General features: G+C 40.8%; 421 protein-coding genes and 12 tRNA genes. 210 read left to right on the top strand and 223 right to left on the bottom strand.

Annotation, left to right across the window (positions count from 1 at the left end; translation table 11 throughout):
• Positions 1 to 50: 50 nt before the first annotated feature.
• Positions 51 to 341: a hypothetical protein gene (locus ESA94_RS09680; RefSeq protein WP_129130685.1), complete on the bottom strand. Its 291-nt coding sequence runs from the start codon at positions 339 to 341 to the stop codon at positions 51 to 53.
• Between the two features lie 144 nt (positions 342 to 485).
• Between ESA94_RS09680 and gloA2 the strand changes: the two genes are divergently transcribed.
• Positions 486 to 869 (top strand): SMU1112c/YaeR family gloxylase I-like metalloprotein, encoded by a 384-nt coding sequence (gene gloA2 / locus ESA94_RS09675; protein WP_129130684.1) that lies wholly within the window; start codon positions 486 to 488, stop codon positions 867 to 869.
• A gap of 3 nt (positions 870 to 872) precedes the next feature.
• Here gloA2 and ESA94_RS09670 read toward each other — a convergent pair whose 3' ends face one another.
• Positions 873 to 1,514, bottom strand: a complete 642-nt coding sequence (locus ESA94_RS09670; RefSeq protein WP_129130683.1) for a 3-keto-disaccharide hydrolase — start codon at positions 1,512 to 1,514, stop codon at positions 873 to 875.
• A 79-nt stretch (positions 1,515 to 1,593) separates the two neighbouring features.
• On the opposite strand from ESA94_RS09670, the gene kdsB reads away from it, so the two are divergent.
• Positions 1,594 to 2,322 (top strand): 3-deoxy-manno-octulosonate cytidylyltransferase, encoded by a 729-nt coding sequence (kdsB, locus tag ESA94_RS09665; RefSeq protein ID WP_129130682.1) that lies wholly within the window; start codon positions 1,594 to 1,596, stop codon positions 2,320 to 2,322.
• Positions 2,323 to 2,453: 131 nt separating this feature from the next.
• Here kdsB and nadA read toward each other — a convergent pair whose 3' ends face one another.
• Positions 2,454 to 3,467 carry a quinolinate synthase NadA gene (gene nadA / locus ESA94_RS09660; protein ID WP_129130681.1) on the bottom strand — a complete coding sequence of 338 codons (1,014 nt, stop codon included), beginning with the start codon at positions 3,465 to 3,467 and terminating at the stop codon, positions 2,454 to 2,456.
• A 594-nt stretch (positions 3,468 to 4,061) separates the two neighbouring features.
• Between nadA and ESA94_RS09655 the strand changes: the two genes are divergently transcribed.
• The 3 genes from ESA94_RS09655 to ESA94_RS09645 all read left to right on the top strand — a co-directional run bounded on the left by ESA94_RS09655 (position 4,062) and on the right by ESA94_RS09645 (position 7,210).
• Entirely contained in the window at positions 4,062 to 6,182 is a 2,121-nt protein-coding gene (locus ESA94_RS09655; protein ID WP_164972694.1) for a peptidylprolyl isomerase, read from the top strand.
• Positions 6,183 to 6,343: 161 nt separating this feature from the next.
• Positions 6,344 to 6,862 (top strand): DUF2480 family protein, encoded by a 519-nt coding sequence (locus ESA94_RS09650; protein ID WP_129130679.1) that lies wholly within the window; start codon positions 6,344 to 6,346, stop codon positions 6,860 to 6,862.
• A 6-nt stretch (positions 6,863 to 6,868) separates the two neighbouring features.
• Positions 6,869 to 7,210 carry a hypothetical protein gene (locus tag ESA94_RS09645; RefSeq protein ID WP_129130678.1) on the top strand — a complete coding sequence of 114 codons (342 nt, stop codon included), beginning with the start codon at positions 6,869 to 6,871 and terminating at the stop codon, positions 7,208 to 7,210.
• A 2-nt stretch (positions 7,211 to 7,212) separates the two neighbouring features.
• Here the strand turns inward: ESA94_RS09645 and ESA94_RS09640 are convergent, their stop codons facing one another.
• Positions 7,213 to 7,728, bottom strand: coding sequence for a RidA family protein (locus ESA94_RS09640; RefSeq protein ID WP_129130677.1), 516 nt, complete (start codon positions 7,726 to 7,728; stop codon positions 7,213 to 7,215).
• A gap of 10 nt (positions 7,729 to 7,738) precedes the next feature.
• Positions 7,739 to 8,833, bottom strand: a complete 1,095-nt coding sequence (corA, locus tag ESA94_RS09635; protein WP_129130676.1) for a magnesium/cobalt transporter CorA — start codon at positions 8,831 to 8,833, stop codon at positions 7,739 to 7,741.
• Positions 8,834 to 8,965: 132 nt separating this feature from the next.
• Here corA and ESA94_RS09630 point away from each other — a divergent pair, with 132 nt between their 5' ends.
• Positions 8,966 to 9,466 carry a hypothetical protein gene (locus ESA94_RS09630; protein ID WP_129130675.1) on the top strand — a complete coding sequence of 167 codons (501 nt, stop codon included), beginning with the start codon at positions 8,966 to 8,968 and terminating at the stop codon, positions 9,464 to 9,466.
• 118 nt (positions 9,467 to 9,584) lie between these two features.
• Positions 9,585 to 10,718, top strand: a complete 1,134-nt coding sequence (locus tag ESA94_RS09625; protein ID WP_129130674.1) for a hypothetical protein — start codon at positions 9,585 to 9,587, stop codon at positions 10,716 to 10,718.
• A gap of 5 nt (positions 10,719 to 10,723) precedes the next feature.
• On the opposite strand, the gene feoB is transcribed toward ESA94_RS09625, so the two are convergent.
• Positions 10,724 to 12,844, bottom strand: coding sequence for a ferrous iron transport protein B (gene feoB, locus ESA94_RS09620; protein ID WP_129130673.1), 2,121 nt, complete (start codon positions 12,842 to 12,844; stop codon positions 10,724 to 10,726).
• Positions 12,845 to 12,998: 154 nt separating this feature from the next.
• Here feoB and ESA94_RS09615 point away from each other — a divergent pair, with 154 nt between their 5' ends.
• From ESA94_RS09615 to ESA94_RS09605, 3 genes are read left to right on the top strand one after another with little or no spacing between them, the layout of a single operon-like run.
• Positions 12,999 to 14,636, top strand: coding sequence for a M28 family peptidase (locus ESA94_RS09615; protein WP_164972693.1), 1,638 nt, complete (start codon positions 12,999 to 13,001; stop codon positions 14,634 to 14,636).
• Between the two features lie 8 nt (positions 14,637 to 14,644).
• A complete protein-coding gene (locus tag ESA94_RS09610; protein WP_205755946.1) occupies positions 14,645 to 15,079 on the top strand; it encodes an IPExxxVDY family protein in 435 nt (144 codons plus the stop codon).
• Positions 15,080 to 15,093: 14 nt separating this feature from the next.
• Positions 15,094 to 15,324: a 4a-hydroxytetrahydrobiopterin dehydratase gene (locus ESA94_RS09605; protein ID WP_129130670.1), complete on the top strand. Its 231-nt coding sequence runs from the start codon at positions 15,094 to 15,096 to the stop codon at positions 15,322 to 15,324.
• 19 nt (positions 15,325 to 15,343) lie between these two features.
• On the opposite strand, the gene ESA94_RS09600 is transcribed toward ESA94_RS09605, so the two are convergent.
• From ESA94_RS09600 to rho, 8 genes are read right to left on the bottom strand one after another with little or no spacing between them, the layout of a single operon-like run.
• A complete protein-coding gene (locus tag ESA94_RS09600; RefSeq protein ID WP_129130669.1) occupies positions 15,344 to 15,676 on the bottom strand; it encodes a DUF4870 domain-containing protein in 333 nt (110 codons plus the stop codon).
• A 56-nt stretch (positions 15,677 to 15,732) separates the two neighbouring features.
• Positions 15,733 to 16,794: a selenide, water dikinase SelD gene (gene selD / locus ESA94_RS09595; RefSeq protein ID WP_129130668.1), complete on the bottom strand. Its 1,062-nt coding sequence runs from the start codon at positions 16,792 to 16,794 to the stop codon at positions 15,733 to 15,735.
• A gap of 24 nt (positions 16,795 to 16,818) precedes the next feature.
• On the bottom strand, positions 16,819 to 17,715 hold the full coding sequence (locus ESA94_RS09590; protein ID WP_129130667.1) for a hypothetical protein: 897 nt from the start codon (positions 17,713 to 17,715) through the stop codon (positions 16,819 to 16,821).
• A 35-nt stretch (positions 17,716 to 17,750) separates the two neighbouring features.
• Complete coding sequence (locus ESA94_RS09585; protein WP_129130666.1) at positions 17,751 to 19,463, bottom strand: hypothetical protein; 1,713 nt, start codon at positions 19,461 to 19,463, stop codon at positions 17,751 to 17,753.
• A 24-nt stretch (positions 19,464 to 19,487) separates the two neighbouring features.
• Positions 19,488 to 20,534 (bottom strand): tRNA 2-selenouridine(34) synthase MnmH, encoded by a 1,047-nt coding sequence (mnmH, locus tag ESA94_RS09580; protein WP_129130665.1) that lies wholly within the window; start codon positions 20,532 to 20,534, stop codon positions 19,488 to 19,490.
• A 14-nt stretch (positions 20,535 to 20,548) separates the two neighbouring features.
• Positions 20,549 to 20,740, bottom strand: a complete 192-nt coding sequence (locus ESA94_RS09575) for a hypothetical protein (protein ID WP_129130664.1) — start codon at positions 20,738 to 20,740, stop codon at positions 20,549 to 20,551.
• Between the two features lie 44 nt (positions 20,741 to 20,784).
• The gene (locus tag ESA94_RS09570; RefSeq protein WP_129130663.1) at positions 20,785 to 21,093 is read right to left on the bottom strand and encodes a hypothetical protein; all 309 of its coding nucleotides are present in this window, start codon (positions 21,091 to 21,093) and stop codon (positions 20,785 to 20,787) included.
• Between the two features lie 18 nt (positions 21,094 to 21,111).
• The gene (gene rho / locus ESA94_RS09565) at positions 21,112 to 22,761 is read right to left on the bottom strand and encodes a transcription termination factor Rho (protein ID WP_129130662.1); all 1,650 of its coding nucleotides are present in this window, start codon (positions 22,759 to 22,761) and stop codon (positions 21,112 to 21,114) included.
• Positions 22,762 to 23,055: 294 nt separating this feature from the next.
• Here rho and asnS point away from each other — a divergent pair, with 294 nt between their 5' ends.
• Entirely contained in the window at positions 23,056 to 24,495 is a 1,440-nt protein-coding gene (gene asnS, locus ESA94_RS09560; RefSeq protein WP_129130661.1) for an asparagine--tRNA ligase, read from the top strand.
• 53 nt (positions 24,496 to 24,548) lie between these two features.
• Positions 24,549 to 25,220 carry a hypothetical protein gene (locus ESA94_RS09555; protein WP_129130660.1) on the top strand — a complete coding sequence of 224 codons (672 nt, stop codon included), beginning with the start codon at positions 24,549 to 24,551 and terminating at the stop codon, positions 25,218 to 25,220.
• Here the strand turns inward: ESA94_RS09555 and ESA94_RS09550 are convergent.
• From ESA94_RS09550 to ESA94_RS09535, 4 genes are read right to left on the bottom strand one after another with little or no spacing between them, the layout of a single operon-like run.
• A complete protein-coding gene (locus tag ESA94_RS09550) occupies positions 25,213 to 25,548 on the bottom strand; it encodes a DUF2304 domain-containing protein (RefSeq protein ID WP_129130659.1) in 336 nt (111 codons plus the stop codon). The two genes, ESA94_RS09555 and ESA94_RS09550, sit on opposite strands and share 8 nt — an antisense overlap.
• Positions 25,545 to 26,210 carry a glycosyltransferase family 2 protein gene (locus ESA94_RS09545; protein WP_129130658.1) on the bottom strand — a complete coding sequence of 222 codons (666 nt, stop codon included), beginning with the start codon at positions 26,208 to 26,210 and terminating at the stop codon, positions 25,545 to 25,547. The genes ESA94_RS09550 and ESA94_RS09545 overlap by 4 nt, the downstream gene beginning before the upstream one ends.
• A gap of 16 nt (positions 26,211 to 26,226) precedes the next feature.
• Positions 26,227 to 27,846, bottom strand: a complete 1,620-nt coding sequence (locus ESA94_RS09540; protein WP_129130657.1) for a hypothetical protein — start codon at positions 27,844 to 27,846, stop codon at positions 26,227 to 26,229.
• The gene (locus tag ESA94_RS09535) at positions 27,843 to 28,904 is read right to left on the bottom strand and encodes a DUF3089 domain-containing protein (protein ID WP_164972692.1); all 1,062 of its coding nucleotides are present in this window, start codon (positions 28,902 to 28,904) and stop codon (positions 27,843 to 27,845) included. The genes ESA94_RS09540 and ESA94_RS09535 overlap by 4 nt, the downstream gene beginning before the upstream one ends.
• Positions 28,905 to 28,969: 65 nt before the next feature.
• On the opposite strand from ESA94_RS09535, the gene ESA94_RS09530 reads away from it, so the two are divergent.
• Positions 28,970 to 29,914, top strand: coding sequence for an isopenicillin N synthase family dioxygenase (locus ESA94_RS09530; protein ID WP_129130655.1), 945 nt, complete (start codon positions 28,970 to 28,972; stop codon positions 29,912 to 29,914).
• Positions 29,915 to 29,969: 55 nt separating this feature from the next.
• Positions 29,970 to 31,145: a chromate efflux transporter gene (chrA, locus tag ESA94_RS09525; RefSeq protein ID WP_240671022.1), complete on the top strand. Its 1,176-nt coding sequence runs from the start codon at positions 29,970 to 29,972 to the stop codon at positions 31,143 to 31,145.
• On the opposite strand, the gene nadD is transcribed toward chrA (ESA94_RS09525), so the two are convergent.
• Both nadD and ESA94_RS09515 read right to left on the bottom strand, forming a co-directional pair.
• Positions 31,122 to 31,712, bottom strand: a complete 591-nt coding sequence (nadD, locus tag ESA94_RS09520) for a nicotinate (nicotinamide) nucleotide adenylyltransferase (protein ID WP_129130653.1) — start codon at positions 31,710 to 31,712, stop codon at positions 31,122 to 31,124. The two genes, chrA (ESA94_RS09525) and nadD, sit on opposite strands and share 24 nt — an antisense overlap.
• Before the next feature lie 11 nt (positions 31,713 to 31,723).
• The gene (locus tag ESA94_RS09515) at positions 31,724 to 31,957 is read right to left on the bottom strand and encodes a FeoA family protein (protein WP_129130652.1); all 234 of its coding nucleotides are present in this window, start codon (positions 31,955 to 31,957) and stop codon (positions 31,724 to 31,726) included.
• 54 nt (positions 31,958 to 32,011) lie between these two features.
• On the opposite strand from ESA94_RS09515, the gene ybeY reads away from it, so the two are divergent.
• The 4 genes from ybeY to ESA94_RS09495 all read left to right on the top strand — a co-directional run bounded on the left by ybeY (position 32,012) and on the right by ESA94_RS09495 (position 37,754).
• Positions 32,012 to 32,443, top strand: coding sequence for an rRNA maturation RNase YbeY (ybeY, locus tag ESA94_RS09510; protein ID WP_129130651.1), 432 nt, complete (start codon positions 32,012 to 32,014; stop codon positions 32,441 to 32,443).
• A gap of 17 nt (positions 32,444 to 32,460) precedes the next feature.
• On the top strand, positions 32,461 to 33,123 hold the full coding sequence (locus ESA94_RS09505) for a CAP domain-containing protein (protein ID WP_164972691.1): 663 nt from the start codon (positions 32,461 to 32,463) through the stop codon (positions 33,121 to 33,123).
• A gap of 73 nt (positions 33,124 to 33,196) precedes the next feature.
• On the top strand, positions 33,197 to 35,065 hold the full coding sequence (gene mnmG, locus ESA94_RS09500; protein WP_129130649.1) for a tRNA uridine-5-carboxymethylaminomethyl(34) synthesis enzyme MnmG: 1,869 nt from the start codon (positions 33,197 to 33,199) through the stop codon (positions 35,063 to 35,065).
• 229 nt (positions 35,066 to 35,294) lie between these two features.
• Positions 35,295 to 37,754, top strand: coding sequence for a TonB-dependent receptor (locus tag ESA94_RS09495; protein ID WP_164972690.1), 2,460 nt, complete (start codon positions 35,295 to 35,297; stop codon positions 37,752 to 37,754).
• 256 nt (positions 37,755 to 38,010) lie between these two features.
• Here ESA94_RS09495 and ESA94_RS09490 read toward each other — a convergent pair whose 3' ends face one another.
• Positions 38,011 to 38,877 (bottom strand): helix-turn-helix domain-containing protein, encoded by an 867-nt coding sequence (locus ESA94_RS09490; RefSeq protein WP_129130647.1) that lies wholly within the window; start codon positions 38,875 to 38,877, stop codon positions 38,011 to 38,013.
• A gap of 201 nt (positions 38,878 to 39,078) precedes the next feature.
• The gene (locus tag ESA94_RS09485) at positions 39,079 to 39,837 is read right to left on the bottom strand and encodes a fatty acid desaturase (protein ID WP_129130969.1); all 759 of its coding nucleotides are present in this window, start codon (positions 39,835 to 39,837) and stop codon (positions 39,079 to 39,081) included.
• A 366-nt stretch (positions 39,838 to 40,203) separates the two neighbouring features.
• On the opposite strand from ESA94_RS09485, the gene ESA94_RS09480 reads away from it, so the two are divergent.
• The 7 genes from ESA94_RS09480 to ESA94_RS09450 all read left to right on the top strand — a co-directional run bounded on the left by ESA94_RS09480 (position 40,204) and on the right by ESA94_RS09450 (position 50,070).
• Positions 40,204 to 40,797 carry an RNA polymerase sigma factor gene (locus tag ESA94_RS09480; protein ID WP_129130646.1) on the top strand — a complete coding sequence of 198 codons (594 nt, stop codon included), beginning with the start codon at positions 40,204 to 40,206 and terminating at the stop codon, positions 40,795 to 40,797.
• A 76-nt stretch (positions 40,798 to 40,873) separates the two neighbouring features.
• Positions 40,874 to 42,052, top strand: coding sequence for a FecR family protein (locus tag ESA94_RS09475; RefSeq protein ID WP_164972689.1), 1,179 nt, complete (start codon positions 40,874 to 40,876; stop codon positions 42,050 to 42,052).
• A gap of 227 nt (positions 42,053 to 42,279) precedes the next feature.
• The gene (locus ESA94_RS09470) at positions 42,280 to 45,522 is read left to right on the top strand and encodes a TonB-dependent receptor (protein WP_164972688.1); all 3,243 of its coding nucleotides are present in this window, start codon (positions 42,280 to 42,282) and stop codon (positions 45,520 to 45,522) included.
• Between the two features lie 22 nt (positions 45,523 to 45,544).
• A complete protein-coding gene (locus tag ESA94_RS09465) occupies positions 45,545 to 47,062 on the top strand; it encodes a RagB/SusD family nutrient uptake outer membrane protein (protein WP_129130643.1) in 1,518 nt (505 codons plus the stop codon).
• A gap of 96 nt (positions 47,063 to 47,158) precedes the next feature.
• Positions 47,159 to 48,142, top strand: a complete 984-nt coding sequence (locus tag ESA94_RS09460) for an alpha/beta hydrolase (protein ID WP_129130642.1) — start codon at positions 47,159 to 47,161, stop codon at positions 48,140 to 48,142.
• Complete coding sequence (locus tag ESA94_RS09455) at positions 48,139 to 49,122, top strand: pectinesterase family protein (RefSeq protein ID WP_240671021.1); 984 nt, start codon at positions 48,139 to 48,141, stop codon at positions 49,120 to 49,122. The genes ESA94_RS09460 and ESA94_RS09455 overlap by 4 nt, the downstream gene beginning before the upstream one ends.
• Before the next feature lie 186 nt (positions 49,123 to 49,308).
• Positions 49,309 to 50,070, top strand: coding sequence for a rhamnogalacturonan acetylesterase (locus ESA94_RS09450; protein WP_129130641.1), 762 nt, complete (start codon positions 49,309 to 49,311; stop codon positions 50,068 to 50,070).
• A 25-nt stretch (positions 50,071 to 50,095) separates the two neighbouring features.
• On the opposite strand, the gene ESA94_RS09445 is transcribed toward ESA94_RS09450, so the two are convergent.
• Positions 50,096 to 50,866 (bottom strand): DUF3050 domain-containing protein, encoded by a 771-nt coding sequence (locus tag ESA94_RS09445; RefSeq protein ID WP_129130640.1) that lies wholly within the window; start codon positions 50,864 to 50,866, stop codon positions 50,096 to 50,098.
• A gap of 412 nt (positions 50,867 to 51,278) precedes the next feature.
• Between ESA94_RS09445 and ESA94_RS09440 the strand changes: the two genes are divergently transcribed.
• The 3 genes from ESA94_RS09440 to ESA94_RS21410 all read left to right on the top strand — a co-directional run bounded on the left by ESA94_RS09440 (position 51,279) and on the right by ESA94_RS21410 (position 52,621).
• On the top strand, positions 51,279 to 52,034 hold the full coding sequence (locus ESA94_RS09440; RefSeq protein WP_129130639.1) for a hypothetical protein: 756 nt from the start codon (positions 51,279 to 51,281) through the stop codon (positions 52,032 to 52,034).
• A 192-nt stretch (positions 52,035 to 52,226) separates the two neighbouring features.
• Positions 52,227 to 52,442, top strand: a complete 216-nt coding sequence (locus ESA94_RS09435) for a hypothetical protein (RefSeq protein ID WP_129130638.1) — start codon at positions 52,227 to 52,229, stop codon at positions 52,440 to 52,442.
• 8 nt (positions 52,443 to 52,450) lie between these two features.
• A complete protein-coding gene (locus ESA94_RS21410; RefSeq protein WP_164972687.1) occupies positions 52,451 to 52,621 on the top strand; it encodes a hypothetical protein in 171 nt (56 codons plus the stop codon).
• 302 nt (positions 52,622 to 52,923) lie between these two features.
• Here the strand turns inward: ESA94_RS21410 and ESA94_RS09430 are convergent, their stop codons facing one another.
• Together ESA94_RS09430 and ESA94_RS09425 are read right to left on the bottom strand one after the other, a co-directional pair.
• On the bottom strand, positions 52,924 to 54,717 hold the full coding sequence (locus tag ESA94_RS09430; RefSeq protein ID WP_129130637.1) for a PAS domain-containing sensor histidine kinase: 1,794 nt from the start codon (positions 54,715 to 54,717) through the stop codon (positions 52,924 to 52,926).
• A gap of 317 nt (positions 54,718 to 55,034) precedes the next feature.
• Positions 55,035 to 55,286 (bottom strand): hypothetical protein, encoded by a 252-nt coding sequence (locus ESA94_RS09425; protein ID WP_129130636.1) that lies wholly within the window; start codon positions 55,284 to 55,286, stop codon positions 55,035 to 55,037.
• Positions 55,287 to 55,460: 174 nt separating this feature from the next.
• On the opposite strand from ESA94_RS09425, the gene ESA94_RS09420 reads away from it, so the two are divergent.
• The 7 genes from ESA94_RS09420 (at position 55,461) to ESA94_RS09390 (ending at position 59,506) form a co-directional block, all read left to right on the top strand.
• Positions 55,461 to 55,823 carry a hypothetical protein gene (locus tag ESA94_RS09420; RefSeq protein ID WP_129130635.1) on the top strand — a complete coding sequence of 121 codons (363 nt, stop codon included), beginning with the start codon at positions 55,461 to 55,463 and terminating at the stop codon, positions 55,821 to 55,823.
• Between the two features lie 12 nt (positions 55,824 to 55,835).
• Positions 55,836 to 56,492 carry a hypothetical protein gene (locus tag ESA94_RS09415; protein WP_129130634.1) on the top strand — a complete coding sequence of 219 codons (657 nt, stop codon included), beginning with the start codon at positions 55,836 to 55,838 and terminating at the stop codon, positions 56,490 to 56,492.
• A gap of 74 nt (positions 56,493 to 56,566) precedes the next feature.
• A complete protein-coding gene (locus ESA94_RS09410; RefSeq protein ID WP_164972686.1) occupies positions 56,567 to 57,238 on the top strand; it encodes a sensor histidine kinase in 672 nt (223 codons plus the stop codon).
• Complete coding sequence (locus tag ESA94_RS09405) at positions 57,201 to 57,854, top strand: response regulator transcription factor (protein ID WP_129130632.1); 654 nt, start codon at positions 57,201 to 57,203, stop codon at positions 57,852 to 57,854. The genes ESA94_RS09410 and ESA94_RS09405 overlap by 38 nt, the downstream gene beginning before the upstream one ends.
• Positions 57,855 to 57,889: 35 nt before the next feature.
• A complete protein-coding gene (locus ESA94_RS21795) occupies positions 57,890 to 58,279 on the top strand; it encodes a helix-turn-helix domain-containing protein (protein ID WP_129130631.1) in 390 nt (129 codons plus the stop codon).
• 358 nt (positions 58,280 to 58,637) lie between these two features.
• Positions 58,638 to 59,072, top strand: a complete 435-nt coding sequence (locus ESA94_RS09395; protein ID WP_129130630.1) for a MauE/DoxX family redox-associated membrane protein — start codon at positions 58,638 to 58,640, stop codon at positions 59,070 to 59,072.
• Positions 59,073 to 59,185: 113 nt separating this feature from the next.
• The gene (locus ESA94_RS09390; RefSeq protein WP_129130629.1) at positions 59,186 to 59,506 is read left to right on the top strand and encodes a hypothetical protein; all 321 of its coding nucleotides are present in this window, start codon (positions 59,186 to 59,188) and stop codon (positions 59,504 to 59,506) included.
• A gap of 57 nt (positions 59,507 to 59,563) precedes the next feature.
• Here the strand turns inward: ESA94_RS09390 and ESA94_RS09385 are convergent, their stop codons facing one another.
• From ESA94_RS09385 to ESA94_RS09375, 3 genes are all read right to left on the bottom strand, one after another.
• The gene (locus ESA94_RS09385; RefSeq protein ID WP_129130628.1) at positions 59,564 to 60,787 is read right to left on the bottom strand and encodes a TlpA family protein disulfide reductase; all 1,224 of its coding nucleotides are present in this window, start codon (positions 60,785 to 60,787) and stop codon (positions 59,564 to 59,566) included.
• Between the two features lie 185 nt (positions 60,788 to 60,972).
• Positions 60,973 to 62,325 (bottom strand): RagB/SusD family nutrient uptake outer membrane protein, encoded by a 1,353-nt coding sequence (locus ESA94_RS09380; RefSeq protein ID WP_129130627.1) that lies wholly within the window; start codon positions 62,323 to 62,325, stop codon positions 60,973 to 60,975.
• Between the two features lie 11 nt (positions 62,326 to 62,336).
• Positions 62,337 to 65,285 carry a SusC/RagA family TonB-linked outer membrane protein gene (locus ESA94_RS09375; protein ID WP_129130626.1) on the bottom strand — a complete coding sequence of 983 codons (2,949 nt, stop codon included), beginning with the start codon at positions 65,283 to 65,285 and terminating at the stop codon, positions 62,337 to 62,339.
• A 560-nt stretch (positions 65,286 to 65,845) separates the two neighbouring features.
• Here ESA94_RS09375 and ESA94_RS09370 point away from each other — a divergent pair.
• Positions 65,846 to 66,409, top strand: coding sequence for a helix-turn-helix domain-containing protein (locus tag ESA94_RS09370; RefSeq protein ID WP_129130625.1), 564 nt, complete (start codon positions 65,846 to 65,848; stop codon positions 66,407 to 66,409).
• A 94-nt stretch (positions 66,410 to 66,503) separates the two neighbouring features.
• Here ESA94_RS09370 and ESA94_RS09365 read toward each other — a convergent pair whose 3' ends face one another.
• From ESA94_RS09365 to ESA94_RS09315, 10 genes are all read right to left on the bottom strand, one after another.
• Positions 66,504 to 67,433, bottom strand: coding sequence for a response regulator (locus ESA94_RS09365; protein ID WP_129130624.1), 930 nt, complete (start codon positions 67,431 to 67,433; stop codon positions 66,504 to 66,506).
• Complete coding sequence (locus ESA94_RS09360; RefSeq protein WP_129130623.1) at positions 67,430 to 69,739, bottom strand: ATP-binding protein; 2,310 nt, start codon at positions 69,737 to 69,739, stop codon at positions 67,430 to 67,432. The genes ESA94_RS09365 and ESA94_RS09360 overlap by 4 nt, the downstream gene beginning before the upstream one ends.
• On the bottom strand, positions 69,736 to 70,968 hold the full coding sequence (locus ESA94_RS09355) for a DNA cytosine methyltransferase (protein WP_129130622.1): 1,233 nt from the start codon (positions 70,966 to 70,968) through the stop codon (positions 69,736 to 69,738). Before ESA94_RS09355 ends, ESA94_RS09360 begins: the two co-directional genes overlap by 4 nt.
• 86 nt (positions 70,969 to 71,054) lie before the next feature.
• Positions 71,055 to 71,831, bottom strand: a complete 777-nt coding sequence (locus tag ESA94_RS09350; RefSeq protein WP_129130621.1) for a hypothetical protein — start codon at positions 71,829 to 71,831, stop codon at positions 71,055 to 71,057.
• Positions 71,832 to 71,836: 5 nt separating this feature from the next.
• Positions 71,837 to 72,901, bottom strand: coding sequence for an AAA family ATPase (locus tag ESA94_RS09345; protein ID WP_164972684.1), 1,065 nt, complete (start codon positions 72,899 to 72,901; stop codon positions 71,837 to 71,839).
• A 44-nt stretch (positions 72,902 to 72,945) separates the two neighbouring features.
• Positions 72,946 to 74,421 (bottom strand): GmrSD restriction endonuclease domain-containing protein, encoded by a 1,476-nt coding sequence (locus tag ESA94_RS09340; RefSeq protein WP_129130619.1) that lies wholly within the window; start codon positions 74,419 to 74,421, stop codon positions 72,946 to 72,948.
• A gap of 25 nt (positions 74,422 to 74,446) precedes the next feature.
• Positions 74,447 to 75,112: an HhH-GPD family protein gene (locus ESA94_RS09335; RefSeq protein ID WP_129130618.1), complete on the bottom strand. Its 666-nt coding sequence runs from the start codon at positions 75,110 to 75,112 to the stop codon at positions 74,447 to 74,449.
• Between the two features lie 430 nt (positions 75,113 to 75,542).
• Positions 75,543 to 78,881 (bottom strand): T9SS type B sorting domain-containing protein, encoded by a 3,339-nt coding sequence (locus ESA94_RS09325; protein ID WP_129130616.1) that lies wholly within the window; start codon positions 78,879 to 78,881, stop codon positions 75,543 to 75,545.
• 125 nt (positions 78,882 to 79,006) lie between these two features.
• Positions 79,007 to 79,549: a hypothetical protein gene (locus ESA94_RS09320; RefSeq protein WP_129130615.1), complete on the bottom strand. Its 543-nt coding sequence runs from the start codon at positions 79,547 to 79,549 to the stop codon at positions 79,007 to 79,009.
• 408 nt (positions 79,550 to 79,957) lie between these two features.
• Positions 79,958 to 80,611, bottom strand: a complete 654-nt coding sequence (locus ESA94_RS09315; RefSeq protein ID WP_129130614.1) for a DUF2238 domain-containing protein — start codon at positions 80,609 to 80,611, stop codon at positions 79,958 to 79,960.
• A gap of 331 nt (positions 80,612 to 80,942) precedes the next feature.
• On the opposite strand from ESA94_RS09315, the gene ESA94_RS09310 reads away from it, so the two are divergent.
• The 3 genes from ESA94_RS09310 (at position 80,943) to ESA94_RS09300 (ending at position 84,496) form a co-directional block, all read left to right on the top strand.
• On the top strand, positions 80,943 to 82,292 hold the full coding sequence (locus ESA94_RS09310; RefSeq protein ID WP_129130613.1) for a glutamine synthetase family protein: 1,350 nt from the start codon (positions 80,943 to 80,945) through the stop codon (positions 82,290 to 82,292).
• 251 nt (positions 82,293 to 82,543) lie between these two features.
• Positions 82,544 to 83,605 carry a hypothetical protein gene (locus ESA94_RS09305; RefSeq protein ID WP_129130612.1) on the top strand — a complete coding sequence of 354 codons (1,062 nt, stop codon included), beginning with the start codon at positions 82,544 to 82,546 and terminating at the stop codon, positions 83,603 to 83,605.
• A gap of 33 nt (positions 83,606 to 83,638) precedes the next feature.
• Positions 83,639 to 84,496 (top strand): TIGR01459 family HAD-type hydrolase, encoded by an 858-nt coding sequence (locus ESA94_RS09300; RefSeq protein ID WP_129130611.1) that lies wholly within the window; start codon positions 83,639 to 83,641, stop codon positions 84,494 to 84,496.
• Between the two features lie 60 nt (positions 84,497 to 84,556).
• Here the strand turns inward: ESA94_RS09300 and ESA94_RS09295 are convergent, their stop codons facing one another.
• Positions 84,557 to 85,747, bottom strand: coding sequence for a parallel beta-helix domain-containing protein (locus tag ESA94_RS09295; RefSeq protein ID WP_129130610.1), 1,191 nt, complete (start codon positions 85,745 to 85,747; stop codon positions 84,557 to 84,559).
• A gap of 88 nt (positions 85,748 to 85,835) precedes the next feature.
• Between ESA94_RS09295 and ESA94_RS09290 the strand changes: the two genes are divergently transcribed.
• The 4 genes from ESA94_RS09290 (at position 85,836) to ESA94_RS09275 (ending at position 88,664) form a co-directional block, all read left to right on the top strand.
• Complete coding sequence (locus ESA94_RS09290; RefSeq protein WP_129130609.1) at positions 85,836 to 86,657, top strand: SDR family oxidoreductase; 822 nt, start codon at positions 85,836 to 85,838, stop codon at positions 86,655 to 86,657.
• Positions 86,658 to 86,796: 139 nt separating this feature from the next.
• Positions 86,797 to 87,210, top strand: coding sequence for a PPC domain-containing DNA-binding protein (locus ESA94_RS09285; RefSeq protein ID WP_205755945.1), 414 nt, complete (start codon positions 86,797 to 86,799; stop codon positions 87,208 to 87,210).
• Positions 87,211 to 87,212: 2 nt separating this feature from the next.
• Positions 87,213 to 87,581, top strand: coding sequence for a hypothetical protein (locus ESA94_RS09280; protein WP_129130607.1), 369 nt, complete (start codon positions 87,213 to 87,215; stop codon positions 87,579 to 87,581).
• An 18-nt stretch (positions 87,582 to 87,599) separates the two neighbouring features.
• Positions 87,600 to 88,664: a hypothetical protein gene (locus ESA94_RS09275; protein ID WP_129130606.1), complete on the top strand. Its 1,065-nt coding sequence runs from the start codon at positions 87,600 to 87,602 to the stop codon at positions 88,662 to 88,664.
• Between the two features lie 36 nt (positions 88,665 to 88,700).
• Here ESA94_RS09275 and ESA94_RS09270 read toward each other — a convergent pair whose 3' ends face one another.
• From ESA94_RS09270 to lysS, 3 genes are all read right to left on the bottom strand, one after another.
• Positions 88,701 to 90,827, bottom strand: coding sequence for a S9 family peptidase (locus ESA94_RS09270; protein WP_129130605.1), 2,127 nt, complete (start codon positions 90,825 to 90,827; stop codon positions 88,701 to 88,703).
• Positions 90,828 to 90,916: 89 nt separating this feature from the next.
• Entirely contained in the window at positions 90,917 to 91,279 is a 363-nt protein-coding gene (locus tag ESA94_RS09265; protein WP_129130604.1) for an SMI1/KNR4 family protein, read from the bottom strand.
• Positions 91,280 to 91,287: 8 nt separating this feature from the next.
• Complete coding sequence (gene lysS, locus ESA94_RS09260) at positions 91,288 to 92,808, bottom strand: lysine--tRNA ligase (RefSeq protein ID WP_129130603.1); 1,521 nt, start codon at positions 92,806 to 92,808, stop codon at positions 91,288 to 91,290.
• A gap of 139 nt (positions 92,809 to 92,947) precedes the next feature.
• Here lysS and ESA94_RS09255 point away from each other — a divergent pair, with 139 nt between their 5' ends.
• Positions 92,948 to 93,679: a DUF4197 domain-containing protein gene (locus ESA94_RS09255; protein ID WP_129130602.1), complete on the top strand. Its 732-nt coding sequence runs from the start codon at positions 92,948 to 92,950 to the stop codon at positions 93,677 to 93,679.
• A gap of 203 nt (positions 93,680 to 93,882) precedes the next feature.
• Here ESA94_RS09255 and ESA94_RS09250 read toward each other — a convergent pair whose 3' ends face one another.
• The 5 genes from ESA94_RS09250 to ESA94_RS09230 all read right to left on the bottom strand — a co-directional run bounded on the left by ESA94_RS09250 (position 93,883) and on the right by ESA94_RS09230 (position 97,756).
• The gene (locus ESA94_RS09250; protein ID WP_129130601.1) at positions 93,883 to 94,668 is read right to left on the bottom strand and encodes a sterol desaturase family protein; all 786 of its coding nucleotides are present in this window, start codon (positions 94,666 to 94,668) and stop codon (positions 93,883 to 93,885) included.
• 66 nt (positions 94,669 to 94,734) lie between these two features.
• Entirely contained in the window at positions 94,735 to 95,187 is a 453-nt protein-coding gene (locus ESA94_RS09245) for a hypothetical protein (RefSeq protein ID WP_129130600.1), read from the bottom strand.
• 189 nt (positions 95,188 to 95,376) lie between these two features.
• Positions 95,377 to 96,231 carry a flavin reductase family protein gene (locus tag ESA94_RS09240; RefSeq protein ID WP_240671020.1) on the bottom strand — a complete coding sequence of 285 codons (855 nt, stop codon included), beginning with the start codon at positions 96,229 to 96,231 and terminating at the stop codon, positions 95,377 to 95,379.
• A 79-nt stretch (positions 96,232 to 96,310) separates the two neighbouring features.
• A complete protein-coding gene (locus ESA94_RS09235) occupies positions 96,311 to 96,700 on the bottom strand; it encodes a GxxExxY protein (RefSeq protein WP_129130598.1) in 390 nt (129 codons plus the stop codon).
• Between the two features lie 51 nt (positions 96,701 to 96,751).
• On the bottom strand, positions 96,752 to 97,756 hold the full coding sequence (locus ESA94_RS09230) for a fumarylacetoacetate hydrolase family protein (RefSeq protein WP_129130597.1): 1,005 nt from the start codon (positions 97,754 to 97,756) through the stop codon (positions 96,752 to 96,754).
• 75 nt (positions 97,757 to 97,831) lie between these two features.
• On the opposite strand from ESA94_RS09230, the gene ESA94_RS09225 reads away from it, so the two are divergent.
• From ESA94_RS09225 to ESA94_RS09210, 4 genes are all read left to right on the top strand, one after another.
• Positions 97,832 to 99,232 (top strand): UDP-N-acetylmuramate--L-alanine ligase, encoded by a 1,401-nt coding sequence (locus ESA94_RS09225; protein ID WP_129130596.1) that lies wholly within the window; start codon positions 97,832 to 97,834, stop codon positions 99,230 to 99,232.
• A gap of 192 nt (positions 99,233 to 99,424) precedes the next feature.
• The gene (locus tag ESA94_RS09220) at positions 99,425 to 100,297 is read left to right on the top strand and encodes a cupin-like domain-containing protein (protein WP_129130595.1); all 873 of its coding nucleotides are present in this window, start codon (positions 99,425 to 99,427) and stop codon (positions 100,295 to 100,297) included.
• A gap of 136 nt (positions 100,298 to 100,433) precedes the next feature.
• The gene (locus ESA94_RS09215) at positions 100,434 to 103,493 is read left to right on the top strand and encodes a tetratricopeptide repeat protein (RefSeq protein WP_129130594.1); all 3,060 of its coding nucleotides are present in this window, start codon (positions 100,434 to 100,436) and stop codon (positions 103,491 to 103,493) included.
• A gap of 1 nt (position 103,494) precedes the next feature.
• Positions 103,495 to 105,162, top strand: a complete 1,668-nt coding sequence (locus ESA94_RS09210) for a DUF6531 domain-containing protein (RefSeq protein ID WP_129130593.1) — start codon at positions 103,495 to 103,497, stop codon at positions 105,160 to 105,162.
• 77 nt (positions 105,163 to 105,239) lie between these two features.
• On the opposite strand, the gene ESA94_RS21405 is transcribed toward ESA94_RS09210, so the two are convergent.
• The gene (locus ESA94_RS21405; RefSeq protein WP_158637397.1) at positions 105,240 to 105,401 is read right to left on the bottom strand and encodes a hypothetical protein; all 162 of its coding nucleotides are present in this window, start codon (positions 105,399 to 105,401) and stop codon (positions 105,240 to 105,242) included.
• A 208-nt stretch (positions 105,402 to 105,609) separates the two neighbouring features.
• Here ESA94_RS21405 and ESA94_RS09205 point away from each other — a divergent pair, with 208 nt between their 5' ends.
• Both ESA94_RS09205 and ESA94_RS09200 read left to right on the top strand, forming a co-directional pair.
• Positions 105,610 to 106,443 (top strand): CvfB family protein, encoded by an 834-nt coding sequence (locus tag ESA94_RS09205; protein WP_129130592.1) that lies wholly within the window; start codon positions 105,610 to 105,612, stop codon positions 106,441 to 106,443.
• Positions 106,444 to 106,499: 56 nt separating this feature from the next.
• Positions 106,500 to 107,546, top strand: a complete 1,047-nt coding sequence (locus ESA94_RS09200; protein ID WP_129130591.1) for an SO2930 family diheme c-type cytochrome — start codon at positions 106,500 to 106,502, stop codon at positions 107,544 to 107,546.
• A 36-nt stretch (positions 107,547 to 107,582) separates the two neighbouring features.
• Here the strand turns inward: ESA94_RS09200 and ESA94_RS09195 are convergent, their stop codons facing one another.
• The 5 genes from ESA94_RS09195 to ESA94_RS09175 all read right to left on the bottom strand — a co-directional run bounded on the left by ESA94_RS09195 (position 107,583) and on the right by ESA94_RS09175 (position 112,522).
• Positions 107,583 to 107,978 carry a GxxExxY protein gene (locus tag ESA94_RS09195; RefSeq protein WP_129130590.1) on the bottom strand — a complete coding sequence of 132 codons (396 nt, stop codon included), beginning with the start codon at positions 107,976 to 107,978 and terminating at the stop codon, positions 107,583 to 107,585.
• Between the two features lie 57 nt (positions 107,979 to 108,035).
• Positions 108,036 to 109,076 (bottom strand): AI-2E family transporter, encoded by a 1,041-nt coding sequence (locus ESA94_RS09190; RefSeq protein WP_129130589.1) that lies wholly within the window; start codon positions 109,074 to 109,076, stop codon positions 108,036 to 108,038.
• Between the two features lie 82 nt (positions 109,077 to 109,158).
• Complete coding sequence (locus ESA94_RS09185; protein WP_129130588.1) at positions 109,159 to 109,977, bottom strand: CHRD domain-containing protein; 819 nt, start codon at positions 109,975 to 109,977, stop codon at positions 109,159 to 109,161.
• A 111-nt stretch (positions 109,978 to 110,088) separates the two neighbouring features.
• Positions 110,089 to 111,120, bottom strand: a complete 1,032-nt coding sequence (locus ESA94_RS09180) for a radical SAM/SPASM domain-containing protein (RefSeq protein WP_129130587.1) — start codon at positions 111,118 to 111,120, stop codon at positions 110,089 to 110,091.
• A 94-nt stretch (positions 111,121 to 111,214) separates the two neighbouring features.
• Positions 111,215 to 112,522, bottom strand: a complete 1,308-nt coding sequence (locus ESA94_RS09175; RefSeq protein WP_164972683.1) for a DUF418 domain-containing protein — start codon at positions 112,520 to 112,522, stop codon at positions 111,215 to 111,217.
• 136 nt (positions 112,523 to 112,658) lie between these two features.
• Between ESA94_RS09175 and ESA94_RS09170 the strand changes: the two genes are divergently transcribed.
• The 3 genes from ESA94_RS09170 (at position 112,659) to ESA94_RS09160 (ending at position 116,738) form a co-directional block, all read left to right on the top strand.
• Positions 112,659 to 113,099: a MarR family winged helix-turn-helix transcriptional regulator gene (locus tag ESA94_RS09170; RefSeq protein WP_129130585.1), complete on the top strand. Its 441-nt coding sequence runs from the start codon at positions 112,659 to 112,661 to the stop codon at positions 113,097 to 113,099.
• A 33-nt stretch (positions 113,100 to 113,132) separates the two neighbouring features.
• Positions 113,133 to 114,923, top strand: coding sequence for an acyl-CoA dehydrogenase family protein (locus ESA94_RS09165; protein WP_129130584.1), 1,791 nt, complete (start codon positions 113,133 to 113,135; stop codon positions 114,921 to 114,923).
• 75 nt (positions 114,924 to 114,998) lie between these two features.
• Complete coding sequence (locus tag ESA94_RS09160; protein ID WP_129130583.1) at positions 114,999 to 116,738, top strand: N-acetylmuramoyl-L-alanine amidase; 1,740 nt, start codon at positions 114,999 to 115,001, stop codon at positions 116,736 to 116,738.
• Here ESA94_RS09160 and ESA94_RS09155 read toward each other — a convergent pair whose 3' ends face one another.
• On the bottom strand, positions 116,739 to 117,566 hold the full coding sequence (locus tag ESA94_RS09155) for a hypothetical protein (protein ID WP_129130582.1): 828 nt from the start codon (positions 117,564 to 117,566) through the stop codon (positions 116,739 to 116,741).
• Positions 117,567 to 117,794: 228 nt separating this feature from the next.
• Here ESA94_RS09155 and ESA94_RS09150 point away from each other — a divergent pair, with 228 nt between their 5' ends.
• Positions 117,795 to 118,241: a hypothetical protein gene (locus ESA94_RS09150; RefSeq protein WP_129130581.1), complete on the top strand. Its 447-nt coding sequence runs from the start codon at positions 117,795 to 117,797 to the stop codon at positions 118,239 to 118,241.
• A 244-nt stretch (positions 118,242 to 118,485) separates the two neighbouring features.
• Positions 118,486 to 119,460: a deoxyhypusine synthase family protein gene (locus ESA94_RS09145; RefSeq protein WP_129130580.1), complete on the top strand. Its 975-nt coding sequence runs from the start codon at positions 118,486 to 118,488 to the stop codon at positions 119,458 to 119,460.
• A 103-nt stretch (positions 119,461 to 119,563) separates the two neighbouring features.
• Here the strand turns inward: ESA94_RS09145 and ESA94_RS09140 are convergent, their stop codons facing one another.
• Complete coding sequence (locus tag ESA94_RS09140) at positions 119,564 to 121,063, bottom strand: TraB/GumN family protein (protein WP_129130579.1); 1,500 nt, start codon at positions 121,061 to 121,063, stop codon at positions 119,564 to 119,566.
• Positions 121,064 to 121,432: 369 nt separating this feature from the next.
• Between ESA94_RS09140 and ESA94_RS09135 the strand changes: the two genes are divergently transcribed.
• The gene (locus ESA94_RS09135) at positions 121,433 to 123,100 is read left to right on the top strand and encodes a putative transporter (RefSeq protein WP_129130578.1); all 1,668 of its coding nucleotides are present in this window, start codon (positions 121,433 to 121,435) and stop codon (positions 123,098 to 123,100) included.
• Between the two features lie 109 nt (positions 123,101 to 123,209).
• On the opposite strand, the gene ESA94_RS09130 is transcribed toward ESA94_RS09135, so the two are convergent.
• The 8 genes from ESA94_RS09130 to ESA94_RS09095 all read right to left on the bottom strand — a co-directional run bounded on the left by ESA94_RS09130 (position 123,210) and on the right by ESA94_RS09095 (position 132,263).
• On the bottom strand, positions 123,210 to 124,673 hold the full coding sequence (locus tag ESA94_RS09130) for a M28 family metallopeptidase (protein ID WP_129130577.1): 1,464 nt from the start codon (positions 124,671 to 124,673) through the stop codon (positions 123,210 to 123,212).
• An 86-nt stretch (positions 124,674 to 124,759) separates the two neighbouring features.
• Positions 124,760 to 125,443, bottom strand: a complete 684-nt coding sequence (locus ESA94_RS09125) for a hypothetical protein (protein ID WP_129130576.1) — start codon at positions 125,441 to 125,443, stop codon at positions 124,760 to 124,762.
• Between the two features lie 3 nt (positions 125,444 to 125,446).
• Positions 125,447 to 125,899: a ribose 5-phosphate isomerase B gene (gene rpiB / locus ESA94_RS09120; RefSeq protein WP_129130575.1), complete on the bottom strand. Its 453-nt coding sequence runs from the start codon at positions 125,897 to 125,899 to the stop codon at positions 125,447 to 125,449.
• A 112-nt stretch (positions 125,900 to 126,011) separates the two neighbouring features.
• Positions 126,012 to 126,893 (bottom strand): twin-arginine translocase subunit TatC, encoded by an 882-nt coding sequence (tatC, locus tag ESA94_RS09115; protein ID WP_240671019.1) that lies wholly within the window; start codon positions 126,891 to 126,893, stop codon positions 126,012 to 126,014.
• Positions 126,894 to 126,989: 96 nt separating this feature from the next.
• Positions 126,990 to 129,587: a zinc-dependent metalloprotease gene (locus tag ESA94_RS09110; RefSeq protein WP_129130574.1), complete on the bottom strand. Its 2,598-nt coding sequence runs from the start codon at positions 129,585 to 129,587 to the stop codon at positions 126,990 to 126,992.
• Between the two features lie 112 nt (positions 129,588 to 129,699).
• On the bottom strand, positions 129,700 to 130,962 hold the full coding sequence (locus tag ESA94_RS09105; protein WP_129130573.1) for a hemolysin family protein: 1,263 nt from the start codon (positions 130,960 to 130,962) through the stop codon (positions 129,700 to 129,702).
• Positions 130,963 to 131,003: 41 nt separating this feature from the next.
• Positions 131,004 to 131,582 carry a guanylate kinase gene (gene gmk, locus ESA94_RS09100; protein WP_129130572.1) on the bottom strand — a complete coding sequence of 193 codons (579 nt, stop codon included), beginning with the start codon at positions 131,580 to 131,582 and terminating at the stop codon, positions 131,004 to 131,006.
• 51 nt (positions 131,583 to 131,633) lie between these two features.
• On the bottom strand, positions 131,634 to 132,263 hold the full coding sequence (locus ESA94_RS09095; RefSeq protein WP_129130571.1) for a hypothetical protein: 630 nt from the start codon (positions 132,261 to 132,263) through the stop codon (positions 131,634 to 131,636).
• A gap of 238 nt (positions 132,264 to 132,501) precedes the next feature.
• On the opposite strand from ESA94_RS09095, the gene ESA94_RS09090 reads away from it, so the two are divergent.
• Together ESA94_RS09090 and ESA94_RS09085 are read left to right on the top strand one after the other, a co-directional pair.
• Entirely contained in the window at positions 132,502 to 133,050 is a 549-nt protein-coding gene (locus ESA94_RS09090) for a DUF5606 family protein (protein ID WP_129130570.1), read from the top strand.
• Positions 133,051 to 133,184: 134 nt separating this feature from the next.
• Positions 133,185 to 134,903: a M3 family oligoendopeptidase gene (locus ESA94_RS09085; protein WP_129130569.1), complete on the top strand. Its 1,719-nt coding sequence runs from the start codon at positions 133,185 to 133,187 to the stop codon at positions 134,901 to 134,903.
• Between the two features lie 129 nt (positions 134,904 to 135,032).
• On the opposite strand, the gene ESA94_RS09080 is transcribed toward ESA94_RS09085, so the two are convergent.
• The 3 genes from ESA94_RS09080 to ESA94_RS09070 are packed head-to-tail and all read right to left on the bottom strand — an operon-like array spanning position 135,033 to position 136,517.
• On the bottom strand, positions 135,033 to 135,377 hold the full coding sequence (locus ESA94_RS09080) for a hypothetical protein (RefSeq protein WP_129130568.1): 345 nt from the start codon (positions 135,375 to 135,377) through the stop codon (positions 135,033 to 135,035).
• A 50-nt stretch (positions 135,378 to 135,427) separates the two neighbouring features.
• A complete protein-coding gene (locus tag ESA94_RS09075) occupies positions 135,428 to 135,847 on the bottom strand; it encodes a Fur family transcriptional regulator (protein WP_129130567.1) in 420 nt (139 codons plus the stop codon).
• 13 nt (positions 135,848 to 135,860) lie between these two features.
• Positions 135,861 to 136,517, bottom strand: coding sequence for an SCO family protein (locus ESA94_RS09070; RefSeq protein ID WP_129130566.1), 657 nt, complete (start codon positions 136,515 to 136,517; stop codon positions 135,861 to 135,863).
• A 101-nt stretch (positions 136,518 to 136,618) separates the two neighbouring features.
• Between ESA94_RS09070 and ESA94_RS09065 the strand changes: the two genes are divergently transcribed.
• A complete protein-coding gene (locus ESA94_RS09065; RefSeq protein ID WP_129130565.1) occupies positions 136,619 to 137,017 on the top strand; it encodes a MerC domain-containing protein in 399 nt (132 codons plus the stop codon).
• A gap of 14 nt (positions 137,018 to 137,031) precedes the next feature.
• Complete coding sequence (locus ESA94_RS09060; RefSeq protein WP_129130564.1) at positions 137,032 to 137,340, top strand: DUF3817 domain-containing protein; 309 nt, start codon at positions 137,032 to 137,034, stop codon at positions 137,338 to 137,340.
• 26 nt (positions 137,341 to 137,366) lie between these two features.
• On the opposite strand, the gene ESA94_RS09055 is transcribed toward ESA94_RS09060, so the two are convergent.
• Entirely contained in the window at positions 137,367 to 137,870 is a 504-nt protein-coding gene (locus ESA94_RS09055; RefSeq protein ID WP_129130563.1) for a hypothetical protein, read from the bottom strand.
• 186 nt (positions 137,871 to 138,056) lie between these two features.
• Positions 138,057 to 139,127, bottom strand: coding sequence for a recombinase RecA (gene recA, locus ESA94_RS09050; RefSeq protein WP_449405345.1), 1,071 nt, complete (start codon positions 139,125 to 139,127; stop codon positions 138,057 to 138,059).
• 243 nt (positions 139,128 to 139,370) lie between these two features.
• On the opposite strand from recA, the gene ESA94_RS09045 reads away from it, so the two are divergent.
• On the top strand, positions 139,371 to 139,841 hold the full coding sequence (locus ESA94_RS09045) for a DUF4920 domain-containing protein (protein WP_205755944.1): 471 nt from the start codon (positions 139,371 to 139,373) through the stop codon (positions 139,839 to 139,841).
• A gap of 130 nt (positions 139,842 to 139,971) precedes the next feature.
• On the opposite strand, the gene ESA94_RS09040 is transcribed toward ESA94_RS09045, so the two are convergent.
• The 8 genes from ESA94_RS09040 to ESA94_RS09005 form a co-directional block, all read right to left on the bottom strand.
• Positions 139,972 to 140,604: a YceI family protein gene (locus tag ESA94_RS09040; RefSeq protein WP_129130562.1), complete on the bottom strand. Its 633-nt coding sequence runs from the start codon at positions 140,602 to 140,604 to the stop codon at positions 139,972 to 139,974.
• A gap of 202 nt (positions 140,605 to 140,806) precedes the next feature.
• Positions 140,807 to 141,490 carry a hemerythrin domain-containing protein gene (locus ESA94_RS09035; RefSeq protein WP_129130561.1) on the bottom strand — a complete coding sequence of 228 codons (684 nt, stop codon included), beginning with the start codon at positions 141,488 to 141,490 and terminating at the stop codon, positions 140,807 to 140,809.
• Positions 141,491 to 141,573: 83 nt separating this feature from the next.
• Positions 141,574 to 142,338: a DUF5602 domain-containing protein gene (locus ESA94_RS09030; RefSeq protein ID WP_129130560.1), complete on the bottom strand. Its 765-nt coding sequence runs from the start codon at positions 142,336 to 142,338 to the stop codon at positions 141,574 to 141,576.
• Between the two features lie 209 nt (positions 142,339 to 142,547).
• Entirely contained in the window at positions 142,548 to 143,396 is an 849-nt protein-coding gene (locus tag ESA94_RS09025; RefSeq protein ID WP_129130559.1) for a hypothetical protein, read from the bottom strand.
• 156 nt (positions 143,397 to 143,552) lie between these two features.
• Positions 143,553 to 144,317, bottom strand: a complete 765-nt coding sequence (locus ESA94_RS09020) for a LytR/AlgR family response regulator transcription factor (RefSeq protein WP_129130558.1) — start codon at positions 144,315 to 144,317, stop codon at positions 143,553 to 143,555.
• A gap of 10 nt (positions 144,318 to 144,327) precedes the next feature.
• Entirely contained in the window at positions 144,328 to 145,422 is a 1,095-nt protein-coding gene (locus tag ESA94_RS09015) for a sensor histidine kinase (protein ID WP_129130557.1), read from the bottom strand.
• Positions 145,419 to 146,474 (bottom strand): sensor histidine kinase, encoded by a 1,056-nt coding sequence (locus tag ESA94_RS09010; RefSeq protein WP_129130556.1) that lies wholly within the window; start codon positions 146,472 to 146,474, stop codon positions 145,419 to 145,421. The genes ESA94_RS09015 and ESA94_RS09010 overlap by 4 nt, the downstream gene beginning before the upstream one ends.
• Before the next feature lie 209 nt (positions 146,475 to 146,683).
• Positions 146,684 to 149,776: a ligand-binding sensor domain-containing protein gene (locus ESA94_RS09005; RefSeq protein WP_129130555.1), complete on the bottom strand. Its 3,093-nt coding sequence runs from the start codon at positions 149,774 to 149,776 to the stop codon at positions 146,684 to 146,686.
• A gap of 228 nt (positions 149,777 to 150,004) precedes the next feature.
• On the opposite strand from ESA94_RS09005, the gene ESA94_RS09000 reads away from it, so the two are divergent.
• Positions 150,005 to 151,339: a glycosyltransferase gene (locus tag ESA94_RS09000; RefSeq protein ID WP_129130554.1), complete on the top strand. Its 1,335-nt coding sequence runs from the start codon at positions 150,005 to 150,007 to the stop codon at positions 151,337 to 151,339.
• Between the two features lie 68 nt (positions 151,340 to 151,407).
• Here the strand turns inward: ESA94_RS09000 and ESA94_RS08995 are convergent, their stop codons facing one another.
• From ESA94_RS08995 to ESA94_RS08975, 5 genes are all read right to left on the bottom strand, one after another.
• Entirely contained in the window at positions 151,408 to 153,414 is a 2,007-nt protein-coding gene (locus tag ESA94_RS08995) for a tetratricopeptide repeat protein (RefSeq protein ID WP_129130553.1), read from the bottom strand.
• Positions 153,415 to 153,432: 18 nt separating this feature from the next.
• On the bottom strand, positions 153,433 to 154,701 hold the full coding sequence (locus ESA94_RS08990) for an OmpA family protein (protein ID WP_129130552.1): 1,269 nt from the start codon (positions 154,699 to 154,701) through the stop codon (positions 153,433 to 153,435).
• Between the two features lie 112 nt (positions 154,702 to 154,813).
• A complete protein-coding gene (locus ESA94_RS08985) occupies positions 154,814 to 155,401 on the bottom strand; it encodes a c-type cytochrome (RefSeq protein WP_129130551.1) in 588 nt (195 codons plus the stop codon).
• 127 nt (positions 155,402 to 155,528) lie between these two features.
• Positions 155,529 to 155,921 (bottom strand): hypothetical protein, encoded by a 393-nt coding sequence (locus ESA94_RS08980; protein WP_129130550.1) that lies wholly within the window; start codon positions 155,919 to 155,921, stop codon positions 155,529 to 155,531.
• Between the two features lie 92 nt (positions 155,922 to 156,013).
• Entirely contained in the window at positions 156,014 to 156,958 is a 945-nt protein-coding gene (locus tag ESA94_RS08975) for a c-type cytochrome (protein ID WP_164972682.1), read from the bottom strand.
• A gap of 224 nt (positions 156,959 to 157,182) precedes the next feature.
• Between ESA94_RS08975 and ESA94_RS08970 the strand changes: the two genes are divergently transcribed.
• The 3 genes from ESA94_RS08970 (at position 157,183) to ESA94_RS08960 (ending at position 161,288) form a co-directional block, all read left to right on the top strand.
• Entirely contained in the window at positions 157,183 to 157,383 is a 201-nt protein-coding gene (locus ESA94_RS08970) for a hypothetical protein (RefSeq protein WP_129130548.1), read from the top strand.
• A 27-nt stretch (positions 157,384 to 157,410) separates the two neighbouring features.
• Positions 157,411 to 158,076, top strand: a complete 666-nt coding sequence (locus ESA94_RS08965) for a CPBP family intramembrane glutamic endopeptidase (protein WP_129130547.1) — start codon at positions 157,411 to 157,413, stop codon at positions 158,074 to 158,076.
• A 77-nt stretch (positions 158,077 to 158,153) separates the two neighbouring features.
• Positions 158,154 to 161,288, top strand: a complete 3,135-nt coding sequence (locus ESA94_RS08960; RefSeq protein ID WP_205755943.1) for a VPS10 domain-containing protein — start codon at positions 158,154 to 158,156, stop codon at positions 161,286 to 161,288.
• Between the two features lie 74 nt (positions 161,289 to 161,362).
• Here the strand turns inward: ESA94_RS08960 and ESA94_RS08955 are convergent, their stop codons facing one another.
• From ESA94_RS08955 to ESA94_RS08920, 8 genes are all read right to left on the bottom strand, one after another.
• Positions 161,363 to 161,896: a DUF4199 domain-containing protein gene (locus ESA94_RS08955; RefSeq protein ID WP_129130546.1), complete on the bottom strand. Its 534-nt coding sequence runs from the start codon at positions 161,894 to 161,896 to the stop codon at positions 161,363 to 161,365.
• A gap of 250 nt (positions 161,897 to 162,146) precedes the next feature.
• Positions 162,147 to 162,629 (bottom strand): response regulator transcription factor, encoded by a 483-nt coding sequence (locus ESA94_RS08950; protein WP_129130545.1) that lies wholly within the window; start codon positions 162,627 to 162,629, stop codon positions 162,147 to 162,149.
• 85 nt (positions 162,630 to 162,714) lie between these two features.
• Complete coding sequence (locus tag ESA94_RS08945; RefSeq protein WP_129130544.1) at positions 162,715 to 163,827, bottom strand: efflux RND transporter periplasmic adaptor subunit; 1,113 nt, start codon at positions 163,825 to 163,827, stop codon at positions 162,715 to 162,717.
• A 12-nt stretch (positions 163,828 to 163,839) separates the two neighbouring features.
• Positions 163,840 to 167,115 carry an efflux RND transporter permease subunit gene (locus tag ESA94_RS08940; protein WP_129130543.1) on the bottom strand — a complete coding sequence of 1,092 codons (3,276 nt, stop codon included), beginning with the start codon at positions 167,113 to 167,115 and terminating at the stop codon, positions 163,840 to 163,842.
• A gap of 38 nt (positions 167,116 to 167,153) precedes the next feature.
• The gene (locus tag ESA94_RS08935; RefSeq protein ID WP_129130542.1) at positions 167,154 to 168,539 is read right to left on the bottom strand and encodes a TolC family protein; all 1,386 of its coding nucleotides are present in this window, start codon (positions 168,537 to 168,539) and stop codon (positions 167,154 to 167,156) included.
• A gap of 168 nt (positions 168,540 to 168,707) precedes the next feature.
• On the bottom strand, positions 168,708 to 170,024 hold the full coding sequence (locus ESA94_RS08930) for a sensor histidine kinase (RefSeq protein WP_129130541.1): 1,317 nt from the start codon (positions 170,022 to 170,024) through the stop codon (positions 168,708 to 168,710).
• 16 nt (positions 170,025 to 170,040) lie between these two features.
• Entirely contained in the window at positions 170,041 to 170,727 is a 687-nt protein-coding gene (locus ESA94_RS08925; protein ID WP_129130540.1) for a response regulator transcription factor, read from the bottom strand.
• A 102-nt stretch (positions 170,728 to 170,829) separates the two neighbouring features.
• Entirely contained in the window at positions 170,830 to 172,518 is a 1,689-nt protein-coding gene (locus tag ESA94_RS08920; RefSeq protein WP_205755942.1) for a B12-binding domain-containing radical SAM protein, read from the bottom strand.
• 214 nt (positions 172,519 to 172,732) lie between these two features.
• Here ESA94_RS08920 and ESA94_RS08915 point away from each other — a divergent pair, with 214 nt between their 5' ends.
• From ESA94_RS08915 to ESA94_RS08895, 5 genes are read left to right on the top strand one after another with little or no spacing between them, the layout of a single operon-like run.
• Positions 172,733 to 173,092 (top strand): ArsR/SmtB family transcription factor, encoded by a 360-nt coding sequence (locus ESA94_RS08915; protein ID WP_129130539.1) that lies wholly within the window; start codon positions 172,733 to 172,735, stop codon positions 173,090 to 173,092.
• Entirely contained in the window at positions 173,073 to 173,528 is a 456-nt protein-coding gene (locus tag ESA94_RS08910; RefSeq protein ID WP_129130538.1) for an SRPBCC family protein, read from the top strand. Before ESA94_RS08915 ends, ESA94_RS08910 begins: the two co-directional genes overlap by 20 nt.
• Before the next feature lie 17 nt (positions 173,529 to 173,545).
• Entirely contained in the window at positions 173,546 to 174,019 is a 474-nt protein-coding gene (locus ESA94_RS08905; protein WP_129130537.1) for an SRPBCC family protein, read from the top strand.
• Positions 174,020 to 174,036: 17 nt separating this feature from the next.
• The gene (locus ESA94_RS08900) at positions 174,037 to 174,477 is read left to right on the top strand and encodes an SRPBCC family protein (RefSeq protein ID WP_129130536.1); all 441 of its coding nucleotides are present in this window, start codon (positions 174,037 to 174,039) and stop codon (positions 174,475 to 174,477) included.
• A gap of 12 nt (positions 174,478 to 174,489) precedes the next feature.
• Positions 174,490 to 174,990, top strand: a complete 501-nt coding sequence (locus tag ESA94_RS08895; protein ID WP_129130535.1) for an SRPBCC family protein — start codon at positions 174,490 to 174,492, stop codon at positions 174,988 to 174,990.
• A 34-nt stretch (positions 174,991 to 175,024) separates the two neighbouring features.
• Here the strand turns inward: ESA94_RS08895 and ESA94_RS08890 are convergent, their stop codons facing one another.
• The 3 genes from ESA94_RS08890 to ESA94_RS08880 form a co-directional block, all read right to left on the bottom strand.
• Positions 175,025 to 176,686 (bottom strand): SulP family inorganic anion transporter, encoded by a 1,662-nt coding sequence (locus tag ESA94_RS08890; RefSeq protein WP_129130534.1) that lies wholly within the window; start codon positions 176,684 to 176,686, stop codon positions 175,025 to 175,027.
• 257 nt (positions 176,687 to 176,943) lie between these two features.
• On the bottom strand, positions 176,944 to 177,549 hold the full coding sequence (locus ESA94_RS08885) for a class I SAM-dependent methyltransferase (protein ID WP_129130533.1): 606 nt from the start codon (positions 177,547 to 177,549) through the stop codon (positions 176,944 to 176,946).
• Between the two features lie 18 nt (positions 177,550 to 177,567).
• Entirely contained in the window at positions 177,568 to 177,978 is a 411-nt protein-coding gene (locus ESA94_RS08880) for a hypothetical protein (protein ID WP_129130532.1), read from the bottom strand.
• A 101-nt stretch (positions 177,979 to 178,079) separates the two neighbouring features.
• On the opposite strand from ESA94_RS08880, the gene ESA94_RS08875 reads away from it, so the two are divergent.
• Positions 178,080 to 178,784, top strand: coding sequence for a Crp/Fnr family transcriptional regulator (locus ESA94_RS08875; RefSeq protein WP_129130531.1), 705 nt, complete (start codon positions 178,080 to 178,082; stop codon positions 178,782 to 178,784).
• 61 nt (positions 178,785 to 178,845) lie between these two features.
• Positions 178,846 to 179,418 carry a uracil-DNA glycosylase family protein gene (locus tag ESA94_RS08870; RefSeq protein ID WP_129130530.1) on the top strand — a complete coding sequence of 191 codons (573 nt, stop codon included), beginning with the start codon at positions 178,846 to 178,848 and terminating at the stop codon, positions 179,416 to 179,418.
• A gap of 38 nt (positions 179,419 to 179,456) precedes the next feature.
• On the opposite strand, the gene ESA94_RS08865 is transcribed toward ESA94_RS08870, so the two are convergent.
• The 4 genes from ESA94_RS08865 to ESA94_RS08850 form a co-directional block, all read right to left on the bottom strand.
• On the bottom strand, positions 179,457 to 181,034 hold the full coding sequence (locus ESA94_RS08865) for a Na+/H+ antiporter (RefSeq protein WP_129130529.1): 1,578 nt from the start codon (positions 181,032 to 181,034) through the stop codon (positions 179,457 to 179,459).
• 78 nt (positions 181,035 to 181,112) lie between these two features.
• Positions 181,113 to 181,508, bottom strand: a complete 396-nt coding sequence (locus ESA94_RS08860; protein WP_205755941.1) for a putative quinol monooxygenase — start codon at positions 181,506 to 181,508, stop codon at positions 181,113 to 181,115.
• Positions 181,509 to 181,542: 34 nt separating this feature from the next.
• The gene (locus ESA94_RS08855) at positions 181,543 to 182,118 is read right to left on the bottom strand and encodes an NAD(P)H-binding protein (protein ID WP_129130528.1); all 576 of its coding nucleotides are present in this window, start codon (positions 182,116 to 182,118) and stop codon (positions 181,543 to 181,545) included.
• A gap of 14 nt (positions 182,119 to 182,132) precedes the next feature.
• Positions 182,133 to 183,116, bottom strand: coding sequence for an aldo/keto reductase (locus tag ESA94_RS08850; RefSeq protein ID WP_129130527.1), 984 nt, complete (start codon positions 183,114 to 183,116; stop codon positions 182,133 to 182,135).
• Positions 183,117 to 183,262: 146 nt separating this feature from the next.
• Between ESA94_RS08850 and ESA94_RS08845 the strand changes: the two genes are divergently transcribed.
• On the top strand, positions 183,263 to 184,177 hold the full coding sequence (locus ESA94_RS08845) for a helix-turn-helix domain-containing protein (RefSeq protein ID WP_317127871.1): 915 nt from the start codon (positions 183,263 to 183,265) through the stop codon (positions 184,175 to 184,177).
• A gap of 2 nt (positions 184,178 to 184,179) precedes the next feature.
• Here the strand turns inward: ESA94_RS08845 and ESA94_RS08840 are convergent, their stop codons facing one another.
• From ESA94_RS08840 to chrA (ESA94_RS08825), 4 genes are all read right to left on the bottom strand, one after another.
• Entirely contained in the window at positions 184,180 to 184,527 is a 348-nt protein-coding gene (locus ESA94_RS08840; protein ID WP_164972681.1) for a hypothetical protein, read from the bottom strand.
• A gap of 270 nt (positions 184,528 to 184,797) precedes the next feature.
• Positions 184,798 to 185,703, bottom strand: a complete 906-nt coding sequence (locus tag ESA94_RS08835; RefSeq protein WP_129130525.1) for a helix-turn-helix domain-containing protein — start codon at positions 185,701 to 185,703, stop codon at positions 184,798 to 184,800.
• A 50-nt stretch (positions 185,704 to 185,753) separates the two neighbouring features.
• Complete coding sequence (locus tag ESA94_RS08830) at positions 185,754 to 186,515, bottom strand: SDR family NAD(P)-dependent oxidoreductase (RefSeq protein ID WP_129130524.1); 762 nt, start codon at positions 186,513 to 186,515, stop codon at positions 185,754 to 185,756.
• 104 nt (positions 186,516 to 186,619) lie between these two features.
• Complete coding sequence (gene chrA / locus ESA94_RS08825; RefSeq protein WP_129130523.1) at positions 186,620 to 187,942, bottom strand: chromate efflux transporter; 1,323 nt, start codon at positions 187,940 to 187,942, stop codon at positions 186,620 to 186,622.
• Between the two features lie 200 nt (positions 187,943 to 188,142).
• Here chrA (ESA94_RS08825) and ESA94_RS08820 point away from each other — a divergent pair, with 200 nt between their 5' ends.
• Together ESA94_RS08820 and ESA94_RS08815 are read left to right on the top strand one after the other, a co-directional pair.
• The gene (locus ESA94_RS08820) at positions 188,143 to 188,442 is read left to right on the top strand and encodes an antibiotic biosynthesis monooxygenase (protein WP_129130522.1); all 300 of its coding nucleotides are present in this window, start codon (positions 188,143 to 188,145) and stop codon (positions 188,440 to 188,442) included.
• A gap of 137 nt (positions 188,443 to 188,579) precedes the next feature.
• On the top strand, positions 188,580 to 188,909 hold the full coding sequence (locus tag ESA94_RS08815) for a DUF6686 family protein (protein ID WP_129130521.1): 330 nt from the start codon (positions 188,580 to 188,582) through the stop codon (positions 188,907 to 188,909).
• Between the two features lie 212 nt (positions 188,910 to 189,121).
• Here the strand turns inward: ESA94_RS08815 and ESA94_RS08810 are convergent, their stop codons facing one another.
• Positions 189,122 to 189,706, bottom strand: coding sequence for a 5'-methylthioadenosine/S-adenosylhomocysteine nucleosidase family protein (locus ESA94_RS08810; RefSeq protein WP_129130520.1), 585 nt, complete (start codon positions 189,704 to 189,706; stop codon positions 189,122 to 189,124).
• Positions 189,667 to 189,861: a hypothetical protein gene (locus tag ESA94_RS08805; protein ID WP_129130519.1), complete on the bottom strand. Its 195-nt coding sequence runs from the start codon at positions 189,859 to 189,861 to the stop codon at positions 189,667 to 189,669. Before ESA94_RS08805 ends, ESA94_RS08810 begins: the two co-directional genes overlap by 40 nt.
• On the opposite strand from ESA94_RS08805, the gene ESA94_RS08800 reads away from it, so the two are divergent.
• Positions 189,860 to 191,473 carry an ABC-F family ATP-binding cassette domain-containing protein gene (locus ESA94_RS08800; RefSeq protein ID WP_129130518.1) on the top strand — a complete coding sequence of 538 codons (1,614 nt, stop codon included), beginning with the start codon at positions 189,860 to 189,862 and terminating at the stop codon, positions 191,471 to 191,473. The two genes, ESA94_RS08805 and ESA94_RS08800, sit on opposite strands and share 2 nt — an antisense overlap.
• Before the next feature lie 34 nt (positions 191,474 to 191,507).
• Here the strand turns inward: ESA94_RS08800 and ESA94_RS08795 are convergent, their stop codons facing one another.
• Positions 191,508 to 197,096, bottom strand: coding sequence for a LamG-like jellyroll fold domain-containing protein (locus ESA94_RS08795; protein ID WP_129130517.1), 5,589 nt, complete (start codon positions 197,094 to 197,096; stop codon positions 191,508 to 191,510).
• Positions 197,097 to 197,395: 299 nt separating this feature from the next.
• On the opposite strand from ESA94_RS08795, the gene ESA94_RS08790 reads away from it, so the two are divergent.
• From ESA94_RS08790 to nagA, 4 genes are read left to right on the top strand one after another with little or no spacing between them, the layout of a single operon-like run.
• On the top strand, positions 197,396 to 197,857 hold the full coding sequence (locus tag ESA94_RS08790) for a regulatory protein RecX (RefSeq protein ID WP_129130516.1): 462 nt from the start codon (positions 197,396 to 197,398) through the stop codon (positions 197,855 to 197,857).
• A gap of 41 nt (positions 197,858 to 197,898) precedes the next feature.
• The gene (locus ESA94_RS08785) at positions 197,899 to 198,858 is read left to right on the top strand and encodes a lipid A deacylase LpxR family protein (RefSeq protein ID WP_129130515.1); all 960 of its coding nucleotides are present in this window, start codon (positions 197,899 to 197,901) and stop codon (positions 198,856 to 198,858) included.
• 9 nt (positions 198,859 to 198,867) lie between these two features.
• A complete protein-coding gene (locus ESA94_RS08780; protein WP_129130514.1) occupies positions 198,868 to 199,686 on the top strand; it encodes a nitrilase family protein in 819 nt (272 codons plus the stop codon).
• On the top strand, positions 199,664 to 200,812 hold the full coding sequence (gene nagA / locus ESA94_RS08775) for an N-acetylglucosamine-6-phosphate deacetylase (RefSeq protein WP_240671018.1): 1,149 nt from the start codon (positions 199,664 to 199,666) through the stop codon (positions 200,810 to 200,812). The genes ESA94_RS08780 and nagA overlap by 23 nt, the downstream gene beginning before the upstream one ends.
• A 65-nt stretch (positions 200,813 to 200,877) precedes the next feature.
• Here the strand turns inward: nagA and ESA94_RS08770 are convergent, their stop codons facing one another.
• The 10 genes from ESA94_RS08770 to ESA94_RS08725 all read right to left on the bottom strand — a co-directional run bounded on the left by ESA94_RS08770 (position 200,878) and on the right by ESA94_RS08725 (position 209,389).
• Positions 200,878 to 201,699, bottom strand: a complete 822-nt coding sequence (locus ESA94_RS08770) for a YoaK family protein (RefSeq protein ID WP_129130513.1) — start codon at positions 201,697 to 201,699, stop codon at positions 200,878 to 200,880.
• A complete protein-coding gene (locus tag ESA94_RS08765) occupies positions 201,680 to 202,153 on the bottom strand; it encodes a hypothetical protein (protein ID WP_129130512.1) in 474 nt (157 codons plus the stop codon). The genes ESA94_RS08770 and ESA94_RS08765 overlap by 20 nt, the downstream gene beginning before the upstream one ends.
• An 18-nt stretch (positions 202,154 to 202,171) precedes the next feature.
• A complete protein-coding gene (locus ESA94_RS08760) occupies positions 202,172 to 202,672 on the bottom strand; it encodes a hypothetical protein (RefSeq protein WP_129130511.1) in 501 nt (166 codons plus the stop codon).
• 202 nt (positions 202,673 to 202,874) lie between these two features.
• Positions 202,875 to 204,248, bottom strand: coding sequence for a HAMP domain-containing sensor histidine kinase (locus ESA94_RS08755; protein WP_205755940.1), 1,374 nt, complete (start codon positions 204,246 to 204,248; stop codon positions 202,875 to 202,877).
• A 36-nt stretch (positions 204,249 to 204,284) separates the two neighbouring features.
• Positions 204,285 to 204,983, bottom strand: coding sequence for a response regulator transcription factor (locus tag ESA94_RS08750; RefSeq protein ID WP_129130509.1), 699 nt, complete (start codon positions 204,981 to 204,983; stop codon positions 204,285 to 204,287).
• A 186-nt stretch (positions 204,984 to 205,169) separates the two neighbouring features.
• A complete protein-coding gene (locus ESA94_RS08745; RefSeq protein WP_129130508.1) occupies positions 205,170 to 205,469 on the bottom strand; it encodes a hypothetical protein in 300 nt (99 codons plus the stop codon).
• A gap of 18 nt (positions 205,470 to 205,487) precedes the next feature.
• Positions 205,488 to 207,002 carry a S41 family peptidase gene (locus ESA94_RS08740; RefSeq protein ID WP_129130507.1) on the bottom strand — a complete coding sequence of 505 codons (1,515 nt, stop codon included), beginning with the start codon at positions 207,000 to 207,002 and terminating at the stop codon, positions 205,488 to 205,490.
• A 6-nt stretch (positions 207,003 to 207,008) separates the two neighbouring features.
• Entirely contained in the window at positions 207,009 to 208,109 is a 1,101-nt protein-coding gene (gene thiL / locus ESA94_RS08735) for a thiamine-phosphate kinase (protein ID WP_240671017.1), read from the bottom strand.
• A gap of 30 nt (positions 208,110 to 208,139) precedes the next feature.
• The gene (locus ESA94_RS08730; RefSeq protein ID WP_205755959.1) at positions 208,140 to 208,487 is read right to left on the bottom strand and encodes a four helix bundle protein; all 348 of its coding nucleotides are present in this window, start codon (positions 208,485 to 208,487) and stop codon (positions 208,140 to 208,142) included.
• A 122-nt stretch (positions 208,488 to 208,609) separates the two neighbouring features.
• Positions 208,610 to 209,389: an inositol monophosphatase family protein gene (locus ESA94_RS08725; RefSeq protein WP_129130505.1), complete on the bottom strand. Its 780-nt coding sequence runs from the start codon at positions 209,387 to 209,389 to the stop codon at positions 208,610 to 208,612.
• A 113-nt stretch (positions 209,390 to 209,502) separates the two neighbouring features.
• On the opposite strand from ESA94_RS08725, the gene ESA94_RS08720 reads away from it, so the two are divergent.
• The 5 genes from ESA94_RS08720 to mtgA all read left to right on the top strand — a co-directional run bounded on the left by ESA94_RS08720 (position 209,503) and on the right by mtgA (position 215,149).
• Positions 209,503 to 211,440: a glycosyltransferase family 2 protein gene (locus tag ESA94_RS08720; protein WP_129130504.1), complete on the top strand. Its 1,938-nt coding sequence runs from the start codon at positions 209,503 to 209,505 to the stop codon at positions 211,438 to 211,440.
• Between the two features lie 38 nt (positions 211,441 to 211,478).
• A complete protein-coding gene (locus ESA94_RS08715; RefSeq protein WP_129130503.1) occupies positions 211,479 to 213,005 on the top strand; it encodes a GH3 family domain-containing protein in 1,527 nt (508 codons plus the stop codon).
• 146 nt (positions 213,006 to 213,151) lie between these two features.
• Positions 213,152 to 213,793 (top strand): LysE family translocator, encoded by a 642-nt coding sequence (locus tag ESA94_RS08710; RefSeq protein WP_129130502.1) that lies wholly within the window; start codon positions 213,152 to 213,154, stop codon positions 213,791 to 213,793.
• 49 nt (positions 213,794 to 213,842) lie between these two features.
• Complete coding sequence (locus ESA94_RS08705; protein ID WP_129130501.1) at positions 213,843 to 214,364, top strand: hypothetical protein; 522 nt, start codon at positions 213,843 to 213,845, stop codon at positions 214,362 to 214,364.
• Positions 214,365 to 214,378: 14 nt separating this feature from the next.
• Positions 214,379 to 215,149, top strand: coding sequence for a monofunctional biosynthetic peptidoglycan transglycosylase (gene mtgA, locus ESA94_RS08700; RefSeq protein WP_129130500.1), 771 nt, complete (start codon positions 214,379 to 214,381; stop codon positions 215,147 to 215,149).
• On the opposite strand, the gene ESA94_RS08695 is transcribed toward mtgA, so the two are convergent.
• Positions 215,138 to 215,677 carry an AAA family ATPase gene (locus tag ESA94_RS08695; RefSeq protein ID WP_129130499.1) on the bottom strand — a complete coding sequence of 180 codons (540 nt, stop codon included), beginning with the start codon at positions 215,675 to 215,677 and terminating at the stop codon, positions 215,138 to 215,140. The two genes, mtgA and ESA94_RS08695, sit on opposite strands and share 12 nt — an antisense overlap.
• Positions 215,678 to 215,726: 49 nt before the next feature.
• Positions 215,727 to 216,347: a nicotinamide riboside transporter PnuC gene (gene pnuC, locus ESA94_RS08690; RefSeq protein WP_129130498.1), complete on the bottom strand. Its 621-nt coding sequence runs from the start codon at positions 216,345 to 216,347 to the stop codon at positions 215,727 to 215,729.
• 75 nt (positions 216,348 to 216,422) lie between these two features.
• Here pnuC and ESA94_RS08685 point away from each other — a divergent pair, with 75 nt between their 5' ends.
• The 3 genes from ESA94_RS08685 (at position 216,423) to ESA94_RS08675 (ending at position 218,454) form a co-directional block, all read left to right on the top strand.
• Positions 216,423 to 217,535, top strand: a complete 1,113-nt coding sequence (locus tag ESA94_RS08685; protein ID WP_129130497.1) for a saccharopine dehydrogenase family protein — start codon at positions 216,423 to 216,425, stop codon at positions 217,533 to 217,535.
• A gap of 78 nt (positions 217,536 to 217,613) precedes the next feature.
• Positions 217,614 to 218,033, top strand: coding sequence for an OsmC family protein (locus tag ESA94_RS08680; protein WP_129130496.1), 420 nt, complete (start codon positions 217,614 to 217,616; stop codon positions 218,031 to 218,033).
• A 61-nt stretch (positions 218,034 to 218,094) separates the two neighbouring features.
• Positions 218,095 to 218,454: a cupin domain-containing protein gene (locus ESA94_RS08675; RefSeq protein WP_129130495.1), complete on the top strand. Its 360-nt coding sequence runs from the start codon at positions 218,095 to 218,097 to the stop codon at positions 218,452 to 218,454.
• 59 nt (positions 218,455 to 218,513) lie between these two features.
• On the opposite strand, the gene ESA94_RS08670 is transcribed toward ESA94_RS08675, so the two are convergent.
• The 6 genes from ESA94_RS08670 to ESA94_RS08645 all read right to left on the bottom strand — a co-directional run bounded on the left by ESA94_RS08670 (position 218,514) and on the right by ESA94_RS08645 (position 224,848).
• On the bottom strand, positions 218,514 to 218,966 hold the full coding sequence (locus ESA94_RS08670; RefSeq protein WP_129130494.1) for a hypothetical protein: 453 nt from the start codon (positions 218,964 to 218,966) through the stop codon (positions 218,514 to 218,516).
• A 64-nt stretch (positions 218,967 to 219,030) separates the two neighbouring features.
• Complete coding sequence (locus ESA94_RS08665; protein WP_129130493.1) at positions 219,031 to 219,612, bottom strand: M23 family metallopeptidase; 582 nt, start codon at positions 219,610 to 219,612, stop codon at positions 219,031 to 219,033.
• A 28-nt stretch (positions 219,613 to 219,640) separates the two neighbouring features.
• A complete protein-coding gene (locus ESA94_RS08660) occupies positions 219,641 to 220,351 on the bottom strand; it encodes a hypothetical protein (RefSeq protein ID WP_129130492.1) in 711 nt (236 codons plus the stop codon).
• Positions 220,352 to 220,520: 169 nt separating this feature from the next.
• Positions 220,521 to 221,027 carry a hypothetical protein gene (locus ESA94_RS08655; RefSeq protein WP_129130491.1) on the bottom strand — a complete coding sequence of 169 codons (507 nt, stop codon included), beginning with the start codon at positions 221,025 to 221,027 and terminating at the stop codon, positions 220,521 to 220,523.
• A 60-nt stretch (positions 221,028 to 221,087) separates the two neighbouring features.
• Positions 221,088 to 221,858, bottom strand: coding sequence for a LytR/AlgR family response regulator transcription factor (locus tag ESA94_RS08650; RefSeq protein ID WP_129130490.1), 771 nt, complete (start codon positions 221,856 to 221,858; stop codon positions 221,088 to 221,090).
• Complete coding sequence (locus ESA94_RS08645; protein WP_129130489.1) at positions 221,855 to 224,848, bottom strand: ligand-binding sensor domain-containing protein; 2,994 nt, start codon at positions 224,846 to 224,848, stop codon at positions 221,855 to 221,857. Before ESA94_RS08645 ends, ESA94_RS08650 begins: the two co-directional genes overlap by 4 nt.
• Before the next feature lie 431 nt (positions 224,849 to 225,279).
• On the opposite strand from ESA94_RS08645, the gene ESA94_RS08640 reads away from it, so the two are divergent.
• Together ESA94_RS08640 and ESA94_RS08635 are read left to right on the top strand one after the other, a co-directional pair.
• On the top strand, positions 225,280 to 226,620 hold the full coding sequence (locus ESA94_RS08640) for a hypothetical protein (RefSeq protein WP_129130488.1): 1,341 nt from the start codon (positions 225,280 to 225,282) through the stop codon (positions 226,618 to 226,620).
• A gap of 44 nt (positions 226,621 to 226,664) precedes the next feature.
• Positions 226,665 to 228,077, top strand: coding sequence for a T9SS type A sorting domain-containing protein (locus ESA94_RS08635; protein ID WP_129130487.1), 1,413 nt, complete (start codon positions 226,665 to 226,667; stop codon positions 228,075 to 228,077).
• Positions 228,078 to 228,148: 71 nt separating this feature from the next.
• Here the strand turns inward: ESA94_RS08635 and ESA94_RS08630 are convergent, their stop codons facing one another.
• Together ESA94_RS08630 and ESA94_RS08625 are read right to left on the bottom strand one after the other, a co-directional pair.
• Complete coding sequence (locus ESA94_RS08630; RefSeq protein ID WP_129130486.1) at positions 228,149 to 228,883, bottom strand: hypothetical protein; 735 nt, start codon at positions 228,881 to 228,883, stop codon at positions 228,149 to 228,151.
• Between the two features lie 126 nt (positions 228,884 to 229,009).
• Positions 229,010 to 229,606 carry a NifU family protein gene (locus tag ESA94_RS08625; protein ID WP_129130485.1) on the bottom strand — a complete coding sequence of 199 codons (597 nt, stop codon included), beginning with the start codon at positions 229,604 to 229,606 and terminating at the stop codon, positions 229,010 to 229,012.
• A gap of 137 nt (positions 229,607 to 229,743) precedes the next feature.
• Between ESA94_RS08625 and ESA94_RS08620 the strand changes: the two genes are divergently transcribed.
• Together ESA94_RS08620 and ESA94_RS08615 are read left to right on the top strand one after the other, a co-directional pair.
• Complete coding sequence (locus tag ESA94_RS08620; protein WP_129130484.1) at positions 229,744 to 230,262, top strand: ferritin; 519 nt, start codon at positions 229,744 to 229,746, stop codon at positions 230,260 to 230,262.
• A gap of 97 nt (positions 230,263 to 230,359) precedes the next feature.
• Positions 230,360 to 231,091, top strand: a complete 732-nt coding sequence (locus tag ESA94_RS08615; protein ID WP_129130483.1) for an esterase family protein — start codon at positions 230,360 to 230,362, stop codon at positions 231,089 to 231,091.
• Between the two features lie 142 nt (positions 231,092 to 231,233).
• On the opposite strand, the gene ESA94_RS08610 is transcribed toward ESA94_RS08615, so the two are convergent.
• The 4 genes from ESA94_RS08610 to ESA94_RS08595 all read right to left on the bottom strand — a co-directional run bounded on the left by ESA94_RS08610 (position 231,234) and on the right by ESA94_RS08595 (position 234,542).
• The gene (locus tag ESA94_RS08610) at positions 231,234 to 232,454 is read right to left on the bottom strand and encodes an ATP-binding cassette domain-containing protein (protein WP_129130482.1); all 1,221 of its coding nucleotides are present in this window, start codon (positions 232,452 to 232,454) and stop codon (positions 231,234 to 231,236) included.
• A gap of 90 nt (positions 232,455 to 232,544) precedes the next feature.
• The gene (locus tag ESA94_RS08605; protein ID WP_164972680.1) at positions 232,545 to 233,408 is read right to left on the bottom strand and encodes a TraB/GumN family protein; all 864 of its coding nucleotides are present in this window, start codon (positions 233,406 to 233,408) and stop codon (positions 232,545 to 232,547) included.
• Between the two features lie 8 nt (positions 233,409 to 233,416).
• Complete coding sequence (locus tag ESA94_RS08600; protein WP_129130480.1) at positions 233,417 to 234,043, bottom strand: hypothetical protein; 627 nt, start codon at positions 234,041 to 234,043, stop codon at positions 233,417 to 233,419.
• A complete protein-coding gene (locus ESA94_RS08595) occupies positions 234,033 to 234,542 on the bottom strand; it encodes an RNA polymerase sigma factor (RefSeq protein ID WP_129130479.1) in 510 nt (169 codons plus the stop codon). The genes ESA94_RS08600 and ESA94_RS08595 overlap by 11 nt, the downstream gene beginning before the upstream one ends.
• A gap of 75 nt (positions 234,543 to 234,617) precedes the next feature.
• On the opposite strand from ESA94_RS08595, the gene ESA94_RS08590 reads away from it, so the two are divergent.
• The 3 genes from ESA94_RS08590 (at position 234,618) to cysK (ending at position 236,896) form a co-directional block, all read left to right on the top strand.
• Positions 234,618 to 234,974, top strand: a complete 357-nt coding sequence (locus ESA94_RS08590) for an arsenate reductase family protein (RefSeq protein ID WP_129130478.1) — start codon at positions 234,618 to 234,620, stop codon at positions 234,972 to 234,974.
• 172 nt (positions 234,975 to 235,146) lie between these two features.
• Complete coding sequence (locus ESA94_RS08585; RefSeq protein WP_129130477.1) at positions 235,147 to 235,959, top strand: serine O-acetyltransferase; 813 nt, start codon at positions 235,147 to 235,149, stop codon at positions 235,957 to 235,959.
• 25 nt (positions 235,960 to 235,984) lie between these two features.
• Positions 235,985 to 236,896, top strand: coding sequence for a cysteine synthase A (gene cysK / locus ESA94_RS08580; protein ID WP_129130476.1), 912 nt, complete (start codon positions 235,985 to 235,987; stop codon positions 236,894 to 236,896).
• 74 nt (positions 236,897 to 236,970) lie between these two features.
• On the opposite strand, the gene ESA94_RS08575 is transcribed toward cysK, so the two are convergent.
• The gene (locus ESA94_RS08575) at positions 236,971 to 239,448 is read right to left on the bottom strand and encodes an ATP-dependent helicase (protein WP_129130475.1); all 2,478 of its coding nucleotides are present in this window, start codon (positions 239,446 to 239,448) and stop codon (positions 236,971 to 236,973) included.
• Between the two features lie 111 nt (positions 239,449 to 239,559).
• Positions 239,560 to 239,829, bottom strand: coding sequence for a hypothetical protein (locus ESA94_RS08570; protein ID WP_129130474.1), 270 nt, complete (start codon positions 239,827 to 239,829; stop codon positions 239,560 to 239,562).
• 256 nt (positions 239,830 to 240,085) lie between these two features.
• Here ESA94_RS08570 and typA point away from each other — a divergent pair, with 256 nt between their 5' ends.
• The 3 genes from typA to ESA94_RS08555 all read left to right on the top strand — a co-directional run bounded on the left by typA (position 240,086) and on the right by ESA94_RS08555 (position 243,802).
• A complete protein-coding gene (typA, locus tag ESA94_RS08565; RefSeq protein ID WP_129130473.1) occupies positions 240,086 to 241,897 on the top strand; it encodes a translational GTPase TypA in 1,812 nt (603 codons plus the stop codon).
• A gap of 101 nt (positions 241,898 to 241,998) precedes the next feature.
• Entirely contained in the window at positions 241,999 to 242,613 is a 615-nt protein-coding gene (locus ESA94_RS08560) for an LURP-one-related/scramblase family protein (RefSeq protein ID WP_129130472.1), read from the top strand.
• 121 nt (positions 242,614 to 242,734) lie between these two features.
• The gene (locus ESA94_RS08555; RefSeq protein ID WP_129130471.1) at positions 242,735 to 243,802 is read left to right on the top strand and encodes a methyltransferase domain-containing protein; all 1,068 of its coding nucleotides are present in this window, start codon (positions 242,735 to 242,737) and stop codon (positions 243,800 to 243,802) included.
• A gap of 5 nt (positions 243,803 to 243,807) precedes the next feature.
• Here the strand turns inward: ESA94_RS08555 and ESA94_RS08550 are convergent, their stop codons facing one another.
• The 5 genes from ESA94_RS08550 to ESA94_RS08530 all read right to left on the bottom strand — a co-directional run bounded on the left by ESA94_RS08550 (position 243,808) and on the right by ESA94_RS08530 (position 248,754).
• Positions 243,808 to 244,407, bottom strand: a complete 600-nt coding sequence (locus ESA94_RS08550; RefSeq protein WP_129130470.1) for a GNAT family N-acetyltransferase — start codon at positions 244,405 to 244,407, stop codon at positions 243,808 to 243,810.
• Positions 244,404 to 245,714, bottom strand: coding sequence for a UDP-N-acetylglucosamine 1-carboxyvinyltransferase (murA, locus tag ESA94_RS08545; protein WP_129130469.1), 1,311 nt, complete (start codon positions 245,712 to 245,714; stop codon positions 244,404 to 244,406). The genes ESA94_RS08550 and murA overlap by 4 nt, the downstream gene beginning before the upstream one ends.
• A gap of 109 nt (positions 245,715 to 245,823) precedes the next feature.
• Positions 245,824 to 246,549: a DUF4290 domain-containing protein gene (locus ESA94_RS08540; protein WP_240671016.1), complete on the bottom strand. Its 726-nt coding sequence runs from the start codon at positions 246,547 to 246,549 to the stop codon at positions 245,824 to 245,826.
• A 72-nt stretch (positions 246,550 to 246,621) separates the two neighbouring features.
• On the bottom strand, positions 246,622 to 248,241 hold the full coding sequence (locus ESA94_RS08535; protein ID WP_129130467.1) for a T9SS type A sorting domain-containing protein: 1,620 nt from the start codon (positions 248,239 to 248,241) through the stop codon (positions 246,622 to 246,624).
• Between the two features lie 48 nt (positions 248,242 to 248,289).
• Positions 248,290 to 248,754 carry a hypothetical protein gene (locus ESA94_RS08530; RefSeq protein WP_129130466.1) on the bottom strand — a complete coding sequence of 155 codons (465 nt, stop codon included), beginning with the start codon at positions 248,752 to 248,754 and terminating at the stop codon, positions 248,290 to 248,292.
• 577 nt (positions 248,755 to 249,331) lie between these two features.
• On the opposite strand from ESA94_RS08530, the gene ESA94_RS08525 reads away from it, so the two are divergent.
• The 17 genes from ESA94_RS08525 to ESA94_RS08445 all read left to right on the top strand — a co-directional run bounded on the left by ESA94_RS08525 (position 249,332) and on the right by ESA94_RS08445 (position 264,289).
• The gene (locus ESA94_RS08525; protein ID WP_129130465.1) at positions 249,332 to 250,462 is read left to right on the top strand and encodes a glycosyltransferase family 4 protein; all 1,131 of its coding nucleotides are present in this window, start codon (positions 249,332 to 249,334) and stop codon (positions 250,460 to 250,462) included.
• 26 nt (positions 250,463 to 250,488) lie between these two features.
• Positions 250,489 to 250,833 (top strand): gliding motility protein GldC, encoded by a 345-nt coding sequence (gene gldC, locus ESA94_RS08520; RefSeq protein ID WP_129130464.1) that lies wholly within the window; start codon positions 250,489 to 250,491, stop codon positions 250,831 to 250,833.
• A gap of 6 nt (positions 250,834 to 250,839) precedes the next feature.
• Positions 250,840 to 251,289, top strand: coding sequence for a GatB/YqeY domain-containing protein (locus tag ESA94_RS08515; RefSeq protein WP_129130463.1), 450 nt, complete (start codon positions 250,840 to 250,842; stop codon positions 251,287 to 251,289).
• Between the two features lie 2 nt (positions 251,290 to 251,291).
• Positions 251,292 to 251,834 carry a CvpA family protein gene (locus ESA94_RS08510; protein ID WP_129130462.1) on the top strand — a complete coding sequence of 181 codons (543 nt, stop codon included), beginning with the start codon at positions 251,292 to 251,294 and terminating at the stop codon, positions 251,832 to 251,834.
• 80 nt (positions 251,835 to 251,914) lie between these two features.
• Positions 251,915 to 252,688, top strand: coding sequence for an alpha/beta fold hydrolase (locus tag ESA94_RS08505; RefSeq protein ID WP_129130461.1), 774 nt, complete (start codon positions 251,915 to 251,917; stop codon positions 252,686 to 252,688).
• Between the two features lie 14 nt (positions 252,689 to 252,702).
• A complete protein-coding gene (locus tag ESA94_RS08500) occupies positions 252,703 to 253,362 on the top strand; it encodes a CBS domain-containing protein (protein ID WP_129130460.1) in 660 nt (219 codons plus the stop codon).
• A 72-nt stretch (positions 253,363 to 253,434) separates the two neighbouring features.
• Positions 253,435 to 254,928, top strand: a complete 1,494-nt coding sequence (locus ESA94_RS08495) for a POTRA domain-containing protein (RefSeq protein WP_129130459.1) — start codon at positions 253,435 to 253,437, stop codon at positions 254,926 to 254,928.
• Between the two features lie 104 nt (positions 254,929 to 255,032).
• Positions 255,033 to 255,911, top strand: coding sequence for an NAD kinase (locus tag ESA94_RS08490; protein ID WP_129130458.1), 879 nt, complete (start codon positions 255,033 to 255,035; stop codon positions 255,909 to 255,911).
• Positions 255,912 to 256,023: 112 nt separating this feature from the next.
• A complete protein-coding gene (porG, locus tag ESA94_RS08485) occupies positions 256,024 to 256,860 on the top strand; it encodes a type IX secretion system protein PorG (RefSeq protein WP_129130457.1) in 837 nt (278 codons plus the stop codon).
• Positions 256,861 to 257,115: 255 nt separating this feature from the next.
• Positions 257,116 to 257,559, top strand: coding sequence for a 50S ribosomal protein L13 (rplM, locus tag ESA94_RS08480; protein ID WP_129130456.1), 444 nt, complete (start codon positions 257,116 to 257,118; stop codon positions 257,557 to 257,559).
• A gap of 53 nt (positions 257,560 to 257,612) precedes the next feature.
• A complete protein-coding gene (gene rpsI / locus ESA94_RS08475; RefSeq protein ID WP_129130455.1) occupies positions 257,613 to 258,002 on the top strand; it encodes a 30S ribosomal protein S9 in 390 nt (129 codons plus the stop codon).
• A 94-nt stretch (positions 258,003 to 258,096) separates the two neighbouring features.
• Complete coding sequence (rpsB, locus tag ESA94_RS08470) at positions 258,097 to 258,993, top strand: 30S ribosomal protein S2 (RefSeq protein ID WP_129130454.1); 897 nt, start codon at positions 258,097 to 258,099, stop codon at positions 258,991 to 258,993.
• 133 nt (positions 258,994 to 259,126) lie between these two features.
• Entirely contained in the window at positions 259,127 to 259,963 is an 837-nt protein-coding gene (gene tsf, locus ESA94_RS08465; RefSeq protein ID WP_129130453.1) for a translation elongation factor Ts, read from the top strand.
• Between the two features lie 163 nt (positions 259,964 to 260,126).
• Positions 260,127 to 260,591 carry a DinB family protein gene (locus tag ESA94_RS08460; protein WP_129130452.1) on the top strand — a complete coding sequence of 155 codons (465 nt, stop codon included), beginning with the start codon at positions 260,127 to 260,129 and terminating at the stop codon, positions 260,589 to 260,591.
• A 63-nt stretch (positions 260,592 to 260,654) separates the two neighbouring features.
• Positions 260,655 to 262,730 (top strand): phenylacetic acid degradation bifunctional protein PaaZ, encoded by a 2,076-nt coding sequence (paaZ, locus tag ESA94_RS08455; RefSeq protein ID WP_129130451.1) that lies wholly within the window; start codon positions 260,655 to 260,657, stop codon positions 262,728 to 262,730.
• A 53-nt stretch (positions 262,731 to 262,783) separates the two neighbouring features.
• Positions 262,784 to 263,557, top strand: coding sequence for an enoyl-CoA hydratase/isomerase family protein (locus ESA94_RS08450; protein WP_205755939.1), 774 nt, complete (start codon positions 262,784 to 262,786; stop codon positions 263,555 to 263,557).
• 93 nt (positions 263,558 to 263,650) lie between these two features.
• The gene (locus ESA94_RS08445; protein WP_129130450.1) at positions 263,651 to 264,289 is read left to right on the top strand and encodes a DNA-3-methyladenine glycosylase family protein; all 639 of its coding nucleotides are present in this window, start codon (positions 263,651 to 263,653) and stop codon (positions 264,287 to 264,289) included.
• Between the two features lie 29 nt (positions 264,290 to 264,318).
• Here the strand turns inward: ESA94_RS08445 and can are convergent, their stop codons facing one another.
• The 7 genes from can to lptB all read right to left on the bottom strand — a co-directional run bounded on the left by can (position 264,319) and on the right by lptB (position 271,235).
• Positions 264,319 to 264,951, bottom strand: a complete 633-nt coding sequence (gene can / locus ESA94_RS08440) for a carbonate dehydratase (protein ID WP_129130449.1) — start codon at positions 264,949 to 264,951, stop codon at positions 264,319 to 264,321.
• 33 nt (positions 264,952 to 264,984) lie between these two features.
• Positions 264,985 to 266,586 carry a SulP family inorganic anion transporter gene (locus ESA94_RS08435; RefSeq protein WP_129130448.1) on the bottom strand — a complete coding sequence of 534 codons (1,602 nt, stop codon included), beginning with the start codon at positions 266,584 to 266,586 and terminating at the stop codon, positions 264,985 to 264,987.
• A 170-nt stretch (positions 266,587 to 266,756) separates the two neighbouring features.
• The gene (locus ESA94_RS08430; protein ID WP_129130447.1) at positions 266,757 to 267,056 is read right to left on the bottom strand and encodes a hypothetical protein; all 300 of its coding nucleotides are present in this window, start codon (positions 267,054 to 267,056) and stop codon (positions 266,757 to 266,759) included.
• Positions 267,057 to 267,167: 111 nt separating this feature from the next.
• A complete protein-coding gene (fabG, locus tag ESA94_RS08425) occupies positions 267,168 to 267,923 on the bottom strand; it encodes a 3-oxoacyl-[acyl-carrier-protein] reductase (RefSeq protein ID WP_129130446.1) in 756 nt (251 codons plus the stop codon).
• 34 nt (positions 267,924 to 267,957) lie between these two features.
• Positions 267,958 to 268,908: a phytanoyl-CoA dioxygenase family protein gene (locus tag ESA94_RS08420; protein WP_129130445.1), complete on the bottom strand. Its 951-nt coding sequence runs from the start codon at positions 268,906 to 268,908 to the stop codon at positions 267,958 to 267,960.
• Positions 268,905 to 270,419, bottom strand: coding sequence for a GH3 auxin-responsive promoter family protein (locus ESA94_RS08415; RefSeq protein ID WP_129130444.1), 1,515 nt, complete (start codon positions 270,417 to 270,419; stop codon positions 268,905 to 268,907). The genes ESA94_RS08420 and ESA94_RS08415 overlap by 4 nt, the downstream gene beginning before the upstream one ends.
• 42 nt (positions 270,420 to 270,461) lie before the next feature.
• Positions 270,462 to 271,235, bottom strand: a complete 774-nt coding sequence (gene lptB / locus ESA94_RS08410) for an LPS export ABC transporter ATP-binding protein (protein WP_129130443.1) — start codon at positions 271,233 to 271,235, stop codon at positions 270,462 to 270,464.
• A gap of 163 nt (positions 271,236 to 271,398) precedes the next feature.
• Here lptB and ESA94_RS08405 point away from each other — a divergent pair, with 163 nt between their 5' ends.
• Positions 271,399 to 272,352 carry a methylenetetrahydrofolate reductase gene (locus tag ESA94_RS08405; RefSeq protein ID WP_129130442.1) on the top strand — a complete coding sequence of 318 codons (954 nt, stop codon included), beginning with the start codon at positions 271,399 to 271,401 and terminating at the stop codon, positions 272,350 to 272,352.
• Between the two features lie 58 nt (positions 272,353 to 272,410).
• Here ESA94_RS08405 and ESA94_RS08400 read toward each other — a convergent pair whose 3' ends face one another.
• The gene (locus ESA94_RS08400) at positions 272,411 to 274,327 is read right to left on the bottom strand and encodes a peptidylprolyl isomerase (protein ID WP_164972679.1); all 1,917 of its coding nucleotides are present in this window, start codon (positions 274,325 to 274,327) and stop codon (positions 272,411 to 272,413) included.
• A gap of 10 nt (positions 274,328 to 274,337) precedes the next feature.
• Positions 274,338 to 275,798 carry a TlpA family protein disulfide reductase gene (locus ESA94_RS08395; protein ID WP_129130440.1) on the bottom strand — a complete coding sequence of 487 codons (1,461 nt, stop codon included), beginning with the start codon at positions 275,796 to 275,798 and terminating at the stop codon, positions 274,338 to 274,340.
• A gap of 81 nt (positions 275,799 to 275,879) precedes the next feature.
• Between ESA94_RS08395 and rlmD the strand changes: the two genes are divergently transcribed.
• From rlmD to cysS, 5 genes are all read left to right on the top strand, one after another.
• Positions 275,880 to 277,331, top strand: a complete 1,452-nt coding sequence (rlmD, locus tag ESA94_RS08390; RefSeq protein ID WP_240671015.1) for a 23S rRNA (uracil(1939)-C(5))-methyltransferase RlmD — start codon at positions 275,880 to 275,882, stop codon at positions 277,329 to 277,331.
• A 252-nt stretch (positions 277,332 to 277,583) separates the two neighbouring features.
• A complete protein-coding gene (locus ESA94_RS08385) occupies positions 277,584 to 278,249 on the top strand; it encodes a rhomboid family intramembrane serine protease (RefSeq protein ID WP_262708029.1) in 666 nt (221 codons plus the stop codon).
• 14 nt (positions 278,250 to 278,263) lie between these two features.
• The gene (locus ESA94_RS08380; protein ID WP_129130437.1) at positions 278,264 to 279,187 is read left to right on the top strand and encodes a rhomboid family intramembrane serine protease; all 924 of its coding nucleotides are present in this window, start codon (positions 278,264 to 278,266) and stop codon (positions 279,185 to 279,187) included.
• Positions 279,188 to 279,191: 4 nt separating this feature from the next.
• Positions 279,192 to 280,334, top strand: a complete 1,143-nt coding sequence (locus ESA94_RS08375) for an endonuclease/exonuclease/phosphatase family protein (RefSeq protein ID WP_129130436.1) — start codon at positions 279,192 to 279,194, stop codon at positions 280,332 to 280,334.
• 126 nt (positions 280,335 to 280,460) lie between these two features.
• Positions 280,461 to 281,954: a cysteine--tRNA ligase gene (gene cysS / locus ESA94_RS08370; protein ID WP_129130435.1), complete on the top strand. Its 1,494-nt coding sequence runs from the start codon at positions 280,461 to 280,463 to the stop codon at positions 281,952 to 281,954.
• Between the two features lie 173 nt (positions 281,955 to 282,127).
• Here the strand turns inward: cysS and ESA94_RS08365 are convergent, their stop codons facing one another.
• Positions 282,128 to 283,315 (bottom strand): glycosyltransferase family protein, encoded by a 1,188-nt coding sequence (locus tag ESA94_RS08365; RefSeq protein WP_129130434.1) that lies wholly within the window; start codon positions 283,313 to 283,315, stop codon positions 282,128 to 282,130.
• 2 nt (positions 283,316 to 283,317) lie between these two features.
• Positions 283,318 to 284,130, bottom strand: coding sequence for a UDP-2,3-diacylglucosamine diphosphatase (locus tag ESA94_RS08360; protein ID WP_129130433.1), 813 nt, complete (start codon positions 284,128 to 284,130; stop codon positions 283,318 to 283,320).
• Positions 284,131 to 284,287: 157 nt separating this feature from the next.
• Here ESA94_RS08360 and ESA94_RS08355 point away from each other — a divergent pair, with 157 nt between their 5' ends.
• The gene (locus ESA94_RS08355) at positions 284,288 to 284,887 is read left to right on the top strand and encodes a DNA-3-methyladenine glycosylase family protein (RefSeq protein ID WP_129130432.1); all 600 of its coding nucleotides are present in this window, start codon (positions 284,288 to 284,290) and stop codon (positions 284,885 to 284,887) included.
• Between the two features lie 50 nt (positions 284,888 to 284,937).
• Positions 284,938 to 285,438, top strand: coding sequence for a TlpA family protein disulfide reductase (locus tag ESA94_RS08350; RefSeq protein ID WP_129130431.1), 501 nt, complete (start codon positions 284,938 to 284,940; stop codon positions 285,436 to 285,438).
• A 96-nt stretch (positions 285,439 to 285,534) separates the two neighbouring features.
• Here ESA94_RS08350 and ESA94_RS08345 read toward each other — a convergent pair whose 3' ends face one another.
• Both ESA94_RS08345 and ESA94_RS08340 read right to left on the bottom strand, forming a co-directional pair.
• Positions 285,535 to 286,038 (bottom strand): hypothetical protein, encoded by a 504-nt coding sequence (locus ESA94_RS08345; protein ID WP_164972677.1) that lies wholly within the window; start codon positions 286,036 to 286,038, stop codon positions 285,535 to 285,537.
• Positions 286,039 to 286,052: 14 nt separating this feature from the next.
• Positions 286,053 to 287,165, bottom strand: a complete 1,113-nt coding sequence (locus ESA94_RS08340; RefSeq protein WP_129130429.1) for a mandelate racemase/muconate lactonizing enzyme family protein — start codon at positions 287,163 to 287,165, stop codon at positions 286,053 to 286,055.
• Between the two features lie 276 nt (positions 287,166 to 287,441).
• Here ESA94_RS08340 and ESA94_RS08335 point away from each other — a divergent pair, with 276 nt between their 5' ends.
• Positions 287,442 to 288,335: a DUF5602 domain-containing protein gene (locus ESA94_RS08335; RefSeq protein WP_129130428.1), complete on the top strand. Its 894-nt coding sequence runs from the start codon at positions 287,442 to 287,444 to the stop codon at positions 288,333 to 288,335.
• A 69-nt stretch (positions 288,336 to 288,404) separates the two neighbouring features.
• On the opposite strand, the gene ESA94_RS08330 is transcribed toward ESA94_RS08335, so the two are convergent.
• From ESA94_RS08330 to obgE, 5 genes are all read right to left on the bottom strand, one after another.
• A complete protein-coding gene (locus ESA94_RS08330) occupies positions 288,405 to 290,567 on the bottom strand; it encodes a S46 family peptidase (RefSeq protein ID WP_129130427.1) in 2,163 nt (720 codons plus the stop codon).
• Positions 290,568 to 290,631: 64 nt separating this feature from the next.
• On the bottom strand, positions 290,632 to 290,826 hold the full coding sequence (locus ESA94_RS08325) for a hypothetical protein (protein ID WP_129130426.1): 195 nt from the start codon (positions 290,824 to 290,826) through the stop codon (positions 290,632 to 290,634).
• Positions 290,827 to 290,830: 4 nt separating this feature from the next.
• Positions 290,831 to 291,652 (bottom strand): hypothetical protein, encoded by an 822-nt coding sequence (locus tag ESA94_RS08320; RefSeq protein ID WP_129130425.1) that lies wholly within the window; start codon positions 291,650 to 291,652, stop codon positions 290,831 to 290,833.
• 152 nt (positions 291,653 to 291,804) lie between these two features.
• Positions 291,805 to 292,698, bottom strand: a complete 894-nt coding sequence (locus tag ESA94_RS08315) for a CPBP family intramembrane glutamic endopeptidase (RefSeq protein WP_129130424.1) — start codon at positions 292,696 to 292,698, stop codon at positions 291,805 to 291,807.
• 38 nt (positions 292,699 to 292,736) lie between these two features.
• A complete protein-coding gene (gene obgE, locus ESA94_RS08310) occupies positions 292,737 to 293,726 on the bottom strand; it encodes a GTPase ObgE (RefSeq protein WP_129130423.1) in 990 nt (329 codons plus the stop codon).
• Positions 293,727 to 293,924: 198 nt separating this feature from the next.
• Here obgE and ESA94_RS08305 point away from each other — a divergent pair, with 198 nt between their 5' ends.
• Both ESA94_RS08305 and ESA94_RS08300 read left to right on the top strand, forming a co-directional pair.
• Positions 293,925 to 294,284: a hypothetical protein gene (locus ESA94_RS08305; protein WP_129130422.1), complete on the top strand. Its 360-nt coding sequence runs from the start codon at positions 293,925 to 293,927 to the stop codon at positions 294,282 to 294,284.
• A 5-nt stretch (positions 294,285 to 294,289) separates the two neighbouring features.
• A complete protein-coding gene (locus ESA94_RS08300; protein WP_129130421.1) occupies positions 294,290 to 294,691 on the top strand; it encodes a hypothetical protein in 402 nt (133 codons plus the stop codon).
• A gap of 38 nt (positions 294,692 to 294,729) precedes the next feature.
• Here the strand turns inward: ESA94_RS08300 and ESA94_RS08295 are convergent, their stop codons facing one another.
• From ESA94_RS08295 to paaI, 3 genes are all read right to left on the bottom strand, one after another.
• The gene (locus tag ESA94_RS08295; protein ID WP_129130420.1) at positions 294,730 to 295,314 is read right to left on the bottom strand and encodes an acyltransferase; all 585 of its coding nucleotides are present in this window, start codon (positions 295,312 to 295,314) and stop codon (positions 294,730 to 294,732) included.
• 29 nt (positions 295,315 to 295,343) lie between these two features.
• A complete protein-coding gene (locus tag ESA94_RS08290) occupies positions 295,344 to 296,027 on the bottom strand; it encodes a hypothetical protein (RefSeq protein WP_129130419.1) in 684 nt (227 codons plus the stop codon).
• Between the two features lie 62 nt (positions 296,028 to 296,089).
• Positions 296,090 to 296,506 (bottom strand): hydroxyphenylacetyl-CoA thioesterase PaaI, encoded by a 417-nt coding sequence (gene paaI, locus ESA94_RS08285; protein ID WP_129130418.1) that lies wholly within the window; start codon positions 296,504 to 296,506, stop codon positions 296,090 to 296,092.
• Between the two features lie 275 nt (positions 296,507 to 296,781).
• On the opposite strand from paaI, the gene ESA94_RS08280 reads away from it, so the two are divergent.
• Entirely contained in the window at positions 296,782 to 298,317 is a 1,536-nt protein-coding gene (locus ESA94_RS08280; RefSeq protein WP_129130417.1) for a hypothetical protein, read from the top strand.
• Positions 298,318 to 298,339: 22 nt separating this feature from the next.
• Positions 298,340 to 299,791, top strand: coding sequence for a T9SS type A sorting domain-containing protein (locus ESA94_RS08275; protein ID WP_129130416.1), 1,452 nt, complete (start codon positions 298,340 to 298,342; stop codon positions 299,789 to 299,791).
• A gap of 53 nt (positions 299,792 to 299,844) precedes the next feature.
• Here ESA94_RS08275 and ESA94_RS08270 read toward each other — a convergent pair whose 3' ends face one another.
• From ESA94_RS08270 to ESA94_RS08255, 4 genes are all read right to left on the bottom strand, one after another.
• Positions 299,845 to 300,621 carry an enoyl-CoA hydratase-related protein gene (locus ESA94_RS08270; RefSeq protein WP_129130415.1) on the bottom strand — a complete coding sequence of 259 codons (777 nt, stop codon included), beginning with the start codon at positions 300,619 to 300,621 and terminating at the stop codon, positions 299,845 to 299,847.
• Positions 300,622 to 300,648: 27 nt separating this feature from the next.
• Positions 300,649 to 301,290 carry an MgtC/SapB family protein gene (locus ESA94_RS08265; protein ID WP_129130414.1) on the bottom strand — a complete coding sequence of 214 codons (642 nt, stop codon included), beginning with the start codon at positions 301,288 to 301,290 and terminating at the stop codon, positions 300,649 to 300,651.
• 178 nt (positions 301,291 to 301,468) lie between these two features.
• Positions 301,469 to 302,788: a Gfo/Idh/MocA family protein gene (locus tag ESA94_RS08260; RefSeq protein ID WP_129130413.1), complete on the bottom strand. Its 1,320-nt coding sequence runs from the start codon at positions 302,786 to 302,788 to the stop codon at positions 301,469 to 301,471.
• Positions 302,789 to 302,885: 97 nt separating this feature from the next.
• The gene (locus ESA94_RS08255) at positions 302,886 to 303,851 is read right to left on the bottom strand and encodes a formylglycine-generating enzyme family protein (protein WP_129130412.1); all 966 of its coding nucleotides are present in this window, start codon (positions 303,849 to 303,851) and stop codon (positions 302,886 to 302,888) included.
• 155 nt (positions 303,852 to 304,006) lie between these two features.
• On the opposite strand from ESA94_RS08255, the gene ESA94_RS08250 reads away from it, so the two are divergent.
• On the top strand, positions 304,007 to 304,927 hold the full coding sequence (locus ESA94_RS08250) for a hydroxypyruvate isomerase family protein (protein ID WP_129130411.1): 921 nt from the start codon (positions 304,007 to 304,009) through the stop codon (positions 304,925 to 304,927).
• A gap of 71 nt (positions 304,928 to 304,998) precedes the next feature.
• Here the strand turns inward: ESA94_RS08250 and paaD are convergent, their stop codons facing one another.
• The 6 genes from paaD to ESA94_RS08220 form a co-directional block, all read right to left on the bottom strand.
• The gene (paaD, locus tag ESA94_RS08245) at positions 304,999 to 305,517 is read right to left on the bottom strand and encodes a 1,2-phenylacetyl-CoA epoxidase subunit PaaD (protein WP_129130410.1); all 519 of its coding nucleotides are present in this window, start codon (positions 305,515 to 305,517) and stop codon (positions 304,999 to 305,001) included.
• Between the two features lie 35 nt (positions 305,518 to 305,552).
• Positions 305,553 to 306,290, bottom strand: coding sequence for a 1,2-phenylacetyl-CoA epoxidase subunit PaaC (gene paaC, locus ESA94_RS08240; protein ID WP_129130409.1), 738 nt, complete (start codon positions 306,288 to 306,290; stop codon positions 305,553 to 305,555).
• A 19-nt stretch (positions 306,291 to 306,309) separates the two neighbouring features.
• A complete protein-coding gene (gene paaB / locus ESA94_RS08235) occupies positions 306,310 to 306,672 on the bottom strand; it encodes a 1,2-phenylacetyl-CoA epoxidase subunit PaaB (RefSeq protein ID WP_129130408.1) in 363 nt (120 codons plus the stop codon).
• Between the two features lie 15 nt (positions 306,673 to 306,687).
• On the bottom strand, positions 306,688 to 307,644 hold the full coding sequence (gene paaA / locus ESA94_RS08230) for a 1,2-phenylacetyl-CoA epoxidase subunit PaaA (protein ID WP_129130407.1): 957 nt from the start codon (positions 307,642 to 307,644) through the stop codon (positions 306,688 to 306,690).
• Between the two features lie 101 nt (positions 307,645 to 307,745).
• Positions 307,746 to 308,828: a 1,2-phenylacetyl-CoA epoxidase subunit PaaE gene (paaE, locus tag ESA94_RS08225; protein WP_129130406.1), complete on the bottom strand. Its 1,083-nt coding sequence runs from the start codon at positions 308,826 to 308,828 to the stop codon at positions 307,746 to 307,748.
• A 13-nt stretch (positions 308,829 to 308,841) separates the two neighbouring features.
• Positions 308,842 to 309,435, bottom strand: a complete 594-nt coding sequence (locus tag ESA94_RS08220) for a TetR/AcrR family transcriptional regulator (protein WP_129130405.1) — start codon at positions 309,433 to 309,435, stop codon at positions 308,842 to 308,844.
• Positions 309,436 to 309,622: 187 nt separating this feature from the next.
• Between ESA94_RS08220 and ESA94_RS08215 the strand changes: the two genes are divergently transcribed.
• From ESA94_RS08215 to ESA94_RS08205, 3 genes are all read left to right on the top strand, one after another.
• Entirely contained in the window at positions 309,623 to 310,093 is a 471-nt protein-coding gene (locus tag ESA94_RS08215) for a hypothetical protein (RefSeq protein WP_129130404.1), read from the top strand.
• A gap of 132 nt (positions 310,094 to 310,225) precedes the next feature.
• Positions 310,226 to 311,149: a PfkB family carbohydrate kinase gene (locus ESA94_RS08210; RefSeq protein WP_129130403.1), complete on the top strand. Its 924-nt coding sequence runs from the start codon at positions 310,226 to 310,228 to the stop codon at positions 311,147 to 311,149.
• Positions 311,150 to 311,325: 176 nt separating this feature from the next.
• Positions 311,326 to 311,781 carry a hypothetical protein gene (locus ESA94_RS08205; protein WP_129130402.1) on the top strand — a complete coding sequence of 152 codons (456 nt, stop codon included), beginning with the start codon at positions 311,326 to 311,328 and terminating at the stop codon, positions 311,779 to 311,781.
• Between the two features lie 49 nt (positions 311,782 to 311,830).
• Here the strand turns inward: ESA94_RS08205 and ESA94_RS08200 are convergent, their stop codons facing one another.
• From ESA94_RS08200 to ESA94_RS08190, 3 genes are all read right to left on the bottom strand, one after another.
• The gene (locus ESA94_RS08200; protein ID WP_129130401.1) at positions 311,831 to 312,634 is read right to left on the bottom strand and encodes a DUF4394 domain-containing protein; all 804 of its coding nucleotides are present in this window, start codon (positions 312,632 to 312,634) and stop codon (positions 311,831 to 311,833) included.
• A gap of 169 nt (positions 312,635 to 312,803) precedes the next feature.
• Positions 312,804 to 313,847, bottom strand: coding sequence for a hypothetical protein (locus ESA94_RS08195; protein WP_129130400.1), 1,044 nt, complete (start codon positions 313,845 to 313,847; stop codon positions 312,804 to 312,806).
• A 74-nt stretch (positions 313,848 to 313,921) separates the two neighbouring features.
• The gene (locus ESA94_RS08190) at positions 313,922 to 315,601 is read right to left on the bottom strand and encodes a lamin tail domain-containing protein (RefSeq protein ID WP_164972676.1); all 1,680 of its coding nucleotides are present in this window, start codon (positions 315,599 to 315,601) and stop codon (positions 313,922 to 313,924) included.
• A gap of 427 nt (positions 315,602 to 316,028) precedes the next feature.
• On the opposite strand from ESA94_RS08190, the gene ESA94_RS08185 reads away from it, so the two are divergent.
• Positions 316,029 to 317,036, top strand: coding sequence for an aspartate-semialdehyde dehydrogenase (locus tag ESA94_RS08185; protein WP_129130398.1), 1,008 nt, complete (start codon positions 316,029 to 316,031; stop codon positions 317,034 to 317,036).
• 116 nt (positions 317,037 to 317,152) lie between these two features.
• On the opposite strand, the gene ESA94_RS08180 is transcribed toward ESA94_RS08185, so the two are convergent.
• The 3 genes from ESA94_RS08180 to ligA all read right to left on the bottom strand — a co-directional run bounded on the left by ESA94_RS08180 (position 317,153) and on the right by ligA (position 320,703).
• A complete protein-coding gene (locus ESA94_RS08180) occupies positions 317,153 to 317,827 on the bottom strand; it encodes a DUF2461 domain-containing protein (protein WP_129130397.1) in 675 nt (224 codons plus the stop codon).
• Positions 317,828 to 317,966: 139 nt separating this feature from the next.
• A complete protein-coding gene (locus ESA94_RS08175) occupies positions 317,967 to 318,536 on the bottom strand; it encodes an NUMOD4 domain-containing protein (RefSeq protein ID WP_129130396.1) in 570 nt (189 codons plus the stop codon).
• Between the two features lie 64 nt (positions 318,537 to 318,600).
• Positions 318,601 to 320,703, bottom strand: a complete 2,103-nt coding sequence (gene ligA, locus ESA94_RS08170; RefSeq protein WP_129130395.1) for an NAD-dependent DNA ligase LigA — start codon at positions 320,701 to 320,703, stop codon at positions 318,601 to 318,603.
• Between the two features lie 75 nt (positions 320,704 to 320,778).
• On the opposite strand from ligA, the gene ESA94_RS08165 reads away from it, so the two are divergent.
• On the top strand, positions 320,779 to 322,425 hold the full coding sequence (locus ESA94_RS08165; protein WP_240671014.1) for an amidohydrolase: 1,647 nt from the start codon (positions 320,779 to 320,781) through the stop codon (positions 322,423 to 322,425).
• Positions 322,426 to 322,467: 42 nt separating this feature from the next.
• Here the strand turns inward: ESA94_RS08165 and ESA94_RS08160 are convergent, their stop codons facing one another.
• On the bottom strand, positions 322,468 to 323,322 hold the full coding sequence (locus ESA94_RS08160; RefSeq protein ID WP_129130394.1) for an AraC family transcriptional regulator: 855 nt from the start codon (positions 323,320 to 323,322) through the stop codon (positions 322,468 to 322,470).
• Positions 323,323 to 323,580: 258 nt separating this feature from the next.
• On the opposite strand from ESA94_RS08160, the gene ESA94_RS08155 reads away from it, so the two are divergent.
• The 5 genes from ESA94_RS08155 (at position 323,581) to ESA94_RS08135 (ending at position 333,208) form a co-directional block, all read left to right on the top strand.
• On the top strand, positions 323,581 to 326,469 hold the full coding sequence (locus tag ESA94_RS08155; RefSeq protein ID WP_129130393.1) for an alpha-amylase family glycosyl hydrolase: 2,889 nt from the start codon (positions 323,581 to 323,583) through the stop codon (positions 326,467 to 326,469).
• A 191-nt stretch (positions 326,470 to 326,660) separates the two neighbouring features.
• Complete coding sequence (locus tag ESA94_RS08150; protein ID WP_240671013.1) at positions 326,661 to 329,591, top strand: SusC/RagA family TonB-linked outer membrane protein; 2,931 nt, start codon at positions 326,661 to 326,663, stop codon at positions 329,589 to 329,591.
• Between the two features lie 18 nt (positions 329,592 to 329,609).
• Positions 329,610 to 331,187, top strand: a complete 1,578-nt coding sequence (locus tag ESA94_RS08145) for a RagB/SusD family nutrient uptake outer membrane protein (RefSeq protein WP_129130391.1) — start codon at positions 329,610 to 329,612, stop codon at positions 331,185 to 331,187.
• Positions 331,188 to 331,208: 21 nt separating this feature from the next.
• On the top strand, positions 331,209 to 332,051 hold the full coding sequence (locus tag ESA94_RS08140) for a SusE domain-containing protein (RefSeq protein ID WP_129130390.1): 843 nt from the start codon (positions 331,209 to 331,211) through the stop codon (positions 332,049 to 332,051).
• 11 nt (positions 332,052 to 332,062) lie between these two features.
• Positions 332,063 to 333,208: a SusE domain-containing protein gene (locus ESA94_RS08135; protein WP_129130389.1), complete on the top strand. Its 1,146-nt coding sequence runs from the start codon at positions 332,063 to 332,065 to the stop codon at positions 333,206 to 333,208.
• Between the two features lie 73 nt (positions 333,209 to 333,281).
• Here ESA94_RS08135 and ESA94_RS08130 read toward each other — a convergent pair whose 3' ends face one another.
• The 3 genes from ESA94_RS08130 to ESA94_RS08120 form a co-directional block, all read right to left on the bottom strand.
• The gene (locus ESA94_RS08130; RefSeq protein WP_129130388.1) at positions 333,282 to 334,535 is read right to left on the bottom strand and encodes a hypothetical protein; all 1,254 of its coding nucleotides are present in this window, start codon (positions 334,533 to 334,535) and stop codon (positions 333,282 to 333,284) included.
• 467 nt (positions 334,536 to 335,002) lie between these two features.
• Positions 335,003 to 335,662: a PepSY-associated TM helix domain-containing protein gene (locus ESA94_RS08125; protein ID WP_129130387.1), complete on the bottom strand. Its 660-nt coding sequence runs from the start codon at positions 335,660 to 335,662 to the stop codon at positions 335,003 to 335,005.
• Positions 335,619 to 337,103 (bottom strand): DUF2271 domain-containing protein, encoded by a 1,485-nt coding sequence (locus ESA94_RS08120; RefSeq protein ID WP_129130386.1) that lies wholly within the window; start codon positions 337,101 to 337,103, stop codon positions 335,619 to 335,621. Before ESA94_RS08120 ends, ESA94_RS08125 begins: the two co-directional genes overlap by 44 nt.
• Before the next feature lie 168 nt (positions 337,104 to 337,271).
• On the opposite strand from ESA94_RS08120, the gene ESA94_RS08115 reads away from it, so the two are divergent.
• From ESA94_RS08115 to yidD, 8 genes are all read left to right on the top strand, one after another.
• Positions 337,272 to 338,036, top strand: a complete 765-nt coding sequence (locus tag ESA94_RS08115) for an isoprenyl transferase (protein WP_129130385.1) — start codon at positions 337,272 to 337,274, stop codon at positions 338,034 to 338,036.
• A 174-nt stretch (positions 338,037 to 338,210) separates the two neighbouring features.
• On the top strand, positions 338,211 to 340,946 hold the full coding sequence (locus ESA94_RS08110) for a BamA/OMP85 family outer membrane protein (RefSeq protein ID WP_129130384.1): 2,736 nt from the start codon (positions 338,211 to 338,213) through the stop codon (positions 340,944 to 340,946).
• Positions 340,947 to 341,098: 152 nt separating this feature from the next.
• Complete coding sequence (locus ESA94_RS08105) at positions 341,099 to 341,614, top strand: OmpH family outer membrane protein (protein ID WP_129130383.1); 516 nt, start codon at positions 341,099 to 341,101, stop codon at positions 341,612 to 341,614.
• Between the two features lie 68 nt (positions 341,615 to 341,682).
• The gene (locus ESA94_RS08100; protein WP_129130382.1) at positions 341,683 to 342,198 is read left to right on the top strand and encodes an OmpH family outer membrane protein; all 516 of its coding nucleotides are present in this window, start codon (positions 341,683 to 341,685) and stop codon (positions 342,196 to 342,198) included.
• A 68-nt stretch (positions 342,199 to 342,266) separates the two neighbouring features.
• Entirely contained in the window at positions 342,267 to 343,094 is an 828-nt protein-coding gene (gene murI, locus ESA94_RS08095) for a glutamate racemase (protein WP_129130381.1), read from the top strand.
• Positions 343,095 to 343,392: 298 nt separating this feature from the next.
• On the top strand, positions 343,393 to 343,557 hold the full coding sequence (gene rpmH / locus ESA94_RS08090; RefSeq protein ID WP_129130380.1) for a 50S ribosomal protein L34: 165 nt from the start codon (positions 343,393 to 343,395) through the stop codon (positions 343,555 to 343,557).
• A gap of 65 nt (positions 343,558 to 343,622) precedes the next feature.
• Entirely contained in the window at positions 343,623 to 344,027 is a 405-nt protein-coding gene (gene rnpA, locus ESA94_RS08085; protein ID WP_262708027.1) for a ribonuclease P protein component, read from the top strand.
• The gene (gene yidD / locus ESA94_RS08080) at positions 344,008 to 344,277 is read left to right on the top strand and encodes a membrane protein insertion efficiency factor YidD (RefSeq protein WP_262708026.1); all 270 of its coding nucleotides are present in this window, start codon (positions 344,008 to 344,010) and stop codon (positions 344,275 to 344,277) included. Before rnpA ends, yidD begins: the two co-directional genes overlap by 20 nt.
• Here the strand turns inward: yidD and ESA94_RS08075 are convergent.
• Positions 344,259 to 344,756, bottom strand: a complete 498-nt coding sequence (locus ESA94_RS08075) for a GNAT family N-acetyltransferase (RefSeq protein WP_129130378.1) — start codon at positions 344,754 to 344,756, stop codon at positions 344,259 to 344,261. The two genes, yidD and ESA94_RS08075, sit on opposite strands and share 19 nt — an antisense overlap.
• A gap of 57 nt (positions 344,757 to 344,813) precedes the next feature.
• On the opposite strand from ESA94_RS08075, the gene ESA94_RS08070 reads away from it, so the two are divergent.
• Positions 344,814 to 345,380, top strand: a complete 567-nt coding sequence (locus ESA94_RS08070) for a DNA-3-methyladenine glycosylase I (protein ID WP_129130377.1) — start codon at positions 344,814 to 344,816, stop codon at positions 345,378 to 345,380.
• An 84-nt stretch (positions 345,381 to 345,464) separates the two neighbouring features.
• Here the strand turns inward: ESA94_RS08070 and ESA94_RS08065 are convergent, their stop codons facing one another.
• From ESA94_RS08065 to ESA94_RS08045, 5 genes are all read right to left on the bottom strand, one after another.
• Entirely contained in the window at positions 345,465 to 346,064 is a 600-nt protein-coding gene (locus ESA94_RS08065; protein WP_129130376.1) for a superoxide dismutase, read from the bottom strand.
• Positions 346,065 to 346,222: 158 nt separating this feature from the next.
• Positions 346,223 to 346,585, bottom strand: a complete 363-nt coding sequence (locus tag ESA94_RS08060; RefSeq protein WP_129130375.1) for a hypothetical protein — start codon at positions 346,583 to 346,585, stop codon at positions 346,223 to 346,225.
• Between the two features lie 87 nt (positions 346,586 to 346,672).
• Positions 346,673 to 346,975 carry a DUF6958 family protein gene (locus ESA94_RS08055; protein ID WP_129130374.1) on the bottom strand — a complete coding sequence of 101 codons (303 nt, stop codon included), beginning with the start codon at positions 346,973 to 346,975 and terminating at the stop codon, positions 346,673 to 346,675.
• Positions 346,976 to 346,977: 2 nt separating this feature from the next.
• Entirely contained in the window at positions 346,978 to 347,433 is a 456-nt protein-coding gene (locus ESA94_RS08050; RefSeq protein WP_205755938.1) for a nucleoside deaminase, read from the bottom strand.
• Positions 347,434 to 347,448: 15 nt separating this feature from the next.
• Positions 347,449 to 347,883 carry a hypothetical protein gene (locus tag ESA94_RS08045; protein ID WP_129130373.1) on the bottom strand — a complete coding sequence of 145 codons (435 nt, stop codon included), beginning with the start codon at positions 347,881 to 347,883 and terminating at the stop codon, positions 347,449 to 347,451.
• A 175-nt stretch (positions 347,884 to 348,058) separates the two neighbouring features.
• On the opposite strand from ESA94_RS08045, the gene ESA94_RS08040 reads away from it, so the two are divergent.
• From ESA94_RS08040 to ESA94_RS08025, 4 genes are read left to right on the top strand one after another with little or no spacing between them, the layout of a single operon-like run.
• Positions 348,059 to 349,444: an aldehyde dehydrogenase family protein gene (locus ESA94_RS08040; protein WP_129130372.1), complete on the top strand. Its 1,386-nt coding sequence runs from the start codon at positions 348,059 to 348,061 to the stop codon at positions 349,442 to 349,444.
• Between the two features lie 16 nt (positions 349,445 to 349,460).
• Entirely contained in the window at positions 349,461 to 350,132 is a 672-nt protein-coding gene (locus ESA94_RS08035) for a glutathione peroxidase (protein ID WP_240671012.1), read from the top strand.
• A complete protein-coding gene (gene trhA, locus ESA94_RS08030; protein ID WP_129130371.1) occupies positions 350,129 to 350,761 on the top strand; it encodes a PAQR family membrane homeostasis protein TrhA in 633 nt (210 codons plus the stop codon). The genes ESA94_RS08035 and trhA overlap by 4 nt, the downstream gene beginning before the upstream one ends.
• 50 nt (positions 350,762 to 350,811) lie before the next feature.
• Positions 350,812 to 351,801: an MBL fold metallo-hydrolase gene (locus tag ESA94_RS08025; RefSeq protein ID WP_129130370.1), complete on the top strand. Its 990-nt coding sequence runs from the start codon at positions 350,812 to 350,814 to the stop codon at positions 351,799 to 351,801.
• A gap of 6 nt (positions 351,802 to 351,807) precedes the next feature.
• On the opposite strand, the gene ESA94_RS08020 is transcribed toward ESA94_RS08025, so the two are convergent.
• The 4 genes from ESA94_RS08020 to dusB form a co-directional block, all read right to left on the bottom strand.
• Positions 351,808 to 352,137 (bottom strand): DMT family transporter, encoded by a 330-nt coding sequence (locus tag ESA94_RS08020; RefSeq protein WP_129130369.1) that lies wholly within the window; start codon positions 352,135 to 352,137, stop codon positions 351,808 to 351,810.
• A gap of 105 nt (positions 352,138 to 352,242) precedes the next feature.
• The gene (locus ESA94_RS08015) at positions 352,243 to 353,883 is read right to left on the bottom strand and encodes a RagB/SusD family nutrient uptake outer membrane protein (RefSeq protein WP_129130368.1); all 1,641 of its coding nucleotides are present in this window, start codon (positions 353,881 to 353,883) and stop codon (positions 352,243 to 352,245) included.
• 17 nt (positions 353,884 to 353,900) lie between these two features.
• The gene (locus tag ESA94_RS08010; RefSeq protein WP_129130367.1) at positions 353,901 to 357,089 is read right to left on the bottom strand and encodes a SusC/RagA family TonB-linked outer membrane protein; all 3,189 of its coding nucleotides are present in this window, start codon (positions 357,087 to 357,089) and stop codon (positions 353,901 to 353,903) included.
• 334 nt (positions 357,090 to 357,423) lie between these two features.
• Positions 357,424 to 358,464 (bottom strand): tRNA dihydrouridine synthase DusB, encoded by a 1,041-nt coding sequence (gene dusB, locus ESA94_RS08005; RefSeq protein ID WP_129130366.1) that lies wholly within the window; start codon positions 358,462 to 358,464, stop codon positions 357,424 to 357,426.
• A 45-nt stretch (positions 358,465 to 358,509) separates the two neighbouring features.
• Here dusB and ESA94_RS08000 point away from each other — a divergent pair, with 45 nt between their 5' ends.
• The 4 genes from ESA94_RS08000 to ESA94_RS07985 are packed head-to-tail and all read left to right on the top strand — an operon-like array spanning position 358,510 to position 361,739.
• The gene (locus ESA94_RS08000) at positions 358,510 to 359,460 is read left to right on the top strand and encodes a CPBP family intramembrane glutamic endopeptidase (protein WP_129130365.1); all 951 of its coding nucleotides are present in this window, start codon (positions 358,510 to 358,512) and stop codon (positions 359,458 to 359,460) included.
• A gap of 15 nt (positions 359,461 to 359,475) precedes the next feature.
• Positions 359,476 to 360,381: a phosphatidate cytidylyltransferase gene (locus ESA94_RS07995; protein ID WP_129130364.1), complete on the top strand. Its 906-nt coding sequence runs from the start codon at positions 359,476 to 359,478 to the stop codon at positions 360,379 to 360,381.
• Positions 360,381 to 361,046 (top strand): M949_RS01915 family surface polysaccharide biosynthesis protein, encoded by a 666-nt coding sequence (locus ESA94_RS07990; protein ID WP_129130363.1) that lies wholly within the window; start codon positions 360,381 to 360,383, stop codon positions 361,044 to 361,046. Before ESA94_RS07995 ends, ESA94_RS07990 begins: the two co-directional genes overlap by 1 nt.
• Positions 361,047 to 361,082: 36 nt before the next feature.
• Positions 361,083 to 361,739, top strand: a complete 657-nt coding sequence (locus ESA94_RS07985; RefSeq protein ID WP_129130362.1) for a phosphatidylserine decarboxylase family protein — start codon at positions 361,083 to 361,085, stop codon at positions 361,737 to 361,739.
• A gap of 82 nt (positions 361,740 to 361,821) precedes the next feature.
• Here the strand turns inward: ESA94_RS07985 and ESA94_RS07980 are convergent, their stop codons facing one another.
• The gene (locus ESA94_RS07980; RefSeq protein ID WP_129130361.1) at positions 361,822 to 362,520 is read right to left on the bottom strand and encodes a YjjG family noncanonical pyrimidine nucleotidase; all 699 of its coding nucleotides are present in this window, start codon (positions 362,518 to 362,520) and stop codon (positions 361,822 to 361,824) included.
• A gap of 85 nt (positions 362,521 to 362,605) precedes the next feature.
• On the opposite strand from ESA94_RS07980, the gene ESA94_RS07975 reads away from it, so the two are divergent.
• Together ESA94_RS07975 and ESA94_RS07970 are read left to right on the top strand one after the other, a co-directional pair.
• The gene (locus ESA94_RS07975; protein ID WP_129130360.1) at positions 362,606 to 363,322 is read left to right on the top strand and encodes an SDR family oxidoreductase; all 717 of its coding nucleotides are present in this window, start codon (positions 362,606 to 362,608) and stop codon (positions 363,320 to 363,322) included.
• Positions 363,323 to 363,404: 82 nt separating this feature from the next.
• Complete coding sequence (locus ESA94_RS07970; RefSeq protein WP_129130359.1) at positions 363,405 to 365,219, top strand: BatD family protein; 1,815 nt, start codon at positions 363,405 to 363,407, stop codon at positions 365,217 to 365,219.
• Here ESA94_RS07970 and ESA94_RS07965 read toward each other — a convergent pair whose 3' ends face one another.
• From ESA94_RS07965 to ESA94_RS07930, 8 genes are all read right to left on the bottom strand, one after another.
• The gene (locus tag ESA94_RS07965; protein WP_129130358.1) at positions 365,220 to 366,305 is read right to left on the bottom strand and encodes a glycoside hydrolase family 130 protein; all 1,086 of its coding nucleotides are present in this window, start codon (positions 366,303 to 366,305) and stop codon (positions 365,220 to 365,222) included. It lies immediately after the preceding gene.
• Between the two features lie 34 nt (positions 366,306 to 366,339).
• Positions 366,340 to 367,185 carry a maleylpyruvate isomerase N-terminal domain-containing protein gene (locus ESA94_RS07960; RefSeq protein WP_129130357.1) on the bottom strand — a complete coding sequence of 282 codons (846 nt, stop codon included), beginning with the start codon at positions 367,183 to 367,185 and terminating at the stop codon, positions 366,340 to 366,342.
• 378 nt (positions 367,186 to 367,563) lie between these two features.
• Complete coding sequence (locus ESA94_RS07955) at positions 367,564 to 368,304, bottom strand: alpha/beta hydrolase (protein WP_129130356.1); 741 nt, start codon at positions 368,302 to 368,304, stop codon at positions 367,564 to 367,566.
• 15 nt (positions 368,305 to 368,319) lie between these two features.
• On the bottom strand, positions 368,320 to 368,694 hold the full coding sequence (locus tag ESA94_RS07950; RefSeq protein ID WP_129130355.1) for an RDD family protein: 375 nt from the start codon (positions 368,692 to 368,694) through the stop codon (positions 368,320 to 368,322).
• Positions 368,695 to 368,751: 57 nt separating this feature from the next.
• Positions 368,752 to 369,462 carry a response regulator transcription factor gene (locus ESA94_RS07945; protein WP_129130354.1) on the bottom strand — a complete coding sequence of 237 codons (711 nt, stop codon included), beginning with the start codon at positions 369,460 to 369,462 and terminating at the stop codon, positions 368,752 to 368,754.
• Positions 369,463 to 369,497: 35 nt separating this feature from the next.
• Entirely contained in the window at positions 369,498 to 370,469 is a 972-nt protein-coding gene (locus ESA94_RS07940) for a sensor histidine kinase (protein ID WP_129130353.1), read from the bottom strand.
• Positions 370,469 to 370,966: a gliding motility lipoprotein GldH gene (locus ESA94_RS07935; protein ID WP_129130352.1), complete on the bottom strand. Its 498-nt coding sequence runs from the start codon at positions 370,964 to 370,966 to the stop codon at positions 370,469 to 370,471. Before ESA94_RS07935 ends, ESA94_RS07940 begins: the two co-directional genes overlap by 1 nt.
• A 73-nt stretch (positions 370,967 to 371,039) precedes the next feature.
• Positions 371,040 to 371,918: a YicC/YloC family endoribonuclease gene (locus tag ESA94_RS07930; RefSeq protein WP_129130351.1), complete on the bottom strand. Its 879-nt coding sequence runs from the start codon at positions 371,916 to 371,918 to the stop codon at positions 371,040 to 371,042.
• 653 nt (positions 371,919 to 372,571) lie between these two features.
• On the opposite strand from ESA94_RS07930, the gene ESA94_RS07925 reads away from it, so the two are divergent.
• Positions 372,572 to 373,528 (top strand): UDP-3-O-(3-hydroxymyristoyl)glucosamine N-acyltransferase, encoded by a 957-nt coding sequence (locus ESA94_RS07925; protein ID WP_129130350.1) that lies wholly within the window; start codon positions 372,572 to 372,574, stop codon positions 373,526 to 373,528.
• Positions 373,529 to 373,625: 97 nt separating this feature from the next.
• Here ESA94_RS07925 and ESA94_RS07920 read toward each other — a convergent pair whose 3' ends face one another.
• From ESA94_RS07920 to ESA94_RS07905, 4 genes are all read right to left on the bottom strand, one after another.
• Positions 373,626 to 374,714 carry a carboxypeptidase-like regulatory domain-containing protein gene (locus tag ESA94_RS07920; protein WP_164972675.1) on the bottom strand — a complete coding sequence of 363 codons (1,089 nt, stop codon included), beginning with the start codon at positions 374,712 to 374,714 and terminating at the stop codon, positions 373,626 to 373,628.
• Between the two features lie 66 nt (positions 374,715 to 374,780).
• Positions 374,781 to 375,035 carry a hypothetical protein gene (locus ESA94_RS07915; protein ID WP_129130348.1) on the bottom strand — a complete coding sequence of 85 codons (255 nt, stop codon included), beginning with the start codon at positions 375,033 to 375,035 and terminating at the stop codon, positions 374,781 to 374,783.
• A gap of 27 nt (positions 375,036 to 375,062) precedes the next feature.
• Complete coding sequence (locus tag ESA94_RS07910) at positions 375,063 to 376,052, bottom strand: NAD-dependent epimerase/dehydratase family protein (protein WP_129130347.1); 990 nt, start codon at positions 376,050 to 376,052, stop codon at positions 375,063 to 375,065.
• Between the two features lie 74 nt (positions 376,053 to 376,126).
• Positions 376,127 to 376,975: a 3-hydroxyacyl-CoA dehydrogenase NAD-binding domain-containing protein gene (locus tag ESA94_RS07905; protein WP_129130346.1), complete on the bottom strand. Its 849-nt coding sequence runs from the start codon at positions 376,973 to 376,975 to the stop codon at positions 376,127 to 376,129.
• A 101-nt stretch (positions 376,976 to 377,076) separates the two neighbouring features.
• Between ESA94_RS07905 and ESA94_RS07900 the strand changes: the two genes are divergently transcribed.
• Positions 377,077 to 377,946, top strand: a complete 870-nt coding sequence (locus tag ESA94_RS07900) for a hypothetical protein (protein WP_129130345.1) — start codon at positions 377,077 to 377,079, stop codon at positions 377,944 to 377,946.
• A gap of 54 nt (positions 377,947 to 378,000) precedes the next feature.
• Here the strand turns inward: ESA94_RS07900 and pheS are convergent, their stop codons facing one another.
• Complete coding sequence (gene pheS / locus ESA94_RS07895) at positions 378,001 to 379,032, bottom strand: phenylalanine--tRNA ligase subunit alpha (RefSeq protein WP_129130344.1); 1,032 nt, start codon at positions 379,030 to 379,032, stop codon at positions 378,001 to 378,003.
• 163 nt (positions 379,033 to 379,195) lie between these two features.
• Between pheS and ESA94_RS07890 the strand changes: the two genes are divergently transcribed.
• Positions 379,196 to 380,332 (top strand): arginase family protein, encoded by a 1,137-nt coding sequence (locus tag ESA94_RS07890; protein WP_129130343.1) that lies wholly within the window; start codon positions 379,196 to 379,198, stop codon positions 380,330 to 380,332.
• A 164-nt stretch (positions 380,333 to 380,496) separates the two neighbouring features.
• Here the strand turns inward: ESA94_RS07890 and ESA94_RS07885 are convergent, their stop codons facing one another.
• On the bottom strand, positions 380,497 to 380,946 hold the full coding sequence (locus ESA94_RS07885; protein WP_129130342.1) for a hypothetical protein: 450 nt from the start codon (positions 380,944 to 380,946) through the stop codon (positions 380,497 to 380,499).
• A gap of 164 nt (positions 380,947 to 381,110) precedes the next feature.
• Here ESA94_RS07885 and ESA94_RS07880 point away from each other — a divergent pair, with 164 nt between their 5' ends.
• Together ESA94_RS07880 and ESA94_RS07875 are read left to right on the top strand one after the other, a co-directional pair.
• A complete protein-coding gene (locus ESA94_RS07880; protein WP_129130341.1) occupies positions 381,111 to 382,439 on the top strand; it encodes a D-alanyl-D-alanine carboxypeptidase/D-alanyl-D-alanine-endopeptidase in 1,329 nt (442 codons plus the stop codon).
• Positions 382,440 to 382,541: 102 nt separating this feature from the next.
• Positions 382,542 to 384,419, top strand: a complete 1,878-nt coding sequence (locus tag ESA94_RS07875; RefSeq protein ID WP_129130340.1) for a PKD domain-containing protein — start codon at positions 382,542 to 382,544, stop codon at positions 384,417 to 384,419.
• 133 nt (positions 384,420 to 384,552) lie between these two features.
• On the opposite strand, the gene mutL is transcribed toward ESA94_RS07875, so the two are convergent.
• Entirely contained in the window at positions 384,553 to 386,394 is a 1,842-nt protein-coding gene (mutL, locus tag ESA94_RS07870) for a DNA mismatch repair endonuclease MutL (protein ID WP_129130339.1), read from the bottom strand.
• 101 nt (positions 386,395 to 386,495) lie between these two features.
• On the opposite strand from mutL, the gene ESA94_RS07865 reads away from it, so the two are divergent.
• Positions 386,496 to 389,432: a glycoside hydrolase family 3 N-terminal domain-containing protein gene (locus tag ESA94_RS07865; protein ID WP_129130338.1), complete on the top strand. Its 2,937-nt coding sequence runs from the start codon at positions 386,496 to 386,498 to the stop codon at positions 389,430 to 389,432.
• A gap of 15 nt (positions 389,433 to 389,447) precedes the next feature.
• On the top strand, positions 389,448 to 389,831 hold the full coding sequence (locus ESA94_RS07860) for a hypothetical protein (RefSeq protein WP_129130337.1): 384 nt from the start codon (positions 389,448 to 389,450) through the stop codon (positions 389,829 to 389,831).
• Between the two features lie 80 nt (positions 389,832 to 389,911).
• Here ESA94_RS07860 and ESA94_RS07855 read toward each other — a convergent pair whose 3' ends face one another.
• The 9 genes from ESA94_RS07855 to radA all read right to left on the bottom strand — a co-directional run bounded on the left by ESA94_RS07855 (position 389,912) and on the right by radA (position 400,038).
• Positions 389,912 to 390,754: an alpha/beta fold hydrolase gene (locus tag ESA94_RS07855; protein ID WP_164972674.1), complete on the bottom strand. Its 843-nt coding sequence runs from the start codon at positions 390,752 to 390,754 to the stop codon at positions 389,912 to 389,914.
• Between the two features lie 76 nt (positions 390,755 to 390,830).
• Positions 390,831 to 391,412 (bottom strand): hypothetical protein, encoded by a 582-nt coding sequence (locus ESA94_RS07850; protein ID WP_129130335.1) that lies wholly within the window; start codon positions 391,410 to 391,412, stop codon positions 390,831 to 390,833.
• Positions 391,413 to 391,513: 101 nt separating this feature from the next.
• Positions 391,514 to 392,959 carry a PSP1 domain-containing protein gene (locus ESA94_RS07845; protein ID WP_129130334.1) on the bottom strand — a complete coding sequence of 482 codons (1,446 nt, stop codon included), beginning with the start codon at positions 392,957 to 392,959 and terminating at the stop codon, positions 391,514 to 391,516.
• 429 nt (positions 392,960 to 393,388) lie between these two features.
• Positions 393,389 to 394,564 carry a DNA polymerase III subunit gene (locus ESA94_RS07840; RefSeq protein WP_129130333.1) on the bottom strand — a complete coding sequence of 392 codons (1,176 nt, stop codon included), beginning with the start codon at positions 394,562 to 394,564 and terminating at the stop codon, positions 393,389 to 393,391.
• A gap of 60 nt (positions 394,565 to 394,624) precedes the next feature.
• Positions 394,625 to 395,704 (bottom strand): acyltransferase family protein, encoded by a 1,080-nt coding sequence (locus ESA94_RS07835; protein ID WP_129130332.1) that lies wholly within the window; start codon positions 395,702 to 395,704, stop codon positions 394,625 to 394,627.
• Between the two features lie 76 nt (positions 395,705 to 395,780).
• Positions 395,781 to 396,314: a glutathione peroxidase gene (locus ESA94_RS07830; RefSeq protein WP_129130331.1), complete on the bottom strand. Its 534-nt coding sequence runs from the start codon at positions 396,312 to 396,314 to the stop codon at positions 395,781 to 395,783.
• Between the two features lie 101 nt (positions 396,315 to 396,415).
• Positions 396,416 to 397,807, bottom strand: coding sequence for a choice-of-anchor Q domain-containing protein (locus ESA94_RS07825; protein WP_240671011.1), 1,392 nt, complete (start codon positions 397,805 to 397,807; stop codon positions 396,416 to 396,418).
• Positions 397,808 to 397,872: 65 nt separating this feature from the next.
• Positions 397,873 to 398,568 carry a ComF family protein gene (locus ESA94_RS07820; RefSeq protein WP_129130330.1) on the bottom strand — a complete coding sequence of 232 codons (696 nt, stop codon included), beginning with the start codon at positions 398,566 to 398,568 and terminating at the stop codon, positions 397,873 to 397,875.
• A gap of 75 nt (positions 398,569 to 398,643) precedes the next feature.
• A complete protein-coding gene (gene radA / locus ESA94_RS07815) occupies positions 398,644 to 400,038 on the bottom strand; it encodes a DNA repair protein RadA (protein WP_129130329.1) in 1,395 nt (464 codons plus the stop codon).
• A gap of 518 nt (positions 400,039 to 400,556) precedes the next feature.
• Here radA and ESA94_RS07810 point away from each other — a divergent pair.
• The 6 genes from ESA94_RS07810 (at position 400,557) to ESA94_RS07785 (ending at position 414,243) form a co-directional block, all read left to right on the top strand.
• Entirely contained in the window at positions 400,557 to 401,249 is a 693-nt protein-coding gene (locus ESA94_RS07810) for a zinc metallopeptidase (protein ID WP_129130328.1), read from the top strand.
• A 167-nt stretch (positions 401,250 to 401,416) separates the two neighbouring features.
• Positions 401,417 to 404,386, top strand: a complete 2,970-nt coding sequence (locus tag ESA94_RS07805) for a SusC/RagA family TonB-linked outer membrane protein (protein ID WP_129130327.1) — start codon at positions 401,417 to 401,419, stop codon at positions 404,384 to 404,386.
• Positions 404,387 to 404,405: 19 nt separating this feature from the next.
• A complete protein-coding gene (locus tag ESA94_RS07800) occupies positions 404,406 to 405,902 on the top strand; it encodes a RagB/SusD family nutrient uptake outer membrane protein (RefSeq protein WP_129130326.1) in 1,497 nt (498 codons plus the stop codon).
• Between the two features lie 408 nt (positions 405,903 to 406,310).
• Positions 406,311 to 409,400 carry a SusC/RagA family TonB-linked outer membrane protein gene (locus tag ESA94_RS07795; RefSeq protein ID WP_129130325.1) on the top strand — a complete coding sequence of 1,030 codons (3,090 nt, stop codon included), beginning with the start codon at positions 406,311 to 406,313 and terminating at the stop codon, positions 409,398 to 409,400.
• 19 nt (positions 409,401 to 409,419) lie between these two features.
• On the top strand, positions 409,420 to 410,769 hold the full coding sequence (locus tag ESA94_RS07790) for a RagB/SusD family nutrient uptake outer membrane protein (RefSeq protein ID WP_129130324.1): 1,350 nt from the start codon (positions 409,420 to 409,422) through the stop codon (positions 410,767 to 410,769).
• Between the two features lie 114 nt (positions 410,770 to 410,883).
• Positions 410,884 to 414,243: a methylmalonyl-CoA mutase family protein gene (locus tag ESA94_RS07785; RefSeq protein WP_129130323.1), complete on the top strand. Its 3,360-nt coding sequence runs from the start codon at positions 410,884 to 410,886 to the stop codon at positions 414,241 to 414,243.
• A gap of 44 nt (positions 414,244 to 414,287) precedes the next feature.
• Here ESA94_RS07785 and ESA94_RS07780 read toward each other — a convergent pair whose 3' ends face one another.
• Positions 414,288 to 414,878, bottom strand: a complete 591-nt coding sequence (locus ESA94_RS07780) for a WG repeat-containing protein (protein ID WP_129130322.1) — start codon at positions 414,876 to 414,878, stop codon at positions 414,288 to 414,290.
• A 139-nt stretch (positions 414,879 to 415,017) separates the two neighbouring features.
• Between ESA94_RS07780 and ESA94_RS07775 the strand changes: the two genes are divergently transcribed.
• Together ESA94_RS07775 and ESA94_RS07770 are read left to right on the top strand one after the other, a co-directional pair.
• A complete protein-coding gene (locus tag ESA94_RS07775) occupies positions 415,018 to 415,824 on the top strand; it encodes an N-acetylmuramoyl-L-alanine amidase (protein ID WP_129130321.1) in 807 nt (268 codons plus the stop codon).
• 185 nt (positions 415,825 to 416,009) lie between these two features.
• A complete protein-coding gene (locus ESA94_RS07770) occupies positions 416,010 to 418,619 on the top strand; it encodes an MGH1-like glycoside hydrolase domain-containing protein (RefSeq protein ID WP_129130320.1) in 2,610 nt (869 codons plus the stop codon).
• Here the strand turns inward: ESA94_RS07770 and ESA94_RS07765 are convergent.
• A complete protein-coding gene (locus ESA94_RS07765; protein ID WP_129130319.1) occupies positions 418,616 to 419,557 on the bottom strand; it encodes an AraC family transcriptional regulator in 942 nt (313 codons plus the stop codon). The genes ESA94_RS07770 and ESA94_RS07765 overlap by 4 nt on opposite strands.
• 155 nt (positions 419,558 to 419,712) lie before the next feature.
• Here ESA94_RS07765 and ESA94_RS07760 point away from each other — a divergent pair, with 155 nt between their 5' ends.
• Both ESA94_RS07760 and ESA94_RS07755 read left to right on the top strand, forming a co-directional pair.
• A complete protein-coding gene (locus tag ESA94_RS07760) occupies positions 419,713 to 421,245 on the top strand; it encodes an aldehyde dehydrogenase family protein (RefSeq protein ID WP_129130318.1) in 1,533 nt (510 codons plus the stop codon).
• 78 nt (positions 421,246 to 421,323) lie between these two features.
• The gene (locus ESA94_RS07755) at positions 421,324 to 421,728 is read left to right on the top strand and encodes a DUF779 domain-containing protein (protein WP_129130317.1); all 405 of its coding nucleotides are present in this window, start codon (positions 421,324 to 421,326) and stop codon (positions 421,726 to 421,728) included.
• Here the strand turns inward: ESA94_RS07755 and ESA94_RS07750 are convergent.
• Entirely contained in the window at positions 421,701 to 423,242 is a 1,542-nt protein-coding gene (locus ESA94_RS07750) for a sulfatase family protein (protein WP_129130316.1), read from the bottom strand. The genes ESA94_RS07755 and ESA94_RS07750 overlap by 28 nt on opposite strands.
• Positions 423,243 to 423,244: 2 nt before the next feature.
• Between ESA94_RS07750 and ESA94_RS07745 the strand changes: the two genes are divergently transcribed.
• A complete protein-coding gene (locus ESA94_RS07745) occupies positions 423,245 to 424,243 on the top strand; it encodes a DUF72 domain-containing protein (protein ID WP_240671010.1) in 999 nt (332 codons plus the stop codon).
• 1 nt (position 424,244) lies between these two features.
• Here the strand turns inward: ESA94_RS07745 and ESA94_RS07740 are convergent, their stop codons facing one another.
• The 3 genes from ESA94_RS07740 to ESA94_RS07730 are packed head-to-tail and all read right to left on the bottom strand — an operon-like array spanning position 424,245 to position 426,593.
• Positions 424,245 to 425,627, bottom strand: a complete 1,383-nt coding sequence (locus ESA94_RS07740; RefSeq protein ID WP_129130315.1) for a Y-family DNA polymerase — start codon at positions 425,625 to 425,627, stop codon at positions 424,245 to 424,247.
• 29 nt (positions 425,628 to 425,656) lie between these two features.
• Complete coding sequence (gene tnpA, locus ESA94_RS07735) at positions 425,657 to 426,100, bottom strand: IS200/IS605 family transposase (RefSeq protein WP_129130314.1); 444 nt, start codon at positions 426,098 to 426,100, stop codon at positions 425,657 to 425,659.
• A 58-nt stretch (positions 426,101 to 426,158) separates the two neighbouring features.
• Positions 426,159 to 426,593, bottom strand: coding sequence for a LexA family protein (locus ESA94_RS07730; protein WP_129130313.1), 435 nt, complete (start codon positions 426,591 to 426,593; stop codon positions 426,159 to 426,161).
• Between the two features lie 301 nt (positions 426,594 to 426,894).
• Here ESA94_RS07730 and ESA94_RS07725 point away from each other — a divergent pair, with 301 nt between their 5' ends.
• The 29 genes from ESA94_RS07725 to ESA94_RS07590 all read left to right on the top strand — a co-directional run bounded on the left by ESA94_RS07725 (position 426,895) and on the right by ESA94_RS07590 (position 448,370).
• The gene (locus ESA94_RS07725) at positions 426,895 to 427,518 is read left to right on the top strand and encodes a 2'-5' RNA ligase family protein (protein ID WP_129130312.1); all 624 of its coding nucleotides are present in this window, start codon (positions 426,895 to 426,897) and stop codon (positions 427,516 to 427,518) included.
• Between the two features lie 158 nt (positions 427,519 to 427,676).
• Positions 427,677 to 428,786, top strand: a complete 1,110-nt coding sequence (locus ESA94_RS07720) for a PA0069 family radical SAM protein (protein WP_129130311.1) — start codon at positions 427,677 to 427,679, stop codon at positions 428,784 to 428,786.
• Positions 428,787 to 428,823: 37 nt separating this feature from the next.
• A complete protein-coding gene (gene tcmP / locus ESA94_RS07715) occupies positions 428,824 to 429,912 on the top strand; it encodes a three-Cys-motif partner protein TcmP (protein ID WP_129130310.1) in 1,089 nt (362 codons plus the stop codon).
• Between the two features lies 1 nt (position 429,913).
• Positions 429,914 to 430,645, top strand: a complete 732-nt coding sequence (locus ESA94_RS07710) for a DUF5131 family protein (RefSeq protein WP_129130309.1) — start codon at positions 429,914 to 429,916, stop codon at positions 430,643 to 430,645.
• A gap of 5 nt (positions 430,646 to 430,650) precedes the next feature.
• Positions 430,651 to 431,058 carry a Dabb family protein gene (locus tag ESA94_RS07705; RefSeq protein WP_129130308.1) on the top strand — a complete coding sequence of 136 codons (408 nt, stop codon included), beginning with the start codon at positions 430,651 to 430,653 and terminating at the stop codon, positions 431,056 to 431,058.
• Between the two features lie 179 nt (positions 431,059 to 431,237).
• Positions 431,238 to 432,068 carry a formyltetrahydrofolate deformylase gene (gene purU, locus ESA94_RS07700; protein ID WP_205755937.1) on the top strand — a complete coding sequence of 277 codons (831 nt, stop codon included), beginning with the start codon at positions 431,238 to 431,240 and terminating at the stop codon, positions 432,066 to 432,068.
• A gap of 608 nt (positions 432,069 to 432,676) precedes the next feature.
• On the top strand, positions 432,677 to 432,805 hold the full coding sequence (locus ESA94_RS21750) for a hypothetical protein (RefSeq protein ID WP_262708025.1): 129 nt from the start codon (positions 432,677 to 432,679) through the stop codon (positions 432,803 to 432,805).
• An 87-nt stretch (positions 432,806 to 432,892) separates the two neighbouring features.
• Positions 432,893 to 432,965, top strand: a tRNA-Pro gene (locus ESA94_RS07695).
• A 5-nt stretch (positions 432,966 to 432,970) separates the two neighbouring features.
• Positions 432,971 to 433,043: transfer RNA gene (locus ESA94_RS21400), tRNA-Gln, on the top strand.
• A gap of 5 nt (positions 433,044 to 433,048) precedes the next feature.
• Positions 433,049 to 433,121 (top strand) — tRNA-His (locus tag ESA94_RS07690).
• A 148-nt stretch (positions 433,122 to 433,269) separates the two neighbouring features.
• Positions 433,270 to 433,342: transfer RNA gene (locus ESA94_RS07685), tRNA-Arg, on the top strand.
• An 8-nt stretch (positions 433,343 to 433,350) separates the two neighbouring features.
• Positions 433,351 to 433,422, top strand: a tRNA-Met gene (locus ESA94_RS07680).
• Between the two features lie 7 nt (positions 433,423 to 433,429).
• Positions 433,430 to 433,502, top strand: a tRNA-Ile gene (locus ESA94_RS07675).
• A gap of 8 nt (positions 433,503 to 433,510) precedes the next feature.
• Positions 433,511 to 433,585: transfer RNA gene (locus ESA94_RS07670), tRNA-Ile, on the top strand.
• A gap of 7 nt (positions 433,586 to 433,592) precedes the next feature.
• Positions 433,593 to 433,664: transfer RNA gene (locus ESA94_RS07665), tRNA-Val, on the top strand.
• Between the two features lie 6 nt (positions 433,665 to 433,670).
• Positions 433,671 to 433,744, top strand: a tRNA-Lys gene (locus ESA94_RS07660).
• Between the two features lie 4 nt (positions 433,745 to 433,748).
• Positions 433,749 to 433,820, top strand: a tRNA-Asn gene (locus ESA94_RS07655).
• Positions 433,821 to 433,915: 95 nt separating this feature from the next.
• Positions 433,916 to 433,999: transfer RNA gene (locus ESA94_RS21395), tRNA-Ser, on the top strand.
• 96 nt (positions 434,000 to 434,095) lie between these two features.
• Positions 434,096 to 434,182, top strand: a tRNA-Ser gene (locus ESA94_RS07650).
• A 294-nt stretch (positions 434,183 to 434,476) separates the two neighbouring features.
• A complete protein-coding gene (locus ESA94_RS07640; protein ID WP_129130306.1) occupies positions 434,477 to 434,959 on the top strand; it encodes a ribonuclease H-like YkuK family protein in 483 nt (160 codons plus the stop codon).
• 109 nt (positions 434,960 to 435,068) lie between these two features.
• Complete coding sequence (locus ESA94_RS07635) at positions 435,069 to 436,145, top strand: AAA family ATPase (RefSeq protein ID WP_129130305.1); 1,077 nt, start codon at positions 435,069 to 435,071, stop codon at positions 436,143 to 436,145.
• A 707-nt stretch (positions 436,146 to 436,852) separates the two neighbouring features.
• Positions 436,853 to 437,950, top strand: a complete 1,098-nt coding sequence (locus ESA94_RS07630) for a slipin family protein (protein WP_129130304.1) — start codon at positions 436,853 to 436,855, stop codon at positions 437,948 to 437,950.
• A gap of 122 nt (positions 437,951 to 438,072) precedes the next feature.
• Positions 438,073 to 438,429, top strand: coding sequence for a hypothetical protein (locus tag ESA94_RS07625; RefSeq protein ID WP_129130303.1), 357 nt, complete (start codon positions 438,073 to 438,075; stop codon positions 438,427 to 438,429).
• A gap of 12 nt (positions 438,430 to 438,441) precedes the next feature.
• Positions 438,442 to 439,887 carry an RtcB family protein gene (locus tag ESA94_RS07620; protein WP_129130302.1) on the top strand — a complete coding sequence of 482 codons (1,446 nt, stop codon included), beginning with the start codon at positions 438,442 to 438,444 and terminating at the stop codon, positions 439,885 to 439,887.
• A gap of 132 nt (positions 439,888 to 440,019) precedes the next feature.
• Positions 440,020 to 440,628, top strand: coding sequence for a hypothetical protein (locus ESA94_RS07615; protein WP_129130301.1), 609 nt, complete (start codon positions 440,020 to 440,022; stop codon positions 440,626 to 440,628).
• A gap of 95 nt (positions 440,629 to 440,723) precedes the next feature.
• A complete protein-coding gene (locus ESA94_RS07610) occupies positions 440,724 to 441,416 on the top strand; it encodes an aspartate/glutamate racemase family protein (protein ID WP_129130300.1) in 693 nt (230 codons plus the stop codon).
• 116 nt (positions 441,417 to 441,532) lie between these two features.
• A complete protein-coding gene (locus ESA94_RS07600; RefSeq protein WP_129130298.1) occupies positions 441,533 to 444,799 on the top strand; it encodes a TonB-dependent receptor plug domain-containing protein in 3,267 nt (1,088 codons plus the stop codon).
• 51 nt (positions 444,800 to 444,850) lie between these two features.
• The gene (locus ESA94_RS07595; protein WP_129130297.1) at positions 444,851 to 446,269 is read left to right on the top strand and encodes an APC family permease; all 1,419 of its coding nucleotides are present in this window, start codon (positions 444,851 to 444,853) and stop codon (positions 446,267 to 446,269) included.
• 160 nt (positions 446,270 to 446,429) lie between these two features.
• Entirely contained in the window at positions 446,430 to 448,370 is a 1,941-nt protein-coding gene (locus tag ESA94_RS07590) for a M1 family metallopeptidase (RefSeq protein ID WP_129130296.1), read from the top strand.
• 151 nt (positions 448,371 to 448,521) lie between these two features.
• Here ESA94_RS07590 and ESA94_RS07585 read toward each other — a convergent pair whose 3' ends face one another.
• The 3 genes from ESA94_RS07585 to ESA94_RS07575 form a co-directional block, all read right to left on the bottom strand.
• Positions 448,522 to 449,292 carry a DUF2490 domain-containing protein gene (locus tag ESA94_RS07585; protein WP_164972673.1) on the bottom strand — a complete coding sequence of 257 codons (771 nt, stop codon included), beginning with the start codon at positions 449,290 to 449,292 and terminating at the stop codon, positions 448,522 to 448,524.
• Between the two features lie 23 nt (positions 449,293 to 449,315).
• The gene (locus ESA94_RS07580) at positions 449,316 to 450,365 is read right to left on the bottom strand and encodes a metallophosphoesterase family protein (protein ID WP_240671009.1); all 1,050 of its coding nucleotides are present in this window, start codon (positions 450,363 to 450,365) and stop codon (positions 449,316 to 449,318) included.
• Positions 450,366 to 450,485: 120 nt separating this feature from the next.
• Positions 450,486 to 453,266 carry a TonB-dependent receptor gene (locus tag ESA94_RS07575; RefSeq protein WP_129130294.1) on the bottom strand — a complete coding sequence of 927 codons (2,781 nt, stop codon included), beginning with the start codon at positions 453,264 to 453,266 and terminating at the stop codon, positions 450,486 to 450,488.
• Positions 453,267 to 453,423: 157 nt separating this feature from the next.
• On the opposite strand from ESA94_RS07575, the gene ESA94_RS07570 reads away from it, so the two are divergent.
• Genes ESA94_RS07570 through ESA94_RS07560 form a run of 3 tightly spaced genes read left to right on the top strand, consistent with a single transcriptional unit; the run spans position 453,424 to position 456,087 of the window.
• Positions 453,424 to 454,878, top strand: coding sequence for a RapZ C-terminal domain-containing protein (locus ESA94_RS07570; protein WP_129130293.1), 1,455 nt, complete (start codon positions 453,424 to 453,426; stop codon positions 454,876 to 454,878).
• Positions 454,879 to 454,894: 16 nt separating this feature from the next.
• The gene (locus ESA94_RS07565; protein WP_129130292.1) at positions 454,895 to 455,341 is read left to right on the top strand and encodes a hypothetical protein; all 447 of its coding nucleotides are present in this window, start codon (positions 454,895 to 454,897) and stop codon (positions 455,339 to 455,341) included.
• An 11-nt stretch (positions 455,342 to 455,352) separates the two neighbouring features.
• Complete coding sequence (locus ESA94_RS07560; RefSeq protein WP_129130291.1) at positions 455,353 to 456,087, top strand: sugar phosphate nucleotidyltransferase; 735 nt, start codon at positions 455,353 to 455,355, stop codon at positions 456,085 to 456,087.
• 239 nt (positions 456,088 to 456,326) lie between these two features.
• Here the strand turns inward: ESA94_RS07560 and ESA94_RS07555 are convergent, their stop codons facing one another.
• The 4 genes from ESA94_RS07555 to ESA94_RS07540 form a co-directional block, all read right to left on the bottom strand.
• The gene (locus tag ESA94_RS07555; RefSeq protein ID WP_129130290.1) at positions 456,327 to 457,478 is read right to left on the bottom strand and encodes an acyltransferase family protein; all 1,152 of its coding nucleotides are present in this window, start codon (positions 457,476 to 457,478) and stop codon (positions 456,327 to 456,329) included.
• A 383-nt stretch (positions 457,479 to 457,861) separates the two neighbouring features.
• Positions 457,862 to 458,167, bottom strand: a complete 306-nt coding sequence (locus ESA94_RS07550; RefSeq protein ID WP_129130289.1) for a hypothetical protein — start codon at positions 458,165 to 458,167, stop codon at positions 457,862 to 457,864.
• A gap of 222 nt (positions 458,168 to 458,389) precedes the next feature.
• The gene (locus ESA94_RS07545) at positions 458,390 to 458,806 is read right to left on the bottom strand and encodes a hypothetical protein (protein ID WP_129130288.1); all 417 of its coding nucleotides are present in this window, start codon (positions 458,804 to 458,806) and stop codon (positions 458,390 to 458,392) included.
• 124 nt (positions 458,807 to 458,930) lie between these two features.
• Positions 458,931 to 459,239 (bottom strand): hypothetical protein, encoded by a 309-nt coding sequence (locus tag ESA94_RS07540; RefSeq protein ID WP_129130287.1) that lies wholly within the window; start codon positions 459,237 to 459,239, stop codon positions 458,931 to 458,933.
• Positions 459,240 to 459,480: 241 nt separating this feature from the next.
• Here ESA94_RS07540 and ESA94_RS07535 point away from each other — a divergent pair, with 241 nt between their 5' ends.
• Complete coding sequence (locus ESA94_RS07535) at positions 459,481 to 459,906, top strand: helix-turn-helix domain-containing protein (protein WP_129130286.1); 426 nt, start codon at positions 459,481 to 459,483, stop codon at positions 459,904 to 459,906.
• Between the two features lie 709 nt (positions 459,907 to 460,615).
• Positions 460,616 to 461,113 carry a transcription termination/antitermination protein NusG gene (gene nusG / locus ESA94_RS07530; protein WP_240671008.1) on the top strand — a complete coding sequence of 166 codons (498 nt, stop codon included), beginning with the start codon at positions 460,616 to 460,618 and terminating at the stop codon, positions 461,111 to 461,113.
• Positions 461,114 to 461,373: the final 260 nt, after the last annotated feature.

Raw genomic sequence — 461,373 nt, 5'->3', positions numbered from 1 at the left:
TAAGCAAAATGAATTGTAATTGCTGAGCAAATAATTCAGCACAGATCAAATTATTGTTCTTTTAAAAACTCTTTTATCGCATAATGATAAACCGTTTGCCCCTTCTTAACCTTCTTCCTGTATTCTTCCTTCAACACAGCATCATTATTAATCAGTTGCGCATACATTACGGCTTCCGCAAACCGGCTGCGTTTCTTCTTTTGCAGCTTACTCGGTTTTACATTGCTCATGTCGGGGTACTTGCTCACCACAGTTTTCTTTCCATACCGTTTAAAAACAAGCTGTTTACCGATCTGTCCCCTGATTTGGTTAATAATACTGTTTTCCTCTAACTGTGCCATAGCTTACTGTTTGCAAAACAAGATAATCATTAAGGCAGCTAGAAGCAAGCATCCTTCGTTCATCCTTCGTTGCTAAAGCCACTATACAACAGGATGTATTACATGATTACGCCTGTTTACTGCATCTTTGCTTCCAAAAGCATCATGCTGCAAGCTGTTCATCATATCGCCATCATCTGTTCAAACTATCATCAATCAAAACAATTTTATACCAACGTACTGGGGCTAACTGTTATAAGAGAAGTGTATCGTGCAGAACGGGATTCGTATAAACTTGATCTTGCATTGAATGGTCATTACATCATTGAACTGTTTTCGTTTCCGCATCCACCGCCACGCCCATCAAGACCGGAAGCACAGGGCTTGCGTCACCTGGCTTTTGCAACTGCTGATCTTGAAAAAGTAATTGCCCGTTTATTGTTGCACAATGTTGTGGCCGAGCCCATTCGTGTAGATGAATTTACCGGCAAGCGCTTTACGTTTATTGCCGATCCCGATGGGCTTCCTTTGGAGTTTTATGAAGCGTAATGCTTAATCGAGAATTTTTAATTTGATGTTTTTATACAACACTTTGCTTTTCGGATCGTGGCCCTGCAGTGCAATGGTTCCGCTGCTGAGCAGGCGGCCTTCCATTCCTTTTTCACGCACAGCATTTTCGGGTTCGGTATAATCAACTATTTGCTTTTTGTTTACAAATGTTTTGATGGTTTTATCCTTTACAACAATGTGCATGGTAAACCATTCATTGTCTTTGGCCGGTGCTTCCTTTACATCCTGCACAGCATATAAACCTGCAGTTCTGCGCCAGTCGGTATGCGAATTATTTACCTGCACTTCGTAACCTTTTTTGGGCCATCCGCCTTCCTGGTATTCGGTGTGTATATATACTCCCGAATTCGAGCCGGGCATTGTCATTATATCGAGCGTAAGCTCGAAATTTTTAAAATTATGCGCCCCGGCATCTCCATTATAAAACAGATGCGCCACTTTTCCGTTTACAACAATTGCTCCGTCTTCTACTTTAAATGTTTCAGCGTTTGCACCCACTTTCCATCCGTTAAGCGTTTTACCATCAAACAATGAGATCCATTTTTTCTTTTTTACAGGAGCTGTTGCTGCCAAAAACATAAAAGCCATCGTTACCAGGATACTTAAGCGGAGAAAATTTGTCATATTGTTTGTTTAAGAAAAACAAATGTATCAATTCATTTGAGTTTCGCTGCCTTGTTTAAAGTTCATTTACATTTGTTACATGCGTATCATTGCTGTTATACCTGCCCGTTATGCGGCCACCCGTTTTCCTGCTAAGCTGATGCAGTTACTCGATAACAAAACTGTTATCCGTACAACTTATGAAAATACCGTTGCAACCGGTTTGTTCAGCCAGGTGCTGGTAGCAACTGACAGTACTGTTATTTACGATGAAATTGTTTCGAATGGCGGTAGTGCTGTTATGAGTAAAAAAGAACACGAGAGCGGAAGTGATCGTATTGCTGAAGCTATTGAGGGCATTGATGCAGATATTATTATTAACGTACAGGGCGATGAACCTTTTGTTCAAAAACAATCGCTTGAAAATTTATGTGCACTTTTCAGCGATGCTGCTGTTGATGTTGCTTCGTTAATGCATATTATAACCGACGATGCACAGGTTAACGATCCCAACTGTGTAAAAGTGGTGGTTAATAAACAAATGGATGCACTTTATTTCAGCCGCAGTACTGTTCCGTTTAAACGGGATGTAACTGCTGCAATACCATATTATAAACACATTGGCATTTATGGTTACAGGAAAGAAGCTCTGTTATCTTTTATAAAATTACCTGTATCTGCATTGGAGCAGGCCGAAAAACTGGAGCAGTTGCGTTTACTGGAAAATGGCTACCGTATACGGATGGCGATAACAGAACCCGTTGGTGTTTCGATAGATACGGCGGCCGATCTGGAAAAAGCCCGTGATGTACTACGTAAAAACCGCTAATCTTATAAAAAAAAACGGCAAATTCTTTCACATTCTCAAAATCGTGTCTATCTTACACTCGGTTTTTCATAGGATATTGGATTTTAAAACGGGGCAGGATTTCTATCTGGCCCCTTTTTTATTTTTAAGCCTTATATAAGACCAAATTGTGCGCTCAATTCCAGCATGCGGTCAATTGGCTTTTTAGCAGCCAGGCGCAACTCTTCATCCATAATAATTTCCGGCACTTCATACTCCATACACAGGTAAATCTTTTCAAGCGTATTGCGCTTCATATGCGGACAATCATTGCATGCACAACTGTTATTAGGCGGTGCCGGAATAAATGTTTTTTGTGGATTACTCTTCATCATCTGGTGAAGAATACCGGTTTCTGTAGCAACTATGTATTCTGCAGAAGCGTCTTTTTCGGTGTATTTGAGCAACTGCGTTGTGCTGCCAATATAATCGGCCAAACGTAAAACCGGCTCTTCGCATTCGGGGTGTGCAATTATTTTAGCGTTTGGATGACGTAATTTCAACTTGCTGATCTTTTCCACACTAAAAATTTCGTGTACCATACAAGCGCCATTCCAAAGCACCATGTTGCGGCCGGTTACTTTGTTTATGTAAGCACCAAGATTTTTATCGGGAGCAAAAATGATCTTTTGGTCTTTGGGTAAGCTTTCCACAATTTTTTGTGCATTACTGCTGGTGCAAATAATATCGCTGAGGGCTTTTATGCCTGCACTGCAGTTGATGTACGAAATAACCAAATGATCGGGGTGCTGTGCTTTGAATTGTGCAAAAAGCGGGGGCGGACAACTATCGCTCAATGAGCATCCTGCTTTAAAATCGGGAATAACAACTTTCTTGGTTGGGTTGAGAATCTTCGCTGTTTCGGCCATGAAGTGTACACCTGCAAATACGATGATATCTGCATCTGTTTTTTCTGCTTTCTGTGCAAGGCCCAGGCTATCGCCAATGTAATCGGCCACATCCTGAATATCGGGTTCCTGGTAGTAATGCGCCAGGATAATGGCATTTTTTTCTTTCTTCAACCGTTCAATTTCTGCAAACAGATCCATTTCCGGATCGAGTTCAATATCCAGAAAACCATTTTTTTCTACATTCAAATTCAGATCTGTTACCAACGCTGTACTCATTTCAAAAACTTTAATTTCGATTCAAAGCTACTTCAAAAAAACTTGTGCATTTACCCTAGTATATCTTACTAATTATCTTTTTTATATAAAAATCTAATACTATTATGGATGTGAATTCGTGGATATCTGCTTTCTTTTTGTATTTGAAAATATAAGTCGCCTCGGGTTATTAACAGTTATCCCCTTTTCATTCACAAGAGCAAATACAGTAGGGTTAAGCATTTTGTGTGGTTATGCACAATCGGGGATTTTAAATTGATTGTAAAAGTTCAGTATCAAGTCTTACAGAAAACGCTGTGTTTGAAATGAGGATAAACCCGGCTTTTTTAACGCTAACGAAAGTAAGGATGCTGTTGGGTCAATATGTACACTTTTCATACACGGTTTTATCCCCGATTTTAACTGAAGGAAATCCACAGGAAAGCGGGGTTATCAACACAGGGTTGTGAATTCGCTTGTTGAGAATTTAAAATGTCCGGTCGTTATTTTCTAAAACCCTTGTCCTGTGTTGTTTACGGGAGTTTTCCACAATTTGTTCAAACATCTTTTTCCCCTATTTTTGCCGCTCACTTTTATAACGTACAATATATTATTATGTCCATTATTCAGCAGATTCGTGAAAAGTATGCAGCTGTGAGTATTGCTGTGATTGCTTTGAGCCTTATTGGATTTATTCTTACAGATTATTTTGCAGGTCGTGGCCGTGGCGGTAGTTCGCAAGGCACATCAATTGGTTCTGTAAACGGAAAAGACATTGATGTAAACAGTTTCAGTCAGCGTTTATCAGAAATGGAAAACGGTTACCGTTCGCAGGGAATGGATGTGAACGACGAAATGCGCCAGCAATTGAACGAAATGTTATGGAGTAATGAAGTAGAAGAAATTATTCTAACAGGTGAATATGAAAAATTAGGTCTTGTTTTCAGTGCCGCAGATCTTGATGATGCATTGTACGGAAGTAATCCGCCACCGGCGCTGGCACAACAGTATAAAGATGCAAATGGTAATTATGATGCAGCAGCAGCACGCCAGTTCATCAATTCATTAAAAAAGAAGAAAGCAAACGATCCGCAACGAGTATACGTAGAGCGTAACATCATTGACTATCTTATTCAAAATGGTTTGCGTATGAAATATGCTGCATTGGTATCGGGTGCAGTATTTTATCCAAAATGGTTAAGCGATAAAGAAATAACAGATCAAAGCAGTATTGCATCGATCAGTTATGTTGCTGTTCCTTATCAAACCATCAGCGATAGTGCGGTAAAAGTGAGCGACGATGATATTAATGCATATGTACGTAAGCATAAGAATGAATTTAAACAAACTGAAAGCCGTTCTATTTCTTATGTAGTGTTTGATGCTGCTCCAAATGCGGCAGACAGCGCAGCGGCATTGGGCGAAGTTGTAAAACTGAAAGATAGTTTTGCAAGAGCTGCTGATGCTGCGCAATTTATTATTGCGAACACATCAACTACTCCGTTCTATGATGGTTATGTATTAAAATCAACCATGCAGATTCCGAATGGTGATACAATCCGCAGCCTGGCAGTTGGTGCTGTATATGGTCCTTATGCAGATGGTGGTAATTATGTTTTAGCAAAAATGATTGCTAAGCGTGAAATGCCCGATTCTGTGAAATGCCGTCACATCTTAATTAGTACGGTAGATCCGCAAACAGGAACACCGTTATTAAGTGATAGCGCTGCAAAAGTTAAAACAGATAGTATTGCAAAGGCAATAGCAGGTGGTGCTGATTTTGCGGCAATGGTTACTAAGTATTCAACAGATCAGGGTAGTAAAGAAAAAGCAGGTGAATACGAATTTACATCGCAACAGTTTGGCAGCCTTGCAAAAGAGTTTGCTGAATTTATTTTCTACAATGGAAAAGGAAGCAAACAGGTTGTAAAAACAAGTTTCGGGTATCACTACATCGAAATTATGGATCAAAAGAAAATTGAACCCGCATATAAGATCGCTTACTTTTCACGCACTGTAGAACCAAGTGATGAAACAATTAACAGCGCAAGTACTGCAGCTGCACAATTTGCTGCTGAAGCACGCAATGCAAAACAGTTCGATGCTGCTGTAACAAAAAATAAACTGGTTCCCCGTATTGCAGAAGTTCGTCCTACGGATTATTCAATTATTGGTTTAGGCGGTGCACGCAATTTTGTTCGTTGGATCTACGAAAATGGAACAGGTGATGTTTCTGAGCCAACAACGCTTAACGATAAAGTAATTGTTGCGTTAATTACAGAAGAACGTGAAGAAGGTTTGCCTGATGCGAAAACTGTACGTGTACAGGTTGAAAGTATTATCCGTAATCAAAAGAAGGCGAGTGAAATTATTTCTAAGATCGGTAACAACAGAGATTTAAACCAGGTAGCAACTTCGTTTAAAACAAATGTTCTTCGTGCCGATAGTATTTCGTTCTACTCTCCATTCATTGCAGGTGTAGGAATGGAGCCTAAATTAACAGGTGCGGCATTCAATCCTGCCAATAAAGGTAAAGTGGGCGAACCGGTAGCTGGTAATTCTGCAGTGTTCCTTTTCCGTACAGAAACTGTTGGTTTGTTACCCGCAGGAAATGCTGCTTATAACGAGCGCAGAGCACAAATGGAAGCAGGTATGAAACAAAGTGCAGCAAATGCTTCTTTGCAGGCGTTACGTACTGCAGCAACAGTAAAAGACAGAAGAATTAAGTTTTATTAATCGAAGCTTTCTCAAGAATACAATGGGCATAACGGAAGTTATGCCCATTTTTATTAACAGTAGTTTTACGATTAAAAGAATGAAAAACTACGATGCTGATAGTTCGTAAAAAAGGAAGTGGCATATTTGGAGTAATTTTACTATCCTAATCTTTTAAGTATATGAGTGAAGTGATAGTAAACCGTGTTGCAGAAAGTTCTCTACAAACGATTGATCTTGAAGCGATGATGCCTGCTGAAGAGCCGGTTCTGTTCGATTTAAAGGACTATCTTTTTATGGGGCTCATTGTTAAAGAAAAAGAGTTTCGTACTTCGCTGCAACAGACAGATCTTTCGGGATATGCAGGAAAAACGGTGTTGGTAACCTGTAGTGCAGATGCTATAATTCCCATGTGGGCTTATATGCTGGTAGCGGCTTTATTACAACCTATAGCAGCAGAAGTATTTCTTGGTTCAAAAGAAGAATGGAAGAAGCAGAAATTAATGCATGCAATTGCAACACTTAGTTTGGAAGCATATATCGATCAACGTGTAGTAGTAAAGGGATGTGGCGATGAACCCATTCCGGAGTCGGCCTATATGGAAATCACTAAACGCTTAAGACCTGTAGCCAAAAGCATCATGTACGGCGAACCATGCAGCACCGTTCCTATTTATAAACAACCAAAATCAACGGCTTAAAACTAAGTGGCATTTAACGACTTTCGTAATTACCATCCCTATCGACTTACTCCCAGGCAGCGGAAATTTCTAAAACATTGGGAAAAACGTAGGACAATTCCTAAATGGAAATATATTCTTTTCCACGGGGTGTTGCGTGAAGGCTTAGCATGTATGCTGGTGATAAAACTATTGCAGTTCGCTTTCGATCCGCAAGCCTTTGTTGGGTTTTATATTAACACGATGGGTATTTTATTTCTGTTGCTTGAAGTCTGTTTCTGGTTAGGCGGTGGCGGTATTATTGGTTGGTTTAAACACCGCAGTTTTGAAACAGAATATGAAATGCTCAAGAGTATGGAGCATTTCTAAACTCATTCTACTTCCACAACCAGTTCAATTTCCACTGCAATATTCGACGGTAAAGCAACCATACCCATTGCAGCTCTGGCATGTTTTCCCCTCTCTCCAAATATTGCTACCAATAAATCGCTGCAACCATTTATAACTTTTGGTTGTTCTGTAAAATCGGGCATACAATTTACATAGCCGTTCACTTTTACAATACGTTTTACTTTGCTTAAGTGGCCACCCAAAGCATCTTTTAAAGTGGCAATTAAACTAAGTGCAGTTATTCTTGCAGCATCGTATCCCTGTTCAATGGTAAGGTCTTTACCAACTTTACCTGTAATATTTGTTCCGTCTGCTTTAGTTGGACCATGACCTGCCAAAAATATAAGATTGCCCGTACGCACATACTTTACATAATTGGCAATTGGTTTACTTACCGGCGGTAATTGCAAGCCAAGATCTTTTAGTTTCTCTTCTTCGTTTTGTGCTGTTGCTGCAAAGTGTGCAAACAGAAATGCGAGTGTTAGTAGTTGTTTCATTGAAAGAAATTTAAAACCATCCTCTTTTACGAAATATATAAAGCATTACAATGGGAATAAGGATCATCATACCACAGGCAAGGTAAAAACCAAACTGATGATGTGCATAAGGGATAATATCGAAATTCATCCCGAACATACCTCCAATTACAGTAGCAGGTGCAAGTAAACATGTTACAATCGCCATCACCTTCATCACTTCATTCATCTTAAGGTTAACATTACTCAGATATAAATCGTGCAGGTTCATCATCATATCACGGTAGTTTTCTGCAAGGTCTGCAGCCTGCACAATATGATCGTACACATCCTTAAAATACTTGGCCGTTCGTTCGTTTAATAATTCACTTTCGCTTCGCAAGATTCCATTTACCATGTCTCTTACCGGGGTAATATTGCGCTTTAACACAATCATCTCTTTACGAAGCTGGTTAATTTTTGCGAGCGATCTGTTGTTGGGGCTGCGGATAATATCTTCTTCCAATACTTCAATTTTATCGCTCAGCTTTTCCATTACAACAAAGTAATTGTCTACAATAAGATCTATAAGCGTATAGAATAAATAATCGGTACCGCTTTGGCGAAGCTTATTGTTTCTGAAGTGTATTTTATCCCTCAGAGGATTAAATACATCCCGTGATGCATCTTCCTGGAAACTGAGCACAAATTGTTTACCCAGCACAATTGATATTTGTTCCGTTTCAACAGCAGAATCTTTTTCGTTGAAATAAAGCATATTCAGCAGGCAAAAGATCACGCCATCAATTTCATCTACTTTCGGACGCTGACCAATGCTCATAATATCTTCCGTTACCAACGGATGTACATTAAAATGGTTGCAAATTTCCTCAATGTCTTTACGGCGAATACCATCTACATTAATCCAGGTTACACTGGCGGTATGTTTGTAACGGAAAGCATCCTTAACCTCATTTAGCTTTTCTTCATGAAGATTTTCGGTGTCATAATCGTAAACATACAGGTTAATGTGCTCGGGTTCTATGCGTTGTGGCGCAACGGTTGGGTTAACATGCAGAATACGTTTTGTACGCAGCAGGTTAAATGGGTTTAAAACAATGTCTAAATAGGAGCTCCGTTTCCGCATGAGAAAAAATTTAAACGAATTTAAAACATTCAGTACGCAACATCAGCACTCTTCTGTAGCTTTAAGAGACGAAATGAGCCAAACTCCTTGGCAGTGGCATGTGAACATTACTAAATTTAAAAAAGCGTACACATGAAACAGTACTTACTCCTTCTTTTTTTTATTGCAGCAGTGCTTGCCTGCAATAACGAAGCTTCTAAAGAACAAGATGCTAAATTGAGCAACGAGGTTAACCAGCCTCAGCAATGGTTTGCAACCGATACGGTAGTTGTATGGGATTGCAGCGCAGAGGATAAAACCAAAAAGCGTATTTATGCCCCTATTGATTCTGTTACAGAGCCGAAGGCTTTAATTAACGGCGTTAATAAAACTTATTCGGAGATTAAACTGGAGTTCGACCATTTATCCGGAGACACATTGTTTGTAAAAATTCCTGCAGCAGAATGGTTAACCGAAAGAGCAGGAAACTCAGGGGCAGAACAATATCTATCATTTGCAGCCTTAAACTTGCTCGAGACAAAAGCAATCAGGTATGTACATTTCGATTTTACTGCAGGTGTGCATGCAAGACCAACAACCTGGAGCGGAAAAGATTTCAGCGATTGGAAAAAAGATCCATCATCTGTACAATAAACACGGCCCGTTCGGGTTTATGAAAAGCCGGATAAATTTGCCCGGTTTGTTAAAACATGTAATATGGGCAACGCATGTCGTTGCCTCCAAGTCTATGTAACAACCAACCACTCGATTTATGAAAAAACTTTTACCCGTTTTTCTACTGCTAACCGCTGTTTATTCCTGTAGAAGCAATCGCATTCCAAACGAAGAAAAGGACCTGCTTTCTTTAATTAATCGGCTGAATAAAAAAGGAAGCGACGATAAGTTAATGGCCGATATACAAAACGTATACAATAGCGGTTATATAAAGGCCAAACAACGTCTTGATAATTACCAGTACGATCCTGTTCCTGCAAAGTGGGACCGTTTAATTGCAGAGCTGGAAGGTATTCAACGGATGTATGATATTGTAAACCGGAATGCCTACGCAATAAAAATTGTAAAGCCAGTAAATGCGTACCCCCGTTTAATGGCTACAAAAGATTCGGCGGCGAACGATTTTTACTTTTATGGTTCTGATAAGATGCTGTTGAATACAAGAGCAGGAAACAGGGAAGCATATTACGCATTTGATAAAGCACAACAATATGTACCCAACTATCGTGATGCTTCAACACGCATGAAAGAGGCGTTTGATAAAAGCATTGTGCAGGTTTTGGTGAATAATTTTGAATATGATGTTATGGGGCTAGGAAGTTTTGGCTGGAACTCGTTAAATGGAAGAGACCGTCAACATCACAGCAATATGATCCGTGATTTAGGTGGACAAGGTTCGAATAGTTTCCCTGCAAAGTTTTACGATCAGTATGAAATGCGACGCAGCAGTCGTAACCCCGATTATGTTGTTGATCTTATCTGGCGCAATGTACGTTTCGATCAGAATCCCGATCGCAACAAAACGTATAACCGCAGCAAGCAAATCGAAACAGGAAAAGATACAGCGAATAAACCTATTTATGCAACTGTTGTTGCCACAGTTTACGTTACAGAACGTGAATTAAATGCAACAGGCGATTTGAATCTGATCATCACCCATACAGATACAAGAGAACAGGTGTTGTGGGATCGTATTCCATCGAACTATCGTTACACTTACGAGTTTGCAAGATATACCGGCGATCAGCGTGCTTTGGAAAGCAGCGATCTTACATTGATCAACCGGAGCAACAATCAACCATTACCATCAAGAGATGAAGCAATGGGCGAAATGATCCGTCGTATTTACGATCAAACTTTAAACAGAATCCGTAACACGGTAAGTTGGTAAAGAAATTAACTCAAAAGCTGGTAAGCTAAAAGACTCATTACATAGGCTAATACCGTCATGTAAGTCAATTGAATCATTGGCCACTTCCAGCTATTAGTTTCACGTTTTACAACAGCCAATGTACTCATACATTGCATAGCGAGTAAGTAAAAGATCATTAAAGAAACCCCTGTTGCCAAAGAATAGATTTTTTCTCCGTTTGCGTTAACCGCAGAATTCATTTTCTGCCTCAGCGTTTGTTCATCACCACCATCACTGTCTACCGAATACAAGGTAGCCATGGTACCAACAAACACCTCTCGTGCAGCAAAGGATGTAATGAGGGCAATGCCAATTTTCCAATCGTAACCCAATGGTTTAATTGCAGGTTCAATATACTGCCCCATAATGCCGGCATAGGAGTTTTGTAAAAGAGCGGCTCCTTTTTCTTTTTCCAACACATCACGCTGCTCGGGGTTTGCGGTGATCTGTTGGTCGTATTGTGCAGTAACTTTTTCTAAACGATCGCCGGGCCCATAGCTGCTTAACGCCCACAACAGAAGACTGATGATCATGATTACCTTACCGGCATCAAACACAAAAATCTTTGCCTTTTCAATCATTGTAAGCAAAACATTTTTGTAACGTGGATGCCTGTATAAAGGCAGCTCAAGAATAAAAAAACTTTTCTCTTTTATGTTGATGAAACGTTTGGCAACATACGCAACAATCAACGCCATCAACACACTAAATACATAAAGCCCCATCATTACCAAACCCTGCAGGCTTAAGAAACCGAGGTAATATGTTTGGGGAACAACCAATGCAATTAAGATCGTATACACCGGTAAACGGGCGCTGCAACTCATTAGTGGAGTAACCAGGATTGTAAGTAAACGCTCTTTGCGGTTTTCAATATTACGCACACTCATAATGGCCGGTACCGCACAGGCAAACCCACTGATCATGGGCATTACACTTTTTCCATTCAGCCCAACTTTACGCATGATTTTATCGGTTAAAAAACCAATGCGTGCCATGTAACCCGTTTCTTCCAGAATGGTGGTAAGTCCAAAAAGGATCATGATCTGCGGAACAAACACAAAGATGCCGCTAAGGCCTGCAAGCACACCATTAATAAACAGATCGGTTAATTTATTTGCAGGTAACCAGCTGCTGAACCAATTAGAGAGGTTAAGGAAGAACAGCTCGATGATATCCATCGGGTACTGTGCAATCCAGAAGATGCTTTGGAAAAGCAGAAACAAAACGGTCAATAAAATAGCATAACCCCAGAAACGGTGCAACAATACACGATCGAGCTTTTCAGCAATCAACTGTTTTTTTACAGGCGATTCTTCGGTAATTGTTGTTTGCACAATTTGCTTAATGCGCTGATAGCGCTGCATAATTTCTTCGGCCTGTATGCGGGTGTGCTGTACTTTGTTTTTTTGCTCAATAGCTTCAATCTTATCCTGCAGATCGTTTGATAGTAAAAACGATTCGTGATTGATGAGATGGTGAATGGCAGAATAATCGCTGAGCTGTGGCAGTAACTCTTTTACTTCGGTTACAGCTTCGGTAGCCAGGTTTTTGTTTGAAATAAAATCAAAAGCCGGCGGACGGTATTGCTGTTTGGTGGTAGCTTCAACTGCTTTCTTCAGTTGATCGATGCCTTTGTTTTTTCTTGGATTAACCGGAACAACAGGAATACCCAGCTCACGCTCCAACGCTTTTATATCGATCTGGATGTCTTTTTTACGGGCCACATCCATCATGGTTAGCGTTAAAACTGCCGGAATCTTTAAGTCGATGATCTGCGAAACAAACAACAGGTTTCGTTTGAGCGTGCTTGCATCGGCAACAATAATTACCACATCGGCTTTTACATCGGTATCCTGGTTCATTAATACTTTATAGCTTACCCACTCGTCTGCACGACGGGGGTATAAACTATACGAACCGGGCAAATCAATTAACTCTGCCGTAGTATCGCTACTGATGTTGAATTCACCTGTCTTTTTATCAACTGTTACCCCGGGAAAATTGCCCACTTTCTGGTTTAAACCGGTAAGGGTATTGAACAAGGAGGTTTTACCGCTGTTGGGATTACCAACTAAAGCAATATGGATAGTATTTGTGGCCATGAAAGCAGTTGCAAATGTAGGCGCAATTTATTTGAGACATTTACGAAGTTTGGAAACATTCACTTGCGATTGTAAAGGCCTGTTTAAATTTCCAAGAGGGCAGGCAAGTAAACCGGCATCTGTTTACCTTTACAGCCAAATTGCTCTTACGTTCATGAAAAATGTTTTTTTCGGTTTTATTGGCCTTTTGTTTTCAGTAGTTTCAAACGCACAAAAGTTAAGCAAGGCAGATAAAGTAAGTCTTGAAAATCTCCGTAATCATGTAAGCTACCTGGCGGATGATCAACTCGAAGGTCGTCGTACCGGTACCAAAGGCGAAGAGCTTGCATACGTTTATATTTCGCAGCAGTTTGAAAAGAATGGATTAACCGCTAAAGGCGAAAAGGGCTTTTTACAACCGTTTGAAGTAAACGAAGGCAAACAAATACAACCCTCTACTTTTTTTATTATTGATGGCGAACATTTAAAAGTGCAAACAGACTTTTTTCCTTTAGCATGGAGCGTAAATGGAACTATTGAAACTGTTGCTGCTGCAAGTTTGCACGAAAACGGCGGAGCCTGGTTTTGGGATATCAAGGAACTGCTGGTTGAAAACGAAAAAAATCCACACTTCGATCTTGTTAGTTCTATCCGAACAAAAGAGAAAGATGCTGTAACAAAAGGTGCAACGGCATTGATTATTTATAACAGCGGAACAAAAGATGCGGGTTTAAAATATGATGGAAAAGACCGTTCGGCATTATCTGCTATTCCGGTTATCGTTTTACAAAAGCGACTTGCTGATAAACTGGCTGCAGACCCATCGCACATGATGGATATAAAGTTGAAGATGGAACAAGGCGATAAGATCCGCAAAGGACATAATGTTGTTGCTTATATTGATAATAATGCGGCAACAACTATTATTATCGGTGCCCATTACGATCATCTTGGTTATGGAGAGGATAATAACTCCCGCCATACAGGTGAGAAATCCATTCACAATGGTGCTGATGATAATGCAAGCGGTACAGCTGCATTACTCGAGCTGAGTCGTTTATTAAAACTCAGTACCGATAAAACAAACAACTATCTTTTTATCGCCTTTAGTGGCGAGGAGTTGGGGCTATACGGATCAAAGTATTTTACAGATCATCCTACCATTTCGTTAAGCAATGTGAACTATATGATCAATATGGATATGGTTGGCCGCTTCAGTGATAGTTCGAAAACAATAACCATCGGAGGTATTGGAACATCACCATCGTGGAGTGCACTTATTGCCGAAAAGAAACCAGCATTCACAATAAAAATAGACAGTAGCGGTACGGGTCCAAGCGATCATACTTCTTTCTACAGGAAAGATTTACCTGTGTTATTTTTCTTTACAGGTTTGCATACCGATTACCATAAACCTAGTGATGATTTTGATAAGATCAATTACAACGGGCAGCTTTTGATTGTAAAATATATTACCCGCCTTATAGCAAGAACGGGTAAAGAACAAAAACTTGCATTTACAAAAACAAGGGAGCAACAAACAAGCACTTCAACACGCTTTACAGTAAGCATGGGTATTATGCCCGATTATACCTTTAGCGGTGCCGGTGTAAAAGTTGATGGTGTTAGCGCAGGAAGAGCGGCGGAAAAAGCAGGGATTAAAGCCGGTGATGTGGTAACTAAATTGGGCGAGTTTGAAGTAAGCTCTGTAGAAAGTTATATGCAGGCTTTAAGTAAATTTAAAAAGGGTGATGCTACAAAAGTGAAAATTAAAAGAGGAGCAACAGAACTTGAATTCGACATTGCTTTTTAATATTACGTATGAAACTGAAAATTGACAACGAGTTACTGGCAGAGGAGTTTTTTGAAGACACTTTTCTGCTAGGCATTATGGCTCCGCTCGAAAGTCATCAGTTTGTGTGGCAAGTAAACCAGGCCCTGCGTTTCGATTTCCGTATCAATAATGAAATAGAAATTCAGCTTGCCAAAAAAAACAGGAACTACTTTTTTTCTGTGTTTGAATTTCAGGAACCCAATAAGGCTCTTTTCTACTATCTCTACAAAAACCAGTACGATGGTGAATATCTGCTGCCTGAATTTAAGCATCTCGATTATCTGTGGTTGATTAAAGGTGATCTGCCATCGAAGGAAGATGAACGTGTATTGATTGCTGATATTCGGTCATTGCCCGCTGTACAGTTAGTGGTTGAGTTGAACAACGAAAAAATTAAGAACAAACAACATTTAATTCTTTGATAAAACAAAAGCTTATGTGGCAGGAAACGGATAACAAGCTTTACCGCAAATTTGAGTTTGCTGATTTTTCTGAAGCGTTTGCATTTATGACCCGTGTGGCTATTGAAGCGGAGAAAATGAATCATCATCCGCTTTGGATCAATGTTTGGAACAAAGTGGAAATTTGGCTGAGCACACACGATGCAGGCGATGTGGTTACAGAGAAAGATAAAAAGCTTGCCGAACGAATCGACAAGCTTCTCTGAAAATTTTGCTGTTTAAGTTTTATTTAATGAACGTAAACCATTGTTGAAAGTAGGCTCCTGCTACAGGCAATGGTTTTTCTTCGCCATTTAAGGCAGCTATAAAACCAAGCACCCACAACACAACCAAAACAAGCCACAGAATGGTTATTAAAAAGCTGAGCATCGGTACTGCAAAAACCAAGGTCCAGAAGAGAAGGTACAATGCTAAACTCGATGCAACCAGGCCAAAGCTTTGCCTTAAATGAAAAGTTGCTAGTTGTTGTTTGGGGTTACTGTTTGTGTAGTTTACATAAGCTACAATCCAGCCAATAATGGTTAAGTAACTTACCCAGGAAATTGTTTTGGAATCCATAATGTAAATGTTGATTGTATTACAAAATAGAAATGCTGTTTTGCTTTTGCAAACAGTTAAGCTAAAACATGAATTATTTTTTCAGTTTGCGCAACAAACCGGCCTATTGGTTGCATAAATTTTGCAAAGCCTTGTTCCTGAAATAATGTCTGCACATCTTTCACAGCTTCAGGTTTAACTGCAATCAGCAATCCTCCGTTTGTTTGGGGATCGGGTAAGAGGTTGAATGCTTCCATTACATTTACCCCGCTTGCAAAAGAAACTTTTGTATTGTAGCTGTTCCAGTTACGATACGTAGCATCGGGCACAATACGTTGCGCTGCATATTCTTTGGCCGCATCAATAAAAGGAATATGTTGGTAGCTGAGTTCTGCAGAAAGATGGCTGCCTTCCGCCATTTCAATTAAATGGCCCAACAACCCAAAGCCGGTAACATCGGTCATAGCAGTAACAGCAGAAAGTTTACCGAGCAACTCACCAAGTTTGTTTAGTTGTTTCATTTGAGCGGCCGCAATGCCGTTGTGTTCTTCCTTCAGTAACGATCTTTTTTCTGCGGTGGTTAATACACCTACTCCGATTGGTTTTGTGAGAAAGAGAAGATCGCCTTCATTTGCTGTATTGTTTTGCTTGAGTTGATCCTGTTGCAGAAGACCATTTACTGCTAAACCGAAAAACGGTTCATGCGAATCGATACTATGACCACCGGCTAAAGGAATTCCCGCTTCTGCACAAATACTGCGGGCACCATCAAGCACTTGCTGTGCAAGTGAAGCAGGTAGTTTCTCAACAGGCCAGCCGAGAATTGCAATAGCAAGCAATGGTTTTCCCCCCATTGCATACACATCGCTGATTGCGTTTGCAGAGGCTATTTGTCCAAAGCTGAACGCATCATCTACTATAGGCATAAAAAAGTCGGTGGTTGAAATAATTGCATGGCCATTACCAATATCATAAACCGCAGCATCGTCTTTGCTGCTGTTGCCAACAAGCAAACGCAAATCGTTTGGAATACTTTGATTTGATTGAAGGATCTGTTCTAAAACAGCCGGAGCAATTTTGCAACCGCAACCTGCACCATGCGAAAATTGTGTAAGACGAATCGGTTCTGATGTAGCCATATACAAATGTAACAGCAGAATTGTTTACTGGCGTTTAATTCGTACGGCAGCACTTTGCTTTGTATCGGATGTAAAACGGATTTCATAACGCCTGTCATCTGCCCGAATAATAAGTACTCCGGTGTTTGGGGGAATTGTGCCTTGGTTTTCTGCATAAAGAGAAATCAATAACTCCTCTTTTTGCAAAGGCGCAGCAATACGTTGTTTTAATCCTTTGTCGGTTAATGCAACCTTGCTTAACAGAACGCTACTGTTGCTGAAAACAGAAACGCTGTCACCATCGATCAAACCGTCATCATAAAGTTCTATTGAAATACTGTCGGCAGTAATTGATATCGTTTGCAGAATATTTAGTGGACGTGCAGATAGTTTTAATGAATCCGTATTAAATTTTGTTTCTTCAACAGGTGCGGTTTGTTGTGTCGGTACAGAAGGCGCAATTACAACCGCATTTTTCTGTTCAAGTATTTTCAGCAATCCCGATTTGGAAGGGTCCTGCTCTTTTTTCAAAAAGGTTTTACCTTCTTCTTCAAACAATTGTGTTGGCCGTTTATTTGCCTGCTTCCAATCGCCGGTTGCTTCTTTTCCATCAGCATTGAAAAAAAGAATATGAGTTTGAAAATTGTTGTTATCGCCGGGAGGGTTTTCGTATATGGTTTTCGTTTCGGTAACAACCATGTAACCCTCAAACAAATTGCCTTTAATTTCGCAAACAGCATAAAAATTTCCATCTAGCAAAGTGGAATAGGAGTAGCCGGTTAACTTGTTACCTTCCTGAAAAAGCAACAGTTCATATTTATAGTTTGAAGAAAGCTGTAAAGGATGACTACTCGTAAAGCGGCCACGCCAAAGGCCGGAAACATCCTGAGCATTAACAGCAACAGAAAAAAGGAGTAAGAAGAAAGTGGTTACAAACTTCATCTTACAAAGATGGCGATTAGCAGCAAATAAATTGGTTATTCTTTACGCCTCAAAACAATTGATGAGTTCTTGTTTAGCGTTGATGTAAAGTGCACCTGGTAACGTTCGTTGTTTGTGGTAATAACAAGCAGTCCCGTGTTTGGAGGTATGCTTCCAAGGTTTTCGGCAAACAAAGTAAGTTGTACAACCTCTCCGGGCTTAAGTGCAATTGTTTGTTTGTGTGCACTTGCTTTTAAGCCAACTTTTGAAACAAGCAATTCATTATTCATAAATACACTTACCGTATCCCCATCAATTTCACCATTATCATATAACGAAAGCGTTACACTGTCGCCTGAAAGCTCAAGTGCATCAATAATTTCTATTTGTCTTTTTACAATTACAGGGTTGTTGATTACCGGAGGATTACCCGTTGCTGTCGGCTGACCAGAAGTGTTATTGCTAACGGTATTACCAACTGTGGCAATAGAAGTTTGCTGTTGTGTTGTAGCAACAGGAGTTACCGGCTTTTGATCGGCTGGTTTTGTTTCGGGTTTAGTTGTGCTGTTTGTTGTAGCGGGCTTATTTACAGCAGCCGTTGATTGTTGCTGTGTACTAACCGAACTGTTGTTTCCTGTTGTTTGATTTGTTACTGGTTTATTTGTTGTTGCTGTCTGTTGTTGGTTATTTGTGGAAATGGGTTTGTTTTGATTTACGGCAACATCAGTAGGTTTTGTTTGCGTGGTAACAACAGGTGTAGTTGTAGTATTCTTAACGGGATCTTTTGTTACTGGTTGTTGCTGATTTGTAGTAGCAGGTTTGGTTTGATTAACTGCCACATCATTTGTTTTCTGTTGTGGGTTATTTACAATCACAGAAGTATTTGTTTTAACTGAGTCTTTAGGAGCAACTGTTTGCTTTGGTTGATTTGTGGTGGTTGGTTTATTTTGATTAACTGCTATATCATTTGTTTTTTGCTGTGGGTTGTTAACAGCAACCGAATTATTCAGCTTAACAGAATCTTTAGAAGCGATTGTTGGTTTATTTTGATTAACTGCTATATCATTTATTTTCTGCTGTGGATTGTTAACAGCAACCGAAGTAGTTGAGTTGGCAGAATCCTTAGTAATTATTGTTTGTTGCTGTTGTATAGTTGGGGCTGGCTTATTCTGATTAGCTGCAATCTCGTTTGATTTCGGTTGTGTATTAGTTGTTACGGGTTTGTTTTGGTTAACTGCTACATCGCTTTGCTTAGGTTGTGTTTTATCTTCAAACAAAACATCTTTGGTAAGCTGTTTTTCATCAAGTCGTTTGTAGAGCTGAGTAGCCAAATAATTTCTTTCTCTGCTAACAGAAACAGATCCGGTTATTGGTAAATATTTTTTTGTGCGTGAAGTACTCCATTCTCCCGGCATAACAGAAACGGTGTCGTTGTTTTTTTGAATTTTAAAGAACATCACAGTTTTTACTCCGGTAGTTTTTTCTTTAAAATTGTTACTTACCGATTTCTCGTCTTCTACAATTAAAACACTGTCCTCAACTCTTGCTGTTACTTTAACAAGGTTATAAAAAAGGACATCTTCAACAATAAACAAACGTTGACAATAGCCAAACAGTTTCCCGTCTTTTTCCTTAAGGGTTAATTCAAAATCCACGGTGTATTTAGGGCTGTCAACTTCCATCTTGCCTTTATATACACCTGTAACAACCTGTGCATGCGAGTAGAAAGTTCCAAGAAGGAGAAATAGCAGAACTAAAAAGTTTTTCATGTACTTGTCTTTTACAGCCGCTTGTTATGCCGGCTGTTGTATTAATTGATCAATATTGGATACCGAAACGGTTTTACAGGGTATTTTTATTAATAACGCTTCAAGCTGCTCTCTATTATGCATTCCCTTAAGATACCATTTGTCGTAATAGGTTAGAAGGATACGGAAACAATCAGCAATACGCTCTTCTACAAGTGCGTTAATCGCCTCTTTCGTTTCAAGGCCACCAAGACGTTTTTTTATTCGGATGATGGCGTTAACAAGTCGCTCACGTTCGTGTTTACCGTATTCTTCCACCAAATAGCTCAGTCGTTCTTCGAAGGGAATATCCACAAACAGCAACGGGAATTGACGCATCTGTCTCCAAAGGTTAATCGGAATGTTTACATCGCCGATCCGCTGGCTTTCATCCTCAACCCAAATAGCTTCATTTCTTAAAGATGAATTCCAAAGCGAAAGCGCCAGCAGGTTTTCGAATTGTTCCTGCGTAGGTTGAGCAGGCATACCAAGATTACCAAAAGCTGAGCCTTTGTGATGGGCCAAAGCCTCAAGATCAACTACATTTTGTTTTCTTTTTTGTAATCCTTCGAGTAACAGGGTTTTGCCGCTTCCTGTATAGCCTCCGAGTACTTTAAAGCTGTATTCTTTTTCAAACTGTGCCAGCACCCATTTGCGAAACGATTTATATCCGCCAACAAGTGTGTACACATCAAACCCGTATAAGTCGAGCAGCCAGGCAATAGCTCCGCTGCGCATGCCGCCACGCCAGCAATGTACCAATACGGTTCTGGTTGTTGAAGGTTTATGATTGTCGCATATGTATTCGGCTTCCTCCACCATCTTCCGCATCTTCACACCAAAGTAATCAAGACCAAGCTTAATTGCTTTTTGCCTGCTTTCCTGTTTATAAGCGGTGCCCACAACCTTTCTTTCTTCATCAGTAAACAATGGAAACGAAAAAGCATTTTTAAGATGTGCGTGCTTATACTCACCAGGGCTGCGTACATCCAATACAGGGTATTGCACGGAGAGGGTAAGAAATTCTTCTATGGTAATTTTTTTAACAGCCATATACTTCTGTAAAATTATTCATTCTTGCGGAATGCAATAATGAGTGTAATTAGCCACAGCAGAATAGAAACACTGAAGAACGTAATAGTAAGTTGTTTTGCAATAAGAAACGATTGCAGATCACTTGTAAAAAACCAAGTGTAACACATGGCAAGAAACGAAAGAATACCAATAACACGGCAGATATTGACAAGTCGGGATAGCATAGAATAAAACAAAAACAGTCCTGCAATTATGCAGGACTGTTTACTTAATTTTCTTTGATCTGGATATTTACTTCTTTTCCTTTTTTCTCGAGTTTAATTTTTCCACCTTCATCGGTTTTAATCTCCACCTTTCCGTCTTTACCCTCTATTTTAATTCCGTCTTCTGAGTTGATTTTAATACCCGCAGAGTCTGCACCTTGTATTGATATTCCCTCATTGTTGATTTTTATTTCACCGGAATCGCCTTTGATTTCAATCTTTGCTTCGCTGCTTTCTTTTTCATTATCGCTTTTTTGCGAATCATCGCAGGCAACAAAACCCAACAAGAGGAATAAAAAAAGAAACTGTTTCATAACTGATTATTTTTTGTATTAACCATTCATGCTGGTAAGGAATTCCATATTGTCTTTTGTACCACGCATATGTTGCAGCAATGTGTTCATTGCTTCTTCGGTATTCATATCGGCCATGTGTTTGCGTAACACCCACATACGTTTTGCAACATCTTTATCAAGCAACAGATCATCACGTCGTGTACTTGACGCCACAATATCAATAGCAGGGAAGATGCGTTTGTTGGCGAGTTTACGATCAAGCGCAAGTTCCATGTTACCGGTACCTTTAAACTCTTCAAAGATCACCTCATCCATTTTACTGCCGGTGTCTACAAGTGCTGTTGCAAGAATGGTTAAAGAACCACCGTTTTCGATTTTACGTGCAGCACCAAAGAATTGTTTTGGTTTTTGCATGGCGTTTGCTTCCACACCACCACTCAAAACTTTACCACTTGCCGGAGCAACGGTGTTGTGTGCACGAGCAAGACGTGTAATAGAATCAAGCAGGATCACTACATCGTGTCCGCACTCAACCAAACGTTTTGCTTTTTGCAAAATAATGGTCGAAACTTTTACATGTTTTTCTGCAGGTTCATCAAAAGTTGAAGCAACAACTTCTGCTTTAACGCTACGTTCCATATCTGTTACCTCTTCAGGACGTTCATCAACTAACAGAACGATGAGATATACCTCGGGATGGTTTTCTGCAATAGCATTTGCTACTTCTTTCAGTAAAACTGTTTTACCAACTTTCGGTTGCGCAACAATTAATCCACGCTGACCTTTACCAATTGGTGTAAACAGGTCCATGATACGTGTGCTGTAGTTGCTTGATGTAGTTGAAAGGTTTAATTTTTCAAATGGGAATAGCGGCGTGAGGTAATCGAAAGGAACACGGTCACGCACTTCTTCAGGACGTTTGCCATTGATTGTATCAACTTTCAATAATGCAAAGTATTTCTCACCTTCTTTTGGCGGACGAACAGAGCCATAAACCGTATCGCCCGTTTTTAAACCAAAGAGTTTTATTTGAGATGGAGATACATAAATATCATCGGGGCTTGAAAGATAATTGTAATCGCTGCTGCGTAAGAAACCATAACCGTCCGGCATCATTTCCAAAACACCTTCACCCTGGATCACACCATCAAATTCAATATTGAAGGCTTGTTCTTTTTTCTGTGGGTATTGATGACGTTGCTGTTGATGGGCAGGGCGTTCGGGTGCAGGGGCCGCTTCTGCTTCCTGTACAGATTCTGAAAGCAATTCGCTCAGCTCCATTTCGGGAGGACCGGCTACAAAATCGTCTTCACCGGGAATGATGAAACCTGCAGGAATAATTGGTTCAGATGTTGCTGGTTTATCATTTTTTTTAATTGCTTTCTTTTGCGGGGCACCGGCTTCTTCTTTCTTCTTTTTACTTTTTGCAGGAGCGTCAGCTTCATCACCACTTTCTACTACCGCTTCTTCTGTACCGGAGGCTGTGGTTGTTTTTACAATGCGTTTGCGTTTGCCTTTTTCTTCGGCACCTGCTTTTGTTTCACTTGACATAACGGCTTGTTTATCGAGGATTTTATAGACCAGCTGTTGCTTGTCCATTTTTTTGGCGCCTGTAATTTTCAGTTGCTCCGCAATATCGAGCAACTCAGGAACGAGCATATCGTTCAGTTGTAGGATGTCGTACATAAAAAATTTAGTTCATTAACACGGGATGAGAATTCGTAAAACTTTTTTAGATCTGTAAGTTTGAAATGATACGTTTGGGAACTTGGAATGACCGAATTTGATGAGCTCGTGGAAGATCGGATTTTTAAATGTCGGTCGGTTTCCTCTGCAATGTTACGGGAAAATCGGAAAAAAGGAAAAAAAAGTATTGGCAGCTGAAATGAAGGCTGAACGGGCTTTTCAACTCTTTTGTTCCGAAAATCATTAACAATCTGTAACAGCAGTAGTTATCTTTGCCGCTCAAATTTCAGCAATATGTTTAACAAAAGAGTTAAAATTAAAGAACTGCTCACATGGGAGCCGCAGGATCAGCAGGTAACAGTTATGGGTTGGGTACGCACCTTTCGTAACAACCAGTTTATTGCCCTTAACGATGGCAGTACCAATAACAATCTGCAGGTAGTTGTTGAGCTGGGTAAGTTTGATGATGAGTTGCTGAAGAGGTTAACAACATCTGCTTCTATAAATGTATCAGGTAAAATCGTTGCCTCATTAGGCAAGGGTCAAAAAATAGATTTAATAGCAAATTCGCTCGAAATTCTAGGTGATAGTGATGCGGAGAAATATCCTATTCAATTAAAGAACAGACCCACACTTGAATATTTAAGAGAAATTGCGCATCTGCGTTTTCGTACCAATACTTTTGGCTCGGTGTTTCGTGTACGTCATTCGTTGGCATTTGCAATCCACAAATTTTATAACGAAAAGGGGTTTGTATATATGCACACGCCCATTGTTACGGCTAGCGATGCGGAAGGTGCAGGTGAAATGTTTCGTGTAACTACATTGCCATTTGATGGCACCCCACGTAACGAAGATGGTACTGTGAACTTTAAAGAAGATTTCTTTGGTCGTTCATCTAATCTTACTGTAAGCGGACAATTGGAAGGTGAATTGGGTGCAACAGCCTTTGGCGAAATTTATACGTTTGGTCCAACTTTCCGTGCTGAGAATTCGAATACTGCCCGCCACCTCGCCGAGTTTTGGATGATTGAACCCGAAATGGCTTTCTGCGATTTAGAAGATAACATGAACCTTGCAGAAGAATTCATTAAATATATTATTCGCTACGCAATGGAAAACAACAGAGAAGACCTTGAATTTCTTGCACAGCGTTTAGCAGATGAAGAGAAGCAATTGCCACAGGATAAGCGTAGCGAAATGGGGTTGATTGAAAAGCTGGAGTTTGTAATGAATAATAATTTTGAACGTATTACTTATACCGAGGCAATTGATATTCTTATACAGTCTCCCGCATATAAAAAGAAAAAATTCCAGTACGATGTAAAGTGGGGAATTGATATGCAGAGCGAACATGAGCGCTATCTTGTAGAGAAACATTTCAAAAAGCCGGTTATTGTTACAAATTATCCAAAAGATATCAAAGCGTTTTACATGCGCCAGAACGATGATGGCAAAACGGTTGCAGCAATGGATATTCTTGCTCCGGGCATTGGAGAAATTGTTGGCGGCTCTCAACGTGAAGAACGTTTGGATAAACTTGAGGAGCGCATGAAAGAAATGCATATTCCTGCCGAAGAATTATGGTGGTACCTAGACACCCGTCGTTTTGGTACAGTACCACATGCAGGTTTTGGTCTTGGCTTTGAGCGTATTGTACAGTTTGTTACGGGTATGGGCAACATCAGGGATGTAATTGCTTTCCCCCGCACACCCAAGAATTGCGAATTCTAAGCAACAAGCAGCAACGAAAAGCGTTTTTGTATCTTTAAAGCAAAATAAGAACCATGCAAAAAACGCTTTTCATCTGTACAATTCTTTTTATTGTGTTATGTGCCGGTAATTGCAAGAAACCCGGCGAGCCCGATAATACGCCAGCAGGCGATTATCAACCTTTAACAGTTGGCAGCGAATGGAACTATACCGTTACAGGTTCCAATGCAGGCTCGTATAAAATTACTATACTCAATAGAGACACAACAATTAATGGTAAAGTGTATAGCGTTGCAAGCAACTCTGCTTCCTCGAACGAATACTATGCAAAGTTTAGTGGTGAATACCTTCGATATAATAAGTTTGCGGAGTTAAACAATCAAACAATTGAACTACTCTATTTAAAAGACAAGCTTGCTAAAGGAGCTACTTGGACAGAAGTAAAAACAGTTAATGTTACGCTTGGTGGTACATCTGTACCTGTTACTGCTACACTGGTATTTACTATTGCGGATAAGGGAATTGATTATGTTGTAAACGGTGTTACGTTTAAAAATGTAATCAAGGTAACAGTAACACCAAGCTTCAGCATTTTCGGAAGTACACAAAACCCCGATTCTCACGACCTCCAATATTATTATGCCTTCAATGTTGGATTAGTTTACAGCAAAACAAGTATTGTAATGGCCCTTGCCGGAATTAATCATAATTCTGAAACAAAAATCGGAACATACACGATTAAGTAGATTGTTGATCGGCTTGTTTCTTGTGTAAACTTTCTTTACGTACAAGGTCTGTAAGCATTTGTTCCAGCTTACGTATGCGTGCATATAACTTTAGAATTACAAAAGAGAAAATGAGAATACATAAGTAAAATACAAGATCCGCCCCACGACCAACACCCAGTTTATGTGCAATTACATTGGTCCACTCAGGATAAAGTATAAAGATGATTGCGGTAGATGAAAGCACAGTAAATAGCAAAACATCTGCAATGTTATTTCGCCAGCGGATGAAAAAGAATAAGAGAGCTAAGAGAAAGCCGCTGATGAGTATAAGTTGAATTCCTGTCATTCAAATAGTTTATGTAAAAGTAAATCGAAAAAGATTCTGATGCTATTCCACGCAGATTGCCCTTTTTGTTTTGAATAGTCGGTATAGGAAATGTGAACAGGAACTTCGGTGAACGAAAGATTGTGTTTTTTTACTAGAAACAGAATTTCAGATGCATGTGCCATTCGGTTTTCTGTTATACAAATTTTTTTTGCTGATGTTGCTGTTAAGGCTCTTAGGCCATTATGTGCATCTGTAAGTAAAATGCCTGTAAAGAAGAAGTTGATGTAACGTGCCAAGCGCAACAGCCTTACTCTTCTTTTTGGAATAGCTAGTGGTTTTGAAAGAAAGCGGGAGCCAAAAACAATTTCTGCTTTTTTTTGGAATAGCGGTGTAAGCAGAGCGGAAATATCTTCTGCCGAATGTTGGCCATCTGCATCAAAATGAACAATAAAGTTTGCTTTGTTTAGCAAAGCGAAAGCTGTACCTGTTTGCAATGCTGCTCCCTGACCAAGATTTATTTCATGTTTCAAAAAGTGGACAGTAAGGTCTGTCAGGCAAGCCGATTGGTCTATAAGCGAACCGTCATCAACAACAACAACAGTATATCCTTTGGCCAGTATTGCTTCAACAACCGAACGCAGCATAGGGGTCTCGTTGTATGCTGGTACAATCACATGCACGTTTGCTGTATGATCATTAGTTGTGCTCAATGTTTGTTTGTTGTGATGGTGAAATTTCTGCAAGGTAAATCGTGCATCTCTTTAAGGAAGAAATTTGTTTTGCATTTGTTTTGTGAATAAGCACGCTGTCAGAATTGTTAATTGGCTTATCGGCAATAATTAATAGTTGAATTGTCTGAGAAGTTTCAAACCCGGTTTCATTAAGTGACGAGATTTTTTGTGTTACCACAACATTTTTTTTATAAGGATAAAATGCAAGTGAGGCATCGTTATATGTTATTACTTTTTTGGTAGCATTTATGTTTAGGTGATCAATAATCTGTTCAACCTTTTTGCGGTCTGAGTTGGGATTTACGCCTTTAATTACAACTTCTTTAGTTATGAGATTTTTATAGAAACTTGCTGTTAAGAGAAGATTATAACTTAATATAAGAAGCAGGCAAAACTTTCCCACGCTGAAGAATAGCTTTGATACATGTTTTATGTTGTTTTGTATAAACCAGGTTGTTAAAACCAGAACAAGAATTGAAGATCCAATATAGTAGCGTCCTTCTTGAACGTATGTCCAACCTTCAACACCATCGGTTTGTTTTGCATGCGTAACAGATAAAAGCAAGAGAGTTAAAATTGGAGTTAATAAAATGGTAAGAACAGAGAGAAGAACTGTTTTCTCACGATTTACAATATTTTTTTCTGATGTTAGTTTGCGCTGAATGATGTTTTTGCTAAGAAAATACAACCAGGCTCCCAATAATATAACAATAGCAAACGAATAGTATTGATGTATAGGTAAGAGAAAAGAAAGAAATCTGTTTTCTATATACGAGATACTTGCGAAGGTCTTTATAAAGAACGGATAAATGATTGCTAGGTTTGACGGAAAAAAGCCAGATTCATCCATTGAAATGGATTGTGTTAATGGTTGCGAGGTATATAGAAACAAAAAGAGTTCTTGTATAGTAATAAATGTCAGTATAAATCCAAAGAGGATTAGGGCATTTTTTTTGAGCAATAAATCTTTTAAGTAAACCCCGGAAGCATAAAGTAAAGTAGGAAACAAGATTGTTAAGGGATAGTACTGATAACGAAAGGCTGCGGGTAAAAAGAAGAGAAATGCAACAATACTTAACTTAAAAATAGAGTATTCTGTTTTTTTGAGAATAAGAGAAATATAACAGGAGGTTGCTCCAATAGAAAATGTAGCTGCTGCAAGGTCACTTAGCCCGGGTTGTTTAATGAGATCTATGTTTAGTGCTACAATTAGAAATACAATAATTTTTCCTGCTTTGTTTATCGAAAGTCGGTTTAGAAGATTGTATAGATAATAGTGAAACAAAATTAAAATAAGGAGTAACAAAATTGTATTTGCAAGAAATGCACTGCCCGTCATTTTAATGAAAAAAGAAAGCGATAAGGGTACCAGGGGGGGCCATAAACGCAAACCTTCAAAATAGACGGTAGAGAGATCTTTCTGAGTCGAACGCATAAAGCCTAACCCATCACCACTTACAAAGTTTTCAGCTGCAGTGTTTATTAAGGAATAGTCTGTTAGTTGTAGCGGAAATACAAGTAGGTATAAACTTCTAGTTAGAATAGCAAAACAAATCACAATAAATAGCAACGTAGATGTTTTCATTGCATGGATTTTTCTTTAAGAGTAAAAGCCGCTATTCTTTGCTTAAGATTTTCTCTAATCGAATAATAAAAGAGATTATAATCTCCGGCATGATAGTTTTTTGTTTTTAATAGAAAGCTAAAGAAGATGCGGGGGCGATTTGTCCAAAGGATATTACCTTCAATTTTTGCACTGTTCGTATACTTATATTTTCGATTAAAATTATAGAGTACCGAGCCTTCGTTTTTCTTTCGTGATATAAGCGAATCTGTTTTTATCCAGCTTAAAGGATTTGTTACAATAGCTTTTGTTTTTTCTTGTTGCACATAATCTGGCATATAGCCAGTCCTAAGGGTTCTCCAGGAATTTATGCATCCCGTTTGTGTTGGAGTGGCACAAGGTTCCAATAGCGAAAAATAGGTTTCGCTTACCGGTAGACCAACAATGTAAGCTGCAACAAGTTGTTGCTGTAAAGGGGTATTCTCAAAATATTCTTTCAAGAGCAGGGCCGCATGTAAAGTACCCTGGCTGTGGGATGCAATAATAAGAGGTCGTCCATTATTATAGTTTTTTAAGTAGTAAAGAAAAGCTGCTTCAACATCTTTATAAGCTAAGCTTAAAGCTGCTTTACTTTTTAAAGTGTCTTTTGTAAGAAACGAAAAGTAATGAGCTTGTCTATAGCGTGGAGCAAAAACACGACAGCTTCCATTAAACACACTTGCCTGGTATAGTATACTTGTATAATCTGTTTTTGCATTCAAATCGGCATCGGAAAGCGAAGCATTCCATACCAGGTCATTAAGGTGAGGGTCTGTAAAAGAGGTTGGATGAATAAAAAAGACATCAACACTTGTATCAATGGGGATCTTTCTTAGAGAAAGAGGGATACTATCAGATGGGTCTTTTTTCCAGGGATGAGCTGCCCAGAATTTGAAATTGCTATAGTCGGGAATACTATCTGATGGCTGGAAAAAATTTTTATACTCACCAGTTTGCGTGTTATAGGAAGGAAAGCATCCATAACCGGTTAGAACAAAAAGTAGTGAAAGAAATAAAAAACCTTTCTTAGAGTCAATCAATTTTGTAATTTTTGCAACTCAAACCTAACTGAAAACGATCATTTCTTGAAATTAAAACCTTTGTTATGACTATTCCAGTAGTAGACCTCGCCGAGTTTAGTAGCGACGATCTTGCGGTTAAGCAAAAATTTGTAAACGAACTTGGGCGGGCTTACGAAGATGTTGGATTTGTTGCAGTAAAGAATCACGGAGTGCCTGATGAGCTTATTGCAGACTTGTATAAATATGTTCAGCAGTTTTTTTCTTTGCCATTGGAAAGGAAACGGTCTTATGAAATTCCGGAATTGGCCGGACAGAGAGGGTACACCTCTTTTGGTAAAGAACATGCAAAGGGGAGTGATGCTCCCGATTTGAAGGAGTTTTTTCAATATGGACAAAAAGCAGAAGGAGAAGAATACATTCCGGAAGAGTATCCCGAAAATGTTAGGGTTGGAGAGATAGGGAATTTTAATCCAACATTTCATACAGCATATAGAGCATTTGAGCAAAGTGGACAAAAGTTGCTTCAGGCGATTGCTATTTATTTAGGGTTAGATGAATTTTATTTTGACAGCTGGGTTCGTAATGGGAATTCTATTCTCCGAGCAATTCACTATCCACCCATAACAAACGAACCGAAGAGTGCAATAAGGGCAGAGCAACATGAAGATATTAATTTGATAACCCTTCTGGTTGGGGCTTCGGCTGATGGGTTGCAAATTCTTACAAAGCAGAACGAATGGGTTGCTGTTACATCTTTACCAGAACAGATCGTTGTGAATGTTGGAGACATGTTACAACGGCTTACGAATAATAAATTGAGATCAACTACCCATCGTGTAGTAAATCCACCGAGAGAGCTTTGGCATACGTCACGGTTTTCAATTCCTTTCTTTTTGCATCCCAAGGGAAACATGTCTTTGGCTTGTTTAGAAAGTTGTATCAATGAGGCTAACCCCAAGCATTACCCTGATGCTACTGCAGGAGAATATTTAGATGAGCGCTTAAAAGAAATCGGATTAAAAAAATAATAAATACGTAACCCTGAAATTTATTCGACACATTCCCTTCTTAAAAGCGGTACTGTTGTATACGCTCACAGCCTTTGGTGGACCACAAGGCCACATTGGAATGTTAATGAAAGTTTTTGTAAAAAAACGTAAAGACTTGACCGAGCAGGAGCTAACCGATTTGTTTGCCTTTTGTCAGTTGTTACCAGGGGCCAGTTCAACTCAAACCATTACACTAATTGGATACAAGCGTGGTGGTCTTCCGCTTGCATTAGTTACTTTACTAATATGGATTGCACCCGCATGTTGTATTATGGGCGGGCTTTCTTTTTTTGTACACTATCTGGATAAACGCACTTTACATACAGATATTTTCAAGTTCCTTCAGCCAATGGCGGTTGGTTTTTTAATATATGCCACATGGCATAGTTATAAGACGGCAATTAAAAATAATATTACCCGGGTCATTATGATTGTTGCAGCGTTTGCTGTTTATTTCTTTATTAAGACACCTTGGGTGTTTCCGATTATATTAGTTATTGGCGGAGTCGTTACAAATTTCGGTAACAAAGGGCAACCCCAAAAGGAAGTTAAACACAGAAAGATCAAGTGGACAAATATTTGGGTTTTCGCCATTGTTTTTATTCTTGCAGGTTTTTTAAGCGAAACAGCACGTAAACAAGAGTGGGAGAATAGAAGGGCTTTTAACTTGTTTGAAAATTTTTACCGTTTTGGTAGCCTGGTGTTTGGCGGTGGGCAAGTATTAGTGCCTATGATGTATGAACAATTTGTTATTCGGGAGAAAACACAGTATATGACTGGAGAAGAATTGTTAACCGGTGCGGGGTTTGTACAAGGAGTTCCAGGACCTGTATTTTCAATGGCATCATACACGGGCGGAATGGCTATGCGGGATTTGGGTAAAGAAAGTCAGATTGCAGGAATTGCAATTGGCGCCGTGGCAATTTTTCTACCGAGCCTTTTACTTGTATTATTCTTTTATCCTATATGGAATAATCTAAAAAAATACAATGTTGTTTATCGGTCACTCGAAGGAATAAAGGCTGCAACAGTTGGATTAATGGTTGCTTCTGCTTTTTATGTGGCAAGAGATATTTCAATTTTAGAACTGAAAACGATCAGCTACCTGAATCTGATTGTAATTTTTTCAACAACTGTATTATTAGCAACTACCAAAATTCCACCACCGGTAATTGCCTTTGTATGTTTATTGCTTGGATGGATTTTTTAGTTTGTAGTAACCCGCTTTTTCGATCTCTTCGCACACTTCTTCAGGGACTAAGTATTTAATCGATTTCCCAGAGTGAATTAACTCACGGATATGTGTAGCCGAAATTTCAAGCAAAGGCGCTTTCAGAAAGTGTAATTCTTTCACGAGCGATTGTTGTGCAGGAAAGCCCGGTCTTGTGTATACATAAATGGGAAAGTTTTGCATTATGGTTTCTGCGTTTTTCCATTTATCTAAGTTTTGCAAACTATCGCTTCCCATAATTATCGCAAACTGATGTTGTGGATATTTCTCTTGTAAATAGGCGAGGGTATTGACCGTGTACGAAGGCTTTGGTAGATTGAACTCAATGTCTACAGCTTTAAAGTTGTTTGCTTTTTGAACTGCCAGGTTTACAAGATAAAGCCGATCGTATTCGTTAAGTAGTGTTTTCTGTTGTTTGAAAGGATTTTGTGGCGAAACAACAAACCAGATCTGCTCTAAATCAGTCTCATTTAATACGTGCTGTGCAATAATTAAGTGGCCATTATGAATTGGATTAAAGGAGCCAAAATATAAACCCGTTTTCATAATTAGGTGAATTACTGGTTTTTATTTGTGTCAACGAGAATACTTTCAGCTTCTTCTAGTCTTAAACTAAGTTGGTAGCCGGCAACCTTTATACTAATTGGGTCTCCAAGCGGTGCTTGCATTTCCATTAACACTTCTTCACCTGGAACACATCCCATTTCCATGAGCTTAAGAAAAATTTCGTCGTTTTCAAAAGAATGAATGATTGCTTTTTGTCCGGGTGCTAGTTCCGATAATCTTTTCATATTCGATGCAAAGTTACCGCAATCGCTAACTGAATCTTTCCGAATTTTGAAAGTATGACAACGAGCTGTGTTAATTTTTTTTATCAGGATATTCGCTTCCCCTTCACTAATCGCAATGCTTTAAAAAGTGCTATCAGGCTTTTGTTTCAGAGGGAAAAACACAAGCTCCATAATCTCAATATTATTTTTTGTAAAGACGAGGCGCTCTTACAGATCAACAGGGATTTTCTACAACACGATTACTATACTGACATAATTACATTTCCAATTAATAGATCAAAATCGGGTATAGAGGCAGAATTATATATAAGTATTGATCGGGTTAGGGATAACGCAAAGCAAGGGGCTGTGTCCTTCAGAACAGAACTTCATCGGGTAATTTTTCATGGGTGTCTTCATCTGGTGGGTTATAACGACAAGTCTTCACAACAAATTAAGAAGATGAGGGAACGGGAAGATCATTATCTGCGTTTATACTTGAAATAGATTTATTTATGTTCCACGTGAAACGTGTTTTACTCCTTGCTTGTTTCTTCCTATTTAGTAGTTTAAGCTTTTCGCAGGGTGTGCTTACTTTAAAGGACAAGCCCTTTGCATACAAGGCAGTAGTTGATTCGTCGTTACTAAAAAGTTTAAACGCTTCTTCCTCGTACAAATCCTTAAGTCCAGTTGAGCAGGAGTCGGTATACTGGCTCAATTACTTCAGACAAAATCCTAAAAGGTTTTGGAACACTGTTATGAGAGAGTTTCTTCTGCAGTTCCCTGAGGCTAAGTCTTCATACACAGGCTCATTGGAAGCCGATATTTTAAAAGCACCTCAGTCCCTGTCAATTGTTCTTCCTGATTCCGGGTTGTTTGCTATGGCAACTCTCCACGCTTTCGACTTAAAGAAGAGAAACGGTGTAATTAGCCATGTGTCATCATCTGGAAAAACATTTGTGCAAAGGATACATGCAGCCGGAAAGTATACTTGCGGTGCTGAGAATATATTTAATGGAAGTTATAACGGACTTGAGGCATTAATTGCTTTATTAATTGACCATGCTGTGCCAGACAAGGGACATCGGGTTAATATTCTAGATCCTAAGTTTCAACTAATTGGCCTTTCCTTTATTCAGCTCTCTTCAGGAAAAGGAATTCTGGTACAGGACTTCGCATGTCGTTGATGTTCCACGTGAAACATCGCTCTGTTAACAGCTAATTAGAGGTTATCTTTGCAGCCTTAAAAGCGTTGTTTACATGTTTCCAGATTATGATGTTATTGTTGTAGGTGCCGGTCATGCCGGTTGTGAGGCCGCAGCTTCCGCTGCTAATATGGGCAGCAAGGTTTTGCTGGTAACCATGAACATGCAAACAATTGCTCAAATGAGTTGCAATCCGGCAATGGGAGGTATTGCTAAAGGACAAATTGTTCGGGAGATAGATGCGTTGGGCGGATATAGTGGAATTGTTAGCGATAAGAGCATGATTCAGTTTCGAATGCTTAATCGTTCAAAAGGCCCTGCAATGTGGAGTCCACGTACACAGAACGACCGGATGCTCTTTGCTGCAACATGGCGAGAAATGCTGGAACAAACTCCTAACGTTGATTTTTACCAGGATATGGTTCGCAGCCTCTTAGTGAAGGATGGCAGATGTTGTGGGGTCGTAACAGGTCTTGGACATGAAATTAAAGCAAAGGCAGTTGTTGTAACAAGCGGTACATTTCTTAATGGAGTTATTCATATTGGAGAAAAGCAACTGGGTGGTGGTCGTATTTCAGAAAAGGCTGCAACAGGAATAACCGAACAACTTGTTGAGCTTGGTTTGGAAAGTGATCGTTTAAAAACAGGTACGCCTCCACGTATCGATGGCCGTAGCCTGGATTATTCCAAAATGGAAGAGCAAATGGGAGACGATGAAATAACCGGCTTTTCTTATATGGATGTACCAAGAATAAAGCCCGAAGAACAACGCAGCTGTTTTATTACTTACACAAGTGCTGAGGTACACGATATTCTTAAAACCGGTTTCGACAGAAGCCCAATGTATCAGGGCAGGATCCAGGGAACGGGCCCTCGTTATTGCCCAAGTATAGAAGACAAGATCAATCGATTTGCAGAACGTGAGCGTCACCAGCTTTTTGTAGAACCCGAAGGTTGGAATACTGTAGAGATCTATGTAAACGGTTTTTCAACATCATTACCGGAACAGGTGCAATACGAAGCGCTTCGTAAGGTGGTGGGTTTTGAAAATGCACGTATGTTCCGACCTGGCTATGCAATTGAGTACGATTTCTTCCCACCTACGCAGCTTACCTATTCTTTAGAAACAAAACAGATCCAGAATCTTTTCTTTGCCGGCCAAATTAATGGAACAACCGGTTATGAAGAAGCAGCTTGCCAGGGATTAATGGCAGGTATTAATGCGCACCTGAAAGCAAGTGAACAGGATACGTTTATTCTAAAACGCAGCGATGCGTACATCGGCGTATTGATTGATGACCTCATCAGTAAAGGAACAGATGAACCTTATCGCATGTTTACCAGTAGAGCTGAATACCGGACATTGCTTCGTCAGGATAACGCCGATCTGCGTTTAACAGAGTTGAGCTATAAAATGGGGCTTGCATCGCAGGAAAGAATGGATAAGACCCGTACTAAACTTGAAGCTGTTGAAAAACTAAAAGCAACATTGGCAGATGTAGCATTGGGCCCGGAAGAAATCAATTCTTTTCTGGAAAAAAATAACAGTGCACCACTTACGCAAAAACAAAAAGCATTGCAACTGTTGTTGCGTCCGGGTATTCAGCTGAGTGAACTTGTTGCAGCTTCACCCACTTTACAACAGTTTGCAGGAACTCATACAAAAGAAATATTTGAGCAAACAGAAATACAAGTGAAGTACGATGTGTATATCGAAAAAGAAAAAGAGCTGGTACAACGTATGAGCCAGTTAGAAAATCTTGAAATTCCAAACAGTTTCGATTACAATAAGATCTCGTCGTTAAGTACCGAAGCATTACAGAAGTTTAATAAAATACGTCCACGTACACTCGGGCAGGCATCACGCATTTCTGGTGTAAACCCAAGTGATGTGCAGATTCTTATGGTGTACATGGGTCGTTAATTAATCCATCAACTTAGTAGAAAAAGGTAATTTTTTGACAATGGAGATAACTCATTTCTCCACTGGTATCTTTCGTTTTACTCTCTGTCATTAATCTCTACGATAGTATTCGTTTTTACTTCAAATTTGAGTAACCGAATCATCATGCACGATGCAGCAATGCATCTGCACAATTATCTTATTTGAGTATTTCATTTATGGTTCGGAGTATTTGTTAATTACCGGACACATGAAGAATTTTACCATTAGCCTTATCATCTCTCTGTTGTCTTTCGCAACAACAACAGCACAAACTTCTGTGCGTGGAAAAATTACATTCAAAATTTTTACAAACGAACAACAACCTCTTGCAAACGCAACAGCAGAACTGTTACGCAGTAAAGATTCTGCTTTAATAAAAACTGCATTATCCGATAATAGCGGTACTGTTGAACTTGAACAGATCTCCAGCGGCTCGTACATCATAAGAACAAGTGCTGTTAATTACGAAAAACAATTTTCAACGATAGTAACAGTAAGTGAAGAACAGCTCAGCACATCTGTTGCAGATGTTGTAATGAAACCGTCTGCAACACAATTAAAAACAATTGAAGTAACAGGACGGAAACCTTTTATACAACGTTTAGGTGATCGCATTGTGGTGAACGTTGATAACGGTGTTGTAAATGCAGGTAGTTCTGCTTTTGATGTACTTGAACGTTCGCCCGGAATTTTAATTGACGCAAACGATAACTTAAGTATGCGTGGACGAAGTGGTGTTATTATTATGATCGATGGAAAGCCATCGCCAATGAGTGGAGCCGACCTCGTAAACTATTTACGCAGTTTACCTGCAAATGCCATTGAACGAATTGATCTTATCACCAATCCTTCATCGAAGTATGATGCTGCAGGTAATGCAGGAATTATTGATATACGTATGAAAAAAGATCAACGCTTTGGTACCAATGGCAGCATTACTGCAGGATACGGGCAAGGTGTTTATCCCAAAGCAAATGGCGGTATCAATTTTAATCATCGCAATAAAAAAATGAACCTGTTTGGTGGTTATAACTATAGCTATCGAAAAAATCTCAACAATCTCTTGCTCGACCGAAACTTCTTTACAAACAGCGGCGAGTTTACAGGTAAGGACGAAAAAAACAACTACACTACAATTCCCGGTAATTTACACACACTACGCTTGGGTGCAGATTTCTTTCCTTCGAAAAAAACGGTAGTTGGCTTTGTCATCAACAGTAACGCCAACATGTTCGATCCGGCAAACCGAAACAGTTCGGTTGTAAGCGATGCCTATAAACAACCCGTATTTACATTCCGCACACAATCAAAAAATCATAACGAAAATAAAAACGCCGTTGCTAACATTAATATTAAACACAGCTTCGACAGTACAGGGAGGGAGTTAACAGCAGATCTTGATCTTGGTTATTTTGGCATCAATAACAACTCGCATGTAGCAACATCGTATTACAAACTCGATGGCAGCAGTCTTCAGCCCGATTATGTTCTGGACGGTTTACAGGATGGTGTTCTCCGCCTCGCAACAATTAAAGCAGACTATACGCATCCGTTTAAAAACAAAGCAAGAATCGATGCCGGTTTTAAAAGCAGCCTTGTACATGCCGATAATGATGCACGCTTTTTTGATATGAGCACCGGCACTCCTGAAAATGATGTAAACAAAACCAATCATTTTTATTACGATGAAAACATTAATGCTGCTTATGTGAATTTTAAAAAGGAATATAAAAAATTCGATCTGCAGATTGGACTGCGTACTGAAAATACCAACGTTAAAACAAGACAGGTAAAAGGCGAAGTCCGTTGGGACAGTTCATACACACAACTTTTTCCAAGTGCATTTTTTAATTATAAGTTGAAAGAAGACCAAACACTCGGTGTATCTGTAAGCCGCAGAATTGATCGTCCTAATTATTCGCAACTGAATCCGTTTATGTTTCTGATTGACGTAACAACGTACTCAACCGGAAACCCATCATTGCTTCCACAGTTTACCTGGAGTTATGAGTTGAGCTACACCATCAAGAACATCAACTTTACACTTGGCTACAGTAAAACAAAGAACAATCAGAATATTGTTATTACACGCTTTAAAGATGCGTTCCCGAATATTCCGAGCGATGATAATATTACTGTACAGATACCCGTTAACCTTACTTCATCGGACTACTATGGTTTAACTGTTGCAGCGCCGGTTCGTATTAACAAGTGGTGGAACATGATGAATAACGCCAACATCTTTTATAATCATTTTAATGGTAACCTGTCGGGCACAACATTGAATAATGGTAAAGTGGTTACTAACCTAAGCACGAACAACAGCTTTACGTTTGGTAAAGGTTGGACGAGTGAGTTGTTTGCAAATTATAATTCAGGCGGTCAGTACGGATTTATGGTGATGCGTCCGCAATGGGGTGTTGGTGCCGGTGTACAAAAAAGTTTATGGAAAGGAAAAGGACAGGTTCGTCTCAACATCACCGATATCTTCTGGACCAATCTTCCAAAAGGTACCATCACTTACAACAACTATATCGAATACTGGAAAGCATATCGTGAAACTCGAGTAGCAAACCTCAGCTTCACTTATCGCTTTGGAAATAATAAAGTGCAACAGGCAAGGCGCAGAACTACAGCATCCGAGGAGGAACGCCAACGTGCACAGTAAGCAATTGATGCTTGAAGAAAATGATGCGTGCAAACGAAAGCTGTGAAGCAGCATCATCATTCTTATAACCAAGTACATTTTTTCTCATGTTGATTTAACGGGCTGGTATTCTTATCGGCCCTCTTTTTTTCAAATGAGAAATTGAAGGAATAAATTCTTGCACAAAAAAGCCTCTTCTTTTTTAGCTGCAAGTAAAACTTGCTACTGTTGAAGAAGAGGCTGATTAAACCGAAACCGCTGTAAGAAAAAAATATTACTACTGCTGTTGTACCTGCTTTTTACGTGCAATCTGCAATAGTTGTAAATGAGGTTGTAAATGCGCCAGGTTCTCTTTTTGTAAAAACTGACGCAGGTGTTTATAAAAATGGCTATAGTCGTAATAACTATATACACCGTAATGAAATGTTTGCGGACGGGAAACAATATGACTTACCGCTTTGCGTATACGCAATACCTGTAAAGCCTGTTTACTGCTTACACCCGTTCCTGCTTCGAAGTAACGTTGCAATGTTCGTGATGAAATATTGTATCGGGCAGCAAGCTCTTCAACCGAAGTTTCAAACGAATTATTAATAGCAGCCTGTTGCAGAATTTCTGTAACAATATGCATGGGCTGTAACGATCCTTTATACTGCTCAATCATTTGTTCGTACTGCTGCGATAATAACTGTACACGCTTTTCAAACGAGTGACTGTGTTTTACTTCATTAATCAACGACTGATCGATGAGGTAACTCAACGGAAACATTGTTCCGCTGTACTCGGAGAAATTTATCTTCTTCTCAAATATAACTGGGCTTACTTTAAACTTAATACCAAACAGTAGATTACCAGGTTTATGAAAAGCTTCAATATTATTCAGCCTTGGCAAAAATCCATCGCCTTTAACGTGCTGACGGTTTTGCTCTATCTGCATTTCGTAGGGCGAACCAAGATTAATGAGATAAGAGTAGCCGAGATTGGGAAATAATACATCGCTGAAACCATCCGGATACTTTTGCCAGAGGTGTTCGAATTTTGTTTGCCAGAAAAAGTCTACAAACAAAGAGAGCGGCCCCGATACGTAGTGTCGGTGATAGTTGTTTTCAAAGTGTTCGCTATGAACAAATTCAATGTGTTGCACGAGGGCAAAGTACAACCGGCAATGTAAAAACAGTAGCTGTTAATGTATGAACGGCTGCCGCTTATCAACAACTTGTGTTAACGTTTTTTTAGTAATACAAACAACAGTAAGCATTAACAACAAGAATGGTGATTGCCTGTTGCAAAAAATAAAAACGCCACAGAACATTCTGTGGCGTTACTGTATACATGTAATATTCTTTTATTGTCGTTGTTGCTGCGATAAATAAAGCGGCTTCAGTTTTATTATACGCAAGCTGTGCAGTATGCGCATAATAATAAATGTAAGATCGAACTCGAACCATTTACGTGCAAAGTTTGCGTTGTTCTGATCTTTATGATGATTGTTTTGAAACAACTCACCCATGAGCAGTACACCCCATGGCGTTGTGTTCTTACTGTGATCTTCGATTGAATAATTACGGTAGCCCATTTTATGACCAAACCAGTTTACGATAGCACCTTGTATTGGTCCGATAAAGAAATGTACGGGCAGTAACAAAAACCACCACCAGCTTGGTGCAAAAAAGTAATAGAAAGCAATATAGCCCACTACAAAAAAGCCACGGGTAATATTGTTATGGCCAAACTTATCCAGCTTGTCCCACACAGGAAGATACTCTTTAGTAAACCGTGCATCGGGCACATTTTTACCGGTAACAAAACCACTAAAGATGCGTGCGGTGTGCATCATCATTTGCCATATATCTTTAAAAAAATGCGGCGAATGCGGATCTTGCTCTGTATCGCTGTAAGCATGGTGCATACGGTGCATTACCGCATAAGCACGAGGCACTAAAAATGAAGAACCTTGTACAAACCAGGTTAAAAAGTAAAATGTTTTTTCCCAGAAAGGTTTTGCTGTATACATCTGATGGGATGCATAGCGATGCAGAAAAAACGAATGGAAGAACAATGACAAGAACCAGTGCAATAAGAAAAACAAAAGAATAGCCGTCATGAAAGTAGAAATGCAAAATTTGAAATAAGGTTGCAAAGAAACGCCAATAATTGTTGTAAACAAGCGATACAAGGCAGTTTAACACGAAAGTGACCAACTCGGGCATGCAGTGAACCTTCGTTAGTTCTGCTTTTCGGTTGGAAGATACTGCCCGAAACAAGCTGAATTTTATAACAGCACGAAATCGATTGCGTAAATAAAAAATTCCGGCAGCGTTTACATTCTTCAGAAATCTGAGTACACTTGTTGTACAAATTCGACGGACTGCTTACTGAAATATCATTTTAAACTGCTGTTCTTCAGCAGTTATAATTGGAAGGAAACGCAGCACGTTGAGTTTTGATTAAAACGATTTTTGCTGTTACGATGCGTTCTTCATTGCCATATAACGATCATACGTTGTTGCGTGATCTTGCACAGGGAAACGAAAAAGCTTTTCGTTTACTGTTTTCCCAATACAGGGATGCTGTATATGGCTTTGCCCTGCACATTACCCATTCTGCTGCACATGCAGAAGATATTACCCAGGATGTATTTTTAAAACTGTGGTTGCACAGAGAAAAGTTTGCTGAGGTTGAAAACACCGAAGCATGGATCATTACCATTACACGTAACTGTTGTTTTAACGAGCTGAAAAAAACAGCAAGAGAAAAATGCCAGGAATTAAAACCCGAACTGCAGGAAGCTCTGTTGGTATCAATGGATAAACAGATCGACGACAGAGACCTGCTTGCAAAACTGCATGTAGCATCGGCACAGCTTACACCCAAAGAGCAATTGGTTTACCGCCTCAATAAAGAACAGGGTCTGCGCAAAGAAGAAATTGCAAAAGCGTTGAACATTTCGCACAATACAGTAAAAGTTCACCTTGCCAATGCCCTGCGCAAGATCCGACATTTTGTAGAAGGCTATTCTGCTACCGGCATCTTTGTCCTTTACATCCTCAAAAATTTTTTTTAAAAACAGCTAATCCTTTTTTTTCTGTTGATTGTCTGCTATAGAAAGGGCCATGTTTTACCGGCTCAGTTTATTTGCCATGACAACAGAACGATTGCACTATTTGCTGGAACGTTATTTATCCCGCAGTCTTAACCCGGCGGAGGAAAAAGAATTCTACTTGTTAGTAGATTCGGGTTTGCACGACGATGCATTGAAAACAATGCTGGGCAACGAATGGTACAGCTTACAAACCGATGCCCGCCTCAGCGAAGAAAAAGCCGAACAATTATTTCAATCCATTCTTCAGCAACGACCTGCCGTACAACTTTCGTTATGGCAACGCAGTGTTGCTTTACGCCGCTTTGCAGCAGCAGCATCCATCATCTCATTTATTGTATTATCTGTTTTTTTCTTTACCAATAACAAAAGCGAAAAGCAATCCACAGCATCTGCAGTTATTACTTCCACAAACAATGATATTCCTCCAGGCCAGAGTGGTGCTATTTTAAAAATGGCCGATGGTTCTACGCTTGTGCTCGACAGTGTACAGGATGGTGTGCTTACACAACAGGGCGATGCTGTGGCAATAAAACAAGGAGGACAACTGAACTATGCACAGCAGGCAAATAATGCAAACGGTAATGCATACAATAGTGTTGAAACACCACGTGGCCGACAGTTTAAGTTAACATTGGAAGATGGTACACAAGTATGGCTGAATGCTTCGTCATCTATCCGTTTTCCTGTTGCGTTTACCGGTACAGAACGTAAAGTGGAAATTACAGGTGAAGTATATTTTGAAGTAGCAAAGAATAAAGTCAAGCCGTTTATTGTACAAACAGGCACAACAAAAGTGGAAGTACTGGGCACACACTTCAACATTAATGCATACGACGATGAAGCTGCTGTAAAAACAACGCTGGTAGAAGGAAGTGTACGCATCAGCAAAGGCAACAGCAACGGTATTTTAAAACCCGGTCAACAGGCTCAGGCATCAGGTGCCAATACCTTGCAGATACGTAACGATGCAGATATTGAGGAAGTGCTCTCGTGGAAGAACGGACGCTTTGCTTTTGTAAACGCCGATCTTGAAACAATTATGCGGCAGATAAGCAAGTGGTACGATGTAGATGTGCAGTACGCAGGTGTAGTACCTAAGCGAACGTTTACTGCCGATCTTTCACGCAACACCAATTTATCCGAATTACTAAAAGTGCTTGAACTCAACAATATTCATTTCCTCGTACAGGGAAGAAAACTTACCGTGATGCCGTGAAAACAGGTTGTTGCAACTGCTGAAAAACATCCAACAAAATAAGGCTTGCCAAAAATAAAAACCGCCCCGGGTTGCAGCCGGAGCGGAAGAAATTCAGGTTAAGCCAGTAATTCAATCGTGACTGATCTTTTATTGTTTAACCCAAACCAAACAAAAGTATGAAATTGTTTGCTCCCATCATGCTCCGGCAGTGCAGTGCCAGGGGCTTCACCAAAACTCTGCGGATTATGAAACTGAGTGCTTTCCTGCTGTTTGCATTTTGCTTACACGTAAGCGCAAAAAGTGATGCACAAAACGTCAGTTTATCTGAGAAAAATGTATCGCTGCAAAAAGTTTTTAAAGTCATTAAAAAACAAACCGGCTACGACTTCTGGTACGAAAACCAGTTGCTGGCAAAAGGCGAAAAGGTAACGGTTGTTGCCAACAACCAGCCGTTGGCCGAAGTGCTGGATCTCTGTTTTAAAAACCAGCCATTCACTTGGTCTATTGTTGGAAAGATCATTGTGGTTAAGCCAAGGGATGTAAAGCCTGTAAGCGAACCCGATCCTTTGCCTCCACCACCACCGCCTTCGGTTGATGTAAAAGGAAAAGTGCTGAACGAAAAAGGAGAACCCGTAAGCTCGGCATCGGTTACTGTAAAAGGAAGTAATGTTGGTACAACAACCAATGCAGAAGGTGAGTTTAGTTTATCTGTTCCGGATGGAAAGAAAATACTCATCATCAGTTCTGTTGGCTACCACGATGAAGAAGTAAATATTGGTAACGGCGGAACGTTAACGGTTACATTAAAATTAAAACCCGTTACTACCGAAGAGATCGTTGTTGTGGGTTATGGTACACAACGCCAGAAAGATTTAACGGGTGCAGTATCTGCGATCAGTAGTAAAGACTTTAACGAAGGCATGGTGTTGAGTCCGCAACAAAGTATACAGGGTAAAATTTCAGGTGTAAATATTTCAACCAACAGCGGTAAGCCCGGTGGCTCCAATACAGTAAGAGTGCGTGGTGGTACTTCGCTCACTTCATCCAACGATCCGTTGTATGTAATTGATGGTGTTCCTATTTCGAACAGCGCAGGCGTGGGCCAGGCAAACATCAACAACTATGGTATTGATGTGTTTGACCAGGAGCCAACAAACCCGTTGATGACCTTGAACCCCGATGATATTGAATCGGTAACAGTATTAAAAGATGCATCGGCCACCGCCATCTATGGTGCAAGAGCTGCCAACGGTGTAATTGTGATCACTACGAAGAAAGGCTCAACAGGCAGAGCAAAAGTTACAGTTGGTTCTTCAATGTCTGTATCGAAAATTGCAGGCACACTGGATGTACTTTCTGCTGCTGATTACCGCAAAGGCGTTGCATCGCTTGGTTTAGCTATTGACGATAAAGGTGCAAATACCGACTGGCAGGATCTTATTTACAGAACAGGTGTTTCACAAGATCACTATCTCTCAATGGCAGGTGGTGCAAACAAAACCACGTATCGTGCATCTATTGGTTTTGGCAAACAGCAAGGCGTAATGCTTGCATCAGAATTAAGCCGTACAAATGCACGTGTTAACATCAATCACTCTGCATTGAACGATAAGCTTACGTTTGATATGCGTCTTAACTACGGACAAACATTTTCAAAACAGGCACCTGTATCAAACACAGTAGGTAGTGAGTTTGGTACAAGTATGAACTATGAAGCATTGGTGTTTAACCCAACATACCCGGTGCGTGATCCCAACGGTAATTATTATTTCGTTGCACCGTACAGGGTAAATCCGGTTTCGTATTCCGATCAGATACTGGACCAGTTAACCAATAACCGTTTTCTCGGTAATCTTTCTACAACGTTAAAGATCATCGATCCGTTAAGTGTAAACGTAAACCTTGGTTATACCAATCAAAACATCAACCGTAACTCTTACATCAGTAAAAACAATCTGATCGGCCAGGGTACAAATGGTTATGCAAGTGTGCAGAAACTGGAAGACTACAGCAAGTTGCTTGAAGCACTCATCCGTTACAACAAACGTTTTGGTAAACATTCGCTAGAAGCAATGGGTGGTTACTCTTACCAGTATTTTGTAAGTGAAGGCGACCGTACAACTGCAACCGGATTTTTATCGGATGAGTTTAAATGGTACAGCTTACAGGCAGCAAGCAATATTACCGGCGTAAATACATTTAAGGGAACCAACACGCTCATCTCTTTTTATACAAGAGCCAATTATAATTACGACGATCGTTTCCTGCTTACAGGAACATTGCGTCGTGATGGTTCAAGCCGTTTTGGTTCGGGTAACAAATGGGGTATGTTTCCTTCGGGTTCGTTCGCCTGGAGAATTTCAAGAGAGAAATTCTTTAATGTAAAACCAGTTAGTGATCTTAAGTTGCGTGTAAGCTATGGTGTTACAGGTAACCAGGAAATCGGTAATCTCAATTCTATTACAACACTGGGCGCAACCTCTGCCGGTTATATTGTGGGTGGACAACGAATCACTACAGTGTTGCCACAACAATATGCCAATCCGAATTTACGATGGGAACAAACTGCACAGTTTGATGCAGGTATTGATTTCACATTGTTCGAAGGAAGATTGCGTGGTGTGGTTGATTACTACGTAAAGAAAACAACAGACCTGCTATTACGCATTCCTGTTCCATCGCCAACAGCAGTGAGCACACAATTGGCGAATGTGGGCAGTGTACAGAACAAAGGTGTTGAAATTGAACTGACAGGAAAGATCATTGATAAGAATACCTTCAAATGGGAATCGAACTTCAACATCAGCTTTAATAAAAATAAAGTGTTGAGTTTATCAAACGAACAGTTCAGCGGCAACAATATTCTGATGGCGCCATTACAGGGAACAGTTTCGTTAGGTAAATACGCACAGCTTATTTTACCAAATCAGCCGTTGGGTACTTTCTGGGGTCCACGTTTTGATGGTATTAAAAGTGGTAAAGAAACATTTGTTGCAGGTGCCGATACCATTATCGGTTGTGCACAACCGAAATTCATTTTTGGTTTAGTAAACACATTCCGTTACAAACAATGGTCGCTCAACTTCCTGTTCAGAGGTTCTGTTGGAAACGATGTGTTTAATCTTACTGCAGCAAACATGAGTTACCTCAGCAACCTGCCTGGCAAAAACGTATTGTCATCTGCGCTTACAAGTGGTTTGAACAGAGATGCACCGAAAGTATATTCATCACGCTGGATCGAAGACGGAAGTTTTGTAAGGCTCGAAAATCTTACACTCAGTTACGAAGTGCCGGTGAAGAAAACATTTATTTCTGCTGTGAATGTATTTGCATCCGGACAAAACCTGTTGCTCTTTACAAAGTACAGCGGTGTTGATCCCGAAGTAAATGCAGAAGTATCAAGAACAGGTACTGCACCATTGGGTATTGATTATCTCGGTTATCCAAGAGCACGCAGTTTCAGCTTTGGATTTAACATGACCTTTTAATGAACCTTTCAAACTTTAAACGATGAACAAACGTTTTAAAATAATAGCAGCAGGCTTGTTGGCAACAACCCTACTCGCCGGTTGTACAAAACTGGAAGAAGAAAAATTCGGCAGTCTTTCGCCCGATAATTATTACGCAAACGAACAGGCCGCACTGTCGTCTGTTGTGGGCGTTTATCAATTGCTGTCGTACAATGTAGATATTGGTGATCCCTGGCGTATGAAAGAATTCAGCACCGATGAATTTATTGTACCCGGCAGAGCAAGCGGTGGCTGGTACGACCAGGCAAATGTTGATCTCACCAATCATAAACAGGATGCAGATAACAAAACCATTGCACGTGCATGGGTAAATATTTTCCAGGAAATAGGAACAGCCAATGCAGTGCTGGAAAGTTTACAGGCATCGCCAAACAAAGACAAGCTGAAAGCATTGATAGCAGAAACAAGAGCGCTGCGTGCTTATGGTTATTTCTTTGCAATGGACAACTGGGGCAATGTACCGTTGGTAACTGTTGCACGCATCGATCCAAAAGATCTTCCGAAAACAACAGCAAGAGCAGAAGTGTATAAGTTTATTGAAACAGAAATGCTGGCAGCTGTTGCCGATCTGCCATCGGTAAAAGACGTAAACCGTGCTTCGTATTATCCACGCTTTACCAAAGAATCGGTTTACACAGCATTGGCCTATATGTATCTAAATGCACAGGTGTACACCGGTACTGCACAATGGCAAAAAGTAATTGATATGTGCAACAATGTCATTAACACCGGTGCATATAGTCTTACAGCAAAGGCCATTGATAATTTTGCATCGCCTACACAGGCTGCTTCAACAGAAATTATTTCTGCTTTTACAAAAGACCCCACACAAAATGCAGGTAACAACCAGTTTATTCTTTACACACAAAATGGTTTAGACAGGTTGCGTTATAATCTGCCGTTTGGTCCGGCAAACGGTTACAGCACCACACAGGTAGCATTGGATAAATACGAAGACCAGGATGTGCGCAAAACAATGGTACAGTATGGTCCGCAATATTATCTTGATGGTACACCGTTGAAGTATCCGAACGGAACACAACTGGTGCTGATACCTGTACAGGATATTGTTGCAGCACAGGATAACGAAGGCTACAAAGTTTTGAAGTACACACCGGTGGGTGCAAAATGGTCGGGCTTTAATGCAGATAACGATCTGATACTGGAACGTTATTCAAACATATTGCTCATGAAAGCAGAAGCCATCTTCCGTTTATCGGGTTCAACAACAGAAGCGGTTGCGTTGGTAAACCAGGTAAGAACACGCAGCAATGCCACATCACTTTCATCCATTACTTTAAAAATTCTGGAAGACGAACGTGCAAGAGAATTTTTGTGGGAAGGATGCAGAAGAACAGACATGATCCGCTTTGGAACTTTCTTTACCGGTACATGGGCATTTAAAACAGGTGTAACGGCCGACTTCCGCAAGATCTATCCTATACCAAACGAACAGATCAAAGCCAATCCGAATTTAACACAGAACACAGGTTATTAATAAAAATGTTCGGCAAGCATTCGAGTAATCAATAGTTGAGTTACGGGGCTGTTTCTACAGTCCCGTTGTTTTCTTTTTTCATTCAACACAAAAACAATGAAACTAAAAATTTATAAGCTCTCGTTTCTTTTATTGGCAGCATGCACATCGCTGTATGCACAACAAAAACCTATACCTATCGACAGCAGTTACAGTGTAGCGAATGTGTACAAACAAATTCACAAGGAGTTTCCGCATGCTGTTCCTGCAAAAGACAGTGTGCCTGCAAATGTTACCGCATACCGCAATCTTGTGTATACAACCTTACCGCAAACTGCATTTGGCAAAAGAGAATTGCATCTCGATGTATTTACACCAACTGCAAAAGGAATGTATCCTGCACTTATTATGATACATGGTGGCGGATGGCGTTCAGGTACACGCAGCATGCAGGTGCCCATGGCACAGATGCTGGCAGCAAAAGGTTTTGTAACTATTCCGGTTGAATACCAGTTATCACTCGAGGCAAAATACCCTGCAGCAGTGTATAACATTAAGTCGGCCATACGTTGGGTAAAAGCCAATGCAGCAAAATACAATATCGATACAAACAGAATTGCCATCTCCGGTTGTTCGGCAGGAGGTCAATTAGCATCGCTTGTTGGTATGACGAATAATGTACTTCAGTTTGAAGGCGATCATGGAAATACAGGAACAGGCAGCACAGTGAAAGCAATTGTTGATATTGATGGTGTGCTCGATTTTCTTGCACCGGCTTCACTTAATCTTGAACGCAAACCCAACTCTCCCGATATTGAATGGCTGGGTGGTTCGTTTGCAGAAAAACCGTTGATCTGGAAAGAAGCATCGGCTATTTACTGGGCCAAACCAACCACGGCGTTGCCGATCCTTTTTCTCAACAGTGGCTATTCACGCTTTCATGCAGGACAGGATGAACTCATCGGCATGATGAACGAATGGGGACTTTACACACAGGTGCACAAGTTTAATGTAATGGTGCACCCCTTCTGGTTGTTTCATCCGTGGGTAGATGAGACCGTTGATGTAACTGCTGCTTTTCTGCATAAAGTTTTAAAATGATCTTGCTGAAGAATAATCAACAACAAACAATGATGATCCGTTTTCTTTTCTTAATACAACTCTTCTTTGTTACACAACTAAGTGCACAACAGAAAAAAATAACCGTAGCAAAAGATGGCAGCGGCGATTTTACAACTGTGCAGGAAGCAATTAATGCCGTGCCCGATTCAAACAATGCAGTAACCATCATCTTAATTAAGAAAGGAATTTATAAAGAAAAGTTACGTTTACCTGAATCGAAAACGAATGTGCATATGAAAGGAGAAGACTTAAACAGCACCATTCTTACATTCGATGATTATGCACAACGCAAAGACAGTACAGGCAAAGAGATCGGCACATCAGGTTCATCGAGCTTTTTTATTTTCGGCAACAACTTCACGGCCGAATACATTACGTTCGCAAACGCAGCTGGTCCGGTGGGGCAGGCAGTAGCTGTACGCATTACTGCCGATAAAGCACGTTTCTTTCATTGCCGCTTTCTTGGTTTCCAGGATACACTCTACACACATGGCAACGAAAGCCGCCAGTATTATTTTGATTGTTACATTGAAGGAACCGTTGATTTTATTTTCGGTTCATCAACAGCCTTGTTCGACAGTTGTGTGATCTATGGAAAGAAAGGCGGCTATTTTACGGCAGCATCAACTCCGCAACAAAAAACATTCGGTTATGTATTCCGCAACTGTAAGTTTACCGGCAATGCAGCTGATGGTTCGTTTTATCTCGGCCGTCCGTGGCGACCTTATGCAAAAGTGCTCATCGTAAACAGTTATCTCTCTGCTATTGTAAACAAAAAAGGCTGGGATAACTGGGGCAATGCTGCCAACGAAAGCACAACAACGTTTGCAGAATTTGGTAATACCGGCGAAGGCGCTGCAACAACGGAAAGAGTAAGCTGGAGTAAAAGCATTACTGCCGATGAAGCAAAGCAACTGAATACAATTACGATACTGAGTGGCTGGGATCCGTGGAGATGATGGAGGATGTATGATTTCGGATGTAGGATATTTCACACAGAGAGCGCAGAGGACGAAGGGTGAAAGAGAGCTTCACTTCGAAGCCCGTCATTGCGAGGAACGAAGCAATCTCCAATTAAAAAGAAAGATGAAAATCAGATTGCTTCGTTCCTCGGCTCCGAATTAAATTTTCTTCAAACTTTTTTTATGAAACAAAACCGTTTTTACATTTTACTTTTTTGTTGCATCAGCTTTGCATTTGCAATTCCGCCAAAGAATATCCGCATCTGGCTTATCGGCGATTCAACAGTATGTACACAACCCAAAGACCGATCGCCCGTAACAGGATGGGGCACACCCTTCGAAGATTTCTGGGATTCAACCGTAACCGTCAACAACCGTGCAAGAGGCGGACGAAGCACCCGCACTTTCATCAGCGAAGGACGCTGGCAAAACGTTGCCGACAGTTTAATGGAAGGCGATTATGTGCTGATGCAGTTTGGTCATAACGATGAAGCAAAAGAACCGCAGTACAAAGACCGTTACACACCTGTGCCCGATTACAAAACCAATCTCATCAAATTCATTACTGAAACAAGAAACAAAAAAGCCATTCCTGTTTTGGTAACACCTGTAACACGATTCGTGTTCGACAGTAACGGCAACATCAAAGAAACGCACAAAGAATATTCGGCAGCAGTTTGGGAAGTTGGCCGTGCATACAATGTTCCTGTGATTGATCTCGACGAACGCAGTCGTGAGTTGGTACAAAAGCTTGGTCCCGAAACATCGAAGATGCTGTACATGCAGCTCGATACAATGGAGCATCCGCATTATCCCCTCGGACGAAAAGATAATACCCATTTCAACGAGTACGGCGCACGACGTATGGCGCAACTGGTACTTTTTGAAATACGGAAATTAAAACTCGAACTCACAAGCAGAATTACTACAAAAGCAGCACCGTAAGCGTTGAGCTGCTGCATCGAATTTATCAGCAGGCAACAGTAATTGCTTCCAGCACGCCATCCCATAACCCTTTGCGTAACTGCAAAGCTTCCACGCAGGCGGTTGCTGCTTCGTTCCATTTCTGTTCATCGTTACCACAAAGCTCCTGTACCATTTGCATGGCCAGCCGGCTGTGATGATCGCCATCTACTTCAATATGCCGTTCGAGGTAATATTTAAAGGTTGCCAACTGCTGCGGATAACGTTGTGACTGGCGTGTAACCAGTTCGTGAAACATATCGGGAATAAGATCTTCCCTGCCAAATGTAAACACCGCTGCCTGCACATGCACCGGTGCATCATCGATCAATGAAAAGGTAAACGAACAAAAATCGATCACCGCTTTGGGTAATTGCAGTTGCTGCAATGCCTGTTGTACGGGCACGCCCTGTTGCAGGTAAGCCAGCAGCTGTTCAATGGCTGTGGTATCGGCACCAAGCTCCTGCATGGCCTGCAGGTATAATTCGAAATGACTTGTGCGATTACCTTCTGCATCTACATCGCTTTCTTCGCCTGTAACAATTTCGTTAATAAGGTAACGGGTATTGGCGCTGCCCACGGGCACCCACGGCGTGTGTACACAGGTGAGTTTGTTTTGCAGACTTTTAAGCAGGCTCATAAAATCCCACACGGCAAACACATGGTACTGGCTGAACTGTTGCAGATGTTCCAGCTCCTGCAAACGCAGGTAAAGCGGATGTTGTATAATATCGTTGCGAACGCTGCTGATGCGTTGCTGTAACACAGAAAGATGCATGCTTTGATTTTTTTAAGGGAGCGAAAGTAAGGAGGGAATGGATTGGAAAAGCAGGTTGGGAAAAGATGTCTGGTTTCGTATGCAGGCTTTATGATTTGTTGCCGGGTACTGATTACTTGTGTGACAATTTCTAAGTGACAGACAGGTCAAGATCAAGACGCAGAAACGCAACAAGCGTGACTGCCCTTCGAATTGCATTAACTATTCTTTTGCATGCGCTTTGCATGGGAATAAGACCTTTCCGGCATAAATGTACCAATACGGCATAATTGGCATAAAGCGGTAAAAGCGGCGGGTTGATTTTCTTTCGGTTTTTTGTATTTGTACTCTTGTTGTGTCATTGCAATAGACGGGTTTTAAACGGATGTACCCCTGAAACATCTTTCTTATTTCAGTTTTAAATTTTAAACCGATGGCACAACAAAAAGGAATCCTTCCGTTGAAAGGAACAATCGGTAACATTACATTTTACAAAAGCAAAGACGGGTATCTCGCCAGAGAAAAAGGCAGTTTGAATGCAGAACGCATTGCCAATGATCCTGCGTTTGCCCGTACCCGTGAGAACGGTGCAGAATTTGGAAGAGCCGGACAGGCAGGCAAGGTATTGCGTACAGCACTTCGCTCTTTATTATTGAACACAGCTGACAGTCGTATGCTGGCAAGGCTGACACGAGAAATGTTGAAGGTGATACAGGCAGATGCAACCAACGATCGTGGATTGCGTAACGTGATTGATGGCGAAGCTGAATTGCTGGAAGGGTTTGAGTTTAACTCCAGCAGTAAACTCGGTACATCGTTGTTTGCGCCCTACACTGTGAGCATTGACCGTGTGAGCGGTGCGCTGACAATTTCTATTCCACCGTTTGTTCCGGTGAATATGGTGGCTGCACCGAGTGGTGCCACTCATTTCAAACTGGTTTCTGCCGGTGTGGAAATAGATTTTGAAAACAAAACGTATGTTATTGATTTCAGTAACAACAATGCGTTGCCGATCAATTCAACTGCTACGGCGGCTTTGAACCTGAATCACCAGGTTACTGCCAACAGCACTAAGCCATTGTTTCTTGTATTGGGTATTGAGTTTTACCAGGAGGTGAATGGTAACGAATACAGTTTGAAGAACGGTGCGTTTAATGCGCTATCGCTTGTTAAGGTGAGTGGGGTTTAATTTTTATCCCCCCTCCTCCCTTCGACAAGCTCAGGATGGAGAGGGCAATTCATTCTTTCTTCGACGGAGTCCTTTTTCTAAACAGAAATACAGCAATCATTTATTGCTTCAACTATTCACTCCTGAGCGGATGGGGAATTGTATTGCCTTTTGTTTCTTGAATTCAATTTTTTCACATCATAAAAACAGAACATGAATAAGATTTTGAAACGTGCCAAACGACGTACTCCAAAGTTTTTTAAACAAGTGCGCAATATTGGTGTAGCGCTGGCAGGTGTAAGTGCTGCTATTCTTGCGGCACCTGTGGCATTGCCTGCGGTGCTGATTAAGGTTGCCGGTTATTTAGCAGTAGCCGGTGCTGTTGCCGGAAGTGTGAGCCAGACTGCTGTTACAAACGAGCGGAATTAATTATTCCTATGCAAGACTCGTACTTTTTGAAAACAGGAACTGCCGGAGGAACGCTGACGATTCTTTTCGCAAACATTCATACAAATGATCTTGTAAAGACAGCAGTGCTTGCTGCTGTGGGTGCAACGGTGAGTTTGGTTGTATCGTTTGTTTTGAAGAAGTTGTTTGGAAAGAAGTGAGTGAGCCGGTTTGAAAGCCCCGAGATTATTCGGGGCTTTTTTGTTTCACGCAGAGAAAAGGAGAGGGCAGAGATTGTGCGCTGCGCTTACAATGTATTGCTCACAGATTGACACAGATTAGTAAACCACGCATTGCACCAATGAACACGCAGAGGTAATGCGCTGCGCTTACTATTCTTTCAACCACAGATGAACGCAAAAGGACGCAGAAGATGATTCACTTCGTTCATTGTTGTTTCACGCATTTCCAAGTTGAAAACCGAAGATGCAGGCCGTAGGACACAGAAGGAACAATGAAGCCTTTATTTGTTTGTTGCAGTAGTTTTGTGTATTGGTATTACCAGCGTTAACATACAGCCTTTGCCCGGTTCTGTATTGATGAGAAGTGAGCCATTGTAGAGTTCGCTGCGGTTGTACATGTTTTTGATGCCGAAGCCCTGCTCCTTTGCATTGATGTTAAAACCGATGCCGTCATCACTGATGCAAAGCACAATTTCTTTTTGCGATTTTGATAATGTGATTTCGGCGTTAGCGGCATTGGAATAACGGAATATATTATCAAGCTTGTCTTGTATTATCCGGAAAACAGCTAATTCAATTTCGAGATCGCAGGGATAAAGGGTGGTGTAAGATTCGGTAAATAACCGGATGTGAATGTTTTGTGTTTTATTGAGGTTATTGATCAACAATGTAACGGTTTCTACAAGACCAACCTGTTTGAGATTTTCCGGGTCGAGGGCATAACTGATTTTCTGCAGTTCTGTGATGGCTTTGCTGACAATAAAACCTGCTCTTTGCTGTTGTTCTGAAACGTCACTTGCAGCCATATAGAATTTACTCATTGCCAGCAACTGTGCAATGTTTTCGTGCAGTTCGAAAGCGATACGGTGACGTTCTTTTTCCTGGGCTGCAATTATTTCGGATAATATTTCCTTTCGCTTTTGCTCTTTACGTAATAAGAGCTCCTGCTGCAGCTGTTTTTCTTTGCTGATATCGGTACTTACAGCACAGGCAAATAAAACCTTTCCCGCTTCATTTGCAATTGGTGTAATGGTATGGGTGTACCAATGAGTTTTTTGATCGTTAAAAAAGTCGTACATGGCTTCGTAACGTACAGTATTACCAAGAAACACCTGCTGTAATACGTTTTGCAGTACGTGCTTCCTTTTGGGATGTGTGAACTGCATCAGGTCATCGCCTGGTTTTATTTGCGTGCTGATGGCCAGCTCAGCAATTCGTACGGCTGCATTGTTGACGTATACGAGTTTGTATGTTTCATCGATAATAAACAATCCTTCGCTGCTTGTTTGCGCATAGGCATCGAGTAACTGTTGTGCATGGCTGAAACGTTTTTGTTCTGCTAATTTGTTAGCAGTGATATTCCTGTTAACTGCCACATAACCAAGTATCGCATTTTGCTGATCACGCACAGTTGTTACTGAGGCATGCAGGTAAATATGTTCTGCATCATCGTGACGGAAGAAATCGACCTCTCCCTGCCAGCAATCGTATTCCATTAAATCATGTGCCGCTTCTTCTTTAGAACTGTTGTTATAATTGTACGTGAATACATTGAATGCATTGCGGCCCAGCATTTCTTCTTTTGTGAAATGATAAATGTCTTCGGCTGCTTTGTTCCAGGAAAGTATGTTGAAGAGAATATCGGTTGTTATAACGGCCTCGGAAATCTGATCGAGGAGACGTACCTGGTATAAAAGTTCGGCTTCATTCTTTTTTTGATCTGTAATATCCCGACCTAAAAAACTAATACCCGTGACTGCTTGTTGTTCGATTACTGATTCCAGTTCGATACAAAGCCAGCGCTGCTGCTCGTTTTTAATCTGTACCTGTATGTTGTGCGTTATTCCAGGTTGTTGTAAACAGCTGCGGCAGAGTTCTTCGAAATTTTCAAGCGTATTGAACAATGTATTTTTGTAAATGGGAGTTCCTTTTTTGTATGCGGCTTCTTTACCGAAGACGGACCAGAAATGATCGTTGGCTTCTGTGATTTTTAAGTTGCTGTCGGTACGTGCAAAAAATATTTCGGAGGCGTTGCAGATTTTTTCGGTGAGTATGGCAGAAGGATCGAATATCATATGCAAGTGATTAAAGGTGTACCACAAGATTACAGTACCTTAAGTTAGTATGCTTTACAGATATTAGCAAGTTGGGTTGAGGGAAAATTACCGTGGATGACACAGGGTTTACGAATATTTTTGGCGGCAGATGGCCGCAAATAAACACAAATTAAGTAAGCCACGAAGAACACGAATAGATGGTGCGCTGTACTTACCTTTTTTTGCCACAGAGGGACGCAAATGGACACAGATGATGATTTACTTCGACACTCTCCTTCGCTACGTTACGGGAGCAAGTCGCTCACACTTCGACTTCGCTCAGGACTTGGCATTGCTTAAGATTGGAGGAAGTCTTTGATGAGTTCTTCGTCGATGCCGGTAAAGAGGGAAAATTCTTTGATGGTGATGAATTCGTCTTTTGATTTGCCAAGAGCGGTACGGATTTTTTGCAAAAGCTGTCGTGCTGTACGACCACGCCGGCCAGTGATGTTTTCTACGTCACGTGTATAAAGTACAACACGCTGCGGTATTCGGTTGGGTACTGTTTGCATAGTGTATGTTCCGGTTAAACGAGGTATAAATTTCAAGAGATTCTTTTTAAATTGAAACCAAGAAAATACCCGTTCTTCCTGTTATTTATCGTATCGTATTTATTTGCTGCGGTTCGTAAGTAGTATAAATACCCCTTGCGTTATCGCATAAACAGGATTGTATAGCTGTGTATTCGTTTACAGTTTTGTGGAGTAACAAAACCATATTTTATGAACCATTTTATTTCACTCCAGGAAGCTATTGAAATGACCACTCTTTTCCGTGCACAGCAGGAAAATATCCTGAAGCCGGAATTTCAGCAACGAAATATTCTTGCACGATCGGAAGCATTTGAGCGAGCAGCATTTGACACGCTGCTTGCCAAGAATGGCTGTGCCGGATTGCGCATTTATTACGGCATGGGCATTGATCTGAAAGTACATGCGATCATTGTTGCCATTGATGCAAATGGTCATGATCTTCTGCCTGCATCAGCAAGTATGCTTTCAACAATGGAAGAGGGTGAAGACATTGCGGAAAGAGGAATCCGGTGCCCGGATCTCTGCCCTGCTGATTCGCCTCTGAACAGTTAATAAAACAAACACATGAATTTTGAGTTGAATGCAGCTTTTAGTTTTACTGTTGGCATTGGTGCCATCATCGGCTGGATCAGGATACGAAAAACTGATCCGGCTTTTTTGCCTTTTTTGTTTTTGCTGTGGCTTGGTTTTTTACATGAGCTTGTGAGCCTGCTGCTTGTTACTTCGGGTTATTCGAATGCGTTAACTTATAACGTTTTTACATTGCTGGAAGTGTTCCTGATCTGTTTGCAGTTTTACAAATGGGGTTTATTTGAAGGGAAACAACGACAGTTCTATTTCCTGCTTTTATTTTTTGGTTTTGCATGGTTAATGGAGTTTGCTTACAGGAGCAGTCTTTATATCTATTTTTCGTACTGTATTATTCTTTATGCGACATTCATTGTGTTTATGGCGATCAATCTTTTGTGTGATGTGATGTTCAGCGAGCCTGGACCATTGCTGTATGAAACCAAGTTTCTTGTTTGTATGGGTTTTATTGTTTACTTCACTTATACCATACTGGTAGAAGTCTTTTGGTTTTACGGGTTGAACAAGAGCACCGCCTTCCGCCTTCGTATTTACGAGTTATTAGGGTATATAAACTTATTTACTAACCTGGTTTATGCCTTTGCAACATTATGGATACCACTGAAACGACCTTATATTCTGCAATCGTCCTGAGTGCAACTGTAATTTTAACTTTGTTACTCTATTTTGGATATGCTGTTTACCGAGGACAGCTGAAACATTTCAGGATGCTTACCAGAAACCTTCTTGCTGAGATGGAGGTAATGGAACGAGAACGGACAAGGATTGCAAGTGATCTGCACGATGAACTCGGTCCACTGCTGGCGATGACCAAAATTCAGCTTGAGCAACTGCAGCCACAAACAGATACAGAAAAGCAACGGCATGCCAATGCTGTACAAAACCTTGTAACGTTAATGCATCGTTCGGGAGAGATCGCCCGTAATCTTACACCTAAAGTATTACTGACAAAAGGACTGCAAACGGCACTTGCCGATTTTGTAGAACAGTTTAGCGAAGTAAGCAAGATGAAGATGAAATTAAATTACCGGCTTGTGAGTAAGCCCTCTTCGTTTTATGCATTGCAGATCTTCCGGATTGTACAGGAGCTGGTGTATAATGCCGTAAAACATTCGGAGGCAGAGAACCTGCATATTGAATTACGTGAGTATAAGCGCAAACTGTATTTGTTTTATACTGATGATGGTAAAGGGATTGAGCGGTTGAAAGCGACGATCGACGGAACAAGGCTTGGATTAAACAGTTTGCAGAACAGAGCTTATTTACTTGGCGGTAAAATGAAACAGCTTCAACCGCAGATAAGAGGAACTGAGTTTTTATTTGAACTACCTATACAGATCTATGACGAACGAAAAGACCCGCATCATCGTAGCCGATGATTATCCAGTTCTTGCCGAAGGAATAGGACTGATGTTAAGCAATGAGTCTTCACTGGAAATCATTGCAGCCTGTGCCAACGGACAGGAACTGCTGGAACGTGTTGATGCCTTGCAGCCGGATGTTGTGCTTACTGATATTGAAATGCCGGTGATGGATGGTATTGCTGCCACAAGGATTCTGAAAGAACGTTATCCGTTGCTTGGTGTGTTAGCGTTTACCATGTTCAGCGATCATCACCTCGTAATTGATATGCTGCAGGCGGGTGCCAACGGTTATTTATTAAAGAGCTGCAGCAAGTATGAATTACTTGAAGCTATTGTTACAGCCCGCAAGGGACTTACCTATTTCAGTAACGACGGTTCTATGCGGCTGTTTAAACAGCTTGCAAAAACAAGTTTACCCGGGGATGAAAATGCTGTTGTGCTGAACGAAACTGAACAGGAAATTATACGGCTTATTTGCGAACAATATGCCAGCAAGGAAATTGCCTTGCTTACTCAATTAAGCAAACGTACTATTGATAAATACCGTGATGTGATTATGCAGAAAACAGGATCGGTAAACATTGCGGGTATAGTTGTGTATGCGATACGGCATGGTTTGTATAAGCCTTAGCAGAATTATTTTATAGTACATGCAATCGGGGAAGAATGTATTGCATGATTATGGAAGAAAAGAAATTATATTTCAGTGCGCATGAACTAAAATGTATCAAAAAAGCAAAGAGCGTTATCGCTGCTGATATAACGCAACATTTGAGTATTGAAAAGCTGGCTTTGCATGTTGGTATTAACAGTTATAAACTAAAGTATGGTTTCAGAAAGTTATATGGTACCAGTATTTACCAGTTTTTATTGCAAAGCAGAATCAAGCAAGCGAAACGCTTATTACATAACCCAACGCTACAAGTAAAAGTGGTTGCAATGCAATGCGGGTTTAAGAATGTGCAGCATTTTATTACGTGTTTTAAGAAGGTTGAAAAAATAACTCCCGGCCAGTTTCAAAAAAAACAATTTGAAAAATTCCTGAAATGCAAGTAGAACTTAAATACACAGATACATTTTGAATTTCTTCTTGTTACTTTTTGCTTGTCCAAAAAGTAACCAAAAAAGACCCCGGGATCAATTACCTCCTGATCCCGGAGGGTTCCTTGATTTAGCTGATGTACTACTGTCGCTTCAGCAAATAATTAACATGTACATACTATGTGCAGCAGTCTAATTTCTCTATTGGGTAGTTTATGTGTTACATTCTAAGAAACCTTTCTTTAAGACTATTCATTACCGAATTGAAACGATTCATTACTTTTTTGAAACCTGATTTATTTGCAAAGGGTGAAATGATTTTAGAATTTTAAGGAGTGAAGCGGGGAATGATTCGTTGATAAACTTATTGACGATGAAAAACATTCCTGTTGCACTTCTTTGTTCGAGTTTGCTGATTCTGCTGTTTACGTATACGGCTATCAGTAAATTAACCGACTATGCAAACTTTATACGTTTCATTGATGAATCTTCCCCGATTCATAAGGGAGCAGACACGATTGGCTGGTTACTACCCGTAACTGAGTTGGTTGTTGTACTGCTCCTGTTTTTTGAACGAACACGAAGAGCAGGTTTGTATGCTTCTTTGCTGTTGCTTGTTTTGTTTACGCTGTATTTACTGTATATGGTTTTGTTTGTTGCTGATTTGCCGTGCAGTTGCGGAGGTGTGATCAGCAAGATGAGCTGGCAACAGCATGTATGGTTTAACCTGTTTTTTATTGGCCTTACTATGCTTGGGTTGTATGCGATACGCAGACAGCAACAAGTGGCAAAAGATATTCAATACTGAAAAAGTTGCGCAACGATTACATGTATTGATGCCTTCCTTCGCTAAAGCTACGGAGGGCAGGGGCCATGCTGAAAACCCTGAACAGAGTAAGCATCATTTTAAATTATGCATTTATGAAAAAGTATGTTTTAGGTTTTTCTGCGGTTGTACTTGCAGCTGTGATGGTTGCGTTTACACAACCGGTTACCAGGAATTACGATTCGGATCTTGTATGGTTTGCAGTAGATGCAAATGGTAATGCAACCAATCCAACAAACGGAACCATGGGTGACGAACCACCTATTTCCTGCCCCGGTTCACTTACGCCCTGTGCTCGTGCCCTTTCGATTTCACAGGGAGAAGTGTCGCTTAACAGCGGCAGCAGTACTGTTTATCATATCAATACCGGCTACAGTACGGTAAGTGATTATGACGAGGAACGGAAAAAGGATTGATGTTTAACAGAAACAGCCCTTAGACAAGGGCTGTTTTATTGGTTTTCACATGGATTATTACCGCTGTACCACAAGCAGTATTTTACTTTCTCTTTTTTCCATTTTCATTGTGAATCCTCGCTCTTGCAGTAGTTGCTGTACACTTTCGATGGACTCGTCTTGTTTTCTAAAATTGATTGTTACCTGTTTCTTCTGGTGTCCTTCATATACAATGGGTATGTTAACGGGTAATACAGCATGTATATAGGCGGGTAAGCCTGATGCTGCATAATTGATCAGTTCGAATGAAGTGAATGTTTCTTTTACTGCAGGTTCAGCAACAATTGTAGTGTCTGTTTCTTTATTACTTCGGATGACCCAGCATTCCATTGTTTTGTTTTCCACTTTACTTTTTACCCCGAAGAACTGATCAAGTGCATGTTGCATCTGGTTCAGTAAATAAAACTCATTTCTTTTGTTGTTACCCTGATCCTGAATATTTAACTCAAAGCAGTATCTATCCGTTGTGTTTACACCTGAATCAACCAGTATTTTTAAATTCTTTTCCCTGGCGAGAATAAAAATCTGCCGCATGTAAGCCGATTCATATAAATCCCGCAGCGTCATGTTCTTCGCAATAAATTTTGTGTGGTTGTTTTTAAACCCGGAGCCATAAGAGAGGCCGGGTATTTCTTTTGTAAACAGTGTGCTGAAAAAAACATCCTCATTTCCGACAAGACCTGTTGTTATAAACGGAACAGAATAATCAACCCCGATTATATCATGTTTTAACGGTAAGGTTGCTGTATCGGACCGGCGGATGCGGTTTAAATTTTCTTCTGTAATGTATTCATGAAATGTTATGGCCCTGATGCGCTGCTGATCATCAATTACCACGATTTGCGGTACGGACTGATAGGGAAAAAGTTTACGCAACATCTTATCGCCATAAGCAATGGGGAGACCAATTGTTTTTACTTCTTTGCGACGACGGAAGAGGTCTTCAATTTTTTCTTTTTCTTCGGGGGAGACGAGTATAATGTTTATACTATCGCCCCATTTTTTTTGCAATGCTGCCATTTTGGGCATTGAACCGATGCAGGTGCCACAGGTGGTGCCCCAAAAATCGATGAGCAATAACTGGTTTTTCTTTGCCTGCAGTTTTGCAGCTGTTGTTTTGCTGTTGAGGATATTGTTTAAAACAAGCGGCGGCATTTTATCGCCTACCGTTAATTCTGTTTGTGCAAGGCTTTTGCCATAGATAACCAGCAGCAGCAGATAAAGCAAGTATGTTTTTTTCATTTATTGTTTTTTTCGTTGTTGTTAAAGAAAATAATGCAGGTGATTGAAAGCTCAGTGAAAACCCAACCCACCCCACCCCTCCGCAAAGCGGAGCAGGCACTTCCGGGAGGGGAAAGGCAGGCTCCGAACAGGCAAGGATTTCAGCCGTGAACAAATTGTTTTAGACGGACAGCCGTTTATGATCATTAATAGCCGGGGTTTTGTGTGAGGTTGCTGTTTGTTAATACATCATCCTGCGGAAGCGGAAAGAGTGCAGCCGTTGGTTGCCATGCGGGCTTTATTGCGTTCATTACTGTATTGATGCGACCTGTGCGTTTAAGATCGAACCAGCGATGCCCCCATTCGGCAAAGAGTTCGACCCTGCGCTCCTGCTCTACTGCATCGAGTATTTGCTGTTGTGTAAGCGTGGCCGGAAGCGGCGGCAAGGCTGCTCTTGTGCGGATGGTATTGAGATCGGCTATTGCCTCTGTTAACTTGTTTTGCTGTGCCAATGCTTCAGCACGAATGAGTACCTGTTCGGCCATGCGGAGCACCATGTAATACTCGTTTACTGTTGCTGTGGTATTTCGGTATTTGGCCGGGTAATAATATTTTACCGATTGGGTGGTGATACTATCGACCCAACGCTGCCTGCGTTGATCGTTTGGTTCAAATGCAGCGAGCTGCTGCGGTGTAAGAAAAATCTGCGGAGAGGTACCGGCCGGACGAAGATTGGACGTTTCCTGTAACACACCGGTGCGTGGTGCCAATTGCCAGATGGCTTCTTTGCTGTTTTTAAGAAAGACCGTTTGCGGTGCCTGCAAGGGTGTAAACATGCCGGAGTTGATGACTGCAGCTGCTTCCTGTTCGGCCAAGCTCCATTGCCGGTTGTAGAGATAGGCCCTTGCCAGCAATGCAGCAGCAGCCCATTTGTTGGGCCGCAGTTTTTCGCCTGTGCTGTATTGTTCGGGAAGTTTGTTTTTTGCCAAGGTTAAATCGGCAATGACCTGTTGCCAGATTGTTTCTTCAGCTGTGCGTGGAGCCAATGCGTTAACCTGGTAATCGGTTGTAAGCAGCAAGGGAGCATCACCAAACATATTGACGAGGTACATGTAACAAAGCGAACGGATGAACCTGCACTCGGCCGTGAGTTGTGTTGCTGTTGCCGGCGTTAGTGAAGTTGATTTTTCAATGCCTTCGATACAGGCATTTGCATAATAGATTTGTTTGTATAAACCCGTCCATAAGTTACGCACCTGTGCATTGGCGGGTGTTATTTTATTGTTGATGAACTCCTGAAAAATGAGCGAAGGATTAAAGCGGCTCATTTCATCGGAAGAAATTCCTGCATACACGGTTGTAAGAAAATTGGAATAAGCCGGTGCAGCATTGATCATGAACCCATAGATACCCGTTACTGCCGAAGTGGCTTTACTATCGGTAACGAATACCTGCCCGGCAATGACCTGGTTTTCGGGGCCGGGAATTTCTACAAACTTTTTGCAGGAAGCTAAGAGCAGCAATGCTGCCATGAACGCAAGTGTTTTATGTGTTTGCATGTGCCTGTATTTTAAAGTGTGATGTTGATGCCTGCAGTAACAATGTTTAAAGGTGGCAGGCTGAGTATGTTCTGCGATTCTGGATCGGTGCCTTTGTAAGGCGTAAGCGTGAACAGGTTTTGTGCCTGCATGTAGATGCGCAGGTTTTCGATCCTGTTTCGCTTTAACCAATGTTTTGAAAAGCTGTATGCGAGCTCCATATTCTTCAGCCGGAGAAAAGAAGCATTGACCAGTGCGTCCGATGAAGAACGAAGATTGAACCATGCGGTGTAAGCAGGTGAAGCAACTGATGCGGTGAAGCGCTGCACGGAAGTATTGTCGCCCTGTTTTTGCCAACGGTGAAGTACCACCGAAGGTTGGTTGGACATGGTGCCCGGTACTGCGGCCAGTGAGTTGGTATAGCTGCGCCCTGTTTGCTGCACCCATTGGATGAACAGCGTAAACGACCAGTTTTTCCAGTTAAGGGTATTGATCAAACCACCATATAAGCGAGGGCCGAACCAGCCTGTTGTTTTTAAATCGTTGGGTGAACTGATATTGCCATCATTGTCTGTATCGGTAAAACTGTAAAGCCCCGTTTGCGGATCGATACCGTTGTATTGGAATGCCCGGTAAACAGTGAGCGGCTGACCGAGCTGGTAAGTGTACCTGTTGGCTGATAATTCAAGAGCGGGGTAACGAAGTAGTTTGTTGACGGGTATGGTGAGATTGGCTTCGGTTTTCCAGGTAAACTGTTTTGCCTGCAGGGTGGTTGCACTGAAGCTCCACTCCCAACCGCTGTTTTCGATTAAGGCATCGAGGTTGCGGAGGATGCTGGGGAAGCCTGTTTGGTTGGGCAGTTTATCGAAGACCAGCTGGTTATCGCTGCGGTTGCGGAACCAGACGGTTGTTACACTGATACGGTCGTTGAAACACTGAAGTTCCAAAGCTGCTTCGAGTTTTTTGGTACGCTCCCAGCCATAGTAGGGATTGAAGAGACGGGCTGGCAATATACCTGCTGTGCCTTGGTACTGGTAAGCAGTTAAGCTGCTCCATGTATCGAGGTACTGGTAATCGCCCACCTGATCGTTACCGGTAAGGCCATAGGATAAACGCAGTTTACCAAAGCTGATGAAGGGAATGGCTTGTTTGATGTTTTCTTCTTCGGAGAAGACCCAAGCCACACCTGCCGCTGCAAAGTTTGAAAAGCGGTTAGCCGGACCAAAACGGGAAGAACCATCACGACGGAGGTTGATGTTGATGAGGTATTTGTTTTGGTAGCGGTAAGCGATGCGACCAAAGACTGCATTGTAGCGATACAGGCTGTAGCTGTTTGCCACTGCCAGTTGCCCGGCAGAAGAGAGATTGCCCAACAAATCGTCGTTGTTGTACAGAGATGCAGATATGGAAGCTGATTGCTGTACCCGTTGTTGTACTGAAAGACCGGCGAGTACTTCCAGGTTGTGGCTATTCCATTTTTGTTTGAAGGAAAGCTGGGGTTCGGTGATCCATCCGTTGAGCAAGGCATTGACCAATTGGGTGCTGCCTGTTGTGGTTGCAGAGGGGCGTTGTGCTTTGATGGGTGTTTTCCGCTGCTCGGAAAGCTGCATAAAATTGTAGCCCAGGTTGGTGCTGAATACAAGGGATGGAGCGAGCCTGTACTGGAGTACGGCATTACCTGTGAAGTTGTGCGTTGTGCTGTTGTAGGTATTGAAGCGGTAACTCATGGGATTGTCGAGCCCATCGGTCCATTGGAGATTACCTGCTGCATCGAACAAGGCCGGAGCATTGGGTGGCAGCAAGATGAAGGCAGTAAGATCGGTTAAGGGCAGTTGCTTTTTATCGATGGTGCCTGCTGCTGTGAGTGTTGCCTTGAATTTGCCGGAAGGATTGGCATGGTTGACTGAGAGCCTTACCGAGGAACGGGTGGCCGGTTTACTTTGCGGGAAGACAGGAGTTTCGGAAAACCAGTTGGCGCTGAGCTGGAAACGGGTGAGGCTGTTACCGCCGGAAAGCGTTGCCTGCATGTTGGTTGTTTTAGCTGTACCTCCCATGAGGAAGGCCGGCCAGTTGGTATAACGGTTTTGCTCCCAAACCAGCAGATCGGGATCGGTGGTGGGTGAAGCCGTGAGCCCATCGTTTGCCAAGGCCTCTTTGCGCATTTGGAGGTATTGCTGTGTGTTGAGCAAGGCGGGCAGGCGGGTGGTATTGCCGAGGCCGTGGTATATGGCCAGATCGAGGGAGGTTTTACCAGCCTTCCCTTTTTTGGTGGTGATGAGCACTACCCCGTTGGCGCCCTGTGAGCCATAGATGGCCGTAGCATCGGCATCTTTAAGGATTTCGATGCTTTCGATATCGGCCGTGTTGATGGTATTGAACGGGTTTTGTACGGCGGCGTTGATGGTGCCGAGATTGCCTGTATTGAACATGAGGGGTACCCCATCGATGATAAAGAGCGGCTGGCTTCCTTGTGCAATGGAGTTTTGGCCCCGGAGCTGGATGTTGAAGGTGGAACCGGGGAGGCCATTGTTTTGTGTAATGAAGAGACCGGGTATCCTGCCCTGCAAGGCTGCGAGAGGATTGGAGACCGGTTGTGTGCCGATTTGTGCTGCACTGATTTTTGCAATGTTACCTGTGCTGAGGCGTTTGGTAGTAGTACCATAGGCCATGATGACGGTTTCATCGAGCTCGGTGATTTTGCGTTTGAGGATGACCGTTACAAGCCCTCTTGTATTGTTGGGCTCGGTAGCGGTTTGGTAGCCGATGGCTGAAACGATGAGGGTATCGTAAGGGGCTGTGCCGGTGAGGGTAAACTCTCCTTTGCTGTTGGCCAGCGTGGACCGTGATGTGCCTTTGATGGTAATGGTAGCAGCCGGAACGGGATTGCCCTCTTCGTTGATGATGTTGCCTTTGATGGTGATTTGCTGGCAGTTGCTAAATAAGGGGCAAAGCAATACCAGGCAATAAATGAGTTGTTTCATTTTTGCAATTTGGTAGGCAAAGGAGTTCTTAACCTCCCAACCGGCTGCCGCCAACCATAACTGTTATTGCAAAAAGTGAGTTAGCAAGGAGCAGTGAAAGGGTGTGGGAACCTCTTCGCTGTTAATAAAATGGTTTATGGGATTGTTGTAAGTATACGGTTTACACAGGGTTCTTGGGCTTACAAAAAAACTTTGTTAGCAGTAGATAAATAGCGGTATGTAAACTAAGTGCTCTCATTCTAGTTAAGAGAGCCTGCAATGGAGTAAGTAGACTGTAAAATGTGGGCCCTACTTTCTTCCACTCACTCGTTTTTTGACAGCCAAGAAAAGCGGAATAACGGTAAGGCCCACATCAAACTTAGGATAAAAAGTGTATCCATAGAAGATATGGGCATTTACTTACCGTCTCGTTTTCTTGGCTGTCAAACTTTGAGTAACGAGACTCTTTTATAGTATTTGCCTATGTTCTAATTAATTCGACTGTGAAAGTAATAGACATCATTTGAATTACAAAATATTTTGAATAATTTTTAGGACAACATGTTTTCTCCCTTTGGGAGATGGCAAGTACGAAAACAAAAATCACATCTAAACAATTAACCGCACGACTAATTAAGCTGAGGAAAATATCAGGCTTAGAAATTTCTGGATTTGCAGAGTTTATTAATATATCCGAAAGCCATGTATATGCAATGTTGAATGGAACAAGAGAAATTACTGAAGGAGCAGCTGAAAAGATCGCAAATAAGTTCGGTATTTCTGCAAAGAACCTTACTGACAGATCTTATAAATTGACTGAAGAATTAAGGAATGCGCCGTTACTAAAAAATTTTTACAATGACACTAAGCATACAACCAGCTATTTTATAAAAACCAATTCTGAAGGAAAGAGTTCGTTTTTCGTTGAAAATAAACTATATAAAAGCGGCTTCTTTGATAAACCTGTTTATGTTAAAGAAGTGCGAAGCGCTTGTAGTCAAAACGGCTTTTCTTATACCAGTAAACAGATTTCACAGATTTTGAATTACATGGTAGATAGAAAACTTTTGAAACGTAAAAAGAAGCCCATCATATTAGCCAATGGAAAGACAGGAAAAAGAATGGTTGATGTATTTTATAAATAAGCATTGTTTTAACTCTTGCATTTCTAAATTCTTTTTTGAATATAGGCGAAAACTAATTTATGAGAACACTTATAATCTAATATAAGCATTCATTTTAGGAATTAGTTTGAACAACTAAACTCAAGATTTGCCCAAGATTAGTTGAGTGGCCTTTGATCTTAACTCGAACATCTACACAAAACTCATCCGTGAATTCTAGTTCTCTATTTCCACTTTTTAATTTCTTTATTCCATCCTCATAAACTTCTACAACATGCGCTAATAGGTCTCGCTTTTGCTTCAACTCAGAATAACTAGTGCTAAATTGATTGCCTTTATGTGGATGCGTAATTTCGTGATCAATAGAGTCTATAATAAATTGGATAGCTAATATTTTTTGAGATGTATCAAACATTATATTGTCTTTTATAACGTTTTCAATTCTGTTGTTTCTTAGAAACCTATCAAAATCATCCTTTTTGCTTGATACTTTACTTTGTACATTTTCAAAAATTTTTTGAGTCAAACTATCCTTAATCCCAAAGGAGTTGGTACTGATAACCGTATTAATAATTGAGAGCATTGTATGATCGATATCACTCGTTTCTGCCATAATTAATCCTCTCATGTTATTTATGTCCTGAACTTTTTTGATTGTAGTTTTAATTACCTTCTGTACCTTTTCTTCAAAATCATCATTTTCACGACCAGCGCAATACGCTCCATCGATTTCATATTCTTTTAAAACGTTTCGAACTGCCTTTTCACCATCGGAGGAATAAAATATTACTTCAGTATACACACCTTCATTGTGTCTTATTTTGTCAATTAGCGCTGGCCCTTTAGTGCCGGCGAGATTTAAGTCGACAAGTAGAAGGTCATATTTTTCATAGTCAATTGCCTCAATATTCCTTCCGTCAATTTCGTTACGGGGTTCGGAAAAATTAAAGCCAAATTCCTCAACAATTTCTTTTACAATAAGCTTTTTAGCTTCAAAAGAGCTTTTAATATCCTCGAACCATAAAATATTATAATCTAGTTTCATTTTTTTACGATTATATTAAATTGAACTCCTTTTGGATTATTTGTATTAACTGAAATTTCCCACTTGTTTTCTGTAATGATATTCATAATGTGATAGAGCCCTAATCCAGTACTTCTTGTTGTTGAAAAAGTCTTAACGAATATTTCATTTACATCTTTTATCTCTTTGCTTATCCCCTTGCCATTATCTCTAAAGCAGATGTTTAATTCCTTATCGTTTGATTTATTTAACTCAATATATAATGAGGTAGCGTCGGCCTTCTTTGAATTGCTAATCATATTGTCAATAATAATTGAAACATCTAATGGACGAAACCTAATTTCAAAAGGACTCTTCAAATTATTCTGGAAAAGAACCTTTGTTTTTGTGGAGGAAAAATAATTAGAAATTTTGTTGACATAGTTTTCGATAAAGCCTGCTAAATCCGCTTTGGAAATGTCTGTAAAATTCTCAAATATTGCTCTTGATCCAAATTTCGAAATAGCTTCGATTTTATTGTTTTCAAAGGAAATTTTCTCAATGAAATCCTTTAATTCTTCATTTGAAATAATTGCGCCTTTCCCTAATTTTCTTGAGAATAACAACAACTCAGTTTTGATAACGTCTGTAATCACCCGGACCTGATGATGAAGATTTGTAACGTTGTCAATATCCTGAGAGGCAATTGAATTAGCAATGCTTAGCTGCTCTTTTTTCTTTTCGAGTTCTTTTTCTACCTGTTTTTTTTCAATGATTTTTGCATCCCTTTCTTTTTCTGCAGAATCAGCTCTTTTTAAAGATGATGTAATTGCCTTTTCAATTTTTTGTGCCTCTTTATAAAGATTTTTATCATTGGATTCTGCAGCAATTCGCTTAAAATTTTGAACTAATTTTTTTGCACTTTTTTCTTCCCTAAGCGATATCAAATTGATGATATCCTTGTTGTACTTTAATTCTAAAGTTTGCTTATCAGAAATATTTGCAATAAGTTTTACAAGACCTTCGATTGCTTTTTTAGATGTTAGATCAATATTTTCATCATCACTGTTAACGCCCCATTGTGTTACATCTACAACATACTTTTCAAGCCTTCTTAATGTTTGAATCAAGTATCCATCATCCGTATTCGTTAACTGTTCATATGCTTTTGTTTTTACCAAGCCATCTCCACGGCTAGTTGTTTCTCGTAGATCTTCATTTGAGTTTCCAATTGAAATTTCACCAATTAAACTTCTTAGACCAATATACCTAGCGTAACCTTGAAGCGCTCGATTTTCCAATCTTAAAGAATCATCTCCTCTTTCGCCGTAGGGATAAATCCGGAATCCATTTTTATAAACAAACAAACTACCAAAGTCTACATGCTCAACTCCTGTTCGCTTATGAAATGTTATTTTACCAGAACGGTTTAAAAAATATAATGTGATGTTTATATTGCTAAGCAAATCAAATTGGCTTTTTTCCTTTATTTCATAGATAAAGTTTTCCCTGTCTGTTAATCTTGTTGTAATTATTCCAGTATTGTCTATTTGTGATTCAATTTTTGTCGTCTTTATATCAAGTTCATTGAATACAAAGTTTTTTATCTCGCCATTTATTGTGCTATAGTACTGATGTATCTCGTTGTTGCCCTTTTCCTTCAGAATCTCTTTGTCTTTACTTTCTTCATCTGGAACGGAAAGAATGATTTTGAATTTTTGCAGATCATCAGAGCTGTTAAGATCAGGGCGAATGAGTTTTGAAAGTTTTTCTTTTAATTTTTTAAAGTTATCTCTGTTCCAAAAATCAACTGGAACGCCTGAAATTTCCAGAATAGTGCCATGTTTTAAGTTATAATTAGTTTTTTGAGCTACGGAATGTACTACCGGAATTTGCTCAAACAGTACTTTCTGATTTTTTTCGAACTTACTCCAGTCAACAAAAATATTTTCAATTCTACTGTTTGGTTTTTTACTGACGGTAGTAAGATTTAAATACTTTCCAAGTCGATCACAAGAAAATCGTCCTACACCCTTTGCTCCAGCATAAACTCTTCCTGACTTTATTTTATCTCTATAATCATCTTCTGTGTTATCTCTTTTAGCAGAATAACCAAGGAATAGCCACTTTTCGGTTAGATCTTTATAATCCATTCCCTTGCCGTTATCTTGTATGATTATTTGTGCATTATTTGAATATATGTCCTTAAAAATGATTTTCACCTCTGTTGCTCTGGCATCAAATGAGTTTTTTACAAGTTCAAATACAGCAACGAAATTGTCGGTGATCAAATCACTTCCAATAAGATTTTTTAAGGCCGAACTAACTTTAAAATATTTACTACTCATTTGCTGATTAGTTGTTTTAAAACTAATCCTCCCTGCTCTCCAAACAGAGGGGGAATAGCATTTCCTATTTGTGTATAACGAGGAACTTCTTTTACCCGCATTGGTCCTCCTGTAGTATATTTTCCCTTAATGGCATACCAATCAGGAAAGCTTTGTATCCGGGCATATTCCCTTACCGTTAATATTCTTGGTTCGGAAAAGTGAATATAATCATCTGGCAAAGTAGTTATGGTTGGGGCAGGGTGGTTTGGCGAGAGCGGAATAATCATATGTTTTTTAATGCCATACTTTTTCCTGGCCTTTTTGCTGATGTTTTTGTTAGGTGTTTCAGTGCGGAGCAAATCTTTAAACTTGTTTTCAATTTCTTTTTTGTGGTTGGCAAAGCTGTGGCTATCGGGAATTACATTATCATAGCCAGCACGTAATACTTCCTGGTATTTTGAAGTAGTATTTCCATACAAACCACTTTTGAATTTTTTGCCCCTGTCGGGTGTTGCCTCAAGATTAGTTTCATCTTTCTTAAGTAAGTCGGAAATAGCATTACTTAAGGTTGGCTTTTGCGGCAGACCTTTCTTTTTCAGAAATTGATATTTATTCGATTTCAACTGCCGGAAAAAATCCTTTGCAGAAGCTTTTGTTGTTGTGGCCACGTCTTTACGAACTCCCACAAGAATAAACCTGGTTCGTTTTTGCGGAATACCAAACTTCGAAAAATCGACCATGTGGCCTTCGACATCGTATTTAAAGAATCGCAGTGCTCTTAGGACATACTCTGAATAGGCCCAGCCTTTTGTTTTGTTGGTTTTAAATTCCTGGGTAAAGCCCCTCACATTCTCAAAAAAAATCATTTTAGGACGTACCAGCATAATAAACTGCAAGTAGGAACGAATAAGACCATTCCTGACATCGTTTTCTTTTCTCAGCCCTGCGTGTGAAAAGCCCTGACAAGGTGGCCCTCCTGTAACCATGTCAACTTTATCTCTTAACTGAAGTAATTGTTCTTTATAATCAGACAATACTTTGTTGATATCATGATTTGTTTGAGGAAGCCATTCAGGCCAATCAAAATGATTTTTTTTTAAAAGCAAGTTGTATTCGAGAGTTTCAAAAGCATCGGGACTCTTTTCAATTGCAAAAATTCCTTTCCAGCCAGCGTTGTGTAAGCCCAACGAAAGTCCGCCACAGCCGGCAAAGAGGTCTATGTAGGTAGGTTGTGTTTTTGGTTCCAAATTAATGAGTTAGAATTCTGAACCAAAATTATTATTTAGTTACAATATAGTGAATTGTAAATTTTTGTTGATAATCAACTACTTAGTTATAAATCTTTGAAGTTGTGTATTTTCAGTTTCACTGTATGAGGCACCCTATTGGCATCTTCAATGTGATATCCGTGATATTTTAGGCCTTGATGACAATTGAATTCTACATATTTTTTTTGGTTCTCGTCGTAGACATAGCGACGTTCTTCTTCCTCACCATTTTCTGAAAATGAACAATCTAGTAATTTTTGAACAGTTTCTTGATCGTTAGGTATATTGTAATATAGAGTGGACTCACCGTCATTTAAATTGTGTCGTTTGCTATCATGCTTTTCATGATGTTCAAATACAAATGCAGGAAAATGTTCAAATACTGAATTTGAAGAAACAATATTTTTTACTGCACAAGGTGTTTGAACCACAACATCAGCGGCGTCAATGATCTCCGATGAGAATGTAATACTTGCATTCCATTCTGTGACAGGGTAGCTGCATGTAAGTTTATCTTCTTCAAAAGCAAGACCTAATCCATAAACTGCAAGGCCATTAAATTGATAAATACCCTCCGGATGACGAAACGGCAAATGTGTTGTTATTGCAATTATTTTGCGTAACCATTCACGATCTTTAATATTACTTAGCCATTGGCTAAAAACGTAATTGTTTGCTATAAACTGACCAGAGAAAGCTGAAACAGAACTTGTGTAAACTGTTTTGTGCAATCTTTTTTCAAGTGTTTTTAACGAGTTAAAAAAGTCATCCATCCATTTGTTTGCTTCTTCCGGAGAAGCAGCAATATTCTGAAAGGAAACTTCGTTGAAAATTACCTCCATATTATTTATACTAGTTCAATTAAAGTGCGTTCCCACTCGTCGAAGAAACCTTCTGGCCAGGAATCAACTCTCCCGTTGTTGTCTAATATTGGCGTTTTGAAAATACTGAAGTGCTCTTCCGTTTCTTTATTTCTTTCAAAAAAGAACAAGCCTACATTATCTGCTCCGGCTTTAGTACGAAATGCTTCTACACGAACACCATTCAGTATATGATCGCTATGAGTTTCAACTAAAAGCTGAATATTGTTTTGAGAGGCTTTGAATAATAATTGGCCCACAACAGATTGGCCTCTCGGATGTATATGTGATTCAGGGTTTTCTATGAGAATTAATTTTTCTTCTTTGGCGCTTAGAATTGCAACCAACACTGGTAAAATATGAGATATTCCAAAGCCAACGTTTACAGGCCTGAACTCATTTGTAAATCCTGTTCCATTTTCAAATTCAAAGCCAAGCTTTGTTTGATCGACAGAAAAAAGATCGTCTGTTTTTAATCTTATTCCAGGAGAAATTTCACTGAGCCATGCTTCTACGTTATGACCTAAAAATTCAGATTTGGCTTTCGGGTGTATAAGATTTTCAAATACAACTTTTTCTTTATCTCCAAACTCTACCAAGTAATGCACTGCATATTCGCCATGAATTCCTATTTGCCGATTTTCATTAACATCAAGCTGCGATTTTTTATGAAGGCTTAAGGGTGATATGTGTTCAGCATTTATGTATTGAAAATTATTAGAAAACAGTGATTCCTTGAAACTACTAGCATCAAATTTTGAAAGTGCAGTATTTACAGGTAATACATGTTTTTGTGCTGAATAATCAAAAGCCCAAATTGATTCAGAATGCTGGAATACTGTTTTGAAGGTTAGTTGTTCTTCTTCTCCCGCAGCTTCATAAAACACGTCCTTACCTGTGCCAAGTTCTATATAATCACCTTTTAAAACAAGACCTACTTTTTCAAGTAAGCCTTTTTGATATGATTGCCTTAGTAGCAACAATGATTGAATAACTGAAGACTTGCCCATGCCATTTAAGCCTGAAAGAATGTTCAGTCTTTTCAAATCCATTGGAGCTTTTTTCAAAGATTTGAAATTGTAAATGTGCAATTGGTCTAACATAAGTTATCTACTAAATTTTGAATTTCTGAAAAGCGTTTTATAACTCTACTTTTATCGCTAGTAGATGTAGAAATTGAGTTTTGAAAAGCGTAGTCGCTATTCATTAGCTGAATGAACTGAAGATTTACGGAATCGCTATCGTTTATTAAGCTATTTATTCTTTCTTCGGACAACTTTGATAGAGTAACTGACCAGGTTTCGAATAAAGCTTTGTTTATCGGCTTGCGAGTATCTTCAATATGATATCTTTTTCGAAAGGCGTACTTATCAAATAACCTGATGCAGGCATTCATTGCTTTAATAAAATCAACTTTGATTTGATTTCTCTGAACAGGTGAGATAGTGGAGATTAAAGACATGCCTTTATTTAAAAAGCTATCTAAATCGGGCTCATACTCGTTATAATTTATAAGCCTAAATGAGACATACCTTGTAACGAAGTCCCTATCTAACATACGCTCTGTTTTGATAGCATAACATGTGGCTTTCTTAAATTCAGGTAAATCTGCCAGGTCCTTTACAAACTTTGCCGGCTCACCTTGATTCAGGGCATGTCGAATTTCCTGTGGTTCTAAAAATAACCCACTTGTGTTAATTCTTTTAAAGAGATTGTATTTTACCTGGATTGGAGTACCTGGGCTAATTATGTAAGTGGTTATTTCTGTCTCGTCTATTCTTCTTTTTAAATCTCTTGGTAAATCATCATACGATAGACCTTCAACATTTTTCAAAAACTCAAGATTTGCCAGTTTAAATGGTTGACCCTTAAAATTCTTGTCAATTACAAAGTTCTTCAAAGCAGAAACTCTTTGCAGTCCATCGACTATTAACCACTTATCGTCAACAGAGCCATCAAAATAAAAGGCAGGTAGCGGAAACCTAATAAGAATTGATTCGATTAAACGGCTTTGTTTTGTTATATCCCATAAATCACCTTGTCTTTGAAAATCTGTAAATAGGTCAATTTCACCATGGTTTAGCCTTTCAAACAATGCTTTCAACATCATTGTTTTACTCTTTATATCTATTAATTTCGGATCAAAGGGATCTTTAATGTCAATTGATATTTCTTGTACTTCTTTCTCAACCTCAGTATTTGTTTCTTCTCTTAAAATGTCATCATTAAGGTCATTTGCTAATTCTGTCTCAACCGAATCTTTCGGCCTGTAATTGTTAACAATTGAATATGTATCAATTTTGTCAGTTTCGAAACCTTCAGCTGTCAATGACCAGCGACCTCTTGATAATTTTTCCAGTAAGTTTACTTGTTTTAAATAGAATCTACCCCAAGCAAGTTCGTAAGCAAGTTTTGTTCTGTTGCCTTCATGAATTTCATGGGAGTCTTTCTCACTTAAATCCAAAATAGAAGTGACTTTTCTATCAATTTCGCTTATATGTGCTTCCCCGCCAAGCTCTTTGAATGCTTGAAACTGTGCCTCCATTAATTTTTCTCTTTGTGGTAACGCCATTCCAGATTGGTTTGTAGGGGTAAAATTACAGGGATAAACTTATAAAATTTTTGCATCTTCTGTTAACAGGACACATAAAACATAATGGTTTCGGTCTACAAACTAATGCTGCAAAATCTAAGATAGCCCAATTGATCTCTTTTGATTGTTCATGATTTGCAATTTTGTATGAGAGTTGCTGCAAGTAAGTATCATAGCGTATATCCGCCATTTTTCTTGGGCCAAAAAAACGTTCTAATACACGAGACATATTTACATCAACTAACGGGCTCGGTTGATTGAAAATAATTAACTCCACAGCGTTTGCGATGTATTGCCCCATGAAAGGAATTGATTCTAGCTCACTCCTTTCTTTTGGTAAACGGCCTTTTCGTTTTACCATCTCCTGTGCCAAGCTAACCAAGCGTTTAGAACGTTGCTTGTACAGGCCTACTGGCTTTAAATAGGTTTCTAATTTTTCAAGATTGGTGTTTGCTAATGCTTTCCAACTAGGGAAATCCTTAATGAACTGCGGGTAAAATTTTGCGATCGTTTCTGCTTTGGTACGTTGCAGTAAAGTTTCAGCAACAATGTATTGGTATTGTGTTAGACCTTTTTTACGCCAAGGAAAAGAACGACCGCTTTCTTTGAACCATTCCAAAAGTTTTTCTTGAAAGAAAACAATGCTGTGTTTTGAAAGAGGCGGCTTCATTGTTCAATTAAATTTTTTAGCGTGCTCACAGAAAGGGCTGTCTATAAAGAAGGGCTTCATGTCTTTGCCTTTGATGCGGCTCATGTTGAAGGAGCGTTGCTGGGGAGTATAGACATCGGCCATTGTGGTATAAAGTTAACCACGAAAGGCACTGCCCTTCGACTATCGCTCAGGATTGGCACGAAGGAAGACTATAGCTTACGCCGCAGATGGACACGAATGGACGCAGATTGTCCTTCGACCGGCTCAGTATTTACCACGAATTATCCGAATGAACACGAATAAGGCCACAGATAGACATTCATCTAATGATTGTATTTTATCCCGGGGTCCACAATGTGAGACCCCGGGCGGACAAAAACCAGCCATTACCAGCTACATTGAATGCATTTGCATGAATTGATCCGGTCAATCTGTTTTCAACAGTAGTTTATCGAATGAGCTGCAGCGTACCGCTTCGCTGTTCCGGTTTTTCGCCCACCATTTGCCAGGTACATCGCCATGCAAAAACACCGGGAGGTTGTGGTTGATTGTTGACCTGGCCATTCCAGCCCTGCGTTAAGTTGGTGGTAACGAAAATGCGTTCGCCAAAGCGATTGTAAATACTGAATTCATAAGCGGCCACCCTTCCGAAAAGAAAAGGTTTTATCACATCGTTTAACCCGTTTCCATCGGGTGTAAAGGCGTTGGGCATATAGAAGCCGGTGAGGCATTCTTTTCGTGTAACGGTGATGCTGTCGGAGCCCTTGCACCCGTATTGATCCTGCACCTGCAGCCAGTAAGTGCCGGGCTGGCTGATGTTGATTTGTTTTGTTGCGGCACCGGTATTCCACAGGTAGGAGGTATAGTTGCTGGCGGTATTGAGATCAAGTGTACCATACGAACAAACGGCGGTATCTGTACCAAGGTAAGGAACCGGTAAAGGGCGCAAGCCGGAGAGTTTGCTGACGCCTGTGCCACGGCATCCGTTTGCATCGGTTACTGTAACGCTGTATGTTCCCGGATTGAAAATGCTGATGGTGCGGGTAGTAGCACCGGTGTTCCATAAGTAGGTATCGAAACTACCGGCATCCAGCAACTTACTGTCGCCGGTACAAATGGCCGTATCCTGGTTGAGCTTTACAACAGGGGTGTCAAACACCTGCAATACCTGTATGGTGTCGGAAGAAGTACAGCCATTTGCGGCTGTAGCAATGACCCAGTAGGTTCCTGATGTTTTTAAGACGGCCTGTTGTGTTGTAACTCCTGTGCTCCATGCAAAGCCGGCAAAACCGTATCCTGCGCTTACAATTGCGCTATCTGTTTTGCAAAATGATAAGTCGGCCCCGAGCTGAACAGGCGGCGAGTTATTGACTTTGACCCGGATGGTATCGAAGCCAAAGCAGCCCGGTGTTTTTTCGGCTTTGAGGAAATAACTGATATCGGCTGTGGGGTTTACAATGATTTGTGCTGCACCCGGATTGCTGATGGCCGGAGCCGGCCCCCAGCTGTAGGTAATAAATCCGGCCGGAGCGTTGATGTGCAATGTGTCGTTGTTGCATTTCACACGATCGGGACCCAGCGACAGCGGCACGGGAGGAGCCTGAGCAATGCGTATGGTATCTGTGAGGATATTGTTGCAGGAGTCGTTTACTTGTACCCAGTAGGTACCGGGTTGTGAGGCGGTTAATGAATCGGCTGTTGTTCCATCGCTCCACAAATAGTTTAAGAAGCCCTTCCCTGCTTTTAGGATTCTTGTGTTACCGTCGCAGAGGCTGGTATCTGCGCCGAGGTTGAGGGTGAGGTTTCCTTTGGGACGAACATCCACAACAAGCGAGTCGATTACAGGGTTACAGGAGAATTCGAGCAGGGCACGAACGGTTAGTTTTTGAAACGAAGTAAAACGAACCTGCAAGGAACTGTCGGTCTGCTTTATTATCTGACAACCGGTTGGCGGAAGTATCCATTTGAGCGGAATAGCGCAGCCGTTGTTTCGCTTTACTTTAAACTCAACGGTTTCGTTGAGGCGGCAAATATCGGTGGGGCCGTATAATCTGATAAAGGAACAGGAGTCAATAAAATCTGTTGGACAATGAAAATAGGTATGCGGGTAGGCGGCGGTAACGGTAAGCGGTTGCGGGCTGAATGTACTTACAGCCGAACCTTCGGTGGTCCAGGCAAAGGGCACATTACGGGCAACAGCATCGTGGATGGTCACCGGCGTTTCAGTAACCCTGCAATAGGGATCAGACGGATTGACCGCTGCCGAGTCCATTTTTACAAAGGCAAATTTGAGGGAGTGATCGGTGAAGTAGTTGTTGCCGGGACCAGATTCTTTACCCAGGCCCACGAGCGCATCTTTTGCTCCGGCTGCTGCGTAGGCCAATGGAGCATTGGCATAACGCATATAGTGTTTGGTCCACACAGGGTTGAAGTCAGCGTCAAATTTGACAAATATGCTATGGGCAAACGAATAAGGTTGAAGGTTTAGTAATTGTATCCCGTGGTTAGCAAGATACCAGCTTCCTCCGGGAAGGGGAAGCAGAACAGAGTTTGCGGTAACCAGAGGGATGGAGGTGGTGGCAACGGTTTTGGCCCAGCGGGGGTTGCCGGCTGTATCTACATGAATGATTGTGTTGTTGGCATTTGTAATACCGGTGGTGGCAAAACAATTCAAGACGAGGCCATCTTTATACCATTGCAGATCCCGGGGGTTTACATATTCATTGTTCACCAACATCGTTTTGGTCCAACGGGTTTGGCCAGTAGTATAATTTAGTTTCAACAGATTGCCGAAAGGGGTTATCGTTCCGGTTACGGGTCCGGGTTGAAAAAGGGCAACATCACAGAAGAGGTAGACATCGTTGTCTTTGTGAAGAAGCTTGGTAGCAACATAACCGGTAAGCGATCCTCCAGGTTTTTCGAAGAAGCGAGTCCATTGGACGTTTCCATTTGTATCGCTTTTTATTACTACAATTCCTTTATTCCAGACCTGACCCCCAATAACAAAATGTCCGTCGTCTGTTTCAAGAAGTGAGGTAAGCGTCATTTGTTCGCCATCTACGTTGAGCGTGCGGCTCCAACGTACATCACCCGTACTGCTGAGGTTGAGCAGAAAAAGCTTGTTATCGGTGAGACCGGTAACCAGGAATCCTCCATCTTTCAGCGCCAGTGTTTTTTCCACTTTTGTGTAGAATTGGTTACGCAGTGTTCTGGACCATTCGGCACAACCTCCTTCAGCAATTTTAATAACCAACCCGCTTTCGTAAAAAGTATAATTTCCAACAGGAATATCTGCAACATATCCTCCAGCCAGATAACCTCCACCTGTTGCGGATGTAATGCTGGTGGGGGTGTTGGTAAACCCTGAAAGTCCCTGGTATGCCTGAATTTTATCACGGTTGGCCGGTTGCTGTCCTGTGAGTACATACACGGCGATAGATGTATCACTGCAAGTTCCGTTGGAAGCAATTAGTTTGAATTCATATACGCCTGCATCAATAAAATAATAATTAAAAGACGGCGACGTAGAGAGTGTCAGCCCATTGATTACCCATTTCAGCGAAGTGACATTGGTGCTGGTGCTTTGAAACGATACGGGCCGATCTGTTGTAAAAACAGAGTCTCTTGTTGCAGGTGTAAAAGAAGCCGAAACAGCACAATTATTTGCGTACGTTGTAGCAGGCTGTGCAAATAAAAAAATGAATATGAACCATGTTAAAATTGCAGTGATTTTCATACTCGGATAAAAATAATGCTTGTGTGATTTATTCAGCAGTTTTTTTGCCATATAAAAACTCAAAACACATGGCTTTTTTCTTATCGACTGGTATCCTTATCAATCGAAATAAAAAAGACCACGTTGCATTTTGCAGCGTAGTCTTTTCCACTTTTCGTCTTATCTACTTTAGTCATTTATTTCTTTTTCTGAAAACGGCTTGACTTTTCATCCAGTTCCACCATTTTTCCATTGCTCATACGAATATCATTTACTACCTGCACAGAGTCGGCTACACCTTTTGCATCTTTCCAGCTTTGGGTGTACCAGATGGTTACCCATTCGGTTTTTTTATCGGCCGATATTACCGATACATAGTCGTGCATGGTTACCTTCAGATCGTTATACATTTTACGGGCATCAGCAAAAAATTTCATCGCACTGTCACGGCTAAGCTTGGTCTGTAACAAATCAAAATTTAACTCCAGCGAATCACCGATGCTTGCTGCCAGTGCAGCAGAATCTTTATCAACAAAAGCTTTTAAACCCGCCATAGCAGCAGCTACATTTTCGTTACTGCCAATGGCCCAGTTGTGGTAAGGCGATGAAAGCGTGTAGGGTAGGGTTACTTCAGCAGCTGCAGGCGCATCTGTTGTTGTGGTTTCGGCAGTTTTTTCCTGGCTGTTGTTGCAGGATGTAATGGCGAAAGCCATGCATAAAAAGGCAAAGATCTGTTTCATGAAAGTTGATTTGGTTTTAAAATGATGAAGAAAAAAGCGGGCGGGACTTGCAGCAATCAAGCAGTACGAGTTGTTGAAACGGATAAATAAGGTAGCGCATTCCCAACCAAATTGCAAGCCTTTGCTGGTTTTTGTTCGCTTTGCTCTCAGATATGAAATGGATTCACAAATAACGCAGATTGGAGGGATTGACACTGATTGTTCGCTACGCTCACAATGTTTTTTCACGCAGAGGGTACTAAGTCAGGCCGCTTGGAGAGGTCTGACCTGAATTAAGAAGAATGTGTTTTGATTTCGTGTGTTTCGTGCCCTGCCCTTCGTAGTTTCAACGAAGAATGGATTTCGTGGCAAACCCGAGTGCGGCCAAAGGACTATCTGTTTTTCTTTGTGTCTCCCTGTCTCCGTGGTTCAATTACTTTTCTCATAAATATTAAACAACCTTTTCACTACCGATACAATGGTTGTTGCAAGAATTGCTCCCGAGAAAGCAAGCATAATATCTTTCTGTGCATCCCAGATATCGCCTTGTGTGCCGAGGTAAGCATCGCCCTGTGCTTTGAAAAACACATCGGCCACCGCCCACTCGATCAACTCATAAAACGCACTGATGGAAAGTGTGATCTCAATCGGTAATACCCACGATACGAGTTTAGGATAACCGATCCATTTTAAAAACAACTCCCGCATGGGATAGGCAAGCAGAAAACCAAAACTGAAATGCACAATACGGTCGTAATGGTTACGCTCCGTTTGAAACACATCTTTCAGCCAATACCCAAACGGATTTTCGGCATAGGTATATTTTGAACCATATACATGCAGACAGAGATACACACATACCAGCAGGTAGCTGAGATCACTGAACTTGTATTTGCGGTAGGTGAACAACAGGAATCCTAAAAAAAGAAACACGAGCGTGTTCTCCAGTATCCAGTTATTCATGTCGGTAGTGCCAACCAATGTGCTGATCCATACGCCTGTAAAAACAGTGATGAAGATCCAGAGCCAGTAATTTTTTTGTAACGGTGTACGGTAGGTGGAAATAGCGAGACTGAAGGGCATGTGCTTTTTTGGTTTGAGGGCAAGATAGTAAACTAAGCGTTTAAAAGAGGGAAAAAGGAAAAGAGGAATGTTCGCTACGCTTAAAGGGAAGAAATAGAGTCACAGATAACACGGATTGAAATGATTAACGCAGATTGGGTTGTTCGCTTTGCTCATAATGTTATTTACGCAGAGTACAAGAGAGAGAAGCGATGAAGAACGATATGGTTTGTTTCGTGCAATTAGTGTCATTCGTGGCTGTTTTCCTCTGTGTACCTTGCTCTCTCTGCGTGAATGTCTTTGAAATACCCTTTATAAGCCACAACTTTGTACACACTTAAATAAACGGTTCATGACAAAAGATGAATTGATACAATACCTGAACGAACACAATGCCGAACAGGTGAAGTTTGCTTTTGCTGATATTGATGGCGTATTGCGTGGCAAAGTGATCAGTAAACTAAAACTCCTCGATACACTCGAAAGCGGTATCGGTTTTTGTGATGTGGTGTTTGGCTGGGACAGTAATGATGCCGCTTACGATAATGTGCAACTAACGGGCTGGCATAGCGGCTATCCCGATAAGCAGGTGCATATCGATCCGTCAACGTTACGTACTATTCCCTGGCAAAATGATCTGCCTTTTTTCTTAGCCGATTTCAGCAAGAGTAATGTAGCAGCTTGTGGCCGTTCGTTGTTAAAGAAAGTTGTGAAGGAGTGTGAAGACATGGGTTATCATGCTGAGTTTGCACAGGAGTTTGAATGGTTCAACTTTAACGAGAGTCCGCACAGCCTGCAGCAAAAACAGTTTGTACAACCTGAACCGTTTACAACGGGTATGTTTGGTTATTCCATTCTGCGTACATCGTTGCAAAGCGATTTTTATTTTGATCTTATTGATCAGCTTAACAAATTCAACATACCTATTGAAGGCATTCATACGGAAACCGGTCCGGGTGTGTATGAAGCAGCCATTGTGCATGATAACACATTGGCTGCTGCTGATAAAGCAGTGTTGTTTAAAACAGCGGTGAAAGAAATTGCTTACAAGCACGGCATCATGGCTTCGTTCATGGCCAAGTGGAATGAACAATTACCGGGTTGCAGTGGTCATATTCATCAAAGCCTTTGGAATCCTTCAACAAAGGAAAATTTATTCTACAGTAAAGAAGGCAAACACAACATGAGCCAGCTGATGGAACATTATGTGGCAGGCTTGCTGTATTGTTTACCGCATGTGTTGCCGATGTATGCGCCTACAATCAACAGTTATAAGCGACTGGTAGAAGGAGCGTGGGCGCCAACAACTGTTACATGGGGAGTTGATAACCGCACAACCGCTGTGCGTGTGTTACATCCATCAGAAAAATATACACGTGCCGAAATGCGAGTGCCCGGCAGCGATACCAATCCGTACTTAGCCATTGCAGCTTCACTGGCTTCGGGTTTGTATGGCATCAAACATCAACTGCCGTTGAATATTCCTGCAACAAAAGGAAATGGATATAACTATAAAGACAACGGTGTGTTGCCATCTAATCTTTTAGAAGCAACAACACACATGCAACATTCATCCGTTGCTAAAGATCTGTTTGGCGAAGACTTTGTTGATCATTTTACCAATACACGTTTGTGGGAGTGCCGCCAGTTTGCAAAGCATGTAAGCGATTGGGAGCTGAAAAGGTATTTTGAGATTATCTAAGAGGATAAAAGAAGGAAAAGAGGAAAGAAGGTTGTTCGCTTTGCTCACAAGGAAGAAACAGGGTCACAGATGACACAGATGAGTTGTTCGCTACGCTTACAATATTGTTTCACGCAGTGGGCACGGAGAATGCAGAGGTGAAGAGGAATTGAGGTTTTGGCTCTTGAATTTTGTTTTTTGGACATTGGTTTTTCTTCTTATTCTCTGCTTATATCTTTGCGTCTCCGGGTCTTAGAGGTTCAAAAAAAATTATGACAGAAGCAGTAAAAATTATTCATAAAGCGTGGGAAGGATACGACGCCACCAAGAAGATTGCCCATATAGAAGAGATCAGCGCCATGGTAAGTACCAACCATGTGTACCGTATTACATTCGAAGATGAAGATATCGTCATTGCCAAGCTTTCTTATTTCGGCAAGTACGAACATTTTAAAGAAGATCACCGCATCATCCATACACTTTCCAACAACTTATTGTACCCGTTCGAAAACCTGCTGGCAAAATCGTTGCTGAAGAACAACCGGGTGTACACGTATCACTACCGCACAAAGAAAACAGAGGCATGGGTGGTGTTTTACAATCCTGTACGTGTAATGCAGCGCTTACCTAAACGACTGGACGAAAAGCTTATCCGCAAGTTTGGTCAGCAGATCGGGAAGTTTCACAAATCATGTTCGAGGTTGCGGCATATTTTACCCAAATCATCCAAAACATTGCGTACCGATATTCATACGTTGATGGATATGATTGAGGACGATGAAAAACAATTCGGCACAAGGGCACAGGCCGATCTGGTGAAGTATCATTGCGAACAGTTTTTAAAGAACCGCTTAAAAACAAATGCAGCTTCGTTTGAAACGATTCCCGTTTTTATTGATTGGAATATCGGCAACTTCTCTGTTACAGATAAGCTCGAACTTTATTCACGTTGGGATTATGATTGGTTTCGCATGAGCAGCCGCATGATGGATTTTTATTTCTTCAGCAGAGTGGTGAGTGATGCAGGCGACAGAACCGTGTTCAGTTATTATATTAACACAATGATGGAAGACCGCTTCATCATCTTCCTTGAAGAATATCATAAAGTAAATCCGCTTACTGCAGATGAGTTGCGTTTCTTAAAAGAGGGCTACCGTTTCTTTATTCTCAATTATGTAATTAAAGATGGCAGTCATTTCTTCAGCGATCAGTATGCAAAAAAACTGCGTGCAGAAGCTTATGATATTTACCTGCCTTCGGTTGACAGAGACTTTGATGCAGAAAAATTGATCAAGGCACTTAAAATAAAAGAAGATAAACCTGTAAAGAAATAACACCGTACACTAACACTTAAAATCAACAACGGCATGTTTTCAGTTCAGGACTTTAAATCGGTAGCAGATAAGTACAAAGTAATTTTTTTCGACGCCTTCGGCGTAATAAAAAGTTACAATGGTTTAATACCCGGCATGGATAAAACTTTTGCTTATCTCGAAGAGCAGGGAAAAGAATACTACATTGTTACAAACGATGCAAGCCGGAGTCCGCAGCAACTGGCGCAAACCTATCATAAGATAGGGTTAGATGTTATTCAGCAGGAGCGTATTATTTCGTCGGGTATGCTGGCAAAAGAATATCTTGATCTGAAAGTGAATGACGGTATTGTTGCCTACCTCGGTACCGAAAGTTCAGCGCACTATATAGACAGTTCGGGTTTGCATACCTTGCCTGTGAGTGCAATTACACAATACAACATTGACCAGGTTAATGCATTGGTGTTGCTGGATGATGAAGGCTTTAACTGGTTTGATGATCTGAACCGTACTGTAAATATTTTACGCAAGCGCACAATTCCTGCAATTGTAGCTAACACCGACCATATTTATCCCATCAGCGGCAGTAATGATGTATCTATTGCCATTGGTGGTGTGGCGACAATGATTGAAAGTATAGTAGGCAAAAAATTCATTCGTTTTGGCAAACCCGATTCGCAAATGTTCATGTTTGCATACGATCTTTTACGTGAACGCAGCAGCGCACCTATCAGCAAAAAAGATATTTTAATGGTGGGCGATACATTGCACACCGATATACTTGGCGGTAATAAATTTGGATTGGATACTGTGCTTGTACTCTCCGGTAACACTTTGCCCGACGATGCTGAAACACGCATCCGTGCAACGGGTATTGTGCCTACTTATGTATGTGAATCGGCGGGTGTGTAAAACAAATAAGTTTTGAAGAACAATTGTTCAGTGTTGCTATAAACTAAATAGTAAGCACAATCAATTCTTCAACTCCACTTTTGGTACAGGCTGTAACGTGCAATCGTGTTTTGCAGCATCACGACTGATGTTCTTAAATCCTTTTTCTGCATCAAGGTTGGCAAAGCTTTGATTGCTGTTATTGCGGATGCAGATCTCAGCAGGCGATTTACTATCTACAATACCATCATACTGAATATGCGGTACATTTTTTCCAAAGCGTAGTTTAAAGCGATACATCTTCCCCATTCTTCCCTTGCCTGTTGCCCGTACATTTTGCCTTTCGTAACTGTTGTTGTAAATATTGATCTGCGACGGAAAAGGATAATACGATGAATCCTTGATCGGGTTCTCGGTAATGTAATAACTCACAACAGCCGTACCAACGGTGATGTTGTTGATGATCTTATTTTCAAACACATCTACATGATTGGTAGCAAGGATCATCACTCCCGTTCCCTGTGGTACTTTGCCCACAATATTTCCTTTGGGTGCAAAGTTGATATGATTGTTATGATGCACATTGTTGCGATACACCCGTACATAACCACCTTTCTTTTGTACAAGATCGGGTAAATCGAAAATTAAAATGCCACCCGTGTTATTGGTTGCTTCGTTATCATACACATCTGCATACAACGAATTTTCAATTTCAATACCTGCCACATTCTCTGTTGCTTTTGAATTGCGGACAATGATATGTTTGCTTTGTCCCACATAAATACCGGCATCACTTGCGCCTCTTGCTTCACAACCATCGATCAACACATTGCTGCATTGCACAGGATATAAACCATACGCACCGTTCTTGCTGTTGGCACCACGTGTCCATTCTGCTTTCACTTGTTTGAAAGTAATACCATCAACATACTGTGTCTTCACAGCATCACCTTTTGTATCCTGCACTGTTACTCCTTCCAGGATAATGTTTTTTCCATTGGTGATCTTTATTCCTTCAGCGCCATCTATCTGTCCCGTAAAATTGAGAATGGTTTTATCCATTCCTTTTCCTTTGATGTGTACATTCTTTTTTCCATCGAGCCACAAACTTCTGCTGAGTTGGTATGTCCCTTCTGGTAATTCGATGGTTGAATTATCTGTTGCTGTTACAAACAGGCGCTGCAGTTTCTTTTCATCATTATCCTGTGCGTTGACAGTTGCAAATGAAACCAATAAGATTGTGGTTAGGCTGAAATGAATTTGGCGAAGCATAACAAGTGTATAAGGTTGTAAACAAAATACAAATTCTTTTCAATGCGTGAAGTGCTTTCACTAACTTTCATTTCTTAAAAAGTTTGCTATGTCATTTAACGGAAAAACAGTTTTCATTACCGGTGCATCAAGAGGCATTGGTAAAGCCATTGGTTTAAAACTGGCGAAAGAAGGTGCTAATGTTGTTGTTGCAGCAAAAAGTGTAGAAGAAAATCCAAAGCTTGGTGGTACAATTTTTTCTGCAGCGGAGGAAATGACGGCAGCAGGTGGTAAAGGATTAGCTATTCAGTTAGATATTCGTTTTGAAGAACAGATACAGGCAGCCGTTGAACAAACAGTAGCAGCTTTTGGCGGCATTGATATTCTTATTAACAATGCATCGGCTATTTCGCTTACGCCAACAGAACAAACCGAAGCCAAACGTTTCGATCTGATGCACAGCATTAATGTGCGTGGTACTTTTCTTATGACGAAAGCCTGCATTCCGCATTTACGCAAAGGAAAAAATCCGCATATACTTACTCTTTCTCCGCCTGTTCATTTAAAACCAAAATGGCTGGCGGGTCATATTGCATACACACTCACCAAATTCAACATGAGTATGATGACGCTGGGATGGGCAGAAGAGTTGAAGAAAGATGGTGTTGCAGCAAATGCATTGTGGCCACGTACAACGATTGACACCGCTGCTGTTCGTAATTTGTTAGGTGGTGAAGCATTGGCAAAGATGAGTCGCACGGTTGATGTGTTGGCTGATGCTGCCCATTTGATCCTCAGCAAACCATCGAACAGTTGCACCGGTAATTTATTTATTGATGAAGAAGTTTTTGCTGCAGAAGGAATTACTGATTTAAGTAAGTACAGTGTAACACCGGGAGGAAAATTGTTTACCGATTTATTTGTGGACTGATAAACCACGAAGGCGCTAAGTCACAAAGATTCACCAAGCCTTCTTTGTGATCCTTCCTGTCTTCGTGACTTTGTGGTTCAAAAAAATGAAATACATACTTATACTTTTTTTATTCGCCGCATGTAAAACAAAACCAGCCATGCAAAACGACGATGTAAAAACACATGCTTTCCGTTTAAAACCGGGACAGGATCTGAAACAGGAAATTCAATCGTATGTGCAGCAGCATAACATTGAAGCCGGCTGGATCGTTACCTGTGTGGGCAGTGTTACGCAATACCATCTTCGTTTTGCCAATCAGCCGGAGGGAAATAAAGCAACCGGTCATTTTGAAATTGTGAGTTTGGTTGGTACCGTCAGCATAAATGGTTCACACCTGCATATGAGTGTGAGTGATAGTACCGGCAAAACCATCGGCGGGCATTTACTCGACAGTAATCTTGTTTATACCACTGCCGAAATTATCATTGGCGAAGGCACGCAATTGATCTTTACAAGAGAGAAAGACGGCACTACGCCTTGGGAAGAGTTACAGGTAAAACCAAAGCAGTAAGCATGTTGAGCCGTTTACAATCCATCAGTATTTTTTATGCCGCAGCGTTACTGCTGTTCACTTTTTACTGGGCACATTATTATCCAACTTACAGCGGCCATACAAAGGGCGAAGAATTGTTTACCGCATTAGTGGTGTTTGTTTTTCTCACCTTTTTCTATTTTTTAGTTTTGCAGTTGACTGTTGAGCGAAACAATTGGGCGCTGGCTTTGTTCCTGCCGCTCATTAATGCAATCGTTACGTTTCTAATTACCGTAGTCGTTTTATGGCTGGGTTCGCTTGATGGAAACCCGAAGGAAGATATTTTGATTTTTGGCGTGACATATACATTACTTTCGGCTACGGCAGGATTGGTGTTGTGGAATAAATAATTAAAATAAATAAATTTTATGGGCTGGAAAGGTTCAATGATTATTATACAAGATCCTGGTAATGTTCGGGATGATAAAAAACTGCTTTCCGCACTGGGACTTGACAATTACACTTTCTCAGAAGAAACATTGTTAGATGAATGTTTATATCCCGATGATAATAGCATTAATATTGGCTACTTTAATAACACGATTATTATTTGTGATGGCTTTCAAATCATTGACGATTTCATTAACGATGTTACTACTTATAAAGAAAGACAACTAATTTCTATTTATCCCGAATCTGAAATTTTATCCATTGCTTTTTTAAGCACAACAAATTTTCATGGTTACTCATTAATTGATAAAGGACACAAAGTAAGAGTGAAAGCAATTGACGCTGATAATGGGAAGATTTTAGATGGAGGTGAATTCTTATCAGAAGAAATTGTGCTTTATAATAAAGGCTTCGTTGATGGCAATACAATGTACTGGAGTTATGAAGATTTACCTGATGATAAATTTGAAGAAAACCAGCTACTGGAAGATTTCAGTTTTGAAGTAGCTAAACGTTTGCTCGGTGTTCGTATTGACGCAGACGAGGGAGATCAGTTATTGTTTGAAACGCCTTTTAAAAAATACTTACCATCGAATCAATTAGTTTCAAGCAATATTAGTTCAATGAGAGGCAAGTGGACCGGTTACTATGAGTACGGACCTCTATATGGAGATGAGCTTTATGGTAAGAAGGTGGCGTTCAATTTAGATTTAAGCGATATAGACGATGGTACATTTGAAGGGGAATGCCAGGATTTAGAAGGAGTTGGTTCACAAAAAGGGTTTGCGAAAATAAGTGGATTCATTAACGATAACTTTATCTCTTTTACTAAAGAATATGTTTCAGCATGGATGGTTGATGAAACCAGCGAGGAGTTGACTGATCACAAAGTTCTTAATTCTCAGTTGGCATATAAAGGCACATACAACTCGTTTAAACATGAATTTACAGGGGAATGGGAAATTAATTCAAATATCAAATTCCCAGACGGGTCCAGCTCTGAGCAAATTGACTATGGCATTTGGTCTATGAAAAGAGGGTAAGCTAAAGCTTACCCTCTTTATAAAAAATCATTCCTTTTACTTCAACACATCCTTCGGCACTTCTCTTTCCAATAAGTTTTTATAAATGAACAACACTATTTCATTTTGCGAATGCAGTTGCTGATTTCCAGGCCAGCCGTGACGGCCACCAGGGTATAGCATAAACTCAAAATGTTTTTTCTTTTCCTGTAGTTTCTTAATGAGCTGCATACTGTTTTGCATATGTACGTTATCATCCATTGTTCCATGATAGATACGCAGCAAACCTTTGTATTGATCGATATAAGTATAAACCGAAGAAGATTTATAACCTTCAGGATTTTCTTTTGGCGTATCCATAAAACGTTCGGTGTAATGACTATCGTACAAACTCCAGTCGGTAACACTACCACCTGCCAAGCCATGTGTGAAATAATCAGCACCATATGTAAGTGCGTATGCACTCATATAACCACCATAGCTGAAACCACTGATGGCAACTTTGTTCTTATCAACACTTGCGTTCTCGATCAGCCATTTTACAATTGTGATCCAGTCTTTCATTTCCCAGTAACCAAGGTTGCGGTGCATGTAGTTGATCCCTTCTTTACCAAAGTGGCCGCTTGCACGATGATCCATTGCCACCTGTATCATCCCTTCTTTTGCCCACCATTGTTGCTGCATATTTAAACCCCAGCCATCATATACTGTTCCTGCGTTCGGACCACCATAAATGCTGATCATCACAGGATATTTTTTGCTCTTATCATAATTCACCGGCCATACTATACGCAAAGGCAGATCATATTTGCCATCTTCACTTTTCACACGCAACAATTCTGTTTTTGCCAATGCAGTTGTTGCAAAGGCTTCACCTTTTGCATTGCCTAACTCACGCAACTGTTTTCCTTTATTATCAACCAATGCCATTACATCGGGTGTAGCAACATTGGAGTAGTTGGTAATAAAATATGTTCCGCTTGGTGATACACGAATGTTACGATGGGTGAACTCACCAAAGGTTAAACGCTGTAAACCGGTGCCATCCATTTTTACTTTGTACAGATCGTAACGGGCACTGTTGTCTTTACGACAAGTGAAGTAAACAAGCTTGTTCTTTTCATCGATCAATGTAACATCGGTAACCGTAAAGTTTCCGCTGGTGATGGCATTGATGCGTTTACCGCTCATGTCGTGCAGGTAAATATGATTCCAGCCTGTTGCATCACTTTGCAGAATGAATTGTTTTCCGTTTTTCAAAAAAGTGATCCGGTTCTGATCATCGAGATCAACCCATGTTTTTTGTGTTTCATCGTAGATCACTTTCTTGCTTCCATCAGCCAGGTTCATTTCATACACTTTCAGATTGTCTTGTGTACGTGGCATCCACTGGATCCACAATGCACTGCCATCGGGTTTCCACAAAGGCATACCAAAATACTGATCGTCTTTCTGATTAAAATCGGCCCACACGGTTGAACCTCCTTCTGCTGCCACCACACCAATCTTTACTTCAGGATTTTTATCGCCCGCTTTTGGGTAACGGGTGCGTTCAATAAAACCATGCTGTCCTTCTTCGCTGTAAATCGGAAACATCGGCACTTCGCTTTCATCCATGCGCATGTAAGCGATCTTCTTACTGTCGGGGCTCCACCAAAAACTTTTGTAACGGCTTGCACGGCCGAGAATTTCTTCGAAATACACCCAGCTTGCAAAACCATTTAAGATCACGTCGGTACCATCGCTGGTGAGTTGTGTTTCTTTTTTTGTTGCAAGATTGATCGTGTACAGATTGTTGTTACGTGTAAACGCTACAAACTGTTTATCGGGCGAAAGAACTGGATTCTTCTCTTCGTCTTTATTATTGGTGAGGCGTGTTTCTTCGTTCGCCATTTTCAGGTACAGATCATTTCCTTTGTTGATGATCTCGGGAACAACCACCATGGTTGTCATAACAGAAGAAGTGTAATCTGTTTCCTTACCTGTTTTTACATCGTGCAGGTATTGTTTGCCATCACGACGGATAACAAAACTGTTATCGCCGATCCATTCAACAAACTGCGGAAGTGGTTTGGTTATTTTTTGTGCTGCTCCTTTGAGCATCTGGTCTGTGGTTAATGCTGTTTGAGCCGAAGCGCCAAATGCAGCCGCCACAAACAACAGAAAGAATCCATTTTTTCGCATGCGTTATTTTTTAAGGGGATGAAGATAATTTTTTTGGGGAAAGTAACAGGCGCATTGGGATGAATGGAATAAAAAAACCGCAGTTATTGCTAAGTGCGGCTTGAGTTAATTAATTCAGTAATAAACTTCGACAATACTCCAAAATTATCAGGCTGGGTATTCCCTTCGGTATAACCATAAACTATCGGATCTTTTTTTCCGTCAGCTTTAAAGTACCAAAACTGGTATCCTTGATGCATGATAAAAACAAAGTCATCAGGCTCTAAGAAATTTATCACACTATTATCTGCTAAAAGCTCTTTTGCAAATTTTTCTAATTCCAAATAATGATTCGGAAGATCTGAACCAATTAGTTTCTCAGGAATACCAATTGAACAAGACCTATAAAAATCCTTATATAAGTCAGGGAGAATTATTCCTTTTGTCTGCTCAATATTTGATATTGTATTCAACCTTTAAACTATTCAACCGTTTTCTCCGGTCTCATCATCGGGAATAATAACACATCCTGGATAGAAGGTTGGTTCGTCATCAACATCACCAAACGATCGATACCGATACCAATACCACTTGTTGGCGGCATACCATATTCCAACGCACGGAGGAAATCATAATCAATGAACATCGCTTCATCATCACCACGTTCTTTCAGTTTTACCTGGTCTTCGAAACGCTCACGCTGATCGATAGGATCGTTCAACTCACTATATGCATTCGCTACTTCCTTACCATTTACCATTAATTCAAAACGCTCCACCAATCCTTCTTTGCTGCGGTGCTTCTTGGTAAGCGGACTCATTTCAATCGGGTAATCAATAATGAATGTTGGCTGAATACATTTTGCTTCACTTGTTTCACCAAACAATTCATCGATCAGTTTGCCTTTACCCATTGAAGCATCCACATGTATATTGAGTTGTTTGCAAACAGTGCGTAAGCCTTCTTCATCCATTTCACTCACATCAATGCCTGTGTTTTCTTTAATAGCATCGAAAATAGAAAGGCGTTTGAACGGCGCTTTAAAGCTGATGGTTTTATCACCCACCTGTACATCGGTTGTGCCATGCAATGCAATGGCAATACGCTCCAGCAGATTCTCCGTTACATTCATCATCCAGAAATAATCTTTGTACGCTGTGTACCATTCCAACACGGTAAACTCAGGATTGTGAGTGCGGTCCATCCCTTCGTTACGGAAATTGCGACTGAATTCATACACCCAATCGAAACCACCAACGATCAAACGTTTTAAATACAATTCGTTTGCAATACGCATGTACATGGGTACATCCAATGCGTTGTGATGTGTGCTGAACGGACGGGCAGCTGCACCACCAGGAATGGTTTGCAACACCGGCGTATCTACTTCAAGTGCCCCATGCTCGTTCAAATATTCACGAATGGTATTGATAAGGATAGTGCGTTTTACAAACGTGTCCTTCACTTGCGGATTAATAATAAGATCGGCATAACGCTGACGGTATTTGAACTCAGGATCAGTAACCGCATCAAAAGTTTGGCCTTCTGCTTCCTTCACAACCGGTAATGGCTTCAACGATTTTGTAAGAACGGTGAGTTCTTTTACATGCAGACTTGTTTCGCCTGTTTTGGTGGTGAACACATAACCCTTCACACCAATAATGTCGCCAATGTCCAATAACTTTTTAAACACCACATCGTACAATGTTTTGTCTTCGCCGGGGCAAATATCATCTCTGCGTACATACACCTGCAAGCGACCATGACTATCCTGCAACACAGCGAAGCAAGCCTTCCCCATATCACGCACGCTCATAACACGGCCTGCAATACAAACATCTTTGTATTCTTCCTTTGTGTCTTCATTAAAGCCGGCCTTGATGGCGGTTGAATAATGCGTAACCGGGTATAATGGTGCAGGGTATGCATCAATTCCCAGTTTATTTAACTCAGCTAATTTCTCTCTGCGGATAAGTTCCTGTTCGCTCAAATGTGTACTCATAACGATTGGTTGATAGGAAGCCTGCGTTTCTTGGCTTCATTTTAACAGCCCGCAAAATTACCGTAAGAAGAGCAAACGGGCAAAGCAAGTATCTTCGGCATAAATTATGCAACGTTTTGCATTGAAAAACCGTTTATTAATGAAAACAATCGAACAGATGAAAAAAATGTTCCTCTCTCTTGCCCTTTCGGCATTCCTTTTAAGTTCTTGCGAAGTATTAAGTCAGTTACCAGGCAGCATACCCGGCTCAACAGGGGTTACAGAAGCTGAGGCTGGTCAGGGTATAAAAGACGCATTGGGCCAGGGTTTAACCCGTGCAGTAGCTAATCTCAACAAGACCGATGCTTTCTTCGGCAGCGATTTCTATAAAATTTTACTGCCGCCCGAAGTGCAGAAAGTTGAGCGTACGTTACGCAATATCGGGTTGGGTAATACTGTCGACAAAGCCATTCTGCAGATCAACCGTGGTGCAGAAGATGCAGTAGGTTTTGCTACACCCATTTTTGTGAATGCCATTAAGCAGATGACCATTACCGATGCCATCAACATTATTAAAGGACCAAAAGATGGTGCTACAAATTACTTCCGTCAAAAAACAACAGAGCAATTGATCGCAGCCTTTTCACCTGCTGTTAAAAACTCATTGGATAAAGTGGAAGCAACAAAATATTATGGTGATTTGGTGAATGGTTATAACAGGTTGCCTACCACCCGTAATAAACTCAATCCCGATCTTACAGCATATGTTGTAGGTAAAGCGGTTGATGCCTTGTTCGATCAGATCGCAAAAGAAGAACTGGAGATTCGTGAAAACCCGGTGAAACGTACTACAGAAATTATGAAGAAGGTGTTTGGTGCTGTGTGGAAGTAAACTAAGAGTTTGAAAAAGATAAAAAGAGGGCTGTACTTGGTGCAGCCTTTTTTTATTGCTGTTGCTCACACCTGCCCGACTGTCGTCATTCAGGCGGGGATTGCACGGATTAACACAGATAATGCATGTGATTTGTTTTTTTCTCTGTGTTCTCCGTGAACTCTGTGTGAAAAATTAGTGTGAGCGAAGCGAACAATCCTCTTTTACTTCTTCTCCTCCTTTAAACTCTTCGTTCTCCCCTTCACTTCATCATACTTTGCTTCATAATCTTCACGCATGGTACCCATCATTCTATCCCAGAACAAAAAGTATAAGCCATAATTACCGGTGAAGTATTGGTGATGCTGATTGTGTGTTGTGGAAGTGTTGATCCACCTGCCGATCCAGGTACGTTGAAAATTTTTCGGGAACAACTCCCAACCCAAATGACCATATACATTGTAAAACATCTGGAACAAAAAGAAGAACAGGAGATGAAACTTAGTAACGGGAATCGTGTAAAGCAGTACAACTAAAATTCCTACTTCCAACACTCCTTCCAATGGATGAAATGCAAAAGCAGCCCACGGTGATGGGTTGGTACTCTTGTGATGAATAAGATGAAGTACACGAAACAGTTTGGGATGATGCATGAGCCGGTGAATCCAATAGAAATAAGTATCGTGTATCAGTAACATCAATGGAAAGGCCAGCCAGAAATACAATTGTCCATTCTGGTTGATGGCTTTGTAAAAAGTAGTGTGTTGTCTTATTTCCTGCCGACCCAAAAAGAACCAGGCCACAAATGAAAACAGGAACATTGTAAAAAGTGAAAAGAATATTTCCCGTTGGTAATCTTTTCCTGATGGGAAACGCAGCTGAATTTTTTTAAAGAATATGCGTTTACGCAACAGCACATACCAGAAAAGGAACGCAACTCCTGCAATGATGAGATACCTCGATCCGATAATGAAGAAATAAGAAAACCAGGTTTGAACGGCGTGGGGCATGCTTAAAATTAATTGATGAAATTAAAAGCAAGCTTTGTTTTGAAAGAATTAACAACTCCTGTAAAACTATCTTTTATTTATTCTGGAGCGAAAACGATCGTATAAATTTTTCTGCCCGTTAATGAAATAGCTTTTTTTCTTCAGCATTTTCCAGATAGCTGAGCCAAGAAACAAAGGCGACAAAAGAATAATAAAGTTCCCGTCGCCAAGTCCGTTACCAAAAACAGGAACAGCACTGGTTATCATTAATACAAGGCCTGCGATACCAATTAAACCCAACAGCAGTTCAGGCCAAAAGCTGTTGTCTTTCATTCTGACGGAAGCGACGTTTTTATAGGAAACGATAAGTTGTTGATAAAACACACCTCTTTTTGCATCCTTCCGTGTTCCCGGAGATATATAGAGTGAATCGGCTGTTGCATATTGCAAATGACCATCAATGTATTTCCCCTCCATCGTAATTACCTTTACCTGCCGGCCTAATGGAATTGTTGTGTCCTGCAAAACAGATAAGCCCATTGAGGAAGAACTGTTCAGAAAAACGAAAATGAATAAAAGGAGTCGGAGATACATAAGCCTTATAATGTACCTCTAAGCTATTATGGGTTTATGACAGCTCCTAATTGTTGTTTGCGAATCGGAAAACAAAGCTTTGCAGTTTTTGCAGAAAGCTCAAAACAGAAACAGTAACACAATTGCTTTGTGCAATTAGCTGTCGGCAAGTAGCACCTGCCATGCTTCATTTACTTTTCCTGCGTCGAGCAACTCTTTTGCATATTTGTGCAGCTCCTTATCCATTTCATCGGGGTTGATGGAAAAATACTGGATGATATTTTTGAGTTGCTCGTCTTCGAATGTTGCATCAACAGCCGGGTATTCATGCACATTGGCTAATTGACCAAGATTGTTGCCTGTTAAGATATTGCTGTTGCGGATGGTTTCGGGCAATGCATCAATACCAATACCAAGCTGGGTATTGGGTTTGGCAACATGAAACAGACTATGTTCATCAACCTTGCAATACCAATCGCCGCCGAGGCGTGCAATATGATGCAGCTTGCGTTGGTCGATCATGGTTGACTCTGCGTTGAGAATATTTTCGTCAACATGCATACGCAGCACTTCACAAATAACAAGATTGCCTGCGCCACCTTCGCTGCCCAATGGTTTTACTTCAAGCACTTTGCACTCCATCTTCACCTTGCTTTCTTTTACCATTGGTGGTTTCACCAGCGTTGCAGCTTCCTCTGTAAATCCAGCTTTTATAAATTCATTCACCTCTTTTGGAAATTCACAGCTTGCAAGGCTCACCTGCTGCACCATATCATAATCCACGATGTTGATGACCACTTCCGGCACTTCCAATACATTCTGCAAAGTATGTTTGGTAGTATTATCTCTTACCCTGCGTGCAGGCGAAAAAACAACTACCGGCGGATTAGATGAAAACAAATTAAAAAAACTGAAAGGACTCAGGTTTACATTTCCTTCTTTATCAATAGTTGATGCAAAACAAACAGGACGAGGCGCAATAGCATGTTGCAGCCATTGTTGTTTTTGCATGGGAGTTAGTTGTGAGAGATCAATAATCATATTCGTATTTTCCAACCGCAGAGAAATGAGAAGCAAAGAATGCGCAGAGTTAAAATCCATGCACAATTCTCTTAAATCCATCCTTCAACAGCGGTACATTAAAGTTAATAAGGTAACCAAGTTTTTTATTGGCGAGTTTCAAATAGGTGATCAATTGAGCTGTATAAACAGGGTTCATTACTTCAACCGACTTGATCTCAACCACTATTTCATCTTCAACTAACATATCCATTACATATGCTTTTCCCAAAGAAATATCCTTATACATTAATTCAACGGGAATTTGTGCTTTCACATTTACTCCTCTTAAAATTAACTCTCTCGCAAGTGCAAGTTCATAGGCGCTTTCCAACAATCCCGGACCAAGTTCCCTATGAACTGTAATAGCAGCATCGAGTATAACAGCTCCCAGATTGTTAAGGTGTTCTTTGGTATGCATAGTTTAAATTTTCTCTGCGTTAGCTTCTTTTCTCTCTTCTCTGCGGTTGGCTTACTTCTTCTTCGCTAAAATCGAAAAATCATCTTCCTCTCTCACCATTGTATTACTCAATCGTCCCAAGCCATCAATTTCCATTTCTACTACATCATCTTCCTGCAACCATTGTTCAGTATAATTTGGATCGTTGAGTTTGCCGGTGCCGTTGAGTTCTAAGAAACAGCCCGTGCCAACTGTACCACTACCGATCACATCACCGGGATAAAGATCAACACCATAGCTTGCACGTTCAATGATCTCTGCAAAAGTCCAATCCATTTGTGCTACATTACCAGCACTCACCTGCACACCATTGACCCAACATTTCATAGTTAAGTTCCAGTTGAGACCGACATGGTTTTCTTTTGCAGGTACAACAAACTCTTGCAACTCATCCAATGTTACCAACCACGGACCAATGGCTGTGGAGAAATCTTTTCCTTTCGCCGGACCAAGATTCAGCAACATCTCTTCCATCTGTAAACGTCGTGCACTCAAATCGTTCATGATCATCAAGCCGGCAATGTATTGATCAGCCTCTTCTGCACGGATATTACGTCCATGTTTGCAGATCACAATGGCCACCTCTAATTCAAAGTCTAGCTTTTCAAAATGATCGGGCATACAACGCACATCACCCGGACCTTGTATGCTGTGATGATTGGTAAAATAAAAAATGGGGTATTGATCAAACTCGGCGATCATATCCACCTTACGGTTTCTTCTTGCAGCTTCCACATGCTGACGAAAGGCATAACCATCTCTGCAACTCGGTGGCATAGTAACAGGTGCCAGCAATTGTACTTCTTCGATCTTTTGCACGTAGCCAGCTGTTAAGCGTCCTTCCTGTATGGCTTTGAAACTTGCTTTCGCCATTTCAATATATTCATCCCAGTATTGCAAAAACATATTCATACTGGTAGGAAGATCGGGATGCAGGCTATCCATATCGTACACAAGTCCATTGTGCAAAACAGCTAATTGTTCGTGTTCGTCTTTTAAGTAGGAGATCAATTTCATGCAAGTCAATTTTTGAAGAAGGCCAAAGGTAGAGAATCTCGTTTCACTTTAATGTTTCAATTACATTTGCTTTCTATGATTACTTCTATCAACGATTTCAAAAATGTTTTTTTCATTGGTGTGGCCGGCACGGGTATGAGCGCTATTGCGCAATACTTAAAAGGGGTTGGTAAAGAAGTAAGCGGGAGCGACCGTTATTTTCATCCCAACGAACCCAACGAAACAAAAGAAAAACTGGAAGCAGAAGGCATCCTTTGTTTTTTGCAGAACGGAGAAGGTATTACCAATGAAACAGACCTGGTAGTTGTATCAACTGCGGTGGAAGATACTGTTGAAGAAGTGATCAAAGCCAAACAGCTTAACATTCCTATCATCAAACGTGCAGAGTTGCTGGCGGCTATTGCAAGAAGTAAAAAGACCATTGCTGTTGGCGGCACCAGTGGTAAAAGCACCACCAGTGCAATGTTGTTCGATATTCTGCAACATGCAGGTTTACAGCCCAGCATCATCAGTGGTGCTGGCTTAACAAGCATTATTAAAGAAGGAAAGATCGGCAATGCAAAAGTGGGCAGTGGTGATTGGCTGGTGATAGAAGCTGATGAAAGCGACGGCAGCATTGTGAACTACACACCAGAAGTTGGTTTGCTGCTTAACATTGATAAAGACCATAAAGAAATTGATGTACTGATGGATGTATTCGATCAGTTTAAAAAGAATACCACACAGTTTTTTGTGGTGAATCAATCGCATGCACTGGCAAAGAAATTATCAGCCAATCCTGCACATAATTTTTCTGTTGATGCAGATGATGATGCGGCTTTTCATGCAAGTAACTTTAATCAGGAAGGGTTTACCATTTCATTTGACATTACAAACAGCGGAACCTCCATTCACCACTCACCATTCACCATTCACTCCGTAGGTAGACACAATATGGAAAACGCCCTCGCCGCAGCAACCGTTGCCAATCTTATCGGTGTTCCGTTAAGCACTGCAGCCGAAGCGTTGAAAACATACGAAGGCATTTATCGTCGCCACCAGATCATCGGGCAAAAGAACAATGTATGGCTCATCGATGATTATGCACACAACCCTGCAAAATGTGCTGCAAGTATTGAAGCTTGTCAGCCATTGGCGAAAAAAGTAATCGCTTGGTTTCAGCCACATGGTTACGGACCAACAAAATTTCTGCGAACAGATTTTGTGGAAGAGATCAGCAAGGCGCTTCGTCCGCAGGATGAAATCTGGATGAGTGAAATTTTTTATGCCGGTGGTACGGCTGTAAAAGATATTTCCTCTAACGACCTTATTACCGATCTCAAAGCAAAAGGAGCAAATGCATTTTTTGTTGAGAACAGGAACGATCTTGTTGAAGCATTACAGCCTCACTTTACCGAAGACTGTGTACTGCTGCTCATGGGTGCACGTGACCCTTCTTTGGAACAGTTTGCAAAACAGGTATGGGAGAAACTTTAGATGATGTCTGATTTCGGATGTACGATTTTGGATTTCTCTTGTTCCTTGAGGCTTGTGCCTTCTTCTTGGATTTTCTTTATTCTTCTTAAAATTTCGTTGCATCTGACCAATATCAGCTTCAGTTGAAACGCTGTTGGCCGAATTGGCCTAAATTTGTGCCGCTTACAACTGAGTATTGTAAAAAAGGCAAACATGAAGATGAATATCGATACGCCGATTCCTATTGTGGATGGCACAACCATTACACGTAAAGAGTTTACAGAAAAATATTTGAAGCCACAGAAGCCGGTTATCCTGCGTGGTTTGTGGAAACAATATCCTGCTTACGAAAAGTGGACAATGGATTATTTCAAACAATCCATGGGCGATATTAAAGTGAAACTGTTCAGCACCAAGAAAGCAAACCCCAGCGAAACATTGAGCGTGGCGCATGCGGAAATGAAGTTCAACGAATATCTTGATCTCATCGAAAAAGAACCAACCGATCTGCGTTTGTTCTTATTCCCCGTGTTTAAACACAAACCCGAACTGTTGAAAGATTTTGGCTATCCAAAGATCACCGGTCGTTATATCAAAATTCCATTCATGTTTTTTGGTCCAAAGAATTCGGTGACCCGTATGCACATGGATATTGATATGAGCAATGTGTTCCTCACACAGTTTGCAGGTAAACGTCGTGTGGTATTGTTCCCTCCCGATCAAAGCGATTTTCTGTACCGTCTTCCATTCAATGTGCATGGTTTGGTTGATATTGATAAGCCCGACTTTGAAACCTATCCTGCCATGCAATATGCAAAAGGTGTTACAGGCTATCTCGAATATGGCGATACCTTGTATATGCCAAGCGGTTACTGGCATCATATTGAATATGCAGAAGGAGGTTTTGGTTTATCTGTTCGTACTATCGGTGCAAGTGTTGGTACTATCTTAACCGGTTTATGGAATGTAAGTCTGCAACGCAAGTTCGATGACATTATGTTCAAGATACGTGGACAGAAATGGTTCAATTATAAAAAGCAACTGGCGTTTAAACGTGCAGACAAAGCAATGCAGCGTATAAAATAATTATACATGTTTTTAGTAAAAGGTTGTCACTCGACAACCTTTTTTTATTTTAACAGACTGCCTCGTTTTGAATAAGGGAGAAATACCTCTTAATGGGTATCGGCACATAAACAGATATGTTTTATTTTTAAACACCATGTACCGCCGCATCTATCTATTTACCGTCCTCGCCCTTTTCTCAGCCACAACACAGCATCTCTTTGCTCAACAAAATGCAAAGGGCTCTTCCGAAGAAGAAGTGGCTGCGGCAGGAGGAGCAAAAACAACCCATGCAATTATAGTAGGCGTTTCCGATTACGATGCGCCACGCTTACAACTGAATGTTGCAGATAAGGATGCAGCTTTGTTTGCCCGCTTCTTACTTGAAACAAAAACAGTGAGCAAAGAAAATCTACAGCTGCTGCTCAATAAAAAAGCCAATAGTGCTGCAGTGAACGCTGCCATCCGTTCTTTACTAACCAAAAAAATGAAACCGGGCGATGAAGTGATCTTTTACTTTTCCGGTCATGGTGATATTCAAAAATCAAAAGACACTGCCAATGCAGGTGGCTATATTGGCTATCTTCTTTGCAGCGATGTAAACATTGAACGGGCTTACACCGGTGCACAGGGCACACTCAGTTTTAAAGATCTGAACGATGTTGTTTCAAAACTTTCGCAAAGTAGTATACAGGTAAGTATTGTGTTGGATGCCTGCCACAGTGGTCAAACAGTTAATGAAGAAGGTGCAAACCTGTTAAGTGAATCTGCTCTTACTTCTTTCCGCAACACCATTCGTTATTTAAGCTGTGGCGCCAATCAACGCTCTTTTGAAAGTGAGTTGATCGGACATGGTTATTTCACTTTTTATCTCGTGCATGGAATGATGGGCGCTGCCGATAACAGTCCGCTCAACAATAAAATAAATGTGAACGAACTGAATATGTATGTGTACAACAACGTATTCCAGGAATCGAAAGAATTACAGGAACCAAACATTGGTGCATCATCGGGAGGTAAAGTAGTAATGACGGTATCTCCTGCAATGAAACTGATTGCATTCGATAGTCTTCGGTTAAATGCAATGCAGGAAATTAAAGAATCGAACACAACAGCAAGATCAATTGTTGTTGAACCCAACGCAGGTTTAACAACATTAACCACAGCACAACAAGACTTGCTGAACAAGTTAAATAGCGCTCTAAAAAACGAACAGCATAAAGAAGCAATTACATTTTATACTTCGTTTGTAAAACAAAAATCGTTTCCTGCCGATTGGTTGCGCTTCATTAAACTGAAACTTGTACAACAGCTATCAATTGATCCACAACAGGCAGTGAACACTGTATTGTTAGGTAATAACAATCAGCCATCTGCTTCATATTTTATGGCAGCGGCTGAAAAAAGTAAACTGCTGTTGTCTGTGCTGGACAAATCAGATTATGAACACAAGATCTATTACATCTATGCCCGCTATCTTGAATCGTACTCTTACCTGCGTGGGAAGAATTACAAAATGTACCCTGTTGCAAAAAAATTATTGCAGGAAGCATTGGCAGCAGAACAGGATGCTGCATTTGTGTTGCATGCATTAGGACTTGTTGCAGAATACCAGGATAATTTTCCGCTGGCTGAAAAATATTACAGGCAGGCGATTGAACTTATTCCAACATGGACCTATCCACGAAGTAGTTTGGGTAATGCCCTGCGGAGCCAGAACAGAGTTAACGAAGCGATTGCTGTGTTTAAAGAAGTGATCAAACTTGCACCGGCATTCAGCTGGCCTTATAACAATCTAGCAAATGTTTATTACGATCTGAAGCGTTACAACGAAGCAGAGCAGCTCTATAATTATTCTATTAAAATTGATTCGGTTGATGCTGCTACAGAATACAGTAATCTTGGTTTGGTTTTTAAAGACCGGGGAAATATTAAAAAAGCAGAAACATTTTTTACCAAAGCCATTCATGCCGACAGTAACATGGTGTATGCGTATCATCATCTTGCAGAGTTGTATAAAAAGATCAATGCAAAACAAACCAACGACCTGTTGATACAGTCTGTTAATCGTGAACCTTATTTTGCTGAAGGGCTTACAGAGTTGGCCGATTATTATCGTGAAGGACCATTGCTGCAGGAATGGAAACTGGCCGACAGTTTATACCAGGCAGCCATCAGCAACAATCCCTATTACACCTGGGCATATGCAGGAAAAGCATGGGGCAAAGCACAATTGAAAGATACGGCTGAAGCAATCCGTTTGTTTAAAGAAAGTATTCGCATCAACGAAGACAAACCTTCAGCATATGCTTACTATGGAAGATATTTTCAGTTAACGAAGAACTATAAACAAGCCATCAGTTGGTATAAAAAAGGACTAGCCGTTAGCCCATGGTATTGGGAGAACTATGAATGGATGCATGAATCATGGCTGAAACTGAATAAGCCCGACAGTGCATTAGCTATTTTGCAACAGGCACAAAATTATTTCGGTCAGAATCCAGATCTCTACAACCTGCTTGGCAATTTTCATTATGCAAACGGCAACTTTACAGAAGCAGCCTTGCAATATGCTAAAGCATTGACTGCCGACAGCAGTTATGCAAATGCCTACGGTAATCTTGCCTATACATCGCTTGAAATAAATGATTTTGCAAACGCTGTTCGTTATTTCAAGAAAGCACACGATAACGATCCGCTATTGTTTTCGATAAAAGATATTTCGCTTGTATTGATTGATAAAGCCGATAATCTTCTGCTCGATCAAAAACAGGCAGAAGCACTTTCATTGCTTTCGCTTGCAACTACTTTTATTCCTGCAAGTCAAAGTGATCTCTACTTCAAAACAGCATCGTTGTATTATATCAACGGGGAATACAAAAAAGCAATTCCGTTGCTGGAACAACTATTGACACAACAGGATCTTACAGCAGGTTATCGTTACCGTTTTATGCAATTGCTCGGTTGCTGTAAAATTGATGAAGGTAACTATTCAGAAGCAGCGAAGTTGTTTGAAGCATCACTTACGCAAACTAGCAACCCTTCTTATCTCGGGCTTGCTGCTTCTTTGTTTGCGGCAGGGCAAAAAGAAAAAGCAGCGGAATGGTTGACGAAAGAAAATAAAAACAATCCGAACTGGCAAAATACAAACAACTGGAGCAGGCAATACAGTAAAACAACTATTCAATTATTACAACAGTTGAAACAATTACCATAACATGATTCGTACAAAACAGGTTTTAACTGCCTTGCTGTTTTTTATAACAGTATCAGCAACGGCAGGCGTTAACATTAAAAACGGGAATTTTTATATTTCATATACCGATCATGATCTTGCACGCTTCAACGGTATGGAGATCATGCGTACCTATAATTCCAAGTCGAGTGAAAAAGGTTTGTTTGGTATTGGATGGGGTTCAGAAATCGAAACAAGACTGTACATGATCGGTGATGGTCATGTACTCATTAAAGAATTTGGCGCAGGTTCGCCCAACCAGTTCTCTCCGGCTGAAACAAATGAAGCACTCATTACGCAATGCATCAATCAATTGGTGAAAGCAGCATTGCAAAACGAAGACATTGAAAACAATCCTGCTGCCATTAACCAATTTCGCAGGGAAATGCGAAACAACCTGGAAGCACGTTTCCGCAAATGGTTATTTTATACAGATGAAGGTTTGTTGAAACCACCTGTAATTACTGAATATTCAAAATGGGAAAGCCAGGATCTTGGCTACCAGCAACTCACAAAAACAACTGCTGGTTTCAAACGCACAAACGATGATGGCAGTTACGATCTGTTCAACAACAGGGGTTTGTTTATCGGTCGATATAAAGCCGATGGTCGACTTGTTTACAGCATCAGTTACAATGCTGCAAACCGTATTGCCCAACTAAAAGACAAAGGCGGCAACATTTTTACTTTCACTACAAATAAAGATGGCAGGGTTATAAGCATTAAAAGCAGACAGGGAACTTCATTTTATTGGTACGAAGGTTTGGCGCTTGTTAAAACAAAAGACATTGCCAACAATACCTATCGCCATAGTTACGATTCATCTTTTAACATGACGGGTATTCATTATACAAACGGCGCCAGCATGCTTATTGAATATGAAACCACTACTTTCTTCTGCAAAAAAGTTACAGAGCCAAATGGAAATGTAAGTATGTACGAATACAAAACTTTTTTTGATGCAGAAGGAAATGTAAACGACAATCATTATGCAACACTGGTTCTTTCATTACCAAAAGGAAGTGTAAAAGCTGACAGTGCTTATTACGAATACGAGATCAGGGATAAACCGGATGGCAGTTCTTATATCTATCACTTCATTTATAAAAAGAACAGTGAATTATTTGAAGAGTTGAACAATGAACAATGCGAAATGCCCGATCATGTTTTAAAGGCGAATATGAAACATCTTTACACTTACAACAGCAATTGTATTCCTGTTACCTATGAAAATGATACAATATTGGTAAAGGCTGAGATCGATACCGCATGGAACAAAGCCAGTCGTATGCTTACAACCGACAAACGCACCAACAGCACAAAAGAAAAAAAGATAACGTATAACAGCAGTGGCAATCCGGTAAGGATGCAGGAAGATACCGTTACAACCACAATTACTTATTCAGCCAGCCAGAAAGTTACACGCATCAAACAAGGGCAAACTGAATTGATTTATAAATACGATTCATTCGATCAGTTGTCAACTGTTACGTCAACCGGAACAGGTGAGTTGTTATTTGTGTACGATAAGGAAGGAGCATTGCTGCGTAAAGAATCAAAAAAAGGAAAAGCAACTGCAGATGTTATTGAAGCAGCTTATAACAGGCTTGAAAAATATATTGCTCAAACGGGTATTCTGTTCGATTACTGATCATCGTATTTATACAGCTTGCATAAAAAAGCCCTTCAGGTTTAGAATCTGAAGGGCCTTATTATTAATGAGTGTTGTTAAGCTCCACGCTGAGCGCCACCTACATGTTTGCCGGCGCTGCTTGCCGTTTTTGTATTGGCCTTACCACCACCTTTCGGGGCAATAAACATTGATTTGTTACCTGCAGGTGCGTTTTTCTTTTTATCCTTTTTGTTTTTTCCGGTATTGAACAGCGACATAGCAATAAATTTTAATGATGAAATGTTCCTGTGTTTAACAGAACTGTGAATATACCGATTCTTTTTCTCTTGCAACGAAGTGGATAAGAAGCTAGATACAGGGTTCAAGACACGAGGAACAAGAAACCGGCAACTTGTAACCCGTAACAAATCATAAATCCTCCATCCTGAATCAGACATCTTCTTCTCTTAGCTTATCTTCGTACTCATGGTAAATGTTGGTCAATACAATCGGCTTATCGTAAAGCGCATGAAAGATGCAGGTGCTTACATGGATGATGGTGCAGAAGGCATTCTTTTACCCAAACGTTTTGTACCACGTGGTACAAGAGCCGGTGATGAGTTAACAGTGTTTGTTTACCATGATGGTGAAGACAGGTTGATCGCTACTACGCAACATCCAACGGCTGTAGTGGGCGATATTACTTTAATGAAAGTAGTTGGTACAAGCAGCCATGGTGCTTTTTTAGACTGGGGCTTAATGAAAGATCTTTTTGTACCCAAAAGCAAACAGATTTCGCCCATGCGTTTAGGTGGCGAATACCTGGTACATGTGTACATCGATGAACAGACCGGCCGAACAGTTGCTTCGCAATACATTGAACATTTGTTGACTAATGAGGAGCTGACGGTTAAAGAAAAAGACGAAGTTGAACTCATCATCTACCGCCAGACAGAATTGGGCTGGTCGGTTATCATCAACAAAAAACACATCGGGCTTTTATATTTCAACGAAGTGTTTCAACCGCTCAATATCGGCGACCAGGTGAGCGGATATATCAAAACCATTCGTGAAGATGGTAAGATCGATGTGGCTTTAGGCAAACAAGGTTACAAGCGTGTGGAAGATGAAGCACAAAAGATCCTGCGTTTGCTGGAAGAGAACAATGGCTATCTTCCTTATCATGATAAAAGTGATCCTGAAGCCATCTATGATTTTTTTGGCATGAGCAAGAAAGCATTTAAGATGACAGTTGGCAAATTGTACAAAGAGAAAAAGATCGAGCTTACACAAACAGGAATAAAAGCTGTTGAAGCCTGATGCTTTCACTCATTACAAGCTGCTGTTAATGGATCAGAATTTTTTATTTTCAAACTATGAAGAAGCTGACTATTATCACTCTTGTAATCACCTGCATGTTTGTTGTGTTATCCTTCAGCAATAAACAAAGCGATCCGTATTTTCAATTCCACGAAAACCTCAGCGAATACAGTTTCTTCAAAGGTGAATTGAAACAACTGCAACCTGCTGAGAACATTCTTCCATACGATTTGAACACTCCACTCTTCAGCGATTATGCGGAGAAACTACGTTTCATCAAAGTTCCTGCAGGAAAAAAGATCAGCTACAATGCAAACAATGTGTTTGAAATGCCGCTGGGTACAGTACTCATCAAAAACTTTTATTTCTACCATGATGTACGCAAGCCTGAACTGGGCCGCAGAATTATTGAAACACGTTTGCTGGCACATATGCAGGATGGCTGGCATACCTATCAATACATCTGGAACGAAGAGCAAACGGATGCTGTGTTTGAACCCATCGGCGATATAACTACAGTTGAATACATTGATGCGGCAGGAAAGAAGATAAAAGCGAAGTATGTAGTGCCCAATCAACCACAATGCAAAGGATGCCACAGCCGAAGAGATACAATTCTTCCGATTGGTATTGCTGCACGCCATCTCAACGGCGATCATGTATATACAAGTGGCAAACAAAATCAATTGCAATACTGGCAACAGCATGCAATCATCGATCTTCCATCAACCACTATTCCTGCTAACGCCAAATGGAACGATGAGCAAAGCAGTTCTGTCAATGATCGTGCAAGAGCATATCTCGATATCAATTGTGGCCATTGTCATAATCCGCAAGGTCCGGCAAGCACATCGGGTTTGTTTTTAGATATTCATACAACCAATCCAACACCACTTGGTATTTACAAAACACCTGTTGCGGCAGGAAGAGGAAGCGGTGGCTTGAAATATGCTATTGAACCGGGTAAGCCCAATCAATCCTTTTTATTGTATCGGATGAACAGTATTGATGTGGGTATCGCCATGCCGGAGTTGGGTAGAAACAGGATTCATAAAGAAGGAATGGAGTTGATTGCGAAGTGGATAAAGGAAATGCAGAACTAGGAGTTTGAAGGAGGGAAAAGAGTAAAGAAGAGCATTCTACACGATTAATTCTCTCCCTTTGTTGTTGAACACTCTGTGGATACCATCTTTCATAAGTGGCACTTTAAAATTTAGCAATAAACCGTGTTTTAAGATTGTAAGCACAAGGTGTGTTTGCAGTTGATTGAAATAAACAGACGGAAGAGGATGTACAGATTTTAGCTCAAGAATCAGTTTGTCGTCAACTAACAAATCAAGCTTATAAGCTCTTTTTATAGTTAGCTCTTCGTAGCTGATCGGTAGCAGCAATTGCCGTTCAACTTTTACTTCTGCTTTAATTAATTCGTAATAAAGAACCTCTTCATATACTTTTTCAAAACAGCCAGATCCAATTCTTGTATGAATTTTAATACAGAAATTAATTACAAGGTTAGTTAGCTCATCAATATGCATAAAAGTAAATTGGTGTTTTCTTTTTCTTCTCTTTTCCCTCCTTTAAACTCTTAGCCCTTAGCTCCCATGCTCATGTGGACTATCTGTTGCATGCATTGGCCCAAACTCGTTGGTGTAAATTTTAAACAGTAACATAAAATAGCTGATAAGTAATGGTCCAAAGATGAAACCCCAGAAACCAAATAAACTCAATCCAACAATAACGCCTAAAACCGTAACAAGAGGATGCACATCGCCGAGACGTTTCATTAATGTAATGCGGGCGAGATAATCAACATTGCCTGTTACAAGCAAACTATAGATGAGTAAACCAATTCCCTGTCCGGTGTTTCCCTGAGAAAACAGAAACACCACCAACGGTGCCCAGATAAGTGTTGTACCAACGATGGGAAAGAACGCAAACACACCTGTAATAAAACCCCACAGCACAGGTTCTTTAATGCCAAATATCCAGTAACCGACCATTGCAAACACACCTTGAATAAATGAGATAAGCGGAATACCAATTGCGTTTGCACGAACAACGCTGATGGTTTCTTTACCGAGTATGTCGATGTTTTTTTCGTGGAGTGGTAAAAAATAATCGAACGATGCTTCCATTGCTTTGCCATTGGTAAGCATAAAGAAATACACAAACAGCATCATTGCAAGGTTAGACAAAATCATGGCTGTACTGTTTAAAAAAGCGGGAAAGAAATTAGCAATACGCTTTTGCAGCTCGGCAATGTTTGCATCGGTAAATAATTCTTGCCCTGTCCATTCCTGAATTTTAGCAGAAACAGATTTTAAACCAAGCAGCACTTCATCGGAATGGCTGAATATTTCGCTGATTTTTGGAGAAAGTAAGCTGATGATGTAGTACACCGGCAGACCAATCATGATCAAAAAACCAAACATGAACAAAGTGGCGGTTGCATTTTTATTCCACTTGCGTTGAACAGTTAAGTAGCGATACCAACCTCTGCTGAGAATGTAGAGTGTTACTGCACCTAAAAAACCGGGAAGAAAAATATATAACTCCTTTACCAGCAAAAAGCCAAGTGCAATTAAAACAACTAAAAGAATGATTTGTCGTAAACGGTTGCTGAATGATGCCATGTGTTGAAATTACAAAAGCTTTTATTAGCAACGCAAAAAGCCGGGCATTAAACCCGGCTTTCTTTTTTATTGTTGCTGTTGGTTACCTTATTTGTCCACGCACTACACCACTTGCATGTAATGTAGAATGTGCATTTACATAGAGTGCATCCGCTTTTACAGAATTATAAATGGCGTCGGTTAGCATAAATACTTTTGCAATTGCAAAATCGGCTGAAGTTGATGCCAGACCAATCAATACTCCGCCATTAACACCTGCAGCACCACTGTGTATATGAGCAGCTGTTAATGCATCGCCGGCCTCAAGGTTGGTTACGGTTACAATGGAATACATTTTTTTATCGGATGTTACACGAATGCGTGCTGTTCCTGTTGCAGTTGTTGTTACTGCAGGAACTTCATTGGCTCCGCTTAATGCAATATCTGCAGCGAAGTCAATTTTTGTATTAATCTGTGAACGTACAAGACCTGAAGCAACTTGCGTGGAATGTACATTGAAGTAAATTTCGTTCGCATTACTTTTTAAACTGTCAACTAATGTTTGGCGGATATTCATAACAGTGCCGCTTGAAGCTGCGCCGGAAAAAGTTGGGTTGAAGTTTAATATCACCCCTCCGTTAGTACCTGCATCACCTACATGAAAGTGAGCAGCTGTTAATGCATCGCCACTTGCGAGGCCCATTACAGAAAAACTATAACTGAGCGAATTGTCGCTCATAAGTTTAAAGTTGGCAGTGCCTGTTTCATTTCTTCCTGCAGGAGCAGGATTTTCGTATTTAGCACTAAGCGAAACGTTCCATTCTTTTACTATAGTTACAGAAGGTGCTTTTTCTTTTTTGCAGGAGAATAATATTATGGGGCTTACTACTACTAATAGAGATTTCAATGCTATACTTTTCATACAAATGATGTTTAGGCTATCATTTACGAAAAAAGCAACATTGATGGATTTAGTTTGATGTGATAAAGAAGAGGTAGCCGAAACCGTGCCGCAAAGGAATATGTGCAGCACTTATTCTTCCCATACTTTTAATCCTTCGCTGCAGTTGGCGCAGATGTCGATATTTTTTCTGCTTGTCATCAGTTCACGGCGGAACTGTTTGTAATTATCGTTCTGCCACACTTGTTTGAACGATTGCATTTTTAAATTACCCAGCTGGTGCATAGCATCTTTATCAAAGCAACAGGGCACTACCAATCCATCCCATGTAATCACATTGGCATGCCACAACTTCCAGCAATGGTTCTGTAGTTTATTCTTGGGAGTGTAAGAACCATCTGCATTCTTTTTATAGCGACTGTATTTATTGAGCGTTGGTATCAATTGATTAGGATCGTTCTCGTAATCGTATACCTGTGCCGTTTTAAACCATACATCATCAACACCCACTTCTTTTGCCAGTTGTTTTACATCTTCCAGCTGATGTTCATTGGGCTTCACTACTAAAAACTGAAATACCACAAATGGTTTTTTACTGTTCAGTTCTTTTTTCCACTTGACGATGTTCTTTGCACCTGCAATTACTTTATCAAGCTTGCCGCCTACACGGTATTGCTGGTACACATCCTGTGTAGTACCATCAATAGAAATGATTAAACGGTCCAAACCGCTTTCAACAGTTTGTTTTGCTTTTTCTTCGGTGAGGTAATGAGCATTGGTAGATGTAGCAGTATAAATTTTTTTCTGCGATGCATATTTCACCATCGGTAAAAACTCCGGATTCAAAAATGGTTCGCCCTGGAAATAAAAAATAAGATAGAGTAAGTCTTTATGAATATCATCAATGGTCTGTTCAAAAAAACTTTTCTGCAACATTCCGGTTGGTCTTGTAAACTCACGCAAACCACTCGGGCATTCAGGGCAACGCAGATTACAGCTTGTAGTTGGCTCAAAAGAAATGGAAACAGGATAACCCCACTGGATCGGTTTGTTCAGCAACCTGCTTAGTTGATAACTGCTCCACACTTTGGTCATGTTCCATGCACGGCGTGGAGTAATTTTTGAAAACAGGTTGAGTATATCGTTGCGGTGTAATTGCGGCATGAAGCATCAAAGATAGCTGCAATTACAGTATTTGAATAAGTAGTTCAATTAAGAAAAAGCCTGTTGCTTTCATTAGCAACAGGCTTTTGTTATTTTACTTCACAAACGGCTGCCTCTTCCAGTACGTTAAACTGCGCCAGCACCACTCAAGCGGTCCAAAGCGGAAGAACCGTAACCAGAGATGGCTCCAGATAATTTGCAATAACCAGGTGCCGGCAACAACATAGTACATTTCAAAACGGCTTAGTTTTCCATACATACCAAAACCAACACCGTAAAAGAATAAGCCAACAAGAAAAGATTGCATCAGGTAATTGGTGAATGCCATTTGACCAACAGGACGTAACAAAGCAAAGAACCATTTGAACCATCCGGATTTGTACAGCAACATGATCAAGCCAAAAATGCCTATGGAACGGAATGTTCTTGAGATTTCATAAAACTCGAAATGCGGCCGTTTCATAATTTCAAATCCGTTAAACTTATGTACGATCAATGGTTGTAAACGGAAGTATGACAACAATAATCCTAATCCAAGACCTGTAATGCAAAGAATAAGGTAAGTACGAACAGGGGCCTGTCCGGTTATTATGCCCGATTTATAAAATGCCATTCCCAGAAAGAGAAATACAAGAATGTCCCAAATACCGAAATAGGTAAAAAAGATCTCGCCTTCAAAACTGCGGTTGCTTTGGTAACGGTAGAACTCGCTGTAGTTGCCACGTACCAAAGCAAGACCCTTTTCCATTTTCTTTTTCTTTTCCTTGAGCGTTGATTTTTCTTTCATCTCCGTCATTGCGCCCAGCTCTTCTTTTTGTTTATCGGTAAGCTTGGTAACAGTAGTATCAATTTTTGCAATAGCTTCTCCTTTTGCTATCATTTTATAATCCCGGTAAGCGTCAACATTTTCACGTACTGTCATTAACACAAGCGAAATAAATGCGGCAATAAATAAACCTTTTGGTGCTAATCTTCTAAATGTAAACGCAAGCATGCCAAAGCAGGCATACTGAAACAGTATATCCCAAAACCAAAGCAGCACAAAGGCATTGAACAAGCCAAACACAAGCAGCCATAATTGTCTTCTGAAAAAATAATCAGCAGGCCAGAGTCCTTCCGTTTTTCGTTCCTGCCTGCTTACAAACAAAATAATGCCGGCGCCAAACAACATCGAAAACAAAGCACGTTGACTACCCTCGAGTATCCAATCAATATAATACCACGCTTTGTAATTACCGGTTCCCCATTCGTTCAAAACAGAAGGATCGTGATGAACAGGATCGGGAAGTGCAAAGCCTGGAATGTTCATTAATAAAATGCCGAGGATAGCAATGCCACGTAGCGAATCGAGAAGTACAATACGTTCTTCCTGCGATACAGGTGCAGCTTGTGCAATAGACATAATTGGTTGGTTTTGGTAGTGAAAAAGGGAGCAGCTTTGCGAAGGGCAGGAGTGAACATTAAGATACTCTTTAAATAAAAAATTTGCCAGCTTTCGGGAAGTATTATTATATTTGAGTAGTTGCATAAACAACTATATGCCAAACAACCAATTTAAAAAAGGCGAGCTATACAGCTTCATGACGGGCAAAGCCAGCACCGCTATAGCACGCCGTTTGCAGAAGAATATGAAGCATGGCGGTATTGAAATTACCGTTGAACAATGGAGTGTATTGTATCATTTATGGAAGAACGATGGGCTTAGCCAGCAGGAGCTGTGCAATGCCACGTTTAGAGATAAACCGAGCATTACACGATTAGTAGATAACCTGGAAAAGCTGAAACTGGTGAAGCGGGTTGCGAGTAAAAACGACCGGCGAATTAACCAGGTGTTTTTAACGGAGCAGGGTCGTAAGCTGGAAGAAGAAACCATGATGGTGGCCAACAACACATTGAATGAAGCACTGATTGGCGTACCTGCAGACAGGGTGGACATTTGTAAGGAGGTGTTACAGATTGTGTACGATAATCTGAAATAAGCATTCAATCACTAAATCTTAAATACTATTGATATGAGCACCGCAACGATTGCAACAACAGTAAAAGGTGGCGAATGGTTGATAAAGACCGGCACTCCTGAGGAAACATTTATTCCCGAAAATTTTAACGAAGAACAGGTGATGGTAAAGGAAATGTGTGCTACGTTTCTTGACACCGAAGTTTTGCCTGTTGTACAACGCCTCGATAAAATGGAAGAGGGGTTGATGCCATCTCTGATGGATAAGGCCGGCGAACAGGGTTTACTGGGTACATCTGCACCGGAAGAGTATGGCGGACTTGGAAAAGATTTCATTACGGCAACATTGGTGAATGAAGCATTGGGTGGCGGCTATTCATTTTCTGTGGCCGTTGCTGCACATACAGGCATTGGCACATTGCCCATTCTCTATTTTGGTACACCCGAACAAAAAGCAAAATATATTCCCAAGCTGGCAACGGGCGAATGGAAAGGTGCGTACGGTTTAACAGAACCTAACAGCGGCAGCGATGCGTTAGGCGCAAAAACAACCGCTGTGTTAAGTGAAGATGGTAAGTATTATATTTTAAACGGACAGAAATGCTGGATCACCAATGGTGGTTTTGCTGATGTATACACCGTGTTTGCAAAGATCGATGGTAAAGACTTTACAGGGTTTATTGTTGAACGTGGCATGGAAGGATTTACACAGGGCTCGGAAGAACATAAAATGGGCATCAAGGGTTCATCAACTGTACAACTCTATTTCCAGGATTGTAAAGTGCCGGTAGAAAATTTGCTGGGCGAAGTTGGCAAAGGGCACGTCATTGCTTTCAACATCCTCAATATCGGTCGTTTGAAGTTAGCTGCTGCAGCATTGGGTGGTTCTAAACGTTCACTCAATATTGCATTAACGTATGCAGCAACAAGAGAACAGTTTAAACAACCCATTCTCAACTTTGGTGCTATTCAGCATAAACTTGCAGAAATGGCCATCCGTATCTGGGTTTGCGAAAGCGCATTGTACCGTACCAGCAAATGGATCGATGATAAGGAACACGAACTGTTGGCAGCGGGCAAACCTTTCAACGAAGCGTTGCTCGGTGCTGCCGAAGAATATGCCATTGAATGTGCAATGCTGAAAGTAGATGGCAGTGAAGTGCTGGATTATGTGGTGGATGAAGGTGTGCAGGTACACGGCGGTAATGGGTTTAGTGATGAGTATGATATTTCAAGAGCTTACCGTGACAGCCGCATTAACCGTATTTACGAAGGAACAAACGAGATCAATCGCCTGTTAACAGTAGATATGGTGTTGAAGCGTGCTATGAAAGGCCGTTTGGATATTATGACTGCAGCAATGAATGTGCAGAAAGAACTGATGAGCATTCCTGATTTTGGCAGCGATGATGAAACAGCATTTGCAAAAGAGTACAAAGCAATTGCCAATTTCAAAAAAGCCATCATGCTTACAGCGGGCGCTGCTGTACAAAAGTTCATGATGAAGATTGAACATGAACAAGAGGTGTTGATGAATATTGCCGATATGGCCATTCAAACCTTTAATGCAGAAAGTGCCTTGCTGCGTGCAGCTAAACTGGTTGCAGAAAAAGGCGAGAATGCCTGTGCGTTTGAACTGGATATGATGCGTACATATTTGTACGATGCTGCAGACCGCATTAACAAGTTTGGTAAAGATGCCATCAATGCATTTGCAGAAGGTGATGAACACCGTATGATGTTATTGGGCTTAAAACGTTTTACAAAAGTTGATCCTTTCAATACAAAAGATGCAAGAAGGCGCATCGTAGCGAAGCTGAGAAACGACGGAAAGTATCCGTTGTAATAAGCCGTGTTTCATCGGCATAACTATTAAAAATCCTTTGCTAATTTGCAAAGGATTTTTTATTCAACTTACTATATGAGGCTTCTCACCATATTGTCGCTTTTCATTTTACAAACAGCAACTGCCCAACAGGTGTTTCTGCGTGTAAGCACACCAACAAAAAATCAAAATACGGTTACTGCAGCTAAACAATACATTGCCGGACTCACCTGCAAAACCTGTACTGTAACGATGAATGGCAACGAAATAAAAGTCTGGCCAACCGGTGCGTTTGCAGTTGAGTTAAAACTGCAATTAGGTGATACCAGTTTTTTACTGCAGGCTGTAAACGAAAAAGGAGCAAAAGAAACACAACGCATCTTTTATAAGTATCAATTACCCGAAAAAGAAAAAGCACTTACAACAAATACGGTCGCTTACTGGCGTATCGATCCGCAAGGCGATTTGTTGCTGAAGCCCGGCGATAAATTAAAGATGACAGCCAAAGCATTGCCCGGAGCTGTGGTGCAACTCGAAAACGGAACAAAATTTATTGAGCTGCCTGTTAAAGATTCAAATGGGGTAAAAGGCGTTTATCAGCTGGAGTACGTTGTAAAACCGAATGATGATTTGTTTACTGCAAAACCATCTAAGCTGAAACTGATGGTATGGGCAGAAGGTAACGATCCTGTTGAAGCAAGCAGCAAAAACAGTTTTGCAACTATGCCGGAAAACGGGTTATTGTTACAGACAAAGGGAAAGATACCGTACATCTTATTGGGACTTGGGGAAGACAGACTTGGCGGAACAAAGATGGGCTATGTTGATTCGCTGGTGAAATTAAAGGCGGTAAGTAAAGTGGGCGATAAATATTGTGTGCAGTTGAGCAAAAACCGCCAAGCTTATATAGAAGAAGAACATGTAACAGTATTGGCACAAAACTATACAGCAACATCCATCACGGGCAATATGCGTGTTTGGGGCGACAGCAGTTTCGATTATGTTACACTTGCACTTACAGAACGTTTAGCCTATCAAACTTTTCAGCAAGTAAATCCTGCAACCATAACAGTTGATGTGTTTGGTGCAACATCCAATACCAACTGGATCACACAAATGAGCAGCATCAATGAAATTGCAAACGTAACCTACAATCAACTTGACGAAGATATTTTCCGCATCAACATTCAATTAAAAAACCAACAGCATTGGGGCCACAGTATTTATTACAACGGCAATACGCTTGTTGTGCGTGTTAAGCGAAAACCCAAAAGTCTTTTGTTGAAAGATCTGGTAATTGCTGTTGACGCAGGGCATGGTGGCACTAACAAGGGAGCGTTTGGTTTAACGGGTGCGATGGAGAAAGACATGACGCTGGCAATTTCAAAAGAACTGCAATTTGCCCTTGAAGCCGAAGGTGCAAGCGTTATTACCACACGATTAAAAGATACAACCTACGATAACCACGATCGCTACACGTTTTACAAAGAAAAAAATCCCGATCTGCTGTTGAGCATTCATTTAAACAGCAGTGCAGATCCTGTTACAACAAAAGGAGTAAGTACTTACTATAAACATATCGGGTACCGTTCGTTAACGCAAACCATCTTACGGCGTATGCTTGCAATGGGCTTAGGCGAATACGGCAATGTCGGCAATTTCAACTTTATCTTAAATGGCTATACCGAGTTTCCCAATGTATTGGTGGAAACCCTGTTCATCAGCAATCCTGAAGATGAGATGAATGTACTTACACCTGCTTACCGAAAACAAATGGCCGATGCCATTGTACAGGGAATAAAAGATTGGCTGGAACTAACTGAAAAACAAGAATAATTATTTATAGCGGGTGAGTTTAAAGTTTTTAACCAACTCGTTTTTATTTTCAAAGTTTGAGCCAATGTCATAGTTAATAAAAACGATCTTGATTCTTGAGGTGTGATTTTTTTCAACTCCCTCTAAATAAGACCTGATTGCTCGCAACTGATCCTTCTTTCCCATAAAAATTGCCCAAGGAATAACTAATGTAAAATCGTATTTGACTTTTAGATCTTCTGACTTTTGAGAAATCACATCAAGCTTTGTTGTTTTTGATAAAAAGCTGTCAACATGTAATGTGTAATAAAACCTGTGCATGTTTGCCTTTGATGAAGAATCGAGTAGATTAAGTTTTATCGCAAAGCTTCTTGAAAAATCAGCGACATGTCCATACTCTAATTTCCTTAGCATGTTGCTTGTAACAGTGTTAGGCATAACACGACAAAATGAACCCGAACTATCGAAAAGCCAAACTATTCCATAAAGCATTCCGCCGAGCTTTGGCATTCGATCAAGGTAATTTGTTCCATTAAGTAAATAGTGGTTGCTCGTTGGAAGATTATTTTTTTTGATGAAATAGGTAATTTCAGCATCTTCTCTCACCTGAGGATTTCTAAACCCTGTAGAAACCTTGAACATTAAGTTGCAGGAAGCTGCTATAGATACTAACAGGAAGAAAAACAGAAAACGGCGTATATGAAATTTACAGATTAGCAAACCGATTGTGTTGTTAAGCAAAAGTATCTTAATGCACCGACTTTTAAAAGGGTTGACGATGTAAAAAACAGTAAAACCGTTTTCCGCTCGCCCAATATTGGTTTTGCCGTTCGTGAAGCCAGTCGGCATTTATCATTTCTTTAAGAGTAGCTGAAACCCTTTACTGTAAAGGTTTTTCTTTTTTTAGCATGTCCGTGTTACACATGTTGCATCCGTTCATCACTATGAACGTACTGTTAACAGCCTTTTGTCACGAATTGCTTGCACTGCAACGGGCATAAAAATATGTTTGCATCATCAAAAAAATGATTTCTGTAAAAGAGTCATTAATCATTAAACCTTAAAAATATAGTTTGTATGAAAAAGATCTTTGTAATGCTGACAGCAGTTGTCATCACTGCTTCAGCCTGGGCTTCTCCTTCACCAAAAGAAAACGAAAAAGCAAAAGAAGCATTTCAAAAAGAATTCAGCACAGCAAAAGAAGTTAACTGGACACAAAAAGACGGCTACTATCTTGTATCGTTTAAGTTTAATAACGACTGGATGACTGCATGGTATACCGATGATGGACAACTCCAGGCGACACAACGTTCAATTCAACCTTCGCAAATGACCTTCCTCGCTACAAAAAAAGTTGAGGAACTTGGTGCCAATAAAACAGTACTGAATATTGCTGAAATAAGTAAAGAAGGTGAACTGTTTTACCTGGTTAAAATTGACGACGATAAATGTGTAAGCGTTTATAAAATGTATGCTTCAGGCGAATATTCACGCATCAGCAAAACAAAAAAGAAAACTGTATAACAAAGCAGCCATATGCTTGTTGTTTTGGAACAGCCTCCGTTTAACACGGGGGCTTTTTGTTTTTACCTGTCCGTTCTTCTTTTGCAATATTGCAACAAGCCACAACGAAAGCATAACAAAAACAGCCACCTGTTCTTGCTACAATCCTTTAATTTTGCGCTCCCGATAGTTAACTACCGGTATTCGCAAAGTCTCCCGACGCTTTGGTCGGGATCTGAAGGCGGTCACTTTTAAAAATTAAAAAATGAACAAAGGACCCGTTTCTCAATTTATCCAGCATCATTACCGTCATTTCAATGCAGCAGCTTTAATGGATGCAGCCAAAGGTTATGAAACACACCTGAACGAGGGTGGTAAGATGATGGTTACCCTTGCAGGCGCTATGAGCACTGCCGAACTTGGTTTAAGCCTGGCCGAAATGATCCGCCAGGATAAAGTACAGATCATTAGCTGTACAGGTGCCAACCTGGAAGAAGATGTGATGAATCTTGTTGCACACAGTCACTACAAGCGTGTGCCCAACTATCGTGATCTTACACCACAGGACGAGTGGGATCTGTTAGAGAACCATTACAACCGTGTAACCGATACCTGTATTCCTGAAGAAGAAGCTTTCCGTCGTTTACAAAAGCACTTGCATCGTCAGTGGGTGGAAGCAGAAGCAAAGGGTGAACGCTATTTCCCACATGAGTTTTTATACAAAACCGTTTTAAGCGGCGATCTGGAACAGTATTACGAGATCGATCCAAAGAACAGCTGGATCGTTGCAGCAGCAGAAAAAAACATTCCAATTGTGGTGCCGGGTTGGGAAGACAGTACAACCGGTAACATCTTTGCCAGCTATGTAATTAAAAACGAGCTGAAGGCAAGCACAGTGAAGAGTGGTATTGAATACATGGTTTGGTTAGCCGATTGGTACCGTCAGAACAGCGATGGAAAAGGTGTTGGCTTCTTCCAGATTGGTGGTGGTATTGCTGGTGATTTCCCGATTTGTGTTGTACCGATGATGTACCAGGATCTTGAATGGCACGATGTTCCTTTCTGGAGTTATTTCTGCCAAATCAGCGATTCAACAACATCGTATGGTTCGTACAGTGGTGCAGTGCCCAACGAAAAAATTACTTGGGGTAAACTCGATATCAACACACCAAAATTCATTGTAGAAAGTGATGCAACAATTGTAGCGCCACTGATGTTTGCATGGATTCTTGGTTGGTAATAATAAACAGAACTGTTATTAAAAAACCGCAGCTATTGCTGCGGTTTTTGTTTGTGTTATTTAAAACGGAACGAATGGTGTGTATGTTTCATGTCGTCGCTATTTAATTCAGCCATTTCAAAGGAAGAATAGAGTAACCTTTTTCTTTAAGCAAATGGAGTATTCCTTGCGGGCCTCCTAGATGTGCCGATCCTACAACAAAAAAGCATTTTTCTTGTTTCATACCTTCTATCATGCGGGGTAGCCAGTTTTCATTTCGCTTATCAACAGTCTTATAATAAAAAGAGGTACCGTATTTAGTTTTTACAGATTCTGCTAGTTTTTCGATATCACCGTTCTCATACTCTAACCAAACTGATTTAAGATAAGACTTCATCACCTTCAACTCAGTTATCAGATAGGACGGGGTGTAATATTTCCATCTGAAATTGTTAACCTCTCTAATTTCTTCATTTGAATCAAGTCCTCTGAAATCAAAATCAATTCTTCCTTGCTTTATTAACTCTTTTTGAAGTGTGGCGCTTAGTATTTCCTCAAGAATAATATTTTTTTCAGCAAAAAAAGAAACCCCAAAAATATTACCAATCACAAGAGGGTGAAATGTTATTAAATCATTATAAGCAATACCCGATTCTTTCAGATAGGTATTGTACTGCTGGCGAAAAAAAACTTTTTGTTGTGATGTTAGTTCATTTTCCAATGTTCTAAGTTGTGTAGTTGTGCTTTTATTGGTTGAATCTTCTCTGTCTATAATAATATCTGACATGCTTTCAAAATACAATGCGTTGCAAGAGAATAGGCGCTGAAGTATTTCCGGTTGATTAATCTTTTTATTCCAGAATGCCGCTTCTGTTGCATGCATACTGCCAAGAATAAAAGATGTATCATTTGTCTGCTTATTGATAATGGCAAAAAATTGGGAGTTCCCGGTTTTGTAATTATCAGCTATAGGCCTCTGAAGGTATGAGGATGTTTTATGATACACTTTGTTCTTAGAAGTTTCTGGCACTTTTACTTCATAGGGAAAGTTTATATCTCCGGTTTCAATTATTGAAATATTCTCTTCGTCAGTTGCTTCATCTGAAAAATTGAAATCACGTTCGATCGTCAACACCGGCATGCTGAATTCTTCAGCCAGGTGATTGCTCATAACAATAGCATAATTGTTGAAATAAAATGTTTCTTCTACACGAACACTATCGTCCTTTTCAAGAAAATAGGCAAGACTGTTTCCGTGGAGATTTTGCCCCTGCTTTGTGTGTTCTTTTGTTCTGCCATAAGAAAGAGTGTCAAGTTGAAATTGGGAAATGTGGCGAATTATAGTGTCTGTCATTTTAGCCTGAAAGCCGGAATTGACTTTTGCGGTCTTTGATGCTTGATTCTCTTTCTTCCTGATCACACGTAAAAACATTTCGCCATATTTTAGCAATACACTGATTGAGTCAAAATTCTTCTGCACGTTTGCAATGAAGCCGTTACCATCTTTGTATAGCACAGTCCCTTTGTATAAGTAAAGATCGTCTGTACCGCTTTTGCTAAATGCTTGAGAAAAACTCGATGTGTATACAAAAAGCAAGGCAATCAGTAGAAATATTCTCAACATGAATAGGTATTTTGAAGAATCAATATAATTCAATATTGAAATAAAAATAATGGGTAAACTTAAAACAGTATTTTATTAACACAAACACTGTGGTTTTTCGTTGACTAAGATTGTATATGTTGTTGCTGAGCTTGTCCCCAGCATGACAGTACAGGATAATTTAGAGGGCATTCCTGACAGAACATGTTTAAAAAAAGCAGAAACTGTGATTTTGATTAGTACCTGTGTATAATCAGCAACTTAGTTTTACACATCCTATTTTGTTATTAGGAAACGCTCATTCGCAATTACAAGTAAGTTCAAAAAAGAGCATGGGCATATCAGGAGGCAAAAAACATCTGCGAACGGCAGATAACAAAACATAATCACATGAACTGGTTTATTAAACTACTGCTTGAAGAAAGTATTCCGCAAACAGTAATCATCTTTGGTGTTGTTATTGCGATTGGCACCTGGTTAGGAAGAGTAAAAATTTTCGGTATTTCACTCGGCGTTACATGGATCCTGTTTATGGGCCTTGCTATTTCTTATGCAGGCATTCATGTAAATAAAGAAACCGAACACTTTTTAAAAGAGTTCGGTTTAATTCTTTTTGTGTATTCCATAGGCTTACAGGTTGGTCCGGGTTTTTTTTCATCGCTGAAGAAAAATGCAGCTGTTACCAACGGACTTGCCGCAATGGTAGTACTGCTTGGTGTATTAACAGTGGTTGGCTTTTACTTTTTACTGGGGCAACCAATTACTACACTTACCGGTGTTATGAGCGGTGCAGTAACCAACACGCCCGGTCTTGGCGCTGCACAGGCAGCAGCAAAAGATCTGCATCTGCCCGCCGACACTACCTCGTTTATCACACTTGCATATGCAGTTGTTTACCCGTTTGGTGTATTCGGTATTATCGCTGCAATCTTAATATTGAAAGCGTTCTTCCGTGTGAACCTGGATAAAGAACGTGAATTGCATCGCAAGCTTGATGTGCTTAAATCGAACAAACCTGTTTCGATTCATTTAGTAATGCAAAACAAACAGCTGGTGGGCAAGCCATTGCGCAATGTGTTTGAATTGTTGAAAGAACCTGTTGTTGTATCCCGCCTGTATCACCAGGGAAAAGTAATAACACCTACACCACAAACGCATTTGGCAGAGGACGATGTGTTGCTGATCGTTGCACATAAAGATCAACTGCAGGTATTAAAAACAATCATCGGCGAAGAGAGTGATATGAATTTGAAAGAGCTGCCGAAGAGTGAACTGATCTCCCGCATTATTATTGTTACACAATCGGAAGTTACACACAGACGTTTGGGCGATATTGCCGCACTGCATCAACACGATTTTACCTTAACCCGTTTAAGCCGTGCAGGTGTGGAAATGGTTCCGCATGGCGATATTGTTTTGCAACTCGGCGACCAGGTGAAAGTGGTTGGCACAGAAGAAGGGATTGATCTTGTTACCAAAACAGTAGGTAACCAGTTGAAACGTTTGGATGTGCCCGATCTTGCGCCCATCTTTATTGGTATTGTAGCCGGTGTTGTGCTTGGAAGTGTTCCAATGTTCTTCTTTAATATGCCGGTGCCCGTGAAAATAGGATTGGCAGGAGGTCCGTTGATTATTGCATTATTACTTAGCCGTTATGGTGGCAAGTTTTATTTGAACCAATACACAACGTATAGTGCCAACTTAATGTTGCGGGAGTTAGGCATCAGTTTGTTTCTTGCAAGTGTTGGATTAAGCAGCGGTGCCAATTTACAAACAGCATTAAGTGGTAACAATGCATGGTTATGGATTGTAATGGGGCTGACCATTACCATTGTTCCCTTATTAATTGTGGGTATGATTGCACACTATGTATTTCGTAAAACATTTTTTGAAGTATGTGGTTTGCTTTCCGGTGCAAGTACCGATCCGCCGGCATTGGCTTTCTCAACACAACTGGCAAAAAACGAAGTAGCTTCTGTTACATACGCAACCGTATATCCGTTAACAATGATCTTAAGGATCATTGCAGCTCAACTATTGATTTTGTTCTTATCGTAAAAAAGCAGGAGTTATGCAGGTTGATGTGTTGTTCAATTTTGTTCAGCAGCAACAAAAACAAAACCCTGGCAAACTTGCCGGGGTTTTTTATGATGCGTTGAGCTTGCAATTATCTCGCAGGTACGTTCAAGGGAATATCACGCACAAACATATTGTTACGGTTGGCTGCTTCCCAAGCTAACAGAAATACCAAACGGCTGCGTTTCTCGTGCAGATCGTAATTGATTTTATCCGGAGTATCGCTTGGTTTGTGATAATCTTTATGAATGCCATCAAAGAAGAATACGATCGGAACTCCTTTTGCAGCAAAATTGTAATGGTCGCTGCGGTAGTATAAACGGTTAGGATCTTTCGGATCGTTGTATTTGCGATCGGTAATAATGTTAATGTACATGTTGTTGATGCTGTCAACAAACGGTGTTAACTGGCTGCTCAGTTTGTCATCGCCAATTAAGTACACATGGTTATTGCTGTCGAGCGATTTAAGGTTATCATCTTTACGACCGATCATGTCGATGTTGATATCGATGCTGGTTTTTTCCAACGGATAAACAGGATGATCTGCATAGTATGCACTTCCCCACAAACCTTTTTCTTCGCCACTAACAGCTAAGAATAAAATACTGCGGCGTGGACCTTTACCTGCGGCTTTTGCTTTTGCAAATGCTTCGGCAACTTCCAGTACACCCACCGTGCCACTTCCATCATCATCGGCACCCGGGTGAATTTTACCACCAATGATACCCACATGATCGTAGTGTGCAGAAATGATCACCCACTCATCTTTCTTATCGGTTCCTTCAATAAAACCCAACACATTCGAAGCTTGCGTAACATCAAAATCTTTTTTGAAGCTGAGCATTAACTCAGTTGCAACTGTTTTTGTTTCGAGTGTTTGCGTTTTTGCAGTAGCGAAATCGGTTTTTAACAAAGCCTCACCCATTGCTTCCGAAATGCGAACCACTATTGGGTTCTGACGGTTGCGGTACAGGTTCATGCTTAAACGGCCACCACGTGGCGAGGGCGTTTTATCTACATTGTTCACCACAAACAAAACAGCAGCAGGCTGGCGGCTGTACAGTTTGTTGATGTCGTTAAATGCAGGCAATTGCGTTCCGTTCTTTGCAACAATCACCACTGCTTTACCACGAATATCTGTTGTAGTATCGATTTTGCTCATGTACACTACTTCGCTGAAAAACTGTTGACTTGTAAAGACGCTGTTGAGTGCAGCTGAAAAATCTTTACCAAATTCAAAGGTCTTTCCGTTTACAGATACAGATGCATCTTTCAATGTGTCTTTGTACAAAGGGTAAAACTGTTCGTAGTTGCCATTGTTTGCAGGAGCAATACCAATACGCTGAAATTGTTGTTTCAGGTAATCGGCTGCTTTACGTTGTCCGGCAGTACCTGTTTCCCTTCCTTCCATTTCCGGACCGGCCAGAATGTAAAGATGTGTTTTCAGATCGTCGGCAGTGATTGTTTTTGAAAACTGCTCGGCCGTTTTGTTTTTCTTTTGGGCCGATGCAGAGAGAGCCAGCAAACTAAGTGCGGCCAGGAAGTAAGTCCTCATGCATTAAAATTTTTTAGAAGGCCGAATATAAAAGAAAATCCCGCCAATGGCGGGACAGTTGTATGAATGGTAGTCCAGTGTTTAAACTATTGTTGAAACGTTTCACATGGGCAATCCTTTTTAGCTGATTTTAGCTGTCCGTTGATCCATTCATTTGTTACTTTACATGCTGCCTGTTTGCCGGAATATCTGCAAGTAATAGGTTCATCTGAGAATATGGTTTTTGTTTTTGGATCTGCTTGTATATTGGCTAATCCCCTAGCTTCGGGATGGTGAGTGAGTTTTTTTGTTGTGGGGTCAATAGTTATCAAATGCCCCCAATAAAATAAAAAATCACTCGACATTGACACATCAATATAAATATCGGTTTGACCGTCGAAATTATAATCCGCATAAGTGGTGGAAAATTGAGAGGGATTTGCCTCAAGCCCTGCAATGCTATCCAGCAGGTACAACTTTAGGTCCTCAATGCGATAAAGCTTAACAAGGTATGTAGAGTCTTTTGTGCAACTAACAGTAAAAGCACATCGCATTTTTTTATCAAGAAAATTTCCTGTTTGGAAAAAACCAAAAGGTGATTCCATTTTCAAGCCAGCATCTCCTTGTTGCAAGGAACTTAGTAAAATAGCTTCAATTGAAACTGTGGTTGGTATGGATGCCTGTTCTGCGACTTTTTTGTTTTCTTTTTCTGGTTGTTGGCAGGAGATTAAGAACAGACCAGCGAATAAAATAGCTACTGATATATTAACAACATAGTTAAGACCTTTCATAAACTATGCGCAGGCAATTTTATTTACACGCAAGCCGTGGCGACCACCTTCAAATTCTGTTGTCATGAAAGTATGTACCATTTTCTCAGCATCGCCTTCACGCACAAAACGGGCAGGAATACAAATAATGTTGGCATTGTTGTGTGCACGAACCAACTGTGCAATCTCTTCGCCCCAGCAAAGCCCGGCACGAATGCCCTGATGTTTGTTGGCTGTTATTGCAACACCGTTTGCACTGCCGCAGAGTAAAATGCCAAATGCTGCTTCGCCGTTTTCAACAGCCGATGCAACCGGATGCGCAAAATCGGGATAATCTACACTGTCTTTCGAGTGCGTACCAAAATCTTTAAACGCAATTCCTTTTCCTTCGAGGAAAGAGATCAGGTCTTCTTTGTAATCGAACCCTGCATGGTCGCAACCTATGGCAACCGGCTTACTCAAATCGAACACTTGCATAGCTTAAAAATTTATAGTTGATAACTGGATAATTGATAATTTCTGCAAAGATACCTTCTCTGTTTAAGTTGTAGCTATTATCAATTATTCATTATAAAATTATCCATTATTCTTAGCTCCATTCCTCAATATCTTCCTGCTTGATCTGGCGTTTGTAAATACGCATACTCATGGCAATACTTAATTCGTACAAACCATATAGCGGAATAGTTACCAATGCCAAACTGAACGGATCAGTAGATGGGGTAATGATCGCTGCCAGAATAAGAATGACCACAAACGCATATTTGCGGATGCGGCGAAGTGTAATGGGTGTAAGCATTCCAACTTTGGTAAGTAACATAATTACCACGGGCAGTTGAAACAATAAACCAATCCCTACGGTTAAGTAAATAAGGTTTTCGAAATAATCGCTGATGGTGGGTTTAAACTCAATTAAAGGACCAAGAGAATAGTTTGAGTAGAAGTTTACCATGAAAGGGGTAAGCACCAGGTAGCCAAACGCAACACCAATAAAGAACAGGGCAGAGATCCAGAAAATTGCGCCGGTAGTTCCTTTACGCTCTTTATCGCTCAAAGCAGGGCTAATGAATTTCCAGATTTCCCAGAACACGTAGGGAAACGCAATGATGAACCCAACAGTAAAACCAACAGTAAACGTGGTGAGGAACTGTTCTGTCATGGCATTACTCTGAAACTTAATAGTAAAATCAGATAAACAAAGTGCGTTCACATGAAGCAATTCGCCCAGCTTACAGAGCCATCGATAAGTTATGAAGTCTTTATGGGCTGGTCCCATTAATATCTTATCAACAACAAATTCGATTTTAAAAAAAACAAAAATAGAAGCGATGATTACGGCCAATACGGCACGTATTACATGCCATCGTAATTCTTCAAGGTGATCGATAAAGCTCATTTCGGCTTTTTCTTCGCCTTTTTTACCACGAATGCGTTGTATTAATGATCTGCGTTCAGAAGTTGCTTCAGCCACGGTTAATGATTTCAGTTGCAAATGTAACCCGAAAACCAATGAGCAAATAAAAAAGCGGTCCTAATGGACCGCTTTTCTTAACCTTTTAATACAGGCTTATTTTGTAGCCAATGCTTTATCAATCAGAAAAACAAGCATACTGCGGTGTGCTTTTGTTTGCTCGTTAGGCGATACAGCTGTACCGAGCATTGTTTTTATTTTCCGTAATGTGTTAAATGCTGCACTGCGAGATGCATTGTCGTATCCTGTGTTTGATAAAACAATACCAATGGTACCTTTTACAAATTCGGTTTGCAGGTTTTGGCGATACAGGTTTACAGCACCGGCAATATCTGCTTTAAAAATCCCGTTTGCAAGATCGGTCATTACATCGGCCACACTGTAAGTGTTACCATACAGGCTGCTGTTGCTGATACGGCTAAGCGTAACAGGGTTGAGCATGCTTTGTAATGCTACAACCTGGTTCGAAAACAGGTTGTTTTGCAGTTTTGGATCTTCTGTTGCACCAAAGAAATTGTAACCACGGCGTTGCAGTTGCAAATAGCGGAACAACTGTGCATCAGCATCGAATGCATTCGGCGCAAAAACATATTTCACCAACATGTCCATTGCTTTTTTCTGATAAGCAACAGGCACAACAGTGTAAGGTTTGCTGTCGCCGTTCTGACCAATAAAACTTCTGTCTACATACACACCACCAATATAGTTGGCAACAGACTGTGCCATGGTACGGCGTTCGAAGTTGAGTAAGTTGTAACGGCCACGAATACCGGCATACGATTCACCTGGTTTACCAAACTTGCTGATGAGTTTTGGTAAGGCTGCATTTACAAATTTGAAACGGTCTTCGGCATAAGCAACCATATCGCTGCTCATATCGTTCACCATTACACGAGGATCGATACCGTTACCGGGGCTGCGCATATCATCGGCATCGTTACCAAATGTTAAATAAGGCTCGTTGCTGCGTGATGCGATTGCGCTGAGTTTGCCCTCTTCTTCGCCGGCAGCAAATTCGCTGTAACCATATTCAATTGCCCAAACATCGTACGGACCAACTTTGGTGGTATAGTAATCGCCTTGCTTTGTTTTATCGAGCGCAACGTTTACCGCAGGGTAATCCATAACGCTACCCATTAAACCAACTTTCGATGTAATGGCTTTGTTATGTAATTCGTTTGGCGAAAGAATGGTACTTGCTTTCATGTTGTGGTTAAGACCAAGTGTGTGCCCCATTTCATGCATTACCAGGTAATACAGGAATTGTTTGTGAAACTCTTTTTCATCTTCGCTGGTTGCGCCTGCAATTTGTGCCATTGCAAAGCCTGCCGCATATTGCTGCATTACATATTTACCAATATTGCAGTTTTTCCAATGGTTGTGCATATTGGCGGGCAACATTTTTTCAAATGCATCGGCTGCATCTTCTGTTTGTGTTACAGACGCAGCAGTACGATCGGTATAAACGGCATCGCCAGGAAATAATGCTGCAGGTTTCCATTCGATGGTAATATCTGCACCAAGTATCTGCCCGGTTTTAGGGTTTACAAAGCTTGGTCCAATGGCGCCGTATGATGGATACATTGACGACACCCAACGAATAACATTGTAACGTATATCAGCAGGATCCCATGTTGCATCCTCGGGCATAATTTTCATTTGAACAGCATTTTTATAACCTGCTTTTTCAAATGCTTCGTTCCATTTTAAACCTGCTTCTACAATTGTTTGGCGATATTCAACAGGTGTTGTGTTTTCAACCCAATACGTAATCGGTTCAACAGGTTCGCTCATTGCAGCCGATGGATCTTTTTTCTTTAAATGCCAACGGTTGATGATGTCTTTGTACGGAGTGTAACTGTTCGATGTAAGATCATCAACTTCCTGCGAAAAGAAACCAATACGAGGGTCGTCTTTGCGTGGACGATAATCGTTCTTCGGTACTTCGATAAATGAATGTTGCAGTTTAATACGGATGTAACGAGCATCGGTAATATCTTTTCCGCCTTGGTTGAAAGGAGCAGGATTGTCGTACGCCAGATCAACAATTACATCGGTATTGTTTGGGTAAGAACGTAAGCCGCTCACCTTACTCTTCATTGGATTGTAACCGCCGAGGTTAAAAAACAAGAACGAAGGAACCGATGGATTAGGTAATGGTTTTACCGGATCGAGCTTTTCGCTCACAAACAAGGCGTCAGCCGTAATAAGATAGCCGGTAGAATCTTCGAATGAAACTTTATCGGCAAAGAATACCGATTCAGCCACGTCTACATTCGCCGACTTACTTACTGCATTGCTTGGGTCGTAAAAGAAACTGGTGTTCACTAACGAAAATTCCAGCTTATCAAACGACTTACGAATTTTAAACAGCAAGGTTGAACGGTGCATGCTTTGGTTGAGATACAACGATGTTGGTCCGCTTAACGAAAAGCTTTGGTAAATGAAATCTTTTTCCAACTGGTCTTTTCGAATGTACATCTGTACACTACCGGTAGTTGTATCCTGGTAAACAGTAAACAAGCCAGCATGTTTCTTGCTCGATTTTACTTTGTCGTTAATACTTGGTTTTGGGGGCGCTTTTTTTGTTGTGTCGGCCGGTACAGGAGAGGCTGGCGGTTTTGCCTGCGAGGAGGCTTCATTAGCCAGCAGCAGGCACAAAGCAGAGAGTGCCACTGCAAATTGCTTCTTCATAATTCGTGGTTTAATGATTAACAGATGAAATGAAAAGATACTCTAAAATTTTAGGGGGTTCGGTTGCATTATATAAACGGAACTGCCAAATTGTAACTGGTTGCTGAAATGCTTAACGAAGCACTTTCATTTTAACCGTTTCAATTCTTGTTTCGCTTACGGAGAGGATGTCAAATTCGTAATCGTCGATAATAATGCGGTCTTTGGCAACAGGTATTGTTTCATGGTGTTCTACTATGTAACCCGATAAAGTTTCAGCATCGCTTTCTTCTTTAAAATCGAGGTTATATTTTTCGTTTAAGTAATCAAGTTCAAGCCTTCCGCTGAAGATGAATTCGTTTTCGGCTAATTGTTTTTCAACAAACTCTTCGGTATCGTACTCATCCTGTATTTCGCCAAAAATTTCTTCCAGCAAATCTTCCATTGTAACAATGCCGCTGGTGCCGCCAAACTCATCTACTACCCATGCAATACTTTTACGTTCACGTGTAAATTGATTGATAAGATCGGTAATGCCCATGCTTTCGGGAACAGCAGGAATAGGTAATAAGATCGATTTAATGTCGGCCGGTTTACGAAACATATCCAGCTGATGTGCATAGCCAACAATGTTATCGATATTGCCTTCGTAAACAATAAGCTTGCTGAGTTTTGTTTCAATGAACTTTTGTTTCAACTCATCAATATCTGCATTTGCTTCAACACCTACAATTTCTTTACGGGGTATTAAACACTCACGCACTTTTACACTCGGTAGCGAAAGTGCATTTTCAAACAACTCTGTGTTGATGTCTTGTGTTTCGTCGTCGTTGTCTTTGCTTTGCTGCACAAAATGATCAAGATCTACACGGGTGAACGATTCTTTTTTATCGTTTACACGTACATCGAAGAGATATTTTAAGATCCACTCTGCCAGGCCAACGAAGAGTGAAGCAACGGGCGAAAAAATGCGATAAAAAATATTGGTAATACGGGCAAAAAACGAAAGAGCTGCATTACTTTTTTTGCGGAAGTAGGCTTTAAAAACGGTGTAAACAATCAACGCAATAATACCGCCTGTAAGAAAATCGAGACCTAAACGTAAGAGCGCAGAATTTTTAATTGATGCAGGCATTTCCTGCCACACAGGTTGGAAAAAACGATTCACCAACAATGCAAATACAACCAATGTAAGTGTTGAGCCTACCAGTATTGCACCAATAAACTTACTCTGGTTATCGATAAAGAAACTGAGAATACGGCCGCTGGCTGCGCCTTGTTTCTTTTTCAGCTCAACCGAAAAACGATTTAAAGCACCAAATGCCGATTGCAGACCTGCAAAAAAACCCATCAGCAGCATACTCACTCCAATCCATATCAACATGTACCAGTTCATAGTACTTAAAAATAGTGCTTTTGCAAAAAAATACAATAGAATTAAACAGCGCCGATAAAATTACCTACAATGCTAATTGCTTCTGCAATGGCCCTGTCGAGGTTATCGTTAAGAATTACATGCTGAAATGAATGTTTGAACGATATTTCATAAGCAGCTTTGTTTACTCTTGCTTCCAGCGAGTCGGCTGTTTCGGTGCCACGGCTTTCGAGCCTGCGGCGCAACTCTTCAACAGAAGGTGGTTCAATAAAGAGCGAAAGTGTTTGTTTTGGATAGAGATCCTGCACATGAATAGCGCCCTTTACATCAATATCAAGTACCGGCACTTGTTTGTTGTTCCAGATGCGTTGCATTTCGCTTTTTAATGTGCCATAGTAATTGCCTTCGTAAACCATTTCCCACTCAACAAAAGCTTCTTCCTGAATTTTTTGCTGAAAACTTTCAACACTGATGAAGTAATAATCTTTACCATCAGTTTCGTGTGCCCTCGGGTTGCGTGTTGCAGCAGAGATGGAGAACGACAGCTGCGGAAAATGTTTCATCAGCTGTTTGGTAATAGATGTTTTACCAGCACCCGATGGAGCGGTAATGATAATAATTTTCTGGTGGCCCTGTTCCATAAGCCCCAAAATTAAATGAATACAGCTAATGTTAACCGAAATGCAAATCCGTTATTGTTTTGCCAACGACTTGCGGATGTTGCTGTGAAATTCACGAATGGCTTTGGTATGAAAGAAAGGGTAGATGAGTTTATCCCGCAACCAGGAGCCGCTTTTATAAATAGTGTGATGGGAGATTTTTGTAAAGCCTTTATTACAGGTGCTGAGTTGTATACGTTGGCTGCCCAGCGATTTTCCTTTCACCAAATAGCTTGTTTCAAGCGTATGTTGTTCGTCGTTAATAGATGTTATTTCGTGGCCAACTGCAACTTTTGCCAAACCTCCTAATGCCTTTACCCGAATCAGTACAATTTGTCCTGCTTTCGCTCCTGTGTATTCATCATCAATATAAGAAAGCTTATTGTTGTTGCGGCAGTACTGCAAACCAAACTCCAGCATTGATCCGCACCATGCTTTTTTTGGATGAATGCTTTTGTACGCATTCCATACTTTTTCCAGTCGCTCTTCAATAAAAAACGTTTTATGGTGCTGATAGAACTGCTTCGTGCAATTGGTTTTCGGACAAAATGATTCTAATGCTGCAAAATCATTCAGTTTATACAATTCATTATCGTGTATGAAAGAAACAACCTGTTCGTTGCTGATGCGGTTGAAGTTTACTTCGGATATTGTCTGTTGCAAGCGCTGGATTTTGAGTTACTTGATGGAAACGAATATAAACAGTTTCCCAGTATTACAAACAAGTAGCCACTGCTTTCATAGTTTGTACGACAAATAATTAACGGCCAAAATAGGTTCGCAAAGCTTATCTATTGGTTTACAATTAAATAGCTGTTGGGAAACTTGTAGAGCTTTAACAGCTAAAATTGAAAACAGGTTAAACGAAATCCGTTAACTTGCAGCCCTTGAATTTAAAATTATGGAATACGGAAAATTAATTGCAGTTACCGGCTTACCCGGTTTGTTTGAACTTGTTAGCAGCAAAAACGATGGTGCTATTGTACGGTCGCTCGAAGACAATTCAACCAAGTTTGCATCAACCCGCCAACACCAGTTTTCGCACCTGGAAAGTATTGAAGTGTATACCGTTCGTGATAACGTTAACCTCATTGATATTTTTAAAGCAATGCAGGACGATGGTGGAAAATTACCGGAAGAAAAAGATGCAAAAGCAGTAAAAGCTTATTTCGAAAAAGTATATCCCGATCTGGATTTTGAACGTGTGTACGCCAGCGATATGAAGAAGATGGTAAAATGGTTTGGCGTTATTACTGCTAAAGGCATTGAGCTGAAATTAACTGAACAATTGATTGAAGAAGAAGCTCCCGTTGAAGAAGCGGTAGTTGCTGAAGTTGAAGAAGCAAAGCCTGCAAAAAAAGCAGCTAAGAAAAAAGCAGAAGCACCGGCTGAAGAAGCAGGCGAAGAAGCTCCAAAGAAAAAAACTACCAGGAAGAAAAAAGAAGACTAAGCTTTTTTCAAATCCTGTCTTAAATTAGAACGTCATGCCGGGTTTTGAGAGCACTCATCTGTTCTTTTGAATATAGTGAGCTTTCTCTTTTGTCTGGAATGACGTTTTTTATTTTTATCATTTAAACTTCTGTTATGTACTCTGCCGATATAAAACCAATTGAACGGAATTTTTTACCAGCCGGTTTTTCCATTACAACATGGGATACCCTTGAGCCCTATTTTACACAATTGCTTGACCGGGCTATTAACAGCAAGGCCGATCTTGAGCAGTGGTTAAAAGACAGCAGCGAACTGGAAGCTGTAATTAGTGAAGATGCCTGCTGGCGCCAGGTACGTATGACTTGCGACACAGAGAACAAAGCACTTGAAGAAGCGTTCAACTATTTCTATATGGAGATTGCGCCAAAAATGCAGCCTTATGCAGATAAGTTGAACCGTAAGTTGGTTGATTGTGCATTTACAAAAGAACTTGATGCAGATAAATACTTTACTTACCTGCGATCAATTAAAAAGAGCATTGAATTGTTCAGAGAAGCAAATATTCCCATCATGTCTGAGCTGAGTGTGATGCAACAACAGTTTGGACAGATTGCCGGAAAGATGACCGTAGATGTAAACGGCAAGGAGTATACGTTGCAACAGGCAGCTAAATTTTTAGAAAGCTCCGATCGTCAGTTGCGTGAAGAAGTGTACATGAAAGTGCAGAACCGCCGTTACCAGGATCGTGGTACGTTGAACGAATTATTCGATAAACTTGTTGCCAAGCGCCATCAATTGGCATTGAATGCTGATTTTAAAAACTACCGGGATTATAAGTTTAAGGAACTTGGCCGTTTCGACTATACGCCGCAGGATTGTTTTAATTTTCATGAAGCAGTGAAGCAACATGTAGTGCCGCTGGTGAAAATTATTTACGAAGAACAGCGCAAAGCAATTGGAGTAGACCAGTTACGTCCTTGGGATATGGATGCAGAACCTGCAGGTATTGAGCCGTTACAACCGTTCAGCAATGGAACAGAGTTAACCGAAAAAACAATTGAATGTTTTGAGCAACTCAATCCCTTCTTTGCCGATTGCTTACGCAAGATGAATGAACTGAAGCGTTTTGATCTCGACAGCCGCAAAGGCAAAGCTCCCGGTGGTTACAATATGCCGTTAGCAGAAACAGGCGCTCCGTTTATTTTCATGAATGCTGCAGGTACGCTGGACGATGTTACCACAATGGTACACGAAGGCGGTCATGCGGTTCATTCGTTCCTTACGCATAATCTTGAACTCACTGGGTTTAAAGAATACGGAGCTGAAATTGCCGAAGTGGCAAGTATGGCAATGGAATTGTTCAGTATGGAGCATTGGACAATTTTCTTTAAGGACAAGGAAGAGTTACGCAGAGCAAAATTCAAACAACTCGAACGTGTACTTACCATTTTACCCTGGATTGCCCGTATTGATGCCTTTCAGCATTGGATTTACGAAAACCCAACGCATACGGCCGAAGAGCGTGGTGCAAAATGGATGCAACTGGCAAACGAATACAGCACCGGCCTGATTGATTATACAGGTTTGGAACAATTCAGACCAACTGAATGGCAACGCCAGTTGCATTTGTTTGAAGTGCCGTTTTATTATATTGAGTATGGCATTGCACAGTTAGGGGCAATTGGTTTGTGGATGCAGTTTAAGCAAAACCAGCAACAGGCTTTGCAGAATTATATGGATGCATTGAGCCTGGGCGGTACCAAAACCTTGCCTCAGCTTTATGAAACAGCAGGGTTGAAATTTGATTTTTCACCCGGTCATATCAAAACGTTGATGGATTTTGTAAAAACTGAAATGGATAATCTCAATTAATACCGATATTTGCAGAGCTAAATCAGAACATTAATCATGCTCTGCCGTTTCTACGGCAGGGCATTTTTTTTTTGGCTAAAAGGTTAAAAGAGGGAAGAAGAAAAGGAGGGAGACGTTTATATTTAAGAATTAAAGTAATCTAATCGAAATACTTTTATTAACTACATCAACAGCAAACCAATTGTTTTTTGTATGATCGGGGATACAATCTTCGAGATCAATACCCCTTGAGTAGTTAGTCAATGCTTTTGGGCCGAAAAAAATTGTCATTAAATACCTTTCTTGGCCATCATTACCAAGGAATGCAGTTGTTCTTAATTCCTTTTTATACTTCTTGCCGATACGTGTAACATCTTCTGCTGGTATCGGCAATATTCCATCACACCAAAATGAATTTATTAATTCATTATCTGCTTTAGAAAATGCCTTTGTTAATTTAAATTCGAGAGCGGAGTAAAAATTCTCGTCTATCATTTATTTGTATTTCTTCTCTTTCACTCATTTCTCTTTTTTAACTCTTAGCTCTAGCTTCTGCAATCGCTGCAAAAACCATTTACCACCATATTGCTTTGCTGTGGCTGAAATCCTTTCGGGAGTTTTACCTCAGGTACGTGCACATCATCCAAACAAATTGTTTTGCCGCATTTGTCGCAAACAAAATGCACATGGTTATCGTGATGATGACCTTCTTCGCAACGGTCTTTGCACAAAGCATACTTTACCGAGTTATCGGCAGTAGGTATAGTATGAATGATGCCTTTCTCCTCAAAAGTTTGAAGCGTACGGTAAATTGTAACACGATCAATTTTGTCGCTTGCTTTTTTCTCAATATCGGCATGAGCAAGTGCCCCTGGTGCATGGTAAAACATGTCCAGTATCTGCAACCGGCTGTCGGTTACACTCATGTGATTTTTTTTCAGGAGATCTTTAATTGCTTCGCTCATAACCGAAAATTACTTAATTGGGGTTGTTCTGAAAAATACCATTCACAAAACGAGGGCCATCGTAACGCTCTTTTAAGATGAGTGCGATATCATCATTTAGTTTTACCAGCTCCTTTTTATCAAGTCCGTCATAAATACCACGCACCCGTCCACTTTTATCAACCAATGCAAACAACTGCGTATGTATAAACTGATCGGCAATAGGATCAAGTCCGTTTTTCTGATCGTCTAACAAATAGCTTTTTCGTGCAGCTTCGTAGAGTTTTACTTTGGTGCCGGTTAACAGCATCCATTTGGTTGGATCTATTTTCATTGAGTCGGCATAATGTTTCAGTCTTGTAACAGAATCTTTGTCAGGGTCAACAGTGTGGCTTAACACCATAAAATCTTCTTCAGCAACAAAGTTTTTTACAATGTCTTTCATGTTGGTGTTCATTTTAGGACAGATGCCTGTGCAGGTTGTAAAGAAAAACTCAACCACCTGAACTTTGCCGGTAACCTGTTGATTCGTGATTGTATCGCCCAGTTGATTAACAAAAGCAAACTCTTTCACATCGTTCATAACAGGCAATTTTTTGCGCCACAGATCGGTGCCCCAGAATAAAGCGAGATAAAAAACGGCAAGCAACAAAACAAAGAACCCAACGTAAATCCACAATTTTTTCGACATATCTGTAAAATAAAGTGCAAAGGTACGAACAGGAGAGAGGCGTCAACTCCTGAAAATAAAATTTGCAACATAATTGCAAATATGTACTTTTGCTCTCCTTTATGAATTTTCGCATTAACTGGGAAGCCTTAGGAATTGCCGCATCTGTAGCCTGTGCCATACACTGTGCCGTAGTTCCTTTATTTATTACCAGCCTTCCTTTATTTGGAGTGAACATCATCCACAATGTATTTGTGGAAGTATTGTTATTGGGCGCAGCTTTTGTAATTGGTTTCAGTACACTGTGGCATGGTTATAAAAAGCACCACCACCACTGGGGTACGCTCGTTCCCTTTTCTGCAGCAATGGTATTGTTTACAGTAAACCAGTTTGTGCATTTTCCCTACTCATCCTTTTTGTTTGTAGTGCCGGCTGTTGCTTTAATTATTACTGCACACATGCTCAACCATCGTTTTTGCCGCAAAGCAAATCATTGCCACAGCACCGATTGTAATCACTGATCTTCTTTTGAATTATGAGTCTAAAGCCTTTAAAACTTCTTCGCAAAACTGGTATTGCAGAAGGTATATCGTTTCTTGTGTTACTACTCATTGCCATGCCGTTGAAATACATTTTTGATTTGCCGTTGGCAGTTAAGTACACCGGTTGGGCGCATGGTTTATTGTTTGTGCTTTATGTAGCGCAGGCTTTTTATGTAAAGGAAGTATACAACTGGCCGTTTAAAAAGTTTCTCTACGCATTTATTGCGGCATGGTTACCTCTCGGAACATTTGTGTACGACAGGCAATTAAAGAAAGAAGAAGAACTGCTTTCTGCTAAATAAGATTTGCACAATAGATGAAATGCGGCTTACTTATGTGGGCGGAGATAAATATCCTCTTCATTATCGAAGAAGAAAGACAGCTGCATATTTTTTTCGATGAATGCTTTTAGCTCCGCAGAGTTGCTGAACTGCTCATCGATATTTTCTGTAACCGCACTTAATGTTATTTGTGATCCGTTGGCAGCAACCTGCATTTTGTACAAACAATACGACTCCGGCGAACTCTTATCTGTTTTATTCGATACATTCAAAAACCAAACAGCATTTACTTCCGACAGAAAGGCTTCATATTCTTCAGGACTATCCTCCGGCTTGGGATCTTTTTTTGTTTTGCTGATGTATACAACCCAGTCGTTTTTTTTCTTTATCGTGAACAGTTCTTCACCTGAATTTTTAGGTTCCCATTTTCCAAACAGGTTTTCGGGAAACTTAACAGCTGGTTTATCAATTGGCACTGTTGATTCGTAAGGGCAGCCTGTTAATGCAAAACTTACTAAAAGTATAAGAGCTAACTGTAGTAAACGTTTCATTTGTAGCTATTGAATAGTTGATCTAATCATCTTCACAGTAAATTTTTCTGTAAAAGATGCTGCTAAAGTAAACGGAATACTTGCTTCATGCAATGTTTCTTGTCATCCCCTATGCGTAAAAGAAAAAGGTCCTCCGGTACGCATTGCTGCAACCGAAAGACCTGTACTTACAAACAAACCCGAAGTTTACGAAGCTGCCGCTCCGCTTTGAATTTCTTTTATCTTTTCACGAATTTTTGCTTCAATTTCTGCTGACATTTCAGGGTTATCAATGATCAGTTGTTTTACTGCATCACGACCTTGTCCCAGTCTGTCGCCATTGTAGCTATACCAGCTGCCGCTTTTCTGAATAATGGCAAGATCAACACCCATATCAATAATTTCACCTGTTTTGCTTACACCTTCTCCAAAAATGATATCGAATTCAGCTGCTTTAAATGGAGGAGCCACTTTATTCTTTACCACTTTTACTTTAACACGGTTACCAATTGCTTCATCACCATCTTTGATCTGGCTCATACGACGGATGTCTAAACGAACCGATGCATAGAACTTCAACGCATTACCACCGGTTGTTGTTTCGGGGTTACCGAACATAACGCCAATTTTTTCACGTAACTGGTTAATGAAAATACAGATGGTATTTGTTTTTGAAATGGTAGCTGTGAGTTTACGCAGAGCCTGGCTCATTAAACGTGCCTGCAAGCCCATTTTGCTGTCGCCCATTTCACCTTCCAGTTCACCTTTGGGTACAAGTGCTGCTACAGAGTCGATCACTACTACATCCAATGCACCGGAAAGGATCAAGCGATCTGCAATTTCCAAGGCCTGTTCGCCATAGTCGGGTTGAGAGATCAGCAGGTTGTCTACATCAACACCCAGCTTTTGTGCGTAAACACTGTCGAAGGCATGTTCCGCATCAATGATAGCGCAGATGCCGCCTTTCTTTTGTGCTTCAGCAATAATATGTGTGGCAATGGTTGTTTTACCAGAGCTTTCAGGTCCATAGATCTCTACAATACGTCCTTTGGGTACGCCGCCTACACCTAAAGCTGTATCTAGACCAATAGAGCCTGTTGATACCACTTCAATTTCATGTACGCCTTTCTCATTCATCATCATTACACTGCCCTTGCCAAAGTCTTTATCAATCTTGTCGATGGTGAGCTTTAATGCCTTGAGCTTTTCATTGTTGAGGTTGCTCTCTTTACTCATTTTTTCCTTTTTTGGTTTCTCCAAAATTAAAGTCTCTTCCATAACGGGTTTGTTTTGTTTGTACACACTAATTTATTTAGCAATACTAAAACTAATTATTTTAGAAACCAACTATTTTAGCAAAATAATTAAGGAAGATGAAAATATAGCTGAGGAATGGGTTATCAATTAAAGCTGTTTAGAACATATATTAAGATGAGATGTTTACCAATAGCGGAATTTTAACAGCAGCAGTTTGTTTACTTTAGTAAGGATGTTAACTTTAGCACCTAAAAATTACAAAGCATGAAAAAACTGTCTTTATTGATGATGGCAGCTTTTATTAGCGTTGCTGCTATGGCACAAAACGATCCTAAACCTGCCGCAAAAGGGGTTACTTATGGTACAGGTACCGAAAACAAAGATGTGGTTACCGTTGCTGTAATGGAAGAGCAGGTGCAAAAAAGTGGAAGCTTTAACGGAAAAATTACTGGCAAGGTTACGGAAGTATGCCAGGAAAAAGGTTGCTGGATGAAAGTTGAAAAATCAAATGGAGAAACAGTAATGGTTAAGTTTAAAGATTACGGTTTCTTTATGCCAAAGAATATTGTTGGTCAAACAGTGGTGTTAGAAGGCGAAGCAAAAGTGAAGGAAGTAAGTGTAAAGCAGCAGAAACATTATGCAGGCGATGCAGGTAAAACAAAAGAAGAAATTAAGCAGATAAAAGATGCAAAAAAGGAAGTACAGTTTGTTGCATCGGGTGTACTGGTGCTATAAGAATGTATAAATTCTGTAATAAAGAAAGCCCTCTTATTTGAGATGGCTTTCTTTATTTTTCTGATAATCTATAAAAGCAAAACGCCTCACAATTGTGAGGCGTTTTTTATAACCCAAAACTAACCACTGCTTATTTTGCTTTGTTCAACTCAAGTAACACCGTTAATTCAACATCTTTACCTACAACCAATCCTCCTGCTTCTGTTGCACGATCCCATTTTAAGTTGTAATCAAAACGGTTAATGGAAGCCGTTGCTTTAAAGCCTGCTTTATCGCCACGGCTGCTTGTAGCAATACCACCAAACTTCACATCAAACTTCACGCTTTTGGTTACGTCACGAATAGTAAGATCGCCTGTCAGTTCGTATTTATTATTACCGAGCGGTTTAAATGTTTTACCAACGAAAGTTGCTTTAGGAAATTTTTCTGCGTTAAAGAAATCGTCACCTTTCAAATGTTTGTCACGGCCTTCGTTATCGGTGTTGATCGAGTTGATGTCTACTGTAAAATTAATCTTCGCATCACTCCAGTCGGCCTTGGTATGTTCTACTGTACCATCAAAAATTTTGAAAGAACCTTCTGTTTCAGAAACCACCATATGCGTTACAGTGAATTTTACGTTGGAATGCGATTTGTCCAGTGTCCATTTGGTAGGAGTTTGTACTGCCGGAGCCGGTTGCGCAACCGAATCTTCTTTCTTTAAAAAAGCTGAGAGGCTCGCTACACCAACACCTGCAATCAGCACAAAAAATAACTTCTTCATTAGTCAATTGATTTAGACTGCAAAGATGCGGAAAGTGTATGTACATACATGTAATGTATATGTTAAAAAGCCCGAAAGCTATTTAAACGGTTTAAAATCAATGTTTAAACACGGCAAACTAACACAGGAACAAAAAAGCACGCCTCCTTTTACCCCGGCTTGGGCAAAAAGAGGCGTGCTTGTGGAAGTTTGTTTAAATCGGTCAGGCAGCCAACATAGCACCCTCAGATAATTCGGCTTGAATAACCGATAGTCTTGAAACCGGTAATTCAGCAGCGGCTAAATCCATCATACTGCGAAATACAAAATCGGGTGCATTGTTTTTAACCTGCAGCAACCATTGTTTTATTTCGCTGTTCGATAGACCGTGCATCATCCATTTATTATAGATGGGCATAAGTGCAGGATCAACATGTGCCAGTATACGCAGTGTTACCTGGTGCAATTGTTCATCGGTATAATAGCGCCATAAAATTGTATTGAGCACATCTTCCTCCTTTGCCATATGTGCAAGGTTAAAATTCATAAATGCTGCAACTGCGTGTTCCAGTTTACGACCGATGTCTTGTTTTGCTTCATCCGATTGGCAAAGCGAAAATGCTTTTAACATGTCCGACAAACCCGTACTCAACTTCAGATCAAGTACATGTTCGTTTTCAAACAAAGCAACAACCGAAGGTTCAAAAGCAGTTATTTCGGGTAAAACAAAATTGTCTTCGGTATGTGCATGCGCATCGAAAAGTTGCAGCACGGTAGCAACTTGTGCAGTTACTGCAGCAGCATCTTTTTCATTGGTGAAATCCGTTTGCTGCAGCTTCATCATTGTATTGTACAAAAGCGCACGCAAGCCTTTGTGCACCTGGTAAAAAATATTATAACGTTGCATGGTGTTTTTTTTAAAGTGAAAGAAACCGGCTTTCTTACAGGATCGCCGGTGTTTTATCAGCGGCTGAACAATTGAAGTATTATTTATGAAGCAGTGCGGTAAACAAAGCCTTCAAGGATAATGTTGGTTGCCTGTCCTGCTTTTTGAATTCTCATTTTGGTTGGATAGTAACCGTTTTGCTGATATTTAGCAGGCTGCGGAATAGCACGCTCGTAAGTTGCCGTTGCTTTTAAAAATTCGAGTGTGATCATTGGTTCGTAAAAATTGATCTTGGCATCGTACGAACCTAAAATAAATGTTTCGGTAAAAGGCTGGCCGTTTAATTCGGGTGATGTAACATCAACATAATGTTTGCCCATTGTTGGCACAGGATCGATACCTATGTAGTTGGCAGGAAGGTATTCGGCCGGAACACTTGCAGCAAGTTTTGCAGGGTCAAGAAATGTTTCTCTTTCTGCAGATGAAACGGTGTAAAAGTGAAAATCGAAATGTGGGCTGGTGTAAATGTTTGCCGGCGGATGACCTGCGGGATTCCAGTTTACCCATGCATGCTTAAATGCAATGTTTGCAGCCTGCGAGGGAAAAGAAAGTACAGTATTGTTGTCGTGATCGTGACCACCACCACTGCCATCGTCTGTAGGCATACTGTTCAGCGCATCTTCGTTAACACTGATGGCAACTCTTTCAGGGTTACCGTCTTTATCTAACTGAACCCAGGTCCAGGCTTTACCCTCGTGCATTGTTGTTTCCGGACCTTTGAAAATACCGGCTTTCGATTGGCCTTTGTCTTTAGTACATGAAGTGAGCACAACTGCCGCTGCAGTAAAAACGAAGAATAACTTTTTCATTGATGAAAGGTTTAATGATGATGAAAACACTGGTTGTTTTTTACAGTGTAGTGAATTAACAGTGCAAAGATGTTGCAGATACAGGCGGAGAAAAAGACTGTAATGTTTCAATTGCTTATTTGCATGTATGAAATGTAGCAACTGTATAAAGCGCATAAGAAAAGCCTGTTTATTCAAACAGGCTTTTGTAAATAAAAACAGTTTGCAGATCAGTTAATTTCTTTCAGCCATGCTTCAACAAATGTTCTTGCTGTTGTTACCACATCTTTACCTGCACGATAGGCCATTTTCCAATGCGAGCCTTTGCTTTCGTATGCACGGTTCACAAAATATTTTTTTCCATTTTTCTCAATAGTTTCTGCATCAAAATCAACATCTGCTGTTTCTGCAAGAAAAGTTTGTAAACGCTTTTTAACGTACAGTAAATGATTGGATGGATACTGCTGCTCCCAACGTGCAATCTGTTGTTCGTAACCGGCTTTGTTTTGCTGTGCAGCTGCTTCATAATTTTTACGATAGTTCACTAATGATTTATTGTTGGGATCTTCAGCTTCTTTCAGTTGCTTTTTAGCATCGGCCAGCATTTTTTCAAATATCGGCTTCATTGTTGCGTCGGCGGTTTTAACTGTTTGCTCCATATCAGCAACACTTTTTTTGTATTGCGCAATGAACTGTTGCTGCATTTCTTCCGGTGTTTGTAATGGCTTGAACTCGGGTTTGTGATTGTTACGCAGCTCATTGTACTCTTTCAGGTAAGCAGCTGTTTGTACATATTGTTTACTGTATGCTGCAATTTCTTTGGTAAGCGAAACCCTTGCTGTTGCAGGAATATTTTTTAAGTTTTTAATACCGTAGGCATCGAAGGCGCCTCCTAAGAAACCGCTGCCTATTTTTTCGTTGGCTGTTGCTTTGGTAATGCCGAGCTGTTGCAGAAAATCGGCAGCAAGTTGTTTGGTTGTAAACGAATAAAGAAAGAATACTGCAAAGCTGCAAACTGCCAAACCTGTTGCTGCAGAAAATTGGGCTTTGCGTTTGTTGCGGAAAAGATGTTTTAGCATGATGAAAGGGTTTTGTTTTATTAATAACTGCAAAAATGAATGCGCAGTTGAAATAAATTTTCAGCAATATGCCTGAACTGAAAGAAAGAAGGGATGAACTGTACCAAAATAAAAAGCTCCGCACATGGCGGAGCTTTGATAAACAGGTGAGCTGATTTATTTGCCCATCCACTTTTTAAAGTCTGTAACTTTTTCTCTGCTTACGAGTGCCTCTTTATCTACTTCTGGTATAAGACCAAGAACAAGACGGTTGCCAAAATAATCATCAATTTTATCGATGCTGGTTACCGATACATAAAACGAACGGCTGATGCGGAAGTATTGTGCCGGGTCGAGCATGTCTTCCAACTCATCCATAGTATAATCAACCACAAATTTTTTATTGTCTTTTGTTTTAAAAAAGTTCAAGCGGCCATCGCTGTAGAAATAAGCAATGTCTTCTACTTCCACACTTACCAACTTTTGCCCGTGCTTTACCAAAAAGCGTTTACGGTATTCTTTGGGTTGCAGTTTCTGCTGCAGTTCTTTTACAAGGTTATCAAGGCTTAAGTCGGGCTTGGCATTACTCTGTAATTTTTTGTACTTGGTTAATGCGGCAGCCAGCTCCTCCTTCTGAATTGGCTTCAGCAAATAATCTACACTGTTTACTTTAAAAGCTTTTAATGCATATTCATCGTACGAAGTGGTAAAGATTACCGGGCTTTTTACATCAACCAGGTTAAATATTTCAAAGCTCTGGCCATCGGCCAGTTCAATATCCATCAGTATAAGATCGGGCTGCGGATTCTCATTCAACCACTCAACTGTACTTTTAATACTATCGGTTGATGCAAGCACAACAGCAGTATCGTCTACAGCCGCCAATGTTTTCTGTAATTTTTTTACAGCCAGTTCTTCGTCTTCAACAATTAAAATATTCATACAACAGTGTTTAATGGTTATTGTTAATAAACAGCTTTTCTTTTTTAATACGTTCACTTTCGCTGTCAACAGGTTTCCAGATCAACGGTAACACAACCGTAAAGTTTTTTTCGTTTTCCATTACCTGAAATCCTTGCTGCTTTAGTAAACTGTATTTGGTTTTAATATTTTCAAGTCCCACATTATTACTGGGCGCTTTTACAGTTCTTCGCTGCAGGTTGTTATTAACTACAAGTTTATTACCTGCCATTGTAAATATATCTATCACCAGTGGTTTGTTTTTCGAAAGTGCATTGTGCTTCACCACGTTTTCTACCAACAGTTGCAGCGTAAGCGAGGGTAACAGGTAAGGTTCGTAACGTTTATCAATTTCAATATGAATTTCGACGGCTTCGCCGTGTCTTGTTTGCAGTAAACGGTAGTACGATTTTATGAAATTAATTTCGTTGGCCAAAGTACTCAGCCCTTCTTCGTTGTTGCGCAAAAGGTAACGGTACACAATGCTCAGCTCGTTTAAAAACTCTTCGGCCCGTTGCCTGTCTACAGCAATCAACGATGAGAGTGTATTAAAACAGTTGAACAGGAAATGCGGGTTCACCTGGTTTTTTAATGCATCAAATTCTGTTTGTAACGACAGTTCCTGCAGGGTTTCTTTTTCGGCATAGCTTTCTTTGTACTTGGTTAATGCATAATCGCCTTCGTACAGGGTTTCAAAAACAAGATTTACAGAGAAGCCAATGATCATCCCTTTCAGCAAATCATTTCTTTCAATGCTGTAACCCAGTATCTGGTAATGATCGTATAAATAAAAAATGACCAATATTGAAGGCTGCATAATAAACAGAAATGCTGCTGCTTTTAATGCAATGCGTTGCTTTGTTTGGTTGAGTTCAGGAAATTTTGTTTCAACCCAATGCTCATATTGTATGTGCAGAAACCAGCTGATAGTGCCAAATAAAAACATCAGCGGAAAGGAGATCAGCCAAATAGATCCCTCGCTCCAGATGCGGTGTTTGTACAAAACAACATTCAACGCCACATCAATAAGCGGCATTGAAAACAAAAAGGAGTAAAGCTCAAGCTTTGGAGGTTTTATCAGTTTCATACCGGCACCTCCTCTTGTTGTTGCAGTAATGGCAGGCGTATAATACGTTCGGTTGCTTTCTCGGTTACCAGTGCCTGGTGATTCAGTAAACGGTATTTGCTTAACAGGTTGTCGATACCGGCATCCGAATCAAAATCGTCTTTAATGGTTTTTGCCTGCACATTGTTGAGAATAAACAGGCTGCCTTCCATTGCTGTAATACTAATGCGTAACGGACTTGTTTTGCTGATGCTGTTTTGGGTAATAATATTTTCGAGAATTATCTGTAACGAAAGCGGAGGCAACAACAGCTTACGGTGTGTTTCCTGTATTTGCGTGGTTATTTGTAATCCGCTGCCATATCTTGTTGATAGTAAAAAATAATAAGCATCTAAAAATTTCAGCTCTTCGTTCAGCGTTACCATCGTGTCCGATTCGCTGCGGAGCATATACCGGTACACTTTACTCATTTCATCTAAAAATTTTTCTGCCTCATCGCCTTCTTCGCTTATTAAACTGGAGAGCGAGTTAAGGCTGTTGAATAAAAAGTGCGGATTTACCTGGCTGCGTAAGCCTTGCAAACGGCTGCGTTGATAAGTGGCACGAAGCTTATTGGTTTCATCAATACTTTTTGTCCAGTTTTCGTAACGGTGTATGCCTTCGTGTAAAAACGTAAGAAAGATATTACCGATGCCCAGCGAAAAATAAGCCCATACAAAAGTGTTTTCGTTAAAACTGTAACGGTAAAAAGGTATGGCAGCATAAATAGTAAAGAGCAGAAAAAGAAACAGGCCCGACATTAAGAGAAACGCAGAGATCATTAACGACAGCCTTGTGCTCAACTGTTCTTCTGCAGGAAAACGTTTTTTCAGAAGTACTGCTACTGCACCACAAATAACAAAGAAGAGCGAAAAACCGATCATAGTAGAAACGGTTGTAACAAGGAAATACAACAAACTGCTGAGCAGGGCATACTGAAACACGATTGTATTTATAAAAAGACTGATTGGTACAATCACCACGGCGAGTACCATATAATCTTTACTGGTATATTTCGGTAAGCTAAACTGCATCTTCCTTCACAAATTAAATACGTTTTCCCTTTTTTACAGCGTGTACACAACCTGCAACGGCAGCGGTATACATTGTTGTTAATTGAACTGCCTGCAAACAGTTTGCTATTGTTCTTTTTTGTTTTAACAGCAATACAAAAGTCCAAAAATGCAGCTATTGCAGGCTGGTAATCCGTTATGAATTGAACGAATACCTGTATGAACTGCCGCTATTGCTCCGGTCTGTCAACCGGAATTTTTAAGGTTAGTATAGAATGGCTTTTATGAAAATTTGTATCAACAACTGCTTTTAATGAATTCTGTCTCCTGGTCATTTCATTGCTGTGGAGTACATTGGTAAGCTGCTGCATATTGCCCCCTTCGTTACTAAACTCGGCGGTATAAACAAGATTTCCCTTTTCCAGGCCAATATAAATGCGGCATTGCTGAACGCTTGCTTTTATAAGTGCAATAATGGTTTCTTTAAACAGCAGAAATGTTTCGTGCCGCAGCTGCATATTCAGTTTCAGTTTAAGAATCCGCTCATCTACCTGTAATTCGTATTGGCTAATGTTGCGGTTGTTTTGTGCAGCAATGTATTCGTTTAACCGCAGCACGGTTTTTTCCATGCTGTCGTTTTCGGGATCAATACTCCACAGCATATCATCCATAGCAATAATCATGTTATGGCTTTTGCTGTGGATCTGCTCAATAAACTCTTTCGATTTTTCTGCATCCTTATCGGCCTTAATACGGGCCATTTCGCTAAGCATGTTAATATTGTTCAGTGCCGTATTTACTTCTTCGTGTAAATTGTTTGCTATAGACGTACGCATTTGTAACAGCACTTCTTTCCGTTTCATACGTTCTTTATCTATCCAGTACAAAAGCCCTGCAGCAAGTAACACCAGCAAACCATAAAACCACCAGCTTTTCCAGAACGGAGGTTTTATTACAATAGTAAGCATGGTAACCGGTCCCGACTTCATACCCGGATCTTCTGCTTTTACTAAAAAATGATATGTGCCGGGAGGTAAGTAAGAATAAACAGCTGTAAAGTCACGCTCAGCTAATCGCCACTCTTTATCCAGTGCTTCCATTTTGTAGCGGATAAGATAGGGGTTAACAAAGTTCATGGTAGCAAAAGCAATTTCAATTGAGTTTTGCTGATGTTGTAAAACAATTTGCGGCTGCTGCAATAACGAATCAACAAGCAATGGACGGTTAAGCACTTTAAACTCGTTTATAATTACAGCAGGAAGTACGGGTTCTGATAAACGGATTGCCGAAGGTTGAAACACAATAGCATTACCGGGCGAACCAAAAAATAAACGGCCATCATTAAATCTGAAGGATGATGCCAGCACAAAGTTTTCGTTATCCATACCATCGAGCCTGTCGAACCGTATCACAACTTTTGTTGTAAGATCAACCCGGTACAAGCCGTTTGTGGTAGTAACCCACAAAAAGCCTGCAGCATCTTTTTCCATTGAAGCAATATAGCCCGATGTGTTTGCAGGGTTAATAATAACTCTTGATGTTTTCTTTGCTGTATTGTACAGCACAATACGCTTGCCCAGCGAAATAAGCATCGCTGTATCGTTGTATTGTAAAACACCCGAAACAGCTTCTTCCGGTAATTTGTATGCACCGGCTGCGGAGTTGTTGAATAAAAGCAGTTGCCTGTTTGTTGCAGGGTCAATAACAAAAACGCCATCAGTAGCAGTGGCAACCCAAACATTGCCTTTGTTGTCGCTAATGATCTTGTTGATGTTACGGTCGGGGATAAAGGCTATTTTTTCAATACCTGCATTAAAATCGTTTTTACCTTTTTGTGCATTCCATTTATACAAACCGCTTCCGTTTAAACCGATCCATAAATTGCCGTACTTATCTTCCGAAATGGAACGCACTGTTTTTTGCGGAAGCGATGAAGGATAGTAAACAGTAAAGCGATTATTCTTCTGATCAATTTTACCAACCGATGGCTGTAAACCAAGCCAGATTGTATTACTGTCTTTAGATGCGTACATACTCCATGCAGAGTAGTAATTGTTATTGTCGATGCCCTGCAAGTTCAGCGGAAGCTGATTCCAGCTTTTATCGTAACGATACAAGCCTTCGCTCCAGGTACCCATTAATACAGAGCCATCTTTAAGTGGCATTACCGACATTACCGAACCATCGCCATCTTTACCCGATGCATGATTGGTGTGTTTAATGTTGCTGAAATACTCTTCTTCGGGGTTAAAGCGGTAAATACCGTTGTTACCTGTTGCTATCCAGCTGTTATGCTCTCTGTCTTCATACATGCCCGTTATTGAATTTGCATCGATACCATGGCGGTTATCGCCACCCATTGATACAAACTCGAACTGTTTAGTTGTTTCATTAAAACGTGCAAGCACTTTTAATCCGCTTATCCAAACGCTGCCATTGCTTTGCAGAAAGAAAGGCCTTGTTTCGTAATAGCCACGTTCTTTTGTATGAAAATTGAGTTTTTCGAATACGGGTTGATCCTGCTTTAGATTATAAGCAAACAGTTCGGGATAGCCGGGGCCCCAGCTTTGAAACCACACACGGTCTTGTTTATCGAAAAAGATATTGTAAGGACGGATAGGGCCTTCGTAAAAATCGATCGCTTTTATTTTTTCCACGTTTCGTCCGGCATAGCTGATGGTTTTTGTAACATCATTATACACTGCAAAACCTCCGCCGTGAATGGATATCCAGTAACGTTTTGTTCCGGGCTGTTGTACAAACTCGGCAATAATGGTTCCCGGTTTCGTTTTAAAGAAATTATGTTTCTCAGAAAATTCGTTGCGCCGTTCGTGAAACGTAAGAGTAATAATTGAAGGCATGTGGTAGAACACATGGCCAAATTCATCAACCCGTAAACTCTTTGATACATATTGAATGTTTGGATGCTTGTAGCGAACGGCGGCTTGTTTGAATTTTAGTTTTTTATGATCCCAAATACCAACCGATCCATCGCCAGCCAACAGCCAGATTCTTTTTTTAGAATCGATAACGAGTTGCTGCACATGGCTTACAGGTATGCTGCTGCTGTCGCCTTCAATATGCTTGAACACTTTGTACCGCACACCATCGTAACGTTGCAGCCCATCAATTGTACCGATCCATAAATAGCCCTGCTCGTCCTGCACAACAGTGTTTACCTGGTTCGATAGCAAACCGGTTTCTGTTGTATAGTGTGTAAACGAAAACTGCAGCGGCTTTTGTGCAAAAGCCTCTGTTGTTATAAAAAGTAAAAGCGACGGTAAAAAATACTTGAGCAACAGCGTTGAATTAGGTTCTATCAAAAATAACTGATTGCTGCGTTAAGGTCAACCCGTTCATACAGCATCTTACACAGTTCATTCCCTGTTTTCTGCAGTTGATGTTAAACAGGGCTGGTAAAAGAAGATGCTTACAGCTAGCAAAAGCGCTGTTACAACAGATCATACAACAAAAAGAGCAACTCATGTGCTTTACTGCTGTTCGTGCAATGGAGTAAGGTTATTCTTGTGTAATCATTAAACCTTATTTATATGCACACCGAACAAGCACATGCAAAAAAAATTCTGTTTGCCTGCGTGCCGGGCGACGGGCACTTTAATCCTTTAACAGGATTGGCCAAACATTTACAGCAAACCGGATACGATGTACGCTGGTACACTTCTAATCTGTACAAAAAGAAACTCGACCGTATGCAGATACCGCATTACGATTTTGTACAGGCAAAAGATATTCCGGCAGAAAAAATTGATGAGCTGTTTCCCGAACGTTCAAAGATCAAAAACCCCATTAAAAAACTCAACTTCGACCTGGAGCATTATTTCATTCGTCGTGGGCCAGAGTATTATGCCGACATCCGCAACATTCAAAAAGAATTTGACTTTGATCTGTTGATTGCTGATGTGGCATTTACAGGTATTCCCTTTGTAAAAGATCTTTTGCAAAAGCCGGTTATTTCAATTGGCGTATTTCCGCTTACCGAAACATCAAAAGATCTTCCGCCAAGCGGCTTAGGTATGGAGCCGTCTTATACTTTATTTGGAAAAGTGAAACAGGCTGCATTGCGTTTTGCAGCGCATAAAATTTTGTTTGGCAAAGTAAACAGCTTTGCACACAAGCTTTTTAAACAGTATGCTGTAAAAACAAAAGGCGAATTCATTTTCGATATTATGGCGGTGAAATCGGATTACCTGTTGCAAAGCGGTACACCGGGCTTCGAATACAGGCGCAGCGATTTAAGTGAGCGGGTGCGTTATATTGGTTCGCTATTGCCTTACAGAAGCAGCACTGCTAACAACAGCCAGTGGTACGATGCCCGGTTGAGCAAGTACGAAAAAGTTGTTGTGCTTACACAAGGCACGGTAGAACGTGATGTAAACAAACTGTTGGTGCCTGCATTGGAAGCATTTAAAAACAGCGATGTGTTGGTGATTTGTACAACAGGTGGTTCGCAAACCGAACAGCTGCGTAAACAATACCCGCAACAAAATATTATTATCGAAGATTTTATTTCGTTTGATGATGTAATGCCTTATGCCGATGCTTACATAACCAATGGTGGTTATGGTGGTGTAATGCTTGGCATTGAACATCGGCTGCCAATGGTAGTTGCAGGAATAAACGAAGGCAAGAACGAAATTTGTGCACGCATCGGTTATTTTAAATACGGTGTAAACTTAAAAACAGAAACACCAACAGCAGAACAGCTACGCAAAGCCGTAAACGAAGTGTTGCGTAATGCTGAGTACAAACAGAATATTGAACAATTAGGCGAGGAGTTTGCACAATACAATCCCAACGAACTTACTGCAAAGTATGTGCAGGAGTTAATTGGGGCAGCAATAACATCGGTACAGGTAAGAGCTTAGTATTTAAATAACGGACTTCACAAAAAAGCCCCGCAATTGCGGGGCTTTCTGTTTGAAAAATGTTTTGTTTAATTAGGATTGAAGATGGCCGCAATGATTCCTTTTTTTTCAAAGCTTTCTTCGTAAGCACCACTCATTAAACTGTAGGTATTACTTATTTCAATACCGGCAAGGTTGCCACCTACCTTAATACCTCCAATGGGAAGAGGTGTGCCCGATATACCAATTTCGCCGGTGTTTTTAATGCCCCAGTCGTTAAACTGTTTGTTTTTATCGAACGTAAAATAGAATTGACTTTTTACTTCTGTTTTAGCACCTAAAAATTCGGCCTTTGCACCAACACCCATCAGCAATGTTGATTTGCCGCTTTTAAATTCATGTTCAAAACCAGCCATAATACCTTCGCCTGCTTCAATGGCGTATTTATTACAATCAGCTTTTACTGCAGCACCACCAAGATCTACTTCAATATTCAACCACGACGGACAAGCCATTTTCCAATCACGTTCCGATTGTACAAGGCTATCAAGATTAACCTGTTTGTAATTGGGTACGCAGCCGGCCAACAGGTTGTTTACTTCACCACCGGTATAAAAGATCATTGCTGTGTTGAGGAAAGAAAAATAACCTGAAACCGCATTGTACACCAATGCCTGGTTAGATGGACTGGGATCTAACTGTACAATAGCTACAAGTTGATTGATGTAAGCTTTCCATCTTACCACACCAAGATCGAAGATAGGCTTAACATGATTGCCCAGTTCGCCCACCAACACATCGGCCAATGGTCGTTTTTGATTTTCGCAACAGGCAATTTCAAATTCCTGTTGAACAGCAACACTGGTGCCTGCAGGAGCTTGCGGGCATTTTACTTTAATAATAGCGTTTGCGCCCCGTTGCAAAATTTCCTGAGCAGTGGCCGATTCACTATCGCCATAAGGAATGAGGTATTGAGGAGTAAACTCATCGCCCAACTCCTCCAGCATTGCTTCTACTAAATCGTGATACACTCCGGGATAGACATCGCCTTTAGGTGCGTTGGCTAAAACAGATCTTGCATTCTCATTCCAGAACAGGATCTCTGCATTTACACTTAAGCCAAACACATCAAACTCGCCTTTACGTGCAATAATATCTTTTGATGAAGAAGGAAATTGTGGTAATGAAAACTTGCTGAGCGTGATCTCTTCAAAAAAATCTTTTTGCTTTACGCCTCTGCGTTGGTTACGACGTTGGGCCAATGCACGCAGGTTAAACTTCTTGCCCATTTTATAAGCCATTGCCATTGTACTGCGACGATAAGCTACACTCATTTCACGTTCGAAATACTTCATGGCTGCATCGTACTCTTTTTTGAAATAGTGCAGCATGCCCATGCTGTGGTTGGCTTCGATGTTAAGCGAATCAACATCGAGGCATTTGCGCAAAAAAGCAGCAGCAGTAAACAGATCGCCCAAGCCATAATAACTCTGGCCGAGATTATTTAATACAATACTGCTGTTGGGCAATTGCTGTAAACAATACTGCAACAGCGGCACTGCTTTTTGCTGCACACCAATCATGTTGTACATCGCAGCAAGATTGTTCATCATCTGCAACGAATCGGGATGGGCAACCACCAGCTTCATCATGGTTAGTACGGCCTGTGTTGAATTGTTGTTGTAAAAATTTACAACAGCTGCATCGTGTAGCTGTGCAATATTTTTTGATGCAACAAACTGCTCTACCTCTTTAACTGCAGGTGCAGGAATACCTTTCTGTACCTGCTGAACCGATTGCTGTAAGCTTGTTACCAACTCGGTTCGTGTAGGAGGCTTTATGGGTATAAGTGCCAAACGTTTTACATCTTTTACCGGTGGTTTTATTTCTACATTGGGTAGTATGGATGTGTTAACATTGAGATTGTATTGCTCCGCCATTTGCTGTGCCTTGGCCGTGTTTTGCTGAATCATTTTTTTCTTATACGCTTCCAGCTCAGCAGGGCTCATCTTCATCATCTTATTTACATCGGGCATTGTTTGGGCAAACGAAACTGCCTGCACAAAAAGAAACACCGTAAGAAGAATTGATTTCATAACAGTTGAATTGATGTGTTACAGTTTAATAAACTCCACTCTGCGGTTCGCCGCTTTGCCTTCTTTGCTTTTGTTATCGGCAACAGGTTGTGTTTCGCCTTTCCCATCTGTTTCAATTGCTGCATCGGCAATGCCATATTCTTTCAGGAGTAATTCTTTTACTGCTGCTGCACGTTTTTTCGACAGTTCAAGATTGGCTGCATCATCACCATCGCTGCTGGTATGGCCAATAATCCTGATCTTAACGGTTGGATTTTCTTTTAACACCGTGCCGATCTCTTTAATAATGCCATACGATTCGGGTTTGATCACTGCAGAGTTTACATCAAACAAAATTCCTGTTGTTGAAAATTTACCTTCTTCAATCAGCTTATGTCTTGTATCGGGTAAGCCTGTTGCAATTTTAAGATTGCTTACAAACAAACCATAATCATCTTCGGCATAGTTGGTGTGGCTGATCTTAAAGAACAGCTGATTCATTTTTTGTTCGAGTGGTACAGCCTTGGGTACATCAAATGCTTTTGTTTCGTTGATCCACATACGGAAACGTTCTTTCTGCACCTGTATAGCAACATGCACCGGCACACCGTAATATTTTTCCAGTTCGATGTACTCTTTTGTGTTGCTGTTGAAATAAGCTTTGTTAGTAAGTTTCGATTCTATGTTGAGCCTGCTTGGCGATGCAGCACCCGGGCGGATAACCGCCATTACCGACGCATTTTGATCGTACTCTTTTAATAAACTGTTATCGGTTGTTGTTAAACTACCCGATGCAAGCACACCAACCGAAAGTTCGGGAAAACCCCAACCGTTGTTTTTTAACTGCAGCACCATGTCAAACTCAATGGTATAGTTATCGCCAAACTCTTTTGTGTTATTGCTGAGATAAATGAATGATTTATGTAAACGCAACCATTTACCGTTTTGATCAGGGATGCTTACAACTTCGCCGCTGCCGTTCGTGTTCCAGCCAAGCGGTAATTCGCCAACGGCTTCTGCAGCAAAATCTTCTGCATACAGAATTTTTTCACCTGCAATAAAATCGTATTTGGTAAAGGAAGCAACGGCCGGTTGCTTTTTAGTTTCGGCTGTTGTATTAGTTGTTGTTGATGTTTGCTTTTTTGGTTTGCCTTCAATTTCATCCAGTGCCTCGTCAATAGCCTGGTCGGTTTTGGTATTTACACGTTGGTTTACTTTGCTTTTTACTTTATTGACCAAACCGTTTAATTGTGCGTTGGTTAATGCCGGCATTAAAGCCAGTGCAAGAAGTAGTGTGCTCCATTTCATAAGTGCATGTTTGTTTGATGATAAGATTGTAAAGTTGAAAATGAAAAAGCCGCTTACTAAGCGGCTTTTGTGTGAATTGGTTTAAATGCTGCCTGAATTGTAGTTGTAATAATTATAGTTCAGTTGGTGCTTTTGGTGCAGGAGCTACATTTTCAACAGGCTTTGTTGTTTTTAAATAATAGAAGACAGACCGCAGATCTTCATCGCTCATGTTTTTAAGATTAAACCAAGGCATTGGTGGTAACAGGGGGCGTCCTGTTTCCAGGCCTTTGTATTTTCCTTTGCGGATGGCTGTAAAAAACTGTGCTTCTGTCCAGTTGCCGATACCGGTAGCATCGCTGGTAATATTTGCAGCAAACGACATACCCCAGGGGCCAACAGCATTGGTTAAGTCCGGACCAAACAAAGCCCAGCCTTTCTTTAAATTTTCTTTATCTACTTCCTGTATGGGTCGTGTAGAAGGATAACCCGAAAAACGTAACTCCTGTACAAGCTCCGGTCCGTTGGGACCCATTGTTTTGGGTGAATGACAATCGTCGCAGCCGGAAACAGCTACTAAATATTCGCCACGTTTTACAAGTGAAGCAGAATCGGCTTTAGGTGTTTCCGCAGCAGTTTCTTTGCCACCATTATTACAGGCTATTGCAAGAAGCGTAATAGCAGATACCGTAAATGCAGTATACAATACAGATTTGCGCATAATGATAAAGTTTTTAATTATGCGCAAAATAGATTGCTGCAATCTGCATTTATAAAGCGGCCGGCATGAATTGAGAAAAAGCCTGCATGAATTGTAACGCAGCATTTTCCGCAGTCATCAACATGCATTAAGCAAATACAGCTGTTGCCAATAAAACAAGAAAGCCAGAAATATTTGCTGCCTGCCTGCCGCTGAAATACTGCAGCCATTTGTTACGATAACTGCTCCAGTCTGCCGGATAATTTTCTTCGCTCCAGCTGTTGATGATGGCATTAATGGGCAGATCGCCTTTAACGGTTAATGCAACATCGGCTAACAAAGCCAGGTAGGCGATTACAGAAGCAATACGCAGAAACTCCGAACCATCAATGAAGCAGAGAACAATCAGCACCAAACCACTTACCAATGCTGCATACATTACCGGTTTAAACTTGCGCAGAAAATTCTGATCAATGAGTTTACGTAAACGGATATATGTTGCAGCATCGAGCTGTTCCTGTACATTACGCAGAGCGATCATTTACATAAATGATTGACTGACGATAACACTGTACAGCAACAGGTTGATGAAAAATATAAGTTGAAGAAGCATGGTTTCTTTTTTAAGAATAATTATTTCGCCGCAGGCATTTTTGCAGGTTCGATCGTTTGCAGATAATTGTAGATTGCTTTCAGCTCATCATCTGTCATGTGTTTATAGGTATCCCATGGCATGTGCGTGTGTTTGATGAGCTTTCCTTTTCTGAAACGGTTTTTAAATAATTCAAAGTTCCATCCGTTCAGTCTTCCGCTTTCATCGGGAGTAAGGTTGGGAGAAATCAATGTGTCTTTACCCGGCTCTGCAAACACATTACCACCTGCCATGTGCGGACCAATATAAGCTCCCGTCATCGCATCCCGTTGTGTATGGCAACCTGCACAATTACCAACATAGTTTACAAGATAGCTGCCATAAGCGGCAGACGAATCGGGAGTAATGGTTTTAGGAATCGTACCGTTGGGCCCGGTTGGTTTCAACATAAACGCTTTCACTACTTTACCCATTACGTTAAACTCGTTTTCCGGTACTTTATGCTTTACCGGTTTTTGTGTGCGTATGTAAGAAATGATGGCCTGCATATCGCTTTCGCTTACGTTATGGAAAGGCATAAAGTCGAACATAGCACGACCATCGGAGCCAACACCATAGTAGAGTGTTCTTGCAATTTCTGCATCGCTAAGGTTACCAATGCCGGTTTCTTTATCGGATGTAATGTTTCTTGCGTAGATGTTGCCAATAGGTAATTCAAATTTAAAACCACCGCTTAACGAAGGTTCAATACCCAGCTGCAACAACGAATCAACATTCTGGCTGCTGTGGCAATCGGCACAGTGTGCAATACTAAACACCAGATGTTTACCTCTTGCAATAACAGCACTGTCGGTACTGGCTTTAATAGCAGGATAAGGTGCTTCAAATTTTTGATTTTGACGTGTAGCTGTTAATGCAGTTACAGAAATAATAATGAACAACAGGATAATGCCCGTCCACTTTAAAATTTTGCGGAAGCGTTTCATGATAATAAGGTTTATGCTGCAAAACTTGTTGAATAACGGTTTAAAGAAAACCTGTTCCTGTATGAACTGTTGCGGTGAATGCATGAACTGTTTGAAGTTTTTATGCAGAAAAGGCCAGTTGCAATTCATGCAGTTGTTTTTACAACTCATGCCTTGTTGTGTTGCCTGCAGTAACATGCCATAATAAGTTTGCGTATAGTTACTGTTAACCAAACCTTACATCAATGAACGAAAAACACTTTACCGACAGGCAGCCGCCTGCAACACACGATTGCAACGAGCACAAATGCCCCAACTGTTTTCAATACCGGGGTTGTGTTCATCAATCGTACCCTTTAATTGCTGCCGCCATAAACGAAGCAGCTGTTTTACTGCAACAGCAAAACAATACAGATGAAGAAGAAATGCAGCATCGTGCAGCCTGAGTAATTATTTAAAAAAAATCTGTACACATGCGTGACCTTGTAATGCAGGCAAATGGAAAGCAAAGCAAATGGATAGCTGCTTTATTCCTGCTGCTAGCTTTTTCGGTAATGTATATTCCGCTGTTTAAGTTTCCGTACACGTTTTGTACCATAAGTGTACTGGCTTTTTTATTTACGTGGTTGCAGGATGGAAACATCCGTGTATTACAGTTAAAGAAGTTTACAGCAAAAGATCTGCTGATAACATTGCTTGCATACATTGTACTTGAATGCAGTATGGATTTTATTGTACAGCCTGCAATAACAAAACTTTTTAACGAACCGGCAGATTATTCGGCCTTTACAATGCTTAAAGGCAATACAGGTTTGTATGTAAAGTGGCTGCTTTTAATGTGGCTGAGTGCTGCTTTTGGCGAAGAATTGTTTTTCCGCTCCTATATTATTGCACAGCTGCAACGTATACTTGGCAATAAGCCTGTGTTGCATATAGTCATCAGTGCAGCTTTGTTTGCAGTACCACATATTTACCAGGGAGTTTCCGGTGCAATAACAACCTTTGTTTTTGGTATTGCGTTCGGGTTTATTTATGTACGTTGGAAAAACTGCTGGATCAACGTACTTGTGCATGGCCTCATCGATACCGTTTTTTTAACACTCAGTTATTTAGGTCTTACACATTTCTACGGTGGATAATGTGCCTACCTCTCATCAAAAACATTTTGATTCTCGCCGTTCTTTTCTCAACTTCATTTTCTTAAAACCAATCTGTAATGAGAAAAATTTTTCTGAAGTGCCTGCCCGTAATGGGCTTGCTTGCGTTTGGCATGCAATCAACAGCACAGGTTAAGCTGGAAGAGTTCAAGAACATGAAAGCACGCAACATAGGGCCTGCAGGTATGAGTGGCCGTGTTACTGCCATTGATGCCATACACAGCAATCCCGAGATCTTCTTTGTAGGTGGCGCCAGCGCCGGTGTATGGAAAACAGAAAACGGCGGAGCTACGTGGTCGGCTCTTTTTGATGAACAGCCTATTCTTAATATCGGCTCAATAAAAGTGCAGCAAAGTAATCCTTCTGTAATATGGGTTGGTACAGGTGAAGGGAATCCCCGCAACTCACTCAACCTTGGTGAGGGTATTTACAAAACACTCGATGGCGGTAAAACTTGGAAGCGTATGGGTTTGGAAAAAACAAGAAACATCCACCGCATCCTTATCGATCCAACAAACCCCAATACCGTATATGCAGCAGCTATTGGTAACCCGTACGGCATTCACAGCGAACGTGGTGTGTACAAAACAACTAATGGTGGCGAAACATGGGAGCGTATTTTATATACAAATGATACCAGCGGTTGTGCAGAATTGGTAATGGATCCATCGAACCCCAATAAGATCATTGCAAATATGTGGCAACACCAACGTAAAGCATGGAACTTTAACAGCGGTGGCCCCGGCAGTGGTTTATATATTACCGTTGATGGTGGGAAGAACTGGAAAAAATTAGGTAAAGAAGATGGCATGCCTGCCGGACCAATGGGACGTTGCGGTATTGCCTTTGCAGCTTCGCATCCAAACATTGTATATGCAAAAGTAGAAGCAACCAAAAATGGTTTTTATAAAAGTGAAGATGGGGGCTTTACATGGAAGCTGGTAAACAGCGATCCTGCACAGATCACCGATCGTCCTTTTTACTACCAGGAAATTTATGTTGATCCGAAAAACGAAAACCGCATTTACGATATTCACTCAACAGTAACGTATAGTGAAGATGGTGGAAAGAGTTTTCAAACCATGATCCCTTACAATGGTATTCACCCCGATCATCATGCATGGTGGATCCATCCTACAAACGAAAATTTAATCATTGAAGGTAATGACGGTGGTATCGGCATCAGTAAAGACCGTGGTAAAACATGGCGCTTTGATGAGCAGTTACCTTTCGGTCAGTTTTATCATATCAATGTAGATAATGAAATTCCATACAACGTAATGGGTGGTTTGCAGGATAACGGCAGCTGGCGTGGACCTGCTTACACATGGATCGATGGTGGCATCCGCAATTATTATTGGGAAAGCCTTTGGGGTGGCGATGGTTTTGATGTGGTACCCGACCCAACCGACAGTAAATGGGTATATGCCATGAGCCAGGGTGGATCTGTTGGTCGATATAATGTAGCTACAGGTCAAACAGAATTTGTTCGTCCACCTGCACCGGAAGCAAGAAAGAAAATGCGTTTCAACTGGAACAGTGGTATTGCACTTGATCCGTTTGATAATAACAGTGTTTACTTTGGAAGCCAGTTCCTCCATAAGAGTACAGATAAAGGAACAACCTGGAGCATCATTTCTCCCGATCTTACAACCAACAATCCCGAACAACAGAAAGAAGAAACAGGTGGTTTAACATTAGATATTACAGGTGCAGAAAATTTCAATACCATTATGGCTATTGCACCATCTCCAAAAAACAAAGAAGTTGTTTGGGTTGGTACAGATGATGGTAATGTGCAGTTAACAAAAGATGGCGGTAAAACATGGACCAACTTCCGTGGTAAAATTCCGGGTATGAATGTGGGTGCATGGATTACACAAGTACAGGCAAGTAAGTATAACGAAGCAGAAGCATTTGTTGTGAGCAACGATTACCGTCGTGGTGATTTTGCCATTACTGTTTTCCGCACCAAAGACTTTGGTAAAACATGGGAAAATATTTTGGCGAATAAAGGATTGAAAGGTTATGCACTTTGTATGGTACAGGACCCCACAGAACCAAACCTGATCTTTGTTGGAACAGAACATGGATTGTGGGTGAGTTTGGATAATGCCAAAACATTCCAGCAATGGAAAAACGATTATCCAAGTGTATCAACCTACGACTTAACTATTCAGGAACGTGAAGCTGACCTCATCATTGCAACATTCGGTCGTGCAGTATGGGTGTTGGATGATATTCGTCCGTTGCGTGCAGCTGCAAAAGCAAACGGTGCTGCACAAACTACAAAGCTGAAGGTGATAGAAGCACCAACAGCTTACCAGGCAAACTTCCGCAACGCACCCGGTTACGAGTGGAGCACATGGGGTTTGTTTGAAGGTGAGAACAGAAGAAGAGGAGCGATGCTTTCGTTTTTTGTAAATCATGCAGCCGATACAAGCAAAGCAAAAGCCGATAGTGCAGTTGTTAAGTTTTATGATGATGGAGGCAAACAACTGCGTATGTTGAAGGTAAAAGCAGATAGTGGTTTAAACCGTTTTTACTGGAACTATGATACAAAAGGAAGTCGTTTTCCCGGCAGTCCTAAACCAAGACCCGGTGCAAATGAACAAGGTGGCGGTTGGCCTGTGTATCCCGGTACTTACAAAATGATTGTAACACTTGGTAAGTTCAGCGACAGTACAATGGTTACAGTAAAAGACGATCCACGTGTGCCACAACCTCGTGCAGTGTATGATGCAAAGAAAAAAATGTTCGATCGCTTACAAGTGAGTGCCGATAAATTAACAGCTGCAGTTGATAAGATCGTTGATGCGGAAGAAACACTTACAAAAATGGAAGGACAGTTGCGTGGTGCCGAAGGAAAAGATGTTGACAGTCTGCGTAAGGAAACAACAAAGATGCGTGATGAGATCAAGAAAATCCGGGAAAGCATTTTTGGCCGCACTGCCAGCGACAGACAAGGTATTACCCGTTATGCTGATATTACAACGCAAACTATTTTAGGTGCGGCCCGCCAGGAGATCGGTGGAAAAATTGCAGCACCAACAGCACAAACAGAACGTTTGGTGGTTGAAGCTGAAACAGCAGTAACTGAAAGTGTGAACAGGATCAACGAGTTCACCAGTGGCAAATGGGCTGCTTACAGAAAGTTGGCAGAGAGCACACCGGTGAAGTTGTTTAAGGATTAAGCTAAGAGATTAAAAAAGAAGAATAAGATAAAGAGGGCTGCTTCAAAATGAAGCAGCCCTCTTTCATTAATGAGCTATGCAACTTTCGCTGTCTTCCTTTTCAGAATAAATGCTGTAATAAGCGATACTAATAACCCCACCGGGAAAATTTCAAAATAGGTAAACAGAATAAAGTACAAGGGATTTTTATACATCTCTTTTTGTGTATTCAACTGCTCGGTCAGTTGTTGAATTTCTGCAGGCGTGGAAGTTGCCTTTGAATTCTCGATCATTTGTGCACAATACCTGTCCATAAAATCGGGCATATAGAAATTATACAGGAAAGCCCAGGTAATAACATACATGGTAGAACCGATCAATGCAATGAGCAAACCCATCTTAAATGCCTTTCCAAAACTGATAACACCGCCGTTCTGTTTATCACGGTAGTTTTTAACGGCAACAAAAATGAACGAAAACGCTACCAGCATACTCAGGTAGCCGATCACCATCGACGATACCCCATGATCGGCATTGAGATTATTGTACATCACCGTCATGCTCACACCCATAAAAAGAGAAACAACGAGGCCGGCGATCAGACCGAATACAAGAACATTCTTTTTCATACTTTAATTTTTTTATGAAGTAAAGGTGCTGTTTCCATCGGTGAGAGTGCTCATACTAAAGTATGAAATAGGCTGTGGAGTTGCAAAATCATTCAAAAGGTTGAGGGAAACGCTGGTCGGTACGGTTGCAAACCATCAGACCAAACTCATGAACAGACCTGACAGGTTAATAACTATAATGCTGTCTTTACAACAGGTATGCTGATTGAAATGAAAGCTCAACCTGTCAGGTCGGGCATCTCAATAATATCTACGCAATCAACCCCAACTGCCTTGCCTTTTCCACCGCCTGTGTTCTGCGTTTAACATCCAGCTTCAGAAACAAATTAGAAGAATGTGTTTTTATGGTAGCCAATGAAAGAAATAAACGTTCGGCAATTTCCTGGTTGCTCAGCCCTTCGGCCATCAGCTGCAACACTTCTGTTTCACGGTTGCTTAAGCCAAGCTTTTGTCGTTCACGTTCCATCGCTTCTTTATCCGCTTCGGTCAGTTCCTGTTGATAGACCGTTTTCTCCACAACAATGGTTTCAATTTCTTTCTTCGGCTTTACCAGTTTTAATGCCAGCCAGATGCCCAAACAGGTAAACAGAATAGCAATACAGAGAATATAAATTTCAAAGGAATGACTCAGCAACAGGAATTTGTATTGCAACACCTGCAACAATAAAAGCAACGCAACCAGCGAAGCTGCATAAAGGAACACCTGTTTATATTTCTGCAGAAAGCGCAACATGTGTACTAAAGTACTTCATTCTGTAAAAAGAATAAGCCGCAGATAACTGCGGCTTATTCAAATAATAAAAAGTGAAAAACAATAACTACAACTTGATCACTCCTGCTTCTGCTCCGTTTCTTATTTCCTCTGTTACAGTTGTTACCAATGTATCGTTTACTGAAAGCGGGCCAAATACTTCTGTTCGTCCATTGCTGACACGACCAACAGTTACCGGTACCCAGATCGTTTTCTTATCAACCACTTTAATGACAAACACGCCAAGTGTTGAGTTCAACACTGCAGACGATGGCACTACAAATGTTGATTCATTTCCATTCAGCGGAATGATCACTTCTGCAACCATACCCGGCAGCAGTTTTTTATTCTTGTTCTGCACATCCATTTCAATACGCTCTGAACGTAAACGGTTATCCAATGCGCCCGACTGTCGTGCAATCTTCGCCGTGAATGTATCGGTGAGCGAACGCACTGTAAACTTCACTTCGTGTTTGTTGTTAAGATAAGTTGCCTGTGCTTCAGGAATGCTTACCACCAAGCGGAGTTTTGTTTGTTCCTGCAACGTGAACACCGGCATTTCAGAACCACGGCCCGAAGGACCCACATACGCACCGCTGCTTACATTCCTTGCAGTAATAACACCGCTGAACGGTGCACGCAACTGCAGGTAATTTCTTGTTTCAGCAATTTCGCTGTACTGTGCTTTTGCTGCATCCATCAATGCTTTATCGGATTGTTGTTTGGCATAAGCCAGTTCCAGATCCTGTGGTGAAATAGTACCGGGTGTTTTACTTGTTTCAAACAGGCGATTGTATGTTGCTTTACTGGCAACATAAACTGCTTCCTGCATTTTTACTCTTGAAGCTGCTGCTGATAATTGTGAATTCATTTCCGGCGCTTCGAGTGTAGCCAGTAATTGTCCTGCTGATACTTCGCTGCCCACATCAACCATCAACTTCTTTACAAAGCTGTTCACTTTTGCATACAGATCTACTTGTTGAAAAGCGATCAACTCACCGGGTATACGCACTGTTGTATTCATGGAATCTTTCTGCAATGTAAATACTGTTATTGCAGGCTGACTAATTGCCGCTTCTGTTTTCTTTGTTTCTTTTTCCTGTTTGTCTTTACATGCAGCCAACACCAATAAGGCGGTTGCTGCAATGGATAATGTTCTTATGATCATACTTGGTTTCATTCTCTTAGTAGTTTAGTTGTGCTGATGTTTTGTTGAATGTGCGTAGTGAACACTCTCTTCATCTTCCGGATCAAGTGATACACTTTTGGTGGTTGCTTTTTGCTGACCCCATGCAAATGCAAGCGGCAGAATAAACAATGCTGCAAATGTTGATGCGATTAAACCGCCAACAACCGCACGGCCAAGTGGTGATGACTGATCGCCTGCTTCGCCCATGCCAATGGCCATCGGTATCATACCCACCACCATCGCTATCGCCGTCATCACAATTGGGCGTAAACGAAGCGATGCTGCTTCTTTTGCTGCCAACATTGCATTTCCGTTATGCTTGCGCAATTCTTCTGCATTGGTAATAAGTAATACCGCATTGGAAATGGATACACCCACCGACATGATAATACCCATATACGATTGCAGGTTGAGTGTAGAACCAAACATCATGAGCAACAACAACGATCCGAGTATTACAGCAGGCACTGTTGCCAACACCACCGCTGAAACTTTAAACGATTGGAAGTTGGCTGCCAACATCAAAAAGATCACAATGATTGCAACCACCAAACCACTTTGCAAACTATCAAGTGTATCGGTCAATGTATTGCTCATACCAATAAGATCAACATTCAATCCTCTTGGCAACTCACCCAATGCTGCTTTTGCTTTGTTTACATCTTTAATGGCCAATGCAAGATCTTCTTTGTTGATGTTTGCTGTTACAGTCAACATCGGCATGGCGCCGAGGTTATCTGTTTCGCCATACGTATAACCGGGAGTAAATGTTGCCACATCGCCCAACACAGGTCTTGGTGAATTGCGCAGCAACGGAATTTCAGCCAGCTCATATTCACTGTTCATTTTATTTTCCGGTATCTGCACCTGCACACCATAACTGTAGCCCGCTGCTTCATCAACCCAGATATTTTTTTCGGTGTAACGTGATGAAGAAGTGGAAGCGATCAGCGAACGGGACACATCACTCACATCAACACCCAACTGGGCAGCACGTGTACGATCAATGTTAATGTTGATAGCAGGATAACGTGTTGATTGACCAACCTGCACATCACGCAGGTAGGGAATTTTTTTCATCTCCGCCACCATCTTGTTTGCATATTCTTCGTTGAGTTTTTTATTACGACCGGAGAAACGTACTTCAACAGGTGTTGGTGAACCCTGGCTTAAAATTTTATCGGTGAGTTCAATGGGTTCAAACGAAAGTTTCATTGTTGGATCCAACACTGTTGCTTTTGCACGAAGCGAATCTTTCAGTTCATCAAGGTTTACATGATAATCTTCTTTCAATGCTACCTGCACAACTGCTTCATGCGGACCGGCCATCCATAAATAAATCGGACTGATAGAAAACAACTGCGGATGATTACCAACATAGGCCGATGTGATGGATACATTTTCTTTACCTACCAGTTTATTGATGGCATCCAGCATCTTCACAGTTTGCAGTTCGGTGTTTTCAATACGTGTACCATCGGGCATACGCAAACGTACCTGGAATTGTTTGCCGTTTGCTTTCGGTAACACATCACGACCAATACTGCTGATCATCCATGCAGCCACTGCACATACAATCAATAAATAACCTGTTACAATTATTTTACGATAAGGCATCATGCGTTCGATAAAGCTGAGGTAACGCTTCCGCATCTTATCGAACATACTTTCTTTATGATCGATGTTCTTTCCTTCGGCCAATGCAGCTTTCAATTTCCATGAATCCTGTTCGGTATCGCTGATGCCTGCTGCTTCCATTTCTTCCGCATCCGTCATATCTCTGCCCGATGGATGTTTGTGATGTTTTACTTTCATTAACCAGTTTGCAAGCACCGGTACAAATGTCTGCGCCAGGAAATAGGAAGCCACCATACTAAAACCAATCGCTAATGCAAGTGGTAAGAACAATGAGCCGGGAATACCACCCATCGTAAATGCGGGTGCAAACACAGCAAGGATACAAAACAGGATGAGCAATTTCGGAAAAGCGATTTCTTTACATGCATCCCAGATAGCAAGTGCTTTTGGTTTACCCATATCCAGATGCTGATGTATATTTTCAATGGTGACCGTACTCTCATCTACCAATATCCCGATAGCAAGTGCAAGACCACTCAAGGTCATAATGTTGATGGTTTGACCAAACAAACTCAGGAACAAAACAGAACTGATGATAGAGATAGGTATGGTAAGAATAACGATCAATGCGCCACGCACATCACCCAAAAACAAAAACACCATTAAGCCGGTGAGGATGGCGCCAATAATTCCTTCACTCATTAAACTTTTTACCGAGTTGATCACATACGTTGATTGATCGAACTCGTACGTAACTATTACATCTTCCGGCAACTGCGATTGAATGCGTGGAATAGCTTTCTTTAAATTCTGCACCACTTCCCATGTAGAAGCATCTGCGCCCTTCGCTATACTCAGGTAAACAGAACGTCGTCCATTCACCAATGCATAACCCGAAGTAATATCTGCACCATCTTCAATCGTTGCTACATCACGCAGGTAAAGATTCTGTACACCGCCTTTAAACAACGGAATATTTTCAAAATCTTTTATGGTTTTAACTGTAGTGTTTGTTGGTGTGATGTAATTCTTATCGCCTATACGCACATTGCCTGATGGTGTCGTCTGGTTATTGAACCGCAATGCTTCCACCAATTGATCAGGTGTCATGTTATGTTGACGTAACAACGATGGATCAGCTTTGATCACAACAGAACGTACGTTACCACCAAAAGGTGGCGATGCAACAAGACCGGGAATAGAAGTGAACGACGAACGCACATACACATTCGCCAGATCAAGCAACTCATTGTTGCTTCGTTTATCGCTGCTTAATACTAATTGTCCAACCGGTAATGTTGATGCATCGAAGCGTATCAGGAACGGCGGATTCGATCCCGTTGGAAACACGGCCTGTATACGATTGGCAAATGCACTTACTTCTGCTGCTGCCTGTGCCATGTTGGTGCCGGGATAAAAACTCAGCTTCATCAACGTAAGACCCTGTATGTTTTTTGTTTCAATACTCTTCAGTCCGTTTACAAACAAAAAGATGTTGATGTATTGCTTGGCAAAAAATGTTTCCATTTGTGCGGGTGTATAACCGCCAAAGGGATGTGATAAATAAATAACCGGTAAGTCGAGCTTGGGAAAGATGTCGACCTTTACATTGTTCACAGCTTTTATTCCAAAGAACAAAAGACCCGCAACAAGTACCAGTATGGTGATTGGTTTTCGTAATGCAAATCTGATCAGTTTCATGCGTTCTTTTCTCTAATGTTTGGTGATTGTCTACTTTATTATAATTGCGCTTCAAACAAACTGTAATCGCCTGTTGCTGCTGCTTTCAGCAATAATGCCTGCCAGAGATTGTTGTAAGCAATATCTCTGTCTGTTTCTGCACGTATCAATGCATACGCTGCCTGTGCCACATCAACCATATTGGTTAATCCGTTTCTGTACAACACTGATTTTTGTAAATAAGCATCGGCTGCTGCTTTTACTTGAATAGGTGCTTCACGATAAACAATTAATGCATTGCTGATCTTTGTTTCAGCTAATTGCGATTGCTGTTCTATTTGTTGCGTTGCAAGATTGTATTCTTCCTGCAACCCTTTACCGATAAGTTGTTGTGCATGCAGTTGTTTTGTTAAGCGATAAGGTTGTGTAAGATTCCAGGTAACACCCACGCCAATTAAATAGTTATGACGAACAGGTTTTACACCGGTGAAATAATTATGGGTGAACAATGTCTGATCGGTTACATAACCACTTTCGAAACCGGAACCTCTTGCCTGCCACACCCCCACCAATGTAAATGCAGGGTAGAATGATTTTTTTGTCAGCTTCAGTTGTGCTTCGTTCTGCAGCAACCTGCTTTTATAAAACTGCAACAACGGATGTGCTGCAGTATCAACAATGCTTTGCACAAGCGTTGGCACTCGTGTAAGCAACGATGTATCTACCACAAAATCTTTAACGGTGCCGCCGAGCAGTTGCAGCAAAATGTTTTTCTGTTGTTGCTCTGCATCAACAGCTCTTGTCAATAAAATTTTTGCATTGGAATAATCGGCGTTGGCAAGCGATGAATCAACACCGGCTACCAAACCATTCTTTGTGCGTGTGATAACGATCCTGCGAAGTGTATCTGCACGGTCAAGATTTTTTTGATAGGAATATGAAAGCTGGTGAGCAGCCAATAAATTAAGATAAGCTGCTGCCACTTTTATTTTGTGTTGAAATATTTCCTGCTCATAATCTTTTACATCTCTTGCAGTATTGGCCTGTGCTACTTTTATTTTTTGATCAGCACGACCAAATGCATAAAAGTCCCAGTTGATATTGGTGAGATACAATGCGCCGAATGCAGCGTTCCAGCTTTGATGTGCCAATGGCAAACCTGATGATGCAGCACTAAGACCAAAACCATAAAGCGGTCCGTTTTGTCCGTTGATAGTACCATACACCTGTTGTGCTGCAACATTAAGATTGGGCAGATAGTCACGCTTTGCCTGTTCAATTAATTCGGCAGAAGCTTTGGCGTAATGGTTCTTTGCTTTGATTGTGCCGTATTGTTTAACGGCTGTGTCAACTGCACCCTTCAGCGTTAGTAGTTCCTGTGCCTGTGTAATGCAGCTGGTAAGAATGCCGATGATCAACAGCATTCGTTGTTTCTTTTTATACATCCTGTAAATTTTAAAGCGGGTCAAAATAGATGGCAGGCAACACAAAAAAAGAACTGCATTTTGAAGCAAATTTGAAGGCTCACTCAACAAATGTTTGCTTTATGCAAATGCAGTGCACTGTTTGTATAACAACAAACAGTTACATGCGTGATAAACGGTAAAATGAAATTATGAACGTTGTAAAACGGTTTCTTCTACTTGTTCTTTTACAGCTGTTACAACTTCTGAACGATTTACATTTTTATCGAAGAAGATCATGAGATGATGCCAACCACCATCATATTCATAGCGTGCAGTAAAGTTGCTGGCCATGCAGATCTGTTTTACAATAGCAAGACCAAGTCCTGTACTGTCGGCCGATTGATTACTTTTCTTAAAGCGTTGAAACAATTCATCCGTTGGTAATTCAGGAGGCAAACCGGTATTGCTGATGCGGAGTTGCTGTTGTGTGAGTGTAACTACAATAGCACCGCCTTCAATATTATGCCGTATAGCATTGCTCAATAAATTGCCGACAAGAATTTCGGCCAATGCCGGATGCATGTGCGTATGAATATTTTTATCGAGCTGTTGCTGAATAGTTATCTGCTTTAATGATAACCTGTCTTCGTATAACGCCAGTTGATCTTTTACAATTCTGCAGAACTTAATATCGCTTGGTACAAACTCATGATTCTCCAGCTTGGTGAGCAAGGTTAGTGAACGGTTGATGCGTGAAAGTTTTTCAATGGCATTCTGCATATCGGCCATGAGTGCCGCCTGTGTTTCATCAATATTTGTTCCGGTTAATAGTTCCAGTTTGCTTTGCACAACAGCCAAAGGTGTTTGTAACTCATGCGATGCATTTTCGCTGAACTCTTTAATGGTTGCATATTCTGCAATGGCTTTATCCGTCATGTCTTTTACAAACAGGTTCAGCTCTTTAAATTCTTTCGTTGTAGTTGGCGCAAGTTCCAGTTGTTTCCGTTCGGTGATGTTGAATGAACGTAATGCTTCCAATGTTTTCCTGAATGGTGAAAGCATGTAACGAGATATCAATGATGCCGCAATAACAATACACAAAATGATCGGCAGCAGTTTCATTGCAAGACTTTGCAAAATGCTGCTCCATATTAATGTAATGTAGTTGTGTGAAGAGATCTTGTACACATCACTCCCCGATTGATAAAAAGAGTTGACGGTTATTTTATGTTCATCTCTGCCGATATGTTTGTTGAAGACAGTGTTTTCTTCTACGGTAGTCTTGGATGATGGAATTGGTCCAGCCCATTTCGTGATTGTCAGTGCTTCTCCTTCAAGATGCACCGATGACAATCCACCGGTTTTAATTTGCTCAGCAATGCCGTTGTTTCTATCGGTAAGGCGTTCAATCTCTGCCTGTTTATTTTCCAGTTCAAGATTGTGACGTGCAATCAGCATTGTTACTACCATGATGATGGCAACAATCGCAATATACCAGATCGTAATTTTTGTGAGCAGCTTCATAACATTTGTTTAAAGGCTATGCCTGTTTCAATGAATTGAATTTATAACCGACACCATACACCGTTTCAATATAATCGTTGCCTTTGGCGGCACTTATTTTTTTACGCAGATTTTTTACGTGCTGGTAAACAAAATCAAAATTGGCAAGATCATCGGCCTGGTCGCCCCAAAGATGTGTGGCAATTGCCTGTCGAGATAAAACTCTGTCTTTGTTAATAATGAAATACAAGAGCAGATCGTATTCTTTTCTTGTCACATCGAGCAAGGCATCATTCACCATTACTTCCATCCGGTTTGTATCAAGCGAAATATCGTTGAACACAACGGCATTACTTCCATCCAGTTTTTTACGGCGATAGATGGCTTTTAATCTTGCATGTAATTCTGAAAGATGAAAGGGCTTGGTAATGTAATCATCAGCGCCATCTTCCAGCCCGGCCACTTTATCGTCCAACGCATCTTTTGCAGAAATAATGAGTACGCCGCTGTTGATCTTATCCTGTTTGATCGAACGAAGCAGATCAATGCCGTTGCCATCGGGCAGCATCAGGTCGAGTAAGATACAGTCGTAACTGAAAGCAATGAGCTTGTCTTCGGCATCATAAACAGTATGCGCCTTTTCAATGAGATAACCCTCACCACGCAGATAATCGCTGATACTTTCGGCCAGCTCCTTATTATCTTCTACCAGCAACACTTTCATAACTACAAATTTTGCCTGCCTTTTTGAAGACTTTTTGAAGTTAAATCCTTGACAGGGAAACCAACTGTAAAATTAACCAATTGCCTGGCAGCTGCAACCTGCTTACCAACGCCAACGGTTCACAGCAATATTCTCCAGCACTTCCGGTTTTTGTTTTCCGTCGAACGAAATAGCAAGAACAGCATCGGCTTCAAGAATATGATTGTGCTGTACAAACTCTGCCCAGTTGAATGATACAGGCAACATCGCAAAACGCAGTTTGTGATGATTGAGTTTATGTTGCTCGATGAGTTGTTGTTTAATAGAGGCATCAAGCTCAGGCAATAACAGCGACACCGGTTTTATTTTATGTTGCAAATAATAATCGATGCTGATGAGTTGCTGCAATACCGCATCTTCAGGATATGCTTGTTTAGCATACGCAAACAAATGCGTGTACACATCTTTCAGATCGTGTTTGTGCAGATCGCAATGCGTTTCAAAGTAATTGCCTAAGCCTTGCAGAAAATCGAACACACTGTAATAAGCCGTTACATATTTGAGTGTGTTGATAGCACGTGGTTTGTTCCAGTAAATTTCCAATGCTTCCTCTGCTAATGTAACCTGGCGCAATTCTTCTTTGCTGAGATAATTGCTTTCAATGATCTGGTAAGGTGCAACCGGATCATACACATAACCATGTGCTGCTGCAGTTTTACGTACAGGAGTTCCTTTTAAAAATTTTAAGAAGCCTAACTGCAATTCAGGAGCAAACAGTTTAAACACTTCTTCGAAACTGTATTTAATATCTTCGAAATAATCCAACGGTAAACCAACGATGAGGTCGAGATGCAGATCAACCACATCCTGCACCTGTTTGATGATGCCTTTTGTTTTTTCGAAATTTTGTTTGCGGCTTACTTCAAGGTTTGCTTTTTGATTCACCGTTTGAATACCAATTTCAAACCGGAACAAACCTTTCGGTACTTTCTCGTTGAGAAACTTGATAATATCAGGATGCAGAATATCAGCTGTAATTTCAAACTGGAATACATTACCCGGCTTATGATTGTCGAGAATGAACTGAAAAACATCCAGTGTAAAATCACGCTTCATGTTAAACGTACGGTCGAGGAATTTGATCACACGGCCATGCGTCATTAAATAAAGCAGGTTGCTTTTAATATCAGCCATGGGCAGATAACGCACATTGTTATCGAGACTCGCTAAACAAAAACCACATTTGTACGGGCAACCACGACTTGTTTCAATGTAACAAACCTTGTTGTACAGATCTTCAACTGGATCATTGATGTAAGGATTCACGCCAATAAAATTGCTTACATCATAAGTCACACCTTTTTCTTCGTAGCGAACTTCACCATCCACTTTATAAACAAGATTGGGAACAGCTTCCACATTTGGATAATGCGTTAAAAATTCATGGAATGGAATTTCACCTTCGCCGATAATGATATAATCAATGCAATCCTCTGCAATGATCTCCTCCCATTCGTAACTCACTTCCGGTCCGCCCAATAAAATTTTACAGTTGGGATTAATGGCCTTGATCGCTTTTGCCACTTTCAGCGTTTGGGTGATATTCCAGATATAACAACTAAAGGCCACCACCTCATCATCAGCACATTCTTGCGCAATATCCTCCGGCTTTTGCCTGATCGTAAATTCTTTCCACGCCAAGCCATCGTGATGTTTGTTCAGCTCATACAAAATGCGGATCGCAAGATTGAGATGAATGTATTTGGCATTAAGGGTGGTGAGTAATAAACGCATCCGGCAAAAATAGTTCATCTGGGTGGGTCGTCAATAGGTATGGCATACCTATTGCCAACTGTAACTACTTGTCGGTATGCCATAGGTATGGCATACCTAATAAATCCTATCATAATATCAGCGGGTGAGCCACCCCAAATGCAGAGGCGGGTGACTCACCAAAAAAATCTCCCCAAAAACTTGCGTAAGTAAATACTTACACATACTTTCGTGTAAGTAAACGCTTACATATATGGCATACGAAGCAAGACGGGATGTGTTCCAGGCCATTGCCGATCCTACACGGAGAGAGATCATTGGACTGGTGGTGAAAGAACCGCAGAACCTCAATGCGCTGGCTGGAAATTTTAATATGAGCCGGCCGGCAATTTCGCAGCATGTGAAAATATTAACGGAGTGTGGCCTTATCATCATCAAACAAAAAGGCCGGGAACGTTATTGCGAAGCAAAGCTGGATCAGCTCAACGAAGTATCAGCATGGATCGAACAATACAAACAATTCTGGGAACAGAAACTGGATGCACTTGAAAGCTACCTCACAAAAATTCAGCAGCAACAAAAACCAACAAAGAATGCCCGCAGAAAAAAATAAAGAAGGACGATTTATCCGCTTAACAAAAACACTCAATGCCCCTGTTGAAAAAGTTTGGGAAGCATGGAGCAACCCGGAGCACATCAAACATTGGTGGGGACCGGATGGTTTTACCAATACAATTAACAAAATGGATTTGCAGCCCGGTGGCGAATGGTTATTGGTGATGCATGGCCCTGATGGTACGGATTATGATAACAAAAGTGTATTTACTGAAGTTGTTGAAAACAAAAAGATCGCTTACGAACATATAAGTGGTCATTTCTTTATTGCCAGCATAGATTTTGAAGCGAATGATGATACAACTGTGATGCATTGGGAAATGCTGTTTGAAACAAAGGAAGAATATCACCAGTTTGTTGTGGAATACAAAGTAGGTGAAAGTCTGCAACAGAATATTGAACGCCTGGCGAACTACATTGAACAAACATTCTGATAATAAAAACGAAAAACATGTCTGCAATAAAAAGCACAGCCGATAGAGAACTTCGTTTAACACGATTGCTGAATGCACCTGTTGAACTGGTGTGGGAAGTGTTTACAAATCCCGAACACATCAAACATTGGTGGGGACCAAACGGCTTCACCAATACCATTACAAAAATGGAGATAGAACCGGGTGGTGAATGGGAACTCGTAATGCATGGCCCTGATGGTACCGATTACAAAAACAAAAGCGTGTTTAAAGAAGTGGTGAAGCATAAGAAATTTGTGTACGAACATGTAAGCGGACCAAAATTTTTAACCACGATTGAATTTGAAGAAAAAGGCAATCAAACACAGATCAACTGGCATATGCTATTTGAAAGCAGGGAACAGTTTATACAGGTGGTGAAAACATTTAAAGCCGATGAAGGATTGAAACAAAATATTGAAAAGCTGGAAGTATACCTTCATCAACAGTTGCAATTAAACAATCAACAATAACCATTAAACACATCATCATGCAAACAGCAAACGATATTATTCTCGAAAAAATTTACAAAGCACCTATTCCTTTGGTTTGGAAAGCGATCACAGAAGAAGAACACATGCGCAACTGGTATTTCGATTTTCAGAACAGTTTTCAATTAACCGTTGGCACACACTTCGAATGGTATGGCGGTGATCCTAAAGGGAAACAATGGCTGCATCGTGGCGAAATGCTGGAGATCGTTCCCAATAAAAAATTAGTGCACAGCTGGACTTATCCCGGTTACAGTGGCAAAGCCATTGCCTATTGGGAACTGAGTGAAGTGGATGCCGCTACCACCAAACTCAACTTCCGTTTTGAATTTGCCGAACCATTCGATGCAAACGAACCAGAGTTGGTACGTGGCAACTTTGTAATGGGTTGGAACGAACTAATCTTAAACAGTCTTGAACAATATCTCAACAAACAATAAAACTTCATCATCATGTCAACAGTTAAAGAACAATTTTCGATTACAAGAACATTCAACGCACCAAAGCAATTGGTATTTGATGCATTTACAAATGCTGAAGCACTGGCACAATGGTGGGGACCGGCAAATATGGGCGTTGATGTATTAAAGCTTGACTTTCGTCCACAAGGAATTTTTCATTACAGTATGAAGATGGCTGATGTTGTACGCTATGGCATCTTCCATTATGTAGCCATTGAAGAGCCAAACAAAATTCAATGGATCAATTCCTTTGCCAACGAAGCGGGTGAAATTATACAGGCGCCATTTCCGGGTTTGGTGTTTCCGAAAGAAGTAATGAACATTCTTACACTCACAGAAGAGAATGCTGTTACTACTTTGCATTTAACTGGCTATCCCATCAATGCAAGTGAAGAAGAAGAGAATACGTACTATTCAATGTTTGCAAGTATGAATGCTGGTTTTGCCGGTACGCTTAATCAGCTGGAAGAATATTTGAAAACTGCATCATAATAGCGTGCATGGCAGCTATTATTACTGATAGCTGTCATGCATTTTGATGAATCACCAGCCTGCTTCTTTCCAATGCTTCTTTGAAACCTGTTGTTACATTTGACTTACCAATGGCAAACAACAATCTCGCAACTCTCAGTTCTTTCAAAACCTGGTTGCTGTGCACTTCCGACAAAATCAATTTCGTTCCTCTTCGCTTTGATTCTTTATACACTTCTTCAATAGTTTTAATACCGGTTGCATCAATAATGGGTACGTGTCGCATACGTATAATCAGAACCCTGGGTGTTTTTTCTATCAGCTTCATTGCATCTTTAAATTTATATGCTGCTCCAAAAAATAACGGGCCGGAGATTTCAAACACATCAACGCCATCCGGAACATGATAATTACTGATTGCTTCTTTATCCTGCTCATCAGCATTCTCTCCCGTTTCTCCCGAAAGCAAACGCACATCGCTGAACTGGATCATTTTCCGCATGAATAAAAAAGCCGCCAGTATCATTCCTATTTCAATCGCAACTGTGAGATCAATAAATACGGTTAAGAAAAATGTAGTTAATAAAACAGCCATATCGCTTTTCGGCCCTTTTAATACAGAACGGAAGTTTTCCCATTCGCTCATATTATAAGCAATCATTACCAATATACCTGCCAGGGTTGCCATCGGTATCAAGGCAGCCCATTTTCCAACAAACAGCATAATCAATAACAGTGTAACTGCATGTACCATTCCTGCCACAGGCGTACGTCCGCCATTCTTCACATTGGTAGCAGTGCGTGCAATAGCACCTGTTGCCGGTATTCCGCCAAACAGCGATGAAAAAATATTAGCGATGCCCTGTGCTGTCAATTCCACGTTCGATTTATGATTACCGCCTGTCATACCATCTGCTACAACTGCAGACAATAACGATTCAATTGCACCAAGTAAAGCGATAGTAAAGGCAGGTTGTACCAAGCTTCTGATGGTTTCAAAATCTATATGTGGAAATGATATTGTTGGGATGGATGAAGGGATACTGCCAAACCTGCTGCCGATGGTTTCAACAGGCAGTTGAAAAATTGAAACAGCTCCAGTAGTAACTAAAATTGCAATCAGCGTTCCGGGTATTTTGTGTGTCACTTTCCCCCATAGTAATACAATGAGCACAGTAACAACAGCAACAGCAGTGGCATGTAAATTTATGCTGTTGAAGTGCGCAATATAGGCGCCCCATTTATCGGTAAACTCGGCAGGCACAGTCCCCATCTTCAACCCAAAAAAATCTTTCATTTGCGATGAAAAAATAATAATGGCTATACCACTGGTAAATCCAACAATTAGCGGGTGAGGAATAAACCTGATCACAGAACCAAGTCTTGCCAACCCCATGATGATCAATAAAACACCTGCCATGAAAGTGGCAATGATCAATCCATTTACTCCATGTGTTTGTACAATACCATACACGATTACAATAAATGCGCCTGTTGGTCCGCCAATCTGCACACGGCTGCCTCCCAAAGCTGATATAAGAAACCCGGCAACAACAGCCGTATACAATCCTTTTTCCGGAGAAACGCCACTTGCAATAGCAAAAGCAATGGCGAGTGGCAGTGCCACAATACCTACAATAAGCCCCGCCATTAAATCTTTACTAAACTGTTGACGGTTGTAATTTTTAAGGGTATCAAAAAGTTTGGGACGAAACATGATTACAAAGTGACGTTTAGTGGTTGCTGGCGTTTTTGCAATCGATTAACCATAAAGCGATCATTTTTTCATCGTCATCATAAGCAAGGTTAAACAACTAAAAAGAGGATGCTGTTGGGTGCAGCATCCTTGGGCTGTTGTCAGGTTCCTGCTGTGACGGTTAAATTCTTTTCAGAACAATAACAAAATAGTTTCAGCGGCTTATCAATGATCAACAATACAATTCAAATGCATCAAGCATAAGTTAACACGCTGGTTTATTCTTTGATCCAGAATTTTAAAAGTTCATTTGCTGCGCTACCTACCAAATGATAATCAGATGGTATTTCCTCTTCAAGACTATGAAAGGTTGCCAGCCGGGTGCCCGGTGGCTTTTGCTGCAGCTTTCTGTACAAAAAACGATTGTAGTAGTTATACAACTCAACCGAGTAATCAATACTGTCATCTATTTTATCGGTACCGGCCAGGTTTTCATAAAACGGATTGTAAGAGTAAAAATGATCATAGTGATCAAAATCCAGCTGTGTGAAATTGCCTTCAATAAAATGCACGTTCTCCAGTTCAAGTTCTGTTTTCGCCTGCTCAGCATAATGAAGCAGCCATTTGCGTTGTTCCACACCATAATAAAACGAACCGGGTTTGTGCTTTGCAGCAGCCAGGCAAAATTTTCCTACGCCGCAGCCAATATCAAGAATAGAGCCGCCGGGTTCGGCTGCAAGAAAATCAGCCGCTTTTCTTGCTATAGGCAATGCTGTCCAATGTTTAAATGCCATTGCTTTTATATAGTAGGGATAGAGGTCGTTGAACTCTTTATCGGAACGAAACCATTTGTCGCTGTATTTATTTTGCTCAAGAAAGTGCATATCCTGTAATAAGAATGTTTAACTCTTAGCGTACTTACTTTTGGTATTCAAGCTGTATTCTTTTGGCAGCAGCAATCCATTGCGCTCATATGGTTGAAACGGAATAATCAAGGCTACCCAGCCAATACTCTCCGGTTCGCTAAGCAATAATTCGTATTTGCCTTCTAGAAAATGATCATTGATCTGTATGATCTTTCCATCCACCGGCATATGTGCTTCAATCTGATACTCTTTATAGTGGATAGATGCAATTATCTCCCCTTTCATTTTTATACCTGCTGCATCATAAAACTTTATTTCTTCTACAGACTTGAAACCTGTTAATTTAAATCTGCAGATACCGGTATAAGCAACGGAACCCTGAAAATCGATCCATTCATGATCTTGTGTGAAGTACAGGTTTTTCTTGAATCGGTTATTCACTTGCATCAGGCAAAGCTACACGCAGGTAATTTCCAATGCGGTTAACCTTATCACCGGTTAATGTGATAAAAATCAATTTATATTCAAGTAAATTTGATTATTCTACAATGAGCATACGCAGCCTTTTCCCTTTTGAAAAATGGGATTTTAAAAGTGAATCCATTATGGCAGGTCTTCCGGAGGAAGATTATGCGCTTCTTACGATGCATCAAACAGAGCATTTGTATGGAAAAGGTGAAATCATATTCAGGGAAGGTGGTTTTCCAACCGGCATCTTCTTCATTAAAGAAGGGAAAGTAAAAAAATATAAAGCCGATAAAGACGGCCGTGAGCAAATCATTTATGTAGCTAACACCGGCGAGTTGATCGGCTACCATGCTATACTTGCCCAGGATCACTACCCCGATTCTGCTGCTGCATTAGAAAACAGCATTATCATTTTTATTCCGAAAGAAGACTTTATGGAAGCAATGAAGCTGTCGGAGGTATTAAGTAAACGATTGTTGAAAACACTCAGTCATGAGTTTTCTGTACTGGCTAACAGCCTTTCTTTATTCACTCAAAAATCCGTAAAGGAACGATTGGCCATACAGCTCATCATCCTTAGAGAAAAATATAAGGTTGATTTTAAACCTGGCATGCATGTGGAGATAAATATGAGCAGGAAAGATCTTGCCAACCTTGTTGGCACTGCAAGAGAAAATGTTGTACGTCTGCTGACTGAATTAAAGCAGGCAGGTATTTTAGAAACAACCGGCAGTAAGATCACCATCCTTGAAGTGGAGAAGCTGTTGTTGATTGCTAACAGTTGAAAGAACAGATGCCCGCAACTCATCCGATCTTTTATAAACAGGAATTTTATACTGTAAACCAGTGATACAACTCCTTCGAAATATTCACAACTGTACTGTTTGCAAAAAACATTTACCCTTTGCTGCAAAACCCATTCTGCAGTTCTCAGCAAAAAGCAGGATCATCATTATCGGACAAGCTCCCGGAATTAAAGCACATAACAGCGGCATACCATGGAACGATGCAAGTGGCGAACGTTTACGTAATTGGCTGGGAGTAGATGCTGCTGCTTTTTATGACGATAAACAATTTGCTTTGATGCCTATAGGGTTTTGTTACCCGGGCAAAGGAAGCAGTGGCGATAATCCACCACGACCCGAATGTGCACCACAATGGCATGAACTTTTACTCAAGAACGCAAAGCAAGTACAACTGAAATTACTCATCGGTAAATATGCACAGGACTATTATCTCGGCGATAAACAAAAAGCCACACTTACTGAAACTGTAAAAGCCTTTGCTGAATATTTACCACACACAATAGTATTGCCTCATCCTTCTCCACGCAATAATATCTGGCTGAAAAAAAATGCGTGGTTTGAAAAAGAATTACTACCGGTGTTGAAAGAAGAAGTACAGCATGCCTTACAGTAAAAGCGACAGTATCTTGAAAGTGTAAACCTCTACAATTTCTACAAATGCCGCAGCTTCTCCTCTTCAATATCGAGAATGTGCAGATGTCGGCGGATAATATCTTCATCCAACAGCTTTTCTTCCTTGTTTTTCTTCAACAGCCATTGCCGTTGTTTGTTGAGCAGTTCTTTATAGATCGTTTTACTTGCAGTTGGCAGCTTCAAGTCACTTTCGTCTTTTGTTTTTCCTTCCCACTTGCTTACCAATTGTTGCAACAGCGGATGCTCATCTATTTGCGAACTGTATGTATTTGTAAGATGCTCTAATGCATGTGCTGCCATTTCTCTACGGATAAGCAGATCTGTTTCTTCTTCGGAAAGATAATGATCTTTACCACCAAGTTTCAGTTTACGGATAAGTGCGGGAAGTGTAAGCCCTTGAAGTAACAGCGTAGTTAAGATGACAATAAATGTAATGAAGAGAATAAGGTTACGATGGGGAAAAGCAGTGCCATCACTCAATTGCACAGGAATAGATAAAGCAGCAGCAAGCGAAACAACTCCCCGCATACCTGTCCATCCTAACAAAATGGGTCCTTTAATGCCCGGGCTTGGATCGGCTACATTAATGTAGTTACGCATAATGAGTGTAGTAACAACAGCACCAAAAGCAGATAAGAACCGCACCACAATCAACACCAATGTAACAAGCAAGCCATAACCAATAGCCGAAGTGAATGAAACGCCTTCCTGTTTTAAACCTTCGGTGATTTCGGGCAAATCAAGACCAATCATTAAAAACACCAAACCGTTTAATACAAACACAAGGCTTTCCCAAACATTGTAACCACGAAGCCTTGCACTGCTGCTTAAAAAATGATGTTGCTTATTTGAGAGTAACAAACCTCCGCTTACAACAGCTAACACACCGGAGCTGTGTATTTCTTCTGCAACGATGTACATGATGTACGGAGTAACAATGGTGAGAATGATATCCATGTTAACATCGGTAGGCAGGTATTTATGCACTTTCATAAAAATAAATCCGATCAATAAACCTACAGCTACGCCACCCAATACCATCCAGCCAAATGAAAAAGCAGCCTGGTACCAAATAAACTGACCCGTTGCAACAGCAATTAACGCAAAGCGGAAAATAATGAGTGAAGATGCATCATTCAACAAACTTTCTCCTTCCAGAATAGACGACATACGTTTTGGAACTGATACAAATTTTAAAATTGCACCGGCACTTACTGCATCAGGTGGCGATACAATTCCTCCCAGCAAAAAACCAAGCGCCAGCGAAAACCCGGGAATAAATTTGTTGGCAACAATTGCAACCGACATTGCCGTTAAAAACACAACCACAAATGCAAAGCTGCTGATGATACGTCGCCAGCGCCACAGCTCTTTCCAGGAAATAGTCCATGCTGCTTCGTACAAAAGAGGTGGTAAGAAAATAATAAAGATGAGTTCAGGATCGATACGCAGCACAGGCATACCCGGAATAAAACTTGCCAGCAAACCGGCCACTACCAGTAAAACGGGATAAGCAATTTTTAAACGGTTGGCCAGCATGATCAACACTACAATGGCCAGTATCAACGCAAGAAACAAAGGGAAATATTCGATCATCTGCAAGGTTTGTGTAATCAATATACAAAAGCTTTGTTTACATCCTGTATATTGATGATCTTACCTTTTATGTTGTTTTTAGTTCTTCTGTTTTTTAAAAATTTCTGAAAGGGTTTCTTTATCAATGGCCTGCATATCGATCAACTTCAGCGACTTTACCATTTTCAACGTAGTGGTTTTGTATTTCTGAAAATGTGCTGTTGTTAAATGGTTTTTATAAGCTTCTTCATTGGCATATATTTCAAGAATGCGTATTTGTGTACTGTCGTTGTTTTGAAACATCGGGAAAATAGAGATCACACCCGGCTCCAGTAATACCGAAGCTCTTGACTCTTCTTTAAGAATAGCGATGTATTCGGTTACAAACTGTGGATGAATTTCTATTTCGGCAATGCGGATCTTCATTTCTTTCTTTTGTGCAAATGCTGAAGAAGTAATTGTAAATGCAATAAGAAAAGCAATTGATCTGAACATATCTCTGTTTGTTTAGTTTAAAACAATAATCAAATTAACCTGGTTTACTGATACCCAGATTTTCATTTACATGCACTTCTTTATGCTGAACAAGCTCAGCAACAAAAGCTGCAATGCTTTTCCGGGATATAGCAGTGCCTGTTTCCGGTTCGCCTTTTTGTGTTAGTGTATAATTCACTTCGTTGGCATTGGTAAACCAATCTGGACGAAGAATTGTATAAACAAGTCCTGAAGCTTCAATAGTATCTGCCAGCCTGCGGTAAGGAATAAGCACCGAACGCAACGGCTCATCGTAAATACCTATAGAACTGATGGCAATGATCCGCCGAACGCCTGTTTCCTGCATCGCTTTTACAATGTTCTGTACCATTGGTTCAAGATTACCTGCAAGATTTACATACACAATATCCTGCCCACCAATTGCTGCTTTTACCTGTGCATAGTTCAATGCGTTGCCTTCAACTATTGTGCAACCATCTGCTAATTGCTTTGCTATACTGTTTTTATTTCTTGCGAATAATGTAAGTGTTACATCATTCAATTCTTTTAATGCTTCAATTACATATTGGGCAAGGCTGCCGCCTGCACCGATGATGAGTACTTTTTTCATTTGTTGCCTGTGTTTTATCTGCCTACCAGTTGCTGCAAATGCGCCGGATATCTTGCACCCTGCACGGTAATGTTTGCTGCAGCATTTTCTATTTCCTGTAAATCGGCAGAGCTTAATGCTATTGCGGCTGCACCGGTATTCTCTTCCAAGCGATGCAGTTTAGTTGTGCCGGGTATAGGAACGATCCATGGTTTTTGTGCAAGTAACCAGGCCAGTGCAATTTGCGCAGGCGTTGCGTTTTTGCTTACGGCAATTGTTTTCAACAGATCAACAAACGATTGATTTGCTTTCCTGTTTTCTTCAGAAAAACGGGGAACAATATTTCTGAAATCGTTTTTATCAAACTGTGTTTGCTCGTTAATTGCTCCTGTTAAAAAACCTTTGCCCAGCGGACTGAATGGCACAAAACCAATTCCTAATTCTTCCAGTGTTGGAATAATCGTTTCTTCCGGTTCTCTCCACCACAATGAATATTCACTCTGCAATGCTGCTACCGGTTGCACCGCATGTGCTTTACGAATGGTTGCTGCTCCGGCTTCGCTCAAACCAAAGTGTTTTACTTTTCCTTCTTTGATGAGATCGCTTACAGTACCTGCTACATCTTCAATCGGTACGTTTGGATCAACCCTGTGTTGGTAAAACAGATCAATGACATCTGTTTGTAAATGTTTCAACGATGCTTCCGCAACCTCTCTTATTCGTTTTGGTGAACTGTCTAATCCTTTTGCTGCATCGCCTTCTTTAAATCCAAACTTTGTAGCGATCACCACATTGTTGCGAAATGCTTTTACTGCTTTACCAACAATAGCTTCGTTTGTACCTTTGCTGTACGCTTCGGCGGTATCAAAAAAAGTTACACCCAGCCCGTATGCTTTTTGAATAAGTGTAATGGCTTCTGCTTCATTTGTTGCTGTACCATATCCAAACGTTAAACCCATACAACCCAAACCAATTTCCGAAACCACCGGTCCATTCACTCCCAATATTCTTGTTTTCATGTTCTTTCGTTTTGTTGATACAAAATTCCGAACTCGTAAACTGCAAAAGCTTATACAGATTACTGCTTTGCCTACCATTATTACTGATAAAGGTTTTGGTATGCCAACTGGCTGTTGCGATTGAGTACTTTTGTGGAGTAAAGCAAATGATGATGAATCCAGTTGTGCATTTTAATACGGTAACCGATTACAACAACAGTTGCGGACAGGAAACACTACACCCGTTGGTAAGCATATTAGATCTATCGAAATGTCCGCCACGTGAATGGGAGGCTGGCACCACCGTGAAAATGAATTTTGGTATTTATGCCATTTTTTTAAAAGATGTGGTGTGTGGCGATATCCGTTACGGTCGCCATTACTACGATTACCAGGAAGGCACGCTTGTGTTTGTTGGGCCGGGACAGGTGTGGGATGTGGAATATGAAACATCCTACTATCAACCGCATGGGCATGTGCTCATCTTTCATCCCGATCTCATCAAAGGTACTTCGCTGGGAAAGATCATTCACGACTATAAATTCTTTTCGTACAACACCAACGAAGCATTGCATCTTTCGGAGAAAGAACGGCAGATCGTGTTGGACTGTTTTGAAAAAATTCAGTTTGAGTTACAGCAAAGCATTGATAAGCATAGCAAAAAACTCATTGCATCGAACATTGAATTGTTCCTGAATTATTGTGATCGCTTTTACGACCGCCAGTTTATTACAAGAGATACGGTGAACAATGGCATAGTGCAGAAATTTGAAGATCTGTTGAACGACTATTTCAGTTCGGGCAAACCACAGCAGATCGGTTTGCCTTCGGTAAGCTGGTGTGCCGATGAACTGCATTTATCGCACAACTATTTTGGGGATGTGGTAAAAAAAGAAACAGGCAAATCGGCACAGGAATATATTCAACAGAAATTAATTGATACGGCGAAAGAAAAAATCTTTACAGAAAAATCGGTAAGCGAAGTGGCGTATGAGCTGGGTTTTAAATATCCGCAACACTTTACACGACTCTTCAAACAAAAAACAGGGATGACGCCGAATGAATACCGGCATTTGAATTAACGTTAATCGCTGGCATTATTTTTTTTAATAATGCCGATTACTGTAAGGTAATTTCTGAAGTGGAAATCTTGACCTGCTTTGGTATCCTGGTATTCTTCATATCCATCAGGTAATCCTGCAAACTCACCTGTTTCGTAAGCAGCAATGCGAAACCGTTTACCAACATAATTGCGCTTCATCGAATCAATCACATCTGATGATAAAGAACCCGTAGGTTTATTGTGTAACAATTCATACAATTCAAAATCATCGGAAGGAAGCTCATCCGTTTCATCTTTAAACGGAAGAATGAGCGTATCGTTGATCACACTGTCTTCAATACGAATGATCTTTAGCAAGAAAGTAGACATGGTTGCTTTTAGGTACAAAGAGTCACCATCAAAAATTTCAACATCCATTTTCAATATCGTTCCGAATGGTTGCTTTAATCGTTCAGTTGCATTTGCATTCGGTTCAAGCGATCTGATTTTTTTGTAAGGATGTGAACAAGCTGCAAGCAGAACGAGAAATATGGCGCTTATAATTTTCATTGAGCCTGAAATTAATTCTTCCAGCTTGTAATTGCAATCTTAATTTAAGTAACTCACTTGTTGCAATCTCTTCATCTGCGGCTAAACAGTTCAATTAAACGAAGCCCTAAACTCCAGCGGCGACATTTCTGTTTTGCTCTTAAACAATTTACTGAACGATTGCGGATGTTCAAATCCAAGTTCGTAAGCTATTTCACTGATACTGCTGTTGGTAGTGGAAAGTTTCTCTTTTGCTTTTTCGATGAGTTTATTGTGAATATGCTGTTGCGTGTTTTGTCCGGTAAGCACTTTCAACAAACTGCTTAAATAATTGGGTGACATGTGCAGATACTCCGCTACCTGTTGTACAGTAGGTAATCCTGTGTCTGCAAGATTTTCATTACTGAAATATCTAGAAAGAAATGCTTCTACTTTTGAGAGCGTTTGATGATTCGTGATCTTGCGTGTAAGAAACTGGCGATTGTAAAACCTGTCGGCATATTTCAACAATAGTTCCACCTGTGCAATAATGAGATCCTGCGTAAACTGATCGATATTGGAATGATACTCCTGTTTAATGTTTTCCAGTATCTGCGTAATAGTTGCTTCTTCTTTATCGGAAAGAAACAACGCTTCGTTCACAGCATAATCAAAGAAACCATATTGCCGGATGGTTTTTGCCAGTGGCGATTTCCATAAAAAATCAGGATGAATGAGCAACAGGTAACCCTGCGGCTGCAATGTGGTAACAGGTAAAGGCTCAACACGCAACACCTGACCGGGTGCAATGAACGACATCAGCCCTTCATCAAAATCATATTCCTGCTGTCCGTAGCGAAGTTTTACCGGCAGGTTTCGTTTCAGTGCAATGGTATAATAATCCATTACAATACTTGCTGCTCCTTTTTCATGTTTCACCTGCGAATAATCAATTACACTGATCAATGGGTGAACAGGTCCCGGCAATTGCAGAAGCCGGTGATACTCCGTAATGCTTTTTACATGTTGCACATCCATCCTGTAAAGTTAAGTTGCGTTTTTGTTGTTTTTAGTTACGCAGGTGCAGATCAAATATGAATGCCACCCGATACTTCGATACGCTGTGCATTGATCCATCTTGATTCGCTGCTGCAAAGGAAAGCGGCTACACTGCCAATATCGTCGGGCACACCTACACGACCTAATGCAGTTTGTGAAGCAATAAACGAATTCAAATCTTTGTTATCACGCACAGCACCACCACCAAAATCGGTTTCAATAGCACCAGGCGCCAACACATTCACTCTTATTTTTTTTGCTGCAAATTCTTTTGCCTGGTATTTGGTGAGAGTATCAACCGCTCCTTTCATAATGGCATACGGCGCATAACCGTCCAATGAAAAACGGGTAAGTCCTGATGAAATGTTTAACACCGCTGCATGTTCGCTTAACAGCGGATACAATTTTTGCGAAAGCAGGAATGGCGCTTTCACATGAATGTTATACATCAGGTCGAGTGTTGTTTCACCTGCATCAACAATTCTGCTGTAGGCTCCCATACCTGCGTTGTTCACCACCGCCCAAAGTTCAGTGCTGTTAAATTTAGTTGTAAGAACTTTTTGCAGCGAAAGAACAAAAGCATCAAAACTGTTTGCATGCGCCACATCTAATTGCAAGGCTGCCGCTTTAACTCCCGTTGCTTCAATAGCTGCTACTACCTGGTCGGCTTCGTCTTTACGACTGTTGTAAGTAAGAATAATGTTGAATCCTTTTTGTGCCAGTTGCAGCACCATGTTTTTTCCCAAGCCTCTGCTGCCCCCTGTTACCAATACTGTTTTTGTTGCTTCCATGTTGTTTATAATTTGATGAAGCAAAATTCATAAGCAACAGGCGCACCTACGTAGCCGAATCTAAGATTGTTGTAGCCAAAACAGGGAAGAGTGGAATTACGATCTCATTGCAAGCCTGTCTCTATTAAATAACGCAGCACACCAAACACAGCACTTACAATGATCCAGGTGATCATGCCAATTTTAAAACGGTACATGGCTACAAACGAAAGCAATACCCAGGTAAGTGAAATAAGATCGAGACCTGCTAACGAAAATTCTTTCGGAAACAACACTGCTTTGCCAAGATAAATACTGAGGTTAAGTACCACGCCTACCACAGCAGCAGTAACAATCGACAATACCTGTTTAATCGTTTTGTTTTCCTGTGTACGTTCAATAAGTGGTGCACCAATAAAAATAAACAGGAAGCAGGGAAGAAATGTATAAACCGTTGTTGCTACAAGTCCTAACGAGCCCATGGCAATGGAATGATCGAAACGATTATAACCGGCCATAAAACCAACAAACACCAGGATCATGATCAATGGGCCGGGTGTTGTTTCGCCCAATGCAAGACCATCGATCATTTGCAGATTGGAGAGCCAGTGAAATTTTTCTACACTCACCTGTGCCACATAAGGCAACACAGCATAAGCACCACCAAATGTTACCAATGCAGCCTTTGTAAAAAACAAAGCCAGTTGTTTCCAGAAAGCAAAATCGCTGGTAAAGAAATATAACAGCGCCAGCGAACTTCCCCAAAGCAACACACCTGTTGTTATTTGCTTCCAGAAACGTAGTGGATTAAACCCGATACCTTCAACACGTGTATGCTTGTTAATGTAATACGCACTTTCATCTGTTTCTTTTGCTGCTGATTTGTTATTACCTGTTTCAAATAAAGAAGGAAAAAAATTTCGGGCAACAGTAGCTATTAAAATTGCTGCAACAATGATCAGCGGAAACGGAATATTAAAAAAGAAAATACAGATGAATGCTGCTGCAGCAACTACATAGTGAAAAGGACTGAGTAATGATTTCTTTCCGATCTTGATCAGTGCCAGCAACACAATGGCAATCACCGCTGGTTTCAACCCGGCAAACATGGCATACACCAATGGCATATTCCCGAACGATACATACACAGTACTTAACCCAAGCAGAATAAACATAGAAGGAAGTACAAAAAATATTCCTGCAACAAGTCCGCCCAATGTACCGTGCAACATCCAGCCGATATAGGTAGCCAGCTGCTGTGCTTCAGGGCCAGGCAATACCATACAGTAATTCAGCGCATGCAAAAACTTACTGTCGCTGATCCATTTCTTTTTTTCTACTAGAAATTCGTGCATAATAGCAACTTGGCCGGCAGGGCCGCCAAAGCTGATAAAGCCAAGCTTTATCCAAAAGCGAAGCGCTTCTTTAAACGTTGGTTTTTGAGCCATATTCTGCTGCAACTGTTTTGGTTGGAGATGTTTGCAGTTTAATTAGTCCACAAGATAAGTAGATTTATTGTTGCGGTGCATAACTTTCACTTGCAAATGACTTCTGTACTATGCTAACTTTGCATTTCCTCCCCCTGAACACCCTTTCCGTGGTATGTTGACGATCCGGCCCAACCATTTCACCTTTTAAAACAAGTAACATGAAACAGATTGTTGTGGAGTTCAATGTTGCCGGAGGTACTGAAAGGCAATACAACCAGATTTGGGATGACCTGAAAGCCGCAGGACATGAACATCCCAGGGGAATTATTTCGCATGTTGGTTTTGAAAAACCAGGAGCCTGGTGCGTAGTGGATGTATGGGAATCGCAGGAAGCGTTTGATGAATTTTCAAAAACATTGGTGCCATTGCTTGAAAAGAATGGCTTTACGAACGAAAGGCCGGTCGTTTACCCTGCGCACTATGTGTACATTGGCGAAACAGAACATGCTTATGCATGAGTAAAGAGTACGAACAACAAAGGGTGAGCATTGCTCACCCTTTGTTTTGTTAAAGAAACGTCAGTTTCCTTTTTGCGTAAATCGTTTTCCCAATCATGTAAACAAAGCAAAACGATGCGACCGAAGTTTGTACAACTATGAGTTGCCACTTTCAAACATTATACATTGGTGAAGACGGGTATGTTGTACGTTGTAAAGAATGCGGACATTACCAACTGGCTTATTTATGCATTATGATTACGCTTGAAGAACAGGAGTTCCGTTCGTTTAAGCGGATGATTCACCAGCATTATGAAGACAGTCTTCATCTCACAAACGATCACTGCAAATGTGTAGTGGTGCAAACGCCTGCTGCAGGAACAAATTTTCTCTTCTCCCGAAAAGAGATCAAACGATTTACAGAATTACTTGATGAAGCTGATACAGAAGAACAGGCACTGTCTATGCTTGCACTGTTTCAGCAATAATAGACTAAGTCCGGGCCCTTGTTCATTGGGGCGTAGCGTTGCTGTATAAAACAGGAAACCTGCGACGAACAACCTTGCCCGGCACTAAAAAAGCATCCTAGTATATAGTTTTTGGAACCACGCCCTTGTATTCTTACAGGGGCTTTTTGTTAGGTATGCCATACCTGCAGAAGTTGCATACTATTTGTCGGTGTGCCATAGGTATGGCATACCTAAGCAAACAACAACTTCCGAAAAGCAACAGCCGCTTTATGCACCAGCTCGTTCCAGTCGTCGGCAGCCGAACCATCGGCTCCATCCGAAATATATTTTAAGCAGAGAAAAGGAATGTTTTCTTTTTGGGCGATGAGTGCAAGCGGATAGGCTTCCATCTCCACTACGGTATAATCGGTAACAGCATGATTCATTTCAAAACTATCGCCCGTACCACAAATGCCTTGCGGTAAGCCATTTATCTGCAAGCCATATTGCAACAACGGATCAATGCCGCTGAGTGGTGTTTCGTAGAGTTGAAAACCAAGTCCACGCACATCCATATCACGTTGAATGAATGTTGTACAGCAAACAATTTCACCCTTACTGAATATATTACTCCCTGCTGAACCAAGATTAATGATCATGGCCGGTTTATGTTGTGCAATGTTTTTGGTGAGTGCATACGCTGCACTTACTTTACCAATACCGGTGATGAGTGTGTTACAATCAGTAAACTCTTCTGCCGCTTCCGACTCAAGTGCAAATACAAACAATGCATCTTTTAACGGAAGTTGATGTTGAACAGATAATGCTGATGCCATGCTGCAAAATAAAGAATGGATTTACTTTGTAAAAAATCTATCTTTGCATTCTTCTTCACGAAAAACGAATCAATGAAACTGTAATTTCTTTTTAACGGATATAAATGCGAACGACCATCGTTCACATTGTTCTCATCATCCAAAAAGAAATACATGTTGATTCTTAAGAACCTTAGTTATACTCATCCCGATAAAGAAGTTTTATTTCAAAACCTGCAACTCAGCATTAGTGCCGGAGACAAGATTGCTTTGATAGGCGCCAATGGAAGTGGTAAATCAACGTTGCTCAAACTTATTGCAGGCGATCTTCCCGTTACTGATGGATTGATACAGTTAATTGAAAAACCTTATTCTATTCCGCAGATCTTTGGACAGTATAACCATCTTCGTGTTGCTGAAGCATTGCAGGTTGATGTTAAGCTGAACGCTTTACATGCTATTCTTAAAGGCGACGTATCGGAACAACAGTTGCAATTATTGAATGACGACTGGACCATTGAAGAACGTTGTGCAGAAGCGCTTCGTTATTGGCAATTGCAAGAGTTGGATCTCAATTTGCCGATGAGCAGTTTAAGTGGAGGACAAAAAACAAAAGTCTTTCTTGCAGGCATTCATATTCATCAGCCTTCGTTTATTCTTTTGGATGAACCAAGTAATCATCTTGATACAGCAGGGCGTGAAGTATTATATCATTATATCCGTTCATCAAAGGCAACCATCTTGCTGGTGAGTCACGACCGCACATTGTTAAACTGTATTCATACCGTTGCAGAACTCAGCAGAAAAGGTATCAGCTTGTACGGCGGTAATTATGATTTTTATCTTGAACAAAAGACGCTGGAAACGGAAGCTTTGCTTGATGATGTGAAGAGCAAGGAGAAAGCACTTCGCAAAGCAAAAGAGAAAGAACAGGAATCAATCGAACGTCAACAAAAATTAAATGCACGAGGAAAAGGCAAACAGGAAAAAGCAGGCATTCCAACAATTGCCATGAACACGTTGCGGAACAATGCGGAGAAGAGTACGTCCAAACTGAAAGCCGTACATGACGGAAAGATTGGCAACATAAAAGACGAGTTACAAAACTTGCGAAATGAATTGCCTGACTTTTCGCAGATGCGTTTTGGTTTTGATGATTCCGGCTTGCACAATGGAAAGCGGTTGTTTGCGGCAACAACTATTAATCACACCTACGAAAAGCAATTCCTTTGGGCCAACGATCTTGATGTGTTCATCAATAGTGGCGAACGAATTGCTTTGCGTGGATCGAATGGTTCCGGTAAAACAAGTTTGCTGAAAATAATATTGGAAAAACTTGAACCAACTCGTGGTTCTGTGTACAGATCGATATTCAACGCTGTTTATATCGACCAGGATTATTCACTCATAAGCAATCAGCTTACGGTATATCAGCAACTACAGCAATATAATACTTCCGCTTTGCAGGAACATGAATTGAAAAGCCGTTTAAATCGCTTCCTGTTTACGAAGGACGATTGGGAGAAGCGTTGCAGCAGCCTCAGTGGTGGTGAACGCATGCGGCTGATGTTGTGCTGCCTTACTGTGAGATATCAATCACCTGACCTGATCGTGTTGGATGAACCAACCAATAACCTCGATCTGCAAAGTATTTCTATACTTACAATGGCGTTGAATCAATACAAAGGAACGTTGTTAGTTGTATCACATGATGAATACTTTCTGAAAGAAATTGCCATTGAGCGAACGATCACATTGCAAGGATGTAAAACAAAAAGCCCCCTGTAAAAACAGGGGGCAATGATTATTGCTATATGAATGTTTATTGTTTCACCAGTTTGCCGGTGCCAATCAATTTACCATCGGCTGATTGTACATGATAGTAGTACATGCCTGCTGGCAATTGTTTTACAGAAACAAGATTGTTAGTGCTTACAAGTGATCCTGTAAATACCAACGCACCGTTTGCATTATACAAACGCAATGCGGCAAACGTTACCTGTGCCGGTAAGATAATCCGCAGTTGATCGCTAACCGGGTTGGGGTAAACTGAAAGTTTTGCAACAGCAGGTACTTGCTGTTCTTCATTGATGTTTCTTGCTGTTACAGGTTCTGCATCACAGGCACCCAACTTATCGCCGTGTTTTAAATGGCTGTCTACAGACGAGGCTGCAACACAAATAGAAGAACCGTTGTGGCAGATCATTACCTTATCGCTGTTATTGCCACATTCTACATTCAATGTTCTGATAACAGCTGAAACGGTAACAGTGCATCCTTTTACATCGGTAACAGTTACAGTATAGGTGCCGCCGCTGCTTACTGTTTTCGCTTGTGTTGTTTCGCCTGTGTTCCAACGATAAGTGTAAGGTGCTGTGCCGCCTTGTGGTTGCACAGTAATGGTAAGCGAAGTTGGGCCATAGCCGATATAGATCGTGTTCTTCGCATCTACTGCAGGGTTCATTGCATACACATCAGGTATACTTGCAGTAACTGCAATTGGATTCGTATCATCACAATCAGTGTTATTAGTAACACCACATGCAGCAGGATTGCCTGCACCTAAACCATCGCCATCCGCATCGGTATAAAGTATTTTGCTGTCATCGCAATCGAGACGATTGTCAGCATAACCATTTGGTGCTGTAGCTACCGCAAACCATGCAGTTGTACTGGAACCAAATCCATCGCCATCTACATCAACATAAAACAATTTGTTTACAGTTAATGTTTGCGCAACAGAAATGGCAGCCGCATATTGTTCATTACCCGGTTGCGAAGCAGTAATAACAGTTGTACCTGCACCAACAATCTGCACCAACCCATTTACAATAACTGCCACGTTGCTGTTAGAACTGTGATAGTTTACCGGCAGCCCCGATGTTGCAGTTGCACCTGCATCAGTATCGCCAGCGCCAATTTGTATAGGAGGCATTGCTGCAAACGTGATGGCTTGTTCTTCCTTCATTGCATCTGCAATTTTTGCCGCTGTTAATGCATGGTTGAAAATTTTAAATTCATCAACCGCTCCTCTCAACATCGGATCGTTGTACTGCGATTTGCCGATATAGTTTTTATTGGTAATGCCAAGATCGGACGGTTTGATACTGAAGTTCGTGTTGCTTGCCACTTCCACACCATCTACATACATGGTAGCAGTTGTGCCTGCAAGTGTAACAGCAATATGCGTCCATGTATTCAGTTGCCAGGTATGTGCATAGTTAACTTGTTGTTCTGTGCTTCCGTTCTTAATCGCAAAACGCAGATTCGATTTGCCACTTGTTACTCCCGACTGTGGTGTAAGGAACATATATTTTGATGTGCCTGTTCCAAAATCGAAGATGCGCATCCAGGTAGAAACTGCATCCATTTTTACCCATGTGGCAACGGTGAAATCATTCAACGTATTCACAGGTGCATAGGCAAGTGATGCGTATGAAGTAGCAGCGCCTGTAAACTGTGCAGCACTGTTTGTTTTTCCTGTGGTCCAGGTTGCCGTTTCAGCTAAAGTACCTTGATAGCCTCCCCACACATCTTCTGCAAATGTTCCTGTGTTTTCGTTAAAGCTGATGAATGCATGACGACCCAACATTGGCTTAGCAGATAACACTGCAGTTTCCGGACTGTTGCCTGCTGCATTTTGTGCAATAACTTTATAATACCATGTTGTTCCGTTTGTACGCTCATCTTCAAAGCGTGTTGAATCAACATCTGTAGCAATGGTTTCATAAGAACCATTTGCGGTTGATGCTCTTGTAATGTTATACTTCGCATCGTATTGGAAATCCCATGTGAGTATGATCTTACCATCACCACCGGCAATATGCGGATTTAACACTGATTCAGGTGCCACAAGATCTTTTGTTCTGATTTCCAGTACAGCTGAATTTTCGCTTTCACCTGCAGAGTTTAAGGAAGTAATCACATAGTAATACGTAGTAGAGGGTTGCAGGTTTTTATCTTCCAGCGAAAGTTGTGTTGTGCGTGCAGCAACAATTTCAAAAGGACCACTTGCACTCAACGAACGTTTTACATTGTACGAACGTGCATTGGCGCCTGCATTCCATTTAACAGAATCTATGGAAGATGAAAGTGCAAAGCCTGTTACGGTTGTTGGCGCAACGGGTGCAACATCTCTCTTAACTTCCAACGATGCAGAGTAAGCAAATTGTGTTCCGCTATAGTCGAATGCTTTTACACGATAAGTTGCTTTATCGTACACATCATCTACAAAACTTAATGTGCTGGCGTTTGCATAACCGGTGAATTCATTTACGGGAAGAAAATCAGCATCAACTAAATCAACTTTTCTTTCAAGTATATATTTCGAACCCAATTCTGCATTAAGATCTTTAAAGCTGAGTGTTACTTTAAAATAGTCATCGCTGTTAATGCTGCTGCTTAACGGCGGCGCAACAACTTTAAAGTTGTGTACAAATGCTGTTTTCGGGTTGAAGGCGAAGTCGGATTTGTTAGCATAGTAATATTTACCGGCAGGCGTTAACGTATCGGCCAATACCATTGCACGTTTATTTTCCACCCAATCGTAAATCGCATAACGTTCAATAAACGATGCAGTATCGAGTACCTGCAAAATGCCTTTAATATCGCTTAGTTGTTTTTGCAATTGTGCATCGGTTTCTGCAGGCCATGTTTCGGTGGTCCAGTTGGCACCATTGTTCCACTCGGTAATCCACAACGGACGCTTTACCCTGTTGTAAATATTTCTTAAACGGGAATACCATTGTGCAGGTGTTTGTCCGCCCCAGTAACAATGGATGGCAACATAATCCACACGATAGTTGAGTGAGTCTGTTTTAGCAAGGAAATCGGTTATCCAACTGCTCTCAGGATTTGCAGGTGCAGGCGAACCAACACGCAAACCCGATTTCATTAATTCCGGCCATTGTGCAACAGTTTGCTGAACGGTCATGTTTGCCTGATCGGGACGATCGGGTTCGTTAAAGCCCAATAGATGATTAACGTTTTTCTTGTTGTTGATATCGGTGAACGAAGGCCATCCACCGTTTTGACGAATGATGGCATAATCATAATCGCTTGATGCGCCGCCGCCGATATTCCAATCGTAATACCAGGTAGCGCCAACTTTTGCAGGCGACCAACCTGCTTTTCCTTTTTTACTGATCCAGTCCCAACGGAATACACGAATAAAAGAAACTGTTGTATCCAAACCGGCAGGCATTGCATTTACAACAAGATCGCTGTCGTTGGCAATAAATACCCGGCTGTAACCCGATCCATCTGCATTGTTGGCAAACGTTGCCATGTAACCACGATGCAGTTTAAACGAACGGATGCTGTTGTTATACTCACCAAGATTGTTGTGATAAGTTTCAATTTCAAATGTTCTTGTATCGCCTTCAAGATTCTGTTCTTTAAATACTTCCAGTGCAGCTTGCGAAGTAAGTGCACCGTTTGGTATTACAACTGTTCCGTTTTTATAAATGGCAACACGCACACCGGGGTTGTTGTTTGCAGATACACCGTTGATCGTTACTTTATCAAGCCAGTTAGCTTTTACGGTTGATGGTTTGATGTTATCAAAGAATAACCAGGCGTCGTTTGAGTTTAATGCAACTGTTGAATTAACCAATGGTGAATAATCGCCTGTTAAGTGTAATTCAGTTTTACCTGCAACAACAAAGTTGGTATTGAAGTTTGGTAAGTACCATGCAGTAGTACCTGTTACATTTGTTGTTTGTACAGTACCTGTTACAATTGTTTCAGGAGCATAAGCGCCATCTTCATACGTAACGGAGCTGATTTGCATATCTACAGCACCGTTGTTATAGTTCTTACCAAAAATAAAACGTGGTTTTACATCAATCTTATTTATTGCCAATTCTCCAATGGAAAACAATCCCCAGTTACCTGTTAATGTAAGCCAGTAAACACCTGCTTCCTGCGATGTAAAGGCAAAGTCTTCTTTTTTTAGTGCCCTTGTGCCAGTTGTTGTAAATACTTTTGTTGCAAAACGACCGGCAACACTGGTATCTTTTCCAATTCCCATTGTCATTGTTCTTGCACCCGTAGCATTTGTGATGTATGCATGCAACATTGAAAAATTATACGTTGTATTTGCTTCCAGCAAAACAGGATAACGATACACGGTGTTTTGAATAGAACTTCCATCCCAACGCACAAACAACAAACGACCTGTGTACGTTGCACCGTTAAGTGTATGCAGGTTACCACCCGAAGATGCATTTACATCCATATAACGGGAAGTGCCCGCAGTGGTAGAGTTTGCTGTAGAAAACAAAGTTGTGTTCGTTGTGCCATGGTATCGCCAGCTGTAATCGCTTGGTCTGCCTGCTGTGTTGGGTGCAATACCTGCCCAGTTGGGAATAAACGATGAAGGGAGATTTTTGTTGAGCGATAATTCAGCTATTGAATACAAACCATAATCGCCGGTAAAGGTTAAATAATACGTTCCTGCTTCCTGTGAAGTAAACACAAAGCTTTCTCTTTTAAGATCCGCTGTTCCGCTTGTGTTGAACACATGTGTTGCGTACCTGCCTGCCACATCGGTTGTTTTGCCAATACCTGCAGTGATTGTTCTTGCGCCTGTTGCATTGTTTACATAAGCATGGAGCATCGAAAAATCGTAAGTGGTATTTGCTTCGAGTGTTACCGGATAATAATACACCGTGCTCTCAATAGCAGGCGCATCCCAACGTACATACAATACACGGCCGGTGTAAGCAAGTCCTGCATAAGTATGTGCATTGGAACTTGCTGTTACATCTAAATAACGTGATGAACCTGCTGTGGTGGAATTTGCTGTTGCAAACAGTGTTGTGTTGCTGGTTCCTGTGTAACCCCAACCATAGTCGCTGGGTTTGCCTGTGTAATTACCCGTTGTGCCTGCCCATGTTGGTACAAGCGTTGGGCCGGCAACGGTGCCTGAAAGACCATCGGTTTCCACGCCATTCGCAATATCTTTTATTGCCGTAAGCGGTTGCGATTGAATATAGGCTCCGTTCTGATAAATATGTGCCGAATCATTTTTCACCGCAATACGAATAGTGTAATCCTGTGCTGCAGGTGATAATGTTAAGGCGTTTGCTGAAGTAAGCGGAGCGGTCCATTTTAAATTAGAACCATCCAGCGAAAGACGAAAACCATTAAGCGAACTGTTACGTGCTTCAAGATCGAGCCCTCTGCCTGTAGCAGCATTTACTTTGGCTATTACTTCCAGGGTGTACGCTGCCGATAGCGGATATTGTTTTAAAACAGTATCGGTCTGCGTTCCGTTGGTAAAGCTTTTGTTTGTTAGAATGGTTTCGGTAAGTAACCCTTTTGTGGGTAAAGCTGGCGCCTGTGCTGCTGCTTTAAATGCATACAAAGAAAGCATCGTTAGTACAATGCATAACAATCGTTTCATCATGTGTTGTTTATGTGTTTGTAAAGGGGTATAACAGATTCTTACAAAAAGAATGGAGAGGATATTCCTCCTCGTAGCTCCTGGGGAGCGGGAAGTTTTTAAAAACCATATGGCTGCAGTTAGTAGTGACGAATCGTTTAAGAGGGGCAAATTATTCCTGCAGCGAAGAAATACAGAGGGGGTATTTCTTATAAAAGAGGGGTATTTTGGTAAAACTTATTCTTTTTTCAGCATTATGCGGAAGATGACAACATTTTTCAACTGCCATATTAAATAAGAGCCTTCTTATTTTTGCTCCTCTCATGTACAAACAGCAACTTACCAAAGAACAGGCGCATCAAAAAGCAAAGCACTACTGTGCTTACCAGGAGCGTTGCCACAGCGAGGTAAAGGAAAAACTCTACGGCTTTGGTTTGCGTAAGGTAGATGTGGAAGAGTTGTTGAGTAAACTGATCGAGGAAGATTACCTGAACGAAGAACGGTTCGCTGTGCAGTTTACAGGTGGTCGTTTCCGCATGAAGCAATGGGGCAGGGTAAAGATCAAATACGAGCTCAAGCAAAAACAGGTGAGTGAATATGTGATCAAGAAAGCAATGAAGACGATCGATGAAAAAGACTATTGGTCCACCGCACAAAAACTCTACGATCAAAAGCTGCAACAGCTGAAAGGCGAAACAAATATGTTCGTCCGCAAAAAGAAGTTGAGCGATTACCTGTTGCAAAAAGGATATGAGCACAATATCATTAACGAACTCTTAAACTGACGCTGTTCAATTGCAATTGTTTTTTCTTAATCTTGTACCGCATGCATAAGCCAACCATCAGCTTCCTTTTTTTTCTGCTTGTATCAAAGTTCGTTTTTTCGCAGAACGGAAATACGGTTTATCGTAAAGAGCTTACCATTACTACCGAAAATGATAATTACAATTTTACAAAAGCCGATCGGTATTATTCAAATGGTTTCTTTGTTAAATATCAATGGCTCGCCAATCAAAATAAAAAAGCAGCGATCAAATTACGCAGGGTTGAAGCGGGACAGATGATCTTTAATCCGCATCTCAACAGGCGTTCGCTCAGCCAGGTGCTGGAGCAACAGGATCGTCCGTATGCAGGCTGGTTGTATGGCAGCTATGGCGAAACAAGTGTTTACAGCAACGATCGTGTTGTGCAATGGGATGCAATAGCAGGTGTTGTTGGTCCTGCTTCCAAAGGCGAAGAAGTGCAAACAAAGTATCACCAGTTTATCGGGTTGTACAAAATATACGGCTGGGAAAACCAGGTGCAGAACGAGTTTGGCGTAAATGCGTCAGTACGTTATTATCATCCGCTTTCAATAAGCAACGGTTTTACAATGCATGCAACAGGTAAAGCAATGCTGGGCAATACATTTACCAATGCATCGGTTGGTGTTTTATTAAAAACCGGAAAGATGGAAAAAGAATCCTCCACTTCTTTCTTTACAGGAAGACTTGGTTCTGCTCCAAAAGACCGCAGGCACCATGCCGAGTTTGTTTTTTTTCTTGAACCGATGCTGCAGGCACAGGCATATAACGCAACCGTACAGGGCCCGATGTTTCGTGAAAACAAAGGCAACTATGTTTCGGAACTGAATCCGTTTATTTATGTTGTAAAAACGGGATTTGTTGTTGCGGGTCCGGCAGTTTCTTTTTCTGCGTATTATCATATAAAGCAACGTGAAGCAAAATCGATGATCGATCCTCTTGAAGTGTACGGAGCTTTTGCACTAAGCTTCCGCTTTCGCTAACTTCGCTGCATGAGCCATCTCACATTCACACTTATTCAAACCAATCTGCATTGGGAAGATAAAGCTGCCAACCTGCAGATGCTGGAAGAAAAGATCAATGCATTGCAACATTCAACGCAGATTATTGTATTGCCCGAAATGTTCAATACGGGTTTTAGTATGAAGCCGGAAGCATTTGCAGAAGAGATGGATGGCCCGACTGTTGAATGGATGAAAAAAATTGCAGCTGCAAAACGGATGATTGTTACGGGCAGCCTTATGATGAAAGTGAAAGAAGCTGAGGAAGTGCATTATTTTAACCGACTTATCTGGATGTTGCCTAACGGACAATGCGGCGTTTATGATAAACGACACTTGTTTGCTTATGCAGATGAAGACAAACATTATACAGCAGGTACAAAACGTTTGATCGCATCCGTAAATGGATTTAAAATTAATCTGCAGGTTTGTTACGATCTGCGGTTTCCTGTTTGGGCAAGGCAAACTCCCTCTCCTTCGGAGAGGGCGGGGGGAGAGGCCGAATATGATATACTCATTTATGTTGCCAATTGGCCGGAGCGAAGGGTACATGCGTGGAAAACATTACTTACTGCAAGAGCCATCGAAAATCAATGTTATGTTATTGGCGTAAACAGAACAGGTAATGATGGTAATGATATTTATTACAGCGGTAGCAGCATGGTAATAGATGCGATGGGCGAAGTACTGTACCAAAAAGAACACGAAGAAGATGTGTTCACCATTACGCTTTCAAAAGAAAAACTGGAAGAGATACGTCATAAACTTCCCTTCTTAAAAGACGGAGATGCGTTCAGCATTCTCCCATAACAATAACATGCAGGTATTTTATAATGGAACAGTTTTTACAGGCGATCGTTTTATAAACGACAGAGCAGTGATCGTCAACAACGGTATTGTTGAAGCAATAATTCCTGTTGCAGATATTCCACAGGATATGAACCGGTACGATCTGCAGGGAAGCTTCTTAGTTCCTGCGTTTATCGATCTGCAATTGTACGGTGGTAATGGTTTGCTTTTTTCGCAAGCGTTGAACGAAGAAGCGATACTTGCAACAGATGCGTATTGTGTTAACGGTGGCTGCACAGGGTTTTTATTAACGATGGCTACAAACAGTATTGCTGTTTTTTTGCAAGGCATTGATGTGGTGAAAAGTTTTCTGCAAAAAAATCAGCAAACAGGTTTGTTGGGTCTGCATTTGGAAGGGCCTTACATTAACCCTGTAAAACGGGGTGCACATTTATTGGAACACATCAAACAACCAACCGTTGATGAAGTAAAACTGTTACTTGATAAAGCAGAAGGAATTGTAAAGATGATGACGCTTGCACCGGAGCAATGCAGCGATGAAGTGTTACAACTTCTCATCGATCACAATGTAATTGTATCTGCGGGACACAGCAATGCTACATACAAACAGGCGACGGATGGTTTTAATAAAGGTATTACCGCCGCCACACATTTGTTCAATGCCATGTCGCCTTTGCAGGGTAGGGAGTTGGGAATGGTGGGAGCCATTTATGATCATTCCGGCGTGTACAGCAGTATTGTATGCGATGGCTTTCATACTTCGTTCGAGGCAGTACGCATCAGCAAAAAAATGATGCAGGAACGACTGTTCTTAATTACTGATGCGGTTACAGAAACAACAGAGGGTGCATATCAGCATCTCCTGAAAGATGATCGTTATGTGTTGCCCGATGGTACATTATCGGGTTCTGCACTAACCATGATGCGTGCAGTAAACAATTGCGTGCAGCATGCAGGTATTGAGTTTGATGAAGCATTGCGTATGGCATCGCTTTATCCTGCACGTGTAGCCAACTTGTTGCAATACGGCAAAATTGAAGAAGGCTTTGTTGCAGATTTTGCAGTGCTGTCCAAAAGCAAACAGGTAACAGCAGCATTTCGTTCGGGACGGTTGCTTACAAAATAATTGATGCGGCCAAAAGGCCGCATCTCATTTTAACTAAACAATCTAACTGTCCTGCGTTTCATAGATCAATAGACTACTGCTTCTTTCTCTGCTTCTTTTTTCAATTGCATTTTAGGGAAGGCCGGGTGATTGTTTATCTGAACCTGTTTTGCTGCATTCTTTTTTCGTCTGTTGGTTAAAAAACGAAACAGCTTCAGTTTATAGAAATCGTAAAACAGTACTACCACCAAAAACAAACTCACTACATAAAACAGGCGAAAGCCCATATGCATGTACGTAATGCCTGATACAATAGCGCCAGCGAGGTAAGCCGATGCAATGGATAATAATAAAATTGCTTTTCCTTTTAACTCAACGTTCTTACGGTATTCTTTGCGGGTAAACATCGAAAACAAAATACCCAAGTCGGTTGTAACACCGGTAAGATGTGTTGTTTTAACTGCAAAGTTTGAAATGCTGGCTGTGAGTCCATTTTGTAAACCCATTGCAAACAACATCAGGGCAAGCATTACTTCTGTTTCGGCCAGTGTTTCTTTATAAAAAAACTGTCCGTACGTACCAACTGCCACAAGACAAATAATTTCGAGTACCAATGGTATAGCATGTGCTACATACGTGTTCTTCTTGTTCATGTGTATCACAAACATGTTCGACACAAAGCCACCAAAAAAGAACAGGAAGATCCAGCCAAGTACAACAGCTGCCTGGTATAAATTTCCTTTCACCAGTTCTGCTGCAAGTATGGCATAATGTCCTGTTACATTTGAACTGAATGAGAAGAACAATAAAAGAGATGCAATGTTGATCATGCCCGCCGAAAAGGCGGTGAGCACACCAAGCCTTACATTATCACCTAAGGTTCTGCTGTTACTGTATTTTCTGAGCATAGGAATCCGTTTTTGTCCGTTCAAAAATTAACTGTGCAATGCCACGTGCCTGCATATCCGATTCTGCGTTTAACACCATTCTGTTGTTATCTAAAACGGTAAGCTGGTAATTTTCAGTCCGGTTATTACCATATTCAATCTGTAATACATGGCCTCTGCCTTTTAAACGCCAGGTTAAATGTTCTTCTTTACCTGCAATGTTCAAACGCAACAGGCCACCTGGTAAAAACTCCCAGTCTTCTGCTTTATGAAATGAAAATTCCGGCTGTGTTGTTTTTGTTTTACTTGCTGCAGCTATATCTGCCGCAAAGGCAATTCCTTTTTCAAACTTCCAGTCTGTTTCTTTCCATTTGCCAAGGATCATTTTTTCCGGATTAGCCGATGCATTAAACAACAGCAATACGGCAACAATGCCAATTACAAACACGGTACTATAGGTTATCCAGAGTTTCATACGCTTTCTGTTTTTTGTTCAGCTAACCGATACACGGTTAAAAAACAACTCGGCTACTTTTCCTTTTTCAGGCATTGGTACATCCACTTCTGAGCCTACCATTTCAACAGGCAACTTGCTTGCTTTAATGTAAGGCAGCAAATCGAAGCTGTTTTTGTTTTTAAACTTAGGATTGTAAAGAACAGGTAAACATACTTCTGCAATATTGTTTGCTTCTGTATACTGGTTAAATGCAGATTGTGTAAAGCCCGAAAACAAATCGCTCTTCATCGTTTTTATTTGTGAGGCGAATTTGTTTTTCAAAACATAACAGGCTTCTTTAAATTCTTTGCTGCATAATTCTTCCATCATGCGGTGCTTCGAATAAAAAAGCAAACTCCTGATAGAATCGCTCTGATGCAAACCATGCAACAGAATAATATTCAGGCGTGCGTTGGCGGGCTGCATACTTACATAGCTTTTCACAATGTTCAATGATGCAATGCTGAAATCGGTTGGTATTACTACTGTTTTTTCCATAGCTGTTTTGTTTTACAATTAGTTTGCAAAACTGCACTGGAGGTATTAAAACAACTTTAAGCTGTAATTAGAATGTTGTTAGAATATGCAGACGCATATTAAAATGAGATTAGAAAATAATAAACAGACATAATTCTGTTTAATACAAACTGCAATAAGCAAATGCTGTGTATAACAGATGTTGCTTTTTTGTTAAAGCAACTTATTCTTCAAACTTGCCAACGGGTAAATTAATTTGCACAGTTGTGCCCTGGCTTACAATTGACGATACAAGTATTTCGCCGTTATGTATACGAATGATGTTGCGTGTAAGCGGCAAGCCAATACCATAACCTTCATACTTGAGTGTGTTGGATGCACGGAAGAAAGGATCATAAATATATTTCAACTCTTTTTCAGGAATACCAATGCCATGATCTTTTACAATGATGAAAACATTTTGATCGGATGCGCCGATCGATACATTCACCACATTGTTGTTACTGTACTTGCAGGCGTTGCTGATGATATTGCTTAATGCAAGATGCAGCAACTGTTCGTTGCCTTTTATTTTCAGCTTCACCGGATTTTCGGGCAGCAGACTCATGTCGATATGAATGCGGCTGTTGGTATTGATTTTTTCAATGGTTTCTTTTACATCCCAGAGCAACTGATCAATACGGAGCTTATCGAACTTTTGTGTTTTACCATTAAAGCCTGTTTGTGCCAGAAAGAGTAACGCTTTTGTTTTACGGTCAAGCGTTTCTGCTTCATCTAAAATTACTTTAATGGTTTCAATGTATTCGTCGGTTGTACGAATCTTTGAGAGCGTAACATCTGCTTCGCCAATAATGGCTGTTAACGGCGTACGAAGTTCGTGCGATGCATTGCTTACAAAGTTGTTTTGTGTTTCGAACGATGTTTCAATACGGTCGAGCATATTGTTAAATGTGCCGATCAGATCAGACATTTCATCGTTGTTGCTGTTATTATCAAGACGAAGATGCAGGTTTTCGGAGCTGATCTCTTTTACCCTATCTGTTATTTTACGTAGAGGGCGAAAGACATATCTCGAAAAATAAAGAGCGATCAATGCAGAAAAAGCAAAGGCAGCAATAATAGCAAATACCAGCGTACGTCTTAAGTAAGCCGAGTGATGCAGTTCGAAATAGTTTTGTGCCGAAGCAATTACTACATATTCGCCCTGTTTACTTTTATAACGGATACCTTTATAAAACATGCTGTTTTTTGTATACTCCGATTTTCCTTCTTTAACGATCTCGTTAAAAAAAGAAATCGGCACACCTAATTCTTCGGCTTCATTTTTAAACGATTCGCCGGGAGAAATTCGATAATAACGGTCTTTTTCCTGTGGAAGCTTTTCAAAAAACTCGTTGCGTAACGCAATCATTTCCTGCGAACCACCTTCCTGGTCGAGTTCTACTTTAGCAGTAGTAACAGCCCGTATCTCCAGCAGTTTATAAAAATCCTCGTAGGAATAGTTGGATACAGACAGGTACACAAAACCACTGAACATGAGGATGATGCTTAAAAAAGCTGTAAGCAAAATAAGCGTGGTCTTTATCTGTATTCTCATTTTCATACTGCTGTACTGTGGCTGTAATAAAATAGTTTATCCGTTATCTTTTAACACATAACCCATACCTATTACAGTGTGTATGAGTTTCTGATCGGCATGTGCATCAATTTTTTTACGCAGATAGTTTACGTATACATCTACTACGTTTGTGCCGATATCAAAATTCACTCCCCATACTTCTTCTAAAATATCAATACGGGAAAGCACTTTATTTTTGTTCTTCATAAAATACAGCAACAGTTTATACTCGGTTGTTGTAAGTGAAATTGGTTTGTCGTCACGAACAACTTCTTTTGTATAATCGTTTACTTCAAGATCGGCAAAGCGGTAAATATGTTCTTCCTGCGTTTCAGCAACAAGAGCCCCGCCTTCTATACGCCGCAGCAATGTGCGGATGCGTGCAAGCAATTCAATAAACTTAAAAGGTTTTACCAGGTAATCATCTGCCCCTGTTTCAAGCCCGAGCACAATGTTTTCTGCTGTGCCTAATGCCGTTAAGAACAACAGTGGAATAGTTGTGTTAGATTTCCTGATTTCTTTACAAACTTCCAACCCGTTTTTGTCGGGCAACATAATATCCAGAATAATAAAATCGAAACTGTTTTCGTAAAAAAGATGCAGGCCGGTATTACCGTCGAACGCTACTGTTACATCAAATCCTTCTTCGGTAAGTCCTTTTTTAATAAATGAAACAACGTGCATCTCATCTTCAACCAGCAAAATCTTTTTCATGCTTCTTTCCCTTTATGTAAAACTACTTTTTGTATGGCAAGCCGCAAAAGTACCTTGCCGGTAAGCAAAACACATTAAAACCGGATTAGAGAAGAACAACATCCCCGATTATTAACAAAGCTGGATACAACAAAAAGGCAGTTTTGTTTAAAACTGCCTGAAAGAAGAAATTGTTTTAACCACTATTTAACGACGCCTGATCTTTTCAACCTTGTACATATCTAACGGCACTGCACAGAAGCACTGGTACTTTTCTGTAAGAAGGGTTAAACATGCATTTACCTGTAAACTGTCTACCTGGTAATTGCCAGACAGGTTCTTTAGTTTTACCGGTTTGTTACCAAGATCGGCAGAGATAAAATACCAACCCAATCCGTCAACAGCGGGTTCGCCGCCCCAACGAATCATGCCATCGGTACATGTTGCCTCTTTTGTACAGGAAGAAAACAAAGTAAGCGTAAACGTTAAAAGCAAAAGATGTTTCATAAAAGGTTGACAGCTTCACTATCCTTTCCGTTGCATAATAAGACTGATTACTTTTTCCATTTTAGGATCACGATTTTGCCGTATGCTTTCGGCGCTGGCTTTTATTTCAATATCGGGTAATACACCGTGCCCGTCTTTCGGATAGTTTTTGTTGTTTACAATACGGTATAGGGGTAACCGTACACGAAGTTTACTATTGGGTAAAACCATTTCGGGAATAAACACGCCATTGTTGCCATAATAACCGCCACCGGTTTCTTCGCCAACAATGGTTACATTTTCTTTTCCTTTTACAACGGCTGCAAAAAGTGTAGTGGCAGAAAAAGAATAGCCTCCTGTTACAATATATACTTTGCCCGAAAAATGTTGCGGCAGCGGTTGATATTGTTTGTGGTGGAAGAAACGGAAATCATACATGCTGTCGTTTTTCTTACGGTTAAGAAAAAACAAACCCAGGTTAAAAATAAACCGACGGCTGATTTTTGCTTCGGAATGAACCTTATGTGTAACCGAATAAATGGAATCGGTAAACGAAAAGGGTTCGTTGCAAACCAGCCTTGTTAAATACAACGATGATTTAATTAAACCACCGCCATTGTTGCGCACATCAATTACAAGGTGTTTGATGTTCTTTTTCTTTAGCGTACGAAAACTTGATTTTAAAAAATGTTTGCTGAGTGCTGTACTGAAACTGCTGATGCGGAGTGTTGCATAGGTGCCAGTAGAATCGATACTAAAACTACGGGTGCGTTGCAGTCTGCGTTGCCTGTCGCTCAACTCCTGTTCACGTGCCGGCTGTTGTTGTGGCGGTGGCGGAGCTGTTGTAAAATTTACAGGTCTGCGACGAATACTGTCTTTTGTCGGATCATATACATCGATGGTTCGCTGCTGCTCAACTCCCTTATCGTTTAAAAAAACAATATTATACTTGTCTTTTAAGCCAAACCGCATATTGTAATAGGTACTGAAGTTGTTGCTGAGGTTCTGGTAGCTGAAATTTTTCGCATTGCCATCAATAGAAACAAGCGGTAGCAACGTATCAATAATACTTCTCGCATTCATTCCGTTGATGCTGCGTAATGAAGTTCCGGTACGTATAAATGAATCTCTGCGGTTGATGTTGGTTGTAACAACCAGGGAAGAATCGTCGATCACTTTTGCAATAAGCGGAAAAGTTTTCAAACGCAACCCATCGGTATAGCGGTAATAGCTACGGGAAAAACGTACACTGGTGTGCCCACATCGGATGGGGAAAATTGTTTCGGCAATAACTGCACGAAACTGTACTTCGTTCAGCGAATCGGTTAGTCTTGCATAAGCCCGTTGAAACGATGCCTCTACTTCTTCTTTTGATGTATACCAATATAAAGAAGGGTGATTTTGTTTGAGTGTTTGCTCCATCATCTGCACATCTTCTTTCAGTTTATCTGCACTGAATTTACGTTCAGGACTATAGCCAATACTTCCTGTTGCCGAACAGGAAGTAAGTGCATAGCTCAACAATGCCCAACCAATAAAGCCGATGTTTTTCATGTATTATTATTTGCTGAAGGCGTTCCAGCCCTGTGCTGTAAGCTCGTGCTTATTGCCGCCTCTTGTAATAATATGTGCCCCTTCTGCTGCTTCGGTTACATAACCTACAACACGAATACCGTTTACATCTTTAATTTTATCGTAATCGCTTTGCGAAAGTGTAAACACGAGTTCGTAATCTTCACCACCACTTAATGCGCAGGCAGTAGGATCTATTTCCAGCTTGTAAGCAAAATCTTTTGCATCGGGATGTACAGGAATTTTGTCTTCGTACAGCACTGCACCAACTTCACTTTGTTTGCATATGTGGAGCACTTCGCTGCTGAGGCCATCGCTGATGTCCATCATTGCAGTTGGAACGATCTTTTCTTTTTCAAAAAATTCAATAATATCTCTGCGGGCTTCAGGTTTTAATAAACGGCCTACAATGTAATCCCTGTTTTCAAGATCGGGTTGCACACCTTTTGTTTCAAGAAAAATTTTCTTCTCTCTTTCCAATAACAACAAGCCGAGGTAAGCACCACCAAGGTAACCGCTTACACAAATTAAATCGTTTGGTTTGGCTGTGCTGCGTTTTACATATTGATCGGGTGCTACTTCGCCAATAGCCGTTACGCTGATCACAAATCCTTTACTGGAGGAAGTGGTATCGCCACCGATCAGATCAACACCATATTCTTCGCAAGCTACATACACGCCATCGTAAAACTCTTCCAATGCTTCAAGACTGAAACGGTTACTTACAGCAAGGCTTAAGGTAATTTGTGTTGGTGTAGCGTTCATGGCATAGATATCGCTCACATTCACCACCACACTTTTATAACCGAGATGTTTCAGCGGTGTATACATTAAATCGAAATGCACACCTTCAATCAACAAATCGGTAGTGATAACCGTTTGCTTGCCGAAATGATCAATTACCGCAGCATCATCACCCACACCAAGTATGGTTGATGCATTCTGATGCTCAATATTTTTCGTGAGATGATCAATTAAACCAAACTCACCAAGAGAGGATATTTCTGTACGTTCTTCACTCATAAAAAACCATTTACGAAATACGAAGTACGAAGTACGCAGGTGCAACAGTACAATTATTTGTTGCATTCCCGATACGTTACCCGTATAACTTGTTTGTTACTGTTTATTTAATTTTTCTCTTGTAGTAATAATAGACGTTACAAGAATTTTTAATAATTCGTTTGCTTCTTTTATCAACCTGTCGATGTTTTCTGCAACAGCTGCATTGAATACTTTGAGCAACTCAAGAAAGTAAATGCTTTCATCCGCTTCTTCTTCACAGATCTTCAACTTGTTTAAAAAATCTGCATCCGACTTTGCTCTTCTGGCCGCTCTGTAATTTGCACCAACCGATGACGAACTCCTGACCAGCTGCATTCCATACGCTTTGTTTACCATGCTAAAAGGTAAGGCGGAAATCAACATTCCAACCTCAACGGAAAATTGAAATGTACGTTGTTTCATGTCTTGCATAGATTATAGTTAAGGTTATGTATAATCAACAACTTAAAAAACAAGAACTTCAAGTTTACCCCAAAAGCAGCACGTTACACTTGCGTACTTCTAACTTCGTACCTCGTACTTTCTCAGAGTTTCTTCCTGTCATTGATCACTTCCACCAGCTCATCGTGTATTTTACCGTTGGTAGCAACAAGATGCGGTTGGTAAGGTGAGTAATGATTGCCTTCAAAGTCGGTTACTTTACCGCCGGCTTCTTCTACAAGCAGAAAACCTGCAGCACTATCCCATGCATTGAGCTTGTGTTCGTAAAATCCATCAAAGCGTCCGGCGGCTACCCAGCAAAGATCAATAGCTGCACTACCCAAGCGACGAACAGGAACACCTTTGCGGATAAAACGTTCAAACACCTGTAATGGTCCATTGGGCATATCCAAATAGGTATAAGGAAAACCAGTAACCATGCAGGCTTTTATCAGTTCGCTCTGTTCACTAACATAAATGCGTTTATCGTTGAGGTAGGCACCCTCTCCACGTTCTGCAAAAAAGAATTCGTTCATAAACGGGTTGTACACGGCACCAAGCACCATCTTGCCATCTTTTTCAACAGCAATACTTACGCAACAGATAGGAATACCGTTGGCGAAGTTTACTGTGCCATCGATCGGGTCGATGATCCATTTGTAATTGGAATCCTGCGGCAATTCGCCCGATTCTTCGCTGAGGATATAATGATCGGGGAAATCCTGTTTAATTACTTCGAAGATGGCTTTCTCCGCTGCATGATCGGCTTCGGTTACAAGATTGTTTACACCTTCTTTGTTGTGTACGGCATAATCACGATGAAAAAAATGGGTAAGCTGTTCTGCACCCGCTTTTGTAGCATTGATCAGTGTTTGTTTAAGCATGCGCAAAGATAACCCCGATAGATTTGTGATTACAGAATTTAACAGCCCGACTTTTATAGTAATATATTTGCTTTGATCGGTCGTGGATTTTAGATTTGAATTTTTTAACCTGTATGCAGCTTTCGGTAATCATTGTTAATTATAATGTGAAGTTTTTCCTTGAGCAGTGTTTGCTTTCGGTACAAAAGGCTATACAGCAGATGGATGCCGAGCTTTGGGTGGTAGACAATGCATCAACCGATGGTAGCAGAGCCTACCTTGAACCGAAGTTTCCCCAGGTGAAATTTTGCTGGAACAGTGAGAATATTGGCTTTGGACGGGCCTGTAACCAGGCGCTTGCACAGGCAAAGGGTGAGTACATTCTCTTTTTAAACCCCGATACGATTGTGCCGGAAGATTGCTTTACTGCCTGCATCAGCTTTTTTAAACAAACACCCGATGCCGGTGCATTAGGTATTCGCATGCTTGATGGTGCCGGTCGTTTTTTACCCGAAAGCAAACGTTCATTTCCGGCGCCGCTTACATCGTTTTACAAACTCAGCGGACTTGCAGCTTTGTTTCCAAAATCGAAAACCTTTGGGCGTTATCACTTAGGTTATCTCGACGAACATAAAAATCATGCAGTAGATGTGTTGGCCGGTGCGTTTATGTTTATACCCAAGGCTGTACTGGAAAAAACCGGCGGTTTTGATGAAAGTTTTTTTATGTATGGCGAAGATGTGGATCTCAGCTACCGCATACAGGAAGCAGGGTATAAAAATTACTATTACAGCGAACGCTCCATCTTACATTTTAAAGGCGAAAGCACAAAAAAAACATCGGTAAACTATGTACGGATGTTTTACGATGCCATGAGCCGGTTTGTAAAAAAGCACTACTCATCATCAAGCGCAGGTTTGTTTGCCACGCTCATAAGCGCAGCAATCTGGATGCGTGCTTTTTTAAGTTTGATCAAACGCTTTATACAACGTGTTGGCTTGCCGTTGCTCGATGCGGTATTAATTATTGCATCGTTTCTTTTGGCAAAATATGTATGGACACATTTTATACGTCCCGAAATTGTTTATCAAAACAAATTACTCTGGCTTTCGTTTGTAGGCTTTTCGGGTTTGTTTTTACTGGTGAGTTATTACACCGGTTTGTACGATAAACAGTTTAGGTATAAAAATCTTTTTCAATCGAATCTTATTTCGATGCTCATTATACTTGCCGTGTATTCGCTGATGCCTGAAGAATATCGTTTTTCAAGAGGCATGGTGTTACTCGGTTCGGTATTCAGCTATTTGTTTCTGTATGCATGGCGACAGCTGCTATTAAAAACAGCTGTGCTTGAAAAAGCAATAGATGAAGAAGATTATTTTTCCATCATTGCCGGTACACAGGCCGATCTGCAAAAAGTAAATCAGCTGCTGCAACAAAACGGAAGAAGAAAAACAGTACAGGGCTTTATAAGTCCGATTGCAGAAGAACATGCGTTGGGGCCCGTAACAGAACTGCCACAGCTTTTACAAAACACGCCGGCCAATGAGTTACTGATGTGTGAAAGCACTCATCTTTCGTTTGCAGAAATTATTGGTTTGTACGAGCCGGCCGGCAAAAAAGTAAAACTGCGTTTACACGCCAACGGAAGTGAAAGCATTATCGGCAGCGATTCGAAAAACGAAGCAGGCGAAGTGCTGCACAACGAGCAATACCAACTGGCAACGGAAATTAATCTGCGGCTTAAACGGTTGATCGACATCAGCACATCTTTGTTTTTCCTGCTAACATTTCCGGTTCATTTTATTATAAACAGACATCCGCTGGGTTTATTAAAACAAAGTGCAGCAGTATTGGCAGGTAAAAAAACATGGGTGGGTTATTCGGCTATGCGTAAACAGTTACCACAGCTGCCGGCTTCGGTTGTAGGTCCGGCGGGTATACCACATGGTTTATCTAAGTTGAAAGAAGAAGGTTTGCTCATGGCCGACGAATGGTATGCAAAGGAATATGAGCCGCAATACGACCTTGCAACCATCTTTACAAATTATCAAAAATTAGGCAATAAGTAGCGTTGAGTTGCTACATTTGTCGTTACTGAACGGTAAGCATGTCATTAATTGAAATTAAACTTCCGAAGTCGTTGAGCAAGGCGCTCAATCTGCCTGTTAATTCACCCAAGCGTCAGCAAATAAAAGTGCTGAAAAAGCTGTTGAAGAAGGCGAAGCATACCGAATTCGGTCAGCAATATCATTTCGATGAAATTCTGAACAGTCGCCATCTTGGAAAACGTTTCCAGGAGTTGGTACCTGTACACGATTACAATAAAATTTATAATAACTGGTGGTATAAAACTCTGCAGGGCGCAACAGATGTTTGCTGGCCAGGCAAAATCAAATTTTATGCACTCAGTTCCGGTACAAGTGAAGCAGCCAGCAAATATATTCCCATCACTAACGATCTTATGAGTGGCAACCGTATTGCAATGATCAAACAGTTGCTCTCCCTGCGTACTTACGAAAACTTGCCGGTACGCAGTGTAAGTAAAGGTTGGCTGATGTTGGGCGGCAGTACCGATTTGCAAAAAGGCCCGGGCTATTACGCAGGCGATCTCAGTGGTATTACAGCTAAGAAAATGCCGTTCTGGTTTACACCTTTTTACAAACCGGGTAAAGAAATTGCCAAAACAAAAGACTGGAATAAGAAACTTGATTTTATTGTTGAGCAGGCGCCTAACTGGGATATTGGTTTTGTAGTAGGTGTACCGGCGTGGATACAGATGTGTATGGAAATGATCATTGAGCGTTACCAGCTCAAATCAATTCACGACATCTGGCCAAACCTTGCATTTTTTGTACATGGTGGTGTATCGTTTGAGCCATATAAACATGGTTTTGAAAAACTCATCAGCAAGCCGCTTATTTATATTGAAACCTATCTCGCAAGCGAAGGGTTTATTGCCTATCAGAACAGACAGGATGCAGAAGGCATGAAACTGGTTACAAACGAACACATCTTTCATGAGTTTGTTCCTTTCGAGGATAAAAATTTTGATGCCGACGGTAATATTAAACCCGATGCAGAAACATTGATGATTCACGAAGTGGAAGAAGGAAAAGACTATGCATTGCTTATAAGCACAAGCGCCGGCACATGGCGTTATCTTATTGGCGATACAGTTCGCTTTACCAATAAAGAGCAATGCGAAATTATTATTACCGGTCGCACTAAACATTTTCTGTCGCTTGTGGGCGAACATCTGAGTGTAGATAACATGAACAAAGCGGTGCAGGTGGTAAGCGAAGAGTTGAATGTGTCTATTCCTGAATATACCGTTGTAGGTGTGCCGCACGGCAATTTCTTTGCGCACCATTGGTATGTAGCCTGCGACGATCATGCAAACGCAGAGGAGTTGCGTATACGTATTGATGAAGCACTGAAAGAAATTAACGATGATTATGCGGTGGAACGTGGCAGTGCATTGAAAGAAGTTTTTCTTGATATTTTACCCGAATCAACCTTTATGGAATTTATGAAGCTGAAAGGTAAAGTTGGGGGGCAACATAAATTTCCCCGTGTACTGAAGGGCAAAATGCTCAACGACTGGCAACAGTTTTTAACAACAGGTACATTGTAATTTTCAACAACAGGAAAAGATTAAATAATTTAAACGCAGAGCAAACCCTCTGCGTTTTTTGTGTTTCAATTTTGCGTAGCAATAACCATACTCTAAAAAAATCAAAGTACATTCACACACTTTTCAATTAATGCGATTTTTTAAAAATGACCGAAGCAATCATTAAAGGCTTAGCACTAGGATTATTGCTGTCCATCAGCATGGGCCCGGTTATTTTTTCCATCATCAAACAAAGTATCAACAACGGACACAGAGGCGGGCTGTCGTTTGTGGTTGGCGTATCGGCCAGCGATCTTACACTGGTACTTGTAAGCAATATTTTTACCGAGCTGTTCAACCGCTTACTTCGTTTCGAAAAATTAATTGGCATTGGCGGCAGTTGTTTGCTTATTGGTTTAGGTATTTACTTTCTCTTTTTTAAAAAAATAAAACTCAGCGATACCGGCGATGGCATGGAAATGAAACGAACAGCAGGCGATTTTGTACGTATTTTCTTTGCCGGTTATTTTATGAACACACTTAACCCGAGTGTAATTGCTTTTTGGTTTACCTGGGCAACAGCTTTTATTACCATGCCCGTAAATGAACGTATTGCCACATTTGCCGCCTGCTTATCGTTGGTTTTTTTGTTCGATCTGCTGAAAGTCTTTTTAGCCAACAAACTGCGTAACCGCTTAACATTAAAAACAATCGGCATCATTAATAAAATATCAGGATTGATACTTATTGTGTTTGGTGTTTTGCTGATTGTTGGATTGTTGTTTTACAGGCAGAATAGTGTAGCTTAACTTCTTAACAAACAATTTCAATTTTGTGCTGTTCTTTTGGGGCTTACAAATGAAATCAAAACTTTTACTCTTTTTTTTATTCTTTACCGCAACTGCAGCAACTGCACAGTTTAACGAACTGGTTTTACGTAAAAACGGTATTGCCTTAAAGCGCTTTCGTGAAGGTTCTGTTATTACGCTGCAAACAAAACTGGGCATGCGTTATACCGGCGTTATTTATCTTATTCAAAAAGACAGTATTTATTTTTCGGGTGGTGGTATTCACATGCGTGATGTTGCTGTTGTATATAAAAAGCAAAAAGGCCGTCATCGTGTATTGCCAGTTGATGGTAAAACGTTTTTAATTACAAATGCAGGTATTCCATTGTTTACAGCCGGACTGGTTATTAGTGGTGAGCCGTTTCGGCAATCGTTATTAGGAGCTATCGGGCTGGTGTACATTCCGGTTGCATTATATAATCTGCAGCAATTGATTTTTAAAGCAAATAAGCGTTATCGCATTGGCTCGAAATACGATTTGCAAATGCTGGATTTTTACCCGCCTGAAAAAGTGCCCGAAAAAAATCAGTAACGTATATTGCAAGCATGGCAGCGAATAAATCCAAATCCACCAACAGAACTTTCTGGCAAAAAACATTTCGTTTTCTTAAACGGCTTTTCCTTTTTCTTTTTATTGCGCAGTTTGTTTACATCATTTTACTCAAATGGGTCGACCCTCCTTTTACCCTTACACAACTTGTAAGTTTGGTTAAAGGCGAAGGGGTGAAACGTGATTATATCGCTATTGAAAATATGGGCACTAATGCACGGCTTGCTGTAATTGCAGAAGAAGATCAACTCTTTCCCGACCACGGCGGTTTCGATTGGAAGCTGATTGAAAAAGCCATGAAGCATAATGAGAAAAAGCCCAATCGTGTACGAGGGGCATCTACCTTATCGCAACAAACAGCAAAGAATGTTTTTTTATGGCAGGGGAGAAGCTGGTTCCGAAAGGGGTTGGAAGTGTATTTTACAAAAATGATTGAATGGATATGGGGTAAAAAGCGCATACTCGAAGTGTACCTGAATGTAGTGGAAATGGGTAAAGGGGTATACGGCATAGAAGCAGCTGCTCAACAGTTTTACAGTAAGCCGGCAAAAAATCTTACACGTATTGAAGCTGCACAAATTGCTTCCTCGTTACGCAACCCCAAAAAATACACTGTAAAACCTTTGTCGGTTGCTGTGCGTGCACGAACACCGTGGGTGCTTCGACAAATGAATAATTTAGAAGGCGACACCGATGTGCAGCAACTTATTCGTGACGATGTACCTGCTATAGCCAAGCCGGTAAAGAAAAAACGATCAAGTAAATAAATGATTGATTGCTTTAACGGCATTTTGTAAACGTTCTTCGTAACCACCCGAAACAACGGCCCAAGGTGTTGACTGCTGCTGCATTTGTTCTTCGTAAATCGAAAACAAATCTTCCCTTACATCCTGTTCGGGGTATTCCCTAAGTTCATCCTGCACCCATGGAATATCGGGTTTGCAGAGCAGGTAAAAATCTACAGTTTGTTTAGTAAGCTCATCAAGAATCCAAGGATCGCAGGAGCCGAACACCACTTCGCTCCAAACCTTCATTACATGCATATCGGTATCAAAAAAAACAGCCGATGCTTTTTTTTCAATTGCATCCTGCATGTATTGTTGTGAAAGTTCAAGTTGATTTTCTGCAATAATCAACAGGTCGTCGGCTGTATATGGTCTTCCTAAAAAAAGTAAATATTCACGTGCATATTCCGGACACCAAACTGCATGAAAATGGTTTGCCAGTTGTTCGCTTAAATAAGATTTGCCGGTCGATTCAGGTCCGAGTAATACAATTCGTTTTGGGTGCGCCATAAAGGTTGCAAAATAACGGGTGATTGAATATCAGACAATGGGAATTCTGCTATCGTAATTTTACCTTTCTTTTCCATTCAGCTAGTCCGTAAGAAGCCATTACAAGTAATACCAGGTAATAAACACTTGTAAATACAAGTCCTTTTACAAAATACAATGGTATCGATGAAATGTTCGTTGCAAGCCACCAATACCAACTTTCAACTTTTTTCTTCGCCATCAGCCACATACCTGTAAATGCAGATGCAGCTGCAAAAGCATCGGCCCAGGGTATGGCACCCGGATAAAATCCGTTCTTTAAAAAAGTAAGGCAGGCAAAAAGTGTAACATAGAATGCGGCAAAAAAAACAAACTGGTACTTCCACCAACGTTTGTCGGAAAGACTGATTTCAACAACATGCTGTTGTGCTTTATCTTTCAATGTCCATAACCACCAGCCGTACAGGCTCATAATGGTGTAGTAAACGTTTACCGCTGCTTCACCAAGTAGCTGGTATTTATAGCTCAAATAAATATAAATAATCGTACTGGCTAATCCTGTAGGATAAACTAGGATATTTTCCTTTCGGCTGTACCAAACGCTGATGATACCACTGGCAACAGCAACATACTCGTACCAGGTTGTTTGTTGCATACCTGTTAAGAACTGCTGCCATACTGTTTCTACCATAGCTCAAAAATGCAGTTAATTTTCATTTTTACGATGGAAAAACTTTTCATCCATCTTTGCAGAAATTTGTTTGTTATGACGATTGCTGTTCTTGGAGCCGGTATGGTAGGCCGTGCCATTGCACATGATCTTGCTGCAACTTTTGATGTAACTTCTTTTGATGCTAATGCACAAAACCTTGCTTTGTTGCAGAAACATTGTGCAACAATAAAAACGCAGGTAACCGATTTACGCAATACCGGCACATACACTACAATGCTTGCAGGCTTTGATTTTGTTGTTACCGCAGTACCCGGCTTTATGGGTTTTGAAACATTAAAGGCAGTGATCAATGCAGGAAAAAATGTGGTTGACATTTCCTTCTTTCCCGAAGATGTGTTGCAACTCGATGCATTGGCAAAAGAAAAAAATGTAACCGCTATTGTTGATTGTGGTGTGGCGCCTGGCATGAGTAACTGGATTATTGGTCGCTACAATGCAGAAATGAAGATCGATGCATTTGAAATTTATGTAGGCGGATTGCCCTTACATCCAAAACCACCTTTCTTTTACAAAGCACCGTTCTCACCCATTGATGTAATTGAAGAATATACACGACCTGCACGTTTAAAAGAAAACGGAACAGTTGTTACCAAGCCTGCTCTCACCGACCGAAAGATGATGGAGTTTGAAGCTGTGGGAACTTTGGAAGCATTCAATACAGATGGGCTACGTTCGCTCTTATTCACCATGCCGCATATTCCCACACAGATCGAGCAAACACTCCGTTATCCCGGACATATCGATTTGATTGTTGCATTACAACAAAGCGGTTTCTTAAGCGAAGAAAAAATAACTGTGAATGGAAAAGAAATAGCACCACTTCAACTAACTACAAAACTATTGATCGATCAATGGAAGCTGGGCGAAACAGAAGAAGAGTTAACAGTAATGAAAGTGTTACTGCATGGCGAAGGCAAAACAATTGAATACGATCTGCTGGATAAATACGATACAGCCACACAAACATCATCCATGGCACGCACAACAGGTTATACCTGTACGGCAGCTTTGCAGTTGATGGCGCAAAACCTGTTTACGGAGAAAGGTGTTTTTCCGCCGGAACTGATCGGGCACCGGAAAGATTGTTTTGATTTTGTGCTGAACTACCTGGAGCAACGGGGCGTTCATTGGAAAAAGAAAAACTGACGAAAGTTTCATTCGTTGAGTAGGCGGCGAATGTGTTTTTCTGTTAGTTTTACCAGCTCAAAACAAAAAACAAACATTATGATACGTCACGCAACAGCCGTTTGGAATGGCTCAGGAAAAGAAGGTAATGGTGTGCTTACTACACAAAGCACTGTTTTAAGCAATACACAATATTCTTATCTCTCCCGTTTCGAAAGCGGAGTTGGTACAAACCCTGAAGAATTGGTAGCAGCTGCACATGCAGGTTGTTTTGCTATGAAGCTGAGCTTTGTATTAGGTGCTGCAGGTTTTACTCCTGAAAGCCTGGAAACAAAATGTGAGATCACTTTTGTTGATGGAACTTTAAGCAAATCGCACCTCATCTTAACAGCAAAAGTGCCTGGTATTGATGATGCAAAATTCCAGGAGTGTGTGAAGGATGCAGAAACAAACTGCCCTATCTCTAAACTGTTGGGTAAAGGTTTGGAAATTTCAAGCACTGCAACACTGGTTGCATAATTGATAGCAATTTCTTTTACAGCCGGTTTTCAAATGAAGACCGGCTTTTTTATTTTACAGTATGGAAAAGATAAATGTTGCAGAAAAGTTTACACTGTTCAACGATTACTGGAGTCCGCAGATTGCAGGTGAGTTAAACGGACAACAGGTAAAGCTGGTGAAATTTAAAGGACCGTTCACCTGGCACCATCATGAAAACGAAGATGAATTGTTTTATGTGGTGAAGGGAAGTTTTGACATGGAGTTTCGTGATAGAACAGTTACGCTCAACGAAGGTGAGTTTATTGTTGTGCCAAGAGGCATTGAACACCGGCCCAATGCAAAAGAAGAAGTGCATGTGCTGTTGTTTGAACCTGCCACTACTTTAAACACGGGTAATGTAGAGAATGATTTTACGAAGAAGGAGTTGGGGAGGTTGTGAGGTTGATCCAGTAACAATAACACAATTGTTTTGAGAAAATCTTATACAAAAACAGTTGCTTAAGTGTCATAACTTCCGTCCCACGGTTCGCTAAACGCAATTGTTGAATTTGGTTGCAGTTCAATAAAGCCCGATTCTTCATGAGGAATCAATCCAAACCTTTCGCCATCTATCGTTGTTTGAAACATTTTTATTTCAATATCGCTAAACTCTATTTCTCCTAACTCCTCAACCATAGTATCAAGCTTGGAATATAGCGTCATATCATTAACCTGGTTAGCAGAACCACCAAGCCAATGTTTTGTTTCAATGTAATTCCCTTCTTTATCAAACAAATGAAGTAATACATACTCGTTTCGGTAATCTTGCCAATCGCCTTTAATGTCTTTTGGCAAAACAGTCCAAACGAAAGTAGTGTAACCCCAAAACTGAAATCCATCACTTGTTTTCCCCAAATAGTGCGTGTGGTAATCTTCAATTCTTTCTATAGGAATTTTTTCAGGGAATTTCATCTATAATTTTCATTTTACTGAAGAGATTATAACAATGCTCAAAAGTATTAGCTTCTTTGCTTTGTTATGGCACAAGATACTTTTTTGATGGCCTCAAATATTTGATTCCTTTTTTTGTACTGAATCTCGTAGGCACCTGGTTCCCATTCTGCACCACTTCAAAATGTAAATGCGGAAAAGCAGAATAACCGGTATTGCCGCTGTAACCAATTACTTGTCCTTTCACTACTTTATCAGCAACTTTAACCACCACGCCATCTTTTTTTAAATGCCAGTAATGAGCAACTGAGCCATCGCTATGCTGTATGCTGATGAAGTTGCCATCGGAAAGGTGTTCAGGTTTTAATCCGCCTTTGTCACTATCGCTTCTTACTGCAATAACAGTTCCTTCTCTTGCTGCACAAATGGTTGTTCCTTCTTTTACTTTAAAGTCGAGTGCATTCTCTCCTTTGTGACTGAACTTGCTGTCATAAGCCTGTACTAAATACACCTTTTTTCCTTTTTGAAAAGGTAAGGCATAGATATATGTTTTGTCAGTTGTAAAAGAACCATTCTTTAATTCACGGATGGAATAGTCGGATTGGGTTTGAGCATGAAGAATTGACCCAGAGATAAGAAACAATAATATGGTACAGGCAAATTTCATTACTTACTGTTCTTTAGTTAAAACAATTTTATGCTGTTGCCACCTGTTGTTCCTTGCGATGTTTTGCCAGATTAGATAAAGCGATAAGCCCGGCACCAGCAATCACGGCTCCACCTATAAAAGGGAAACCAGCACCAACTAAGTCTGCCAGATTGGAAGAAAATAAAAAAGGAAGACAAAACAACATGCCGAAACTTCCAAGAAAAATGGCGACGTATGCGCCGGCTTTTACCAATGAATTCATGTTGAACTGATTTTGTTTTGAGGTTGAGTAATTCAATACAATTTCCCGAAGAGTTGAAGTATTACAATGTGCATACTCTTCAATTGTCCAGCTTTTAATTGGTTTTGATTTACACCCATTCCTGAAATCTTTATAAAACGTGAGCCATAAGTCTGGCAGCAACACTGCACCAAACATAAAAATCAGGAAACTTGCCGGGGAATAATTTCCATTACCAATCATAAACGCCTGCATTCTTATTTCATCAACAGGTGTCATCTTAAAATCAAGGAGCACATGCTTAAGGTCATGGCTTTCAAAATTTGGCACTAAGTGCAAGTTGTTTTTTTCAAGACAATCGGCAATATCTTTTCCAAGCGTTCCTTCGGGCAATTCGTTTAATTCCCTTGCTTTCTGTTCGTAAACAGCTATGTCATAAAACTGCTCAATTGTCCAGACAGAAAGATGAAATGACTTTTTTATTATTCCTCTGGTGATGTGTTGAAGAATATTCATACAAGTTCGAATTTTAAGATCGCTTAAATGTGTAATGAGCACCTACCATAAATATACTGTAACATATCCCGAAACTCTTGGTTTTTATTCAGTAGTTTTTTATTTCAAATTCGATTAGTAAGAAGTAGTCAGGAATAGTAGTGAAGAGAGGATCTAAGCGTCAGTAACCTTAATTATCAATTAAATGAGTCACATCTTTACTGCAATAAAAATATGCGAACCCTGGCCCATCACCCCCAATAGCTTCATTGCTTGCAATCGTTAATTTTAGTTTTTTGAAAAAGTATTCTCCGTCAGAAAGTTGTTTTTTGTTGTCCGAAATGCTTGAGAGTAATTCAACTACTTTTTCTATGTTCATCGAAAAGTCTATTTCAATACCTTCAATATTGATAGTAAATCCATGATGCAATTCTAATTCAGTCAGTTTTCCATTACTGTTAAAATTTAAGAAGAAATAATTGTCTTGCTCCTGGTAGTTTTCATAAATGTCACGACGCTGTATTATGTTTTTACTGGTGTCGCCGTTATTATATTGGCTTAAATCAATAACGTTGTCGCCAGCATTAAAATCTCCGTTAAGTAGTTTTCTTGTAAGCTGCCTGTCTGCTCCCCATAATATTACTTTGTCTGCAAAAGAAAAGCCTTTATCAACTTGGTATGTCATTTTGATTGCCATAGTTCTCTATTGTCTTATAATATATAAAATTTAAGCCCTTGAAACCCTTGGCTGCAATCCCTACCTATCCATCCACTTCTTAAACAACGGTGCTTTTTCCCTGCTGATATCCACTTCCAGTTTCAACGGTTGTTTTAACTGCACCATCAGCTTTTGGTTGCCGTGTGGTTTAACGGAGTGCACGGAGTTGATGTTGATGATAGCTTGTCGGTTGGCACGAAAAAATAAATTCGGGTCCAGCACTTCTTCTATTTCTTCAAGTGCCGAAAAATCGTAAATGAGTTTATCGCCGTTGAAGGTGTACACATAGTTGAGATTGTCTTTAAAGAAAACAGCAATGTCTTTTGTTTCAACCGGTGTCCATTTGTTGTTGGAACTGATGATGAACCGCTCTTTGTATTGTGCTTTTGCCAAAGCCGGGTTGGAGAAATACTGCACCAGCTGTTGCAGATCGCCGGGAATAAAGGATCTGCTTTCTTTCATACTACGCACTTTGTCGATGGCCTTTTTCAGATCATCTTCCTGCACAGGTTTTAATAGATAATCAACACCGTTTACTTTAAATGCACGGATGGCATATTCTTCATAAGCGGTGCAAAAGATCACCGGGCATTGCAATGTAAACTGATCGAAGAGTTCAAAACTCAATCCATCACTCAGGCGTATATCCATGAACAAGAGATCGGGCTCAGCATTATTCATAAACCACTTGCGTGCTGCTTTGAGGCTGGGCAATACATCAAGCACCTGCACATCAGCAGCCACTGAAGCAATATTGCTTTGCATTTCTTCGGCTATCAGGCTTTCATCTTCTACTATAACTGCGTTCATAACAAGGGGATTTTAACGGTGAAGAAATGTTCATCTTCATTTATCACAACAGGCTTATCGGAATAATACCTGTACAATGTTTGCAAACTTGCCAATCCTTTTTTATTACTTGTTTCAACAATGCGGTATAGTTGCAGGTTGTTTCTCACTATCACATAATCATCTTCAATAAAAATGTTTATCAGCAACGGACTGTCTTTATCGGCTGTATTGTGTTTAATGGCATTCTCCACAAGATTCTGCAAGGTTACAGGCGCAATGTATTTATTGAAATGTGCATCGGGTACCTTTACATGCACATCCAATCCTTCTTTAAAGCGTATCTTTTGCAGCTTCACAAATGTTTCAACAAATTCAAGTTCATCCTGCAGGCGCACCAGTTCCTGCTCACCGCTTTTTAATACATAGCGATACACTTTGCTCATGCCATCTAAAAAGGAAGTGGCTGTTTTTGCATCGGTCTTAATTAAACTGCGTAGTGAAGTAAGTGAGTTGAACAGGAAATGCGGATTGAGATGCTGCTTTAAACTTTCGTACTGCACCAGTGTTTTTTCTTTCTCCAGCGATTCGGCTTTTGTTTCCAGGTTCAGGATCTGTTTTTGTTTGTTCATACGGAAACGGTAAAATAAAAAGATAGTAGCCGCAATAAGCAAGAGTGTAATGGTTCTGAACCACCATGTTTTGTAGAAGATGGTGGCAATATGAATGTGCAGTGTTTTTTCTTCGCCGTTCCAGTTGTTGATGTTGGAAGATGCTTTGTAACGGAATGTATAATTGCCGCCCGACAGGTTGGTGTAAACAACTTTTGGATTTTGTGTGTAGTGCCATTCTTTCTCCAAACCATCTAAACGATAGGCATACCAGAGTTGATCGTTAAAGCTTACAGCTTCCAGATCGATGCTGAAAAAATTTTCGTTGTAGTTAAGTTGAAGCAGTTGGTTATTGTTAATGAGGCGCATCGGAATCTGTTGATCGCCGTTAATGCGCACATCGGCAATAAAACAATTTGCAACGCTGCTGTCGGCCTTGTACTGTAACGGATCAAACAGTACATAACCTCTTCGTGATGGCATAATGATCTTTCCGTTCCTGAGTTTAAGTGCAGCATGCTCCGTAAAATCAGTAATGGGTAACCCTGCTTCAGCTCCGATCAATGTAAAATAGCGGCGTGATTTTTCCAGCATTACCAAACCGGCGGCTGTGCCAAACCAAACACGATTGCTGTCGTCTACCGCAATACCACCAACAATATTGCTGGGCAATCCATTTTTATCGGTGTAAGAAGTGCATTCATTTTTTTCAAGATCAATACAGCTAATACCGTTGAATGTTGATACCCAGATTTTGCCATCCCTGTCTTCATTAATACTTACAATAACATTGCTGGTAATTGTTTGCTCGGTTTTATCGGTGCTGTTCCAGTATTTTGTTTTGCCGGTTGCAGGATCGTACATGAGCAAACCCGAGCCGTTATAACCGAACCACAAACGCTTTTTACTGTCTTCAAATGTGTAACGTACTGCATAACCTTTGTATTTACCCAACACCGGATGACCTGCAATGCCATGAAATTTTTTTTCTGATGGTTTATAGTAATACAGTCCATCGTAATCTCTTGTGCCAAACCAAAGCGTACCGTCGCTTGTTTTGTTTAAACTGAAATAAAATGCTTCAGGTATGGAATCTTTAATGTTCAAAAAATCCATTTTACCTGTGGACCTGTTCAACCTGTTTACACCTTTACCAGTTGGTACCCAAATATCATGATTGGCATCTTCTGCAATGGCACGTACCGAGTTGAAATAAATGGCATCGGGCTTACCGGGTTGATTTTGCCAGGAACTGTACTTCCCTGTTTTTACATTGTACATTGAAATACCATTACCTGTGGTGAACCAAAGATTTCCTTCATGATCTTCTTCCATACCACGGGTTAAAGCATGCGGATTGTTTTGGCCAAAAGGATAACCAATGCTGAAAACGTTTTTCTGCTGGTTTACATAGTTCACACCAACATCATAACCCAGCCATATCTTTTTATCGTTGCCCACAAAAATGGAAAACAGCATATTGCTCAGTACCGAATTTTTATCGGAAGGATTATAATTGTGGTGAACAAGATTTTTAGTTGCAGGGTTGTAACAAAGCAGTGAGTTAAGATTGGTAGCGATCCATATCGTATGACTCTCATCTTCTATCATACCATTAACAAGACTTTTTACAGTGCCCTGGTCTTTTATTAATAAGTGATCGAGCACTTCTGTTTTTCCTGTTATGCCATCAATACGTAACAAACGGAACTCCTCATGACTGCCAATCCATACATCGTCTGATGTAGTTACCGTGATCTTGTCAATAGCTTTTCCCCTCAATTCTTTTACTTCACGAAAGCTGGCGGTTTTTGTTTTGCTATTGTACACAATGTATCCGCCATTGACACCAATGTAGAGTTCATCGTTCTTTAAAAAACCACTATATGCCTTTGCTGTTTTTAATAATTGGTTTGATGCAGCATCGTTACTTAACTCTTCAAAACGATCGGCTAAGGGATTGTAACAACGCAGACCCGACCTGGATACAAGAATCAATCTGTCTGCAGCAACAGGTATGATGGTATTTACATTAAAGCCTTCAGCTTTTTTTATTTTACGGAAAGAGAAAGAAGAGTAATCGAACTCAGCCATTTCATTCCAGAAGCTGAGCCATAACCGACCATCAACCCCCTTTGCCATGGTATTGCAAACAGATGCCGGAGGAGAAGTGCTGTCTTTACGATCATAGGTAAAGCGCCTGATGGTTCTGCCATTATATCTGTTGAGTGCACCTGCAGAAGCAAACCACATATAACCATACTTATCCTGACAAATAGCATTTACCCATCCATCGTTCAAACCATCTGCAGTGGTAATGGTATGAAATGTTACCGGCTCTTGTTGTGCAAACAAAGCAGCAGATTTCATTAGCAGAAAGAAGAAGAGGATTTTTTTCATCAGCGATCAAAATAGCAACTATTGCTATTGAAACCAAAAAGCCCAACTGCCAAACCGCTGTTTTTTTATGCGAAACGGATAAAACGAATGCCGAAGTGATGTAATAGTGCAATGTCATTGCGAGGAACGACACAATCTTTGTTGCAGAGCTATTTTTAAGACCAGACTGCTTCCTTCGTCGCAGTGACGTTTATAAAAGGAGCGTCATTGCGAGGTACGAAGCAATCTAAAAATGAATATAGTGTGATATAACCCAAAGACTGCTTCATGCCTCACAGTATCAAAAAAGAATCTTCTTCATCGCTTAACGTTTTCATTTATCCGTTTCACTAAGCACAATACACCGATCACTTCACTTCATTTTTATTTCCTTTTTCTGCAAACAATCTTTGAGTTCAGAAACAAAAAAAATTAAAAACCAAAAGTTAATTATGAAAAAGATCTACTCCCTGCTGCTTGCAGGTATTGTTACACTAACAGCTGCAAACGCACAAAGCGTATCGGTTAATACAGATGGTACTGCTGCTGATAACAGTTCTATTCTTGATGTAAAGAGTACAACAAAAGGTATGCTGGTACCACGTATGACAACAGCGCAACGTACAGCCATCATTGCACCAGCAACGGGTTTGCTGGTATTTGATACCGATACAAAAACATTCTGGTTCTATAGTGGTATTTTATGGACGAACATCAGCATAGCAGGTGGCGGCTCATTCACGCTTCCGTATAATGGTTCAACCAATTCTTCCACATCTGCACTGGGTGTAATTAACACAGGTAATGGTGCTGCTATTGAAGGTTCAGGCTCTGCTGGTGCCGGTGTATATGGTAACAGCTATAATGGTGCCGGGGTAAATGCATTATCAACAAATGGCTTCGGAGTTTTCGCCAGCAGTAACAACAGCACCGCTATTTATGGATTTGGTTCAAACGTATTTCCAACCATTAAAGCTGTGAACTCTTCCGGCAACGCAATATTGGGCGAAGCCACAGCAAGCGGCAGCAGCGGCTTGTATGGTGTTTCAACAATTGGAGGTGGGTATGGTGTGCGTGGTTCTAACGAGGCAGGCATTGGTATATATGGTCATACAAATACAGGTACCGGTGTTTATGCATCCAGCACAACAGGCACAGCATTAAGTACAGTGAGTACTGCAGGTGGTCTGGCATTTAATGTTATTGGTAAAGTAAGAATTGCAGGTACTCCTACAGCTCCTGCGGCAGGATATGTTTTAACAAGCACAGATGCACAAGGAAATGCCGATTGGCAACCACAAGCAGAAGCCACTCCTAAAATTGCATTCAGATCGTACGGTGTTTTAAGTGGCGAGGAATTAGAAGACTTGATTTCGGGCTCTTCATTTTTGGGAGAGATCGATAACCAGGTTTATTACAAATACGAAAACTATGATTATGGAAGTGGATTTGATTTAAACGGGAGCAAATTTACCGTGCCGGTTACAGGGCTTTATCATTTTGATGCCGGTTTGAAGTATGAAGAAAATCTTCTCTTTGACTATACGCAAATCAAAATTTCGCTCATGTTGATCAGAGATAGTAAAATATATACAATGGCAAGATCAGGTAGCTATATGAACAGTACAGAAAACTTACAGTTGAACTTAAGCAGTGATCTTTTATTGCAAAAAGGTGATGTGATCTGGATCAGCACTTCGCATACAAATACATTGGGCCTTCCTTCCTACCTCGATATAGCGTTAGATGCACAACAATACTTTAACGGTCACCTTGTGTTTAAAGTGAACTAATTCAGTTGAGAAAAGAAGTTATATACCTAACGTAAACATCAGTTATGAAAAAATATTTAGCCGTCATCCTGCTTGGATTCTTATCCATGCAGAGTATGGCACAACTAACAATACAGAGCGGTGTCCAATGGATTACAACCGGACAGGTAACAGTAAACCTGCAGGACATGAACTTTGTAAACAACGGTACATTTTTGCCCGGCGATGGTTTGCTTCGTTTCAGCGGAGTGCAAACAAATACAATCAGCAGTTCAACATCCTTGCAAGTTCAACGGCTTGAGTTGCAAAAATCAAACAATGCACAGGTGAACCTGCAAACAAACATGCAGGTGAGTGGGTTGCTCATTTTTAGTTCCGGTAATCTGAACCTGAATGGCAAAACAGTTACACTCAATAATGGTGCTGCCTTGTATAACGAAAAAGAAACAAGCCGCATCATTGGCACTACAGGTGGCGAAGTTGTGTATACCACAACGCTCAATGCACCACAGTCGGCCAACCCCGGTTACCTTGGTGCGTTTATTACCAGTACAGCCAATCTTGGAACAGTAACCATCAGGCGTGGGCATTTGCCGCAAAGCGGAAACGGATTAACAAAAAGCATCAACCGTTATTATGTTATTACTCCGCAAAATAATACCAGCTTAAATGCAAGTATGCAGTTCATTTATTTTGATGCAGAGAAAAACGGATTGGATGAAAACAGTTTTGTACTGTATCAAACAAATGATGGTACAAGCTGGACCAATCTTTCACAAACATCCAGAAGTACTACACTCAACTATGTTGAAAAAACAGGCATTAACAGTTTTTCAAAATATACGTTGGGTACAGATGTTGTTGTTGCTCCCGGTTGTTCAGCAACAGGTGTAGCATTGAATGTAAAATCTGCAAAGCAAAACACAGTAAGCATTACGTGGACAACCGCTACTGAGACAAACAACAAAGGTTTTGCTGTTGATCGTAAACTAAAAACCGAAACAGTTTTCAGCCAGATTGGTTATGCCGGCAGCAATGCCATTGGCGGCAACAGCAGCACAGCATTGAGTTATAGTTTTACAGATGCTAATCCGCTGGCCGATGTTGCGGAATACCGTTTACGCATTGTATCGCTTACCGATAATATTTGTTTTTCTGATGTTAAGACATACACACCGAAAGGTGGTGGCAAAGGAAAACCGAATAACAATACAACGATCGATACAAAACAAGGCGTGCAGTTGACTGCTGAGCCGAAGTTGACAGTTGGACCCAATCCTAATCGTGGTAACTTCTATTTCAGCATTGAAGGAATTGAAGAGCCAACCGTTGTTGAGTTGTTTACCATCGATGGTAAAGCAATCAGCAAGTTTATTGTTACCAACCTGCAGAAACAACAGGTGAATGGTTTGCGGGCGGGTGTGTATTTGTTACGGGCGCCTGTTAGCGGACTTGTTCAAAAAATAATTGTACAGTAGTGTTTTTTGGTTTTTCCTGTTCAATAAAAAAGCGGAGTTTGATCTCCGCTTTTTCTTTGTTGAACTGTTGTTCAGAAGTCGATTTCTTTTATAACCAGTTTTAATACGTTCATGTTATAATCAAGTTCATTGTTTTTGGTTACTCCATTCTCTTTTCCTAATGATATCTGCACAATACATTCCACTTCTGCACCTGGCGTGTATTTTGTTCTTTTAATATCATCGTACACGTATGGCGTAATAATAAACGAAAGTTCACTCGGCTTACTAAAAGACTTTGTTTCTGCAATGGAGAACATCACATCGTCCTGAACAATATCGTTATAGTTTGTAAGCGCAATCTGGTTGTGTACTAATAAAGAGCCGGGCTTTTCTTTTGTGTAAAGCAGTTTCAGCACATATTTTTTTCCGTTCTCCAATTTAAGTTTGTAGCTGATCATTCCTTCGTTACCGGGCAGCAGTGCAATTGCACCATCCGATACCGACCACGATCCATTGATCGTTACTCGAAAAAGCGATTTCTCATCACCACTACCGAGATAGTTGGCAGGTATTTCTACACCGGTTTTGTACGCAGCATATTTAGCTCCTGCCAGCTGCATGGTTTGTTTGATGCTGTTGGCATTTACCATTGTTACCTTGTTTCTTGCGCCCATTACTTTCAATGAATCTGCAGATGGGTTGATGGCTCTGATATTGACCGTTGTGGGTGTAGTAGCAATGCGTTTGGTTGTGATCTGTGCAAACGAAGCGCCAGCAGTTGTACCGCTGACGAGTAAAAACAAGAGTGCAGCTTTTGGTTTCATTGTTGGTAGATTTTTGATAAAGATAGAAAATGGATGCAGAAAGAAAGGTACAGATCAAATGAGGACTGCAAAACAAAAAAGCGCTGCACTTTCATGCAACGCTTCAATCTTATCAATTAAAAAAACTTATTCTGCTTCTGCCACTACTTCTTCCACTTCAGGAATCATGCGCTTCATCATTCCTTCAATACCTGCTTTGAGTGTGATCATCGATGATGGACAACCGCTGCAGCTTCCCTGCAAAGCCAGGTTTACTTTACCATCTTTAAAGCTTTTGAACTGAATAGCACCGCCATCCATTTCAACCGCAGGCTTTACATAGTTTTCTAAAATTTCCTGGATGCGTTTTACCACATCGCTTTCATCGCCGCTCAGCACCACTTCTTCCTTCACCGGCTCTACCACTTTCGATTCGTCGATCACAGCTTTACCTTCTTCCAGGTAATCTTTCAAAAACTGGCGGATGGTAGGAATCAGTTCCTGCCAATCGGTATCGGGAGAAGAACGTGTAAGTGTAACAAAATTGCTGGCAATGAACACGGCTTTCACAAACGGAAAACCAAACAGTTCCTGCGCCAGCGGCGAAGCATCAGCTGTTGAAACTTCGGGGAAATCGATGCTCTTGCCGGGATACAGGAGTTTGTTGGCCACAAACTTCATGGTTTCCGGGTTAGGCGTCATTTCTGTATAGATGCTGATAACGGGGTTTCCTGTTTGAATCATGATGTTGAAACTTTAAGCAGCAAATTTAGCAACAAACACGGGAGTTTGGTTGCTGTTTTTCCATTTTAGCAGTTTTATGACGGTTTGCAGGTAAAAATCTCCCGTTATCGTAACTTACACGAACTAAATACATATATATGCTATCCCCAAAAATTGAAAAGGCCTTAAATGAGCAGGTATTGCTCGAGGCAGAATCTTCGCAGATCTATTTAGCAATGGCCAGCTGGGCCGAAGTGGAAGGTTACAGTGGTATTGCAGCTTTTTTGTACAAACACAGCGATGAAGAGCGGATGCACATGCTGAAGCTGGTAAAGTTTATTAACGAGCGTGGCGGGCATGGCGTAATCCCTGCATTGAAAGCTCCTTCAACAAAATATAAAGGAGTAAGAGAATTGTTTCAGCAGGTACACGATCATGAAATACTGGTGAGTACTGAAATAAACCGTTTGGTAGATATCTGCTTAAAAGAAAAAGATTATACCACGCACAACTTTCTGCAATGGTATGTGAGTGAGCAGATAGAAGAAGAAGCACTTGCACGCCAGATCATGGATAAACTGAAACTGATTGGTGCAGATAAGAGTGGTTTATACATGTTCGACAGAGATGTGTCGATAATGGGCGCACCAGGAGCTGCCGGCGGAGGACGACATTAATTATAAATAGCTGTGCAGGTATTTATGAACAATGCTTAACGTTTATCTTCATTAAGGTAGATAGCAAGAATGCTATGCCTTTTACAAAACTTAATTTATGCAGAGAGAATTATCCGGCTGGTACAGTCCCGCTTTAAATAAAGATATGCCCATTGCAATTTATGGTCATTATGGATTTGCATTGCTGCTGGTACCAACAGCTGCTGCCGATTACCTGGAATACGAACGTTTTCAGTTGATCGATGCAATCAGTCCGTGGATTGAAGCAGGAAAAGTAAAAGTGTATTCGGTAAACAGCATTAATACCGAAAGCTGGATGAACAATGAAATGGAAGGTGCACACAAAGCCATTCGTCAGAACCAGTTCAACGAATACATTTTTAACGAAGTGGTGCCGTTTATTAAAACCAACACTTCGTTCGATACGCCCATTATTACCAGCGGTGCATCGTTTGGTGCATTGCATAGTATGAATTTGTTTTTAAAGCGTCCCGATCTGATCAACGGTGTACTTGCTATGAGTGGCGTGTACGATCTGATGGAATATACCAAAGGCTATTACGATGAGCAGGTGTATTACAATTCGCCTATGCATTACATGCCTAACTTAACTGATCATGCAATACTGGAACAGATACGGCACAGCAATCATATTCATTTGTTCAGTGGAAGTGGTGCACACGAAGATCCATCGAGTGCAGGGCGTTTTGCAAAAATTCTCTACGACAAAGGCATTAACTACGAGTTAGACATTTGGGGAAACGAGTGGCCACACGACTGGAATACATGGCGGGCATTATTACCGCATTATCTGGAAACAAGATTTTGATGTCTGATTTAGGATTTGACGAATGTGTCAGGCTCCATGTTTTTAAATTTTTCTATAAACGAGCTATTGCACAAAGAGCGAAGATGCCTGCATCTTCGCTCTTTTTACTTTTTGTCACTTTGTGCTTCTGTTTCCTTGTGGTTTAAACAGTTCTGCCAACAGAACCATTTTCTGTTTTCTGTAACTCAAATATCTTCTGCACCTGCAAGCCGGCTTCTGTTTGATGCGATACATACAATACGGCCGAAGTTGTTTCTGCTGCCAGTTTATTAATGAGCTGAATTACTTTGGCTGCATTCGCATCATCAAGTCCCATCAATGGTTCATCGAGTATCAATATGGGTGGATGTTTTACCATTGCCCTTGCAATTAATGCCATCCGTTGTTCGCCCTGTGTAAGTTTATTAAACGGAAGGTTGGCTTTGTGTTGCAACTGCAACAGTTGTAACCATTCGTAAGCCGAACGCAACTGCATATCGCTGGGTATTGTGTACAAACCGATCTGGTCGAGATAGCCCGATACAATCATTTGCAGCAATGTATGTCTTGTTGCAAAAAGATCGGTCATGGCAGGAGTTAGGTAGCCCACTTTTTCTTTAATGCTCCACACTGTTTCGCCAGTACCTTTTTTTCTGCCGAAAAGAAATAACTGTTGACCATAACCTTTTACATTGTCGCCGGTGATCATGGTAAGCAATGTTGTTTTGCCTGAGCCATTGGGTCCTTTCAGTTGCCAGAACTCGCCTTTGCTGATGGTCCAGTTAATTTGCTGCAACACCTGTCGTCCATCGTAGCTTACGTTTACATCGGTAAAACGTACCAGTTCATTACCGGTAAGATTGTAATGATGCAAAGGAGCCGGTACAATTGCTTCTTCGGTTGAAGTGTGTTCTATAACCGATTCGTTGAGTGCTATAAATCCTCCATCGGGCGAAGGCATTAAACGATCAATGATAAATGCAAGCAGATCTTTTTTTCGGTGCGCCAGTTGTATAAACTGTATGTTGCCTGCTGCATTGCTCAACTGTTCTTTTAACGCTTCCTGTGTGGCAATATCTAAATTGTCGAATACATTATCCAGCACCAACACATCGGGTTTTAACGAAAGCAAATGTTGCAGCAAAACTCTTTTCTGCTCACCACTCGACATAGAGCGGAGTGTTTGCACCCGTGCTGCTTCAATACCGCAGTAACCATGTATATCTTCTTCCAGTAAATATTGCTGAACTGTATAGGCCGAAAAAAGCTGCAGATGGGTTGTGCTGCTGATACCGAACAGCGCAACATTTTTCTTTTCCAGTAATTGCTGAATAAACAGTTGCTTGTTAAATGTGTTCGATAGAAAAATACCAACATGCTTCATGACACGAAGATAATTGCAGAAACAAAAAGAGCGGGTGTTTTCACAACCCGCTCTTTCATTAGAGGAATAAGGTAATGGTTAGATGGTTGCTTAAAGTTTTACCGGCTTAACAGTATAGCCTTGCTTGCGTAATAAATTAATAACGCCGATATCGCCGCCAAGATGTGCCGCACCAACAGCAAAAAAGCAGGATTTGCTTTCCATGTTTTTTTGCATAAGCGGAATCCATTTGCTGTTGCGTTTTACAAGCAGTTCGTTTTCTGCATCCATTAACTCCGGCGAGTTATTGGTGAAACTGTAAAGCGCTTCTACATCCTGCGATTTGTAAACAGTAATCAGCTTTTTAAACTCTTCAATATTCTTATCAAAGTTATCGATCATGTTTTGCAGGTTGGCAACTTCAACACTGTCGGGTATGGAATCAAAAACGGCAACCTGGTCTTCCAGTGTTTCAAGACCTTTAATGTCTTTACCGTTTTTAGCTGCAATGGCAATAAAAGTTTGCTCGTACGATTCACGGGTTTTGCAGTTCAGCGATTTTTCCGACAGCATCGTCATCAGCATAAACGGTTTAAACGTATTGAACATGAGCGCCGACATGCCGGTGATTTTCTGATATTTTTTATCGAAGGCAGCAAAGGCACTGTCGCCAAATAATTGTTTAATCGTTTGCCCTTTGGGTAGCTGCAGCAGTGTTATCATTTTCATCATCATGGCCGGGTCGTCCATGTCTAATTCAAGAAACACCTGTTCTGCATTTGTAAATTTTTCCTGTACAACAGCAGGCATAAAAAAATCTTCTTTGCAAATAATATGTACAGTACCAAACAGGTAAGAGGGGGTCTTCAGGTTGTTGCCTGTAATTTCCCACAACAGGCTGCTTTCTGTTTTTGTTTGGGCAAAGCCAATGCTGCTCATGAGCACGGCAGCCAGTAAAATAATTTGCTTTTTCATTGTGATGATCATTCTTCTTCTGTCATTTCGTTTACAATATGCTTTAACTTTTCTGCATGCTGTCCGTAAAGTTTACGCACATACCATTTGTTTAAAAAATAAAGCGGAACGGTTAATACAAGCGACATTAAAGTTACAATACCGAAGAAAACAGCAAAAGGCACATCAGCTTTCTGGCGCTGTACGGCTACCTCTGGTGAGTAGAAAAACAGCACCACACTCATAGTAATAATAGAGATCGGCATCAGGGCTGTTCCGGCAATTAAATATATGCGGATGTATTTTTCAAGTATGCGTAACTGTTGCTGCAGGTTGCTTTTTACTTCGCAGGTAACACATTCCATTTGTTTCAGCAGGCTGCGTTTACGAATGTAATAAACCATAAAAGCAACGCCTATTACAAAAAACAACAAAGGAATAATGAGTATAAGACCTTTGAAGTTGATGATATAATCAATAATGATCCACAGGTATAAAACCACCACCACCCACATTTCAATGGTGAGGTTGCGTTTCATTTTCGCAATAGGACTTTTTGATTTTTTCTGCAGTATAGCCTGCAGCTCCTGTTCGGATGGTTGCCCGCTGCTGCTTTCAACCGTGCCCCACATTTCTTTTAGCTGATCAAGTTCCATACGCTTCGGCTTTAGTTAATGAACGTAATTTTTCTTTAATGCGGTTCATCTTTACCCGCAATGCGCCATTACCAATACCAAGTATGTCTTCCATTTCATCGTAACTCTTGTCTTCGAGGTATAACATTACAATGGCTTTTTCTACTTCGGTAAGTCGGCTGATGGCAGCATACATCTGCTGGAGTTTTTCTTCCTTCAGTTTTTCTTCATAGCTGTCGGCATCATCTCTTGGTATAAATTCAGGAAAACTCAAGGCAACCTTTCTCGATTGTTTCCGCAGGTTACTGATGGCGGTGTTCAGTGCAATACGGTACATCCAGGTACTGATCTTTGCATCGCCCCTGAAACTGCCGAATGCTTTCCATAGCTGAATAACGATTTCCTGGTACAGGTCATCCCTGTCCGCATCGTTGCGGCCATACAGATGGCATACTTTGCGAATAATACCTTGATGCTCTTTTACCAGCAGTAAAAAATCCTGTTCAGAAGCTATGGTCATTCAACCGGTTGGTTTACGTATTTGTATAGGTAGTGCAAAAATGAATTAAGTTACACGCAAATAAGAAAAATAGTTATGGCGAAGAAAATGTATCACCTGGCGCATTGTACAACCTGCCAGGCCATTATAAAAGAAACGGGTGCCGATAAAGCGGGCTTGGAATTTCAGAACATCCGTGAGGAGAAGATCACAAAAAAACAGCTGGAAGAGATGAGGAAACTTGCCGGTAGCTACGAGGCATTGTTCAGCCGGCGAGCATTAAAGTATAAAGAGCTTGGGTTAAAGGATAAAAAGCTTACAGAAGACGATTACAAAAATTACATACTGGAAGAAGATACGTTTCTGAAACGTCCGGTAACCATATTCAACAACCAGATATTTGTTGGTAACGATAAAAAAACGGTAGAAGCCTTGAAAAAAGCCCTGCAATAAAGTAATTTGTAAGTCCCCGGTCATAAATTGGAAAGCAACGGTTGTGAAAATGCTAAAAATCAACCAAACTGGTAGACTAAACAAAAGAAGCCTTATTTTCGCATGATTGTTTTTTAAGAATATGACTGATCGTTCGTTTGTAAAACGGATGAACTTTAAAATACTTTAGATCATGAGTGCTTTTCCCGGCTACCTGCTTAGCAGTAATTTCCCGTCGAGGAATACGGTGGTTACGTTTACAGAAGATTTGATCAACTGCATTTTTCCAATGGTTAGTGATGCAGCTGCTTATACCGAACAGCAGTGCAGTGCAAATATTTTGCTCAGGAAACAACTTACAGAAATACTTACGCCCTTATCGCAACGCTACGATCTGGATGTGGTTGGTATAACCGATGAATATCTTGATGAGCTTGCATTTATCAAAGCAGAGTTGATAGAAGATGCGGAGTTGATATTGGAGTTTGATCCTGCTGCTTATTCTGTTGAAGAAGTGATTTTATCGTACCCCGGTTTTTATGCTATTATGATCTACCGGCTTACGCATCCGTTGTATAAGTTGAATGTGCCTATTCTTCCACGTATTATGAGTGAGTTGGCGCACAGCAAAACAGGTATTGATATTAATGCAGGGGCACAGATCGGTTGTCCGTTCTTTATCGACCATGGCACAGGTGTGGTAATTGGCGAAACAAGTATCATTGGTAAGAATGTAAAAATTTACCAGGGAGTTACTTTGGGTGCATTGGCAGTACGTAAAGAAGATGCACAAACAAAACGGCATCCTACCATAGAAGATAACGTGGTGTTGTATGCAAACAGTACTATTCTTGGTGGTAAAACAGTCATTGGTCACGATAGTATTATTGGCGGTAATACCTGGATTACCGAGAGTGTAATACCGCATAGCGTTGCTTATACCAAAAGCCAGATCGTTATCACCGATAAAAAAGATTTTACAGAGCCTCTTAATTTCATTATCTAATATAAATCATCGAAAAAAATAAAACATGAAAGCAAACAGCATTTTAGAAACAATAGGCAACACGCCGCATGTACGCATCAATCGCTTGTTCTCTTCTGATGTTGAAGTATGGAGCAAGCTGGAACGTGCAAACCCCGGCGGTAGTATTAAGGATCGTATTGCATTAAGCATGATTGAAGATGCAGAAGCAAAAGGTATTTTGAAAGAGGGCAGTGTAATTATTGAACCAACGAGTGGCAACACCGGTATTGGTTTGGCAATGGTTGCAGCAGTAAAAGGCTATAAGCTCATTCTTGTTATGCCGGAAAGTATGAGTATTGAACGCCGTAAACTGATGAGTGTTTATGGTGCAACGTTTGAACTTACTCCACGTGAAAAAGGAATGAAAGGAGCTATTGCAAAAGCAACTGAATTACTTGAAGCAACGCCTAACAGCTGGATGCCGCAGCAGTTCGATAACCCGGCAAATATTGATGTGCATGTAAAAACAACTGCACAGGAAATAATTGCCGATTTTCCTGATGGAATTGATTACCTGATTACCGGTGTTGGTACAGGTGGACATATAACCGGTGTTGGTCGTGAACTGAAAAAGAAATTCCCGAATGTAAAAGTATTTGCTGTTGAACCGGAACTTTCTCCTGTTATCAGCGGTGGCGAACCTTCACCACATCCTATACAAGGTATTGGTGCAGGCTTTATTCCTACCAACTTACAAACCGATGTTTTGGATGGCGTAATTCAAGTAAGTAAAGATGATGCGTTTGCTTATGCGCAACGTGCAGCAAAAGAAGAAGGTATTTTCCAAGGTATTTCAAGCGGCGCAACAATGGCTGCTCTTGCTAAGAAATTACCCGAAATTCCGAAAGGAAGCAAAGTATTGATCTTTAACTACGATACCGGTGAGCGTTATTTCAGCGTAGATGGACTGTTTTAAAAGGTCGGCCCCTTAGTAATACACAAGCCTTCGCTTAGCGAAGGCTTTCTTATTCTTATTCCGTTGACGGGATCTTAGTTGACGATACGCAGCTTGGCATAATTCAGCATGATCTTCTTTTCGCCGTTCAATTCAAACTTTACCGTTGCAATGGGGTTGTGAGCACTGCCTTCCATTTTAATTACTTCGCCAAAACCGAATTTCTGATGCTCCACTTTATTGCCCACTTCCAGGTTGCTGGTATCGCTGGCAACAAAATCTGCAGCAGGTTTATGTTCCACTGTTTGTGGCCTTGCAGGTGGTGTGGCATACGATGGTTTTGATGTGTTAGCTTTCGGAGGTGCACCATAACGCTTTTCGGCATTGGCAACATCAGTATAGTCATTATTGCGATTGCCAAATCCACCTTTCATACGATCGAATGCAGAACCACCACCAAACGAAGAGCCGGATGACTGGTTACGTAAACCGCCGCCTGCATAACTTTTATCTACATATTGTTCCGGCAGTTCATCTAAGAAACGGCTGGGTTCATTTTGAACGATCTGTCCAAACTTATATCGTGTATTGGCATAAGTGATCCACAACTTCTTTTTTGCACGGGTGATCACTACATAAAACAAACGACGCTCTTCTTCCAGTTCTTCTCTTGTATTGATGGAGAGTGCACTGGGGAATAATTGTTCTTCTAAGCCCGCAGCAAATACACATTCAAATTCCAAACCTTTTGCAGCATGGATGGTCATGAGTTTTACATTGTCTGCATCAGGATCTTTATCATCGGCATCGGTTAACAAAGTGATCTGCTGCAGGTAAGCTCCAAGTGTAACAGCACCGAGTTTCTTTTGTTCTTCTGTTTGCGCAGGAGCAGCATCGAACGATAGTTCCTGTTGCGGCTTTTCGGGTTCATCAAACAGTTTTTCTTCTTCAATCATCACACCGTCATCATCAATCTGCTGACGGTTTGCCGTATCATCCACCCACTCTTTAATAGAGTTAAGTAATTCTTGCGTATTCTCATAACGTTGTAACCCTTCTGTACTCTTATCGTTGAATAATTCTTTAACGATATTGGTTTGTTTGCCCACATGCACCGCTACATCGTACGCATTATTCTTTTGTAACATGCTGGCAAAACTGCGGATCATGGTTACAAAATTGTCTATTGCTTCTAATGTTCCTGCTTTGAAACCATATTCCTGTGCACGGGTAAGCACTTCCCACATGCTGATGTTTTGTTCATTGGCAAACAGCACACATTTGTCAACCGTTGTTTTACCAATGCCACGAACAGGATAATTGATGATGCGTTTCAACGCTTCTTCATCACGTGGGTTTACAATAAGGCGCAGGTATGCAATAAAGTCTTTGATCTCTTTGCGTTGATAGAAACTGATGCCGCCGTAAATAATATAGGGAATACCCATGCGGCGCAGGCTTTCTTCCATTGCACGGCTTTGTGCATTGGTACGATAGAGAATGGCGAAATCTTTATTGCGGTAATGGTTACGGAGTTTTTGTTCCTGGATAGTATCTGCAACAAACTTTCCTTCATCATTATCGGTAAGCGTACGAACCAGTTTTAATTTTTCGCCATCGCCATTATCGGTAAAAAGTGTTTTTTCAATTTGTCCTTTGTTGTTGGCTATAACTTCGTTTGCAACATTGAGGATGTTCTTTGTACTGCGGTAGTTCTGTTCCAGTTTTACCACATGCACATTGTCATAATCTTTCTGAAACTGTAAAATGTTTTCAATAGTAGCGCCACGGAAACTGTAAATACTTTGTGCATCATCGCCCACCACACAAACATTTTCGTGCATGGCACCTAACAGTTTTATGATCTCGTACTGGGCAGGGTTAGTATCCTGGTACTCATCGATCATGATGTATTTGAAACGACGTTGGTACTTACTTAAGCTTTCCGGAACAGTTTTCAGTAATTCATAAAACTTGATCAACAGATCATCAAAATCCATTGCGCCGTTTTTAAAACAACGCTTGGCATAACTATCGTAGATCTGTGCAATGGCCGGACGGTTGGCACGCATATCTTCCTGCTGTATGTGCCAGTCGTTCTTGTATTCTTCTGCATTTACCAATGCATTTTTTGCAGAGGAGATGCGGTTGTAAACAGTTGATGGTTTGTAGTGTTTATCATCCAGGTTCATTTCATTGATCACTGTTTTGATTACACTTTTTGCATCATCCGTATCGTAAATCGTAAAGTTTGATGGATAACCGATCTTAGTTGCTTCACTTCTTAAAATTCTTGCGAAGACACTATGAAAAGTACCGATGTATAAATTTCTTGCTTCGTGGTTGCCGAGGATGTGCTCCACACGCTCCTTCATTTCCTTGGCCGCTTTATTGGTAAACGTTAACGCTAATATGTTGAATGCATCTACACCCTGCGCCATTAAATGTGCAATACGGGTGGTGAGCACTTTGGTTTTACCACTACCTGCACCTGCCACGATCATCAACGGTCCGTCGATGGTGATCACTGCTTCTTTCTGCCGTTCGTTTAGTCCTTTTAAATAGTCAATCATAAATCGAAATAAGCCTGCAATTTACAAGAAGCAAATGGGAGATGGGGTGCTGTGGAGAAAGAAATTGCAGCTCCTTTGGAGAACAACAAAAAGAAAAACAGGAAATCAGGATCAGGCTTCTGTTTCGTCGTACATAAACACATCAATTGCTGGCTTCCCGGCCTGCATTAGAAACAGGTTGCATTGATGAAACAAATCCTGCGGCGCACCGGTAGTAAAATAATTCCCACTATACCAATACTGCATAAGCTGTGTGGTTACATTGCTGTTGTTGCGTGTAAGCAGCAACCATTGCATGCGTGATAAAGCTGCATCGGAAAGATGGTTGAAGACTCCGTTGCTGAGGAGATTTCTTGTAAGGGCCATTACTTGCTTTTGCATAAACTTGAATTTTAGGTGAATTACAAATACTAACGTAAAAAGAATGCCAAGGTTTTCTTATCAAATTGTTACCGGGCAGGAATGTGCATTGGCTGTGTATAAGGAAGGTGTTCGGTTTCCTCAAATCATCTTTCATAATCACTAATTCATAACCAAACATTCATGCCCTTTTTCCTTGCCACCCCAGCTAAAAGGCTTACCTTTGCGGCCTTAAAATTGGCAGTAATCACCAACACTATTGCCTAACTCACTGAGTATGAATATTCGTAACATAGCAATTATTGCACACGTTGACCATGGTAAGACTACCCTGGTTGACAAAATTTTACACGCAACCAAAGTTTTCCGTGAAAACCAGGAAACAGGCGAACTCATCATGGACAGCAACGACCTGGAAAGGGAGCGTGGTATCACCATCTTTTCCAAAAATGCTGCTGTTACCTACAACGATATTAAAATTAACGTGATCGATACACCAGGCCACGCCGATTTTGGTGGTGAGGTAGAACGTGTATTGAAAATGGCTGATGGTGTAATTCTGTTGGTGGATGCTTTTGAAGGTCCGATGCCACAAACACGTTTCGTGTTACAAAAAGCATTGCAGTTAAACCTGAAGCCGATCGTTGTTATCAATAAAGTTGATAAACCAAACTGTCGTCCTGATGAAGTGCATGATGCGGTGTTCGAATTATTCTTTAACCTCGATGCAACAGAAGAACAACTGGATTTCCCTACTTACTATGGTAGTGGTAAAAACGGTTGGTTCAACGATTCATTAACAGAGATCGATAACATCAATCCATTACTGGATGGTATTATTAAATATGTACCTGCTCCGAAAGTAGCGGAAGGTCCATTGCAGATGCAGATCACTTCACTCGATTATTCTTCTTTCCTCGGTCGTATTGCAGTTGGTAAAGTAAGCCGTGGTTCAATCAAAGAAAATCAGCAGGTAGCATTAATGCAGGCCGATGGTACAGTGCGTAAGCTGAAAGTAAAAGAACTGTATGTGTTTGAAGGAATGGGCAAAAAGAAAGTGGCAGAAGTAGTTGCCGGCGATCTTTGTGCAGTTGTTGGTGTTGATGATTTTAATATTGGTGATACTATTGCTGATGCAGATAATCCGGAAGCATTACCGGTTATCAGTGTAGATGAGCCAACGATGAACATGTTGTTCAGTGTAAACAACTCACCTTTCTTTGGTAAAGATGGTAAGTTTGTTACAAGCCGTCACTTGCGTGATCGTTTAATGAAAGAAACGGAAAAGAATCTTGCGCTTCGTGTAACAGATAGCGAAGATGGCGATAGCCTGGTGGTATATGGTCGTGGTATTCTTCACCTCGGTATCTTAATTGAAACCATGCGTCGTGAAGGGTATGAATTAACTGTTGGTCAACCACAGGTAATTGTGAAAGAGATCGGTGGAAAAAAACACGAACCATACGAAACATTGGTAGTGGATGTGCCGCAGGAGTTTGCAAGCAAAGTAATTGATTTGGTTACACGTCGTAAAGGTGAAATGCTGGTGATGGAAACCAAAGGTGAAATGCAACACCTTGAGTTCGATATTCCTTCACGTGGGTTGATTGGTTTGCGTACACAAATGCTTACCGCTACAACCGGTGAAGCTGTAATGGCGCACCGTTTCAGCGAATACAAACCATGGAAAGGTGCAATCCCCGGTCGTAACAACGGTGTATTACTTTCTAAATTCCAGGATAAAACAACCGGTTATTCAATTGATAAGTTGCAGGATCGTGGTACTTTCTTTGTTGATCCGGGTGAAGATGTTTATGCAGGCCAGATCATTGCTGAACACATTAAACCAGGCGACTTAGTAGTAAACGCAACAGAAGGTAAAAAGTTAACCAACCACCGTGCAAGTGGAAGTGATGATGCAACACGCATTGCTCCAAAAACCTTGCTTACGCTGGAAGAGTGTATGGAATACATTCAGTTTGATGAGTGTATTGAAGTAACTCCAAACTTCATCCGTATGCGTAAAGTAATTCTCGATGAAGAAGAGCGCAAGAAAGTAGCAAAACAAATGAACGCACAAATGGCGTAAGAAATACTTGCTTAAAGAATAAAACCTCCTTAATATGGGAGGTTTTTTGTTTTGGGGAATGATGGTTATCATTGCAATTCCTAAACCAAATACATAAAGCAATGAGTGAAACATCCATTTTTGATCCGGTATTTTATCCTTACCAGTTTATTTTCCGTATCGGCACCATTCACAACGATTTCAGAGCAGTTGATGCAAGTGGCACAACAAAAGCATTTGTAAAACAAAAACTGTTTAAGTTTAAAGAACATGTACAGGTGTTTACAGATGAAAGCCAAACAGAACTGCTGTACAACATACGTGCAAACAAGTGGCTCGACTTTAATACAACATACAGCTTCGATAAACCCGATGGTTCCTCCATTGGTCGTGTGGCACGAAAGGGCTGGCGCTCTTTATGGAAAGCACAATACGAACTGTATGATGAAAGAGATCAACAGGATCTCATTATCCAGGAAAAAAATGCATGGACAAAAGTGGGAGATGCTGTGCTTTCTGAAATTCCGATCCTCGGCATTTTCACAGGTTACTTATTCAACCCAAGTTATACAGTAAAACGTCCTGACGGCACGTTGGTAGCAACATTTAAAAAAGAAGCTTCGTTCTTTGGTCGTAAGTTTAATTTATACCAGGAAACAATGTTTGAAAAAGGCGAAGAACAGCGCATTCAACTGGGATTAATGATGATGGCATTGCTCGAAAGAAGAAGAGGATAGAGAAAGATATAAATCTTAATATACTAAGTTTCTTTTTTAGCTTAACCATTTTGTAAACAGGATAAAATTGCCTTAATCCGGAAATAGATACAAGTCAGAACGTAACAGGTCAACTAGTGCTATGCAGGAAAGTTTATTTCATTTGCTTCGGTGTCCATATGCAAAGCAACCTTTGCGTATTCAGATCATTTCAAAAAAACAAAGGCAATTTAACAGCTCTTTAGTTGAAATAATAGAAGAAGCTATCCTGTTTTCGGAAGAAGGGTTTGTCTTCCCGGTAATTGATGGAATTCCGAGAATGCTCATTGAATCAATCTACGATTACGACACTTTTTTGAAACAACATTTGCCAAACTATCTATTATTAAAAAAACAACTTGAAGAGAAGCATGCTGATCTGTTAGCTTTTTGCAGAGAAAAAAATAAAAAAACAAAGCAAAGTTTCTTTTTGGAATGGGGCTTTTTAAAACCGCAGGCGAATGATAAACTATGGCATGATGAGATTGCAGATTTGTCTTACAAGTTTTTACAGGAATTTGATTTAAAGCCTGAAGATTTAAAAGGGAAAGCCGTAATAGATGTTGGTTGTGGGCATGGGGTAACAACGGGAAAAATAGCAACGCTCTCTCAATTGGTTGTTGGGGTTGAATTGAGCCGGGCAGTTGAGAATGCATATAGCCGCAATGATCAAGCAAATGCACATTTTTTGCAAGGTGATCTTCTCTTTCTTCCTTTTGCTGAAAGGTCGTTTGATCTTTTGTACTCCAGTGGTGTGTTGCATCACACAGCTGACACAAAAAAATCACTGGTAGCAGTAGAAGCACTCGTAAAGAAGAATGGAAAAATCTGCATCTGGCTCTACCATCCTCAGTCAAACAAAATTCACAATGCGATGCTCTTCATGCGAAAAGTGACCAGTAAGATGCCTGTAGCTATATCGTTTCCCTTGCTTATGATTTTTGTTTTTCCATTCAGCTTTTTAATTAAGAAAATAAAAAGAAAACGGAAGTTGAATTATAGAGAAGAGATCATTGATATACTAGATATGTTTACGCCGGAATTTCGTTTTGAAATTACCCACAATGAAGCAGAGAAATGGCTTACGGAGTTGAATTATTCCGATGTAAAAGTGACGACAACCGATCAGTTTGGTTTTTCCATTGTTGGGAAGAATGTAAAAGAAAGTTGATAGGCTTATCTTATTTTTTGTTGCAGTAATTGTTTTACAGAACCAAACCATTCAGTTTTTAAAATACTCAGGATAATACTGTCTCTTCTTCCGCCTGCTTCAATGGTCATATTGCTTCTCAGTATTCCTTCAACAGTACAACCAATTGCTTTCATAGCGTTGATGGAAGGTTGATTGTTTGCATCGGCTCTTAACTCTACACGCTCCAACCCCCATTTTTCAAATGCAAATTGAAACAGCAGTTGCTTGCAGTTACGGTTTAATCCTGTTCGTTGAAATGCCTTGCCATACCAGGTGTAACCTAACTGTGTTGTTTTGTTGAATGGCTGAATGTCGTAGAAACGTGTGCTGCCTGCATATTGCTGTGTTGCTTTGTCAAATACAATAAACGGATATTCAATACCGGCAACTTTGTTTTGCAATGTCGTACTGATGTAATTCTTCATTCCCTCTTCACCTGCAGGGCTGATAAGTGAATACTTCCACAGATCAGCTTCGTGTAATGCAAAAACTAAAAGGTTTTCGAAATCACTTTCTTTCAACGGACGAAGCAGTACCCGATCGTTTTCTAAAACAATTTCGCTGTCGGTAATTTTTTCTATCATCCTTCAACACGTTTTATATCGGCACCAAGATTACGTAAACGTTCATCGATATATTGATAACCTCTGTCGATCTGTTCAATATTTTGAATGATGCTTTTACCTTCGGCACTTAATGCAGCAATCAGCAATGCCTGTCCGGCACGAATGTCGGGGCTGCTCATGGTAATGCCTCTCAGCTTTTGCTCACGTTCCAAGCCAATTACTACTGCACGGTGTGGATCGCAAAGAATGATCTGTGCACCCATATCAATGAGTTTATCTACAAAGAACAAACGGCTTTCAAACATTTTCTGGTGAATGAGTACACTGCCTTTCGCTTGTATTGCAGTAACTAAAACAATGCTCAACAGATCGGGAGTAAAGCCGGGCCATGGATGATCGTAGATAGTTAATACACCACCATCGAAATAGCGACTTACTTCATATATCTCTTGTTCTGGAATATGAATATCATCACCATCAATATTTACAGTAATACCCAGCTGGCGAAACTTGTCGGGAATAATTCCTAAATGATCAACAGATGCATTCTTAATACGGATATCGCTCTGTGTCATTGCTGCTAAACCAATGAACGAACCTACTTCAATCATATCGGGTAAAATACGATGAGCCGTTCCTCCTAAATAATCAACACCTTCAATGTTAAGCAGGTTACTTCCAATGCCGCTGATTTTTGCGCCCATGCGGTTAAGCATTGCACATAACTGCTGAATGTATGGTTCACAAGCTGCATTGTAAATGGTAGTTGTACCATTGGCCATGCTTGCTGCCATTACAATGTTTGCAGTGCCTGTTACCGATGGTTCATCGAGCAGCATATTTACGCCTTGCAGTTTACTGGTAGTAAGATGAAAGAAACCATCTTCTGCATGGTAGTTAAACGCAGCTCCTAATTTTTCAAAACCAATTACATGTGTATCTAATCTTCTGCGGCCGATTTTATCGCCACCAGGTTTAGGAATGAATGCTTTTTTATAACGGGCAAGCATAGGGCCAGCCAGCATTACGCTTCCACGCAGGCGTCCGCTTTTCTTTTTAAAACGTTCGCTGTGCAAATAATCAATATCTACATCATCGGCCTGGAAAATACAGGTGTCACTTTGCGGCCTCTCGATTTTTACATTCATTTCGCCCAACAACTCAATCAGTAGATTTACATCAACAATATCGGGTATGTTGGTAATGGTAACTTTTTCAGGCGTAAGCAATACTGCACTGATGATTTGCAGTGCTTCGTTTTTTGCACCTTGCGGAACAATATCGCCTTTCAGCTTTTTGCCGCCTCGTACTTCAAATGCGTTCATATAGATAGTTATGTAATAAGTGTGGAATGATCGAGCAACAAAGTACAGGGAAATAAAAAAGGTTAACAAGAAATTCCTTATTAACCTTTGAGATTTTTGTGCCGAAAGATCAGTAGCGTTTTTTAAACTTATTGTTATTGCCACCCCTGTTATCACGACCACCGCCACCGCCTCTGTTATCACGACCACCACCGCTGCCGCTTCTTTGCTGGAAATGCTTTTTAAACTTACCACCACCGCCACGGTTTTCTCTGAAATCGTCGCTTGGCCGGTATTGGCGAACAAAAGGACGGTTGTTGAATTCTAATTCTCCTTTAGTAATTGCGCTCAGTTCGGCTTGTACCGCATCGTCATGAATGTTTTCTTTATGCCAGTTGTTGTACGAAAGCTTCATGTAGTAAGCTATGGCATTTGCAAAACCTTGTTTCTTTTCGGGGTTTTCTTCTTTCAATGCCTTATCAATCACCACTTCAATATTTTTACCCAAATGGTTGTAGCGTGGGTAACGTTTGGGGTAAGGCAAAGGCTCCGGTCTTGCTTTTAAGGATTCACGTGTAGGAATCGGATAGGGGCTGTCTACATCCAGTTTAAAATCTGAAATAAGAAACAGGTGATCCCAAAGCTTATGACGGAAATCCTCTACATTTTTTAAATGCGGATTCAGGAAGCCCATCAGCTCAATTACCACATGTGCCTGTTCCTGGCGCTTCTGACGGTCTTCAATTGTAATAATATGATCGACCATTTTCTGAATATGTCGTCCGTACTCACGAATGGTCAAATGGTTTCTTGTTGTGTTGTATTCCATAAAACGAATAAAAGCAAATGTAAGCAAAGGGTTGATAAAAAAAGCTGCCCTTTTGAGGGGGCAGCTGGTTCCAGTGGTAAACTATGACTATCAAAAAAACTATTGTTTTACAATTTTCTGTGTTACTACCTCTCCTCCATCGATGATTTGTAAAAGATACATACCACTGTTGATCGAGCCGGTTTGTAATACATTATAACCGGTCGCTGTACGTCCGTTAGCAACGGCTCTGCCACTCATATCCAGCACACGCCAGTTGTAAGCGCCTTTACTGTTGAGGGCAATTTCATTTTTATTAATAATGTTTGTAACAACATCAAATTTTGTACTGTTTGTTACTTCACGCAGCGCAACTACGTTTGAGTAATATTTTAATTGCGATGCAGTTGTTACCAGCAAGCGGTAGAAAACTGTTTTCTTTTCTGTAGGCTGGTAATCGAAGTTGCTGCTGTTAGCTGCTACTTTTTGTAAACCTGTAAAGCTGCTGCCATTTGTTGATGTTTCAATAGAAATGCTTTCAATCGGTTCATCTGCAACAATATTCCAGTTTAACTCATGCTTATTGTTTGCAGCACGACCGTTCAACTTCATACTTTGTACAGGTAAAGTTGAAGGTAAAGCAGCACCTGCAATTGCATAATCACCAAGCATACCATAGTTAGAAACGTTTGTATTAGAAGCGTTTGAAACACTCAGGTAATAAGTTCCCATAGTAATTGTGCTGTCTATTGATACATCCAGTGAATTTGCAGGGTTATAACTGTTAAGTACATTACCACGAGAGTCAAGAATGCTCATTTTAATATCTACGTTTGGCTTGCTGGTTGTGCCGGCAGCACCTTTTGCTGTTATCTGGAAACGAGATGTAGAGGTAACATCAATTTTAAATATATCCACATCAGATGTTGTGTTAATCTGGCTGCTTACATTAAAGCCTGGTGTAGATGGCTGGTTGTTTACAGGTACACTTTGAACCATTGGAACTGCCGTTGCCTGGCGGTAGGTGTTACCGACAGAATCGGTTTTATAACCAAAACCATTTGCACTTCCCGAAAGAATGGCTAAGTCATCCTGTATGTTCGTACAAGAATAAGAACTGCCCTTATGCCAAAGTGTAAGTGTTTTGCCATAGCTGTTGCCCATAATAGGCGCCCAGCTTGTTGCGCCTGAACCTGTTCCTGGGTTATACTCAGTTACATAGTTACAGTTGGCGTCGTATAAAGTTTGGTGATAGAGACCAAGTGTATGGCCGGATTCATGTGATGAAGCTTCACCAATATTTTTTTCATTGTAGCCGAGAAGATTTGCAAAAACAAATCCTGGGATTTCTAAACCCCAACGGAACGATTCGAGATAGGCAACCCCACCGGCACTACCATACCAGCTGCTGTATGCTGTAACAATAATGCGTTGTCTTTTGTTAATTGGGGCAGCAAAATATACTGTCGAGTCTGTTGTAATATTAATGTTGAAGGGATTAAAATCTTCAGCAACCTGGTAAAATGCTGTTGTAATTTTTTCGTTCGTTAAACCCGATGGAGTAGCGTAAAACGGAGTTCCGCTATTCCAATACGGAGTGTTCACGGTTTGCCCGTCAAAATCAAGAAAGATTGTTGCAGATGCACCGGGGTTACTGTTGAGTTTTGGCACTTGCGCTTGCGCAGTGTAAGCTGTTGTTGCAAATACAGCAACTAAGCTCATGATGAGATTACGTGTCATAGTTATTGGATTTTTATAGTTTACTTATACCCGCTGGAACAGGTATGGTTAATCGGCTAACATATTTGAAACCTGTTTTTTGTTCCAGGTGTAATTACCTGTTACAGGATCTTTTTCTAACATCAGCATATCACTGTGTTTTCTACTGATCATGATACCACGGTAGGTAATTGTTTGATCAGGCATAGTAATTCTGGAAATAGAAAGTAAAAGACCGGGACGGTCTGTAGATTGTACTGTTACTGTAGTTAAACCCGGCGCATCACTTGTAATAGAAGAAACTTCACCTTTAAAACGCAGGCCTGTTGTAATAAACAAATCAACCTGTTGATTTAAGCGGTAATTCATTACATCGCTGATGAATGTTTGCGATGGTGTAAAGCGACTGCTAACATTACCAAACATTGCTGGTTTGTTATTGTGCTTTTGATGACCTGATTCAAATGTGATTTCTTGTGCAAAAGAATAAGTAGACAGGATACTTAATGCAAGTACTAAGACTAGCTGTTTCATAGAATACGGTTTTTGATAGTGAATACTGGATTACGAAAACAAATGTATAGTGCTCTTAATTTTTGTGCAATAGGTGTTAACCTTTAAAAAAAAATTGACCCCGCTGGAAAGCGGGGTCGTTTACCCAAAATCCACATTGTAAAACCATCAATGTATCCTGACTCTTCCCTGTTGCGAAAGAATTATTTGTAAATCGTAAGCAGTTGATTTTTTGCTGCTTATGATGTTTTTGTTATTTCAAAAGACATATAATAATTAGCAATTACTGTTCCAAACTTTCTTGCTTCACAGATTTTTTTTTGATATCAAAAATGTTTTTGAATATTAAGTGAAAACGCTAAGATTGAGCACCGTATTTTCTGCAGTTTTTCTCATTGTTAGCCGCATTTTTGATTTATTAAGCTCATTTTTCGCATTCAAAAGCAAAACTAAATGCCCGTGCTATCAATTCCTATAGTACTTATTTTGAATAAGTGCTTAGGAATTCAACGATACAAGCTGCATAATTCCCTCATTTTGTTTAACAAAACAGGAAAAATTGTGCATTCAATTTCACACATAACTTTGCTACCACTTTATGGTGATCGCAATTAACACAAAAGCGCTGCTTCCCGATAAACTTGAGGGGTTTGGATATTATATCGAAGAGATTTTTTCACGGATAGCAAAAAATCATCCCGAACATGATTTTTATTTCTTTTTCGACAGGCCTTTTGATAAAAAGTTTATTTACGCCACGAATATTCATCCAATAGTCATAAAGCCACAGGCTAGGTTTCCTCTTGCATGGACGATTTGGTACAATTGGATGCTGCCGATTTATTTAAAACGTATTAAGGCCGATGTGTTTATTAGTCCTGATGGATTTTGTTCGTTAACCACATCTGTACCGCAGTGTCTGGTTGTACACGATCTTGCATTTTTACACTATCCGCAATTTATTTCAAAAGCACATTTGCGTTATTATCAGAAAAATACAAAACGCTTTTTGAATAAAGCAAAAATTGTTGTTACTGTGTCTGATTATTCCAGACAGGATATGCTGCAGCATTTTCAATTAGCTGCAAACAAAATCCAGGTTATTGGTAATGCAGCAAATGCAATTTTTCAACCGGTAACAGAAGCAGAGAGTGAAAGCATAAAAACAAAATATACCGATGGTGCAGAGTTTTTTATATATACAGGATCTATTCATCCAAGAAAAAACCTCATCAATCTGTTGAAGGCTTTTTCATTGTTCAAAAAAAGACTTCGCAGCAATATGAAACTTGTAATTGCGGGTCGGCTGGCCTGGAAAACAGAAGAGTTTACCAAGCTGCTTGCTACATTTAAGTTTAGAAACGATGTGATTATTACCGGCTATCTTCAACGAAATGAGCTGGCAATATTAACAGCATCGGCTTATGCAATGGTGTACCCTTCTTACTTTGAAGGATTTGCTGTACCTCCACTTGAAGCATTGCAATGTGCTGTACCTGCAATTGTAGCAAACAGTAGCGCAATGCCGGAAGTAGGCGCTGATGCTTATTTGTACATTAACCCCGAAAGTGCAGAGGATATTGCTGAAAAAATGATGTTGATCTATAAAGATGAAAACTTACGCAGCCGTTTAATTGCCAATGGCAGTGAAAGAGTTAAGCTCTATAACTGGGATGATGCTGCAGAAAAAATGTGGCAATGCATTCAACTCGCTGCCACAACTGAATAACCTACCTTTGCTCCTCAATTTACACTATGCATAAAAGTAATATTTCAATTGATGTATACCTGGACGACCAGAAAGTGCCTGAACAGATCAAGTGGAAAGCCAGCGACAGCAATGCTGACATGGAGCAAATAGCAAAAGCAATGATGGTTGCTTTTTGGGATGGTGCAGATAAATCGGCTCTGCGTATTGATCTTTGGACAAAGGATATGATGGTGGATGAAATGGCCGATTTTTATTACCAGTTGTTAATGACGATGGCCGATACATTTAATCGTGCAACCAATCAGCCGGAGCTGAGTGCAGAAATGAAAGAGTTTGCAAAAGATTTCATGCAAAAATTTAAAAAGAGTCAACTTCAACAAAACCAGTAAACGTATATGAGTCTCGAACAAAATATCATGGCGAAAATGAAAGATGCCATGAAAGCAAAAGACGAAGCTTCCCTGCGTGGATTAAGAGCCATTAAAGCAGCTATTTTGTTGGCCAAAACATCAGGCGGTAGTGGAGAAATAACAGCAGATGATGAAATTAAATTGTTGCAAAAACTGGTAAAGCAACGGAAGGATTCGTTGGAAATTTTTCAACAGCAAAACCGTACCGATCTTGCACAAAAAGAACAGGAAGAAATTGCAGTAATTGAACAGTTCTTACCAAAGCAGCTTGAAGGAGAAGAATTAAAAAATATTATTGCAGCCATTGTTACACAAGTTGGTGCAACTTCTGCTGCCGATATGGGTAAAGTAATGGGAGTAGCAAGTAAACAACTGGCCGGACAGGCCGATGGTAAAGCCATCAGCGCTGTTGTAAAAGAGCTTTTAAGCAAGTAATAATGTTTATTGATATTCTTGTAGCAATTGCCCTTGTATTTGCAGCCGTAAAAGGAATACGCAATGGATTAATTATTGCGGTATTTTCTATTCTTGCTTTTATAATAGGTCTGCCCGCTGCACTTAAATTAAGTACAGTAGTTGCAGCATGGTTGGCACAGTCTACAAATATTAATGTACAATGGTTACCGTTTCTTGCATTTGCACTGGTATTTTTATTAGTAATACTTGTTGTAAGATCGGTTGCAAAACTTATTGAGAAAGCAGTTGATCTCGCATGGATGGGGTGGTTAAATAAACTGGGTGGTGTGTTGGTATATGCCTGTATGTATCTGCTTGTTTTTAGTGTATTGTTGTTTTACGGAACACAACTGAAACTAATAACCGAAGAAGCAAAAACAACATCCATCACATATGCGTACATTGCGCCACTTGGACCGAAGGTTATTGAAATGATCGGTATTGTAATACCCATCTTCAGCAATATGTTTTCTGAGCTGCAGCAATTCTTCGAAAAGATGGGGAAGCAACTGCAGCCGCAATAAGATCATTCTGTAACTGAATTACTATTTTTCAGTCAAATCAACTATTTTAGCAATTAACAACTGTTATTTGCTGCCAATACATGAACTACGAAATTAAACAGGAAGGAAAATTTAGATACATAGAAGCAGGCGAAGGCGAGCCGCTGATGTTACTCCATGGGTTGTTTGGTGCATTAAGTAATTTCAAAGACCTCATTGATTATTTCAGCAAACGCAACAAAGTTGTTGTGCCAATGCTCCCTTTGTTCGATCTGGATCTGCTGCACACAACTGTTGGCGGATTAGAAAAGCATGTACAGAAATTTATAGAGTTTAAAGATTATAAGAATATTCATTTGCTTGGTAACTCTTTGGGTGGGCATGTTGCATTAGTGCATGTACTTAAACATCCCGAAAGGATAAAATCGCTGATACTTACCGGGAGCTCGGGTTTATTTGAAAATGGTATGGGCGATACCTATCCCAAACGTGGCGATTACGAATACATCCGTAAAAAAACGGAGGTAACGTTTTACGATCCGGCGATGGCAACAAAAGAGCTGGTTGATGAAGTTTATGACATCGTAAACCAACGCATTAAAGTAATTAAGGTAATTGCATTGGCAAAAAGCGCTATCCGTAATAACCTTGGCGATGAGCTTAAAGAAATTAAAACACCAACACTGTTGATTTGGGGTAATAACGATACTATTACACCGCCGTTTGTTGGCAAAGAGTTTAACAAGCTTATTCCAAACTCAGAGTTGCATTTTATTGATAAATGCGGGCACGCACCCATGATGGAAAGGCCCGATGAGTTCAACGAAATACTCAATGGGTTTCTTACCAAGTTAAATGCACCTGTACCGGTTTAAATACAAAATTGAAAATGACAGCCTCCGAACTCATAACAAATTCTATCCCCGCTTTACAAGCCACAGATACAGTTCGGCAGGCATTGGATCTGATGGAGGAGTACAGAATCAGTGAGCTGCCGGTAGTAGATCAACAAAAATATCTCGGACTAATTACAGAAGCTGAAGCACAGAACGCCGATGAGCGGTCTGCTGTTTCTGCTTTATTGCACATAGGGTCGCCTGTGAAAATAAATCCAATTGATTTTTTTCTCGTGCCTTTAAGAGTTATGCATCAACAGCAGCTTGCTGTATTACCTGTTGTAAAAGATGATGGCGATCTGTTAGGTGTAATTACAAAAGACGAATTACTGCATGCAGCTGCAAATTATACTGCAGCACAAGTGCCGGGCGGTATAATTATTCTGCAAATCAATCCCTCCAGTTTTTATATTTCCGAAATTGGCCGTATTGTTGAATCGAATAATGCCCGCATCATTCATCTTAATACCTGGACAGATTCTTCAACAGGCGAATTAATGGTGGCCATCAAAGTAAATAAAAGCGATATCCAGGATATTCTTGCATCGTTCGAACGATATGAGTATAACGTAGTAAGGTACTTTGGTGAAAATCTTTCGGAAGAAGAGCTGCGTTTGAACTACGATCACCTCATGAATTATCTTAACATTTAGTTTCTGTTAGCTTTAACAGTTTCTGCGTTTTTCATAGTACATTTAAGATCTGTCCTTAGCAGAAAATGAGTAATGCACCCAAAACTGATTTATAGCATTTGTTTATTTATTGTGTTGCAATTTGCAATTCAACAGCTGCATGCTCAACCTTCGGTTGCAATTGATACTGCAAAACAAAGGCTTCAAAAAATCATCCACCAGTTTCCCGACTCTGCAGAACTTACAATACGATCCGTTATCATTAACGGCAATAACAAAACAAAGGAGTATATCATACTTCGTGAAGTTCCTTTTCGTGCAGGATCAAAATTTTTAGCCAACCAGTTGGAAGGAGTAATTGAACAAGCCAGATTGAATGTGTTTAATACATTACTTTTTCTGGAAGTTATTCCACGTATAACAAACTGGAGCGAAACACATATCGATCTTTTGATTGATGTAAAAGAACGCTGGTATATTTTCCCTTCACCTTATTTTAAACTTGTCGATCGCAATCCCAATCAATGGTTAATTGAACAGGATGGAAGTCTCGAACGTGTAAACTATGGTTTAAAGTTGGTTTGGGATAATGTATCCGGCAGAAGAGATAAGCTCAACTTCAATTTTATTAACGGTTATACTAGAGAGTACTCAATTTTTTACGAACAACCATATGCAGATAAAAAACTTGAGAAAGGTTTTCTGGGAGGAATTTTTTATAAGCAATCGAGACAGATGGCTTATGCAACAGACAGTAATAAACAGGTTTTTTTTCCTGTTAGCAATGCACAGATAAGCAGCTTTGTAAAAACCACTCTTAAAATAGAAGCAGGTTATACAATTCGTAAAGGAGTAAATCATCGCCATACATTTCGTTTAAGTTATGTAGACGAGGTAATACCCGACACCATTGCAACCATTATACAAAACAATGCAATTAAGGGGTATCTGCCTTATTTCACCGATAACAAATCTCGCCAACGCTATGGCGAATTTGTATACAACTATCAATACTATAATGCCAATAACAATGTGTATCCGTGGAAGGGTTTTTTATTCAGCGGTTCGTTTACACAGAGAGGCCTGGGATCAAAAGGCATGAACCTGTGGCATTTTCAAGGTAAGGGCGGTAAATTTTTTCAGCTGTCAAAAAAAACATCTACTTCCCTTGTTGGGTATTACATGGTTAAAGTTCCTTTTAAACAACCCATGTATAACCTGGCTGCACTTGGTTATGGCGACTGGGTATTACGTGGTCTTGAATACTATGTAATTGACGGTGTGCAGGCCGGAATTTTAAAGGGAACATTTCGACAGGAAGTAGCAAATATTAATGTGCCTACGTTTATAATAAAGAACGAGAAGTATAAGAAAATACCATTTAAGATTGTTGCAAAAGTATATGGCGATATTGGTGCAAGCCATTTGCCAACCGGCAGCAACAGTGTTTTAAACAACAAATTTTTGTATACCTATGGTGCAGGTATTGATGTGTTGAGCTATTACGATTTTGTTGCACGTTTTGAATATTCCTTTAACCAGTTGGGGCAAAACGGGTTATTTTTACACATGCGCAGAGATTTTTAATTCTTTATCTTCTCTGCGAAATGTTTACGGACATTTTTAATAAAACAAGAGCGTTATACTTTTTACTATTGGTAGTACACAGTGTATAAGCAAATATTAAACAGATGAAAGTAGCAATCTACAGCAGGGTTTACGAGTCGGAGCAAAAAGAAGATATTAAGCGCTTATTAGAAGAGTTACAAGCCAACAATATTCAGGCAATTATTTACAGGGGTTTTTTTGAGCAGATCAAAGAAGATATTGCGTTTACGCAGGAGCCCCTTTTATTTCATTCCTACGAAGATCTGGACGATTCTTTTGAATGTATGATAAGTCTTGGTGGCGATGGTACCCTGCTCGACACCGTTACAATGGTGCGTGAGCAACCTATTCCGTTACTGGGCATCAACTTTGGCAGATTGGGTTTTCTGGCAAGTATCGGGCGTGAAGAACTGGAAACAGTAGTAGCGTCATTAAAAAACCACACTTACGTAGAGGATGAGCGTACGCTTATTCATCTCGATAGTAATATGCCGCTCTTTGGCGATACACCTTATGGGTTGAATGAATTTGCTATTCATAAGCTCGATACATCATCCATGATCAAAATTCATGCATACCTCAACGGCGAATTTTTAAACAGCTATTGGGCAGATGGATTAATTGTGGCCACACCAACAGGCTCAACCGGGTATTCGCTCAGTTGCAATGGTCCGGTGGTATTCCCCGACTCAGGTAGTTTTGTAATAACACCGGTTTCGCCACATAATTTGAATGTGCGTCCGATTGTGGTGCCCGATAACAATATCATTTCTTTTGAAATTGAAGGACGTACCGACAGTTTTCTTTGTACACTCGACTCAAGAAAAGAGATCGTGCAGAAAACAATACAACTGGCAGTGAAAAAGGAAGATTTTACTGTAAGCCTTATTCGCTTAAACGAAAACAATTTTTTACAAACACTGCGCAACAAATTATCGTGGGGGCTCGACCGCAGAAACTGATGGATAATAATCGCACACCTAACCCCACAAGTTTCTCACTTATAAAAACATGCATTTCCAGCACATGAAAACCCTGATATTTGCGTTATTACATTCTTGAGAAATAAAACTGATGAAAAAAATCCTCTTCTCTCTTTTCCTGTTTACCCAATTATCTGCAAAACTGTTTGCCCAGTATGATGGGTACCGCCACGAAGGTGAGTTTGGCGTTCAGCTTGGGGCCGCTCATTATTTTGGCGATCTTAATCCCGATAAAAAGCTAAACCGTCCTAAAATTGCAGCCGGGGTTTTCTTTCGCAAGCAGATAAATAACTATGTTGCAATTCGCATTGGTGCCAATTTTGCCCAGCTTGGTTACAGCGATATTTATGAAAAGAAGAATGAGTTCCGCATACGCCGTAACCTTAGCTTTAACACGAATCTTTGGGAAATGATGGTACAGGGCGATTTTAATTTCTTCCGCTTTAACCCAACAAACCCTGGCGAACGCTTTACACCATACATCACTTTTGGTGCAGGGGTGTTTAACTTCGACCCATATGCTTACCTCGATAATACGAAGTATTTTTTACGTCCTTTAGGAACGGAAGGGCAGGGGTCGGCCGCTTATCCTAACAGAGAACTGTATTCTACAACAGCTGTGGCATTTCCTGTTGGTGTGGGCTTTAAGTATGCGTTAAACGATAAAACAAACATCAACTTCGAAGTTGCCCACAGGTTTACTACCACCGATTTTATCGACGATGTATCCGGCACTTATGCCGGTTTGGCCACTTACCCGGTAGGCTCGGCAGCATCTTTTCTGCAAGACCGCAGCTACGAAACCGGCACCCGTATTGGTACGGCAGGCTCGCAACGTGGATTTAGCGGACAAAGAGATCAATATATAATGGCAACAATCGGAGTTACTTTCAGCATTACCTCTTACCGCTGTCCTACTTCCAATTAATTCGCCAAAAGCCTTTGTCAGCGTCAATTCTTGCCAAGAAAGTTGAGTGCTTTGCTTGATGAATAAGCTTTTCAGCGACCCACTTAAAAAATGTTGCAAAATTTTTACTGTAAATCAATGCTTTGCAAAAGTGCGTTGTAAAATACTTCCTGCATTCTTTGGCAATGTGGACAATCTGTGCCTACCTTTGCGACCCGTTCCAAAAAACGGGATTTTTCTAATAACCACGGGATGGCGTGGTAAAAATTAAATACAATGAGCAAATTACATTTCACTACGAAGCATGCGAACGAGGCTACCGTGCAACGTAACTGGTACGTTGTTGACGGCACCAATCAAACCGTTGGACGCATGAGTTCAAAAATTGCTGCGATTCTGCGTGGCAAAAACAAAGCCTATTACACTCCTCACGTTGATTGTGGCGATTACGTAATCATCATCAACGCTGAAAAAGTAAAATTCACTGGCGACAAAGTAAACTACAAAGAGTACCAAAACTTCAGTGGTTATCCTGGTGGTCAGAAAATTGAAATCGCTAAAGACCTTCTGCGTCGTCGTCCGGAAGTGGTATTAGAGCGTGCTATCAAAGGCATGTTACCTAAAAACCGCCTTGGCCGTAAAATGTACAAGAAGTTGTTTGTATATGCTGGCGATAAACATACACACATTGCACAACAACCTAAAGAACTGAAATTTTAATCCTTCGACTCCGCTCAGGGTTAAACAACATTAACATTCCAAACAAAAGATAAATGGAAAAGCAAAAAAACGCAGTTGGTCGCCGTAAAGAAGCCATTACCCGTGTATTCATCAGCAAGGGTAACGGTACAATTACTGTGAACGACAAAAACTACAAAGAATATTTCAGCTTGGTTTACTTACAAAACCAGGTAGAAGCTCCTTTAAAAACAGTTGATTCATTAGACAAGTTTGATGTAAAGATCAACGCTAATGGCGGTGGTATTAAAGGTCAGGCAGAAGCAGTGAAACTGGGTATTGCCCGTGCTTTGCTGGAAGTGAATCCTGAATATCGTCCTGTATTGAAAGCTGCAGGTTTACTGAAACGTGATCCTCGTGGTGTTGAACGTAAGAAATTTGGTAAGAAGAAAGCTCGTCGTAGCTACCAGTTCTCTAAACGTTAATATAGTTTATGGTTGTGGGTTTGTGGTTTATTGTTAAACCACTTTACCCTAACCAAACAAGAAACAAGAATCAAAAAACGATAAACAAATTATAATGGAAAATAACACTTCATTACAACAGCAATTACTCGAAGCGGGTGTACACTTTGGTCACCTGAAGAAGAAGTGGAATCCCAAGATGTTGCCTTACATCTTTGCTGAAAAGAAAGGTATTCACATCATCGACCTCAACAAAACAGTTGAAGGTTTGCAGGAAACTGCAGCTGCAATGAAACAACTGGCACGCAGCGGTAAAAAGATCATGTTTGTTGCTACTAAGAAACAAGCTAAAGAGATCGTTACAGAATGTGCACAGAAAGTAAACATGCCTTACGTAACTGACCGTTGGTTGGGTGGTATGTTAACAAACTTCAACACTGTTCGTAAGAGTGTGAAGAAAATGCAGAGCATTGAAAAAATGTTGAACGACGGTTCTTTCGACAGCATTACTAAGAAAGAGCGTTTACAACTTAGCCGTGATAAAGAAAAAATGGAAAAAGTATTGGGCGGTATCGCTAACATGAGCCGTGTACCTGCTGCTTTGTTCCTCGTTGATATTGGTCACGAACACATTGGTTTGGCTGAAGCAAAACGTTTAGGTATCACAACTTTTGGTTTAGTTGATACAAACTGCGATCCTAATAAAGTTGATTACTTTATTCCGGGTAACGACGATGCTACAAAGTCAATCGCTATCATTACACAATACATCACTGCAGCTATTGCTGAAGGTTTAGCTGAACGCCAGGTTGAAAAAGAGGAAGAAGAAACTGAAGAAGTAGAAGAAAGAGGTCCTAAGTTCGACGAAGGTGAAGAAGGTGGTCGTGACAGAGGCGGACGTGGTGGTAACCGTGGCGGTGGCCGTGGACAAGGCGGTAACAACGCAGGTGGTCCTGGCGGTGCTCCTAAGCGTCGTGTACCAAGCACACAAAAGCGTACTTCTGCAAGATAATTTCTGCAGAAAGTAACCCTTGAGAAATTAACTATCTCATAAAATAAAAATGCTTTCTGCTTAAGTTGAAACATGAACTTTTGCAGAAAGCATTTTACAATGAACTCGATTTTAAATTTTCAAATTTTATACAATGTCAACTGTAACAATTAGTGCACAGGATATTAATAAACTCCGCCAGGCTACCGGTGCGGGTATGATGGATTGCCGCAAAGCGTTAACTGAAACAAACGGCGATTTTGAAGCAGCGATCGACTGGTTACGTAAACAAGGCCAGAAAGTGGCTGCTAAACGTAGCGACCGTGAAGCGAAAGAAGGTGTGGTGATTGCACAAACAAGCGCAGATAACAAAGTTGGTTACGTAGTATGCATTAGCTGCGAAACAGATTTCGTAAGTAAGAATGCCGACTTCGTTGCTTTTGCACAATCTATTGCAGATGCTGCTGTAGCAAACGATGTAAAGAGTGTGGATGAACTGAATGCTGCTGAAGTAAACGGTGCAAAAGTTGCTGATCTTATCAACGATAAACTCGCTGCAATCGGCGAAAAAATTGGTGTTAGCAAATTCGAACGTATTGAAGCTCCTTACGTAGCATCTTACATTCACGGTGCTTACCGCATGGGTGTATTGGTTGGTTTAGATAAAGAAGCTGCTGATGCCGGTAAAGATGTGGCAATGCAAATTGCTGCTATGAACCCGGTAGCAGTTGATGCTGACAGCGTTCCTGCTGATGTAGTATCACGTGAAAGAGACATCATTGTTGATCTGATGAAACAAGATCCGAAGATGGCTGGCAAACCTGAAGAGATGATCGCTAAGATCGCTGAAGGTAAAATGAATGCGTTCTTTAAAGAACAAACTTTGTTAGCGCAGGCTTTCGTAAAAGATGCTTCTAAGAGCGTTGCTGATTACCTGAAATCTTCAGGTGATGTGAAAGTAACAACCTTCAAGCGTGTTGCTTTAGGATAAGCTTATAATGTAATCCTGATAAAACGGTCCCGTGTACGAAAGTGCACGGGATTTTTTATTTAGGTATGCCATACTTTAAGACTTGTCAAACAATAGCGACAGTTGCACAAGTATGGCATACCTATTTGTCAATCCTTTACATTTGGTATAACAAATTCTATCTATGCAGGAGCAACTTCAATTTTTAAAGGAACAATACATTTCGATCATCCGGGAAGCCGATGTAAATACTCAACCGAAATGGGGTAAAATGAATTTTCAGCAAATGGTGGAGCATGTAACTGCTTTCTTCAAAGTATCAACACAAAAAATAAAATTCGATCTTGTTTCTCCACCGGAACATATGCCGAAGCTCAAAGAGTTTTTGATGAGTGATAAACAGTTCAGAGAAAATACAAAAGCACCAGTAAATATTATTGGAGAAGAACCATTTCCGGTTCATTACCCAACTGTAGAAGAAGCTGTAAATAAATTGGAGAAGGAGGTGCATCATTTCTTCCATTTTTACGAAACGAACGTAGCTACGACTGCTGTGCATCCTGTATTTGGCGAACTTGATTTTGAAGGATGGGTAAGGTTACATTATAAACATGTAACACATCATCTTCGTCAGTTTGGTTTATTATGACCACATCTGTTTTATAATAGCAGTCCTGCCTTAACTTCGTTAACCTAACGATTAGTAGTTTATATGAACAAACTCGGAAATTATATTACCGGCAGCTGGATTAATGGCGATGGTGATGGGCAGCTTTTATACAATGCCGTTACTGGTGATCCTGTTGCTGCTGCAACAACAAAGGGTTTAGACTTTGCATCTGTTCTCAATTATGCAAGAACAGTTGGCAATCCTGCCTTGCGGAAAATGACTTTTCATGAACGGGGCAATATGCTCAAGGCATTGGCATTGCATCTGCGCAATCATCTACCTGAATTTTATGCAGTTTCTTACCAAACAGGCGCTACCAAAGCCGATAGCTGGGTAGATATTGAAGGAGGTATTGGTAATCTTTTTGCCAATGCATCACTCCGTCGCAAATTTCCCGATGATGTAATTTGTATTGATGGCGAAAGTCACAACCTCAGCAAGAACAATACATTCATGGGCACACATATTCTTTCACCAAAAGAAGGAGTAGCAGTGCATATCAATGCGTTCAACTTTCCGGTGTGGGGAATGCTGGAAAAAATTGCTGTGAATTTATTAGCCGGTGTACCTGCAATTGTAAAACCAGCAACGGTAACTGCTTATTTAACCGAAGCAGTAGTGAGAGAGATCATCGCTTCAAACATTTTACCTGAAGGTGCATTGCAATTACTCTGCGGCAGCGCAGGCGATCTGCTCGATCATGTAAACAGCCAGGATGTGGTAACGTTTACCGGAAGTGCATCAACAGGTTTGATGCTGAAGAGCAATGCGAATATTCTGAAAGAAAATGTTCCGTTCAATATGGAAGCCGATTCGCTCAACTGTATTGTATTGGGTGATGATGTAAACCCAGGTATGCCTGAGTGGGAGATATTTGTAAAAGAGGTTCGCAAAGAAATGACCTTGAAAGCAGGACAACGTTGTACAGGCATCAGAAGAATATTTGTTCCTGAAAATAAGATGGAAGATTTGTGGAAAGCCATCGCCACATCACTTGCACAAACAACGATCGGTAATCCGCTCAATGAAAAAGTAAGGATGGGTTCGCTTGCTGGCGAAACACAACGTAAAGAAGTAAAAGAACAAGTGCAGAAATTATTAGCATCCTCACAAATTGTATATGGAAGTCTGGATAGTGTGGATGTGATAGATGCTGATGCAAGTAAAGGTGCTTTCCTTTCGCCCATATTATTGCTTAATGAATTGCCATGGGCTTCAGCTCATGTGCATGAAGTAGAAGCATTTGGTCCGGTGAGTACCATTATGCCTTACAAAACAATGGACGATGCTATTGCATTGAGCAAATTGGGTAAGGGTAGTTTGTGTTCTTCTGTTGTAACAGCCGATCACAACATTGCACGACAGTATGTAATTGGTGCAGCAACACATCATGGTCGCATACTTGTGTTGAACAATGAATGCGCAAAAGAAAGCACCGGTCATGGTTCACCGTTGCCCTTGTTGGTGCATGGTGGTCCAGGCAGAGCAGGTGGTGGTGAAGAGATGGGTGGTTTGCGTGGCGTAAAACATTATCTGCAACGTACGGCCATACAAGGTTCGCCAACAAGTATTACTGCTGTTACAAATGTTTACCAACCGAATGCAATTGGAAAAGATCCGGGCAAACATCCGTTTAAAAAATACTTTGAAGAGTTGCAGATCGGTGATCAGATCGTTACTGAAAAGCGCATCATCACAAGCGAAGACATTGATCGCTTTGCTGATCTCAGTGGCGATCATTTCTATGCACACATTAAAACAACTGATTTTACAGGTACTATGTTTGAACAACAGGTGGCACATGGTTACTTTATCATGAGTATTGCTGCAGGTTTGTTTGTAGACGGCTACGAGATCAATCCTGTTTTGCTAAACTATGGCATTGACGAGTTACGATTTACCAAACCGGTGTATCCCGGTGCTGAAGTATATATCCGCTTTACCTGCAAAGAAAAACTGCCCAACGATAAACGGGTTATCGAAAAACCTGAAGACTTCAAGCGTGGCGATGATATTGAAAAAGGAATTGTTAAATGGCTGGTGGAATTCTTCGATGAAGCAGACGAACTAACAGGCGTTGCTACAATTTTAACGATGGTAAAGAAATTAAAGCAATAAGCGTTGCTTTTGTAATAATCCCGTAGTAATTTAAGAGTAAGAAAAAGCGTTTTATGGTAACATCGATTACAGAACCGTACGTAAAGAAAGAAGTACATCAGGGCATTGCTTCAGTTGAATTCTTTCATCCCCAAAGTAATTCTCTTCCTTCTGCAACATTACAGCAGCTTGCACATACTATTACGCAACTTGCCGCTGATCCGAAAGTTTTGGTGATTGTTTTAAAATCTGCAGGAGAAAAGGCTTTTTGCGCAGGAGCAAGTTTTGAAGAACTAACTGCAATTAAAACTGAAAAAGAAGGCTTGCATTTTTTCAGCGGCTTTGCGCATGTAATAAATGCATTACGTAAATGTCACCAGCTTGTAATTGGTCGTATACATGGGAAATGTGTAGGAGGTGGCGTTGGTATAGCCGCTGCAGTTGATTATGCCATTGCTGTTGAGGGTGCTGATGTAAAACTGAGTGAGCTTGCTGTTGGTATTGGTCCGTTCGTTGTTGGTCCGGCTGTGGAACGAAAAATCGGTTTATCTGCATTTTCTCAACTGGCAATAGATGCAGGCAGCTGGCGTAACAGCGATTGGGCAAAACGAAAAGGGTTGTTTGCTGAAGTACATCCAACTGTAGAATCAATGGACGAGTCAATTGCAAAACTTTCCAATACACTCTCTCATTCTTCACCTGAGGCAATGCTCGAAATGAAAAAAGTTTTCTGGAAAGGAACAGAGCATTGGGATGAGCTGCTGATTGAACGGGCAAAGATCAGCGGACGTTTGGTGCTGAGTGAGTTTACAAAAAATGCTATTGCAAAATTTAAGGCTAAGAGCTAAAATGAGTGGACAGAAAAAAAAAGAGATTGCGCTTATATTTTTCCGAATTCCAAATTGTTTTTTTCTTCATTGCTTTTTTTATCTCTTAGCTAAATGATTCATACTTTTTCTGCCGACTCTTTTCAATCGCATTGTGATCTGCTTGCAAAAAAGGACAAACACCTGCGTGGTATTATTAAAAAACATGGTTATCCTCCCATGTGGACACGCAAGCAAGGTTTCGAAACACTCATTCTTACTATTCTTGAACAACAGGTATCACTTGCTTCTGCTTTTGCTGCATACAAAAAGCTGAAATCCAGAATTGGAGTTGTTACACCGGCAAAAATCCTGGCAATGAGCAACGAAGAGTTACGTGAATGTTACTTTACACGGCAAAAGCAGCTGTACGCAAAAGAGCTGGCAACAGCTATTGTTACAAAGCAACTTCAGTTGAAAAAATTTCCGGAAATGACGGATGAAGATGTACGTACACAATTAACAGCTATCAAAGGAATCGGCAACTGGACAACCGATGTGTACCTGATGCATGCATTGCAACGCACCGATCTTTTTCCGTTAGGCGATATTGCATTGGTGAACAGTTTGAAAGAAACCAAGCAACTGCATCCACATGTTACAAAAGATGAGATGCTGACAATAGCCGAACCCTGGCGACCTTACCGCACTATTGCAGCCATGATTTTATGGCATGCGTATATCAAAAAACGAAACATAAAAATTGAAGCATAAAAAAGCCCCGCATTTGCGGGGCTTTTTATTTAGAGATTATCGAACTCGTACAATTCATCGATATGTGTACCTGCTTCCATTTCAAACACAGGGTTAATAACACCATCGTGGAGATCGTATACCCAACCATGCAGGTGTGGTGCCTGACGGTCTTTCCATGCTTTTTGAATGATGGACGTTTTAGCAAGATTCATTACTTGTTCCTGCACGTTTAATTCAATCAGTTTATTTACACGTTCATCTTCGCTTTCAATGCTGTTGATCTCTTCACGGTGAAAACGATAAACATCTTTAATGTTACGGAGCCATTTGTTAATTAAGCCAATGCTTTTTCTTGTCATGGCTGCTTTAACACCACCGCAGCCATAGTGACCGCAAACAATAACGTGTTTTACTTTCAACACATTTACTGCATACTCCAGTACACTCAGCATGTTCAGATCGGTATGAACAACCATGTTGGCAATGTTACGATGAATGAAAATTTCACCTGGTTGTGTCTGTGTAATCTGATCGGGTGGTACACGGCTGTCGCTGCAACCAATCCATAAAAATTCAGGATTTTGTACGTTAACCAGTCTGTTAAAAAAGTCGGGATCTTGTTTTACTTTTCCTGCTGCCCATGTTTTGTTTTCGGCAAGTAACTTTTCGTATGATTTCATGTTCTGTAATTTAGTATGGTGAATAGTTTAAAATTATAATACTTCTTTTTCCAATTGTTCATCAGCATCACTTACGTGGCTCATTGTGTTGTCTATTTTATAAGCTTCTTTAAAACCTACCAGGTCTACTTTAATATTTTTTTCTGCAGAAGTAAATTCAACAAAATCTTTAATCAGCTCCAATACATCGTGATCGATGTAAACTGTTTCGCTTGCATCGATAATTACTCTGCTGTTGCCGGGTAAATGTACCAGTGTTTGTTTAATAGCGGCTTTATTAAGAAACGAAACTTCCTGCGCCAGTTTAATTTTTATCAGCTCACCTTCTTTGTGGCGGTCTTTACGGAAGAAGTAAGCCAGTTTCATATTTCCACGAAGAATGAAGAGGATACTTACAACCAGGCCAATACCTACGCCTTTCAACAAATCGGTAAACACCACAGCCAAAACGGTAACTACAAAAGGAATAAACTGAAACTTACCATTATGCCACATGTGTTTGAATACTTTGGGACTGGCAAGTTTTAAACCAATCATAATAAGAATAGCGGCTAATGCTGCTAATGGAATTTTATTAAGAATGGTTGGAATGGAAACAACTGCAAGCAACAAAAACAACCCGTGTGCAATAGTAGAAAGTTTGGTACGGCCTCCTGAGTTAATGTTGGCAGATGTACGAACAATTACCGATGTCATAGGAAGTCCGCCAATTAAACCGGCAAGAATGTTTCCAATACCTTGTGCTCTTAATTCGGTATTTCCACTTGAGTAACGTTTAAGGGGATCCATTTTATCGGCAGCCTCAAGACACAACAGTGTTTCAATACTTGCAACAACAGCAATGGTAGCACCTAATATCCAAACCGAGCTGTTTGTTAACCCTTTAAAATCGGGCATCGAAAACTGACCAATAAATTCATTAAACGATCCCGGAATAGGAAGGTTTACAAGATGTTCTTTTTGTACTGCAAGTATTGAACCGCTGGCAATAAACAATTCATTAATTACCACACCGGCAATTACAGCAACCAACCCGCCAGGTATCAGTTTAATCTTTTTCAGAAACGGCACTTTGTTAAACGCAATCAAAATTCCTATACAGATAACTGTAATAATAATTGCACCATAGTGAACCGAGTTGATGGCATCGGTAATAGCTGTTAAGGTATTGTGGCCGGTATTGTTTTCAATAAAAGCAAAATCACCTTCACTGTCTTTATCGTAACCAACAGCATGCGGTATTTGTTTTAGTATGATGATAACACCAATACCTGTAAGCATACCTTCAATTACATTCGAAGGAAAGTAGTTGGAGATAGTGCCGGCTTTAAGAATACCAAGTAACAGCTGAAAAACTCCGGCAATAACAACTGCAAGCAAGAACAGCTCGTAAGAGCCAACAGTTGTTATACCTGCCAATACAATTGCAGTTAAGCCGGCAGCGGGTCCGGTAACACTTAAATTAGAGCCACTTAAAAAACCAACAATTATACCACCTATAACGCCGGTAATAATTCCCGAAAACAAAGGTGCACCACTTGCAAGTGCTATACCTAAGCACAAAGGGAGTGCTACCAGAAAAACAACAAGACCTGCCAGCAGATCTGTTTTAAAATACTTCGTTTCTAATTTCATTTTTTTTTGATCAGTTGGGTTATGTCTGTTACACAAACATGCACGTTTGAAATACACAGTATGCAATGTTTACAGCAAAGCACGAAGCATATGCCTAAAACAGCAGAAAGCCGAAAATGTTTGAATAAAAAGTTCTGTTATATACCGCAGCAAAGGAAGCTGCCGGTTAATCAGCACGCATTGGGTGGGCGTGTCTGCACATCATCCGAAAATCTTGTATAAACCTTTTCGGCATGATGAATAAGCTCTGTAACTCTAAGCTCGGTTAAATGGATGAGCTCTTCATTTGTAACGGTTACAAAGTGTTTGTGAATTTCTTCGGTAAATGAAGGAGTAGGGGGAGTGTCGTTATGCGGAAGTTCTTCCGTCATCTGCTGACTTTGATACATAGCAGCACTGATCTGCGCCAGCGGTAATAGCTGGATGCTTAATACAAGCGACAGAAATATGCTGATGATGTACTTCTTCATTATGGCATGCAAAAATATGACTCCGGATCTGAGATTAACATAAAAAAATGATAAAGGTTTTTATTCCTTTATCATTTTTTTGCTAACAGCTGTTTGATTTTCAGTGTATTGTTAAATATTTAAACCGCCACAGGCGCTTATGGTTTGGCCTGTTACATAACTGCTTAGATCACTGGCAAGGAACAAGGTTACGTTGGCAATATCTTCTGCACTTGCAAAACGGCCTAAAGGAATACCGGCTTTGTATTTATCTGCAGCCTCACCTTCCTTAAGATAGCTGGTCATATCGGTTTCAACAAAACCAGGAGCAATGGCGTTGCAACGGATGTTGCGGCTACCCAGTTCTTTCGCTACCGATTTGGTAAACCCAATTACCCCGGCTTTACTTGCTGCATAACTGCTTTGACCTGCGTTACCCATTTCGCCAATTACGGAACTCATGTTAATAATAGAGCCGCTTCTTGCCTTCATCATTGGTTTAATGATCTGCTTGGTCATGTAAAATACCGAGTTGAGGTTTACTTTAATTACCTCTTCAAATTGCTCAGGGCTCATACGTAACAGCAGGTTGTCTTTGGAAATACCGGCGTTGTTAACGCAAATGTCTATTGTACCAAATTCTTTCAACACATCGTTTACAAAAGTTTCGCATGCAGCAAAATCGCCTGCATTGCTTTGATAGGCTTTTGCTTTTACACCGAATGCGGTGAGTTTTTGTTCTAATGCAGCTGCTTTATCCTTACTGCTGTCGCTAACAAACGTAAATGCAACATTCGCTCCGTTTTCTGCAAACTTAATTGCAACAGCTTCGCCAATACCACGGGCTGCGCCTGTAACGATGGCAACTTTTCCTTCAAGTAATTTCATAATAGTATAATTGAATTGTACAAAGTAAAGGGTTTTATTCTTCTTCCATTAAGGACGGCCGCTCTGTTATCTCGTGGTACTTAATAACATCTTTTGCATAAAAATGAATAACCATGCTTTTGCGGCTGAGTGCCGGATTGATAACAGGCATTCCTCCATGTATAAGATTCGCATGCCAGATAAAGATGTCGCCTTTTTTGGGAAGGAAGGTTTCGTACGACAAGCCCGATTTTTCAATCAACTCTTCCGTTACATCTTCATAATCGCTGTAATGTTTAGTGCCGAGCTTAAAGCGTGTGCTGTAGTTTGCAAAATCATCGTTTAACAAGTATGGAAGTTTATGGCTGCCGGGGTAATAAAACAGAGGTCCGCTGTCGGCGTGAATATCTTCCAATGCAACCCATGCAGCTATTAAATAGCCCAGCGGATAAGTGGTCATATGAATACTGTCGCTGTGTGCACGTTGGCCGCTGCCTTTTATAAAGTTGAGTGTTTGAAACGGCACAACTTCTTTATCGAGTATAAAAGAAAGTAATTGAGTAAGTCCCAAATCCTGCATCATGTTTTTTATTGCAGGCGAATGTTTATAGCCAAACATTACTTTGTTATCGTGTGTAACGGGTAAATGTTTTTGGTGAATCAATTCATCCACAGCCAGGTTTACTTCATCCACTTGCTCATCTGTAAAATAATTTTTAAGATGGAGGTAACCCTTGCTGCTCCATTGCAGTAACTGCTCTTGTACTTCGTTGGTAAAACTGGCAAATTGTTTTTTTTGTGCAACTACAATTGCAGAATCATTTACATCGAGCCATGCCTGCGATGTTTTATCGGGAAAGTCTTTACTGCTGATGGAATCGAAAAGGGGCTTATGTACATTGTATTTTTCATAAGCCTGTTTATTGTGCCGCAGCTGTTTTGCATGCAGTAAATTATAGAACCAGTGAACGAGCTTGTAGTCTTTTAATTTGTCTTTCAGATTCATGAAGCAGTATTGAATGAGCGGATCTCATCTACATAAGTGCGATCGTTACTGAGACGTGGAATTTTATGTTGTCCGCCAAGTTTGCCTTTACTTTCGAGCCAGCGGCTAAACGTTCCTTTTGAAACAGGTTGTACATAAGGTAAACGCAGCGCTATGTTTTTATGACGTTTAGCTTCGTAATCACTGTTGAGGTTTTTCAAAGCTGTATCCAGTTCATATACAAAATCGTTTAACCCAACCGGCTCTTTTTCAAATTCAATCAACCACTCGTGTGCACCGGTATTGTTATGCGAAAAATAAACAGGTGCAGCAGTATAGTCATTTACAACAGCGCCCGTTTGTTCGCATGCAATGGCAATGGCTTTATCGGTATTATCAACAATCAGTTCTTCGCCAAAAGCATTGATGAAATGTTTTAAACGGCCACTTACTTTAATACGATAAGGGCTAAGCGAAGTAAACTGTACTGTATCGCCAACAAGATAGCGCCACAAACCACCATTTGTGCTGATGATGATGGCGTAGTTTTTATGCAGTTCAACTTTATCTAACCCAACAGTATTCGGAAAGCGCTTTCCGTACTCTTCTATTGGCATAAACTCATAAAAAATTCCATGATCGCTGAAGAGCAGCATACCATCTTCTCCCGGTTTATCCTGCGCTGCAAAAAAACCTTCGCTTGCATTATACGTTTCAAGATAACTGATGTTTTTGCCAATGATCTGCTGAAACTGCTCACGGTAGGGAACAAACGATACACCGCCGTGCATGTATAATTCAAGATTAGGCCAAACTTCTCCAATGTTTTTTTTACCGGTTAATTCCAAAATGCGGCGAAACAGCACAAGACTCCAGGTAGGCACGCCGGATATTGAAGTGACATTTTCGTTAATGGTGCTCAGAGCCAGCTTTTCAATTTTTGCTTCCCACTCATCCATCAGGGCAATGCTTAATTCCGGCGTACGTATCCAGTTACTCCAGAAAGGCGCATTCTGCATAAGCACAGCACTTAAATCGCCAAACTGAATTTCTTCGTTGAGCTGGTTTACATTATGGCTTCCTCCTATAACAAGTCCTTTACCTGTTAACAGATCGGATGCAGGAAAATTATTGTAGTAAAGTGTAAGTACATCTTTGCTGGCTTTGTAATGACCATCTTTCAAACTTTCTTCACTTACAGGAATGAATTTGCTTTTGTCGCTGGTGGTACCGCTGCTTTTTGCAAACCATTTTACAGGGGTAGGCCATAACACATTTTCTTCGCCTTGCATCATCCGTTCAATAAACGGTTTAATGTCGTCGTATTCGTGTACAGGAACAGTACGCTTAAAATCACGCACATTAAAAAGCTCTCTGAATCGGTATTGCTGACCAAATAAGGTGTATTGAGCAGTGGTAACAAGATCCTGCAATACTTCACGCTGTGCCGCAACCGGATTGTTTATCCAGCTGTCGATGCGCCACATACGCAAACGGGCTAATCTTGATATGGCGGGGCTCAGCAGTCTCATGTGCTGGCAAGATAAAAAAACTAAACAGACTTGCGAAATTGGTTATTGATTTGCTGCTCTGTTGGCCTCTTCGTGCAGATAATCTTTACGCTTCAACTCAAAGTTGCGGCCAAGATAGAGGCGACGAACTTGTTCATCGTCTGCAAGTTCTTCGGCAGTACCGTGTTTGAAAATTTTTCCTTCGATGAGCAGGTAGGCACGGTCGCAAATAGAAAGTGTTTCGGTTACGTTATGATCGGTAATAAGGATGCCGATGTTGCGGTACTTAAGCTTGGCCACGATCGACTGAATATCTTCTACTGCAATCGGGTCAACGCCTGCAAAAGGCTCGTCTAATAAAATAAATTTCGGATCAACGGCCAGCGCACGGGCAATTTCTGTACGTCGGCGCTCACCACCACTTAACGAATCGCCTTTGTTTTTACGTACATGATGCAAACGAAATTCGCTCAGCAGATCTTCCAGTTTTTCACGCTGTTCTTCTTTGCTCAGCTTCGTCATTTCCAACACGGCAGCAATATTTTCTTCAACAGTAAGCTTACGAAACACACTTGCTTCCTGCGGCAAATAACCAATACCCATTTGTGCACGCTTGTACATGGGCATGTTGGTAATGTTTTCTTCGTTGAGGTACACTTCTCCCTCGTCGGGTTTAATAAAACCAACAACCATATAAAAGGTAGTGGTTTTGCCGGCGCCGTTTGGTCCCAGCAAACCAACAATTTCGCCTTGCTTTACTTCAATGCTTACTTTGTTTGCTACAGTTCGGCTGCGGTAGCGCTTTACCAGTTCGGAAGTGTGTATGGTTAAACTCAACGTATAAAATTGTAGCTGCGAAAATACCTGTTTTCAAAGCAATAATGTATAGCGAAACCCTGCTGAATTGTGAAAAATAGGTGTTTTTGAAAAGGGATTCAGCTATAAACAATCTTTGATTAAAAGCCAAGCCTGTTATATGTTTGCATCAACACTGTATATAATGAAGGTTACCGAACATATTGCACAGGCAAAAAACACGCTTGTCTCGTTTGAGATTCTTCCGCCACTGAAGGGGAAAACCATCAATTCTATTTTCGATCATCTCGATCCGTTGATGGAGTTTAAGCCATCGTGGATCAATGTTACTTATCACCGTGCAGAGCAGGTGTTTAAGAAAAAGTTAGATGGTACGTTTGAAAAAGTGGAAGTGCGAAAGCGTCCGGGCACTGTTGGTATTTGTGCGGCTTTACAAAACCATTATAATCTTGATGCGGTTCCGCATTTGATCTGCGGCGGTTTTTCGAAGCGTGAAACAGAAGACGCATTGATCGATCTCAACTTTATTGGTGTACAGAACGTGTTGGTGTTGCGTGGCGATGCTGCCAAGAACGAAACTTTTTTTGAGCCACACACCGATGGGCATAAGTATGCCATTGATCTGCTGAAGCAAACCATTAACCTCAATCACGGTATTTATCTGGAAGATGATATTCGTGATGGTTTCCGAACCGATTTTTGTGCAGGCGTTGCTGGCTATCCTGAAAAGCATTTTGAAACGCCTAACCAGGAAATTGAAATGCAGCGTTTAAAAAATAAAGTTGATGCAGGTGCAGAATATATTATGACGCAGATGTTTTTTGATAACAGTAAGTTTTTTGCGTTTGTAAAATCGTGCAGAGAAATGGGTATTGAAGTGCCGATCATTCCGGGATTAAAGCCATTAACGAGTAAGAAGCAATTGTCTGTAATTCCAAGAACATTTCATGTTGATATACCTACAGAGTTGAGCAATGAAATTATGCGTGCAAAAACAGATGAGGATTGCAAGAAAGTAGGAACAGAGTGGTTGATACAGCAATCGAAAGAATTAAAAGAATTTGGTGTGCCTGTGTTACACTATTACACACTCGGCAGCCCGAAAGTGATTTACAATGTGGTGAAGAATGTGTTGTAAGAAACGTATATAATTAAAAAGCCCCCATCATTTTTGATGGGGGCTTTTTAATTAAGTCTTATTTCACCATGCTCTTCAGCACCGCTTCATTCACCTTTACCGGGTATTTCTTTTTTAACAGCGCTAACCATCTTTCTTCAAGCTCCAGCTGGTAATCATTTATCACCAACCCTTTCGCTTCATCAAAACTACGTTGCTCTTTGCCTTCGTAATTTTTAATAATGTAGCAGAACGATGAAGATCCGTCGTTGGGGTTTGTTACAACAGGGGTAAAATTACCGGCTTTAAACACCGTCCCTTCCGGTGCAGGAAGTTGATTCAGCTCAAAGCGGCTACTGTCTGCAAGTGCTGTACCTCCCAACATTTCCATATGTGCTTTCCAGTTTAGCGGATCTTTTTTCATCATCGCAAATGCACGGTTTGCAACTGCGGTATCAGCACAATTGAAAACAATGGCATTTACACTTGGCTGCCAATTGTATTTTGCTTTGTTTTTATTGTAATAGGTAACAAGACCAACACTGTCTGAAGGAGCTACGCTCCAGATCTTCCGTTCCATTATTTCAAACAGCAAACTGCCTTCACGGAATTCTTTTATCTGGTTGCCGATTTCAGGATTGGTGATCTCCAGGCGGTCTTTGTAATACTGTGCCGCAGTTTCATCAACAAACTCAGCCATCATTTGTTTGTACTGCGAACGTTGGGGTGTATAGCCTGCAGTTTGTTTGTTTTTTACAAACTTAAGCCAGTCGGTAACTGAATATTTTTTTGTGCCGAGTAAGAACAAAAGCTTTTGTTCGTTGGCTTTATAAAATGAAATATAGTTTGTTGCTTTTAAAGTAGTGTCTGTAACAACCCATACATCGGCTTCCTTATAAGGGATTGCTTTGTAGTTAACAGCTTTTAATATCTGCTGTTTTTGTTTATTGTAGGCAACATAAATGCGTGGATCATTGTTTACTTTTTCTGCATAATCTTCCAGCAGCTGGCGATCGTTCTTTGCAGCAGGTGGCGCCGTTAAACCAATACGTTTAATAATATGAAAGCCCGATACTGTTTGAACAGGTGCACTAACATCACCGTCCTTCTTCAACCCAAAAGCAGCAGTACTAAAGGTTGCATCGTACCGTGTAAATTCAAATTCGGGAAGTAAACCACCATTGCTGTAGGTTAATTTATCGTCGCTGTAGGTTTGTGCCAGTTTTTCAAAAGCCTCACCTTTTTGTACGAGACCATAAATCATTTCGGCTTTTGTTTTTGCTTCAGCAATTTCTTCTTTTGTTGCGTTGGCAGGCACAGCAACAAGAATTTGTGCTGCTTTTAATTTGCCCAGCGAAGCACGCTTGTTCAAAACCTTGAAAATATGATAGCCGTTTGTACCGGCCACGGGCTTTGAATAGCTTCCAACAGCTGTACTGTACACCGCATTTTCCAAAGCATATGGAAGGTTAAACACAGTAATGTAACCGATATAACCACCGGTTGATTTTACATAGTCGTTTGTAGAAAAACTGGTTGCAGTAGTGGTAAAATCGGCGCCGGTTTGTAATTGCGCATAAGCTTTATCAATTGAAGCTTTGGCCTTGCTGCTGTCAGTTCCGTAAGCTACAAACACATGTGCTATTTCAATTTCGCTTGCACTGCGTTCGAGTGCTTCCAGTGCCAGAGCTTCCACTTCGGGTTGGTTACGCATAAATTGCTCCGCTAATTGTGCACGAAAAGCAGCAATATCGTTTTGAATGTTGGGAAGCGTATCAAGCTTTGCATCTTTAGCCGCCTGTACTTTCAATTTAAAACGAACAAATAATTCGAGGTATTCACGAATCGCTTTTTCATCGGCAGCGCCGGTATTGTTTTTAGTAAAGGCTCGCCAGAATTCACCTTTATCAACTTTGTTACTGCCGTAAGTAAACAATGTTTGAGCGTTACTGCCAAGCACAACTGTGAGCAGTAAAAGAGAAAGAATGTAGCGCATACAGGTTTGGTTATGGGTTTTTCGATGTATTGTTTTGTTTGAACTGCAGAAATTCATCTATCTGCTCGGGATTGATCTTTTTGGCAACGATGCGTTTCTGTTCATCTAACAAATATATTGTGGGCGTTTGAAAAACATCGTACGATTGACGAAATCCTGGTGTTTGATTGGCTTGTTCGGCTGCACGCATCTTTATTGTCTGGTGCCAGTGCATCCATCCTTCGAGTTGATGTGTTTGGATAAACTCCAACCATCTTGCTTTTGTTTCTTTGGCTTTAGCTTCATCCATACCGGCACCATCGCTCAACACGCCAACTAATTTTATTCCTTGTTTTTTCCAACGTAAACGGTAAAGACTGTCTATTACCGGCACCTGTTCTTTACAATGTCCGCAATCGGGATCCCAAAATACAACGATCGTATAAGGGGCTTTAACCGCATACAGGTTTACATTCTTATTAAGCGTATCAAGCAGATTTAATTCGGCTGCAGGTTCGCCAATAATGTTTCCATATAAACTGTAAGCCCGGTTAAAAACAAGGTCACGGTCTTTCTTTTCAAGCCAATCAACCTGGTTGGTGAGGTAATATTTTTCAAACAAATGAAGAAACACCACATCAAGCCCCATGTACTTCGGATTCATGTATTCGTTTGTAAAACGGTTCATGAAATAGCGGAACATGGTTTTGTTGGTACGGCTGTACAAAATAAATTTATCCAACTCAAGCTTTAAACTGTCGGGGTGGCGCACAACTGCTGTTTCGAAATAGCGATTGAGCCTTTGTTCAAACATGGGGGTGCGTAATAAACGTTCATCGGCAAAGGAAACATCTTTCCAAAACTGATTTTTATAACTGTAAAAGGCAGCAGCAGAATCCTGTTTTGTTTTTGCACCTGTTAACGAAAACACCGGCTCCTTCAGCAAACGGAAAAGCAGGGAAAGATAGCTGTCGGTTTGTGCGGTTACAAAACTGTCACGCCATTGCTGAATCTGTTCATTGGCAGCATTCATTTTTTTTAAAACAATTGCGCTGTCGCTTTTTGTTTTGGCCGATGCTAATGAAGCCTGCTGCTGTTGGTAATTACGGTAAAAGAAAGCCGAGGCTGATTTATAGGCTACAAGAAAATTGTTTTCTGCAGATCCGGTTACAGACAGCAGTGTAAAATTGCTACTGTCGATGGTAAGACGAAAATCCTGTTCCTTATCTATAAGTATATCAAAGAAAACAGATTTTTTAGGATCAACTACAATGTACAAACCACCGGTAAGTTTTTCGGCACCGGTAAATACAGCTTCACCGTTTGGTTGAAGCATTGCCGAATCCAACACATATTTCTGGTTACCGAAGTAATAACCCAGGTAAAGCTTAGCATCGGGCACAGCTTTATATTTTGCCGTAATACGATAGCCTTGCCCAAACAATACACTGCAGCAATAAAGAAGAAGAAAAAATAGACTTGCTTTTTTCATAGCGACCGAAGGTAAAGTTAATTCAAAAGCTTTGCCTTGCTGTTAACGATTTGCAAAGCCATGGTTTGTTACCTTTGCGCCGTGAGAAAAAAACAGAAAATACGCATACTGGAACAGGTAACGGTAGAAGATTATGCTGCCGAAGGAAAATCGATTGCCCGTGTTGATGGAAAAGTGATTTTTATTGAGGGTGCAGTACCCGGCGATGTGGTCAATATTCAGCTTGGGAAAAGTAAAAAAGACTGGGCCGAAGGTAAAGCCGTACACTTTCATAGTTATTCGCCGCAACGAACCAGTCCGTTTTGTGAGCATTTTGGATTATGTGGCGGCTGCAAATGGCAAATGTTGCCCTACGAGCAACAGATCGCCTACAAGCAACGGGAAGTGGAACAGAACCTGAAACGTATTGGCCGTATTGAATTACCTGAAATGCTGCCCATAGTTGGTGCAAAACAAACCAAATACTATCGCAATAAACTGGAATATACCTTCAGCAGTAAACGCTACTTAACAAGAGAAGAATTGCTGGAGCGTGATAAGCAGCGGGAAGCACAACCAGAAGGAGGAGAAGCGGAATCGACAGCAGCTCCCGATGTTGCTTTGGGCTATCATGTGCCGAAAATCTTTGATAAGGTCATCGACATCCACACCTGCTATCTGCAACAGGAACCGAACAATGCCATCCGCAATTTTGTACGTGAGTTTGCAAAGAAGAATGGTTTTTCGTTTTACGATATTAAAGCACACGAAGGCTGGCTGCGTACCATGATCTTTCGCATGACCACCACCGGCGAAGTAATGGTGAACATCACTTTCGGTTATGATGATGTGCCCAACCGTGAGCTCCTGTTTAAGGCATTGCTGGATGAGTTTCCGGAAATAACAACTTTGCTGTACACCATCAATCCTAAATGGAACGATACTATTTACGATCTGCAGCCGCAGACTTATTTCGGCAGTGGTTATGTAACCGAAAAGCTGGAAGAGTTTGTATTCAAGATCGGCCCGAAATCATTCTTTCAAACCAATACAAAGCAAGGCGAAGAGTTGTATAAAGTAACAAGAGCTTTTGCAAAGCTTACCGGTAACGAAGTGCTGTACGATCTCTATTGCGGTACAGGAAGTATTGGCATTTTCTGTAGCAGAGGTGCTAAAAAGATTATTGGCGTGGAAGCGGTGGCAGAGGCCATTGAAGATGCGAAACAGAATGCAGCAGCAAATGGCTTAACCAATACTTCGTTTTATGCAGGTGATGTGATTGACATTTGCAACGATGCGTTTTTTGCAGCACATGGCAGGCCCGATGTAATTATTACCGATCCGCCACGTGCAGGTATGCACGAAAAGCTGGTTAAAAAACTGTTGGAAATAGAAGCGCCACGTATTGTGTATGTAAGCTGCAACCCTTCTACCCAAGCAAGAGATCTGCAACTGCTCAACGAAAAATATGTAGTGGAGCAATTGCAACCGGTAGATATGTTTCCGCACACACACCATATCGAAAATGTAGCGGCGTTGGTGTTAAGGAGTTGATGTTTAAAATTTGGGCGAAAGCCTGCGAGTGACAGTTTGAAGTAATTTTGACGTTTACAATAAACCAAAGAGATATTCGTGAGTTATCAGCAAATTCGACCAGGAGGTTTTCAGCTTTTAGCACCAGTAATTAAGAACTTAATTATTATTAATGCTTTGGTATTACTGGCACAATACACTGCAGACGTATCAGGATATCATGACCGCCTTTTTGATTATTTCGCATTGCATAGTGTGCACTCGAGCTTATTTATGCCACATCAAATGATAACGCATTTGTTTATGCATGGCGATTTTGGTCATTTCTTTTACAATATGTTTGCGTTATGGTTGTTTGGTAACAAACTTGAAAATTTTTGGGGCTCAAAGAAATTTCTAGTCTTTTATATTGTATCCGGATTAGGAGCAGCGCTGATACATTTAGGTTGGCTTTCGTATGAATTATATCCAATAGTTAGCGAAGTCACAGCTTATACATCTTCTCCCAGCTTAGATAAGTTTGTCAGTTTTTTCCAAAAATATGGAGTGCCGCAAGCTATAGGCTTGGATGAAGTAAATGAGTTTGCAAACAAATGGTCAAACGATATTCAGAATGCTGCTTTTGTAAGCGATAGTCTTGTGTTTGTAAAGAAAACAGGCGATTTAATTGTAAGCAGACCAACCGTTGGGGCTTCAGGTGCTGTTTTTGGTTGTTTAGCAGCCTTCGGTTATTTGTTTCCTAATTCGTACATCTATTCCAACCTTATTTTCCCGATTAAAGCCAAGTGGTTGGTACTTTTTTATACTGCTGGGGAATTATGGATGGTGTATACAAATAGCGGCGGCAATGTTGCACACTTTGCGCACTTGGGCGGTGCATTAATTGGCTTTCTACTTGTACTTTACTGGAACAAAACAAACCGTAATACGTTTTATTGATAAAAGATTGATTTATGAATTACATGCAGACGAAAGTGAAAAGAGGAATACGTTTTGGCGAAGATGGTGATGCGTTGATGATGCTCATTTTTATTAATGTGATGGTGTTTGTGATCATTACATTTATAAAGATTGTGTATCAGCTTACACCCATTAACATGGAGCTGTTTCAATCGCAGATACTCGATTGGATAGGCATGCCTGCAGATATGTCTCGATTTATTTCAAGACCATGGGTTTTGCTTACGCACATGATTGCGCATGCAAGCGTATGGAGCCTGCTCGGCAATATGCTTTTTCTTTGGGCATTTGGTTTTCTGTTGCAGGATCTGATCGGTAATAAACACATTATTCCGGTTTACATTTATGGTGCTTTAGCCGGTGTTGTATTTTTTGTTGCAAGTGCGAACCTGCTGCCCGGTTTCAGGGCAAACATCGGCAGTTTCCAGTTATTCGGCGCAGGTGCAAGTGTAATGGCAGTTGCAATTGCTACAACCGTTACAGCTCCCGATTACCGGGTGTTCCCAATGATCAACGGAGGTATTCCGCTTTGGGTTATTACACTTATTTATGTTGTAATTGATCTTGCAGGGTTGGCCAGTGTTGCATTTCCTTATCACCTGTCGCATCTTGCAGGTGCAGGTATGGGTTTTTGGTATATCCGTTTAATACGCAACGGCAATAGTCCCGGCGAGTGGATGCACCGTTTATACAATTGGTTTATCAACCTGTTTAATCCATCCAAACCAACTTCAAAAAAATCAATAAAGAAAGAAGTATTTTACAATACCAAAGGACAGCAACCGTTTACACGTAAACCCAATGTTAGCGAACAACGGGTTGATGCTATTCTTGATAAAATAAGCCGCACAGGATATCAATCTCTTTCAGAAGAAGAAAAAGATATTCTCAAAAAGGCAGCCGAAAACGAAGAATAAACTTATGGCGGGATTTTTTCGCAGCTTCACCAAACGCATTATTATCATCTGCAATATTGCTGTAAGCGTTTGTATGCTGTTATTATACCTGCTGCCGGCTTTGCCTGCAAGTGTTTCCTGGATCGTTAACCTGTTTGCACTTTTATTTCCTTTTCTCTTATTACTGCAACTGGGCTTTCTTGTTTTTTGGGTGATAGTAAAACGAAAGCTGGCATTGATACCTGTTATTACAATTTTACTTAGCTGGAATCTGATCGGTTCATTCTTTGGATTTCATGCAGGAGCGAAGCAAACAACCAATAAAGAAGCAGGAACTTTTCGTGTAGTAACCTGGAACGCTCATCTCTTTAATTTTTTTGAAAACAAAGGTTTGCTGGATGATGCAATGTTGCAGGAAGCAAAGAAAAAAAAGGCGGATGTGCTGGCTATCCAGGAGCTCGTTTTTTCACTCGACACATCATCGCCCATTACCTTGCAAAAAGTAAAACAAAAGCTGGGCTATAAATATGTGGCTGCGGCGAACGACAGGGCATTTGGTGTACATACCAACATCCGGCAGAAGAACGAACGCTATCATCCTTTTTGCGTTGCCATCTTTTCAAACTACCCTATCATCCGCTGGAAAAAAGAACAAAGCATCAAAGAATATAACCACACATTCCTTTGGGCCGATTTATTAATCAACGGCGACACCATTCGTTTCTTCAATATTCATTTGCAGAGCATGCACTTTGCCAAAAAGGATTATGAGTTTATCGAAAACATCGATCAGCAGGATATGGGCGATGTACAAACGGCAGGTAAAAACATTCTCCGCAAAATGAAAACAGCCAACCTGCTTCGTTCCAGCCAGGCAAGAGATATCCGGAAAGTAATTGAAGAAAGTCCTTATCCGGTTGTGCTGTGTGGCGATATGAATGATGTGCCCAACTCCAATGCCTACCAGATCATCAGCGATGATTTGTACGATGCATTTACCGAAAAAGGATGGGGCATTGGCCGCACATTTAAATTCCTGTCGCCCACTTTGCGCATTGATTATGTGCTGCACAGCAAAGCGCTTTCTGTAAAGCAGGTACAGGTGCATAAAACCAACAGAAGCGATCACAGCCCGGTGCTGGCCGATTTTAAATTACCGCAGAAATAGTGTAAATACTATCTTTGTTTCAATGAAGAAAATCTTTCATACCTGTTGTTGTAGCTGTTGTTGCTGATTTTTCAGCTAACAGATTCTCCTTTTTACAACATTCTTCATTCAATTATTACATAGTTTATGTCGCAGTTAAAAGTTTATAATTCCCTTACACGCCAGAAAGAAGTTTTTGAATCCATTACACCCGGTCATGTGGGCATGTACGTGTGCGGACCAACCGTTAGTGGCGAAAGTCATCTTGGTCATGCAAGGCCTTACATTACGTTCGATGTGTTGTATCGTTACCTTACGCATCTTGGTTACAAAGTGCGTTATGTACGCAATATTACCGATGCCGGCCATTTTGAAGAAGAAGGCCGTGAAGCAGAAGATAAAATTTCAACCAAGGCCATTTTAGAAAAACTGGAGCCGATGGAACTGGTGCAGAAATATACCAACCTGTTTCATTGGGCCATGGATCAGTTCAATACAGTTCCGCCTTCCATTGAACCAACTGCAACCGGGCATATTGTAGAACAGATCGGCATGATTCAACAGATCATTGAAGCTGGTTATGGATATGAAGTAAATGGCTCGGTTTATTTTGATGTAAAGAAATATGCAGCATCGCATGACTATGGAAAATTAAGCGGTCGTGTAATTGATGAACTGCTTGAAACAACACGTGAGCTGGAAGGCCAGGATGAAAAGCGTGACCGTGCAGACTTTGCTCTCTGGAAAAGTGCAGCACCGGAACACATTATGCGTTGGCAAAGTCCGTGGGGCGTTGGTTTTCCCGGCTGGCATATTGAATGCTCGGCTATGGCAACAAAATATTTAGGTGCACAGTTCGATATACATGGTGGTGGTATGGATCTGCAGTTTCCGCATCATGAAAGTGAAATTGCACAAAGCACTATCTGCAATCATACTGCACCGGTACGTTACTGGATGCACAATAACATGATCACCATCAATGGTAAGAAGATGGGGAAGAGTTATAACAACGTTATCAAGTTAACGGAGTTATTCAGTGGCGATCATCCGATACTGGAGAAAGCTTATCACCCGATGACGGTGCGTTTCTTTATTCTGCAAACACAGTACAGAAGCACACTCGATTTTGGTAATGAAGCATTGCAGGCTGCAGAGAAAGGATTGAAGCGTTTGATGGAAGCATACGAATGGTTAGCTAAGTACGAAACTGGAAGTACGAAGTACGAAGCGAAAGACAAGTCGGTTAATGAAAAAGTATTGCAGCTGATAGCTGAGTTCGACGAATTCATGAATGATGATTTGAACACGGCGAAAGTATTGGCGAGTATGTTTGAACTGGTGCCAATCATCAATGGTATTAAAGACAAACATATTGCGGCTGATGCATTGAGCAGCGATACCATTGCTTTGCTGCAGGAAAAACTGAAGCTGTATATTGAAACTATTTTTGGGTTGAAGAATATCAGCGGTGAAGACAGCGGACGTTTTAATTCGGTGATGCAGATATTGATTGAGCTGCGTAAAGATGCAAAAGCAAAGAAAGACTTTGTTACAAGCGATAAGATCCGTAATCAATTAGCTGAGCTTGGTATACAGTTGAAAGATGAGAAAGATGGCGGAATGAGTTATTCGTTATAATGTTTACTACAAAATAAAAAAGAGGAGCATTGCTCCTCTTTTTTATTTTAGCAGGGACGATGTCTGCTCACCCGAAGGGTGACTGCACATCCTAAAATTTACATTCTAATTACGCTCGCATCTCGACTCCGCTCATGTAATCGTACTTCCAACTTCGTACCTCGTACTTTTCTTCAGCTATGTCCCAACTGTGTGTTTACAGAAAGTATCGATTGCAGATCGAACAGGCTTGAGGTTTTTTCTTCACTCACCAATTCTTCTACCGGCTGATGCAATACATCGGCAAAACATTGCAGCATCAGCTGTTTGGTTTGTTTGGTCCATTGGCGGAAGGCTTCGGTGTTGTGTTGATGCTGTGGCAGATAATCGAGCAGCACATCCAGGTTAAAACTTTCGGCATGTGTTCCTGCTCCTGCTTTGGCTGCATCACGGGAGTTACACCATTGTTCAAAATGGCCTTGCACAGGAACCATCAACACCGGTTTGCCAAAATACATCGCCTCACATACACTTTCAAAACCCGCTGTTGTAACCAATGCTTTTGCATTGGCCATATAGTGTAAAAATTTCTGATCATCGAGCGAGTGGAAACAAAGTGTTTCATCGTAATGCCAGCGGCCCTTCACCGTTGCACTGTCGGTGAAGCAATGCAATTCCACATCGGGATGCGCTTTGTGCCAGTTGATAATTTCCTGCATATAGCCGGAGTTTAACAAATATGCCAGTACATGATTGCCGCCAAATACTTCCTGCTGAAATACATCTTTGCGCAACAGCGGCGGACAGATAGTAATGTTCCTGTGTGTAACAGGTGTTAACGGATAAAACGATAATGCCAGTAAATGATCGGAGCCCTTTGCTGTAAGTTTTGTGTATTGTTTTATGGCATAAGCTTCACGCTTGCTTCCTTCTTCCGGAAAAGAAAAAGAAGGATGCAGATAAATATACTGGTGTGCAACAGAAACAATCTTACAATCGAATTTTTTAAAGATGGAGCAAAGGCCGATGAGTGGTTCATAAAAATTCAACAGCAGATCGGGTTTGTATTGCTGCATTACTTCACGAATCAGTTGCATGCTCTTGCGATAGGTTTTCCAGTAGAGCATGTTCTTAACTACGGTTGATGTAATGCGGATCGATTTATTGTGTTTGCACGTAACAAAGTTGGGGCTGCGGTAGGTGATGATGGGCGCTTTAATGCGTTCACGAACAAACGCAGGAATTTCCCTGCGCTTGCTGCTGCCAATAAGTACAGCAGCAACTTTATGCCCACGTGCAGTAAGCAGATCATAAGTAGCAATGGCCTGTGTTAAATGTCCCCTTCCTTCGCCTTGAACGGCAAACACAAATGTTTTGTTCATACTTATGCTAATTCAGCTGTGAGGTTCGGAATAAATACAGTGTTGTTCATGCTTGCTTCAACAGGTTGCTGTTGCTGCAACCATTCGTTGTAGTAAAGAATGCTCCATTTACCATCAGTGGTTTCAACCAACGCACTCATTGTTTCCACCCAGTCGCCACTGTTGAGGTAATGAATATTGTTAATCGTTTTATCAGCTGCCTGGTGAATATGTCCGCAGATGATGCCATCGCAATTATTGGCAGCAGCTACAGCACAGAGTTGTTCTTCATAATCGGATATAAACGAAACTGCAGATTTTACTTTTGCCTTTACCACCTGCGACAAAGAATAATAAGGCAATCCTCTTTTGGTGCGATACTGGTTGTAATGGCGGTTTGCCCACAACAGAAATGTGTAACCGACATCACCCAGCTTGGCCAGCCATTTTAATTTGGTAGTAACCGTATCAAAAATATCGCCGTGTACGACGAAGTATTTTTTATCGCCGCTTTGTAATGTGTGATGACGTTTGATGATAAACTGACCAAATGAAAACGGCAGTATCTCATCCAGAAAATCATCATGGTTGCCACGCAGGTAAATCACTTTTGTGTTGTACTTGTGCATGTACTTCATAATGATGCGGAAGAAAGCGGTGTGCTTCTTTTTCCACTCACCCGATTTTCGCAGTTGCCAGCCATCGATGATGTCGCCATTGAGGATGAGCGTTTCGCACCGGTGCTGCTGCAAAAACTCCACTACTTCCTTTACCCGTGAGTTACGGATGCCGAGGTGGATATCGGAAAGGATGATTGTTTTGTAAAATGTCTTCACAAAGAAGGGGTTTTACAAAGCTTCCATTTTTCTGTTACCGGAATATTGATGAATGATTAAGAGAGAATGAATAAATTGTAATGAAATTGTTAAGCTGATGTCAGGACGTCGCAGACGTCAGACACCTTAAACTTCAACAAAACCTTATTCAATCAACATGCACTACATCGAACATCTTACCAAAGACAAAAAACTAAAGAAAGTAATAGACGCACAGGAACCACATGAGCTGGTGAAACGGAAGAAGATCTATCTCTATCTCTGTGCTTCCATCATGAGTCAGCAATTGAGTACAAAAGTGGCCGATGTTATTTACAACCGCTTTCTTGCTTTATACGGAAAGAAAGAACCAACCGCACAACAGATACTCGATACGCCGTTTGAAACATTGAGGGGCATAGGGTTGAGCAATGCCAAAGCGAATTATGTGCAGAACGTTTGCCGGTTTTTTATTGAAGAAAAGATCACCGATGGGCAATTGTACAAAATGAGCAACGAAGCCGTAATTGAAAAATTAACACAGATAAAAGGTGTGGGGCGCTGGACGGTTGAAATGATCCTGATGTTTGCTTTGCAGCATGAAGATGTGTTACCGGTAGATGATTTGGGTATACAGCAGGCAATGATCAAACTGTACAAGATCGAATACGAAAACAAGAAGGAACTCTACGAAAAAATGCAGAAGCATGCAACCAAATGGCAGCCTTACCGCACCTATGCTTGTGTACACTTGTGGAGATGGAAAGACAACGGTTAATTGATAATTGAGTAATTGATAAAGGAAAATGACCTAACCCGGTTTGTGATATGAAACAGGTATTGATTATACTGTTGGTAGTATTGTCGCAAAAACTTGTTGCACAGGATGACGGGCCTACGGCCGGTTCGGTATTGCGTTCGCTTTCGGGTGTGGATATGATCACGGGCAAAGTGATTGATGTGGAGTTCAAGCTGTCGAAAGATTATACTTTGTTTCATTTCTGGAGTTCGCAAAGCGACAGCAGCATCAACGATTTTACAATTCTGCTTGCACTCATCAAACAATACGACAATAAACTCACCGTGTACGGTTTTCCTTACGAAACAAAACAACAGGTGGCTGCTGCCAAACAAATGACAGTGAAGTACAAATTAAACTGGAGCCATCTGCTGCAATACAAACAAGCCGACAGGCAAGGCGCTGCAGTAATTGATGTACTGAAAGTAAATACGTTCCCCACTTACATGCTACTGGATAAAGAAGGAATGATACTGGTTCGTTCGAATGTATTGGCGGATGTGGAAGTGGTGTTGAAGCGGTTGGACTGAGCTTTGGCGCAAAGAAAGAAGCAGCAGAGGTTACGCTGAGGAAATCCTCTGCGTTTAACTCCTTAACTTATTTCTCTGCGGCGAAATTCAATAGCATTATGACTTCTTGAAAAGAGCAAGGTATTTTTTTGAGGATGCCAGAAATTCCTTTTCTGCATTATGCTTTTCATCATCTTCAAACCGGTTATGTCCCAAGCTTACTTCGTCAAACAACTTATCGTTCTTAAAGAAATACTTGCCAAGAAACCGATCATCTTTCGAAAACTTTCCTGTGGTTTCACCAGTAACGGCGTTGCGTTCATATACCAACTCCTCGTCTCTTACATATACCAGCTTTCCTGATAGAAAATAATAATCCATAATTACAACATAACTTGATAAGCCAACCCATTCTGTTATTCTGTAAACCGTTCCGTTCTTGTAATAAACAGTAAGGCTTGCTCCGTTATCGGTAACATGATCCATGAACTCCTCCTGTTCGTAAACTTTCTTTTGTAACGAACTGTCTTTATCGATAAGCTTGCAGGAGGATTCGATTTGCTTAGCCTGCACCGTAAGTTGGGCTATAGCTTTTCCGCAATTGAACAATAAGAATAGCATAAGGAACTGCTTCATCATTCAATAATTACTTTTTCTGCTTTTGTTAAATACGTTTTATCAATCGTAGCGCCAATACCCACTGCTTCATTAATCTCTACAAAACCATTTTCTATAAACTGCATACCACCAACAACCGGATCTTCTTTCAGCATCAGTGGTGTATCCAAATCGTAATGCACAATCAGGTCGCTGCTGTAAGCAAAATGCACCAAGGCAGTTATCGCTAATCGGCTTTCCATAAAACAACCCACCTGTAGTTTCAGGTTATGTGCTTTTGCAACTTCCACAATCTTCAACGCATGAAAAATACCGCCGCTTTTGCCCAGCTTTACATTAAAATAATCGCAGGCATTCAGTTTGGCTAAACGTTCCGCATCATGTTCATCAAAACAACTTTCATCGCTCATGATCTTGATGGGGCTGTTCTTTCTTACTTCAGATAATGCCATATAATTCCAACGTGCAATCGGTTCTTCGCAATGTTCAATGCCAAATTCTTTCAATGCCTGTAACGTCGCAATAGCTGTTTCCACACTCCAACCCTGGTTGGCATCAATACGCAACGGCAGTTCATGACCAATGGCTGCACGAATGGCTTTTATTCTTGCTACATCTTCTGTTGTTGTAGTGCCCAGTTTTACTTTAATGGAAGGAAAGCCTGCCGCTTTGTATTCCATTGCTTTGGCCGCCATCTTTTCGGGAGAGCCAAGCCCCACCGTCATATCAGTTGAAATAAGTTTGTCTTTTTTGCCGCCAAGGAATTTGTACAAAGGCAAACCGGCGTGTTGCGCTGCAATATCATACAAGGCCATATCAAACGCACTCTTAATGCTTTCGTTGCGGGTAATGATGCGGTCCATTGCTTTGGTACAGTCTTCTATCTGCAACGGATCTTTTCCTTTCAATGCTTTGGCCAGGTATTGTCCAACAATGAAACAGGTATCCATGCTTTCGCCGTTAATACTCATGTACGGACTGCATTCGCCCCAACCTTTGATGCCGGTATTTGTGTTGATGACAACAATGATGTTATCGGCATCGTACTGTGGTCCTAACGAAATAACAAAGGGCTGTTTTAAAGGAATGCTGAGTTTGTAAATTTCAATGGATGTGATCTGTAAGTTCATAACCGGTGTGTAAGATCGAAAAATGTATATGTAAATATATGCTTGTGAAATGGAATCGGTTACAGCTTCTTTTCTTTACCTGTATTCTGGTAAATGCTTGCAATTGATAAAAACCTTGCCTAATTTGTATGTCCGAATTTCATCTCACTATGGAAAATTACCGGTAAAAAACAACGCCGCAGGTGATCATACTGTTAGCAGCACCTCTTTCTCTATTCCTCATCTGACGGTTTACCTTTTTGGGAACGCAGTAATTCAACTTTAAAACAAACAGCAATGAAAAAACAGATTCTACTGATGTCTGCGTTGTTTTTATTCATCAATCTTGGATTGGTTTCCTGTAAGAAAGCGATTGATGAAAACGCTGCAAACAAAATGGATGCTCCTTTTCCTGAAAATGATCAATCGCTGATTGCGTTGCCTGGATCAACGGGTTTTCGTGCCGCCAATATTGCTGCACGAAACGATGACAAGTACAATACATTTTATGGTGCACAGGTACAGATCGGTAACGGACACATGCGGTCGTGGATCAACATTAATCATGCGGGTGTTCCTTTAGCAATTGGAATTGAAATGACAGGTGGTGCATTTGACAATCTGCCAACTGATCCAAACGATCATGCAGGTGCAACCTATCATTTAAAGCTGCATCAGAAAGCACATGCAGTAACAGCATTCGATCATATCATGATCAACTGGAATGTGCAGGGGCACGAACCTCCACCTATTTATGGCTTGCCGCATTTTGATATGCATTTTTATAAAGTAGGAATGGATGCGGTGATGAATATGACCGATCCTGCAAAATTCAACTTACTTCCGCCGCCGGGTTATATTCCTCCTGCTTATTTGTTTGCAGGCGGTGTGCCAATGATGGGATCGCACTGGGTTGATTTGATGTCGCCTGAGTTACAACCTCCAAACACTCCTAACTATACTGCGTTTACACATACGATGATCTATGGATCGTATGATGGCGATGTGATTTTTGTTGAACCAATGATTACAAGAGCGTTTTTATTATCGGGTGTAACCTTGCAGAAGTGGTACCGGCAACCAGATTTTTTTGATCCGGCAAATACCTACTATCCGCAGCGGTACAATATCTGGAAAAATGAAAAGAACGGAAGACATTATGTAGCACTTGATGAAATGGTTATGCGATAACGATTGATTACGGTCAAATAAAAAAGCCCGCTGTTCTGCAGCGGGCTTTTTTATTAAAAGCAAATTGATTTATTTTACCAGCTTCAACTCTTTAATCAGATTATCTGCGCCACCTAATTTATCGATGCACCAGAGTACATAACGGATATCAACACAAATGGTGCGGTTAAGGTCTTTATCAAATGCTAACTTATGGCTCAATGCTTCGTAGTTACCATCGAATGCCAGGCCAATCAATTCGCCATTGGCATTAATAACAGGCGAACCACTATTGCCGCCGGTAATATCGTTGGTGGTAATAAAACCGATTACGAGGTCGTTACGGCTTTTGTCTACATACTGACCGAAATCTTTTTTCTTCAGCAGTTCAATTTGTTTTGATGGCAGATCAAATTCATAATCGCCTGCTTTGTATTTTTCTAAAAGTCCTTTTGAAGTTGTAACAAAATCATACTTCACTGCATCTTTCGGCACATAGCTTTTTACATTACCGTACGATACACGCATGGTAAACGTAGCATCGGGGTACATCTTCTTCGCTTTTGCAGGATTCATTTCCATAATACCTTTCAGATACAAGCGACCAAGATCATTATTCTTAACAGTAAACTCTGTAAAGCGTGGCAGGAACTTTACATTCCAGTTTTTGGTGAATGCGCTGCCAATTGCAAACGCAGGATCTTCCTGCAGTTTCAAACCATCTGGATTAGCTGCAAACGCATTCCATTTTGCATCGTTTAAGATCATTGTATTTGCAAAAACAGAAGCAGCATATTTTTTCCAGGTAGCTTCATCTTTCAAATCGCCAAAGCTTGCTTTTACGCCTTCAAAGAAACTGATAGGATGCTGTTCTTTTGGAACAACGGCATAGTACATCATCAATGCAGAAGCAACAATTTTTTCATCGCTGACAGCATTGTGCTCAGCAAGAAAATTTTTGCGTGCTTCGGTTGCTGCATTTAAAGCAGTTGTTACGTCTTGCTTGGTTGCATTTGCTTTCAGTAATGCGGCTTCCAATTGAATAAGCGACGATGCAAATGCCAGCAATGGCGAACCATAAATACCTTCGAGCATGTAAACACGATGTTTGGCATAAGGACGCCATGCATCGTATGTTTTTTCCCACTCAGGAAAAACTGCTGAATAATCCTCTTTGCCATTTGACCATTTAATAAAATCGGCTTCAACTTTTTGCTTTTGTCCAAACACATCATACTTCAGCAACTGCTTTGTTTCTCCATCGTAAAACTTCCAGTAATTGGCAATACTTGCATAGCTGCTGGCGAGTTTTAATTTAATGGCTGGATCTTTCTGCATTTCGGTAAACATGTATTTCAAACGCATATCACGCAACTTCACCAATGTTGGGTTGTTGATGTCGGTTGAAAGTTTTACACCCAACGATGTTTCGTAGCGGTTGGTGCTGCCGGGGTAACCCCAGGTCATTGCAAAATCACCATCTTTCAATCCACGAATGGAAACAGGCAAAAAGTATTTTGGTTTTAAGGGAATGTTTTCTGCACTGAATTCGGCAGGTTTACCATCTTTTGAAGTGTACACACGAAACACGCTGAAGTCGCCGGTGTGGCGTGGCCATTCCCAGTTATCGGTATCGCCACCAAACTTACCAACGCTTTCCTGCGGTGTGCCCACCAAACGGATATCACGGTAACGCTGATAGATGAAAGCTAGAAACTGGTTGCCTTTAAACAACGGGCTTATGCGGCACTCGATCGATTGATCGGCAGCAGACAAGCGCTTATTGATAGCTGCTAACACGGCGGTTTGTTTATCAGCTCTTGCTTTGCCCATTAATGTACCCAACGAATCGTTTACTTCTTTTGTTACATCGGTAATACGTAAAAGAAACTGTACGGTAAGTGCTGTGCGGATTTCTTCATTATGATTTTTTGCATAAAAACCATCACGGAGGTAATTGTGATCAACAGTGGAGGCCGATGCAATAGCACCATAACCGCAATGGTGATTGGTAAAGATCAATCCTTTACTGCTTACAATTTCGCCGGTACAACCATTGCCAAAAATGATAATGGCATCTTTCAGCGAAGCTTTGTTAATGTCGTAGAGTTGCTGTGGGGTTAGCTTTAAGCCTTTCTTTTGCATATCGGCATACACCTGCTCACCAAGCAGTAAGGGTAGCCACATACCTTCATCGGCATAGCTGCGTAACAACGTAAATGTTACGATCATCGTTAAGAGAATCTTCTTCATGCTTTATAAAAGTTTATAGAAAAACAAACCTACGGAAAAACCATATTCGGGGAGCTGTTGTTCATCAGTCTTTGGCGGAAGCAGGTGGCTGTGGTGCCGGTTCTTTACTGGTGTTTTTCTCTTCCTGCAAAAATTGATTGGTATGGCAATTGTCGCCATCGCAGCAAGGCAATGCATTTGTACCACATACAGGACATTGATAGTGACCATGTACATGTACCAGTTGAACAATATGTCCACAGAAAAGACAATGCTGCATATAACTAACGGTAACCTACCCAGGTTCGGTTTCTTGCATCGAACAGGAAGTAGGTATTGTTACTGAAGCTGAAATTTAATTTATCGTTTACAATGGCATCGACAGGAAGTTTTAATTTCTGGTACATTAAACCATCTGCTTTGCTGTACAATTCAATTTCTTTTGTCTGCACATTCAGCAAACCGAACTCGGCATTGCTGATACCTGTATAAATAACGGTGGTGGTATTGTAATTGCTGAGTACTGCATTCGAATCAATTTTATAATCGGCAGGGGGCGGTGTTTTTTTGCTGTAACCAACTTTCAGCACAAAGGTTTTTGTTTTGTCTTCGGCACCGTTTGCTGCGTTGTACGAAACTACTGTTGAGCCTTTTAAAAAATGCACCAGGTTTTCCCGCATATTATATTGCCCAACCGAATTAGGAAAGGGTTGCAGCTGCCCTTTTGCAAACGGTTTTACATCGTACACAACGCCTGCATCATCCATTACATAAGTTACCCATCCACCATCGCCAAATAAATTACCCTGGAATGTTTTTAATGCCGGGTTGTACCAAAGTCCACGTACATCGGCCAGTAAAGCCAGATCGGGTGGCGACATCATTTCTCCAACTACATTAAAATAGGCCAGGCTATAGGTTTTATTACCCGCAACAGTTGCATAGAAATAACGATTCTTTCCATTTTGTGCAACTGTGCCTCCGTTATTACCAGGCCCTTTGGGCATTTTAAGTTCAATTGTTTTGCGCAACTGACGTACGGATTGGGCATTGCTGTTTACTGTAACAACAAAACTGCAAAGGAGTAAAAGAAAAATGTATTTCATATAACGGTTGTATGATGAAAACTAAATTACGAAATGAGCCATAATAAAATATTCATTTTATTACCAACCGAAATGAAAATTTTATTGTGGCGAACAACATGTGTCCAAAATCAAATAAAAATTAACACATGAAATGATGCTGCACTGCCTTGTTAAAAAATGAATCCAAACAATTCCATTAATAATGCAATGCTGATGTGTACCAGTAAACCGCCCCAGATACTTTTACTGTTGAAGGCAATACTGCCAAGCAGCAAACCGCCAAAGAAACTGCTTACAGCTTCCATCATGGGTTTGCCTAGGTGGATAGAAAAATAGAACAATGCAACGGGTAAAATACATTGGCGGCCCATAGCTTTTGCTAATGCAATGATGAGAAAACCACGAAAGAAAAATTCAATGGTAAAAAAATCGGAAGCGTATGCCACTTCAAACAAAAAATAATGCAACGGATGCACAGCAGTACCTAACTGTTTTTGAACAACAGCAGCTTTAGGATATACAGCAGCAAAATCGCTTTGCAAGGATGCCCATAGCAGCAATGGCAGCATACAGGCAATCAACAAAAAATAAATGCGCAGTGATTGTGTTTTACGGCTTCCGTACAAACCCGATCTTCCTTCGAGTAAACGATGAACAAGAAGCAGAAGCGAAAGGATAAGTACAACTCCGCCTGCCCAGTTCATTGGTTGAAGAAATGCATTATGGTAAGCAGCGGGTATATTTCCAGGCAAAAGGAGATAGAAGGGAGCTATTACTTTCAATGCAAATAATACAGGTGCAACAGTAAACACAAACTGCACCCGTTTGTTTTGCGTAAAACGAAAACCGCTTTCGATGAATAAGCCTGCAAAGAAAAAGAAAAAGAAAAGCAGACTGTACCAGCAAAGCGAAAACAAGAACGGTTGATTCCTGATCCATAACGGAAAGCTGCTGTAATAATTAACAGCACAGGCAAGTGCAATAATAAAAAAGCAGACAACGTATTTTTTATACGATGCAGGTTGTAACAGATCGGCAGCGGTAATGGTTATGAGTTTTCGCAATGTTGAATGTTAGCGATGCGAAAGATACTGTACAGCGTTTATGCATTCAACTTCTGCCACAGAATATCTTTCAGCTCTGTTAAGCCTTGTCCGGTTACAGCCGAAATAAATACATGCGGTACATTCTTAGGCAATTCTTTTGTAATTGCAGCTTTCAGTTCATCGTCCAGCATATCGCTTTTGCTGATGGCAACAATGAAATCTTTCTGCAGCATTTCAGGATTGTATTCTTCCAGCTCGTTTACAAGAATTTCAAACTCTTTTTTGTGATCGTTACTGTCTGCAGGAATTAAAAACAACAATACCGCATTACGTTCAATATGGCGAAGGAAACGATGACCAAGACCTCTGCCTTCGGCCGCACCTTCAATAATACCGGGTAAGTCGGCAATGCAAAAGCTTTTTCCCTCACGATATTCTACCATGCCCAACTGCGGTACCAATGTTGTAAATGCATAATCGGCAATTTTTGGTTTTGCTGCAGTAATAGAAGAAAGCAAAGTTGATTTTCCTGCGTTGGGGAAACCTACCAAACCAACATCAGCAAGTACTTTTAATTCGAGAAGTTTCCAGCCCTCAACGCCGGGTTCGCCTGGTTGTGCATGTTCGGGAACCTGGTTTGTTGGTGTTGCAAAATGACTGTTGCCCAAACCGCCACGGCCACCACGCATAAAAACTATTTCCTGTCCATCTTCCAGTATTTCGGCTTGTACTTCTCCTGTTTCTTCATCACGTGCAATAGTACCAAGCGGCACTTCAATGATGATATCTTTTCCATCACGCCCCGTCATATTGTTTTTGCCACCCGGAGCACCATTTTCTGCCAAAACATTCTTGTAATAACGTAAGTGCAGCAAAGTCCAGAGCTGCGAATTACCACGCAGAATAATGTGTGCACCACGGCCACCATCGCCACCATCGGGACCACCTTTAGCAGTAAGTTTATTACGCATAAAGTGCTTAATACCTGCACCACCATGCCCGCTACGACAGAATACCCGTATGTAATCAATAAAGTTCTTTTCCATGCTGGCGGCAAAGATAGTTTTTATGCGCCGAGCAACAGCATTTCTGTTTGGTTGTTGTTGTCTGTCTTCAGTAGCAGTAGAAAATAGCACTTTTTACATGTAGACAAAGCAGACATTGCAGATTAATTAATTTTCAGAAAATATTGAAAATACAAAAACTAATGTTTAGCTTTGAACTGTTAAGCAAAAACACAGCGTATGAACAGCGTCGCTTACATCATCTACCTCTTGCTTACTTATTTTATTACGGTTCACGTGGGTTTGCGTTTTTACCGCAACGGCCGCATTTACATATTGGGTTTGCTGGATGGTAACGAGGAGCTTACCGATTTTATTAATAAACTGTTGCTGGTTGGGTATTACCTGCTCAATCTTGGATATGCTGCATTAATGATCAATTTGTGGCAAAACATAACAAGTTGGCTACAGTTGTTCGAAAGCGTTTTTATAATGACGGGCCGCATCATGCTTACACTTGCGTTGATTCATTTTTTTAATATGCTGGTTATTTACCTTATCCGTAAACGGCAGCAAATTTCCCTTCACTCAAAAAAATAAATGTTATGAACACATCATTCAACTTTACAGCTTACTTAATTTATCTGCCTGTTGTAATTGCATTAACCTGGTATGTAGCGCATATACTTTTTAAAAACAGCAAAGCGTTTATGCTCGATATTTTTAATGGTAAAGAAGACATTGCATTAAGCACAAACAAACTTTTTGAAACAGGCTTTTACCTTCTTAACGTTGGTTTTGCATTAACCATAATGGAAATTGCAAGTGATATTGTTGATAGCCGGGGCATGTTGGAAACACTCAGTTATAAAATAGGCGGCTTTAGCATTTACCTGGGCATTATGCTTTTCTTTAACCTGTACCTGTTCTTCAGAGGCCGCAGAATTTCAAGAGAAAGAAGCCGTGTGGCAGCGAACTTTACTGTCGAAAGCGGTTTTCGTAAATAAAGTATAATAAAACAAGTCCTCCAAAATGAGGGCTTGTTTTATTTTTTCCAGTTATTATACAAATGTTCCTGGGCCGGCCGTTCGGCCGGTATCTCGTGCAAGGGTTCGCATAGTTCCCATTCGGTGAACATATTGGCAGGCAATGATTGATATAGCTGCGTTCCTTTTGTTTTCCACGCAATCATTTCATCACTTACTTCTTTTATTTTTTTTGCGGGGTTGCCTACAATTAAACTTCTTGGTTCAAACAGGTCGCCTTCCTTAATAAAGCTTAATGCACCTACAATACATTCATCACCTAACTGTACATTATCCATCACCACACTGTTCATACCTATTAAACAATTACGGCCAATAGTTGCACCATGTATCACTGCACCATGACCAATATGTGCAGCCTCTTTCAATAATACCGTAACACCGGGAAACATATGTATCGTGCAGTTTTCCTGCACATTGCACCCATCTTCTAAAATAATACCACCCCAATCGCCACGCAAAGCAGCGCCCGGGCCAATGTAACAATGTTTGCCAATGATTACGTTACCTGTTACTGCAGCCTGTGGATGTACAAAGGATGTTTCGTGTACAACAGGAATAAAACCTTTGAAAGAATAGATCATAAAAAATGAAGTTCGGCCAAATGTAAAAATCAATTTGCGGATGCTTGTTGTTTCGCTCTCTTCTTTCTGCCCACAATACCACGAATTACAAAGAATAAGCCTGCAATAATTCCGGCCAACCCAAGTATGGCTACTACCCAGGCTGCTGCTTCTGCACCATTACATGAAAGCGTGCAGGCAAGTAAAGCCAAACCATATAAAAGAAGTATTGCAACAGCTACAGTTAGCACAATAAGAAGAATTTTTACCCATGGTTTCATTCCTTCTTCATCAGCTATTGCCTTTTTAAACTGTTTCTTCAGTTGTTTTTTTAACTGCCGGCTTTCTTTTTTTGTTTTGTTTTTTTCATTTTCAACAGAAACAGGTTGGTTGTCAATTATGCTTACAGCCTGTGTTGTGCCGGAGATGGGGATATATAAATTAGCAGTACGGGACTGGTTGCCATAAAAACAAATAATGCAGAACGTACAAATGCCTATTGCAAATTGAAATAATTTCTTTTGATAGTACGATGCCTTTTTTCGGTAGCAGATGTATAAAACCACAACCAGTATTGCTACAGAATTAATGAAAGACGGAGAGAGTTCTACCTGAACATCCCAAAGCAGTGCGCCGGTTAAATAGGCAAGAATGTTAAGCGGAATGTAAAGCAGAATAATAATAATTCGGGCTGCAGCTACATGATGGCGTGCCCAATAAGATACCTGTTTCATAATGTGAAGTTTTAAAGCGGGCATCTTAAAATAAAAAAAAGCTTTTGTATTTGCAATGATGCTTACAAAACTAGTGGTTTGCCTGTGCGGTAGCAGGTTCCTTTAAACTGTGCCACCAAATGATCGTTTTGGTTAAAGATGGAAATATGATACAAACCTGTAGACCGGCCATTGTGCAACTCCTTGGCTTCGGCAACTAGTTCATCGCCGGGATGTACCGGTTTAATAAAGTTGATAGAAGTATCTAAAGCAACAGACAAATTATTGCGATTGTTACAGGCAAAGGCAAATGCACTATCGGCCAGTGAAAAAGCAATGCCACCATGTACAATGCCAAAGCCATTGAGCATTTCTTCACGAACCGTCATTTTTATTTTACTGTACCCTTCTTTAATTTCTATAACTGAAATGCCCAGCCATTGGCTAAAGCGATCGTTTTGCATCATGTGCTCCACTACTTTTTCGGGATGGTTGCTCATATAACAAGATTAAAATTTATAATAACGATCAAGAAATTTTCTGCTGCTAACGAATATAAATGTATTTCATATTGAGCTATGGTAAAAAGCGTGGCATTATTTTTTTATGCGCCGCTAAGTGCTTACAGCATGTATGCTAAGTAATTTGTGGTTAACTGTAGTATTTATGCGGGCTGATTATTGACAATTACACTATAAGTGAAAATGACCGGGTAAACTACTTTTATCGCCTGATAGGAGTACGTTATTTTAAAGAATCCAAATCCTTAAACCAGATGAAAAATCTTTTTGTGATATTGTTTTGTGTGTGCGGCACTGTGTTACATGCACAAATAGGCATCGGCACAACTTCGCCAACATCCACATTAGATATACGAGGCTCGTTAGCGTTGAATTACCGCTCATTCACCGCTTCAACAACAGCTGCATCAACAGATAATAATTTGTTGTTTACAGGTACTTCTGCCGCAACACTTACCTTGCCCGATGCAACCGGCTGTGCAGGCAGAACTTATACAATTAAAAACGTTAGTACAACAAGCCCTTTACCGGTGCTTACTGTTTCCACTACTTCGTCGCAAACTATTGATGGTGGTTCATCATGGTTGCTGAATGATACAAAAGAAGTGCTTACAGTTATAAGCGATGGATCTAACTGGAATGTTATAAGCTCTGGTGTTAGTAAAACAAGAAACAATTACGTTTTGGTACAGTCTGTATCAGACTTTCCTGCGCCTGTGTCGGGTATTATTACACTGGCTGCGGGTACAACTTATGAAATAAATGGTACGATCTATTTAACCAGTAAGATCAATCTTAATGGCTGTTATCTTGTAGGTATGGATGCCAATAACGATAAACTGATTTACACTCCGGGCAGTGGCGAACTTTTTACCGGTACAAAAGGCGGTACTGTAAAAACATTAACACTTGCTGCCATAACTACCGGCGCAAAACTTTTCAACTTAGATATGGGAGCAACCGAGAATCTTGTTTTCAGAGATAATGTAGTTGCAAGTTGTAAAGATGTTGGCCTTGTGAAAGGCGGTTATATTGTATTCTTCAGTGTTGTAAATTATTCCGGCAATATAAACGGAATTACCTACCAGGATGTAAGCAATCTGTTGCTTGATAATACTGCATGGTTTGCAACCAACAGTAATACCTACGAAAAACTGGTGGGTAGTTTTACAATGATTGAAAAACTGGGTGGCTTCAGTAATGCGGTAAGTACAAATTCTGCTGTAGGACTCGACGTATCGGGCGTAACAACCATTAGTGATGCCGCTACTTTTAAGAATACCGCCATGATGGGAACAGGTACACGAGTAAATGGAAGTTTTTCCGGTAAATGGGAAGTAGAGTGTCCTGGTATTACAACGGAGAAAGATGATGTTGCCACAGGTAATCTTTATTTGACCTCAACTGCATCAACAACATTTTCGGGCACAAACGTGCCAACAAAAGTATTGGGTACAACCACTTCAGCAGGATTGTTCAGAGTTAGCACGTCGGGCAATAACCGTTTGATTTATGACGGTATTAAAACACGTCGTTTTTCGGTGGTGGCTTCTGTGAGTGTAACCTCTACTTCAGCAAATAAATATTTCTCCTTTTATATTTATAAGAATGGCGTAAAGCTTCCTGAATCGGAACAGGCCATGCGTTTGTCAACCGGTGTAGATAAAGGATCGCTAACGATCACTTGCACCGTGCAGCTCACCACCAACGATTATATTGAAGTGTGGGCCGCTAATACATCGGACAACAGCAGCATGACTGTTGAAACAATGAACATTGCCATTAAATAAGCAGAATCAATCTCCAACTATTATGAAGAAAATATTCTGCTTCTGTTTCTCTTTTTATGCATTGGTAACGCAAGCGCAGGTTGATGTTACCAATAACGGTACATTGTACATTACCGGAAGCAGCACCGATTCATTTACTGTAGTCGGCAATTTTACAAACAGTTCATCGGCTACGTTTACAAACAATGGTAAAGTGTATGCCAAACAGAATTTTACCAATAACCAAAGCGCATGGACAGTTGGAAGTGGTGAACTATTTTTAACCGGTACAGGAACACAATATATTAGTACAACAAGTAATTCGCCTTTTTATAAGCTAACGGTGAACAAAGCATCAGGGTTAGCGAATTTATCTTCTGCAGCAACTGTAAATCACACATTGAATTTAACATCAGGTAAATTGTCGATAGGCAACTATGATCTTACAATTGCCAACAGTGCTGCTATTATGGGAGCTGGAACAAACAATTATGTTGTTGCTGTGGGAACAGGTGTGTTGAAACAACAGGTGCAGGCGAGTGGGTCTACATTATTTCCTGTTGGTTTATCAAGTGTGTATACGCCGGTTACAATTTCACTATCGATGTTTTCAACAACCGATGTATTCAATGTTCGAATGTTACCTGCCGTTTACTCAAGCGGAACAAGTGGCAGTGTTATGAATTCAAATGTGGTGAATGCAACATGGATGGTTTCTGAAACAGTGAACGGAGGTTCTAATGCAACACTTACCTGTCAATGGCCCGCATCAATTGAGCTTACAGGTTTTAACAGGGTATTCAGCCGGCTTGCACATTATACTTCATCGGCATGGGATTATGGTTTGGTAAATATTATGGCATCAGGATCAAATCCATACACTGTTACACGGGCAGGATTTACAAGCTTCTCACCATTTACTGTAACCATGCAAATGGCCATTTTACCCGGAGGTTCAATTGAATTATCCGGACGTAATAATGGAGATGAAAATATTATTAATTGGTCCACTTCATCAGAAACAAACACTTCACATTTTTCTGTTGAAACATCTCTGAATGGAATTGATTTTACAGAAGCAGGTAAAATAATCGCTTCAGGATACAGCACTACTCTAAGAAACTATCAATTTGTTCACCAGAACATCAATAACCGATCTTACTATTACCGTATTAAACTCACAGATGCAGATGGAACTGCAACTTACTCAAAAATTATCCGTATAAATGTTACAGCATTAAAAACAGCATCACTATACCCGAACCCGGTAAAAGAGAAAACAACAATTAGTTTTTCATTAACGCAGGCTTCTGTTGTAACAATGCTTATCAGCAACACATCGGGAAGTATTGTGTACAATGCAAAGCAGTTGTATAACAAAGGCGATCATGCAGTTGCATTAAATCTTGCAGCATTACCTGCGGCAACATACATACTTCAATTAAAAGATGACAGCGGCGCTTTGCAAACAATAAGATTTATAAAAACCAACTAAGGCTACTTGCTTACCACTGATGATAGGTCCGTTGCAATGTGTAACGGGCTTTTTTATTTTCCGTTGAATTTGGCAGAACGTTTTTCTAAAAAAGCATTGATGCCTTCCTGGTAATCTTCTGTTGCTGCTGCTTTCTGCTGAAACTGATCTTCAAGTTGCAATTGTTCTTCCCAGGAATTAGTGAAGGAATAATTCAATACATGTTTTGTATAAGCCAAACCTTTTGTGGGCATAGCTGCTAATGTTTCTGCAATTTTTTTGCTCTCTTCTTCAAAGATGATATCGGGCATTACTTTATAGATCATGCCCATTTTCTCTGCATCCGTTGCGGCTACTTTATCACCCGTCATCATTAATGCACTTGCTTTTTGCCAACCAATTAAACGTGGTAAAGTAAATGTGCCGCCACTGTCGGGTATTAAACCAATTTTTGAAAATGCCTGTATGAACGATGCAGACTCTGCTGCCACAACAATATCACAACACAATGTAATGTTTGCACCTGCACCGGCAGCAACTCCATTCACGGCTGCCACAACGGGCTTGGGCAAATTGCGGATGCGTTTAACAATTGGATTGTAGTGCTCAGATAAGATTTGCGCCAGTTCAACTTTGTGTTCACCAACCAACTCTCCAATATCCTGCCCCGCACTGAATGCTTTTCCTGCGCCGGTAATGTACACACAACGCACTTCGTGGAGTGATGCACATTCATCAAGCTTGCTTTGCAACAGCAAAGCCATTTCACGGTTGAAGGAGTTGAATTTATCCGGGCGGTTGAGTGTAATGTATGCAACCGAATTTTTTATTTCGAATAAGATGGATGACATGTGCAACAGTTAAAGTGTGAGACAAAGTTAAACATCAAAGCTCTTGATGTTTTTGTGTTTCAGAAAATAATCGTTCACCATGTCATAATCATGCTTTGGTGCACCAATTCGATAGAGATAAATTGCATCGTTATTTTCTTTCACCATTTTCATGCAACGGTAATTGATATCATGCGCCGCAAAAAAATCTTCCAGGTCTTTTTTAAATGCATCGCTCGTATCACCAGTTCTTACCTTGTAATCTTTTACTTTATGTAAACGGTTGATGAAACGTTGCACAGGTTCCAGTACAAACAAAGCAACAACCACCATGCTGCCCACAACAAAAGCCAACGGATAATTATGATAACCAATAGCCATGCCCAATGCAGCAGTGATCCAGATGAGTGCTGCGGTTGTTAAACCATTTACCGAAATACCTTCTTTAAAAATGACGCCTGCACCGATAAAGCCAATGCCGGTTACAATATTACTGGCAATACGATCAGGACTTACGTTATTGCTTTCTTTGGAGAGAATGGTGTACAAACAGGAACCCACGCAAATAAAAATCATCGTTCGGAAACCCGCAGGCTTGCTTCTGAATTCACGTTCCAATCCAATAACGGCACCAATGATAAATGCAACGGACACCTGTGCCGCTTCTTCTAAGTAGATAGTAATATCCATAAGTTGTATCCTTTAAACAAAGAACAAGTTAGTAAATGTAAAACAACAACAAGCCAGGTATGCCATATTTCAAAACGCTGATGAATTTTATCAAACTGTTTTAAATATGGCATACCTAATGCACCTAAACAAAAAAGGCCATCAATACGATGGCCTTTGAATATGCAATTAGAAATGATTAAACATATTTTGTTACACCCGGCACCGCAACAGGATAATAACCATCATCGTTTGGAAGAATAGGAGGTGCTGCATCCCAATCATATTTCTTTGGTTGAAGATTTAGATTAGATGCTAAAATTTTATCCCACTCCAACATTTGTCCTGAGTATGTAGCCATACGACCCATGATAGCAGTAAGTGTACTCTTTGCACCAATTTCTGCATCAGCAAATTTGTATTCGCCTTTTGCAATAGCTGCAAACAATTCATCATGTTCGTTTTGGTAAGGATTGTTTTCGCCTTTCTTATCAAACTGGTAAACAGGTTTTCCTTTTGCATCAAGTATTGTTGCTGCATCACCAATGATACTTCCTTTTGTACCAATGATCAGTTCATCCACACGGCTCATTGTGCCCGGAATGTGACGACATTGACTGTTCAATACTGAACCATCAGCATAGGTAAACTCAACAAAGTGATGATCGAAAATTTCACCATGATCTTTTCCTTTACGCACTTGTCTTCCGCCCATCCCTTGTGCTTTCACAGGGAACCCACCTTTAAACCAGTTGATCACATCAATATTGTGAATGTGCTGCTCTACGATATGATCGCCGCAAAGCCAGTTGAAATAATACCAGTTACGCATCTGGTATTCCATTTCTGTTTGTCCGTATTTGCGTTTGTTCACCCATACGCCATCATTGTTCCACCATGCCTGAGCAGAAGTGATATCGCCAATTAAATTCTTGCGTTTGAATAATTCACGATAAGAGTTTTGATAGCGGCGTTGCAAACCAACAACCACATTTAATTTCTGCTGTTTTGCTTTTTCAGCAGCATCCAGCACACGACGGATACCAACAGGATCAGTTGCTACCGGTTTTTCCATGAACACATGCTTGCCTTTGTTCACTGCTTCTTCAAAATGAATTGGACGGAAACCCGGAGGTGTGGTTAAGATCACCACATCGGCCAAGGCAATTGCTTTTGCATATGCATCAAAGCCAACAAACTTGTTTTGTTCAGGCACATCAACTTTTGCTTTTACGGAAGAACCGGAGCCATCATCTCTCGTTAATGTTTTATAACAGTTGTCGATGCGGTCACGAAACGCATCGGCCATTGCAACCAGTTTTACATTTTGCTTGGTAAGCAGCGCCTGCATAGCAGCACCAGTGCCACGGCCACCGCAACCAACAAGTGCAACCTTAATGGTTTCATCGGCACCCGAAAAGAAATTAGCTTTTGACAAAAGCGGACTCATGATAAGACCGCCGGCAAGCAGCGAAGAGTTTTTTACAAACTCCCTGCGTGTTTTGTTATCGTTATTCATGTTGAAGGTTTAGATATTTACAGTTTATATTTTTATTTACCACGGAGACACAGGGGACACGGAGTCTTTGTCGTACCTCGTACTTCGTATTTTTTCCTTAGTCTTCCCCAAGATACTTTTGAAAAAAAGCTTCCGCTTCTTCTGCACTTGGTTGTTGTAACGGACGGATAATGCGGAAACCGATGAACGGTGCATCAGCATTCCACCATTTGCTTCTTGGGATCTGCGGATCACGACGGTTCCACACCGGATCAGATTTTAATCGGTTAGCACTACGCAAGTCTTTTGCTTCATCCTGGTAAGTTCCGCCTTTTACTGTACGTGGATAGCGGTTCGTTGGCTCAATCAAAGGATTCGTTGCTTTGTCGCCAATGGTTGTGAAATACGTATCAGTGTATTGATCAAGCACCCATTCGCCCACATTGCCCAGCATATCATACAAGCCCCAGGCATTTGGTTTTTTCTCACCCACTTTATGATAACGGTTTTCACTGTTTGTTTTAAACCATGCATAGTTACCTAACTCTTTTGCATCGCTGCCAAACGGGTAAACAGTTGTTGCTCCTGCACGGGCTGCATATTCCCACTCCGCTTCTGTTGGTAAACGAAAGAACACGCCTGTTTTTTTATACAGCCATTTGCAATACATGAGTGCACCATATTGCTGCATGCTGTTGGCAGGAAAGCCACCCGTCTTTCCCATACCCAATGTCATATCAATATAAGGAGGGCTTGGTCTTGTTACTGCATCCACACTTGTATTCTGGCTGATGGTTTCATCAAGAAAAAATGCATTGAACTCATCATAGGTTACTTCATAAGCACCCATCCAGAAAGCACCCACACTTACTTCACGCTGCGGTGTTTCATCGTTTTCTTTTTGTTTATCCTGATCGGGACTACCCATCATAAACTTACCGGACGGGATAGCAACCATTTTACTTTGCAACGAACTCCCGGGAATAGCTTGCAGATATGTACGGAATGATGTATCGGGTGTTTGTGCTGTGGCAATAGCAGCACAAACCACGCTTAAAAGCGACAGAAAATTTTTCTTGTTCATAATAGTGAGGATGGAAATTACTGAAACTAAGCGTATCACTTGTTAGTGAAATGTGAATGCCGGCATTTTTTTGTTGTGAAACCGTTTGCACAACTTAAAAATCGATTTCGTGATTATTGAACAGACTTATTAAATTGAGCATCCAAACAAAAATTATGCAACGCAGACAATTTCTTCAGCAATCGGTACTGGCCGGCGCAGCCGCAGTAACAGGAACAGCAGCAATGGCAGGAACAAACACAACGAAAACTTCTGCCGAACCTGTTTTTAAAATGAATTATGCCATTCATGATAACATGTTCCGTAACCACGCAGGCAATGATTTTATCGACCAGATAAAGTTTGCACATGGGCAGGGCTTTCGAGCAATTGAAGATAATGGCATGCGTGGAAGAGATAAGGCTTACCAGGAAAAGATTGGTGCTACGTTGAAAGAATTGGGTATGACGATGGGTGTGTTTGTGGCGCATGATATTGATTGGCAGAAACCATCGCTCACAACAAACGATAAAGCTATTCGTGAAAAGTTTTTAACGCAGATAAAAGAATCGGTTGATGTTGCTAAACGTTGCGGTGCCAAATGGATGGTAGTGGTGCCGGGTTTGATCAGTCATAACATGCACATTGCTTACCAGAAAGCGAATGTGTTGGAATCATTACGTCGTGCTGCAGATATCCTTGCCAAAGAAAATCTTACCCTTTTGCTCGAACCTTTGAACTTTCGTGATCATCCAAGCCAGGTATTGCCCGACATCCCAAACATTTATGAAATGGTGAAATCGGTAAACAGTCCCGGTTGTAAAATGCTGTTTGATGTGTATCATGTGCAGATCCATTCAGGCAATCTTATTCCGAATATTGATCTGTCGTGGGATGAAACAGTGTATGTGCAGTTGGGCGATAACCCCGGACGAAAAGAACCAACAACGGGTGAGATCAATTACAAAAACATTTTCAAACATCTTACAGGCAAAGGTTACAAAGGATTACTAGGGATGGAACATGGTAATTCTCAACCCGGCAAAGAAGGTGAAGTAGCGTTGATTAAAGCCTATCGTGAAGTAGATAGTTTTTGATTGTAGATTTTAGATGTATGATTTCGGATTTGGTTTAAAATCATACATCCTAAATCCTACATCAGAAATCTTTAGTGGCATTTAAAATAATCGAACGGCTCTTTGCAATCATCGCATTGATATAATGCTTTGCAGGCCGTAGAACCAAATTCGCTGATGCGGTGAGTGTGATACGAATTGCAGTGCGGGCATTGCACTGCTTCGTTCGACGCAAACAATTGATCACTACAAACCTGTTGCTTAGGATTAGGTGGAGCAATACCGTATTGTTTCAGTTTTTCTTTTCCGGTTTCCGTCATCCAATCAGTAGTCCATGCAGGTGAAAGAACAGAAACAACTTTCACTTGCTTATACCCTTGCTCTGCCAAAGCAAGTTTAATGTTCATGGCAATCATATCCATTGCTGGACAACCGGTGTAGGTAGGAGTGATGATAACTTCCAGGTGATCGTCATGAATTTTTACATCTCTTACAATTCCTAAATCAATTACTGTTAATACAGGAACTTCCGGATCAACTACTGTGCTTAGTATCGACCAGATTTTTTGTTCTGTGGCAGCAGTATCGATATGTAGTTGCTCATTGTTCATATTGCTTAATTATCCCTCCCCTTAGGGGATGGGGCTTACCACTTCGCTCCCGGATAAGTCCGTTGCAGGTATTGCAATTCAGTTAAGATATAACCAAGCTGTTCGGTATGTACACCTTGCTTACCACCTGTTTGCATAAATACATTTTGCGGTACAGGAAGTTTCGCTTCATCAAATACTGCAGTTACTTTTTCAGTCCATGTTTGTTTGATAGCAGCAAGATCAATGCCCATTGCTGTTTCATATTCTGCTGCTTCAAACAGTTCGCCGGTATAACGCCAAAGCTCATCAATGGCGTGTAACATGCGCTGTTGACTTTCATTTGTACCATCGCCCAAACGGATCACCCATTCGCTGCTCCAGCGAACATGATAAGTTGTTTCCTTACTAGCTTTTGTTGCGATAGCTGCTAATTGCTCATCACTGCTTTGCTGTAACTGTTGAAACAAGAGCAGTTGAAACTGACTGAAAAAATATTGACGTAAAATGGTTTGTCCCCAATCGCCGTTCTGCTGTTCTGCTAATAAAAGATTTTTAAACTCACGTTCAGTTCGTAAGTAAGCAAGCGAATCTTCTGTTGAACCATCATTCAGCAGTAATGCAGCGTATTGATAAAAATTTCTTGACTGTCCAAGCAGGTCTAATGAAATATTGGTGATGGCAATATCCTGTTCAAGTATTGGCCCATGTCCGCACCACTCACTGTTTCGTTGCGAAAGAATCAATGTCGTGTCAGCTAAATGAAGAGTATAGTCGATTAAAGAATTATCCATTAAAAATTATCTGTTGAACTTACATGTGTTTTACTTCGTCTGGTAGATCATAAAAAGTAGGATGGCGATACACTTTATCATTTGCAGGATCGTATAAACTTTCAGCTTCATCAGGGTTGCTGGCATGAATGTATTTGCTTTCAACCACCCAAATGCTTACACCTTCCATGCGTCGAGTGTAAACATCTCTTGCATTTTCAATGGCCATTTGTGCATCAACTGCTTTTAAACTGCCCACATGTTTATGATCAAGACCTTGTTTGCTGCGGATAAATACTTCCCACAAAGGCCAGGCCGTTGTATCGGATTGAGATTGATAATTACCACCTGCATTCGTATCAGGAATATCACCGTAATAAAATTTTCTTATCTGAAAGTTCATAATTGATTGTTGTAATTAAGCAGCTGCTAAATTCTCCTTTGCTGCTTTTGACTTTTGTTTCTCCGCATGTGCAGCGGCTGCTTCACGCACCCATGTTCCTTCTTCGTGTGCTTTGCGGCGTGCTTCCAAACGTTGTTTGTTACAAGGTCCATTTCCTTTCACCACATTCCAGAATTCATTCCAGTCAATTTCTCCAAAATCGTAATGACCACGTTGTTCGTTCCATTTCAAATGCGGATCAGGCAAAGTCATGCCTAATAATTTTATTTGCTCAACACACATATCAACAAACTGCTGGCGCAACTCATCATTGCTTTTGCGTTTGATCTTCCACTTCATACTCTGGTCGCTGTTGGTGCTTTCGCTGTCCTTTGGTCCAAACATCATTAAACTCGGCCACCACCAACGGTTGATGGCATCCTGGCACATCGCTTTTTGTTCAGCTGTTCCTTTTGATAAAACCAGCAACGATTCAAATCCTTGTCGCTGATGAAAACTTTCTTCTTTACAAATACGCACCATTGCTCTTGCATAAGGTCCGTAGCTGGTACGGCACAACATCACCTGGTTGAGAATGGCAGCGCCATCAACCAGCCAGCCAATGGCACCCATATCGGCCCATGTTAATGTGGGGTAATTAAAAATGGAAGAGTATTTGGCTTTGCCACTGTGCAGATCGTTAATCATTTCTTCCCTGCTCATGCCCAAAGTTTCAGCAGCACAATAGAGATACAAACCATGACCGGCTTCGTCCTGCACTTTTGCCATCAAAATAGCTTTACGTTTAAGCGATGGTGCACGGCTGATCCAGTTGCCTTCGGGCAACATCCCCACAATTTCGCTATGGGCATGCTGACTGATCTGCCGGAGATTGGTTTTACGATATGCCTCGGGCATCCAATCCTTTGGTTCAATCTTTACCTCATCGGTGATTTTTTGTTCAAACACCTGTTCAAAATCGTGTACAGACATAACAATCTACTTGATTCGCAAATGTAATCAAAACTAACACCTGTTTGGTGCGATGATCAGCCTTTATTTGTACAGATAATTCTCATGCAGGATGTGAGCGCTTACTTCACATCAAAATCAACCACCACTTTTTCAGATACCGGGTGGCTTTGACAGGTGAGGATATAACCCTGTTCAATTTCTTCGTGCTCCAATCCCCAATGAACATCCATTTTCACTTCACCTTCCAGAAGCTTTGCTTTACAGGTGCAGCACACCCCACCTTTACAAGCATAAGGCACGTCTGCTCCCTGCTGCATGGCTGCATCAAGAATGGTTGTATCGCTGTTGAGCGGAATACTTAATTCGAAAGTTCTTCCATCTAACTTAATGCTGATATTGCTTTTGACAGCTTCTTCGCTTACAGCTTGCGGCTTGTGACTTACAGCTTTCTTCTGCCCGGGTGTAGTAAATAGTTCAAAGTGAATTTTCTTTTCAGAAACAGCGTTGCTTTCTAAAAAATCCCGAACAGTAAAGATCATGTCTTCAGGTCCGCAAATGAAAAACTCATCCGTTGCTTTTAAATCCAGCAACTTGTTGAAAAGAGCTTCACACTTTTCGGTTGTTATTCTTCCAAAATTCAGATCAGCATCTGTTTTTTCCCTGCTGAGAATGTGAATGAGATTGAAACGATCGATGTACTTATTTTTCATCGCCTCCAGCTCTTCAAAGAAAATTATGGAAGAACGGTTTCGGTTGCCATACACAAGTGTAAACGAACTCTGCAGTTCAACAGCTAAAGTAGTTTTGATAATAGAAAGAAGAGGAGTAACACCACTACCGGCAGCAAAAGCAACATAATGCTTTTTGTTTGCGGCATCAAGATTTGTATTAAAACGACCAATAGGGGGCATTACATCGAGCACGTCGCCAACTTTCAGATGCTCATTGGCAAAAATTGAAAAGGCGCCACCTGCTACTTTTTTTACGGCAACCCTTAACTGTTGTTCCAGCGGGCTGCTGCAAATAGAATAGGTACGACGAACTTCTTCACCATTAATGATGGTGCGCATGGTAAGACTTTGCCCTTGTGTAAATTGGAACGTTTCCTGTAATGCTTCCGGAATCCGGAACAGGATAGACACGCAATCGGCAGTTTCTTTTTTAACTTCTTTTACAGCAAGCGAATGAAAATGGATGGACATGAAGCAAACTTAACTACTTACTTCTTAAACCATCAATCATAATCATCACCATATTGTCTTCAAGCTCCGCTCCGCTTATTTTAGCAGTAGAACGATGCCAGCTTTCAATACCGGTTACAGAATGAAGCAGAATAACTACAGCAGTGGGAGCATCAATTTTTTTGATCTCACCTTTCTTAATACCATCTTCAATGATTGTAGCTAAACGTTTTCTGTAGTTGCGGCGCTGTGTGTGGAAGTTAGAACGGTAAGGTTCATCGAGGTGTTTCCACTCTCTGTCGCTCACCATTACTTCTTCGTAGTTATCAATCATCTGCTGAATATGAAAACGGAGTATTGTTTCGATCTTTTTGATCGGTGACAGTGTTCCGGTTTCAATTTCATCAAGATGAAGATTAAAACGATTGGCTACATTAAAACAAACAGATTCAAGAATCTCGTTCTTGGAACGAATGTGATTGTACAAGCTTGCGGCTTCAATACCAAGGTTCTCGGCCAGGTCTCGCATACTGGCTGCACCGAAACCTTTTTCCCTGAAGAGGGCTGCGCCGGCTTTTACAATGAGGTCTTTGCGGTTGCCATTCTTTGGCACTTTCAGTTTTCCCATGCCCAAATGTAATTTGTTTTAAGTAAAATACCGTCCTGCGGGTATTGAAAAGAAGTGTTGTTACGGATATTTTTGAGCTGTAAACATTGCATATATCATACTTGTTAAACGCAATGCAGTTTTACTCTTCGGGAGTTTGCAGCTTTTTGCAGGTATTTATATTTTGACCCAATTTAAAACTCATCACATGAAACAAAAACTCTTTTTCCTCGCTCTCATTTGCGGTGCGTTTATGGCACTTGCTCCCGCAACCGCCAAAGCTCAAAGTGATTATTATTATTACGAAAGCATTTCAAACCCAAGTAAAACCATCAACTTCCTTATTGGGGTGTATGTTACCAAGAACGAATACATTACCCGTGATGATGGTACCGGTTATACCAAGATCCGTATGGCCGTTATTAACCAGGAAGGGGCAGATTCGTTTAAATGGAGTGATTACAAGATCTACATCAAGCTCAAAAACAACGATCTGTTTTACAACTACACCACACAGGCAAAAGATGGCGACCTTGCCTGCAACTGGACTGTTGAAGCCGGTAAGAACCATATTCAATACGTCTGTTTCGATAAGGCTTTCGACATTAACCAGATCGATATGATGTGGTTGGTAATGAGCGATAACAAATCGTTCGACCTGGTAAGAAGCGACAAATAATAAATCGGGTCAATTATACAGGCGTCATCGGAAACGATGGCGCTTTTTTTATGCGTAGTTATGTACCATAGGCCCGCAGCCATTACCTTTGCGCCGATTCGCATTAACGGATCATAACCCTAAAAAATTACTATGTCGTTAGTTGTTGTTGGTTCAATGGCATTTGATGCAATTGAAACCCCGTTCGGAAAAAGTGATAAAATTATTGGCGGAGCTGCTACCTATATTGCATGGAGCGCTTCGAACTTTGCAACTCCTATTAAGCAATTGAGTGTGGTAGGTGGCGATTTTCCTAAAGAAGAATTGCAAATGCTGGAAGCACGTGGAGTAGTAACCGATGGTGTGGAAATTAAAGAAAACGAAAAATCGTTTTTCTGGAGCGGCCGTTATCACCTCGATATGAACACCCGTGATACACTCGATACACAACTGAACGTACTGGCTAATTTTAATCCTGTTGTTCCGGATAGCTACCAGGATTGCGAATTCCTGATGCTGGGCAACCTGGTGCCTGCAGTGCAAAATGCAGTGATCGATCAGATGAAGCAGAAGCCCAAGCTGGTTGTACTTGATACTATGAACTTCTGGATGGAAACTGCTATGGCAGACCTTGAGAAAGTATTAAGTAAAGTAGATGTGTTGATGGTAAACGACAGCGAAGCCCGCCAGCTGAGTGCACAGTACTCGTTGGTGAAAGCGGCAAAAGTGATTATGAACATGGGGCCGAAATACCTGATTATTAAAAAAGGCGAGCATGGTGCATTGTTATTCCATAACGATGAAGTGTTTTTTGCTCCTGCATTACCGTTAGAAGATGTGTTTGACCCAACGGGTGCAGGCGATACATTTGCAGGTGGTTTTATTGGCCATATTGCTAAAACAAAAGACATCAGTTTCGAAAACATGAAGACGGCCATTATTGTGGGTAGTGCTATGGCCAGCTTCTGCGTAGAGAAATTTGGCACCACACGTTTAAAAGAAATCTCCAAAGCCGATATTGATGCACGCATTCAGCAGTTTGTACAACTGGTGAATTTTGATATTGAGTTGGTGTGAGGAAATGTTAAATAAAACGTTGAAAGCAGCAGCAATGCTGCTTTTTTTGTTTATTGTTGGTTCGTGCAACCAACATCTGCAATCTATTCCGATTAATGTCAGTTTTCAATTACATATTTCCGGGCATAGTATCGTTGTTTCTTTTTTCATGTAACAATGAAGAAAAGCCTTTAAGATTGACCTATATTGAAGGGAAAGATTCTCTGGTTCAATTAGTAAACGGGATGCCGCCAGCAGGTATACTAGAAGGAGGTAAGTTAAGCGTACAATTAATAACAACAGGATGTTTCGTTCCCGATGATGAGCCATTGGTTGTTGTATCCAGGATTAATAACGAATATCTGGCTTCCGTTTCTAGAAATGGCTCTGTTGTCTTATCGGAAAAAAGACTGGATTCATCGTTTACAATCGAAGTGAAAAAATTGATTGGTAACTGTAACAGGATTTTAAACAGCAAAAAGAAATTACCTGATTCATCTCGCATTAAACTTGAGTTTGCCAATCACCATAAGATAGTCATCAGCGACGGCTTGCGTATTATAGGAGTTCCATTAGATAAATCAATGCCGACTGATCCCTTTAGAGAATTTGTTGCAGCGATTTATTGGCATGGGCAAAAGAAGCCTTGGTAATTTCAAAAAGAAGCCCCGCAATTGCGGGGCTTCTTTTTAATGTATTTTTTTATTGTCCAATCAATATTGCTAATCCTTTTGCAACTGATGGAAAATTGCCAACAGCAGTAGCTGCACCGGTTGCAAGGTTAATGCTGTAAAGTTTGGTTGTAGAGCCAACTGTTAATAGAGCATAAGCTTTATTGTCGTTACCGGTAATGTCAAAACCATTGTTGCCATCTACATCAATACCTAGAGCACCAATTTCTGTCAGCGTGCCGCTGTTAGGCAGATCTTGTTTGTAGAGTTTATCGGTAGAAGGGTCGATGTTATACAGTAAAGTTGTAGTAGAGCCGGAATAATTGTTGGTATAAGCTGCGGCGGAAATTTGAGGAGCGCCTGGGTTGATATTCGCATCCGTTGCTGCTACTGCTCCGGTAGCCGGGTTTAAACGAAGATTCTGTCCACTATTGCTGATTACTCTTATACGATCAACAGTAGGGTTAAAATCGAAGCCAAAAGCAGAACCACCAATGGCTGGGGTAAATGCACCTGAGCCTACTAATGTAGCCGCACCGGTGGTTGTATTAATGGTATAAAGGCGGCTTGTACTTCCTAATGCAAACAATTGTCCGTCCACAGGGCGAATGTCGATTGCTTGAATATTTTCACCTGCCTGCAAACCCGTAATGGCAATGCTGGTTGTAGTGCCGGGCGTGCTTAGGTGGAAAGCCATGAGGTTGTTTGTACCGCCAATTGCATACGCATTGGGCGATTTTGGAGTGTCTTCTTTTTTCTTTTTACAGCCGGCAATAAAAGTGACAGACAAAAGTGCAGTAACTGCAATAGCAAGATGTTGTAACTGTAATTTCATGGTAATTGTTTTTCGAATTGATGCAATCCGGAGGTTGAGATGATAATAATAAACGAAATTAATTGTTTTGCGGTTTTTTAAATAGCGAGATATAACAATCGGTTGATACTAACTTATTTTGCAATGCTTTTACTTAAGGGATGAAAAACAAGCGAACAGTTATGTAGCCTCACCCGACCCGGAACTCCTTTGTATGCGTTGTAATCAATACACGTTTTAAACTGCGGTCGATAATTTCACCCATGCTTGTACATTTTTCAAAAATAGCATCGTCGTAATGCAGTGCAAGTTCATGACCTAACTGCTGAATTTTTTCGGGAGTAGAAACCTGGTCCTTCACCAATACATCACGCAGGTCTTTTAAACGGTAACGTTCTTCACGTATGCGGCGTGCAAGTACAGCTCTTTCTTCCTGCTGGTATTGTTGCACCACTTCACGGTTTAAATGTTTCTGCACCAACTCTACAAACGGATAATTTTCTTTGAAGAACTGCGGCAGGTAAATATTCTTACTGCCTTCGTAAAACTGCTGATCGAAATCAATTGTACGGATGAAAAATTTATAATCATCAAAATCGGGAGTAATGATGAACACAAAATTGTAAGCACGCATATCGCCCAGCAAACGCAAAAAACAACGCTCATTAAACTTCACAAACTCTTTTGCAACACGCTTCAGGTTATACTCCGGCCGTCGGGGAATTAATTTTAAAAACTGATCGCCCGGTATACCTGCAATATGTTCTTCCACCAATGTGCCGCCATCAACGAGGTAGTGCACAGGATTGGGCGAAAGCAATTGCTCCAGCTCCAAACCGTAAATGCGTGAAGCATCGGCTGTTTTAATGTAGAAATAATCGTACACATCGTTGTACTTGTTCACGATTTTAATGCGGTAAGGATGCGAGTTGCCAAACGTACAATAATCGATACGTTCGATGTACAGATGTTTTAGTGCTTTAAGATCGCCTGCTGCTTTAAGTTTTGCATACACGATTTTTAAATTGTCGTGCACACGTGTAATTTCCGATTGCGGGTAAATGACTGTTTCCCACAAGGTGTCTTTTCCAAACTTATCCAGCAATGGAATCGATTCCGCATAATACTTCAGGTCATCGTAAGAAACAGGCAGCTTCGATTCCTGGTGGTACAACCGCAGGTAATGATGCAAAGGATCGCTTACGGGATAGAATATTTTTTTGCGGCTGATCATACTGCTATACTTCGGGCTTCAAGGTAAAGAAACTTTGTTTGCCGCTGATTCTGCATTTATCTGATTGCTTTCATTTAAAATCTTCGGGCAAGTACAATTTGATTTTTAAACCGCTTTACTTTTCCCTGCAGGTTAAATATTTCGGTGAAAACAACATAAGGACCGAGTGGCAGCTTTTGAAACTTATCGTTTAGCCCGTCCCAACGGAAAGAACCCTGCTGACTGCAAATTGCATTACGTTGCAATGCTTTTACCGGTCGGCCAGCTGCATCAAAAACGGTAATATTCATTACATAACCTGTTTCGGAAAAACGATAGCTGATGGTTAACAAGTCATCTGTTCCATCATTATCCGGAGAAAAAACTTCAGGCGTTACTGTTATTTCGCCCTGCACTTGTACATCTAAGCGAAACTGGGAGTTCTGATAAGAAGGTGTGCCGTAGCCCACATCTTTTGCAGCACTGTGCCAGTTGTCTTTGTTTTGCGATGCTGCATTCGGATCAATACGTTCCAGTGCAACGCCTTCGTTGTTACTGATGAGTGCAAAATGCCAAGCGTCTTTGTAATGTACTTCATCAATTACTAAACCTCCGTTATCGGTTAGCACAACGGTTCCCTCATCATCGCTGTAAGAAGGCATGGATGCAATATTGATAAAGGCAGAGAGGTTTTTTGCAGTAAACTGTCGTTTAATGGTTGCATCATCTTCACTTAACACAAGATATTCGCCGGGGAATAGTAACTGATCCTGTGTAGTAATTGCTTTCATGTTGGCAATAGCTCCTGCGCTGCTGCGGTTAGCGATCAATACTGTTTTTAAGTTGATGAGTTTTGTGCTGCGGTTATACAACTCAACGTAATCGGTACCGTTTGCAGTTGGATTAAACAGAATTTCATTAATGACGATATCGTTGGCTGCAACAGCAGTACTTAATCCTGTCTTCGTTGTGTTGAATGCAGCAATACTGTTACCACTGCAATCACGCACATTGGTTGCGGTAACTGTATAAACCGTGTTTGCCTGCAATGTATTGGTAAAGGTTAACTGTACCGTATTAAACAAAGGAGCAATGCAAACAGCAGCGATTGCCGTACCTCCGCCATTTGATAGCGAATAATTCGCTGCTGTTGCTGCAGATAAACTGTCGAGCGGTTCGTCAAAATTTAAAACAACAGTACTGCCGGTTGCAAATGCACGCAACAGAGCCGGTGGTTGCTGATCGTTGTTGTTGCCATCAACCGAATTTTTAATGCCTGGTGTACCACCTCTCGCATCAATGCTTGCTTTCCAGTTGTTGCCGCCAGCGCAGGGGTTTTTTGTATCTACCATTTCAAGCGTCCAGCCACCATCGCTTTTAACAGCATTGTTAAACCAGCTGAGGTTATAGTCTACTGCATGTACAATTGCACCGGTGTTGTTGCGAATGAAAATTACTTCGCCTGCATTATCTAATGAAGGAAAACTTGTTACAGCAAAAGTGCGGCCGTACTGCTGCATGGTAGTTGCAGCTGTAGTGCCGCAAATAATTGCAATGCTGTCGGGTTGTAATAAAAAGTTGGGCAATGTTCCACTTACGCCACTGCCATCGCCAACACGCCAGTTTTGTAAATTGATGGCAACGCTTGTGGTGTTGCGTATTTCAATCCATTCGGCGTTAGGTAAACCAATTTGTGGTGAAGGGTCGCTCATAATTTCGCTGATGACAACCGAAAATCTGCTTTGTGCAAAGAGAAAATGGGGTTGTAATATCATCAACAAACAAACAATTGTTGTAAGAAAACAGCGATGAAGCATATCCTTAAAAATAACATTAATCAAACGATTGCGTAAAAACATATCATCAATTTTGCAAAAACAATTTGGTGAAACGCTTTGCTGCAATTAATTTTGGCGGGCAATGATGAATAAGAAACATACAAAACGCACTAAGAAACAGTTCCGCAAGGGAAGGTAGTCTTGTACGTTATGTGTTTAACATACTCAAAGGCCTTCCCTAACAGGAAGGCCTTATTTTTTGCCCCATTCCCGCCGAAGTTTAAATTCGGGGTTTAAATAAACCTAAAGGGGAGTAAGCATGAAATAAAAATTCAGGCCCCGTCTGACGCCCCCGTCTGACGGATCAATTAATAACAAAAAACAAATCTGTCAGACGGGGGCGTCAGACAGGAAAACAAACAAAATGAAAGTTGCAGTAGTTGGCGCCACAGGTCTTGTAGGTACCAAAATGTTACAGGTTTTAGCTGAGCGGAACTTCCCCGTTACCGAATTACTTCCCGTTGCAAGTGAACGTTCCGTTGGTAAAGACGTAGAATTTAAAGGGAAGAAATTTAAGGTAGTAAGCATGACCGATGCTATTGCTGCAAAACCAAACGTGGCAATCTTTAGTGCTGGTGGAGGCACATCAACCGAGTGGGCTCCCAAGTTTGCAGAAGCAGGCATTACTGTAATTGATAATTCCAGCGCATGGCGTATGGACCCAACAAAAAAATTAGTGGTGCCCGAAGTAAATGCTGATGTATTAACTGCAGAAGATAAAATTATTGCCAACCCTAACTGTTCAACAATTCAAATGGTGGTTGCATTGCAGCCTTTGCATAAAAAATACCAGATCAAACGTGTGGTGGTATCAACTTACCAAAGCGTTACCGGCACAGGTAAAAAAGCGGTTGATCAGTTGATGGGTGAAAGAGAAAAAGCTGTTGCAGGTAACAGTGATGAATACCCGATGGCGTATAAATATCAAATTGACTTGAATGTAATTCCACAGATCGACGTTTTCCTCGATAACGGTTATACCAAAGAGGAAATGAAAATGGTAAAAGAAACCTGCAAGATCATGGGTGATGATTCGATCCGTGTTACTGCAACAACAGTGCGTATTCCTGTAATGGGCGGCCACAGCGAAAGTGTAAACGTTGAATTTGCAAACGACTTCGATTTAAACGAAGTAAAAGCCCTTTTAAGCAGTGCACCGGGTGTTATTGTTGTAGATGATAATGCAAACCAGCTTTACCCAATGCCAATGGATGCACACGAAAAAGATGAAGTGTTTGTAGGTCGTCTCCGCCGTGATGATACACAGCCGAACACGCTCAATATGTGGATTGTAAGCGACAACCTGCGCAAAGGTGCTGCAACCAATGCTGTGCAGATTGCAGAATACCTGCAAGGCAAAGGTTTGTTGTAAGAATTAGTGTAGTAGAAAAACTTAGCAATAAAAAAGAGCGCTTCAATTGAAGTGCTCTTTTGTTTTATTAATGAGCGTTTATCAGTGTTGCCAACCTTTTAAAGGTTGGCAACGCTTTATTCGCCGGCATGCAAACCTTCGTTTAAGAATACTAGCAGCGGCTGCAATGTTTCAAAATTGGTGCATACTTTTTTCACTAAGTCTTTTGATGTTAGATCTGCATCTGAAAATTTTTGCATAGCGATCCAGCTTTTTAACTTGATGTATTCAATAGCTGGATTATCAACTTCATAACCTTTTGGTGGGCGGGTTAATTTTAAATCACCTTCAGTTGAAAGATCGCCAAATACTGCTTTAAACTTTTTGTTGTTGATGATTTTTTGAAACTCCTTCCAGTTGTAATCAATTTCCTGGCGTACATTTTTTAATACATTGGGTTCCGGAAAATATAAACCACCACCTCCAAACGAACCTCCCGGTTCGCAGTGAAAATAATACCCGGCTGTGATGGCTTTCTTACCGTCTTTATTCAGGTATGCACCCATGTTTGTTTTGTATGGGCTCTTGTCTTTACTGAAACGAACATCACGGTTAATGCGGAAGATGCAATCCTTTGCTGCAAGATGCGCAATGGAAGGATCTTTTTTCCCATGCTTTTCAATCACTGTATCAACAAAACCAATGAAGTCTGTTTTAGCAGCTTCATAAGTTTTGCGATTTGCATCGAACCAGGGTTTATTGTTGTTCTTTTTAAGTTCTTTTAAAAATTTAATGGTAGAGGTCTGAAGCATATTGGTGGATGGTGAGTGGTCAATAATATATTCCCGCTTACAGGCAAAGTTGAATGATGAAGAAAGCAATAAATGTACGCAAGTTACAAGGCGGTGAAAGCAAATAAAATCCGAAATCGTAAATCAAAAATCTGCAATCCTAAACCGCTCCCCAGTTTTCGCCACTGCGTATTCTGTACAGTGTCATTTCACTAACGCCGTATTTTTTTGCGAGCTGTTTATAAGTAACGCTGCGGTCGGGGTCCTGAATAATTTTTTTGATTGTTTTTACCTGAACAGGAGTAAGCTTCAATCCTTTTTGTGTAGAGCTGCGTTCCTTCTGCAATTTTTTATAAGCGATCTTTTGCGGACTTTTCTGTTGATGCGCTGCCATTTCCTCTACCGTTGCCCATTTAAGATTTGCAGCTTTGTTATCTGTTTTGTTATGGTTGATATGAATAACATACCTGCAACGGGGCGATGCTTTTTTACAAAACAGTTTTGCAACTTCACGGTGGAGATAAATGGTTCCCTTGTTATCGGCACGATGCAGGTTTAATGTGCGGTAGCCGGTGGTAAGCGATCCGTTCAACAATTTTCCATCTTCGGTTACATCAACGATAAAACTTACACAACGTCCGAGATTGGATACAGCATATTTTTTCCGCAACTGTTTCCAACCGGCAAATTGCAATTGTTTCCATTGTTCGCCGGGGATTTTCCTGATCATAAAAAAAGATTGGAGTTAATAAATATACAACTACAAAAGCTATACCTGCAAGTGAATCTGTATATTATTTTTTTAACAGCGCAATAAATTCTTCTTCAGTGATAATTTTTACCGTGCTTATTTTTTTTGCTTTCTCCAGTTTGCTGCCTGCATCTTCGCCCACAACTAAGTAATTCAATTTAGCACTAACGCCGCTTAAGATGCTGCCGCCATGTTCTTCGGCCATTTGTTCGGCCTGGCTACGCTTCAATGTTGGTAATGTTCCGGTAAATAAAAAGCTAACGCCGCTGAGATTGCCTTCGTGTTTACTTTCTTTTTGCTCATTGTTCAATTGCAGACCGAGTGTTTCAAGTTCTTTCAGCATCGCAATGTTTTCTTCGTTGCTGAAAAAATCGTGTATGCTTCCTGCTACACGTGGTCCGATATCTTCCAGCTGTTGCAATTCTTCCAACGATTTACCGGCAATGTCCAGTAAGTGCTTTGTTGCGTTTGCCAATGTTTTGGCTGTTGCTTCGCCTACAAAACGTATACCCAATGCATAGATTAATCGAAACAATGGTTGCTTTTTCGAATTTTCGAGAGCGATTTGTAAGTTATCTACACTCTTCGTTCCGTAGCCTTCCAGTTTTTTTATTTCATCAAACGGTAAACGGTATAAACCGGGAATGTCTTTCAAAAAATGCAGTTCATAAAACTTCCGCACATTGGCATCGCCCATGCCACGAATGTCCATAGCATCTTTACTGGTAAAATGGATAATGCGTTCAACAACCTGTGCTTCGCAATGATAGTTGTTGCAACGCCATACCGCTTCTTCTTCGGGCTTAACAAGCTTGCTTTTGCATACAGGACAATGTGTAGGGAAAATAATTTTCTCCTCGCTGCCATCTCTTAATTCGGCCATCGATTTTACAATGTAGGGGATCACATCGCCGGCACGTTCAACCAATACCGTATCGCCCAGCATCAGATCTTTTTCCGCAATAAAATCCTGGTTATGTAAAGAGATGCTCGTTACCGTTACACCGCCAATAGCAACAGGATCAATTTTGGCAACAGGTGTAACTGCACCTGTGCGGCCAACCTGGTATTCAACAGCACGTAATTTGCTGCTGCCTTGTCTTGCTTTGAATTTGTAGGCAATAGCCCAGCGTGGGTGGTGGCTCGTCATGCCCATTTTATCCTGCAACTGCAAGTCATTTACTTTAATAACCATGCCATCTATTTCGTACGGCAGATCATCACGCTTTTGTTCAAACTCGTTGCAATAATCTATTACCTCCTGTATGCCACTGCAAATCTTTTTTTCTTTTTCAGGACTGCGAAATCCTAACTCCCACATCATTTTTAGTGCACCGCTATGCGTTTGCAATTCTTCATGCTTTGCTGTTTCTGTTTCGTCGCTGTTCATGTATCCTACATGATATAGGAAAGCTTCAAGATTACGGCGTGCAACTTCTTTTGCATCTTTTATACGTAAGCTGCCACTGGCTGCATTACGTGGATTGGCAAGTGGCGGCAAATTTTCTTCCGCTAACTGATCGTTATAGGCTTTGAAACTTTTCTTGCTCATCAAGATTTCGCCACGTATTTCAATTTGCTTAATGCCGAAGTTTGAAAAGGCTGCTGATAACGGAATGGATCGGATCTGTTTGATGTTGGTTGTTATTTCTTCACCCTCTGTACCATCGCCTCTTGTAGCAGCACGTGCAAGCAAATCGTTTTCGTAAATAAGTGAAATGCTGGCGCCGTCGAATTTTGGTTCTACACAATACTCAATTGTATTAAAGCCACTTGCTTCTTTTGCTTTACGATCCCAATCAATAAGATCATCTGCATTGTACGAGTTTTCCAAACTCAACATCGGTACAAGATGCTGCACTTTTTTAAAATCGTTGCCCAAACCTTTTGCAACACGTTGTGTGGGCGAATCGGGTGTAATACTAGAAGGGTCGGCTGCTTCAATTTTTTCAAGCGCTTTGTATAACTGATCGTATTCGTAATCGCTGATGAACGGATCGTTCAACACATAGTATCTGTATTCGTGAAAACGCAACACATCTCTTAACTGTTCTGTTTTACCGGCATCAATACTATCTGTATTGAGCAGTTGTATAAGACCTGTGGTTAATTGCTGCAATTGTTTTGTGCTGTCGGAAGAATACATATGTGTTGAAATGAGGCAGTAAAAATACAAGCTGTAAGAACAAAACAAATTAAATTCACCACCAAATCATAGATTATGATCAGATCGTTTCTCTTGTTTGTGATTGCTGCATTGCTGGCAAGCTGTAACAGTAAAATAAAAATCGACAGCTTATTTGTAAACGGAACGGTGTACACTGTTGATTCATCGTTTTCCAAAGCCGAAGCTGTTGCAGTAAAAGACGGAAAAATTGTTGCTACAGGTACAACAGCCGAACTGCAGCAACAATATGATGCAAAAGAAACAGTTGATCTGCAGGGTAAATTCATGTATCCCGGTTTTATTGATGCGCATGCACATTTTTATCGCTATGGTTTGGGTTTGCAAACAGCCGATCTTACAGGTACAGTAAGTTGGGAAGATATTCTGCATCGCCTCAGTGAATTTAATAAAGGATTAGCGCCTGCAAAAGGTGATTGGATCATTGGCCGGGGATGGGATCAGAACGATTGGACAGTAAAAGAATTTCCAACAAATGAACAACTGAACAGATTGTTCCCTGATAATCCTGTGCTATTAACACGTGTGGACGGGCATGCAGCTGTTGTGAACGATCTTGCTTTGCAACTGGCAGGTATTACTGCCGAAACGAAATTAACCGGTGGCGATGTGTTTGTTGCAAATAGAAAACCGACGGGTGTGTTGATTGATAATGCGATTGATCTTGTTAGCACAAAAATTCCACCTGCAACAGCAATGCAGATAAAAGCGGCATTAATGGATGCTCAACGCAATTGTTTTGCGGCAGGCTTAACAACTATTGTTGATTGTGGCATTGATTATGATGATGTGTTGCAGATTGAAAAGGCACAGGCAAGCGGCGATTTAAAAATGCGGTTGTATGTAATGCTGAGTGATGCGAAGAAAAATTACGATGCTATTTTCAAACGTGGCAAAATAAAAACAGATCGGTTGAATGTTCGCAGCTTTAAAGTGTATGGCGATGGAGCATTAGGATCGAGAGGTGCCTGTTTGCTGGAGCCTTACAGCGATAAAGCAAAGCATTATGGTTTTCTGTTAAGCAGTCCCGAACATTTCGATTCAGTTGCAGCAGTGTTATACAAAAATCAATTTCAGATGTGTACGCATGCTATTGGCGATAGCGGCAACCGAACCATCTTAAATATTTACGGCAAATATTTACAAACAACCAACGATCTGCGTTGGCGTATAGAACATGCCCAGGTTGTAAACGAAAATGATTTTGCTTTGTTTGGCAAGTACAGTATTGTACCAAGTGTGCAACCAACACATGCCACCAGCGATATGTACTGGGCAGAACAACGACTCGGGCCTAAGCGGGTTAAAGGCGCTTATGCATTTAACGATCTGTTGAAACAAAACGGATGGATTCCGCTTGGTACTGATTTTCCTGTGGAAGATATTGATCCATTGAAAACTTTTTATGCTGCAGTGTTTCGCAAAGATACAAAGGGCTGGCCGGCGCAGGGCTATCAAACAGAAAATGCATTAACACGTGAAGCTACCTTGCGTGGCATGACCATCTGGGCCGCACGTTCGAACTTTGAAGAAAACGAAAAGGGTAGTATTGAAAACGGAAAGTTTGCTGACTTTGTTGTACTCGATACCGATTTAATGACTGCTTCATTTGAAGCGATCTTAAAAACAACTGTGTTGAAAACGATCAGTAATGGTGAAACTGTTTTTTCTAAAAAGAATTAAACTAAAAAATGAAAGCGTTCCAATTAGAGAGCGCTTTCTTTTTTATGCAGTTGCATACAATGCTTCGTTACGAAAAGCTCTTGGTGTAATGTGTTTCTTTTTTACAAACACACGGTTGAAGTAAGTAATGGATTCAAAACCGGCGCTGCGTGCAATACTGGAGATCTGCTTATCGGTTTCGAGTAATTGATAACAGGCGTAACCCAGCCGCAGATCGTTTACATAATCGGAAAAAGTTTTTCCTGTAGCCCGTTTAAAAAATTTACAAAAAGCACTGGGCGAAATATTAATAATGGAAGCAGCATCACTGATGGAAATTGGCTTTGAAAAATTCTGCTCAACATACGTACACACTTTGTTTATGCGGGGTTCGCTGCTCTTGGCCTGCGAAATATCATAATCGGCTGAAGCAAGTTTTCTTCCTTTTTGTTTTGATAACTGGTTAAGGAGGTTAATAACGCCGGTAATTTTTTCTATTCCTGTTTTGTTGGGCAAGGCAAGTATCTGCTCTTTAAATGGTGCACTGTTTTTAAAATGCAAACCAAGCCGGCAATTTTGCAGCAGCCGTTTTACATTTTCAAATTCGGGCAAACCGATCATGCTGTTAAACAGCCAGCCCGAAAACTGGATCACTACAAAATCGCAACTGTCGTGTCGTTCTTTTTTATCGGTTACCCAGGTATGCGGTAAATCCGGACCAATTAACACCAGGTCGCCGGCTTCAAATTCTTCGTAGCTGTCGCCTACGATCCGCTTACCTTCTACATTTATTTTGTACGTTAACTCATACTCCGGATGATGATGCCAGTAGAACTCAAGATAAGGAAGCGACATGTGGTAAGTAACCAAAACAGGCTTGTCATTTCCCGGAACAATCTTTTCGAGTTCTGCTTTCATGTGCTTAATCTGTTAATAAACGGCATTTGAAGATAACGTTTGTTGGCAATATAGTGTTAGAAAATGGAATTTTAGTTCAATTTAGGGCATCAACCTTCAATTAGTTTTGTGTTGTAATGATTGCATTGGCATACTCGTTAAAACGCACGATTAGCCCGGAATAGCAGCAGTAGTAAAGAGTCTTCGTTGCAATCACCCATCATCCATCAATTTTTCAGTAAACGTTTAAAAGCGGATTGAAGTAATAAGGATTGCGTTATGAGAAAAATTTTGCTTGCGTTTGTGTTATTGATTACTGCATCTCCTGCAGTTTATAGTCAGCTGTTATCTACCGACATAGCTTTTCCCACCGATGCAAGTACCGTTGTTATTACAATGGATGCCAGCAAAGGTAATAAAGGCTTACAGGGGTTTACGGGTCAGGCTTACTTACACACTGGTGTTATTACATCTGCCAGCAATTCTCCAACAGACTGGAAATACACAAAAGGTACATGGGGTACAAGCACGGCACCTGTTGCAACCCGTCCCGATCCGGTGAACAAGCCGAATACCTGGCAATTTACTATTAACAATATCCGCAGCTACTATGGTGTACCCGCAGGCGAACAGATATTATATATAACAATTCTCTTCCGTAACGAAGCCGGTTCGTTGGTACAACGAAATATTGATGGCAGCGACATGTATATTAAAGTGTATCCGGCAAATGAGTTTGCGGTAAAGTTTACTTCGCCGGCTATGCAGCCAACTTATATTCCTGCTGCGGAACCCTTTACTGCGGGAACGCCCCCCTTTACAGTACCTGTTACCGCTGTATCATCGAAAAATGCCAACCTTACCTTACGGTTTAACGGTTCGCAAATTGCAACTGCTTCAGCTGCTCAAATTATTAATGGAACAGCCAACGTAACCACAACCTGCGAACAACAGATTATTGTTGATGCAGATGATAATGGAACCATCAAACGTGATACGTTTAACTTTTTTGTACCACAGGCAAGTAATCCAACAGGCGCAAGACCTGCAGGCAGAAAAGATGGAATTACGTTTGAAGACAACAACACAAAAGCTGTTTTTATTTTATACGCTCCTTTAAAAACAAAAGTGTCGGTTATCGGCGATTTTTCTAACTGGACCCAAACCTGTTCGGGGCAAATGAAAAAAGATGGTGATTATTTCTGGGCTGAAATAACAGGTCTTACACCCGGTACTGCTTATCGTTTTCAGTATATTGTTGATGATGTAATACGCATTGCCGATCCGTACAGCGAGCTGGTGCTTGATCCCAACAACGATCAATATATCAACGCAACAACATACCCTAACATGCCGCAATATCCAACCGGCAAAACAAGTGGCGGTATGGTTGGCGTAATTATTCCCGGCGAAACAAGTTACAACTGGACAAGTAACAGCTATGTTCGCCCCGATAAAAGAGATCTGATGATTTACGAATTGCTGGTTCGTGATTTTGGTGCATTACACAGCTGGCAGATGTTGAAGGATACATTGAACTACATCAAAAATCTTGGGTTCAATGCAGTGCAGTTAATGCCTTTTAATGAGTTTGATGGTAACGAAAGCTGGGGTTATAACCCGATGTACTTTTTTGCTCCTGATAAGTATTACGGATCGAAGAACGGATTAAAAGCATTTATTGACCAGGCGCATAGTTTAGGCATTGCCGTTATACAGGATATTGCATTCAATCATGCCACAGGTCAATCGCCACTTGCAGCCATGTGGTGGAATTCAACAGCTAATCAAACAGCAGCCAACAATCCTTATTTCTACGAAACAGCACAGCATCCTTTCAATGTATTTCACGATTTCAATCATAATGTTGAGCCAACAAAATACCATGTTGCACGTTTCATCCGTCATTGGTTAACAGAATACCGCATCGATGGTTTCCGTTGGGATTTGAGTAAGGGCTTCACCAACAATTACACAACCGATGTAAACGCATGGAATGTATACAACCAGGACCGCATCAACATCTGGCAACGTTATTACGATTCGATGCAGGTAGTTAGTCCCGGCTCTTATTGTATTCTTGAACATTTAGGAAATGATGATGAAGAAGCGGAATTGGCAAAACGTGGAATGATGTTGTGGGGAATAATGAATTATCAGTTTGCACAAAACACAAAAGGATATACTTCGGGTGCCGACATTAACCGTGCATTCTGGAAAAACAGAAGTTTCTGGAGCGATGTTTCGTTTAACGATAAACCCTACCTCATAACGTATGCCGAAAGCCACGATGAACAACGCATTATGTTTGAGAACATCAACTCAGGCAACACTGCCAACGCAGGGCACAATGTAAAAGATACAACTGTTGGTCTTTACCGTACAGAAGCAATGGCTGCGATATTAATGGGCTTGCCCGGTCCGAAAATGATCTGGCAGTTTGGCGAAGTTGGTTATGATTACGATATCAATTTCAATGGACGTACAGGTAACAAACCCATCCGTTGGGAATATTTTCAACAGGTGCGTCGCAAACGTTTATACGAAGTGTATAGTGCAATGGCGAAGCTGCGGAATCAATTTAAAAATACGTTCCGCACACCTAATCTTGCTTTGGGTACAAACCTTGGCTCCAACCTGGTTAAAACAATTGTTGTTGATCATACCGATTTAAAATATGTAGTGGTAGCCAACTTCGATGTGGTGCAGCAAACACCAACAGTAACATTTCCTGCAAACGGAGCTTTTTACGATTACACTAATGGAGGAACCATTACAGTTTCAGGAAATCAACAAGCTGTTACGTTACAGCCAGGGCAGTACAAAGTATATCTCAATCAAAATATATCAGGTGGGGTAGTGACGAATGTCAGAGATGTTCTTGCAACAAATGCAGATTTTGGTTTGTTTATTTATCCTAACCCGGTAAGCCTTACAGCAACTGTAAAATATGAATTGCCGAAGAGTGGAAAAGTAAGTGTGCAGTTGATAAATATGCAGGGACAGGTTCTTGTATCGAAAAACATGGGATTCCAGTTAAAAGGATTCCAGGTATTTGAATTAGATCGTAACACTATTGCAGGTATGCCTTTAACAGCAGGCCAGTATGTGTTACAGGTGCGTGTAGATAACCTGGTGCGTTATGAAAAAGTGATGGTGCAGCAGTAACAGATTGCTCACTGTCTAAATTAGGTTCGGATTTGATGAATTATTGATAATTGTTTTGTTGAACAACGATTGTGAAATGTGTTTTGCAACCAGCACAAAACATGCAGATCAATAATGATCATTATAAATTGTAATTTCTAAACCCCCAACTATTGATTATGACCCTTAATCGTCTGCTTGCCAGATTCGGGATGCTTGTCGTAGCCCTCCTGGTTGTAGCAATGAATGTGCTTGCACAAGGTAAAACTGTAACGGGTAAAGTAACCGACAGCAAAGATGGAACACCGGTTTCCAATGCTTCTGTTACAGTAAAAGGTACCAACACCGGTACCACTACCGATGCTACAGGTAGTTTTCGCCTTGTTATTACCGATGCAAATGCTGTATTGGTAATTTCTTCTGTTGGTTACAACAATTACGAAGTAAGTGTTGGTAACCAAACAGACTTATCTGTTTCTTTAACAGCTGCCTCCGGCACACTCAACGAAGTTGTTGTGGTGGGTTATGGTACGCAACGTAAGCGTGATCTTTCCGGTTCTGTTGCTACTGTATCATCGAAAGACTTTGTAAAAGGTGCCTTGCAAACTCCCGAACAATTAATTGCCGGTAAAATTGCAGGTGTGCAAATTACACCTAACAGTGGTGCACCCGGCAGTGGTAGCCGTATCCGTATTCGTGGCGGTGCTTCATTGAATGCAAGTAATGATCCGTTAATTGTTATTGATGGTGTGCCGGTTGATAACGGTGGTATTTCAGGTGCAACCAATCCCTTAAATCTTATTAACCCGAACGACATTGAAACATTTACTGTTTTAAAAGATCCATCAGCTGCGGCTATTTATGGTTCACGTGCATCGAACGGTGTTATCCTTATTACTACAAAGAAAGGTAAGAAGGGTAAAGTGCGTTTCAATGTTAATGCGCAGGGCTTTGTGCAAACTGCAGCAGGTAAAGTTGATGTGTTAAGTGCAGATGAAGTTCGCAGTATAGTAAATGCAAAAGGTACAACTGCACAAATGGCTTTGCTTGGTAAAGAAAGCACCGATTGGCAGGATGAAATTTATCGCAATGCATTTGCACAGGACTTTAACCTGAGTGCTGCAGGTGCTGTTGGTAAATGGCCCTTCCGTTTATCGGGTGGTTATTTAAACCAGGATGGTCTTTTAAAAACAGGCAACTTCAAACGCTTTACCGGTTCATTAAACCTCAGCCCAAGTTTCTTTAATAATAAACTGAAAGTTGATCTGAACCTGAAAGGAACACGCACGACCAACTTCTTTGCAAATGAAGGCGCAATTGGTAATGCAGTAACATTCGATCCTACAAAACCAATTTACTCAAGCAGCAAACGTTATGGCGGTTATTGGGAATGGACAGATCCGGATGGATTGCCAACGCAATTATCAAACCGCAACCCGCTTGGTTTATTATACAATCGTGAAAACACAAGTGAAGTAATGCGCAGCATTGGTAACATACAGTTCGATTACCAGATTCCTTTTGTAAAAGGATTGCGTGCAAATCTTAATCTTGGTTACGATGTATCGCAAGGCAGAGGCATTAACATTGTAAGCGATAGCGCTGCAGATACCTATCGTCGTAAAGGCATCAGAAATCCTTACTACCAGAGCCGTACCAATAAGTTGATGGACTTCTACTTCAACTATGCATCTAACATCAAAGCTATTAACAGCCGTATTGATGTAACTGCAGGTACAGGTTACCAGGATTTTGAATTCTATTCGTTCAATAATCCTGATGTACGATACAATGGTGATACAGTGCCTGGTTCAAAACCAAACTTTATTTCTCAAGCTCCAGGTTACACACTCATTTCTTACTACGGACGTTTGGTTTACACACTTGATAATAAATACACGGTAACTGTAAACGCACGTACCGATGGTACTTCTAAATTCAACAAAGACAACCGTTGGGGTTTCTTCCCGTCTGCAGCTGTGGCTTGGCAGGTAAGCGAAGAAGACTTCCTCAAAAACTCAAAAGTTGTTTCTAACCTTAAACTGCGTGCAGGTTATGGTGTTACCGGCCAGCAGGATGGTATTCCTTTCTACGGTTATATTCCTGTGTATGGCTTAAGTAATAACCAGGCGCAATACCAGTTGGGTAATTCGTTTGTCAGCATGCTTCGCCCAAGTGCTTACGATGCAACATTGCGTTGGGAAACAACAACCAACATTAACGCAGCTGTTGATTTTGGTTTTATGGATAACCGCATTAATGGTACAGTTGAAGGTTTTGTTCGTAAAACAAAAGACCTGTTAAGTGTGGTACCTATTCCTGCAGGTTCAAACTTTACCAACCAGTTGTTTACTAACGTAGGTAATATTGAAAGCAAAGGTTTTGAAATAACCTTGAATGCAGTTCCTGTTAAATCGAAAAATTTCGAATGGGAAATCGGCGCCAACTTTACGTATGTTGTTCCGAAGATCACTAAACTGTTGGTGAATGAAGATCCCAACTTTACCGGTGTTGCTGTAGGCGGCATCAGTGGTGGTACAGGTAACACTATTCAACGTCACATTGTAGGCGAACGTCCTTCTTCTTTCTATGTATACAAACAGGTGTACGATGCCAACAATAAGCCAATTGAAGGTTTGTATGAAGATCTGAACCGTGATGGTATCATCAACGAAAAAGATCTGTACCTGTATCAAAACCCCGAAGCAAAATATTTTATCGGTATCAACTCAAACATTACCATCAATCGCTTTAATGCAGGTTTTGTAATGCGTGGCAGCATTGGTAATTACATGTACGATAACTTAAATTCAAACATGGGTGTTTATCGTCAGATCGTAAACCCGCTCGGCTTCCTTGCAAATGGATCGAAAGATTATCTGCATACAGGATTTGTAAACAATCAATACTTCTCCGATTACTATATCAAGAACGCATCTTTCCTCCGTATGGATAATATCAATGTAGGTTACGATGCAGGTGAAATTGCAAAAAATGTACGCCTGCGTATTACAGCAAACGTGCAGAATGTATTCGTAATTACGAAGTATGGTGGTCTTGATCCTGAAATTTCAGGTGGTATAGATAACACTATTTATCCACGCCCACGTACATATGTATTGGGAGTAAATCTTGATTTCTAAAAAATAAAAGTCTGCAATATGAAACGTATTACAGTTTATATAAGTTCGTTGATATTGGCTGTGGCAGCCTTAACAAGTTGCCATAAACAACTCGACAGAACAGAACCCAACACACTTCCTTCGGGTAATGTGTATACTACTGAAGCCGGCTACTTGCAAGTGTTGGCAAAAGTTTACGGAAGCATGGCGCTTACAGGTAACCAGGGACCTGCGGGCAATGGTGATGTGGCCGGTATTGATGAAGGTACTTCCGATTTTCTCCGCCTTTTCTGGAAGGCACAGGAGTTGAGTACCGATGAAGCTGTTGTTGCATGGAACGATCCGGGCATCCAGGATTTTCATAACATGAACTGGAGCTCAAGTAATGCAATGACCAAAGGTTTGTATTATCGTTGCACATACATTGTTACACTCTGTAACGAGTTTATTCGTGAAAGTGATCCTGCTGCAGTAAGCGGCCGTGGTATTACAGGTGCAGCTGCCGATAATATTAAACGCATGCGTGCAGAAGCACGTTTTGTAAGAGCGTATGCTTATTGGGTATTGCTCGATCTGTATGGCAAACCCGGCTTTACTACAGAAAACGATCCGATCGGTAAATTCAATCCCCCGCAAACAACAAGAACTGCATTGTTCAGCTATATTGAAACAGAACTGAAAGCAATTGAAGCCGATTTAGCGAACGCACGTGCCCAATATGGCCGGGCTGATAAAGCCACTGCATGGGCTTTGCTTGCACGTTTGTACCTCAATGCAAAAGTTTACATCGATACAGATAAATACAGCGATGCGGTTACCTACTCAAAACGTGTAATTGATGCCGGGTATAGTTTGTTAAGCGATTACCGTTGGTTAGGTTTAGCAGATAATAATGTTAGCAATCCTGAATTTATCTGGACGCTGAACTACGATGGTATCAAATCGAAAAACTATGGTGGTACTACCTTTTTGGTAAATGCATCAGTAGGTGGCGATATGGATCGTAATGTTTCCGGCCTTGGCGGATGGGGTGGTATCCGGGCAACTCGTAACCTGCCCGATTTGTTTCCTGATGTAAATGGTAATGGTGATAAACGTGCACAGTTTGTTGCCGGTACACAAAACATCGAGATCAACAATATTTCTGAATTTAAAGATGGCTTAGCTGTAATTAAATACCGCAACCGTACACGCAGCGGTGCTTTCGGACAGGATCCTGAAAAAACATTCGCTGATATTGATTTCCCTGTTTTCCGTTTAGCAGAAATGTATCTCATTTATGCCGAAGCTGTAAAACGTGGTGGTACCGGTGGTACAGAAGCTCAGGCATTGATTTACCTCAACAGCTTGCGTTCACGTGCACAGGTAACTGCCGCTCCGCTTGGTTTTTATACTACTGATTATGTATTAGACGAAAGAGCAAGAGAATTGTATTGGGAAGGGTTCCGTCGTACAGATCTTATCCGTTATGGCCGCTTTACAGAAGGAACTTATTTGTGGCCTTGGAAAGGTGGTGTAAAAACAGGTGCTGGTGTTGCTGCAACAAGAAAGGTTTATCCTATTCCTGATTCTGAAATTGCAGCGAACCCTAATTTGAAACAGAACGATGGCTATTAACAACATTTAAAAAAACGAGACATGAAATCATACATCAACCGTTTTTCATTTTTTGCAGTCATACTGTTTTTGTTTGCCTGCGAAAAAGTTGAAAACAAAATCAACTATAAAAGCGGAACAAATCCCACGCTGACGGGCAGCACAACCACTGTTCGTTTAGAGGCAGGTGAAGAAAGCAATGTGGCGCTTCGTTTGTCGTGGACAAATCCGAACTACCAATTTACAACAGGGCTTAGCTCGCATGATGTAAAGTATACTTTGGAAATTGATACATTGGGCGCCAACTTCAGCAGCAGTAAAAAATACACAACTGCTTTTTCGAAAGACCTGTCAAAAACATATACCGTTGGAGAGTTAAACGGAATATTAGGTAACACCATGCGTTTGCAATTAGATCCCCGTCGCTCTTATACCTTCCAGGCAAGAATTACATCGAGCCTTGGTGTAAATACCGATGCGGTTCCTTTAGTGTCAAACATCATTACGTTTACAACAAGTCCTTTCCCTCCGCCACCGAAAGTAGCAGTACCAACAGGAGGTACATTGTGGGCAACAGGCGATGCGTTTGCATCGGGCTGGCAAAACCCGCTGCCTTCTCCGTACAGCACCTCGCAACAGTTTACACGTGTTTCAACAACAAAGTATGAGCTTACTGTAAGTATGCCCAGTGGTGGTAATTACAAGTTGATACAGACACAAGGCGATTGGGGTACACAATACCATATGCTTACCGGCGGTACATGGGCTGGTGGCGAATTAGAAAAGAGAGATGCTGATCCCGGTTTTCCTGGTCCTCCTGCAGCAGGTAATTATAAGATCACTGTCGATTTTCAATTGGGTGTTTTCTCTGTAGTTAAACTCTAAAAAAAGTAATCATGAAATATTTCAATAAACTGTTTATTGGTTTGGCTATGGCAGCAGGGTTTACTGCTTGCGAAAAAGCCGATAAGCTTCCTTTTTATGGTGAGGGTGTGGCTACAGTATTGTCGTCGCCAACTACAACAGTAGCTCCTTTGCCTTCCGATTCAAACTCGATAAAGCTGATTTTAAACTGGACAGATCCAAAGTATGCACAGGATGCCAAGCTGTATAAGTTTGTTGTGGAGATAGACTCTGCAGCTAAAAACTTTACAAGAGCGTACACCCGCACAGTTACAGGCAAACTCACCGATTCTATTCTTGCAAAAGAATTGAATACAGTAATGCTTGCCTGGGGTTTTGAATTTAATAAAGCATACGATCTCGATGTACGTGTTACCGCATCGTACGGTAATAACAACGAGTTGAAATACTCAAACATCCTTAAGATCAAAGCAACGCCGTATAAAATTCCACCGAAAGTAACATTACCTTATGACAGTAAATTATGGATCGTAGGCGATGCATCACAAGGCGGATGGAGTAATCCAATCAATCCATCAACATATACAATACCACAATCTTTTGCACGTATTGATGAAACAACCTATGGTGGAATTTTTCAACTCAACGGTGGTAAAGAGTATTTGATCTTACCCGAAAATGCCGGTGCATGGAGCAACAAATATTCTATTGCAAACAAGGGTGCCGCAGGCGTAGATGCCGCAGGCGATTTTGGTTACAACCTGGCCGATAATTTTAAAGGACCTGCTAACTCGGGTTTGTATAAAATTACACTCGACTTTCAGAAAGGTAAATACACCGTTGTGCCATTTACACAGCAGCATGGTTTACCAACAGATCTGTATCTTACAGGTGGTGCCACTCCTTTAGGTTGGGCAAACCCTGTTGATGCTACACAAACAATGACACGTCGCAACTCGGTGCAATGGGATATTACGCTCAACTTTAAAACAGGTGAGAAATTTCTGGTATTGCCAACAAACGGATCATGGTCGCAAAAATTTGGTGTTGATGCTGCTGCAGCAGATAATAAGTCGGGAACATTTAAGCCGGAAGGGGGCGATATTCCTACCCCTTCTTCAACGGGTAATTACAAGTTTACAATCGACTTCTTTACAGGAAAGTATACAATCCAATAAAAGCAAGAGGAAACTGAACGGAAAAAGGCCGGTGCATTTGCATCGGCCTTTGTTTTACAGATATATAAACTGCTTACCAGCTTTTACGAACTCTGAATTTTCCTTCAACTGTTGGGCCTGCTCTTAAAAAATCGCCCGACCCCGAAGGTGTGATGATAAATGTTCCCGTAACATATCCATCGTTGTTGCCAAGACTTGTTATTGTAACACCACCTCCGCTTGCAACAAATTCATCGTTTGGTTTTGTGTAGGCGCAATTGTAATTAGCACCGCCCGTAATAAGATATTGCACATGTGTGCCCACGTTTATATCCGGTTGTTTATACGCAAACGTTCCTGTGCCTGCACCTTGCCAACGAACAGAAATATATCTTCCCTTTTCATCGCCATCGCTATCGGCGAGCATGTAATAGTTGTCGGATATTTTTACAACCGGCGATGCTTCCTGTGTAAACCAATCGCCACCGCCAACACGAACAGAAATTTCTCCATCGTTCGAAATTTTAATGTGTTTAACAACAAGAAACTTTCCCTTTTTATTAAGATCGATGTTAACGCTTATTGCTACAGGGTTGGGTGCGTTGGGTACAGTTGCAGGAGCAGTATAAGTTGCTTTTTGTTGATTTGGTGCCAGGTTACCTGCACCAGCAAGCGACCAGCCTTTAATAAACAATGCTGTCATGTTTTGACGTTTACCAATAGGCCGCTCAGGCTTTTCCAGCGAATGCAATAAAAAATTTGCATCAGATAGCAGTTCTAACTGTGCAATGCCTTTGGTTGGTAAAACAGTTGCAGTAGAGGTAAGCTCAAAACTTTTAAAGAAAGTCCAGTCAGAAAAGTGCGTTGTTTCTACAGATACGATCATCAGATTTTTATTAAGTGTAGTTGAGTTGATTGCATTCCAAACACCTTCGTTTGTTTGATAAGCAATACCCAATGCTTCGGGAACAGCAGCTTCGAAATCTGTTTCAGTATATTTAAATGTAATGGTTGCGGGTTTCGCAAATTCTAAGTTATGTGGTGTAATGCGATAGCCTTTGTTAATACCCATCGGATTGGTATTGGTGATGCGTTGTACTGTAATTGTTTGATTAGTTGTTAACGCTCCCTGTGGAATGCTCACAGATATTTTACCATCGTTACTGTTGATAGTGCCACCTGCTGCACCAATAATTTTTGTTGCGGCATTAACTTCGTCTGCTGTGCCAACTGCCGTTACTTCTCCCGGAGTTTCTGCAGGTTCCTGAATATCGGATGGCTTCTTGGAGCAGCCTGTTTGCATAATTGTAAGTAAACAAGCAATGATAAGGGTTGAAATGATTTTCATTTTTCGAACACGTTTTAATAATGATGAAAGGGTTAAGCCTGCATATTTTTTGCACAGGCATTTATAGCTGTAACAGAACCTACTGCAAAAGCAGCTTTGTTACAGTATACCTGAATAAAAACAGTCTGTTAATGATTAGCCAGGTTAGCATACAATGTCTGCAGAAGCATTGCACGATCTGAGGTTAATAAAGCAGCAGGTGTTTTTCGTTTTGTAAAAATGCAGGCAGTTGTTTTTTAAACGAATGTTTAATGTACGAACGGAGTTATTAATCGTATGAATGCATGCATTCAGAAACAGCAATTGTACTTTTTTACAAACACATTTTATACTGGCGGAATAAGAAATTCTCGTACCACATAATGATGTGATTTTGATAATGCACTTATTGATTGTTGTTTATAGGTTGCTGCAAAAACAAAGCCGATGCATTTGCATCGGCTTTGTTTTTAAATTTTCATAATTATTTATTTCACCCACAACGCATATACGAGCCAGCATAACAATAAACCAATTACAGCCCATGTTAAACCACTTACACGTTTGCGTTTAATGTACAGAATAAGAATAAGGCCTGTTAACGAAACAAGTGTCATTAACACTGCCGATGCATCAATAACCCAGGCCCATGCTTTGCCGCTGTCTCTTCCTTTATGCAGATCGTTTAATACAGCAACTGCACCTGCACGCATCAGCGACAGTTCATATTCTCCAGTGGAGCGATCGATAAATACATCGGCTCCGTAGCCCGGCCCTTTAAACGACAAGCTGCATTCTGCATCATCTATTCTGAACTCGCTGAGTTCGCCTTTAACGTTGTTGGTTTTGCGCAGGTATTCCACTACTTCCAGTTTTGCAATGCGCAACGTATCGCTTGCATTAACCCACGCAACATTCAACTTTCCTTTTTCTGTAGTTGTCTTTAATTCACCGGCAAAATAATCGGCATGGTTTAGTGTAAGACCTGTTACTGAAAAGAAGAGTACAATTACAAAGCTTACCATCGATAAATAGATGTGCAGCCATCTTGATGTCTGTGCAATATTTCTTCGTAACGCAAGCTGGCGCTTGCTCTTTTGCTGTTTATTTTTTTCCGTAGCTGAGTGTAGCTCCTGCGATTTCAACATTTCCTTTCAAATTAAATTGTTGTGCCTTTTTTGTACAATCCACTTCCTGTTGCAACAGGTCGTATCCGCCATGCTCACGCACAACTTCAATATACACTGTATACAAGCCTTGTTTTACACTGTTACCTTTCGCATCTTTTCCATCCCACTTAAAACTGTATGTGCCGGCAGAGCGTGTTGCTCCCGTTACAGAAACAAATGCCGAAGGATCGGCCGTTACTACAGTTCCGTTTTTGCGGTACCATGCACGCAGGTCACGCAACCAACGGGGTTTATTGTACCAAAGTGCAATTGTTTTTACAACATTGCCTTCTTTATCTTCTACCCAAATGGCAGCAAAAGGCCGTTTGGCAAAACCTTCCTGTTGTTTCAACTCCAACGAAATGGTTAATTCATTTTTCCAATCGTTTTGATCAGGCCGTGTTGTTACAGAAGCCTGTTCTTTTTGCAGGCTTTTCCAATTGGCACTTTCAATACGTTCGCCGTTTTTGGTAATGAGCAGGTATTCAGCACCCGCAACAGATGCAGCAAGTGTTTTACATTCTTCAACAGTTAATACATTAAATGCCGTTGCCAATGCTCCGGCATCTGTTGCCGATGGCGCAACTACTGTTGCACTGATAATTTCTGCAGCCGGGTTGCCCGTACGTGGATCAACAATATGCGAATACCAAACAGCATTGATCATTTGCCCTCTGCGATAGTTGCCACTTGTTGCAACCGCTTTGTTCTGTATCTGCAGATGATCGATGGGGTTATCATTTTCAGCATTGGCAGTTGGGTTACTTACAAGAACTGTTTCGTTTATATTGCCTGCAACTACCATATCGCCACCAATATTTACAATTAAACCATTAACGCCGCTAACACGCATAGCGGCATTGGCAGCCGATTGAATGATGTAGCTTTTGGCAAAAGAGTTAAGCTTTAACGGAACTGTTGTTAAATGAGTGGCAGTTTGCTTTCCGACATCGAGCAACCAATGTTGTTGCTGTACCAATGCTACTGCGGCAACCAGTTGTTCTTTTTCCGGCAGTTGCCCGTTAATGGCCGATTGTTTCCACACCTGGCCAATTAACTCTGCAGCAGCATCGAGTGCGCCATTACTTTGCTTACGCCATGCATCAAACAAACTTAAAACAGTAAATAAGTCTTTCGAAACGGTAACAGCTTTATTGTGTGTATTCATCCATTGGCTGAACTCGCTGTTGGCGTCGTAACCGCTGAGAATTTTATTTAAACGATCAATTTCTGCCAGTGCTGCCTTTTCTGCCAATGCAGCCTGCCGGGCAGAAAGTGAACCGATCTTTATTTCCATGGAAGTTCCCAGTACATTTTCGTAGCGGGAAATATAGGGCTGAAGATTTGTTGGGTTTGCCGGGGTTGCGAAACCTGTGACGAATAAAAGAAAAAGAAGAGAAAAGAGAAATACATGCTTCATAAATAATGTGCGGGTTGTTGCTTATTAAAACTTGTTGCAATTTGATTGGTTTAGACGTCAGGTTATTAAAAAAACCGTTGAGCATCTGTTCTTTTTCTGCAAATACCTTGGTTGCAAGTCGCTCAGCCCTTATTTTCATTACCTTCGTGCCCTTAATTTTCAAAGGTTATGTCTTCCCTTCGGGATAAACTGGATATGGAACGTCTGCCGCAGCACATTGCCATTATTATGGATGGAAATGGGCGTTGGGCAAAAGAACAAGGCCAGGATCGTCTTTATGGTCACTTTCACGGTGTGGAAAGTGTGCGCACCATTGTAGAAGGCTGTGCAGAGTTGGGTGTAAAATACCTTACACTCTATGCTTTCAGTACCGAAAACTGGGATCGCCCAATTGAAGAAGTTACAGGTTTGATGGAGCTGTTGGTAGATACCATCCGTAAAGAAACAGCAACCCTGCATAAGAATAATATTAAGCTGCATGTTATTGGCGATACCAATATGTTGCCCGAATATGCCCGTAACGAACTGCAGGCAAGTCTCGACGATTTGAAAGACAACACCGGTCTTAATCTTGTAATGGCATTAAGCTACAGCAGCCGCTGGGAAATTGTAAATGCTATTAAAAACATTGCTGCCGATGTAAAAGCCGGTAAGCTGGAGCCTTTTGAAATAGACCAGGATACAATTAAAGATTATTTAACCACTCGTGAATTTCCCGATCCGGAGTTGATGATACGCACCAGTGGCGAATACCGTATTAGTAACTTTTTGTTATATCAACTGGCTTATGCCGAACTGTATTTTACCAATGTACGCTGGCCCGACTTTCGAAAAGAGAATCTTTACGAAGCTATTCTCGATTTCCAGGGAAGGGAGCGGAGATTCGGTAAAACCGGCGAGCAGGTAAACAACGAACCTTTAAAGCAATCCTAAGATACCTTTGAAGACAGGCATTTTAACAAAGAGTTTCAGCAAAACCAACTATTTTGCCGCCCGGCCGATGACGTTATCAGTCGTAGTAAGAACTGCGTTGCAGCATTTTACTACAACAGGCATGAGCGGCATTTTTATAACCGACTTACAATATAACCGTAACTGATTTTTTTGATGCGTTTGAATAGAAATTTATCACTGCTTCTTCTGCTTTGCATTGGCTTTACAATCAATCTGGCTGCTCAGCAAACCGACACAACGAAACCTGTTTCTGTAGATCCGGAATTGGAAGCGATCATGAACTCGAGGGTTCCAAAAGAGTACAATATTGCAGGTATCACCGTATCCGGCTCCAAAACATTCGACTCTGCATTGCTGGTGTCTATTACCGGAATTGCGGTAGGCGATAAAGTGTATTTGCCCGGTGGGGATCTTTTCAGCAAGGCCATTGCAGCAATCTGGAAGCAACAGTACTTCGATGATGCGGCTATTTATATTACCCGTGTAGATGGCAAGGATATTTACATCGAAATAAGTGTTACCGAACGTTCACGCCTCGGCAACTTCTTTTTCAAAGGCATTAAAAAAGGAGAAGAAGATGAGTTGAAAGAAAAGGTAGGACTTACCCCCAATAAAGTAATTACAGAAAACCTGCGGTTAACAAGTATAGAGCGTATTGAAAAATTTTATACCGAAAAAGGTTTCCGCCAGGTAAGTGTAGCGATCTCCGAAACAAAAAATGCAGTTAATCCCAACTTCCTCGATCTTACCTTCAACATTACTAAAGGAAGAAAAGTTAAGATTGAAGAAGTGTTTATTTCCGGTAACGAAGTTGTAAGTGATCTGAAGCTGAAGAAGCAACTGAAAGGAACAAAGGAGAAATTGCGTTTAACACTGCACCCCGAAGGAGAGAAGCCTGTTTACGGAGGAAAGGATTCGGTAACGTTTAAGCAGTTTATGAAAGATTGGGGTTTTATGTCGCTTTCGAAAGTGAGGGATTATGTAGATCCCTGGTTCCGCTTAAAATTCTCAGCTGCCAAATTTAACCAGAACAAATACGTAGAAGATAAAGAGAAGCTGCTTAATTATTATAACTCGTTGGGTTATCGAGATGCAACGATTGAAAAAGACACTACCTATTACAATAGCAAGGGTAATCTTATAGTTGAATTAAAAGTTGACGAAGGTCGCCAATACTATTTTGGTAACATCACATGGAGAGGTAATACAAAGTACACCGATTCAACGCTCAGCAATATTCTCGGTATTCAGAGAGGTGATATTTACAACCTTGAAACATTGAATACAAAGCTGGGTAAACAAATGTCGCAGGAAGGTGGAGATATCAGCGGTTTGTATATGGACGATGGTTACCTCTTCTTCCGTGTAGAACCGATTGAAACAAAAGTGTACAACGATACTATCGATTATGAGATTCGTTTATCTGAAGGTCCGCAGGCAACTATCCGCACAGTAAATATTACCGGCAACGATAAAACAAAAGATTATGTTATCCGTCGTGAGTTGCGTACCGTGCCGGGCGAAAAATTCAGCAGAAGCGATATGATCCGTTCTATCAGGGAACTGAGTGCGCTGAATTATTTTAACCCCGAAAAAATCAACCCGAATCCTGTTCCTAATCCGGATGATGGTACGGTGGATATTAACTACTCACTCGAAGAAAAATCGAGCGATCAATTAGAGTTGAGTGCGGGTTGGGGTGGTTATATCGGTCTTACAGGTACCTTAGGTATTACCTTCAATAACTTCTCAACAAAAAATATTTTAAAGAAAGATTCCTGGAAACCTTTGCCATCAGGCGATGGACAAAGACTTTCATTACGTATCCAATCGAATGGTCCTTCATTCAGCTCGCAAAACTTTTCGTTTAGTGAGCCATGGTTAGGCGGTAAGAAAAGAAACAATCTTACACTTAGTTTATTCCGCACAAAGCTTGCTAATGCATTCGACCCATTAACAGGTATGCCATTGCGCCAACGTGCAAACGATCAGTACTTAAGTACATTCGGTGCAACTGTTTCATTGGGTAAACAATTGAAATGGCCCGATGATTTCTTTAACCTCATCTTCTCTATAAACTATACCAAGTATAAATTAAAAGAGTACCAGCTTTTCCCTGAGATCAAGAATGGTAATTCGAACAACGTAAACTTGCGTATACAGCTGATCCGTTCAAGTGTAGATCAGCCAACATTCCCACGTTCGGGTTCTACCTTCTCCTTAACAGGAACGTTTACGCCACCATGGAGTTTGTTCCGTGATGTTAGCAAATACACCGATCCTGCAGAGAAATATCGTTTGGTAGAATATCACAAATGGCGCATGAACTACGAATGGTTTATCCCGATCGGTAAACCGGCAGGCTCAGAAAAGAACCGCCAGTTTGTATTAAAAGCAGCAGCTAAATTTGGATTCCTAGGTCGCTATAACAAAAACATGGATCTTTCTCCGTTCGAACGTTTCCAGGTAGGCGATGCAGGTATGCAGAATAACTTTGGTATTATTGGTTTCGATATCATTGCACACAGGGGCTACCCGGTGTACGATAACTCAAATCCAAGAGTTAATAATTCCAATCAAACTTCGGCTAACCAGTTCTTTACTATTTTTAATAAGTACAGCATGGAGTTGCGCTATCCGTTAAGTACCAATCCAAGCAGTACCATTTTTGGTTTGGCATTTTTCGAAGCAGCAAACGGTTGGTACAATGTAAAAGACTACAATCCGTTTAAATTACGTCGCAGCGCAGGTTTAGGTATGCGCTTCTTCCTGCCAATGTTTGGTTTGTTGGGCTTTGATTATGGTGTTGGTTTCGACCGTACTTATCCCGGTGCAAGGTTTAGAGATTTAACACGCTTTACCTTTATGCTTGGTTACGAACCGGAATAAACAACTTCCGGCTTGCAGAATACATCATGTATAAAAACAATTGTATGAAATGCCCATAATCCAATACTTATCAACAGGAGAAGAAGATTATTGGGGCATACTATGTGGCCATAAAAATCAGCCGGAAACCGGCGAATTAAAAAAATAAGCACATGAAAAAGATCCTTTTTGCCGCACTTGTATTTACACTTACAGCTTTTAGTGCAAATGCACAACGCTATGCGATTATTGATACCAAGTACATTCTGGATAAAATACCGGAGTACAAGGATGCAAATAAGAAGCTGGAAGAAATGGCTGATGCATGGCAAAAAGAAATTGATTTGTTGCAGGCCGATCTGGATAAAATGTATCGCCAGCTCGAAACAGAAAGGGTAATGTTAACCCCCGAGCTGCTGAAAAAAAGAGAAGACGAAATTTTTAATAAAGAGAAAGCAGTTCGTGATTTACAACGCCGTCGTTTTGGTTTCGAAGGAGACTACTTCCGCAAAAAGCAGGAACTGGTGAAACCCATACAGGACAAGGTTTACAACGCTGTACAACGTTTGGCAACAGAAAGATTATACGACTTTATTTTGGACAAAAGTGAAGGAATTACCGTTATATTTGCCGACCCTAAACTGGACAAAAGCGACGATGTGCTGAAAATCCTGGGTGTTAAACTTTAATAAAAACCCATGTGCACACACAACCATTGAAGGGAGTAAGCACACTTTATTTAAAACAAAAAAGAAAAATGAAAAAGATTATTGTTCTGGCAGTTGTAGCAATCATGGGAACCGCTGCAACAGTGAATGCTCAAAAGATCGGCCACATCAACACCAACGATTTGTTGATGGCGATGCCCGAAACAAAAAAGGCTCAGGAAAAACTGAAAAACACACAGGATTCTTTGAACGTTGTGTATGGCCAGTTAATTAAAGAGTACCAGGAAAAAGATAGCGTTATTCGTGCTGACTCAGGTAAATGGACTCCTGCTATCAAACAAATCCGTTTTAAAGAATTTCAGGATTTAGCTGATGCAGTTCAAAACTATTCTACACAGGCACAACAATACCTGCAACAAAAAGAACAAGATTTTTTTGCTCCTGTACAAAAAACAGCAATTGATGCTATCCAAGCAGTTGCTAAAGCAAACGGTTATGCATACGTACTTTCAAGAGATGCTTTATTAGTAGTGCCTACAACAGACGATCTGTTGCCATTGGTGAAAAAGTATTTGAAAATACCTGATGCTCCGGCAGCAAAATAAGTTTAATCGACTATGATATTGATCCCGCTGTTTTACAGCGGGATTTTTTTTGTGCTTACATTAGCGTTATGCATTCTGGACCAATTGGCATTTTCGATTCCGGTTACGGTGGTTTAACTGTAATGAAAGAAATTGTGCAGCAGCTACCACAGTACAATTATATCTACCTCGGCGATAATGCCCGTGCACCTTATGGCACCCGTAGTTTTGAAACGGTATATCGTTACACATTAGAGTGTGTGGAATGGTTTTTTAAACAAGGTTGCCCCTTGGTTATTCTTGCCTGCAATACCGCCTCTGCAAAAGCATTACGCAGCATTCAGCAAAACGATTTACAGCATCTCAATCCCGATAACAGAGTGTTGGGAGTTATTCGTCCAACAGCAGAAGTAATCGGGCAATACAGCGAAACAAAGAATGTAGGTGTGCTGGCAACTGTAGGCACCGTGCAATCGGGTTCTTATGAAATAGAGATCACTAAGTTTTATCCGGAAATAAACGTGTATCAACAGGCTTGTCCCATGTGGGTGCCGTTGATTGAAAACAACGAGCATGAAAATGCAGGTGCTGATTATTTTGTAAAAGAATATGTTGATGCGTTGGTACAACAATCGCAGGGCATTGATACGGTGTTGTTGGGTTGTACGCATTACCCATTATTACAGCAAAAGATCAAAGCCGTTTTACCTGACGGGGTTACATTATTATCGCAAGGCAAAATTGTAGCCGAAAGTCTGGCCGATTATCTGCAGCGCCACCCGGAAATGGAGGATCGGCTTTCGAAAGACGAGAGCCGAAAATTTTTTACCACCGATTCGGTAGCTGATTTTGACAGACATGCCGGGTTGTTTTATGGGGTAGAAGTTCGTTCTGCTCATGTGGAGCTTGGAAAGTAGAGCAGCCAGCAAGTCTTTCCCCTCCCGAGAGGGGAAACGTAGGTTGTTGCACAGTGGAGTAACAAAAGGGGTGGGTTGAAGATAGATGTACTGAACGCACAAGGGATTGCGACGCAACCCACGATGCCAGTTGTACAACAGCCGGTACCGAAATTTTCTTCTTTCAAACCCTCTGTTTTCAGGCATTTTCCCCTACCTTTGCCGTCCTTTCACAAACAGCGGGAAGTGGTGTTCTCACTGAGTGGCTTGAAATTTCCGGTTTCTCCCCGGTATTTTTAAAGAAGTAAAACAGAATAAAATGGCACAAAAACGTACATACCAACCTTCGAAGCGTCGCAGAAAAACCACACATGGTTTCCGTAAGCGTATGCAGGATGCTAATGGCCGCAAGGTATTAGCAAGCCGCCGTGCAAAGGGTCGTCATAAGCTCACTATCTCTGATGAGCGTGGCGCTAAGAAATAAGCACTTGTAATTACAAGATATTTTGAGTCCCGACTTTCCGGTCGGGACTTTTTATTTTTACAACATTGGAAAAGCAACGATATACATTAGGCAAACAGGAGCGGATGAAAAGCCGCAAACAGATCGAACACCTGTTTAAAGCGGGTAAAACGCTTTCTGCACAACCCCTGCGTGTGTATTATGTGTTGCAACCTTTACCCACAGGTGAAAATTCGTTGTTGTTTGGTGTTGCAGTTGGCACCAAGCATTTTAAAAGGGCAGTGCATCGTAACCGGGTTAAACGATTGATTCGTGAAGCATGGCGATTGCAAAAGAATGCTTTGCAACAGCAATTGCAGGAAAGTGCTTTGCAGATGCATGTGTTTGTGCTCTACACAGGAAAAGAACTGCCTGATTATGAATTGATCTATGCGAAGACAGGCATAGCTTTGCAAAAACTCGAAGAAGTTCGTGTGCAGTCAGCATCTTAATACTACATCCTCACCAAAAGAAAACAGAATAAAAACTATTCTGAGTTTTCCGTTTATACTGCTCATCAAATTCTATCAATACGTTATCAGTCCGGCTATTGGGCCTAAATGCAGATATACACCCACCTGCAGCCAATATGGTTTGCAGGCTTTTAAAAAATACGGTCCCATTAAAGGTTTCTGGTTAACTGTAAAACGTGTAAGTAAATGTCATCCATGGGGTGGTAGTGGTTACGACCCGCTTCCCTGATCAAAGATGTAAGCCATCACTGCTTCATCTACATATTGATCTTTGCTTTTTAAGTACGTGTATTTCTTCAACACACCTTCGTGATGAAAGCCTGCTTTTTGGTAAAGCTGAATCGCTTTTGTGTTGCTGGTGGCAACCGTTAATTCAATACGTAGGTATCCCTGCTGTTTGGCAAAAGCAATGATCTCTTCCATCATTTGCAATCCAAATCCTTTGCCGGCTTCTTCAGGATCAATAGCTACACCACCGAGATAAGCAATATGTGCATTGCGAAACCGCTGCGGCATTAATTTAAACATACCAATGTCTTCATCCAGTTCCTCAAAAATATACAGCACGCCTTTGTGCTGCAGTTCGTTAAACACATCATGAAAATCTTCCTGTTGCATGTATTCGTACAACAGATAAGGATTCACCTGCGGGTGCATATACAGGTAATAGAGAAAATGAAAATCGGAAGAAGTGGCTTTGCGGATCATCTTCTTTTGATTGGGACTGTGAAATTACTACTTTGCACAGGAACCATACCACAATCAATGGCAAAAGAAAAAACACGTTGCAGCTGGTGCTTGAAAGATGATCTGTACAAAGCTTATCACGATGAAGAATGGGGTAAGCCCCTGCACGACGACAATAAACTATTTGAACTGCTTTGCCTCGAAGGAGCACAGGCGGGTTTAAGCTGGCATACTGTATTGAAGAAGCGTGAAAACTACCGCAAAGCTTTTGATGGATTTGATGCAAAGAAGATGGCAAAGTACAGCGATAAGAAAAAAGAAACGCTGCTGCAGGATGAAGGCATTATCCGCAACCGTTTAAAAGTAAATGCATTTGTAGTAAATGCGCAGGCCTTTCTTGCAATACAGAAAGAGTTTGGAACATTTGACAAATACATCTGGCAATTTGTTGGTGGAAAACCAATTGTAAACAATGTGCGTTCGCTTGGCGATGTACCTGCAAAAACAAACCTGTCTGATGCAATGAGTAAAGACTTGTTGAAACGTGGATTTAAGTTTGTTGGTTCTACCATTTGCTACGCCTTTATGCAGGCAAGCGGTATGCTGAATGATCATGTAAATGATTGTTGGAAGAAAAAGCCATGAGCGAAGTCGAGAATGACGATACAAAAAAATAAAAAGCCGTTTCACAAAATGAAACGGCTTTGTTTATTGGCAGAACTTCTATTCTTATTTACCGAAACGTTCAGCTACTTTGCTCCAGTTAACTACGTTCCAGAAAGCGCCTAAATAATCAGCACGGCGGTTCTGATATTTTAAGTAGTAAGCATGTTCCCAAACATCAACGCCAAGGATCGGTGTGCCTTTTACTTCAGCAACATCCATCAACGGATTATCCTGGTTAGGAGTTGAGCTAACTTCAAGTTTACCATCTTTAACGATCAACCATGCCCAGCCGCTTCCGAAACGTGTCATACCTGCTGCTGCAAATTTTTCTTTAAATGCATCAAACGAACCGAATGCTGCTGTAATTGCATCAGCCAATGCACCTGTTGGTGTACCACCTGCATTTGCTGCCAATGATTCCCAGAAGAAAGTATGGTTCCAGTGACCTCCACCGTTATTGCGTACAGCAGGCGAAATGCTTCCCGCAGCTGCAACCAGTTGCTCCAGCGTTTTGCCTTCGTGTTCTGTACCTGCAATTGCTTTGTTGAGATTATCAACATAAGCCTGGTGGTGTTTACCGTGATGTATCTGCATAGTAGTGGTATCGATATGGGGTTCCAATGCATCATGTGCATAAGGAAGAGGTGCTAATGTAAATGCCATGTTCTTGAATTTAAGATTTACGAAATTGTTTATGGAGAACAAATGTACAAACAGATCGTTTACAATTTCGATTGATTAAGCTTACGAAGATTAGCATGCTGTTAAATAAAGAAAGGAATGCAATTGCATTCCCTATCTCCTTTAAGGACATTCGGGGTTTATGGCGAACAGTAGTCGTAAATACGATCCTCCGCTTCGTAATAGCTTAACCAGAAGTCACGCACATTTACCTGCATTAAAGTGCCACGGGTTCGGTTGTAAACCTGAACCGGTCCCCAATGGCTGAAGTCGCCATACAACACATCGCCATTAAAAGGTCGCAACGACCAGCTTTCAATTATCGCATAGCCATTACGTGTTTCCACAACAAAGTAGTTGCAGCTGCTACTGCTGAAAACAACAATACCTTTTTCTTTTTGCAGCCATTGCGATTCATCAATATAACCTGTTCCTAAATCGCTTTTGCGACAGGCTGTAAGGAACAGCAGGCTGATTGCAATAAAACCAAGTATCTTCTTCATAGCTAACCTGTTTACAACAATTAGATGAAGAGGAGATGTTGAAGTTGTAAATGCCTGTAACAAGATTTTGTTAAAGCAGTAATGGTTTTACTTTTTCAGCCGGTTGAGTTTCTTTCCTTTCTCGGTAAAGGTTTCAACAATGCCTTTTGTTTCCAGATCGAGACGGATGGAGATAGTGTACCAGGGAATTGACTTTTTAAAGTCGGGCATTTTTTTACGGATGATCTTCACCACATCATCTGTAAGTTCTGTAAAGGTTTTGCCTTTGCTTCCTTTAAGACTTTGGAGAATGGCTGCTTTTACCGGTTTGTAAATAGCCGCATCGAAGTTGCATTCTGTTCCTGTTTGCGGATGCGTAACAACTACTTTTTTAGAAACAGCCTTTGCCATATTTATCGCATTTGTTTAAAAAAATCTTTCATCAGCTGTGCACATTCCTCTTTCAACACACCTTGTGTTACTTCTGCTTTCTGGTGAAAAGGATTCTCCTCTTTTGCAATACGCTTGTGCCCGTTCTTTTCATCATCGGCGCCCCAAACAATACGGGTGATCTTGCTCCAATACAAAGCGCCGGCACACATTAAACAAGGCTCAACAGTAACATACAAAGTAGCATCGGGTAAATACTTTGCACCAATATGACTGAATGCAGAAGTTAATGCAATCATTTCGGCGTGTGCAGTAGGATCGTTTAATTTTTCTACTTCATTATGTCCACGTGCAATAATTTTTCCATTAGTAACAACTACAGCACCAATAGGCACTTCACCTTCATCAAAAGCAATACGTGCTTCTTTTAATGCCTGTTGCATAAAATATTCATCACTTCTTGGCTGTAAAATATCCATACGGCAAAATTGCAACTATTTTACTGTAGGCTTATCTAATTTTTCTTTGCGGCGTTGTTCAAGCAAAAAGTCTGTACCAAACGTAAGCTTTTTTGCAGCCGGCGATTTTTCGTTGATGATGCGCCAGAAGGGAGCAATCTTACTGATTGCTTTTCCCTTTTCATATTCCTCGTACGCAGCTTCGGCAACAATGCGTACAAAAATACCACTGGTAATAGGGCAGGTCTTATCAGCATGGTATTCGGCTGCAAGATCTTTCCGCATCTGTGCCAGCGAACCTTCTTTTCCTTTAGGAATATGGCGAATGTATTCATCAACGATCAACGGTGTTGCCACCAGCATCTTTTCGCCTTTTTTCATGTCGGCAAAATCTTTATCAATTACTTCTACTTTCAACTCGTTACTGATATCTCTTTTTTCGATCCAGGTTTTACGTTTGTACGCACACATAATTTGTAATTAGAATGAAAAGATACAGCAGCTGCCAACGGTAAACAAGAATGTTTATCAGTTGCAGAAACGATGCTTTTCTGCGATGTGTTGATTAGATGCGTAATTTTAAAGATGCAGACAGCTGTGTAAGTCAGCTGCAAATAACGATTGTTTAAAGCAATAACAGCAATACATGAATGCCTATCAAAACATATACGCTGCACAGAAAGCATTTTTTAAATCGGGTGCAACAAAGCCTTTGGCTTTTCGTAAACAGCAATTAAAAAAACTGGATGCGGTATTGCGTGCCAACGAGGAACTGATTAACGAAGCATTGTATAAAGATCTTCGTAAACATCCGCAGGAAGTGTACATGACGGAAACAGGTGCTGTGTATGAAGAAATAAAAGTGCAGCTGAAGAATATGCAAAACTGGATGCGACCAAAGACCGTTCCGTCGTCTTTGTTTTTATTTCCTGCTGTATCAAAAATTTATGCAGAGCCCGTTGGAAATGTTTTGATCATTTCGCCATGGAATTATCCCATTCTGTTAACCCTGCGTGGAGTGGCGGGTGCAATGGCAGCTGGCAATACAGCGCTTATCAAACCATCTGAGTTGAGTGCACATACTGCTGCTGTAATGGAAAAGATCATCAACGAAAATTTTGATCCCGGTTATTTGCATGTGATCAATGGTTATGGTGCTACTGTTGTGCCTGAATTGCTGGAGCATTTTCATTTCGATCATGTAATGTTTACCGGCAGTACCGCTGTTGGTAAAAAAGTAATGGAGATGGCAGCAAAACAGTTGTCGCCTGTTACGTTGGAACTGGGTGGAAAAAGTCCCTGCATTATTGCACCCGATGCAAATATTGCCGTTGCGGCAAAACGTATTGTGTGGGGTAAATTAATTGCCTGTGGCCAAAGCTGTGTAGCGCCTGATTACCTGGTTGTACACGAATCGGTAAAAGACAAGATGGTATTGGCTATTATTGCTGAGTTTGAAAAAGGATTTGGTACCAATCCGCAACAGCACGATAGCTATCCACGTCTTATTAATAAACGACGCTTTGAAGCAGTGAAACGTTTTCTGAGCGATGGAACAATTATTTATGGCGGACAAACAGACGAATCCGATCTGTTTATTGCACCAACTATTCTCGATAACATTACTCCCGATGCAAACATTATGCGGGAGGAAATTTTTGGCCCGATATTACCGGTATTTACTTACAGCAACAATGAAGAAGTAGTGGACCTTGTTGAAAAGAATCCTTATCCGTTGGCCTTGTATGTATTTACCGGCAGCAAGCAAACCGAAAATTATTTTATTGAACACATTCGGTTTGGTGGTGGCGGCATTAACGAAACAATTCTGCAGCTCGGCAACAGCGAATTACCATTTGGCGGTGTAGGTTACAGCGGGCATGGAGGGTACTTAGGAAAACATTCCTTCGATACATTTACAAATTATAAAGGCGTAGTAAAAAGATATACATGGATGGAACCTGCTTTTCGACATGCACCATTTAACAACGGCAAAACAAAGCTGTGGCGTTATTTGTTAGGTAGAAAGTAAAAGCAATGTAAGCGGCATGATCAAAAAAACAACGATAACAGTTTTGATAGCGCTGGGTTGCTTTGCAGTGTATGTATTTGTTATAAACAGAAATAGTAAAGACATGACGATAAGACAAAAAGTATTAAAAACAGTGTATCCAATTTTTATGTGGATGAAAGGAAAGGATGCAAAAATTCTGGAGAATGAACACAAGGCGCCAACAGTGGCTTTTCATTCATTAAAAGCAACGATGAGTAATGGCATAGTTTACGACTTTGCCCAACTAAAAGGAAAGAAAGTGTTATTGGTAAACACGGCCAGCAATTGTGGTTATACCGGCCAGTACGATGATCTGCAAAAGCTACATGAACAATTCGGCAAAGAGTTAGTGATACTCGGGTTTCCTGCAAACGATTTTAAAGAGCAGGAAAAAGGAACCGATGATGAGATTGCGCAATTCTGTAAAGTAAACTTTGGTGTTACATTTCCGTTGATGAAAAAAACTACGGTAGTAAAATCGGGTGAACAAAACGAAGTGTACCAATGGCTTTCCGATTCAACAAAAAACGGATGGAACAATAAGCAACCCTCCTGGAATTTTTCGAAATACCTTGTAAACGAGCAAGGCATTCTTACGCATTATTTCGATCCTTCTGTTTCGCCGTTAAGCGATGAGTTGCTGCATGAATTAAAAACAAAACAATGAGTGAAGAGCACAGCAGCCTGAAACTCGAAATTGCCAACAGCATTACACATGGCATTGGTATTTTGTTTGGCATTGCTGCTCTGCCGGTTTTAAGTGCTTTGGCGGCAACAAAAAACCATACGGTTGCAGTTGTTGGGGCAGCAGTGTATGGATTCTCTTTTTTGCTCGTATTTACTTTTTCAACATTGTATCATGCCTTTCAAAATCCACGGGTAAAGAAAGTATTGAATGTGTTTGATCACATCAGCATCTATTTTTTAATTGCCGGAACATACACGCCTTTTCTGCTCAATTACATGATGAATGTAACGGGTATTACTTTGTTGAGCGTGTTGTGGGGATTAACTATTGTTGGTATTGTGTTTAAACTGTTTTTTACCGGTCGTTTCAACTATGCATCAACCGCTGTTTACATTGCTATGGGTTGGATATTGTTGTTTGGTGGGCGTAGTTTTTTTGCTGCTATTCCGTGGCCGGTGTTAACCATGATCATTATCGGCGGTGTTTTGTACACAGTTGGTACTTTGTTTTATTTGTGGGAGAAGTTGTATTACCATCATGTTATCTGGCATTTGTTTGTATTGGCAGCAGCAATTTGTCATTATGTTGCTGTACTATTAATGATTTGATTGCTTTACTGAAAAGTAAAATGCACCAACCATCGTCTCTTTAATTATATATGAACCTCATTCCTACACATAATCCTTTGCTGCCGTTTATTAAAGATAACTGGCAAGGTAATTTACTCAACGAAAAGCAGCAATACATCAATCTCGACGGACCATCGGAACGGACCTTTAAAGAATTGTTTAAATGGCAGGTAGAAAAAAATCAACTGAAACCATTAAAAAAACAACAACAACCAAATGTTGATGTTGTGCAAAGCAGATTTATAACACAAAACAGAGATAATGGGTTTGTTTGGCTTGGGCATGCGAGTTATCTTTTTACATTAGAAGGAAAGCACTTTCTTATTGACCCGGTGTTGTACAATGTTGGTCCGTTAAAACGTTTTACTGCTTTACCTTGCGAAGTAGCGGAGTTGAAGCACATTGATTATATTCTTCTTTCGCACAACCATCGTGATCATGCGGATAAAAAAAGTATGCAGCAGATATGTGCATTAAACCCTTCAGCAATTATTCTTACGGGCTTAAATATTTCTTCGCTGTTGCGTAGCTGGAAAATAACGAACCCTATTATTGAAGCAGGATGGTATCAACAATACCGCTTAGATACAGATGTGCAGGTAACTTATCTTCCGGCAAAGCATTGGAGCCGGCGAGGATTAACCGATATAAATAATATGTTATGGGGAAGCTTTATGCTGCAATCCAAAACACGAACAATTTACTTTGGTGCAGATAGCGGCTTAGGTAAACATTTTGAAGAAATTGGCCGCATGTTTCCGGGTATTGATTACGCAATGCTGGGCATTGGTGCATATAAACCCGAATGGTTTATGGGTACAGCTCATACAAGCCCGGCTGATGCATTGATTGCCTTGCAGCAAATAGGCGCAAAGAATTTAGTGCCTATGCATTTTGGAACTTTTGATTTAGGAGATGAGCCTTTGTTTTATCCCAAACAGGAATTAATTCAATTGCAGGGACAGCAGAATATCAATGCTGTGTTGCATTTATCTATTGGACCAAAGCACTTGTTTTAATAAGAATTAATGTGATGACACGGCTTTCAGTCCAACAATAGAAGCAATAAGTGTGGTAATAAAAAACAGTCGCCAGAAGTCGGCGGGTTCTTTAAAGAAAATAATTCCCATCAATACGGTGCCTACTGCACCAATCCCTGTCCATACAGCATAAGCTGTACCAATTGGCAATGTTTGTGTGACTTTGTATAATAACAGCATACTGATGCTGAGGCAAACAAAGAAACCGATCATCCAGTAAACAGATGCTGCACCGCTTACAGTTCTTGCTTTGCCAAGACAGGTTGCAAATCCTACTTCAAATAAACCAGCAATGATGAGAAGAATCCAGTTCATGATTGATGAATGAGCTGCAAAGATATTTGATGATAAGGAATGAGCTGTTGTTGCAAAAAAAATGACGGCCTAAGCCGTCATTTTTACAAAGTATAATCAGAGTTATTATTTCGGATTTTTTACCGGAGCACTTCCCGAAACAGGCGGGTTGTACACAAGTTCATTATCCGGAACATCCCAATAATCGAGGAAGTTGTATTCGATCGTTGCATTTGTGTTTACGCCACCGCTGCCCGATATTACAACAGCACCTGTTCTGCCACCACCTTGTGAAACAGGGTTGATGATACCTAAACGGCGTGCATCGTAAAACGATAAGCCAATAAACGGCAATGCTACTCTTCTTTCTCTGCGAAGTTCTTCTTTAGCCTGTGCAAGTGTAAGGCTTGTACCTGCTACAGCTGTTAAGCCTGCACCCTGTGAATTACGAACAACATCAATGAGCAAAAGACCTGCCTCAATGCTTCCTGTATTAATAAGCGCCTCTGCTTTCATCAGGTCATTTTCTTCGTAGCTGCCGGCAAGAAAAATTTCCTCTGCACCTGCATCTGTATTTGTATACACTTTAACACCTGCCATGCCGTTACCTTTATTAATTAAACGGTAACGTGTGTTGAATGCCTGGCCTCTGTCGCCATTACCAATCCAGGTAGTGGTTTGTGAAATGTTATTTGCCAAACGCTTATCACCTGTTTTAAATTCCTGTACAAAACGCTCACTCAATTTGTACGTGTTGCCACCTGCAAGTACATTCTGCACCTTCGATGCTACAGTACCCGAAGTAGGTGAAAGAAAATCTCCGGCTGTATTTGAACGGCCTGTGAAAACTTTATCAGCAGCAAGAATACCTGCATTTGTAAGCGTAAGAACCGATGCCCATTGCTGTGGCGTCATGCTTGAAGCAGGAGTGTTCACCAAAATGTTTCGTGCTTTTAATGTGTTTACATTTCTCTTCCACATATCGACGGTTAAAATGCCGCCTTTGCCAACCTGGCAAAAACTTGGAACAAGTTTACCAAACACTTCGTTGTAAGCCGTTGTGCTTGTTACAGTGTTTAAAGTAGTAGCACAAAGATCCAACTGTTTATTAGACTCTGCAATAATGGCTTCTTTTGTAACATAGTTACCATTAGTGCCATTAGGATCGTTATTGATAATACCTGCGTAATAAATAGAGCCGATTCTTGAGTATGCAAAACCTTTCCACCAATAAGCCCATGCCTGAATGGTTGCTTTTTTCGTTGCTGCTTCTGAAAGAAATGTGGCTTTATCTGCAGTTTCTAAAATGCTGTTACACGCTTTTATCATTGCATACATATAAGCCCATTCATAAAAGAGCGTGTTTTGTCCCTGGTTACTGTTGGTGTTGATCAACCTGATCAATGCTTTCTGTGTATTAGGTGCATTGGGGTTTAATATAACGGTGCCGTTATCAAGTGTTACTTTATCGGGGCAACCGATCTGGTTGATAAATGCGTTCGCTGCTTCAACCTGTATCGCATCACCCATCATTTCATGAAAGCCGATAGCGCCCGACCAGAAAAAGCCGTAAACACCATCAGAATATTTAAGATTGATAAAGCCGTTTCTGTAAATACCTCCTTGAGAAAGAGCAATAATGCCAGCCTCTGTATAAGCGCTTTCAGGTACTGGTTGATTCGGATTTTTTACATCCAGTTGCTTAGCACAGGAGCTGATAACCCCGACAATTATGTATATGCTTAATATATATTTTACTTTTTTCATGTTTCATTGTTTTTAAGTTAGAAACCTACGTTTAAACCTATCTGGTATGTTCTGAGGTTAGGAATTGTGTTGTGATCAACACCTCTGTCGAATGCTGAGTTGCTTGCTCCCGAACTAACTTCAGGATCCATACCTGTATATTTTGTAAATGTTACAGCGTTACGTGCTAATACAACAAGCTGTAATTTTTGCAAGAAAGGTTTATTGATAAGCTTAGCAAAATCATAAGCAACAGCAAGGTTACGTAAACGGAAGAATGAAGCATCTTCATAGAAATAGTTACGTGTACCATTTGCCTGCACCTGTGCGTAAACGCCACGATAGAAAGCTGTCCATGCACCTGTTTGTCCATTGATGTTAATAGGAACTGCATAGTCTTTGTGAATACCATCTCTGTACATCCATTGTTTTGTTTGGTTATACAAATGGTTTCCATAAACCCAATCCCACTGGATTGAAACACTTAAGTTGTTAAAGAAGGTTACATCGTTAATGAACGACATGTTGAACTTTGGATTAGGATCGCCAAAGCTTACTTTTCCCGGAGTAACATAAGGTTGTTTAGTAGTTTTATCTACCACCCAGCCATTGCTTGCAACAACATAGTTTTGTTGTGATGCTTTAGGAATATAGGGGTTTCCGGTAGCAGGATCAATCTGGTCAACAGCATGAATTAACAGGTTGCCGTACAGCTGACCAATTTTTTCACCTGGTTTCAAAACATAGTTACTGCTTCCTGCATTTGACAATTGAACAATTTCAGTTCCGCCTTTAACAGATGTGATTTTTGAAGTTTGCTTACCAAAGTTTGCTGTAAAATTCCAGTTAATTTTAGACCCTTTATAAACTGTAGCATTTAACATAGCCTGGAAACCGCTTGAAGCAATTCCAAAAGCGTTGTCTCTTATTGTACCTTGACCACTGCTGGGCGGTGCATCAACATCAAAAATGGCATTATCGGTCGCTCTATCCCAGTAAGTTGCAGAAATATTAATCGTATTCAACCAACTTCCTTTGAATGCTTTCAAAATGATGTCTGTACCAATTTCAAATTCTTTTGACCTTTCAACCTGCAACTTTGGATTAGGGTTACTTATAGGAAAAGTAAAAGCTACAGATGATCCTATATTTGCGGTATTTAAAATTAAGTAACGGTCAAAAGCACCAGGTTGAATACCCGCCTCGCCATAAGCTGCTCTTATTTTAAACTCAGAAATTATTGATCCTATTTTCTTATCCTGCCAAAAGTTAAAAGAAGATAGTCTCAAGTAGGCATCTCCTCGTGGAAAAGTGAATGGTTCAGAACCAAACCCAAATGCTGACGAATAATCGCTTCTAACGCCACCGGAAACACCCGCAATTTCTCCAAATTCAATTTTTTGATTAGCCAAGATTCCATAAGTGAGAAACGGCTGAGTAAAGTCTGATTGAATACGATAGGTTACCATTTGACTTGCCGTATAGGGTGTATAAAATGGAGCGTCAGCCCCCCATGTTATGTATTGTTTGAATAAGTTCTTTCTATAGTCGAAGGCTAAAAGCGTTGTGGTTTTAATAGGGATGTTAAGATGAAAATCTTCTTGAAAATCGGTGTTAATTGTTGCAGATGTAATAAAGTTCTGGAAAGTATTTCTGTAACGGAAGTTATCAATTGAACCCGATGTACCAACTGATGGTGTAGGTGCATAATTGCCTGTCCACCATCTTGTACCCCAGAATTTCGCACTTGCGTTATCATCTTGCGGTTTTACATCGTAAACTGCATCTTCGGTTTGATAGTTTAAACCATATTTTGCATCAAGTTCAAGAAACTTGAATGGTTTATAGTTGAGGTTAAAGTTCTGAACCACATCAATCTTATCATCAATACTGTTTGAATATTGCGTTCTGTAGTTGGGGTTATAACCATTTACACCGGTAGCATCTCCAAAGTAATAGCCATAGTTACCATCGGGCATTTTATAGTCGTAGTTGGCGAATGGGCGAGAGTTGTTCAAAGCAAAGAAAATTCCTCGTCCAGTTCCATCGTTCAACGTATTTTTTGTGTAAACAAGTTGGGTAATGCTTCTGAATTTAAGATTTCTTGCAAGTTCAACACCTAAATTCGAAAGAAGGTTTGAACGTGAAAACTTGCCATTGTTTTTAAACGTACTGGTTTGTCTATTGTCCGAAATGGAAAAAATGAAATCGACTTTTTCCTTGGCACCGGAAATGGTAATGGAGTTATTAGTTGTGTATGCATCCTGCAAAAACATTTTGTAATGGTCGTAGTAACGCAGGTTTTTATCGTACGCTTTTTCAGTTTTTGTATTTGGGTCAACAAGATTAACCTGTACATTCTCTTTATAAACACTTGTTGCGGGGTCAAGTGTAATCAGGTTTCCTGATGAACCGATTACTTCACCGTTTGCATTAGTAGTAAAGGGATGTAACATTGCTTTTCCCACCCCACCATTATTCAGCATAGTGTTAACGGAAACATTAGACGAAAGATCGATTTTTATTTTCCCTGCTTTTCCTTTTTTAGAAAATAACTGAATTACACCATTAGCACCCTGTGCCCCATAGATGGTTGCAGCAGCAGCACCTTGTACAATTTCTATGCGTTCAACTACACTTAAGTCGAGAGAATTAAGATCAGTACCTCTTAATTCTACACCATCCAACAGAATCATAGGTCTGGTTCCTCCTCTAATAGTATTGATACCACGCAACAGAATATTTACGGGGCGGCCAGGAGAGCCGTTAGTACTGCTGATCTGTGCACCTGGAATTTTTCCAACCAAAGCCTGATCGACCGAGGCAGTCGGTGCTGCAGGCAACTTGTCAGAATTAATGGACTCAACAGCAATACCAATTTTCTTTTTGCTTGTGGCAACACCGGTACCTGTTACAACAACTTCACTCAATGCTTTTGTATCGGCAGCAAGCGTAATTGTTAAAGAAGATTCGTTCGAAATGCTTACCTCTCTTGGCTCGAAACCAATTGCAGAAATAACAAGTGTTGAATTTGACGCAGCCTTAATTGTAAAGGAGCCGCTGGCATCGGCGCTTGTGCCGGTTTTACTGCCTTTTACCCGAATTGAGGCGTTTGGAATGGGAGATCCGTTGGCTTCTGTAATCTTTCCTGTTATCGTTTTCTCCTGCGCTTGTACAGATAGAAAAGACACACAGGCCGCCAGAAGCAGCAGTGCAATTTTTCTCATGTGATTGTTAGTTTAGTTAGTTGATTAAACTAAATATATCCAAAAAATAAGGGTAGAAAATCACGCTCTTGTCGGATTTTTTTATCTCCAAAAAACAAAGTAAAAATTATCTATATTTGAAATAGATTAAAAATCAGAAGTATAATCGCCAAATTTGTATAAAAAGGACAAAAAAATTAATGCTCACTAACGAACCTTATTTATCGAAATTGATAGTTTGTACTACAAAGACAGACGAGCCCCGGCAGGTGTATGCAATAAAAAAAGCCGAAACCGTAAAATGATTTCAGCTTTTATAAGATAGTATAATAAACAAGGTAAATGCTGCTGCTAATTAATTCACCGGGCACTTTTCGTGGTAATTGATCAACTCAATTTTTGAAGGTTCAAATTCAAAACCCGCAAACTTGGTTACGATCTCATCCAGTACGGCGTCAATTTCTTCCACCGTCATCATTGTAACAAGTTTGGAACGATACTCTTTAATATTCGGCAAACCTTTGAGGTAGTTGGCGTAATGGCGACGCATTTCAAAAATGCCCACCTTTGGACCTTTCCATTTATAACTTTTATGCAAATGCTTTCTGCAAACTTCAACACGCTGCTCAACGGTTGGCGGCGCAAGATGCTCGCCTGTTTTTACAAAATGTTTTATTTCGTTAAAAATCCAGGGATAACCAATCGCAGCACGACCGATCATAATACCATCAACACCATAGCGGTTTTTATACTCCACTGCTTTTTCCGGACTGTCGATATCACCATTACCAAAAATGGGGATGTTGATACGGGGGTTGTTCTTCACTTTGCCGATCAGCGTCCAGTCTGCTTCGCCTTTGTACATCTGCATACGTGTACGACCGTGAATGCTCAATGCTTTAATACCGATATCCTGCAAACGTTCAGCAACTTCTTCAATATTCCTGGTATTATCATCCCAGCCTAAACGGGTTTTAACTGTTACGGGGAGTGAAGTAGATTTTACAACCGATTCAGTTAAACGAACCATAAGGTCAATATCCTTCAATACACCGGCTCCGGCACCTTTCATGGCTACTTTCTTTACCGGACAGCCGAAATTAATATCTACTAAATCGGGATTAACTGTTTCGCAGATCTTGGCACTCATGCCCAATGCTTCTTCATCGCCACCAAAAATCTGGATACCAAACGGGCGCTCTTCTTCTTCAAAGTCGAGCTTTTGGCGACTTTTAATTGCATCACGGATCAATCCTTCGCTGCTGATGAACTCACTGAACATCATATCTGCACCATTATCCTTGCAAACTGCACGGAAAGGCGGGTCGCTCACATCTTCCATGGGTGCAAGGAGGAGCGGAAATTCGGGAAGCGATATGTTACCTATCTTTACCACTTTGTAAAATCAAGCCGCAAATTTAGTTAGTTTTTACCAGTAGTTATGAACGAAAATCAATACCAGCGCAAAATAGAGCCCGGAGTAGAAGTTCTTATCCTTTTTGGTTTATTAATTGCCTGCATGATTGTCGGCACTGTTGTTACCATTCCGATTTGGATGGTTATGACGGGTAAGGGGCCTCTCGAAATGGCGAAGGATATGCTTAATCCTGCTTATGTTGATGCTGTAAAAGCGATGCAGGTTGTTTCAACTATCATCATTTTTTTTATACCTGCATTTGTTACAGCCCGCATTGTTACAAAAAAGCCGTTTGCTCATTTAGGTTTGAAGAGGGGAGTTAAAATTAACCGTGCAGTACTTGCAATTGTTATCATGCTTGCCGTGTTGCCACTTGTTGGTACATTGGCAGAGCTGAATAAAGCTATTCCACTTACGGCAGCGGCTAAAAAGTTTTTTGATAACATGGAGTCGCAGTATGCCGAGCAGGTAAAATTGATGGCTACTTTTAAAACGCCCACCGATTATATTGCTGCCATTTTTGTTATTGCATTGATGCCTGCAATTGTGGAAGAGGTGTTCTTTCGTGGTGCATTGCAATCGGCAGTTACACGATCTATAAAAGTGCCCTGGCTTGCAATTGTTATTACATCCGTCATTTTCAGTGTGGTGCATTTTTCCTGGTACGGGTTTATTCCACGTGTTGCATTGGGGATGGCATTGGGTTATATTTTTTATTATACGGGCAATTTGTGGTACAGCATTATCGGCCACTTTTTTAATAATGCGTTGATGGTAACTGTTCTTTACTATCAATACCTGAAAGATAAAAAAATCGATATGGAAGTGGGTGAAGCTGCTCCCTGGTGGGCGGGCTTAATTAGTTTAGCTGTATTGGTTGGTTTATTTATTACACTGAAGAAATTATCGGCTACTAAAATTTACCCCGATGGTTTAGCAAATACGAACGAAGCAACAAACCGCTTCAATTCTTAAGTTTAATATCCTTGCATGGCTTTTAACTGGCAAACGTTTAAAACAAGAGCACTCACTGCAGTTTTATTTGTAGTGATCATGTTGTTTGGCTTACTCTGGAACAAATGGAGTTTTCTTGCGTTATTTTCTGTTATTCATTTCGGCTGCTGGTTCGAATACCAGAAGCTGGTGGGTTTGATTGATAAAGGTTATCAAACCATCAATCCATTTCATAAATATGGTGTAATGATCGGTGGCTATGGGTTGATGTTGTTTTTAACTGCCGATTGGTTTCTTACAGAAACGATATCGTTGCATTCTATTGGATGGATGTTAATGCTGGCTGGTTTTCTGTTAGTGCCCATCAGCGAATTGCTTTTTTCCAAACAGTTCAACTTAAAATACATTGCCCATTCTTTATTCGGACTTGTATACATCTCACTCAGTTGGGCTTTATTGATGCATTTACGCAGCGGTGCCTTGTGGATGCCGCATAATGGTGAAGATACTTTCTCCAACATTTCTACATTGCTTGCTAAAGTAAGTGGATATGCTGTACCACTCATGATCATCGGTTCTATCTGGATCAACGATACAATGGCTTACATTGTTGGTTCGCTTATTGGTAAAACACCGCTGAGTGCTATCTCACCCAAAAAAACGTGGGAGGGTACTGTTGGCGGAATTATTCTTGCAGTAGCAGTAATGTGGGGCTTAGGTTCTCTCAGTCAGTCTTCTTCTGCCTGGCTTTGGGCGGTAATTGCATTCATTGCTGCAATTACCGGAACCGTTGGCGATTTGCTCGAAAGTAAACTCAAGCGACTGGCCAATGTAAAAGACAGTGGAAGTTTTATGCCGGGGCATGGTGGTTTTCTCGATCGTTTCGATTCGTTACTGGTTGCTGTACCTTTTGTATGGCTGCTGTTAAAAATAATTAGCTAATGAAACACCTGTTACTTGTATTACTCACAGCTTGTTGTTTGTTTGCCTGCAAAAACAAAAAGCAGGAAGACAAGCCTGCAGTTGTGCTCACCGAAGAAAAAAAACTTTCTGAAGTGGAAGAAGTAACGGCTGCAGTTAGTGCGTTGTTACCTGCACCCAATTCGTACGAGTTAAAACGTGCAAAAAAATGGCACGATGCATCCGGCGAAAACTGGCTGGTGCTTTACGAAACAGGATCATACATAAAGAAAGGATCATCCGGTGCTTCGGCAAAACTATCTGCTATTCTTTATCAAAAGTCGGACAGTGGGTTTGTGCAGAAATGGAAAATGGTTGATTACATTGAAGACTGCGAAGTAGATGTTACCTGTTCGTTTTACGACGATCATTTAACCATTACCGATCTTGATAGTAACGGCCTGGCCGAAATAACCATGGTGTATGCACTCAGTTGCAAAGGCGATGTTAGCCCCAACACTAAAAAGCTCATTATGTACGAAGGCGAACAGAAGTACGCTATTCGTGGTGAAGAATTGATGGTTTTACAAAAAGATACAATTGGCGGTCAATACAATGCCGATAGCAGCTTTGGAAAAGCACCCAAGGCTTTTTTGAACTATGCAGTTGAACATTGGCAGAAGTTTGGGAAACAGGAGTACCAATAGGCCGAATCTTTGTACTTTCGCTGCTCAATTTCTTGTATGACAATTCACAGAGAAGGATTTAAAAGTATTTCTATTGCAGCCGTTTTATTTGTAATCATTAACCTGCTTACTTTTAATTTCCTCAGCCCGAGTTTGCCGGTTATTGCATGGCTTGTTTTTGCAGTAACCTTGTTCTTCCTGCTGTTTATTATTTCATTTTTTCGCATACCACGTCGTGTTACACCTATCAATCCAAATGTAATTTACAGTCCATGCGATGGTAAGGTGGTGGTAATTGAAGAAATTGTTGATGTAGAATATTTTAAGGACAAGCGTATTCAGCTGAGTGTGTTTATGAGCCCGGCAAATGTGCATGTGAATCTCAACCCTATTGCAGGCGAAGTAAATTATTCGCAATACCATAAAGGCAAGTACCTCGTTGCATGGAATCCTAAATCATCTACCGAAAACGAACGCCACAGTGTGGTGCTTAGTAACGATCGCATTGTAATTCTCGTAAAACAAATTGCAGGTGCTGTTGCCAAGCGTATTGTAAACTATCTGCAACCTGGACAAAAAGTAGAACAGGGTGGTGAGCTCGGCTTTATCAAATTCGGTTCACGTGTAGATATTCTGTTGCCTGTTGGTACAAAGATCAATGTAAAGCTGAACGAAGTAGTGAAGGGTGGGGTAACGGTGTTGGCGGAATATTGATAGTGAATAATTAGCAATAACATATTCGCATATGAAAAAGCCCGACTAAAATAGTCGGGCTTTTTCATATCGTCGTGAATAATTAAAAAATCTCCTCCAGCTCCTTCAAATGTGTAATCACATACGTCGGTTTAATTCCTTTCAGATCGGCATTGATGTGGTTGACGAAAATCGAATCCATGCCTGCATTAATAGCGCCTTTAATATCTGCATCGAGGTTATCCCCGATCATGATACTTTGCTGTAACTCTGCTCCCGTAATGCGTAAAGCATATTCAAAAATTTCTTTATTGGGCTTTACGCTGTTACTTGTTTCGCTGGTAATTACCTCTTCAAAATACTGGCCCAGTTTGCTGTTATCCAATTTGCGCCACTGCGTTTTTTCAAAACCGTTGGTGATGAGGTGCAGCCTGTATTCTTTTTCTTTCAGGTGCTGAAGAATTTCGTGTGTGTAAGGAAACAGGTTTTGCTTGGTTGGCAATACTTCTAAAAAATAACCACTCATTTTACGGGCGAGTTCTTCACTACCGATCTTAAACTCAAGCAGTGTTCGCCACATCCGTTTCCATTTCAGATCTTCTGCAGAAATAAAACCGTTGTGGTAACGATCCCATAAAACGGCATTATGACGGAGGTAGTGTTTGCAAAACGCATCAAAATCGTTTACCCCTGCTGCTTCCAGTTGCATATCACGGTAAACATCGGTGAGTGTTTCCATGGCATTGGCATCAAAATCCCACAACGTATGATCAAGATCAAAAAAAAGATGACGGTATTTCATTTCAGATTTCAGAATTACGATTTTAGATTTGTACTGATTGTACAGTCTGCTAAAATCTGCAATCTACAATCTAAAATCTGAAATTATGAACGTTGTTATTACCGGAGCTTCAAGGGGAATAGGAAAGGCAATTGCTGAAGTGTATGCTGCCAATGGGCATTCGTTGTATTTGTGCTCAAAAAACGAAGTGGCATTGTACAAAACAATGGAAGAGCTTCTCACTAAATATCCCGGTGTAAAAATAAAGGGCAAAGCAAGAGATCTGAGTAAACAGGATGAAGTGGAAAATTTCGGCCAATGGATTCTCGACAACAGCATGCATATTGATGTACTTGTTAACAACGCCGGTAATTTTTTGCCCGGCAGTGTATACAACGAAGACCGTGGTGTGCTGGAAGAAATGATCGCTGTAAACCTGTACAGCGCCTATCATCTTACCCGTAAACTCTTGCCGCAAATGATGAAACAAAGCCCGCTGTCGGGCACACGTGGACATATCTTCAACATGTGTTCCATCGCATCGCTCAATGCATATGCAAACGGAGGCGCATACAGCATCAGCAAATTTGCATTACATGGCTTTAGTAAAAACCTGCGTGAAGAAATGAAGCAGCATTTGATTAAAGTGACATCTGTTTTTCCCGGTGCCGTATTAACAGATTCCTGGGGCGATTACGATAATTCCGATAAACGTATTATGGAAGCAGAAGATATAGCACAGATGGTTTTCAGCTGTTCGCAATTATCGCCACAGGCATGTGTGGAAGATCTCGTCATCCGTCCGCAACTGGGCGATCTGTAACCGCTTATCCGCAATTGATTTTAACAGCAACTTAGTTTGGAACTAAAGCATACCGCCTTATCTTAAATTAATTTTGTGCAGTATGCGCAGACAGCTACCATATCGTTTTATTTGTTTGGCAGTAACAGTGTTTGTTTCTGTTGTTGCATTTGCACAGGTAAAATTATCGGTACTGCCGAGCAAAGCAGTTGTGCAGGTAAACGAATCGTTTCAACTGCAGTTTGTTGTTGAAGGCACCAACCATGTAGATGACTTTACTGCACCAACCTTCCGGAATTTTGAGCAGCTCGGCGGCTTCGAACAAACAACCGGAGTTACATGGATCAACGGTTCGCTTGTAGAGTATATTACCTACACAGTTACGCTTCGCCCCAAAATAAAAGGCCGCTTGCCTATTGCATCGGCCATTGTAAAAGCAAATGGAAAAATGATTGCTTCACCCGTAACAAACATTTTTGTAAAGCCTGCAGGCGAACAGTTAATTGAAGAGGAGCGCCCTGATTATTATTTATTGCCGAACGAAACCGTTAAAGAAAAAATTGCGAAGAATCTTTTTATTAAAGCAACCATCGACAAGCACAGTTGCTATGTAGGAGAACCGGTGCTTGCTACATTCAAATTGTTTACACGTTTAGACAGCGAATCGAAAATTGTAAAACGTCCATCGCTTAACGGCTTTTCAGTTGTAGATATGGAACAGCCTGAATCGGGAAACTTTTCGAAGGAAATGCTGAACGGAAAAATGTACAACTGCTATCTCATACGTAAAGTGCAACTGTTTCCTTTGCAATCGGGCGAGTTAACCATAGAACCTGTTGAAGTGGAAAATCTTGTACGTTTAGTTAGAGCAAAAGCAAGAAGCACCAAAGAAACCAGTAGCTGGTTTGATGCGGTGATGGATAAAATGAAAGAAGCAGAGATTGAAAGCGCAGGAACAATTGAAGAAAGAGTGGTGCTGAAAAGCGATGAACTGAAAATAAAAGTGCTTGATGTGCCGGAAAAAAACAAGCCCGAAAGTTTTAATGGCGCAGTTGGTGCGTTTACAATGGAAACATCGCTGTTGACCCATACGATTGCTGCAAATGATAATGCCACCTTGCGTATTGTTATTAAAGGGAAAGGCAACCTGCCTATGATTACGGCACCTGTTATTAACTGGCCATCGGGAGTTGATTCATTCGATGCAAAACTCAGCGAAAACCTCGATAAGCAGCATGCACCCATTAGCGGAAGTAAAGTGTTTGATATACCGTTTTCTGTTACCAAAGCGGGAACATTTGTTATTCCCGCTGTTCATTTCTCGTATTTCGATCAAACAACAAAAACCTATCACACAATCAACAGCGATACATTGCAATTACAAGTTACCGCAGCAGTAAAACGGAAAACACCTGTGTTTGAAGATGTGGTGCCGGAAGATGAAGGCACGCCACGTTGGGTATGGGTTGCAACTGTTGGTGCTGTTATTTTAGTGTTGATGGCGGCCGGGTTAATTGTTCAGGCAAAACGAACGAAAAAGGAAACAGATGAAGTTGCAACCATGCAGGAAGAACAAATACCCGTAATTAATAAACCGGGCATTGAAAATTTTTTACAGCCTGCTGCTGATGCATTGAGCAATACACACAAAAAACAATTCTATACTTTGTTGATGCAGGGTATGGAAGATTACATGGTCGATCGGTTGCACCTGCAATCAAAAACAATAAACACGTTAACTACAGTATCATTGTTGAAGCAAAAGCAAATGACAGATGAAGCAGACAGCTATCAGCGAATTATGAACACCTGCGAATTGGCAGTGTTCAGCCCGGTTGAATTAAACGACGATAGAGAAGAGTTATTTGATGCTGCCAATAAACTGTTACAGCAGATCGAAGCAAAACATTCTGCTTAATTATTCTTTTACTGCAACGGCAATTTTTGAATCGGCAGTACCGTAATACAAAAACCATTTGTTGTTGAAGAATATCAGCCCTTCTACAAAACACACTTCGTTTACTTCGCCAATACGTTCATAATCTTTATCGGGTCGAATAAAATTTGAATCAGTTCTGGCAATGAGTTTCCAGGGTTCGTCTTTTGCAAACAGAGCCTGCCCGGCTGCATACGTAAACTTTGGCATGGACGAGTCGTTGAAGTTAGCTGCATTACTGCCGTTATAGATCAACAGCACACCTTCTTCTTTTAATAATGCATAAGGGCCCGGTTCAACTAAGCGGCTGTCGAAATAACCCATGCGTGGATGCAGTACACTGATCATCTTTTTACTTTCCTCATTTTCCGCAACTGTCCAGTGAATAAGATCATCAGACGATGCCATGAACAGATCTGTATCGCCAAAATACATCCAATACTTTCCGTTGATCTTTGTTGCAATCATCTTACTTCCGTGTTGTTTTACAATAATGGCACCCGATTTCGACCAGGTATCTTTATACTTTTTATCGCTTAACACAAGACCGTGTTTCGTCCATGTTTGCAGATCTTTGGAAGTAGCTAAACAAAGTCTTGCTGTTTTACCATCATATGAAGTGTAGGTAAGAATATATGTTCCATCTTCACTTACAACCAGCCGTGGGTCTTCAACGCCTCCTTTCCATTCGTACTGAAGCATACTGTCGTTTGCCGGATAAAATACCGGCTCCTTCATTTTTTTAAAATGCAATCCATCATCACTCACAGCAAGTCCTAATCTTGAAGTCATGTTTCGATCCTGTGCACGGTAAAACAAATAAACCCTGCCATCAAATACAACTGCTGCCGGATTTAACACATTACGTTCTTCCCACTGCACCGTTTGTTTGCTGACAGGGCAAATAAACTGCTGCAATGAATTGGGTTGCAAAATGGGGTTGAGACTATCCACTTTTACAAATCCGGTTAATGCCCAGTTGTTGAGGGGGGTGTTTTGTTGTGACGATTGATTACAGGCATACAGCATAACTGCAGCAATGCAGACACAAAAGCAAGAACGAAGCATCGTTGAATTGTTTGCTGTAAGATAGCAAAAACTGTTATGCCATTACCGATACCATTTGCAAAGCTGTTGCTGCAAGCGTTTTGTCGCCGGCAAGTTCAACGAACGGCAATGCATCTTGGGGCTGCATGCTTTTCGAAAATAGTTTCCAGACAATGTTTGGTGAAACAGACAGTGTTGCATCGGATTCTGCAGCAATTGATGGAACAAGTTGCCATCCGCTTTCTTCTTTGCAGATCTTCCATTCGCCTCCTGCTTCACTTGTAACAATTACTTTTACTGTTGCGCCTGTTGCGGCGTTTACATTCCGGTAAGTGTGTGGCAATGCATACATGAAGGTATCGATGAACGGAAGAAACAGTTCTTTCGTTAACAAAGCCTGTTTGCTCACAGCATCACGTATCTGTTGCTGATGAATGAATTTCTCGGTGTATTCTCTTGCAATATGAAACCAGTTAGGCGATGTTTCCTGCCCGGCCCACGCAACAGAAAATACAGCAGGCACATACAGATCAAGTGTTTGCAGATGCGCATAATATTCTTTACAGCTTTGTTGCAGCAATGATATTAGTAATTGCGGACTGATGCGTTTGGCGGCATTTGTCCAGTTCATGTTGAGGTTGTTTAAAAATGCAACCAAGTCGGTATAAGAATGAATGTTCTCCGCCTTCTCGCCAAAGAAACCATCACGAGAAATGGAGATACCACGTAGTGTTGTATCGAGCATGTGTGCAGCTACATCTTTCACCGTCCACAGTTTGGCTACTGTTGGCGCTTGCCATTCTTCGGGCGAGAGTGATTGCAATAATTCAATCAACAAACTATCCAGTTTGGGAATAAGCGGGAGAGTGTTGAGAGGAGGCTGTTGTTGTGTGGATTGCATTTATTTACTTTTTTCGAAGAGTAAGAGTTGAGACTTTATCCACGCTGTATCGTTAGCTTTTGTTGAATAGTTCGATAGTGTTTCATCATCAATTATTCCTTTGTAAAATATGCGGTTATTTTCTTTTTTAAAATTGACTTTATAGTGTAAAAACACTTTTTCAATATTTGTTCGATGTGATTCAGTTAGAGAATCCGGAGATTTTACAAAAGTTACTCCATCAAAGTAAGTAGGTATATATTCATTGTATGAGTTATGCTTACAACCAAGTAAAAGAAGCAATGCAAAAAATATGTAATGATGCTTTTTCAACAGGTCTAAGTTAATTGACATTGAAAATATAGTTTCAAAATAATGCAAGCTTTACACTTTCGCCCATTAATGCCCACTGTTCAAAAAATCCATAATACTGTTTACTGTTAATTGCAGCTGTTGCTCTCTGCTGATGCCCGCTTTATCATCACCCAACTGAAAACCATAGTAGCCAAATTGCGAATGATTGGCGCCGTCTATTTTTACAAGTATCGTGTTGGACGGAAGCTTGCTTTTATTTGCGATGATTGTTTTTTCATCTGCAACGCCGTCGTTTGAACCATAAATTTTAAGTATGGGAATCGTTGCTTCCGTCAATGATATGTCCCGTGGGTGTGTAGTGCCGATCAAAACCAGCCGATCGATCAGCCCGGGATTTTCATAAACAAACTGAGCAGCCATTTTCGCTCCCTGCGAATGTCCTGCAAGAATGTATTTTTTAGAACTATCGGTAAGCAGGTTCAATTCTTTCGGCTTGTTATATCCTTTTGATGCAAGTCGCCACGGCATTTTTATCAAATACACCTGGATGTTTTTTGTTGCAAGCTTGTTGCACAGCGGAACATAGGCTTTTGTTTCTACCATAGCGCCGGGGTAGAAAATCAACACATCAGTAAACGGTTGCAGTGGAGTGAACAGGTAGTAATCATCGGTTTGCTCTGCCGTAAGTGTTTTGTTGCCGGCAAGTAAAGCCGGGTCAACATTTTTTGCCTGGTAAGAGTAAAACAACCAGCAAGTGAACAGCAGACCGGCAATGATCCATACTGTTTTAAGAACTCTTTTAATGGTCCATTTTGTTGTTGGCATGGCTTCAATAGTTGTTTATTGGCCGTTGTACATCCTGATATCGGAAACTTTTGGCGCTATTGCTGCTGTTATTTTTTGCAGCGCCGATAACGGCTGCAAATTGCTGTTAAGGAATTTAATACGTAAGAGCATCATGCCGATTGTTTTATGAAAAAGCAAGAGGCATACAAACCTGTAAGTGATAAAAACGAGGAATATTACAATGAATCTAAGGAATGAGTCTGCGTCCATAATTGCTAAAACGATGCTCCTTGGCGTAAATATGTAGAAAATAAACAGCAGTCCAAACTCAATAATCCAATCGATCAGATTAGCAAAGAATCTTTTAAAAAAAGGCGCTTCTGTTTCAGCCCTTTCAATGTCCGAAAAAATAGTATCGTTGTTTTCCATTTTAGCTAAGAGAGACGAATGGTTGTTATGTAAAAGGGGTTTTTATGATAATCAATTTCATTCTCCCTCCACAAACCGATACCCAACACCTCTTGCCGAGTGGAAGTAAACAGGGTTGCGACTGTCTTCTTCAAAATATTTGCGGAAGCTGAGGATGAAGTTGTCGATAGTACGGGTGGTAGGGTACACATTGTAGCCCCAAACTACCTGTAAAATTTTTTCCCGGGTTACTACCTCGTTCTTATTTTCAATGAGCAGGTGCAGCAGCATGCTTTCCTTTTTACTCAGCTGTATTTTTTCGCCTTTGAAATTGGTGGCTTCCTGTGCTTTAAAGTCGATATTGTTATTGCCGAAGCTGTAGGCTTCACCAATGGTATCCTTCTCCTGTATCTTCTTATTTTTTTCGATCAGCTTTTCTACACGCAGCAACAATTCTTCCAGGTTAAACGGTTTGGTTAAATAATCATCGGCCCCTTTTTTTAAACCCAGTACACGATCGGTACTGCTGTTCTTTGCACTAAGGATGAGGATGGGCACTTCGTTCTTGCGTATGCGGATACTTTCTGTAGCACTGATGCCATCCATTTCCGGCATCATCACATCCATAATAATGAGATCGAAGTATTCGTTCTCCACAGCTTTTAATGCAGCTACACCATCGCCTGCAGTAGTTACCTCGTAACCTTCCAGCTCGAGATTTAATTTTAATGCATCGAGTAAATGCTCTTCGTCTTCAACCAATAATATGGATGCTTTTGCCTGCGACATATTGTGTGTAGTGTAACAGCAAGCGCTGCTGTTGTTTAAAACTGTATTACAAAAATACTTCCGTGCGGAGTATTGTCCATCACGAAAATGTCACCGTTATGATCGGTAATGATCTTACGTGTAAGATACAAACCTAAGCCCGTACCTTTTGCTTTGCGGGTGTTTTCGTTTCCGCTGCGGTAAAATTTTTCGAAGATCTTTTGTTTCTCTTCGTCGGGTACACCGGCACCTTCGTCGCTTACTTTCACCTGTATGCTGTCGTTATCATCCATCAGATCTACATACACGGGACTTTCTTTTGGTGCATACTTCAACGCATTGTCAATAAGATTGCTGAGCGCTATCTGTATCAGCAACTCATCACCTTCAATAAACAGATCCTTGTCTGCACTTGCTTCGATATGACGGTTGGGGAAACGGTTCTTATAATCGCTCACCACTGTTTCAACAACATCAGCCAGGTTTACCTCCTCATGTTCACGCTGAAAATTCTTTTCTTCCATTTGCGAAGCGAGGAGAATGTTATTGGTGAGAATGTTTAAACGATTGGTTTCGCTGAGTGCGCTTAACAGGAGTTTCTGTTGCTGCACTTCATCGAGCTTGCGACGTAAAACGGTTTCGATGCTGAGGCGTGTGGTAGCGATGGGTGTTTTCAGTTCGTGTGTAACCGCCATCATAAAATTCTGCTGCAATGCAGAAACTTCAATCTGTTTGCGGATAGAACGGTACACAAACAGCGCACCTGCAAGAATCAATGCAAGAAAAGCCACTCCTTCGCCCACAAACTTGGCGGTTTGTCTTTTCTGGTAAAGCAATACTTCATCACGCAGTAAATCGTAATCGGCAGCTTTCGGATTTAATTCGGCAAGCTTTAGTTGCGTCATGTCAGCTGTTAAACGCTCAAGCGATACAAACCACCAAACCAAAGCAACAATTACATAAATCAGCAACACCCAAAACCAAAAGGCGAAACTGCGGAAACCGTATACTTTATTGGTGTAGCCCATTATGATTTTACTTTTTCAATGCGGATGCCTGCATTCATAATATGTAACAAGGGATTGTCACGCATTGTTTGCTGTAAACGGATGCTGTACTCTCCCGCTTTTTTAAAACGGATCTTATTGAACAGGGGATAACGCACTTCAAAAATATCGCTCATGCCCGTACCGATCCATTTGCCTTCCTGGTCCTGCAGGGTTAATTCGAAACGCTCTTTTTGGAAAGCAGTATCACCGGGCTGACGGGTAGATAAGTAGATCCAGATGTTTTTATATGCATACGCATCGGTGTGCCGCAGCGTTACAAAAACATTGTATGCCGAAACAGTATCGGTAATTGCAAACTTTACTTCGGGTTGGTAATTGTAGAACCACTCGTGTTTTGGAATTTCTGCATTTTTTTCAAATGCATCCAGCGAGCTGCAGCTGCTGAGCCAAACAAACGAAGAAAAAACAAAACTACTGAAGAGGAGAGCGGAATATGAACGTTGCAACAATTTCAAAACGGAATGTTTTTACAAATGTAATACGGCAAAAAGGTAAAACCCAAACAGTACCTGTACAAAACAGGATTGCTTACAAAACGTTTAACACCTGTTCTTTTGCTTTTTCCAGTTCATCTTTCATTAACACCACGAGTTTTTGAATACCTGCATCGTAAGCTTTGGCACCGGTGGTATTAATTTCCCTGCCAATTTCCTGCAACACAAAACCAAGCTTTTTACCTTTTGAGTCGTCGCCTTCTTTTAAAATATTCAGGAAGTAATCGCAATGGTTACGTAAACGCACCTGTTCTTCACTAATGTCGATCTTTTCAATATAGTAGATCATTTCCTGTTCGAGTCGGTTGGCATCGTAGTTTTCTTTACCAACCTGCTCTTCCATTTTACGGCGCAGCTCATCTTTCATTTTATGCTGGCGTAATGGTTCGAGTTCAGAAATTTTTTCCTGGTAAGCAAGAATATTATTAATGCGTTCGATGAGATCTTTTTCCAGTGCCGAACCTTCGAGCAACCGATGTTTGTTGATGGCGTTGATGGCATTTTGCAGGCTTTGCTGAAACTGGCCATACTGTTCTTCACTCAACACTTCGGTGTTAGGTACTACCACATCGGGCAGGCGTAACATGGCAGCAAGAATATATTCGCTTAATCCAAGATTTAATTCAGCTGCTACTTCGCTCAATGGTTGAAAATAGGCTTTCGCCATTTCTTTATTGATGGTAATAGCACCACTGCCGCCATTTTGTTTTAACGAAATGGTACAGTCAATTGTGCCACGTTGTAATTTTTCGGATAATGCATTACGGATAGCAAACTCGTAAGGCTTTAAAAGCGGTGTGAGTTTTAAATTAAGTTCAAACTGTTTTCCGTTAAGCGATTTTATTTCTACCAGGAATGTTTTGTCACCGGCGGCTTCTTCGGTTCTTCCGTAACCGGTCATTGATTTAAGCATACCTTATTTTTAAGCAATGTAAACAAATTAAAGTCGTAAAGTGTGTGTGCAGTTATTTTTTAATGCTGTTGATGAAGATTCTTTTTGTAATGGTTAGTACTACAAAGTAGTTGCTGAGTTTTATAAAATTAAAAAGCCCGGAAGAAACCGAGCTTTTATGATGGATGGGTTAGTAAGTACCGGAAACTTTCATTTCCGTCACAATATTAAAAATAAATTCTTCGATTATAAAAACTTTTCAAAAAATTTTTATTCACATTTTTAAAATGTTTGTGGAAAAGGACTATGCATTTTCAGGTTTACAACAACGCATGCAAACACATTTTTCTAAAAACATTTTTTTCAATTTATAACAGCATCGATGCTGTATGAAAAAATGTAAACGTCTGAAATGCTGTGTACACAATAGTTTCAGCGATTTTGTTTTTTTGATTGTGTGATGTTGGTTGAATAAAAACAGCAAAACAATATGTTATTTATGCGTTCATCATTTTGGTTTTTCAAGTCAGGAAAAGTCTTTTTTTCTGGGCGAAAAAAAGTTTGAAAATTTTTATGCAGACCCTTGTTTATTTGCTGCAAAACGGAATATTTAATGCTGTTACGGGTTTATGCAAACAATGTGAAAGCATATTAACTTTGCCAAAATTCTGATTATGAAGTTTCCTTCGCCGGTACCGGTACAGTGGATTGCTGATTTGATTGCTGCAAAAGTTACAGGTAACAAAAATGGTTTAGCAACAGGTATAAACGAGATACATAAAGTAGAAGAAGGTGATCTCGTATTTGTTGATCATCCAAAGTATTATGATAAGTGCATAAACTCTGCTGCAAGTTTTATCATCATCAATAAAGAAACAGATGTGCCCGAAGGAAAAGCGTTACTTGTATGTGATGAGCCCTTTGAAGCGTATTTAAAAATTGTGCGCCACTTCCGTCCGTTTACTCCTGCATCATCTCCTGTTAGTGATACGGCAGTAATTGGCGAAGGTACCGTTGTTATGCCTGGTGCATTTGTTGGTGCGCATGTAACAATCGGCAAAAACTGTATCATTCATCCGAACGTAACCATACTCGACTATACTGTTATTGGCGACAATGTAATTATACAGGCAGGTACTGTTATTGGAAGCGATGCGTTTTATTATAACAGCAAAAAGAACCGTGATGTGTGTTATAAAAAAATGGAAAGCTGTGGAAGGGTAGTTATAGAAGATAATGTGGAGATTGGTGCCAGCTGCACAATTGATCGTGGTGTAACACACGATACGGTTATTGGTCGTGGTACCAAGTTCGATAACCAGGTACATATAGGTCATGATAGTGTGATCGGTAAAAACTGTTTGTTTGCTGCACAGGTTGGTGTTGCCGGCGCAGTTGATATAAAAGATGGTGTGATCTTGTGGGGACAGGTTGGTGTTAGTAAAACATTGAGCATTGGCGAAAACACAGTTGTGCTTGCGCAAACAGGTGTGCCATCATCCTTAGATGCAAACAAAGTGTACTTTGGTTACCCTGCAGAAGAAGCCGGTTACAAACGCCGTGAATTGGTTTGGGTAAAACGTATTCCTGAATTGTGGGAGAAGGTAAAAGGATTAGAAGAGAAAAAATAAAACGAGCTCATAGCTTCGAGCTATAAGCCAATAGCCATTTGCATAAACTTTGTATTTGTTTTGGCTAACAGCTAAGGGCTAGCGGCTTGCAGCTTTCTTACTCCTCCGGCCAATAATCGTACGGCAACTGATCGGCTAAATTTTTCCATGCCCAGTATCCGCTGTTGATCACTTCGTTTTGTTCGTAAAAGAAACCATTTTCTGTTATTACAAAACCGTTGAGCAGTTCAAGCGTGGAGAGTTGTTCTTTTGCACTTAAGGGATATTTGTTGGCAACAAGATACTCCCGTTCCATTGGTGCAAGTGTGTACACAATACGGTATTTGCCAAACAGGTTTACTTCTTTATCAACACTGTCAACAAGTACATACACTGCAGAATCGTATGGATTTTTTAATGAACTGATCTTTGATTTGCCACTTGCACTGTCGGTATAAACCCGTTCTATTGCAAAACCATTTTCAGTTAAAGTACTGTCGTAATAGCAACGCATAAAATGCAGGCGTGAACCGAGGTAAGCTTTCTCCCTGTTTTGTTTCCAAACAGTTTTTTGTTCAGCAGTAGAATCCAGCTCGGTATAAAACGCCACACCGGCATAAGCGCTGAACTTTGTATTGTTGTCGTAAATAAATGAATCGAGCTGGTATTGGATGCGGTAACCCAATGCATAGTTCATCACCACAACCGGTTCTTCGGCTTTTACTTTTAACACATTTCGTTTGCGGGAAAAATAAAACTTTAATACTTCAGGATTAACAATGCTGCATTGTTTGGCAAAAGGAGTGGTGCCGATAAAATAGTCGTTGAGTTGCGTGCCGTATTTTGTCCAGCCATCTTTTACTTCGGTGCTGGCCTGTATTACCACTTCTTCCAGTTTCTTTTCTTTTTTCTTTAAAATGATGGTTAGCTCATTGCTGTTATCCTGCGAAGAACTGATGCGGATGCTTTCTGTTTCGTAACCGGTGTAAGTGATAACAAGATTATGCCCGCCCGATGGAAGCTCCATACGAAACTCTCCATCTTTGTTGGTAATGGTTCCTTTAGTAGTGTTTTGGCAAAGCACCGATGCTCCTTCCAATGGTGCACGTGTACTGTCATCAACAACTTTGCCTTTAATATAAAAATAAGATTGTGCAGATGCAGAACCGATGAGCAGTGTAAGGATAAAGGAAAGGAATGTTTTCATAAATGATGATTGTTCGGGATTAAAAATAAACATTTTCCGGTCCGGAGGAAAAAGGACAGTAAAACATTAACGAATGAGCAGAATAAGTGCTGCAGAAAGCAGCAACGCCAGCTCAATAAAAAAATATATGCGGATATTCTTGCCAATAATTTTTTTTAAAAGAAAATGAACAACGATTCCGGTTAGTGCAATAAGCAACATTGGTACTGCTAATAAGAATCCCCAGCCACTTGGGTTTTGAATGTCATCAACAAAAAGATAAATCGAGTACAAAAGCAAAATTGTAGAACCAATAAATAATGGCGATTGGTAAAGTTTCATATACAGCAAATCAAAGTCGGTAATCGTTTAATCCAAGTGATAATACTCTTTTAGCCATTTGCAAGTACGTTCAATTGTTTCATCAACCGGCGTAAAGCTGAAACCCGGTAACAGCTGTTGCACTTTCGAAGCATCGTAAAAAGTTTTTACTTGTGCTGTGCTGGCTGTTTCTTTGGTAAGCAAGGGCTCTTTATTGCTGAACATGGCTTTCAATGCTTCCATGCGCCATACCAAATTACCCATCCAGGGTTTGGCTAAACGTTGCGGTGCACGAACGCCAAAACCTGCTGCAATTTTTGTAAACAGCTCTTGAAAACTTAAATGTTCTGCACTCAACAAAAAACGTTCGGCTGTAATATCGCTTTTCATTAAGCTGATCATTACAGCAGCCACATCTTTTGCATCAACAAAACCGGTACCGCCCTGGCTGTACCAGGGAAATTGATTATATATTTTTTTGAAGATGGCAACCGAACCGTTTTCCCAATTCGATTCGCCAAGTATCACCGATGGATTAACAATGGCAGCATTCAAACCTTCGCCAATGCCACGCCATACTTCCATCTCCGACAAAAATTTTGTTTTACCGTAGTGAGAGTTATTGGTTTCTTCGGTCCATTCTGTTTTTTCGGTTATCTGTTCTCCTTCACGCAAACGGCCAATAGCCGCAACCGAACTTACATGAATAAACTTGCGGATATTGTTCTGCAGTGCCATGTTTACCATGTTGGCTGTGCCTTCAATATTGATCTTGTACATCTGCTCTCTGCGGCTGCTATGGTATGATACTACTGCAGCACAGTGGTAAACTTCGTCGCAATTCTGCATGATCTCGTCGAGCAGATTTACATCCAGCACATCTCCTTTTATCCATTCGATCTGTTGCTTTTCTTCTTCGCTCAGTAACAATGGTATTGATGTACGGTACAATGCTTTAATAGGTCCCTGCTTTTCCTGCAACAACTGTTTCAATAAAGCCGAGCCAACTAAACCTGCGCCGCCGGTAACAAATACCATAATGGAATGGATAATTTATAATGGAAAATGTAAAATTAGGGTGTGGTTTCGATTATCAACGATCAATTGTACAATTATCCATTGTACTTATAATAGCCTTCGCCGGTTTTACGACCGAGTTTATTTGTTTCCACTTTTTCTTTTTGAATGGGTGATGGTTTTAAACGTTCGGGTTTACCCAGCTGTTCATACACACTGCAACTAACCGCATAATTAATATCGTTGCCGATGAGATCCATGAGCTTGAACGGCCCCATTTTAAAACCTGTTGCTTCAAGCAAAGCATCAACAGTAGCAAAATCGGCAACGCCGTCTTCAACCAGCTTCAATGCTTCAATATAATAAGGGCGTGCAACACGGTTGACGATAAAGCCGGGAGAGTCTTTACAAACCACTGCAGTTTTGTTCAGTTGCTTGGTTAATGCAGCCAGCTGTTCAATCACTTCTTCACTTGTCTGTTCTCCACGCACTACTTCCACCAATTTCATAATGGTGGCCGGGTTAAAGAAATGCAGACCGGCAACACGTTGTGGTTTGTTAATGGATTGCTGCAACTGCGAAATGGAAAGTGATGAAGTGTTGCTTGCAAAAATGGTATCGCCATGATTGATCTCGGCCAATTGATTGAACAATGCAATTTTTGCTTCGGGCTTTTCAATAATGGCTTCAATAATTACATCGGCAATGCAGAAATTAATATCGTTGATGTATTGAAGATTGGCTTTAATACTGCTGTGTTGTTCTTCGCTGATCTTTTGTTTCTGAACAAGTGCATCAAGATTACTGTTGATGGAAGTTTCTGCTTTTTGCAACACTTCTATATTCAAATCGAACAGTAAGGTATAAATACCGCTTTGTGCGGCGGCCTGTGCAATACCGCTGCCCATTGTTCCTGCACCGCAAACGCATAAAGTGTGAACCATAAGTGTAATTAAAAAGTAAAGATAAACGCAGTCGTTGACATTCGCCGGGGATTGTAATAACTTGCAGTGCCTGAAATTCCATGTATACGAAAACACTTTTTTTGACCTGTTGTATTGCTTCTTATCTGTCGTCTGCTGCACAAACTGCTGAATGGTGGGAGCGTACTGTTCGTTGGGACGGTGTGTCTCATTGGAGTCATTACATCAAGTTCAGCCCTGCCTATCTGGGTCCTAATGCACTTCCTGTTCCTTCTGTTACAAATGGGTTAGCAGATAGTAATCATTCTGTAACCATATCTGCAGCCGGCCATTTTATGCCAGGCGACCGTACACTTAATGCAACTATAAAGGGAAATTATTCGATTGTAAAAAATAAAGTGTCGGTTGATGCAATGTGGGTGCCGGTTGAATTTTATACCATGAGCCATAAATTAAAGGAAGAACGTCATGTGTTTTACCTGGCATATAACAGAAACAAAGCAATGGGCGATCTTCATCTCAACTTTAATGTACAATTGCTGAATCCCAATAAGCACAAGCATGCTCTTGCATTCCGAGCAGGCTATCGTTATCCAACTTCTTCAAACGTTGCTTCTGCACGTATGACGGATGCGCCCGGTTATTTTTTTGATGTATCAACAGGAGGTGCGCTATCAAAAAACAGAAAATGGAAGTATATGGCCATGGCCGGTTTCCTGGTTTGGCAACTCAACAACGATCAACCACAAAACGATGCCTTTCTTTTTGGAACAGGTGTTGAATACAATCACAAAACGTTTCAGCTGCAAACAACGGTTGCAGGATTTCTTGGATATCTTAACGATGGAGACAAACCTGTGGTTGGCCGCATAAAAGCAGGCACTGTAAAGCCCGGATTAAATTGGCAATTGCAATTGCAGCAAGGCTTTCACGATTTCAGGTATACCAGTATAGAAGTTGGAACAAAGTATATTTTTAAAACGAAGCAATAAAAAAAGGCAACAGCTATCAGCTGTTGCCTTTTTACCAAATCGGTTATAGTTTAATTACACAGCTCCCGTAAACTGTTTCAAAAACCTTACATCATTCTCACTGAACAAACGGATATCTTTAATACCATATTTCAGCAAGGCAGGGCGTTCAATACCCATACCAAATGCAAAGCCTGAATATTTGTTGCTGTCGATGCCGCAATTCTCCAACACTTTCGGGTGCACCATACCGCAACCTAAAATTTCTAACCAACCTGTTTTTTTGCACACATTACAACCTGCACCGTTACACAACAAACAACTGATGTCCATTTCGGCACTTGGCTCGGTGAACGGGAAGTAAGACGGACGGAAACGCACTTTCACATCTTTACCAAACATTTCCTGCACAAAGAAGTACAGTGTTTGTTTCAGATCAGCAAAGCTTACTTTTTCATCTACATACAAACCTTCCACCTGGTGAAAGAAGCAATGGCTTCTTGCACTAATGGTTTCGTTACGATACACACGACCGGGAGTAATGATGCGGATGGGCAGTTTGCCTTTCTGCATTTCATGTATCTGCACATTGCTCGTGTGTGTACGCAGCAGCCATGCAGGATCGGTGCTGATATAAAAGGTGTCCTGCATATCACGTGCAGGATGATTTTCGGGAAGATTCAATGCAGTGAAGTTGTGGAAGTCGTCATCGATCTCCGGTCCTTCAGCAACAGCAAACCCCAGACGCTGAAAAATATTTACAATGCGGTTACGCATTAAGCTGATGGGGTGACGGCTGCCGATGGGCAACGCATCGCCGGGCAGACTAAGATCAATTTTTGCAGCAGTATCACTTGCGCCATCGCCTGCCAGCGCTTTCCATTCTTCGTACTTCGCTTCGGCAAACTGCTTAAACTCGTTCATGCTCTGACCAAAGGCTTTCTTCTGCTCGTTCGCCACATTTTTCATTTCGCCCATCAGCGATTTTACCAGCCCTTTGGTACCAAGGAATTTAATGCGGTACTCTTCCAGTGCTTTTGCACTATCAATCTGCAATGCCTCAATTTCTTTCTTAAAGGTTTCGATCTGTTGTAACACCTGTTCCATGCGGCAAAGATAAGGTCTGAACCATGATTTGGGTGGATTTGGCCGATAGATAAGACAAGATAAATCCTGCTTGAAATTTTGCAGCTTTGAATTTTGCTTTTTCGTACTTCGTACCTCTTACCTCGTACTTCTTTTCTTATGTTTGCCACCGAAATAAAACTACATGAGTGATTCACAGATGATTGAAGATTTTTTGCAGCCGGTTGATCTTTCGGCAGTGTTGGGCGATGAAGAGTTGAACGATGCGCAGCTGGGCCGCCATATCCAAACCTATGCTTTTTTGTTTCCCGACCTCGAACAGGTTGACCTGGTGATATTGGGTATTACCGAAGAACGTGGTAGCGGCAATGGTATTTCCAATGGCGATGCACCAACGATCATCCGTAAAAATTTATACCGTTTATACAACTGGCACCCCGATGTAAAGATCGCTGATATTGGTAATGTGATGCCGGGAGCTGCATTGAAAGATACTTATGCTGCTGCAAAAGCAGTGATCAAAGAATTAGTGGATGCAAAGAAAACAGTGTTGATACTTGGCGGCAGTCATGATCTTACGCTTGCACAATACGGTGCGTATGTACAACGTCAGCAAATTATTGAAGCAAGTTGTGTGGATGCGTTTATTAATCTCAGTAATGATACTCCTGTCCGCAGTGAGAATTTTTTAATGGAGATGTTAACGGGTGAACCAAACTTTATCCGCCATTATAACCACATGGCTTTCCAGAGTTATTATGTACACCCGACGATATTGCAAACAATGGATCGCCTGCGTTTTGATTGTTTTCGTGTAGGTGTGGTGAAAGATGCGCTGGAAGAAATGGAACCGGTGATTCGCAGCAGCGATCTGTTGAGTATTGATATTGCTGCAATGGCAAATGCCTATGCACCTGCAAATCGTACCTCACCAAACGGATTGAACGGACAGGATATTTGCACACTCACCCGGTTTGCGGGCATGAGCGATCAATTAAGCACGCTGGGTATTTATGGTTACAATGCAAAGCTTGATGTGGATGAATTAACAGCCATTCAGATAGCGCAAATGATCTGGTATTTTATTGATGGGTTGAGCAAAGGAAAAACAGAAGCAGTATTGGACGATCGCCATCAGTTCAGTGAATATCACACCACAATTAACGAAGCCGATGTATTGTTCTTACGCAGTCATAAAACAGGACGTTGGTGGATGCAGTTGCCGAATAAAAAATTCATTGCCTGCAGTGCTACCGATTACCAGTTAGCCATACACAGCGAAATACCTGAACGTTGGTTGAGAGCGCAGGAGAGAGATTGATTTAGTTGCTCACAGATTACACGGATTTGCACAGATTGTTGGCCACAAAGACACAAAGGCGCAAAGAAATACAAAGAAGTTAGTCCTGATCGGAGTCGAGATTCGTATTGAATAAATCCCTTTCGTTAAAATAATCCGTGTTTATCCGTGCAATCTGTGAGCACTTATTCAACGGAAAGAATTTCGTAAGCTGTATTGTTGAACTGAAATGCATCGCCCACTTTCTTCATCAGCATTAATTTTCCCAATGGTGCGTCGGGAGAAACAGCAAACACAAGTTGCTCATCCACTTTCAATTTCCCCAAGCCAAGACTCATATAGAAAAAACCTTTGTTGGTTTCAACCAAGCTGCCACGCACAACCATTTCGGTTTGAAGATGTGGGTCAAGTTTTTCCAGCGCTGCTTTTTGTTGCAACACTTCTTTTAACTGACGGCTGTTGTTTTCCTGTTCGATCTGCAGCATGGCTAAGGCTGTTTCATGCTTATCGCCTGCAGTGCGTTTGGTTTCATTACCGGCGCTGTCTGATAAGTCGTGCAGATTTTTTTGCAATGCATCGATCTTTTGCTGCACCAGCTCCATACAGGTTTGATGTATTTTTTCTTTCAGCGTCATTCTCTGCAAGGTATATCATTCCTTGCAGCGGCGAAGTATGCCATACCTTTTAAACATTCTGTAAAAAATCTTGTTGCTGATAGGTATGGCATACTTAACCGGGTAAGGCATACCTAATCTCGACACAACTAAACAATGTATATTTAGCAACAAAACAAGTGTTGATGATGCACAAGAGTATCGGCTTTTTCGTTTTCAGCTTTCTGTTGGTTTCCTGTTCTGTTCAAAAGCAGGCAAGGGTTTCGCCATTGCAAAAAAATCTCATTGCTGATTCTGCATTAACCAATGCATTTGTGGGTATTGCCGTGTACGATACTGAGACAGGGAAGTACATTCATCAACACAACAGCAATAAATATTTTGTTCCTGCGAGCAATATAAAGCTGCCAACACTTTATGCCGGCATGAAATATCTCGGCGAGCAATTGCCCGGTTTGCAATACAAAGAGGAAGGCGATACATTATACATACAGGCAACAGGCGATCCAACATTGTTGCACGCTGATTACAAAACACAACCTGTTGTTGATTTTTTAAAGAAACAAACAAAGCCCATCGTTATTAATAAAGCTAACTGGAAAGCTGAAGCATTGGGTTATGGCTGGGCATGGGATGATTATCTCGGTTATTACATGACAGAGCGTAGTCCGCTGCCGGTGTATGGTAACTATATTAAATGGATACAGCAACGCAGTATTGAAGAACGTGATGGTGCAAAAGACACTGCTTCGATGGTGTTTACTGAACCGGAAGTAAACTGGGATGTGCAGTTTAAAACAGGAAAGTCAACGGCATTTGATGTAGCCCGTCCACGCACGGAAAATAAATACAGCATTACCGAAGGAAAGGAGATGAGTAAAACGATTGAAGTGCCGTTTGTAACAAACGGATTGCAATCTGCTTTAGAATTATTGAAGGACACAGTTCATCAAACAATAACAGAGGAAAGTTTCCGCATCACCAATCCTGAAGTGGTTTATTCGCAACCGGTCGATTCTATGTTCAAGCCATTGATGTACCGCAGCGATAATTTCTATGCCGAACAGACATTGATGATGGTGAGTCATCAACTCTTTGGAGAAATGGATGAACAAAAACTCATTGCACATTTATTGAGTAACGATCTGAATGGCTTTCCGCAAAAACCAAAATGGGTAGATGGAAGCGGGTTGAGCCGATATAATTTATTTACACCGGAAGATTTTGTTTGGTTACTCTTGAAAATGAAAGATGAATTTGGATTAGAGCGGCTAAAAACAATTTTACCAACGGGTAACACCGGAACCCTGCGTAACTATTATGTGGATGAGGCAGGGTTTATTTTTGCAAAAACAGGTTCGCTCACCGGGCACCTGGCGTTGAGTGGTTTCCTTATCAGCGCAAAAAACAAACTGCTGGTGTTTTCGGTCATAGTAAACAATCACAATACCTCAGCTAGCTCGGTACGCAGGGCCGTTGAAAAGTTCATTCAACAGGTGCGGAAGGAAAATTAAACTCATCGGTTTAAACTTTTGCAGGACAACTCCGTCACAGCAGTACGATTGTTCACCCATATCCGCCGTTTTCTTTCTTAAGCGGGTACCAAATCATCTGTTATGAAAAAAGTATTCTACTCTTTTCTTGCCCTGTTATTTGCATTTACATCCATGGCCCAGGATAATCCGTGCAAAGGCAAAGCTGCATTTCAACTCACGATCAGTGGCAACAGCGTTAAATTTTATTCAGCCACTACAACCAATTCACCACTGGTTCATTCTTGGAAATTTGGCGATGGCCATACCGGCGATGGAGCCAATCCCACTCATACGTATGTAGCAGCCGGTAACTACCGTGTGGTCCATTATATCAAAGACACATTACTGAAGTGTTACGATTCTGCAGTGAAAGAATTCAGTATAGCTACCACGCTCTGCGAATTGGTGCAGCCAAAATTTGAATGGAGAAAAGATTCCGTCAACCCTGCCAAATTCTTTTTCATCAACCATTCATTACCAAATACAGTCGGAACTGCTGTTTCGTATAAATGGAATTTTGGTGATGGAACAGGTTCAACAGAAAAGAACCCCGATCATGTATATGCTGCACCCGGTCAGTACAATGTTTGTTTAACGGTGAGTTATCTCAATACCGGCGCAACTGCATGCACAAAAACCTATTGCAGCATTGTTACGGTTAGTCCGCCATGTGCTGTTCAACCTTCTTTTATATGGGCTGTTGATCCTGCTCATCCGCTTACTGTTAAGTTCAGTAATAAAACAACTGCAACATCAGCAAATACACAATACAAATGGAGCTTTGGTGATGGTAGTTCAAGTACCGATGCTAATCCTGTTCATGTCTATGCAAAAGCAGGAGTTTATAAAGTTTGTCTGGTTGCAATGGTCAGTAACACTTGTGTGCGGGAGTATTGTAAAGAAGTGGTTGTTCGTGATTGCAATTTTGATGCGGGCTTTACATGGGTGATAGATAATGCACATCCGATGCGTGGAGTAAAATTCATGCCAACTCCTTCGCCGCTCACAATTGCACCGTTGAGTGTTAAATGGAGTTTTGGCGATGGTACATACAGTACAGAATATAGTCCACTGCATGTTTACCAGCAGGCAGGTACATACAAAGTTTGTTTACGTATTGAATATTATGCAGGTTGTGTGAAAGAGATTTGTAAAGAAGTAACAATTCCACCGGTTGAAAATTGTGAAGCACTTAGCAGGTTTACAATGGAACGTGTAAGCTCAGCACCAAACACAGTATACTTTAAAGCAGAAACAAACAATACAACGATTAAATATGTTTGGACATTTGGTGATGGTACTGGTGCACTAGGTGCAACAGCAACACATAAATACGAACGTCCGGGTACTTACAGAGTTTGCTTAACCATTTATCGTTCCGACAACTGTGCATCCACTACTTGCAAAGAAGTGGTGATCGGCTCATTGAATTGCGATCAGACCGCAGTAAAATTTGAAATGCAGCGGGCAAATCCGCCAAATAATAATGCGGTGAAATTTACAGCTGTAAGCAATCAGCAAATCACTTCGCAAAGCTGGACCATCTGGAGCAGAAACTCAACCACACCTATTAAGATCAATGCGAATGACCCAACCTATATTTTCCAGGACACAGGTTATTACAAGATCTGTTTGCGTGCAACAACTGCTAACGGATGCGTAAAGGAATATTGTGATTATGTGCACATCACGTACGTACCGATCGAATGTCATTTACAGATTACACCAAATCCTGCAACAACAAACATTCAGTTTAAAGTACAGGTGGAAGTTGCGAAACCTGTAGTTGCTTCGATTATTGATATGACGGGTATGCGCAAAGCAGTCTTTTATTTGAATGCTGTGCCCGGTGTAAATACTTTCACCATTCCTGTGAGTACGTTACCAACCGGTTACTATACACTCGATGTAAAAGTTGGTGACAGGGTTTGCAGTGCGAAGTTTCAGAAAGTGAATTAGAGAAACTTTGGAATATTACAACAAAGAGCAAGTTGTTTAACAACTTGCTCTTTGTTGTAAAGATATTTATGTTTTGTATCTCGACTACCGGTCGATACAAAACAAAACACCCTTCGACTTCGCTCAGGGTATTTTATCGCCCAAACATCTTCTCCAATTCATCTTTCTTAATTTCCATGTAAACAGGAAAACCGTTTGATGTTGCGTTGGGTTGTGCACAGTTAAACAGATCTTCCACCAACTGTTTCATTTCTTTTTGTGTAAGAGTGCGACCGGCTTTGATGCTATGTTGTTTTGCCAGCGAACGGATCAGCTTTTCACGCTTTGAAAACTTCAGATCACTGGTGTAATGCTTAAATTGCTCCAGTAATAATTCAATGGCGGTTACTTCATTGCCCTGCTCAAAATCAGCCGGCGTACCTTGAATAACAAATGTATCTTTTCCAAAAGGTTCAATTAAATAACCGAGTTGTTTTAGCTCGTCACTTAAATCACTTAATAAAACGGCATCTGCAGTTGATAAGTGCAATGTTGATGGAAACAAACTGCTTTGTGTGGCAATGGGTTTACCATCAGCTGCTGCCAGGTAGCGTTCATACAACACACGCTCATGTGCATTTTGTTGATGAATGATCATCATGCCTTTTGCTGTTGCAGCTACAATATAGGTTTGATGAAGCTGTGTAAAATCCTGGTCAGCTAATACCAATTTTGGCGCACTGCCCAGCAACGAAAAATCTGCTGATCCTACTGTGGTCTGTGGACTGTCGACTGAGGACTTGTTTGCCGGTTCATAAAACTCCCGCCAATGTTTCAATTCACTTTTCTGCTGCGGATCAATTTTATGTGCGGCATGTTTTTGTGTGAATGTATTGTACAGTGATGAAGAAGAAGCCTGTGATTTCTGTTCGCTTGTAAAAGGCTTGCTTACCGCATCGAGTTGCTGAATAGTTGGGTCAAGATCAAAATCCAATGTAGGTGTAATGCTGAACTGTGCCAACGCATGCTTTACGGCCGATTGCACAAATGCATACACGATCTTTTCATCTTCAAATTTTATTTCCTGCTTGGTTGGATGCACATTAATGTCCACCTGTGCAGGATCAAGATCAATGAACAGCACATAAGTTGGAAAACTATCGGTTGCGATCATTTCCTGAAAAGCACCTGCAACAGCATGATTGAGATAAGCACTTTTAATGAAACGGTGGTTCACAAAAAAATACTGATCGCCTCTCGTCTTCTTGGCTGTTTCGGGTTTGCCGATAAAGCCATAGATATTCATATAGTCGGTTTGCTCTTCAACCGAAACTAATTTTGCATTGTACTGGTTGCCGAGCAATTGTACAATGCGTTGTTTCAATGTTCCCCTGTCGAGGTGAAACATTTGCTGACCGTTTGCAGTAAGCGAAAAGAAAATATCAGGATAAGCCATGCTCACACGTATGAACTCATCAACGATGTGTCGCATTTCGGCTGCATTGCTTTTTAAAAAGTTTCTTCGTGCAGGAACGTTGAAGAATAAATTCTTCATGGCAATGCTGGTTCCATTGGCAGCAGCAACCGGCTCCTGTCGTTTTACAACGCTGTTTTCAATTTCAATATAAGTTCCTGTCGAATCTTCTGCACGTTTTGTTTTTACTTCCACCTGTGCAACGGCAGCAATAGATGCCAATGCTTCACCACGAAAACCCATGGTCTTGATGCGGAAGAGATCATCAATTTCTTTGATCTTGGAAGTGGCATGACGTTCAAATGCCATGCGTGCATCTGTTTCGCTCATGCCGCCACCGTTATCAATCACCTGCAACAGTTGTTTACCAGCATCGTTAATGATGAGTTGAATTTCTGTTGCGCCAGCATCCACTGCATTCTCCAATAATTCCTTTACTGCACTCGCAGGACGTTGAATTACTTCACCAGCAGCTATCTGGTTGGCAATATGATCGGGTAATAATTGAATGATATCCGGCACTTACACTCCTCTGTTTTGAAACGGCAAATTTACAGTACTTCAGCCAACCGTCGAAGGATAATTCGTTACCTTTAAGCGGATCGAAAAAGCAGAAAACGTACATGAAAAAACTTACCGTAGCAGTGTTGTTTGCAGTTGCATGCCTAACCTCAGTAGCGCAAACAAAAGAAGAGAAAGCAAAACGTTGGGCCGATAGTGTGATGCAAACCTTGAACAACGATCAGCGTATTGCCCAATTAATGATCATCCGTGCACACAGTAATCTTGGGCCGGCGCATGTAAAACAGGTGACCGATCTTATTACAAAGTACAATGTAGGCGGACTTTGTTTTTTCCAGGGTGGTCCTGTTCGCCAGGCCAATCTCACCAACTTTTATCAAAGCATTGCAAAAACACCGTTGATGATCACCATCGATGGTGAATGGGGCTTGGGTATGCGTTTGGATAGTGTGGTGTCACTGCCCCGGCAATTAATGTTGGGTGCAGTGCAAGATGCTGCTACTGCCTACAACTATGGAAAAATATTAGGCGAGCAATGCAAACGAATGGGCATACAGGTAAACTTTGCCCCTGTTGTTGATGTAAACAATAATCCCAACAATCCAGTGATCAATGATCGTTCTTTTGGTGAGGACCGTTACAAAGTGGCGTTGTTCGGTACACAGGTAATGAAAGGCATGCAGGATATGGGTGTAATGGCTTGCGCCAAACATTTTCCCGGTCATGGTGATACAGAAACAGACAGTCATTATGATTTGCCAATCATCAACAAAACAAAACCACAACTTGATTCATTAGAGTTGTATCCTTTCCGTGAGTTGTTTGAAAATGGGGTGGGCAGCGTCATGATCGGTCACTTGTATATACCTGCAATCGACAACACAAAAAATCAAGCCACTTCTTTATCGTATAATAATGTAACAAAGTTATTGCGTGAAGAACTCGGTTACAAAGGCATTACGTTTACCGATGCATTGGAAATGCAGGGCGTAAAAAAGTTTTACCCTGATGGTGCGGCCAGTGTACAATCACTCATTGCAGGTAACGATCTCTTGTGTTTGCCTTCTGATATTCCTGCTGCCATCAAAAAAATAAAAGCAGCGATCAAAAAGAAAAAGCTGAGTTGGGATGATCTCAACAATCGTGTGCATCGTGTATTGATGGCAAAATATTTATACGGACTGGGTGATCTGCAGCCAATTGATACAAACAATCTTGTAGAAGATCTTAACCGAAGCACCGATGCTTTCCGTCAATTAGTTGCTCAACGTTCGATTACATTGGTGAGCAATGAACAAAAACTCTTGCCGCTATCGTCTGCAGCTTTATCCTTTATGGGAAAAGCAACCAATACAGAAAAGAAGATCGCTTATATAGCTATTGGCACAACAGGATCGAATCTGATCACACAAAGGATGAAGGATGAATTAAAAGCAGATATCTTTTTCTTCTCTTATAAAAGTGATGCAGGACGAATTTTATCATTGGTTGAATTGATCAAACAGAATTACAGTCATGTGGTAGTGGGCATGCATGGATATAGCCGCAGGCCACAAAATAATTTCGGCATCAGTAATTCTGCTTTGCAATTGGCAAAACAGTTAGCAGAATTGCCGCAATCTGCATTGCTCCTGTTTGGCAATCCATATGCCATGAAAAATTTCTGCAATGTGAAGACAAGCATTGTTTGTTACGAAGATGATGTTTACACACAGGCTGCTGCATTTGATGTGTTGATCGGTAAGCAACGACCAACCGGAAAACTGCCGGTTACTGTTTGCGATAATATCAAATACGGAACGGGGCTTGAATACATGATGCCTGCCATCGGTGATCTGCAACGGAATTTATTGGATCAATCGAAGTTTGTAACGGTGGATTCAATTGTTGCAGATGCGATTCAGAAAAAAGCATTCCCCGGTTGCGTGATCATGGCGGTGAAAGATGGAAGCATCATGTTCGAAAAAGCATATGGTTCTTATACCTATGAACAAGCAGAACCAATGACGCTTGAATCAGTTTTTGATATGGCATCTGTTACAAAGATCTGCGCCACTACTATTTCAGTGATGAAGTTATACGAAGAAGGAAAGATCGATCTTAAAAAACGATTGGGCGATTATCTTCCCTGGGTCATCGGCTCAACGAAAGAAAATCTGTTGATCGAAGATATCCTGTTACACCAGGCAGGTTTAAAATCGTGGATACCTTTTTTCAGAGAAACGATGGATACAGTTACAGGTATCCCTTACGCCAATTTATATGCTAATGGGCCAAGTGAAGAATATAATATTCGAGTTGCTGATACATTTTACATGCGCAACGATTGGCGTGATACAATGTATCAACGTATTCTGCAAAGTGAAATGGGACCCAATGGAAAATATGTGTACAGTGATAACGATTTTATTTTCTTAGGAAAGATCGTTGAGCAACTTTCAGGAATGACACTCGATGAATACGTACGCAAAACATTTTACGAACCATTGCATTTAGAGTCGTCGGGATTTTTGCCTTTACAGCGGATGCCTGTGAATCGTATTGTACCCACAGAACGTGAAGTGCAGTTTCGTCGTCAATTATTAAGAGGCGATGTACATGATCCCGGTGCGGCTATGTTTGGCGGTATTGCTGGACATGCGGGCTTGTTCAGCACGGCTTATGAGCTGGCTGTAATTATGCAGATGGTGAGCAATGGTGGTACAATTGGTCAGCAAACTTTTTTTAAACCGGAAACAGTACAGAAATTCATTGCTTATGGTAGTGAAAACAGTCGCCGGGGTTTAGGTTTTGATAAACCGGAGAAGGACAATGCCACACGAAAAGAACCTTATCCTTCTTTATTGGTTTCGCCTTCAACATTCGGTCATACAGGTTATACAGGTACCGGTGTGTGGGCCGATCCGGAGAATAAGATCGTATATATTTTCCTGAGCAATCGTGTACATCCTGAAGGTGGCACCAATACAAAACTGCTAACATTGAACGTAAGAGGAAAGGTGCAGGATGCGTTGTATAAAATATTGCTGGGCAAATAAATTAGCAATATGGACATGTCTAAGCTTTCCAATTACCAATTATTTGAAATAATTCAAAACAACTCCTTAGATAGAGTTATCAGAAATGAGGCGAACGCAGAATTTGATAAAAGAGAAATATCTGTTGATGAAATAAGTCAGCTAATCAGCACACACGACTCTCTGTATAAGCCTGATAAGGAAACAGGTTTAGATTTAAAGTATAAGATTATACTTGTTGTATTTCCTTTTTTTATCTTTTTACATAACATCATTGCAGCTATAATATTAGATAAACGTAAAGAATATAAATTCAAACAATATTGGCTATATCTTTCAATAGGTTACGTGTTGTGGACTGCTATTGTGATTTTATTTGCTCGTTACAACTTGTTTAAAACAGAATCTTTGAAGGGTTAGGTAGTTAACACCATCCCTCTCCTCCATATAGTAAAATGATTCAGGGATGTCTCCTACGTCGACATGACGAACTCCGAAACTCACTTCAACCTCATCAACAGCTCGACAATCTCTTTCTCCCTCGTCCACACAATGAAATGATTTTCTTTTTCGAACGTAGTTACAAAAACAGAATCTGTTTTCGTCAGCATTTTCTGCGTGTAAGCAACATTGCTGTAAGGAACCAGTATATCTTTTGTGCCATGTAAAATATAAACAGGGCAAGTAATCTTTTCATAATCGGGCTGCATCTGTTTCAAATCAGTTTTCAAATACCACAACTCTTCATTACTTGGCCGCATGGCGCCAGGTACTAAATAATTCAACGGGGTTTTAAATAATATCGGTCGCCATTTCTCCGGCTTTTCGGCTGCAGGGTCTTGTGATCCTGCAAGTATTACTAATGCTTTTGTGTATTGTGGTCGTGCTGCTGCCAGTTTAATTATTAATGGTCCGCCCATGCTGTGACCGATCAGTACAAACGGGTTGTTGTTGTACACCGAATCCATCCATGCACTGATGATGTTTGTTTGTTCAGTAAGATTCATGGCATTCCCAAAATCGCTGTAACCAAAACCGGGACGATCAATGGAGATAATTCTATAGTGTTGTAACAACTCTTTGTTGCGCAGATAAGATGCAAACGCATCCCAACTGCCGGGTGTGCCATGCACAAATAACAAAGTAGGTAAACTGTCATTGCCTGTTTGTGCATAATGCAACGGAAAACCATTGATCTTTTTTGTTGCAGTGAATAATGCAACACCGGAGTTGTTGAATTTCTCTTTAGCCTTGCTATCGCTCATGCGCATTTTCATACAGCTTTGCGCCATGATCAGCCAGAGCAGTAAAATAATTCCGAGGATCATAAAGGAGCGTTTCATCCAGCGAGGCATAGTTTAAGTAAGTTATGAAAAAAATCAGCAGACAGTTTAAAGTGATTGAGCACATTAAAATCTGTTATAGTTTTTTATATAAGTCATCGCCAAGATCTTTTTTTAATTGTTGAAGTACGCTCAGCAAACTACCAAGACTCTTTTGAGAAAATGATATGGACATTCCCGGCACAGCTGCATTTATATCCCGGTAACGAGTATAAAGTGTAAGATCCCATCGCTTCGTATTGAAATGACGGTTTTGCATTTCCAACACAGTGAAATTGGAAGAGACGTAACGGTATATTTCAAATTCTCTTGAATTTTTTATATCCGTTTCAGCATTTAATTGAACCAATGCATTGATAAATGAAGAAAGGTCTTCAATTGATATCTGAATATTCCTTTCATTGAATGAAATGAAGGTTGACAAAATGCCCCGGCTTACAAAACAAACAGATCGTTCAGCAGAACCATCTTTTAATGAAGTGGCAGTAATCAATCCTATATGCACATCTTCAGTTGAGCCAATTGTATCGTAATGCAGCTTCACAAACGCATCAGGCCGCATGGTCATTTTTACAAGCCTGCTGTATTCGATCAAGCTGTCGTTTTGTGCAAAGGAAAAAACAGGAAGCAGAAAAAAAAGGTGTAAAAAATGTTTCATAGTTTTTTACACTAATTTATTGATGAACATTTTTCGCCGTTGTTAACGAAATGAGAACTGTTGCAAAAGAAAAACCCCAACTTTCGTCGGGGTTTGTTTGCTTACGCATTATCATTTTGAGGCGGCTGATCTTTTTTCTTTTCGATCTGCGGTCTGTTTTGCTGTGGTGGACGTTGTTGCTGATTGCCACCACCTTGTTTCGGTTGTTGTGGTTGTCCTCCTGGTCGCTGTTGTTGCTGCGGTCTGTTTTGTTGTGGTGGACGTTGCTGCTGATTGCCTCCGCCTTGCTTCGGCTGTTGTTGTTGTTGACCACCCGGACGCTGTTGCTGCTGTGGCCTGTTTTGTTGCGGTGGGCGTTGTTGCTGATTGCCTCCGCCTTGTTTTTGCTGTTGCTGACCTTGCCCACCCGAACGTTGCTGCTGTTGTTGCGAACGCTCTTTGTCTTTACGCTTCTTACTGTTACGTTCCAAAGCACGCAAACTTATCTGGCCAACTAATTCTACATGTGCATGTTCTTTCTCTTCTGCTTTTGCAGGCGAAAGTTCTATTGCACCTAATTCATCGGGGCGCTGACCTCTTGCATTCATGCCACGGATCTCTTTTACTCGATCAATGGGAACAGGATATTGTTTGTTACTGTCGGGTAAAATATACCACATCAGGTTTTTGAAAATATCTTTCTTAATCAGTTGGGCAGTGCCACGTGTAAGTTCCAATGTATCGGCATTGTTAGGAAACTGTTGCAACGCATCGAGGTAAGTATCCAGCTCATAATTCAAACAACATTTCAAACGACCGCATTGTCCGCTGAGTTTTGTTTGATTGATCGTAAGGTTTTGGTAACGGGCAATGGTAGTGGTAACACTCTTAAAATCGCTGAGCCAGCTGCTGCAGCAAAGCTCACGGCCGCAGCTGCCAATACCGCCGATCTTCGCAGCTTCCTGGCGAATACCGATCTGTTTCATCTCCACTTTTATCTTAAACTCACCGGCGTAGATCTTGATCAGTTCACGGAAATCAACACGGTCTTCAGCAGTATAATAGAATGTAGCTTTTCGTCCATCGGCCTGGAATTCCACCTCGATCAACTTCATATCCAGTTTTAGCTGAATAATAATCGCTCTGGCACGAACAAGCGACGGCTTTTCACGTTCCTTGCTTTCTTTCCATTTCTGCAGGTCCATATCGTTGGCCTTGCGCATAATCTTTTTGATCTCGGGGTTATCTTCCTTCACACCCTTTTTCTTCATCTGCAAACGCACCAGCTCGCCGCTCAGGTTCACCATGCCCACATCAAAACCACTTATGCCTTCTACTGTAACCATGTCGCCTTTAATAAAAGGCTGTAACGTATTGTTGCGGTAAAATTCTTTGCGGCTTCCGTTATTAAAAGTTACTTCTACAATACGGCAATCGCTGTCGGGGTCACTAAAAGGCAGGTTTGCCAGCCAGTCGTGCACATTCAGGCGGTTACAACCACCCGTGCTGCAGCCGCCATTGCTCTTGCAACCTCCCGGTTTACCCGTACTACAACTTGAACAACTCATTATAATGAGGTATTAAATGTTAATAATAAAGAAGAAGATGATGGGGCAAGCTGAAGAATATCGCCTGGCTTTGGTTGTGTCACTCACTTGTACGCTTTGTTCGCTATGCAGCCGGCAAAGCACAATTTTCGGTAGATATGTTGAAATGCGTTGCCAAAACGGGCAATGCAGTAAATGAGTTCCGATGAAAACTATCGGATTGCAGATCCAATACATCTGCATACGACACAACAAAAAACGATCAGCAATTCAGAAGCCTACGCACAAAATCTTTCTTTCTCTCTCAACCTGTTCATTCGCTCAAATCCTTTACCACAGGTCAATTCCATCAAAAATAGGGAATAATATGCAAAGCTAACGGTTGTGGTTTCGCCAGGTTACCCTAATGGGGGCTCACCGGCAAAAAACGACCAGACCTAATAGGTTGGATTAGCCCACTTCAATCACCGATTTGTTGGCAACAATGTGATACAATTTAATGGTATGCGCCATAAACAGCATTTTGGCATTGGCGTTCCGCTCAATGTGATATGCTGCCTCGTCGAGCTGTTGGGTAATGGCCTGCTGCTGGCTGATATCGCAAAGCTTGTTAAGCCGCAGGGCAAAATCTTTTTCGGGGCCTGTAAGCGGCAAATGTTCTTCGCCCATTGTGCGCAAACGGATACTCTGTTCCAGCAGATGGGTGAAATAGCGGAGAAACTGCTTTTGCTTTTCACGCCCCAGTGCACTGATCGTGTCAACCCATTTAACCTGTGCAATCGGTCCGGTTTTTAAAATGGCGTTCAGCCATTCACGCAGCAACGATTGCCAATCTTCCTCGGCATGCTGTATTAATTGCAGTGCTTCACGATAATTGCCTTCGCTCACTGCCGCAAGCTGCATGGACTGTGTTTCACTTAGCTTACTGCGTTGCTGCAAGGCAACAGCAACATCGCTTATTTCAATAGGCGGTATGCGTACCGTTTGGCAACGGCTGAGAATGGTGGGCAATACCAGGCTTTCGTTTTCGGCAACTAAAATAAACAAAGTGTTTGGTGGGGGTTCTTCAATCAGCTTCAGCAATTTGTTGCCTTCGTTGCCGAGATATTCGGGCATCCAGAGAACAAGGATTTTGTACTCGCTCTCGAAACTTTTGAGGTTCAGTTTGCGGATAATGTCGGCACATTCGGCCGCTGTAATATTTCCCTGTTTATTTTCTGCACCTATAAACTGCAACCAATCATATACATTGCCGTATGGATATTGTTTGATGAACTCACGCCACTCGGTTATATAATCGGTACTGATGGGTTTATCACCACTTTTGCGTGGAATAACCGGGTAACTATAATGAATGTCCGGATGTATATATTGTTCGGCCAGTTCTGCACCATGACTGGTTGCCGCTGCCACGGGTTCATCGCCAAACAAACCGGCTGTTGTTGCAACAGGTTTGTTTTTTTCGCTCTGGCTCACCACATACGAACTAAAGGCGAGGGCCAACGGTAAACCACCGCTTCCTTCTTTACCAATGAACAGCAGGGCATGACTGAGACGGTTGTTATCAACCATTTCTTTCAATTGCTGAATCACGGGTTCCTGTCCAATGATGTGGGAGAATTGCATGCGGCGAAGATAAGATTTGACGAAATGAAAAAAGAAATACCCAAAAAGGTGTCTTTAGCTTTAACGAACAAACTGAAAGTTTTTCTTGAAAGAAAGAAATCGCTTTTCAAAAAAGTAATAAGAAACAGATGCGATACCTACTGTAACAAGAAACATTAATAGCAATCCAATAAGTTGAATTGGACCACTCTTATGTGTAAAGAATTTTAAAAAATAGCCAACTACTGGAATGTGGAAAATATATAATCCAAATGAAATTTTGCCAAGAAAAGAGAGAATCCTGTTCTTAAGAATTTTGTTTAAGCCAGAGCCATTATTTCCCAAAATGCTAATTAGTATAAGGGCAAATCCTGTGGCCTGTAAAGGGTAGATGATTAGCTGATGAAAGCCTGTAATGTTTTTGCTTGGCAATAAAACTACAATAAACAAAAATGCAAACCCTGTGAAAAGGAGTAAATAGTAGTTTTTTAAAGTAAGAAATCTTGCCTTGTAAAAAAAGCCCAGTAATACTCCTGTTAGAAAGCTATCGGCCGAAAGCGGAGTTAAATGTATAACCTGGAATTTCGCTTTTAACACAATGGCAATGAATTTACCAATAAATAATAGTAGGAAGATAATGATGAAAAATAGTTTCACATGGGTTTGTGATTTTGAAAAAAGCCACAATAGCAAGAAGGGTAAAATAAGGTAATATTGCTCTTCTACAGAAATCGTCCATAAATGCCCACAATAAGGGATAGAGTTAGAGTATTCTGCAACTGTAAGAAAGTTGTCAATGAAAAAAATATTTCCAAGCAGCCTGATATATGAAAAATCTATATTGAAAATATGAGTATATAGAAAGAGAAGAATACTCAGGAATACAAAATACAACGGCCAAATACGAAGAAGCCTACGTATGAAGTAGTATTTTTTATTGATAAAACCATTTGCCTCGTATTCGAAACAGAGAACTCTTGTAAGCAGGAAGCCGCTTAAGAAAAAGAAGAATTCAACACCAAACCAGGCTGTTTGTACAAAAGAAGAACCGATTTCAAGGAAAGTATGTCCTAGAAAAACAAGAAGAAAAGAAATAAAACGGAGGCTGTCAATTTCAGCAAAATAAAATCTATACTGATTAGCATCGGAAATTGACTTCATGGAAGATTTGCTTCTTCGCAAAATACCAAAAAAGCAGAAGCGTATGCTTCTGCTTTCTGATAATAAATACCTGAACTTATAATTTACTCGTAATCTCTTCACTCAGCGGAGTTACTTTACTTGGGAAGTAAGCAACCAATTCGCCTTTTTCGTTCAGTAAAAATTTATTGAAGTTCCATTTTACTTCAGCATCCAACACACCATTCTTTGCTTTGCTGGTAAGCCATTGATATAAAGGATGCATATCATCACCCTTTACACTTATTTTGGCCGCCATCGGAAAAGTTACATTGTAAGTGCCGCTACAGAATTCTTTGATCTCAGCATTAGTGCCGGGTTCCTGTCCGCCAAAATTGTTGGCAGGAAAGCCAATGATAACCAGCTTGTCTTTATACTTTTCATACAGTTCTTCCAGCTCGGTGTATTGCTTGGTGTAACCACATTTCGAAGCTGTGTTTACAATTAAAATTTTCTTGCCTTTAAACTTGGCAAAGTTGATGGTTTTGCCATCAATACCTTCTACTTTAAAATTGTAAACGGTTGGTTGTTTATGAATGCCCGTAAATGCAAACGAAACAAATACGATAGCAGCTAAAATAAAACGAATCATTTTTTCTCTTTTTAATGTAATAGAATAAACACAATAAATACGATTCTGTTCAAAGTTCAGATGAAATGGCGAGCAAAGGCTTTCCGCTCATCATTTTGAAGCTATTGTTTTTCGTAGGCACCAAGGTCGGGCAAACCAACACGGGGCAAACCGTCGAAATCGGTGAGTAATGAGGATGCTACGCCTTTGTTAACAGCAGGGGATCCGGCTTTTAATTTAAAGCTGTAGTAACGGTGGGCAACATCAATACTATCAAATGCAGGTGCTGTATTTTTAATGCTGTTATTCAACAGCACACTCGCAGGATCTGTTTTGGAACGGAACAATACATTGTTCAATGTAAGGTTTGCCGCAGCAACTCCTTCTTTCTGCAATACCACTTCGTTATCAACCAAACCTTCATCGCCCCAAATAATACTGTTGGTAAAAACAGCATTCAATGCAGCCGTATAAATGGTATTGTTCTGTTTAACAAAATTGCTGGCAATTAAAGCAGGTGTTTTGTGCTGTACAAACGAATTGGAAAACGATGCAACTGTGCAATGGTTGAAATTGTAGCTGCCTCCATATAACAAAGCAATGTTATTACCGCAGTTGGTAATTAAACAATTGTTGGCGTTAATGCTGCTGTTGACTGCAAACAAACCGATGTCGTAAATGTTATCAAGCACACAGTTGTTGAGTGTAAGTTTAGGATTACTGTTTGTCGCAGGTTGTTCAACAATAATTCCCTGGTAAGCATTTTTAATATATGTGTAGGTAAGCTGGTTGTTAATGCTGCTGCCACGGAAATAAATGCCGGGCCAGCTGCCGGGGTAATCACGATAGGGATCATCGAGCCTGTTGCTGCGAAATACAACACTATCGGCTTTTGTTCCGTTGATGATAAGTGTACCATCAACTATAAAAGGAGCATCTGCATTTAAATGAATCCTTGTTCCTTTTTGAATCGTTAGTACAGCATTGGTATCAACGATCATTCCGCCGAGTATTACATAAGGCTTATCGTTTGTCCAGTTAATATTGCCTTGCAGAATAGTGCTGCGGATGTAGTGTGCATTTTGTCCGTATGCTTCCAGTTGCTTAAAACTGGTATTACCATTCCATTCCAACTTGATACTGTCTCGTATAAGAAAAGGTTGATTGGCTGCAGTAGGGTTGATGTTCACCCGTACAAAAACATAGATGCTGTCGTTGGCAGCAAGTTCAATATTGTTGAATTGTGTTCCCTGGCTGCCATCAACATTCATTTTAAATGCAGAGGCCGATCCGCCCATTAACTGCAAATTGCTGATGTTGATCTTTTGTTTGTTGTTGTTTTTGATCAGGAAATATTCGGTAATCGATCCTGCAGATGTAAACACTGTGTCAAAACGTAAGCTGTCATTACCAATAGTTAACCGGGCTTCTTTGCTGTTAGTAAACGACTCTTTACGGCAGGCACCGAAAACAATGAGCAGTACAATAAGCAGTATAGGGAAGTTATTTTTCACTGTTGTAAAAATAAGCAACCAAAGGATAAACACAACAAGGTAGTATTGTTAAACTTCCAAATCAGTTAGTCGCAGGTTAATGCAGCAATACTTAATGTTAAACCATCTGCGGTTTTTAAAGCAGTGCCACAGGCTTCAAGGGTGGCACCGGTAGTAATTACATCATCCACAAGCAATACATGTTTATGAGCCAGAGCTTCCTTGTTGCTGATGGCAAAGCTATTGTCAACATTTGTCCATCTGTCGCTGCGGCCTTTTTTCGTTTGCGTGTCGGTGTAACGTTTGCGTATAACCGCATCGCTAAGTACAGGGAGTTGCAATACTTCGGCAATACCCTCGCAAATAACAGTTGATTGATTGTATCCTCTGCGTTTTTCTTTATCTGGAAACAGCGGCAAGGGAACTAAAGCCTGCATATTGGTAAAGCGATTGCTTTTTTGTAATTGAATGCCGAACCATTTGCCTAACTGTAAGCCCACATCTTTGTTGCCTTTGTATTTAAGCTGGTGAATGAGTCGTTGCAATACGGAATGTTTATGGAAATAATATCCTGCAGTTGCCGATTTAAGATTTAACCGGCCGTAAAATATTTTTTCGATAGGGTTGTTTGAGTAAGCTGCATAATTTGTTTCAGGAAGAGTGGAATAACAACGCAGGCAAATCTCCTGATCGTTTTCCAGCAGATCGCTGCCACAGCCGGCACAGTTATGCGGATAAAGCAGGTGCAGAAAATCGTTGAACAGTTTACTGGTGTTTATCATGATAGTAAGATAAACAACAGGATCAGCAATTGCAAGACTGGATTTGCGTAAAGTAAAAAGCAGGCAGCTTGGGGCTTATTGAAAAAGATATTGATACAGTTCTTCAACCTTGCTCATTGTTATTACTTCAATATTGTACTTCTGTAATAACTTTTTTTCATTCTCCTTACGCTGACCGATATTGTATTTGCTGATGATGATTTTTTCAAAGCCGAGCTTTTCTGCTTCTGCAATCCGCTGATCAATTCGGTTCACAGCCCGTATTTCTCCGCTCAACCCAACTTCTCCAGCAAAACAAATGTGTGGGTTCAATGGCACATCTTCGTAACTCGAAAGCAAGGCGCATAATACTGCGAGATCAATTGAGGGATCTTCTACCTTCAACCCGCCTGCAATATTTAAAAACACATCCTTCATACCAAAATGGAAGCCACCACGCTTTTCTAAAACAGCAAGCAATAATTGTAAACGGCGAAGATCAAAACCACTTACTGTACGTTGTGGTGTACCATATACACTTTGTGTTACCAATGCCTGCACTTCTATTAATAATGGACGCATTCCTTCCATCGTTGCAGCAATAGCAATACCACTCAGTTGATCTTCTTTTTGCGTAATCAGAATTTCGCTGGGGTTGCTCACGGGCCGCATACCGGTTTCGCTCATTTCATAAATACCTAATTCAGATGTTGAACCAAAACGATTCTTCATTGTACGTAAAATGCGGTAAGCATAATGACGATCGCCTTCAAACTGCAGCACAGTATCAACCATGTGTTCCAGAATTTTTGGTCCTGCAATATTTCCATCTTTGGTAATATGCCCAATAAGAAATACAGGTGTGTTGGTTTCTTTTGCAAAGCGTTGAAGTTCGGCTGCTGTTTCACGTATTTGCGAAATACTCCCAGGGCCACTTTCTATATAAGGTGTTTGCAATGTTTGAATAGAATCAATAATTACAACCTGCGGCTTTAGTTTTTTTATTTCTTGGAAAATAGTATTGGTTGATGTTTCGGTAAGCAGATAGAAATCTTCATTGGTCATCTGTAAGCGATCTGCACGCATTTTTATTTGTTGTTCGCTTTCTTCGCCGCTTACATAAAGTGTAGTTGTATTTTTTAAATGCAAACCAAGTTGTAAAAACAAAGTTGATTTACCAATGCCGGGTTCTCCGGCAATTAATATAATACTTCCTGGTACAATTCCTCCGCCCAACACACGATTTAATTCTGCATCTTGTGTAAGTAATCTTTTTTCTTCGGTGCTTTTTACTTCGCTCAGTGAAATCGTTTTCATTTCACCAGCTGCAGTTTGTTCTTTCCAGCTTTGTTTTTGCGGATTAGTTTTATCCTTTGTAATAATTTCTTCAACAAATGTGTTCCATTCGTTACACGATGGGCATTTACCTAACCATTTCGCTGATTCGTAACCACAATTCTGACAAAAAAAAGATGTTTTTAATTTACTCATATCATTATTTCTCAAGCGCATAAAAGTGCATCAAAAAAAACGATTGACTTGAATTATTTTTTAAGCAAAAATGATTTTGAAATTTATGTAGTGTGGTGGATGAAATTGTTGCAACAACAACAACAAAAGTCAATTCGAAAGCGAAAGTTGATACAAAGTAAAAGGGCTGGAATTTCTTCCAACCCTTTGTACTTACTAACCCATTAAATTCTGTTGCTAAATTACAAATTGCCGCCACATTACAAAATTATTTTTGGGCGATGTGCATAAGTTTTATCAAAATATGGTAGTCTTCGGCACCGCTAAAAGGAGTGCTTTTTGGCTTTCTAAATATTTGAAAATCAATTAGATGGAACTTTTTTTTAAACATATTTATTTTTCTATTTTGCTTACGGCAATGATTAGACGTAACTCTCTCTGTCAAAACGACTTAGGACTTTTTTTTAACAGCCATTTTTTGACAAAAAAACTTTTTGGAAACTAATTTGTTGCTTCTTTAGTTTAAACATTGAACAGTTATGACAATTGGAATTCTTTTCGTTTCACTGATTTTTATGGCCATTGGTTTTTTGGTACAAATGCGCCTGAAATCGAAGTTTAAACAGCACGGTCAACAGCCTTTAATGAGTGGCTTAACAGGCAAAGAAGTGGCCGAAAAAATGCTGCGTGAAAATGGTATTTATGATGTGAAAGTAGTGTCGGTTGACGGATTTTTAAGCGATCACTATAACCCGGCCAATAAAACAGTTAATCTTAGTCCCGATGTATATAATGGACGATCGATAGCTTCAGCTGCAGTTTCGGCGCATGAGGTGGGCCATGCTGTACAGCATGCAACTGCTTATCAATGGCTTATGATGCGTTCCCGCCTTGTACCGGCTGTGCAGATAAGCACAACACTTTCGCAGTGGATTTTGGCTATTGGCGTAGGTATTATGGGCTTTGGGGGCGGTAACCCAACAGTTTTGCTGGTTGGTATTGTTCTGTTTGCTGTTACAACGCTCTTTTCACTCATAACCCTACCGGTTGAGTTTGACGCCAGTAACAGAGCACTTGCCTGGCTTGAACGGTCTAATGCTACAACAGCCCAGGAACATCCCGGAGCAAAAGATGCATTAAAGTGGGCTGCAACTACTTATGTAGTAGCTGCAATTGCATCGCTCGTAACATTAGTTCAATATATTTTAATTTATTTGAGCCGGAGAGACTAAATTTGAAATTCTTGCCCCATAAAAAATGCTGACCGTGCATTTTTTCCTTCGTATTTGTTTTGAGTATTGATGATGTATTCAAGGGAACAAATGGATAAAACTACCTGATAAAAAAATCGGAAGAAAGCTTTTATACATCCCTATTTATCAAACCAAAACAAGTAAAAATGAGAAAACTGTTAGCATTGACAATAGTCCTCCTATTGTCGTTCTGTCAGGTTTGGGCACAAACCAAAGAAGTAAAAGGCAAGGTTGTTGATGGGAGAGACGGCACTCCTGTTGCCGGAGCAACCATAACTGCAAATGGCCGCTCTGTCGGTGTTACTTCAGCTGCCGGCGAATTTTCTATAAATGTTTCTGCAGCTACAAAAAAACTGGTTTTTTCTTCAATTGGCTTTAATGATCTTGAAGTAACAATTACCGGTGAAACTTTAAATGTTTCAATGACTGCTGGAGAATCCAAAGCAATTTCAGAAGTTGTTGTAACCGGGTACACTACTCTACAAAGAAAAAAGTTTGCCGGCGCAACAGCTAATGTTGCTCCTGCAGAAGTTAGAAAACAACCCTTCGGTTCGTTTGATCAAGCTCTACAGGGACAGGCAGCAGGTATTTCAGTTGCAGCAAACAGCGGTCAGCCGGGTGCTAATGCTGTAGTTCGTATTCGTGGTAACGGTTCCATTAATGGCGGTAACGTTCCATTATACATAATGGACGGTATTGAAATAACAGCTGCTGATTTTGCAACAATTAACCAAGGCGACTTTGAACGTGTAGAAGTATTAAAAGATGCGGTTGCAACAGCTCAATATGGTTCACGTGGTGCAAATGGTGTAATTGTTATTTCAACAAGAAAAGGTCGTGCAGGTCAAATTCAGCTTAATTATGACGCACAACTTGGTTTCAGCAATTTGCCAAAAGACCGACTGGTTCTGATGAACAGCAAGGAAAAAATTGATTACGAATTACAACGTGGCAATCCTTACCAATGGACAACTGCACAGGCTGACAGTTTGCGTAAAGTAAACTTTAGCTGGAGAGATGCGCTTTTCAGAACAGGTGTAACACAACAGCACCAGATCAGCGCATCGGGTGGTTCAACTAATTCCCGCTTCTTTGCATCCTTATCTTATATGGACCAGGAAGGTATTGTAAAAACAACCGGTCTTAAGCGTTATACAGCAAGAATCAATGTTGATAATACAATCAAGAATTTTCGTTTTGGAATGAACATGCAGGTTGGCTTTTCCAGAATTACTGCAACTGGCGAAGGTAATACAACCTTAAGCACGCCATTAAACGCAATCAGATGGTCTAATCCATATGAAAGAGATTACAATCCTCTTACTGGCGATTTTCAACAATTTGGTGGAGCCGGCTATTTAACCTCCGGTCAACCAAATGGCGCAATGGAGTTATATCTCGATTATAACTACAGCAATCAACTTAAGGGTATTGCTACCTCTTATCTGGAATATAATTTTCCTTTTCTTAAAGGATTAACAGCAAGAACAAACTGGGGCGTTGATTATTCAAATGTTGAGTCTGCAGCGTTTAACGATCCACGTACTGCAGGTGCACAGGCAAGAAATGGATCTCTGGGAAGATCTTCAGGTTACAATTTCCGTTATACAGGTACTACATCTTTAAATTACAAAGAAACATTTGGCAAACATGAAGTAGAAGGTGGATTGTTTACCGAAGTGGTAAAGAATCAATCTCGCAGTTTCGGTTTTACCGCTTATGGTTTTACTAACGGATTCAGAAATGAAGCCGGTATTACACAAGGTAGCACTGCAAATGCAAATTATATTCCGGCAGTGTCAGGTTCTGGAACAAGAAACGGTATTCTTTCTTACTTCGGAATTTTTAACTACGGTTATGATGAGAAGTATTATGTTACGCTTGTTGGACGGAGAGATGGTTCTTCCCGTTTTGGTGTAAACAACCGGTTTGCAAACTTTGGGTCAGCCGGTATTACATGGTCTGTAACAAACGAGGATTTCATGAAAGATGTAAACTTCCTTGATGATTTACGTTTACGTGCAAGTATTGGAACCAACGGTAACAATAATACAGCCGCAGGAGATTTTGTTACACCTCAGTTTGGTGCTGTATCATACGGTGGTGTTAGTGGTTGGGCTCCTTCCAGCGCAGGTAACCTTAACTATCGTTGGGAAACAAACCGTACCATAAATTTTGGTGTAGATTTCGCTATTTTAAAAAGACGTTTAAGTGGTACTGTTGAATTGTACGATAGAAAAACAACCGATCTTTTTGCAAGCGATTTTATTGATCCGCAAAATTCGGGCTTCGGTTCTATTCAAAGTAACTTCGGTAGTTTACGTAACCGTGGTATTGAAATTACATTACGTGGTGAAGTGTTTAACAGCAAAGACTTCAACTGGACAATTACCGGTAACATTACGTACAATCAAAACAGAATTATCGATCTTATTCAAGACTCCGTTGTTACAGGGGTAACAATTTTGAAAGAAGGTAAACCTCTTAACACCTTATACCTTGTTGAGTATGCAGGTGTAAACCCAGCCAATGGTAATGCGCAATATGTAAACAAATTCGACAAGAGTGTAACCATGGCTTACAGTGCAAGTTATCGTAACTATTTTGGAACAACAGATGCTCCATGGTTTGGCGGTATTACAAGTTCCTGGAGTTACAAAGGGTTTGATCTTAGTGCACAATTGAATTTCTTTTTAGACAGGGTTCAATACAATAACGATAAGAACAATCTAACCAATCCAACATATTTTTATGACAACATGCATGTTGAGGTGTTGAAAGAATGGAGACAACCAGGTGATATTACAAACGTACCACGACCATCAAGCGGTGCCACCACTTTAGGTCCATCTAACCCATACCAATCTCAAACAACAAGATTCCTGGAAGATGCAAGTTTCTGGCGCTTACGTAATGTTACTTTAGGTTACACATTCGACTCCAAATTGCTTGCAAAGGCAAAAATCCGTACTGCCCGTTTGTTTGTGCAAGGACAAAACTGGTGGACTGCAACCAAATTCCAAAGTTTTGATCCTGAAACAACAGGTACATCGCTGGTTGGTGCGCAATATCCTGCCCTTATACAAACTACAATCGGCTTAAGCATTGGATTTTAATCACCCCAAAAAAAGTAACATGAAATATTTAACTATAAAGAAAGCATTAATTGTTTTTGCTGCAGTTGCAACGTTGCAGGCTTGCACCAAAAAAGAAGTAATTGAACTTACGCCTGAGTTTTCATTGGATGCATTGGAAAATCCTTCCAGTATGAAGCAGGTTGAAGAGGTATTAACAGGAGCTTATTCACGTTTCCGTGCAGCTGATTATTACGGATCGGGAAGCGGTACGGGTGCTGGCTGGGCTTTAATGCCGGATGTGTTGAGCGATAACCTGTACGAAGTTACTTCAGAAACTCTGGCTAACTCACGTGCTATGGCCGATTGGATCTACAACCAATCAACAGGACAGGTTTATAATTTATACCAGGCACCATACAATACAATTGCAGTAGCAAATATTGTTTTGCGTGATGTTGATAAATTTACAAACTCAACTAATCAATTAAAGGCAAACAGAATTAAAGGACAAGCATATGCAATTCGTGCATTAGCTCATTTTGATCTGTTCCGTTATTTTGGTACAAGTTTCGACCGAAACAGTACAACGGCATTGGCATTAGGTTATACAACAGAATTTACTGTATCGTCTGCATTAAAACCATCACGTCTTTCAAACAAAGATTATTACGATAAGTTGCTGGCTGATATTGGACAGGCGATTACGCTGTTAGGAAATATCGATCAGGCAATCAATACTGCAAGTGGTTTAACCCGCCCGTATCTTGATCTTAATGCAGCATATGCAATACAGGCTCGCATTCATTTATATGCGGGTAACTGGGCAGAGGCTGTAACGGCTGCAACAAATGCATTGAACGGGCGTCCCTTAGCCAATACACAGGCAGCATTCTCAGGTATGTATAATCAAACCAGTCGTGGAGAAATTATCTGGAACGTACAGTTTGAAGCCGGTCAAAGCGGTCCTACATTCCTGGTTTATTTTGTTACAAGTTCTAGAAATTATTTCCGTCCCGCTCCTGAAGTTGCAACTGTTGCAGGAACTTCAGGTCTTATTCAAAACAATGATATCCGCTACAGCGCTTACTTTACTCCTGTTGGAACGGGGGGACTTGGGCTTACGAAATATAAAGGAAAAGGAACTGCAACAGATGGTAATGCAAACTTTCCTGCAATCAGAAGTGGTGAAATGTATCTTATCCGGGCAGAAGCAAATGCACGTTTAGGCGGCACTAACGAAGTAGCTGCCTTGGCTGATCTGAACAACTTAAGAGCTGCTCGTATATCGGGCTATGTTCCTGTTGTGCTTTCGGGAACTGCATTGATCAATGCAATTGCAGATGAAAGAAGAAGAGAGCTGGTTGGTGAAGGACATCGTTTCTTCGATCTGAAACGTACAACACGTACAATTCAACGTGGAAGTGTTTGTGGTACTTCTGTTTCTGCAGCTGGTGATTGTTCGCTTGCTCCAACCGACAGAGAGTGGGCGTTGCCAATACATGAACAGATCAGAAATGCAAATCCGAACATGGTTCAAAATCCTGGTTACAACTAAGCAAGTTTTTATAATCATAAATGCTCCCTCCAGAGGGAGCATTTTTTGTTTCGGCTTTATTGAAGAATTAATTACTTTTAGTTGTACTTGTTACTAACATCAACCCAATATGATTTATTCACCTTTTGTAAATTTCGGAGCAGTTTTGCAAAATGCCTATTCGATCATAACAATACTGCTATTAAGACCAGGTGCTCTTTTAGGTATAATTAATGCACCGGAATTATTCCCAACAACCACTATTGAATACGCTGCAATAGAAGATAAAATGCAGAGAATTGCCTTTGGCAATCGAATAGCTTTTTAACCTGTTAAAGAGATAAGCAGCAAATACATTGCTTTTTCTGTCTACACAGGTGAGAATAAGAATTTATATACTCCTAATTATCAAACCAAAACAAGTAAAAAATGAGAAAATTGTTAGGATTGACAATAGTGCTCCTATTGTCGTTATGTCAGGTTTGGGCACAAACTAAAGATGTAACAGGAAAAATCACCGATGCAAAAGATGGTTCTCCACTTCCAGGTGTAACCGTTAAAGTAAAAGGTTCCAGTAAGGTTACTACAACGGCAAGTGACGGCACCTTCAAAATTTCTTTTTCGGGTAACAGCGCTGTGCTTCAAATTTCTTCTGTTGGTTACGAAGACCAGGAGATCAGTGTAACTGGCGGTGATGTTTCAGTTACATTAAATCCCGGCACTACCAATTTAAGTGAAGTATTGGTTGTTGGTTACGGTCAAACAGTAAAAAGAGATCTTACCACTTCTATTTCACGGGTAAAAGGTTCTGATGTCGCAAATACGCCGGTTCCGAATTTCTTACAAGGTGTGCAAGGTAGAGCTGCAGGTGTTTTGATTGAGGCAAATAACGGTAAAGTGGGAGAAGGTATTAAAGTGCGCATCAGAGGCGCCGCTTCTGTAAGTGCATCCAATCAACCGTTATACGTTGTTGATGGTATCGTAATTAACACCGGAACATTATCAGGTAATGCTTTAGCCGATATCAACTTTAATGATGTTGAATCGTTCGAAATCTTAAAAGATGCAGCAGCAACTGCTATCTACGGTTCTCGTGGTGGTAATGGTGTTGTAATCATCACTACTAAAAAAGGTAAAGCAGGTAAGGCAAAATTTAATGTAAATATGCAGTACGGTACAAATGAACCCACGAATAAAAGAGGGTTTATGAACTCAACTGAATATCTTGAGTTCTTCCGTGAAGCTGCAGTTAACAGTGCAAAGTATCATTATAACAGAGGAGGAAATTGGGCTGGTTTTTCAAGCGAAGCCGCAGCAATCACTTACATGACCGGTATTGTTGAAGGCCGTTTTAACAGGTATAGCGGTTTAACTACAGGTGGTGCAAACTGGAGAGCAGATACTGTTAATACAAATTGGGAAGATCTTGCATTCCAGAAAGCACAAACAAAAATAATTGAAGCATCAGCTTCAGGAGGTTCAGAAAAAACTAAATACTTCATCAGTGGATCTTACAACGATCAGGATGGTATTTTGTTTTACAATAATTTCAAACGTTATTCAGGACGTATTAATCTCGATCAGGAATTAAATAGCCGACTGAAAGTAGGTGTAAATAGTACCATCGCCCGTTCGGAAGCACGACGTGTTGGTGCAGATAATCTCTTTAACACTCCTATGCAAATTGTGGCACTGGCGCCAATTACACCGGTACGGAATAATCAAGGTCAGCTTTTTGATCGACCCACCACTACTTATTACAACCCTTTAATTGAAACTGAGAATGCTTCTTACGTTTCTACAACTTTCCGTAACATCAGCACCGTTTATGGTCAGTTAAATATTATTAAGGGTCTTAACTTCCGTTCCGAATATGGGTTGGATGTGCTTACTCAAAACGATAACTCATTCTATGGCCGTCGTACCATTACAGGACAAGGTACGAATGGTGTTGGTAATTCAGACTGGTTAAGAAGTGTACGTTACACGACTAACAATTATTTTAATTACGTTACCAATATCAAGGAGAAGCATGAGGTTGATGCAACACTAGGTATGGCATTTGAAAGTCAAACTAATAATACAGCAAGTGTTGAAGGGCAGCAATATGCAAATGATGATTTAAGAAATGTTGCAAACGCTGCAAACATTACAGGAGGTGCATCGGCATTAACTGAGTTTGCGTTGTTATCTTATTTCGGAAGATTGAATTATAAATTCAGCGACAGATATTTAATCGGCTTAAGTGGCCGTATAGATGGTGCATCTGTATTTGGTGATAAAAAGCGTTATGGTTTCTTCCCCGCAGCGTCAGTTGGTTGGGTTGTAAGTGAAGAAGCTTTCCTCCGAAACAGTAAGGCCATTAGCTTTTTGAAATTACGTGCAAGTTATGGTAGCCTCGGTAACTCTCAGGGTTTTGATCCTTATGGCTGGAGAGGTGTTTATGGAACTGGCCGTTATGCAGGCGTTGCAAGTATTGCACCGGGATCGCTCCAAAACGACTTGTTAACCTGGGAAACTACCAATCAGTTTGATGCGGGTTTTGAATTAGGTATACTCAATAACAAACTTGTTTTTGAGGTTGATGTGTACAACAAGCGCTCCGCAAAAAATGGGAAAGGATTTATTTATCAATACCCTCTTCCTTTAACTTCTGGTTTTGCAAGCATCCTCAGTAATATTGGTGAAATGGAAAACAAGGGAATTGAGTTTACATTGAACACAACGAATATGAATGTTCGTGACTTCAGATGGACAACAAGCTTCAACCTTGCATACAATAAAAACACTGTGTTAAACATCGATGGACAGCAGGATACGCTTTCGTTTAACGATGGTCGTTATATGAATGCTTTGATCGTTGGTCAACCCATAGGTGTTCATTATGGCCCCCGCTATGCAGGTGTTGATCCTGCAAATGGTGATGCACTTTATTATGAACAAGACGGTAAAACAACCACGAACGATTACAATGCTGCCGGCAACTTTACTGTTGGCGATCCAAATCCAAAATGGTTTGGCGGTGTTACAAACACATTTACTTACAAAGGATTTGAATTAAGCGTATTGTTTCAGGGAGTATTTGATTACGAAGTAGTGAACGGTGCCGGTGGCTTTATGAGTGCACGTGGCGACTGGTTCGATAACCAAACAAGAGATCAGCTGAACAGATGGAAAAAGCCGGGTGATATAACCAATATACCCGAAGCCCGTTTGAACTGGTTTGGTGATTTTGCTTCTCCAGGCGTTTCAACACAGTATATGGAAGATGCTAGTTATGTTCGTTTAAAAAACCTCACGTTAGCGTACAATCTCCCTTCTTCCGTATTAAATAAAATTAAACTCAGTTCTGTAAGAGCTTATGTTACCGGTGTAAACCTGGTTACCTGGACTAAATACACAGGTTGGGACCCTGAAGTAAATACAGATTACAGAGCAGGTAATATTAACCAGGGTGGCGATTTCTATGCTGCTCCACAAATCCGCTCAGTAACATTTGGTTTAAACATTGGCTTCTAATCTTAAAAAACTGATCAATATGAAACTATTTAAATATTCATTTATACTTATTACAGCCGGTACATTGTTTACTGCCTGTAATAAAAAATTAGATCTTCCCAATCCTCAGGCTATTGGTAACGATCTTGCATTATCAAACGACGCTAATGTGAAGCAGGTATTGTTAGGTGCCTACGATGCGTTAAGTTCCGGTAATCTTTATGGTGGCGATATTCAGATTTTTGGCGATCTGATGGCGGCATCCGGTGAACTGAACTGGACTGGTACATTTAATACATACAGGGAAGTGTATGGTAACTCTATGCTTACAACCAACCCTGTTATATTGAACATGTGGGCTGCCGGTTACCGAACAATCAATGTTGCAAACAACGTTATTGCAAATATTGACAAGGTAAATGCTGCAGACCGTAACAAAGTAAAAGGTGAAGCATTGTTTATTCGTGGTACTGTTTTGCTGGAGTTAACAAGATTTTTCGCAAAAGCATACAACGACGGTACTCCGGCTTCAAACGCTGGTGTTATTATACGCACTACACCTACAGAAGGTCTCAGCGATGTAAACTTCCCAGCACGCAATACTGTAGCAGAATGTTATACACAGGTGGTTGCCGACTTAACCGAAGCTGTAAACCTCTTACCGAATAAAAATGGTGTATATGCAGGTAAAGTTGCGGCTGCAACAATGCTTGCCCGTACATACTTACAAATGGGTAATTATGCAGGAGCACGTGACGCAGCAAATACTGGTATTACCGCAGCTGCCGGTAACTTTAGCCTGGTTGGTTCTTATGCCGGTGCATTTAATAATGCAGCATATACAACTGAAGATGTATTAGCAATTGTTGTAAGTGATCAGGATGGTGTTAACAACTGCCATACATTCTACTCAGTACCTCCATTTGGTGGTCGTGATGGTGATATTGTGATTTTACAGGCACATCTTAATCTTTATCCTTTAGTAGACCAGCGCAAAGATTTCTTTTACGATTTTGCGGGTGATTGGAGAAGTGGTAAATGGAGAGATGTATTTAAGAATGTAAAAGTGATTCGCCTAGCCGAGCTGTACCTTATTCGTGCAGAGTGTAACCAGCGCTTATCAACTACAACAGGTGATACACCATTAAACGATATCAACCGTATCCGTACACGTGCAGGTGCTCCGGTATATGTTGGTTCTGTAACATTGGCAAATATTCTGTTGGAAAGAAGATTGGAACTGGCGAATGAAGGTTTCCGTGTACATGATGCCAAGCGTTTGGGCGAAACTGTAAACGGCAGACCGTCTACTGACAATCGTCTTGTATTTCCTATTCCTTTCCGTGAATTGAATACAAATCCGAACCTGACGCAAAACGCAGGTTACTAATACAGCTGATGACAAGTTTAAAAATGCTCCCCTAATGGGAGCATTTTTTTTTGCACTTACCTTGCACTGGAATTGATTATTTTTGCCAACACTTGTTAGTTATCTATTGTTTGTATGAATTATTCTCCTTCCAATAAAGTTCGCATTGTTACCGCCGCCAGTTTGTTCGATGGTCATGATGCTGCTATTAACATCATGCGCCGCATTATGCAGAGCAAAGGCGCAGAAATTATTCATCTTGGTCATAACCGCAGCGTGCTTGAAATTGTAGAAGCGGCTATTGAAGAAGATGCACAGGGTATTGCTATCACATCCTATCAAGGTGGGCATGTGGAGTTTTTCAAATACATGAAAGACTTACTTGAAGAAAACGGGTGCGGCCACATCAAGATCTTCGGCGGTGGTGGCGGAACAATCTTGCCCGATGAAATTGAAGAACTGCATCAATATGGCATCACCAGAATTTATTCGCCTGATGATGGACGACATATGGGACTTGAAGGAATGATCGAAGATGTTATCAGACAATGCGATATTTCACTCAATGGAACTGGCGATTACAAAACACCAATGACCTTAGGTGAATTGAAAGATGTACGCAGGATTGCACGCAAGATCACGAATGCAGAAAACGGGCTGTCGTCAGTCGTCAATCCTCAGAGGTCAGTTGCGATCCCCGTCCTCGGTATCACTGGCACCGGCGGCGCAGGTAAATCATCCGTTACAGATGAAATCGTTCGTCGTTATTTGAATGCGTTCACCGATAAAACCATTGCTGTTATTTCTGTTGATCCATCGAAGAAAAAAACTGGTGGTGCATTGCTGGGCGATCGTATCCGTATGAACTCCATCTCCAGTCCACGTGCTTACATGCGTAGCCTGGCAACGAGAGAAAGTGATAAAGCATTGAGTGTGCATGTGCAGGAAGCCATCGACATTTGTAAAGAAGCAGGCTTTGATTTTATTATTCTGGAAAGTGCCGGTGTTGGACAAAGCGATGCATCAATTCTCGATTACTGCAATGTGAGTTTGTATGTGATGACTCCTGAATACGGAGCTGCATCGCAATTGGAAAAGATCAATATGCTTGATTATGCCGATGTAATTGCCATCAACAAATTTGATAAAGCAGGCGCATTAGATGCATTGGCCGATGTACGCAAACAATACAAACGTAATCATCAACTATTTATGGCGAAGGATGATGAATTGCCGATCGTTGGTACCATTGCGTCGCAGTTCAATGATGCAGGCGTAAACGAATTGTTTGAAAAAATTGTTCATGCAGTTGAAACAAAAACCAATACAAAGTTTGCTGCTGTTGAACATGTGGCACATAAGGATACAGTGAGCAAATCACTCATCATTCCACCTGCACGTGTGCGTTACCTCAGCGAAATTGCTGAAACCATTAAAGACTATAATCAACTGGTGGAAGACCAGGCAGCAATCGCATCAAAAATTTACCAGTTGCAGGGTGCTAAACAAACATTGGCTGCGGCTAAAGCACCATCATCAGTTATTGATGAACTGGACAAACAAATTCAACAACTCACCGAACAACAAACACCTGTTGCAAAAAAACTCATTGCACACTGGCCTGAAAAAATAAAAGCTTATCAGCAGGATTTTTATGAATACAAAGTGCGTGATAAAGTAATTAAGCAACCATTGTTCAGCACCAGCTTAAGTGGATCACGTATTCCAAAAGTAGTATTGCCGAAGTATAAAGACTGGGGCGATTTATTGAAATGGCAGGCGCAGGAAAATGTGCCGGGCAGTTTTCCGTTTGCAGCTGGTGTGTTTCCATTGAAACGTGAAGGCGAAGATCCAACAAGAATGTTTGCAGGCGAAGGTGGACCTGAACGCACCAACAAACGCTTTCACTACGTATCACTTGATCAACCGGCGAAACGTTTATCAACTGCATTCGACAGTGTAACGTTATATGGTGAAGATCCTGCGCATCGTCCGGACATTTACGGTAAAGTAGGTAACAGCGGTGTAAGTATTGCAACTGTTGATGATGCAAAAAAACTCTACAGCGGGTTTGATCTTTGCGATCCGAAAACATCGGTGAGTATGACCATCAATGGTCCGGCTCCGATGTTGCTGGCGTTCTTTATGAACACAGCAATCGATCAGCAATGTGAGAAATGGATTGAAGCGAATGGTCAACAACAATTAGTTGATGAGGCATTCGAGAAAAAATATGGTACTTCTGTAAAACCATCTTACAACAACACATCTTCACCAAATGAATTGCCATCGGGTAACAATGGTCTTGGCTTACGTTTGCTTGGTTTAAGCGGTAATGAAGTATTGCCAGCTGATGTATATGAACAATGTCGCCAAACAGCATTGCAGCAAGTAAGAGGAACAGTGCAGGCCGATATTTTAAAAGAAGACCAGGCGCAAAACACCTGCATCTTCTCCACAGAGTTTGCGTTAAAACTGATGGGTGATGTGCAGGAATATTTTATTGAGCAGAACGTTCGCAATTTTTACAGCGTCAGCATCAGCGGCTATCATATTGCAGAAGCAGGTGCAAACCCCATCACACAATTAGCATTCACGTTGGCGAATGGATTTACGTACGTTGAATACTATCTCAGCCGTGGAATGAACATTGATGATTTTGCACCAAACCTTTCTTTCTTCTTCAGCAACGGCATGGATCCGGAGTACAGTGTAATTGGCCGCGTTGCAAGAAAGATCTGGGCAAAGTCGATGAAGTATAAATACAAAGCCAACAAACGCAGCCAGATGTTGAAATATCATATTCAAACATCAGGAAGAAGTTTGCATGCGCAGGAAATTGACTTCAACGATATACGTACTACACTGCAGGCTTTGTATGCGATTTATGATAACTGTAATTCACTTCATACAAATGCATACGATGAAGCTATCACCACACCAACGGAAGAAAGTGTGCGTCGTGCAATGGCCATTCAATTGATCATTAACAGGGAACTTGGTACAGCAAAGAATGAAAATCCAAATCAAGGTGCATTTTTAATTGAAGAGTTAACGGATCTGGTTGAAGATGCAGTGATGAATGAATTCAACCGCATTACCGAGCGTGGCGGTGTGTTAGGTTCAATGGAGCGCATGTATCAACGCAATAAAATTCAGGAAGAGAGTTTGTATTACGAACATCAGAAACATACAGGTGAATTACCCATTGTTGGTGTAAATACCTTTCTCAACAAAAATGGAAGTCCAACAACTATTCCCGGCGAAGTGATACGCAGTACAACCGAAGAAAAAGAACAACAGATCAGCAACCTGCAGGCATTTTGGAAACGCAATGAAGATCGTTGTAACGATGAGTTGAAAAAACTGAAACAGGTAGCCGTAAGCAACGGTAACATTTTTGCACAGCTAATGGAAACGGCGAAGTACTGTTCACTCGGACAAATCACACATGCTCTTTATGAAGTAGGCGGTCAGTATCGCAGAAACATGTAATAAAAGAAAGGCGCTCAATGGAGCGCCTTTCTTTTATTGAAACATCATTGTTCATTCTCTTTTACTTCTTTCCCTTTTTTATCGATCATGATCAGGTTGCCGTTTTTCATAACACGTGCCTGACCTTCTACAAAGAAATCAGCGAAATTGTATTGGTATTCGAATACCAGGTTTCCTTTTCTGTTAATGTAACCCCATAATCCTTTGCTGTTCGATACAGGTGCCAATCCTTCAGAAAATCCACGGGCCGATTCAAAATTAAATGGAATAACCACTTTAAAATTGTGATCTACAAAACCGTATTTCCCATGCAACTTCACAACAGCTAAACTGTCACGGAAACAGCCGGCATCTTCATACTTAAATTCTTCTACCTCTTTGCCGGTAGAATCAATATAACCCCATTTGCCATCTTTTTTTACGGTGGCTTTGCCTTCACGTAAGGTCATTGCTTCTTCATAAATGAGTGGTACAACCAGCACACCTTGTTTGTTTACATAACCATACTTGCTTCCTTTTGTAACTTTTGCCAATCCAGATGCAAATTCATCCACATAATCGTAATCTTTTGTCCAGCTCTGTGCAGTTGTGTCGAGCGCAATGAACAGCATGAATAAGAAGAAATACTTTTTCATTGTTCATATATTTTGATAGTGAGTAAATCGTATGAACAAGGTAGATAGCTACACAGGAAAAATCTATGATAGCAGGCAGAACAAGGAATGATCATGGACAGAAAAAGAGCGTTTGGGCGAAATGGGTTAAATTGCCGGCATGAGAAAACTGTATGTGCTGCTGCCTGCGCTGCTTTTGCTGGCGGGGAGCTGTTCGAACAATCCATACAAGGCCACGAATAAATCGTACAAAAAGCAAAGCAAAGCATTTGCAAAACTCTTGCAGCAATACCCGTTGCAGGATTCGGTGAACAATGCGCCTTATTTTGTTGGCACTACCAACCTATCGATGCGAAGGCCAAATTTTGTCATCATTCATCACACCGCACAAAACAGTTGCGAACAGACATTAAAGACTTTTACACTTCCACGTACGCAAGTGAGTGCACATTATGTGATCTGCAGAGATGGAACCGTGTTTCATATGCTCAACGATTATTTAAGGGCACATCATGCAGGCATAAGCAAATGGGGAAACGCAACCGATATTAATTCAAACAGCATTGGTATTGAGTTAGACAATAACGGGTTTGAATATTTTGATGAGCGACAGATCAGCAGCTTGAACTTATTGCTGGAGCGTTTGAAGAAGTCATTCAATATTCCTGCTGCTAATTTTATTGGCCATGGCGATATTGCCCCAACAAGAAAGAACGATCCCAACTGGCGCTTTCCCTGGAAAACATTGAGCGAAAAAGGGTTTGGTTTGTGGTGGAGTGATACGGCCAATGTGCAGGTTCCCGAAGCATTCGATTATCTTACTGCTATCCGTTTGGTGGGTTACGATATTAAAGATTCTTCAGCGGCCATTGTTGGCTTTAAACGTCATTTTATGATGGATACCACCCGTGGAATGACGCCTGAAGCAACAAAAGTGCTTTATCAACTCCACAAAAAATACCTGTAACTTTAAGTAACTCCGGTCATTCGTATTGAATGATCTTTTGTAATTGCTTTTGCTTCCATATTTAAAAAGATTGCAACAGGAAACGTTTGCAATGCAGTTTTACATTTATTTAAACTGCAGAATAAAATATATTGCCGCTTTGGTAATTCCTGTACCACCTGAAAACATCGGATAAACAAAAAAGTATGACAGCAGAACAACAACGACTTTTAGATAATGCAAATAAAACTGTTCCACTCGAACGTTGGGGGCCTTACCTCAGCGAACGTCAATGGGGAACAGTGCGTGAAGATTATGGGGAACATGGCGATGCATGGGGTTATTTTCCTTTCGAACATTCGCATTTCCGTTCGTATATGTGGGGTGAAGATGGGTTGGCAGGTATCTCCGATTATTTTCAGAACCTCTGTTTTTGTGTGGCTTTGTGGAATGGGAAAGATCCTATTTTAAAAGAACGCTTATTTGGTTTGGGCAACTACAGTGGTAATCATGGCGAAGATGTAAAAGAGTTGTATTACTATCTCGACAATCTTCCATCGCATTACTACATGGAGTATCTGTATAAGTATCCGCAGAGTTTGTTTCCTTACAAAAAACTGTATGAAGAAAACAAAAAACGTAACCGCCACGAACCGGAATATGAAATACTCGATACATCTGCGTTTAAGAACAATCATTATTTCGATGTAAAGGTGACGTATGCGAAACAGCACAGTAACGATGTGTTCATTAAGATCGATATTACCAACCGTTACCACCGCCCGGCAGATATTACCGTATTGCCTACGCTTTGGTTTTCGAACAAGTGGAGCACCGATGAGAAGCAGATAAAACCTGTGCTGGAGTATGTAAACAATTATTGTGTGCATGCCTGGTACAATCGTTTGGGCGATTACTATTTTTATTTTACCGATGCAGATGATTTGTGGTTTACCGAAAACGAAACCAATAAAGAAAAATTCAACGGCACTGCAAACCAAAGCGTTTTTGTAAAAGATGCATTTCATGAAGCAGTGATCAACAATAAGCACAAGAAAAAATTAAGAGAGCGGAAGAACGGTACCAAGTGTGCAGCGGTGTATGATTTGAATATAAAAGCAGGCGACACAAAAACCATTTACTGCCGGTTAGTGGATGGTTATGTTGACAATGCTTTTTATGATGGGTTTACACACATCTTCGATCAACGAAAGCAAGAGGCAGATGAATATTACAATGCCATCACACCCTCTTCGCTCAGCGACGATCAGAAACGTATTTCAAGACAGGCGTATGCAGGTTTGTTATGGAGCAAACAGTTTTATGCGTTTGATGTGGAGCAATGGATCAACGGAACCGACGGCATTACTCCTGTAAACAATGGTAAGAAGTACGGTCGTAACCACGATTGGGTGCATTTAAAAAATGCCGATGTTATTTCTATGCCCGACAAATGGGAATACCCATGGTATGCAGCATGGGATCTGGCGTTTCAATGTATTGCCATGGCAGCTATTGATCCGGTGTTTGCAAAACATCAGCTGTTGCTCATTATGCGTGAGTGGTACATGAAACCTGATGGACAGTTACCTGCCTATGAATGGAATTTTGGCGATGTGAATCCGCCGGTGCATGCAACAGCAGCTTGGTATGTGTACAATATTGAAAAGAAACGTACAGGCAAAGGTGATGTGCAATTTCTTAAACGCATCTTTCAAAAACTGTTGATCAACTTCACATGGTGGATCAATCGTAAAGATGAAAACGGAAATAATTTATTCCAGGGTGGCTTCCTTGGTTTGGATAATATCGGCGTGTTCAATCGTAGCCATCATATTCCGGGCAATCATCAACTGGAACAAGCCGATGGTACTGCATGGATGGGCATGTATGCACTCAACATGATGGACATTGCTTTGGAAATTGCGATGTACGACGATTCGTTTGAAGATACAGCTACACGTTTCTTTGAACATTTTGTATTGATCGCAGAAGCACTCAACGAGCAACATACATGGAACGAAGAAGATAAATTCTATTACGATGTGTTGGTGATGCACGATGGCAGTCATCAGCCATTGCGAATAAAATCAGCAGTGGGGTTGACCAGTTTGTTCGCAGTATCAACCATTCACAAAAACAGTCTTACCCGTTTGCGTGATTTTAAAAAGCGCATCAACTGGTTTGAGAACTATCGTAAATCGAAAAACCGTTTCTGGCCAAACGAAGAGAAAAGTGATAGCGAAGAAATATTGATCTCACTCGTACCACGTGAACGTTTGCTGGCAATTCTTACACGCTTGCTTGATGAAGCAGAATTTTTATCCGTAGGCGGAATCCGTGCATTATCAAAAGATCATGAAAAGAATCCTTATTCAGTTGTGATCGATGGGCATACTTATTCTATTCAATACGATCCCGGCGATAGTACAAGTGATATGTTTGGTGGTAACAGTAACTGGCGTGGCCCGGTATGGATTCCATTGAACTTCTTAACCATTCAGGCCATTAAAGAGTTTGGTGATTTTTATGGCGATTCGGTGAAAGTGGAATATCCAACCGGTTCAAAAAATTACCTGAACCTGCGTGATGTGGCGAAAGAGTTAGCCTATCGTAACATCAATCTGCTTGGCTTAGATGCAAAAGGTGAACGCAGAAGCCATGAAACTTACAACTGGTTTTACAAACAACCGGGCAACGAAGAGCTGATTCTTTTTTACGAATATTTTCATGGCGATAGTGGAAAAGGATTAGGCGCCAGTCATCAAACGGGTTGGACGGCATTGATCGCTGAACTCCTGTACGAGTTTAGTTAAGCAGAAAGATTGTGTTGTAACGAACAGCTTTGGTAAGCACCGGGAGTAATGCCTTCCGCTTTGCGGAACAACCGAACAAAATAATTTACATCGGTAAAGCCGCATTGCATAGCAACCGATGTAACGGTGTTCTTTGGATCGATCAATAATTGTTTGGCGAGTTTAATACGTTCACGGTTGATGTATTCAAGCGGAGTAATACCAAACTGTTCTTTAAACCAACGGAAAAAATCGTTGCGGCTCATGTATGCTTTGCGACTGAGTGTGTCAACTGCAATTTTCTCTGTGAGATTATCATTGATGTAATGCAGAATATGATGCAGTCTGCTGTGGTTGTTCCATTCACCACTTTCACTGCTCACCTGTAACAGGTGCTGGCTTTGCATTAAGCGAATCAGTAATTCTTTCAGGTTCAGATCAGCATAAATATTTTTTGCTTTATCGCCACCACTGCACACACGAATGAGTTTGTTGATGAGATCGGTGACTTCATTTTCATTGGCGAAATGATATTGATTGAACTGCAGTTTCCAGTTATGTTCCGTATCGGGATCACTGTTGTAATAATTATCTAAATACTGAATGGTGTTGTTTACATAACGTGCATCAACTGCCAATGCAATGCATTGTGTTGGCTTATCGGCCTCTGCCTCTGGGAAATCAATCACCATTGTTTCATCGGCAGGCACAATAACTGTTTCGCCGGGTAAATAATCAAAGCTGGGCTTATCAAACAGGTGCATTACTTTTTTACCACGCACCATACTTGTAATCACAAGATCATGAAAGGTAAGCGGTACACGGTAAGCTTCCTGGTAACTTTCAAACACATTCAGTTCACAGTTCTGCAGGTTAAACACACGGCGATTCTCCACCAGTGTTTGCAACTGTTTGGGCTGAGTTAAATCGATCTTATGCAGATAATTTTTAACTGGCAAGTGGTGATTGTTTCTGTTACTGAAATTACAAAAATCGTATGCAGCAGCAAGCAGCTTTGGTACAATTGTGCTACAAAAAAATACAAAAGTGCGGCGCTTTGAAAAACTGAATTTGGAAGTTCGGTTTATTATTTAACGATTAAACAGCTTGCACCATGAGTACAATCACAGCCGCTGCACCTAAAACGAATGTCGCAGCAAGACCAGCATTCAAATCGAAATACGATCATTACATCGGGGGCGAATGGGTAGCTCCTTCAAGTGGTGAATATTTTGATAATATTTCACCGCTTGACGCCAAAGTATTTACACAGGCAGCGAGGGGAAATGCTAAGGATATTGAAAAAGCAATTGATGCTGCAACTGAAGCATTTCAAACATGGAGTAAAACAGCCGCCGCATACAGAAGTAACCTGATGTTGAAAATTGCCCAGGTAATTGAAGACAATCTTGAATACCTCGCCATTGTTGAAACCATTGATAACGGCAAAGCATTGCGTGAAACAAAAGCAGCTGATCTTCCATTGGTGGTGGATCATTTCCGTTATTTCGCCGGCGTTATCCGCAGCGAAGAAGGTTCGGTGAGTGAGCATGATGAAACAACGGTCAGTATTAATCTGCATGAACCCATCGGTGTCGTCGGACAAATTATTCCCTGGAACTTTCCGCTACTGATGGCCGCCTGGAAAATTGCACCGGCACTCGCAGCAGGATGTACCGTAGTTGTAAAACCGGCTGAACAAACACCAACCAGCATCATGTGCCTCATGGAACTCATCGGCGATATCTTACCAAAAGGCGTACTCAACATTGTAACAGGCTTCGGCCCCGAAGCAGGAAAACCACTCGCCACTTCTCCACGCATACAGAAAGTTGCTTTTACCGGCGAAACCACAACCGGTCGTTTAATTATGCAATACGCATCGGAAAACTTAATTCCCGTTACCATGGAACTCGGCGGAAAGAGTCCGAACATTTTCTTTGAATCGGTAGCAGATGCAGATGATGATTTTTTTGATAAGGCAGTGGAAGGTGCAGTGCTGTTTGCATTGAACCAGGGCGAAGTATGTACCTGTCCTTCACGCATACTGGTGCATGAAAACATCTATGAGAAATTTATGAGTCGTGTTATTCAACGCACCAAAGCAATTAAGATGGGTAACCCACTCGATTCAACAGTAATGATGGGAGCACAGGCATCGGAAGATCAGTATAAAAAAATTCTCAGCTATCTCGATATCGGTAAACAGGAAGGTGCAGAAGTGTTATGCGGTGGTGAAGCATTTCACCAGAACAGCGGATTGGAACATGGCTATTACATTAAGCCAACCATCTTCAGAGGTCATAACAAGATGCGCATTTTCCAGGAAGAAATTTTTGGACCTGTTACATCGGTTACAACATTTAAAACAACTGAAGAAGCAATTGCCATTGCCAACGATACATTGTATGGTTTAGGCGCCGGTGTGTGGACACGTGATGCACATGAATTATACCAGGTGCCGAGAGCAATACAGGCAGGTCGTGTTTGGGTAAACTGTTATCATGCTTATCCTGCACATGCACCGTTTGGTGGTTACAAAAAATCCGGCTTTGGCAGAGAAACACATAAGATGATGTTGAATCATTATCGCCAAACCAAGAACATGCTTGTTTCTTACAACAAACAGAAATTAGGGTTTTTTTAAAATAGCAAGTGGGCAAGTCGTAAATGGCAGAATCAGAAACGGCGGCCTTGTGCCGCTGTTTTCTTTTAAACTTTTTTTATGCAGATACCACGTATTGTTACAACAACAGCAGCAAACGATTTAATAGCACGCTTAAAAGAAATGCATGGTCCGTTAATGTTTCACCAGAGTGGAGGCTGTTGCGATGGCAGTCAGCCGATGTGTTTTAACGATGGTGAATTTCGTGTGGGCGGCAGTGATGTTTGTTTAGGTGAAGTAGAAGGTTGCAGATTTTATATGAGTGCCGATCAATTTGAATACTGGAAACACACGCAACTGATATTAAACGTTACACCGGGCAGAGGCAGCAGTTTTTCATTGGAAATACCACTGGGTGTACGTTTTTTTATTGAATCGAGATTGTTTACAGATGAGGAGCTGGAAAACCTGCAACCATTGTTGCAGGTAGAAACAGTTTATCGTAACTCACCTGCAGGTTCATGATCATCGTATTGATCTCTCAACTTCAGCAATTCAGTTTTTAATTGTTTGATGATGGCTTGATGTGCAGTTGAGTTGATGAGATTGGTTTGTTCCTGAGGATCTTTTTTCAGATCATATAATTCCCATTCGTTGACTGTATAGAAATAGATCAGCTTATAATCTTCTCCTCTTATGCCAACATGTGGTAATACATAATGATCGATCGGGTATTCGTAATAATGATAGTAGAGATATTTCCGGTTTAACTTTTTTTGTTTGCCGGAGATGTGTGATTGCAGACTTATTCCCTGCATCCATGCGGGTACCTTGCCGGTGGCAGCATCCATAATGGTTGGTGCAAAGTCAATGTTTTGCACCAGTTCATTTGAAACAGTTCCCGGTTTTATTTTTTCAGGCCAACGCATGAGTAAAGGAGCCTGTAACGATACATCATACATCCAGCGTTTATCAAACCATCCGTTTTCGCCAAGATAAAATCCCTGGTCGCCTGTATACATCACTAATGTATTTTTTGCCAAACCGTTTTTATCTAAGTATTCAAGCAGTCTTCCGATATTTTCATCAACAGACGCAACACAAGCCATATAATCCTGCATGTACCATTGATATTTTAATGCAAGTAATTTTCGCTTGTCTTTATAATGCTGTTGCAGCAATTTGCCACGCTCTGCATAAATTTCTTTTAATCCTTTCTGTTCCTCTTCAGAAATGTGATTAAAGATGAAGTTGTAATCTCTCTTGTAGGAAGGATTTGGTTTTAATTCAGGTATGTTTTCAAAATATGCAGGATCTATTTTCAAATCAACCACTAATTCCATATCATTCAGAATACTCATTTTCTGCCCCTGCCATGCTTTACCATGCTTGGTCATGTTTGCATATAAAGTTGGCGGTTCAGGAAAAACCTGTTTTGATGTGATCAACAAATGTTTTAAACGTGGCACCCAGTTTCGATGTGGTGCTTTATGGTGCAGTAATAATAAAAATGGTTTTTTCTTATCTCTTTGATCGAGCCAATGAAGGGCATCATCTGTGATCACATCTGTAGCATATCCATTTTCAACGATTGTATCGCCTTTCATGGTGATCATTAACGGATCATAATAACGTCCCTGGCCGGGTAGTATCTTCCAATAATCAAACCCTGATGGATAGGAATGCAAATGCCATTTTCCTGTAAGCGCAGTTTGATAACCTGCCTGCTGCAGTAAATGCGGCATGGTAATTTTTGAAGAGTCGAATCTAGTATGATTATCTTTTACAGCATTTTTATGCGAGTGCTGACCTGTAAGTAAGGTAGCTCTTGCAGGGCTGCAAATAGAATTTCCGACAAATGCCCTGTCGAAACGAATGCCTTCTTTTGCAAGCCGGTCGATATTGGGCGTATGAATAAACTGTTTGTTGTATGCACTGATGGCATCGTTGTCATGATCATCGCTCATGATATAAATGATATTCGGTTGTTGTGCAAACGCAGACTGGCAGCAAAGCAAAAGAAAGAATAAAAATCGCATGGGTGAAAGTTACAATAGTTGCAGGATATGTAGATTTGAAAAAAGATCGCCTCATGGAATTTGGACGTGTTGATGAACATGAACTGGACAGCATTGATTTTTCTCTGCCTGCTGAACCTGTGTTTAATAAAACAGTATTGAATGGAAAAGCCGTGAAAGATGCAAAAGTATATGTGGGTTGTGCCAAGTGGGGACGAACAGAATGGGTGGGTAAGATCTACCCGCCAAAAACAAAAGAGAAAGATTTTTTGCAGCACTATGTGCAGCATTACAATTGCATTGAGTTAAATACAACACATTACAAAGTGTATGGCGAAGTGGGCATCCGCAAATGGGCAGAGAAAGCAAAAGGCATGGATTTTAAATTTTGTCCTAAGATGTATCAAGGCGTTACACATCGTGGCAGTTTGAAAGGAAAAGATTTTATTACGAATGAATTTTTTCGGGGTATTGTTGGTTTTGAAGAACATCTTGGTCCCATCTTCGTGCAGGTGAGTGATACCTTTTCACCAAAACGTAAAACAGAGTTGTTCGATTATATGGCTTCGCTGCCGAAAGACCTGCAATTCTTTTTAGAAGTACGCCATCCTGATTGGTTTGCTAAAGAAGATATCCGCAACGAACTTTTCGCTACACTAAAACAAATGAACATCGGTGCAGTTATTACCGATACAGCAGGCCGCAGAGATTGTGCACACATGCATGTAACCGTACCGAAAGTATTCATTCGTTATGTAGGCAACAGTCTGCATAAATCTGATTATCCCCGATGCGATGCATGGATTGAACGGATGAAGTATTGGCTGCAGCAGGGTATTGAAGAAACGTATTTCTTTATGCACATGCACGATGAAGCAACATCACCTGAGCTGACGGTTTATCTGATTGACAAGATGAATAAAGAAATGGGATTGAACCTAATCAAGCCGAAGTTTATTGAAGGAGGTGTTTCGCAAAAACCAAAACCGAAGCAGCGGGGTTTGTTTGATAAAGATTTTTAACTCACCTCACTTCATACAACTCTTCCCATCGTGTGGTATAGCGTGGACTGCGTAATTCCTGTCGCATCTTCCAGTCTCTTGTTGTGCCGCTGGCAGCAAACTTCAATACATCATCCCGTTGACTGAAATTGATATTGTCGATCATATCCATTAACAGTCGTCCATTGTTTTTTGTTTCAGGCAAAAATAAATTGCCTTGAATCGATGCATCAGGTACAAGACCACTCAACATCACACCTGCTTTTTTGTACAGTTGTCCTTTCTCGTAAAGCTTATCAACCAATGCCACTGCAGGTTTAATGAGTTCGTTGGTAAACGAAGTTGCAACCGGTAGCGTAGCGTAAGAACTAATGGTTCCACCCCGTTTAAAATTCAGGTTATGATTCTGATCTTTTGTTACCACAAACACACTGATGAAGTTGGCGGCACTGTACTGTCGCCGTAATTTTTCGGCAGCCCTTGATGTATAGGTAGCAACGGCCTCTTTAATAGCATTGATATCACCAACCGGGCTGCCGAACATGCGTGTGGTAGCGATCATCTTTTTTGTTACAAGTTCATCTTCCATGTCTTTCGATGCAATACCGTTCAGTTCACGGATCAGCCGCACACCAACTACACCCCCTAAATGCAAACGGCCGAACTCTTCGCTCATTTTACTTAACTGCAACGCATCATCAATAAACCATTGCTCTTTTAGTTTCTGCGCATACTGATAACCCACACCCCAGATATCACCTACAGGTGTTTGCTCTAATCCCTTTCTTATTTTTTCTTCGGTATCGAGCACCAGCACACACTCCGTTTCTTTTTTATATTTTTTCGATAAGCGATTGGCAAGCTTGGCCAGCACTTTTGTTGGAGCCACACCAATGGAAACTTTAATGCCTGTCCATTGTTCTACTCTTTCCCGCATATCACGTGCAATGCGTTCCAGGTCATCTGTTGGAAAAATGCTGAGGTCAACAAATGCCTCATCTACTGAATACACTTCTACATTCTGTTCGCCAATGATGCTGCGCAAGGTATCCATCACCCGCATACTCAGATCGCCATACAAATTATAGTTACTGCTGAACACAGCCACATCATGTTTTTTGATTAATGGCTTCGCCATAAAGTAAGGCCCGGCCATATCCACACCCAATGCTTTTGCTTCATCACTGCGTGAAATAATACATCCATCGTTGTTGCTGAGTACAACAACAGGTTTGTTATCGAGATGAGGTTTGAATAAACGCTCGCAGGAACAATAGAAATTGTTGCAATCAACAATGGCGTACATGCTGCCGGAACATGGGCTAAAGCCCATTGTGTCCTTTTCATTTTTGTATCTCCAGCCTTCAGGCTGGAGCAAGTCAATAACCTCTGCGTGTTGTTGCATATTTATTATTTTTTGACTTGCCCTGGGCTTTAGCCCTGGGAATCTTTGATTAACAGGAAGCCATATTTCTTCATAAACTCATCATACTCCTGTTGAAATGTTTTCTTTGCATGATGCTCTTCCTGGTTCTTGATATATTCCCGCACCACATTTACACCGGATTCACTTACCGATACAGCGAAATAGTCATCCTGCCATTCAAATTTTTCATTGCACAGATTGTTTTTATTGATCCAGAACGAACTTTCGCCTTTGATCAACTGCACAGTCTTTGCAATTGTTTGATCTGCATTTAAAGAAAGAAGTATGTGCACATGATCCACATACCCGTTAATAAAATCAATATGAATCTGTTTTTCCTGCGCATTGGTTCGCATGTGTTGCCACACTTTCTGTCGAATGTTTTTATCAAGTAATGGTTTTCTACTCTTGGTAGCCCACACTAAATGAATCCATATTTTGATCATTGACATAAGAATGCTTTTATACCCTGGCCTGAAGGCCAGGGCAAGTTATGACTAGCTCTGGGTTTCAACCCAGAGACCTGATTGAATGAACAACAACTCCCCACATTTTAAAATCATCAAACTCTGCCAGGTTAATGTTTTTGTATCGCCCATTTTCTGCAATCAAAAATTCCGATGAAAAATTTTTATGAAATCTTCGCACCAGCAATTCACCATTCAGCACAGCGACAATAATTTTTCCATTCACTAATTTCAATGAGCGGTCAACAATTAAAATATCACCATCAAAAATGCCCGCCTGTTCCATGGCATCACCTTTCATTTTAAAAAAGAACGTAGCCGGCTTGTTTTTAATCAGCTGTTCATTCAAGTCAATACCACGTTCAGCATAATCATCGGCGGCTGCACCAAAGCCCGTAGCATTTGCGGTACGCACCTGTTGTTGTGTAAACTGTTTGCTGCCTTTATAAGCGGCGCCAAAAAAATCTTCCCCATCCATAAAAAAGAGTTTATCTCCGGCAGGAGTGTGAATAAAAAAGTATGTCTGGGTTCGTAAGAAAGTTTGGTAAAGCTAAAATTTTTAGTAATTTAGTAGTGCAGTTCGGCAAAATATTTTTTCCAGCTGCGGTACTTCAAACTCACTCATCAGTCAGCAAGCTGATTGACCTACTCTACAAACAAGCCGGAATTTTTGTGCATCATTTGCACACAGCAATGTATTGAACGAAACGATCAATGCAACAGTGAGCAATGTGTTTGCACATTAGCAATCGTCAATCAAAAATCTAAAATTGTTTGTTATGCAATTACAGTCAATCACAACAGCCACCATTCCCGGTTACAGAATTTATGAGTACCTGTTGGTATTAAGTCCGTATGAAGAATTATGGCAGCGTATTCTAAAAGAAAAAAATGCATTTGCAGAGAAATACAAATCCGATCATGCAAAATGGGGCAAGCCACATATTACACTCGCCAACTTTCTGCAATACGAATTAATGGAAGAGCGATTGGTGAACCGGCTCAACATGATCGCTATGGGTTTTCATCCCATTAAAGTGGAGTTGAAGGATTACGGCAGTTTTCCTTCGCATACCATTTACATCAACGTAGTGAGTAAGCTGCCCATACAATCATTGGTAAAAACCATTCGCACCGAGGCACAACGACTGATGAAACTCAACGACGATAATAAACCACATTTCATTCTTGAACCACACTTAACCATTGCACGCAAGCTGCAACCCTGGCAATACGAAAAGGGCTGGCTCGAATACAGTCACAAACATTTCACCGGGCGTTTTATTGCCGATGGAATGTTGTTGTTAAAGCGCCCCTTGGGTGAACAACGTTACCAGATCGTACGCCGGCTTGAATTTCAAAACCTTGCTGTTACAACCAAACAGGGAGAGTTATTTATGTAGTCGCCGCTGGTGCTACTATTAAACTATTGTTGCGTCGCACACTTGTACGTCCAACAATACTATTCATCTTTTATTAACCACAGAGACACAGTGTACACAGAGCATTGTACTTTGAGTATCTCCGTGTCTTTGTGTCTCCGTGGTTCAAACAAAACATCATGTCAGAGAAACTACAACAGGATCATTATAAAGTAAAACCAAAAGATGCTGACGAAACACAGCCTTATCATGCAGGCCGTGGCGCACAGTTCAACACCAAGAACCGCTTTTTAAAAAACGAAGTAACCAAAGAACACATCGAAGGCATCGACGATTGGGAAGAACGTGAATTGAAAACACAATACATCGAAGTTCATCCCAAAACAATTGTCAATAAAGTGGAAAGCCCCGATGTAGGCATGAGCTACAGTATGAACCCTTATGCCGGTTGCGAACATGGTTGCATTTACTGTTATGCACGCAATGTGCATGAGTACTGGGGTTATAGTGCAGGTATGGACTTTGAGCAAAAAATTCTTATCAAAAAAAATGCACCGCAGCTGCTGCGAAAATTTTTAATGCATCCCAAGTGGGATGCTACACCCATCATGCTCAGCGGTAACACCGATTGTTATCAACCGGCCGAACAAACCTATCGGTTGACAAGAGGATTGTTGGAAGTATGCAACGAGTTTAATCAACCTGTTGGCATCCTCACCAAAAATGCATGGATACTGAAAGATAAAGATGTGTTGCAGGAAATGGGGAAGAAGAATATTGTATCGGCCATGGTGTCCATTACATCGTTCAACGAAGATCTGCGAAGAGTAATGGAACCACGTACGGTAACCGCCAAACAAAAACTGAAAGTGATCAACGAACTCAGCAGTGCAGGTGTGCGCATGGGAATTATGATGGGACCCATGATACCCGGCTTGAACGAACATGAAATGCAACGCATCATGAAAGCAGCAAGAGACAACGGTGCAACATTCACGGCTTACACCTTTATTCGGTTGAATGGCGCCATCAAATTTTTATTTCACGATTGGTTGTATAAAAACTTTCCCGACCGTGCCGATAAAGTATGGCATCATATTGAACACAGTCATGATGGACAGGTGAACGATACACGATGGGGTGTGCGTATGCGTGGCGAAGGACCTATTGCCCAACTGGTGGCACAACAGTATAAAAAATATGGAAAGCTCTATGGTATGAATGCAGAAGAATGGAGTTTGGACAGAACAAAGTTTCGGCGGCCGGGTATGCAGACGAGTTTGTTTTGAAAAAGCAATTTGCTATATTTCAAAATAAAACACCCAAATGGCCACAAAAAACATCTTTGATAAGCCTTTTGACGAAGGCACCCTTGATAAGTTGACAATTTTTGAAGATTATTTTAAAGAATGGCTTCCTGTATTTCTTGCTAAGCCTGATCCGATTTGGAAAGAGATACAAATTTTTGATTTGTTCGCTGGAGAGGGAAAGGATGTAAATGGAGTTTTGGGTAGTCCCATGCGAATTATTTCAGTTCTAAATGCAAATAGAGATCTGATCTTAAAAAGTGGGGTAAAAATTAAAGTTGTTGTAAACGAATACGAAAAACAAAAATTTGATCTACTCGTGTCAAATTTGAAATCAATTGCCGATACATCTCTTTATGAATTAGAGCTATACAATGATGATTTTTATAAGATTTTCGAAAGCTACTATGAAAGCATGAAAAAAACGGCAAATTTTCTTTTTTTAGATCAAAATGGTATTAAACAAATTACAGAATCTGTTTTCAATAAATTAATTCAACTCAAACAAACTGATTTTCTATTTTTTATTTCATCATCGTTTATCAAAAGGTTTAATGAGCTTGACGAATTTAGAAAGTATTTAAAAATTACAAAGCAGGATTTGGAAGGTAAAAGTTATTATCACATTCACAAGGTCGTACTTGAGTATTACAGATCAATGATTCCGAAAGGGAAAGATTATTTTTTAGCACCATTCTCAATAAAAAAGCCTGCTGGTATATACGGGTTGATATTTGGGACTAATCACACTCTCGGGATTGAAAAATTTCTGCATGTTTGTTGGAAGCATGATAGGCTCACAGGTGAAGCCAATTTCGATATTGACAATGAAGGTATTGATTTAACAAGGCCTTCGTTGTTTGAAGAATTTAATAAGCCAACAAAGCGTCATCTATTCGAACAGAAGCTAAAAAGCAAAATACTTGAAGGAGACCTAAAGACTGGTAAAGAGGTATATCTTTGGGTCTTAAATGAAGGGTTTCTTTTAAAAGATGCAAACCCAATTTTTAGAGAACTTATACAACTGAGGAAAATTGAAATAGGGTTTAAGTTAATCAGTGCAAAAATTCATAAACTATTAGAACCCTCGTTAATTAAACTACTATAACATGGCTCAATCTTCAATAGAGTGGACAGAAATGACTTGGAACCCAACTACAGGTTGTAATAAAATTTCTGCTGGCTGTAAACATTGCTATGCAGAAGTGATGGCGAATCGATTACAGGCAATGGGAATCGACAAGTATAAAGATGGATTCAAACTGAGGATTCACGATGATGCGTTATTAATACCTTATTCGTGGAAACATCCGAAAATTGTTTTTGTTAATTCAATGAGCGATCTTTTTCACAAGGATGTTCCTCTTGAATTTATTAAGAAGGTGTTTACTGTTATGAATGAAAACCCGCAGCATACATTCCAGGTTCTTACAAAGCGTTCAGATGTTTTATTAAAGTATCATAAAGAATTAAAATGGACACATAATATTTGGATGGGTGTTTCGGTGGAAGATGACAGAGTAAAACACAGAATTGACGATTTGCGTAAAACAAATGCAAGAACAAAATTTCTGTCCTGCGAACCTTTAATAGGCCCTTTAAACAAACTCAATCTTAAAAAGATAGATTGGGTAATTGTTGGAGGTGAGAGCGGACGTAAGCCAAGGCCAATGGATGTTGATTGGGTTTTGGATATTCAGCAGCAATGCGAAAAAGCAAAAGTGGCGTTCTTCTTTAAACAATGGGGTGGAACAAATAAAAAGAAAACTGGAAGATTACTTAATGGTCGTACTTACGATGAAATGCCTGTAATGGAACATTTAGAAGAAGTAATTCATTAATCAATATGCAAACAAGAAAATCATTCATCGCAAAACTCTCTGCTGCCGCCGCAGCAATTACCGGCTTATCTTCGTTCAAACAACAACCAATGGACAAAGAACTGAAGAACGTATTCATTCATCATGTGTATTTCTGGTTAAAAAATGCAGACAGCAAAGCCGACAGGGACAAACTGGTGGAAGGCTTAACCAAACTGTCGAAAGTAAAAACCATTCAAAACTTTCACATCGGCAAACCGGCTGATACAAATCGTGAAGTAATTGAACGGGGCTATGCTGTTTCCTGGATGCTGCAGTTTGCTAACGGCACCGATCAGGCCAGCTATCAAACAGATCCAGTTCATTTAAAATTTGTGGAAGACTATTCGCATTTGTGGAGCAAGGTGATTGTGTATGATTCGGTAGATGTATAGTTGTTTGTAGCTAAAATGAAAAATAGTAATCGTCATTGCGAACTTGTGAAGCAATCTTTTTAATAAGACTGCTTCGTTCCTCCGATGCTTCGATCGGAGTTATAAACTCGCAGTGACGTTTCTTTTTTACACTGTTACTAACCGCTGTTGTACCAATTAAGAAGTAAATTTATACAGCGATGGTACTTCTTATTCAATGCAAAGACAGGGTGGGCCTTGTGGCCGCAATCAGTGCTGTGTTGGCAACACGCAACCTCAACATCGTTTCCATGCGTGAGCATGTGGATGTGCAGGCCAATGTATTTTTTACACGCATTGTAAGTGCACAGGAAACAGAAGTGCAAGAACTGCAGCAACAACTACAAGCCGTATTGCCTGCCGATGCAAGCATCAGCATTAATCCCGAACCGCAGAAGAAAATTGTACTACTTGTTACAAAAGAATATCACTGCCTCAGCGATATTTTAATTCGTCATCATTTTTCCACATTAGGCGCAACAGTACAGGCTGTTATTGGTAATCATGCAGTGCTGCAAAATATCTGCGAACGGTTTGATGTGCCGTTTCATTTCATCAGTCATGAAAACAAAAGCAAAGAAACATTTGAACAGGAGTTGATGCAGCAGATCAATGCGTATACATTTGATTACATCATTCTTGCCAAGTTTATGCGAATACTTTCACCATCATTTGTACAACAGTTTGCATTAAAGATCATTAACATTCATCATTCCTTTTTACCGGCGTTTATTGGTGCAAGTCCGTACAGGCAGGCACATAGCCGTGGTGTAAAAATGATTGGCGCCACTGCACACTATGTTACAAACGATCTGGATGAAGGCCCCATCATTGAACAACAAAGCATACCGGTGAATCATACATTCGGTATTGAAGACATGATCAAAGCAGGAAAGGAAATTGAAAAAGCAGTGCTGGCAAAAGCATTGAAATTATTGTTTGAAGATCGTGTGTTTGTATATCAAAACAAAACCATCGTGTTTGAGTATTGATTGTTGTTTGCAACATCATTGAAAAAATATTTTTAAAAATTCTTTTCAAAAAAGTTGGTAACATCAAAAAAATAAATTCATCTTTGCACTCACAAAAATTATAAACAACAAAAAATGCTACGCATACAATCACATATTGAAACAGTGAATCGGTTTAGTCCCAAAGGAGACTATACTATTTGCGGGGCAAGTACTGCTGTTGAATAAAGTTGAAGAAACGAATTCGCTATAACACAGGCCCCGCAAGAGATTGCGGGGTTTTTTGTTTATATACATCTCCATGCAGTTGCAATGAAGAATGGATGAACTGTTTATACAGTTTGTAATGGCCGTTGCTATGAAATGAAAAACATCTTTAACCGAAATGAGTAAATGAACAAAACAAAACGACAGTACATACGAATGAATTCAGTGCAGGCATGTTCGGCAATAATGCATCATTGGTTACTGCAACCAAACAGGAGTAGTATGCCCATTTGTGATGGTAATGAATTTATTCTGAAACGACCGGATCGTATCTATACATAAACAGTTATGTAGTGGAGAAGATGAACCCGGTCGAGATAACGACCGGGTTTTTTTATGGCGCTAAACGAAAGGAGGAGCAAATGAAATTTTTATTCATCATCACAGTTATCCGCTTTTTAATTGAATGGATAAGCAAGGAGGAAAAAACAGAAGCAAAAAACGATGTGCAGGAGCAGGTGTTACACCCGGCGGCACATCCGTTACGATAAAAGATTATGTGCAGAGGAGGAAATAAGCAACCCCTGTTTACCGATGCAAGCGGTAAGAGATGCAGCAGGGGTGCTTTTCCAAAAAATATAGCAGCATTCCAATTGGTTGGATACTCCGCCTGGAACGGAGAGGCTGCAGGTTCGAGTCCTGCCTGCTATACAAAATATTGAGTGGTGTAATGGTTTAGCATATCAGTCTTTGACACTGATGATGATAGTTCGAATCTATCCTCAATAGCAAATGTTGGCTTTAGCTTATGTGGTAAAGCATCCGTCTGTGCAACGGAAGAACAGGGTTCGAATCCCGGAGTCAACCAATGGAAATGAAAAATTTAAAATGAAAAAATAGAAAGAATTAAAATCAATACGGCTGAGTGTAATGGTAACATGTTCGTCTCCCTCTCTTTCTGAGAGGCAAGTAGCAGATGATTGTATTCGGTTCGAATCCGGAAGCCGTACAAATTTGACTTATAGTTCAATGGATGAGAATGCTGCGCTACGAACGCAGAGATACAAGTTCGACTCTTGTTAAGTCAACAATAGATTGTGGTTTAGAGTAACGGTTAACTCGAAGGTCTCATAAGCCTTAGCTGCAGGTTCGAATCCTGCAACCGCAACAATGATTGACCCATAGCTCAATGGTAAGAGCAGGAACCTTATACGTTCAAGGTTATCAGTTCAAATCTGATTGGGTCAACAAAATAAGATGACTTAGCTCAATTGGTTGAGAGCGTTACCCTGATACGGTAAAGGTTGAAAGTTCAAGTCTTTCAGTCATCACAAACAATGCGACTTAATTCAATGGGAGAAGATCATCGTTACAAGGTGATAGTTGAAAGTTCGAATCTTTCAGTCGCAACAAAAAAGTCTCGTAGCTCAATTGGCAGATGTATCCGGCTTTTAACCGGAGGGTTGTGAGTTCGAATCTCACCGGGACTACAATGGATGAATAGCTCAACGGCAGAGCGGCGGTTTGTTAGACCGTTGGTTGAAAGTTCGAATCTTTCTTCATCCTCAATTGTGAGTGCGACGAAGTTGGAGAGTCGTAGCGGTCTGTAAAACCGCTGCTTTTATAGCTGAGTAAGTTCGAGTCTTACCACTCACACTTATGGAGAGAGTCCGGATGGTCATGGATGCTGTCTTGAAAACAGACTGGGTGTAAAAACCTCAAGAGTTCGAATCTCTTTCTCTCCGCTATGTATTAGAAAACATGATTTGCGATATGCAGTACAAGAGTGCGACGCAACGAAGATGATCGGAGTTTTTGTAGCATGGAACAAAAAGTAAAACGGAGAGTTGACAGAGTGGTAATGTGCCAGCCTGCTAAGCTTGGGCTATCGTTTATTCGATACAAAGGTTCGACTCCTTTACTCTCCGCATTGTTTGAAACAGTTGAGTTCGATGATGAGGAAATAAGATATCAGTCAGTAACTGTAGCAAACAAACTGGTGCTTTGGCAGAATGGATATATGCACCGGAGTGAAATCCCGGACATCGTGGTTCAATTCCACGGGGCACCACTTGAAATGAGAATTGGAGAATGAAAAATTAAAAATGTAAAACATTCTTTTAAAAGATGAACAATGAACAAACAAAACAAGTGAGTGACACAACGAAGATGCTATGAAATACTTCTGTTGGTCGCAAAACAAAAATTAAAAATGTAAAACAATGGAACAGCGGCAATGGAGAAAATTAAACGGGCAACGGATTCAGCGGCCGATTGAAGATGAAGTAAGGGCTGTGTTGGTGCGTGAAAAAGAAATGGAACACGAATTGAAAGTGTGCATTGGTACCGATAGCCAGGTGAAGAGCAGGGAAACTGAATTTGCAACCGTGATCGTTTTCATCCGGAAAGGAAAAGGCGGGTTCATGTACATCCACAATGAAACAACAAAACAAAAAATGAGCATCAAGCAACGGATGTTAACGGAAGTTGCGATGAGTATTGATGTGGCGTATGAATTATGCCGGTTGTTTACACTGTATAATGTGGATATGGAAGTACATGCCGATATTAACACCAACCCTTCTTTTAAAAGCAATGATGCGTTGAAGGAAGCAATGGGTTATATCATGGGAATGGGCTTTGCGTTTAAAGCAAAACCACAGGCCTTCGCCAGCTCCAGTTGTGCAAATAAAGTGGTGCAATAGTCTGAACCATGATTTAAGAGATTTTCAGATTGTGAAGATGACTAATAAATAATCTATTGAATCGGGTTAATCATTTAAATCCAGGTTCAGACAATTAAAAATTAAAAAAATGGACAATTTATTTAATCAAAAAGTGATCAGTGCAAACAATGTGTTTAGCAACGACTTTTTGGATACAAAGATTTTATACCTGTATTGCTTCAACAGCTTGCCGAGTATTCATTTCATGAATTATATCGATGGCGAAAAAGCATTCGGAGTATTTAAGGAGCGTTATGCTGAAATGATAAAAGATATCCATCAGACACGCTGGTACAAGCAAAAGAAAAAGAAATTTCAGTTCGACAAAACGGTGGTGATCTTAACCAACAATTGCATACTTGAATTTGACGATGACTATTGCGAAGTATTACACAACGGAACAAATGAAGCGTTTGTGCAGGAACTCACAATAATGGTAAATCAGTTTAAGGAAAGACAACGTCGGCAACCATTGGAAATAAACCTGATCGTGCAGGAGAGGAATCATCTCGGTTTAAAAGCGATGGAGATCAAACGCACCAAGCTTGACTTGAATCTTTTTTATGAAGATGATTTTAAGGAAGTAGATGAAGTGATCAGAAAAAGATTGAGCCAAAAGAATGACAAAGGAATTGTATTGCTGCACGGTTTGCCCGGCACCGGTAAAACAACTTACCTGCGTTACCTGGTTGGAAAAATCAAGAAACGTGTGCTGTTCCTGTCGCCTTCGGTTGCCGGTAATCTGATGAACCCTGATTTTATTGAACTGCTGATCGATAACCCCAACACGGTATTGATCATTGAAGATGCAGAGAATATTATCATGGACCGAAAGTACAGCAGCAGTTCATCTGTATCAAACCTGTTAAATATTTCAGATGGGTTACTGGCCGACTTTCTGAATGTGCAGTTGATCTGCACCTTCAACAGTTCGCTTACGATGGTGGATAGTGCATTGATGCGTAAAGGAAGGTTGATCGCAAAGTATGAGTTTGGAAAATTGGGTGTGGAGAAAGCCAATCGTTTATCAAATCATTTTGGTTTCGATAAGTTGATCGATCAACCAATGACCATTGCAGAAATTGCTAACCCGAACGAAAAGGCGCAACCTGTTGAAAAAATGGAAGTGATCGGTTTCAGACGACAGGCTGAATTAATGAATTAAACTGTCTGAACTGGGATGAGAATGATTGTTAAGATGAATGGGAAATAAGCGAATGATCTTAGAAATCCTATACATCCCAAAAATCACAGTTCAGACAATAAGAGCTTGCTTAACGGCAAGAAGGGTATTTGTATGTTGACAGCAAACCAGGCTTGTGTTTCAAAGAAGCACAACAGTGCAGACGCAGTAGCTATCTGTATGCTGTTGCATCAATGTGCAGTTCCCTCCATACACTGTGTGTCATGGGTTCAATTCCCATTTCCGATGGCATCGGAATAGCTCAGGGGTAAAGCAACAGAAAAGCACCGGTTCGAATCCGGTTTACACTCCGAGAGGATTGTGTAATAGCTCAGTTGGTTAGAGCACTACACTGATAATGTAGCGGATGAAGTACAGCACTTCTCAAATGCTGACCAGACAAATAAAGCCGGGTGAATGACCGGCAGTAAGAATGAATAAATCGTTAGCGATAAGTTCATACAAACTGCAATCAGGTATTTACCCGAAAGCGAACATGAAACTGCTATCACAGCAATTGCTTCGTCATTCAGAATTGATGATACAAACATCATCAACAGGCGTTTGATGAACCGGTTGCAACTACAGCATGAACAGGTCGCTTCCGTAAAAATAGGATGATCAAACAACCGGCTTTATATTTTTAAAAAAGTAGTGGGTGTAAGAGCTCACTAACAAAACAATAAACAATGAAACGTGTAAAAGTAAATGCCTATCAAGTGGCATTGGTATTTAAAGATGGCGTGTATGAAAAAATGCTGAAAGAAGGAACCTATTGGCTGTGGAATAAACAAGTGTATGTGTACGATGTTACCAAACCATTTGTTGCACCAATTGAATTGAACATTCTGTTGAAGGATACTGAATTGGCAGAAGCGCTGGAAGTAGTTGAAGTAAAAGACAACGAGATCGTATTGCAATACGAGAACGGTTTGCTGAAACAGGTATTAACCGCCGGTCGTTATACTTACTGGAAAGGCGTGATCAACTATACTTTTGTTCGTGCCGATATTGGCAGCATCAACATTGAAAAAGAAATTGATCGTGTGGTATTGCAAAATCGTTTGCTGGCAAGCTATGTGCGTAGCTACACTGTTGAAAGCTATGAAAAAGCTGTGCTGTTTGTAGATGGTAAGTATATGCAAACCCTGGAAAGTGGTGTGTACTATTGGTGGAAGAACAGCACTGCCGTGTATGTTGGTAAGGTGGATATGCGTAAGCAACAACTGGAGATCAACGGTCAGGAAATTCTTACCAAAGATAAAGCAGCTTTGCGTTTGAATGCATGGGCACAATACAAAGTGGACGATATTGAAAAAGCATTGTTGCAAAACAAAGCCTACGATCAACAATTGTATGTGGCTTTTCAACTGGCCCTGCGTGAATACATTGCCGGTTATGGTTTCGATGAATTGCTGGAGAAAAAAGAAGCAGTTGCTCCTTTTGTGCTGACACAGGTAAAAGAAAAAGCGGAAGCGTTGGGTATTGAAGTGTTAGGTTTTGGCATCCGTGATATTGTTTTGCCGGGCGATGTAAAAGAGATCATGAACCAGGTGTTGATCGCTGAGAAAAAGGCGCAAGCCAACAGCATTATGCGTAGGGAAGAAACTGCCAGCACCCGTAGCTTGCTGAACACTGCCAAGCTGATGGAAGAAAATGCAATGTTGTGGAAGCTGAAGGAAATGGAATATGTAGAAAAGATCGCAGACAAGATCAGCAACATCAGTGTAAGTGGCAACGGTGTGTTGATTGAACAGTTGAAACAGATCTTTGTGCCGCAGAAATAAATGGTATGTAGTGGAAGGCGATGATTATTTTGTTATCGCCGCCACTGCTGCTATTGAACTTCGGTTGCGTCGCACACTTGTACGTTCGGTAATTTTATTCTGTAAATGCAAAACAGGTTATCATGAATAGTATTGAATTATATCCGGAATTAAAGGAGTATATCTTTAATTATTGTGGAAAGTATTTTGGTGAATATGAAAAGAAAGCCCATTTGCATTTACATGCATTGGCAAAATCAATGGACGGAGCCAATGTAAAAATGTATAAATTCTTCATGAAAGAAGAAAATGTTTTAGACAATCCTGAAATCAAAGATTTAGTAAGCGGGGGCTATGATGCATTTAAAGAGAAGGTAGTTACACGAATATGGAATGAACATAAGAATGAATTGGAATTGAATTTGTGTCCCCGTTGTAGAAAAATTGCAAGGACACCTGAAGCACGTCAATGCAGATTTTGTTTTCACGACTGGCACTAAAAACTAAAAACAATGAGCAAGTTAAAAATATCAGGAAAAGAATTAAGAGCGATTGGCTACCCGGAAGGACCGGTCATCAGCATCGCTATGAATATTATGCAAAAGCAGTACAAGCATACTGCAAAGGAGGAAGTAATGGAATTGTTGAAAGCAGTGCTGGCATCGCCTGCAAATTATTTAGATGATGCCGTGCTGGCATTGATCGCAAAGCAATTGATGCCGGAAGAAAAAGAAAGTGAAGGTGAGTTGTCGTTGAATCAAAACGGAATACAATTCAATGTATTCGGTAGCGAGCATATTGAACAAAGTGCCATGCACCAGATGTATACCGCAGCAAAATTACCTGTTGCAGTTGCAGGAGCGTTAATGCCCGATGCACATCATGGTTATGGTTTGCCTATCGGTGGCGTGTTGGCAACTGAGAACGCTGTCATTCCTTACGGAGTTGGTGTGGATATTGGTTGCAGAATGTGTTTGAGCATTTACGATATCGATCCAAAAGAATTAGTGCAACGTGAAAGTTTCTTCACAAGAGAACTGGGCGAAGCAACTTTATTTGGAAGCGGTGCACAGTTCAAACAAAGCGAAGACCATGAAGTAATGGATAACGAATTGTTTTTTGAATTACCGTTGCTGAAAAATCTGCACGGTCGTGCATGGAAACAATTAGGAAGCAGTGGAAGCGGTAATCACTTTGTAGAGTTTGGTGTGGTGGAAGTTGCAGAGAAAGATGAAGTGTTGGGTGTGGCGGCGGGCAAATATGTTGGTTTGTTGAGTCACTCCGGTTCAAGAGCCTTGGGTGCAAACATTGCCAACTACTATACCAAAATCGCCATCAGCAAAAGACGTTTGCCACAGGATGCAAAAAATCTTGCTTGGTTAAACTTAGATGAAGAAGAAGGTATGGAGTATTGGTTGGCGATGAACTTAGCAGGTGATTATGCAAGTGCCTGTCACCATGTGATTCATAACAAGATCGCCAAACAACTTGGACGAAGACCAATGAAGATGGTGGAGAACCATCACAACTTTGCATGGAAAGAAAAGTGGGAGGGAAGGGATGTGATCGTTCATCGGAAAGGCGCAACACCTGCAGGTAAAGATATACTGGGTATCATTCCGGGAAGTATGACTGCAACCGGTTATATCGTAAAAGGAAAAGGTGAAGCTGCATCGGTTAACTCAGCATCGCATGGTGCAGGGCGTTTAATGAGTCGTTCCAAAGCAATGCAAAGCATCACCCACAATGCATTGAAAGATGAATTGAAAAAATATGGCGTGAAATTGCTTGGCGGCGGATTGGATGAAGCGCCTTTTGCTTACAAAGACATCAATGTAGTAATGCAAAGTCAGCAATCGTTGGTGGATGTAGTGGGAAGCTTTACGCCAAAAATTGTAAAGATGGATGGACCGAGTATAAAGCCTTGGCAGAAGAGTAGAGAAGTGGAAGGAGAGTAGGATAATGGATAGTTGATAATGAAGAATTGATAAATTGGAACTCACTTCAACTCCTGTTGCAGAAATGCAGCAGGAGTTTTTGTTTTATAGAATTAACACTGTGGTAATATTGGCTTTTTAGTTTTGTGTAAGATGAATGAAACCCTAGAAAAAAAGCAAATTGAGCTGCTTCGAACACTCAAAGAAAGATTTAAAGAAGAGCCACGAAGTTGGTGGCAAACACAAAGTAAAAAGTATAAAACAACTTGGGAAGTCGGGAATACATACGATAACTACCCCGAACCTTCAGAAGAAAAAATTGTAAAGTATAATTTCAAAGCGGCGATTAGTAAAATCGCCGCTTTGCTTTTATTTATATTCTTCGTCTATTATCAATCGTGGCAGCATAATTCCGGAATGCCTTATTTCATGCTGGTAGCGATGTTGATTTTTCTCTTGCTCGAACTACCATCTCTTTACGATCGAAAACCCAGACTAATTATTACTTCTCAAAGTATTTGGTTTAAAAAAGTTGGATATGAAATTGAATGGAACAATTTAATGGCCAGTTATGTGGAAGAAGATCATTCAGGCGATTCAGTTACAAGTGAATTACTCTTCTTTCACTACGATCAACTTACAAACACAATACATGAGATAAGAATAAAACTCAACGAATGCCTGGAAATGAACGATACACAAATCTGTTACTACATCGAATACTGGAAAATAAAAACAGGAAACAGAACACCTCAGATTTAATCATACTGCTTCCAGATGCTCTTGATCTGCAATAAATTCATAGGTAAAAACAGGTTGCAGATCATAGCAGGAGTTTTTTATTTTATCTTCATCAAATGAAAACAATCGGACTCATCGGTGGCATCTCCTGGCTTTCAACAATGGATTATTATCGATTGCTCAATCAAAAAGTAAATGAACAATTGGGTGGAGTAAGCTCTGCAAAGATCCTTATGAGTTCGGTAGATTTTGATGAGATCAAATCATTAACACTTGCAGATGATTGGGATGGCTTAGCAAACCTGATGCGTAAAGAAGCAAAACGATTACAGGATGCAGGAGCAGATTGCATTCTCATCGGTGCTAATACCATGCACAACATTGCCGATAAAGTGCAGGCATCTATCAGCATTCCGTTAATTCATGTAGCAGAAGAAACAGGCAAACAGATTTCAAAACAGAATCTCAAAAAAGTAGCATTGCTTGGAACGAAGTACACTATGCAATTGCCATTCTATAAAAATAAATTAGCAGCACAGGGAATCGACACCATCATTCCCGATGAAGCCGATATTGAATACATCAACAGTGCTATTTACGATGAAATGGGCAAAGGTGTTTTTCTGGCTGAGCGTAAAGAAGGATTCATTCAAATCATCAACCAACTCAAAAACGATGGTGCTGAAGGAGTGATCTTAGGCTGCACAGAAATTCCTATCCTTATTAAACAAGAAGACAGTCCCATTCCGGTTTTTGATACAACTGTTATTCATGCAACTGCAGCAGTAAATTTTGCTTTGAGCAGTTAATCGATGAAATAAAGCACATTTGCATTTTTCGTCATTAAAAATCAAAAGCGGAAATTTTTTAAAAAAATTTTATGCAATCCGTTTTTTTGCTGCATCCATGAGGCAAACCCTGTCTTATGCGATTGTTCTTTACTGCATTTTTACTCAGCACATGTTTGTTCGTAACTGCCCAGGTTAAACCTTCTTTGCCCATACGGCCATCGGCACAGCCACGAGTGTTTGATGGTAAAATGATGATACAACGTTGTTCTATTGCTGTACAAACAGATGGTATTACGGCTGTAACATTTGTTGAAATGGAATTTTACAATAACCAGGAAGTTGAAATAGAAGGTTTGTACAGGTTTAAATTACGAAACGGACAGGTTATCACCGATTTTCAACTTGATTTGAACGGGAAATACCGGGAAGGTTCAATTGAGGAAAAATGGAAAGCGACCAATGCGTATAATCGTGTAGTAGGCAAGCGGATCGACCCGGCTTTACTAACAAAAGATTATGATAACAATTACAGTCTGCGTATTTATCCCGTGCCTGCAAAAAAAACAAGGAAGGTGTGTTTTACGTTGCACGAAGTATTGCCTTACGATGCGAAAGTGAAAACATATATGCTGCCCTTTAGTAACAATGATACAGTTGCCGATTTTTCATTTCGGTTTGAAGCGTATAACCAAACAGAAAAACCATTTTCACGGGCGCTGACGTTATTGGAAGTTCCTTTTACAACAAGTCATAATGGTTTTGTTGGAAAAGCAAACCGCAGTTTTTTTGTTTTAAATAAATCACTTGAAATTGTTCTGCCACAAAAACAAACTGAACAGGTACTTGTACAGTCGGCCAACAACAAACACCGGTTTGCAGTTGAATTAAAAAAGGAATTCAAACAGTTTTATTCAATTGATCCAAAAAACGTAACGGTGTTTTGGGATGCATCTGCTTCTTCGGCTGAAAGGGACCTGCAAAAGGAAATCAGTTTTTTGAAACAGTACCTTGCTTATCACCGGGTAAAAAAGGTAACGATTATTCCCTTTCGGCAAAAGCCGTTTGATACACTTGTGCTCACAGCCCAGCCCAGGCAACTGCAACAGCTCGACAGGTATTTGACAGATCTTTCGTACGAGGGGGCAACGGGTTATGGCAGCCTTAATTTTTCAACGGTACAATCGGATGCTGTGTTGTTATTCTCCGATGGATATAACAGTTATGGAACAGCTAAACCAAAGAGCGGCCGGGTATTGGTGTATGCCATTCATTCAGCACAAAAAAACGATTTACAACAGCTGAAAAAAATTACCGGCGCTGGTGGTGTACTTATCGATTTAAGAAAGTTGCCAACCGATGTTGCAATTGAGCAGGCATCGCAGGCAGAACGTATGCTTCTGCGTGTAGAATCTGCAAGTGGTAAAACAATCATTGAATCAGTATTGCCCGAAAAGCTTGATCGTCCGCTACTGATTTATGGCTCCATGCACAGCACAACAGATACGTTGCTGTTTTACTATGGCAACAACGAATCGATCACCAATACAGAACGTGTGTTGCTTGCAACTGCACAAACAACAACCGCTGTTGGTATCGACAGATTGCATATGCTGATGCGTTACCGGAAAATAAATGAAAGCCATAACTGGAATGATATACTGGATTTTGGTTTGGACGAACGGGTAGTAACAACGCATTCGGCATTTATTGTTTTTGAACGTGTGGAAGATTATATACAATACAACATTACACCGTCGAAAGATCTGGAAGAAGAATGCCGCAGGTTGAACTATGTAAAAAGAGATACACGTCAGCAAAGAAGAGTAATGGAAAACAAATCAGCAGAAGCAGATTTGTCAGCTGCGGTTGCAGTCTATAATCAACGTATTAAAAAATGGGATGCAAATGCACCATGGTTGTTTTACAGGCCTGAGAAAAAAGAAGAGATAACTGTTCCATCGCAAACAGATATTAATATCCTGCCAACAACTAGCGCAAATGTTGAACAGGCATTGCAGGGAAGAGTAGCAGGTGTTTCTATCAGCTCAAGTAATTCGTTGGATGAAGTAGTTGTTGTTGGCTATGGCTCTGCACGTAAGCGTAGTCTTACCGGTTCAGTTACTGTTATAAATCAGCAAGACCTATTTCAGGGCTATACCAATATTGGTGATGCACTTGCAGGAAGAGTTCCGGGTTTACAGGTAATGAACAATGGAAGTGCTCCGGATGCAGCACCTGATATCCGTATCCGTGGCGCATCATCGTTTGGCGTTTCTGCTCAACCATTATACATCATCGATGGCGTACCTGTTATAGCAGAAAGCATCAATCAGATTTTAAATGTAAACGATATTGAATCGATTACCGTTTTAAAGGATGCAAGTGCTGCAGCGCTGTATGGATCACGGGCAGCAAATGGCGCCATTTCTATTCAAATGAAAAAAGGGAAGAATTATTCTAACAACTATTCCTACAACAGAAAATATAAGTTGAGTGAGCAGGAAGATGTAGATTATATACTGGAGATGAAAGATACCGAACGCACAGAAAAAGTGGCGAAGTACAATGAGTTGAAATTGCGTTACAGTAATTCAGTAACCTTTCATGTGGATATGGCCGAACATTTTTATGCCTGTGGTTTACATGCAGCCGGTTTTGCTGCATTGATGCAGGCAATGGAACTGGCCCCATCGCAGTTTTATATGCAACGCACTGCAGCTATGATTCTTGAACGCTGGAAACAATTTGCACAAGCCGAAGAATTGCTGAGCGATCTTATAGCAGATCAGCCAACAGAATTGTATTTGTATCGTGATCTTGCATGGGTGTATTATCAGCAGCAAAAATATCAGCAGGCAGTTGATTTATTACACAAGGCATTGTTCATCAATTTTGGTGCAGATGAAAACCGAATGGCAGGAATGAAAGCAGTTCTGTTAAATGATTTCAATGCGATGATAGAAATACAGAAACAAGTAGTAGATGTATCGAAGCTGAATACTTCGCTCATAAAACCGCTGCCGGTTGATTTAATGATTGTTGCCGAAGGTAATAACAGAGACAGGTTGCATTTACAAGTGAACGAGCCGGGCATTCAATCAATGGTCATTGCAGGAAATCCATCAAAGACAGGCGGCTTTATTACAACTGAACAGAATATTGAAACCTGGAATTATTATAATTATGGTATTGAAATGTACAGCACTAAAAATGCAGTAAGTGGAAAATATAAATTAACAGTTAACTATTACGGTAGCTGGAGTTATTACACAAAAATACCCAACTATATCCGCCTGTGTGTGTTCCGCAATTTTGGCAAACCCGATCAATCAATACAAATTGAAACCATTGCCATGGATAACCAGTATGGTGAAATTGAAATAGCGGAAATTAAGTATTGATAAAAGTGGAGCTGTTGCATTAACGCTTATCTTTAATGCAACAGCACATCAATGCCCCAACTCCAGCGAACACTTACGCTCTTCTCTGTTATAGCCATAGTAGTTGGCGGCGTAATCGGCTCCGGTATTTTTATGAAACCTGCTGTAATGATGGCACAGCTGGGCTCTCCGTTGTTATTGCTTATTGTGTGGATCGTTGCTGGGCTCATTGTGTTGTGCGGTGCATTAACCAATGCCGAAGTGGCAACCATGCTTCCCGAAACAGGCGGACAGTATGTGTTCTTTCAGAAAATGTATGGCAATGCCTTTGCATTTTTATACGGATGGTCGGCCTTTGCTGTTTTTAATACGGCGGGCAACGCATCTATTGCTTATGTATGCAGCACCTATGCCGATTATTTTTTGCATCTGCCACGTGTTGATCTGCAAACAGAGTTAAGTGTAAAATTTCACATTCCTTTCATTGGAACAATTTTTCCCCTGCATAACATTGGTGTAAAGCTGTTAACCGTATTGCTTATTTGTGTATTTACAATCATCAATATGCGGAGCGTAAAACTGGGTGCAGGCATTCAGCGCTTATTGACCGCATTAAAAATTGTTGCCATTTTTTTATTGGTGCTGGGTGTATTTACATCGGGCAAAATTGAACCGCAACATTTGTTTGCAACATTGCCCGGTGCGCCAACAGGTTTGGCATTTGTAACGGCCTTTATGGCTGCAACTGCCGGAGCTTTCTGGGCTTACGATGGCTGGAACAACATTACATTTATTGCAGGTGAGATAAAACAGCCGCAAACGATTATTCCTAAAAGTTTATTGCTGGGACTAACTGTCTGTATCATCACCTATGTGCTCATCAACCTTGCATTTATTTATGTGTTGCCTGCAGATAAAATAGCAGCCTCCGGTTTTATTGCTGCCGATGCAGCTTCTGCTATTTGGGGAACTACCGGTGCCGCACTTATTGTTTTGTTAGTAGTAGCATCTACATTAGGTACAACCAATTCCAATGTATTGGCAACAGCTCGTGTAACATTTGTAATGGGCGAAGAAAGCAAATGGTTTAAAGCTGCACAGAAAGTACATCCCAAATTTCAAACGCCTGCCAATGCTTTACTGTATAATGCTGTGTGGACAATTCTGCTCATCTTCAGCGGCTCGTTTGATATGTTGACTGACATGCTCATTTTTGTAAGCTGGTTGTTTTATGGCATGAGTGCGTTTGGTGTGTTTATTCTCCGACAAAAAATGAAAGAATTTGAACGTCCTTACAAAGTATGGGGTTATCCGTTTGTGCCGGCCTTGTTTGTCTTGTTTACTGTTTTCTTTTTAATCAGCACAGTGTACAACGATGTTATGAATTATATCAACAATGTTACACCTGTTATTAATTCATTATTTGGGTTGATGATTGTGGCAATTGGTATTCCTGTTTATTGGTTGTCGAAAAAAAGGAATAGCAAATAGTTGCACCAATTGCAATGTAAACCCACCCCTAACAGTCATTCAGTATGGTAAGATTGCCACCGCCCCTCCCTGGAGGGGATGCACTTCCTGCCTTTTAACATTTTTCTCTTTATCATGTTGGCAAAGCTTCGTTTCTTTAGCGCCATTATTGTAAAATATTATGAAGCAAATCAGTTTAGCAGTTGTAAGTATCTGCATTGCCTTTGCAAGTTTCGGGCAAAGCAAGTACGATCATCGTGAAGCATTTCACCCTTTCTTTTATCCCAACTTCGGTAATGCATACCGCAGTGCAAGCGGACAACCCGGCCCGATGTATTGGCAAAACAAAGCCGATTATAAAATTGATGCAACCATCGATCCCGAAAAACATAGCGTGAGCGGTACAGTTGCATTAAAGTACAGCAACAATAGTCCGGACGAATTGCGTTTCCTGTGGCTGCAGTTAGATCAGAATATTTATCGTAAAGATTCACGGGCATCTGCAACAACAACAGCTTTAGGTGGTCGCTGGGCAAACGGTGAGTTTACCGATGGTTATGCAATTAAATCGGTAAAAGTTGTGGTGAAAGGAAAAGCAGTAGATGCAAAGTATGAAGTGATTGATACACGTTTGCAGGTTTGGTTACCCGAGCCTTTGAAGAATGCAGGCGGCGAAGCAAAAGTGAGTATTGAATATGCATTTACTATTCCCGAATACGGTACCGATCGTATGGGCCGCTTAAAACAAAAAGAAGGTTGGGTGTACGAAGTGGCGCAATGGTTTCCACGTGTATGTGTGTACGACGATATTAATGGATGGAATGTAAATCCATATCTCGGCGCAGGTGAATTTTACCTCGAGTATGGCGATATTGAGTACAGTATTACTGCGCCATCAAACATGATCGTTGTGGGCAGCGGCGGTTTAACCAATCCGCAGGATTGTTTTACTGCAGAACAAATTAAACGTTGGGGCGATGCGATGAGCAGCGATAAAACAGTGGTTATCCGTTCGGCAGATGAAGTAGGTAAAGCAACATCACGTCCGGGTAATCCTTTCACTACCTGGAAATTCAAATGCGAAAACACACGTGATGTGGCCTGGGCTGCAAGCACTGCATTTATTATGGATGCAGCACGCATTAATTTACCAAGTGGAAAATTTGCAATGGCAGTGAGTGTGTATCCGAAAGAAAGTGCATCTAAAAAAGATGGTAACGATTGGCGTCGATCAACTGAGTATACAAAAGCAAGCATTGAGTTTTACAGCAACTACCTGTTTGAGTTTCCTTATCCCGTTGCAACAAACGTAGCAGGTATTGTTGGCGGTATGGAATATCCGGGCATTGTGTTTTGCAGTGCAGCTGCAACAGAAGCAGGTTTGTTTGGCGTAACCGATCACGAGTTTGGTCATGGTTGGTTCCCGATGATCGTGGGCAACAACGAACGCAAATTTGCATGGATGGATGAAGGCTTTAATACATTCATTAACATTCTTTCCAGCGAAGCGTTTAATAAAGGTGAATACAAAGAAGTACCAAGTGTAAGCGGTATGGCAAACTATGTATTTGGCGATAAGATGGATGGTATGCTGAATGGTGCTGATGTGGTGCAACAGCAAAACCTTGGCGTAGCCGCTTATTTTAAACCGGGTATGATGTTGTATGTATTGCGTAGTGAAGTATTGGGTGCAGAACGTTTCGATCGTGCGTTTAAAGAGTATGTCCGTCGTTGGGCATTTAAACATCCAACACCCTGGGATTTCTTCCATACCATGGAGAATGTTGCAGGTGAAGATCTGAACTGGTTCTGGCGTAGCTGGGCATTAAATACCTGGAAATTTGATGTGGCAGTGAAAGAAGTGAAGCCGATACAATCGAGTGGCAAGAGTGGTGCCATGGTAACCATACAGCTGCTTGAAAAAATGCCGATGCCCGTAACACTAAAAGTAACAGATGTGAACGGTGAAGTACAACTGATCAAATTACCGGTGGAAGTTTGGCAACGTGGCGATACATGGAATGTTGCAGTAGAAACAAAAGCCGATGTGAAAGAAGTTGTGGTTGATCCGGAAAAACGATTACCCGATATGAACTTCAGCAATAATAGCTGGAGTAAATAAAAAGAAAGGGCCGCTTTGCGGCCCTTTCTTTTTATTGGCGTCGTTGTATTCGTTATGTCGAAGTATGAGACATCTCTAAAAATTGATGACGCTTATGTATTTTCAATTCATTTAAAAATCAGTGACCCATCCTTTGCGGTCAAGCGATAGTTTACAGATTCACATTTACAACTGAAGAAAGAATAAATCCATTGTTGTGTTGAAATACATTTCTTCCGCCGATCTCTCTGCCAAGCTGCACAACCTGTCCGAGATAACCTGCTTCTAAACGAAAGTTTTTAGAAAAGCGATAACCAAGCAATATTCCCAATCTGTTCTGATCAAAAATATTCTCGTTTACATTCTTGCCAAAACCAGCAAACAACTCATCATATACTGCAACATAAGGCTCTTTATCTTCCAGTGTTTTTCCTTTTAATGCATGTTGCAAACGCAGCATATAACGGGCACGGTTCATAAATAACCATTCGTCGGGTTTTGCAGATGCTGCTGATGCATAGCGTGGCAACCAGCGTTGTTCTAACATAATTCTATGACTGATGTCGACCGTGCCGCTTCGTTGTGCAAGTGTGGCTACTTCGTACATACGATGTTCAGTAAATGTTTTACCAAAACCATTGATGGGGTAATCGCCATACGCATAAGTTTCGGCCCATGCATAACCAATGCGCAATGTTGTGCTGTTGTTGGCGTGGTAGTTAATACCGGTGCGTAATAAACTTTGTTGCCAGGTTTTAATATAATTTTCCCTGCGCCATTGGTATTCCAGATGCGCACTCCATTTACTGTTGAAACTGAAAGTGCCGGTAGCTGCATACCAACCGATCTTGTTGTAATCGTTGATGCGTGTGTTTTGTGCAACAGCTGAACTTGCCGTAAAAAGCGTAATAAAAAACAGACAAACAATTTGGTTCATTTTCATGCCGCAAAAGTAGGTGCAAAACGTTAAACAGGCAGATCGGCCAATTTCATTTCTTCCAGTACTTCACGTGCCGAAACAACTCCGTTCTTTTTCCATTTAATTAAACGGATCATACCATCGGTAATTTCAATACCTGTAATATCGCCATCGCTGTAACAGCAACAACCGGTATTAAAATAATAAGGCCGCATGTTCATGTAGTTGCTGTTTACGAAATCGTATTCCTCCTGCCGGAAGCTTATTTCTTTGTTGAGCTTTTCAATAACAGCTTCGTTGTTTTGTTGTTTGGCTTCGATGAGTTGTTTGTATAAACGTTCTAAATGTGTAAGCGATGCAAATACGGGTTGATGTGTATGTCCTGTAATTAAAACCGGGTTCTGTTCCTGCTTACTCCATTCGTACATAAAACGGTTATGCACCGTTTTTAGTTCTTTGCTTGCAGCAGGTGTATTGGGATTAAGATTCAAATAGCTCTGCAGCGGCCCCCATATTCTCGACACAAACCATGCACTGAAAGGATTGCCATCACTCTGCCCATCGCCCTGGTGACCATGCGTCAAAAAAATATCAAACTGTTTATCCGGCAGTTTTATCTGTAACAATACAGCTTCATAAATTTTAACGGTGTCCCTGTACATACTCAGTAACTGCAACCCGGCAAACGGATCGTTGTGCCAGAAAAGATCATGATTGCCGAATACTTTTGTGTAGCGTTTATGATCGAGAAAGTTTTTTTCTGCAGCAGTACTTAATTTGTTGTTTGCTTTTACGGGGCCAACTGTATTCTCCCACAACTCTTCACTATCGCCCAAGGAAATAAACTGAAAACCTTCGTTGAAATAATGATCCAATGCCGCCACGTAGTTCGGCTCGGCCTGCATAAAATCATCCCTGCCATCTTTTGCTCCTTTGTGTTGATCGCTGAAAATAATAAAACGTGCAACGCTTGCATCGGCATTAATGATCAATCCTTTTTTACCCGGATGTTCTTTGGTATGCGTATACAGTTTGCTTAATGCATCGTGTACCCGTTGCAGATCGGGCTTGCTGGAAAAACGATTGGCAATTTTCATAACCGGCTTTGTTAAAAGCCGCTGTAACAAACGACGCATGTTTAAAATTAAGCATTCGTATACAACAAATAAAAAAGCTGATGCAATGTTGCATCAGCTTTTAAGGAAAGCTGTTTGTTATCAGAGTTGAAGTCCGAGCCGTAAAAAGAAGCGCATACCATTGCCACCCATTTGTACAGCATCCCATGGTCCGCCTGTTTCGTTATTAAATGCCCAACCTTTTGCACCGGGTGCAACACCAAGATCGGGATGTACATTCAATAAATTATCAATACCGCCAAACAAAGAAATTTTGCTATTGATTTTATAACCCAGATAAAGATCGGTTACAAGCTTGCCATTGTAGATGTACTGATCGGGCACATACTTCGATGGGTCAGCATCTAACGGCACCTGCGGATTAATGCCTAAGCCATCTTCGCCATAACCTAACAGATCAATTTTACCAAAGTAGGTTAACCTTGTACCAACAGTTAAATTATTGCAGCCGTATTCAAAATTGAAAGCAAACTTTGTTTTAGGTGCCGAGGCAAGAATAAATTTCTGTTCACGCTCACTTAAAAATGTTGAACGGAGAAATGCAGAGCCACTCAGCTTTGCAGGAACATTTATTTTGTCGATTGTCATTTCCTGGAAGTTGCCGGTAAACAATGCTTTGAAGTTTTGTTTGCCCCAACGCTTGTTATATTCCATTACCACATCAATACCCTTGTTGGTAGTATTAACTGCATTTGCAAAGAACTGTGCATAGCTAACATTCAACGCCTGTAAGCGTGATGCCAATGCAGGATCAAGATTCGGATCTGTTGCATCAAATTGCCCGCTCAACACAACTCGGTCTTTTACTTTTACGAGATAGCCATCGATGGTAATGCTGAATTCGCTCACCGGTTTAAACGTAAAGCCAAAACTTAAGTTGGTGCTCTTTTCCTGTGTAAGTTCAGGAATGCCGGCCAGTCGTGTCAGTTCGCTATGGTTGGATGCAATTTTTACTTCGGCAATATTGCCACCCTGTACAGTTGTAAATGTTGAGCTGAAGTTGATTTGCTGCAACGATGGCGCACGGAAACCTGTACTGAACGATCCACGCAGGTTAAATGTTGGTGCAAGTTTTAAGCGTGATGCTATTTTGTAATTATGTGTAAAACCAAAATCGCTGTAGTTTTCGAAACGGGCAGCAACACTTACAAGAAAATCTTTGGTAATATCAAACTCAGCATCGGCATAGGCGCCAAATACATGACGGGTATCTGTTACCTCGTCGGCAGGTTGATAACCGGGAAAACCCTGCGCACCGCCTGCTACATATTTATCATACACAGCACTGTATTTGTTTGGATTAAAGTTTTTGTACGAACCTTCTTCTCCCGCATATAAACTGTAGCGTTCATAGCGGTATTCTGCACCAAATGCAAAGTTTATTTTCGAAGACAGCTCTTTACTGAAGTTTGCATTGAGTGTGTTCTGCAGAAAATTAAATCCGCCATCATCAAAATGTGTTTGATTAGGACCGAGTGATGCATTGAATGTTTTATCACCATAAAAATGAAAATTGTTACGGCCGATATTGTTACTGAAATCCCAGTTCATTCCTCCCTTACTAATGCCACGCACGCCGGCTGCCATTGAAAAGTCGCTCACCTTTGTTTGTATGTGCGGACTAAAGGTTGTATCGTCTGCCGTTACTTTCATAATCGATGGAACATAGATCAGCTTCCAGTTGTTATCGGTAGGAAACCGTTCGGGCCTTGCACTCCAGTTACGTGTAAAAGCATACGCATCCGAGCTTTTTGCATTGTAGCCGCCAAACGCATAAAATTTTGCAGCACCTTGTAATGGAATTTCAGCATTTAAAAAAGCACCGCCTGCGGTTAATGAACCATCGCCATGTGCACGGCGATAAATATTGGTGTACATAAAATCTGCACTGTTAGGGTCGGTATCCAATGCCTGCCTGTATGTTTTTCCCTGGCTTAAAAAATTACCTGTAAGATTAATAAAGCCTTTTTCTCCAATCTTAAATCCATAGTTCATGTTTGCGGTAAACGCATTGCCATCTACTGCGCCATCGTGTACGTACAGGTTTTGTTCTTTCTTAAAATGCGGATTGTATCGTTTATCGTAATAGCCACTGTAACCAATGTTTGCGTTAAACTTGTTTACTGTTTCTTTTAATACAATATTTATTACACCTGCAATGGCATCAGAGCCATATTGTGCCGAAGCACCATCACGCAATACTTCTACTCGGTCAATAGCTCCAACGGGAATAGCACTGAGATCTGTTCCGGAGTTGCCACGGCCTCTTGTACCAAACACTGCAACAAATGCTGTTTGATGACGACGTTTACCATTGATGAGTACCAATGTTTGGTCGGGGCCTAAACCACGCAATGTTGCAAGATCAATATGGTCGGCACCATCGCTGCCGCTTTGTTTGTTGAAGTTGAAAGAAGGCGCAGCGTAATTAAGAATTGATGTTACATCCATTCTTGCAGTTGGCAGTGCAGCCTGCCCGATGTTGACTACATCAACCGGTACAGCTGTTTCTGTTTTTACACGCCCAAGCCTGCGAGTACCAACAAGAACAACTTCGCCAAGATCGGTTGAACCCGGTTCGAGACTGATGTTGAATGTTGTGTTGGAACCAACGGGTTGTTCAACTGTTTTATATCCCACAATACTGAATACAAGCACATCGGCAGCTACTGCTTCGATACTGAAGTTTCCGTCCTTGTCGGTTGAAGTTCCCTTTTTTGTTGACTTTAACAGTACTGATACATCGGCAAGAGGTGCACCGCTTTTGTCGGTTACTTTTCCACGAATTGTTTGTTTTTGTGCAAATGCCGGAAGGAGCAGCAATAATACTATTGCTGAAAATAGCAGTTTCAGTTTGTTCATCGGTAGTTAGTTTGATTGTGTATCCTGAAATTAGATAAAAAATAAGGGCCTTGCAACAATTGATTTTGTTAAGTGGATGTCTTTTCAATTGAACAGTAGCAGATGTAGATTAAAGTGTTTCACTTTCTTACCTTCGCATCCTTACATCACAGCCTTTATGTTACAATCTATCGACCAGATAAACAGTTTATACCGGGAAATATTTGGTGCCGCTCCATTGTCTATTGAAAAAGTTCCGCAAAGCGGAAGCGATCGTGTTTACTATCGTGTTAGCGGAGAGCCAACCTGTATTGCTACCGCAAGCAAGAACATTAAAGAGAATCAAACCTTTTTAAAATTCAGTACACACTTTAAGAAGAGTGGTTGTCCTGTGCCTGCAATATTTAAAGTATCGGACGATGAAACCATTTATCTGCAGGAAGATTTTGGTGATGTATCGCTGCTGAACGAACTGGAGCAGCATGGTTATAATGAGCATGTATATGGACTGTTTCAGCAAAGCCTGCAGAAGCTGGCACACATGCAGATAAAAGGACATGTTGATTTTAATTATGATTGGTGTATTACATCGAAAGAATTCGGAAGACAGGCCATCGTTTCTGATCTGCTTTACTTCCGTTATTATTTTCTTGACACATTGAAGATTCCTTACGATAAGGAAAAGCTTATCGAAGATTTTGAAGATCTGAGCATCTACCTTACACGTGTAGATCATAAGTATTTTATGTTCCGTGATTTTCAAAGCAGGAATGTAATGGTGAAGGATGGCAACGTTCATTTCATCGATTACCAGGGAGGAATGAAAGGTGCGGTGCAGTACGATGTTGCTTCGTTGCTATGGCAGGCAAAAGCAGAGTTGCCTGATGAATGGAAGAACAGTTTGCTGGAGTTTTATATGGATTGTGTGGAGAATGTGTTGCAGAAAGAAATTGACCGTACACGTTTTGTAAGTCAGTATAACGGTTATGTGCTGATTCGTTTATTACAGGTATTGGGGGCATATGGTTTTCGTGGATTGTTTGAACGGAAGGCGCATTTTTTAACAAGCATTCCTATTGCATTACGTAACCTGCGTTGGTTTTTAAAGAACAAACATGTGGGTATTGTATTGCCTGAGTTTGAGCGTTTGCTTGGATTGATGGTAGAAGATGAAGTGATCCATCGGTTTGAGCCACCAAAAGCAACAGAGGCAACGGCATTGGTTGTGCATATTAACAGCTTCTCTTACAAATCAACCGGTATACCTAAAGATGAAACAGATAATGGTGGTGGTTTTGTGTTTGATTGCAGAGGTATTTTAAATCCGGGTCGCATACAGGAGTTTAAAACACAAACAGGCAGAGATAAAGGCGTGAAAGATTTCTTAGAACAGCAAACAAAGATGCCGCAGTTTTTAAACAGCGTTTATAATATTATTGATATTGCTGTAGAAGATTATATGCAACGTAATTTTTCCAGTCTGCAAGTAAACTTTGGTTGCACAGGTGGGCAGCACAGAAGTGTATATGCTGCTGATGCATTGGCCCGTCATTTAAAAAATAAATACGGAGTACAAACCGATGTAAAACATATAGTGCAGGAAGCGAAGAACTGGATTAATGAAACGTATTGATCTTTAAAGTAATGATATGAGAAAAATAATTGGAGTATTACTATTTATACTTGCTGCGGGTTATTCAGAAGCGCAGGAATTAGATAGTTTAAGATTAGTGGCAAGTGAAATTCCTGAAGGTTACAGGGAAACGTCAAGGAAAGAGCACAAAACTGTACATGCTGCTTCTTTCTACGAACAGATTGAATTATACGAGTCTTTCCTGGGGAAATTGAAAAAAAAGAGTGCTCAATCGTTTACTAAAAAAGGCGATAATGGTACAATCCTGTATTTTGAATTTGAAAAAGAATTTGAAGGTGCAGCGTTTCTCGAAGGCTTGCTGTGGGGACAGGAAGGGAAAGCAGCTGCAAAAAAATCAGACGAATATTTTTCGAAAGGCAGATTCCTTGTTATATGGAGCTTTGGTTTGACAAGCGAAATAAAGCAGGTTTCTAAGACAAAAATCATTTCGCTTCTTAAATAAAGTATACAACTATGAAAGCAATGATTTTTGCAGCAGGTTTAGGCACACGTTTTAAACCATGGACAGAGCATCATCCCAAGGCATTGGCAATAGTCAATGGCAAGAGCTTGTTGCAACGTAATATTGAATACCTGCAACAATACAATATTACCGATGTGGTGGTGAATGTGCATCATTTCCCCGATCAGATCATTGAAGCTGTTGAAGCAAATAAGGGATGGGGCAGTAACATCCTTATCAGTGATGAACGTGATGCTGTACTGGAAACAGGCGGAGGTTTATTAAAAGCAAAACAACTGCTGGAAGATGACGAGCCCTTTGTAACCATCAATGTTGATATTCTTACCAATCTCGATCTTAATAAATTACTGGCTTATCATCAGCAATACAAACCACTTGTTTCGTTTGGTGTGACCAATCGCAAAACGGCAAGAAATTTTTTGTTTGATGCAAACGATAAGTTATGTGGCTGGCGCAATATTTCTACAGGCGAAGAAAAAGGGCCTGTACTAACTTATACAGCAGAGGAAAAAAAGATGCTGGTTGAAAAAGCATACAGTTGTGTTGTGGTATTTGAACAGCGGTTTTTTACATTGGTGAAACAAGCGGGTAAGTTTTCGTTAACAGAACCGTATTTAGATCTGGCAGCTGAACACACAATCCTTGGCTACGATCATAGTGGTGATGTGTTGGTAGATGTAGGGAAGCCGGAGAGTGTGGCCGTGGCGGAAGAATATTTTAAATAGGTTTTTCCTAAGCAAAGCCTTAGTTATTATAGCGTGTCTACACTTTTCAGGTTGTAAATTCAGGGATTATTTTTTGTCACTTTTGCTTGTCCAAAAGTAACAAAAAGACAGCCGAAACATATTACGTCCATGTTTCGGCGATAGCCCTGATTAAGCTTTGTACTACTGTAGTGAAGTGCAGTTGTGCTTACATCAAACATCTTATCTGCAGCTCCTCGATTTTTTATTGCATGCTGTATTTATACTTTAATATAAATCTTCTTCTTATCTAACCAATAACAAATAGCCCAGTAGAAGATGATAATGGAGATAGCGTACACGAGCGAACCGTTTTCGGGAATGCCGGGAACCTGTTTACAAATCTTCTCATAAAACCAACTGAAAGGACTGAGATGTTTTTGCAAACCTTCATCAGTTAAACCATTGGGTATACGTATTAAGCCAAGCAATCGTGGCAGCAAGCCACTCAATACAAAAATGAACAAGGGGTTCTTGCCAAACACATCAAAAAACTTCAGCAGAAACCCTTTGGCTTGTTTAAACTCAATAAAGTAGATCATTGTGGCAATGGTATAAATCGCCAGCCCGCTTGTATAAAGGGTGTAAGAGCTGGTCCATATTCTTTTGTTGATGGGGAAGACCATACCCCAGGCTAAACCGGTAACAGTAAGAATTGTTGCAGTTACAAACAAAGCGCTCAGCATTTCGAAGCTTTTCCCCTTTTTCTGAATATAATCACCAACGAGGTAGCCGAAGATCACCTGAACAATGGCAGCAAATGTACTCATCAACCCCTCCGGATCAAAAGGCACTCCTTCACCTTTGTACAAATGCGCTTCGCCAAAAACAGCTTTGTCAATGTGCGTACCGAACCATCCATTTAAACTATAGTGATCGCCGGGTGCACCAGCGATAAACGAGAGTATCCAGTAAAATAACAGAAGCAAAGCTCCCATAACAAAAGCTCCCCTGTGTTTAAAATAATAAGCAATTATCGAAGCAAAAAAATAACAAAGAGCAATCCGTTGCAACACACCCATGATGCGCAGATTGCTGAAGGGTTTGAATACGATCTGATCTGCTTCCCATTTTACAAAAGGGCTCCAGTTAAGCAACAAGCCAATCAGGAAGATGAGCAGCGTTCGTTTGATGACCTTTTTCCAGAAAACAGCATCGCCTGCCTGTTCAAGCCGGGGCATTACAAACGACATGGCATTGCCTACCGCAAAAAGAAAGAACGGGAACACCAGGTCGGTAGGTGTACAACCGTGCCAGCCTGCATGCTCAAGCGGCGCATAAATATGCGACCAGGAGCCGGGGTTGTTTACCAATATCATCAGTGCAACAGTAGCACCCCGAAAAACATCAAGGGAATAAAAGCGCTGGTTCAATGCAGAATAGTTTTATTGAAAATAAGAAGGTTTTGTGATGTGGAGAGAGTTGAGGGCGAGGGTGTCGGATTTTTAGGGGTTTCATGCTTTATATACGCTTTATCTACGGAGTATAGTGGGAGTATCCTGCCTTTTCTTGTACTGTGTCTAGTCCTAAAATAGTTATACAGGTTAATGAATAAGTCCTGGATTGGCTATACTGCCGGAACAGGAAATCCTAAATTGACTTTACAGCCGGAAAGACGGGGGAGGCGGGAAGGAAGGTTTGACCTGACAGGTTAAGCTTGTTTGCGAAGCTGATTTTTTAATTGTTACTATACTGAGAGGGCTCAACCTGTCAGGTCTGTCAATGCATCAAGTCGTGTCGGTTGCTCATGTTGGTGTCAGGATTTTGATTTTCGCTTTGCTTTTTTGTTCTCCTGTAGTCGGTATAATTGGTTTACGGCATCGATAAATAAGAGACTGTGTTCGTAAAAGAAAATGCGGTTTTGGCGATCAAGACCTTTTTCTACTTCTTCAGAGTGATCGCTGGAAAGAATGCCGATGGTGAGCATCCAGAGTTCTTCTTTAATGCCTTCTGCTGAATAGTAGCGGATATAATCCCGAATGATTGCCCATAGCTGCTGTTTGCCGGGATTTTCTGTGAGTTGCTGTTTGTAATTGCGTAGAGTTTGGGGGAGTGTGCTCATGGGATGTTTTTTGAGATGATGGGAAGAATGGTTGCTCACAGATTGCACAGAAGATCACGGATGAGATACAGTTAAGGAGTACCGGCTTTTTTGCTCAATATTGTTGTCTTCCCGAGGGAACTGCTGAAGTGCAAATGCCGGGCAGATTTCTCCTAACGTCGAAATGACAAGAAGAAGGGTTGTTGCTCACAGATTGCACGGAAGTACATGGATAAAATGCAGTTAAGGAATGCCGGGAAAAGCGGTGATGATCTTGCCTGCGGGGCAGGTGATGACGGTGATGAGCGAAGTGGGTGTGCCGTTCCGTTCATGACCGATGATGGTGCCTGTGTCTTTGGTGCGGTAATGATTTAGTGTGCCGTGTACGGGTTGTGTTGTTTCTTCTTTTGCTTCTTTGATGTGCTGAATGATGTCGTGAAGGGGGACAGAAAATTTTCCTGTGCCGGGGTGGCGTTCGATACGATAGTAATGCCGCTCGATAATGTGTGCAAATGCGGTGATGCTGAGGTAATAGCTTTTCTGTTTAAGACGACTTGAATTTGGGAGTTGTGCCAGCAGCTCTTGGCTCATTGAGGTGAGCCAGTGTTGTGTGTCGGAGAGGAGGAAGAGAAGTTTGATGAATTCCTGTTCGGAGTGCATGGGGAAAGGTTGAGGGTTAAAGGTTAAGGATGGGTGCCACGAATTACACAAATTGACACGAAAGGCCACACCTGCCCGACTGAAGTCATTCAAACGGGGATGAACGCTGATGGCCACAGATGGGTTATTTGTTTTTCTTTTTGGGTTTTGTTTTGGCTGTGGAGGATTGCTTGTTTTGGAACCAGGCTGCTTCGATGAAAATTTCGAGTTCGTAGTAGAACCAGAGGATGCAGTCTCTTTCTTTGGCATCATCGAAATGGGTGTTGTTGGTTGTGAGGGCTATCTCGGTGAGTGCAGCGAGTGAGCGACGTATCTCGTGGAGATGATAAGCCCCGAAAAATTTCCGGATAAAACTGTCGGCGTGTTTCGCTCCCTTTTTGCTTAAACGGACGGGTGTATTGTTGAATTGCGGAGGAAGTTGATGGTGGAGCATTTGTGATACAGGTTGGGGGTTAAAGGTTATGAGTCAGGAGTCGTAGGCCGTGATTGGTGAGTCGTGAGATTGGCTGTAGTGCCGGGATCGTCTTTTGTGTAATGCCTGTACAAAGCTGCAATGAGAATAATGGATATACTATTCCTGCAGTGGATAGGTTATACCGACAGCGGGATATTTTATGCACTGAAGGGTGATTGTACGGTTGGCTTTATTGCAGTAAGGAACTTATATTTGTTTTATGGATACATCTACTACCAAAACGATACATGAAGGACGTAATGTGAAACGTTTCCGGGAGATGCTTGGAATTAAGCAGGAGGCATTGGCTGCAGCTTTGGGAGAGGACTGGAATCAGAAGAAAATTTCCTTGCTGGAAGCGAAGGATAAGCTTGAAAGCAATATTCTTGCAGAAGTAGCAAAGGCCCTTAAAGTGCCTGTTGAAGCTATCCGGAATTTCGATGAAGAGGCTGCAATAAATATAATTGGAAATACTGTTACTACTGTTAATGACAATGCAACAGGACAACTTTTTCAAATACAACCAACATTCAATCCAATTGACAAATGGGTTGAAGCCATGGAAGAAAACAAGCAACTATATGAGCGTCTTCTCCAGACAGAAAGGGAGAAAGTTGCGTTGCTTGAGCAACTACTGCGTAAATAGGTTATCATTTTACAATTGCGGGAATAACTGTTAGACGTGAAGCCGGTTGGCTGAGCGACTAAGTGTAAAATATTATTTTTTGCGATTGACCTCAACCATTAACTTGCAGGCGAATCAACATTGGGGATATTTTGTCGTATGTGGATGATGGTTTGTTGAGTTTGTAACTGTTTAAACGACATATATTTGCAACTATGAAAACGGTGTGTAAACACCCGGGGAAAGTATTGTGAAACCGAACAACCAACAAGTAAAAACTGCCTTGCAGTTCAACATAATTTAAGTGATGGAGGGTAAACGAGCCTTTTAGGTTTGTTTGCCCTTTTGTCTTATATACATTTCAGGGAATTTATGTGGCTCAGTCTTTTTTTATAAGATGTGACTGAGGAGGCGAAGCTTTGGAGTAAATTCGGGTTTTATTGGGGGCTGCGCTTGTAATGGTTTCACGCAGAGAACACAGGGGGCGCAGAGAATATGCAGAAGGGATGGCACGCTGCGCTTGCATCTGGGTTGCCAAGGAGGCACAGAGAGCACGGATTTTAGATTGACGCTCCGCTTGCAAAGGTTTCTCGCAGAGAACACAGGGAATGAAAAAAGGACGGAATTATCTAATAAATGCGTCCAGGCTCTGCTTATTGGCTGAGCTATTGTTTAATGGAACAGTTAAGTAACAGCAAAAAATCACAAGAGCAACTTCGTTATGAAGGATATGCGCAACTGGTACGCAGTTTATACAAAACCCCGATGGGAAAAGAAGATCTGCCAGCAACTGGAGCGGAAGGGGCTTGTATTTTATTGTCCTATGACCAAAGTACGTCGCAAATGGAGCGACCGGTATAAGATCATTGAAGAACCTTTGTTTAAATCGTATGTATTTGTACAGGTGACTGAAGAAGAGAAACCGAGGATACGGCTTACGGACGGAGTGGTTAATTTTTTGTACTGGAATGGAAAACCTGCTGTGATCAAGGAAGCAGAGATTGAAATGATCCGCAAGTTTCTGAACGAATACAAAGAAGTGGAAGCAAGACCTATTCAATTAGAAAGCGGGCAGAAAGTGCGGGTGAAGTCGGGGCTTTTAATGGATACGGAGGGAGTTGTAATTAAGGTAACCAATAACCGGGCTTATGTTTTGCTGGAGAGCTTGGGTTATGAGTTGAGTGCACAATTTGAAAAGAATAACCTGGAGCCGATAGGGGATTTGTGATGTTGGATTGTTCGCTACGCTCTTGAAGAAATAGAATCACAGATGACACAGATAGGATTGATGGACACGGATTTAATTGGCGCTGCGCTTGCAATTAGATTAGCCACAGATTGACACGAATGGACACGGATGATTGCGGCGCCGGGTTTACGAAGAATGGAATCACAGATGACACAGATAGGATTGATGAACGCAGATTTGATCGACGCTTCGCTTGCAATTTGTTCAATTATGAAGTTGCAAAGACAGAACGGCACGAA

Source organism: Lacibacter luteus, assembly GCF_004118265.1.
In the GTDB taxonomy this organism is placed as follows: Bacteria; Bacteroidota; Bacteroidia; order Chitinophagales; family Chitinophagaceae; genus Lacibacter; species Lacibacter luteus.
The sequence above is the reverse complement of the archived record's forward strand: the minus strand, read 5'-3'. Positions and strand labels throughout refer to the sequence as shown.

What these genes read in the sequence shown, in the direction of transcription:
- ESA94_RS09145 (WP_129130580.1), top strand. Translation starts at nt 118,486, where the DNA reads ATGAACAAAGGACCCGTTTCTCAATTTATCCAGCATCATTACCGTCAT.
- ESA94_RS09680 (WP_129130685.1), bottom strand. Translation starts at nt 341, where the DNA reads ATGGCACAGTTAGAGGAAAACAGTATTATTAACCAAATCAGGGGACAG.
- ESA94_RS08435 (WP_129130448.1), bottom strand. Translation starts at nt 266,586, where the DNA reads ATGAAATTAGAAACGAAGTATTTTAAAACAGATCTGCTGGCAGGTCTT.
- ESA94_RS08220 (WP_129130405.1), bottom strand. Translation starts at nt 309,435, where the DNA reads ATGGGAAAACTGAAAGTGCCAAAGAATGGCAACCGCAAAGACCTCATT.
- ESA94_RS08875 (WP_129130531.1), top strand. Translation starts at nt 178,080, where the DNA reads ATGAGCATACGCAGCCTTTTCCCTTTTGAAAAATGGGATTTTAAAAGT.
- ESA94_RS08415 (WP_129130444.1), bottom strand. Translation starts at nt 270,419, where the DNA reads ATGAGACTGCTGAGCCCCGCCATATCAAGATTAGCCCGTTTGCGTATG.
- ESA94_RS07975 (WP_129130360.1), top strand. Translation starts at nt 362,606, where the DNA reads ATGAACGTTGTTATTACCGGAGCTTCAAGGGGAATAGGAAAGGCAATT.
- ESA94_RS07880 (WP_129130341.1), top strand. Translation starts at nt 381,111, where the DNA reads ATGATGCACAAGAGTATCGGCTTTTTCGTTTTCAGCTTTCTGTTGGTT.
- ESA94_RS08755 (WP_205755940.1), bottom strand. Translation starts at nt 204,248, where the DNA reads ATGAGAATACAGATAAAGACCACGCTTATTTTGCTTACAGCTTTTTTA.
- ESA94_RS08330 (WP_129130427.1), bottom strand. Translation starts at nt 290,567, where the DNA reads ATGAAGAAGATTCTCTTAACGATGATCGTAACATTTACGTTGTTACGC.
- ESA94_RS08335 (WP_129130428.1), top strand. Translation starts at nt 287,442, where the DNA reads ATGAAAAAACAGATTCTACTGATGTCTGCGTTGTTTTTATTCATCAAT.
- ESA94_RS07960 (WP_129130357.1), bottom strand. Translation starts at nt 367,185, where the DNA reads ATGCAATCCACACAACAACAGCCTCCTCTCAACACTCTCCCGCTTATT.
- ESA94_RS09040 (WP_129130562.1), bottom strand. Translation starts at nt 140,604, where the DNA reads ATGAAGAAGTTATTTTTTGTGCTGATTGCAGGTGTTGGTGTAGCGAGC.
- ESA94_RS08865 (WP_129130529.1), bottom strand. Translation starts at nt 181,034, where the DNA reads ATGATCGAATATTTCCCTTTGTTTCTTGCGTTGATACTGGCCATTGTA.
- pnuC (WP_129130498.1), bottom strand. Translation starts at nt 216,347, where the DNA reads ATGGTAGAAACAGTATGGCAGCAGTTCTTAACAGGTATGCAACAAACA.
- ESA94_RS08290 (WP_129130419.1), bottom strand. Translation starts at nt 296,027, where the DNA reads ATGAAACAGGTATCTTATTGGGCACGCCATCATGTAGCTGCAGCCCGA.
- rpmH (WP_129130380.1), top strand. Translation starts at nt 343,393, where the DNA reads ATGGCACAAAAACGTACATACCAACCTTCGAAGCGTCGCAGAAAAACC.
- ESA94_RS08190 (WP_164972676.1), bottom strand. Translation starts at nt 315,601, where the DNA reads ATGATATTACAACCCCATTTTCTCTTTGCACAAAGCAGATTTTCGGTT.
- ESA94_RS08215 (WP_129130404.1), top strand. Translation starts at nt 309,623, where the DNA reads ATGAAACAAAAACTCTTTTTCCTCGCTCTCATTTGCGGTGCGTTTATG.
- ESA94_RS08905 (WP_129130537.1), top strand. Translation starts at nt 173,546, where the DNA reads ATGTCTGCAATAAAAAGCACAGCCGATAGAGAACTTCGTTTAACACGA.
- ESA94_RS08530 (WP_129130466.1), bottom strand. Translation starts at nt 248,754, where the DNA reads ATGAAACAGCTAGTCTTAGTACTTGCATTAAGTATCCTGTCTACTTAT.
- purU (WP_205755937.1), top strand. Translation starts at nt 431,238, where the DNA reads ATGGTACTTCTTATTCAATGCAAAGACAGGGTGGGCCTTGTGGCCGCA.
- ESA94_RS09300 (WP_129130611.1), top strand. Translation starts at nt 83,639, where the DNA reads ATGTTTTCAGTTCAGGACTTTAAATCGGTAGCAGATAAGTACAAAGTA.
- ESA94_RS08965 (WP_129130547.1), top strand. Translation starts at nt 157,411, where the DNA reads ATGCGTGACCTTGTAATGCAGGCAAATGGAAAGCAAAGCAAATGGATA.
- ESA94_RS09340 (WP_129130619.1), bottom strand. Translation starts at nt 74,421, where the DNA reads ATGGCGTTACCACAAAGAGAAAAATTAATGGAGGCACAGTTTCAAGCA.
- ESA94_RS07940 (WP_129130353.1), bottom strand. Translation starts at nt 370,469, where the DNA reads ATGGGCTACACCAATAAAGTATACGGTTTCCGCAGTTTCGCCTTTTGG.
- ESA94_RS09550 (WP_129130659.1), bottom strand. Translation starts at nt 25,548, where the DNA reads ATGACAGGAATTCAACTTATACTCATCAGCGGCTTTCTCTTAGCTCTC.
- ESA94_RS08345 (WP_164972677.1), bottom strand. Translation starts at nt 286,038, where the DNA reads ATGCTATTCTTATTGTTCAATTGCGGAAAAGCTATAGCCCAACTTACG.
- ESA94_RS08650 (WP_129130490.1), bottom strand. Translation starts at nt 221,858, where the DNA reads ATGAACGCAGTTATAGTAGAAGATGAAAGCCTGATAGCCGAAGAAATG.
- ESA94_RS09055 (WP_129130563.1), bottom strand. Translation starts at nt 137,870, where the DNA reads ATGAAACGTTTACTACAGTTAGCTCTTATACTTTTAGTAAGTTTTGCA.
- ESA94_RS09495 (WP_164972690.1), top strand. Translation starts at nt 35,295, where the DNA reads ATGAAGAATTTTACCATTAGCCTTATCATCTCTCTGTTGTCTTTCGCA.
- ESA94_RS08910 (WP_129130538.1), top strand. Translation starts at nt 173,073, where the DNA reads ATGCCCGCAGAAAAAAATAAAGAAGGACGATTTATCCGCTTAACAAAA.
- ESA94_RS09280 (WP_129130607.1), top strand. Translation starts at nt 87,213, where the DNA reads ATGTTGAGCCGTTTACAATCCATCAGTATTTTTTATGCCGCAGCGTTA.
- ESA94_RS08160 (WP_129130394.1), bottom strand. Translation starts at nt 323,322, where the DNA reads ATGAAAGCAGAACTCGAAAAGATTGTTCCGGGAAATGACAAGCCTGTT.
- ESA94_RS08255 (WP_129130412.1), bottom strand. Translation starts at nt 303,851, where the DNA reads ATGAACAAGAAAAATTTTCTGTCGCTTTTAAGCGTGGTTTGTGCTGCT.
- ESA94_RS09465 (WP_129130643.1), top strand. Translation starts at nt 45,545, where the DNA reads ATGAACAAACGTTTTAAAATAATAGCAGCAGGCTTGTTGGCAACAACC.
- ESA94_RS09025 (WP_129130559.1), bottom strand. Translation starts at nt 143,396, where the DNA reads ATGCTAAAACATCTTTTCCGCAACAAACGCAAAGCCCAATTTTCTGCA.
- fabG (WP_129130446.1), bottom strand. Translation starts at nt 267,923, where the DNA reads ATGAAATTACTTGAAGGAAAAGTTGCCATCGTTACAGGCGCAGCCCGT.
- ESA94_RS07820 (WP_129130330.1), bottom strand. Translation starts at nt 398,568, where the DNA reads ATGATAAACACCAGTAAACTGTTCAACGATTTTCTGCACCTGCTTTAT.
- ESA94_RS08575 (WP_129130475.1), bottom strand. Translation starts at nt 239,448, where the DNA reads ATGATTGACTATTTAAAAGGACTAAACGAACGGCAGAAAGAAGCAGTG.
- ESA94_RS08685 (WP_129130497.1), top strand. Translation starts at nt 216,423, where the DNA reads ATGACGATTGCTGTTCTTGGAGCCGGTATGGTAGGCCGTGCCATTGCA.
- ESA94_RS08195 (WP_129130400.1), bottom strand. Translation starts at nt 313,847, where the DNA reads ATGATCAGCCGCAAAAAAATATTCTATCCCGTAAGCGATCCTTTGCAT.
- ESA94_RS08630 (WP_129130486.1), bottom strand. Translation starts at nt 228,883, where the DNA reads ATGAAACCAAAAGCTGCACTCTTGTTTTTACTCGTCAGCGGTACAACT.
- ESA94_RS08655 (WP_129130491.1), bottom strand. Translation starts at nt 221,027, where the DNA reads ATGGCAATCAAAATGACATACCAAGTTGATAAAGGCTTTTCTTTTGCA.
- obgE (WP_129130423.1), bottom strand. Translation starts at nt 293,726, where the DNA reads ATGGAAAAGAACTTTATTGATTACATACGGGTATTCTGTCGTAGCGGG.
- lysS (WP_129130603.1), bottom strand. Translation starts at nt 92,808, where the DNA reads ATGAGTACACATTTGAGCGAACAGGAACTTATCCGCAGAGAGAAATTA.
- nusG (WP_240671008.1), top strand. Translation starts at nt 460,616, where the DNA reads ATGCGCAACTGGTACGCAGTTTATACAAAACCCCGATGGGAAAAGAAG.
- ESA94_RS09150 (WP_129130581.1), top strand. Translation starts at nt 117,795, where the DNA reads ATGAAAAAGATCTTTGTAATGCTGACAGCAGTTGTCATCACTGCTTCA.
- ESA94_RS09405 (WP_129130632.1), top strand. Translation starts at nt 57,201, where the DNA reads ATGACGAACGAAAAGACCCGCATCATCGTAGCCGATGATTATCCAGTT.
- ESA94_RS08555 (WP_129130471.1), top strand. Translation starts at nt 242,735, where the DNA reads ATGCAGGAAAGTTTATTTCATTTGCTTCGGTGTCCATATGCAAAGCAA.
- ESA94_RS09020 (WP_129130558.1), bottom strand. Translation starts at nt 144,317, where the DNA reads ATGAATATTTTAATTGTTGAAGACGAAGAACTGGCTGTAAAAAAATTA.
- ESA94_RS08890 (WP_129130534.1), bottom strand. Translation starts at nt 176,686, where the DNA reads ATGTTTCGTCCCAAACTTTTTGATACCCTTAAAAATTACAACCGTCAA.
- ESA94_RS08855 (WP_129130528.1), bottom strand. Translation starts at nt 182,118, where the DNA reads ATGAAAAAAGTACTCATCATCGGTGCAGGCGGCAGCCTTGCCCAATAT.
- ESA94_RS09365 (WP_129130624.1), bottom strand. Translation starts at nt 67,433, where the DNA reads ATGAAACTAGATTATAATATTTTATGGTTCGAGGATATTAAAAGCTCT.
- ESA94_RS07790 (WP_129130324.1), top strand. Translation starts at nt 409,420, where the DNA reads ATGAAACTATTTAAATATTCATTTATACTTATTACAGCCGGTACATTG.
- ESA94_RS08695 (WP_129130499.1), bottom strand. Translation starts at nt 215,677, where the DNA reads ATGGCGCACCCAAAACGAATTGTATTACTCGGACCTGAATCGACCGGC.
- ESA94_RS07835 (WP_129130332.1), bottom strand. Translation starts at nt 395,704, where the DNA reads ATGAAGTCAATTTCCGATGCTAATCAGTATAGATTTTATTTTGCTGAA.
- ESA94_RS07610 (WP_129130300.1), top strand. Translation starts at nt 440,724, where the DNA reads ATGAAAACAATCGGACTCATCGGTGGCATCTCCTGGCTTTCAACAATG.
- ESA94_RS09000 (WP_129130554.1), top strand. Translation starts at nt 150,005, where the DNA reads ATGCACACCGAACAAGCACATGCAAAAAAAATTCTGTTTGCCTGCGTG.
- ESA94_RS08380 (WP_129130437.1), top strand. Translation starts at nt 278,264, where the DNA reads ATGAATTACATGCAGACGAAAGTGAAAAGAGGAATACGTTTTGGCGAA.
- ESA94_RS09230 (WP_129130597.1), bottom strand. Translation starts at nt 97,756, where the DNA reads ATGAAATTGATCTCCTACTTAAAAGACGAACACGAACAATTAGCTGTT.
- ESA94_RS07760 (WP_129130318.1), top strand. Translation starts at nt 419,713, where the DNA reads ATGAGTACAATCACAGCCGCTGCACCTAAAACGAATGTCGCAGCAAGA.
- ESA94_RS07550 (WP_129130289.1), bottom strand. Translation starts at nt 458,167, where the DNA reads ATGAGCACACTCCCCCAAACTCTACGCAATTACAAACAGCAACTCACA.
- ESA94_RS09170 (WP_129130585.1), top strand. Translation starts at nt 112,659, where the DNA reads ATGCCAAACAACCAATTTAAAAAAGGCGAGCTATACAGCTTCATGACG.
- ESA94_RS09240 (WP_240671020.1), bottom strand. Translation starts at nt 96,231, where the DNA reads ATGCAAAAACAACAATGGCTGCAACATGCTATTGCGCCTCGTCCTGTT.
- ESA94_RS07570 (WP_129130293.1), top strand. Translation starts at nt 453,424, where the DNA reads ATGTTACAATCTATCGACCAGATAAACAGTTTATACCGGGAAATATTT.
- ESA94_RS09175 (WP_164972683.1), bottom strand. Translation starts at nt 112,522, where the DNA reads ATGTCTATTGCACAAGCTGCACCTGTATCGCAGGAAGAACGTATTGTA.
- typA (WP_129130473.1), top strand. Translation starts at nt 240,086, where the DNA reads ATGAATATTCGTAACATAGCAATTATTGCACACGTTGACCATGGTAAG.
- ESA94_RS09605 (WP_129130670.1), top strand. Translation starts at nt 15,094, where the DNA reads ATGTGGCAGGAAACGGATAACAAGCTTTACCGCAAATTTGAGTTTGCT.
- ESA94_RS09320 (WP_129130615.1), bottom strand. Translation starts at nt 79,549, where the DNA reads ATGAAACAGATCTTTGCCTTTTTATGCATGGCTTTCGCCATTACATCC.
- ESA94_RS08860 (WP_205755941.1), bottom strand. Translation starts at nt 181,508, where the DNA reads ATGTTCAGATCAATTGCTTTTCTTATTGCATTTACAATTACTTCTTCA.
- ESA94_RS08325 (WP_129130426.1), bottom strand. Translation starts at nt 290,826, where the DNA reads ATGCAGCATTGTCTTTTCTGTGGACATATTGTTCAACTGGTACATGTA.
- ESA94_RS08815 (WP_129130521.1), top strand. Translation starts at nt 188,580, where the DNA reads ATGAGTTGCCACTTTCAAACATTATACATTGGTGAAGACGGGTATGTT.
- ESA94_RS08060 (WP_129130375.1), bottom strand. Translation starts at nt 346,585, where the DNA reads ATGAAGAAGATACTTGGTTTTATTGCAATCAGCCTGCTGTTCCTTACA.
- ESA94_RS09570 (WP_129130663.1), bottom strand. Translation starts at nt 21,093, where the DNA reads ATGAAACAGTTTCTTTTTTTATTCCTCTTGTTGGGTTTTGTTGCCTGC.
- ESA94_RS08770 (WP_129130513.1), bottom strand. Translation starts at nt 201,699, where the DNA reads ATGCTCAGAAAATACAGTAACAGCAGAACCTTAGGTGATAATGTAAGG.
- ESA94_RS08760 (WP_129130511.1), bottom strand. Translation starts at nt 202,672, where the DNA reads ATGGAAAAAACAGTAGTAATACCAACCGATTTCAGCATTGCATCATTG.
- ESA94_RS08615 (WP_129130483.1), top strand. Translation starts at nt 230,360, where the DNA reads ATGCAGAGAGAATTATCCGGCTGGTACAGTCCCGCTTTAAATAAAGAT.
- ESA94_RS08970 (WP_129130548.1), top strand. Translation starts at nt 157,183, where the DNA reads ATGAACGAAAAACACTTTACCGACAGGCAGCCGCCTGCAACACACGAT.
- nadD (WP_129130653.1), bottom strand. Translation starts at nt 31,712, where the DNA reads ATGAAAACGGGTTTATATTTTGGCTCCTTTAATCCAATTCATAATGGC.
- ESA94_RS07565 (WP_129130292.1), top strand. Translation starts at nt 454,895, where the DNA reads ATGAGAAAAATAATTGGAGTATTACTATTTATACTTGCTGCGGGTTAT.
- ESA94_RS08930 (WP_129130541.1), bottom strand. Translation starts at nt 170,024, where the DNA reads ATGAAGCTGCTCACAAAAATTACGATCTGGTATATTGCGATTGTTGCC.
- ESA94_RS08600 (WP_129130480.1), bottom strand. Translation starts at nt 234,043, where the DNA reads ATGGAACTTGATCAGCTAAAAGAAATGTGGGGCACGGTTGAAAGCAGC.
- ESA94_RS08165 (WP_240671014.1), top strand. Translation starts at nt 320,779, where the DNA reads ATGATCAGATCGTTTCTCTTGTTTGTGATTGCTGCATTGCTGGCAAGC.
- ESA94_RS07560 (WP_129130291.1), top strand. Translation starts at nt 455,353, where the DNA reads ATGAAAGCAATGATTTTTGCAGCAGGTTTAGGCACACGTTTTAAACCA.
- ESA94_RS09295 (WP_129130610.1), bottom strand. Translation starts at nt 85,747, where the DNA reads ATGCTTCGCCAAATTCATTTCAGCCTAACCACAATCTTATTGGTTTCA.
- ESA94_RS08885 (WP_129130533.1), bottom strand. Translation starts at nt 177,549, where the DNA reads ATGCACTTTCTTGAGCAAAATAAATACAGCGACAAATGGTTTCGTTCC.
- ESA94_RS08035 (WP_240671012.1), top strand. Translation starts at nt 349,461, where the DNA reads ATGATCAAAAAAACAACGATAACAGTTTTGATAGCGCTGGGTTGCTTT.
- rpiB (WP_129130575.1), bottom strand. Translation starts at nt 125,899, where the DNA reads ATGCAAGTGTTCGATTTGAGTAAGCCGGTTGCCATAGGTTGCGACCAT.
- ESA94_RS08710 (WP_129130502.1), top strand. Translation starts at nt 213,152, where the DNA reads ATGACCGAAGCAATCATTAAAGGCTTAGCACTAGGATTATTGCTGTCC.
- ESA94_RS07600 (WP_129130298.1), top strand. Translation starts at nt 441,533, where the DNA reads ATGCGATTGTTCTTTACTGCATTTTTACTCAGCACATGTTTGTTCGTA.
- ESA94_RS09390 (WP_129130629.1), top strand. Translation starts at nt 59,186, where the DNA reads ATGAAAAAGTATGTTTTAGGTTTTTCTGCGGTTGTACTTGCAGCTGTG.
- ESA94_RS08645 (WP_129130489.1), bottom strand. Translation starts at nt 224,848, where the DNA reads ATGAAAAAAATCCTCTTCTTCTTTCTGCTAATGAAATCTGCTGCTTTG.
- trhA (WP_129130371.1), top strand. Translation starts at nt 350,129, where the DNA reads ATGAGTGAAGAGCACAGCAGCCTGAAACTCGAAATTGCCAACAGCATT.
- mnmH (WP_129130665.1), bottom strand. Translation starts at nt 20,534, where the DNA reads ATGGCTGTTAAAAAAATTACCATAGAAGAATTTCTTACCCTCTCCGTG.
- ESA94_RS08670 (WP_129130494.1), bottom strand. Translation starts at nt 218,966, where the DNA reads ATGAAATTCCCTGAAAAAATTCCTATAGAAAGAATTGAAGATTACCAC.
- ESA94_RS08995 (WP_129130553.1), bottom strand. Translation starts at nt 153,414, where the DNA reads ATGAAATCAATTCTTCTTACGGTGTTTCTTTTTGTGCAGGCAGTTTCG.
- ESA94_RS09130 (WP_129130577.1), bottom strand. Translation starts at nt 124,673, where the DNA reads ATGAGGACTTACTTCCTGGCCGCACTTAGTTTGCTGGCTCTCTCTGCA.
- ESA94_RS08490 (WP_129130458.1), top strand. Translation starts at nt 255,033, where the DNA reads ATGAAAGTAGCAATCTACAGCAGGGTTTACGAGTCGGAGCAAAAAGAA.
- ESA94_RS09445 (WP_129130640.1), bottom strand. Translation starts at nt 50,866, where the DNA reads ATGCATCTTTCTGTGTTACAGCAACGCATCAGCAGCGTTCGCAACGAT.
- ESA94_RS08510 (WP_129130462.1), top strand. Translation starts at nt 251,292, where the DNA reads ATGTTTATTGATATTCTTGTAGCAATTGCCCTTGTATTTGCAGCCGTA.
- nadA (WP_129130681.1), bottom strand. Translation starts at nt 3,467, where the DNA reads ATGAGTACAGCGTTGGTAACAGATCTGAATTTGAATGTAGAAAAAAAT.
- paaD (WP_129130410.1), bottom strand. Translation starts at nt 305,517, where the DNA reads ATGAACAATGAGCAACTACATATCGATACTGCTGCCACAGAACAAAAA.
- ESA94_RS08585 (WP_129130477.1), top strand. Translation starts at nt 235,147, where the DNA reads ATGAGTGCTTTTCCCGGCTACCTGCTTAGCAGTAATTTCCCGTCGAGG.
- ESA94_RS08790 (WP_129130516.1), top strand. Translation starts at nt 197,396, where the DNA reads ATGTACAAACAGCAACTTACCAAAGAACAGGCGCATCAAAAAGCAAAG.
- ESA94_RS08635 (WP_129130487.1), top strand. Translation starts at nt 226,665, where the DNA reads ATGAAAAAATATTTAGCCGTCATCCTGCTTGGATTCTTATCCATGCAG.
- ESA94_RS08320 (WP_129130425.1), bottom strand. Translation starts at nt 291,652, where the DNA reads ATGAAATACATTTTTCTTTTACTCCTTTGCAGTTTTGTTGTTACAGTA.
- murI (WP_129130381.1), top strand. Translation starts at nt 342,267, where the DNA reads ATGCATTCTGGACCAATTGGCATTTTCGATTCCGGTTACGGTGGTTTA.
- ESA94_RS08025 (WP_129130370.1), top strand. Translation starts at nt 350,812, where the DNA reads ATGAACCTCATTCCTACACATAATCCTTTGCTGCCGTTTATTAAAGAT.
- ESA94_RS07705 (WP_129130308.1), top strand. Translation starts at nt 430,651, where the DNA reads ATGCAAACAAGAAAATCATTCATCGCAAAACTCTCTGCTGCCGCCGCA.
- ESA94_RS08125 (WP_129130387.1), bottom strand. Translation starts at nt 335,662, where the DNA reads ATGTTGAAATCGCAGGAGCTACACTCAGCTACGGAAAAAAATAAACAG.
- ESA94_RS07945 (WP_129130354.1), bottom strand. Translation starts at nt 369,462, where the DNA reads ATGTCGCAGGCAAAAGCATCCATATTATTGGTTGAAGACGAAGAGCAT.
- ESA94_RS08020 (WP_129130369.1), bottom strand. Translation starts at nt 352,137, where the DNA reads ATGAACTGGATTCTTCTCATCATTGCTGGTTTATTTGAAGTAGGATTT.
- paaA (WP_129130407.1), bottom strand. Translation starts at nt 307,644, where the DNA reads ATGTCTGTACACGATTTTGAACAGGTGTTTGAACAAAAAATCACCGAT.
- ESA94_RS09625 (WP_129130674.1), top strand. Translation starts at nt 9,585, where the DNA reads ATGAAAAAACTTTTACCCGTTTTTCTACTGCTAACCGCTGTTTATTCC.
- ESA94_RS07720 (WP_129130311.1), top strand. Translation starts at nt 427,677, where the DNA reads ATGTCAGAGAAACTACAACAGGATCATTATAAAGTAAAACCAAAAGAT.
- ESA94_RS07775 (WP_129130321.1), top strand. Translation starts at nt 415,018, where the DNA reads ATGAGAAAACTGTATGTGCTGCTGCCTGCGCTGCTTTTGCTGGCGGGG.
- ESA94_RS08015 (WP_129130368.1), bottom strand. Translation starts at nt 353,883, where the DNA reads ATGAAAAAAGTAAAATATATATTAAGCATATACATAATTGTCGGGGTT.
- ESA94_RS09575 (WP_129130664.1), bottom strand. Translation starts at nt 20,740, where the DNA reads ATGCTATCCCGACTTGTCAATATCTGCCGTGTTATTGGTATTCTTTCG.
- ESA94_RS08040 (WP_129130372.1), top strand. Translation starts at nt 348,059, where the DNA reads ATGAATGCCTATCAAAACATATACGCTGCACAGAAAGCATTTTTTAAA.
- ESA94_RS08765 (WP_129130512.1), bottom strand. Translation starts at nt 202,153, where the DNA reads ATGAAACTCTGGATAACCTATAGTACCGTGTTTGTAATTGGCATTGTT.
- ESA94_RS09480 (WP_129130646.1), top strand. Translation starts at nt 40,204, where the DNA reads ATGCGTTCTTCATTGCCATATAACGATCATACGTTGTTGCGTGATCTT.
- ESA94_RS07710 (WP_129130309.1), top strand. Translation starts at nt 429,914, where the DNA reads ATGGCTCAATCTTCAATAGAGTGGACAGAAATGACTTGGAACCCAACT.
- ESA94_RS07860 (WP_129130337.1), top strand. Translation starts at nt 389,448, where the DNA reads ATGTCTAAGCTTTCCAATTACCAATTATTTGAAATAATTCAAAACAAC.
- ESA94_RS08780 (WP_129130514.1), top strand. Translation starts at nt 198,868, where the DNA reads ATGAGCCATCTCACATTCACACTTATTCAAACCAATCTGCATTGGGAA.
- ESA94_RS09410 (WP_164972686.1), top strand. Translation starts at nt 56,567, where the DNA reads ATGCTTACCAGAAACCTTCTTGCTGAGATGGAGGTAATGGAACGAGAA.
- ESA94_RS08130 (WP_129130388.1), bottom strand. Translation starts at nt 334,535, where the DNA reads ATGAAAATCATTTCAACCCTTATCATTGCTTGTTTACTTACAATTATG.
- ESA94_RS08010 (WP_129130367.1), bottom strand. Translation starts at nt 357,089, where the DNA reads ATGAGAAAAATTGCACTGCTGCTTCTGGCGGCCTGTGTGTCTTTTCTA.
- ligA (WP_129130395.1), bottom strand. Translation starts at nt 320,703, where the DNA reads ATGTATTCTTCCGACAGCACAAAACAATTGCAGCAATTAACCACAGGT.
- ESA94_RS09655 (WP_164972694.1), top strand. Translation starts at nt 4,062, where the DNA reads ATGTCCATTATTCAGCAGATTCGTGAAAAGTATGCAGCTGTGAGTATT.
- ESA94_RS08120 (WP_129130386.1), bottom strand. Translation starts at nt 337,103, where the DNA reads ATGAAGCATGTATTTCTCTTTTCTCTTCTTTTTCTTTTATTCGTCACA.
- corA (WP_129130676.1), bottom strand. Translation starts at nt 8,833, where the DNA reads ATGCGGAAACGGAGCTCCTATTTAGACATTGTTTTAAACCCATTTAAC.
- ESA94_RS09105 (WP_129130573.1), bottom strand. Translation starts at nt 130,962, where the DNA reads ATGAACTGGTACATGTTGATATGGATTGGAGTGAGTATGCTGCTGATG.
- ESA94_RS08210 (WP_129130403.1), top strand. Translation starts at nt 310,226, where the DNA reads ATGTCGTTAGTTGTTGTTGGTTCAATGGCATTTGATGCAATTGAAACC.
- ESA94_RS08045 (WP_129130373.1), bottom strand. Translation starts at nt 347,883, where the DNA reads ATGTGTGCGTACAAACGTAAAACCTGGATCGAAAAAAGAGATATCAGT.
- ESA94_RS08725 (WP_129130505.1), bottom strand. Translation starts at nt 209,389, where the DNA reads ATGCTTAAACAAACACTGATCAATGCTACAAAAGCGGGTGCAGAACAG.
- ESA94_RS08740 (WP_129130507.1), bottom strand. Translation starts at nt 207,002, where the DNA reads ATGAAAAACATCGGCTTTATTGGTTGGGCATTGTTGAGCTATGCACTT.
- ESA94_RS09290 (WP_129130609.1), top strand. Translation starts at nt 85,836, where the DNA reads ATGTCATTTAACGGAAAAACAGTTTTCATTACCGGTGCATCAAGAGGC.
- ESA94_RS08185 (WP_129130398.1), top strand. Translation starts at nt 316,029, where the DNA reads ATGAAAGTTGCAGTAGTTGGCGCCACAGGTCTTGTAGGTACCAAAATG.
- ESA94_RS07920 (WP_164972675.1), bottom strand. Translation starts at nt 374,714, where the DNA reads ATGAAAACATTCCTTTCCTTTATCCTTACACTGCTCATCGGTTCTGCA.
- ESA94_RS08625 (WP_129130485.1), bottom strand. Translation starts at nt 229,606, where the DNA reads ATGATTCAAACAGGAAACCCCGTTATCAGCATCTATACAGAAATGACG.
- ESA94_RS08420 (WP_129130445.1), bottom strand. Translation starts at nt 268,908, where the DNA reads ATGAATCTGAAAGACAAATTAAAAGACTACAAGCTCGTTCACTGGTTC.
- ESA94_RS21750 (WP_262708025.1), top strand. Translation starts at nt 432,677, where the DNA reads ATGAAATTTTTATTCATCATCACAGTTATCCGCTTTTTAATTGAATGG.
- ESA94_RS09140 (WP_129130579.1), bottom strand. Translation starts at nt 121,063, where the DNA reads ATGTTGAGAATATTTCTACTGATTGCCTTGCTTTTTGTATACACATCG.
- ESA94_RS09160 (WP_129130583.1), top strand. Translation starts at nt 114,999, where the DNA reads ATGAGGCTTCTCACCATATTGTCGCTTTTCATTTTACAAACAGCAACT.
- ESA94_RS07615 (WP_129130301.1), top strand. Translation starts at nt 440,020, where the DNA reads ATGAATGAAACCCTAGAAAAAAAGCAAATTGAGCTGCTTCGAACACTC.
- ESA94_RS07915 (WP_129130348.1), bottom strand. Translation starts at nt 375,035, where the DNA reads ATGAAACTTTACCAATCGCCATTATTTATTGGTTCTACAATTTTGCTT.
- ESA94_RS21795 (WP_129130631.1), top strand. Translation starts at nt 57,890, where the DNA reads ATGTATTGCATGATTATGGAAGAAAAGAAATTATATTTCAGTGCGCAT.
- ESA94_RS09370 (WP_129130625.1), top strand. Translation starts at nt 65,846, where the DNA reads ATGGCAAGTACGAAAACAAAAATCACATCTAAACAATTAACCGCACGA.
- ESA94_RS09110 (WP_129130574.1), bottom strand. Translation starts at nt 129,587, where the DNA reads ATGAAGAAGCAATTTGCAGTGGCACTCTCTGCTTTGTGCCTGCTGCTG.
- ESA94_RS08525 (WP_129130465.1), top strand. Translation starts at nt 249,332, where the DNA reads ATGGTGATCGCAATTAACACAAAAGCGCTGCTTCCCGATAAACTTGAG.
- ESA94_RS08950 (WP_129130545.1), bottom strand. Translation starts at nt 162,629, where the DNA reads ATGTTGCGCTTTCTGCAGAAATATAAACAGGTGTTCCTTTATGCAGCT.
- ESA94_RS08895 (WP_129130535.1), top strand. Translation starts at nt 174,490, where the DNA reads ATGTCAACAGTTAAAGAACAATTTTCGATTACAAGAACATTCAACGCA.
- ESA94_RS09375 (WP_129130626.1), bottom strand. Translation starts at nt 65,285, where the DNA reads ATGAAACAACTCATTTATTGCCTGGTATTGCTTTGCCCCTTATTTAGC.
- gmk (WP_129130572.1), bottom strand. Translation starts at nt 131,582, where the DNA reads ATGGAACAGGGCCACCAGAAAATTATTATCATTACCGCTCCATCGGGT.
- cysS (WP_129130435.1), top strand. Translation starts at nt 280,461, where the DNA reads ATGTCGCAGTTAAAAGTTTATAATTCCCTTACACGCCAGAAAGAAGTT.
- ESA94_RS08405 (WP_129130442.1), top strand. Translation starts at nt 271,399, where the DNA reads ATGAAGGTTACCGAACATATTGCACAGGCAAAAAACACGCTTGTCTCG.
- thiL (WP_240671017.1), bottom strand. Translation starts at nt 208,109, where the DNA reads ATGCAACAAATAATTGTACTGTTGCACCTGCGTACTTCGTACTTCGTA.
- ESA94_RS09065 (WP_129130565.1), top strand. Translation starts at nt 136,619, where the DNA reads ATGAATTTTCGCATTAACTGGGAAGCCTTAGGAATTGCCGCATCTGTA.
- murA (WP_129130469.1), bottom strand. Translation starts at nt 245,714, where the DNA reads ATGAACGCATTTGAAGTACGAGGCGGCAAAAAGCTGAAAGGCGATATT.
- ESA94_RS08705 (WP_129130501.1), top strand. Translation starts at nt 213,843, where the DNA reads ATGAAATCAAAACTTTTACTCTTTTTTTTATTCTTTACCGCAACTGCA.
- ESA94_RS07905 (WP_129130346.1), bottom strand. Translation starts at nt 376,975, where the DNA reads ATGGTTCACACTTTATGCGTTTGCGGTGCAGGAACAATGGGCAGCGGT.
- ESA94_RS07985 (WP_129130362.1), top strand. Translation starts at nt 361,083, where the DNA reads ATGACAATTCACAGAGAAGGATTTAAAAGTATTTCTATTGCAGCCGTT.
- ESA94_RS08830 (WP_129130524.1), bottom strand. Translation starts at nt 186,515, where the DNA reads ATGGAAGCAACAAAAACAGTATTGGTAACAGGGGGCAGCAGAGGCTTG.
- ESA94_RS08570 (WP_129130474.1), bottom strand. Translation starts at nt 239,829, where the DNA reads ATGCAAAAGCAAGTAATGGCCCTTACAAGAAATCTCCTCAGCAACGGA.
- ESA94_RS09080 (WP_129130568.1), bottom strand. Translation starts at nt 135,377, where the DNA reads ATGATAGACGAGAATTTTTACTCCGCTCTCGAATTTAAATTAACAAAG.
- ESA94_RS08665 (WP_129130493.1), bottom strand. Translation starts at nt 219,612, where the DNA reads ATGAAATTTGCCTGTACCATATTATTGTTTCTTATCTCTGGGTCAATT.
- ESA94_RS08820 (WP_129130522.1), top strand. Translation starts at nt 188,143, where the DNA reads ATGAAACAGATTGTTGTGGAGTTCAATGTTGCCGGAGGTACTGAAAGG.
- paaC (WP_129130409.1), bottom strand. Translation starts at nt 306,290, where the DNA reads ATGGATAATTCTTTAATCGACTATACTCTTCATTTAGCTGACACGACA.
- ESA94_RS09135 (WP_129130578.1), top strand. Translation starts at nt 121,433, where the DNA reads ATGAACTGGTTTATTAAACTACTGCTTGAAGAAAGTATTCCGCAAACA.
- tnpA (WP_129130314.1), bottom strand. Translation starts at nt 426,100, where the DNA reads ATGTCAATGATCAAAATATGGATTCATTTAGTGTGGGCTACCAAGAGT.
- ESA94_RS08270 (WP_129130415.1), bottom strand. Translation starts at nt 300,621, where the DNA reads ATGTCATCCATCTTATTCGAAATAAAAAATTCGGTTGCATACATTACA.
- ESA94_RS08115 (WP_129130385.1), top strand. Translation starts at nt 337,272, where the DNA reads ATGTCTTCCCTTCGGGATAAACTGGATATGGAACGTCTGCCGCAGCAC.
- ESA94_RS09670 (WP_129130683.1), bottom strand. Translation starts at nt 1,514, where the DNA reads ATGACAAATTTTCTCCGCTTAAGTATCCTGGTAACGATGGCTTTTATG.
- ESA94_RS09540 (WP_129130657.1), bottom strand. Translation starts at nt 27,846, where the DNA reads ATGAAAACATCTACGTTGCTATTTATTGTGATTTGTTTTGCTATTCTA.
- ESA94_RS09255 (WP_129130602.1), top strand. Translation starts at nt 92,948, where the DNA reads ATGAAAACAATCGAACAGATGAAAAAAATGTTCCTCTCTCTTGCCCTT.
- ESA94_RS09015 (WP_129130557.1), bottom strand. Translation starts at nt 145,422, where the DNA reads ATGAAACTGATAAAACCTCCAAAGCTTGAGCTTTACTCCTTTTTGTTT.
- ESA94_RS09215 (WP_129130594.1), top strand. Translation starts at nt 100,434, where the DNA reads ATGTACCGCCGCATCTATCTATTTACCGTCCTCGCCCTTTTCTCAGCC.
- ESA94_RS08430 (WP_129130447.1), bottom strand. Translation starts at nt 267,056, where the DNA reads ATGAAGAAGTACATCATCAGCATATTTCTGTCGCTTGTATTAAGCATC.
- ESA94_RS08850 (WP_129130527.1), bottom strand. Translation starts at nt 183,116, where the DNA reads ATGAAAACAAGAATATTGGGAGTGAATGGACCGGTGGTTTCGGAAATT.
- ESA94_RS08495 (WP_129130459.1), top strand. Translation starts at nt 253,435, where the DNA reads ATGCACCCAAAACTGATTTATAGCATTTGTTTATTTATTGTGTTGCAA.
- ESA94_RS07810 (WP_129130328.1), top strand. Translation starts at nt 400,557, where the DNA reads ATGACAATTGGAATTCTTTTCGTTTCACTGATTTTTATGGCCATTGGT.
- ESA94_RS08550 (WP_129130470.1), bottom strand. Translation starts at nt 244,407, where the DNA reads ATGATAGAAAAAATTACCGACAGCGAAATTGTTTTAGAAAACGATCGG.
- ESA94_RS08680 (WP_129130496.1), top strand. Translation starts at nt 217,614, where the DNA reads ATGATACGTCACGCAACAGCCGTTTGGAATGGCTCAGGAAAAGAAGGT.
- ESA94_RS08140 (WP_129130390.1), top strand. Translation starts at nt 331,209, where the DNA reads ATGAAATCATACATCAACCGTTTTTCATTTTTTGCAGTCATACTGTTT.
- ESA94_RS08595 (WP_129130479.1), bottom strand. Translation starts at nt 234,542, where the DNA reads ATGACCATAGCTTCTGAACAGGATTTTTTACTGCTGGTAAAAGAGCAT.
- ESA94_RS08805 (WP_129130519.1), bottom strand. Translation starts at nt 189,861, where the DNA reads ATGTATTTCTTTTTGGATGATGAGAACAATGTGAACGATGGTCGTTCG.
- ESA94_RS08980 (WP_129130550.1), bottom strand. Translation starts at nt 155,921, where the DNA reads ATGATCGCTCTGCGTAATGTACAGGAACAGCTCGATGCTGCAACATAT.
- ESA94_RS07965 (WP_129130358.1), bottom strand. Translation starts at nt 366,305, where the DNA reads ATGCTTCGTTCTTGCTTTTGTGTCTGCATTGCTGCAGTTATGCTGTAT.
- ESA94_RS08795 (WP_129130517.1), bottom strand. Translation starts at nt 197,096, where the DNA reads ATGATGAAACGATTGTTATGCATTGTACTAACGATGCTTTCTTTGTAT.
- gloA2 (WP_129130684.1), top strand. Translation starts at nt 486, where the DNA reads ATGCTGCAAGCTGTTCATCATATCGCCATCATCTGTTCAAACTATCAT.
- ESA94_RS09060 (WP_129130564.1), top strand. Translation starts at nt 137,032, where the DNA reads ATGAGTCTAAAGCCTTTAAAACTTCTTCGCAAAACTGGTATTGCAGAA.
- ESA94_RS08955 (WP_129130546.1), bottom strand. Translation starts at nt 161,896, where the DNA reads ATGAAAAAGAATGTTCTTGTATTCGGTCTGATCGCCGGCCTCGTTGTT.
- ESA94_RS09485 (WP_129130969.1), bottom strand. Translation starts at nt 39,837, where the DNA reads ATGACGGCTATTCTTTTGTTTTTCTTATTGCACTGGTTCTTGTCATTG.
- ESA94_RS08640 (WP_129130488.1), top strand. Translation starts at nt 225,280, where the DNA reads ATGAAAAAGATCTACTCCCTGCTGCTTGCAGGTATTGTTACACTAACA.
- ESA94_RS07545 (WP_129130288.1), bottom strand. Translation starts at nt 458,806, where the DNA reads ATGCACTCCGAACAGGAATTCATCAAACTTCTCTTCCTCCTCTCCGAC.
- mtgA (WP_129130500.1), top strand. Translation starts at nt 214,379, where the DNA reads ATGGCAGCGAATAAATCCAAATCCACCAACAGAACTTTCTGGCAAAAA.
- ESA94_RS09245 (WP_129130600.1), bottom strand. Translation starts at nt 95,187, where the DNA reads ATGGGCTTATCTGTTTTGCAGGACACAACAATTCCATTAGGCCGGCAG.
- ESA94_RS08395 (WP_129130440.1), bottom strand. Translation starts at nt 275,798, where the DNA reads ATGAAAAAAGCAAGTCTATTTTTTCTTCTTCTTTATTGCTGCAGTGTA.
- ESA94_RS07990 (WP_129130363.1), top strand. Translation starts at nt 360,381, where the DNA reads ATGAAACACCTGTTACTTGTATTACTCACAGCTTGTTGTTTGTTTGCC.
- ESA94_RS08100 (WP_129130382.1), top strand. Translation starts at nt 341,683, where the DNA reads ATGAAAAAGATTATTGTTCTGGCAGTTGTAGCAATCATGGGAACCGCT.
- ESA94_RS09350 (WP_129130621.1), bottom strand. Translation starts at nt 71,831, where the DNA reads ATGGAGGTAATTTTCAACGAAGTTTCCTTTCAGAATATTGCTGCTTCT.
- ESA94_RS09155 (WP_129130582.1), bottom strand. Translation starts at nt 117,566, where the DNA reads ATGCCGACTGGCTTCACGAACGGCAAAACCAATATTGGGCGAGCGGAA.
- ESA94_RS08070 (WP_129130377.1), top strand. Translation starts at nt 344,814, where the DNA reads ATGGCAAAAGAAAAAACACGTTGCAGCTGGTGCTTGAAAGATGATCTG.
- ESA94_RS08840 (WP_164972681.1), bottom strand. Translation starts at nt 184,527, where the DNA reads ATGTCTACTTTCTTGCTAAAGATCATTCGTATTGAAGACAGTGTGATC.
- ESA94_RS07535 (WP_129130286.1), top strand. Translation starts at nt 459,481, where the DNA reads ATGGATACATCTACTACCAAAACGATACATGAAGGACGTAATGTGAAA.
- ESA94_RS07830 (WP_129130331.1), bottom strand. Translation starts at nt 396,314, where the DNA reads ATGATTCGTTTTATTTTAGCTGCTATCGTATTTGTTTCGTTTGCATTT.
- ESA94_RS07850 (WP_129130335.1), bottom strand. Translation starts at nt 391,412, where the DNA reads ATGAAACATTTTTTACACCTTTTTTTTCTGCTTCCTGTTTTTTCCTTT.
- ESA94_RS09515 (WP_129130652.1), bottom strand. Translation starts at nt 31,957, where the DNA reads ATGAAAAGATTATCGGAACTAGCACCCGGACAAAAAGCAATCATTCAT.
- ESA94_RS07845 (WP_129130334.1), bottom strand. Translation starts at nt 392,959, where the DNA reads ATGAGTTGTTCAAGTTGTAGTACGGGTAAACCGGGAGGTTGCAAGAGC.
- ESA94_RS09075 (WP_129130567.1), bottom strand. Translation starts at nt 135,847, where the DNA reads ATGAGCGAAGCAATTAAAGATCTCCTGAAAAAAAATCACATGAGTGTA.
- ESA94_RS08250 (WP_129130411.1), top strand. Translation starts at nt 304,007, where the DNA reads ATGCAACGCAGACAATTTCTTCAGCAATCGGTACTGGCCGGCGCAGCC.
- ESA94_RS09470 (WP_164972688.1), top strand. Translation starts at nt 42,280, where the DNA reads ATGAAACTGAGTGCTTTCCTGCTGTTTGCATTTTGCTTACACGTAAGC.
- ESA94_RS09615 (WP_164972693.1), top strand. Translation starts at nt 12,999, where the DNA reads ATGAAAAATGTTTTTTTCGGTTTTATTGGCCTTTTGTTTTCAGTAGTT.
- ESA94_RS09640 (WP_129130677.1), bottom strand. Translation starts at nt 7,728, where the DNA reads ATGAAACAACTACTAACACTCGCATTTCTGTTTGCACACTTTGCAGCA.
- ESA94_RS09430 (WP_129130637.1), bottom strand. Translation starts at nt 54,717, where the DNA reads ATGATATTCGATCCTTCTGCCATACTCACCGAAAAAATCTGCAACGCC.
- ESA94_RS09310 (WP_129130613.1), top strand. Translation starts at nt 80,943, where the DNA reads ATGACAAAAGATGAATTGATACAATACCTGAACGAACACAATGCCGAA.
- ESA94_RS08110 (WP_129130384.1), top strand. Translation starts at nt 338,211, where the DNA reads ATGCGTTTGAATAGAAATTTATCACTGCTTCTTCTGCTTTGCATTGGC.
- ESA94_RS09380 (WP_129130627.1), bottom strand. Translation starts at nt 62,325, where the DNA reads ATGCAAACACATAAAACACTTGCGTTCATGGCAGCATTGCTGCTCTTA.
- rho (WP_129130662.1), bottom strand. Translation starts at nt 22,761, where the DNA reads ATGTACGACATCCTACAACTGAACGATATGCTCGTTCCTGAGTTGCTC.
- ESA94_RS09185 (WP_129130588.1), bottom strand. Translation starts at nt 109,977, where the DNA reads ATGAAAAGTATAGCATTGAAATCTCTATTAGTAGTAGTAAGCCCCATA.
- ESA94_RS09415 (WP_129130634.1), top strand. Translation starts at nt 55,836, where the DNA reads ATGAATTTTGAGTTGAATGCAGCTTTTAGTTTTACTGTTGGCATTGGT.
- ESA94_RS08385 (WP_262708029.1), top strand. Translation starts at nt 277,584, where the DNA reads ATGCCACATCAAATGATAACGCATTTGTTTATGCATGGCGATTTTGGT.
- ESA94_RS07590 (WP_129130296.1), top strand. Translation starts at nt 446,430, where the DNA reads ATGAAGCAAATCAGTTTAGCAGTTGTAAGTATCTGCATTGCCTTTGCA.
- ESA94_RS07640 (WP_129130306.1), top strand. Translation starts at nt 434,477, where the DNA reads ATGGAACAGCGGCAATGGAGAAAATTAAACGGGCAACGGATTCAGCGG.
- ESA94_RS07930 (WP_129130351.1), bottom strand. Translation starts at nt 371,918, where the DNA reads ATGCTTAAATCAATGACCGGTTACGGAAGAACCGAAGAAGCCGCCGGT.
- ESA94_RS08355 (WP_129130432.1), top strand. Translation starts at nt 284,288, where the DNA reads ATGCACTACATCGAACATCTTACCAAAGACAAAAAACTAAAGAAAGTA.
- ESA94_RS08745 (WP_129130508.1), bottom strand. Translation starts at nt 205,469, where the DNA reads ATGAAACATCTTTTGCTTTTAACGTTTACGCTTACTTTGTTTTCTTCC.
- ESA94_RS08050 (WP_205755938.1), bottom strand. Translation starts at nt 347,433, where the DNA reads ATGGATATTTTACAGCCAAGAAGTGATGAATATTTTATGCAACAGGCA.
- ESA94_RS09440 (WP_129130639.1), top strand. Translation starts at nt 51,279, where the DNA reads ATGGCACAACAAAAAGGAATCCTTCCGTTGAAAGGAACAATCGGTAAC.
- ESA94_RS08675 (WP_129130495.1), top strand. Translation starts at nt 218,095, where the DNA reads ATGGAAAAGATAAATGTTGCAGAAAAGTTTACACTGTTCAACGATTAC.
- ESA94_RS08715 (WP_129130503.1), top strand. Translation starts at nt 211,479, where the DNA reads ATGTCATTAATTGAAATTAAACTTCCGAAGTCGTTGAGCAAGGCGCTC.
- ESA94_RS07580 (WP_240671009.1), bottom strand. Translation starts at nt 450,365, where the DNA reads ATGAAAATTGCCAATCGTTTTTCCAGCAAGCCCGATCTGCAACGGGTA.
- ESA94_RS07800 (WP_129130326.1), top strand. Translation starts at nt 404,406, where the DNA reads ATGAAATATTTAACTATAAAGAAAGCATTAATTGTTTTTGCTGCAGTT.
- ESA94_RS07620 (WP_129130302.1), top strand. Translation starts at nt 438,442, where the DNA reads ATGAGCAAGTTAAAAATATCAGGAAAAGAATTAAGAGCGATTGGCTAC.
- ESA94_RS08800 (WP_129130518.1), top strand. Translation starts at nt 189,860, where the DNA reads ATGTTGATTCTTAAGAACCTTAGTTATACTCATCCCGATAAAGAAGTT.
- ESA94_RS08835 (WP_129130525.1), bottom strand. Translation starts at nt 185,703, where the DNA reads ATGGATGTGCAACATGTAAAAAGCATTACGGAGTATCACCGGCTTCTG.
- ESA94_RS08750 (WP_129130509.1), bottom strand. Translation starts at nt 204,983, where the DNA reads ATGAAAAAGATTTTGCTGGTTGAAGATGAGATGCACGTTGTTTCATTT.
- ESA94_RS09630 (WP_129130675.1), top strand. Translation starts at nt 8,966, where the DNA reads ATGAAACAGTACTTACTCCTTCTTTTTTTTATTGCAGCAGTGCTTGCC.
- feoB (WP_129130673.1), bottom strand. Translation starts at nt 12,844, where the DNA reads ATGGCCACAAATACTATCCATATTGCTTTAGTTGGTAATCCCAACAGC.
- ESA94_RS07780 (WP_129130322.1), bottom strand. Translation starts at nt 414,878, where the DNA reads ATGAAAAAGTATTTCTTCTTATTCATGCTGTTCATTGCGCTCGACACA.
- ESA94_RS08810 (WP_129130520.1), bottom strand. Translation starts at nt 189,706, where the DNA reads ATGGCATCAGCATTATCTGTTCAACATCAACTTCCGTTAAAAGATGCA.
- ESA94_RS09325 (WP_129130616.1), bottom strand. Translation starts at nt 78,881, where the DNA reads ATGGCAAAAAAACTGCTGAATAAATCACACAAGCATTATTTTTATCCG.
- ESA94_RS07785 (WP_129130323.1), top strand. Translation starts at nt 410,884, where the DNA reads ATGAATTATTCTCCTTCCAATAAAGTTCGCATTGTTACCGCCGCCAGT.
- ESA94_RS09435 (WP_129130638.1), top strand. Translation starts at nt 52,227, where the DNA reads ATGAATAAGATTTTGAAACGTGCCAAACGACGTACTCCAAAGTTTTTT.
- ESA94_RS08605 (WP_164972680.1), bottom strand. Translation starts at nt 233,408, where the DNA reads ATGAAAAAGCAAATTATTTTACTGGCTGCCGTGCTCATGAGCAGCATT.
- ESA94_RS09085 (WP_129130569.1), top strand. Translation starts at nt 133,185, where the DNA reads ATGTACTCTGCCGATATAAAACCAATTGAACGGAATTTTTTACCAGCC.
- ESA94_RS09475 (WP_164972689.1), top strand. Translation starts at nt 40,874, where the DNA reads ATGACAACAGAACGATTGCACTATTTGCTGGAACGTTATTTATCCCGC.
- paaE (WP_129130406.1), bottom strand. Translation starts at nt 308,828, where the DNA reads ATGTCCATCCATTTTCATTCGCTTGCTGTAAAAGAAGTTAAAAAAGAA.
- ESA94_RS09385 (WP_129130628.1), bottom strand. Translation starts at nt 60,787, where the DNA reads ATGAAAAAAACATACTTGCTTTATCTGCTGCTGCTGGTTATCTATGGC.
- ESA94_RS07750 (WP_129130316.1), bottom strand. Translation starts at nt 423,242, where the DNA reads ATGCGATTTTTATTCTTTCTTTTGCTTTGCTGCCAGTCTGCGTTTGCA.
- ESA94_RS08785 (WP_129130515.1), top strand. Translation starts at nt 197,899, where the DNA reads ATGCATAAGCCAACCATCAGCTTCCTTTTTTTTCTGCTTGTATCAAAG.
- ESA94_RS08985 (WP_129130551.1), bottom strand. Translation starts at nt 155,401, where the DNA reads ATGCGCAAATCTGTATTGTATACTGCATTTACGGTATCTGCTATTACG.
- ESA94_RS07795 (WP_129130325.1), top strand. Translation starts at nt 406,311, where the DNA reads ATGAGAAAATTGTTAGGATTGACAATAGTGCTCCTATTGTCGTTATGT.
- gldC (WP_129130464.1), top strand. Translation starts at nt 250,489, where the DNA reads ATGCATAAAAGTAATATTTCAATTGATGTATACCTGGACGACCAGAAA.
- ESA94_RS07875 (WP_129130340.1), top strand. Translation starts at nt 382,542, where the DNA reads ATGAAAAAAGTATTCTACTCTTTTCTTGCCCTGTTATTTGCATTTACA.
- ESA94_RS08365 (WP_129130434.1), bottom strand. Translation starts at nt 283,315, where the DNA reads ATGAACAAAACATTTGTGTTTGCCGTTCAAGGCGAAGGAAGGGGACAT.
- ESA94_RS21410 (WP_164972687.1), top strand. Translation starts at nt 52,451, where the DNA reads ATGCAAGACTCGTACTTTTTGAAAACAGGAACTGCCGGAGGAACGCTG.
- ESA94_RS08200 (WP_129130401.1), bottom strand. Translation starts at nt 312,634, where the DNA reads ATGAAATTACAGTTACAACATCTTGCTATTGCAGTTACTGCACTTTTG.
- ESA94_RS08175 (WP_129130396.1), bottom strand. Translation starts at nt 318,536, where the DNA reads ATGATCAGGAAAATCCCCGGCGAACAATGGAAACAATTGCAATTTGCC.
- ESA94_RS08180 (WP_129130397.1), bottom strand. Translation starts at nt 317,827, where the DNA reads ATGCTTCAGACCTCTACCATTAAATTTTTAAAAGAACTTAAAAAGAAC.
- ESA94_RS07770 (WP_129130320.1), top strand. Translation starts at nt 416,010, where the DNA reads ATGACAGCAGAACAACAACGACTTTTAGATAATGCAAATAAAACTGTT.
- ESA94_RS08535 (WP_129130467.1), bottom strand. Translation starts at nt 248,241, where the DNA reads ATGACACGTAATCTCATCATGAGCTTAGTTGCTGTATTTGCAACAACA.
- ESA94_RS09335 (WP_129130618.1), bottom strand. Translation starts at nt 75,112, where the DNA reads ATGAAGCCGCCTCTTTCAAAACACAGCATTGTTTTCTTTCAAGAAAAA.
- ESA94_RS07625 (WP_129130303.1), top strand. Translation starts at nt 438,073, where the DNA reads ATGAATAGTATTGAATTATATCCGGAATTAAAGGAGTATATCTTTAAT.
- ESA94_RS08445 (WP_129130450.1), top strand. Translation starts at nt 263,651, where the DNA reads ATGATTCATACTTTTTCTGCCGACTCTTTTCAATCGCATTGTGATCTG.
- ESA94_RS07865 (WP_129130338.1), top strand. Translation starts at nt 386,496, where the DNA reads ATGAAAAAACTTACCGTAGCAGTGTTGTTTGCAGTTGCATGCCTAACC.
- ESA94_RS08065 (WP_129130376.1), bottom strand. Translation starts at nt 346,064, where the DNA reads ATGGCATTTACATTAGCACCTCTTCCTTATGCACATGATGCATTGGAA.
- ESA94_RS09275 (WP_129130606.1), top strand. Translation starts at nt 87,600, where the DNA reads ATGGGCTGGAAAGGTTCAATGATTATTATACAAGATCCTGGTAATGTT.
- ESA94_RS08155 (WP_129130393.1), top strand. Translation starts at nt 323,581, where the DNA reads ATGAGAAAAATTTTGCTTGCGTTTGTGTTATTGATTACTGCATCTCCT.
- ESA94_RS09090 (WP_129130570.1), top strand. Translation starts at nt 132,502, where the DNA reads ATGGAATACGGAAAATTAATTGCAGTTACCGGCTTACCCGGTTTGTTT.
- ESA94_RS07970 (WP_129130359.1), top strand. Translation starts at nt 363,405, where the DNA reads ATGCGCAGACAGCTACCATATCGTTTTATTTGTTTGGCAGTAACAGTG.
- pheS (WP_129130344.1), bottom strand. Translation starts at nt 379,032, where the DNA reads ATGGAACAGGTGTTACAACAGATCGAAACCTTTAAGAAAGAAATTGAG.
- can (WP_129130449.1), bottom strand. Translation starts at nt 264,951, where the DNA reads ATGAAATCATACGAAAAGTTACTTGCCGAAAACAAAACATGGGCAGCA.
- ESA94_RS09555 (WP_129130660.1), top strand. Translation starts at nt 24,549, where the DNA reads ATGCAAAAAACGCTTTTCATCTGTACAATTCTTTTTATTGTGTTATGT.
- ESA94_RS09235 (WP_129130598.1), bottom strand. Translation starts at nt 96,700, where the DNA reads ATGCATACCAAAGAACACCTTAACAATCTGGGAGCTGTTATACTCGAT.
- ESA94_RS08915 (WP_129130539.1), top strand. Translation starts at nt 172,733, where the DNA reads ATGGCATACGAAGCAAGACGGGATGTGTTCCAGGCCATTGCCGATCCT.
- ESA94_RS08730 (WP_205755959.1), bottom strand. Translation starts at nt 208,487, where the DNA reads ATGAAACAACGTACATTTCAATTTTCCGTTGAGGTTGGAATGTTGATT.
- ESA94_RS07925 (WP_129130350.1), top strand. Translation starts at nt 372,572, where the DNA reads ATGAAGTTTCCTTCGCCGGTACCGGTACAGTGGATTGCTGATTTGATT.
- cysK (WP_129130476.1), top strand. Translation starts at nt 235,985, where the DNA reads ATGAAAGCAAACAGCATTTTAGAAACAATAGGCAACACGCCGCATGTA.
- ESA94_RS09650 (WP_129130679.1), top strand. Translation starts at nt 6,344, where the DNA reads ATGAGTGAAGTGATAGTAAACCGTGTTGCAGAAAGTTCTCTACAAACG.
- ESA94_RS08900 (WP_129130536.1), top strand. Translation starts at nt 174,037, where the DNA reads ATGCAAACAGCAAACGATATTATTCTCGAAAAAATTTACAAAGCACCT.
- ESA94_RS07840 (WP_129130333.1), bottom strand. Translation starts at nt 394,564, where the DNA reads ATGCAATTCTCCCACATCATTGGACAGGAACCCGTGATTCAGCAATTG.
- ESA94_RS07950 (WP_129130355.1), bottom strand. Translation starts at nt 368,694, where the DNA reads ATGGAAAACAACGATACTATTTTTTCGGACATTGAAAGGGCTGAAACA.
- ESA94_RS09220 (WP_129130595.1), top strand. Translation starts at nt 99,425, where the DNA reads ATGAAGATGAATATCGATACGCCGATTCCTATTGTGGATGGCACAACC.
- ESA94_RS08610 (WP_129130482.1), bottom strand. Translation starts at nt 232,454, where the DNA reads ATGAAGCATGTTGGTATTTTTCTATCGAACACATTTAACAAGCAACTG.
- ESA94_RS07540 (WP_129130287.1), bottom strand. Translation starts at nt 459,239, where the DNA reads ATGCTCCACCATCAACTTCCTCCGCAATTCAACAATACACCCGTCCGT.
- ESA94_RS09270 (WP_129130605.1), bottom strand. Translation starts at nt 90,827, where the DNA reads ATGCGAAAAAATGGATTCTTTCTGTTGTTTGTGGCGGCTGCATTTGGC.
- rpsI (WP_129130455.1), top strand. Translation starts at nt 257,613, where the DNA reads ATGGAAAAGCAAAAAAACGCAGTTGGTCGCCGTAAAGAAGCCATTACC.
- ESA94_RS07725 (WP_129130312.1), top strand. Translation starts at nt 426,895, where the DNA reads ATGCAATTACAGTCAATCACAACAGCCACCATTCCCGGTTACAGAATT.
- ESA94_RS08515 (WP_129130463.1), top strand. Translation starts at nt 250,840, where the DNA reads ATGAGTCTCGAACAAAATATCATGGCGAAAATGAAAGATGCCATGAAA.
- ESA94_RS09200 (WP_129130591.1), top strand. Translation starts at nt 106,500, where the DNA reads ATGAAGAAGCTGACTATTATCACTCTTGTAATCACCTGCATGTTTGTT.
- ESA94_RS08350 (WP_129130431.1), top strand. Translation starts at nt 284,938, where the DNA reads ATGAAACAGGTATTGATTATACTGTTGGTAGTATTGTCGCAAAAACTT.
- ESA94_RS09360 (WP_129130623.1), bottom strand. Translation starts at nt 69,739, where the DNA reads ATGAGTAGTAAATATTTTAAAGTTAGTTCGGCCTTAAAAAATCTTATT.
- ESA94_RS09030 (WP_129130560.1), bottom strand. Translation starts at nt 142,338, where the DNA reads ATGAAAAAGTTATTCTTCGTTTTTACTGCAGCGGCAGTTGTGCTCACT.
- ESA94_RS07885 (WP_129130342.1), bottom strand. Translation starts at nt 380,946, where the DNA reads ATGACGCTGAAAGAAAAAATACATCAAACCTGTATGGAGCTGGTGCAG.
- ESA94_RS08920 (WP_205755942.1), bottom strand. Translation starts at nt 172,518, where the DNA reads ATGAACTATTTTTGCCGGATGCGTTTATTACTCACCACCCTTAATGCC.
- ESA94_RS08560 (WP_129130472.1), top strand. Translation starts at nt 241,999, where the DNA reads ATGAGTGAAACATCCATTTTTGATCCGGTATTTTATCCTTACCAGTTT.
- tcmP (WP_129130310.1), top strand. Translation starts at nt 428,824, where the DNA reads ATGGCCACAAAAAACATCTTTGATAAGCCTTTTGACGAAGGCACCCTT.
- ESA94_RS09305 (WP_129130612.1), top strand. Translation starts at nt 82,544, where the DNA reads ATGACAGAAGCAGTAAAAATTATTCATAAAGCGTGGGAAGGATACGAC.
- ESA94_RS08260 (WP_129130413.1), bottom strand. Translation starts at nt 302,788, where the DNA reads ATGAATAACGATAACAAAACACGCAGGGAGTTTGTAAAAAACTCTTCG.
- ESA94_RS07890 (WP_129130343.1), top strand. Translation starts at nt 379,196, where the DNA reads ATGAGTGATTCACAGATGATTGAAGATTTTTTGCAGCCGGTTGATCTT.
- recA (WP_449405345.1), bottom strand. Translation starts at nt 139,127, where the DNA reads ATGGAAGAGACTTTAATTTTGGAGAAACCAAAAAAGGAAAAAATGAGT.
- ESA94_RS09590 (WP_129130667.1), bottom strand. Translation starts at nt 17,715, where the DNA reads ATGAAGTTTGTAACCACTTTCTTCTTACTCCTTTTTTCTGTTGCTGTT.
- selD (WP_129130668.1), bottom strand. Translation starts at nt 16,794, where the DNA reads ATGGCTACATCAGAACCGATTCGTCTTACACAATTTTCGCATGGTGCA.
- ESA94_RS08275 (WP_129130416.1), top strand. Translation starts at nt 298,340, where the DNA reads ATGAAGAAAATATTCTGCTTCTGTTTCTCTTTTTATGCATTGGTAACG.
- ESA94_RS09450 (WP_129130641.1), top strand. Translation starts at nt 49,309, where the DNA reads ATGAAACAAAACCGTTTTTACATTTTACTTTTTTGTTGCATCAGCTTT.
- ESA94_RS08145 (WP_129130391.1), top strand. Translation starts at nt 329,610, where the DNA reads ATGAAACGTATTACAGTTTATATAAGTTCGTTGATATTGGCTGTGGCA.
- ESA94_RS09530 (WP_129130655.1), top strand. Translation starts at nt 28,970, where the DNA reads ATGACTATTCCAGTAGTAGACCTCGCCGAGTTTAGTAGCGACGATCTT.
- ESA94_RS08000 (WP_129130365.1), top strand. Translation starts at nt 358,510, where the DNA reads ATGAACGAAAATCAATACCAGCGCAAAATAGAGCCCGGAGTAGAAGTT.
- ESA94_RS08150 (WP_240671013.1), top strand. Translation starts at nt 326,661, where the DNA reads ATGCTTGTCGTAGCCCTCCTGGTTGTAGCAATGAATGTGCTTGCACAA.
- ESA94_RS08960 (WP_205755943.1), top strand. Translation starts at nt 158,154, where the DNA reads ATGAGAAAAATTTTTCTGAAGTGCCTGCCCGTAATGGGCTTGCTTGCG.
- mnmG (WP_129130649.1), top strand. Translation starts at nt 33,197, where the DNA reads ATGTTTCCAGATTATGATGTTATTGTTGTAGGTGCCGGTCATGCCGGT.
- ESA94_RS09345 (WP_164972684.1), bottom strand. Translation starts at nt 72,901, where the DNA reads ATGGATTTGAAAAGACTGAACATTCTTTCAGGCTTAAATGGCATGGGC.
- ESA94_RS08460 (WP_129130452.1), top strand. Translation starts at nt 260,127, where the DNA reads ATGCAGGAGCAACTTCAATTTTTAAAGGAACAATACATTTCGATCATC.
- ESA94_RS08055 (WP_129130374.1), bottom strand. Translation starts at nt 346,975, where the DNA reads ATGGCAAAGGCTGTTTCTAAAAAAGTAGTTGTTACGCATCCGCAAACA.
- ESA94_RS08375 (WP_129130436.1), top strand. Translation starts at nt 279,192, where the DNA reads ATGGCGGGATTTTTTCGCAGCTTCACCAAACGCATTATTATCATCTGC.
- ESA94_RS08720 (WP_129130504.1), top strand. Translation starts at nt 209,503, where the DNA reads ATGCAGCTTTCGGTAATCATTGTTAATTATAATGTGAAGTTTTTCCTT.
- ESA94_RS09460 (WP_129130642.1), top strand. Translation starts at nt 47,159, where the DNA reads ATGAAACTAAAAATTTATAAGCTCTCGTTTCTTTTATTGGCAGCATGC.
- ESA94_RS07635 (WP_129130305.1), top strand. Translation starts at nt 435,069, where the DNA reads ATGGACAATTTATTTAATCAAAAAGTGATCAGTGCAAACAATGTGTTT.
- ESA94_RS07595 (WP_129130297.1), top strand. Translation starts at nt 444,851, where the DNA reads ATGCCCCAACTCCAGCGAACACTTACGCTCTTCTCTGTTATAGCCATA.
- ESA94_RS09610 (WP_205755946.1), top strand. Translation starts at nt 14,645, where the DNA reads ATGAAACTGAAAATTGACAACGAGTTACTGGCAGAGGAGTTTTTTGAA.
- ESA94_RS09045 (WP_205755944.1), top strand. Translation starts at nt 139,371, where the DNA reads ATGAAAAAACTGTCTTTATTGATGATGGCAGCTTTTATTAGCGTTGCT.
- ESA94_RS07575 (WP_129130294.1), bottom strand. Translation starts at nt 453,266, where the DNA reads ATGAACAAACTGAAACTGCTATTTTCAGCAATAGTATTATTGCTGCTC.
- ESA94_RS09165 (WP_129130584.1), top strand. Translation starts at nt 113,133, where the DNA reads ATGAGCACCGCAACGATTGCAACAACAGTAAAAGGTGGCGAATGGTTG.
- ESA94_RS08340 (WP_129130429.1), bottom strand. Translation starts at nt 287,165, where the DNA reads ATGAACTTACAGATCACATCCATTGAAATTTACAAACTCAGCATTCCT.
- ESA94_RS07995 (WP_129130364.1), top strand. Translation starts at nt 359,476, where the DNA reads ATGGCTTTTAACTGGCAAACGTTTAAAACAAGAGCACTCACTGCAGTT.
- ESA94_RS08940 (WP_129130543.1), bottom strand. Translation starts at nt 167,115, where the DNA reads ATGAAACTGATCAGATTTGCATTACGAAAACCAATCACCATACTGGTA.
- ESA94_RS09010 (WP_129130556.1), bottom strand. Translation starts at nt 146,474, where the DNA reads ATGCAGTTTAGCTTACCGAAATATACCAGTAAAGATTATATGGTACTC.
- ESA94_RS07955 (WP_129130356.1), bottom strand. Translation starts at nt 368,304, where the DNA reads ATGCCAACAACAAAATGGACCATTAAAAGAGTTCTTAAAACAGTATGG.
- chrA (WP_129130523.1), bottom strand. Translation starts at nt 187,942, where the DNA reads ATGGCTCAAAAACCAACGTTTAAAGAAGCGCTTCGCTTTTGGATAAAG.
- tsf (WP_129130453.1), top strand. Translation starts at nt 259,127, where the DNA reads ATGTCAACTGTAACAATTAGTGCACAGGATATTAATAAACTCCGCCAG.
- ESA94_RS07855 (WP_164972674.1), bottom strand. Translation starts at nt 390,754, where the DNA reads ATGAAACGCTCCTTTATGATCCTCGGAATTATTTTACTGCTCTGGCTG.
- ESA94_RS08880 (WP_129130532.1), bottom strand. Translation starts at nt 177,978, where the DNA reads ATGCAAGTGAATAACCGATTCAAGAAAAACCTGTACTTCACACAAGAT.
- ESA94_RS08935 (WP_129130542.1), bottom strand. Translation starts at nt 168,539, where the DNA reads ATGTATAAAAAGAAACAACGAATGCTGTTGATCATCGGCATTCTTACC.
- ESA94_RS09205 (WP_129130592.1), top strand. Translation starts at nt 105,610, where the DNA reads ATGGTAAATGTTGGTCAATACAATCGGCTTATCGTAAAGCGCATGAAA.
- ESA94_RS08620 (WP_129130484.1), top strand. Translation starts at nt 229,744, where the DNA reads ATGCTATCCCCAAAAATTGAAAAGGCCTTAAATGAGCAGGTATTGCTC.
- ESA94_RS07755 (WP_129130317.1), top strand. Translation starts at nt 421,324, where the DNA reads ATGCAGATACCACGTATTGTTACAACAACAGCAGCAAACGATTTAATA.
- ESA94_RS08925 (WP_129130540.1), bottom strand. Translation starts at nt 170,727, where the DNA reads ATGAAAGTGTTGCTGGTAGAAGATAATAAGGAGCTGGCCGAAAGTATC.
- ESA94_RS08295 (WP_129130420.1), bottom strand. Translation starts at nt 295,314, where the DNA reads ATGATCTATTCTTTCAAAGGTTTTATTCCTGTTGTACACGAAACATCC.
- ESA94_RS08300 (WP_129130421.1), top strand. Translation starts at nt 294,290, where the DNA reads ATGAACACATCATTCAACTTTACAGCTTACTTAATTTATCTGCCTGTT.
- ESA94_RS07730 (WP_129130313.1), bottom strand. Translation starts at nt 426,593, where the DNA reads ATGGATGGGGAAGATTTTTTTGGCGCCGCTTATAAAGGCAGCAAACAG.
- paaZ (WP_129130451.1), top strand. Translation starts at nt 260,655, where the DNA reads ATGAACAAACTCGGAAATTATATTACCGGCAGCTGGATTAATGGCGAT.
- ESA94_RS09125 (WP_129130576.1), bottom strand. Translation starts at nt 125,443, where the DNA reads ATGAAAGGTCTTAACTATGTTGTTAATATATCAGTAGCTATTTTATTC.
- ESA94_RS09250 (WP_129130601.1), bottom strand. Translation starts at nt 94,668, where the DNA reads ATGCCCCACGCCGTTCAAACCTGGTTTTCTTATTTCTTCATTATCGGA.
- radA (WP_129130329.1), bottom strand. Translation starts at nt 400,038, where the DNA reads ATGAGTAAATTAAAAACATCTTTTTTTTGTCAGAATTGTGGTTACGAA.
- ESA94_RS09190 (WP_129130589.1), bottom strand. Translation starts at nt 109,076, where the DNA reads ATGGCATCATTCAGCAACCGTTTACGACAAATCATTCTTTTAGTTGTT.
- ESA94_RS08400 (WP_164972679.1), bottom strand. Translation starts at nt 274,327, where the DNA reads ATGCGCTACATTCTTTCTCTTTTACTGCTCACAGTTGTGCTTGGCAGT.
- ESA94_RS09315 (WP_129130614.1), bottom strand. Translation starts at nt 80,611, where the DNA reads ATGCCCTTCAGTCTCGCTATTTCCACCTACCGTACACCGTTACAAAAA.
- ESA94_RS08280 (WP_129130417.1), top strand. Translation starts at nt 296,782, where the DNA reads ATGAAAAATCTTTTTGTGATATTGTTTTGTGTGTGCGGCACTGTGTTA.
- ESA94_RS08305 (WP_129130422.1), top strand. Translation starts at nt 293,925, where the DNA reads ATGAACAGCGTCGCTTACATCATCTACCTCTTGCTTACTTATTTTATT.
- ESA94_RS07980 (WP_129130361.1), bottom strand. Translation starts at nt 362,520, where the DNA reads ATGAAATACCGTCATCTTTTTTTTGATCTTGATCATACGTTGTGGGAT.
- ESA94_RS07805 (WP_129130327.1), top strand. Translation starts at nt 401,417, where the DNA reads ATGAGAAAACTGTTAGCATTGACAATAGTCCTCCTATTGTCGTTCTGT.
- ESA94_RS09285 (WP_205755945.1), top strand. Translation starts at nt 86,797, where the DNA reads ATGCAAAACGACGATGTAAAAACACATGCTTTCCGTTTAAAACCGGGA.
- ESA94_RS08660 (WP_129130492.1), bottom strand. Translation starts at nt 220,351, where the DNA reads ATGAATATTCTTCAACACATCACCAGAGGAATAATAAAAAAGTCATTT.
- ESA94_RS09395 (WP_129130630.1), top strand. Translation starts at nt 58,638, where the DNA reads ATGAAAAACATTCCTGTTGCACTTCTTTGTTCGAGTTTGCTGATTCTG.
- ESA94_RS09180 (WP_129130587.1), bottom strand. Translation starts at nt 111,120, where the DNA reads ATGCCGCAATTACACCGCAACGATATACTCAACCTGTTTTCAAAAATT.
- rplM (WP_129130456.1), top strand. Translation starts at nt 257,116, where the DNA reads ATGAGCAAATTACATTTCACTACGAAGCATGCGAACGAGGCTACCGTG.
- ESA94_RS08590 (WP_129130478.1), top strand. Translation starts at nt 234,618, where the DNA reads ATGGCGAAGAAAATGTATCACCTGGCGCATTGTACAACCTGCCAGGCC.
- ESA94_RS08105 (WP_129130383.1), top strand. Translation starts at nt 341,099, where the DNA reads ATGAAAAAGATCCTTTTTGCCGCACTTGTATTTACACTTACAGCTTTT.
- ESA94_RS07630 (WP_129130304.1), top strand. Translation starts at nt 436,853, where the DNA reads ATGAAACGTGTAAAAGTAAATGCCTATCAAGTGGCATTGGTATTTAAA.
- ESA94_RS09225 (WP_129130596.1), top strand. Translation starts at nt 97,832, where the DNA reads ATGATTACTTCTATCAACGATTTCAAAAATGTTTTTTTCATTGGTGTG.
- kdsB (WP_129130682.1), top strand. Translation starts at nt 1,594, where the DNA reads ATGCGTATCATTGCTGTTATACCTGCCCGTTATGCGGCCACCCGTTTT.
- ESA94_RS07910 (WP_129130347.1), bottom strand. Translation starts at nt 376,052, where the DNA reads ATGGTATTTGTTACCGGCGGCGCAGGTTTAGTTGGCTCGGCTTTATTG.
- ESA94_RS21405 (WP_158637397.1), bottom strand. Translation starts at nt 105,401, where the DNA reads ATGTCGCTGTTCAATACCGGAAAAAACAAAAAGGATAAAAAGAAAAAC.
- ESA94_RS08505 (WP_129130461.1), top strand. Translation starts at nt 251,915, where the DNA reads ATGAACTACGAAATTAAACAGGAAGGAAAATTTAGATACATAGAAGCA.
- ESA94_RS09600 (WP_129130669.1), bottom strand. Translation starts at nt 15,676, where the DNA reads ATGGATTCCAAAACAATTTCCTGGGTAAGTTACTTAACCATTATTGGC.
- ESA94_RS08845 (WP_317127871.1), top strand. Translation starts at nt 183,263, where the DNA reads ATGATGATGAATCCAGTTGTGCATTTTAATACGGTAACCGATTACAAC.
- ESA94_RS08945 (WP_129130544.1), bottom strand. Translation starts at nt 163,827, where the DNA reads ATGAAACCAAGTATGATCATAAGAACATTATCCATTGCAGCAACCGCC.
- ESA94_RS08450 (WP_205755939.1), top strand. Translation starts at nt 262,784, where the DNA reads ATGGTAACATCGATTACAGAACCGTACGTAAAGAAAGAAGTACATCAG.
- ESA94_RS07740 (WP_129130315.1), bottom strand. Translation starts at nt 425,627, where the DNA reads ATGCAACAACACGCAGAGGTTATTGACTTGCTCCAGCCTGAAGGCTGG.
- paaI (WP_129130418.1), bottom strand. Translation starts at nt 296,506, where the DNA reads ATGAGCAACCATCCCGAAAAAGTAGTGGAGCACATGATGCAAAACGAT.
- ESA94_RS08075 (WP_129130378.1), bottom strand. Translation starts at nt 344,756, where the DNA reads ATGATCCGCAAAGCCACTTCTTCCGATTTTCATTTTCTCTATTACCTG.
- ESA94_RS09195 (WP_129130590.1), bottom strand. Translation starts at nt 107,978, where the DNA reads ATGCATATTGATGAGCTAACTAACCTTGTAATTAATTTCTGTATTAAA.
- ESA94_RS08265 (WP_129130414.1), bottom strand. Translation starts at nt 301,290, where the DNA reads ATGGATATTACTATCTACTTAGAAGAAGCGGCACAGGTGTCCGTTGCA.
- nagA (WP_240671018.1), top strand. Translation starts at nt 199,664, where the DNA reads ATGCGTTCAGCATTCTCCCATAACAATAACATGCAGGTATTTTATAAT.
- ESA94_RS09210 (WP_129130593.1), top strand. Translation starts at nt 103,495, where the DNA reads ATGATTCGTACAAAACAGGTTTTAACTGCCTTGCTGTTTTTTATAACA.
- ybeY (WP_129130651.1), top strand. Translation starts at nt 32,012, where the DNA reads ATGACAACGAGCTGTGTTAATTTTTTTTATCAGGATATTCGCTTCCCC.
- ESA94_RS09585 (WP_129130666.1), bottom strand. Translation starts at nt 19,463, where the DNA reads ATGAAAAACTTTTTAGTTCTGCTATTTCTCCTTCTTGGAACTTTCTAC.
- asnS (WP_129130661.1), top strand. Translation starts at nt 23,056, where the DNA reads ATGTTTAACAAAAGAGTTAAAATTAAAGAACTGCTCACATGGGAGCCG.
- ESA94_RS07585 (WP_164972673.1), bottom strand. Translation starts at nt 449,292, where the DNA reads ATGAAAATGAACCAAATTGTTTGTCTGTTTTTTATTACGCTTTTTACG.
- ESA94_RS08500 (WP_129130460.1), top strand. Translation starts at nt 252,703, where the DNA reads ATGACAGCCTCCGAACTCATAACAAATTCTATCCCCGCTTTACAAGCC.
- porG (WP_129130457.1), top strand. Translation starts at nt 256,024, where the DNA reads ATGAAAAAAATCCTCTTCTCTCTTTTCCTGTTTACCCAATTATCTGCA.
- ESA94_RS09455 (WP_240671021.1), top strand. Translation starts at nt 48,139, where the DNA reads ATGATCTTGCTGAAGAATAATCAACAACAAACAATGATGATCCGTTTT.
- ESA94_RS08135 (WP_129130389.1), top strand. Translation starts at nt 332,063, where the DNA reads ATGAAATATTTCAATAAACTGTTTATTGGTTTGGCTATGGCAGCAGGG.
- ESA94_RS08975 (WP_164972682.1), bottom strand. Translation starts at nt 156,958, where the DNA reads ATGAAACGCTTCCGCAAAATTTTAAAGTGGACGGGCATTATCCTGTTG.
- rpsB (WP_129130454.1), top strand. Translation starts at nt 258,097, where the DNA reads ATGGAAAATAACACTTCATTACAACAGCAATTACTCGAAGCGGGTGTA.
- paaB (WP_129130408.1), bottom strand. Translation starts at nt 306,672, where the DNA reads ATGAACTTTCAGATAAGAAAATTTTATTACGGTGATATTCCTGATACG.
- ESA94_RS09420 (WP_129130635.1), top strand. Translation starts at nt 55,461, where the DNA reads ATGAACCATTTTATTTCACTCCAGGAAGCTATTGAAATGACCACTCTT.
- ESA94_RS09070 (WP_129130566.1), bottom strand. Translation starts at nt 136,517, where the DNA reads ATGTCGAAAAAATTGTGGATTTACGTTGGGTTCTTTGTTTTGTTGCTT.
- ESA94_RS08990 (WP_129130552.1), bottom strand. Translation starts at nt 154,701, where the DNA reads ATGAAATGGAGCACACTACTTCTTGCACTGGCTTTAATGCCGGCATTA.
- ESA94_RS09035 (WP_129130561.1), bottom strand. Translation starts at nt 141,490, where the DNA reads ATGCAACGTTATAATATTTTTTACCAGGTGCACAAAGGCTTGCGTGCG.